Origin of the sequence: Novosphingobium umbonatum (assembly GCF_004005905.1) — a bacterium.
GTDB lineage: Bacteria > Pseudomonadota > Alphaproteobacteria > Sphingomonadales > Sphingomonadaceae > Novosphingobium > Novosphingobium umbonatum.
In genome coordinates this window covers 57,672-512,128 of sequence record NZ_SACO01000001.1, presented here as the reverse complement: position 1 = coordinate 512,128, position 454,457 = coordinate 57,672, and the positions used below count along the sequence as shown (strand labels likewise).

Sequence of the window (454,457 nt, the reverse complement as noted above, 5' to 3'; positions counted from 1 at the left end):
TGCCACGCCCTATCTGGCGCTGGCCTGTTCGATCACGTCCTTTTGCGTGGGCACCTCTTTCGGCAAACAATTGTTTCCGCTGGTGGGTGCGCCGGGGGCGGTGGCCTATCGCGTAGGCTTTTCCGCTTTGCTGCTTGTGCTGGCCTTCCGCCCGTGGCGGCAACCGATTACCCGCGATGGCCTGTTGGCGGTGATGCGCTATGGCGCGGTGCTGGGGCTGATGAACCTGTGCTTCTATATGGCCTTGCGGACCATTCCGCTGGGTCTGGCGATTGCTATCGAGTTTCTGGGGCCTTTGACGGTCTCGCTCATCCATTCGCGCCGTCCCGCCCATTATGCCATGGTGGCTCTGGCCGCGGCGGGGCTGGCGCTCTTGCTGCCATGGCAGGGGGCGAGTCATGCGCTGGACCCTGTGGGTGTGCTTTTCGGGCTGGGCGCGGGCCTGTTCTGGGGGCTTTACATCATCTTTGGCAAACGCGCCGCCCATGTGCCCAGTGGTCAGGCCGTGTCTTTGGGCATGAGCACCGCCGCGCTGATCGTGGTGCCGATTGGCGTGGTGGATGCCGGTTCGGCGCTGCTCTCGCCCGCGCTGGTGGGCATGGGGCTGGCCACGGCGCTGCTGTCCAGTTCCATCCCCTATACGCTGGAAATGGTGGCGCTGAAGTCAATCCCCGCCAACCGTTTCGGCGTGTTGATGAGCGTGGAGCCTGCCGTGGGTGCGCTGGCCGGTGCGCTGCTGCTGGGCGAGCATCTGGCGGGGCTGCAATGGCTGGCGGTGGCGCTGGTGATTGCCGCCTCGGTGGGTTCGGTGGTGATGGGGGACGGGAAGCATTGATGCCACCCGCCCCCGTATAACGTCACATATTGGGATAGTTCGGCCCGCCCCCACCTTCGGGCGTTGCCCAATCGATGTTGCCGGTGGGGTCCTTGATGTCGCAGGTCTTGCAATGCAGGCAGTTTTGCGCGTTGATTTGCAAGCGTTTCTCTGTGCCTTCGCCCAGAAATTCATAGACGCCCGCAGGGCAATAGCGCGCCTCTGGTCCGGCATAGAGCGGCAGGTTGACCGAGACCGGCACGGATGCATCCTTCAACCGCAGGTGGCAGGGCTGCTCTTCCTCATGGTTGGTGAAGGAATAGGACACATTGGTTAGCCGGTCGAAGCTGATCACGCCGTCAGCCTTGGGATAGGCGATGGGTTTGTACAGATCGGCGCGGCCGGTGGCCTCGGCATCCTTGTGATGCTGCATCGGGCCAAATGGGTTAACCTTCAGCACCCGCGCCCACATATCCGCGCCCGCCAGCACGGTGCCCAGCGCGCCGCCGAATTTGGCGACCAGAGGCTGGGCATTTTGCACCAGCTTCAATTCGCTGGCGATCCAGCTGTCGCGCACCGCCGCATCATAATCGGCCAGAGTATCGCCACCACGGCCAGCGGCCAGCGCGGCGCTGATCGCCTCGGCGGCCAAGATGCCTGATTTCATGGCGGTATGGCTGCCCTTGATGCGCGGCACATTGACGAAACCGGCACTGCATCCGGCCAGAACCCCGCCCGCAAAGGCCAGTTGCGGCACCGACTGCCAGCCACCTTCATTGATCACGCGCGCGCCATAGCTGACGCGCTTGCCACTTTCCAGAATGGCGCGGATCGAGGGGTGCTGCTTCCAGCGCTGAAATTCCTCGTAAGGGCTGACATGCGGGTTTTTGTAATCCAGAGCGGTTACAAAACCGAGCGCGACTTGTCCGCCCGCCTGATGATAGAGGAAACCGCCGCCCCAACTCTCACTTTCCGACAGGGGCCAGCCCTGGGTGTGGAGAACACGCCCTGGAACATGTTTTTCCGGATCAATATCCCACAATTCCTTGATGCCCAGCCCATAGACTTGAGGCTGGCAATCGCGCTCAAGGTCAAATTGTGCCTTCACCCGTTTGGTTAGGTGCCCACGCGCACCCTCGGCCAGCACCGTATAGCGCGCCAATAGCCGCATGCCGGGCTGGAAATCGCCCTTGGGCTGGCCCTCACGGTCCACGCCCATGTCGCCGGTCTGCACCCCGATCAGCGCGCCACTATCATCAAACAGCACCTCGGCGGCAGGAAAACCGGGGAAGATTTCCACGCCCAGTTCCTCCGCCTTACCCCCCAGCCAGCGGCACAGATTGCCCAAGGATGTGGTGTAGCAGCCATCATTGCTCATGAAGGGCGGCATCAGCGCATGGGGCATGACATAATGGCCCTTTCGCGTCAGCACCCAGTGCCAATTGTCGGTGACGGGCGTTTGCGCCAGCGGGCAATCTGTGTCGCGCCAATCAGGGATCAACTCATCCAGCGCGCGCGGATCGACCACCGCGCCCGACAGGATATGCGCGCCAATCTCGCTGCCCTTCTCCAGCACGCAGACTGACAGATCCGCGTTCAACTGTTTCAGCCGGATCGCGGTCGACAGGCCCGCTGGCCCGCCACCCACAATCACAACGTCATAGGCCATCTCGTCGCGCTCGATCACGCTCATTGCATCAACCCTCACCTAAGTCATTTTGGAATGTTATGTATTATAACTATCCCGAAATCAATCCCAGCCCAATCCCAAAGATTTCTGCAGGGTAACATATTGGGCACTCATATTGGCTACCGCCTGCACCGATGCTTGCTGGGCGGTCAAACGCTCTCGCTCGGCGTCCAGAAGGGCAAGGCGGCTGATGGTGCCAGCGGCAAAACGCTGACTGGCCAACTGCGCGCTTTGGGTGGCGCTGGCTGCGCTGCGGCCCTTGCTGGCGGCCTGCGCGCGGGCGGCGCCATAGCGGGCCAGCGAATCCTCGGCATCGCGCAGGGCCTGCAACACCGCGCCGCGATATTGTTCGGACGCCTCGTCACGCGCGGCCTTGGCCTGTGCCAGACGGGCCGAATTGCCGCCAAAGTCCAGAAAGTTCCAGCTCAGTTGCGGTGCGGCCAAGAGCGCCATGCTGGACGGATCAAAAATATCCTCTAATCTGCTGCCGCCCAGCCCAAGGAAGCCGGTCAGCTTCAGCTTGGGGAAGCGGGCGGCATCGGCCACGCCGACCTTGGCGGTGCTGGCGGCCAATTGCCTTTCGGCGGCGCGTAGATCGGGGCGGCGCTGGATCAGGCTGGCCGGATCACCCACCGCCAGTTCGGCAGGGGGCAGGGGGATAGCCTTGGGCGCGGACAGGCTGGCATCCAGCGCGCCGGGAGCCTCGCCCAGCAATACCGCCAGCGCATTGAGATAGGCATCCCGCTCGGCCTGAAGCGGCAACAAAGCTGCCGCCGCATCTTCCACCGCGCGCGCCGAGCGCTCGGCATCGCTTTGCGTGCCCACGCCTTGCGCCAGACGCGCCTTGGTCAGTGTCAGCGCCTGCTGGCTCACCTCCAGCAATTGCTGCCCCAGCGCCAGACGCTGCTGGCGGTCGCGCAGGTTGATATAGGTTTGCGCCACTTCGGCAGTCAGGCTCACTTGCGCGTCGGCCAGCTTGGCTTCTGCGGCCTGCGCATTGGCGACCGAGGCCTCCACCTTGCGCCTTTGCCCGCCAAACAGGTCGATCTCCCATTGGGCGTCCAGCGCGGCATTGTAATAGTTGAGCGAGCCGCCCAATTGGTTGCCCGGCAGATCGGCGATCAGCCCTGCGCCCATCGCGCCCACTTTGGGCAGGTCATTGGTCTTGTCGAGCCGCAGCCCCGCCCGCGCCTGTTGCACCCGCGCCAGAGCCGTGCCCAGATTGGGATTGGCGGCCAGTGCCTTGGCCTCCAGCCCGTCCAGCACCGGATCGCCCAGCGCCGTCCACCATTTGGCCAATTGCGGCGCCTGTGCCTTGGTTCCACTGGCACGGGCAAAGCTGGCCGGTGGCGATACGACCGCCGCGCCTTGCGGACCTTTATAATCGGGGCCGACAGTACAACCGGCCAGACCTGCCAAAACCAGCATCGAGACCGAAAGATTAAGCAATTTGCGCATGGAAAGCCTCAATGCATCGCCATCGCCTGCCGGTTGGGCAGGGGGCGCAGAAACAGGACCAGAGGGCTGATGAGGATGATACCCACACCCAGCATCCAGAAAATGTCATTATAGGTCATCACCAGCGCATCCCGCTGGATCGTGCCCACCAGATTTTGCAGCGCGATGGTCGGGCTGCCCATGCCATGCATGTAATTCTGCACGACTTCGGAATTGGCGCGCAGGCTCTCCTCCATCCGGCGACTATGCATCCACAGGCGCTGGTCCTGCACCACGGCAATGCCCGCCAGCGCCAAGGACCCGCCCAGATTACGCGCGGCGTTGAAAAGCCCCGCCGCATCGCCCGCCTCATGCATGGGCACAGAAGCAATGGCCGCCTGATTGAGAAACATGAAGGAAAACACCGTGCCCACCCCGCGCAGCAATTGCGAGGCGGCAAATTCTTCACCCGTGGCATTGGCGGAAAGGCCGGTGTCCAGCCAGCAACTGACCAGCATGATCACCAGCCCCAGCATCACCGCAAAACGGATCTCCATCTTGCGCATCATCAGGGGCGTGAAAGGCATCATCAACAGGCTGGGAATGCCGGACAGCACGACCACCTGCCCCGCTTGCAAAGCGTTATAATGGGCAATGGCCGCCAGAAATTGCGGGATCACATAGGCCGTGCCGTAAAGCATCATGCCCAGCATCACGCCCATGATCACCACCGCGCCAAATTGCCGGTCCAGCAACAGGCGCAGCTTGATCACCGGCCTTTTGGCATAGATCTGTCCGGCCAGCAGCAGCGCCAGTCCAACCAGCGCCATCAGGGTCAGGCGGATGATGGTGGCGCTTTCAAACCATTGCTCGCGCTGCCCTTCTTCCAGAACGATGGTCAGCCCGCCAAGGCTGAGCGCCAGTCCGATAATGCCCAGCCAATCGGCGTTGAGGAATTCTTCAAGATGCAATTCGCGGTGCGGCAGGCCGATGGTCAGCATGGTGATCAGCGACAGGCCGATCGGCAGGTTGATGAAAAAGGCATAGTGCCAGCTGAGATTCTCCGTCAGCCAGCCCCCGATCAACGGCCCCAGCACCGGCCCCAGAATGGCGGTCACGCCAAACATCGCATTGCCTATCGGCTGTTGCGCAGGGGGCAGGCGGGTGGCGATGATGGTCATGGCGGTGGGGATCAGCGCCCCGCCGGTAAAGCCTTGCCCCACGCGGCCAATGATCATGGTCGACAGGCTGGTGGCCGTGCCGCAGACCATCGAGAAAGCCACGAACAGGCTGGCGGCCAGCAGCAGGAACGTGCGCAGGCCCAGCATCCGTTCCAGCCATGCCGACAGCGGGATGATGACAATTTCGGCCACCAGATAGGAGGTTGCCACCCAAGTGCCCTCGGTGCCGCTGGCGCCGATCGAGCCTTGAATGACCGGCAGCGCCGAATTGGTGATCGAAATGTCCAGCAGGGCCATCATCGCGCCAAGGCTGCCCGCAGCCACCGCCATCCATGCGGCGGCATCGGCTTTCTTGGGTGGGCCGGGGATCTGCCCTTGGCTGTTCACTGGGCGCTATCCTTGCCATGCAGGGCGTCCAGCGCATCCTTGGCGCCTTTGGTGTCCACGCTCACTTCAACGCTCATGCCCGGCACCAGCAGCTTGCGCAGTTCCGCGCTGGCATTGATGCTGATCCGCACCGGCACGCGCTGCACCACCTTGGTGAAATTGCCCGTGGCATTTTGCGGGGGCAACAGCGAGAATTGCGCGCCGGTGCCGGGCGAGATGCTGTCCACCTTGCCGGTGATTTCGATGTCGGGCAGCGCGTCCAGCTTGATATGCACCGGTTGACCGGCACGCATCAGGCCCAGCTGCGTTTCCTTGAAATTGGCGGTGACATAGAGCTGGCTGACCGGCACCACGCTCATCAAACGGGTGGCGGCGGGCACGAATTGGCCCAGACGAACGGTCTTGTCGCCAATGCGGCCATCGACGGCGGCGCGCAGCAGGGTGGAGCCCAGATTGACCTGCGCCGAGGACAATTGCGCCTTGGCACCCGATCCTTGCGCCTTGGCTTGTTCCATCTGCGCCTTGATCGTGTCGATCTTGCGATGGGCCGCCTGTGCCGAGGCGCGGGCGCTGGCCAGTTTGGCGGCGGCCTGTGTCGCCTCATTGCGCAATTGGGCCAGCTTCTCGCCGCTCTCCGCGCCGCTGGAGGCCAGCGGGCTGTAACGCGCGACCTGTGCATCGGCAAAGCTGGCGGCGCGCTGGGCGGCGGCGACATCGGCGTCAGCCTTGGCAATCGCGGCTTCCTGTTCGCCCAATTGCGCCTGCGCCGCATCGGCCTGAGCCTGCGCCAGTCCGATCTGCGCCTCATATTGCGCCGATTGCGCGCGGTAATCGCGGGGATCGATCTGCACCAGCGGGTCGCCCGCCTTCACATCCTGATTGTCGGACACGAAGACCTTTTCGACATAGCCGCCAACCTTGGGCGCCACCGTGACCGCATCGGCCTGCAGGAAGGCGTCGTCGGTCGACTGCTGGAACTTGCCATGGGTTTCATAGCTATACAGCCCATAGGCCCCCCCGATCAGCGCCAGCGGGCCCACCACCAGCCCCACGCGGCGCGGCCATGGGTTGGGGGTGGTATCATCCGTGTCGGTGCTGGAGGGAGAGGCGGGAACGGGGGAGACGGATTCGGCCACAGGATAGACTCGCTGCAAAAAGGGTAGGCTGTGTCATGCCCGCGCTTGCCATTTTATGCAATACCATTTAATGAGTGCCCTCATGAATATTCGGAACGACGAGCTGATCAGCGCTTTGGCGCGCACCTATCTGCGCATGTATCGCTGTGTGAACAAGGCGATGACGGGGCAGGGGGCGTCCATGGCCCGCACCAAGGTGCTGATGCTGGTGCGCAATTTGAAGGGTAACGCCCGCGCCGCCGATATTGCCGAAATTTTCGACCAAAGCCCGCGCACCATCACCGAGATTCTCGACGGGCTGGAACGCGATGGTCTGGTGGAACGCCGCAGCGATCCCGAAGACCGCCGTGTCAAACGCTTGCACATTACCGAGGCTGGCCTGCTGGCGATCGAGGCCACAGAGCCTTTGCGTCAGAGCATCATCAACCAGATCTGCGCAGAGCTGGACGATGGGGAACGCGCTGCGCTGCAATCGGCCTTTGCGAAAATGACCGCTGCCTTGGAAGGCCCGCTCGACTGTTAAGCGGGTTTGAGCCAGTCGAGCAAAGGCTGCACATGGCGCCCGCCGGGCAAATGGCCGATCAGCCCGAACAGATCATCCAGCGCAGGATGGCGCAGGGCCAGCATCGTCCCCATCCACAGCACCCCGCCCAGTAGCACATTGGCGCACAGCAGGGGCAGGCTGATGGTCGAAGGCCCGCTCCACAACCCATAGGTCAGCGCCAAGGGCGCCAGACCCGCCAGCGTGGACAAGGCGCTCTTGGCATAGATCACCAGCAATTGCCGCGCGTCAAAGCCCACCAGCCGGTGTAGAAAACGGGCATAGAGCAGCACCCATGCCGCGCCATAGACCAGACGTGAAGCCGCCGCGCCTTGCGTGCCCCATTGGCAACCGGCGGCCAGCAAGGTGAGTGACAGGCAGGTCTCGGTCAATGCATAGAGCATCAGCTGGTTGATCTTGCCCAGCAGGATCGGCAGGTCCGATTGCAAAGGCAGCATCACCAGAAAGATTTCCGTGAGCGAAATGGTGGAAAGCAAGGGCGCCACCGCTTCCCAGCGCGGGCCGTAAAGCAGTTTGACCACCGGTTCCGCCGCCAGCGCCAGCCCCGCCATGCCGGGCCAGATGATCGCCGTATAGCCTGCCACCACCCGCAGATAGGCTGGCCCCAAAGGCTCGCCATTGTCGCGCTTGCGAGCAAAGGCGGGGTAGAACACGCTGCCGATCGCGCCGGAGATCAGCGTGCGGAATTGATCGGACAGGCTGGCGGCGCGGCTGTAAAGACCGACCGAATTGAGGCCCAGCAGTTTGCCCACGATCATATCGGGCGTGCGTGCGGAAATGCCGTAATTGGCATAGAGCCCCGACAGGCGCGATCCCACGGAAAGCACCGGCGCGATGCCCTGCAACCGCAAGGGATAGGGCAGGGCAGGGCGCAAATATTGTGCGATCAACCCGCGCGCTACGCCATTGGCCAAGGTGGCCCATGCCAGCGCAAAGGCCGAATAGCCCAGAGCGGCCAAAGTCAGTGCCACGCAGGCTTGCGTCAAAGCCGCGCCCAGATTGACGATGAAATGGCCGCGAAAATTCATGGCCCGCCCCATCAAAGCCATGGGCACCACCGCCAGCGGGATGAACAGATAGGCCGCAGCTATGATCAGCAGCATCGGCGCCAGAGCAAGTTGGCCATAGGCATGGGCCATGGGCAGCGCGCTGACCGCGATCAGCCCCGCGACGACAAAGGAGAACAGCAAAGCCACCGTGCTGCACCGCGCCTGCGTATCGGCATCCACGCTGGGCAGGCCCGACATATAGCGGGTGAGGCCAAAGTCCTGCAGCACCGACACCACCAGCGCGGCGGCCAGCGCGATGGAGAACAGGCCAACCTCGGCTGGCGAGAGAAACAGGCGCGAGATGATGACCGAGGTGATGAATTGAATGGCAAAGGACAGATATTGCCCGCCCATCGCCCAGACCGCCGCGCCGCGCACCGACATGGCGGCTTCCTCGCGCTGGGGTTTGGTATCGCTCATGTCACCGGCCTATGGCACAACAGGGCCAGCGCCAGACGCAAGGCGCGCAAGGGCAGGCCGAATTTCACCAGCCGCGCCACGGTGCGCCGCATGCCCGCATGGCTGCCCCCCTCGGCCAGATGGCGCAGCAATAGGTCATAGCCATGGTCGCGCATGGCGGCGGGGGAATAGCGCAGGCTTTGCGCGATCTGGGCGCGCAGGGCCTTGGTCACGCCATCACGGCCAAACAGGGCGTCCATGTCATCCAGCGGCGGCAGCTTGGCCAGCGCTTGTGTCGGGTCGCTCCTCCCCGCCGCCCTTTCCGCATAGGCCAGACGCGCCACGGCCGCGCCGGTCTGCTGGATGGTGGCATGGCGGGTGGAGACCTGCTGATCATAATGGCGATAGCGGATCAGCGGTTCGGGCAGGCTGCAAAGGCGGGTGACCGAGGCCAGCCGCAGCCAGAGGTCGAGATCCTCGCAATGGTGGAAAGCGGCGTGATAGCCGCCCACGCCCAGCACCACTTTGCGCCGCATCATCGCCACGGGGTGACAGATCAAGGGCTGGCCCTGCGCAATGGCGTCCAGCAAAGCCTCGTGGCTGGTGGGCAATGTGGCGGTGGCATGGGGCCAAGGCTGGCCGTTCTGGTCAATGTCGATGGTTTGCGCACCCACTACTCCATGATCGGGATGGGCGTCGAGAAAGGCGATCTGCCGCGCAAATCTTTCGGGCAGGGCGATGTCATCGGCATCCATCCGCGCGATGACCGGTGCGCGCGCCTCGGCCAGCATTTCATTCAGGCTGGCGATCAACCCGCGATTCTCGCGCAGGATGGGGCGGATGCGGGCATCCTGCGCGGCATAGCTGCGGATGATATCCGCGCTGCCATCGCTCGACCCATCATCCAGCAGCAGCAGTTCAAAATCGCCCAGAGTCTGGGCCAAAATGCTCTCTATCGCCGGCGCCAGAAAGCGTTCGCCATTATAGACGCTCATGGCCACACTGATCCTGGGGGATGCAGGCGAGGTCATGCGGGGCGAGAATCCTTTGCGGGAAAATGGACGGTTAGCGATTCCGGCTTAAGGTCTGGCGGGTAAAGAAAGCATGATGGCGCGCGAGAAAACTGTGCCGCAAGGCGCAAGTTGGCCCGCGTGCCGATGGCCTTCCCCAATTGGCATCTGGCAGGCGTAAAGCGGCACGCGCATCAGAAGGCCATGGATTCCACTCTCCCACCCCGCTCCGCCCATGGCTAAAATGCGCAAGAAGGGCGACCTGCCAGCCAAGATCTGCCTCGCCTGCGCCCGCCCATTCACATGGCGCAAGAAATGGGAGCGCGATTGGGACAATGTGCTCTATTGCTCCGACCGCTGCCGCAGCGATAAATCAGCCAAGGCTGGCCAAAAACCGCTCGGCTCCCGCGATCAGGCCTGATTGCTTTTCCGGCGCAAAGCGTTCCCATGTCCGCACCATCTGCGCCATGCGCGGGTTGCGGCGCAGGCGATCGGCATGGCGGGCGATGAAGGACCAATAGAGCAGGTTGAACGGGCAGGCCTTGGGCCCTTCCTTGGCCTTCACATCATAGGCGCAAGAGCCGCAATAATCGCTCATCCGGCTGATATAGGCGCCGCTGGCGGCATAGGGTTTGCTGGCCAGCAGGCCGCCATCGGCAAATTGGCTCATGCCCATGGTGTTGGGCAATTCCACCCATTCAAACGCATCGGCATAGACTGCCAGATACCATTCATGCAGTTCATGCGGATTAAGCCCCGCCAGCAGCGCGAAATTACCGGTGACCATCAAGCGCTGGATATGATGGGCATAGGCCTCTTCCTGCGTCTGGTTGATGCAGGCGCGCATACAGGCCATGTCGGTCTGGCCGGTCCAGTATAGCGCGGGCAGGGGGCGGGTGGCCTCCAGTGCGTTGGAGCGCGCATAGTCCGGCCCCTGCCACCAATAGATGCCGCGCACATATTCACGCCATCCGATGATCTGGCGGATAAATCCCTCCGCGCTGTTGAGCGGCACCCGCCCCGCGCGCCATTCCGCCTCCACCGCGCGGCACATGTCCAGCGGGTCCAGCAGGCCAAGGTTGAGATAGGGCGAGACCACCGCATGGCAAAGGAAGCGATGGCTGGTCAGCATGGCATCCTGAAACCGGCCAAAATCGGGCAGGGCGCGGGCCAGGAAATGGGCAAAAGCCTCTTGAGCTTGCGCGCGGGTGGTGGCGAACCAGAAAGGCGTCAGGCTGCCGAAATGGTCGGGAAAGCGGCGCTCGACCATCGCCAGCACCTCTTGCGTGATCGCATCGGGGGCAAAGCGCAAAGGCTGCGGCAAGCCCAAAGCGCCGGGGGCGGCTTCGCGATTGTCATGGTCGAAATTCCATTGCCCACCGGCGGGCTGGTCGCCTTCCATCAACAAGCCGGTCTTGCGCCGCATCAGCCGATAGAAATGCTCCATGCGTAGGCCCTTGCGCCCATCGGCCCATTGCGCGAAACCATGGCGGTCGGCCAGATAGCGATCATCGGGCAACAGCTCGCACCATGCCTGCATATCCTGCATCAGCCGCCATTCGCCCGGTTCGGTGGCGATCACTTGGGCGATGCCATGGCGCGCCTTGGCCCGCGCCACCTCGCCCGCCAGTGAACCGCAGTTCCCCGCATCCTCCAACGTCACATAATCCACCTGCCAGCTCGCCTCGCGCAGTTCTGCGGCAAAGTGGCGCATGGCCGACAGCACCAGCGCGATCTTCTTCTTGTGGTGGCGCACATAGGTGGCCTCATCCAGGACCTCGGCCATCAGCACCACATCGCGCGCCTTGTCGCCAGCGCGCAAAGAGGAAAGCGTGGGGGTCAATTGGTCGCCCAGAACGAGGATCAGCCGTGTCATAGGGCGGGATTAGGCGCGAAGCGGGCGCTTGCCTGCCTGTTCATTCGGGCGGGGCATAGATGCGGGGCCTACCAGTCAAAGCCCATCTGCGCCTGCGCTGCCTCTTGCGCGGCGGCGGCCCGCCCCTTGGCGTGGCGGGAGGCGGTGCGCTGGCGGCTGCCGTGGCGCTGCTGCACGCTTTGCGCCTGCGCCCTTGCGTCAGGCAGGCGGCGCAGCCCATGGATCGCCAGCTTGGCCTCGCGCGCGGCGATTGTATGGTCCACCAGCCTTGGCGTATAATCGGGGCAGAGCGCGGCCCATTGTTCCGGCTCCATCCGCCATGGTTCATGCATGAACACGGCAGGCACTTGGCCCAGTTCGGGCACCCATTGCCGGATGAAGCGCCCTTGCGGGTCCTGATCCAGCCCTTGCTTGACGGGGGAGTAGATCCGCACTGTGTTGATTCCGGTTTCCCCTGCCTGCATCTGCGCCTGTGGCCAATGGATGCCCGGTTCGTAATCGATAAAGGCGCGGGCCAGCACTTGCCCCGCCTCCTGCCATGGCAGCCACAGGTCATAACAGGCAAAGCTCATCAACATCGCCCGCATGCGAAAAGTGGTCCAGCCTGTCGCCTGCAATTGCCGCATGACCGCATCGACAAAGGGATAGCCGGTTTGCCCTGTCGCCCAAGCCATCAGCCTTGCCGGATCGGCGGGGCGCGGGCGCAGGCCGGTGTAGATGCGGGCGAAGGGGCGGAACTCGGCTTCGGGTTCGCTCTCCAGCTTTTGGATGAAATGGCAATGCCAATGCAGCCGCGCGACAAAGCTGCGCAAAGACTGGCGCCAGTGCTTTTCCTCGGGCGGCAGGGCTTGATAGCGGGCGCGGGCGGCCTGCCACACTTCGCGCATCGACAGGCTGCCATAGGCCAGATGCCAGCTCAGCCGCGAACAGGCATCGGGCGCGGTCAAGGGCGAGGACATGGCCCGCGTGTAACGCTCGCCGCGTTGGTGCAGGAAGCTGTGCAGACAATCCAGTGCCGCCGCCCGCCCCGCATCGGGCAGGGCCAGCAAACCATCATCGCCAAGACCCAAAGCCGCCGCCGAGGGCAGGGCATCGGCCCCCTCCGCCCGTAACCAGACCGGCTTTGGCGCGGGGAAACAGGGCAGCTCCATCAACGCATCCCAAGCCGCCGCCCAGCGATCGCGGTTGAGCGAGGGGCCACGGATCACCCCGAACTGGCGCGGTTCATGGAAGGGCACGCCCATCGCCCGCGCCCATCGCCGCAAGGCCTTGTCGCGGGTGAAGGTGAAAGCATTGCCGGTTTCCTCATGCGCCCATAGCGTGAAAGGGCCGATCTGCGCATGGAGTGCGGCCATTTGCTCCACGGCATCGCCTATCCGCACACAAAGCCGCCCGCCGCGCCGATCAATGCGCTGCGCCAGATCGGCAATGCAGCGCCGCCAGAAGCGCCATTGGCGTGCGCTGGTATCCGCGCCGCGCCAATAATCCGGTTCGATGATCACCAGGGGCAACACCGGCCCCGCCAGCGCGGCTTCATAAAAGGCTTGGTGATCCTCCAGTCGCAGGTCGCGTTTGAACCAGACGACTTGCGGCAGAGGCTGCATCAGTTGGCCTACAGCGTGGTGAAGGCCAGAAAGGCCAAAGCCAAAGTAAGCAGCGCCAGCCCCGAAGCCATCATCACCCGCAGCCGCAACCATCCGGCGGGCAAGGCAATCCGACCGGCCAGCGCCTGTTCCAGCCTTTGGTCCACCATCGGGCTGGCCAACAGGACCAGCGCCAGCACCAGAAGCGAAGGCGCGGGCCAGACCCAGCCAAAGCACCATGGCAACAAAGCCCCCCAACCGATCAGGCTGGGCAATACCGCCAACGCATAAAGCCCGCCATGGCGCCAGCCCGCCAGCATCGAGGCCATCCACCACAATCCGCCCAGAAAGCTGAGGATGATTGCGGCATAGAAACAGCCCGCCGCCAGCGCGAACCAGCGCGCCTCGGGCCAGATATGGCAGGCGAGCAAGCAGCCCAATTGCGGCAAGACGCCGGACAGGCCCAACAGGACCAGGGGACGCGGCAAGGCGTGGGGTTGGGGGATTTGGTGCAACATCATCCCCCGACATGCGCTCCACCCACCCGTGCGGGCAAGATGGACGTTGGAGCAGGCCTTTTTGTACCGCTTGCTTGTTTTTGCTTGCCGCCACGCCTTGGCCGGTGCTAACGGGCTCCTCCAAGTGCGGGTATGGTGAAATGGTATCATGCGAGCTTCCCAAGCTCTTGGCGCGGGTTCGATTCCCGCTACCCGCTCCATATTTTAGACCGGCACAGTCCGCCAACGTCTGGACAATCCCCAAAATCCGCCACATTCCCGCTGCATCGGGCTGCTGACGTTCGGTCCTGTTCGCAACTGGCCACCCTGTTTTTGGGGGCCATTATGGGGGCCGTTTTGACCGGCGCCCAGTGGACGCAGCATTCCTCAAAAATACCTAAATAAAAACCCGTTACCGGCCTGTCGCCGGATATTGGCGATTTGCCTTTAACCCTCGCTAACCAGTTTTGAACAACAGGCGAGGCCAAGATGATCCCCCGTTATCTCAGCGTTTTCCTTTTCAGCACGGCGCTGACACCGATGGCCCATGCGCAAATCACGCCGCAAAATGCCGCGCCAAAGGCCGAAGATGTGGTGACCACCGGCGTGGCCAAGGGCCGCGACCGTCTGGACAGCGCCACCTCCACCAGCAGCCTGCGCGAGGCCGATATTATCAAGCTGGGCGCCCGCTCGGTGGGTGAATTGCTGCGCGCCATGCCCGGCGTCTTTTCCGAAGCGCCCAATGGCGAAAGCATTGCCAATATCTCGATCCGCGGCCTGCCCGTGGTGTCCTCCGGCGCCAAATTCGTGCAATTGCAGGAAGATGGCCTGCCGGTGGTGGAGTTCGGCGATATTATCGGCGGCAGCGCCGATACTTTCATCCGTGCCGACCTCAATCTGATGCAGGTCGAATCGATCCGTGGCGGTTCGGCCTCGACCTTCGCCTCCAATTCGCCCGGCGGCATTATCAATTTCATCTCCAAAACCGGCGACTTGACCGGCGGCGCCATCGCATTGACCAGCGGGGTCAATTTCCAGCAATATCGCGCCGATTTCGACTATGGCGCGCGATTGTCGGATGACTGGCGTTTCCATGTCGGCGGCTTTTGGCGGCAGGGCAATGGCCCGCGCAATGTCGGCTTTGAAAGCCAGCGCGGCGGGCAAATGAAGTTCAACATCACCCGTGAATTCACCGGCGGCCATGTGCGCGTCTATGCCAAGGTTCTCGACGACCGTTCGCCCTTTTACGATTCGGTCCCGCTGAAAGTCACCGGCAGCAATGACAGCCCCGCTCTGGTGCCGGTGGCCGGTTTCAACCCCGGGCGCGGCACGCTCTCCAGCGTCTATCTGCAATCGGCGCCCATGCTGGATGAAAACAACAATATCGTGTCCGAAGACCTGCGGCAGGGCCAAAGGGTGAAGGAAAAGTCGATTGGCGTCGAAGGCCAGATCGATGTCGATGGCTGGACGATCACCGACCGCTTCCGCATCGCGAACCGTTCGGGCGGCATGTACGGGCCTTTCTCCAGCGTGCTTTATTCGGGCGCGGCGGGGCTGACCCGACTGGGCGGCGCAGGGGCCACCTTATCCTATGCCAGCGGCCCGCGCGCGGGGCAGGTGATTGCCGATCCTTCCTCGCTCAATGGCAATGGCCTCATCGCGGTGATCAACATCCGTATCCGCCCGCAGGAAGATCTGGGCAGCATGGTCAATGACCTGCGCGCCAGCAAGATTTACGAAGTGGCCAAGGGCAAGCTGACCACCACCGGCGGCTTTTATGCCTCGCGTCAGGCGATCCATACCGCCCTGCGCTGGGCCGAGGCGGTGACCGAAGTGCGCGGTGACGGGCAGGCGGCGCTGCTCAATATCACCAATGCGGCGGGTCAGGCGGTGACGCAGAACGGCTTCTATGCTTTCAACTATGCGCTCAACAATGGCACGCAGCGCCGCACGATGAGCGTCGATTATGCGGTGCAGGCCGCCTATGGCTCGGTCAATTTCCATCGCGGCAAAGTGGCGGTGGGCGGCAGCCTGCGCTATGATTTCGGCAGCGCCAGCGGGCAGGTGTTCGGATCGGACCTTGGCGGCGGGCGGGTGGGCACGGTGTCGCGCGACATGAATGGCGATGGCGTGATCTCGCTGGCCGAACAGAAAGTGGGCATCACCCCCTTGGGCAGCCCCGCGCCGGTCAATTACAGCTACCACTATCTGTCCTATTCGGCGGGGATCAATTACCGCGTGGCCGAACCTTTCTCGGTCTTTGCCCGCTATAGCCGAGGCGCGCGCGCCAATGCCGACCGCATCCTTTACACCGCTGCCATCAACAATGCCGATGGCAGTCTGGCAATTCCGCAGGCCGCCTATGATCCGGTCAAGCAGGCCGAACTGGGGATGAAATTCCGCAAGTCGAACCTGACCGTCAATCTGACCGGCTTTAGCGTCAACAGTCAGGATACCAATGTCAACACCGGCACTGGCGTGGTGATCGCGCGCAAATACAAGGCCAAGGGGCTGGAGTTTGAGGCAGGCTATCGCCGCGGCCTGTTCAGCGTGAATGGCGGGGCGACCTATACCGATGCGAAAATCGTGGATGATTATATTGACGCCTCGGTCATCGGCAAACATCCGCGCCATCTGGCCAATCTGATCTTTCAGGTCACGCCGCAGATCAATTGGAACAGGGTAAATTTCGGCGCAACCTTCATCGGCACCACCGACAGCTATGCGCAGGATAGCAATATCCTGAAAATGCCCGGTTACGTTACCACCAATGCCTTCATTCAGGCGCGTGTGACGCCGCGCATGCAGGTGACGCTCAATGCGGCCAATCTGTTCGATGTGCTGGCGTTGACCGCGATCGACGAGGCCGGCACGCCCGCCAATGGCATTGTGCGTGGCCGCTTGCCGACGGGGCGCACGGTGTCGGCCTCGCTGCGGCTGGACCTGTAACTCTGGATCGGGGCGGGGGCGGCTTAACAAAGCCCTAAACCCCGCCCCGCAGAATCCTGCGCAAAGCGAAAAAGCCGTTTCAAGGCAAAGCTAAGCGAAGCTTCCTAGAAATGATGTGTCAAAATAAGAGCAAAGGGTGGCCTGATGATTCGCATGGACAACATGGGTAAAGCCGCCCCGCTCGCTGATTTTCGGGTGCAACCATGCTGAGCCAACTCAACATTCCGCGCAAATTGGGCATGTCCTTCGTGGCCATCTGCGCCACGGCGGCATTGGTGATGGCGGTTTTTGCCGTCAACCTGTTCATGATCAACCGCCTGTCGGCGCGCAGCGATGCCAGTCGCAACATTCTGGCCCAGACCATGGCGCTGGAAACCTCGATCCTGCGTGAAAACAGTCAGTTGCGTGGTTTCCTCGTGACGGCGGACCCGTCCTATCTCAAATCCTACACCGAGGCCCGCGCCGAATTTGACAAGACTTCGGCCGAATTGCGCAGCGCGCTGACCGATCCGGCAGAGGTCAAATTGCTGGATGAGGCGCGCGAAGGCACGCTGGCATGGCGCGCGCAATGGAGCGATACTTTGGTCGCCCAGATCAAGGGCGGTGATCAGGCCGGTGCGCAGGAACGCGTGCGTGCGGCGGGCAAAGCGGTGTTGGTGACCAAGCCTGTGCTGGCGCTGCGCGAGATCCGCGATCATCAGAAAGAGATCATCGCCGATAATGACAGCAGCCAGTCCCATGCCATTCTGATTGGCTCGGTTGCCTTGGTCATTGGCGGCGCGGCGATGATCGGTCTGGCCATCACTCTGGCGCTGGCTCTCAGCCGCGCGATTGCCCAGCCCATTACCCAGCTGACCGCCAGTATGAGCGATTTGGCCTCGGGCCATCTGGACATTCATGTGGCCACGGACCGCCATGACGAGCTTGGCGATATGGCCCGCGCGGTGGTGGTGTTCCGCGATGCGGCCCGCTCGCGCCAACAGGCCGAGCATGACCAGAAGGAAGCCTTGGCCGAAATCGGTCGCATCCTGCGCCGTCTGGCCGATGCCGATTTGACGGTGCGTTTGAAGGGCCTGCCCTCGGCCTATCAAACCATTGCCAGCGACTTTAACGAAGCGCTTGCCCGCCTGTCCACCGCGATGCAAACCGTGGGCGCCTGCGTGGACACGATCCGCAACAATTCCGCCGAGATTCGCGCTTCTGCCAATGAATTGTCGGAACGCTCGGAAAATCAGGCCACCAATCTGGCGCGTCAGGCTTCGGCCATGGAGGAGATCACCGCTTCGGCCCGCAATGGCACGGCGCTGATCAACGAAGCCAATGGCGCGATGACCGAAACCCGCCATGAAGCCGAACAGGGCGGGCAGGTGGTGCAGGATGCGATCAGCGCCATGCAGGGCATTGACCGCGCCACGCAGGAAATTTCCGAAATTATCGGCGTGATCGATGGCATCGCCTTCCAGACCAACCTGCTGGCTTTGAACGCCGGTGTGGAAGCCGCGCGCGCAGGCGATGCGGGCAAGGGCTTTGCCGTGGTGGCCAGCGAAGTGCGCGCCTTGGCGCAACGCTCCGCCGATGCCGCGCGCGACGTTAAAACCCGCATCCTGTCGGCGGGCGAGCATGTGCATTCGGGCGTCAAACTGGTGAATGAAACCGGCGAGGCCCTGCACCGCATCATCAACCGCGTCAGCAATGTCAGCGAGACGATCAGCGCCATTGCGCAAAGCGCGCAGGAACAGTCGATCGGTCTGGAACAGATCAATGGCGCGATCAGCCTGATGGATGGCATGACGCAAAAGAACGCGGCCATGGTGGAGGAAACCACCGCTGCGGCGCATATGATGGGCAATGAGGCGGGGCGCCTGTTCGAAGCCTTCTCGGCCTTTAAAGTGGGCGAGGGGCAGGGCGGTTTCGCGCCTCCCGCTGCCAATTACAGCTCCGGTCCGGCCCCCGTGGCCCTGCCACCCTTGCGCGCCAAACCCGCGCCGGTGGCACCCCCGCCGCCCCGCGCGGTGGCCAATGGCGGCTTTGCCGCGGATGACTGGTCGGAATTCTGATCGGCAAAAGGGCCTGAGGGATCATCCTTCAGGCCCTTTTCCATGCCCGCGTAAATCGCAGTGCGCCAAAGGGAAAATACGCCGGTCCACGGGCTTATCCCTAGGGAAGACTCAGGGCAGGCTTTAACCGCGCGAGTCCCATGGTGAAGCAACGGCGGGCAGGCGAGTCTGTTCCTGTCCCGCGCCATGGAGATGATTTTGCAGCACGCCCCGCTATTGCTGGACCCGCAATCCTCGCCGGAATTGGCGGTCAGCGGGGAATTGGGGCGGCAAGCGCTGGTGGTGGCGATGCTGGGCTCGCCCTTCGTCTCGCAGGTTTTGCTGGCCGCCGAACGCGCCATGGCGCAGGCGCCGCAATGCGCGCGGATCTTCGCCCATTGGCCGGGCGACCGCGCCGCCGATGCGCTGGCCATGCGTTTCAACGCCGCGCTGCATGCTTTGGCCCGTTCGGGCAAGGATGCGGCGCTGAGCGCGCTCTATGCCCATGGAGAGGGCGATTTTGACGGCGTGATCGCCCAAGCCATGCGTGCCCATGATGGCGAATTGGCGCGCTGGCTGGCCCACCCTACGCAAACCAACGAGGTGGCCCGATCGGCGGCAACCATGGCTGCTTTAAAGCTGCTGACGGCGCGCTTTGGCCTGCCTTGCGAATTGCTGGAACTGGGTGCGAGTGCGGGGCTTAATCTCAACCTGCCGCATTACCATTATGATCTGGGCGGGTTGAGCTGCGGCCCTGCCGCCTCGCCGGTGCAGATTGCGCCCTTGTGGCATGGCGCCCCGCCGCCTGCCGCCGATCCGGTGATCCTGCGGGCGCGCGGGGTGGACCTGTCACCGCTGGACCTGCGCTGCGCGCCGACGGTGGAGCGGCTGCATGCTTTCGTCTGGGCGGACAAGGCCGACCGGCGCGAGCATCTGGAACAGGCTTTGGCCGTGGCCAAGGCGCATCCGCCGCAGGTGGAGCAGGGCGATGCCGTGCCATGGCTGGCGCAGCAACTGGGCGGGCCGCCTGCCTTGGGGCGGTGCCGCGTGGTGGTGCATTCGATGTTCCGGCAATATCTCTCGACGGCCAAGCGGGCGGCGCTGGACAGCGTGTTGAACGAGGCCTTCGCCCGCGCCATTCCTCAGGCGCCCTTGGCCCATCTGGCGCTGGAATGGACCGCGCCGCGTGACGAGGTGCGCCTGACGCTGACCCTGTCCGCGGGCGAAGGTGTGGAGCAGCACCATCTGGCCACCTGTCACCCCTATGGCGACTGGATCGACTGGCGCGGGTAAAACCGGAGTTCGCGCCATAAAAAAGCCGCCCGGACGCCAAGGCACGGGCGGCTTTTTTATAGCCTGCCCCGCCGCGCAGGCGGGGCGAGGGCGCAAGGGTTAAAAGTCGTAACGCAGGCTGGCCGACAGGGTGCGGCCATTGATTGTGCGCGCCAGCGTGACGCCGGTGGCGGGCATGCTGGCATCCGACGCCTCGGTCAGCGCCAGCTTGTCGAACAGATTGTTGACATTCACCCGCAGCGTGACGCGCTGATAGGGCTGCCATGCCACATAGGGGCTGACCAAAGTATAGCCATTGAGTTTCAGCTTATTGGCATCTTGCGCATAGCTGTCGGTGGTGCCCACGATATTCACCCCTGCCGACCATGCGCCCTGCTGCAACTGGGGGATGATCTGATAGATGAAATCGGCCTGACGGCGCGGCTTGTTGCCGACCACGGTCGCGTCCGTGCTATCGGCCACAATGCGCGCATGGCTATAGGTCACGCTGCCCGAAAGGCTGAAAATGCCGCGCTTGTAGCTGGCCTCCAATTCGCTGCCATAGGCGCGATATTTGCGGGCGATGGTTTTCAGGGCAATGCCGTTGGTCGAGGCGACATATTGCAGGTTGGTTTCCTTGGCCTCCGCCCAGAAACCGGTGAGATTGACGGTCAGCGCCTGATCCCGCCATTTCCAGCCCAGTTCAATCTGGTCCACCGGCGAATAGCCCGCCGCCGGATTGGCCAAAGTGCCATTGGCGAAATTGATGGCAGGGGTGAACATGATATTGTCCGCCGAGGCGCGCCCGCCACGGCTGTAGCGGCCAAACACCGAGGTGAGCGGCGAGATGCGATAATTCACGCCCGCCGAATAGCTGGCATAATTGACCGTATAATTGAGCGGCACCGGCGAGGAGAGCGGGATGACCGAGGTGAGCGATTCAGGCCGCGAGATGCTGCCATTGCCGTTCCAGTCATAGGCGGCAAAGCCCGCCCCGCGCCCCGTCAGAGCGCTGGCGGCAAGGCCGGTGGTTTTGGTGCTGTCGTAACGCACACTGGCGCCCAGCGCCCATTTGCCCTGTTTCCAGTTGATCGAGCCATAGGGGGCTAGCACGCGCACCTTGGCATCCAGATCGACCGTGCTGGCTTGTCCGGCAAAGGTGGAGCCATAGCCATAGATGCCGCCCTGCGTCATGGGAATGCCGGTGGCGGTGGTCAGATCCACCAGCGCGGCATTGCCGCCGCCCGCCACGCTATAGAGCACCGATGCGGCAAGGATCGAGTTGGCGATGCTCTGTTGCGAGTAATAGAGGCCCGCGGTGGTGGTGATATCGGCATGGCCTGCTTTCCACACGCGGCTGGCCCGCAGATCATTGGCCAACACATCCATGCTGCGGATCGGCATTTTCAGCGCCAGCACCGCGGCCAGCATGCCATTGCCATTGATGGTGGAGGGCGAGGTGATCGTGGTGCCCGCATAAGGGCCGGTGGCCCATTTGAGCGAGGCCGAAGGACCGGCAAAGAAGGCCGAAACCGCGCTGGCCGGGGCGGCCATCACCGGATAGAGATGCGCCCATTCGCCCGAATTGGCCGTATAGCGCAGCTTTTCATTGAGCGTCCATCCGCCCAGCTCGATCTGGCTTTCCAGCCCGATGGCCCGCGATTTGGCGTGGAAGCCATCCTTGAAATTGGCCGTGTAGGGTTTGTTGTCGCTGCCATTGACCTGATAGGTCGGCTGATAGCGAGAGAACAATGTGTCCTTATTGGCCGAAAATCCGGGCAGATTGGCATGGGTCGGGCTGTCATTGCTGCCGCTGACGCCCACCGGCACCAGCGTATAGGCAGGCGTCACATCATCCAGCCATTTGCCATAAAGGCGTACATAGCCGCCGGTAAAATCCTTGGTGATGTTGAATTTTACCTGCCCGCCACGGAACGCGTCGCTGATGCCGGTGTTGCGCGGGCCTGAACCCTGCCGGTAGAAACCGCCGATGTGAAAGCGCAGATCCTGCGCCAGATGCGCGCCATAATCGGCATCCACCCGATTTTCGCCATAATTGATGCCGGTGGACAGTTCCAAAGCCCCACCTGTATCGCGCCCGTTTTTGGAGATGATATTGATCACCCCGCCCGGTGAATTGGAGGCAAAGGTGGAGGCCGACCCCCCACGGATCGCCTCGACCGAGCCGATGTTGATATCGGAGCGGACAAAGGCCAGCGCCGTGGCCGCAAAAAGATCGCCAAATTCGACGACCGGCAGGCCGTCTTCCTGAATCTGGATATATTTCGACCCTGAACCGGCCATGGGCAACCCACGCACGGTCAGATTGGTTTGCGCATCATCGGTGTGATATTCCACGCGGATGCCAGCCATATTGCGCAGCACCTCGCCCATGGAACGGGCCGAGTAATGCTCGATCTCGTCGCCAGCGATAATGCTGGTGGAAATGGCCGAATCCAGCAGGTCACGCCCGCGTGCCACGCCGGTGGAGAAGGTTTGCGCTCCGCTGGCCGGTTTGGCGGCAGGTTTGGCTGTCTGGTCGCTACCCTTGTCCTGTGCCGCCCATGCCGGCTGGGCGAAGCCGATGATGGCGGTCGATAGCAAAAGGCCGAATTTGTTCACGCGTTCGTTCCCCGAGACTTCTATTTCACCTTGCCGTCTTTAACGGCGAAGTCTCGCAAGGCGCTGAGCGGGCCTATCGGGGAATATGCTGAGGCCTTTGGGGCAGGGCTGGGGGGCATTATGCCTTGCCGATATTCGGATCACCCTGCCCCCATACGCATGCTTGCCAAGCCGATAGGTTCAGCATAGTCTGCCCATAGTTTCCCCGGGGAGCCATGTGGCTGAGAGGTGGGCGTAACGCCCCACGACCCGTCGAACCTGATCCCGTTAACACGGGCGGAGGGAGGGAGCGTGGTTTCTGGCGCGTTGGTGCCCCCCGCTCCACCTCTCCCCCGCCAGAACAAGAAGGCGTGCCTATAAAGAAAAAAACATAAGGAGAGAGAGATGCAGGATTTTGGTGATCCCACCGGATGGAGCAGCCTGTTGCTTGGGTTAGCAGCTCTGGCCGCCGGTGCAGGGGCCTTGCGCCAACCGGGCGCATGGCAAACCATGATCGGCGAGGTGGAAGGCTCCCCCACGCTGCAATTTGTATGCGGCATGATGGAATTGGTGGTGGGCAGTCTGGTCTATCTGGCCAACCCATGGGTTCCCGCCGACCTGCCAACCTGTCTCCTTAAAACGCTGGGCGGACTGATGCTGGTCGAGGCTTTGGCCATCCTGTTCGCCTGCGATCTTTATACCCAGATGTGGCTGCGCTCCCTTGGCAATTTTCACAGGGGCTGGGCCGGCATCACCACCGCGCTGGGCCTTGCTCTCACCATTCTGGGCATGGTCCGGCTGGAATAATCCAGACCATCACAGAAGAGAGTACCCATGGCCGATATCAACTCCCCGCTGGACATAGGCGTCACCACAGGCCCCATTCGCGGCAGCCGGAAAATCCATGTTCCGGTGCCTGGAAAGCCTGACATTCTGGTGGCGATGCGCGAAATCACGCTGGAGCCATCGGCCAAGGAACCCCCTGTTCGGGTCTATGACACCTCCGGCCCCTATACCGACCCCAAGGCCACGATCGACATTGCCGCCGGCCTGCCCGCCCTGCGCCGCGACTGGATTTTGGCGCGTGGCGATGTGGAGGCCTATGACGGGCGCGAAATCCGCCCCGAGGACAATGGCCAGCTTGGCCCCGACCGCAGCGGCGGCGTGCCGCCCTTTCCGCTGGTGAACCGCCGCCCCCTGCGCGCGAAAGCAGGGCAGAACGTCAGCCAGATGCATTACGCCCGCCGTGGCATCATCACGCCCGAAATGGAATATGTCGCCACCCGCGAAAATCTGGGCCGCGCGATCCTGAAGGAAAAGCTGGAGCGCGATGGCGAAAGCTGGGGCGCGGAAATCCCCGATTTCGTCACGCCAGAATTTGTGCGTGACGAGGTTGCCCGTGGCCGCGCCATCATCCCGTCCAACATCAACCACCCCGAATCCGAGCCCATGGCGATTGGCCGCAATTTTCTGGTCAAGATCAACGCCAATATCGGCAATTCTGCGGTGGCCTCCAATGTGGCGCAGGAAGTGGACAAGCTGGTCTGGTCGATCCGCCACGGCGCCGACACCGTGATGGACCTGTCGACGGGGCGCAACATTCATGACACCCGCGAATGGATCCTGCGCAACAGCCCCGTGCCCATCGGCACCGTGCCCATCTACCAAGCGCTGGAAAAGGTGGGCGGCATTGCCGAAGACCTCACTTGGGAAATCTTCCGCGATACGTTGATCGAACAGGCCGAACAGGGCGTGGACTATTTCACCATCCATGCCGGTGTGCGCCTGCCCTATATCCCCATGACCGCCAAGCGCGTCACCGGCATCGTCAGTCGCGGCGGCTCGATCATGGCCAAATGGTGCCTTGCGCATCACAAGGAATCCTTCCTTTACGAACGTTTCGATGAAATCACCGAGATCATGAAGGCCTATGACATCGCCTATTCGCTGGGCGATGGCCTGCGCCCCGGCTCGATCGCCGACGCCAATGACGAGGCCCAGTTCTCCGAACTCTACACCCTTGGCGAGCTGACCAAGCGCGCTTGGGAACAGGACGTGCAGGTCATGATCGAAGGCCCCGGCCATGTGCCCATGCACAAGGTCAAGGAAAACATGGACAAGCAGTTGAAGGCCTGCGGCGAAGCCCCCTTCTACACGCTTGGGCCGCTGGTTACCGATATCGCGCCCGGCTATGACCATATCACCAGCGGCATCGGCGCCGCCATGATCGGCTGGTTCGGCACCGCCATGCTCTGCTATGTCACGCCCAAGGAGCACCTCGGCCTGCCCGACCGCGATGACGTCAAAGTCGGCGTTGTCACCTACAAGCTGGCCGCCCATGCCGCCGACCTTGCCAAGGGCCACCCCGCCGCCAAGCTGCGCGACGACGCCCTGTCCCGCGCCCGCTTCGAGTTCCGCTGGCGCGACCAGTTCAACCTCTCGCTAGACCCCGATACCGCCGAGGCCTACCACGACCAGACCCTGCCCGCCGAAGGCGCCAAAACCGCCCATTTCTGCTCCATGTGTGGGCCGAAGTTCTGCTCCATGAAAATCACGCAGGAGGTGAGGGACTTCGCCGCCAAGCAAAATGCGGAAATCGAAACGTTCGTCGCCGCCGAGGATGCCGAAGCGGGCATGGCGGAAATGAGCGAGAAGTATCGGGAAGCAGGGGACCTGTATATTCCGGCTGCGGAGTGATTGGGGTTAGGTTTTAGGGGTGTTTGATGGCCGAAGGTTTCCTTTTTCGGGGGAGGCCTCCGGCCTTTTCTTTTGGGGTTTTGCCTCCGGCGGGCAAAGGGCGGGGGCCCTTTGCAAACCCGATTATCGAGCATTGCCAAATTTCGATCGAAGGTGACTTGATTCAATTATTCAGCATTGGTTTCATAGATTTGGGTCGATTTCTCGAATGCGAGCCTCAATGAAATCACTTAGCTTGTAAATATCTTCCAATTTTGAAATTTGGTGCTTGGTTTCATCTCTTCCTGAAAAGGTGCCGACGTATTTTACGGTTTGTGCATTAAAATGCATCCGCGCTAGAGTTTTTCGATTGTTATCGTCAATCAATATTGCACAGTATGATTTGGAGTCCCGCAAGTGTATACGTTGGGGGTCAATTATCTTCGCAGCGATAGCCTGAACGATTCTGTAACCCGAGATCTCTTCTTCGGTTGTTACGATTTCGTCCTCAGCCACAACAGGGGCAGGGGTGACGGTGTTGTCGTCTGACGGCTCTGTCACCCTCAGCGCGGATGATAGGCGCTCGGCTACTTGCTCCCTTACGATGGCATTCATTGCTGCTGCCACATGCTTGGAGAAGTTTTCGCGGATTGCGGATGTTAAGCGACCGTCATGAACTCGTCTGGCAAGCAGCGCGACAAATTCATCAGACGGCGCGGAGAATTCCTTCTCGATTTCTTGGCGTAATAACGATTGAAGTTTTAAGCCTGACGCTTCTTGCACAATTATATCAATATTGAAAGATGACTTTGTGAATCTTTCAATTATTTTGAGATCAATCGGCTTCGCGCTTTCAAGATCGAAACTGAAAAATGGCTTTTCATCCATTTTGTTTGGTTGTTCGATATCTGAATAAAAGTGATAGACGGCGCCGTTTGTTAAAATTGCAAGACGAGCTTCGGTGACTGAAAAATAGCGATAGAGCTGGCCAGCCTGTTTGATCCCAAGTGCGGCGTTTACCGGTTTGCATTCGACTAAAATCGACGGCTTTCCCTCACAGAAAACGGCGTAATCTACTTTTTCACCTTTTTTTGTTCCAACATCTGCCGTAAATTCGGGAACAACTTCGCTCGGATTGAAAACATCATACCCCAGCGCCTGCAGAAAGGGCATTACCAGTGCGGTCTTTGCCGCCTCTTCTGTCTGCAAAATTTCTCGATGCTCAGCAACGCGCTTTTGAAGTTCCGAAATGCGCATGGCTAGGTCCATCGTGATTCTCCATTTTGTGCAGTATACGAGTATAGAGTTTTAGGCAAAAACGCGAATATGCCCAAAACTTCATCCAATCAAACTTTCGAGTACTTCTATCGCCAACGGCGTAAAAGGAAAGGCTTCACGTTACAGTCAAATTTCAAAGGAAATCGGAAGCTTCCATGTCGGCTCATCGAAGGGATTGCAAAGGGCCCCCGCCCTTTGCCCGCCGGAGGCATAAAACCTTAAAACCCAAAAAGCCGCAGGCCCCCCACCCAAATCCCGCAAACAACCCCCCCCCTGTCCTACACAGACAAAATCCCTCATCCTCCCGCGCATGACCGCGCCATACGACAGCACAGCCCCTGATCTGCAAACCTCTAAAGCGAAGAAATCGCGCCGGAGGGTGCCGGCTTTTGCGCCGGTGCCGGTGCGGGGGCGCAGGGATGGGTGGAGCGTGGGGCGGCAGGCGGGGTTTATGGCGGCGCTGGCGCGGACGGGCAGCGTGCGGGCGGCGGCGGAGGCGGTGGGCATGTCGCGGGTGAGTGCCTATCGCTTGCGCGAAAGGGCGGGTGCGGAGAGCTTTGCGGCGGCATGGGATGCGGCTTTGTACAATATGGGGCGGATAGAGGCTCGAAAGGTGACAGAAGCCGAGCTATGGCTGCGGGCGATGGAGGGTTTGGTGCGGCCGCGGCTATCCACAAGGCTAGGCGATGCAATTGTCTGGAATCAGGACAATAAATCGCTCTTGCGCCTGATGCGGATTTTCGCGCGGGCCGGGGGCCATGGGCTGGGTTGAGCCTCGCGCTAAATGCTCGTTTTCTATGAACCAGAGGGAAAGTGCCGTGATGACGCCAGAGGGGAATGTTGCAGGGATGGATCTGGCGATCCGCATGGCGCGGGCGGCGTTTAACCGTGCGCTGGAACAGGGCGATCTGGCGGCGATCACGCCTTTGCTGGCCCATAATGTCACGCTGGTGACGGGTACGGACAGCGCCTTGCTCAACGGGCGCAAGGCGCAATTGCTGGCGTGGAAGCGCGAATTTTCCGCCCCCGCCGCCCAGCGCAACACCTATATCCGCAAGACGCAGAGCGTGATGGCCAGCACCACGGAGCCCTTGGCAATGGAATATGGCGCATGGGAAGGCGTGGCGCAGGCTGGCATCACCGCGCAGGGCGCCTACAGCGCCAAATGGCGCCGCATGGGTGAAAGCTGGGTGATCGAGGCCGAGATTTTTGTAACGCTGTAGGGCTTTAAGCCTCGGGAGCCTCTTTGATCAGATGTTCGAGCTGCAATTGCTTCATCATCGCCCGATCATAGGAGGCAATCCCCGCGCTGAGCAGGCGGCCATAGGGGCCAACGGCAATGTCGCTGCGGATGATGGTGGCGGGGTTGCCGGCTACGATGGAATAGGGGGGCACATCCTTGGTCACCACCGCGCCCGCCGCCACGATGCAACCGTCGCCCACGGTGACGCCGGGCATGATCACGCTGCGCGCGCCAAGGAAGCAGAAGCGCCCGATATGCGTGTTGAAATAACGCCCCCGGCACATGTCATGGGTCAGGATGGTGGTGCCGAAAGTCACATAGGTCATGGCGCCGATATGCACCCCCTTGGGGTGGGTGCGGTCCAGCCAGGCGGCATTGGAGATGCGGCAGGAGGGATGGATATCCATGCCCCAGACCCGATTGTAAAAGGTGATACGCAGCTGTGACATTTTGCGTTGCAGACCGCGCAAGCTGTTGAGGCTGATCATCTGGGGCTGTCCTTGGTGTCGGGCCGGATTTTACGCCCGAAGGCATGGGTGGCAAGTCTTTAGAAATAATAGTGATCTTTTGCAATCTTTTGCCACCGTGTCGGTGGCCGATGGTGGCGTAGAGGTCTGCTGCCGGATTGCCCCGATGTGCGGTTGCGGTATCGACGGCTAGTCTCTACACCTTGGCCCTATGGTGGGTCGCGCAACAGATATGGCTCCAGATGTCGCTATCGTCGGCGGCGGTTTGGCGGGCGGATTGCTGGCGCTGGCGCTGGCGGCGCGCAGACCCGACCGGCGGGTGTTGCTGATCGAGGCGGGGGAGAATTTGGGGGGCAACCATGTGTGGTCCTTCTTTCTCTCCGACATTCCGGTGGCTTTGCGTTGGTTGGTCAAGCCTTTGGTGGCGGCGCGCTGGGATGGTTATGATGTGCGCTTTCCCGCGCATAGCCGAAGGTTGAACAGCGCCTATCGCTCGATCACGTCGGAGCGGTTTGACGCGCATCTGCGGGCCAGCCTGCCGGAAGGCTCGATCCTGACCGGCGTGGCGGTGGCGGCGCTGGACCGGCAGGGCGTGACTTTGGCGGATGGCGCGCGGATCAAGGCGGGCGCGGTGGTGGATGCGCGGGGCGCGCAGAGCTTCCCCGGGCTGTTGGGCGGTTGGCAGAAATTCGTGGGGCAGATGTTGCAACTGGAGGCTCCGCACGGGTTGGAGCGGCCGATTGTGATGGACGCCAGCGTGGCGCAGGAAGAAGGCTATCGCTTTGTCTATGCGCTGCCCTTCGCGGCGGATAAAGTCTTTGTCGAGGATACCTATTACACCACCTCGCCGCACGTGGAGCGGGATGTGTTGGCCCAGCGGATTGCCTACTATGCGCAGGCGCAGGGCTGGAGGGTGAAACAGGTTTTGGGGGAGGAGCAGGGCTGCCTTCCCGTGGTGGCGGCGGGAAGGCCGGTGTTGCATGATGGCGCAGATGGTGTGGCAAGGATCGGCTCGGCGGTGGCTCTGTTCCATCCTTTGACCGGCTATTCGCTGCCCACGGCGGTGCGTTTGGCGGGGATGCTGGCCGATCTGCCGGATCTGTCGGGGCGGGCCATGGCCAAGGCCGCGGCGGATTATGCGCGGGACCATTGGCAGGCGGGGGCCTATTACCGCCTGCTCACCCGCATGCTTTTCGGCGCGGCGCAACCAGAGTGCAGCTACAGGATTTTCGAGCGTTTCTATCGGTTGAAAGAAGGGCTGATCGAGCGTTTTTATGCGGGCCATTCCACAGGGTTGGACCGCATGCGGATTTTGGCAGGCAAGCCGCCGGTGCCCTTGGGCGCGGCGATTGCTTGCTTGTTGGGCGGCGGGCATCCGTTGGCTCGACTGGATGACGTGATGCAGCCACAAACGGCGCAAACCGGGGAAGTTGAACAAAGATGAGCAGAGCTTGTGTGATCGGCGCCGGTTTCGGCGGTTTGGCGCTGGCAATCCGCCTGCAATCTGCCGGCATTGCCACAACGGTTGTGGAGGCCCGCGACAAGGCGGGCGGCCGCGCCTATGTGTGGGAGCGTGACGGCCATACATTTGACGGCGGCCCCACGGTGGTGACCGATCCGGCCTGTTTGCAGGAATTGTGGAGCCTGTCGGGGCAGGACATGCGCCGCGATGTGGAATTGATGCCGGTGATGCCTTTCTATCGCCTGCAATGGCCCGATGGCACGCATTTCGACTATTCCAACGACGAGGCGTCCTTGCGCGCCGAGATCAACCGTGTCGCCCCCGGCGACTTGCCCGGCTATCAACAGTTTCTGGAATTCGCCAGTGCGGTTTACGAGGAAGGCTATGTCAAGCTGGGCCATGTGCCCTTCCTGAACTTCAAGGCGATGATCAAGGCAGCCCCCGCTCTGATGAAGCATCAGGCTTGGCGCAGTGTCTATTCGCGCGTGGCAGGCTTTGTGAAATCGGAAAAGCTGCGTCAGGCTTTGTCCTTCCACACTTTGCTGGTGGGCGGCAATCCCATGGCCACCAGCAGCATTTACGCGCTGATCCATAAGCTGGAAAAGGATGGCGGCGTGTGGTGGGCCAAGGGCGGCACCAACAAGCTGGTCGCGGGCATGGTGGCTTTGTTTGAACGGTTGGGTGGCACGATCCGTCTGGCCGATCCGGTGATCAAGATCCACACGATTGGCAACAAGGCCAGCGAAGTGGAATGCGCCAGCGGATGGCGCGAGCGGTTTGACGCGGTGGCCAGCAATGGCGATCTGATGCACACTTATCGCGATTTGCTGGCTGGCACACCGCGTGGCGACAGCCAAGGCAAGGCGCTGGCGCGCAAGAGTTGGTCGCCCAGTCTGTTTGTGGTGCATTTCGGGCTGGAGGGGCAATTCCCCCAGATCCCGCATCACATGATCCTGTTTGGCCCGCGCTACAAAGGCTTGCTGGAAGACATCTACGACCACGGCGTGCTGCCGCGCGACTTTTCGATCTATCTCCACCATCCCAGCGTATCCGATCCGGCCATGGCGCCAGAGGGACGCAGCACGTTTTATGCTTTGGTGCCGGTGGCCCATCGCGGCAAGCTGGCGGTCGATTGGGACGAGGTGGGAGCCGTGCTGGAAAAGCGCATTCTGGACGAGATCGCCCTGCGGCTGATCCCCGATATCCATGAACGAATCGTCACCAAATTCCATTATGCGCCCACCCATTTCGAGACGGACCTTTCCGCCTATATGGGCAGCGCTTTCAGTCTGGAGCCCTTGTTGACGCAGAGCGCCTATTTCCGTGGGCACAACCGCGATGATGCGATTCCCAACCTCTATCTGGTGGGCGCGGGCACGCATCCGGGGGCGGGTATTCCCGGCGTGGTGGGCAGCGCCAAGGCTACAGCGGGGCTGATGCTGGAGGATCTGGGGCTGCCGGTTTAGGTGGGCATAAAGATTTATCCGCGCCGGTCGCTTGTGTCCTGTTCCAACGCCTGTTGATGGGTTATTATCCCACCTATGAAACGAATTGCTATCTATTGTGGCTCGGCCACGCCGGAAGACCCCCGTTACATCGAACTGGCGCGCGAGGTGGGCGATACGCTGGCCCGTCGCGGTATCGGGGTGGTCTATGGAGGTGGCCGTCTGGGCCTGATGGGCGCGGTGGCCGATGCGGCGCTGGCGGCCGGTGGGGAGGTGATCGGGGTGATCCCCGATGCCCTGATCAAGGCCGAAGTGGCGCATCGCGGCTGTACGCAGCTGATCGAAGTGAACACGATGCATGAGCGCAAGGCCGAATTCGTGCGTCTGTCCGACGGTTTCATCACCCTGCCCGGCGGCACGGGCACGATGGACGAGCTGTGGGAGGCGCTGAGCTGGGCGCAGCTGGGCTATCATGCCAAGCCGGTGGGCGTGCTCAATGTCATGGGTTTTTACGACCACTTGCTGGCGCTGTGGCGGCATATGGCCGAAGTGGGCTTTGTGCGCAGCGCCCATCGCGGGCTGGTGATTGCGGAGAATGATCTGGATCTGCTGCTGGCGCGGATGATGACGCATATTCCCAGCGAGCCGATTACCAAGATGGCGCCGGAATCTTTGTGAGTTTTGCCTTGTGAGTACGGCGCGGGCGGCCTTGGTCAGAAGCGCTTTGGTATCAGCGGCAGGCGATGTGATCGCCCGCGGCTCCAAAAGCTTTGCCGCCGCCTCGCGCCTGTTTGACCGCGAGACGCGGGAGCGGGTCTGGCTGTTTTATGCATGGTGCCGCGCCTGTGATGATCTGGCCGATGCGCAGGAACTGGGCGGGGCCTTGGGCGACCAATCGGGGGCAGAGGAGCGCTTCGCCTCGATCCGCCATTTGACCACGCGGGCCTTGGGCGGTGGGCCGACCGGCGAGGCGGCTTTTGATGCCTTGGGCGTGGTGGCGGGCGAATGCGGCATCAATGCGGTGCATGCAGGCGACATCATTGCCGGTTTTGCGCTGGATGTGGCCGGTTGGCGGCCCAAGACTGAACTGGACATGCTGGGCTATTGCTATCACGTGGCCGGTGCGGTGGGCGTGGTGATGGCGCTGGTGATGGGGGTAGACCCAGAGGATAGCGATACGCTGGACCGCGCCTGCGATCTGGGGATTGCCTTTCAACTGGGTAATATCCTGCGCGATGTGGCCGAGGATGCGGCGGCGGGCCGGTGCTATCTGCCGCTCGACTGGTTGACCGAGGCGGGGATCGCGCCGGAAGCGATCATGGAGCCGCAGCATCGGCCAGCGCTGGTGGCGATGGCGGCGCGGATGGCGGCCATGGCACAGGTTTACGAGGCCAGCGCAAGGGTGGGCGCGGGGCGTCTGCCGTGGCGTTGCGCCTGGGCGGTGCTGGCGGCGGCGGGCATTTATGGCGGTATCGCGCGCAAGGTTGCCGCCCTTCGCGAGAAGGCTTGGGATGCGCGGGTAAGCACAACCAAGGGGCAAAAGCTGCTCTATGTGTTGCGCGCCTTGGGACAGGTGCTGATCGGTGCGCCGCGTGAAGCTGCAACTGTGCCCTATACGCGGGCGGTCTTGGCGCGGGCGATACCCCGAATTTAAGCAAACGGGCGTTTAAGCAATGGGTCTGGGCGTTCCGGGCGGCAACAGGCGGCGGAACAACCGGCCCTTTTCGCTGAACAGCACCAGCACAAGGCAGCCAAGGCCCGCCACCATCAGCGCAAAGGCCAAGGGGCGTGCAGTCCCGTCAAAGGCCTGCCCGACCATCGAGCCGAGGCAGGAGGCCAGCACCATGCGGATGAACGACTGGGCCGAGGCCGCAGCCCCCGCCGAACGCGCAAAGGGTTGCAGCGCGATCGAGGTGAAATTGGAGCCAAGGAAGCCCAGCAGGCACATGTTCACCGTCATCATCGGCACGAATTCCCACAGGGTCTCGTTCGGTTGGCTGGCGATGTAGAATTGCAGCGCGCTGGTGCCGATATAGATCAACAGGGCGGTATGGCTGACGCGGCGGGCGCCGAATTTTTCCACGATGCGCGAATTGGTGAAATTGGAGCAAGCCATGCAGGCTGCCATGCCAGCAAAGATCAACGGGAAACGGGCGCCCGCGCCAAAATGCTCGGCCACCAGTTGCTGGCTGGAATTGATATAGCCGAACATCGCCCCCTGTATCAGCGCCATGCCCAGAACATAGCCCGCCGCGCTGCGCGTGGTGATGATCGCGCCCATGGTCATGGCCAGCTTGCGCGGGGCGATGGGCTGTTTGAATTCGGGGCGCAAGGTTTCGGGCAGGCGGGTGGCCATCCAGAACAGGATCAATGAACCCAGCAGCGCCATCACGCCAAAGATCCAGCGCCAACTGGCGACCAGAAGCACGGCTTGCCCTACGCTGGGGGCGATCATGGGGACGACCATGAACACGATGCCTACGGTCGATTGCAGGCGGGCCATGGCATCGCCTTCATGCCGGTCGCGGATGATGGCGGCGGGCAGCACCATCAAGCCTGCACAAGCAACGCCCAGAATGGCGCGCAGCACCAGCAATTGATCGAAATTGGTCACCAGCGCGCAGGCGGTGGAGCAGAGGATGTAGCTGGTGAGGCAAGTGATCAGCACCGGCCTGCGACCATAACGATCGGCCAGCGTGCCCGGCAGCAGGCAGCCAAGGCCGCTGCAAATCAGGAAAATGCCCACAACCAACTGCCGCTGGTTGGGATCACGTGCGCCCAGATCCACCGCCATCGTGCCCAAAGCGGGCAGCATGGAGTCCACCGCCAAGGCCTGAAGCGCCTGTAGCAGGCCCATCAACAGGATGAATTCCAGCCCGCCGATCTGGCGCTGGCGCGAGGGCTTTGGGGCGGAGGGGGAGGGTGTCGCAGGGGGAATCATTATGGTTACCCATGCAGGTACAGGGCGGGCTTGGCTAGTCTTGAATCCTGTTTGATGTTCATCGGCGGGGGCAAGTTTTGAAGATGGGCCGATGATGTCGCGAAATTTACGCTAAATTATGGCAAATCTCATCTGAAAATCGATGCTGGTGACGCGATGGGAAAGCCAGTCGTAAACGGAAATGGCGGAAATCTGCCATTCCCTGCAATTTGGCACGCCCCCTGCAATACTCTTGGCATTCGAGTTTACCGCCTCAAAGGTCACGTTCGACCCGAAAGGCACTTTGCGACACTTACCATTTCGGGGAGACATTATCATGACCGCCATTCGTAACCTTTCGACCGCTTTCGCTCTGGCCGCCGCTGTTCTGGGTCTGGCAGGCACGGCCCATGCCCAGGCAGAGTCGCCGCAGATTGAAGTGCGGTATGGCGATCTGGATCTGGCCACCGCCGCCGGTCGCGCCAAGTTCCAGCAGCGCGTGGCGTGGTATTCGGACCGCGCCTGCCGTGACGCGCTGGGCGGCACGGTGAATGTGCAGAACAAGACCACCTTTGACCTGTGCCGCAAGGATCTGATGCAGCGTAGCGACAGCCAGCTGGCCGCTTTGATGACCGGCCAGAAGCTGGCCGCGCGTTAAAATATTCCCGCCATTCTCTGCTGACCGCCAGTTCCCCGATGCGCTTTGCGTGTCGGGGCGCTAGGCATTGGTGCATGGAATCGGGCGAAGAAGACAGGCAGGAGGCAGAGGGCGGACTGCGCAAGATCATCCATGTCGATATGGATGCCTTCTTCGCCAGCGTGGAACAGCGCGACGACCCCTCGCTTAAAGGTCTGCCGGTGGCGGTGGGCGGATCGGAAGCGCGTGGCGTGGTGGCGGCGGCCAGCTATGAGGCACGGCGCTTTGGCGTGCGTTCAGCCATGCCGGGGGCGCAGGCGGCGCGGCTGTGCCCGCAACTGGTGTTCCGTCGGCCAAGGTTTGAAGTCTATCGCGGCATTTCCCGCCAGATCCGCGCCATTTTCCATGACTACACGCCTTTGGTCGAGCCTATGGCGCTGGATGAGGCCTATCTGGACGTTACCCGCGACCGGCTTGGTTTGGGCAATGCCACCCATATTGCCACGCTGATCCGCGAGCGTATTTTCAAGGAAACCGGCCTCACCGCCAGCGCGGGGGTCAGTTACAACAAATTTCTGGCCAAGCTGGCCAGTGACCAGAACAAGCCCAATGGCCTATGCGTGATCCGTCCGGGGGAGGGTGTGCCCTTTGTAGAGAGCCTGCCCCTGCGCCGGTTCCATGGTGTGGGGCCGCGCGGGGCCGAAAGGATGGCGGCTTTGGGCTTGCAAACCGGCGCGGATTTGCGGGCTTGCAGCATTGATTTCCTGCGCGAAAATTTCGGTTCGCAGGCCGATTATCTTTATCGCGCGGCGCGGGCGATCGATCTGCGCCCTGTGCGCGCCCATCGCCAGCGAAAGTCGATCGGCGGCGAGCGGACTTTTGCCCGCGACATTTCCACCGGCCCCGGCCTGCGCGAGGTGTTGGGTGATATTATCGCCATGGTGTGGGCCGATATCGAGAAATCCGGCGTTCGCGGGCGGACAGTGACGCTAAAATTGCGGCTTTCCGATTTTACCCTGCGCAGCCATGCGCGGACCTTGGACCGTGCGGTGGAGGAGCGGGATTTTGCGGCCATAGCCCGCGAATTGCTCGATGATATGCTGCCCCTGCCGCAGCCGGCGCGCTTGATGGGGTTGATCCTGTCGGGGCTGGAACTGGCCAGCGCCCCATCCGCCGATGCCAAATCGGAGGCAGCGCCCAGCGGGCAGATGAGCCTGTTTTAACCCAGCGCCGCAATCCAATGCGGCATCTGCTGCTTTACCAAGGCCACCGTATCCTCGGGCAGGGCATCGGGCGCGAAGAAGCTGGCCTCGGCGATCTCTCTCAGGTCGGCCTTGGGCTGGCCTTGGCATTGGCCTGCCACGACAAACACCTTGTTGCCCGCGCCGTGGAACCGGTCAGCCATCACGTTCACCAGTTGCAACGCGCCCAATTCGCAACCCAATTCTTCGCGAAACTCGCGGGCAGCGGCGATCAGCGGATCTTCATCACCCTTGATCCCGCCACCGGGCGGCATCCAGTGCGGCGTGCCATAGCTGTGACGCACCAACAACACGCGACCTGCCTCGTCAAAGGCCAGCACGCGGCAGGCGGTCAGCGTAGGTTTGCGCCAGCGCCACCAGATCACCCGCGCTCGATGCGCCCAGCGCAGGGCGAAGCGGTGCAAGGGCGCCGGACAGCGCCCCAGCGCGGCCTCGGCGATCAGGTGAAGCATGTCACCGGCGCTTGGGCGGCCTTGAGCAAGCGCGCCACCGGCAGGTCATGCTCGCCCTTGGCGCCTGCTTCCAGAATGGCCTGCTTTTCCTCCCCCCGCGCCACAAACAGCAGCGCATCGGCATTGACCAGCGAGGGAATGGTCATCGACAGGCGATCAAACGGCGCTTCTGGCGGCAGCGGATCGGGCGTCAGGCGCAGCACTTTGGCCGGCGCATCGGGCTGGGGATCGGTGTTGGGGAAAAGCGAGGCAATATGCCCGTCATTGCCCATGCCCAGCCATGCCAGCGCGAAATGCGGCGGGGTGATGCCTTCTTCCAGCGCGACGATTTTGGCACCCAGCGGTTCCAGTTCGGCGCGGATACGGCCGGTGTTCGAGGCGGCGTGATCCTCGGGCACGATACGGTCATCGCCTGGCCACACCACGATCCGTTCAAACGGCAGACCCAGCTTGGCCAGTTCGGCCAGAATGGGGAAAGGGGTGGAGCCACCGGGCAGGGTGATGGCAATCTCGCCTTCGCTTTGAGCCAGAGCGGCGTTCAGGCTGGTGGCGATCCATTGGGCGATATCGGCGGTGGAGGCGCCTTGGGTGATGGTAATATTGGCCATGCCCTATCCATAGCAAAGGCGGCCAGCGGGGGGAATGGCCGCGCATTGCTATGGATCGAAAGGAGTTATCCCAAGAGGCTGGCAAGGAACCACACGCGGGTTTCGGCCTGATCGGTCCAATCATCGGCAAAGCCTTCGGTGGCATTGTCGCCTGCGGCACCGGCGGCGGCCTTTACCTCGCGGATGGCGGTGATCAGCTTGCCATTGTCGTCGCGCAACTGGGCGATCATCTCCGTTGCCAGCAAGTCGGCGCGGGGTTCGTCGGCAATGCGCGACAGGCTGGCAATCGCGCCAATGCCGGTCAGCGCCGCGCCGCCATTCTTGCGGATGCGTTCGGCGACAATGTCGGTCAGGCCGAAAAGCGCGGTGGCCTGTTCGTCAAACAGCAGATGCAGGTCGCGGAACTGTGGCCCTTTGACGTGCCAGTGGAAATTCTTGGTCTTTAGATAAAGCGTGAAGAGATCGGCCAGCAGGCCATTGAGGCTGTGGACGAGAGCGGCTTGGGCGTTGTGGTTGGGCATGATGCGCTCCTTGTGCGGCCGTGCTGGCCGGTTGAGAGCTTTATAGGCCTGTTTTGCTTTTCGGCTAAACGCGCTGATCTGGGATCAATAATCGACTTTAGCGATTAGTTTGCGGCGTTGTTGCCGGAAATCCAGATCGCCAGCCCCAACGCCGCAACCAGCAACAACACTCCGGCCAAACGCCGCGCCCGCCCCAGCGCGCGTTGGTTGTCCAGCATCGCCGCGCCCGCGCTCCAGCCCAGCCCCATGGCCAGCGCGGTGCCCATCGCGCCGCCCAGTGCCGCGCCGACAGGTGCCTGTGTCGCCAGCGCCAGAGCCAGCACCAGAAAGCGCGTGGCATCGAGCATTTGATGCATGATCAGCACCAGCCCTGCGGCAAAGAAGGAGCGCGTGGGTTCCTTGGCAGAAAAACGCGCAGGCACCAGCAAGGATTCCAGCCCCGCCACCCCCAGCGCCATGGCCGCCAGCACTATGGCCGCGCGGCGTGATACCACCCCGCCCAAAGCGCCACTGGCCCATGCCGCCGCCGCACTGGCCAGCAAGCCGGTGGTGATGGCCAGCAGCAGCAGTCCGGCATGCCGCCCCAATCGCGCCGTCAGCCCAGCGACAACCAACTGATCGCGCCCGCCAAGGCTGGCCAGAAAGGCCACTAGCAAGGCCCATAGGGTGACATTCATGGCGCCAGCACCGCCGCCTGCAGCACCGAGGCAATCCGGCAGGCCTTGGTCTGTAGGGCCATGGCATCGTCAGGTCCCATCACCTGCACGGTGGCCGCATCCCATAATTCCAGCCAGCGGGCGAAATGCGCAGGCGACAGCCGGCTCGCCATGGCGCGATGGGCGGCCAAAGGTGTGCCGCGATAGCTGCCCCGCCCACGCAATTGCGCGGCCCAGAAAGCGGTGAGCGCGCGCAAATGATGCGGCCAATCCTCCACCCTGTCGGCAAAGATCGGGCCGAGCAGCAGATCCTGCCGCGCCTGTCCATAGAAATGCTCGACCAGACGCGCCAGATCGGGGTGGCGCTCTTGCACCGGACTGGGGGCAGGGGGCGTGATGGGGGCAGAATCGGGCATGGTGTCCTAGCGCCTAGCCGCAAGCTTGCCGCCACGCAAAGGGTGCATTTTACCTTTGCGAAGCCGAGGCGCGGCGGTGAGGGGCGGGCGATGCTCGACTCATCGGGTGGGGTCGTCGCCTCGTCGCTAGGCGATTGTCTACTGCGAAAATTGAGTTAGGTAGGAACATGGTTGGACTGGTGCAGGCGGTCTGGCCAAACAAAGCCGGAAGGGCGAAACCCCGGATCTGCGCATGGGTGCGGGGTTTCGCCTCTGGGCGTTTTGGCGGGCTTGTCAGGGCGCTCTCCGTCCCGATTTGGGGCTTTCCTGTAAAAAACCTCTAAAAATTTCCCGATTTCGGCGCTCAAAGGCCAAAGTGCGGGCGTGACAGCGGGGGGCAAGCCCGTTAGCATCCCCCGATATGGTGTCGCCAAAATCGGTCCTGTTTGTGTGCCTCGGCAATATCTGCCGTTCCCCCTTGGCCGAGGGCGCTTTCCGCGCCGCCGCCCTGCGCGCGGGGCTGGTGGTGGAAATCGACTCAGCGGGGACAGGGGGCTGGCATATTGGCGATGCACCCGATCCGCGCGCCCAGACCGAGGCGGCGCGGCATGGGGTGGACATCACCGGCCTGCGCGCCCGTCAGGTGGAACGCGCCGATTTCACCCGCTTTTCGCATATTTTCGCGCTGGATGAGGCTAATCTGGCCGATCTGCGCCGTTTGGCGCCGAGCAATGCTACGGCGCAATTGATGCTGTTGATGGACCTGTTACCCGATGCGGCGGGGCAATCCGTGGCTGACCCCTATTATGGCGGGCCAGAGGATTTTGCCCAGACATGGGGCGAGGTGTCCGCCGCAGCCGAGGCCTTGGTTGCCCGTTTGATACAGGGTTGATGGCCATGAAGGACGGCGATCTGGTCTCCTTTACCCGCAAGGCTCTGGTCGTGCTTTTGCTGGCTGGCCTTGTTACGCTGGCTTGGGATCTGTCCTATCTGTTGATCCTGATGTTCGCATCGGTGGTGGTTGCGGTCGTGTTGCAGGCGATAGCGGCTCATTTCCAACGTTTGCGTATCGGGTCGGGCCTGTCAGTGGGCTTGGCGGTGCTCTCGCTCTTGGCCATTTTTGCTGGGTTAGGCATGACCTTTGGCGGCTTGGTCGCGCATCAATTTGCCGAACTGGGCGGCCAATTGCCCCAAGCGGTTGAGGCCGCGCAAAAGCAGCTCAACGCATGGCACATTGACTATGATCTGGGGCAGATGGCCAAGCTCGCCCGCGCCCAATTTGCCGAAATTTTCCAGCGCGCCAGCGGCTTTGTCGTGGCCTTGGGCGGGGTGGTTGGCGATGTGGCGGTGGTGTTTGTGGGCGGGATATTCTTCGCCGCCGACCCTGCCTTTTACCGCGATGGCCTGTTGCGGCTCTTGCCCCGATCGGTGGAGGAACAGGCGCGCGAGGCGTTTGACGATGTCGGGCGCGGTTTGCATCTTTGGCTCAAGGGGCAATTGCTCTCCAGCCTGTTTATCGCCGTGGTGATGCTGGTGGGGCTTTTGGCGCTGGGTGTGCCTTCGGCGGTGGCTTTGGCGATCCTGTCGGGCGCTTTGGACTTCATTCCCTATCTGGGGCCGGTGTTGGCGGCGGTGCCGGGCGTGTTGGTGGCCTTTTCCGAAAGGCCGGAATTGGCGCTATGGACCGGCGGGCTATTTGTGGCGGTCCAGCAATTGCAGGGCAATATTGTGCAGCCGATGATCCAGAAAAGCTCGGTCGACCTGCCGCCTGCGGTTTTGCTTTTTGCCGTTATCGCCACCGGCACCTTGTTTGGCCCGCCCGGTGTGGTTCTGGCCGCGCCGATGACGATTGTCGGCTATATTCTGACCCAGCATTTCTACATTGGCGGCTTGCTGGGGCGTGAGGCGAAGCGTCCGGCGAAAAAACCCGATTAGGCGCGCTGGACGGTTTCAAACCTTTTGGCCTCCAGCAAGGCAGGGAAAAGCCGGCCCCAAGCCGCGGCAATAACCATAGAGGCCACACCACCCACCACCACAGCGGCCACCGGCCCCAAGGCGGCAGCGGCAAGGCCGGATTCCAGCTCGCCCAATTCGTTGGAGGCCGAAATGAACAGCGAGGAAATCGCCCCCACCCGCCCGCGCATGGCGTCTGGCGTGGCAATTTGCATCAGTGATTGGCGGATATAGACCGATACCATATCCGCCGCACCCAGCAAGGCGAGGCAGGCGGCCGAGAGATAAAACGAGGTGGACAGGCCAAACACCACCGTTCCCAGACCATAGATGCCCACCGACACCAGCATCACCAGCCCGACATCCTTCTTCACCGGCCGCCATGACATGGCCAGCGCCGTGGCCAGCGCCCCCACCGAGGAGGCCGCGCGCAAATGGCCCAGACCATCGGGCCCGACATGCAGAATATCCCGCGCAAACACTGGCAGCAGAGCGGTGACTCCGCCCAGCAGCACGGCAAACATATCCAGACTGATCGCGCCCAGCAGGATCGGATTGTGCCGCACATAGGCCAGCCCTTCGCGCATCATCACCCATGGGCTGGCGGGCAGGCTATGCTTTGGGGCGATGCGGGTGCGGATCAGCAGGTGAAAACCAAGGGACGCGCCCAGCAGAGCGCAAGTGGCACCATAGGCAAAGGCGGGAGAACGCGCATAGGCATAGCCGCCCAGCACCGGCCCCAGAATACCGCCCAATCTTCCCGCAATCGCGCTGGTGGCAATGGCGCGCGGCAGGACTTCGGTCGGCACCAGCGATGGCGCCAGAGCGTTCATGGCGGGCATGTAGAAAGCCCGCGCCGCCGCAAAGCCTGCCGCCACCGTATAGAGCAGCCATAGCGGCACCGGCCCGCCCAGCCCTACCGCCGTTAACACACCCACACAGGCCAACTGCGCCACCAGCGTCATGCGGACCACAATTCGGCGATCAAACCGGTCGGCGGCCAGACCTGTAAACGGGTTGAGCAGCAGAAAGGGCAGGAATTGCACCAGCCCCACCAAGCCAAGCCGCAGCGAGGCCTCGCGCACGCTCATCGTGCTGCGCGCCACATCATAGACCGCCCAGCCCAGAGCCAACACCAGCGCGCTGTGGCCCAGCATGGCGCAGACCCGCGCGATCCAGAAAGCGCGGAAATCGGCATAGGCCAGAGGATGGCGGGCCAAGGGCGTGCTGGTCATCGGGGGCATCCTTCGCAGGTGGGCGGGATTATGGCCGGTATCAGCCATGCCCCCAGCCGTCGAGACCATGGGGGCAAGGCTGCGGCCCTGTCTCGCAATTTCTGGCAGGCTGGGCAAAGAATCAATGGCGCGTCCGTGGGATGGCTTGCTGGCTTTGGCGCTTTTGGGCATGGCAGTGGGGCGCAATATGAAAGAGACCGCTATGCCCACCGCAACCAGAGACATCTTTGGCACCATGCCCGATGGCACAGAGGTCGAGCGCATCACCTTGCGCAATGGGCAGGGGATGAGCGCCAGCATCATCAGCTATGGCGCGATCCTGCAGGCTCTATGCGTGCCCGATGCTGCGGGGCGGGTAGAGGATGTGGTGCTGGGCTATGCCGGTCTGGATGACTATCTGGCGCGCGGCAATTTCTTTGGCGGCAGCATTGGCCGCTATGCCAACCGGATTGCGGGCGGGCGTTTCACGCTGGATGGGGTGGCGTATCAGGCGACCTGCAATGATGGCAGCAACTGCCTGCATGGTGGGGCCAAGGGCTTTGACCAGCGCCTCTGGAGCGTGGAAGAGGTGGGCGAGGGCGAAGTGACCCTGCGCTATACCAGCGCCGATGGCGAGGAGGGCTTCCCCGGTGAGTTGACTGTCTGGGCCTGTTATCAGCTGGATGAGGCGGGCGTGTTGAGCCTGACCTATCGCGCGTGTAGCGACAGGGCGACGATCGTAAACTTGACCGGCCATGCCTATTTCAATCTGGCGGGTGAGGCGGCGGCTTGTTCGATCGAGGGGCATCACTTGATGATCCCTGCCGACCATTATGTGCCGGTGGATGAAAGGCTGATCCCCTTGGGCGCTGTGGCCCCCGTGGCGGGCACCCCCTTTGATTTCCGCCAGAGCCATGCCGTGGGGGCAAGGCTGCGGGCCGATGACCGGCAATTGTCGCTGGGGCGCGGCTATGACCATAGCTGGGTGCTGGGCGATGCGCCGAGGCCCGAGCCCTTCCTGCATGCGCGGGTCAGCGATCCGGCCAGCGGGCGGGTGATGGAGGTCTGGAGCAACCAGCCCGGCTTGCAGCTTTATACCGGCAATTTTCTGGACGGCACGATCCGCGGCAAAAGTGGCCATGCCTATCGTCAGGGTGACGCGCTCTGTTTGGAACCGCAATTGCTGCCCGATACGCCCAATCGGCCCGAATTCGGTTCGGCAAGGTTGGAGGCGGGAGCGCTTTACCAGCACCAGATCCTCTATCGTTTCGGGGTTGATGCGGGCTGACCTTGACTTTCGGGGCTACTTGCCCCATCGTCAGGATTGCTAACGTCGCCTGTGGCGGAATTTGTGCCGACTCGGCTCTCCTTCCTTTCTCTCGCTACCAGCTCCGCCCGCGCTCCTTGCGGGTGGGTTTTTCTGTGTTTTCGTGAAAGGAAACATCCATGCCTATCGGCACCGTAAAATTCTTCAACACCGACAAGGGTTATGGTTTTATCGCTCCTGAAAATGGCGGCGATGACAGCTTTGTGCATATCAGCGCCGTTGAACGCGCCGGTATGGCCACGCTGACCAAGGACCAGCGTCTGAGCTACGAGATCGAAACCGATCGCCGTGGCAAGCAGTCGGCTGTGAATCTGGTTTCGGCCTAAAGAAATTTCTTGAGGCTCCGCAGGGGCCTCGAGGAATAACGGCGGGCTTCAGGACCTGGTCTTGGCCTGCCGTCTCCCGCATCCGGTATGATTGATCCACCCGCCGTGTGATCTTGTGCCGGATGCGGGTTTTCCTGCAAATCCCTTCCTCTAACATCCAACGCCCCTGGCCCCAGGGTCAGGGATCGGCACGCGGCCATCCGTGATGGTTTCGTTGATGCCACCAATTTGGCGCCTTTGGCCATTTTGCAGGCAAACAAGACCTGCAAGGCCCCGCCGCCGCTTTTACACACCAAGGTTTATATGTTTACCAAGATGAATTCCCGCCCCATGCCCCAGTCACAGCATCATCTGCGCCCGCGTCACCCCGTTCAGCCGCCTTTGGGCACGCTGTCCAAGGCGGATCTGCGTCAGATTGTGATGGCCATGGTGGGCTGATGGCCTGTTCGCTGGTGCAAGGCGGGGCGTCTATCCCCTGCCGCCCAGCAAAAAGCCCGCCGACGCTTCGATAACGAGGTGTCGGCGGGCTTTTTGGCATTTAGGCGATGTGATCAGCGGCGATAGCCATGCGGGCCGTCATGCATGGGTCCGCGATAGCCGCCATAGGGGCCTCCGCCATAGCGCGGGCCACCGTAAACCGGCCCGCGCATGGGTGCGCGATAGTTGCGATAATACCAGTCGTGATAGGGATAGGGCCGATAGTCCCAATAGCCATCGACATAGACCCATGGCTGATACCAACTGGGCGCCGCGTAATAATAGTCTGTGGAATAGGTGTAGGTAACGGCCTGTGGGCGGACCGAATAGCCCGGAGGGCAGCCCGGACTGGTATCGCCGCCACTCGCGCTGGCCACAGCCGCGCCGCCTGCCGCGCCGACCAGCGCGCCGACCGCCATGCCGGTGCCATGGTCATGCCGTCCGCCCAGCCCGCTGCCAACAATCGCGCCCAGAATGCCGCCGATCAAAGCGCCGCCGCCCACTTTGGGCTTGGACTTGATGCAGTTTTGCGCGGCCCAGTTCTGCGCGCTTTGCGCATATTGCGCGTCGGAAATGCGCTGGGCTTCGGCATTGGCGGGGGGGATGTAATCGACCGGGGGCGGCGGGGTTTGGGTCCCGTCATAATTGGCGGGTGCCGCCGGTTCGGGCGGAGGGTTGCGATAATCGCCCATGCCGCTGGCCGAGGCATAGGAGGCGCTATCCTGATCCACCGTGGTGGTGGTTACGGTGCGGGTGGTGGTGGTTTGCGTGGTGGTCTGGCGGACCGGCGGCCCGTCTTGCGCCATGGCTGCCATCGGGGTGATCAAGGTCGACAGGGCGCTGGCGGCCAACACGGCCTTGGACAGTTTGCGGCTGGTGGTGGGGTCAATCATCGCCCGAGTTCCTCGCATGGTGATCATGGGACGTGGCTTATCCCTTGTCGGGTGAACACAGGCTGACCTGTCTTGCCCGCCTGTCTTCCGTGGTGGCCAAGCGTTGCGCCACGTGGCATGGCGGGCGCGAAAAGGAGCAAGCCATGAGCCAAGCAGACGAAGACTATGTGTATGACGAGGAAAGCGGCGAATGGATGGCCGCTTCCGAACTGGCCGCCAAACAGGCGGCTGTGGCCAATGCCGATACGGTGGAAGTGCGCGATGCGGTGGGCAATCTGTTGGCCGACGGTGATCAAGTGACCTTGATCAAGGATCTGGACGTGAAGGGCGCGGGCCAGACGCTGAAGCGCGGTACGTTGATCAAGTCGATTCGCCTGACCGGTGATGCGCAGGAAATTGACTGCAAATTCGACGGGATCAAGGGGCTGGTGCTGCGCGCGGAATTTGTGCGCAAGCGTTAAAGGCTGACGTGTAGGTGCGGGCCGTGCCTTGGGCATGGCCCAGCCTTGGTGATGGGGGAAGGCAGATGGAACGCGATCCACAGGCAATGGCCCTGATTGAACGTCTGGGCATGATCCCGCATCCCGAGGGCGGTTGGTACGTCGAAATGGCCCGCGAGGGTGTCGACGGGACCAATCCGCGCGGCACGCTCAGCACGATCTATTTCCTGCTGGAGCAGGGGCAGCGGTCACATTGGCATCGGATCGACGCGGTGGAAGTATGGCTGTGGCATGCCGGATCCGCGCTGGCGCTAGGCGTGGCGGCTGAGGATGCAGGGCCGGTTGAATGGGTGCGGTTGGGTGCCGATATTTGCAATGGTGAAATTTCCCAGAAGATAATCCCTAATCGGTTCTGGCAGGCCGCGGAGGCGCGTGAGGGATGGGTTCTGGTTAGCTGTGTCGTGGCGCCAGGCTTTGATTTTTCGGGGTTTGAGCTGGCTTCGCCGGGCTGGGCGCCGGGGCAATAGGGGTGAATTACGTATAAAACGAATGCATTCCTATTCAAATGCTGCGCCGCACAATGTTGCGGATGGCGCAAAATCCGCCCTGTTTTTCAGGTAATCCCGCGCAAATCATGGGTTTTGGCGTGGTGGCTCCAAAGCATCATCTGCATCTGTTGCGTATTTTGCAATAACAGACGAGGTGATTGCAATTGCCCGAATCCCGCCTTTCGAGTTTAGACGGGTTCAACAACATAAGGGTGCCACGAGGCAATGTTCCTTAACCAAATAGGAGATTGCCATGTTCAAGACTGTTATCGCCGCCGCTGCCCTGCTGCTGCCCGTCGCTGCCTTCGCTGAAGAAGCTCCCAAGCAGAGCTTTGTCTATCAGGGCGTGACCTACACCTACACGTCGGAAATGCAGAACGGCACGAAGATCCTGCGTGGATCGGCCTACAATGGCAAGGTGCCTTTCGAACTGAAGGTGACCAAGGCTGGCGTGACCGGCACGTTCAACCGCGCCCCCGTGAGCTTTGACCTGCATGAGGTCGAGCACATCGAAGGCAAGAGCGTGGTTGAAGGCCAGTAATCAGAGTAAAGGGCGGTTTCGCGCCGCTCTGCTGATACTATCTTCTCACAGAATAGGCGGTCGGGGGACACTCCGGCCGCTTTTTCTTTGTCGCACACTTTCATCGCCAACTAAGGTCTATCCCTAGGCCCATTTCCGCAGAATCGCGTAAACCGCGCTAGAGCAGAGTTTAGCCCCTGTGACCTAAGTCAGGACGCGGGACGTCCGGCTTTCCGGTCCGGATGGGGTTTTGAGATGGATGGAAAGGTGCAATCAGCGCATGGCGCAATAGCCAGCCTGCCAGCGGGGCAGGATGAATGGTGGCTGGTGGCCATGGGGGCAGCGCTGCTGACGGCGGCGGTGCTGTTTCTGGCCGCAGGTTGGCGGCTGCATCGTGACCGTCAGCGCCTGTGCGATGCGCTGGACCAGTTTGGCGAAAGCGATTTCCAATCCGTACCCGAAGGGCTTGATAGCCTGACCTTGAAGCCGGTGGCCGAAGCCTGGGACCGGTTGATGCCGCGCGTGCAAACCGCGATGGCCATGCTGGAATGGTCGGCCCGCCATGATCCGATCACCGATTTGCTCAATTCTGTTTCCTTCAAACTGGCGGTGCAGGCGCATCTGGCCGGAGCGCAGGGGCAGGGTGTGCTGTTGGTGATGGGGGTCAGCGAGCTTAAAAAGGTCAATGACAGTCTTGGCCATGCCGGTGGAGATCAGATGCTTTGCGCTCTGGCCGATCGGCTGCGTTTGGCGATCCATGCTCTGGCCGATGGGTTTGGCGCCGATGAGGAACCCTTGGCGGGCCGGTTGGGCGGCGATGAATTTGCGCTCTTTTTGCCCGGCGAGCATCAGCGGGCGGATATTGAGCGCTATATCCAGCGTTTGCAGCGCGCCTTGGGCGAGCCTTTGCACATTGGTTCGCAATCCTTGCGGGTGAAATTGTCGATCGGCGTGGCGGTGGGGGGCGCAGGCGCGGTCGAACCCCAATATGATCAATTGCTGGCCGCCGCCGATTCGGCCATGTCGCGGGTGCGCAGCGAGGGGCAGGGTGGCTACCTGTTCTTCTCCCCCGCCATGCGCCGCGCGGCGGACGAGATTCTGGAAAAGGAGCTGGCCATTCGCCATGCGTTGGAGCGCGGCGAATTCTGTCTCCATTACCAGCCACAATTCAATTTGCGCAGCGGGATTGTCGATTCGGTGGAGGCGCTGATCCGCTGGAACCACCCCACACGCGGTCTGGTGTTTCCGGGGGATTTCATCCCCTTTGCCGAAACCTATGGCTTGATCGATGATATTGGCGATTGGGTGATGATGGAGGCCATCCGCACCGCCGCGCGCTGGAATGCGGAGGGGCGCCCCTTGCGTGTGTCGATCAATGTCAGCCCCAAACAACTGTACCGGATCGAGCTGATTCCGATGATCCGCGCCTGTTTGGCGCGATTCTCGTTGCCGCCAGAATTGCTGGAGATCGAGATCACCGAAGCGGCGATCATGCGGCATGAGGAGTTCTCTCTGCAGCGAATCGAAGGCTTGCGCCGGGATGGTGTGGCGGTGGCGCTGGATGATTTCGGCACCGGCTATTCCAATATTGCCCAATTGATGAGCCTGCCGATGGACCGGCTGAAACTGGACCGTTCGCTGCTGGATGCGATTGTGACCGATCGTCGGCAGCAGGTGGTGGCGGTGGCACTGATCGGGCTGGGGCGGGAATTGGGCTATGAAGTGGTGGCCGAAGGGGTGGAGGACGAGCGCCAGTTCGCCCTGCTGAAAACTGCCGGATGTGATTATATTCAGGGCTATTATCTGGCTAAACCCTTGCCAGAGGCCGATCTGTTCGCCCGCATCGCCGCCATACGGGCGGATATGCAGACCAATATGCGGGAAGTTCCCGATAGAGGGCAAGCCTAAGCGCTTAACCGGAGGGTGCGTATAGCGCTATTACGGGACGGTAAGGATCCCGCAAGGGCGATGGATCAAGGATGATGGGCACAAGCCACAGACATGCCACAGGCAGGAGCCCGCAGCGATGATCGCGCGCAGGGCTTGGCGGGTGTTGCTGGCCGCCTTGTTGACGGTCATCTGGGCTTCCCCTGCCGATGCGGCGGATGGTCAGGCCGCGCGGGTGGACCGGATCTACAACCTGTTGCGTTTTGTCAGCTGGCCTCATGTCAAGCCGGTGCGGCGGGTTTGCCTCTATCGTAACGATCCGATGGCCGGCAGCATGGTGGTGCTGGCGGGGCAAAATCTGGGCGATGATGTGCTCGAGGTGGTCCTGATGGGGCAAGCGGCCACGGCGCGATCCGATTGCGACATTGTCTATGTGGGCGGGGCCCATTCGGGCGGTGCCAATGGCGCGCTTGTGGCCGGTGCCGGACAGGTGCTGGTGGGCGAAGGCGTGGGCTTTGCCGAGAGCGGCGGCACGGTTGGCCTGTTTGCCGACAATGGCAAGATCCGCTTTGCCATCAATGCCAAAGCCGCAAGGCAAAGCGGTATTCGTTTCAGTTCGCAGGTTTTGAAACTGGCAGCGCGGGTGGTCAATTGATGGGTACGCTCTCCCTCTCTCCGGCAAATTGGCTGTCAGCCTTGCCTTTTCGCGCCAAACTGACCGGCCTTACGCTGGGCATTGCGGGTCTGGTTCTGCTGGTATCGACCGTGGGCGTGATGCTGGTGCAATATTCGCATGAGCGGGCCAGCGCTGGCCAGCATTACCGCCAGTTGAGCGAGGTGCTGGCCAGCAATCTGGGGGCAGCGGTGGTGTTTGCCGATGCGGCGGCGGCAGAGGAAATTTTGCATTCGGCCAATGTCGTGCCCGACATCTTGTGGATCGATGCCGAGGATGCCCGCGGCAAGGCCTTGGCGGGTTATCTCAGCCCCTCGCTCTCGCTTCAGGCAAAGCTGGCGCTGGACAAACAGATCGAACTGCCCGTGGGGCGCGCGGCCTTTTCCGATGCGGGCGACATTGGCGTCTATCGTATGCCGATTGTGGCCGATGGCCATGCGGTCGGTACGTTATGCCTCGCCTTCCGGTTTCGCCCCTTGCAGACAATCGTGCTGGAAATGCTGCCGGTTTCTGCGGTGCTGCTGGCGGTTTGCATGGCTTTGGCGATTGCGCTGGCCACAGTGATGCGGCGTATGGTGTTCCGTCCGCTCGACAGCCTGCGCCTGGCCATGCAGGATGTGCGCGCATCGGGCGATCTGGAAGCGCGGGTGGAGCCATCGGAGGATCCCGACTTCAACACGATCATCGAGAGTTACAACACGATGCTGGACCAGATCGAGGGGCAGCACGCCCGCCTTGAACTGGCGATGGGTGAATTGTCGGAGGCGTCGGAAGCATCGGAATCGGCCAATATCGCCAAGTCGGAATTTCTGGCCAATATGAGCCACGAATTGCGCACGCCGCTCAATGCCATCATCGGCTATGCCGATATGCTGCGCGAGGATCTGGCGCGGGCGGGGATGGAACGATCACTGGAGGATGTGGGCTGGATCTGCTCCTCCTCCTATCAATTGCTCGATCTGATCAACTCCCTGCTCGACCTGTCCAAGATCGAGGCGGGCAAGATGGAACTGGACCTGCACAGCTTTGAAACGCGCAAGGTGCTGGACGAGGTGGAGGCCCTGCTGACCCCGCTGGCGGCTAAGCAGAGCAATATGCTGACCGTGGAAATGGAGCCGGAAGCGGCGCAGATGTTCGGCGATTCGACCAAGCTGCGACAGATCCTGCTCAATCTGGGCAGCAATGCCTGCAAATTTACCAATGAAGGCTTCATTGCCATCCATGCCCGCCGCGATGGCGATTATGTGGTGTTCTCTGTGTCCGACACCGGCATCGGCATAGGCGAGGATGACATAGCGCGCCTGTTCCAGCCTTTCACGCAAAGCGATGCCTCCACCACGCGGCGCTTTGGCGGTACGGGGCTGGGGCTGGCGCTGATCGACAATTTCACCAAGATGATGAACGGGCGCGTTGAAGTGTCCAGCGAGCCCGGCTTTGGCTCGGTGTTTACGGTCTATCTGCCCGCCGATATGCGTGCGCCCGAAGAGATTGCGGCCGATGCCATGGTCAGTTCTCCCGTCGAAAGGCCGGAGCGGATGCAGCCTCTGGCGCTGATCATCGAGGATGAGCAGAGCAGCGTTGAATTGCTGCGCCGTATCCTTTCCCGCGTCGGCTATGCCGATGCGGTGGCGGGGGATGGCGTTTCCGGCTTGGCGCAGGCCCGCGCTTTGCAGCCCGATGTGATCCTGATGGACATTACCCTGCCCAAGCTTGATGGCTGGGGTCTGCTGGATCAATTGGCGCAGGATCCTGCCACGCGCGATATTCCCGCGATTGTCATCAGCGTCGATGACCGGCGAAAGGTAAGTCTGGAGAAAGGCGCCAGCGACCATCTGGTTAAGCCTGTACGTGGCGAGGAACTGGAGGCGATCCTGCGTCTTTACACGCGGCGCCATGGCGAACAGATCCTGCTGGTCGAGGATGATGCCGCCACCGCACGCCTGTATGAAAGCGGCTTGCGTCAGGCGGGCTATAGCGTGGCCTGCGCGGCCACCGGCGAACAGGCCGAGGCCTGCTTGCGCCAGAATCGCTTTGCCTTGGTCATCACCGATCTGAAAATGCCTGATGGCGATGGCTATTCGTTGATGCGCCACCTTTCGGCGCTGCCAGAGGGTGATCAGCCGCCTGTTCTGGTTATTACGGGGCAGCCCATCAATGCGGTGGAACGAAATATATTGGATAAGCGTAGTTGTGGCATTCTGGTGAAGAATGGCCTGTCGCCGCGCCAATTGGTGTCCAGCGTGCATGAGGTGCTGCATGCGGCCTGATCTGTATAAGGGAGGGTGTCTGTGAACGCATATTCCAATCACCCCGAAGGCCATGGCGGCCCGCAGGCCTCGCCCCAACCCGCTATCCGTAGTCGTCGCTCGCTGATTCTGGTGGTCGATGACGTAGAGGGTAATCGCCAGTTGGTCTGCCGCCGCCTGTCTCCCTTTGGTTATGACCTGCATCAGGCCGAGGGCGGCGAACAGGCGCTGGAATTCATCCGCGATCGCAAGCCCGATCTGGTGCTGCTGGATTATATGATGCCGGTGATGAACGGCATCGATGTGCTCAAAGTGATGCGGCAGGATTGGCAATTAGGCGCCATCCCCGTGATCATGTTGACCGCGCGGGCGGAAAGTGATGCGGTAGTAGCCGCTCTGGCCGCGGGCGCCGATGATTATGTAACCAAGCCGATCGACTTTGAAGTGTTGCGCGCCCGTATTGAAACGCAACTGGCCAAACAACGTTCAAGCGAACAGTTGAAGCAGGCTAATGCTGCCCTGGACGAAAGGGCAACTATGCGGGTTATGGCTTTTGACGAATTGCGCGACGAATTGGAGCGTGAGATTGTCCAGCGTCGCCATGCCGAAAGGGCTTTGGCCGAGACGCAGGAGATGGTCGCCCGATGCAAGGCCTGTGGCGTTCTCAACCATTGCGATGTGCCGCAGGGGGGCAATGGTCCCGCTATTTCAGGGGCTTGTGCCCAAGGGGGGGCGGCGCCTTCGGACAATGCGGGCAACAGGGCCGAGAAGGCGGCGAAAGCCGCGCGGGCTTTGGAAATTCTCGATGCTTTGATGCGCGCTGTGGCAGCGGGCAAGCCGGTCAATCCGGCCATGTTGGCCGCTTTGCGCGCGCAGGTGGCCGATTTGGCCTAGGATTACGCTTTTCCGTTCAAATTGCCCAAATTGGCTCGCGCTGTCTTCGTGTTTTACCCAGTGTGGCCCAAGAACAACAGATTTCAAGAATTTTGCCCTGCGATTGCCCCTTTGTGCAATCCATTGCAAAAAAGAGAGGTGAGGGTCTTGCAATCGATTGTCTAAAGTTGCATCACACTCTCATCGCAACGACTCCGGCATGAGCTGGAGCGAGCACAAACCTCAAGGGGGAGGCACTGATGAACCAGTCCAGTCTCAAGTCGTATGTTTCCGTCGTGGCCATGGGTGTGGCCAGCCTGTCGCTGCCGGCCTTTGCCGCTGACAATGCCGCCGACAAGACGGAAGAACCCGCCATTGTGGTGACCGCTGCCAGCTCCGGCAAGACCGCCCAGAACAGCTCGATCTCGGTGTCGCAGATCAGCCAGGAAGCCATCGTCAACTTCACTCCGCGTTCGCAGGCCGAAGTGCTGCGCGCCATCCCCGGTCTGAACGTGCAGGATACGGCCGGTCCGGGCGGCAACGCCAATATCGGTGTGCGCGGTATCCCTGTTTCCACCGGCGGTTCGGAATATGTTGGCCTGCAGGAAGACGGCCTGCCCGTCGTGCTGTTTGGCGATATGCAGTTTGGCAACAACGACTATTGGGTGCGTTTTGACAACAATGTGGACCGCGTCGAAGCGGTTCGCGGCGGCAGCGCCTCGACCTTCTCCAGCCAGGCCCCCGGCGCGGTCATCAACTATGTCAGCAAGACCGGCACCAAGGAAGGCGGCGAGGTTGGCCTGTCGACCGCGCTGAACTACCGCGAATTCCGCCTTGATTTCGATTATGGTGGCAAGGCTTCGGACACGGTGCGCTATCACATCGGCGGCTTTGTCGTGAACGGCAATGGTCCCACCCATCTGCCCTACACCGCCTCCAAGGGCTATCAGATCAAGGCCAACATCACCAAGGACATCGCTGACGGCAAGGGCTATATTCGCCTGAACTTCAAGCGCCTTGACGATCAGGAGCCGACCTTTACCTCGATGCCCGCACTGGCGACCATTTCGGGCAACAAGATCACCGGCTTTACCCAGCTGCCCGGCGTCGATGCCCGCCAATATGCCTCCACCGGCATTTACAACCAGACCTTCAAGGTGCTGGACGCCGATGGCGCGATCCGCAATGTGCAGATGCAGGGCATCCACCCCGTTGCCACCAGCATCGGCGGCGAATTCCACTATGAATTCTCGCCCCAGATCAGCATTGATGAAAAGGCCCGCTGGACCGACATGAGCGGTTCGTTCAGCAACCAGTGGACCGGCGAATTGGCCACCAGCAGCCTGCTGGGCCAGACCATCGGCAGCGTGAACGGCACGTCGGACGCCCGCACGATTGGCGCGATCAAATATGCCGCTGGCCCGATGGCGGGTCAGACCTATACCGGCGCCTTCCTCAGCAACAGCGCGCAGGCCTATACCACGATGAAGGATGTGGGCAGCCTCGCCAGCGATCTGACGCTGAAGGGCAAGTTTGAACTGGGTGGCGGGAATAAGCTGAACGCCCGCGCTGGCTGGTTCCATATGCGCCAGAATGTGGTGATGGATTGGCGCATCAATAATGTGACCCAGACGCTGAACAGCAATGGCAATCCTGTGCCGCTGGACCTGTTCACTGCCGCTGGGGCCCAGCTGACCGCCAATGGTGTGACGGGCTATAACAACCAGTGGGGCGGTTGCTGCGGTGGCCGTAGCTACAATGTGGCCTATACCGATGATGCCGCCTATCTGGAATTGGAAGCCGATCTGGGTCGCCTCAATCTGGCCGCTTCCTATCGCTATGATACGCTGCATGGCGAAGGCGTGTCCTATGGCACCACCTATACCGGCATGACCACCATCACCGGCCAATTGGGCAGCGCTTCGGTGCCGACCTGGAACACCTCTTCGGTGGTCGCCGATCGCCTGAACTACACCAAGAGCTATTCCAGCTGGTCGCTGGGCGCGCTCTACAAGCTGACCGATACCACCAATGTGTTTGCCCGCGTGTCCAGCGGCGGTCGCTTCAATGCCGACCGTATGCTTTATGGCGGCAACAGCTTCACCGCCGATGGCAAGCTGACGGCGGGTGGCGATCACCTTGCGGTCAACACCGTGACGCAGCAGGAAGTGGGCGTGAAGCACAATGGCCGCGTGGGCGGTGGTCGCTATCGCGTGGAAGCCACCTATTATCGCGCTCAGGTGAAGGAGTCGAACTATGACTTCACCGCTGTCAGCCGTGGCCAGAACCCCTTCACCGACACGGTCTATCACTCGACCGGCGTGGAAATGTCGGGCGATGTGCGCTTCGGCAATTTTGCGGTGAATGGCTATGTGGTCTATACCGACAGCAAGGATACCAAGACCAATCTGACCCCTGCCGCCATGCCCAAGTGGACCTTCCTGTTCTCGCCCAGCTATGACATGGGCAAGGCTGCGGTGGGCTTGAGCGTGTCGGGCCAGTCGGAATTCTCGATTGGGCAATATACCGCGCCCGGTTCGGTCTTCGCCAATGGCTATGTCAAGGTGCGTCCTGCCGAGAACGTGGAAGTGGGCGTCAACGTCAACAACCTGTTCAACAAGCTGGGCTATCGCGCCAACAATGGCAGCCTGCAGGCACGAGGAACCGGTGGCCTGACCGCCAATCAGGCGATCTTTGACAATTCCGCCATGCTGGGTCGCACCATCACGGCTTCGGTCAAATATCGCTTTTAAGTCTTGAGCCCTTAGGGTCGCAGGAATGAACAGGGCGGGTCAGGAAGAATGCTTCCGACCCGCCCTTTTTTGTAATAGCCTATCGGGATGAGGGTGATGGAACAGCGCAAAATCCGCAAAGTGGTGATCGTGGGCGGCGGCTCGGCGGGCTGGATGAGCGCGGCGATGCTGGCGCAGGCCCTGCAACGCGATTGCGCGATCACTTTGGTGGAAAGCGAGGAAATCGGCACGGTGGGGGTGGGTGAGGCGACCATCCCGCCGATCCGCCTGTTCAACCAGACTTTGGGCATTGACGAGCGCGAATTCATGAAGCGCACGCAGGGCAGCTTCAAACTGGGCATCGAATTTGTCGGCTGGGGGCGTGAGGATAGCCGTTATTTCCACCCCTTCGGCCCCTATGGCCGCGATTTCGATATGGTGCCGCTGCATCAGCATTGGCTCAAAGCCCGCAGTATGGGCGAGAGCGCGCCGCTCGATGATCATTCCATGGCATGGGCCTTGGCCAAGGCTGGCAAATTTGCCCATCCCGCGCCCGATCCGCGCAGCGTCTTGTCCACTTTTGATTATGCCTATCATTTCGATGCCGGTCTCTATGCCCGCTATTTGCGCGAATTGTCCGAGGCGCGCGGGGTGCAAAGGGTGGAGGGCAAAATTGCTTCGGTAGCGCAGCATGGCGAGAGCGGCCATGTGGAAGCGGTGGTGATGGAAGATGGGCGCCGGATCGAGGGCGAATTGTTTATCGACTGCTCCGGCTTTCGCGGGCTGTTGATCGAGGGCGCGCTGCAGACCGGCTATGAGGATTGGTCGCATTGGCTGCCTTGCGACCGCGCTGTGGCCATGCCCTGCGCCAAAGTGGGCGATCCCACGCCCTATACAAGATCCACCGCGCGCGAGGCGGGCTGGCAATGGCGCATTCCGCTGCAACATCGCACCGGCAATGGCTATGTCTATTGCAGCCAGTTTATGGAGGATGGCCGCGCGGCTGATCTGCTCTCGCAAAGGCTGGATGGGAAAGCTTTGGGCGATCCGCGCCCCTTGCGCTTTACCGCGGGCAGGCGAAAGCTGCATTGGAACAAGAATGTGATTGCGGTGGGCCTGTCCTCGGGTTTTCTGGAGCCTTTGGAATCGACCTCGATCCATCTTATTCAGGCCAATATTTCCAAGATTATCGCGCTCTTCCCCGATCTGGACTTTGATCCGGCGACGCGGGATGAATTCAACCGCGTGGCCCATGGCGAGATGGAGCGCATCCGCGATTTCATCATCCTGCATTACAAGCTGACCCAGCGGCAGGATAGCGAGCTGTGGCGCTATGTGGCGGCGATGGATGTGCCCGATACGTTGAAGCTAAAGATCGAGCATTTCCGCCGCTATGGCCGGTTGATTGCCCGCGATCTGGACCTGTTTGCCGCGCCCAGTTGGCTGGCGGTGCATATCGGGCAGGGGAATATCCCTGAAGCGCTGGACCCGCTGCTGGAGCATCGCGGGATGGATGCGCGCGAATGGCTGTGCAAATTGCGCGGGGCCATGGCGGCTGAAGCGGCACGTATGCCCGGCCATGGCGCGTTTCTGGCCCAGCATTGCCCAGCGGGCGCATGAAGGCGGAAGATTACGCCGCGCGCGCGCGGGCCTTGCGCGCAGAGCAGCGCATGGTGGAGGCGGGCGAGGCGATGGCGAAGGCTTTTGCGCTGGCACCGCAGGACCGGCTGATTGCCTTTCTCCATGCGCAATTGCGTTATGAATTGGGCCATCCCGCCGCCGATTTGTTTGTCCATGCGCAAGGGTTGTGGCCCGAAAACGCCGATCTGTTGCGCAACCGCGCCTTGGCGGAGGCGAGCGAGGGGCGGGTGGATCGGGCGGTGGGCCTGCTGCAAAGCGCCTTGGCGCAGCAGCCGCAATGGCTCGATGGCCATAGAGTGCTGGCCGCCTTGCGCTGGGTATCAGGCGATGTGGCCCAATTTGACGCCAGCCTTGCCGCCGCAGCCCGCGCCCAGCCACAGGCGCAGGGGCTGTGGCTAGGCTGGTTCTCGGTGGTGGCGCAGCATCGTGATTGGCCCCGCGCCCGCGCCATTGTGGCCGAGGCGGAAAGCCATCTAGGCCAGACCAAGGGGCTGATGCAGGCGCGTCTGTTCATTGCAAGCGAGAGCGGCGATGTGGCGGAGAGTGAGCGATTGCTGCAGGCCATGCAGGATTGGCCCGATGATTTCCTGAAAGTGGCCCGCATCCGCCATGCTTTGCGCCAGCGCGATCCGGCGGCGGCTTTGGACATTGCCTTGCCCATGACGCAGGGGCCGCTGGCGGGGCAGGCTTGGCCCTATGTCTCGACCTGTTGGCGGATGCTGGATGACCCGCGTTCGGCATGGCTGGATGGCGATTTTGTGAAAGCCATGGATGTCGGCCTGTCGGGTGGTGAATTGTCCGAATTGGCCGAGCTTTTGCAGGCTTTGCACACCGCCCAATTGCCCTATGCCGAACAATCGGTACGCGGCGGAACGCAAACCGACCGCAGCATCCTGTTGCGCCACGAGCCGATCCTGCGCCGCACGCGCGAGGCATTGATGGCGGCGGTGGGGGATTATGTTGTCGCCTTACCAGCGCCCGATCCCGCCCATCCCTTGCTTGGCCGCGCGCGGGACAATTTGCGGATCAGCGGCAGTTGGTCGGTATGCCTGAAGGGAGGCGGCTTCAACGTCACCCATTCGCATCCGATGGGCTGGATCAGCAGCGCCTTCTATGTCGCTGTGCCGAAGGATGAGACTATGGGGCCAGCCCCCGCAGGCCATTTCCATTATGGCGCGCCGCCCGCAGAACTGGGGCTGGATTTGCCGCCCTATGCCACGATAAACCCGCGCGCAGGGCATCTGGTGCTGTTCCCTTCGACCCTGTGGCACGGAACTTACCCTACGCGCGCGGGGCAACGTCTTAACATCGCCTTTGATATTGTGCCTGCAACAGGATAAAAGGTCTAAAGTCTTACAGCTTTTCCATATAGAAGCGCATGAATGCATAGCATCGGGCCGCAATAATAAGGGTGCCGGAACAGGCATGGGTAGAGTTCGAAATATCAAGGAATTGGCCGAACTGGCCGGTGTTTCCACCGGCACGGTGTCGCGCGCGCTGGCCGATTCGGAATTGATCAGCCTGAAAACCCGCGAGCGTATTCAGGCTCTGGCCAAAGAGCATGATTATCGCCCCAACGCCCTTGCCCGCAATCTGCGCATCCAGCGCACCGGCGCGATTGGTGTGCTTATTCCGCTGGGCCATGAAACCGGCCAGCATATTTCGGACCCTTTCTTCATCACCATGCTGGGCCTGCTGGCCGATGCTTTGACCGAGCGCGGCTATGACCTGCTGCTCTCGCGCGTGATCCCCACCGATGGCGCATGGCTGGAGCGGATGGCCCATTCGGGGCGGGTGGATGGCTTGCTGGTGATCGGGCAATCCGATCAGGCCGCCACCATCGATGCCGTTGCCGAGCGTTACAAGCCGATGGTGGTCTGGGGCGGTTATGACCAAGGGCAGGTGCATTGCTCGGTCGGGTCTGATAACCGCAAGGGCGGTGAATTGGCGGCGCGCCATCTGATCGCGCAGGGCTGCGAACGCATCGCCTTTTTCGGCGACCCTAAGGCCAAGGAAATTGCCCAGCGTCTGGATGGCTGTAAGCAGGCTTTGGCCGCCGCCGGACTGGAGGCGCCCACGGTGGTGCCCGCGCATCTGGTGGCCGAGGCGGCCCATCCCGACATCGCCCGCTATCTGGGTTCGACCAGCCAGCGCCCGCAGGGGATTGTAGCGGCCTCCGATGTGATCGCCATGAGCACTTTGCGCGCCTTGGCCGAATTTGGCCTGTCGGTGCCCGGCGATGTGCGGGTGGTGGGCTATGACGGTCTGGCCATTGGCGAACAGACTGTGCCGCGCCTGACCACGGTCAGTCAGGATCTCACCCGCGGGGCGGAGCATATGGTGGATATGCTGCTGCGCCGGATCGCGGGGGAGGACACCGATAGTGTGATTATGGAGCCGGAACTGATCGTCCGGCTCTCGGCATAGGTTACAGCGCCAGAGCGACGGCCAGAGCGCCCAGCAGGCCGGAATTCTGGCCAAGACCGGGGCTGACCACCACTTCGCGCGGGTCGCCCACGAAATAGCCGCCGCCCGACTGTGTCGCCACCGCGCGCACGCGGTCGATCATGCCCGGCGTGTTCATCACCCCGCCGCCCAGCACAATCCGCGCCGGTTCCATAATCGCCTGAAATGTCACCACGGCCTGGCCCAGATACCATGCGATGATCTCGGCACCCTTGTGATCGGCGGGCAGGTCGGACAGGGATGCGCCCCAGCGCGCGATGATGGAAGGGCCGGCCGCCAGTCCTTCCAGACAAGCGCCATGGAAGGGGCAATGGCCCGGAAAGCCTTCATCATCAGGGTGGCGCGGCAGGCGGATATGGCCCATTTCCGGATGCGACAGGCCCTGCAACAGCCGCCCGTCCGAGACAAAACCGCCGCCAACGCCCGTGCCTACGGTCAGATAGAGCAGGCTGCCCAAACCGCGCCCCACGCCCCAGCGCGCCTCGGCCAGAGCCGCGCCATTCACATCGGTTTCAAGGCCAATAGGACAGCCAAAGGCCTTGGCTAGAGGCCCTGCCAGATCGGCCCCGCTCCAATGCGGTTTCGGCGTTTTGGTCACATGGCCCCATGTGGGCGAGGCGCGGTTGAGGTCCAGCGGGCCAAAGCTGGCAATGCCGATCGCTTCGGGCTGCAACGCCTGCGCCTTGAACCATGCCACCGTTGCGCCCAGCGTTTCCGCAGGCGTGGTGGTGGGGATCTGGTGGCGGGCGCTGATCGTGCCCGCTTCATCGGCCACGCCCAGCACGAATTTGGTGCCACCCGCTTCGATCAGGCCGTATTGCGCCATGACTTTTCTCTCTCCCTTGCCTGTTTTATGCGCTGACTTTGGCGTTATCGCCATCCAGCACAAGGCGGAATGTCGGCGCAGGTGTGCCACCGAAAGTGGCTCGGCGCCATGCGGGATCATCCTGCTTGGTCTGTGCCGTGCAGCCCGGATAATCGATAAAGCCCCACACGGTGAGGTCTTGCTCCACCCACCAGCTATAGGCCTGAAACGGATCGCTTTCCGGATTTGCGGCGACAAGGCCAGTACCATTGATCGGGCGATAGGGGCCGGTTACCTTGTCGGCCACCATGCCATAAACGCCATTGGGGCCATTGGGGCCATCGGGGGCAAACACTTTGCGCTGGGTGGACCAGAACAAGTAATAGAGGCCGCCGTGATGGATCAGCAGCGGGCGCTCCTGTTCATTGTTTAGCCCGTCCGCGCTGACCAGAGGCGGCATGATGTCCCATGCGGTCAGGCTTTCATCCCGCGCGCGGGCGATGCCGATACAGCCGTTGAACGCGCTGGTCGAGGCTTTGATCGAGCCGGTGAAGACAATATAGGTCTGGCCATCGGCGGGATCGCGGAAATGGGCCGGGTCGCGGAAGCCCTTGATAAAGCCGGGGGCGCCATCGCGCTGGTTGACCAGCACATAATGGTGGTCATCGCTGGCAAAGCTTTCCTGCGGCTCGCTCCAACCGGTGATGGCAAAGGTGCCTGCGTCTATGGTCAGCTTGCCCCGCGTCTGGAACAGGCGTTGCGCATAGGAGGATTTCTCCTCGCCCTTGTAACCGGCCACTGTGTAGAACAGGGTGACTTCGCCGCTTTCCGGATGAAACAAGGCGCTACCCGCCCATTCGCGGCTGCCCGGATTGAGGCCATCGGGTAGGGCATGGCCATGATCGGCCCAGACGCCATCGGCCGATAGACTCATCAGGCGGATGCGCACGATAGCATGACGATCCTCCGGATCGGGCAGGGCGGGGGCGCAGAGCACGAACCACAGGCTGGTCCCGTCAAAGCGGGTGGTGCTGCCATCGGCATCCTGCAAAGGCCACAGATCCCACAAGTCCACACTGGGCAGGATCGGCTTTATCTGCGCCCGATCAATCGGGGGAATGGTGTTGGCCGACCAATCGTCAATCGCGGCCACATGGTCTGCGGTCCAATGCGAGGTGACGGGGTTCTCGCTCGCCGGAAAGGCTGGCGCGGGCTGGGACATGGCGAAAACTCTCCCCTTGGAATGCGACCCTTTATAAGAAGGATTCGGGTGAATGTAGCAATCGATTGCAAATTTGGTCAATCGCCAGAAGCGGCGTTTGATGGCGAAAACCTATGCGATGATGGGGGCGATGCGGTAAACCAGCACTTCCTCACCCTTCATTGGCGGCAGGGGCAGACCCATGCGGGCCAACCACGCGCCATGCAGGCACTGGTCCTCCGCTCCCTCGCGCGAAAGGCGATAGGTCGTGCCTTGCTCCAGCATCGGCAGGCGCAGATGCGGTTGATGCCGCCAAGAGGTGGGCGCCACGCGGGTGATGATCAGCAGGATCTCGCCCTCATGTTCGTGAGCCTGCCACACAATATGATCATCGCCCGTTCCCTGCCATACGCGGCCCTGATGCAGGCCATCGCGCAGAGCCTTGTAACGGGCGATAGTGGCGGCCAGATCATCCCGCTCGGCCTGCGTCAACAGGCGCAGGTCCAACTCCACCCCGAAATGGCCCGACAGGGCCACACCGGCGCGGAAGGGCATGGATTGCATCCGCCCCGTGCTATGGGCGGGGCAGGCGCCCACATGGCTGCCCATCACTTCGGGCGGCATGAAAAGCAGGAAGCCGCGCTGGATTTCCACGCGGCTGATCGCGTCGATGCAATCGCTGGTCCAGAAACGATGGGTATGGGCGATAATGCCCGCATCGATCCGCCCGCCGCCACCCGCGCAAGCCTCGATCTCCACTTGCGGGAAAGCCGCGCGCAGCCGCGCCAGCAAGGCATAGGTGCCCAGCACTTGCGCGCGGAAAGAGGCCTGCGCACCGGCATGTGTCAGATCGCGGTTATGGTCCCATTTGAGATAGGCGATGGGCAGGCTGGAAAGGTGGCCTGCGATAGCGGTGAACAGATAGTCCTGCACATCGGCCCGCGCCATATCCAGCACCAATTGGTGACGCGCGGTCAGCAACGGGCGACCGGCAATCTGCAAGGCCCATTCGGGATGGGCGCGGAACAGGTCGCTGTCGGGGCTGATCATCTCCGGTTCGACCCAGAGGCCAAATTCCATGCCCAGCCCCACCACATGATCGGCCAAGGGGGCCAGACCATCGGGATATTTGGCGCGGTCCACGCTCCAGTCGCCCAACGAGCTGGTATCATCATCGCGGCCCTTGGTCTGGCCGCCAAACCAGCCATCATCCAGCACAAAGCGTTCGATACCGATGGCGGCGGCCGCATCGGCCAATTCCTTCAGCGCGTCCAGATCATGGTCGAAGTAGAAGCCTTCCCATGTGTTGAGATGCACGGGGCGAGGCTTCATCTTGCCATCAGGCCAGCTCATCCGCGCGCGGATGGCACGGTGGAAGGCCTGCGCCACACCATTGACGCCTTGCGCGCTGCAAGAGGCCAGCATCTCCGGCGTGGTTACGCTTTCGCCCGCGCCCAGCCTCAATTCGCCCGGCGCCAGCCATTCGCCCATTTGCCAATGGCGGCGGCCATCTTCCACCCATTCGATGCTTTGCACATGGTTGCCGCTCCATGCCAGTTGCGCGCCATAGGCGCTGCCATCGGCGCAGGTAACCATCGCACCGGGGAAGCAATCATGGCTGGTCAGCCCGCGCCGGTTTTCCCGCCGCCACAGGCTGCGCGAGAGAATATCGGTTTGCGGCACGAATTCGCGGTTATGCCGTCCGGTGAAGGACAGCACCTGCGCTGCATCCTGCGGCAAAGGCAGATTGCCCGAAGCCAGCCATGACACGTCCAGCACCGCGCTGCCCTTGTTGGTCAGCGTGGTGGATAGGCTCAGCGTGTCGGTAGCCGGATCGAGCCTTGCGCGGATGTCCAAGGCCAGTTGCGCCACATCATCGGCCAGATGGAAGATCACGCCATGCTCGATAGGCTCGACATGGCAGGCGGTGATGGCCTGCGCCCAGTCCTGCCCGCCGCGATGGGCCAGCAGCGCGCTTTGCCCGAACCAGCCCATGCCCACACCGGGGAAGATCGACAAGGGCTGGTCCTGATGCAGTGAGAAGCTGGGTTCGGGCCGGATGTCGCGCAGGGCGCTGGCCGGCAGCACGCCATCGGGCAGGCGCGGGCCCCAATAGCGCCACAGGGGAGCCTCATCCCCGTGAATCTCCCAGATGGCGGTGCAGGCGGGGGAATGCAGGGCGATGAATTCAGGCGACATGGTTTCAGGCGACATGGGGCGTCTCGGCAGCGTTGGGGTTTTTCACCCAGAACATGGTTGCCGCCGCGCAAAGCAGCAGGCCACCGGCAAAGGTAATGGCATGGCGCGGGTCATGGCCCAGCACATGGTTGTAGATCCAGCCGAAGGTCAGCCCGTTGATCAGCATGGGGATAACGATCATCATGTTGAAAATGCCCATATAGACGCCGGTGCGTTCGGGCGGGATGGAGCCGGCCAGAATGACATAGGGATTGCCCATGATGCTGGCCCAGCCCAGCCCCAGCCCCAAAGCGGGGATCAGCAGCGCCAGATGGCTGCCCAGTTCGGGCATGGCCATAGCGGTAAAGATGGCAGGCGCGCCGCCGGTGGAGGGGCCAATGCCCGGCAGCGCCACCATGCCCAGCCCGCATAGCGCCAGACAGGCCATATGGGTGAGCGATGCGCCCAGCCTGCGCGCCACGGGCACCATGGCAAAGGCGGCGATAAAGCCCAGCAGGTTGTAGAAAGCGCCCAATTGCTGCGTGGTCAGCACGGCATCACGGAAAGCGGCGCTGGTCTTGTCCGCCGTGCCAAAGGCGCTGCGGGCAAGCGAGAGGCTGGCATAGGACCAATAGATCGAGAAGCCATACCATTGGAACAGGCTCATCCATGCCATTTGCCGCATGGCTTTGGGCATTTCGACGATGGCCTGCCCGATCTCGGCCAAAGTGGCGCCCAGCGACTTGGGGGCGGCGGCGATGCGGGCCTTGTCTTCCTCGGTCGTGGGCAATTCGCGCACGCGCAGCACCGACCAGCCAATCGTGGTGATCGACAGCACCGCCCCGATCAGAAAGCTGACATGGGTGATGGTGGGGATATTGTGCTCATCCACCGCATTGCGGTCAAAGCCGAACCAATAGACCAGGATCGACGGGCTGAGGAAGGCAAGGAATTGCGCAAGGCCGGTAAAGGCGCTCTGGCTGAGGAAGCCGATACCGTGCTGGTCGGGGTTGAGTCGGTCCGACACATAGGCACGATAGGGCTCCATCGTGGTGTTATTGCCCGCATCCAGCAGCCAGAGCAGGCTGGCGGCCATCAACAGGCTGGAGGAATGGGGCATCAGGAACAGGCCAAGGCTGCACAGCACGGCGCCGATCAGGAAATAGGGCGTGCGGCGGCCAAATCGCGTGTCGGTGCGGTCGGACAAAGCCCCCACCAAAGGCTGGATCAACAGGCCGGTCATTGGCCCTGCCAATTGCAGCAGGGGCAGGCTGGCCTCGTCCGCACCCAGCCATGAATAGATGGGCACCATATTGCCCTGTTGCAGCCCGAAGCTGAATTGCAGGCCCAGAAAGCCCAGATTCATTTCGATGATACGCAGCAGGGACAGATGCGGTTTACGCTGTCCATGCGGGCGCATGGCTTCGGGGGCGGAGAGGGCCATGGGCATCCTTTCGTGGCGCCTCGATCGGTGGGCGCCTTGGTTCAAGATGCTATCCTAACGAGTCGCGCGTGGGAATGCAACAATCGATTGCATTGCGCTGACGATGCAGCCTCAGTCCTGCTTTCTGGTCAGTGCAAACAAAGGCGCAGCCATCAGCGTGGTGACAATCGCCATCAGCACCAGCATGGCAAACAGGCCCTTGCCGATAATCCCCGCTTGCAGGCCAATGTTGATGATGATCAGCTCCATCAAGCCCCGCGCATTCATCAAGGCGCCAATGCCCAATGCGTCGCGGTGGCTCTCCCCCGCCCAGCGCGCCGCGACATAGCAAGCCCCGCCCTTGGCCAGCACCGCCGTCGCCAGAATGGCCAAAGTCACCCAGACCAGCCCCAATTCGCCCAACACTTGTAACCGCGTGTTGAGGCCCGAAAAGGTGAAGAACATCGGCAGCAGGAAGGTGGTGGCAAAGGGCTCCAAACGCGCGCGCAAACCATCGGCCAACGCCCCGCGCGGCATGGCTGTGCCCAGCAGGAAACCGCCGAACACCGCATGCATACCCGCCCCGTCCATGGCAAAGGCGCAAAGCAGGAAGAGGCCCAGCACCAGCGCCAGCAAGCTGTCGTCCATCCCCTTGGTCTCGGCCCGACGCCCCAGCGATGCTAATAAACGCGGCGCCACCAGCACCATCAGCGCAGCAAAGCCAATGCCGCCGCCCAAAGCTTTCACCGCCACGGTGGAACTGCCCCCCACGCTGGCCAGAACGAGAGCCACCACCAGCCAAGCCCCCGCATCGCCCATCGCCCCTGCCGACAGGCTGAGCGTGCCAAGCCGCGTGCCCGCCAGCCCGCGTTCATGGATGATGCGCGCCAGCATGGGGAAAGCGGTGATGGCGATGGCCGCGCCTAGAAACAGGCTGGCCTGACCCGCGCCGACGCCTGCGCTGAACAGGCCCTCATGCTGCATCAGCCAAGGCACCAGCGCCGCCGCCGCCGCGAAAGGCGCCAGCATGCCGCCCAAGGACACGGCCGCTGCCTTGCCCGCGCTGGCGCGGAATTCCTCGCGGTCGAAGGTCAGGCCGACGAGGAACATGTAAAGCCCCACCCCCAGTTGCGCGCCGACATAGAGCAGCTTCTTGCTCTCCGCCGGAAACAGCATGGCGGACAGATCAGGCGCCAGCGCGCCCAACAGGCTGGGGCCCAGCACCACCCCCGCGATCATTTCGCCCACCACTTGTGGCTGCCCCAGCCAGCGCTGCACAGCCCAGCCCACCACGCGGCAAGTGGCGATAATCACCGCCATTTGCAGGAAAAACAGGGTGGATAATTCGCTTTGGCTCACGGGCGGCCTTTCCTCTCTTTTGCAGCGACCAGCATAGGCAGGCTTTCGGGCAGCGTCCATGGGGACGCAAGGGACAGGTGGGGTTGCAAAAAGTGGCGGCATCCACAAAGATAACAAAAGATATAAAATGGCAGGAGAGGTTCCATGGATTTTACAGGACGCCATGTGGTGATCACCGGCGCTTCCACCGGCATCGGCAAGGCCACGGCGCAGCGCATTGTGGCGGGCGGCGGCAAGGTGACTTTGGTGGCGCGGCGTGCTGGCTTGCTGGCGGAACTGGCATCGGATTTGGGTGAGCGAGCGGGCTGGGCGGCGGCGGATATGGGGGATAAGGCGCAAGTGATCGCAGCGCTGGATCAAGCCGTGGCGCAGATGGGGCCGATCGATGGGCTGTTCCTCAACGCGGGCACGGGCGGCAGTTTCGCGCCTCTGGCCGATTATGGCGATGCGCAATTCGAGGAAGTCTTGCGGGTCAACACGCTCTCCCCCTTTTGGGCCATGGCGCATGTGATGCCCGCGATGGTGGCGCAGGGGCGGGGGGCGATACTGGTGACGGGCAGCTTGGCCTCGGTGCGCGGCATGGCGGGCAATGTGGCCTATGTGGCCAGCAAACATGCGGTGCTGGGCCTGTCGCGCGCGGCCGCCATGGAGGGGGCGCCCCATGGCGTGCGCTGCAATTGCCTGTTGCCCGGCTTTATCGAAACGCCGATGCTGGCCGATGTGCCGGAAAGCCAGCGCCCCGTGATGGCCGCCCGCGTGCCCCAAGGCCGTTTGGGCAGCGCGGAGGAAGCCGCCGCCGTGGCCGCCTTCCTGCTGTCCGATGCCGCCTCGCATGTAACGGGGCAGGATTGGGCAGTGGATGGCGGCATCTTGGGCACTTTGGCGGTTTAACGCCGGATCAGCGTCAGCCTGCTTTCCACATGGGCTTTGACGTCCTGCGGATAGAACCAGACCTCGCGCAATTGGCCCGATAGAAAGCGGGTCGCCTGATCGGTGAAATGCGGGGAGGCGGGATCGCCGCTGGCCCCGCCGGTGCTGATGGCGCGGGCTTTGACCCTGGGGCCGAATTCGACGGCGGCGACAAAGCTGTTGCCGCGGTGGCTGTAGTAACGCTTCATTCCCGCCACACGCGGCCCGCTGGCCACCGCCAAGGCGCCCCATTGCGACGAAGTGAAAGCCAGCGGCAGGCTGGGCTTGGCGTCATCAAAAGGCTGGGTGATCGCGCCGCTGATGCGTTGATAGCGGTTGAGATCCCCCCATGCCACGCGCCACGTACCGAACTCCTTGGTCAGCCGCGCCATGGCCTCGTCCAGCGCGGCAAGGCGCTGTTCGTCGGTCGCCTGTTCGTCCATCCAGTCCCATACGGTCATGTGCTGTTTCTTGGCGCTTTCGGCCCCCTTGCTCCACAGGTTTTCGCCCCAGACAATCGCCAGCGTTTCGGCGGTGGAGGTCAGCGCGGTGCGATGGTCCCAGCCTTTGAGCAGGGCGATGGCCTCTGCGCGGGCAGGGGACGGCGCGGCCGCATCGGCGGCAAACAGGCGGGGCAGTAGCCGGTCAAACGCGGGCAGCCAAGTATCATGGCCCGCCGCGATCAGACTATCGAGGGTGAAGCGCGGCGTGGCCTTCAACACGCGCTCGGCATGGGGGCCGCGCGGATTGGGGCCGACCTCGTCCATATAGGAGGGGAAGGCGAATTTTACCGGCGAATCCTTGCCCGCCGCGCTCCATGGCGCATTATTGGTATTATAGGCCCAGCCATTTTTGGGATCGATCACTTGCGGTAGGCTGGAAAGCGGATGCAGCCCCTGCCAATCGGCGCGTGGATCACAGCCATCCACCGGCGCGCGCCAGTCAAAGCGCTGGTCGCGGATCGGCACGAATTGCGGGTGAAGATAGGCGATATGGCCCTTGTCATCGGCAAACAATGTGTTGTTCGAACTGTTGGCCTTGCGCTGCGCCACTTTCAGGAAACTGGCCAGATCATGGGTCTTGGTGCGCAGGAAGCTTTGTTCGAGCGCGGCGACCGGCTTGTTCATCAATGCAATGGTGATCCATTTGCCATCCTCCTCGCGGATGACAGGGCCATGGTGGGTGGCATAGGTTTCAAACTTGCGTTGCCCCAGCGAGCCATCGGGCAGGCGGTAGGACAGGGTGATCGGCTTGACGGTGACGGGCCGCGTTTCCTTGCCGTAAACATAGGCCTTGCCTTGCGGCCCATCGACGATGCTCTCGGCATATTCGTCCACATTGTCGATCCCGCTGGACGTATGCATCCATCCGGCATGCTGGTTGAACCCCTGATAGATGAAGGGTTGGCCCCATGTCACCGCGCCATAGGCATTGAGGCCCTGATCGCTGGTCATCTGTAATTCGGACCGGAAATAGAAGCTGGTATGCGGGTTGATATAGAGCAGCGCATGGCCGCTCTGGCTATGGCTGGGGGCAATGGCAAAGCCGTTGGAGCCTTGCGGTTCGCGGAACACCGAGCCGCGCTCTTCCAGCGTCATGGCCAGTTTGCGCTTGCTGTAAAAAGCCTCCAGTTGGGACAGGGCAATCCCTTCAATATCGCCGCCAATGCTGCCCTCGGTGAAGGAGAGCGCCATCCATGGCTCGAAATGGGTGAGCACGCGGGGTTTGACCTGCGGGTGGTCGGCCAGATAGGCGTTCAAGCCCGCCGCCCATGCGTCCATAATATCCCGCAACCAGCGCGGCGATGCGGCATAGTCCTTTTTCAACTGCGCCGGATCGATGAACAGTCTTTGCCGCAGATCCTGCCAGATCGCCTTCTCGCCCTCCGCCTCGGCCAGTCGGCCCAGATTGGTGAGGTAGTTTACTTCGATCCGGTTGAAGTCGTCCTGCGCCTGCGCATAGACCATGCCATAGACCGCATCGGCATCGGTGGCGCCATGAATATGGGCAATGCCCCAGGTGTCGCGGGTGATGGTCACCTTATGCGGCCTTGCCTTTGCCGGTGAGGCCTGCGCGCCGGTGGCGATCATGCCCAGAGCCAGCAGGCCCATCCCCTTTGCAACAATTCCGGCCATGGTCACGATCCTGCAATTCACTGAACAACTGGGCCCAGCATAAGGGCGCGAATCCCCCGCCGCCACTCGCGGTTTTGCGCAGAGCTATGGTTTAGGGCAGGTTTGCCTAAGGCCTCTCGAAAATTACGCTGGCTTTTTGTGCCTTTTTGCGCTGATGGAGCGGCGGGGACAAAAAGGGGCACGGGCAATCGCCTTTTTCGCACCATCCGGAACGGGTGGGGCGGATCGGGCAGGAGTGAGAGCTATGGTGATGACATCCTCTTTGCTATGGTCGCAGGTGGCGACGGTAGCTTTGGCCAGCGGCGCCCCTGTTGCGGCCGACGTGACAGTTGACGGGCCGGGCCAGACCCCTACCGCGATCGCGGCCCAGCCTGTCGAGGCGGCATCCGATCCCGCCGAGGCTCAGCCTGCGACGCAGTCGGTTGTCCCCGCGCCGGCGGATGCAGCGCCCGTTGATAATCCTGCACCCGACGCCAGCGCGGTCGTGCTGCGCGACCCTTGGGAAAAGCTCAACCGCGATATCTGGAAATTCGATCTCTTCTTTGAAAAGACCATGCTCGGCCCTGTGGCCCATGGTTACAGCGCGGTGGTGCCCAGCAAGGGGCGTGAAGGCCTGTCCAATCTGATCCGCAATCTGGACGAGCCCAGCACCTTTGCCAATCAACTGTTGCAGCACAAGATTGGCCGCGCGGTTCAGACCGGCCTGCGTTTTGCGTTGAATTCCACGCTGGGGATTGCCGGTCTGTTCGATGTGGCCGCTGCCGCCGGAATGCGCCGCGCGACTGCTGACTTTGGCCAGACCTTGGCCTTTTATGGCGCCAAGCCAGGGCCTTATGCCATGCTGCCCTTCCTTGGCCCTTCCAATGTGCGCGATGGTTTCGGGCGTTTGGTCGATACGCTGACCGATCCGGTTGGCTTTGTGATTGGCGGTGTGTTCACCTCCTATCCGGGTGCGGGCCGTCTGGCCGCCGAGGGGGTCAATTGGCGCCAACAGAGCGAGGGGACGATACAGGCCATCTATGGCGCGTCCGACCCCTATGCTTTCACGCGGGCGGCCTATAGCCAGCAACGTGCAGCTATTGTTCAGGACGCGACCGGTAAGGCGGCGGCACTACCGGATTTCTAGCTCCGGATTTTTGACGCTCCGGTGAAGAGGGGCGCAGTCTGTCATGCGATGAAAGCCGCTACGGCACGGGGCGATGGCCCTTCCGGCGGCACCAGATGTGGAGTTTGATTCTATGTTGCGCGCTCATTTGAAGCTTTCGGTCTCCTTGGCCTTGGCAGGCGTTGCGGGCGCTGTGCTGCCCGTGGCCGCCCCTGCCGCCTTGGCCCAGCAGGCCCGCGATGCCGCCGCCGAAGCCTTTGTCCAGCAGGGTGCCCGCGAAGTGCTGGCCGTGCTGAACGACCGCAGCAAGAGCGATGCGGCCAAGAAGGAAGCCTTTCGCCAGTTGATCAACCGTTTGATCGACGTGCCCAAGGTCACCCGCTTTGTGCTGGGCAAATATGCCCGCACTGCCACGCCCGATCAATTCAACCGCTTCTCCACCGCTTTCCGCACCTATGCCGAAGGCGTCTATATGAAGCGGATCAATGATTATCATGGCGAGAAGGTGATCGTGCTGTCCTCGCTGGTGCGTAAGCCCGGCGACGTGCTGGTCACCACGCAACTGGCCGGTGGTCGCAGCCAGCAGCCGACCAATATCATCTGGCGCGTGCTTAACGATGGTACCGGTTGGAAGGTGGTCGATGTGCAGGTGACCGGCGTGTGGCTGGCCATCACCCAGCAGCAGGATTTTGTCGCCACGATCGACAATAATGGCGGCAAGATCGACGTGCTGATCAACCAGTTGCAGCAGGACAAGGGCGGCGAGATCCTGCACGCCAAGAAGTGACAACAAGCCAGACCATAAAGCCAGATCAGGGCAGGAATTGTGAATATGCGCGGTAATTGGGGTGAAACGATTCTGGGGCTGGCGGTGCTGGCCTTTGCGGGGATTTTCCTCGCCTATGCTTTGGGCGTGACCGGCATGGGCAAACAGGGCGCCACCTATGAATTGACCGCGCGTTTCGGTGAGGCTGGCGGTATCCAGCCCGGTGCCAAGGTGACCGTATCGGGCGTGAAAGTGGGCGATGTGCGCGAAGTGACCATCGACCCCAAGACCTTCCTCGCCGTGATGCGCCTGACGCTGGACGACAAGGTCAAGCTGCCTTCGGATTCCACCGCCAAGATCACCAGTGATGGTCTGCTGGGGGGCGCGCATATTGCCATTGCGCCCGGCGGTGCGGCCGATGACTTGAAGCCCGGTGGCGAGATTGCCAATACACAGGGCGCGGTGGACCTGTTCGGCCTGATCGGGCAAGTGATGCGCCCCAAGAGCGATGCGCCTGCCGAAAAGCCTGCTCCGGCTGCATCCCCCTCCGCTGCGCCTAAGGGCACGGCTGACCTGCCCGAGATGTAAGCCATGGCCTCGCTCTCCCAAGTCCTGTTGGGGCCGGTGGCCGCGCTGGGCCGTGCCACGCGCGATGCGCTGGCCTCGGTAGGCCGCGTGGCGCGCTTTGCCGGACAGGGCATCGCCGCCGCGCTGACCCCGCCATGGTATCCGCGCCAGATTCTTTCCCAATTCCTGTCGGTGGGTTTTTACTCGCTGCCGGTGGTGGGGCTGACCGCTTGGTTCACCGGCGCGGCCTTGGCGCTTAATATCTATTCGGGCGGGGACCGGTTCAACGCCTCCACCGTCATGCCGCAGATCGTGGCTTTGGGCATTACGCGTGAGCTTGGGCCTGTGTTGGCCGCGCTGATGCTGGCGGGACGCGTGGCCTCGGCCATGGCTTCGGAAATCGGGGCGATGCGGGCCACCGAGCAGGTGGACGCGATGGTGACGCTTTCAACCGACCCGCGCCGCTATCTGATCGCGCCGCGCCTGATTGCCGCTACGATCAGCCTGCCTTTGCTGACGCTGATCACTGATATTATCGGCATCGCGGGCGGTATGCAGGTGTCGCATTATCTGATCGATCTGGCACCGGGTATTTACGTCACCAATACGGTGGATTTCATCACCGCATGGGACGTGGAATCGGGCCTGATCAAGGCGGCGGTGTTTGGTTTCATCATCGGCCTGATGGGCTGTTTCCATGGCGACAATGCCAAGGGCGGCGCGCGGGGCGTGGGGCGGGCGACTACCTCGGCCATGGTGTCGGCGGCGGTGCTGATCCTCGCCTCGGACTATCTTCTGACTTCGGTGTTTGCACGGCCATGAGTGTGATGAACAAGCTGGAATGGCGCGGGGTTAGCAAGCAGTTTGGCGCGCAAAAGGTGCTGGACGGGCTGGATCTGGCCGTTGCGCCGGGGCGTTCTCTGGCTTTACTGGGCCGGTCGGGGCAGGGCAAATCGGTGACGATCAAGCTGGCGCTGGGCCTGATGCAGGCCGATGCGGGCGAGGTCTTGCTCGATGGCGTGGATGTCACCCATCTGCCTGCACGCGAAAGGCGCGCCAGTTTCGCCAGCATTGGCATGTTGTTTCAGGGCGGGGCTTTGTTTGACAGTCTGCCGGTGTGGGAAAATGTGGCCTTCCGTCTGATCAATGCCGATGGCGTGGGCAGGCGTGAGGCGCGCGAGCGGGCGGTGGAAGCTTTGGCTTTGGTCAAGCTGGCCCCCGATGTGGCCGATCGCTATCCGTCGGAATTGTCGGGGGGCATGCAAAAGCGCGCCGGTCTGGCCCGCGCCATTGTCGGTTCGCCCAGCCTGCTGTTCTTTGATGAACCCACCACCGGTCTTGATCCGATCACGGCGGGCGCGATCAACGAGTTGATCCGCGACCGCGTGACCTCGCTGGGATGCACGGCGGTTTCGATCACGCATGACATGGTCTCGGCCCGCGTGATTGCCGATGAAGTGGCGATGCTGGATGGCGGGCGGATTGTCTGGCGCGGCAGCGCGGGCGATCTGGACCATGCCGACCATCCTCTGGTGCGCGCCTTCATCCGTGGCGAGCCGTTGGAAGAGTAGTTCCTACCCAATACGCAATACAGGGCATGGTCTTGCGCCTATAGTCCGAACAGAGTTGATTCTCTGTCGGGAAGAGGAGCCATGCCAGTGTCGGATGCCGGTTTGCTTTTGGGGCGCCGTAAGTTGCTGCGCGGCGGCATGGCCTTGGGCGCCAGCGCCGCCCTGTCAGGCTGTGTCAGCACGAGGGTGAATGTGGCGGGGGCCTTTCCCGCCATGGCGCCCAATCCGATGCGGATTACGCCGGATCAACTGATCGATGTGAAATGCTGCATCCGCCCCTTGCGCGCCGCTGGCCCCAATCTGGGGGCGCAGATGGTGGGCGATGCTTTGGTGATCCATAATTATGGCCATGGCGGTTCGGGCTGGTCGCTCAGCTGGGGCTGCGCCGAAGTGGCGGTGGGCAAGGCCTTGTCGGTGCTGCCAACTGATATTGCGGTGGTGGGTTGCGGCATCATCGGCCTCACCAGCGCGGTGGTGGCGCAAAGGGCGGGGCTGAACGTCACGATCTATGCGCGCGAGATGATCCAGCGGACGCGTTCGTTCCGCGCATCGGGCACTTTCACGCCCGACAGCCGCGTGGCGCTGACCGAACCGGCCGGCCCCGCCTTTGCCGAACAATGGGAGCAGATGGCGCGCCTGTCGTGGAAGGCCTTTCGTACCATGATCGGCCTGCCGGGCAATCCGGTGGAATTTACCGATGGCTATAATCTGTCGGACACACCGATCACCCGCCACCATCCTATGCCCGATCCGGCGATCAAGGGCGCGTGGGAGGCAGGTGGCCTGCCTTTGCAGAATAGCGAATTTGCCTCCTATAGCGACCGGATCAAGGACATCGTCCCGCAAGGCGTCGATGTGCCGCCCGAGGAAAGCCCTTTCCGCCTGCCCTATGTGCGGCGCTATTCGCAGATGCATTTCAACTTTCCCGCCTATGCCCATGCTTTGTTGACCGAGTTTTTCCAGCGCGGCGGACGTTTCGTGATGCGCGATTTCCATGATCGGGCTGACTATGGGCGGCTGAAGGAAAAGGTGGTGATCAATGCCACCGGCTTTGCCGCGCGTGACCTGTGGCGTGATAACACGATCATCCCTGTGCGCGGGCAAACGGGCTGGCTGGTGCCGCAATTGAGCAGCTATTACACCGTGCGCTATCGCAATGTGTTCCTTACCTCCAAGGCCGATGGGGTGGTGATCATGAACAACAACCCCGATCTGGGCGAGATGCTGGGCGTGGGCGATACCAATGAATTGCCCGATCGCGATGCTATTCTGGAGGGGCTCAAAATCATCGCCCCTGTCTTTGCCGGTATGCGGAGGCGCGCATGATGCGCCGGTTTTTACCCTTCGCGCTGGCTCTGCTGGCGGCTCCCGCGCAGGCGGCGGAGCCTGATCCCGCGCTTTATGCCCAGCGTTGCGCCATGTGCCACGGTGCGGGCGGGCAGGGCACGCATGAGGTGCCCGCGCTGACCGGCGCTTTCGTGGCGCGTTGGGCAGGGGCACCGGTGGCGGATTTGCAGGCCTATATCACCCGCGTGATGCCGCAACATGCGCCCGGCACATTGAGCGCCGAGGAAGCCGCGCGGATCACCGCCTTTCTAATGGCGCTCAATGGCCAGAATCCGGCCCAGCAGCGTGTCGAGCCCTTGCGACTTTCGGTCATACACTGAGCCTGATACTTGACGGCGGAGTGTGGCACTGTCCATTCTGCGGATATGACAGCTAAAGCCTCTTTCCGTTTCCATCCTGCCTTTCTGGTGGCGGGAATCACCTTTCTGGCGCTGCTGGTGTCGGCAGGGGTGCGTTCCGCGCCGGGTGTGATGATGGTGCCGCTGGGGCTGCATTTCGGGTGGGATCGCGGGACGGTGTCGGCCACGTCTGCGGTGGGGATTTTTCTCTATGGTCTGGTGGGTCCTTTTGCTGCGGCCTTGATGATGTCTTTGGGCATCAAACGCACGATGATGCTGGGGCTGGGCCTGATGGCGGGGGCCACCTTTGCCAGCCAGTGGATGACCCAGAGCTGGCATTATATGCTGAGCTGGGGAGTGTTTTCCGGCCTTGGCACCGGCATGGTGGCCAGCGTGCTGGGGGCGGCCGTCGTCAACCGCTGGTTCGCGCAGAGACAAGGTCTGGTAATGGGCCTGTTCGCGGCCAGCACGGCGACGGGATCGCTGATTTTCCTGCCCTATCTGGCATGGTTGACGCGCGGCGGGGCGTGGCAGGGCGTGGTGCAAACGGTGGGGCTGGCCTGTCTGGTGCTGGTGCCCTTGGTGTGGCTGTTCATGGCCGAAAGCCCCGAAGCGGCCGGAGTGCGCCGCTATGGCGAGGCGCAGGATGCGCCCGCCCCGCGCCGTCAGGGGGCGAGCGCGATGCTGGCGCTGCAAGTCCTGTGGCAGGTGCGCAAGGATGCAACCTTTTGGCTGTTGACGGGGACGTTTTTCGTTTGTGGCCTGACCACCAATGGGCTGGTCGGCACGCATCTGATCGCTTTTTGCGGGGATCATGGCATTGCACCCGTGGCGGCGGCGGGCCTGTTGTCGACGATGGGCCTGTTCGATCTGGTGGGCACAACCGCTTCGGGTTGGTTGACCGACCGCTATGACCCGCGCCGTCTGTTGATGGTCTATTACGGCCTACGCGGGATCTCGCTGGTGGTGTTGCCTTTCATGGATTTCGGGCCGGTGGCCTTGGGTGCTTTTGCCGTGTTTTACGGGCTGGACTGGATTGCTACCGTGCCGCCCACCGTGGCCTTGGCCAACCGCCATTTCGGGCCGGATCGCGCGCCGATCATCTTTGGCTGGGTGGCGGTGGGGCATCAGATCGGTGCGGCCTTTGCTGCCTTTGCGGGCGGCCTGCTGCGGCAAATGGCGGGCAATTATGATTATGCCTTTGTCGGCGCAGGCGCGATGGGCGTGGTCGCCGCGCTGGCTATCCTGTTGTTTGCGCGTGGGGAAAGCATGCGCGTTACGGCCTGACTGTGACGGAAATGTGCCATTTCAGGGCTTTGGGGTAAACGATATCATCACCGCCTTGCGCATATGTCTTTATAGTGTATCATTCGCGCCTGCACAAAAGCTTTGGACAAAGAGCGGGCATAACGGGTCGGTGAGGAAAGTTTTGGGACCATTCCGGTTCTCGCTTTTCTTTGCCCCTTGTTGATGTCTGAACTTTGGCGGGGTTTTTGGCGAATCTTGCAACCGGACAACGCCCTTTGACGTCAAAGCCCGCTCCCACCTCTGACAAGCCGAAACGCCGCCTGCTGGCCCATGTCTGGTCGGAACAGGTGCTGCCTTCGGCGCTGGCTCTGGGGGGCGTGGGCGGTCTGGGCTGGATGGCGGCGCAGGGGGCTGGCACTTTGGCAGAGGCGCTGCCGGTGTTTCTGGCCGGTGGTTGCGTGGCAGGGCTGTTGACCTTTTGCCGCCATCAGATCCGCCTGCGCGCCGCCTTGCAACAGGACTTGGCGCAGGCCCAGCGCGCCTGTCAGGCGGCGGAAACCGCCAATCTGGCCAAGAGCCGCTATCTGGGCAATGTCAGCCACGAGATCCGCTCGCCGCTCAACGCCATCTATGGCTATGCCCAGTTGATGGAGCGCGACAATGGCGCAGGCGCGGCCGATGCGGCGGTGGTGATCCGCCGTTGTTCGGAACATATTACCAGCCTTGTTGAATCCCTGCTCGATATTTCGCAGGTCGAGGCGGGCGTGATCCGCCTGCGTTCCGAACCGGTGCGGTTGGAACCTTTCATCGAACAGATCCTGTGCATGGTGCGCCCTGCGGCCAGCGCCAAGGGTTTGGATTTCGATTATCAGACCAGCGGGCGCATGCCCGATGTGGTGCGGATGGACCCCAACCGCCTGCGCCAGATCCTGCTCAACCTGTTGCTCAATGCGGTGAAATATACCGACAAGGGTATGGTGACGCTGCATTTGCGTTATAGCGGTCAGATCGCAACTTTCGAGGTCCGCGACACGGGGCCGGGCATCCGCGAGGAAGATCAGGCGGCGATTTTTGAACCCTTTGAACGGGGCGGCGATGACAAGGCTTTGGCAAGGCCGGGCGCTGGGTTGGGCCTGTCGATCTCGCGCGCGATTGCCGATATGTTGGGCGGGCAGTTGAAACTGGCCTCCTCCTCGCTGGCGGGCACCTGTTTCCGCCTGACCATGATGTTGGGCGAGGTGAGTGCCCCCCATGGTGGCACCCAAAATGCGGTGCAGGGTGCGGCAAGGGCCAAGCGCAAGGTGGTGGGCTATCTAGGCCAGCGCCGCTCGATCCTGCTTTGCGATGATGATGCCGAACAGCGCCGTTTTCTGTCGGGCCTGCTGGAATCACTTGGCTTCTCGGTGGAGGCTGCGCCCCATGGCGAGGCAGCGGTGGCGCTGGCGCAAAGCGGGCGGCGGTTCGATCTGGCCATTCTGGACATCAGCCTGCCGGGCATGTCGGGCTGGGACGTGGCCCAGCATTTGCGCGCCGAGATGGGCGAAGAGCTGAAAATCATGATGCTCTCGGCCAATGCCCATGAATTCCATCGCCCCGAAACGCGCCATGCTGTGCATGATCATTTTCTGGTCAAGCCGGTGGCGTTCAATGATTTGATCGACGGCATTGGCGGCTTGCTGGATGTGGCATGGCGGATGGATGGCGATGTTACGCGCCATGTGCCGCGGCCCGAAGCCACTGCGCCACAGCCGGAAAGCGCGCCTGTTGTCGCCAAGGCAGCCGTGGCACAGCCCGAAGCGCAGGCGGATTTGATGGTGGCGGCCAAATTGTCCGAGAATTCGGTGGGTAACTCGGCCCCTGTGACCACCGAGCGGCTTCGCGAAGTGCTGCGCATCGGCTATGTGCGCGGCATAGAGCAGGAAATACGCCTGCTTGCCGAACAGCCGGAGACTTCCGAGCTGGCTCTACGACTTTTTGCCTGTCTTGATCGTTACGATTTACCGGCTATGTCGCGCATTTTGGAGGAGTGCTGAGGGATGTCGCTCCCTGTCCACACGCAGACCGTGCTGGTTGTTGATGATGAGCCTGATTCGCTGCGCATGTTGACCGCCGCGTTGGAAGGCGCGGAATTGAGCGTGCTTGTCGCCACGTCGGGGCAGGCGGCGCTGGATACTTTGGGCCATATCCTGCCCGATCTGATCCTGATGGATGCGATGATGCCCGGGCTCGACGGGTTTGAAACCACCGCCCGCATCAAGGCGCGCAGCGAATGGGCCAATATTCCCGTCATTTTCATGACCGGCCTGACCGAGAGCGAGCATGTCGTCGAAGCCTTTGAGGTGGGCGGCGTGGATTATGTGCGCAAGCCGGTCAATCTGATGGAACTGATCGCGCGCGTGCGGGTGCATATGACGCAGAGCCGCGCCATGCATGCCAGCGTGGCCAGCCTTGACGCCACCGGCCGCCTGATGATGGCCACCGACGCGCAGGGCCGGATGCTGTGGTGCACCCCGCGCGCCGAACAGGCGATTGGCCGCATTGCGCCCGATTGGGACCGTGAGGCAGGCCTGCCGCCGCAAGTGGCCTTGCAGGTGGAGCGCCTGCTGCAACGTGGCGCGCGGCCCGGTTCGGCGATCAAGGCCGATTATGGCGACGATTCGCTCGAACTGGTGGTGATCGCGCAATATCGCGAAAATGAAGTGCTGATCCGCCTCAATGAGGTGAGCCATGACCAGAATGTGGCCCGCCTGCGCGATCAACTGGACCTGACCCAGCGCGAGGCCGAAGTGTTGCTATGGGTGGGCTATGGCAAGGCCAGCAATGACATCAGCGATGTGCTGGATATCAGCCCGCGCACCGTGCAAAAGCATCTGGAGCGCATTTATGTGAAGCTGGGCGTGGAAAAGCGTTCGGCGGCGGCAGCCATTGCCATTCGCGTGATCGAGGCCTGATTTTCCCGAGGCCTGACGGAATGAAAGCCTGCGGGAGCGAGGATGCTTCCGCAGGCTTTTTTCATGCTTACTTCTTCTTCGCGGCAATCGCCTCGATTTCGATCAGGAATTGCGGGGCCACCAGATTGGCGACCTGAAAGGTCGAGCGGGCCACGGTGTCGGGGTTGCTGGCCGAACCGAAGAATTCCTTGAAACCGGCATTGGCGCCGGCAAAGTCCATCTTGCCGGTCTTGGGGTCAGCAGCCAGGAACAGGGTCAGCTTGATCACATCCTTGATCGAATAGCCCTGCGATTCCAGCTGGGCCTTGATCTTGTTCAGCGCACTGATGGTCTGGGTCTTGGTGTCGCCGAAATCATCGGGGTTGGTGCTCATACCCTTGGCCGGATCGAGCGGCGAGGCCAGCTGGCCCGACAGGAAATAGAGATCGGTGCCCGCAGCCACCTTCACCCCGTCCAGAATCAAGGCGTTGGGGTTGCTCTTGATACGGGTGACCTGCGCCTGTGCGGGGGCGGCCAGCGTGGTGGCGGCCAATGCGGCCAAGGCGGCGGGGGCGATCAGCTTGCGAAGCATGGGATAGTCCTTCTTGCGGTAAAATCAGATTCTTGCGGTAAATCCGGTCCGGCAATTGCGACAAATTTGCCGCACTCGCCTTGGCTAAAGCTTCTAGGCCCCCTGCTTGCGAACCCACTACGCTAATCGGCGTATGGGCAGAAGCGGGGGTTTCCGGTGCAAGTAGAGCTGCAAACGGGGCGTTTTTCAAGAACGCTTTGGGGCTGCACAAAGGGGTCTGCATCACAGGAAGTCGGTACGGGGAGGGGCGTTGAGCCGTCCGCCCGATAGCGGCCCGTTTTCCCCTTTGACCGAGGATGCTGGGATCATTTTTGGAAAACACGGGGATTTCCGCATGAAAAATAACTATCGGGCTACCACCATTGCCCTGCTTGCTTCCACCATCCTTGCCGCCAATGTTGCTCATGCCGCCGATGCTCCTGCCGCTGCTGCCGGTGATGAAGGCACCGCCATCATCGTGACCGGCACGCGCACCGTGGGCATGAAGGCGGTGGACAGCCCTGCACCGATCCAGGTGCTGGGCAGCGATCTGTTGAAGCGCACCGGCCAGCCCGATCTGATCCAGAGCCTTGCGCAGAACCTGCCGCAGATCCAGGCTCAGGCCTTTGGTTCCGACCTTGCCGCCCACAACCTGTCGATGAAGCTGCGCGGCCTGTCGCCCAACCACACGCTGATCCTCGTCAATGGCAAGCGCCGCCATGGTTCGGCCAACGTCAACGTCTCGGGCGGTCCTTACGGCGGTGGCGCCGCGCCAGATATCAGCTTTGTGCTGGCCGATTCGGTGGACCATGTTGAAGTGTTGCAGGACGGCGCTGCTGCCCAGTATGGTACGGACGCTATCGCAGGCGTGATCAACTTCATCCAGAAGAAGGCCGATCACGGCGGTTCGATCACCGCCACCGGTGGCCAGTATATGGATGGCGGCGGCCGCAGCCTCGACGTTTCGGGCAATATCGGCATTGCGCCGGTCGAGAATATGTATCTGAACATCTCGGCCCAGACCAAGTTCAAGGATTACAGCTTCCGCGGCGACGTTGATCCGCGCGTCTATGGTTCGAACACGGTGGCCGCTGCCAATCTGGCCAAATATCCGGCCCTGACCACGGCGGCCAACTATCCCTATGCCAACCGCGTGCTGGGCGATCCCAAGATCCGCCAGACCACGGTAGCCTATAATGCTGGTTACACTTTCGGCGATTTCGAAGTTTACAGCTTTGGCAGCTTCGGCAAGAAAATTGCCTATGCCTATGAAAACTATCGCACCCCCGCCACGGTGGTAAGCTCGTCGGGCGTTCCCTATTTCCCCGCCGGTTTCAACCCGAAGGAAAAGATCGAGGAAACCGATTATCAGGTTTCGGCAGGTTTCAAGGGCGTCTACGCCGATACGAATTTCGATCTGGCGACCCAATATAGCAAGGACATGATCGGCGTTTACGTGGTGGATTCGGCTAATGCCGAACTCTACAAGGCGACCGGCTTTACGCCTTCGAATTTCCACGATGGCGATTTCATCACCACCATGTGGGACACCACGCTGGACCTGACGCGCGAATTCAAGACCGGTCTGGCTGAACCGCTGCATGTTGCTGCCGGTCTGGAATTCCGCAAGGAAAGCTATCAGATCGTCGCTGGTGATCCGGCTTCCTATTATGGCGGCGGCGCCCAGTCCTTCTTTGGCTATAGCCCGAACGATGCTGGCTATCACACCCGCAGCAACTTCTCGCAATATCTGGACCTGAGCCAGAAAGTGACCGACAAGTGGCTGGTGGATGGCGCGGTGCGTCATGAAAAATACAGCGACTTTGGCAACACCACCGTGTTCAAGCTGACGCAGCGCTATGACTTCAACCCCGCCATCGCCATCCGTGGCACGGTGTCGACCGGCTTCCGCGCCCCGACGCTGGCGGAAAGCTTCTATTCGGGCATCAACGTCGGCCCGTCCTCGGTGGGTGGCGTGCTGCCTGCCAACTCGGCCGGTGCTGCCGCTCTGGGCTTTGGCGGTCTGAAGCCTGAAAAGTCGACCAATTTCAGCCTTGGTTTCGTGCTGAACCCGCTGCCCAAGCTGACGATCACGATCGACGCCTATCAGACCACGATCCGCGACCGCATCATCATCTCGTCCAGCTTCTATGGTTTCCGTGGCCAATATTGCCCTTCCAGCAATTACAATGCCTCGGGCGCCTCGACGCTTTCGGGTTGCGTCAGCAGCTACAATGCCGACAATTATGCATTGTATAACCAGTCGGCGGTGTATAACGCTGTGGCCGCCGCTCTGGGGGGCACCATCCCTGCCTATGTTCTGACGCAGGACACCACGGCGGGCACCGTGCGCAACACCTCGGGCACCGTGTCGATCCAGACCTTTGCCAATGGCGTGAAGATGCGCACCCGTGGCGTCGACTTCCTGGCCACCTATCCCATCGATCTGGGCAGCTATGGCAAGATCGACTGGTCGCTGGCCATGAATTACAACGACAACAAGGTGCTCAAGATCGCGGCCCTGCCTTCGGCGCTCTATTCCAGCACCATCAACCCGACCGCCTCGGCGCTGATCTCGCGCTTTGACGTGTCGCAGTTGCAGGACACCACGCCCAAGTTCCGCGCTACGCTGGGCGCCTATTGGAAGAAGGACAAGCTGAGCGTCAATCTGCGTGAAAGCTTCTATGGCGCTTCGGGCCTGCTGGTCCAGCTGCCCTCCACCGGTGCCGACTTCCGCGAGCATATTGCCGCAGCGGTCATCACCGATCTGGACGTCAGCTATCAGCTGACCAAGGCGGTGAAGTTCACCATCGGCGCCAACAACCTGACCAACCACTATCCCACCAAGGTGGCGGATGTCATTCGCAACTACTATCTGGCGACCGGCAACCGTTCCTATTCCAGCGTGACCTATCCGACGTTCTCGCCCTATGGCATCAACGGCGGCTATTACTACGCTCGCGTGGGCGTGAAGTTCTAAGCTAAGGCTTTGCATGAAGGGGTGGGTGGCATTGTGCTTCCCACCCCTTTTTGCGTGAAAAGAGGGAAGAATGATGATGCGCTTGCCTGTTACTCTGGCCGCTGCCGGTCTGGCCCTGCTAGCCGCGCCCGCTATGGCCGCCACCAAGGCCCCCGCGCCCAAGCCGGTCATCGAACGCACCGCCAGCAGCCCGACGGCGGTGATCGGCAGCACGGCTTTGGTGCCGGTCGGTTCCAAGACGCTTTATCTGTCCGGTTCGACCGCCTCGCCTATCGACCCTGCCAAGCCCGAGGAATTGGGTGATACGGCCACCCAGACCAAATCGATCCTGAGCAAGATGAAGGCCCAGTTGGAAGGCATGGGCTGGGGCATGGGTGACATCGTCAAGATGACCGTGTTCATGGTTGGCGTGCCGGAAAAAGGCGGCCGCATGGACAATGGCGCGATGAACGAAGTGTTCAAGACCTACTTCGGCACGGCAGAACAGCCGAACAAGCCTACCCGATCGACCGTGCAGGTCGCCGCGTTGGGCCGTCCGGGGATTTATATCGAGATTGAGGCGATTGCCGCCAAGGCGCCCTGAGGCGTCTGTCTGGCGCGTCATGGTTGCGTGTTGCACGGCCATGGATGTCGGATAAAGGAGGCAAGCCGATGACGATGGGGTCGTTTACTCGTCATCGGCTTGCCCGACCCGGAATGGCCCGGGCTAGGTGATGCGCAAAAATCACGGCCTTGTTTGGGTGCCTGCGAAACCAAGGTCGCTATTCACGCTTAAGTGCGGGAGCTGTTATCCGGATGGGGCGACAAATGCTGTTCATTTGTGGTTCCGCCTTGCTCCGGGCATCCCGCCTTCTGCTTTGTCTGCACCCTCGCTTATTTTTTAGGCGTCAGACAAGGCAAGCTTCATCTATTCTCTAAGTATCGCTGTTCGGGAAATTATACGCCAACAATTTAACCTCTGCCGAATGACTCGGCAGGAACAAATTTTAGCATCCTCTCCTTTTGGCTTTGTGTTGAATACTATCGCCGCTGTTTTGACGGTGATGTGTTTTTATCAACTTTGCCTTGCTATGTCCTGATTGTTACGCCTAGCGCGTTCATCCTGCAAGAAAAAAGACGTTTTGCAGCGCATCAAATCGTAACAAATCTACGCCGCAAATGCGAAGAATATGCCTCGTACAGCGTCTGTTTTGGCTCGGTTAAACTATTGGCCAAGAAACGTCCAAATATGGGGCGGGATTGTACCGCAATATAGCGGTAATTCCATAGGCCGTGCCAGCGGGGGACAGGGCTTGCTTAATCTTATGGTTACCTTGCTTGCTCTCTTCCCGATTCGCGGGTGACAAGGGGGCATGAGCAAAGACATCGCCCCCATCACCCGCAAACTGGCCATGACCATGGCTGAATGGCGCCTGCGCCTGGCCGAGCTGTGCCGCGACTGTGCGAGCGCGCAAAGCGAGGATGAGGGCGATCTTCTGCTGAAAACCTATGGCCTGATCGCCAAGGCGCCTCAGGTGCAAACCGGCCTGCATGATCATCTGCCGCCTATGTCCACCATGCAGGCGCTGGTGAAGATGGGCGCCCATGACAGCGCGGCGCTGGCGCTGATGCCGGAGAATGCCTCCTATATCCTGTCGCGCTCGATTGATGGCGATTGTCTGGCCTCGGTCATCCTGCCCGATATGGACGAGGAAATGACCTCGGAAGCGCAAACGCCCGCGCTTTCGCTCCTGTCCGCGCTGGCGGCCTGTCTGGCCTCGGCGGCGCAGGGGGCCGATCCGACCGCCACGGTGGGCATTGGCAAAACCGGCCGCGCGTGGCGCAGCGATCTGGCGCTGGATGTGGAAGAATGGCGCGTGCCTGAACACGCGGTTTTGCATTAACTGTCGGGCATAAAACTGCCCCGGCCGGAGGAGGGACGGACGGCCGGGGCAAAGTTGGGTCCATCAGTCGAGAGCCTTGGTTTTGTACCAATCGCGATTCTCGCCTGCGGTGAACATGGAATAACAACAAGGCATTAGAGACCTCTCGCATGGTCTTTAGGCATTTGCCGAGAGCTATGGCCCTGTCTTGTTTGCCTTTTCCCAACCGCCACGGCTTGCGGGTCAAACAGGCAAAAGCCCCCTTCTGCCGCGCCGCCGCTGTTAAACGGCGGGCAACCGAAGAGGGCCTCTAGCCTGGCAAGAACGCTCAGCGCGGGGCTGAACTCAAGCGTTGGTCAATGGGCGTTGGGGGAGGCAAAGCGAGCCTTCAAAGCCTCCACGCCAATGGTATTGACCGCCGAAAGAGGACAATCCGCCTTGAGCAGCGTGGCGAGCCAGCGCTGTTTCTGGGCAATCAGGTCGATCGATTGCAACGTGCCGACATGATGGGCGATGATGGCCGGATCCATGCACAAGGTGGTGCCTAGCTCCTCGATCTCGCTGGCGAGTTCGTGAAGCACATCGGCCACTGTTGTGAGATGGGCCGCTATGTGCGCATCGTCCGTCATGCCGCTTCGCCAAACTCGTTGCCATCGCCCAGCGCGCCCAGAGCCAGCACCATCACCATCTTGTCCTCGATGGCGGCAAGCCCTTCGAGGAAGGTGATGATGCTGTCATTGGCGGTGCTGGGCGGGGGTTGCAGCGCGTCATTGGAGAGCGTCACGATGTCGCTCACCGAATCCACGATCAAACCACAGGCCTGGCTGCCCAGCTGCGTCACGATAATGGCATGGCGCGGGCTTGGCTCGGTCGATTCCCAGCCCAGACGCGCCGCCAGATCGATCACCGGCAACACCGTACCGCGCAGATTGACCACGCCCGCCACATAATGGGGCACGCGTGGCAGGCGCGTGGTGGGGCTCCACGCGCGGATCTCGCGGATGGCCATGATGTCTATGCCAAAGACCTGCCCACCCACTTCAAAGGTGATTAACTCACGGTGCATGGTTCATACTCCTTCAGCCAGAAGATCAATGGGCAACGCGACGCACCGCCGCGACCAGCTTTTCCGGATCAAAGGGCTTCACAATCCAGCCAGTGGCGCCGGCCGAACGTGCACGCGCCTTCTTTTCCTCGCTGCTCTCCGTGGTCAGCACCAGAATGGGCCGGTCGCGGTGACGATTGCCCTGACGCAGCTTTTCGATCAGGCCAAAGCCGTCGAGACGAGGCATGTTGATGTCGGTGATCACCACATCCACCTCGTTCAGCGCCAGCCATTCGAGGGCGACTTCGCCGTCCTCGGCCTGCGCCACGTCAAAGCCCTGGCTGGTCAGCGCATGGTTCAGCAGGGCGCGCATGCTCGCGCTATCGTCAACAGTCAGAATACGGGTGTTCTTGCTCATGGCGTGGCTCGCTTTCTTAGAACAATTCAACATCACCACGGTTCGGCAAGGGCCGCGCCGTTGGTTTGATTTCAGGGGCAAGGGTGTTTTCAACGGTCCGGCAGCGGACTTGGCCGCGGGCGGGGCGGAAATCGACGCGGCGGGCATTGTTGCCGCCCAGATCCTCGCGCACGACCGTGATGCGTTCGCTGGCAAGGAAGCTGCGGGCAAATTCGGCATTTTTGGTGCCGATCCGCGCAAAGCCGGAATTGAGATTGGCGCCACCATAAAGATGGGCCCGCATACGCGACTTGGCCGCGCCATGGGCCAGCATCTCGTTGATGAGCAATTCCATCAAGTAGACGCCGTAATGCTCGTCGAAATCGCCGCTATGCGATCCTTGCGGAGGCTCGGCCAACAGGAAGTGGTTCATCCCCCCCACTTCGACATCGGGATCAAACAGGCAGGTGGCCACGCAGGAACCGAGCACGGTGGAAAATTCCACCCGTGGTCCGGCAGATACCCGCGCCTGTCCCTGCAGGATGTTGATCCTGGTGATGGCGTTCATGGGAGAGGGGGCTTCATAGGACATAGGCCGTTACCTCTCAGGAAAATGCGTGCTGGGCGATGCGGCCGATCGGGGCCACCGTGCGGGCGGCGCCCAGCGAGATGGCCACGCGGGGCATGCCGAAAACGGTGCAGGTGGCTTCATCCTGCGCGATGGTGTTGGCGCCGGTCTGGTGCATGGCCAACAGGCCCTTCGCCCCGTCCGCGCCCATGCCGGTCAACAGAATGCCGATGGCATCGGCGCCGACGCGCTGGGCCACGGACATGAACAAGGCATCCACGCTGGGCCGATGGCCGGAAATCGGCTCGCCCGGGCGCAGCTTGGCATGCAGGCTGGTGGTGCCGGCCACCATCAGATGGCGGTCATCACCGGGCGCCAGATAGACATGGCCGCGCTTGAGCGGCATGTCCGGTTCGGCCAGAACCACGGTGGCGGGCGAGACAGAATTCAGCGTGCGGGCAATGGCGGGCGCGAAACGGGCGTCCACGTGCTGCACGATCATCGCTGGCGGGCAATCCTCAGGGAAATTGCGCAGCAACACCTGCAAGGCTTCCACCCCGCCGGTGGAGGAGCCGATAGCGATCAGGCGCGTAGCGCTGCGCCCGCCGCTGGCACTTACAGCGCGCATCGGGGCGGCCATATGCGGGGCTTCGGGCGCAGCGCGGCGGCGCACCTTCACCTGTGCCGCCTGACGCACCATACCGGCCAGCTTGCCGCCATCCTGCATCGCGCTGCCCGCATAGTCAGTCTTGCAATAGCAATCCACCGCGCCAAGGCCCAAGGCGCGCGCGGTCACATCGCTGCCCGCCTGAGTCAGGCCGGAGACGATGATGACGGGCGTCGGGCGCAAGGTCATGATCTTGTCGAGGAAATCGAGCCCGTTCATCCCCGGCATTTCGATATCCAGCGTCACCACATCAGGTTCCAGCTCCTTGATCAGCTGGCGCCCTTCGGCGGCGTTGCAGGCCAGACCCACCACCTGAATATCGGGGTTCCCCGAGAGACGGGCGGCCAGCACGGCGCGCATGGTGGCGGAATCGTCAATAATCAGAACACGGATCGTCACCGGGCTCTCCTGTGATAAATCGTGGGGCCAACGGATTCGAGCAGGTCTTCGGCAGGGCCGGAAACGCGCTCGCTATGGCCGATGTAGAGATAGCCGCCGGGGGCCAGCGCCTGCGCGAAACGCGCCACGAGCCGGTCCTTGGTGGGCTGGTCGAAATAGATCATCACGTTGCGGCAAAAGATGACCTGAAACGGGCGGCGCATCGGCCAGTCGCCTTGCAGATTGAGCCGCTTGAATTGCACAAGGCTGCGCGCCTCTTGGGCAATCACCATCTGGTTGCCCGAATTTTGCGTCCAGTTGCGGCGCAGTTCATCGGGCAGACCCGAAGCATCTTTCGCGTCATAGCGCCCCTCGCTGGCCTTTTGCAGCGCATGGTCGGCAATGTCGCTAGCCAGAATGCGGATGTCGCGGCGGGCAATCTGCACGCCTTGCGAACGATCCGGCCCCAGCAGCGTCATGGTCAGCGAAAACACTTCCTCACCGCTGGAACAGCCCGCCGACCACATGCGCGCGGATTCGCCATGGGCCAGATCCTGCAACATGCGCGGGCGCACCACTTCGGCAAAATGTTCGAAATGATGGGCTTCGCGGTAAAAGAAAGTGTGGTTGGTGGTCAGCGCATTGACCGTCTTGCGGCGTTCACCGGCATCCTGCTCGATAAGCTGGATATAGCCGGAGAAAGTGCCGCGACCACTGGCCCGCACCAGCGGGGCGAGGCGGGAATAGACCAGCATCGCCTTGCCGGGCGGCAGCATGATGCCTGCCTCCTTGTGGATGATCGCTGCCACGGCTTTGAAGTCCCGCTCGTCATAGACGCCGGGGCTGATACCGGGCATGGTATCCGCAAAGGTGCCCGCCAGATCGGGCACAGCCAGATCCGCCGAATAGCTCATGCAGCTTCCAGACCAAAGCCGGAGCTGACCGCGCTTTGCACCAGCGTGTCCACATTCAGGATCAGCGCCACGCGGCCGTCACCCAGAATGGTGGCACCGGCCACACCGTCCACGCTGCGATAATGCGTGTCGAGGCTCTTGATCACGAATTGGCGCTGATCCCAGATATTGTCGACCATCAGCGCAGCTTGCCCTGCGCTTTCGGTGTCGACCACGATCAGCACGCCTTGCGAGGGGTTGGATACCGCGCCGCGCGCGCCCACCGCCGCCCCCACCGAGACGACCGGAATGAACCGCCCGCGCACGTTGAGCATCTGGCGCGAGGCGCCAAGTCCCTGCACATCCTTGGGATCGGGACGCAGGCTTTCCACCACATGGGTCAGCGGAACCACCAGCGTCTGGTCGCCCACCTTCACGATCATACCGTCCGAAATGGCCAAAGTGAGCGGCAGGGTGAGGATGAAGGTCGTGCCCTTGTCTTCCTCGCTCTCGATGGTGATGCGGCCGCCCAGATCCTTCACGTTGGAGCGCACCACATCCATGCCCACGCCGCGGCCCGAGACATTGGTGATGGTGGCCGCCGTAGAGAAGCCGGGGGCGAAGATCAGCTGATCGATTTCTTCCTTCGACAGCTGGGCATCGGGGCTGATAATGCCCTTTTCCACGGCCTTGGCAAAGACGCGCTGGCGGTTGATGCCTGCGCCATCATCGGCAATCTTGATCAGGATGCGGCCCGAGCGATGTTCGGCCGACAGGGTCAGCGTCCCCTCGGCGCTCTTGCCCTTGGCCAGACGGTCTTCGGGCTTTTCGATACCATGGTCCACCGCATTGCGGATGAGGTGAGTCAAAGGCTCGCCAAGCCGTTCGATCACGGTCTTGTCGAGTTCGGTCGTCTCACCAAACACCTGCAGGTTGACATGCTTGCCCGTGCTGCTGGCCAATTCGCGCAGGATACGCGGCACGCGGCTGAACACGCTGCCGATCGGCTGGGCGCGGATCGACATGGCGCTTTCCTGAATGTCGCGCGTCAGGCTTTCCAGCAGGGTCAGCTCTTCGGTGGACTGCACATTTTCATTCTGCAGGCGCTGGGCCAGCATGGCTTGGGCAATCACCAATTCGCCCACCGTGTCGATCAACTTGTCCAGCTTGATCAGATCGATGCGGATCGATTGACCGGGGGCAGGGGCCGCCGGAGGGCTGGAGCCGTTCGAGGCCGTTTCCGGCGTGGGCGCCACGGGGGCGGGCACGGGAGCAGCGGCAGCAGGCGCGGCAGGAGCGGCGGGTTTGGGCGCAGCGGCGGCGACCGGCGCAGAAGGCGCAGGCGCAGGCGCGCTGGCAGCGGGGGCGGGGCGATGCAGCGGCTTGTCGATCTGCAAAGGCGGCATCGAAGAATTGGGGCCGATGGCAATCGGGCAATCATCGCCGACAAAGTCGAAAATGTCGCGCACGGCATTTTCGCTCACATCGCAAGGAACGCTGAAGCTCCAGCCCAGATAGCCCTGATGCGGGTCGAAATCGTCAAGGCTGGGCACGGCGGACGTGTCGCATTCAATGCAACGCGCGCCCAATTGCGCCAATTCGCGCAGCAAGAGCAAAGGCTCGCCGCCATTGCGCATGGCGCCTGCATGGGCGCGCAGATGCACGTGCCAGCCAGCAGGTTCGGGCGCGGTGGGGCCACCGGGATCATCAAGCGGCGCCGAATTGGCCAGCCCGTTGAGCATGGCATCCAGATCGGCGTCGCTGGTGAGGTCTTCCTCGTCAATCGTATAGACCTGCGGCGCGGCGGCGGGGGCTTCGGCAGCATGCGCGCCTTGCGCATTGGCCATGCCCGCTTCCAATTCGCGGATCAGGGCGGCGTCTTCGGGCGGGCTGCCGCCTTCGCGTGCTGCGGTCACATGGTCCGACAGGACGTCCAACGCGCGCAGCAGCAGATCGACCAGCGGCGGCAGTGGCACGAGATTTTCGCGCACATCCGACAAAAGCGTTTCAAACGTGTGGGTGAAGGCCTGCAGAGCCTCAAAGCCAAAAGCGCCTGCGCCGCCCTTGATCGAATGGACCGCGCGGAAAATCGCGTTGATCGTTTCGGCATCATGGGTGCCAGCCTTGCACTGGGCCAGACCCTGTTCAGCAGCCGCCAAGGATTCTTCACATTCGATGAAGAATATGCCCTGGATTTCCTCAGGACTCATACGATGGTTCCTTCAAACAGAGCGTGTTCCAGTCCGGTGAGGCGCGCAGCATCCATCAGGGCGGAGGAGGGGATGATTTTTGCCCCGTCGCCGGTGCGGCGGGCGCTGATCAGCAGTTGCAGCATGGCCTGACCGATCTGTTCGGTGCCGCTGGCATCAATCGACAGCGGGCCAGCGCCCAGAGCGGCCTGAAATTCGGGCAGCAGCGCTTCGGTGGCGGCCCGGTCGCAGCGGGCGGGAAGGACTATGTTGCGCATGGCGATTTCCTTAGATGGCGGTCAGCGCGATCAGAATTCGGACCAGTCTTCGGCCGGAGCCGAAGAGGCGGAGGGCTTGAGCGCCAGATTGCCCATGGTGGCGGGCGCTTGCGGCGCAAAGGCGGTGCGGCCTGCGGGTGCACGGGGTGCGGAACGCTGGCTGGAACGGATGAAGGGCACGGCGTCCCCACTGCTCTGGGCGGGGCTGTAACTGGCGGCGGCGGCATAGTTGCCGCCACCATGGGCCAGACCGGTGCGGAAGCGCGAAACGACCGAGTTCAATTCGCGGGCCTCGTCGGCAAGGCTGCGGGCGGCGGCGGTGGATTGTTCCACCATGGCCGCATTCTGTTGCGTCACGCGGTCCATTTCGCCCACGGCATTGTTGACCATATCCAGCCCTGCGGCCTGCACATTGGCATTATTGGCAATATCGCTGACCAGCGTGGTGATTTCGCCCACGCGTTCCACGATACGGCCCAACAAAGTGCCGGTTTCGCGCACGAGGCCCACGCCGCCCGAAACCTGTTCGGTCGAGGTGGTGATCAGCGCCTTGATGTCCTTGGCCGCGTCGGCGCTGCGCTGGGCCAGCGCGCGCACTTCGTTGGCGACCACCGCAAAGCCCTTGCCTGCATCGCCTGCGCGGGCGGCTTCCACGCCTGCGTTCAGGGCCAAGAGGTTGGTCTGGAAAGCGATGCCGTCGATCACGCCGATGATCTGGTTGATTTCCTGCGCGCTGCGCTCGATGGCGGCCATGGCTTCGATCGCGCGGGTCACCACCATGCCGCCTTCGGTGGCTTCCTGATGGGCCTCGGTGATCGACTTTTGCACTTCATTGGCGCTCTTGGCGCTTTCTTTCACGCCTTCGGTCACCTGATTCATCGCGGCGGCGGTTTCTTCCAGCGTGGCGGCCTGTTGTTCGTTGCGGCTGGAAAGATCGTGCGATGCCGTGTGGATTTCGTTGGCACCGGTCAGAACGCCCGCCGCGCTGGCGCGGACCGATTCCAAAGCCTGCGCCAGCGAGGTGGCCGCAGCGTTGAAATCCTGACGCAATTCGTCATGACCGGCGGGGAAGGGTTCACGGATGATGCAGTCGAGCTGGTTGGCCGACATTTGCTTGAGAGCGGCGCTCAGCTTTTCGACGATCACGGCTTGGGCAGCACGCGATTCTGCGCCTGCATTGGCGCGGTCGCGCCAGCTGACAACGGTGCGGGCCATGCGGCCAACGCAATCGCGATATTCGGTGTAATGCACGGGGCTGGAGAAATCGCCCTGCGCCATCGCCTCCATGCGTTCGACCATCGACATATAAGGCGTGGAAATGCGTTCGGAGGCTGCGGAAATGGTGACGATAATGCCCAGCAGGCCCAGCACCGACAGCCCGATGGCGATGGTGCTGTTCACCAAGCCAAAGGCCAAAAGCACCACGCCGAGCACGCCCAGAGCGCCGCATGCGCTCAAAACAAACAGCAATGCCCGGAATTTTTCCCGAATCGGGGCTTCCTTTTCAAACCAGTCGAGCATCGTCTTCTCCAGAAACCGCCTAAATTCTGCGGTTTAGTAGGCGGATTGGCCTAATGTGGTTAATCATAGAGCGCGGGAGGCAACGTCCTGTTTTCGCACTGCCCCGTATTTACCCCGAGTGGGCAAAAGCCTTGGATTTCGGCGCTTAGGCCGCCTGCCGCAGCGGGGGCGCGCTTTTGAAATGTTCCACCATGCCCGTCATGGCTGTCGCTTCTTGAGACAGGCAGCGCGCGGCGGCGATGGCTTCTTCGGACATGGCGACATTGCGTTCGGTAATGGCGCCCATTTGCCCAATCGCCTGATTGGCTTTGGCGATATGGCTGGCCTCCATGGCCGAGGCATCGGCAATTTCGCTGATCTGGTTGCGAATCTCGCCCACGCGCGCCACGATTCGACCCAAAAGGTCGCCCGTTTCGCGCACCAGTTCCACCCCGCCTGCAACCTGCTCGGTGGAGCCGGAGATCAGCGCCTTGATGTCATGGGCGGCGTCTGCGCTGCGTTGGGCCAGGGCGCGGACTTCGCTGGCGACAACGGCAAAGCCTTTTCCGGCATCGCCTGCGCGGGCGGCCTCGACTCCGGCGTTGAGCGCCAGCAGATTCGTCTGGAAGGCGATGCCGTCGATCAGATTGACGATCTGGCCGATCTGTTCAGAGGAGCGTTCAATGTCGCTCATCGCCGCGCTGGCGCGTTCGACCACATCGCCGCCGTCGGAGGCTTCGAGATGGGCCTGCGCGATGCTGGCCTGAATCGCGCGGGCATTGCTGGCGCTGGCCTCGATGGTGGCCGAGACTTGCTCCATCAGCATCCTTGCCTCGTCCAGCGCGCCCGATTGCGCTTCATTGCGGCGGGCCAGATCGCTGGAGGCTTCATGAATCTCCTTGGCGCCCTTGTTCACCCTTTCGGCCGCCTGCGTCACGCCGCCGACGACCTGGCTCAATTCGGCCAGACTTTGGTTAAAGGTGAGGCGGAGCGATTCGTAATCGCTAGCCAGGGGCTCCTGAATGCGGTGCTGCAAATTGCCCTCGGCCAGTTGTTGCAAGCCTTGCGACAGGGCCTTGACCAATTGCGCCTGATGCGTGGCGGCCACTTGCAGCGCGCGGGCATTGGTGCGGAACACTTCGATCGATCGGGTCATCATCCCGATCTCGTCATTGCGGTGATCGGTGGTGATGCCGGTGTCGAGCTGACCCGCGGCCATTTGCACCATCGTATCGGCGGTGTGGTGCAGCGGGCGCAGGACAAATTTCTCCTGCGCATTTTTGGCGATCAACAGCATGGCGATCAACAGCAAGCCAATTGCGCCCAGAAGGGCCAGCAGCAGGTTGAGAGTTGTATTGCTGCTATCCTGCAGAGCCTGTTGGCGCTGCTGGGCCTTGGCGGTCAGCGCGTCAATATCGCCGCGATGCTGGATATAGAGCGCGGACAGGCGTTGGTAGGAGGTTTGCGCGGTCACCATATCTTTCGCGGCGATCGCAGGCAGAAAAGTTTCGTCCATTTCCTTCCAGAACGCCAGACCGGATGCATGCGCGCCCGTGGCCAGCTGTGCCTTTAACGCCTCATCCAGATCCGAGTCGCGCCAGAAGTTGGTGCGCTGCTGGAAATCCGACTCCAGTTGCGCCAGCCTCGCTTTTTGTCGGGGCAACGTATCGGGCGCTTGCAGCAGCAGGCTGGCCTCCAGATAGGGCTCGACGACAAACAGCGGCGGTGGCAGCGTATCGGCAAAAAAGTCGCTGATTTGCTGGTTTTGGTGGTGGATTGGTCCGCCGATGCGAATGCGGCTGATGCCGAAACCGGCGATGGTGATGGCCAATGCCACCACAGCGATAATTATTGTTGCGCCTCTTTGGCTCTTGATCATGATGGACATGTGCGACCCCCGTCACGATGCCACGCCGAAAACCCCTGTTCTCTGTGGCGAATGAGCGTCTGTTAACCATCCAAACCAAAGCTCCACTTAGTGTCCCCTAGGGATTTGTGCATAGAAGCGGGCTGGCATTTGTTTTGTCTATTTGGGCTACACCCAATGCATCGCCTCACTGGCGTTAACTATGTATTCCAGACAGGAAGTAAGCCGAGATGAACGATGCACGGGTGCTGGTCGTAGACGATTCTGCCGCCATGCGAGCGCTGTTTTCCGATGTGCTGGAGCAGCAGCGGAACGTGACCGTGATAGGCACGGCCGCCAATGCCGATGAAGCCCGCGAGCAGATCGCCCTTTTGAAGCCCAATGTGGTGACACTGGACGTGGAAATGCCGGGCATGAGCGGCATCGATTTTCTGGCCGAGTTGATGCAGACCAACCCGATGCCGGTGGTCATGCTCTCCTCGCTGACGCAGGCGGGAACCGAAACCTCGCTCAAGGCCTATGAGCTGGGCGCGGTGGAATGTTTCCCCAAGCCGCTGAAGGCCACGCCGGAACAATTTGCGAAGACAGTGGGCAAGCTGGGCAAGATTGTGCTGGCCGCTGCCAATTCGAACGTGAAGAACAACAAGCCTTCCGCCGCCGCCAAGGCGGAGCTGAAGGCGGCACAGGAAGTGCAATTCACCTGGAACGGGCATTTTCTGGCGATCAGCGCCTCGATGGGGGGCATTGATGCCTTGACCCATATGCTGGCAGCTTTCCCCGAAAATTGCCCGCCCACCGTGATTGTGTTGCAGAGCGAACCGGCTCTGGTGGCCACCTTCATCCATCACATCACCAGCGCGTTGAAGTGCAAGGTGGTGGTGGCGCAGGATGGTGCAGCCTTGACCGCTGGAACGATCCATATTGCCGCCGATCCGGAAAAGCATGTGGTGTTCGAACCCGGCTCGCCGCCCAAGCTGCGCATGGTCTTGCGCGATCCGGTGGATGGCGCGCGCCCCTCGGCCACGCTGTTGTTTGGCACCATGGCGCGTGCGGGGGTTCCGGCCGTTGGCGCTTTGTTGACCGGCATGGGCGCTGATGGCGCCAAGGGCTTGAAGATGCTGCGTGATGCAGGCGGCAAGACCTATGTCGAAGATCCCAGCACGGCTACGGTGGGTGAAACGCCGGCCGCGGCAGTGGCGGCCGGTGGCGCAGAGAAAGTGCTGCCTTTGGACCAGTTGGGCGCGGCGATCCTGTCGAGCTGCAACCAGTCCTGACAATAGGATAGGCAATCAGGGAAGGCTCCCGGCTCTGGTCGGGGGCCTCTTTCTGCATTGTGTGTTGTCGGTACAAAATAGAACGCCCCCTGACCCTTTTCGAGTCAGAGGGCGTCCATCTTCCTGCTGGCCGCCATGCTGCGGGCTAGGAGGGAGGGCCGTAAGACAGCATGGCAGCAGCAGAACCTATCTTTCAGGCTGCGACCAAGTGATCAGGCCGAAGCCCTTTTGATCGTGCAGGACAGATGTGAACCGTTGATGCGCGCGGTGTCAGGTCACCAAGGCAGCCTCGATCGCGATACGAATCGCTTCGGAAGTGTGGTTGGCTCCCATCTTGGTCAGCATATTGGCGCGATGGATTTCCACCGTGCGCGGGCTGATCGACAGTTTCTCGCCGATCATGCGGTTGGACAGGCCACCGGCCACACCGGCCAGCACTTCCTTTTCACGCTTGGTGAGTCGGTCGACGCGGCTGCGGGCCAGCGCCTCGCGCAGTTTCGCGCTGCCAAACACTTCTGCCTTGGCCTCAGCCTCATTGACCACGCGCGAGATTTCTTCGCCGCTGAAAGGCCATGCGATATAGTCAATCGCCCCTTCCAGCACGGCGGTAACCACTTGGCGCGTGGTCGGTTCCTGGGCAAAGCCGATGACCGGCAGCCATTGGCCCAACCGTCCCATCTGGTTAAGCAGGGCGCCGATGGCGCGGCCATCATCATGCACCAACAGCAGGCCATTCTTGGGCCAGCGGGTGATGAGTTCCGAGGCATCCTCGAAAGGTTCGACATGGATCATGCTGCCGGCCAGACAGTGCGAGATAGCAGCTCTACGCCGTACATCGCCATCCACGAGAAAAAGGCTGGTTCCGTTTGTCAAAGTAACCCTACCCCCTATTACACACACGATTATTACTTAGCAAAGTCGGCCAATTGTTGCAGATTAACTGGCTCCGTTACGGGGTAGCCTTCGATCCGAAATCGACTCATTGCCAAGGGTTTAGGGGGATGCACTTAGGGCTCTGTCCTGCCCAATAGTTTCGGGTTTTTATAGGCCAAAGTAACCATTTAACGGTTAGATTTGTTTCTTGAATAGGTTTTAGTTTACAGCCGGTTTACTCCAACGGCTCGGAAAATTTTTTTGCAATCGTTTGGCAGTGTGGCACGAATGCCATGCCCTTTAGGGCTAGGTTCCCCCGTTCATGCTCTCGGCGATCTCGATAAAGTCCTGTCGGACCCTCTGCAGCATGGCCGAGTCGAAGTTGAGGACACTATCCAAAACGGCACGTCGCGCGGTGGTGTAAATGTGCAGCAGCGCCTGCGCCATACTGTCATCGCCCGCCACGCCCAGTTGCAATGCGGTAAGGGCGGACACGGCGCGGGTCAAAGACTGGCTCTTGCGTTCATTATCGCCCCGTTCCTGCGCCAATAGCGCGCTGCCAATGGCGGCGATCAATTGCTCGTAACACATCCGCACCAGTTCAGCGGGATCCCCCCCGAGCGCACGCGCGTTAAAATCTACCCGACGATAGACTTCGGCGGGATCTCGTCTGCCTAGCATGTTCATAACGCCTTAACCGCTTGTATTGTTCCACGCCGCGATCTGATTTTTCATATAGGTCAGCGTGGAATTATACGTGGCAACCGTGCTGTTGGCGGCCGAATATTGGGTGATCAGGCGCTGACGCAGCGTTTCCTGCTGGGTGGCGATCTCGGTCTTCTTGGCCGTCAAGGTCGTCGTCAGGTCGTTATAGGCGGTGATCGAACCGGCCAGCGATCCTGGATCGGCGGCGGTGGTCAGCGCCGAGATCGTGTTGAACATCGTGGCGTAAATGCCATAGATGCCATCGGTGAACATCGCCGCAACCCCGTTCACATTGCTGGTCAAGGCTGAGCTCAGCATGCTGGAGTCCAGAGTGAAGCTGCCATCCTTAGCCATGGTCACGCCCAGATCGGCCAAAGTCGATGGCTCGCCCGATGCCGCGTTCGGCATGATCACCGTGTTGACCAGAGTGGAAAAGGCCCGCTTGGCCGCCTTGGCGCCGGAGTCATTATAGAGGTTTCCGGTGCTGGCCGATGTGTCGGTGTTGATTTCCGTGACCAGCGTGTTGAGCGCGCTGACCAGATTGGTCATCGTGGTCTTGATGGTGCTCGACGGGTCGGAAAAGGTGATGGTGGTGGCATTGCCGCTATTGGTGCCGGTCAGTTTCAGCGAAAGGCCAGGGGCAGCATTATCGATCGTGTTGCTGGTGCTCGTGCGGCTGATGCCGTCAAGCTTGTAGACGGCATCGGTGGCCGCAAGTACACCAGACATTGTGGTGGAAGTGCTTGCCGGATTATAGCTGAAGATGGAAAGACTGTTGTCACCGGTTGCACTGGCATCATCGCTCGTGGTGATGGTAAAAGCGTTGGCAGCGCCTTCTGCGCCTTTCATCACCAATTGGGATCCGTTGGCATTGGTCGCGATATAGGCGGTGATGCCGATGTCGGCAGAGTTAATCGCGCTGGCCAGATCCGCCAAGGTTTGCCCATCGGTGATGGTGATGGTGGTTGAGCTATGGCTGGCGTCTGCTGCAAAGCTGCTGCCGGTGATCGTGCCGAAATCGAAGGTGAGTGTTCCGCCTTTAAGGGTGGAGCTGGATGTCAGGGCTACACCGGTGGCGGGCGTGACGCCGGATGCCGATGGCAGGGTGGTGGCCAGCACTTGCGATGCGGCCAATTGGGTGACTTCCAGCGTGTAGCCCGAGGTTGAGCCAGCGCTGCCCGAGGGCAGGCTGGCAGAGGCGACCGAACTGTTGGTCACCGTCGGTTCAGGCAGCAGGCCGCCGCTCTGGATCAACGTATTGAGCGAACTGGACAGCGTCAGCAGATCGCTCTTGAGCTGGGAAGCTTCCGAGATCTGCGTCGACAGCTTGTCAATGCGCGTGGTCAAAGCGTTGGTTTGCGACATATATTGGGCTTCGGAAATCGTGCCCGCCAAAGCGGTCATATCAATCCCGGTACCTCCGCCCAGTGCCGTAAGCAGGGCAGAGCCAATGGTAGCCGCATCGCTTGTGGTGGTCGTCGTGGTCGACGTGGAGGAGGTTGTTGTAGCCATGATAGGGAGAACGTCCTCTTTGAGCCGGAATTAAGCGTTTCAGGCCGGAATTTCGGGGCGATATTGGTCTTCCGGATCGGGGCGGCCATCGCCGTCGAACCGCATTTCCACCGGCAGATCCATGATGGGCACAGGACGCGCCTCGCCACGCTTCAGCGCCATGACAAAGGCCAGCACACCGGCCACCGCGCCATAGAGTTCCTCGCGGATCATCTGGCGTTCGCGGGTGGTGTAATAAAGCGCACGGGCAAGGCCGGGGAAGGACAGGCAGGGCAGATCATATTCAGCCGCCAGTTCGCGGATGGCCAAGGCCTTTTCGCCGCGCCCTTTGGCCAGCACCACCGGCGCCATGGCGATTTGCGGGTCCCATGCCAGCGCCACGGCGAAATGGGTGGGGTTGGTGACCACGAATTGCGCTTTCTTCATCGCGCCCGCAATGGCGCCCATGGCGATCTGGCGCTGGCGTTGACGGCGATGGCCGCGCGCTTCGGGGCTGCCTTCCTGCTCCTTGTTCTCGTCCTTCACTTCCTGCAGGCTCATGCGCAGGCGGCGCATACGGCGGACCCATTGCACGGGAAAGTCGATCAGCGCGATCACCACCAGACCGCCCGCCAATTGATAGAACAGGTTGGTCAGCGCGCCCCATGCAAATTGCAACTGCCCGCTCAGGCCCACGGCGTTCAATTGCAGCATCTGGTCCACGCGCGACGAACCCCAGCTATAGGCGATCGTGCCCAGCAGCAGCACTTTGAGCGTGCCCTTGGCCACTTCGATCCAGCCATTGGGGCCGAACATGCGGGCAAGGCCCGACATGGGATTGATGCGGCTGCCCTTGGGGGCCAGATTGCCGAATTGAAAGCGGCCGTTGCCCGCAGGCCCCAGCTGGGTGATGATGGTGAAAGCAATCACCAGCATGCCCAGCAGCAGCACGGGCGGGGCCAGACGCATGGTGATCCGCAAACCGATCCGGCCCGGCTCGAAACTGTCCAGCGCGGCGCGGTCCCAATGCATCCCGCTGCGCATCGTTTCGGCCATGCCTTCAAACATCCACGGGCCCGCCAATTGCAGAAAGGCCGCGCCGATCAGCATGGTGGCGGCAACACCCAGATCCTTGGAACGCAGCAGGTCGCCATTTTTGGAAGCGTCCTTTAAGCGCTTTTCGGTTGGTGCAAATGTCTTTTCACCACTGGTTTCCTCGGCCACGGCCTCAGACTCCTATCAGACGGCCCGAAGCGGCAATGGCTTGGGCGGAGAGTTCGACCATACGGTCGGTCAGGATGGGCGCGGTGGCGATCAGCGCGGCAAAACCGCCCGCAATCGTGACCGGCAGGCCCAGCGAGAACAGGTTGAGCGCAGGGGCCGAGCGCGAGAGCACGCCTGCCACCACCATCACCAGCAACAGCATCAAAGTCACCGGCAGGGCCATGGCCAGAGCGGTGGCAAACAGCGTAGAGCCAAAGGACACAATCTCCATGAAACGGTCCGGCCCCAGCCAGGTCTGGCCCGGCGCAAACACCGTGTAGCTTTTGACCACCAGCGCGATCCAGTGCAGATGCGCGCCCACGCCAAAGAACACCAGCGTCAGCACCACGGTAAAATATTGGCCCAGCGCGGGGCTGGAACGCCCGCTTTGCGGATCGACCGAGGCGGCGATGCTCATGCCCATGCCGCCACCGATCATTTCAGCGGCAATCAAAGGGGCGGCAAAGGCAAATTGCAGCACAAAACCCATCGCCGTGCCCACCAGCACCTCGCCTGCCACGGCCAGCAGGCCGGAGGCGGAAAACAGATGGGCCGGTGCCTGCACATTGGTCCAGCCTGCCACCAGCAGGGCAATGGCGCCTGCGGTGATCACCCGCACCTGCGGGGGCACATTGACCATGCCGAACAAGGGCGCCGCCACCAAAGCCGCGCCAATGCGCGTCATCAGGAACATCCAGCGCCAGAATTCAGCCTCGATCGGGCCAAAACCAAAGTCGATCGCGATCACGTGTCTCGCCCTTACTGGCCGGGAGCCGCGCCCAGATGGGCAATGGCGGCAAAAATATCGCGGGTGAAATCCTGAATGAGGCCTAGCATGCTGGCGCCAAACAGCATCAGCACGACGGCGGTGACGATCACCTTGGGGATGAAGGTCAGCGTCTGTTCGTTGATCGAGGTGGCCGCCTGAAAGATCGAGATCACCAGACCTACCGCCAGACCGCTGAGCAGAACCGGCGCGCCGCACAGGGCCACCACGTAAAGCATCCGGTCGGCAAGGGCCAGCATGGCATTGGTTTCATCCATGGCGCGTCTCCTCTCAGGCGAAGCTGGCAGCAAGGCTGCCCATCAGCAAAGCCCAGCCATCCACCAGCACGAACAAGAGCAGCTTGAACGGCAGCGAGATCATCGCGGGGCTCATCATCATCATGCCAAGGCTCATCAGCACGGCAGACACCACCAGATCGATCACCAGAAAGGGCAGATAGAGCATGAAGCCGATCTGGAAGGCGGTCTTGAGTTCGCTGGTGACATAGGCGGGCAGCAGGATCGAGAAAGGCACATCCTCGGGCCGTTCAAAGCGCGGACCCTTGGCCATATCGGCAAACATGGCCAGATCGGTGCGGCGGGTCTGGCGGATCATGAAGCTGTGAAACTCCTTGCCAGCGGCCGAGATCGCTACGTCAGCGCTCATCTGGCCAGCGGAATAGGGGGCGATGGCATTGGCGTTCACGCGTTCCAGCGTGGGGCTCATCACAAACAGCGAGAGGAACAGAGCAAGGCCGATCAGCACCTGATTGGGCGGCGACTGTTGCAGGCCCATCGCCTGACGCAGGATCGAGAAGACCACCAGAATGCGGGTAAAGCTGGTCATCATCAGGATCAGCGTCGGCAGAACCGTCAGCAGACCCATAATGATCAACATTTGCAGCGAGAGGGTTAAACCTCCGCCCGGTCCGCCGTTCATAGAGGCGAAAGCGCGATCCATCGCACCCGGCAGGGCCGAGGGCATGGAAGGCACAGCAGGAGACGCAGTCTGGGCGAAAGCGGCGCCCGGGGTGAGGAGGCTTGCGGCCAGCGAAAAAGCGACAAAAATAAAACGTGCGGGCACGAGCGCGCGCGACAGCACAAATGGCGACGAGATCACTTGTCGATCCTCCGCAGGGTCTGGGCAAAATCGGGGCCTTCGCGGAAGGTTTCCTCGAAATCATCCTCGGGCAGGTTAACGCGGGCAGGGGCCTCGGCCAGACGGGTCATGCCCTGACGGCCGGTGGAAACCAGAATTTCGCGGCCGTGAAACTCGATCACCAACAGCTTTTGCGTGGGGCTGAGCATCAGCGTTTCCACCAGCTTCACGCTGCGGCCATTGCCATTGGCCATGAACTTCTTTTGCAGCTTTTGCGCCATGCGCAGGCTGCCCCAGATCATGGCCGCGATCAGCGGCAGCAGGATCAGCAGTTTGACGATATACCAGACCATCAGTCGATATCCGCCACCGGATTGGCGCCCTGATCGGCCATTTCGACAATGCGCAGGCCAAAGCGGTTGCCCTGAGCCACAATCTCGCCCTTGGCGATCACCTTGCCATTGACCATCACGTCCAGCAGTTCGTCGGTCAGGCGGTCGAGCAGCACGATGCTTTCCTCGCCCAGCGAGAGCACATCTTTCAGCTTCATATCGGTGCGGCCCAGTTCGACCGAGAGGCGCACATCAACGTCCTTGAGGAAATCAAAGCCGCGGGTGGAAAAACCGGTTTGGAAGTTCATTGGGCGCTCCTGTTATCTGCAAAGGCTTGATTGATTTGAACGGCCACACGATCATCCATCGTGCCGACCGTGCCATAGGCTATGGTGGAATCTCCCACGCGCAGCGGCACCTGCCGCGCCACCGCCACCGGCAACACAACGCCGGGGGCCAAAGTGGCAATGGTGGGGAAAGAGATACGCATATCGACCAGGATGGCGCTGACGCTGACCGGCACATCGCCGAAGGGGGCGCTGGACGGATCGGCGGGGGCACGCGGGGCCGACTGGGCCATGGTGACTACGCCCGCATCGCTATAGCCGAACAGGCGGGCGAGCGAGGCAAAGGGCATGGCAAAGGTGATCAGCCAGGGCAGAACCCCGCCATCGTCCACTTCCATCGTCCACATGGCCAAGGGCGTGTTGTCGGCAAAGGGAGCCAGCATGGCCAGATTGCCATCGCGGCGGATCGCGGACAATTCCGGTGTCTGCCCGCTGCGTGCGCCGCCAGCGGTCGCGGTGACGGCGGCGGAGAGATTGTCGGCCAGCATGGTTTCCATGCGGGACAGCATCAATTCGGCGGCCATGGGGAAGGCCTTGGGCAGCGGAGCCGGAGCCTCGCCCTTGCCACCAAACGCGCGGTCAACAATGCGCAGCATCGGTTCGGCTTCAATCGACACCAGCATCGGCGTCTTGGCATCGCCCACCGCCATCAGGCTGTTGGCGGCCAGCGAGGCGATCGACTGGTGCAGGCTGTCGAGCGTGGTTTCGCGCGGGGTGGTGCAAGACACCATCGGTGCCTCGCCACCCAGCAGCGGGGCCAGCGCGCCGGACAGGCGGCGGGCGTAGCGTTCGCCCATCCGCTTGATCAGCGGCAACAGCTCGTCCGGCCCGGGGCCTTGGCGCAGAAGTTCTGCGCAATGCTCCGCCAGGGGGCGTTCTGCAAGGAATTCGCGCTGCGGTTTCATGCTAATTGGGTTTCCGTATCAAGCTTGGGGCAGGGTTACTGGACGAGGAAGCTCTTGAAATAGACGGCATCCACGCCGCCAAATCCTTCCTCATCGGTCAGCACCTTGTTGATGGCGGCAGTCAGACGCTTCTGAAGCTTTTCCTTGCCTTCCACCGTGGACACTTCTTCCTCCGGCGTGTCGGCCAGAGCTTTCAGCATTTCCGAGCGCACGGCCAGTTCATGCTTTTTCAGCCACATCAGCACGCGGCCATCGCGGTGGGTCGAGCAGGCAATGCTGACCTGAACCAGCGAGGTGGAGTCCTTGAGGTTGGAAGTGAATTCCTCGGTGAAGGTATAATAGGAAGTCTTGTAGGGGCTGCCGCCCTCGCCTTCGACTTCCTTGGCGCCGCCTTCCTCGCCGCCATGACCGCCTTCGCCGCCTGCCTTGGGGGCATAGGGGTCTTCCTCGCCTTTCTTGATCAGCTTGGGCGAATTGTCGACATGGACGGGTTCGGCATGCGCGCCGCCACCGATCAGGCCCATTTTGAAGGCGGCAAAAGCCCCGCCGCCGCCAACGGCCAGCATCACCACGGCGACGATGATCACCAGCATCATCGGGCTTTTGCCCTTTGCCGGCTTATCGTCCTTTTCGGCTTTCTCTTTGCTCATGGTTCAATACTCGATCTGGAAGGCCGCAAGGATCAGGCGAGGATGCCGGCGCGGCGGGAGAGGATGGAGGTGGTGTCTTCGGCCGTGGGCGCGTTGCCCGCAGCGGCGGCGCGGACGGGCTGGGCGGCGATGCCCTGCGCGTTCTGGCCGGCAAAAGTCTGGCTGCCATTCTGCCCGTTGCCGCCCGATTGGCCGCCGGTTTGACCCCCCGTTTGACCATTGCTGGCCATTTGCTTGGCAAGGCCGGAGTCATAGGTGTTGGCGCTGCCCGACTGGCCCTGTTGCGAGGAACTTCCGGTGTCGGCGCTGGCGGCGCTGGCCTGCACTTGGGCTTGGGCCTGCGCCATCGCGGCTTGCGCTGCGGGGGCAAAGGCGGGGTCGGCGCTGGACATGGAAACGGACAAGCCGTCCTTGTCCTGCTTGAAGCTGAGCGAGACGCGGCCAAATTCGGCGTGCTGGATGCTGGTTTCGACGACAGAGGCCGAACCGGAGCGGGCGGCCTGACGCGCTTCCACCAGACGATCGACCAAGGCGGCCATATCGGTGGCGGGTGCGGTCTGGCTGCTGGCGGCGGCGCTGGTGGTCAACGTGTCGCGCAGGGCGTCTGCGGTGGTGGCCGAAGCGATAGTGGCCTGCTGGGCAGCGCTCTGGTCCAATACGGGCAGGGGTGCGGCTTCAACCTTGGCGGCCAGTTGGCCGGTCTTGTCGCTGCTCGCATCGCTGTTCTGCTGGCCGTTGGTGTCGGTGCCTTGTTCCGTCGTAGCCCGGGTCGTAACCGGCTGAGCCACTTGGGTGGCTGCCTGTTCGACACTGCTCTGACGCGGCGTGGCGATGGTGTCGGTGGCCGTTTCTGCCGCGGCTTCGGTTTCGATCACAACTTCGCCGAGCATAGTAGCGTTGGGGGCAGCGTTGGGGGCAGCCTTTGGCGCAGCGGCGGCAATATGCGGCGCCAAAGCAGCGGCCATCAACGTGCTCTGCTGGCTGGCCTGTTCGTCCGACATGGGATCCATGCTGGCGAGCTGGGCAGCGGTTTGGACGGTCGCGACCTGCGCCACATCTTGCGCGGTTAGCGTGACGGTTTCGCTGGGCGCGGTTGTGGCGGTCGCGGTCACCGTGGGGGCGGCATCGACCGGATTGTCCATTGGCGCGGCCATTTGGGCCACGGCCTGGGCCACAGGCGCCTCAACACTGGCCTGCTTGGGCGAAGGCTGGCTGGCATCCCGCATGTGCGGTGCCAGTTGGCTGGTCGTGTCGGCTTGTTTGGTTTCCGGCGCATGGGTGGTAGCGGGCGTGGTGACCGGCTGCACAAAGGTGGCGGCCAAGGCCAGCGCATCGTCGGGCAGGACTGTATCCGTCGTTTCATCTGCCCCTGCCGCTTCTTCCGTCACCTCATCTTGTGCGATGGGCTGTTCGGCGTCGGCGGCCTTGGTGCGCGTGGCATTCATCGCCTTGGTCAGGGCGGCAAGGATCGGTTGGGTCGCGGCCTGCGGCAGGGCTGGCGTGCTATCGGTCGCCGCCGCTTCTTCGGTCACATCCTCTTGCGGCAACATACTGGCCGAGGCGGCAAGCGGAAGCGGCAAGATTTTGCCGGTTGCCGCCGTTGTTGCCGTTGCCGCTTCTGCCGCTTTGTCGTCCAGCGGCGGGATGGCCACAGCCGCCAGATCGCTGGTGGCCGCGTCGATCAGTTGCGCCGTGGTGGTGGGAGCGGCGGCCTGTGGAGCGGCTTGCTGCGCCAGAAGTGCCGAAAATCCGCCATTGCTGGCCGGATCGGCGCTGATCTGCGCTCCGTTGCCCGCCACGCTATCGCCCGACAGCATGCTGGCCAGCGTGCTGGTAGCGGCAGTCAGGTTGAACAGGTCGGGCATAGGTTTCGTCTCCGAATGAAGTTTGCCCTGACTATTATGCAGGGTCCGTGCCAATTCGCTTTGCGCCCATCATCTGGGCTGACATTTGGGCATATTGACGCTTGGCGGCCAATTGGCGCGCCTGTTCGCTGGCGCGCTCTTCCACGGCGGAGCGGCGCTTTTCGGCGGCGGCCAGCTCTTGCTGGCGGCGGTCGGCAATGGCTTGGGCGCGTTTGGCATCGGCCTGTGTGGTGGCGCAAATGCCCTGCAAACCGGCGGTGAAGCGGCCCAATTGGCGCAGTTCGCCACCATCGGTAGCATCGGTACGGGCGGCATATTCCGCCGCCAAGGCGCCCGTGCGGGTCGCCAATTGGGAAAGTTGCGCGAAAGTGGTTTCGGCTCTTGCCGCCTCGCCTGCCGCCGTCTGTTTGGCAATGGCGCGGATCTTTTCCAGCCTTTGCAGGCGTTTCAGCTTGTCGCGCTCGGCCTTCATGGCTCAATCAATGCGGCAAGTTCGGCAACGGCTTGCCCCAGCGGCACGATTTTGCCGCCTTCCTGCGTCAGAAAGTCCACCAGCGCCGGATGCATGGCAATCGCGCGGTCCAGTTGCGGGTCAGCCCCCGCTCGATAGGCGCCCATCAGCACCAGATCGCGGTTGGATTCATAGCTGGCCACCAGAGCGCGGAAGATGCGCGCCACCCGTTGATGGTCCTTGGACACAATATCGGTCATCACGCGCGAGAGCGATGCGGCAATATCGATCGCCGGATATTGCCCGCGCTGCGCCAGATCGCGCGACAGCACGATATGGCCATCAAGGATCGAACGGGCAGTGTCCACCACCGGATCATCCTGTGAATCGCCATCGGCCAGCACGGTATAAAGGCCGGTGATCGAGCCGCCGCTTTGGGCCGAATTGCCCGCACGTTCCACCAGTTTGGTGATCGTGGCAAGGGCGGAAGGCGGATAACCACGCGCTGCGCCCGGTTCGCCCAGCAAGAGGCCGATTTCGCGTCCGGCATGGGCCACGCGGGTCAGCGAGTCCATGATGAGCAAAACCTTGCGCCCCTGCGCGCGGAAATATTCGGCCATGGATGTGGCGAGCAGCGCGCCGCGAATGCGCAGATTGGGCGCATGATCGGCAGGCACGGCAATCACGGCGGTGGAGGCGCGCTTGGCCCCCGCCATATGCCGCTCGACAAAATCGGAGACTTCGCGGGCGCGTTCGCCGATCAGGCCGACGATGACGATTTCCGCGCTGGCACCATGGGCGATCATATCCAGCAGCACCGATTTACCCACGCCGGACCCTGCCATAATGCCGATACGCTGCCCCACGCCAAAGGTGGTGATCGCGTTCAAGGCACGCACGCCGGTATCAAAACTCTGGCGCACGGGGCTGCGGTCCAAGGCGCCGGCGCGCACGCCGCCTGCGGGCCATAGCGCGCCGGGGTGAAGGGGCCCAAGCCCGTCAATCGGTTTACCCTCGCCATCGACAGCGCGGCCAAGGAAGGCTTCGCCCACCGGCAACATGCCGGGCTTGCCAATCGGGCGCACTTTGGCGCCAGGGCGCAGCATCACCGTATCGCCCAGCAACATCATCAAAGTGCGGCCATTGCGGAAACCGATCACCTCGGCGGGCAGCGAATGGCCATTGCCATGGCTGATCCGGCAGAGCGCTCCCACGGGCACGCCAAGGCCGGATACCTCCAGCAAGCCGCCATCGCAGGCCGCCACCACGCCATAGCGGCGGGGGGCCAAATCGACCCGCGTTTGCGCCATGGGGTCCAGCAATTCGTCAAGCAACAGCTTCACTCAAGGCCTCCAATATCCAGCGCCTCGATAATCGCGCGGCGCCATTGTTCGGGGCCGTCCTCGGCGCCGCCAACCTCCATGCCATTGCTGCGGCATTCGACGCGGATGGTGCCGCGCGGCAGGTTGGGGTCGGGGGTCATCACGTAATCCTCGGGCACCTGAGCCTGGATCAGCGTCAGATCCTGTGGATGCAGGCGCAATACGCGTTCATCATCGGTGCGGGTGAACATGGCGGCGGCGCGTTCTACACGGCGTAGCAGGGCTGCCTCGTCCAGCGCCAGCGGGGCTAGCGTTGCCTCGCATAGCGCCACCACTGTTTCCAGCAGACGCTGGCGGAATTGCTCGGCCAGTTCGCCGTCCAGCTTGCGCAGCGTCAGTTCCAGCCTTTCGCGGCGCAGGGCATTGTCTTGCGCCTCACGCTCGGCTGCCTCGCGGGCATCGAGCAAGCCTTGCTCATAACCTTGCGCGCGGGCCTCGGCGATGGGGTCGGCGGCGGGGACGGCCTCGTTATGGCGGCCACCGAAATTCACCCGACGCAGGCCGCCTTTCACAAATTGCCCCTGCATCGCGGCCAAGGCCATGGGCATCACCGGCGCTTCGGTCTCCTCGGCGCTGGCAAAGCGGGCGTCGGGGCGAAAGCCGGATGCGTCTCCCATCAGGGCGGAAAGGTCTGCCATATTTATAACCCCTGATTAGACGTAATCATCATCGCCAGAGCCAAAGCTGATCACACCTTCGGCAGCCAGACGGCGGGCGGCGGCCACGATCTGCTTTTGCGCCTCGATGCAATCGGCCATTTTCAGGCGGCCACGGCTGGCGATTTCGTCGCGCACACCATCGGCGGCGCGGCTGGACATGGCGGCAAAGAACACCTCGCGCTGCTCCTCGGGAATGCCCTTGAGCGCGTTGATGAGAATGTCGCTTTCCACCTCGCGCAGCAGCGAGCCCATGGATTTGGCGTCGAGCACGAAGAGATGTTCGAATTTGAACATTTCGTTTTCGATGGCCTTGGCCAGCACCTTGTCCATCTTGGTGATTTCCGGGATGACCTTCTTTTCCACCGACTTGGCGGAATTGTTGATGATCTCGGCAGCGTTCTTGGCTCCGCCCATGCGCAGGGCGGCCTTGCCGTGGAACTGGGTGATGCGCTGGCTGAGCAATTCTTCCAGCATGGTCAGCGCTTCGGGTTGAACCGGCCCCATGGTGGCGACGCGATGCACCACTTGCGTCTGTTGATCACCGGGCAGGGCGTGCAGGATTTGCGCCGCCACATCGGGTTCCAGTTGCACCAGCAACACGGCAATGGCCTGCGGATGTTCACCCTTGATCATCGGGATGATGGCCGAGGCATTGAGCCATTTGGCCAGTTCCAGCGAAGAGGCTGGCGGCGCATCGGGGATGATGCGCTCCATCAGATTGTCCGCCTTGACCGAGCCGACAGCCTTACGCATCATGGCGTGGACTTTTTCCACCCGCCCATGCGCGTCAATGCCCAGCCTTTGCGTGCGGGCGCAAAAGGCGTCGACCGAATGCATGATCGCCTCGGGGGCAATCTCGCCGATCTCCACCATCTTTTCGCCCAGCACGCGCAATTCTTCCGGCGTCAGTTGCGACAGCAATTTGCTGGCTTGATGATCGTCCAGCAACATGATGAACACAGCGGCCGCTTCGGCATCGCTCAATTCGGGCATGTCGGTTGCGGCATTCTGGCCTTCAACAGCATTCATCGCGGTCATGCTGCATTCTCCTCGGGTGCTGGTTGCAACATCTGGCGCAGGGCAATCACGGCATCATCGGGCTTGGTATCCACGATCTGCTGGGCAAGGCCGACCTGACGGCCCAAAGCTGCGGCATCAATCGGCGCGGGGGGCGGGGCCTGCAACTGGGGTGCCATACCGCCGGTTTCGGCGGAGGCTTCCTCATCGTCCTCATCCTCGGCGGCTGCGCCCTTATTGCCTTTCTTGCCCTTGGCGCCCTTGACCGGCTTGGCCTTGTCGCCGCGCACGGCATTGATCAACGGGCGGACACCCAGCAAGAGCACCATCAAAGTGCCCAGCAGCATCGCGCCATAATGCAGCGCGCGGGCAAACCATGCGGTTTCATAGAAAGGCGTGGCGGCTGCGGTTAAAGGTTCAAAGCTGCGGACAACCACGGCCACCTGATCCCCGCGTGCAGGGTCGGCGCCAACGGCGGCGGAAACCAGCTGCTTGATCTGGTCAATGTCTGATTGTTTCGCCTTGGCCATCGCCTTGGCGGACAGGGCCACGGCTACCGACAGGCGGCGCACCTTGCCCGGCCCTTGGTTGATCACCGAAACCTCGCGGCCCAGCTCGTAATTCTTGCTGGCCGAGCTTTCGGTGGCGGCCGGCGCAGCGGCGGCGGGCGAGGCGGGTGTGCCCTGCGGCGCGCCGGGCGAAGGCTGGGTTACGGGCGGCGGCGTGTTGGACAGCACGCCCGGCACGCCAGCGGCCTGTTGGCCGGTGGGTTGCTGGCTCTGCTGGCTGGTTTCGCTGCGCACCGCGCCGGTCTTGTCATAGGTCTCGCGGGCCGAGGTCGTCTGCTGCATATCCAGATCGACCTGAATCTCGCTGGAGAAATTCTCCTCGCCCAGCATCGGGGTCAGCAGCGCGGACACTTGCCCATGCAGCTTTTCCTCCATGCGCGCCTGCATTTCCAGACGGTCGGAATCCGCGCCGCTCTTGTCGGTCAACAGGCGGCCACGCTGGTCCACCACTTTGACCGCATCGGGCGAAAGACCCGGCATGGAGCCAGCCACCAGATTGACGATGGCCGAGACCTGCCGGTCCGACAATTGCCGCCCATCGGCCAGACGCACCATCACCGAGGCCGAAGGCGCGATCTGGTCGCGCACGAACACCGATTTCTGTCCCTCGCCCAGATGGACGCGGACCGATTGTACCCCCTCGATCTCCTTGATCGAGAGCATCAACTCATGCTCCTTGGCGGCGCGCAGGCGTTCGTCTTCCAAGGCGCGCGAAGCGCCCATGGGCAATTTGTCGAGCGAGGAGCCCGCCGTATCGGGCACAGCCAGCGCGCCATTTTGCGCCACCACCATGCGGGCGCGATAGACATTGGCCTCGTCCACGGTGACGGCGCCGGTCGAACTGTCGATCGAATAACCGATCTTGGCCTTGTCCAGCGCGTCGACCACGCTGGCGCGTTCGGCATCGTCCAGCTGGCTATACAGCACGCGCTGCGGAGCCTGTGCAAGCATACCCCATGCCAGCGCGCCCGCCCCGATCAAAGACATGCCCGCAAACCAGGGCATGGCTTTCTTCACGGCTTCCTGACCCAGAAAGGCGCGGGCGCGATCCATCGGGGCGCCATTGCCATCGGTCAGGGGGGCAAGCAGGGACTGTCCCGCAGCAGCATTGTTGGCGGGCACGAGGTCAGCCATTTATCAAACCCCCATTTTCATGATTTCCTGATAGGCACTCAGGAGCTTGTTGCGGACTTGCAGGGTGGCTTCAAAACCGACCGAGGCTTCCTGTCGGGCCAGCATGACCTTGGCCACATCCTGCGTCTGGCCGGTTTCATAGGCCGTGGTCAGGTCGCTGGCGCGGGTCTGGCTGGTGTTGACGGTTTGCAGGGCGTTTTGCAGCGTCTGGGTAAAGCCGGGGGCGGCGCCTACGGAAGTGGCGCTGGTTCCGTTTTGTCCCTGTTGGCTGTGCACTTGTTGCAAGACCTGTGATTTTTCGATGATTTGGGCGCGCAATTCCATGATTTCGCGCAGACTGTTGGCACCGGCAAAGCCGCCGCCTATTCCAGAGATGCTGCTCATCTACGGCCTCCACCAATAGCGGCTACCGGCAATCCTGCTTCGCGGAACGAGGCAAGGCGATAGCGCAGGGTTCTTTCGGAAATGCCCAGCTGGCGGGCGGCGGCAAGGCGATTGCCACCGCAGGCTGCCAGCGTTTCGAGGATCGCTTTGGCTTCACTGATCTGCACGATATTGGCCAGCTTGCGCGCGGGGGTGAGGTCAACCTCGCTGACCAGCGCGGGCTTGGGCGCTTCTTCCATCACCAACCGGGCCGATCCATCAAACTGGATATGCTCGGGGCGGATTTCACCGCAGCTGTGACCGCCGATCCCTTCGGCCAACAGCAAAGCGCGACGAATGACATTTTCCAATTCGCGCACATTGCCCGGCCAGCTGTGCTGGCGCAGCATGTTGAGCGCTTCCTTGGTGATCCAGGGCAGATCGCGGCCTTCGGCAGTGTGGCGCAGGACCAGCGCGAAGGCGAGCGGGGCAATGTCTTCCATGCGGTCGCGCAGGGGCTTCAACGCAAGGGGGAAAACATTGAGGCGATAGTAAAGGTCTGCGCGGAAGCGGCCCTCGGCCACTTCGGTGGGCAGATCGCGGTTGGCGGCGGCGATGATGCGCACGTCGATCTTGACCGGCTGGGTCGAACCGATGGGCACCACTTCGCCTTCCTGCAGCGCGCGCAACAGCTTGGCCTGCAGCGAGATCGGCATTTCGGCAATTTCGTCCAGCAGCAGCGTGCCACCGTCAGCGGCGCGGAAGAAGCCTTCATGCGCGCTGGTGGCGCCGGTGAAGGCACCCTTGGTGTGGCCGAACAGCAGCGCTTCGAGCATGGCTTCGGGCATGGCAGCACAGTTAACGGCGACGAAGGGGCCCTTGGCGCGCGGGCTGCGGTCATGGATAAAGCGGCTGAGCACTTCCTTGCCGGTGCCGGTGGGGCCGTTAATCAACACGGGAATGTCGCTGGCGGCGAGACGGTCGGCCAGGGCGAGCACGGACAGGCTTTCAGGATCGGCGGCGATCGGAGCAGAACCCTTGGCGCGGGCCGAGGCGCAGGCGACCAGCGCGGCCATCGTGCCTTCGTCCGCCGCATCGGTATAGGTCAGGCCAAAGCGCAGGCCCTTGACCTCTTTGGTCGCGGGCAGGCGTTCCAGCTTGCAGCGTTCACCGCGCGCCAGCGTCAGGCTGGTGGTGGTATCGCCTTGCAGGGGGGACGCCGCCGATTGGGCGTCGAAAAGGCGCAGGCGATAGGCATCGCCCAGCGTTGCAATGATCGCGCTGCTGCGCTGGACCAACGGGGCGTGGCGCAGTGCCAGATCCACGTCTTGATCGATAAGGTCCATTGTTTCGGCGTCCTTCGTGTTAACCATGTCTCGAAGGAGTTTTTGCCGCCTAGACGTCAAAGATGATGGTAATTTAAGGCCTAGGATCTCCACTTAAGTAGTTCCCCAAAATCCCAGCAAAACAGGCGTTTTTCACGGGGTGCAAATTAGGGGGCGAAAAAAAGTTGAAAGGGGGCGTTAAATTTTTTGCCGCTTTGCCGTTCGCGCGTGCGAAAAACGGTCAGATTTTGCCGCTGCCGGTGATTGCCCCACGAATCGCTTGCGAATCAGTGACCTGCAAGGATTGGCCGCGGCAACCGGCAAAAAGCGGCAAGCGCTTGCCGAAATTTTGCCTTTCAGCCTTAAAAATTGCGCCAGCCATCCGCCTTTCGTCATGGCAGCCAGTCCGACTGATCGGGGTGGCTGGCAACTCGACCAATGATCGGGAGTAAACCATGGCTGTAATCAACACCAATGTGAGCGCATTGAAGGCGGCTGCCGCTTCCAATACCGCCGCAAGCATGACCTCGCAGGCGATGACCCGCCTGTCGACGGGCAAGCGCATCAATTCGGCATCGGACGATGCCGCAGGTCTGGCGATCGCCACTTCGATGACCTCGCAGATCAATGCGAACAATCAGGGTATCAAGAATGCCAATGACGGCATTTCGCTGGCCCAGACCGCGCAGGGTTCGCTGGATGAAGTGACCAATATGCTGCAGCGCGTCCGCACGCTGGGCGTTCAGGCACAGAATAGCACCTACACTTCGACTGACAAGACCAACATGCAGTCGGAAGTGGATGCGCTCAAGACCCAGATCAACAACATCGTGACCAACACGAAGTTCAACGGTCAGGCTGTGTTTGGCGCCGGTGCATCGGACGTTACCTTTGGCATCCAGGCCGGCAATGATTCGATCACGCTGACCAGCAAGGCACTGACCTGGACCGCGAACTCGAGCGGCCTTGATGTGACCGCCAGTGCCGCAACAACGGTATCGAAGGTTGACACTCTGCTGTCTGCTGTGGCTGCTACCAATGCCCAGTTGGGCGCCGGTCAGAACCAGCTGACCTCGGCGGTTAACAACATGACCAATCAGTCGACCAACCTGTCGGCTGCTCGCAGCCGTATCCAGGACGCCGACTATTCGGAAGAATCGACGGCCATGGCCAAGGCCCAGATCCTGTCGCAGGCTTCGACTGCGATGATTGCTCAGGCGAACCAGTCGTCGCAGAACGTGCTGTCGTTGCTGCGTTAAGACTTCATCCGCGCCTGACCCGGGCTCAAGGTCAGGCGCGGAACCTGGTGGCCTAACAAGCACCAAGCATCAAATTCAATTTTCAAGACCGGTTAACAGGCAGCCGCGGCTTGTCTGCAAGGTCTTGCTTGTCCATTTTAATCATCTGAAAATAATGAGAAAAATGGATAATTCGACTTAAATCCGGCAAAATTTTGCCGCTCTTGTCTGGGAGTGGAGACAAGCCGAAACGCCGGATTTTGACCAACTCGGGATTTTGATCGGGAGTAGACCATGGCTGTAATTAACACGAACGTTAGCGCACTTCAGGCTGCCAATGCCTCGAACTCGGCTGCTGCGATGACCTCGCAGGCGATGACCCGCCTGTCGACCGGCAAGCGTATCAATTCTGCATCGGATGATGCCGCCGGTCTGGCGATTTCGACCTCGATGACTTCGCAGATCAATGCGATGAATCAGGGCGTCAAGAATGCCAATGACGGCATTTCGCTGGCCCAGACGGCACAGAGCTCGCTGGATGAAGTGACCAATATGCTGCAGCGCGTCCGCACGCTGGGCGTTCAGGCACAGAACAGCACCTACACTTCGACTGACAAGACCAACATGCAGTCGGAAGTGGATGCGCTCAAGACCCAGATCAACAACATCGTGACCAACACGAAGTTCAACGGTCAGGCTGTGTTTGGCGCCGGTGCATCGGACGTTACCTTTGGCATCCAGGCCGGCAACGATTCGATCACGCTGACCAGCAAGGCGCTGACCTGGACCGCGAACTCGAGCGGCCTTGATGTGACCGCTAGTGCCGCAACAACGGTATCGAAGGTTGATACTTTGCTGGCGGCTGTTGCTGTCACCAACTCCACCCTGGGTGCGGGCCAGAATCAGCTGACCTCGGCAGTCAACAATCTGACCAACACCGCGACCAACCTTTCGGCTGCCCGCAGCCGTATTCAGGACGCCGACTATTCCGAAGAGTCGACGGCCATGGCCAAGGCCCAGATCCTGTCGCAGGCATCGACTGCGATGATCTCTCAGGCAAACCAAAGCTCGCAGAATGTGCTCTCCCTGCTGCGCTAAGGTTAATGCCTTGAGTTAAAGCCTCGGCTTTAGTGCAGGCCCGGCATCCCCCCGAAGGATGCCGGGCCTGATTGGCTGAAAAAAATGCTGTTTGCCGGTCATTTTGTGGCCGGCTTTTTGCTGTTTGTGGAGAATTCCAGAAGCAAATTATTGATTTAAAAAGAAATTTTAACTTTTCCAAAAGTTGCTCCGCGAAAGCTTAAAAAACTCTGCCAGCAACCGCTCTTATCTGTGAGAGCCACGGAACTTCATGACCGGCGAGCTCGGTTTTTCGGGAATTGATCGGGAGCACACCATGTCTGTCATTAACACCAATGTGAACGCACTTCAGGCCAGCAATGCTTCGAACTCGGCTGCTGCCATGTCCTCGCAGGCGATGACCCGCCTGTCGACCGGCAAGCGCATTAACTCGGCCGCCGATGACGCTGCCGGTATGGCCATCGCCACGTCGATGACCTCGCAAATCAATTCGATGAATCAGGGCGTCAAGAATGCCAATGACGGCATTTCGCTGGCCCAGACCGCGCAGGGCTCGCTGGACGAAGTGACCAACATGCTGCAGCGCGTTCGCACCCTGGCCGTGCAGGCACAGAACAGCACCTATTCGTCGACCGACCGCACCAATATGCAGTCGGAAGTCAGCGCGCTGAAGACCCAGATCAACAACATCGTGACCAACACGAAGTTCAACGGCACTGCCGTGTTCGGTGCCGGTGCTTCGGATGTGACCTTCAGCATTCAGGCCGGCAATGACGCGATCACCTTGACCAGCAAGGCTTTGAACTGGACTTCCAACTCGAGCAGCCTTGATGTGTCGACCAGCGCCTCCACCACGGTGACCACGGTTGATTCGCTGCTCGGCTATGTGGCGTCGACCAACGCCACGCTGGGTGCCGGTCAGAACCAGTTGACCTCGGCGGTCAACAACATGACCAACACCTCGACCAACCTGTCGGCTGCCCGCAGCCGCATCCAGGACGCCGACTATTCGGAAGAGTCGACGGCCATGGCCAAGGCCCAGATCCTGTCGCAGGCCTCGACCGCGATGATTGCCCAGGCCAACCAGGCCCAGCAGAACGTCCTCTCGCTGCTGAAGTAAGACACGCCTAACTCCAGGCGTAGACCCGAAAGATCAGGCCCGGCCATCGTCAAGGATGGTCGGGCCGATCTGCGTTTACAGAGGTGTGTCGCAGGCACGCGGGCAAAGAAAAAGCGCGTTAGCGGCAGGTCGATGGAACCATCGCCTGCCGCTAACGCGTCAATAATGTAAGGGATGTAGGTCTTGCGCGCGACTTATTAGCCGACGTTGAAGTCCACAGGTGTCAGGCCATCCAACCGGCGCTGGTGCATCAGGCCCAAGGCCTGTTCGAAATGGCGGGTGAAAACCGCAGTATCGAACAAAGCGCAGGTCAGGCGCTGCTGCGCCAATCTAGCGCGAAGATCGCCCAGCAAGGTCGGGTTGCGCGCCAGTTCGAGCGCGAGCGCCTCATATTCCTCATGCGTTTGTGTCACCAGTTCCGGCAGGCCGGCGGCGGTCAACAGGCTGGCGCCCACTCTGGCGGCAAATTGCTCGCCCGCCATGGTCAGCACGGGCAGCCCTGCCCATAGCGCGTCGCTGGTGGTGGTATGCGCATTGACGGCAAAGCTGTCGAGGAACAGATCGGCATGGGCAATGCGGCCCAAATGATCATTATGCTGGCGCGGTTCGGCAAAGATCAGGCGTGCCGGATCGATGCCTCGGGCCGCTGCCTCCTGGCACAAATTGCTTTGCACCACGGCGTTGGATTTGAGCAGCCACAGAACCGAGCCTTCGACCTGCGCCAACAGGCGCATCCAGATGTCGAACTCGACGGGGCTGATTTTATAGGTGTGGTTGAAAGTGCAAAAAACAAAGCCAACGTCCGGCAGGCCGTGATCGGCGCGGGAGGCTTTGTCAGGATGGATGGCGCGCTGGTTGTCGTTGGGCTGATAGGAATGGGGCATCCACACCAGCTTTTCATCAAACGTGCTTTTCAGCGCGGGCGGCACAACGCGTTGGTCGACGATGGCATAATCGACCGCAAAATGGCCCATGGAACCGGGAAAGCCCAGCCATGCCACCTGCACCGGCGCCAGTCTGGCGCCCAGCAGATGCGATCGGCTATCCTTGGTAAAGCCCTTCAAATCGATCAGCACATCAAGCGATTGCGCCCTGATGTAGTCCACCGCTTCGGCATCGGACATGGCGGTGATGTCATGAAAACCGTCATGATGATCGATGGCGAACTGGCGCCACTCGTCCGGCTTTTCCCTGTCATAGGAAAAGGCGTGGAAGGCAAACCGGCTGCGATCATATTCGCGCAATACGCCCGAAAACAGACGCATCGTGGCATGTTCGTGATAATCGGCCGAAAGGAAACCGACCCTGATCCTCGCCTCGGGCAAGGGCGGCTGCAAAGCCGATGTTGGCTGCAGGAAACGCGCCAAGGCCCACCGGCGCGACCGCTGCAATTGCTTGGCGGCATTATCCTCGAAATGCAGGAACAGGCCTGGCAAATCGACCGAATGCGGGGCCCAATCGGCGGGCAGGCGGGTAAAGGCGTGATAGGCTTCAAAATCGCAAATCACGCTGAGATTGACCATCGCCTGCACATTGTCGGGCGCCAGATTTAGCACCATGCGCAAAACTTGCTGGGCTTCTGCCGCATGGCCCAGATCGACCAGCGTGACGCCCAGACTGAGCATGGCATTGGCATGGGTGGGGCACAGTTCGATCGCCCGTGCAAATTGTTGAAGCGCCATGTCATTCTGGCCCATGTCGCGCAGCAGATTGCCCAGATTATAGGGAATGTCCGCGATTTGGGGCGCCAATTCCATGGCCTGTAACAGCGCATTGGCCGCATTCTGCATTTGCCCCATGCGGCGATAGCATACGCCCAGATTGGAGAAATGCTCGGCCTTGTCCGGCTCTTGCTGGGATGCACAGGAAAACATGCGTGCCGCAGCCTGCGCATCACCGGCTTTGAGGTAAAGAGAGCCCAGAAGTTCCAGCAAAGGCACCCAGTCGGGCCATTGCACCAACAAGGCCTCGGCCTTGGGCAGGGCTTTTTGATGTTCACCGGCCTGATCCATCGCCATTAACCCGGCCAGCACTTGCACCGGCAGGCGTGATGTCGGCGGGATTGGCGCGCCAGGCCGAGCCTTACGGTTGGTGTTGGTCCGGAGCCGCAGACGGTTCGACATGGTGCAATCCTTTGGAAAAGGCCGGTGAGATCTGGATTTTACGCGAGGTCCAGATCGGCAGGCGGCAGGCCTTGCTGTTGGCGCGATTGCATGGCGGCAAAGGCAGCTTCCAGTTTCGCGGTAAAGCGCTTGGTGTTGAACAGGTCGCAATCCAGACGGTTCGCGGCCAATCTTTCGCGCAAAGCGGTCAATCGCCCGCGATCATGGGCCAGCTCCAGCGCCAGCGCTTCATAGTCTGCCTCGCTGGTGGTTGCCAATTCGGGCAGACCAGCGGCATGCAACAGGCTGGCCCCGACGCGGGCGCAAAATTGCTGTCCCGCCATGGTCAGCACCGGCAGACCAGCCCATAGCGCATCCGAACAAGTCGTGTGGGCATTTACCGCAAAACTGTCGAGGAAGAGATCGGCATGGCGCAGGCGGCCCAGATATTCATGGTGATGTGCCTTTCCGGCAAACACCAGCCTTTGCGCCGCGATACCACGCTTTTCCGCCTCGCGCCGTAGATTGCGTTCCGCCACAGGGTTGGAGCGCAAGAGCCAGAGCACGCTGTCGGGCGTCTGTGCCAGCAGGCGCATCCAGATGTCGAATTCGCGAGGGGTGATCTTGTAACTGCTGTTGAACGAGCAAAAGACAAAGCCGTTTTCGGGCAGGCCATGATGGCGGCGGCTGCCTTTGTCGGTGACGATGGGGCGCTGGTCATCATTGGATTGATAGGATCCGGCCAGCCAGACGATATTCTCGTCGAATGTATGCCTTTGTTCGACGGGCAGCACGATATGGTCGGCGATGGCATAATGCACCGACGCATGGCCCATCGAACCGGGATAGCCCAGCCAGGCAACCTGTACCGGCGCAAGGCCCGCGCCCAGCAGATGGGCGCGCGAGCCTTGGGTAAAGCCCTTCATTTCGACCAGAATGTCGATGTTCTGCTGCCTGATCGCGGCGATGGCCGCATCATCGGTCAATTCCTGAATATCGTGGAAATGCTCCACCATCTTCTTCGCGGAACGGCGGATGGGGCAGTCCATGTCCGGCCCATAGCTGAACAGGTGGATTTCGACTTTTGACCGGTCATGCTCGCGCAGAACGCCGGCAAACAAATGCATCGTGGCATGGTCATAAATGTCGGAGGACAGATAACCGATGCGGATACGGCCATCACCGGCGGGCGCGGGCTGCGGCGGGGTTGGTGCCGGTTTCAGCATGGCATGGGCGGAAAAGGCCCTGCTGCGCTCCAGTTGGTTGGCAGGATTGTCCTCAAAGGTCAGCGCGTTGAAAGGCGGTGCGGGCGGGCCGTCAGGCGCGTTGACCGGCAGGCTGCGGAAATGGTCAAAGGCGCTCCAGTCGCAGATCTGCGCCTTTTGATAGCACAGGAAGCGATCCATGACGAAATCATAGCGCGAGGCCAGTGCCTGTTCACCGGCGGCAATCGCGTCCTCGTGGCAATGGGCCGCGGCCAGCGCGTTGGCGCGATTGACCATCGCCATATGGAAATCGGGCCGCGCCTTGATGGCCAGACGGAAGCTTTCTGCCGCTTGCAAATTGTGGTTGCCATGCAGCAGCGCGGTGCCAACATTGTTGAGCGCATCGGCGTGGTTCTCGTCCAGATCCAGCACCAGCAGAAATTGCTGGAGCGCCTGTTTGAACTGGCGCTTTTCCAGATAGACATTGCCCAGATTGTAGAGTGGGTCAATTTCCTTGGGATTGATGGCAATGGCGCGTTGCAGGGCGGCTTCGGCCTCTGCCAATCGCTTTTGCTGTTTATAGGCAACGCCCAGATTGCTCCAGTTCAGCGCCTCGTTCGGGCCGTAAAGCGTGGCCTGTTCCAGCATGAAGATGGCCGCAGCGGCGTCCTGCATTTGCAACAGAATGGCCCCTGCCACGCCCAGCAGGCTGGGAGACTTGGGCCAGCGCGTCAGCATGGGCGTGATCAGATCCAGCGTTTCGCGCGGGTGGCGTGCCTTGGTGTAGGTGTCGAGCACGAGGCGCAAGGTTTGCGCAGGGGGATCACCAGCCACCGGTCCAGCGGCCTGATGGCCATGGCTGCGGGCCTTCACCGCGCTCTTTTCCGCCATGCGGCGTGCTTTGCGGGCCAGATTCATGCTGCTTTCTCCCGATGCTGGGCAGGGGATGGGGCAGTCTTTGCGTGATGTGGCAAGCAAGTCATCGTCTCGGCCATCCTGTTGGGGCAGGCCGATGATGCGGATATGCGCGGGCCTGCTGGAACTATGAATCATTCCTAAACAGGCTGGCTTAACGAAGCGCGGGCGATGGGTTAGGGGTTTATGCGAGTGCTAGCTGACCGAGGCCAGTCCGTCTTGCAAAGTTTGCAGATTATGCTGTGCCAGATGGCTGCCGCGGCCGGTTACGCTGCCTTCCAGATCGGGCCTTTCGCCAATGGCAAGGCAGGTTTGCCATGCCTTGATCGCGCGGGGGATCCAGTGGCTGATGGCGTGGGTGGGATCGATCATCGCGCTATCGAGGCATAGATTGCCCAGCACAAAGAACAGGTCGGGCGAGGCCGCATAGTCGGGTATCTCGGCTTCGGCCAATTGCAAGGCCTCATCCAGCCTGCCGGTTTGCCCCAGACAATGCAGGTGGCGCACCACCAGATCATGGCGCCATGGCGCACGGGGCGTGCTGGCCAAAGCCTTGGCATACCATTCGCAGGCCTGCACATGCTGACCATAGCTTTCGGCATCCTTGCCCAGTTGGAACTGGATATAGGCATCATCGGGATGCGCCGCCAATTCGGCCAACAGCAGCGGGAGGTTACGGCTTTGCTTGCCAATCCGCTGTGCGGTCAGATAGCCATCATGCCCGATCAGCACCGGCAGATCATGGCGTGGCAGGGTGCTGTCCACCTGCTCGTGGATGCGACCAGTAAAGCGGGCGCCACGCGGGATCAGGCGGGTGATCCAGCTGCGCACCTCCTGCGGCGAGGAGGGATCGGTGTCGTCATGGCTGATCACGCAAAGTCGGCCCAGACGTTCTCCGCCCTCGCAAAAGGCGCGCAAGGCTGCGCCGCCCTGTTCGATCCATTCATCGGCATCGATAATCAGGTTCCACGCAGCATCAGCGCATTCCAAGGCATAGTTGCGCGCGGCGGCGAAGTCATCGGGCCATGCCAGATGGTGCACCTGCGCCCCAGCTGCCAGCGCGATGGAAACGGTGCCATCGGTGGAACCCGTGTCGACTACCACAACCTTGTCCACCCAATGTTTCACACTGGCAAGACAGCGGGCCAGACAACGCGCCTCATTGCGGACGATCAGCACTGCTGCGAGATCGGTCATCTGGCCCATCTTTCAACTATCCCTTTAATTGAGCAGGATCGACATGCGGCGGTTGCGCGCATCGGCTGGATTGTCCTGAATCAGCGGCTCGCGGTCGGCCACGCCCTCGATCCGGCGGAAGCGGGTCTCGCCCAGACCATCGCGCTTCAGCGCCTGACGGGTGGCTTCGGCGCGTCCTGCGGACAGCGACCAGTTGTTGGTGGCATCGCCACGCTTCCATTGCAGCGAGTCGGTATGGCCACGAATGGTCAGATTGCCATCCTCGTCCTTCAACACGCTGCCAATAGCATGCAGCAATTGCACGGCATCGGGGGTCAGGATAGTGGTGCCCAGCTGGAACATCGAGAAATCGGCATCATCCACCATGTCGATCCGCACGCCTTCGGGCGTGGCGGTGACTTTGAGCGTGCGTGCCAGCTTCTTGAGCTTTTCCGAGGCTTCCAGCTTCTGCGCCAGCTTCTGGGTTACGCTGGCCACTTTCTTGGCGCTGGTGGCGCCTTCCTTCACGCCGCCGCTGGCATCGCGCGGAATGGTCAGCGTGCGGGTGCCGGTCTGGCCACGACGGTTGGGATAATTGTCCACCTCGGTCAGCGAGGAGCCGCCCAGCAACCCGTTGGAGCCTGCGCTGCCCTTTTTGGTGGTGACCAAAGTGGGGGTGAAATAGTCGGCAATACCCTTGCGCTGCTTTTCGGTGGTCGCGCCCAGCAGCCACATCAGCAGGAAGAAGGCCATCATGGCCGTCACGAAGTCGGCATAGGCCACTTTCCATGCGCCGCCATGGTGACCGGCAGCCACCACATTGATCTTCTTGACAATGATCGGTGCCGGTATCTCGTTTTTGCCGGGCTTTTTGGGCGGGGCCATAGGTTTAGTCCCCCTTTAACGACCGCGCAGCGCGTCGAGCAGTTCCGAAAGGCCGGGGCGGTAATCATGCGAAAGGCCAGAGCGGGCGCTTTCCACCACCAGCGGCTGGGGCCAGCCATGCAGGCTGGCGATGATCACCTGCTTGACGCAATGGAAGATCTGGGCGTCGGCCTCGTTTACCTGTTGCAGGCGGCCTGCCATCGGGCCCACGATGCCATAGGCCATCATAACGCCCATGAAGGTACCCACCAGAGCCGAACCGATCATCGCACCCAGCACCGTTGGCGGCTTGTCGATAGAGCCCATGGTTTTCACCACGCCCAACACGGCGGCCACAATGCCCAGTGCGGGAAGCGCGTCACCCAGGCCCTGAATGGCATGCTGGGGGTGTTCAAGGCCGGTCATATGGGTCTTGATGGCATTGTCCATCACGTCTTCGACCGCATGCACTTCCAGCGTGCCCGACGACACCACGATCAGCGTCAGCGTATCGCAGATCAGCGCGGTCAATTCATGGTTGGCCAGCAGACGCGGATATTCGGCAAAGATGGCCGAGCTTTTGGGGTCCTGCACATGGCTTTCCATCGCCACAGGGCCTTCGGTGCGCAGCAGCTTCATCAGCTTGGTGGTCAGGGCAATAACGTCAATATGGTCCTGCTTGTTATGGCGTGGACCTTTGAACACTTTGCCAAAACCGGCACCCAGCGCTTTGAGGCCATGCATGTCATTACCGATGATCAGTGCCGCGATACCCGCGCCGCCAATCGTCGCCATTTCGTGCGGAATGGCCTCGAACACGGGGCCAAGTGCGCCGCCGGTCATGGCGAAAACACCAAAAACGGCACCGAAGAGGACGACTAGACCAATAACGGGAAACATGGCGAACTACCCCGAGTAAGCAAGATGAGGGTGAACCGGAAAGCCAGAAGCTCTAGTTCAGCATCGAGAAGAGCGAGAGATTGGCCAGTTTGACAAAGCTGGCCTGACTGGCTTCCAGAACGGTCATTTGCTGGGTTAGTTTAGCGGCGGCCTCGGTAATATCCGTCCCGCCAATGGCGCTTTGCAGATTGGCGCGCTGGGTTTTCATCTGGGTCTGCATGTCGGTGGTGGTGTTCACCCAGGCCAGACGGGCACCCACCACGGTCTGGGTGGTGGTCACCGCTTCCAACCCCGCGCTCAGATCGGTCAGGGCGCCTTGGGCCGCGGCGATAGCATCGGCGGTGGAGGTGGGATTCTGCAGGGCACTGGCCAGATTCTTGACCACCGAGAGCAGATCCTTCGACGTGCCGCCCGAGGTGAAGGTCAGGAATTCAGGGCCGGTGACACCCGTGGTCACCGACAGGCCGGGGCCGAGATCAATCGTCGCCGCGCTGGCCGAACCATTATAGGTGGCATTGCCCGAAGCGTCCAAAGTATAGGCAGCACCGGTACCCTGCCCCGCGAACAGGGCATCGCCATTGGTGTCCTTCACATTGGCCAGATTGGTCAGGTTGTTGTAATAGGCTGCGATCTGGGCGCCCACAGCGGCACGGTCGGTCGTGCTGAGCGTCGAGGAAGCGGCCTGCGTGGCCAGCCTCTGGATGTCGATCACAATATTGGAAAATTCGGACAGGGTGCTGTCGGTCTGCGTCAGGCGCGTCTTGGCCATCGTGGTGTTCGACGTATCGGCCTTGGCCAAAGTGTCCGAGGCCTGCAGTGCGCGCATTTGCGCGGCGGCCAAGGGGTCATCATAGGAACGTACGATCTTGTCGCCGGTGCTGATCTGGACCTGCAGATCCTCGGTCTGCTTGCGCAGCTTGGTCAGATTATAGACGGCGCCATCGTAGAAGGCACTGGTGCTCACACTGGTCATCGCAAGAGTCCTCCTTACAGATTCAGCAATTGGTCGAAGAGAGTATTAGCTACCTGAATGACCTTACCCGAAGCCTGAAAGGCCTGTTGGTATCTGACCAGATTGGCCGCTTCGGTATCAAGGTCGACACCGGCCTGGCTGGCCAGCGCGGTCGAGGCGTTCGAGGCGATGGTTTCCAACGTATCGCGGGTGGTGGTGTTGCTGGAAACCGCGCTGTTCAGCTGGAAAATCAGATCGTTGAGGTTGCCGCTGGTCTTGTCGGTGCTCATCGTGCTCAACATGCTGGTCAGGTTTGACGCATTCATGCTGTTGGCGGCCGAGCCCGAAGGGGCGGCGGCGATCTGGCTGCCGCTGGTTAAGGAAACCGCCATGTCGGCTGCGCCCGTGCCGCTGAACATCGCGGTGCCGGTGGTGCCGTTCAGGTCAACGCCGGCAGCCTGCGCGGTGTTGATCAGATCCATCAGGTCTTGAGCCTGAGTGTCCAGATCGTCCATCGCGCTGATACCTGCGGCAATCCCTTGCTGATAACCGGCCAGCGTTCCGCCCGACAAAGTGGCGGGCAGGGATCCGACCGAGAAGCTGATCGCGCCGCTGGTTGCGGTGGCCATGGTCACGGTGCCAGCGGTGATATTGCTGACCAGTGCAGGCCCGCTCGAACCGCCCAGTTGCACCGAGACGGTGTTATTGGCGTTGAACGTGGTGGTGATATCGGCGATCTTCGACATCTTTTCCAGAATGGCATCGCGCTGGTCGAGCAGCGTGGCGCTATTGCTGGCCGGATCGGTGTCGGTGGCGATGGTCATGTTCAGCTTGGCCAGACTGGTGGCCAGATCGTTCAGATTGCTGACGCCATCGGAAGCGCCTTCCTGCATGCCGGTGATGGCCGATTGCAGGGATTTGGCGGCTACGTTGAAGCTCTGCGCCAAGGTCTTACCGCTTTCCAGCGCATTGGCGCGCAGGGCGGAATCGGTGGGCGTGGAGGTCAGCTTGGTCAGCGCGGCCTGAAAATTGATCAGCGAGTCATAGACGCCCGAAGTTTCCACCGCATTGCTGACATTGGTCAGCCCGCTGACCAGCGTATCGGCGCGGCTGGAATCCGAAGCGGTGCGTCGCACCTCCGATTGCAGGAAAGCGTCGGCATTGCGCACAATGCCCGCCACCCGCACACCAAATTGCGAGATGTCGCCATAGCTGCCCACCGAATCCTGCACCGACAGTTCCGACAGCGTCACGCTGCGGCGGACATAGCCTGCGGTGGAGGCATTGGCGATATTTTGCGCGGTAATATCCAGCGCGGCGCGGGCGGCCTTGGTGCCACTGGCGGCGATATGGATCATATTGGAGGTCATTTTGCGCCTCCCTGGGCGGTGGTGGAACTGGTGGTTTGCGTCTGGCGCGTCAATTGCGCCTCGATCATCTTGGCAAAGCCCAAAGTGCCGCGTTGGGCGACGGTGTCGGCGAAATTGGAATCCTGCATCTCGCGGAAGGTTTTGGTGCCTTCGTTGGTGAACAGCGTGTTTCCGAAATCGACCTTGCGCGCTTCGGACAGCATCTGGCGCAGCAGCATGGATTCAAACTTCTGTGCCGCTTGCTTGATCTGGGCGCTGTTGGCCGAGGTGGATGTGGTCTCGGTTGCCGTGCTGGAGACGGGCGAGGTCGAAATCTTGCTCATATCACCACCATCTCCGCCTTGAGCGCGCCGGACTGTTTGAGCGCTTCGAGGATCGCCACCAGGTCGGACGGCGTGACGCCCAGCAGGTTCAGCGCATCGACGATCTTGGACAGCGAGGTGCCACCTTTCAGCATCGCAACATGGGCCTTTTCTTCCTCGGCGCTGATGTTGCTGTTGGGCGTGACGGTGGTCTGGCCGTTGCTGAAAGGCGCAGGTTGCGAGACGCGGGGCTTTTCATCGATCCGCACGGTCAATTTGCCATGGCTGACAGCGGCGGGCGACAGGCGCACCGCATTGTTGATCACCACTGTGCCGGTGCGGCTGTTGACGATCACGCGGGCAGCAGCCTCGGCAGGCGTCACATCGATCATTTCCACCGCGGCCAGAATGGACGAGCGCGTATCGGCCCCATCGGGCAGGCGCAGCGCCACGGTCACGGCATCTTCGGCGGCGGCCATGCCGGGGAAGCGGGTGTTGATCGCATCGCGCACGCGCTGGGCGGTCAGGAAATCGGCGGTGTTGAGGTTGTAACGCAGCAAGGGCGCCTTTTCGAAACCGGTGCTCACCGCGCGTTCGACGCTGGCCCCTTCGGCAATGCGGCCCGTGGTGGGGATATTGACCGAAAGCTGCGAGCCATCCTTGGCGGCAATGCCCAGACCACCCACGGCAAGGTTGCCCTGTGCCATGGCGTAAATCTGGCCATCGGCACCATACATGGGCGTCAGGATCAGCGCCCCGCCGCGCAAGGACTTTGCCTTGCCGATGGCAGAGACAGTAATGTCGATCCGCTGACCCGGCTTGGCAAAGGCGGGCAGGTCGGCGGTGACCAGCACGGCAGCGGCATTTTTCAGGCCGGGCGCAACGCCGGGCGGCAATTGCAGGCCCATCCGGCCCGACACGCCCTTCATCGCCTGCGTCAGATATTCCAGCGTATCATCGCCGGTGCCATCAAGGCCGACCACAATGCCATAGCCGGTGAGCTGGTTGCTACGCACGCCTTGAAAGCTGCCCAGATCGCGCACACGTTCGGCATGCAGCGGGGCGGCCATCATCATGGCGGCGATAAAAAGGATAAGGCGGGAGATCATACGCATGGCGGGCCTCTCCATCAGAACGGGCTGATGTAGCTGAAGAACTTGTGCAGCCAGCCTTCGCGCGCGCTTTGCGCCACGGTGCCATCGCCAGCATATTCGATCCGTGCATCGGCCACCTGACTGGACAGCACCTGATTGGCCCCGTCCACGTCGGCAAGGCGCACGATGCCAGAAAACTGGATCCACTCCTTGCCCTGGCTCAGCAGCATGCGTTTCTCTCCTCGCACCAGCGCGGTGCCGTTGGGGCGGACTTCGGCAATGGTGACGGCAATCACGCCATTGAACGTGTTCGTCTGCGAGGCATTCCCCGCACCATTGAACGACGCGGAACCTGAAGCATTAAGGGTGCCCGGTGTAATTGCCAGCGGTCCGACCGAGGGCGGGGTAAGGGCGGTGCTGCCCGCGCGTGAGCTTTTGTTCGCGGCCGACTTGGTGGTGCTGGTGCTTTCGCTCAGCAGGATGGTCAGAACATCGCCCACCCGCTGTGCCCGCGCGCCCGACACCAGCGACACGTAACCCATGGCCGCCGAGAAAATGGCGCCATCGGCCGCCGGAGCATTGCCCGGCATGGCGGGCAGGGTGGCATCGAAGCCTTTGGAAGGGCGGCGTCCGGCCTGCGCCGGTGCGGCGACCAGCGCCAGCATGGTGCACAGGGCAAGGAGCGAGGGGCGGTTCATCATCTGTCTCACAGCGTCTGGTTGGCGTTTTTGAGCATTTCATCGACCGAGGAGATCATCTTGGAATTGATCTCGTAGGCGCGCTGGCATTCGATCATGTCCACCAGTTCGGTCACGATGTTGACGTTGGACTGTTCCAGATAGCCCTGTTTCAACGAGCCGCGCCCCGCCGTGCCGGGCTGGCCGATCTGGGCCACGCCGCTGGCGCCGGTTTCCTGATAGAGATTGTCGCCCAAAGCCTGCAAAGCGGTGGGGTTGGGAAAGCTGGCGATGGTCAGCTGGCCCACCTGTGTGGCCACGCCCGAACCGGGCAGGATGGCCGAAACCGTGCCGTCATCCGAAACGGTGATCGAGGTGGCGCCGGTGGGAATGGTGATTGCCGGTTGCACCACATAGCCCGAGGAATTGACCAGCTGTCCTTCGGCCGAGAGCGAGAAATTGCCCGCCCGCGAATAGGCCAGATTGCCGGTGGGCAACAGCACCTGAAAATAGCCCGCGCCCGAAACCGCCAGATCCAGCGCATTGCCGGTCGAGCTCATCGTGCCCTGCTCGTCGATGCGGGTGGTCGATTGCACACCCACACCGGTGCCAAGGTTGAGGCCGGTGGCGAAAGTGGACTGGTTGGACGATTGCTGACCCGCCACGCGCAGGTCCTGATAGGCCAGCGTCGAGAAATTGGCGCGGTCGCGTTTATAGGCGGTGGTCGCCACGTTGGCCAGATTGTTGGCAATGACGCGCATACGCGTGTCTTGCGCTTCCAGACCGGTACGGGCGACTTGCAGGGCGGAGGAGGACATGGGCTTTTTCCCTTTTATCTAAAATCAGCCAGAGGTGCCGGAAATGCGCAGCAGCGCCGTGCTGGATTGATCGACATCGCGGGCGGTGGCGATCAGCTTGGTACGGATATCGAACAGGCGCTGCGAGCGGATCATCTCGGTCAGCACATCGGTGGGGTTGACGTTGGATTGTTCCAGACTGCCGACCACCACTTGCCCGTTTTCGTCATTGGGCAGCACGCCGCCACCCACCACGCGGAACAGGCCGTCCAGGCCTTTGGAGATCGAGCTGCCAGCGGGGCTGGCCAGCTTGATCTTGTCCACCGGCTGCGGGGGCAGATTGGGGGTTTCCGGATTGGCCACCAAGACCGAGCCATCAGGGCCCAGCGAGATTTGCGCGTCGAGCGGCACGGTGATCGGCCCCCCATTGCCGATCACCGGACGCCCGTCTCCATTTTCCAGAACGCCCGTGGGCGATACGGTCAGATCTCCACGGCGGGTATAGGCTTCGGTGCCATCCTGCGCTTGAACCGCCATCAGGTCATCGCCTCGCATGGCAATGTCCAGCTTGCGGCCCGTGGCGGTCATGGCGCCAGCGTCCATATTCGCGCCCTTGACCTCGCCTTCGGCCATGGCCCGCGCTTCGAGCGAGGGGCCTTTGAGCGTGATAGGCGTGGTATAGAGCATTTCGGCTTTGAAGCCGACGGTCTGGGCGTTGGCCATGTTGGACGCGATAACCCTTTCGCGGGTCATCGAGTCTGTCATGCCGGACACCGCCGTGTAGATCAGCCGGTCCATATCTTACCCTTACGAGCGCAGGTTGATCACCGCGTCGGAGATGGCGGTGGAGGTGTCGATCGCCTTGGCATTCGACTGGAAATAACGCTGGGCGGTGATGAGGTTCACCATTTCGGTGGCCATATCGACGTTGGAACCTTCCAACTCGCCCGACAGGATCTGGCCCATGCCGCCCGTGGTGGGCTGGTTATAGTTGGCCATGCCCGACAGGCCGGTGGCCTTCCAGTTCTGGTTGCCGGTTTGCAACAACCCGCTGGTCGAGGCGAAGGATGCCAGCGCGACCTTGCCGATCGTGGCGGTGGTGCTGTCGTCATAGGAGACGACAATCGAACCATCGGTCTTGATCTGCACGCCTGCATATTTGCCGCCCGAGGCATTGTCGGCGGTCAGCTGGATGCTGCTGGGGGTGGTGGCATAGGTGCCAGAAGCCGAGTCATAGGCCAGCAATTGCAGGCGGTTGTTGTTCGGATCGACGATATAGCCATCGCTGTCGGTGCTGAACGAACCATTGCGGGTATACATCAATTCGCCGGTCAACGGGTTTTCCAGCGTGTAGAAACCTTCGCCATTGATCGCCATATCCAGCGCAGCGCCGGTGGCCATCATCGGGCCGCTGGTGAAGTTCTGTTCAATCGACTTCACCATCGAGCCGATGCCCTGCACCAGCTTGGGGTTGGTATAGGCCGAACCGGCGACCAGATCCGAGAAATTCACGCGGCTTTTCTTGAAACCGGTGGTTTCGGCATTGGCCAGATTGTTCGAGATGACGTCCAGTTCAGTCTGGGCGTTTTTCAAACCGTTGAGAGAAATCGTGAAGGCCATGGGGGTGTCCTTTTGGTCGTGGGTGGGAAATTGTGGCGATCAGGCTCAGGCCGTGGTGGTCGAGGTTCCGGCGGCGCTTTGCGAGGCGATGATCGTGTCCAGCTTGTCGGCGATGACCGTCATATTGTTGTTCAGATCGGTCAGCGTCTGGAGCTGGTCATTCATCTCGGTCGAGGTGGTGTTGAGGCTGGAAATGCCCGACAGGGTCGAGAACTGGGCCATCTGGGCCACCATCTGGCTGTTGTCGGTCGGTTCGGTCGGGTCCTGATATTTCAGCTGCGTGGTCAGCAGGCTGATGAAATCGGAAAAGCCGAGCGAACTGGCGCTGGAGGTCGAGCTGGTCGAACTGGTGCCGGTGGTCGATGTGGTCGAAGAGGTGGAGGAAACAGTGGTCATCACTTCATCCTTATGGTGTCGAGCATGAGCTGCTTGGCGGTGGAGAGGGTTTCGACGAGGTTTTGGTACTGCCGCGAGGAATCGAGCATCTCGACCATCTCGGCATTTTCATCGACGGGCGCGGCCCACACATCGCCATTGGCGTCGGCTAGAGGATGGCCGGGGCTATGCTCGCGGATCGGGGTGGCGCTGGAACGGTAAACGCCGGAAACCTTGACGGTAGACAGGCCGTTGGCCTTGTCGACCTGTTCGGCGAACACCGCCTTGAGCGGGCGATAGGCATCCTGCTCGGTGGCGGATACCACGCCGGCATTGGCCAGATTGGAAGCGGCGGTGTTCATACGCACCAGCTGCGAGGACATGGCCCGACCGGCCACGTCGAACAGGTTCATGGGGGCGGTGCCAGCCATGGTCAGTCTCCCTTGATAGCGCGTTTGATCTGGTCAACGCGCGCGGTCAGAAAGGTGAGGGTGGAGGAATAGCCGACCGAGTTCTGCGAGAAGGCGACCTGTTCGACGCCCATTTCCACCGTGTTGCCATCCAGGCTGGGCATGACCGGCACGCGATATTGCACCGCGGCCTGGCTGGCCTTTTCGGTGGAGGCGCCATTGATGCGGGCCTTCAGCGCCGAATTGAAGTCAATGTCCTTGGCCTTGTAACCGGGCGTGGCGGCATTGGCGATGTTGGAGGTCAACACGCCCATGCGCTGCGCACGCAGTTCCAGCGCCATGCCATGGACGCCAAACAGGCCGGTATTGCTCGCAGGATCACTCATAATTTCTTCCATTCCTCGCGGAAAAGGGATTGGCCCTGATGGAAAAGCAAAGGGCGTGCCAATTTCGTGATGTGGGCCGGATTGGTGGTTTTTATGCTGGCTTGCCCCCTGTTTTCGGGGCTTTTGCAGGATGGGCGGCAGGCGCTTGCCGGTCGGCGGCAAATCCTGTCCCGCGGGCTTAATGTTTTTGCCTGCCTTGCCGTTCTTGGCGGGAGGAAGTGAAAGGCACGCAATCTCCATGGTCACGCGATGAATCTTGCCAGCATGTTCGATGGAACCACCGCCACGATTGTTCTGGGCGGCACGCTGCTGGGCACTTTGCTGCGCTGTGGTCTGGGGGATGTGGGCGATACGTTCACCTCGCTGGGGCGGGCTTTGGGCAAACGCAGCGCCTATAATGGCGGCAATGTGCGGGCCCGCATGGCCAGAGTGGTGCGCGACATCCAGCAGGATGGTTTGCTGCGCTCTGATCCCTTGCCCACAGGCGATGCCGATTTTGATGCCGCGCTCCATGCTTTGGTGGGCAAACGCTCGGTGGCGGCGTTCAAGGCGGTGCTGGCCGAACAGCGCCGCCTGCGTCTGGCCCCGGCCGAGGCGGCGATCCGCACGCTGTTACAGGCGGCTGAACTGGCGCCGGTGTTTGGTCTGGCGGGCACTTTGCTGTCTTTGTCCAAAATGCCGTCCGACGGGATCGACCGCAGCGCCTATATGGTGGCGATCGGCATGGCGGTGCATGCCACGCTTTATGGTCTGATGGCGGCCAATCTGCTGCTGGCCCCCTTAGCGCGGTTGATCGAGCGCCGCGCAAGGACCGAGGAAGTTGAACGGCAGGCCTTGATCGACTGGGTCGAATATGAACTGGCCGATGCTTTTATGGTCCGGCACGACCGGCGCCATGCCGAACAGCCCGTGCCTGTGCCCGCAGAATTCCACCATGATGCCCAAGGCCCCAAAGCGGGCGAGGTCTATGACATCATGATGCAACGGACAGGCAACGCGGCGTGACTGTTTCGCGGCTGGAAGAAGGCGGCGCTCTATTCGTGCCGCGCAGCGGGGTGAGCTGGCAGACGATGCTGGCCGATCTGGCGCTGATCCTGTTCATGGTCACCGCTGCGGCCATGGCCGATGCGCCAACCAAGCCTAAAGAGCCTTCCGCTCCGCCTCCCGCCGCAGCGCCGGAGCCGCCGGTGCAGTCCGAGCCCTTGGCGGTTTGGCGCTTTGCCCCCGATGGGCCGGCGCTGGGGCCGTGGATTGCCAGCCAGCAGCCCGACCCGCGCCAGCAATTGACGATTACCTTGCGCTATAATCCGGGGCAGCAGGCCGCCGCCTTGGCGCAGGGCAGCGCTTTGGCAGCATCTGCGCGGGAGTTTGGCGGGCCAACAGGGGCGCGGGCGCGGATCATTCTGGAGCCATCGGCGCAGGAGGAACGTCTGGAAGCCGTAGCGGCTCTGGCCTTTGACCAGAATGCGGGCGCCACTCCTCCATAACCGTCACTCCTCCATAAATGGCACAAGATTTGCTTTACCTCTGGCAATGGTGAGTGGACCCTCCGGCCCACCCGCGCTGCAAGAGTGAGCAACCGCATGATGTCGCCTAAAGCTATCCTGACCCGCTCGGTAATTCTGGCCGCTGGCCTTGCATGGCTTTGCCCAATGCCCGCCAGTGCCGCCTATGCCAACACGCCCGCTTCGCCCTTCACCGATCTGACCGAGATCGACCGTGAGGTTTCGGCCTTTACCGGCAAATCGATCGGGCAAAGCGGCGGCGCAATGATGCCGGTTGATCGCCGGTTGCGGCTCAATTCTTGCCGGTCCCCCTTGGCCCTGTCATGGCGCACCACGCGGCGCGACAGCGTATCGGTGCAATGTCCCGATCCGGGCAGCTGGCGCATCTTTGTGCCGGTGCGTGTCGAGGAAGGCGGGCAGGTGATTGTCATGCGCGGCGAGGCGGTGTCGATCTCGGTGGTGGGCGATGGCTTTGCCGTGTCGCAACCGGGCGAGGCGATGGATGCGGGCGCTGTGGGCGACTGGATCCGCGTGCGCGGGTTGAAGGATGGCTCGCCGCGTGGCGATGCCATGCGCGGGCGGGTTGTTCGTCCCGGTGAAGTGGAAGTTCCCCTGCGGAACTGAGCGACCGGCCAGAACTGATTCAAGGCGCGGACCTGATCCATCGGGCATCTGAGTCTTATCCCCTACACCTTTGACTCGCTGAATAAGCGTTATTTTCACCAATGGCTTGGCATATAGCGCCAGGCCATTGATGCTGTGTTCCGGCAAAAAGCGGCAAAGTTCCGCAAAAATTTTCCGGCCAGCCCTTAACACCTCCCCGCCCAGACCGTTCTTGTTCGTGTAAGAAGCAAGGAGCGGTGCGATGTCCAGTATTGGATCCGGCCCTGGCATTGGTTCTGGGCCAAATGTCGAAGTCAATGCGGTGCGGGGCCTGAGCGCGACCGATAAGGGTGCGGGCTCGTCCAGCGCCATTGCCAATAATGTGTCGAGCGTTCCGGTCGCCAGCGGTGACCAGGCCTCGGTGGTGTCGAGCACTACGTTGAGCGCGGGCACTGTGCCTGTGGACGCTGAACGTGTGGCCACCATCAAAAAGGCGATCGAGAACGGTAACTATCCTGTCATCCCCACCAAGATCAGCGATGCGATGATCGCGGCGGGCATGTTGTTGCGAGTGGCGAAATGAGCAAGACGACCAAGCGTTCCAAACCCTCGGCCTCGCTGCGCGACAATCTGCGGCAGATGGTTGCCGTTTTGCAGGAAGAACGGCAGGCTCTGTCCGAGCTGGACCTCGATGGCATTATGGGCTCGGCCTATAACAAAACCTCGCTGTGCGACACGCTGGAAAGTTCCAATCCGGCCGAGATGGACGAGGAATGCCGCGGCCTGCTCGAAGCGGCCAAGCGCCTCAACGAGGTGAACCGTCAGGTGCGCAATCTGATTTCGGCCAATGTGGCCGCGCGTCTGGAGGCTCTGACCGGCCGTGGTGCGCTTTATCGCGCCCCCGGAGCGCCCGCGGCCTATGCCTACGCCGGAGCACGCGGCTAAGGCCAATCCTGCTCTCGGGCCGGATTCCCGCTTCTGTCCGGCCTTGCGCCAGCCATGTACGGGCTGGCGGGGTTTGTCTGTGGCAATTGGACATCTGTTTCCGGCAAATGGCTACAATCCGGCAGGGCGGCAGCATCCGGCAAAGCGCCGCCGCTATCCGGCAAAAGCCCTAAATCACAAGTTTTTGTTAACCCCGCCCGATCGGCCCTTCAGGACGATTTTGCGGGGTTTTTCTATGCCTTGCGCAAATCTGGCTCCTGGCGCGGCGCAATTGGCACGCGCTTTGCTTCAATGGCTCCGAACCCTTTTGCCTCAGGAGCTAGGCTTGAGTCAGCCAGATACATGGGCCGCCGGATGGCTGCCTTCCACCGCTTCCGGCCAGACCGGCGATACCACCGATAGCGTGCGTGCTGCCATTGCGCGAGCCTCGCAGGCCAAAGGCGTGGACTTCTCCTATATGCTGGCGCAGGCAAGGCTGGAATCCAGTCTGAACCCCAATGCGCGGGCCTCCACCTCCAGCGCGGCTGGCCTGTATCAATTCACCAATGCCACTTGGCTGGATACGGTGCAAAAGCATGGCGGCATGCTGGGCATTGGCGCAGGAGGCGTTGGTTTGGCCGATCCAACCTCGCGGGCGCAATTGCTGGCCTTGCGCCACGATCCCGATGCTTCCGCCATGATGGCGGCCAGTCTGGCCAGCGATAACCAGAATGCCCTGACCGGCATTCTTGGGCGGCAGCCTGACTCGACCGAATTGTATCTGGCGCATTTCCTTGGCGTCGAAGGCGCGGGTAAGTTCCTCTCCGCGCTCAACACCGATCCCTCGCAATCGGCAGCGGCCGTTCTGCCGCGCGCGGCGGGGGCCAACCGCTCGATCTTCTTTGACGATAGCGGCAGCCCGCGCTCGGTGGGTCAGGTGATGGCCATGCTGCGCAACCGCATGAACAATGCCATGCAGGCCGAGGGCGGCGCTGGCGGCTTTGACTCGCTGGCCATGGCCGGAGTTGGTTATGGCAATCTGGATTACGCCTCGGTGGCCCAGCCTGGTTTTGGTCCCTTGGGTGCCAATCAGGCCCCGGCCGAACCGTTTGGCGGCCCCATCGCGCAAGAATTCGCCAGTGCCCGTCAGGAAATGGGCGGCACCTCCTTCGCGCCGGTGCGTTCCATGGCCGATACGTTGGAAGCCGCCTTTGGCGCGGTGGGCAATGCTCTGGCTCCCGCCCCGCAATTCGTCCGCAACGCCTACAGCAGCCTTAAGGCGCTGGGTCTTTAAGCAGGGAATGGCATGAACAAGTTGCTATCTGTCGCCAGCCCGCAATCGCTGCTGCTACCGGCGGGCATTTTGACCATCATCGTATTGATGGTGGTGCCGATCCCTGCGGTGATGCTGGATCTGTTCTTCGTGTTCAACATCGCCCTTTCGGTGGCGGTGTTGATGGCTTCGATGAACGCGGCCAAGCCGCTGGATTTCTCGTCCTTCCCCACCGTCTTGCTGTTCGCCACCTTGCTGCGCCTAGCGCTGAACGTCGCCTCCACCCGCGTGGTGCTGGTGCATGGGCATGAAGGATCGGCAGCGGCAGGCCATGTGATCGAGGCCTTTGGCGCCTTCCTGATCGGTGGCAATTTCGCGGTCGGTATCTTCGTGTTCCTCATCCTGATGATCATCAATATGGTGGTGATTACCAAGGGTGCGGGCCGCGTGTCGGAAGTGTCGGCCCGTTTCACTTTGGACGCTATGCCCGGCAAACAGATGGCGATTGACGCCGATCTGGCCGGTGGCCTGATCACGGCGGATGAAGCGCGCACCCGTCGCCGCGAAGTCACCACCGAGGCTGACTTTTACGGTTCGATGGATGGTGCCAGCAAATTCGTGAAAGGCGACGCGATTGCCGCGCTGCTGATCCTTGGCGTCAACGTTATCGCCGGTTTCTGCCTTGGCATGATCTCGCATGGCATGTCGGCGGGCGATGCGGCCTCTAGTTATATCAGCCTTGCCATTGGCGACGCGCTGGTGGCGCAGGTGCCTGCGCTGCTGCTCTCGATTGCTGCCGCTGTCATCGTCACCCGCGTTACCGACAGCCGCGACCTTGCCGGACAGATCGGCGGCCAGTTTGCCGATCCGCACACATGGTTGCCGGTGGCGGGCATTCTGGGCGCGATTGGCATGATCCCCGCCATGCCGCAGACGGTGTTCCTGCCTGCTTCGGCCGCCGCCTTCTTTCTGTGGCGCAAGCTGAAAGCCCGCGAAGACCGCGCCAAGGCGATTGCCGCCGCTCCCCCGCCGCCGGTCAAGGTCGATCCGTCCAAGATCACGCTGGAGGAAGTGTCCGATCACACGCTGGTCACTATCGAGCTGGGCTATGGTCTGGTGCAGCTGGTGGACGAACGCCGCGGGGCTCCGCTGGTCAGCCGGGTTACCGGTGTGCGCAAACAGCTCTCGCAAGGCTTCGGCTTTATCGTCCCGCCCTTCCGCGTCCGTGACTCGCTGGATGTGCCGCCCAATGATTATCGCATCCTGCTGGGCGGGGTGGCGATTGGCGGGGCAACGATCCGCGTGGACAAGGTGCTGGCGATTGACGCTGGCGAGGCCAACCCCCGCGCCAATCTGCAAGGCGTACCCACGTCCGATCCCACCTTTGGCTGCCCTGCCTTGTGGATCGAACCGGCGCAGCGCGATCTGGCGATTGCCGAGGGCTATCTGACCGTCGATGCCAGCACGATCATTGCCACCCAGCTCAACCAGTTGCTGGCCGAACGCCCGCATGCCCTGCTCAGCCCCGACGAGGTCAAGGCTCTGCTCGAAGCGCTCAAGACCCGCAATGCAGGTCTGGTGGAAACCGTCTACCCAAGCCCGCTGACGCTGGCCGGTATGACCCGCCTGCTGCGCAACCTGCTGGAAGACGGCATCTCGATCGCCCATCCTCTGCCCATCCTGTCCAGCATTGCCGTGGCCGTGCAGCAGACGCAGGAACACGACCGCATCGTCGATCTGGTCCGCGCCGATCTGGGCTCGCAAATTGTCGCCCGCGTCTGCTCGCCCAGCGACCGTCTGCCGGTCGTAACGCTGGAAGCAGGGCTGGAGGCCACGATTGCCAATGGCATGATCGATCCGGTGACCGGTCAGCCTGTGGTCGAGCCCGATCTGGCCCGCACCATTGGCGAGCGGATGAGTGCCATCCTGTCCCAGCGCGGCCCCGGTTCCAGCGTCGCCCTGATCGTCCAACCGCGCCTGCGCCGCGCCATGGCGGGCCTGCTCCGCCTGCGCAGCCCCGGCTGTGTGGTGATGTCCATTGCCGAATTGCCCGAAACACAACCTGTCGAAGTGATCGCCGTGGTGGGTGGAGAGCCTCCAGCGCCGAGGGGGCTGCCCGCTCCTGACGCCGCCCACAACACCACGCAGCCCGAAAGAATGGCCGCATGAAGCACGATCCCAAAGCCTTTGTTCCGCAAGTTGATGGTGGCCCGCAGCCGGTGAAAGCGCCGGAGGATATGCCAAACTTGCCCGCTACCCCGTCCGGTCCTCCGGTCAGCGCCCGCAGGGCAGGGGCCGTGCGCGCCTATGCTGGCCCCGGTCCGCGCCGTGACCGCACCGCCCGCGATGCCTATGCTGGAGACACCGCCGACCGCGTCCGCCGCTTTCTGCCCATGGTGCGCCGACTGGCGTGGCATCTGCAAGGGTCTGGCCGCGATGGCATCGAGGTGGAGGACCTGATGCAGGCGGGCCTTGTCGCGCTGACCGAATGTTCACAGCGGCATAACGGGCCGGGCGAGGATGGCTTTGCCGCCTATGCCAAGATGCGGGTGCGCGGGGCGATGGTCGATCTGATCCGCCGCCATGTGCCTTTGTCCCGCGGGGCGGTCGAGCGCCGAAGGATGATGCGCGAAAAGGCGCAAGTCCTGACCGGCCAATTGGGCCGTGAACCGCATGATACCGAACTGGCCGCCGCCATGGGGATTACTCTAGGGGAGTTGGAAGCCTTGCGCTCTTCGTCGGAACCTTTGCGTTTTGAAAATATTGATGACGCCTATTCGGACAGCAATCCTGCCTTTGCCGATGAAAGGCCCGATAGTCTGGACTTGCTGGCCGATGAGCAGATGCGTTCCAGCGTGGCGGGCGCCATCGGCGATTTGCCCGAGCGTTTGCAGATGGTGATCCAGCTCTATTTTGTCGAAGAGCTCAATCTGGCCGAAATCGCCGAGGTGCTGTCCGTCTCCATCCCGCGCGTTCACCAGTTGAAAGCGCAGGCGCTCGATCGTTTGCGCAATGCGTTAAAAGACGTGGCGGAGATCCTTTGAGGCCAGCGGGCCACGCTATACGTTAGTCTGTCAAGCCGGTTCTGTCGCAATCTAGCCATTGCCGCAACGCGGCAAGGCTGCTAGTCCTTCCCATTATGTCAGCTTGCGATCAATGTCTTGTGCGCAACCGCGCCATCTGCTCGGCCCTGGATAAGGACGAGATCGAAGCGTTGAACGCCATCGGGCGTCGGCGCACACTGGTGGCGGGTGAAAGCCTGATCTGGGAAGGCGAGGATTCGGTCCTTGTCGCCAATGTGATCGAGGGCGTGCTGAAACTGTCGACCGGCACCGAGGACGGGCGCGAACAGATTGTGGGCGTGGTTTACCCCAGCGACTTTATCGGTCGCCCCTTTGGCGGGACCACTAACCATGGTGTGACGGCTTTGACCGATGCGCGGGTCTGCGTGTTCTCGCGCGGGGATTTTGACAATTTCGCCCGTGAACATCCCGCGCTGGAGCACAAGCTGTTGCAGCGCACTTTGGGCGAATTGGACCGCACGCGGCGGTGGATGCTGTTGCTGGGGCGTAAATCGGCCAGTGAAAAGGTCGCCAGCTTCCTGCTGGAACTGTCCGAGCGTATGGCGCCGGTCACGTGTGAAGGCGTGCAGGATGGCAAGGCTTCGCGCTTTGTGCTGCCGTTCAGCCGTCAACAGATTGCCGATGTGTTGGGCCTGACCATTGAAACTGTCAGCCGCCAGTTTACGCGTTTGCGCGGCGAAGGGATCATCGATCTGCCTTCGCGCCGCGAGGTCGTCATTGCCGACCGTTTCGCCCTGACCGCAGAGGCGGGCTAAACTCTCATTAGAAACATGCCGCCCGCCTGCCAGAGCCAGTAGGCAGGTCAGGCGGCATGCGCCCGACTTGACCCAAGAGAGGAGCGGGGCTTTTCAGCTCCGGGAAAGGGTCTAGGGACCCGCTCCGCCCTTGGGATCAGCCGATGCCTTAGAAGCGGTAGGCTACACCCGCGCTCAACACCCAGGGGTTGAGCTTGTGGCGGGTAACCAGCGCCTGCGTGCTGCCAGCATAGAAGGTGGCATTGGTGTCCACCCAGTACTTCTTGGCATCCAGAGCAAGGCTGTAGCCATGGCCGATGGCGATATCGACGCCAGCCTGTGCGGCAATGCCCAATTCGCTGGTCATCTTGGTGCGGGTCACGCCCAGAGCCGACTTCACCGCAGCGCTGGGTTCATCAGCCACCACCAGGAACAGCGTGGGGCCAACACCGACATAGGGCTTGATACCGGCGGTCAGCGGCAGGTGATACTTCACCGTCAGCGTGGCGGGCACGATATAGATCTTCGAGGCTGCTTCGGTACCCTTCAGCGCGCCCGAGGATACGGTCACGTGATGGGCGGTGACGCCGGCGATGGTTTCCACCGAGATGTTCTTGGTTGCGAAATATTCGATGGCCACGGTGGGGGTGACATTGTCGCTGGCCGTGGTGTTGGTGATGGCGGCCGTGGTCAGGCCCAGAGGGTCCTTTTTGACTTCCTTTACCGCGCCATCGGGCAGAACGGCGGTGGCCAGCACCTTGAACTGGAACTTGCCTTCGGCATTGCCTGCCTGCGCGGCGGTGGCCGAAGCTGCCATCGCCAGAGCGGCGGTTGCGGCGGCCAGTTTGGTGATCTTGTGCATGATGCCTCATCCTTCGCCGCTATGCTCGCCCCTTGCGAGCCGTTCCCCTGCGGCGTTGAAGCCCGTTTGGGGCAAGGCAGAGACGCTGGCATTGATTAGGCGCAACGGTAAATTTGACCCTGCGCAAATGCAGCAGATTCCTGGGTGCATTGCGGCGCAAAAGCGCAATTTTTGCGGGTTCTGGGGTTAATACGGATCTGTTGTCGGCAAAATCGGAAACCATGCCTGTTTAAACCTTGCTTAGTGGAATGGCGCTGTGACGGATGGTTGCCATTCGGGAGGCAAGAGTATGATCCCCAAGATATTCCATTTCATTTGGGTTGGCGATGAAAGCCGACGGCCTGATAATTGCATTCGTACATGGCGTGATGCCCATCCCGACTGGGAATTTCACATTTGGGGAAACGCCGAGTTGGAAGCAATATCATGGCGCAATGCCCATCATATTCGCCAAATGATGCAGCGTGAACTCAATGGCGTAGCAGATATGATGCGCTGGGAGATTCTTTTTGCGCATGGAGGGGTCGTCTTTGATGCAGATAGTATCTGCATTAATCCACTTTCAGAGGACATGCTGGACTGCGAGGCTTTTGCTAGTTGGGAGAGCGAGATTGCTCGTCCCGGCCTAATCGCTGCAGGCTATTTCGGAGCGGAAAAGGGCAACCCTTTCGTTGGGGCTATCATCGAAGATATTGCCGCGTCACCTACTGTGGTTGATAAGATGGCGTGGGAGACTGTGGGCCCTTGGCGCTTGACAGATTGCTATCGTCGCTTTGCGTATACGCCCTTAAGAATATATCCTAGCCACACGTTTATTCCGCGGCATTTCACAGGTTTGCGCTATACAGGCCGTGATAAAATCTATGCCCATCAACTATGGGGCTCAACGCAAAGTGGGTACGAAGCCCTGCATTTGATCGATGATGAAACATTAGTTAAGTTGGCGCAGGAGGATTACTTACTGCCAGATCTCAATGCTATGATCGAGCGAGGAGGTGCGACGGAACCCTGTGATTCTTCTGTGGCGGAACCGCTTATGGGGCGTGAGGATGATTCCGTGACGACCTCGGCGCTGGAACTTGTACACGCCCCTTATTTCTTGCAACGGGTTGATGTTAGCACGGAATTGATGGGGTTGAATCGATTGGCAGTGCTGGGCGCTATGTGCCAAGGTAAGAAAGTATTGCACGTCGGCTGTGCCGATTGGCCTATAACCGATCCCGCAACGTCTTTGCATGTTGCATTGGAGGCCTATTGTTCCGAACTGGACGGCTGCGATCCTCATGTAGAGGCGCTGGACCAGTTGCGCCCATTTGTGAAAGGTCAGCTTTATAGCGATCTCTCTCAAGTAAGAGGTCATTATGACATTGTGCTGGTTCCTGAAGTAATGGAGCATGTCGCAGATGTTCAATCGTTCCTAGCGCAGATCGAGGCTATCGATGCAAATTGCTGCTTGATGTCGGTGCCTGACGCATTTCAATGCGGGAAACGTCATTTTGATTATGTGGAAACTGCCGGTACCTTCTTTGAAGCCGTTCACCCTGATCACAACGTATGGTATACTCCGTATACATTTGCCAACACGATACAAAAATATTCTCAATTCGATATTCAGAAGCTTTGGTTCTTCAATAACATATCACTTCTGGCTTTGATGGTGAAGCTGCCAGTTCAGGCGATGGCTGCATAAATTTAAAAATGAGTAATTTTGAGTATAGGGCGCCAGAATAATTCTGGCGCCCTATAGCCATATTGTATGGTTTGCCGGCCATTCCAGCGTTACTTCGGCCATCAATGATCCCTATGGCGCGCTGTATAACAATTGCCTCAATCTGGTCCGTTTGCGGGAAAAGGCACCGGAACACGCGCGGCTGATCTATGCCAGCTCGGCCAGCCTTTATTCGACCGCCCAACATGACGTGGCCAGCGAACTGCCCTTGGCGCGCGAGAGCGATCCGCTTTATGCCAATCTCAATGCCTATGACATGTCGAAATTCGTGTTCGACTATATTGCCAAGGGCTTCCTGAAGAATTTTTCAGGCCTGCGTTTGGGGACGGTCTCGGGCTGGTCGCCCAATCTGCGCCGGGAATTGCTGTTCAACGCCATGAATCTGTCTGCCCAGGAAAAGGGCAAGGTGATGGTCGCCAATCCGCAGGCCTCGCGCAGCATTCTGTTTCTGGATGATCTGTTCGAGGCGGTCTGGGCCTGCATTCGCCTGCGAAAGCTGAAGGATGGCTTTTACAATCTGGCCAGCGCCACCGCCACCGTTGGCGAATTCGGGCAGGCAATTGCCTCGCATTATGGCGCGCAGCTGGAATGGATGCCGCCCTCGCTGACCTATTCCTTCCGGTTGGATACGGCCAAGGCGCAGGAAGAATTGGGCATCACCTTCCGCGGTGATCTCGATCAGCGCTGCCAGCAATTCCTTTCCCAGTTGCAGGCCGCCCAGCCTGCTTCTTCCCAGTCCCTTGTAGCGTGAAGAAGGTATCCATGTCCTGTCTGGCTTGCAACGCAACCGATCTGTCTCTCTCGCTCGATCTGGGCAGCCAGCCTTTGGCCAATTGCCTGCTTGAAACGGCGGACAGTCCCTATGCGCGTTTCCCGCTGGGGCTGATGTCCTGCACGCAATGTGGTCATGGGCAATTGGTGCATTTCGCCCCGCCCGAGGATCTGTTTGTCGACTATCTCTATGCCAGCGGGACGAGCCGTTCCCTGGGCTATTATTTCGACTGGTTTTGCGATGAGGTGAAGAAGCATTTCGCTCCTGGCAGCGACGTGCTGGAAATCGCCTGCAATGATGGTTCGTTGCTGGGACGACTGGACAAGGCTGGTTTCAACGTTCTGGGTGTGGACCCTGCGGCCAATCTGGTTGATGTCGGGCGCCGCGAAGGGCTGGAGATCCTGTGCGAATTCTGGCCTTGCGAACAGGCCATCGCCCAGCGGAAATTCGATCTGGTGGTCTGCATGAATGTGGTGGCGCATACGCCTGATCCAGCGGGCTTCCTGCAGGGCGTGGCCGATGTGCTCAAGCCGGACGGTGTGTGTCTGGTGCAGACATCGCAGGCGCATATGCTGCGCAATGGTGAATTCGACACCATTTATCACGAGCATTACTCCTTCTTCACCCCGCGTTCGATGGAAGCGCTGGCCGCCCGCGTCGGATTGGAACTGCGCCACATCCGTTTGACCGATGTGCATGGCACCAGCTTCGGCTTTCTGCTGACCAAGCCGGGTTGCAGCCGTGATATCACCCGTTTCCTGACCGAGGGTGCCTTTGCGGTGGAACCGGAATTGCAGCGGGAGGATCTGGCGCAACGCATTTCCGGTGATGCGGCCCAATATACCGCCTTTGGCGATGCAGCGCGCGCGCGTATGGAAAAGGTGGCCGCTATTGTAGCCAAAGCCCGCGCACAGGGCCGTCAGGTCTATTTCGTCGGCGCGGCTGCCAAGGCGATCACCTTTATGCATGCAGCCGGCATTTGCCCCGATCGCGTGTTTGACGAGGCACCCTTGAAGGTGGGGCGTTTCATCCCCGGTCTGGGCGTGCCGATCGAGCCTTTGACGGCGCTCGATGCGGCGGGGGATCCTTTGATCGTTATTTCTGCGTGGAACTTCCGCCAGGAACTGGCCTCCAAAGCCCGCGCCATCGCCGGGCGGGATGACCTTTCCTTCCTCGTCTATTTTCCTGAAGTGGAAGAGTTCTGATGCGTACCGTTATCACCCATTTCTATAATGAGGCCTATCTGCTGCCTTGGTGGCTGGACCATCACGCCGCGATTTTCGACCATGGCATCCTGATCGATTATGGCTCGGATGATGGCTCGGATGATGGCTCGGATGATGGCTCGGTGGATATCTGCCGGCAAATGGTGCCGCATTGGCAGGTGGTTCGTTCGCGCAATCTCCAATTCGAATCCATCGCGGTTGATTTCGAAGTGATGCAATATGAAGCCAACCTGCCCGGTTGGAAGATCGCGCTGACCACCACCGAATTTCTGTGCGGGGCGAACTTGCCCATGCTGGAACAGGCGATCGAGCAAAACGGGTTGCAGGGTGCCTATCTGGAATGGGCGCAGATGGTCGATCCTTTCCCCGATGTCGAGCCGGTAGCCAGTGTGCCCTTGGTGCGCCAAAAGCATCACGGTTTCATCCCCGAGCCAACCCATATCGGGCATGGCCGTCTGTATCACCGCGCCTCGATCGGCGCCTATTTGCCCGGTCGCCACCAGTCGCATCTGCCGCATATCGCGCAGGCCAATGGTTCGGGCACGATCTTTTGGTATGCCTATTCGCCATGGAACGACCAGACCCTGCGCCGCAAATTGCAGATCAAGTCGCAGATTCCCGAGAATGATCAAAAGGCCGGTTTCGGTTTCCAGCATTTGCGTGATTCGCAAAAAATGAACGAAGACCGCATGGCGCTGCTGGGCAGGACCACCGATCTATCCCATTTGATCTGAAATCGTCTATTTTTGACCGACAGAAGGGGGCGACAGGCTTGATCTGGCGCCCCTTTTCCCGTTGTGGGGCATTAAACCCTCCGTTTTGACGGGTATCAATGTTACCTCGCCTTCTCTGTTCCAATGCGGAACCCTCATATCAACCTGAGAGGGAAGGCTCATGGTTACCGTTATTTCGCGAGCCGGCATATGGCTCGTGCTCCTGCTCCTATCCTTTGCGGCCATGCTTGCCGCCAAGGATAGCGGCTTCGCCATCCATATGGGCGTTTTCGCCCTTGCGGCCCTGATCGGCCTGTGGGTTTCTATTTCCAAGCCGGACTATAGCCGTCTGGCCAAAGGTCTTGGGCCAAAGGCGCTCGCGGATAACACCCGTTATTATGACGATGTGATTCGCTGGGGCGTGATTGCAACGGTGTTCTGGGGCATGGCGGGTTTTCTCGTCGGTCTGGTCATCGCGCTGCAATTGTCCTGGCCCGATCTCAACCTTGAACCTTGGCTCAACTTTGGCCGCATGCGCCCACTGCATACTTCTGCGGTGATTTTTGCGTTTGGCGGCAATGCGCTGTTGGCCACCTCGTTCTATGTCGTCCAGCGCACCTGCCGCGCGCGTCTGGCTTTCGAGCCGCTCGCCCGCTTTGTGTTCTGGGGCTATCAGCTGTTCATCGTTCTGGCGGCCACCGGCTATCTGCTGGGTATCAGCCAGGGCAAGGAATATGCCGAGCCTGAATGGTATGTCGACATCTGGCTCACCATTGTGTGGGTGTCCTATCTGGCAGTGTTTGTCGGCACGATCGTCAAGCGCAGCGAGCCGCATATCTATGTGGCCAACTGGTTCTACCTCTCCTTCATCATCACGGTGGCCCTGCTGCATCTGGTCAATAACATGGCCATCCCCGTCAGCTTTCTGGGCAGCCAGTCGATCAGCTTCTTTGCCGGTGTGCAGGGCGCGCTGGTGCAGTGGTGGTATGGGCATAATGCTGTGGGCTTCTTCCTGACCGCAGGCTTCCTTGGCATGATGTATTATTTCGTGCCCAAGCAGGCCCAGCGTCCGGTCTATTCCTATCGCCTGTCCATCATCCACTTCTGGGCGCTGATCTTCCTCTATATCTGGGCTGGCCCGCACCACCTGCACTATACGGCGCTGCCGGACTGGGCGCAGACTCTGGGCATGGTCTTCTCGATCATGCTGTGGATGCCCAGCTGGGGCGGCATGATCAACGGGTTGATGACGCTGAACGGCGCATGGGACAAGCTGCGCACGGACCCCGTGCTGCGCATGTTCGTGATGAGCCTTGCCTTCTATGGCATGAGCACCTTCGAAGGCCCGATGATGTCGGTGAAGGCCGTCAACAGCCTGTCGCACTATACCAACTGGACCATCGGCCACGTGCATTCGGGCGCCCTTGGCTGGAACGGCATGGTGACCTTTGGCGCCATCTATTACCTGACGCCGCGCCTGTGGGGTCGTGAGCAGATGTATTCGCTGCGCATGGTCAACTGGCACTTCTGGAGCGCTACGCTGGGTATCGTGTTCTATGCCGCTTCGATGTGGGTGGCCGGTATCACGCAGGGTCTGATGTGGCGTGAATATGGCGCCGACGGCTATCTGGTGAACAGCTTTGCCGATGCAGTGGCTGCTATCCACCCGATGTATGTGCTGCGTGCCTTTGGTGGCCTGCTCTATCTGGGTGGCGCTGCGGTGATGGCCTATAACGTGTGGCGCACCATCGCCAAGGGCGACATCCGCAACGAAGCACCGCTCTACAACATCGACCAGAACCGTGATGCGGACCGTCCGCTGACCGCTGTGCCTGCTGAGTGAGGTGAACCATGTCTGGACAAACCAAACAACCTTTCGCCTGGCACGGCGCGCTGGAACGCAACATCACCCTGTTGGGCGTGTTTGCCTTCATCGCGGTGCTGTTCGGCGGGATTATCGAAATCGCCCCCCTGTTCTGGATCGATAATACGATCGAAAAGGTGAAGGGTGTGCGCCCCTATACCCCGCTGGAACAGGCCGGTCGCGACATCTATATCCGCGAAGGCTGCTATCTGTGCCACAGCCAGATGATCCGTCCTTTCCGGGACGAGACCGAACGCTATGGCCATTACAGCCTTGCCGCGGAATCGATGTATGACCATCCTTTCCAATGGGGCAGCGAACGCACCGGTCCCGATCTGGCCCGCGTGGGCGGCAAATATTCCGATGCGTGGCACGTCCAGCATCTGACCGCGCCGCGCAGCGTGGTGCCGGAATCGATCATGCCCAACTATGCCTTCTTGGCTAAGAACGAGCTGAAGGTTCCCGACATCCAAGCCGAGATCAAGACGCTCAGCCTGACCGGCGTGCCTTATACCAAGGAAGACCTGGCCAAGGCCGCTGCGGACCTCAAGGCACAGGCCGACCCCAATGCCGATAGCGCCGATCTGATCAAGCGCTATCCCAAGGCACAGGCCCGCGACTTTGACGGCGACCCCAAGAAGCTGTCGGAAATGGACGCGCTGATCGCCTATCTGCAGGTGCTGGGCACCATGGTGGATACCGAGAGCGCTGCCGCTCAGGAACATCTGGCCAAGGAGAAGGGGCGGTGAGCAATCCTGACACCTACCAGAACCTGCGCCAGTTTGCCGATAGCTGGGGGCTGTTGGCCATGGTGATCTTCTTTGTCGCGGCTTGCGCATGGCCCTATCGGCCCGGCGGACGCAAGGCGGGGCAGGAAGCGTCCACCATGATCTTCGAGGAGGACGATCATGTCCGTTAAGAAAATCGACGAGCCCACCGGCACGGAAACGATGGGCCATGAGTGGGATGGCATCGAGGAACTCAACACGCCGCTGCCGACATGGTGGCTGTGGACCTTCTATGCCTGTATCGCCTTTGCCATTGGCTATTGCGTGGTCTATCCGGCCATTCCGGGCCTGAAAGAAGGCAGCCATGGCACCGCTGGCTGGACCAGTCGCGGTGATCTGGCCAAGGAAATGGATGCGGCCAAGGCAGCCCGCGCGCCCGTTCTGGCCGCGCTGGATGCCACGCCGATTGAAGACCTGCCCAAGAATGCCGACCTGATGGCCAAGGCCGTCGCGGGCGGCAAGGCAGCCTTCAAGGTGAATTGCGTACCTTGCCATGGCTCGGCCGCGCAGGGCAGCGTGGGCTTCCCCAACCTCAATGACGACGACTGGCTGTGGGGCGGCACGCTGACCGACATCCAGCAGACTCTGACCCATGGTATCCGCCAGCCCGGCGACATGGAAACCCGCAACAGCGCCATGCCCGCCTTTGGTCGGGATGGTATCCTGAAAGCCGCCGAAGTACAGGATGTCGTCAGCTATGTGCGCAGCCTGTCCGGTCTGGAACCGGCCGGTGCGGCGGCCCAGCGGGGCAGCGCCCTGTTTGCCGCCAATTGCGTGGCTTGCCATGGTCCCGAAGGCAAGGGTAACCGCATGTTCGGTGCCCCCAATCTGGCCGACAAGATCTGGCTTTACGGCGGCGACCGCGTGGCGATCACCAACACGGTGACCAATGCGCATGCCGGTGTGATGCCTGCATGGAACACGCGCCTTGACGGCGCAACCATCAAGATGCTGGCCGCTTATGTGCACAGCCTTGGTGGCGGTGAAAACTTCAGCCAGCCCGCAGCCCCCGCTGCGGCAGAGGCGGCCAGCGGAGGCCAGTGATATGACGAACATGGACCCGAAGGGGCAACCCAAAGCTGCTCCCAACCGGCTCCATGCGGAGCGTCAGGCCGTTTACCCTCGTGCGGTAAACGGCCGGTTCCGGAAACTGAAATGGGCGGTGATGGTGTTCTGCCTCGCCGTCTATTACATTACCCCATGGCTGCGCTGGCACCGTGGGCCTTATTCTCCCGACCAGTTTGTGCTGATCGACCTTGCCCATCGCCGCTTTTACATGGGTGCGATCGAGATCTGGCCGCAGGAGTTCTATTTCGTTGCCGGCCTGTTGATCATGGCCGGCATCGGCCTGTTTCTGGTCACTTCTGCTGTCGGGCGCGCATGGTGTGGCTATGCCTGTCCGCAAACGGTGTGGACCGATGTGTTTCAACATGTTGACCGCTGGATCGATGGCGACCGCAATGCGCAGATCAAGCTGGCCAAGGCGCCTTGGGGGGCGGCCAAGACGGGCAAGCGCCTGTTCAAATGGTCGATCTATCTGGCGATCAGCTTTTCGACCGGCGGCGCGTGGATTCTCTATTTCGCCGATGCGCCCACCTTGTTCATGGAGTTTTTCCGTGGGGAAGCGGCGCCGGTAGCCTATTCGACCGTCGCGGTCCTGACCGGCACCACGCTGTGGCTGGGCGGTTTCATGCGCGAACAGGTTTGCGTCTATATGTGCCCATGGCCGCGTATCCAGTCGGCCATGCTGGATGAAAAGAGCCTGATCGTCACTTATAAGGACTGGCGCGGCGAGCCTCGTGGCAAGAATGCGAAGGCCAGCCCGACACCTTTGGGTGATTGCATTGATTGCGGCCTGTGCACCGCTGTCTGCCCCACCGGCATCGACATTCGCGAAGGGCCGCAGATCGGCTGCATCACTTGCGCGCTGTGCATTGACGCCTGCGACGATGTGATGGCCAAGACCGGCCGCCCGCGTGGGCTGATCGATTATGCCACGCTGGAAGATGGCGAACGCGAAGCTGCTGGCCAGCCCGCCACCCCGCATTGGAAGCTGATCTGGCATCCGCGCACTTTGGTCTATCTGGGCCTGTGGTCGGCGATTGGGCTGGGGCTGCTTTTCGCTCTTGGCACCCGCCAGCATATTTCCATCGCGGTCAGCAAGGATCGCAACCCGCCCTATATGATCCTGTCCAGCGGCGACATCCGTAATGCCTATGCGGTGCGTTGGAAGAATATGGAAGGCCGCCCGCGTCCGATGGAACTGACGCTGGATGGCGTGCCCGGCGCGACCATGTGGAGCGAGGATATGGCCAAGGCGAATGCCGCGCGCAAATTGACGCGGATCATTCCGGCCGACACCACTTTGCCGCTACGCATCTATGTGTCGGCTCCGGCCAATACGCCTGAACAGAAAATGGGCTTCACCTTGCGTGCGCTCGACAGTGATGGCGGTGTGACCAGTTACGACACCCGTTTTGACGCGCCCGAAGCGGTGCATTGACCGTTTCCGCCGAGGAGTTCCCCCGATGTCGCATCCTCAAGCCCGCAAGCCTTTCCGTTTCACCGGATGGCATTTCACCTTCATTCTGGTCGCCTTCTTTGGCGTGGTGATCGCGGTGAATGTCTATATGGCCACTTTGGCCAGCGGGACTTTCAGCGGCGTGGTGGTGGAAAATTCCTATGTCGCCAGCCAGGATTACAACCGCTGGCTGGATGAAGCGGCGCGGGAAAAGGCGCTGGGCTGGCATGCCAGTGTGACGCGTATGGTGGACGGGCGTGTACAGGTGCGGATGAGCGGCAGCGAAAAAGCGCCTCTGCCCGCCAAGGCGCGCCTGTCGGGCGAGGCATGGCATCCGCTGGGGCAGGAGGCCGACCGTGCGGTCAGCTTCCGCCAGCAGGCCGATGGTTCCTATGTCTCCTTTGATCCGCTGCCCGCCGGTCGCTGGCGTCTGCGGCTGCGTCTGGATGGTGATGGTCACGTCTGGCGCGGGCAGGAGGTGTTGTAATGGCCTCCCGCGCTCCACAGGTCCGCACGGATGAGGCGACCACCGTGCTGGTGGTGCCCGGCATGCATTGCGCAGGCTGTATGGGCAAGGTGGAGCGGGCTTTGCAGGCGACGGCGGGTGTCCATCATGCCCGCGTCAACCTGACCGCCCGGCAGGTGAGCGTGGGCCATGACCCCGCGCTGGCGCTGCCCGATCTGGTGGGGGCTTTACAGGCGGTCGGCTTTACCAGCCAGCCCCGCGCCGAGGAACTGGCCCCACCGCCCAGCTCGGTCAAACCCTTGCTGGCACCTTTGGCGGTGGCGGGCTTTGCCTGTATGAATGTGATGCTGCTCTCGGTTTCGATCTGGTCGGGGGCGGAAGGGTCGACGCGTGATCTGTTCCATCTGTTGTCGGCGGCGATTGGCGTTCCGGCGATTGTCTATGCGGGGCGGGTGTTCTTTGTTTCGGCATGGAATGTGTTGCGGCGCGGGCAGACCAATATGGATGTGCCCATTTCCATCGGCGTGCTGCTGGCCACGGGGCTCAGCCTGTATGAAACCTTGCGCCATGGCGATGAGGCTTGGTTTGATGGCACGCTGATGCTGCTACTGTTCCTGCTGGCGGGGCGGGTGCTGGATGCGATGATGCGCGACCGCGCGCGTTCGGGCGTGGATGCCTTGCTGCGTCAGGCGGCGACCGGCGCGATGGTGGTGGCCAAGGGTGCGGTTGAATGGGTGGCGGCGCGCGATCTGGTGCCCGGCATGGTGATGCGCGTGGCGGTGGGCGAGCGTCTGGCCGCCGATGGTGTGGTGGCATCTGGAGCAAGCCGTTTTGACCAAAGCCTGCTGACCGGCGAAAGCGCGGCGGTGTCGGTTGGTGTGGGCGATGCGGTGCACGCCGGTATGCTGAACGTCGGCGGGCCGGTGGATGTGCGCGTGGTGGCCACGGGCGCGGATACGACTCTGGCCGAGATTGCCCGCGCCATGGAGGCGGCAGGCCAGCATCGCAGCGCCTATGTGCGCATTGCCGACCGCGCTAGCCGCCTTTACGCGCCCGCCGTGCATACGCTGGCGGCGCTGACCTTTGCCGGTTGGATGCTGGCGGGGGGCGGGCTTTATCTCAGCCTGAAGATCGCCATAGCCGTTTTGATCATCACCTGCCCCTGCGCACTGGGCCTTGCCGTGCCGGTGGCGCAGGTGGTCGCGGCCAGCGCGCTGATGCGCGGCGGGGTGATGGTAAAGGATGGCAGTGCGTTGGAACGTATGGCGCGGGTCGATCGCGCTTTGCTGGACAAGACCGGCACGCTGACCATGGGCCGCCCTTTGCCCGATGCCCAGGTGCTGGAGGCTTTGCCGCAGGCGGCGGCGGGCGTGGCTTTGGCTTTGGCCAGCCATTCACGCCATCCTTTAAGCCGCGCTTTGGTGGAGGCTTTGGCGGCGCGCGGCGTGTTGGCGGCTGATCTGGCCGAAGTAGGCGAGGTAGCGGGCGAGGGCGTGCGTGGCCTGTGGCAGGGGCGCCCTGTGGCTTTGCGCCGCCCCGATGTCGCGGGCGGGGGCATGGCCTGCGCGCTGGATATGGGTGATGCGGCGGTCTGGCTCATTCCCTTTGCCGACCGGTTGCGCCCCGATGCCAAGGCGGCTTTGGGCTGGCTGCGCGAACTGGATGTGGAATGTTCGATCCTGTCGGGCGACCACGCCCCTGCCGTGGCCGAAGTGGCGAGGCTGACGGGTCTCACCGCGCAATCGAGCGCCTTGCCCTCCGACAAACAGGCCGCGATCGAGCGTTTGCAACATGCGGGGCGCCATGTGTTGATGGCGGGCGACGGCTTGAACGATGGCCCTGCCTTGGCGGCGGCGGATGCTTCCATCGCGCCGGGCACGGCCAGCGATGTGGGGCGGCAGGCGGCGGATTTTGTGTTCCTGTCCGATTCGCTACTGGCCATTCCGCGTGCGGTGGCAGGGGCGCGGGCCACACAGAAAGTGGTGCGGCAGAATTTCATTCTGGCCATTGGCTATAATGCTTTGGCGGTGCCTCTGGCCATGGCGGGCCATGTTACGCCCTTGATCGCGGCGGTGGCCATGTCCACCTCCTCCTTGCTGGTGATCGGCAATTCCTTGCGCCTCAATCTGATGCTGCGCATGCGCAAGTTTGAGCAAGAGCAATGACGGGTCTGGCCTTCCTGATACCAGTGGCGCTGTTGATGGGCTTGGCGGGCCTGTTTGCCTTCTTCTGGTCGCTTAAAAACGGCCAGTATGAAGATATGGACGGGGCGGCGGCGCGCATCCTGATCGAGGATGACGAGCCTTTGCCGCCCGTTCTGGCCAAGCCTGCCGGAGATGGGGCGCAGGGATGAGTTGGGTCAGGTTTTTCGGCATTCTGGCGCTGCTACCCGCGGTGTTCAACATTTCGCCCGCATCGGCCCATGCGGTGACGATGGTGCCGATCTGCACCGGCGATGGCGTGTCGCGCAGCATCGCTATTCCCGCCTCCGACCGCGACATTCCCGGCAAGCAAGTGCCCGGCTGCTGCACCAAGGCCTGCCATACCGGCGAGCGCAAAAGGGCCAAGCGCTGCTGTTGAAAATCTGGGCGTGCTTGACCTCGCGCAAGGATGGGCGGGACAATTTGTCCTAATCCCCCGCTCATGTGGCCTTATCATCCTGATCTGCTGGCGCGGCCCGTACCGCGCTATACCAGCTACCCCACCGCGGCCGAATTCTCGGCCGAGGTCGGCTCTGACGCGCTGGACGAAGCTTTGCGCCAGACGGTGGGCGAGGTCTCGCTCTATATCCACATCCCCTTTTGCGAGCAGATTTGCTGGTATTGCGGCTGCAACACGGCGGCCAATAACAAGCGGCAGCGGCTTGCCTCCTATCTCGACGCGCTGACCCGCGAGATTGCCATTGTCGGGCCAAGGCTGGACGGGCGGATCAAGGTCAAGCGCATTGCCTTTGGTGGGGGCAGCCCCAATGCGATCACGCCCACCGATTTTGTGCGTCTGGTCGATGCGATCACCGTGCATTTCAGCCTCGACAATCCGGTATGGTCGATCGAGCTGGACCCGCGCACTTTGACGCAGGATTGGGGCGCGGTGCTGGGCGCGGTGGGCGTTACCCGTGCCAGCCTTGGCGTGCAGACCTTCGAACCCATGCTGCAAGAGGCGATTGGCCGCGTCCAACCCAGCGAAATGATCGAGCGCGCCACCACCATGTTGCGCAAGGCGGGGGTCACCTCGCTCAATTTCGACCTGATGTATGGCTTGCCCAATCAGGATTGGGATATGGTCAAAAGCTCGCTGGAACGTACGATCCAGTTGGGCGCGGACCGGATCGCTTTGTTTGGCTATGCCCATGTGCCGCATATGTTGCCGCGCCAGCGCCGGATTGATGGCAGCGTTCTGCCCGGACAGGACGAGCGTTTTGCCATGGCGGCGCAGGGCTATGGCTTCCTGTATGGTGCGGGCTATGTGCCGGTGGGTTTTGACCATTTCGCCCGCCCCGGTGATGCCTTGGCACAGGCGGCGATTGCGGGGCGGCTGCATCGCAATTTTCAGGGCTTTACCGAGGACCCCGCGCCGGTGCTGATCGGGCTGGGCGCTTCGGCCATTTCCTGCTTCCCCGACCGGATCGTGCAGAACGAGAAGAACGCTGGCCGTTATCGCATGCTGCTCTCGCAGGATCGTTTGACCGGTGTGGTGGGTGTGATGCGCGATGATGAGGACCGCAAAAGGGGCAAGATCATCGAAGGCCTGCTGTGCCGTGGCTATGCCCAGATCGGGGGCGAAATAGCGGGGCAGTTGCGAGAAGGTTTGATGCCTTTCATCGAGCGCGGCTTGGCCACGCTGGAAGGCGGGCGTTTGACGATTGCGCAGGGCGGCCTGCCCTATGCCCGCACGATTGCGGCTTTGTTTGATCCCTATCGACAGGATTCGGCGCGGCGCTTTTCCTCCGCTGTTTAGATTTCACCCATCGGGAGTGGGCGGGAAAGGGGGGGCGAAAGCTCCCCTTTTTTGTGGGTGATGGCGATTTTGGAAAGCCCCAAAAAAGATGGGCGGCTCCGTGAGGGGAGGCCGCCCAAGGTGGGGAGAAAACTGGTGAGGCCCGCTGCGGTGAGGCCGGATTTGCCTGCGAACCACCGCTTGCCTGTTGACCCTGTGATAAGCGCCAACAGAAACCCCCGCCTTGACGGGGGTCAAAGCGGGGGTTGATTTGGATCAAGTGTGGTATTTTTATCAGCCTTATCCGGCCTTTTTCGCCAGATCGGGCAGGGTTTGGTTGGTCAGCACCTGCGGCAACTGGCTGGGCTTGCCTGTCTTGGGCACATACCACAGGTAAAGAGGCACACCGGCGGCGCCCTGTGCGGTCAGGAAGCGGGTGATCGCCGGATCGCGACGGGTCCAGTCGCCCTTCAGCACGGTGACGTTGGCCTTGGCAAAGGCCTCGCGGGTTTCCTCGCGCTCGATGGCGACGCGCTCATTCACCTTGCAGGTCAGGCACCAGTCGGCGGTGAAATAGACAAACACCGGATGGCCACTGGCCAAAGCCGTGCCCAGCGCCGCTTCGCTAAAGCTTTGCGCGCCTAGCATATCGGCGCCTTCATCCTCGGCCTGACGGATGGTGTGGGGCAGAGCCACCACCGACACAATCGCCAGCGCGGCCAGACCCAGCGCGGCCTTCTTACCCTGTGCCAGCCCCTTGCGTTGGCCCGCGCCGACCATCGCCAGCACGGCCAGCAGGCCAAGGCCCAGCACCGCGCAGAAGGTGGCAAAGGTCCAGCTGCCCAGACGCGAGGCCAGCCACAGTAGCGCCAGCGTGGTCAGCGCCATGGGCACCGCCATCGCGCGGCGGAACCAGTTCATCCATGCGCCCGGACGCGGCATGGCGCGGCGCAAGGGCGGCACAAAGGCAATGGCAAGGAAGGGCAGCGCAATGCCCAGACCCAGCGACACAAACAGCAGCATGGCCGCAGGCACCGGCAACAGCAGCGCCGCCCCCATCGCGCTGGCCATGAAGGGGCCGGTGCAGGGCGTGGCGACAAAGGCCGCCAACAGGCCGGTGGCAAAGGCCGAGCGGGCCGAATTGCCATGCCCCATGCCTGCGCCCTTGGTGGCGAAACCGGGCACGGCAAATTCAAACAGGCCCAACAGATTGGCGGTAATGCCCAAGGCCAGCAGCAGCAGGACGGCCACCACACGCGGCTCCTGCAACTGGAAGGCCCAGCCAACCTGTTCTCCGCCCGCCCGCAGCGTCAGCAGCAGCGCGCCCAAGATGGCGCAGGCGACAATCACACCGGCGGAATAAAACAGGCCTTCCGCGCGCGCTTCGGCCTCCGATTCGCCCGCGCGGGCCAGAGCCAGCGCTTTCAAGGAAAGGATGGGGAACACGCAGGGCATGATGTTGAGCAGCAAGCCACCGGCCAGCGCGGCCAGCACCAGCCAAGGCAGGGCGGGCAGATCATCTGCCTTTTTGCTCTCGCCGCTGTCGATCGGCGTGCCGCCAGCGGGCACCGCGCCCGGCGCGGCGGTGAACTCCACCCCGTCGCCCATGCCATTCAGGCGCAGCACGCCCGACAATTGCGCCGCATCGCCCGCCTTTTTCAGCGTAACGATCAAAACATCGCCAGCGCGGGCAAAGCTTTGCGGTGCGGCATAGGCCACCGCGCCTTCGGTGGTGATGAAAACATGCGGATGGTCCACCGCGCCGCTGGCGGGGAAGGGGATGGCGAGGCGGATCGAGTCGCCCGCCATGGCAAAGCTGGCCTTGGCGCCCAAGGGGGCGGGCAGCTTGGCGCGCCATGCGTCAAAGCGCGGGTCGGGTGCGACATTGGCGCCAGCGGCCAGCACGGGGATGGTGGCAGACAATTTGGCGTTTTCGGGCACGCACATCGTGTCGGTGCAGGCCAGCCAATTGGCTTCCACGCTCACCGGCAGGCTGCTCCCTGCCTTGGCATCGGAAGGCAAGGTATAGGGGATCAGCAGCGCATAATCGGCCTGAAACACATGGTTCATCAGGCCGGAAATCAGCAAGGTTTCGGGCACGGGGTAAAGCGGGGTTCCCGCCTTGCCCGCACCTGCCCATGTCAATTGCGTGCCAAAGCCCGCATCGCCCGGATTTTGCCAATAGCCGTGATATTTGGGCTCCGGCTTGAAATGGATGGCCAGCGTGACCGTCTGCCCCGCCGCCGCGCCATGTTCGGCCAGCAGCTGCGCCGCAATATGGTTGGCGCTGGTGGCGGGCGGTGCATCGGCGGCGCGGGCCACAGGGGCCAACAGAGCCAAGGCGCAACAGAACAAGGCCTGCCATAAAGTCGCAACCTTGCGGTGCAATGCGGGGGACAACATCAATCAACACTCCATCCGGCCATCAATTTGGCGGGTTTTTCGGGGCTCCTGTCCTTCTGGCGCTTGCCCAAAGGGTAAGGAGACGCCATCAAGCTCTGCCGATGATCCGGTCATTTTGCAAGGAACGCCTCGTGGCTCGTTTTGGTTCTGCCCTTTTGTCCCGTCTTGGAGCGCTGTCTTTGGTGGCGCTGGCCTGTGCGCAGGCGGTTCCTGCCTTTGCGGAGGAGGCGCCGGTTGCCGCTCCCGCGCCAAAGGCACCCAGCCTGATCGTGGCAATTTCGATTGACCAGTTCAGCGCTGATCTGTTTGCCGAATATCGCAACCATTACACCGGCGGCCTTGCCCGCCTGCTCAAAGGCGCGGTGTTCCCCGCCGGTTTCCAGAGCCATGCCGCGACCGAAACCTGCCCTGGCCACTCCACTTTGCTGACTGGCGTGCATCCGGCCCGCACCGGCATCATTGCCAACACATGGATCGACCTTTCGCTCAAGCGCGCGGACAAGAAAGTCTATTGCGTGGAGGATGAGAGTAATCCCGACTCCACCCCCAACAAGCCGGTGGTTTCCACCGCGCATTTGAAAGTACCCACGCTGGGCGAATGGGCCAAGAAGCAATGGCCCGCTAGCCGCAATGTGGCCGTATCGGCCAAGGATCGCGCGGTGGCGATGATGGGCGGGCATCAGATCGACGCCGGTTTCTGGTATGTGGGCGATGCCTTCACCAGCTTTGCTGGCCGTAGCCTGCCCGCCGATGTGACTGATGAAAACAAGCGCATCCGTGCGCTGCTGGACAAGGGCGCGCCGGCCATGGCGATTCCATCCTGGTGCGTGGCGCGCAATCAGGCGGTGCAGGCGGGCGCGGTAACGGTAGGCACCGGCCGCTTCGTGCTGGGCGACAAGGAAGACAAGCGCAAGCTGGGCGATCAATTGCGCTATTCCCCGCGCATGGACGCGGCCACGCTGGAACTGGCCGCCTCGCTGCTCACCTCGATGAAGCTGGGCAAGGGGCAGGCGCCCGACATCCTTTCGGTCAGCCTGTCGGCCAATGATTATGTGGGCCATGCCTATGGCACCGAAGGGCTGGAAATGTGCATCCAGCAGCAGCAGTTGGACCAGAAACTGGGCGAGTTCTTCGCCAAGCTGGATGCCAGCGGCGTCGATTATGCGGTGGTGTTGAGCGCAGACCATGGCGGGGTGGATACGCCCGAACGCCTGCGTCTACAGGGCGTGCCCGAAGCCGCGCGTGGTGAGGCGGCTTTGAATGGCGAAGGTCTGGGCCGCGCCATCGCCGCCGAACTGGGCATCAGCGGCAGCTTTGCCGCTTGCAATCCCGGCCCCGATGTGGCGGGCAATATCATCTGTTCGGACGGGCTTTCGGGCGATTACTGGATCAGCCCCGATCTGTCGGCCGAAGCCCGCGCCAAGGTCGCCGCGCGTCTGGTGGAAAAACTGAAGGCTCACGTCCAAGTCGAGGCCGTGTTCACCAAGGCCGAGATTGCCGCCGTGCCTTACCCTGTCGGCCATCCGCAGGACTGGACGCTGTTGCAACGCGCCCGCGCCTCGTTTGACCCGCAGCGCAGCGGCGATGTCTATTCCGTGCTGAAGCGCGCCATCGTGCCGGTAACCACCCCGCGCGCCAATGCCACCACCATCACCACCCATGGCAGCGTGTGGGATTATGACCGCCGCGTGCCCATGCTGTTCTGGCGCAAGGGCATGACCGGCTTTGAACAGCCGCAGCCGGTGGAAACGGTGGATATTGCCCCCACTTTGGCCGCGCTGATCGGGTTGAAAGTGCCGCAGGGCGCGTTTGACGGGCGCTGCCTTGATTTGGACGCTGGCCCAGCGGACACTTGCCGCTAAGCGTTTGAAGGCGTAACCGGATCAGCGATGAACGACTCTGCTGATCCGGTTCGTGGCGCTCAAAAGCGCGATCTTGTCATTCTTGGTGGCGGCCTTGTGGGCATGACGCTGGCGCTGGCGGCGGCGCGTCAGGGCATCACCAGTCATGTGGTCGAACGTGCCGATCCGGCGGAATTGACCGCCGATGGTGTGGACGGGCGCGCTTCGGCCATTTCCTCGGCCAGCTGGAACCTGTTTGCCAATATCGGTCTGGCGGAAGCGCTGGCGCCTCTGGGGTGCCCGATCGATGCCATTGCCGTGACCGACCAGATGAAGCCGGGCCGCATCGATTTCCAGCCCAAGGAGGGTGATAGCGCGCTGGGCCGGATGTATGCCAACCGCGACATCCGCTTGGCGCTTTTCGCCGCTGCCGAGCAGGAACCCAATATCACATGGCACACACGCGCCGACGTAGTTAGCCGTCAGCGCGGACCCCATGGCGTGGAAGTGACTTTGGCAGGCGGGCAAGAGCTGGCGGGCAGCCTGCTGGTGGGGGCGGAAGGCCGCCGCAGCCCAACGCGGGACGAGGAAGGCATCGGCCTTGTTGCATGGGATTATCACCATACGGCGATTGTGACCGCGCTGGCGCATGAAAAGCCGCATGACAATGTGGCTTGGGAAATCTTCTATGCCGCCGGCCCCTTTGCGCTGCTGCCTTTGCTGGACCTGCCCGATGGCCGGCACCGCAGCGCCTTGGTGTGGACCGTGCCTGCTAAAGACGCCAAGGGCGTGATGGCCATGACCGATGCCGCCTTCACCGCCGAAGTGGCGCGGCGCATGGAGGGCATGTTCGGCGGGATCGAACTGATCGCCCAGCGTCTGGCCTATCCTTTGTCTTACCAGAATGCCACGCGCATTGTGGGCGACCGTCTGGCGTTGGTGGGTGATGCGGCGCATGGCATGCATCCTATCGCGGGTCAGGGCTTGAACCTTGGCCTGCGCGATGTGGGGGCCTTGGTCGAAGTGCTGGCCGATGGCATGCGGCTGGGGCTGGAGCCGGGCGATGCGCAAGTGTTGAAGCGCTACGAAAACTGGCGCGCGCTGGACACTTTCACGACGATGAGCGTGATGGATGGCATTGTGCGCCTGTTTGGCGTGCCGGGCCAGACGGCCAGCGCGGTGCGGCGCATCGGCATGGCGGCGGTGCAGCGTATGCCGCGCCTCAAAACCTTCTTTATGAACGAGGCGCGCGGGCTTTCGGGCAAGCTGCCCAGCCTGCTTCAGGGATAGGCCGTTATTTGGGGCTGGCAGTGCTGGCTCCTACGGCGGGCAGCGGGGATACGACGGGGCTGGCCTGATCGATCATGCGCCCGCTGGCATCGCGCAGCAATTTGGGTTCCAGCAGGGCGGCGGTATCGATCGCGTCCAGCGCATGCATCACCTCGGCATAGCGTTTGGCATCGGCTAGCCAGCCTGTTGCCTGTGTTGCGCCGGGCAACAGGCGCACGTCCGCCATCGCATCCTCGATCCGCCCTTCGCGCAGGCAGAGCCGCGCATGGTCAAGCCGCATCTGGGCCGAGGGCGGGGTGGGGCGGTTGTCGCTATGCAACACGAACAGGTCCGACAGGTCGTGGGTGACCTTGCTCCAGCTGGTCTGTTGATCCTGCGGGCCGGTCAGGCGTGGGGCCATGGCGTCCAATTGCGCGGCTAACCGGTCCTGCGTGATGGGTTGATGGGCAAAATTGACGATCGTGTTGACCACCTCGGGCAAAGCCGCGCCAAAACGCAGGCGCAATTGCCCCTCCAGATAGGCCAAAGGCATGCCGCGTTCGATTGCGCGGCGGGTGGCAATCGCCACCAGCAAGGCTTCGGCGCGGCCCGATTGTGCGCCGGCAATGGCGGCATCGGCCTCGATAGCGCGCAAATGCTGCTCCAGCGTGGCCAGTCGGCTCTCCAGCGTTTGCGCGGCCTGCGTGGCGGAGGCTTGCGGCTTGGGCGTCTGATGCGGCAGGACTTGCGCCAGACCCTGTGGCCGCCAGCCATTTTGCCATGCGCCAATACCCATCGCGCCAGCGCCCATGCCAAAGGCCATAAGGGCCACGGCCAGTCGTCCGCCACCCCGTTGACGCGGGGGCAATTTGGGTTGGTTGGGAAATTCCTCGATCATTCAGTCCATCCGCCCCCCGGCACCACGGGTGCCATTGTGGCAAAGATTTGCAGCCAGCGCCAGCATGTCGGCATCGCGCGCCTTTGGCGAGGTGATAATTGCGCCCCATTGGCCCGTTTCGGAACAGGTTTGCGACACGCGCGGGCCGATGGTGATGGCGGTGGCTTGGGCTAAAGTCTGGCCCAGCCTGTGGGCCTCTGCTGCGCAATGGCGCGCGGCTTCGGCCGAATGGAGCAGGATGATGCAGGGGGCGGCGAGGGCAGCAGCCAGCTTTTCGGGCATGGGCAGCGCCTGGCTGGCATAGCAAATCTGCTCCTCCATGCTGATTTCAGGCGGTAAATCCAGCGTTACCCGATCCCTGGCGGCTAGGCGCAACAGGCGGGCGTGGCGCGAATCGATATGGGGCAGCAGCAATTGCAGCCCACCTTCGCCGCTATAGGCCACGATCAGCCCAGCAGCCTCCGCCGCCCGCGCCGTGGTGTCGCCCACGCAATAGGCAGGTTTGCCGCGATAGGCCGCCAGCGCTGGTCCGCCAAGGCGTAGGGCATTGGCGCTGCCCAGCAAGAGGGCGTCAAAAGCATCCGCCGCGGGCGCATCCCATGGCAGCGCCACGGTTTGGAACAGCGGGGCCAGCACCACCGGCAGGCCCATCTGTTCCGCCAGAGCCATAGTCGCGCTGGCCCCCGGTTCGGGACGCATGACCAGAATGGGCAGCATCAGGCCACAGGCTGAAACTGGCTGGTGATGGAGGGTGGCGCCTTGGCCAGCAAGGTGCCCGCCAAATTTGCCGGAGCGGCAGGATCGCCAGCGGCAAAGCTGGTCTGACCGTCGACGCGGTCTTGCCCGTCGGGGCTGAACAGGCTGGCCTTTAGCCACCATTCCCCGTTCTGCCTTGTGGTCAGCGCAGCGATGGAACTGTGGCAGTTGCCGCCCAAAGCCGCCAGCAAGGCGCGCTCGGCCAACAGGGCGGTCTGGCTATCGGCGCAATTGATGGCGGACAGCAGAGCGCGCGTGGAGGCATCATCGGTGCGGCATTCGATCGCAATCGCGCCTTGGCCGGGGGCAGGCAGCCAGCTGTCGGCGGGCAACGGCGTGCCCACATCGCTCTGGCCCAACCGGTTCAGGCCCGCCATGGCCAACAGGGTCGCCTCGGCCTCGCCCGCCGCCAGCTTGCCCAGACGTGTGGCCACATTGCCACGGAAGGGCACAATCTTGATATCGGGCCGCAGATGCAACATTTGCGCGGCGCGGCGCGGGGCGCTGGTGCCCAGTCTTGCCCCTTGCGGCAAAGCCTCGATGGAGGGCGCGCCCACCAGACAATCGCGCACATCCTCACGCGGCAACACGGCGGCAATGGTCAGCCAATCGGGGCGGATCGTTTCCACATCCTTGGCCGAATGCACGGCAAAGTCGATCTCGCCTTCATAGAGCCAGCCATCCAGTTCCTTGGTCCACAAGGCTTTTCCGCCGATTTCAGCCAAGGGGCGGTCCAGCACCTTGTCGCCGCTGGCGGTGACCGGGACGATCTCCACCGCCTCCAGATCCCAGCCATGCGCGGCGCAGAGCAGGGCGCGCGCCTCATGGGCCTGCGCCATGGCCAAAGGCGAGGCGCGGGTGCCAAGGCGTAAAGGTTGGGCGGGTTGGGCGATCGGAGCTAGGGTGCTATCGGGCATGGTCCCTTGTGCTAGACGGCAATCTCGTTAAGGGGAAGCTCCAGAGTTCCAAAGGCCCCACACTTCCGTTGAAAAAGCACTTCCGTTGAAAACCATTCTAGGCATCGAATCCTCATGTGACGAAACGGCGGTGGCAATTGTCACGTCCGATCGGCAAATTGTGGCCCAGCGTATCGCCAGCCAGGACGATGAGCATCGCCCCTTTGGCGGCGTGGTGCCTGAAATTGCCGCCCGTGCGCATGCCGAACGTCTGGCCCCGATGGTGCAGGCGGTGCTGGATGATGCGGGCATGACCTTGGGCCAGATGGATGCGATTGCCGCCACGGCGGGGCCGGGGCTGATCGGCGGGGTGATGGTGGGGCTGGTAACCGCCAAGGCGCTGGCCATGGCCAGTGGCAAGCCGTTGATCGGGGTGAATCATCTGGAAGGCCATGCGCTTTCCCCGCGTCTGGCCGATGCCAGCCTTACTTTTCCCTATTTGTTGCTGCTGGCCAGTGGGGGGCACTGCCAATTGTTGCTGGTGCGCGGCGTGGGTGACTATCGCCGCCTTGCCACCACGATTGACGACGCTTTGGGCGAGGCGTTTGACAAGACGGCCAAGATTCTGGGGCTGGGCTATCCGGGCGGGCCTGCGGTGGAAAGACTGGCGCTGGAGGGCGATGCCAAGGCCGTGCCCTTGCCGCGCCCCTTGCTGGGCAGCGCCGAGCCGCATTTTTCCTTCGCTGGCCTGAAAAGCGCGGTTTTGCGCGCCAAACAGGCGGGCATTCATGCCGATGCCGATCTGGCCGCCGCATTCCAGCAAGCCGCGATTGATTGCGTGATTGACCGCGCGAAGCGGGCGGTTGCCGTGGCGCTGGCCGAGGGCGCCACCGCTCTGGTGGTGGCAGGCGGTGTGGCGGCCAACAAGGCGATCCGCGCCGCGTTGGAGGGTTTGGCGGCGCAAAACGGGCTGGCTTTCGTGGCCCCGCCCTTGGCTCTTTGCACTGATAATGCGGCGATGATCGCATGGGCAGGCTGCGAAAAGGCGCTGCTAGGCCATAGCGACCCGCTGGACATGGCCGCGCGCCCGCGCTGGCCGCTGGACCCTGATGCTGAACCCGTGCGCGGGGCGGGGGTGAAGGCGTGAGCCAGCACCAACCCGTAGGCGTGATCGGCGCGGGGGCTTGGGGCACCGCGCTGGCGCAAATGTTGGCCAGTGATGGCACGCCGGTCTTGCTCTGGGCACGTAAAGCCGAGCAAGTGGCCGAGCTGAACGCGCAGCGCAGCAACGCCACCTATCTGCCGCAAGTGACCTTGGCGCCTTCCATCACGGCGACGGCGGATTTGTCTGATCTGGCTGGCTTGACCACCATTCTGGTGGTGTGCCCCGCGCAGGTGATGGCGCAAGTCCTGTCAGGCCTGCCCGATGGCCCTCGTGATCTGGTGCTCTGTGCCAAGGGAATCGAGGCGGGCAGCGGGCGCTTGATGGCGCAAGTGGCAAAGGATTGCCTGCCCTCGGCGCAGATCGCGGTGCTGTCCGGCCCCACCTTTGCCCGCGAGGTGGCGCAAGGCCTGCCCACAGCGGTCACTTTGGCCTGTTCGGGCGGCGAGGAACAGTGGCAAAGATTGTCGCCAGTCATCGCCCGTGCAGCTTTCCGCCCCTATTACTCGCCCGATGTGATCGGGGCAGAGATTGGGGGCGCGGTGAAAAACGTATTGGCGATTGCCTGCGGGGTGGTGGAAGGCTTGGGGCTGGGCGAGAATGCCCGCGCCGCGCTGATCGCCCGTGGCTATGCCGAAATGCTCCGCTTTGGCGTGGCGCGAGGGGCGCGGGCGGAAACGCTCTCCGGCCTGTGCGGACTGGGCGATCTGGTGCTGACCTGCGCCAGCACGGCCAGTCGCAATTATTCCTTGGGTCGCGCTTTGGGCATGGGGCAAAGCGTGGCGCAAGCCTTGGATGGCAAGGCCAGCGTGGCCGAGGGCGCGCATACCGCTCCCGTGCTGGCCGAATTGGCCGCGCGTGACGGGCTGGCCATGCCGATTGTTGATGCCGTTTGCCGGTTGCTCTCGGGGGAGGCACCAGCGGCAAAGGTAGTATCCGCCCTGCTGGCGCGGCCGTTAAAGGCCGAGTTGGGCGCGGGCGGCGGGAGTATCGCTTGACCTCTGTTTCTTCCCCTGTGAACGGCGTTGATCCAATAGCCGTGGATGCTGCTGGCGTGGAAACGCCGGTGGCGCCTGTCCCTGCCGACCGCGATCTGGCGCGTCTGGCCAAGGGTGGGCGGACCAATTTCTTTGGTTTCCTGCTGCGTCTGGCTGCGCGCCTGCCTTTCCTGTTTATCGCCGGACGGCTTTATGGTGCCGATGCGCTGGGGCGTTTTGCCTCGGCTTTGGTGGTGATCGAACTGGCATCACAAATCTGCACCCTTGGCCAAAAGCGCGGTATCGCCCAGCGCCTGTCCGAGGATGATCGCGACGCGGCGCATGTGATTGCCGATGGCGTGGTCTTGACGCTGATGATTTCGGCGGTGGTCAGCCTTGGCCTGTTCCTGTTCCCCGCGCCTATGTTTCCGTCCGGAGAATATCTGCCCGCCGATCGCTGGCTGGTGCTGGCCATCGGACCGGTGGCTTTGACCGATATCGCGCTGGCATCCTTGGCCTATCGCTTTGACGTGGGCGCCACGGTGCGGGCGCGTTCGGTGGTGGAGCCATGGACCCTGTCGATTGCGGCAGGCCTGTTCTGGGCGATTGGCCGTTGGGGATTGTTGGGTGATTTCGGCAGCTTGCTGGGCGAAAGCGGGCTGGCGCTCAGTTTTGTGGTCAGTGTTTTTGCCGCTTTGCTGGCTTCCTTGCTGCCTCTGATGCGCTCCTATGGCATGCCGCGCCAGTGGACCCCGCATCCCTTGCGTATTGGCCGTCTGGCGCTCGATACCGCGCCTTTGGCGGTGGCTGATGTGGTGGAATGGGGCACGCGGCGGTTGGATATTGCCATTCTGGGCCTGTTTGCGGTGCCCGCCTCGGTCGGCGTCTATTATGTGGCGCAGCAAGTGGCCAGCCTGCCGCAAAAGCTGAAAACCAGTTTTGAGCCTATTCTGGGGCCAGTGATCACCCGCAATCTGAAGGAAGGCAATCTGGCCGCGATTGCGCGACAGGTGTGCCAAGTGGGCTTCTGGATTACCGCCGCGCAAGCGGGCATTGCGCTGGCTTTGGGCATTCCGGGCGACGGGGTGCTGGGGCTGGTCGGGCCGCAATTCACCGGCGGGATGCTGGCTCTGGCCTTTCTGTTGGGGGCCGAGGTTTGTGCAGCCCCTGCGGTAGTATCCGAAGCGGCCTTGATCTATATTGCCCCGATGCAGAACCTCTGGGTCTCTTTGGCGACGATTGCCCTGCAGGCGGTGTTCACGCTGGCCGGCATGATGGTTGCGCGCGGTTTCTATTTTGACGAGATGGATCAGGCCGCTTGCGCCGCGGGGGCCTTGCTGGTCACTTTGTCGATTGCCTCGCTGGTCAAATCGCGCCTCTTGGCTTGGCATTTGGGCCATCGGGTGGAAACTTTCCGCTGGTCGCTGGCGGCAGCGGCGGTGGTGGCTTCTGTGTTGGGCTGGGCCGTGGTCGATTTCTTGCCGGAATGGGCGCAATTGTCGCTGGGCGTGCCCGCCATTCTGGGCACCTATGGGTTGGTGATCTGGCGCTTTGGCTTTGGCCCTGCCGATCGCTTGCTGTTCCGTAAGCAGGCCAAAGACTGATGGGGCGCCGTCGGCCAGCCTTGTCGCGCGGCGCGATGGCGCTGGTGGTGGCGGGCGGTCTGGCGGTCAGTGTGGGCGCAGGGCTGGCGGGGCAGATGGCTGGTCCTTGGCTGGTGGCGCCCTTGGTGTCCGAAACGCAGCGCGTGCTGGCAGCGCAGGGCTTGCGTGGTCTGCGTGCAGAATTCGTCGAAACCCATGGCTGGTACACCCGCCACCCTGAATTGCTGGGCGGCGAGGGGTTGAGCGAGGCAACGCGCAAGCGTGTGGCCTTGGCGGTGAGCCATGTCGCCGGTGTCGGCCATGTGGGTTGGCAGGCGAGCGGTGTGCAGCGCCAGAGTGAAGCGGCGCCCGAAGCCGATCCCTTGCTGGCCTGTCAGAGCGAAGTGAACGCCATGCTCGCCGCGCGCAGCATCCGCTTTGCCGAGAACAGCGCGCATATCGATCCGGCCAGTCGCGGCCTTTTGGATGAAGTGGCGCGGGCCTTGGCTCCTTGCGCGGGCAGTGTGATTGCTATCACCGGCCATACCGATGGCAAGGGCGACGAGGCGGCCAATCTGGCCCTTTCTAAATCGCGGGCGGAGGCGGTGCGTAATGCTCTGGGTGCGCGGGGCATTGATATGGCGGGCCTTCGTGCGCGGGGCGTGGGATCCTCGCATCCTCTGGCGGGGTTGGACGAGGATGATCCGGCCAACCGGCGCATCGAATTTTCGCTGCTTCAGCCGGTCAGCCCCGCCCCCACGGTGGTGGACACGCCCAGCGCCAAGCTGGAGCGGCCGCCGGTGGCGCAGGTCTTGCCGCTGTGGCTGGAACTTTCGCTGCTCTCGGCCTTGACCTATGCGGCTTTGAGCAGCATCGGGCTGCGGTGGGCGCAGAGGCGGCAAGTGCTGGCGCGGCGCCGGAAAAAGTTGAACGAGGACGAGTGACGTGATCGATCTGCAAAGCTGGGCGGTGAGCCATCCGATGGCCGCTATTGGGGCAGCGCTGGTGGTGCTGGCGCTGCTGTGGCTGGTGCTGGGGGGTAAGCGCAAGACGCGTGAACGCCACCGCGCGCCCGATGCGCTGGACGAAGGCGCGGCGCCCGCGCAGCGCAATCAGGCCCTGATCGATGCGCCCAGCGCGGCGGCCAGCGTGGTGATCGCACCGGTTGCGGAGGTTGTTGTCGAGGCGGCGGCTGACGTGGCTCCGGTGGCGGCAGGGGATGACCTGACCCAGATCAAGGGTCTGGGCCCTAAGCTGCGCGCGCGGTTGGGCGAATTGGGCGTCACCAGCTTTGCGCAAATCGCGTCATGGACCGAGGCCGATATTGTGGCCATTGACGCCCAACTGGGCAGCTTTGCCGGTCGTGCCACGCGCGATCAATGGGTGGCGCAGGCGGGTTTTCTGGCCGCTGGCGATGTGGCTGGTTATGAGGCGCAGTTCGGGAAGCTTTGAGGGTTTTTCGAGGGTTTTGCCTCCGGCGGGTTAAGGGCGGGGGCCCTGAACAATCCCGTTAATGGGTTGCGTTTGATGTGAATCGTCGCGCGTTTGGTGTCGATTTTATAGCCTGCGGCGCTTTGTATTGCGCAGGTGGAGAGGTTTCTTTCCAACGGTGACGGAAGCGATGTGCTTTCGTCGGGAGACGTTCTGGGAGCGCGAGGGACGAGTCCCTCGCATCCTGTTATCTACTTCCTCCACTTCTTCTGGCTCTTGCCATACCGCGTCTTGCGCGTCCCCGGCTTGCCCTCGTTGCTGCGGCCCACCACGGGAGCCTTGCGCTCCCCTTCGGGCAGGCCAAGTTCGGTGGCCTCCAGACGGCGGATTTCGTCGCGCAACCGGCCTGCTTCTTCGAATTCCAGATCGGCGGCGGCGGCGCGCATGCGCTTTTCCAGATCCTCGATATAGGCGCGCAGATTGTGGCCGACGAGATTGTTGGTGCTGTCATCCTCGATATCCACCAGCACCCCGTCACGACTGGCCGTATCGGCCACGATGTCATGGATGTTGCGCTTGATGGTTTGCGGCGTGATGCCGTGCTCCTCGTTATAGGCTTCCTGACGCGCGCGGCGGCGGTCGGTTTCGGCGATGGCGCGTTCCATGCTGCCGGTGATGCAGTCGGCATAGAGGATCACGCGGCCATCGACATTGCGCGCGGCGCGGCCAATGGTCTGGATGAGCGAGGTTTCGCTGCGCAGGAAGCCTTCCTTGTCCGCGTCCAGAATGCACACCAGCCCGCATTCGGGAATGTCCAAGCCTTCGCGCAGCAGGTTGATGCCGATCAGCACGTCATAGACGCCCAGACGCAGGTCGCGGATCAACTCGATACGTTCCAGCGTTTCCACGTCGCTATGCATATAGCGCACGCGCACGCCCGCCTCATGCATGAATTCGGTGAGGTCTTCGGCCATGCGCTTGGTGAGCGTGGTGACCAGAGTGCGATAGCCCTTGGCGGCGGTTTCGCGGCATTGGGTGATGCAATCCTGCACCTGATCTTCGACAGGGCGGATCTCGATTGGCGGGTCGATCAGGCCGGTGGGGCGGATCACCTGCTCGGTAAAGGCGCCGCCGGTCTGTTCCATTTCCCATGTGCCGGGCGTTGCGGATACAGCCACGGTCTGTGGGCGCATCGCATCCCATTCGTTGAAGCGTAGCGGGCGGTTGTCGATACAGGATGGCAAGCGGAAGCCATATTCGGCCAGCGTGATTTTCCGGCGATGGTCGCCCCGCGCCATGGCGCCGATTTGCGGAATGGTCTGGTGGCTTTCGTCCACAAACAACAGGGCATTGTCGGGCAGATATTCGAACAGGGTTGGCGGCGGTTCACCGGGCAGGCGGCCGGACAGGAAACGCGAGTAGTTTTCGATCCCTGCGCAAGAACCGGTGGCCGCGATCATTTCCAGATCGAAATTGGTGCGCTGTTCAAGCCGCTGCGCTTCCAGCAATTTGCCTTCCGCGTTCAGCTCTTTCAGCCTTTCCTCCAGCTCGAACCGGATAGCCTTTTCGGCCTGTTTCAGCGTGGGGCCGGGGGTGACGTGGTGGCTGTTGGCATAGACGCGGATTTTGGAGAGTTTGGCCCCCGCCTTGCCGGTCAGGGGATCGAACTCGGCAATCTCTTCCACCTCGTCGCCAAAGAAGCTGATGCGCCAGGCCATATCTTCATAATGGCTGGGGAAGATTTCCAGATTGTCCCCCCGTACGCGGAAAGCGCCACGGGCAAAGGCCACCTCGTTCCGCTTATATTGCAGCGCCACCAGCTTGCGGATGATTTCTCCCTGATCCTGCGATTTGCCCACCTCCAGATCAAAGGTCATCGCCGAATAGGTTTCGACCGAGCCGATACCGTAAAGGCAGGATACCGAGGCAACGATGATGACATCGTCCCGTTCCAGCAGCGATCGCGTGGCGGCATGGCGCATTCGGTCGATGGCCTCGTTCACGCTCGACTCTTTTTCGATATAGGTGTCGGAACGCGCCACATAGGCTTCGGGCTGGTAATAGTCGTAATAGGAGACGAAATATTCCACCGCATTGTTGGGGAAGAAGCTTTTCATCTCGCCATATAATTGCGCGGCAAGGATCTTGTTGGGGGCAAGGATCAGCGCGGGGCGCTGCGTTGCCTGAATGACCTGCGCCATGGTGAAGGTCTTGCCCGAGCCGGTTACCCCCAGCAAAACCTGCGTCTTTTCGCCCAACTGGATGCCTTCGACCAATTCGGCAATCGCGGTGGGCTGATCGCCGCTGGGCGTGTAATCCGACACGATGCGTAAAGGGGGGCTGTCATCCGCCTTGGGCGGGCGGGCAGGGCGGTGGGGCGTGAAATTGCCGTCAGTGTCGGGCTCGTCCAGCCCGCGGCGGATGATCAGTTCGGCCATAGCACCGATCTATGCGGGTTCCTGTTGCGTTCTGCAAGTGGCCCATCGGGCGCAGGGGCGACGCAACGGCGCGAGGCCAGCATTCGCGCCGAGTCGCGCGCGATACTGCCCCATAAATTTTTCCCTCGCAACCGCAGCAATACGCTTGGCAAGCAAGAATCTTTGTTGCAGCTTGGCCGACAAGCAATAGCGCATAAGCGCCCAAGAAAATTGAAGGAAAAGCCTATGACATCAACCACTCATCCGTCGTTCGACGAGATGATCGATGCCGAGGGGAATGTTCGCCCCGCCTATGCCGGCTATCGCGAGTGGTATGATGCGCAAAGCCCCAAATGGCTGGAAAAGCAGGGCAAGGCCGCCGAAAGCGTGTTCCGTCGGACCGGCATTACCTTCAACGTCTATGGTCAGGATGCAGGACAGGAACGCCTGATCCCCTTTGACATGATCCCCCGCATCATCACGGCGGAGGAATGGAAAAAACTGTCGCGCGGGATCGAGCAGCGGGTGCGTGCGCTCAATGCCTTCCTGCACGACCTTTACCACAAGCGCGAGATCATCAAGGCGGGCAAGGTGCCCGAGCGGCTGTTTGCCCAGAATGACGCTTTCCTGAAGGAAATGGTCGGCTTTACCCCTCCGGGCGGGGTCTATACCCATATTGTTGGCATCGATCTGGTGCGCACCGGCCCCGATGATTTCATGGTGCTGGAAGACAATGCCCGCACCCCCAGCGGCGTCTCCTATATGCTGGAGAACCGCGAGACGATGATGGCCATGTTCCCCGACCTGTTTACCAAGGTGCAGGTGCAGCCGGTGTCGGACTATCCGCGTGCGCTGGCCCGCAGCCTTGCGGCCTGTGCGCCGCCGGCGGCCAAGGGTAACGGGCGGGCGGTGCTGGCGGTGCTGACGCCGGGGATTTACAATTCGGCCTATTATGAACACGCCTTCCTTGCCGATCAGATGGGCGCCGAACTGGTGGAGGCGGGCGATCTGCGCGTGGTGGATGGCCGCGTTTGCATGCGGACAACCCGCGGGTGGAAGGCGATCGATGTGCTGTATCGCCGCGTCGATGATGACTTCCTTGATCCGCTGACTTTCAACCCCGACAGTATGCTGGGCATTGCGGGCATTATGGATGTCTATCGTGCGGGCGGTATTACCATTGCCAATGCGCCGGGCACGGGGATCGCCGATGACAAGGCGATCTATTCCTTCATGCCCGAAATCGTGGAATTTTACACAGGCGAGCGGCCTATTCTGAAGAATGTGCCGACATGGCGTTGCAGCGAGAAGGACTCGCTGGCCTATGTGCTGGACCATCTGGCCGAGCTGGTGGTGAAGGAAGTGCATGGGTCGGGCGGCTATGGCATGTTGATCGGGCCTACCTCGTCCAAGGCCGAGATTGCCGCATTTGAAAAGAAGCTGCGCGCCAATCCCGATAATTACATTGCCCAGCCCACGCTTTCACTCTCCACCGTGCCGATCTTTACCAAGGCGGGACTGGCCCCGCGCCATGTCGATTTGCGGCCCTTTGTGCTGGTCTCGCCCGAAGGGATCAACATTACGCCCGGTGGTCTGACCCGCGTGGCGCTGAAGAAAGGTTCCTTGGTGGTCAATTCCAGTCAGGGCGGCGGCACGAAAGACAGCTGGGTTTTGGCGGAATAAGAAGCGGAAGAGCAGGGTAAGGAAAAAATATGCTGGGACGTTCCGCTTGGGGCATTTACTGGATGGCGCGTTATCTGGAACGCGCCGAAAACACCGCGCGCCTGCTGGATGCCGGTTTCCGCATGGCTTTGACGCGTGGCAACACCGTGGCCAGCGAGGAATGGCGCAGCGTGCTGGTGACTTTGGGGCTGGATGCCGCCTTTGCCGATCAGGGGGGCGAATATACCGGCCCTGCCATCACCAATTGGATCCTGCGTGGCACGGGCAATTATGGCAGCGTGCTGTCCATGATGGAGGCCGCGCGCACCAATGCGCGCATGGTGCGCACCGCCATCACCCGCGAGGTATGGGAGGCGACCAATGAAAGCTGGATGCTGCTCAAGGATATGCTGGCCCGTCCGGTGAAGGAATCGGATCTGGGGCAGGTGCTGGATGTGATCCGCCGTCAGGCCACTGCCGTGCGCGGGGCGATGGAAGGCACGATGCTGCGCAATGATATCTATAACTTTGCCCGTATCGGCACCCATCTGGAGCGGGCGGATAATACGGCGCGTATTCTGGACGTGAAATACCATGTGCTGTTGCCCAGCGTGGCTTGGGTGGGTTCGCGGCTCGACAATGCGCAATGGGAAATGGTGCTGCGTTCGGTGGCCGGGGAGCGGGCTTTCCGCTGGCTCAATGCCGGCGCGCTGGACCCCAAGGGCATTGCCGAATTTGTCATCCTTGATGGCCGCTTCCCACGCTCTCTGGCCTATTGTTATGCCAAGCTGACCAGCAGCATGAAATGGCTGTGCCATGATTACGCTCAGGAAACGGCTGCTTTCCTGATGCAGCGCGCCGCGACCGAGAAATTGGCGCAGACCACCATCGCGGACGTGTTCGAGTTCGGCCTGCATGAATTCCTGGGCGAGTTTTTGGCCAACAACCGGCTGCTGGGCGATGCCATCGCTGCCGATTATCGTTTCACCGAATAGGACGGGATGCCAAACCCATGCGGATTAATATTGAGCATCGCACCCATTACCGTTTCGACCAGCCCGTCTGGCACGGGGTGCAGCGCCTGCGCCTGACGCCGCCCACTTGCGCGGTGCAAACGGTGCAGGACTGGCAGATCGATGTTGAGGGCGGTTCGGTTGAATGCGCCTATGACGACCATAATGGCAACAAGGTCACGTTGATCGCGCTGGGCAGTGGAAATGGCGAGGTGGTGATCACCGCGCGCGGCACGGTGGACACCCGCGATACGGCGGGCGTGGTGGGCGGGCATCAGGGCTTTATGCCGCTGTGGTTGCTGACCAAGCAGACCGCGCTGACCAAGCCGGGGGCCAAGCTTAAAAGCCTGATCGCCCAATTCGCGCCGCAGGCCGGTGAACCTATCCCGATGCTGCACAGTTTGATGACGGCGGTGAAGGAGGCGATGAGTTTCGCCACCGGCCATACCGATGCCACCACCAGCGCCGAGGCGGCATGGGCCGCGGGCAAGGGCGTGTGTCAGGATTACGCACATATTTTCATCAGCGTGGCGCGGGCCTTGGGTCTGCCTGCGCGTTATGTGTCGGGCTATCTGTGGATGGAGGATCGCCCCATGCAGGACGCCGGTCACGCCTGGGCCGAGGTGCATGTGCCCGGCCTTGGCTGGGTGGGCTTTGACGCGGCGAATGATACTTGCCCTGATGAACGTTACATCCGTGTCGCGCTGGGCGTGGATTATGCCGATGCCGCGCCGGTGACCAGCCTGTCGCAGGGCGGGGGCAAGGCGGCGCTGGATGTCGCCTTGGAGGTGACGCAGCAACAGGAAATGGCCCAATAGGCGCTAGACAGGACTTTTGCCCTAGCCTCCGCTTAACGAAAAGGGATTGACGCGGGCGCTATGGTTTGTGCAACCGCGAAGCAGGATTCGCCAAGGGAAAAGACTAGTGACCTATTGCGTGGGAATGATGCTGGATGCTGGCCTCGTGTTGATGAGCGACACGCGGACCAATTCGGGCGTCGACAATATTTCCACCTTCCGCAAGCTGTTCCACTGGCAAGTGCCGGGCGAGCGCGTGGTGGCCTTGATGACCAGCGGCAATCTGGCGACGACGCAGGCGGTGGTTTCGAAAATCGAGGAACGCTTCAAGCTGCCCGATGAACGGCATAATTGCGTGATGGAAGCGCCCACCATGTTCCAGATGGCGGGGCTTGTCGGCAAGACCCTGCGCGAAACCATTGCCGAGCGTGACGAGGACAATGGCCCGCAGGCCGCTGGCCAGTTTGGTGCGACGCTGATTCTGGCCGGTCAGATCAAGGGGCAGGCGCCGCGCCTGTTCCTGATCTATCCCGAGGGCAATTTCATCGAGGCCACGCTGGACACGCCTTTTTTCCAGATTGGCGAGACGAAATATGGCCGCCCGATCATCCTGCGCGGTTATGAAAAGACCATGGCGTTTGAAGATGCGGTCAAGCTGTTGATGGTCAGCTTTGATTCCACGCTGAAGGCCAATCTGTCGGTGGGCATGCCGCTGGATCTGGTGGTGATTGGCCGCGATGAATATTGCATCAAGCACGAGCGCCGCATCACCGCCACCGACCCGTGGTATCGCGTGATTTCCGCCAGCTGGAGCGACAGCTTGAAGGCGGCGCTGGACGGCCTGCCGGATTTCCCCTTCCACGCAGGCCAGTAAGTTCGGCGGCGGGTTTTACACCGCCGCCCGCTTGGCTTTACTCGTCGGTTTTGGCTTCATTGCCCTTGCCCGGATTGCCGCCGGTGCGCAGCGCCACGATAGAGCGCAACGTGTCGAACCAGAAGCGGCTGCCCAAGGACATGGCGAGGCCACTCAGCAATATGCCGGGGATGGCGGAGAGCAGGCTCCAGTCGAGTGCGGGCCAGTCCTGCCAGCCCATGGGCAGGGGCAGAGCTGCCCGCACCTGATCGGTACAATCCGCGATATTGCTTTGCTGACAGGCGGCAGGGCTGCCCTGTTGCGAGACATGTTCGGCCATGGCCACGGCAGCGCTACGCGCGGCATCGCTGCCATAAAGCCCCTTGGCCAGCTCGATCGTGTCGACCTTCAACGCCCCCGCCACCAGCAGCGCGATCACCAGCGAAGCGATCTGGGCACGGCGGGTGTACCAGTGTTGCACCTGATCCATGAATTGCGTGTACCATGCCTCGATTGTCACGCGCAGTTGTTGCAGAAAGTCGCCGGCGGAGGTGTCCAGTGCCAGCAACCGGTTTTTCAGCGATTCAGGTAGAACAGCAGCTTGGACCAACTTGCCAAAATCTATATTGGCATTGGCCGTATCAAACAGGCCGATGATTTTGATGATACTGTCCGAGAAAGTGGCGTGGCCAATATCATGGGGATATTTATCGTAGCCGATGTCGTGGGATTCGTCCTCGTATTCGATAATGCCTTTCAATGCATTTTTGGAGCCGAGCAGGTGACGGCGCCATTTGGCAACCGGTACGGTGGCCATATCGGCCCTAGCATACACCAGCACCTGCTCCAGCCTAACCGAGGCCAGCATTTGCGCCAGCATTTTGCCGCGCGAGTTGAACAGTTGCGCGATGGTTTCCTGTATCACCGTGCAGATCAGGCCCAGCATGGCGTAGGTGAGTGCTAGCCCAATAAAAACGTCTAATGCCAACCACATAGCGAATCATTCCCCCCAATTGCATGGCGGGGAGTTTAATGGAGGATGCTATGTGTTAATACTTAATTTAGCGACACACGCCGCTATCGGCCAGTTCGACATGGAAATGGTCGTGATGGGCCACATTATAATCCGGCCCCAGCACCACGCCAAAGCGCTTGCAGGCCGATAGATGTACCACGCGCAGGAATTCCCGCTCTTGGCCGCCGCCCGCCGACCATTGGCCCAGCACCGAAATGCGGCGCCCATCGGCCAGCACAAAGGCGGCGACATCAATCGCATTACCCGTGGCATGGCCGCTGCGCCGGTCGGTGCCCGCGACATTGCGGCAATTATAGCTGCCCATGGTCTCGATCTTGACCAAGGCGCTGCCCAGATATTGCCGTGCGGCGCGGTCCACGCCAAAGCGGGCCCATGCCGCGAAAGTGTCGGCCAGCGGGCAGGTGACCGGCCCCAGATTGGTCACGGCAAAGGGTTGCGAATCGCCTGACAGGGCGGTGAGGCGCACGGTGTTCACTGTCGCACAGCCTGCGCCATAGAATTGGTCCGGCAAGGGGGTGAAGGCGGCGGCGCGCGCTTCCAGATGGGCGCGGCACTGGCCAGCTTGTTGTGGCGAGATTTCGTCGAGTGGAGCGGCGGCTATCCGCGGCGTGGCGCGCGGCGTGTAGCGGCTATGGGCGGAGCCATGCGTTTTGGGCGGCGGGGGAATGGTAACGCAGCCTTGCAAGAGCAGCGGAATGGCAGCGGTCAGCGCGATCAGCCGACGCAAGCGCGTCGATCGGTCGTGGAAAAGCGATAGGCCAACATCATCTTGCATGAGGAACATCCTGCCTGCGTGATGGTTAAAAATTCTTCATTATTTTATATTTACAATGAGTTAACGGGTATTCGTAGAAACCCTTGGTCGGAAAATTAAGTTGGCGAACCTGTTGCTGGGGGGGCTTGACTCGTGGTCGGGCATCTATAGAGCGGCCAGCGGGCCACGCGGTCCCAACGCCGCGCGTGCTCTCTGTGAGGAGAGACTACATGACTGTGACTACCCCGGCACTCAAGCCGGCTCGCCCCTTCTTCTCGTCGGGGCCCTGCGCCAAGCCGCCCGTATTCTCTGCCGACAAGCTGGCTACCGAAAGTCTGGGGCGCTCGCATCGCGCCAAGATCGGCAAGTCGCGTCTGGCTTATTGCATCGACCTGATGCGTGAAATCCTCAAGCTGCCCGAAACCCACCGCATCGGCATCGTGCCCGGTTCGGACACGGGCGCTTTCGAAATGGCCATGTGGACCATGCTGGGCGCCAAGCCTGTCACCACGCTGGCTTGGGAATCCTTTGGCGAAGGTTGGGTAACGGACGCTGCCAAGCAGCTGAAGCTGGACCCCACCGTTTTGCGCGCCGACTATGGCCAGATCGCTGATCTGAACGCCATCGACTGGTCGAATGACGTGCTGTTCACCTGGAACGGCACCACCTCTGGCGTGCGCGTTCCCAACGCTGATTTCATCCCCGCCGACCGCGAAGGGCTGGCCTTTGCCGACGCCACTTCGGCGGTGTTTGCCTATGACATCGACTGGTCGAAGATCGACGTTGCCACCTTCTCCTGGCAGAAGGTGCTGGGCGGCGAAGGCGGCCATGGCGTGCTGATCCTCGGCCCCCGTGCTGTGGAGCGTCTGGAAACCTACACACCCGCATGGCCGCTGCCCAAGGTGTTCCGCCTTGTTTCCAAGGGTAAGCTGGCCGAAGGCGTGTTCAAGGGCGAAACCATCAACACTCCCAGCATGCTGGCCGTGGAAGACGCGATCTTCGCGCTGGAATGGGCCAAGGGTCTGGGCGGTCTGGAAGGTTTGCAGGCACGTTCGAACGCCAATGCGGCTGCTCTGGACAAGATCGTGCAAGAGCGCGACTGGCTCTCGCATCTTTGCGAGGATGAAGCCATCCGTTCCAAGACCTCGGTCTGCCTGAGCGTGGCAGGGGCCGATGCCGACTTCATCAAAAAGTTTGCCGCCCTGCTGGAAAAGGAAGATGCCGCCTATGACATCGCGGGCTATCGCGATGCTCCTGCGGGCCTGCGCATCTGGTGCGGCGCCACCGTCAATGTTGAAGACATTGAAGCGCTCGGCCCCTGGCTCGACTGGGCCTATGCCAGTCTGAAGGCTGCCTAATCTTTCGCGGGCGGTGTAATCCGCCGCCCGCAATCTTCCCTTTCCCGACATCATACCCCTTTCACATGAGGATACGATTCCCATGACCGAGACCCGTAAGCCCCGCGTCCTTATTTCGGACAAGATGGACCCCAACGCCGCACGCATCTTTATCGAGAAGGGTTGCGACGTGGATGTCATCACCGGCGAAACCCCCGAACAGCTGATCGCTCGCATTGGCGACTATGATGGTCTGGCCATCCGTTCATCGACCAAGGTTACCAAGGAAATCCTCGACGCCGCCACCAATCTGAAGGTGATCGGCCGCGCCGGTATCGGCGTTGACAACGTGGACATCCCCTATGCCAGCGCCAAGGGCGTTGTGGTGATGAACACGCCTTTCGGCAATTCGATCACCACCGCTGAACATGCCATCGCGCTGATGTTCGCTCTGGCCCGCCAGATCCCCGAAGCCAATGAACAGACGCAGGCTGGCCTGTGGCCCAAGAATGGCTTCATGGGCGTGGAAGTCACCGGCAAGACGCTGGGCCTGATCGGCGCCGGCAATATCGGTTCGATCGTTGCCTCGCGCGCCATCGGTCTGCGCATGAAGGTTGTGGCTTTCGATCCCTTCCTGACGCCCGAACGCGCCATTGAAATCGGCGTCGAAAAGGTCGACCTCGACACGCTGCTGGCCCGCGCTGATTTCATCACCCTGCACACGCCGCTGACGGCTGAAACCAAGAACATCCTGTCGAAGGAAAATCTGGCCAAGACCAAGAAGGGCGTGCGCATCATCAACTGCGCCCGTGGCGGTCTGGTGGACGAAGCCGCGCTGAAGGAAGGTCTTGATTCGGGCCATATCGCTGGCGCCGCTCTCGACGTGTTCCAGACCGAACCGGCCAAGGAATCGCCGCTGTTCGGCACCAAGAACTTCATCTGCACCCCGCATCTGGGCGCTTCGACCACCGAAGCCCAAGTCAATGTGGCGTTGCAGGTGGCCGAACAGCTGGGTGAATATCTCACCACCGGCGGCGTGACCAACGCTCTGAACGTGCCTTCGCTGAGCGCCGAAGAAGCTCCCAAGCTGCGCCCCTATATGGCGCTGGCCGAAAAGCTGGGCTCGCTGGTCGGTCAGTTGACCCCCTCGGCTGTGGCCCGCATCTCGATCCACACCGAAGGCGCTGCTACCGAGCTGAACGCCAAGCCCATCGTGGCCGCCGTTCTGGCCGGTTTCATGAAGGTGCAGTCGGCCACGGTGAACATGGTCAACGCCCCCTTCCTCGCCAAGGAGCGTGGGTTGGAAGTGCGTGAAGTGAAAACCGAAAAGACCGGCGATTACCACACGCTGATCCGCGTTTCGGTCAAGACCGAAGCGGGCGAGCGTTCGGTGGCTGGCACTCTGTTCTCCAACGCCGAACCGCGCCTGGTCGAACTGTTCGGCATCAAGGTGGAAGCCGAACTGACCGGCGACAACCTCTATATCGTCAACGAAGACGCCCCCGGCTTCATCGGTCGTATCGGTACGCTGCTGGGTGAAAACGGCATCAACATCGGCACGTTCAACCTGGGCCGCCGCGAAGCCGGTGGCGAAGCGGTTCTGCTGCTCTCGGTTGACAGCGCCGTTCCCGCCGAAGTGCTGGACGCCGCTGGCAAGCTGCCGGGCGTTAAGCGCGTGAAGGCGCTGGCGTTCTAAGCCTACTACCTTCGGGTTCAAGAAAAGGGCGGGGGTCGCGCGATGCGGCTCCCGCCTTTTTCTTTATGCGCGGCGCAGGCAATATCGGCGTCACTTCTGCCTTCCCCAAAGGCCCAAGCCCCGCTAAAGCGCCCCCACTATGGATACCGAAACCCGCGATTTGCTGCCCGAGGGGCTGGAAGACCGTCTGCCGCAGGATACTGCCGCGGCCACGCGCATCACGCGTGCCTTGATGGATGTGCTTGACAGCCACGGCTATGACCGCGTTCAGCCGCCCAGCATCGAATTTGAACGCTCGCTGGCCAGTCGTATGGCGGGGATCCAGACGCGGCGCATGGTGCGCTTTGTCGATCCGGCTTCCCTGCGCATGATGGCTTTGCGCAGCGATATGACGCCGCAGGTGGGCCGCATTGCCGTAACGCGGATGAAGAATGCCGCGCGCCCCTTGCGTCTGGCCTATGCGGGGCAGGTGGTCAGCCTGAAGGGCGATGGGCTGGACCCCACGCGTGAACGTTTGCAGATTGGCGCGGAATTGATCGGCCATGCCGGTGTCGCGGCGGCGGCTGAAGTGGTGGCGGTGGCGATCGAGGCTTTGCAGGCGGCAGGCGCGACCGGCATTTCGGTGGATTTCACCCTGCCCGATCTGGTCGATGCGTTGAGCGCTGGTCCATGGCCGCTGACGCCCGCCCAACTGGCGGCGGTGCGGCGCGAGCTGGACGCCAAGGATGCAGGCGCTTTGGTGCAGGCGGGCGGGGCGGCCTATCTGCCTTTGCTCCACGCTACGGGCGGTTTTGTGGCGGCGATGGACAAGCTATCCGCGCTGGCGGTGGAGGGCGTGCTCGATGGTCGCCTGTCCGCGCTGCAGGCCATTGCCGAGCGGGTTCAGGCCGCTGGCGGCGATGTCCGCCTGACGCTGGACCCCACAGAGCGCCATGGCTTTGAATATCAAAGCTGGTTCGGTTTCCAGATCTTTGCCCAAGGCGTGCAGGGCGCAGTGGCGCGTGGCGGTGCCTATGCGATTATCGGTGCCGATGATGGTGCCGAGGGCGAGGCGGCGGTAGGCTTCTCGCTCTATCCCGATCCGCTGATCACCGCTTTGGCCGCGCAGGAAGCCAAGCGCGAGACCCTGTTCCTGCCTTTGGGCCATGATGCCAGCGCGGCGGCGCGTCTGCGCGCGGTGGGCTGGCGCACGGTGGCGGCGATCAGCGCGGGCGATGATGCGCGCGCTTTGGGCTGCTCGCATCGGTTGGACGGGCTGGAGCCGGTTCGGGTCTAACGCCCGAACACATCCTTCAGCCATGTGTCCAGAACGGGCGTGGCGGGATAGTCGGGGTCGCCCAATTGGCGGTTGATTTGGGCATGGCCTTGCAGGCCCGTGCCCTCAAAGCCATTGATCTGCACCGGCGTTCCCGCTTTGCGCAAGGCATCGGCCAAGGCCTTGCTCTGCGCCACCCCTTCCTCGCGCTGCACATGCAGCAGCAGGAAGCGCGGCGCATTGGGTGCGGCGGCATGCAGCGTGGGCGACAGGGCTTCTTGCCGCGCGCGATCCGTGCCAAAGGCTTGCCTATAGCGATCCGCCATAAAGCGCCCCGCATCCGCCATCTGGCGCGGCACATCATAGGCGGCGCCATCAATCGGCACCACACCGGCCAGATCGGCAAAGCTTAAGCCCGCTGCTCGCAGATAGCGCTCATCCGTGCCCACCAAAGCCACCAGATGCGCGCCCGCGCTATGGCCCATCAGCACGATGCGACGCCGGTCGATCCCCAGTCGGTCAGCCTGCCGGATCAGTTCCGCCAGCGCGGCGGCCACATCAGCGGCCTGATCCTCGACCGTCACGCGAGGCACTAGGCGATAGTTGATATTGGCAAAGCCATAGCCAAGGCCGGTCAGATGCGGGGCTTTCCATGGGCCTGTCGCATTATCCTTATTGCCCTGTGTCCAGCCCCCGCCATGGACAAACACCACCAGCGGCGAGGGCAAGGGCGTTCCGGCCTTGGGTGGGGTGAAATCCATCACCTGCATCGAATCGCCCCCATAGGCCAAAGGCTGCGCGGCAGGGGCGGGCGGGGCTTTGCTCGCCTTGTCCTGTTCCGCGGCGCGTTTGGCCATGCGTTTCATGATCATCGCCGCCATCAGGCCTTGGGCCTGTGCGATGGGCGGCATGGCCATTGCCAGCGCCACGCCCAGCGCGATGATCTTGCCTTTGTGTCGCATCCGTCTCTCCCTTGTCGCATGATGGAGTAACGGGGCTAAGGTCTGCCTCCTCCTTGCTGGCTATCACCTGAACAAGCTGGCTTGACGGGGGCAGCGCCTCTGGCTAACCGGCGCGCATCATCGGGGCAGGCTCTGCCCCTTCTGGCCCATCCCTTGCGCCGAGTCCTGTCGAAGGGCGCTTGCGGATTATCTGGCAGGGTGAGGGACTCTATCCATGGCAAATGTTACCGTGATCGGCGCCCAATGGGGTGACGAGGGCAAAGGCAAGATCGTTGACTGGCTGGCCAGTCGCGCGGACGTGGTGGTGCGTTTTCAGGGCGGCCATAATGCCGGCCACACTTTGGTGGTGGGCGACAAGGTTTACAAGCTGAGCCTGTTGCCTAGCGGCATTGTGACCGGCACTCTGTCGATCATCGGCAATGGCGTGGTGCTGGACCCGTGGCACCTGAAGGCGGAAATCGAAAAGCTGGAAGGTCAGGGTGTCGAGATCAACCGCGAGAATTTCGCGATTGCCGAAAATTGCCCGTTGATCCTGCCGGTGCACCGCGATCTGGACGGTTTGCGCGAAGCGGCTGCTGGCGCTGGCAAGATTGGCACCACGGGTCGCGGCATTGGTCCGGCCTATGAAGACAAGGTAGGCCGCCGCGCCATCCGCGTGTGCGATCTGGCGCATCTGGACGATCTGGGCCCGCAGCTTGATCGTCTTTGCGCGCATCACGATGCCCTGCGCGCCGGTTTCGGCCAGCCTCCCGTCGATCGCGAGGCGCTGATCGCCGAATTGCGCGAAATCGCCCCCTTCGTGCTGCAATTTGCCGAGCCGGTGTGGAAGCGCCTGAACACGGTGAAGAAGGCGGGCGCTCGCGTGCTGTTCGAAGGCGCGCAGGGCGTACTGCTCGACGTCGACCATGGCACCTATCCTTTCGTCACCTCGTCGAACACGGTGAGCGGCACGGCGGCTTCGGGTTCGGGCCTTGGTCCGTCCTCCACCGGTTTCGTGCTGGGCATTGTAAAGGCCTATACCACCCGCGTGGGTTCGGGTCCGTTCCCCACCGAGCTGGAAGATGAAACCGGCCAGCGTCTGGGCGAGCGGGGCCATGAATTCGGCACGGTTACGGGCCGCAAGCGTCGCTGTGGCTGGTTCGATGCCGTGTTGGTGCGCCAGTCCTGCGCCATTTCGGGCGTGACCGGCATCGCGCTGACCAAGGTTGACGTGCTGGACGGGCTGGACAAGGTGAAGATTTGCACCGGCTATCGTCTGAATGGCAAGGTGCTGGATTATTACCCCAGCCATGCCGCCGATCAGGCCAATGTCGAGCCGATCTATGAGGAAATGGATGGCTGGCAGGGCACCACTGCCGGTGCGCGTAGCTGGGCCGATCTGCCCGCGCAGGCGATCAAATATATCCAGCGCGTGCAGGAATTGATCGAAACGCCTGTGGCGCTGGTTTCCACCAGCCCCGAGCGTGAGGACACGATTCTGGTCCGCGATCCGTTCCAGGATTGATGCCATAGACTGGGCCGGTTGAAGCTGGCCTGCGTCAGAAAAGCCGCCGCATCCGGTCAGGGTGTTGGCGGCTTTTCTTTGTCTCCATTGCAATAATCTGTACGAAATTTATAATAAATATCTGATGTTTAAGCTCTATATATTGCCCTTAATGCCGCTTGACTGAATGACCATTAGGTCTAGCATTTACGTGTTGTTACCTAATAGAGCGAACGGAGGCAGTCGCCATGAACAACACGGATCCGTGGGGGATGAATTCCAATTTTTCCTATGATAATCATGAGGATGATTTGAGCGTTTCGCGGATAGGCGTCTCGGTTTTCGCCGAAAGACCATCCCTGCGCGAAACCATGCAGGAGGATGTAACCGGGGCCGGATTTCGTGTGACCGAGACGGGCAACCTTATGCGTCTGGTCGATACGGCCGAGGCGGGACCGGCCTTGGGCGATATTGTGATGGTCGATTGCCCCTTGGTGGATGCGGCTTTACTGGCGGGGCTGGCGCGGCTCGATCTGGTCGCGGCGCGCAAAGGGCTGGGGCTGGTGATCTCGACCAGTGTGGATGCGCTGGACGATGTGTTTGCCGCGCTGGACCAATCGCAACCGCAAATTCTGGTCGCGCCGAGCAGAACGGAAAGGCTGGTGGCTTTGGGGCAGGTGATGACCCAATTACCCCAGCGCAGAGTGCGCGAATTGTCCGACGAGGACCGCTTGGTGATCCTGCGCCTGACCCAGCAGATCACCGAGATTGGCGAGAAATTGAGCGGCCTGTCCGGTGGCGCTGTGCCCAAGCCGGTGGGGCAGCCCTCGGCCTTTCGCTTTGATCCACCTGCCAGCGCCGCTTCTTCAGAAAGTGTGGCCGGTTTGCCCGATGCGCGGATCATTCGCCGGATCATCCGCAACCGGCAATTGCGCGGGCGTTTTCTCAATCCCGAATTGTTTGCCGATCCGGCGTGGGACATGTTGCTGGATCTGACCGCGGCCCATTTGGAAAAGGTGCGGGTGTCGGTCACCAGCCTGTGCATTGCCTCTGGCGTGCCGCCCACCACCGCTTTGCGCTGGATCGGACAGATGACCGATGCGGGGCTGCTCAAACGGGTGGAGGATGATCAGGACCGGCGCCGTGCCTTCATCGTGCTGACCGACAAGGCGCGTGATGCCATGGCGGCCTATTTTGCCGAAATGGGCAATACGGCGCATCGTCTGGTTTAATCCTGCATTCAGCGCCGGCCCGCGATGTTGCACGTAGGCGACAGGGCCTGGATGCGGTAAACCGCCTCTGGGCCAAGGAAAGAGGGTGCGGGCATGAAGAATTGGGCGGCCATTGGGTTGGCAGGGGCGGCTATGGGCGGCTTGGGACAGGGTGTGGCTTTTGCCGATCAGGGCAGGGCCGTGGCCAGCGCTCAGGGCGAGGTGGCGATCACTATTTACAACCACGATCTGGCGCTGGTGCAGGATGTGCGTTCTTTGCCCCTTCCTGCTGGACGCAGCTTGCAGGAAATGGCCGAGGTTTCCGCCCAGATTCGCCCCGAAACGGTGACGATTGCTGCGCCCGGAGCCAGCGTGCTGGAGCAGAATTTCGATTATGACCTGCTCAGCCCCGAAAGGCTGGTCGACAAGGGCGTGGGGCAGGATGTGACCATCATCCGCACCAACCCCGCTACGGGTGCCGAAACCGTGGAGAAGGGGCGCATTCTGGCCAATAATGGCGGGACTTTGGTGCAGATCGGCAATCGGATCGAAGTGCTGGGCGACATGAAGGCGCGTCTGGTTTTTGACCAATTGCCCGAGGGGTTGAAGGCCCGCCCGACTCTCAGCGTGGCGCTGGACGCGGCCAAGAGTGGCACAAGGCCGGTCAGCCTGTCCTATCTCTCACGCGGCTTTGGCTGGAAGGCGGATTATGTCGCCCTGTTTGACGAGGTGGCGGGCAAGATGGATGTGCAGGGCTGGGTGACGCTGAACAACACCAGCGGCACCAGTTTTAACGCGGCCAAAGTGTTGCTGGTGGCGGGCGATGTTGGCGTTTCGGGCGGTGGCGATGATGATGACACCCCACAGCCGGTGTTCCGCCGCGGTGGCGTGGTGTCCGGCGAACAGGCCATGGGCATTGAAGGCAGTACCCGCGAGCAATTGGGCGATTTCTACGTCTACCCCATCAGCGGCCGGGTGCAGGTGGCCAACCAGCAGCAGAAGCAGATCAGTTTCCTCAACGTCACCGGAGCGGCAGCGCACAAGGTCTATTCTTTCCGCAATGACTGGCTGGGCGCGCAGGAAGAGGCGCAGAGCTTTGCCACCTCGCTGGCTTTCTCCACCGGCGCCAAGGAAGGGTTGGGCGATGCTTTGCCCGCTGGCACCATGCGTATCTATATGCGCGATGCGCGCGGGCAGGCGCAATTCATCGGCGAGGACAGCATTGCCCATACGCCGCAGGGTAGCCTGTTGACGGTAAAGACCGGCGAGGCCTTTGACGTTAAAATCCAGCCTGTGCTGGAAAAGCGCGAGAAGATCGATGCGGGCGAGTGGGAGCGCGTGGCGCGTTTCCGCGTTGGCGACAAGGTGACCACGGTAGAGGCGGCCAAGACTTATTGGCGCACCCATATGCGCTATAATCTGACCAATGCGCGGGCGCAGCCGGTGGAGGTCGAGGTGGTGCAGGCGGGGCTTGACGGCGGGGCGCATGATACGCGCGTGTCGGCCGAAAGCGTAAAGGGCGAACAGCGCAATGCCAATGAGCGCGTGTGGCATGTTACCATTCCCGCGCATGGCTCGCTGGCGCTGACCGCGCAAATCGACACGCGTTACTGATATGGCGCTGGCTCTGGCGGCGGCAGTATTGGCCGCAGCACCAGTGGGCGCTCCGGTGGTGGAGGCTGCGCCGCCGCGCGCCACCTCGGTCACCATCTATCGCGCGCCCAATCGGCCTGCGGGGCAAGCGTTGCAGCTGGACTGGCTGCAAGGCTATGCTTTGGTGACCGAGGAGCGCGACATCAGCCTGCCTGCGGGTGAGGCGGTGTTGCGTTTTGATGGTGTGGCGGCGGGGATGCTGGCGGAAAGCGCTTTGGTGACGGGGCTTCCCGCCAGTGTGGCGGAAAAGAACCTTGATGCCGATCTGCTATCCCCGCGCAACCTCTATGCTCGCGCCTTTAGACGGCCTGTGACGATTAAGCGCCATGATCCGCAGGGGCGGGTCGTTGAGGAGGAGGCGATCATCCGTTCCGCCCCCGATGGCGCGGCGGTGCTGCAAACCAGGCGCGGGTTTGAGATCGCCAATTGCGCGGGGTTTCAGGATGGGCTCGCCTATGATGGCCTGCCAGCGGGATTGCAGGCGCGGCCCAGCCTGTCCCTGATGGTACGCTCCCCCAAGGCGGTGACGGCGCGGGTGAAATTGTCCTATCTGGCTTGGGGCTTTGACTGGCAGGCGCATTATGTAGCGCGCCTGTCGCCCGATGGCCGTAGCGCAGGGCTGACCGGATGGGTGACGCTGGCCAGCAGCGATGCCACCAGCTTTTCCGCCGCGCAGGCTGCTGTAGTGGCGGGCAAATTGCGACGGGTGGATAGCGCGCCCGCGCCGCAAGAGGTCGAGGCGCTGGAGATGAGCTGTCGGGTTAGCGTCCCGCTGCCGATTGGCGGCCCAGATCTGCAATCGCCCAGTGCGATGTCGGCACCGCCTCCGCCTCCGCCCGTCGCGATGGCCGCTCCGATGGAGGTGCTGGTCACCGCCCGCCGTGTGGCGCCCAAGCTGGTGCGGCCCGAAGCCTTGGGCGATGTGAAGCTCTACCGCCTGCCTTTGCCCACCACGGTGGCTGCCCATGCGCAAAAGCAGGTGGCGCTGGTGGATCGCAAAGGGGTGAAGCTGGCCATCGTCCACGCGCTGGATCTGGAGCCACAGGATGGCGAGGGCCATGCCCGCATCCGCTTGGTGATGCGCAATGTGAAGGCGGACGGGCTGGGGCTGGCCCTACCCGCTGGCCAACTGGTGGTGACGCAGGGGCTGGGCGCGGCGCAAATCCCTGCGGGGGAGGCCACGCTGGAGGACAAGGCGGTGGGCGAGACGCTGCGGCTGGATGTGGCCGACAGCCCCCGCCTGCGCATGGAAACGCAGCGGCGTGAAATGGGCAAAGGCATGGCGCAAATGACCAGCGTGATCCGCAACACCAACCGCTGGCCGGTGCAGGTGGAGGCGCGGCTGATGCTGGGCGAGGGCGAGTCGCTGCGCGGGGCTTCGGCCAAATTGGGCGCCCGCGATGGCAAGCCGCTATGGTTGCTGCGCGTTCCGGCCGGTGGTCAGGCGCGTTTGGTTTGGCGTGTGAAAGAGGCTGGCTGAAAATTAGCCAGTCCTTTGCGTGATGTGCAACGGATCGGCCCTATTTTGCACCTGCGAAGCGAGTCTGGGGGCTTGACTTGCACCTGCACAATTTGCGACTTGCGCGCTGACTGTATAGAACACATACTTTTACAGAAACTACCACCTTGGGCTGTCGCACCCAAGGCTTCAGGAAGGTCGCCCCGCCGTGCTTGATCCCCGTTCGCCGCTTGCCCGTATGCCTGACAGCGTTGCCGTTGACGGTGGCGAGGGTGACAATGGCCAGATCAACCTGAACGGACTGGACCGGCTGCTGGGCTTCAATCTGGGCATTGGCTATGCGGCTTTGTCCTTTGATCTGGACCCTGCGCTGCGTCTGATGGACCTGACGCCCAAGCAGACCTCGATCCTGTGGCTGGTGGAAGTGAACCCCGGCGTCACGCAATCGCAACTGGCCCGTCTGTTCCGTATGCGCCGCGCCACGATCCACCAGATGATCGCCAGCCTGACGCGCAAGGACCTGTTGATGCTGGAAAGCATCGAGAGCGACCGCCGCGCCCAAGGCCTGTTCATCACCGAAGCGGGCAAGGCCAAGCTGGAGGAAGCGCGCGGCGTGGTCCATTCGATCGAGAACAGCTTTGCCGGTGTGCTGACCGATGCCGAATTCCGCATGGCGCTGGAATTGCTGCAAAAGATTCAGGCTGGCTGTAAGGCTTAGTGCGATTTCCGTTCAAGCTGACGCGAACGGAAAAGCGACGCTCAATCGCCGCGCGGGCTTATCGCGTTTTTCGATCCTGAATGATCGGAAAACGCTCTAATCCATCCCCGCCGCATGGCGCGCGGCCAGATGGCCAAACACCATGGCGGGGCCAAGATTGATGCCCCCCGCCGGATAATGGCCGCCCATGATGCTGGCCATATCCGCCCCCGCGGCATAGAGTCCGTCGATCACCGCGCCATCCTCGCGCAGCACGCGGGCATGGGCATCGGTTTTCAGGCCCGCAAAGCTGCCGAAACTGCCCGGCACGACCTCGACCGCATGAAATGGGCCATGTTCGATGGGCGCGACATTGGGGTTGGGAGAGAGTTCGGGATCGCCTTGATAGCGGTTATAGGGCGACCAGCCACGGCCAAATTCGTCATCACGCCCCTGCCGCGCGCCTTGGTTATAGCGCGCCACCGTATCCACCAGCGCTTCATCTATCCCGCACATCCGCGCCAGTTCGGCCAATGTACCAGCGCTGCGCAAATAGCCGCTGCGCTGCCAATAGGTGACGGGTAGCGGCGCAGGTTTCACCACGCCCAGCCCCCAGCGGCGCAGGAAGCGATGGTCGCAAATCATCCACGAACGGGCCTCTTCCCCTGACGGGGTGGCCGCCAGCAAAGCCGAGACATAATCGTGATAGCCATTGGCCTCGTTCACGAAGCGCCGCCCATTGGCGCGCACGGCGATTACGCCCGGTTTGCCGCGTTCGATAATATGCGGGAAAATGCCTTGCTGGCCATCGGGCCATGTCACGCGACTGACCGGACACCATGCGCCATTGGCGGCCAGATCATCGCCCAGCGCGGCGCCCAGCGGGCGGGCTAGGCGCAGGCCCGCGCCATCACATTCAGGAACCGCCAGCGTTTCATGTGATTCTGGATGCGGGAACATCTGCGTCCGCAGCGCCGGATTGGCGGAAAAGCCACCCGTGGCCAGCACCACACCGCGCCTTGCATATATCGCCTCGCGCCCTTGCGGGCCTTCCAGCACGGCGCCCGTCACGCGGGTCTGGTCCGCGATCAATTCCACCGCACCCGCGCCAAGTCGAAACTGGACCCCATCACGCTTGGCCAGCGCATAGAGCCGCGCTACCAGCGCCACGCCATTGAGCAGATGCGTTGCCCGCCCATAGCGCGCCAGATCCCAGCCATGGCGCAGCATCCGCCGCGCCACATGGACAAAGGCTGCGGGGCGACGGGTGGCGTTGAGGAAAGCGCCCAGATCCGGCCCTGCCTGAATGGGCATGCCGATAAAGCTGGTCTCGCGCTTGGTGCGGCGCAGCAGGGCCAGATCCTTGCCCAAGGCCCGCGCATCATAGGCCGCCGCGATCAGCGAGCGTCCGCCTGTGCCAGCGCCCGGCTTGTCGCCATAAATGTCGCAGATGCGGTTGCCCGCCTCGAACACAAAGCCGCGCTCGGTCAGGAAATCGACCATGGCAGGCGCAGTGTCGATGAATGCATCGATGCGGGCAGGATCAAAGCGATTGCCCAATACGCTGGCCAGATAGTCACGTGGGGCTTCGCGCGGCTCGATAATGCCTGCCTCCACCGCATGGCGGTTGCGCGGCAGCCACATCCATCCGCCCGACCAAGCGGTAGTGCCGCCCAGCACATCGGATTTTTCCGCCAGTACAACGTCCAGCCCCAGCGCCGCGCCGGTCGCCGCCGCACACAGACCCGCCGCGCCCGAGCCGATGACCAGCAGGTCGCATTCAGCCATCGGCCTGTTCCAGCACGCGGCGTGTGGCGGCGATGGCCAGCGCGGCGCGCTTTTGCGCGCTAACCCCTGCCAGACGCAGGCGGTCGGCGGGCACTTCCAGACTGATCGGCAGATCGGGCAGGCGGCGCAGCAAAGTGACCAGATCCACCTCGCCCTCGCCGGGGAACAGGCGGTCGGCACGGGCCTCTTGCAGGATGGCGTCCATGCTGGGGATGGGGCCCGCAATATCGCATAGCTGGAGATAGGAAATCAGCGGGTCGCCCTGCGCAATGTCCTCCACCTTGCCGCCCGAACGGACAAGGTGAAAGGCATCCACCAGCATGGTCACGCCCTCCAGCCCCTGCACCCTGTCGCGCGCGGCGATCAGATTGGGCGCGTGGGTCCATGGCATGAATTCCAGCGCCATGGTCACGCCAGCAGGCGCGGCAATGGCCCCCATGCGCGCCAGCGATTCGCGCGAACGGATGGCATCGGGATCATTATCGGCCACCAACACGCGGGCCGCGCCAAGGCTTTGCGCGAAATCGACCGTAGCCTGCACCTCGTCCCAATCGATCTGGGGGGTGAGGCGCAGGATTTCCACGTCCAGCACGCCGATATTCTCAACCGCCAAAGCGGCGCTGATGTCGGCGGCCAATGCCTTGTCGCGCAACATTGGCCAGTGTTTTTCGGTGGGCGTGGCGGCTACGGGGCGCAGGCCGACATGGCTATAGCCGGTGGCGGCGGCGATGCGGATGGTTTCCACCGGCCCCGCCTCCAGCACGGTTAGCGCGGCGAGGGAAAGGGCGCGACTCACGCAGCGCCTCCCTTCAGGCAACGGGCCATCAAGGTGCTGACCACTTCGGCGCGGCGGGCCTGCACCATAACGGGATCGGTCTGATCCACGGCGAAAATTGTGCCAAATGTGTAACGGTTGGCGATAAAGTGAAAGCACAGTGCGCTGATCGTCATATGCAGATGCAGCGCGTCAATATCGGCGCGGAACTCGCCGCTGGCCTGTCCGCGCTGGATAATCCGTTCCAGCGTGGCCAAAACCTGCCCGCGTTGCTGGGCCTGGTCGCTGCCTTGCAAATGGCGGCCATGGTCCAGATTTTCCGACATAATAATCCGCACGACATGCGGATTGGCCTGATGCGAATCGAAAGTGATCCCGACAATCGCACGTAGAGCTTCCGAAGGTGTCAGTGCTTCGTAATCCAAAGCACTTTCTGCCGTACGGAAGTCTTTATACGCTTTGTCCAGTACGGCGGCGTACAAGCCCTCTTTACTGCCAAAGTAATAGTAGATCATGTGCTTGCTGGTGGCGGTTAGGGAGGCCAATTCTTCTACACGCGCGCCATGCAAGCCATTTTTGGCAAAGACTTCAGTAGCAACCCTGAGGATTTCCTCGCGGGTCGCATCGGCATCGCGCATTTTTCGGGGCGCTTTAGGGGTTTTTGTCGTCACTTTTGTCTTGCCTCTCGCATTGCGGGGCAAGGTAGCAGCAGGAGCGATATCTGCAACAACATTCCAACCAGAATGTTTGTTGTTGACATACCAAACGGTCCGTATCATACCAATATGGCAAACAGGCGCTCTTGAAAGGGTGTCGAGCAATTCCTCAGGGGGAGTTTTCTGATGGCGATTATTTCGCGCGTTTCCTTCGCGTCGCTGGCCCTTGCGCTGGCTTTTTCCACCTCGGCCCAGGCACAGGAAGCGGCTCAGCCCGCTGCCCCTGGCGAAATCATCGTGACCGCGCAAAAGCGTTCCGAGCGCCTCCAATCGGTGCCGGTGTCGATCCAGGCTGTGGAAGCCACCACGCTGAAAAAGATGGCGATTGCCAGCCCGAAGGAATTCGGCCTGATCTCGCCCACGCTGAATTTTCAGGCGGCTGACGAAGCCCGCCTGTTCAACTTTTCGATCCGTGGCATCGGCACCGAAACTTTCTCGGTCGGTGTCGAGCCTTCGGTTTCCACCATTGTCGATGGCGTAGTCTACACCCGCGTTGGCTCGGTGTTTGACGGGCTGAACGATCTGGAGCGCGTCGAAGTGCTCAACGGGCCGCAAGGCACGCTGCAGGGCAAGAATGCCTCGGCCGGTGCGGTGGTGATCGTCACCAAGGGGCCGGACCGCAAGAAGCTGAACGGCAAGATCGAAATGACCGCCGCGCAGAACAATGAATTCGGGATCAACGGCCTGTTGACCGGCCCGCTGTCCGACACGACGGCTTTCCGCGTTTCCAGCTATTACCATCGCGAAGACGGTCTGGTGATCAACAAAGCCACCGGCAAGACGGTGAACAATTCGGTCTCCTATGGCCTGCGCGGCAAGTTCCTGTACGAGCCCCATGATGGCCTGACCTTCACGCTGGCGGGCGACTGGGCCTATCGCAAGGCGGATTGCTGCGGCGAACCGCTGCGTGTGGCCGCCGCCAGCGGCAACGTGACCGCGGCCTTTACTGGAGCTCCGGTTGGTCCCAACAGCCGCTATGTCAATTTCGACACCGAGCAGGTCGGTTGGCAGAAGAACCGTGGCGCTTCGTTGACGGTGGATGCCAAGCTGGGCGATTTCACGCTGACCAGTATTACGGCCTATCGCCAGTATCGCGACTTTGCGATCCGTGACCGCGACGGCACCAATGCGCCCTTTACCGGCGTAACGCCTCAGCAATTGTTCAGCGCCACCAACCCCGGCATTTCGGCGGCCGATGCGCTGGCCAAGATGAAGTCGCTGCTGCTCAACAACATTGATTTCTCCTGCCGCACCACCAATGGCAGCCTGATCTGCGGCGAAAGCAACAGTCTGGAAAAGAGCGATACGTTCAGTCAGGAACTGCGTCTGGCATCGCCCACGGGCGGCTTTGCCGATTACATCGTCGGCGCGTTCTACTATAACTCGCTGACCGAGCGCGACCTGACCATCGGCGGTGTGCGGTCCAACATCGCGGGCAATGTGGTGTTCCCCACCGCAACCACGGTCACCGTGGCCAATCCCAACGCCTATGTGTTTGCGGATATGATCACCAAGGTGCGCAACATCAATTCCGCCGCCTTTGCCAATATCAACCTGCACCCCACGTCAAAGCTGACCCTGTCGGCGGGCGCGCGTTTTGTGCATGATGAAATCAAATGGGATCACAAGAAGGTCACCGGTCCCAATGGTGATCATATCGGTGCGGCGACCAGCGGAGGCGCCAATGCCGGTACGCCCAACTGGAATTTCTATCGCACTTTCAGCAAGGATGCTGTGCTGGGCCGCGCCACGGCGCGTTATGAATTTAGCCGCGATTTCATGACCTATGCCTCCTTTGCCAAGGGTTACAAGGGGCCGGGCATTGACGCTGATATGTTCGTGACCACCGCAGGCATGGCCGCTTTGCCTGCCGCGCCGGAAACTTCGACCTCGTTCGAACTGGGTGTGAAAAGCCAATTCTTCAACCGCCGCCTGACGGTCAACGTCACCGGCTACAAGACCACGTTTGATGGCTATCAGACTAGCTCTTCGGGCACCGATGGTTCGGGCGCTCCGGTGCTGCGTTCGGCAGGTAAGCTCTATACCAAGGGTATCGAAGGCGAAGTGGTGGCGCGTCCCACCGATCAACTGCGTCTCTCGGGCAACTTCCTGTTCGCCAAGAACGAGTTCGGCGATCTGTTCGTCAGCCCCACGCTCAACATCAAGGGTGGGCAGCCGCTCAATGCCCCTGCGACCAAATGGGGCGCCACGGCCAGCTATGACGTGGTGGTGAAGGATTGGGGGGTCAATTTCTCGACCAACTACACATGGACCGCCAAGACGCTGTTCACCAATCTGGCCGATGCCAACAACCCCAATTCGGTGTGGCTGCGTCCCTCCTTCGGTGTGGCCAATGCGACCATCAACCTGACCTCGCCCAACGAGAAGTATAAGGTCAACCTCTTCGTCAAGAACCTGTTCGACAAGCAATATGTGGCCGGTTTGCGCCGCATTTCGGGCTCGGTCGGTGGGGCTGGCGCGGTGGCTCAGGCCTTGCCGCGTGACTTCTACCGCTATGTCGGTGCATCGCTGACGGTGGCCTTCTGATGCAGGCTTGCTGATGCCTTTCTCCGGACGGCCCCGTTTGGTCTTCCCCCTCTTGACCGGAGGGGCGTCCGGAGAGAATGCAATGTTGTATATCATTCATTATCCAGTCACCCTGACTGCGGGAGAGGGCAGCAATTCCAGTCCTCTCCCGCTTTTTCTTCCCTCTTCCAACCGTGGCGTGACGTTATGAACCTGCAAAGCTCCCTCCATTCCACCAGCCTTCTGTCCAGCCATGCGGTGGGCCTGATCGGGCGCGGCATTCTGGCCAGTCGCTCGCCCGCCATTCACGAGGCAGAGGCGCGGGCGCAGGGCATGGCGCTGGCCTATCGACTTGTGGATTTCACCCATATGGGCTGGGGCGACGAGGAATTGTCCCGTGCGGTCAAAATGCTGGCCGACATGGGCTATTCGGGCAGCAATGTGACCTTTCCCTTCAAGCAGACCGTGGCCGCGCTTTGCGATGAGTTAAGCGCGGAGGCGCAGGTGCTCGAAGCGGTCAACACTCTGGTGTTCCGCGATGGCAAGATCATCGGCGAGAACACCGACTGGATCGGTTTTTCATGGCTGATCGAACGTCATTTCGGATCGATCGCAGGCGCCAGCGTGGCGCAGATCGGCACTGGCGGCGCGGGCAGCGCAACCGCTTTGGCTTTGGCGCAATTGGGCGCGGGCGAGGTGGTGCTGTATGATCCTGCCGCAGGCCGCGCGCAGGCGCTGGCTGACAGATTGCAAGCGATATGCCCCGACTGTGCCTTTCGGGTCGCAGCGGAACCGGTCGGGGCCATCAAGGGGCGCGCCGGTATCGTGAATGCCACGCCGGTGGGCATGGCATCGGTGCCCGGCGTGCCCTTTGATCCTGACCTGCTCGATGAAGGCCAATGGCTGGCCGATATTATCTATTTCCCGCTGGAGACGCAGTTGTTGTCCGCCGCCCGTGCGCGCGGCATCGCCCATGCCAATGGCGTGTCCATGGTGGTGGGGCAGGCGGCCAAGGCGTTTGAACATTTCACCGGCGTCATCCCCGACAGGGAAAGGATGCTTGCCACGTTGCAAGCTGCTATCGCTGCGGAATCAGACCAGAAAGCATAAAGGCGGGAATTGCGGGATGACCAAGCTGAAAACCTCCATCGCCACCATTTCGATCAGCGGCACGCTGGTGGAAAAGCTCTCTGCCATTGCCTCGCGTGGCTATGATGCGGTGGAGATTTTCGAAAATGACCTGCTGTCCGCCGCGCAATCGGCCAAGGAGATCGGGGCGATTTGCCGTGATCTGGGGCTGGAAGTGGCGATGTTGCAGCCTTTCCGCGATTATGAAGGCTTGTCCCCCGACCTACGCGCCCGCGCCGAAGAACGGATGCGCCGCAAGTTCGCGGTGATGGAGGATCTGGGCACGGACTTGATCCTGCTTTGCTCCAATTGCTCGCCCCATGCGGTGGGGGAGCGCGATGTGCTGCTGGAGGATCTGGCGCGGATTGCGGGCATTGCGGGTGAACATGATAAGCGGCTTGCCTATGAGGCTTTGGCTTGGGGCACGCATATTAATGACCATCGCGATGCTTGGGCGCTGGTGCGTGATGTGGACCATCCTGCGCTGGGCCTGACGCTGGATTCGTTCCACTCGCTGTCGCGCAACATCCCTTCGGCCAGCATTGGCGACATTCGCGCCGACAAATTGTTCATCGTGCAATGGGCCGATGCGCCGATCCTGCAGATGGACCTGCTCAATTGGAGCCGCCATTTCCGTTGTATGCCCGGCCAGGGCGATTTTCCCTTGGTGGAATTTGGCGCGCAGCTGCGTCGCATCGGCTATGATGGCTATTGGAGCCTTGAAATTTTCAACGACCGCTTCCGCGCCGGTTCGGCCAGCTCGGTGGCGCGCGATGGTATTCGCGGGCTAAAAGTGTTGCATGACCAGTCGGGCATCGCGCTGCGCCGTGCCGCCGAATTGCCTGCACCGGTCGCGCCGCAGGGGGTGGAGTTCATCGAATTTGCCGCCAGTCATGCCGAGGCGGAGGAATTTGGCCGCATCTTCCACGCTTTGGGCTTTGCGCCGGTGGGCCGCCATCGCAGCAAGGATGTGGTGCGTTGGCAGCAGGGCGGCATCAATCTGGTGATCAATTCCGAACCGGAAGGTTTGGCGCATAGTTTTGACATGGTGCATGGCGGATCGGTTTGCGCATTGGGCCTGACCGTTGATGACCAGCAAGGCGCGATTGACCGTGCCGCAGCTTTGGACATTGACCGCTTTGCCCAATCGGTGGCGCCGGACGAATGGCAAATTCCGGCGCTGCGCGGGGTGGGCGGCTCGCTGTTCTATCTGGTGGATGGCGCCACGCGCGATGCCATGTGGGCGGAGGAATTTCCCCATGCGCTGGAACAGGCCAAGCAGGATGGCCTGCTGACCAGCGTCGACCATATTGCGCAGACCATGCAATATGAGGAATTCCTCGGCTGGCTGCTGTATTACACCAGCTTGTTCGACTTCACCAAAACACCGCAGCTGGAAATCGCCGACCCGATGGGCATTGTCTATAGCCAGGCGGTGGAAAGCCGCGCGGGCAGCGTGGCGGGCGCGGGCAAGCCTTTGCGCTTCACGCTCAATGGTTCGATGGCGGCCAATGCCCTGTCGACCCGCTTCCTGCACAATTACTTTGGCGCGGGCGTGCAGCATATTGCCTTTGCCTGCGACGATATCTTTGCCGCGGCGGCCAAGGCGAAGGATGCGGGCCTGCCCTTCCTTGCCGTTGGCCCCAATTATTATGCCGATCTGGAGGCGCGTTTCGGGCTGGACGCTGATCTGGTCGCCCGCATGGCCGAGCATAACATCATGTATGACCGCGACGATAATGGCGAATATTTCCAGTTCTATAGCCGCGCGGTGGCCAAGCGTATTTTCTTCGAAGTGGTGCAGCGGCGCGGTTATGACGCCTATGGCGCGGCCAATGCTTCGGTCCGTTTAAGCGCGCAGGCGGCGCACCGCGATCCGGTGGATTTCTAAGACCAGCTTTCCAGACTAAGGATAAAGACATGGGACAGGTTGCAGCCGAAGTGCCATCGGGCGCCTCGGACGGGGGAGAGTGGACCAAAGCCTCGGCTTTGATTGTGGCTCTGTGCTTTGCGCTGAACATGGCCGATGGCATGGATGTGCTGGTGGTGTCCTTCATCGCGCCCTCGCTGCAAAGCCAATGGGGCGTGTCCCCCGCCGAATTGTCCATGGTGTTCAGCATGGGGCTGGCGGGGATGGCAGTGGGCGGGCTGGGGTTGGCGCCTTTGGCTGACCGCTTTGGCCGCCGCCGGATGGTGGCGGTGGCGATGGGCCTGATGGCGGTAGCCATGGCCGTGTCCAGCTTTACCCGATCGGTGCCTGAATTGGCGGCGGTGCGCTTTGTGGTGGGTATCGGCATTGGTACGGTGCTGGCCTGTATCGCGGCGATTGCGGCGCGGGTGTCGCCGCCCAAGCATCGCAATTTCTCCGTGGGCGTGTTGCAGGCAGGCTATCCGATTGGCGCGATGTTGACCGGCTTTGTCACCGCATGGGCCTTGCCGCATTATGGCTGGCAGAATGTGCTGCTGGCCACCTCGCTGGTTTCGGCTTTGTTTGTGCCTGCTATTCTGCTGGTGCTGCCCGCCGGTCTGGATGGCGCGGCGGGGGCAACGCAAAAGGCCCCCTTGCGCGAAGTGATGGCGGGTGAGCGCTTGCCCAATTCGATCCGCCTGTGGATCGCGGCGATCTGCGGCTTCATGGCGCTGTATTTCATCACCAGCTGGATCACCAAGCTTTCCATCGAGGCTGGCCTGCCGCAAACGCAGGCGATCATTGCCAGTGCGATCTATAATTTCGGCGCCTTCACCGGCACGGTGGCGATGAGCCTGCTGGGCACGCGGGCGGATGTGAAGATCCTGTGCTCCACGCTCTTGGGGCTGACCACGGCGGTGTTTCTGGTGTTTGGCGGCGTGCCTATGCCTTTGGCGGGCGTGCTGGGCACGGCCTTCATCATGGGCGTGACGCTTCAAGGCGGGTTTAACATGCTCTATCCGCTGGCGGCGCAGGTCTATCCTGATCGCGTGCGCGCCACGGGCATTGGCTGGACCTTTGGCATTGGGCGTATTGGTGCTTTCACCGGCCCCTTGCTGGGCGGCTGGGCGCTGGGGCAGCACTGGTCTTTGCTGGCGATTTTTGCGCTGTTTTGCGGGCCTTTGGCGCTGGCCGCTGTGGCGGTGCGCGGGGTGAAGCCCGCAAACTAAGCCTGTCCTTTCCGTCTATTTCGCGCCGGATGCAGCGATGCGTCCGGCGTTTTTGCGCGTCTGTTGCCAAGGCGCAACAGGGGTGTGCTTGACAAGTTGCGGTTTCGAATCTTATTTATGTGATAAATACGAATGAGCTTTTTCGGAGGGATATCTGTGAAGCATACGAAATATCTTCAGGCCTCGCTGGCCGGCGTTCTGGCGCTTGCCTCGGGCGCGGCCTATGCGCAAGCCGCGCCCGCCGCCGACAATACCACGCAGGACATTGTCGTCACCGGCCTGCGCGCCTCCTTGCGCGACGCCATCAATGCCAAGCGCGCCGCCATGGTGGTGACCGAAACGATCTCTTCCAAGGACATTGGCGTGTTGCCCGATGTCACTATTGCGGACTCGCTGGCCCGCCTGCCGGGCGTGACCGCAACGCGTGACCGCGGCAATGCCAGCCAGGCTTCGGTGCGTGGCCTTGGCCCGCGTCTGGTGCTGGGTCTGGTCAATGGGCGCGAAGTGGCCTCGTCGGAACCGGACCGTAATGTGCGCTGGGAAATCTATCCTTCCGAAGCGGTTTCGGGCGTTACCGTCTACAAGTCGCAGGGCGCTGACCTGATCGCGGGCGGTGTGGCCGCTACCATCGACATTCGTACCATTCGTCCGCTGGACTATTCCGGTCCTAAGCTGACCGCGCGGGCTGGGGCGCAGATGAACGATCCGGGCTTCAAGATTCCCGGCTATGACACCGTTGGCACTCGCGGTAGCCTGCAATATGTCACGCGCCTGAGCGACAATCTGGGCCTCGCGCTGGGCGGCAGCTATCAGCAGCAGAAGAACGGCTATGCCTCGTTCCAGGGCTGGGGCTATAACAATGCCGATGCTGGTAATAGCCCGCCAACCTATAATGGTCAGGCTGTCTATGCCCCCTGGGGTGCGCAGACCGAGGTCAAGGCGCTGAAGGAAACCCGCTGGAGCACCACGGGCGCCCTGCAATGGAAGGATGGCGACCATTGGGATGCCAGCCTCGACGTTCTCTATTCGAACGTGAAGATCAATGAAAAGCAGTTCCAGCAGTGGTTTGGCGGCTGGGGCGATTGGGGCGGCACCATCCCTGATTCCACCTATCAGGCGGGCAAGTTCACGCTGGCGGGCCGCGATATTGTGGGCGCCACGGTGGACAATTGGAAAACCACCACCACCAATGTCATCGCCAAATATGTCGAGGACAAGACCCTGTTCGCCACCGGTTTCAACACCCGCTATCGCGGCGAGGATGTGACGGTGAAGTTCGACGGCTCCTATTCGCAGGCGCTGCGCAAGAACACATGGTCGGCGCTGGAATGGGTACTCTATCCGCAAAGCGTGACGTTTAACACCGCCGCCAATGTGGTGCCCTCGATCACCACGCCGGTGGACCTGACCGCCGCCAGCGCGCAAAGCTTTGCAGGTCAGGGGCTGACCGGCCCGCAGCGTCTGCAGGACACGCTGGGCGCGGCGCAGGTGGATCTGCAATATAAGCTGCATGGCGGGATCATCTCCTCGCTCAACGCTGGCCTGCGCTTCTCCAACCGCGTGAAAAGCTTTGACTCGCAAACCGGCGGCACGGTCAGCGTGAAGGGCACACCTGCCTTCTCCTCCTTCAGCACGGCAGGTGGCGGCTTTACCGCGCCCAACATGCTCTATGCCGATTATGACGCGATTGCCGCGCTCAATGTCGCCAATACCACCCGCGACAAGAGCCAGTTCTGGCGCGTGCGCGAGGATAATTTTGAAGGCTATGTGCAGGCCGAATTGCTGGGCAATGCCGGTTCGGTGCCCTTCTATGGCAATGTTGGCGTGCGCTTCATTGATGTCACCACCCATTCGGGCGCCTATCAGGGCGTGACCCAATGGGACAATGCCGCCAATGCCAATGTGACGAGCTATAACCCCGTCAACAGCACCAACCATTATTTCCGCGCGCTGCCCAGCCTGAACCTCAATTTCGACCTGCAGCCTACGCTGAAACTGCGCGCCGGTGTGGCGCGGGTGATGGCGCGTCCGCCGCTGGACGAATTGCGCGCCAGCCAGAACCTGTCCTATTACCCCTCCTCGGGCTATCTGGCGGGCAGCGCGGGCAATCCCTCGCTCAAGCCTTTCATGGCCACGCAGGGTGACCTCAGCCTGGAATGGTATTTCCACAAGGATGCCGTTGTCGCGCTGGCAGGCTATTACAAGGATGTGAGCACCAGCATCGGCTACACCACCTATCCGGTGAATATTGGCGGCACGACCTATCAGATCACCGGCCCCGCCAATGGCAAGGGTGGCTATGTGGCGGGCACGGAAGTGTCGCTCTCCACGCCCTTCTGGTTCGTGCCTGCGCTGGAAAAGTTTGGCGTTTACGCCAATGTGGCCCTGCTCGATTCCAACCTGCGTGAGCTGAGCCCCGTCAGCAATCCTTTCCCCGCTGTGGGCCTGACCGCTTTCACCGGCCAGCTGGACCTGTGGTATTCCGACCATGGCATTGACGCGCGTGTGGGCCTGAAGCGCCATAGTCCGCAGACGGTGATCTTTGGCTGGGATGCGTCCAAGCTGACCCGCCTGCAATCGGAAACCAATCTGGGCGTCAGCGTCAGCTATGCCATCACCAAGGCGATCTCGCTGCGGGTGCAGGCCAACAATCTGACCAATCAGGCGGCGCGTTTCTATTACGCCAATGATCCCAACCAGCTGGCCCGCTATGAAAAATACGGGCCGAGCTATCTGGCCGATGTGACGGTCAAGTTCTAAACCCAAAGGGGGCGGCAGGATGATCTTGCCGCCCCTTTTTTGCGCCCTTTTACCATTCGCGCCCAAAAGGAAAGCCGCGCAAGCGTTGAAGCTTGGCGGCTTTCAAGGTGATCCCCAGGAGGGGGGAAGGTGTTAGCGCGGGCGGCCATAATCCTTGGCCATGAAATCCCATGCGGGCAGCGCCTCGTGGCGGCGGACATCGAACAATCCGGCATTTTCCCAGCTTGATCCGGTGCCCCAACGCGTTTTGCACGCGGTGGAAACCCAATCCGGCGCCCAATAGACCACCCCGCTGCCGCCACTGGCCACCACGGTCTTGGTCAGATCTTCCAGATAGCGTTGCTGGCCCTTTTTGCTGACCGGATAGGCGGGCAGGGCGGAATCAGAGCCGAGCAGATTGGTGGTGTTGTCCATCGCCTCATTGGTGAAGGCATAGGCGGTTTCCACCACCCAGACCTGCGCGCCATAGCGTTGACGCGCGGCGGTGATCACTTTGGCCAGCCCGTCCAGATCGAGCTTGGACCATTTGCTGTAATAGCTGATGCCGATAATGTCGTAATCGAGCACGCCAGCGGCGGTGGCATCATCAAACCATGGCAGGATGTTTTCCGGCTGGGCGATATGCAGCATCACCTGCACCGGCGCCTGATGCGCCTTGGACGCCTCCCGCACCGCCGATACGCCGGCATTGATCAGGGCTGCATTGCGCACCCAATCGATCTTGCCCGTCTTAGGCCCCAGCATTTCCAGATTGGTTTCATTGCCCACCTGCACAAATTCCGGCCATTGGCCTGCGGCATGCAGCCGGTCCAGTGTCTGGCGGGTAAAGTCATGCAGTGCGGCCACTTGTTCGGGCGTGGAGAGCTTGGCCCATGCGGCGGGGGCCAATTGCTTTTCGCCATCGGCCCAATCGTCGGAATAATGGAAATCCAGCAGGACTTTCAGCCCGGCGGCATGCGCGCGAGTGATGGTTTTGAGCACATCATCATAGGCGCTGTAATGCGTCCAATCGGGATTGTTCCAGAGCCGCACCCGCATGATATTGCCGCCATGGGCCTTCATTACCTTGAACGGGTCGCTTGGTTTCCCATGGTCGGTAAAGCGGGCGCCGCAATCTTCCATCTCGTTGGTGAAGGACAGATCCGCGCCCAGATAGAGCGGTTCGGAATTAGCTGGTGTAGCGGCCACCAGCGCGGCGGCCAGCAAGGGCAGGGGCATCTTGAATAACTCCGCTTAAAGCTGGTGGGCGAACAGGGTGATTTGCGCGCTGCGCAGCCCTTCGCCACTCACCGTCAAGGTGATCGGGCCTGCCTCGCCCGTGCTTTGCACCAAGGCCTGCGCCAGCCCGTTGAAGGCGCGCCTTTCGGCACTGTGGTCAGGCGTATGGTCGGTTGGGTCGCCATTGCCGGTGCCCAGCAGGCGCGCGGGGCCGGACAGGGTGAAACGCAAAGTGGATGCGGCGATCGGCATGTCATGCCCGGCCCTATCCAGCACTTGCGCCGCGATCACCGCCACAGAAGCCCCATCGGCCGCAAGGCGGGTGGCGCTGGTGGATAAGCGCAAACCGGCGGGCGCGCCAGCGGTGATGCGGCGGTCCTCCACCACCACGCGCCCCTTGGCATCCAGCCCGCGCGCCAGCAAAGTGCCAGCGGCATAGGGCACTTGCCATGCCAGATGGCCATTGCGCGGCATGGGCTTGACCCCAAGGCTGCGGCCATTGAGCAGCAGTTCCACCTGCGCCGTATTGCCATGGGCCCAAACCTCGATCGACTGGCCTTCCTTGCCCGCCCAGTTCCAATGCGGCAGTAGATGCACCTGTGGCAGGTCGGGGCGCCACCATGCGCGGTAATAATGGAAATTATCCTTGGCAAAACCGCAAATATCCACCGCGCCGAAATAGGACGAAACGCTCGGCCATGCCGGATAGGGGGTTGGCTCGCCGCGATAGTCAAAACCGGTCCAGATGAAGCCGCCGCCGATCGAGGGGCTGTTGGCCACGATGGTCCACCATTCCTCCGCCGTTGAGGCCCACCACGGATGTTCGGTGTCATAGGCGCGCACCGTGTGGCGGGCGGCATCGGTGGCATATTCGCCGCGCGTTGCCACAGTGCTGGCGGTTTCGGTGCCTATCACCGGCACATCGGGGAATTTGGCCTGAAAAGCGGCGATCTTGTCGGTGCGATAGTTGAAGCCCACCACATCCACCGCGCGGGCGGCGCCATCCTCATACCAGCCCTGATCCATCGCCTGATGCGTGGGGCGGGTGGGGTCCAAGGCCTTGGCGCGGGCGGCAAGGCGGGCGGAGAGGCGGCGGCCTCGCGGCGTGCCCTGATGGCCTTCCTCATTGCCGACAGACCATGCGATGATGCACGGGTGGTTGCGGCTAGACCGGATCATGCGGTCCAATTGGTCCAGCGCTTCGGGGCTGGTGGTGTTGGCGCGGGTTTCGGCCAGCATCATCATGCCGCGCGCATCGCAAATATCCAGCAAGGCCTGCGAGGGCGGATTATGCGCGCTGCGCCAAGCGTTAGCGCCCATATCCTGCATGGTGGCCACGCGCCAGCGGTGCAGATCATCGGGAATGGCACTGCCCACACCGGCATGGTCCTGATGGTTGCATACACCCAACAGCTTCACCACCTCGCCATTGAGCAGGAAGCCGCGCTTGGCGTCAAAGCGGATCGAGCGGATGCCGAAAGGCGTTTCCACCTGATCGACCAGCACTCCATCGGCCCAGACCTGCGTTTCAAGCCGATAGAGATGCGGCGCTTTGGGGGACCAAAGTTGGGCCTTGGGCAGGGCAAAGTCGTGGCTTTGCGTGGCCGTGGCGTTGGGGGACATGGTAGCGGCGGGGCCATCTCCCGCCGCTACCACTCCGCCATCGGGAGAGAGGATCCGATAGCGAAGCTGTAATTGGGTTGCTTTCTCGCCCAGATGGGCAAGCTCGGTGTCGATCTGGATGCTGGCGCCTTGCCCTACCAGCTGGGCGCGGACGAAAGTGCCCCATTGCGCAATATGGCTGGGCGCGGCGCAAACCAGATGGACATGGCGATAGATGCCAGCGCCTTCGTAAAACCAGCCCTCGCCAAGGCTGGCGTCGACGCGGATGGTCAATTGGTTGGGCGTGCCGTCATATTTGAGGAAATCGGCAATATCGACGCGGAAAGGGGCATAGCCGCTCTCGCTGCCGCCTGCGTGATAGCCATTGATGATGACCATGCTGGCACGGAACACGCCATCAAATTCCAGCCAGATGGCGCGACCTTTGTCGGCGGCGGAAAAGGCGGGCAGCTTGCGGCGATACCAGCCCACGCTGTTTTGCGGAAAATCGCGGCCAATCGCGCGGAAGCCATGGGCGGCGGAGAAATCCTCCTTGTCCTTGGGCACGCTGGCGGGCGGGGCATAGGGCAGGCCCGCGGCCCAGTCATGCGGCACGCGCACATCTTCCCATGCGGCATCGTCAAAATCGGGCTTGGCCGCCTCGGTCAATTCAAAGCCGGGCTTGGCAAAGGAGCGCTGCCATGCGCCGAAACCGAAATCGCGGGCAGGGTCGGCTGCATGGCCCAGATGGAAGCGCCAGCCATCGGCCAGTTTCCACACGCGGCGGGGGGAGGCGGCTTTAGCGGGCGTTTCGGCGGCCAGAGTAGGCTGGGCTGCCATGGCCGCCGCACCGGCAAGGCTGGCGGCAAGCAGGCCACGGCGGTCGATCTCCAGCGCATTTTGCAGAGCAGTTCCTGCGGTGTCATTATCCAAAACTGCTCGAATCACGCGCTTCATGGGCTTCCTCATCCTTCGCCTTTGCTTTTGTATGATATATATGCTTTAAGGCGTCAACCATGCATGGGATGCAGGATGCCAAGGGAGTTTGCGGCAATGAGCCAATGGGTTGTGGTCGAGCGGAACAGGCGGGATCTGTTGGGCGAGGGCGTCTGGTGGTCTGCGCGCGAAGGCGCGGTCTATTGGGTGGACATCATCGGCCAGAAGGTCAACCGCCTGACCTTGGCGAGCGGCGCGGTGCAGGATTGGGATATGCCCGAAATGACCGGTTGGGTGATTGGTCGCGCAGACCATGACGGCTTTATCGCGGGCACCAAGAGTGGTTTCCATGCGCTGACGCTGGAGCCTTTTGCTGTCACGCCCATCGCCTCGCCCGAGCCGGATCTGGCGGGCAACCGCATGAATGATGCCTGCACCGATGCTCAAGGGCGCATCTGGGCCGGCACAATGAGCATGGATGGCAGCCGCGCCGATGGAGCGCTCTATCGTCTGGATGCGGATCTGAGCTGGCACCGCATGGACGCGCCCTACAACATCGCCAATGGCCCGACGATCTCGCCCGACGGGCGCTGGCTCTATCATACCGATAGCGCGCTGGGGCAGGTCTATCGCTTTGCGCTGCAGGATGACGGTAGCCTTGGTCCGCGCGAGAATTTCATCAGTTTCCCCGATGCATGGGGCTCGCCCGATGGGATGACGGTGGACCGCGAGGGCGGCATCTGGATCGCGCATTGGGGCGGTGGCTGCGTCAGCCGCTTTACGCCCGAAGGCGAGCGCGAGCGCTGGATCGACCTGCCTGCCAGCCAGATCACCAAGCCCTGTTTTGCGGGGGACAATCTGGACCGCCTGTTTGTCACCAGCGCAGCCGATGGCGTGGATGAACCCTTGGCGGGCAGCCTGTTTGAAGTGGAATGCGGGGCAGTCGGCCTTGCCCCCACTCTGTTCGCGGGGTGAGGATCAGCTGCTGGTATGCTCGATCAACAGCATCACATCGCCGATAATGGCGCTCATCGCCGCGCTGGCCGCTGTGGGGTTGCGGGCAAGGATGGCATCCTTGACCGCGCCATGCGCCGCCAGATCGGCGGTGCGGCCCAAGATGCGGTTGGTAAAGCGGATCGAGGTGCGCAGGGCGGTGGCCACCAGATCGCGGAATTGCATGAAGAAGGGGTTGCCGCTGGCGCGCAGAATGGCCAGATGAAAGGCAATATCGGCGTCCAGCCCGTCATCCTCGCCGCGCTCGGCGGCCTCCATACGGGCAAAACCGGCAGCGATCAGGGCGAAGCCCTGCGCATCGGCGGTCGAGGCGGCCAGCGCCGCTGCCGCCGGTTCGATGGCCGCGCGCAACTGGTTGAACTGCGCCAGAAGCTGGACCGAGAATTTGCGCTCCAGCAGCCAGCGCAGCACGTCCGTATCAAACAGGTTCCACTGGCCCACCGGCTGCACGCTGGTGCCCTGACGCGGGCGGGCGGTCAGCAGGCCCTTGGCGGTGAGCATCTTCACCGCCTCGCGCGTGACCGAACGGCTGACGCCATGTTGGGCCGAGAGTTCGGCCTCGGTGGGGAAGGGCTTGCCGTCAAAGGCGCCGGTGACAATCTGGCGCCCGATATGGTCCAGCAGGCCATAGGTCAGGTTGCGACCAAGGCTTTCGCGCGCGATATCGCCGGTTTGCGGCATGCTGGGCGTGTCCACGTATCTTGGCCTTTCCTCACCATCTTATTTCATCATATAAATAGCCCACGCGCCACTTTGGCAAGGGGGCATGTCGCCGGATCAGCAAGGAAGTGCATTGTATGACAGGGCAATTGATCGCCATTGACTGGGGAACGACCAATCGGCGGGCCTATCTGCTCGATGAAGATGGTAACGTTGTCACCACCGAACGTGACGGGCGCGGCTTGCTGGCCATCGAGGCGGGGGGATTCGCGGGCGAAGTGGCGGAGATTCGCGCCAAGCTGGGCGATTGGCCGGTGTTGCTGGCAGGCATGGTGGGTTCGGCCAAGGGCTGGGTCAATGTGCCCTATCTGGCTTGCCCCGCCGGACTGGACGATCTGGCGGGGGCTTTGCACTGGGTCGAAGCGGGGCGCACCGCCATTGTGCCGGGCCTGAGCTATAGCCAAGGCGTGCAGGGCGATGTGATGCGCGGCGAGGAAGTGCAATTGCTGGGCGCGACGGCAGCGGGTCTGGTGCCTGCCGACAGCCTGCTGTGTCAGCCCGGCACCCATTGCAAATGGGCGCGGATGGAGGGCGGGCGCGTGGCCAGCTTTGCCACCGCCATGACCGGCGAGATCTTTGCCTTGCTGAAAAGCCATAGTTTGCTTTCCGACTTCCTGACCGGCGCGGTGGAGGATGGCGCGGCCTTTCGCGCGGGCGTCGCCGATGGCCTGTCGGGTCGCCTCACCAGCCTGTTGTTCGGCGTGCGTGCCTCGGCGCTGCTGGGGCTAAGGTCGGCGCAGGATAGCGCGGCCTATACCTCCGGCCTGTTGATCGGCCATGATGTGGCGGGGGAACAGCTTGCCGCCGGTCAGCCCGCCTATATCCTTTCCGACCGGCATCTGGGCGCGCTGTATAGCGCCGCCGTGGAGATGGCGGGCGGCACAGCCCATCTTGTCGACAGCCATGCCGCCTTTGTGGCGGGCATCAGCCATATCTGGAAGGCCTATCAATCATGAGCGCGATCACCCAACTTTCCGCAGCCATCGCCCAATGCCCGCTGGTGGCCATTTTGCGCGGGGTGCGCCCCGATGAAGTGGAAGCAATTGGCGATGCGATTATCGAGGCGGGTTTCTCGATGATCGAAGTGCCCTTGAATTCGCCGCAGCCGCTCGATTCCATTGCCTTGCTGGCCAAGCGTTATGGGCCGGAAGTGTTGGTGGGCGCGGGCACGGTGCTGAGCGTTGAGAATGTGGAGCAGGTGACAGCAGTAGGTGGCAAGCTCATCATCTCGCCAAATGTCAACACAGCGGTGATCCGCGCCAGCGCCGAGCGGGGCCTGATCAGCCTGCCCGGCTATTTCACGCCGTCCGAAGCCTTTGCCGCGTTGGAAGCTGGCGCCACGGGCCTGAAACTGTTTCCCGCCGAAGGGGCCAGCCCGTCCTATCTGAAGGCCCAGCGCGCTGTCCTGCCCAAGGATTTGCCGATGCTGGCCGTGGGCGGGGTGGATGTGGACAATCTGGCCGAGTGGATGGCGGCGGGGGCGCAAGGGGCCGGGCTGGGTTCGGCGCTGTATAAGCCGGGCCTGAGCGCGGAGGATGTGTCGCATCGCGCACGCGCCTTTGTGGCGGCGGCGGCACAGGCGCGGGGTTAAACCCGCTGGTGCTTTTGCGCCTGTTCCAGAAAGGCGGCCAGCATGGGGCGTAGCGGCAGCCGCGCCTTCATGCGGACCGCCAACATGGCTGTTCCGCTGATTTTGCGCTGAATGAACAGGGTTTGCGCGGGCGGCACATGCCAATTGGCTCGGTCGGCCACAATGGGGGCTGCCTTTTCGCGCAATCGCTCGACAAAGCCGCGCTCGGCAAAGTTGAACAGGCCGGGGCGGTTCACATGGGCGAGGATGACATCGATCATCCCGTCCAGCGCGGCCCGATGGCGGTGTTCCACCATAGGTGTGATGAAGCCGACATCCAGCAGCGCCGCGCGCAAGGGGCCATGTTCGCCCAGCAGCCCCGCCATCAGCAGCGAGCGATAGGCCTCCACCGTGTCCTGCGGCACGCTGCGGGCGGCGCCGAAATCGAGCAGGACGATGCGGCCCGTTTCCGGCTGCCAGCGATAATTGGCGAAATTGGGGTCGGTCTGCATGAAACCGAAGATGAACAGCTCGCGCAGCACCAGATCGAGCAGGGCCGCGACCGCCTTGTCCCGCTGTTCCTGCGGTGCGGCGGAAAGCGTCTCGATCGGCTTGGCGGTGATGTAATCCATCACCAGCACGCGCTCTCCGGTCATTTCCAGCACGGGTTGCGGCACGACAAAGGCTTCATCCTGCGCCAATAACCATGATAGCGCTGCATTTGCGCCGCCTCGCGGTTGTAATCGGCCTCCTCATGCAATTGCAACTTGGCCTCGGCCAGTAAAGGCTTGATGTCCAGCCCCGCGGGCAACAGGCCCGACATGCGCAGCAAGCTGGCCACATTGTCCACATCGGCATCAATGCTGGCGGCGATGCCGGGATACTGCACCTTTACCGCCACCAGACGCCCGTCTTTCAACCGCGCCTTGTGCACTTGCCCGATGGAGGCTGCCGCGACAGGTGTGGCGTCAAAGCTAGCAAACAGGCTGCGCCATTGCGGGCCCCAATGTTCGCCCAGAACGCGGTTCAATTGTGCGGGCGGCATGAAATGGGCGGCATCGCGCAGGCGCGCCAGAATGTCGGTCAATTCCGCTGGCAATACATCGCCCGCATCCAGCGACAACATCTGCCCCAGCTTCATCGCCGCCCCGCGCAGCCGCGAGAGTTGCTCGGTCACCCGCATGGCGTTGGAGGGGGTGAGCAGCATTTCGGACAATTGCGGCCTTTCGCCCCGCGCCAGCCTGCGCGCGCCTTCGGCTATGGCGCCGCTGGCCAAACCGCCCGCCAATTGGCCAAAGGCCACCAGACGCGATAGTCGCGCCGAGGGCACTTTGCGGTGGCGGTTGGATTTGGGGTGATCGGTCATCGGAACAAGCCTTGCAAACGAGGGCGCAGCACAAGGAAGCGGGCATAGGCCGCATCCAGCAGGCGTAGGGCAACAGGCCAGCGCGCCAACAGGCCAAACGGGCGCAGCACAGGTATCGCTCGCCACATGGCGGCAAAAGCCGCCGCGCCGACCAGCATCTGCCCATCCTCCAACGCATGGAAGCGGGCGAGCAAAGTGGCACGATCGAGGGGGCAGCTGGCCTCGTCCGATCGCGCATCGATGAAAATGATACGGCCTTTACTGTCGAGGCGCCGCATCAGGGCAATCTCGCGCAGGCAGAGCGGGCAGGCACTATCAAACCAGACGGTGAGAGCCGGAGTCGTCATTTGAAAACGATTGTGGACCTCTGCCGGGAAACAGATACCTGCACCAAAGGGAAATTGACGTGCCCTTTAGGGCGCTTTGGCCACCGAGTCGCGCATCACCAATGAATAAGGCAAATGGCGCTCGATCTGTTTGTCCGCAGCGCCAGAGCGATCCAGCAGCAATTCGGCGGCGGCATAGCCCATGTCTTCAATCGGTTGGTGGATGGTGGTCAGATAGGGCCACACGATTTTGGCCACCCAGCTATCGTCAAAGCCGCAGACCGAAATATCTTCGGGTACGCGCAGGCCCATCTGGTTGCACACGCCCATGGCTCCGGCGGCGGAATCGTCATTGGTGGCAAAGATGGCGGTGGGACGTTGCGTTGCGCTCAACAATTGGCGGGCGCCCTCGCGGCCCTGTTCGAATTCAAACCCGCCCAAGGCTTCGGCCACCACCAGATCGGGGGCCAGTTCTTTCAGCCTACCCAAAAATCCCTCGCGCCGGTCATGCGCGGCGCCATGGCTGTCCGGCCCGTTCAGGATGGCGATATGGCGATGGCCCAATTCGTAAAACAATTCGGCCACCCGCGCCGCGCCGCCGCGGTCATCGGTGTAGACGCCCTTGCTGCGGTCGCGTTCCAGCATGGGGGCCATGCGGACATAGGGCACGCGGCGCGCCTCCAGCATATCCAGCACTTGCCGGTTATCGGTCAGCGGCGGGGTCAGGATAAAGCCATCGCAGCGGCTGTTGCGCAGGATCGCCTCGATCTGGCTTTCCACCGTTTCCTCGTCCCCGGAGGCACTGAGATTGTCGACCCGCAGGTGATATTGCCGCTCGATACAGGCGCGATAGGCGCCGGACAGCACCTTCATCGTATAGTTCGGGCTGGGATTGTCGAACAACAGGCCGATGGTGAAACTGCGCGCACCCGCCAAGGAACGTGCGGCCGTATCGGGCACGTAATGCAGGTTGCGGATCGCCGCTTCCACCTTTTCGCGCAGATGCGGGCTGACATGCGGTTCCTTGTTGATCACCCGCGAAACGCTTTTGAGCGACACCCCCGCCACACGTGCCACATCGGCCATCGTGGCGTGGCTTGTGGTCTGCTCCCCCTTGTTCATCACTTTCTTCTCACCCTTAATGCCCTGCCGGCCCGTCTCCGGTGGGCGCATTTTGACGGAATTTCTGTGTCTTTGGCTTTGGGAACGTATGCATAACGCGCCGGACTTTCCCCCTGGCGTGATATGCGTAAGATACCCTCTGCAAAGCATAGTCTTGACAGCGATGTCTAATTTGTCAAACCTCGCTGGGCAAGTTTTGATACCAAACGCCGACAAAGCATAAAGCGGGCGGTGCGGGGGAGGGGGCGAAGCGGACGGTCTTATGGCCGTTGTCATGCTTTGAATGTGCTGATTTGTCGGCATTTCCTTTTTTCTGCACGACCTGTTTGCTAAATCGGCGGCTGACATCGGGCGCGCGAAAATTTTGTGCGTCGGGTTTGGCAATCGGGCGCGCCGCGTGCAATGCGCGGTTGGAGGGAGTAATTATGGCACTGGCACCCAATGTATCGTCCACGAGCCAAGGCGAGGAAGGCGGCAATATCGATGCCCCCGAACTGCGCCTTTTCGTGATGGCGCTGTTCTTCATCTTCGGCGGGATCACCTCGCTTAATGACGTGATCATCCCCAAGCTGAAGGAACTCTTCACGCTCAACTATATGCAGGCGATGCTGGTGCAGACCGCCTTTTTTGCCGCCTATGCCATCATCGGCCTGCCCGGTGCGGCAGTGGTGAAAAAGATCGGCTATATGCGCGGCGCGGTGGTCGGCCTTGGCCTGATGACCTTGGGCTGCCTGATGTTCATTCCTGCCTCGCAAAGCGCAGCTTTCCCGGTGTTTCTGCTGGCGCTTTTCGTGCTGGCATCGGGCGTGGTGATTGTGCAGGTGGTGACCAACCCGCTGATCTCGCTGCTTGGCCCTGCCAAAACCGCGCATAGCCGCCTGACCTTTGCGCAGGCTTTCAACAGCCTTGGCACGGTGATTTTCCCCATCGTGGGTTCGGCGCTGATTCTGGGCAGTCTGGCCCATGTCTCGGCCAAGGAACTGGCCGGTCCCGCGCTGGACGCCTATCGCGTGGCCGAAACGCAGACTGTGGTGCGCACCTATATCGGCCTCGCCATTGCGCTGGCCGTGGTGGCGGGCGTGGTCTGGATGAACCGCAACCGACTGAAGGGTGAAAAGCACACCGAGGGCAGCCTGTTCGCCGGTTTCGCCCTGCTCTCGCGTCCCCGCTTCGCTTTTGGCGCGGCCTGCATCTTCCTTTATGTGGGCGCCGAAGTGTCGGTGGGTTCGTTCATCGTCAACTATCTGCAATCGCCCACAGTGCTGGGCATCACGGCCGAGGCTGCGGGCGCTTTCATCCCTTATTACTGGGGCGGTGCGCTGGCTGGCCGTTTTGCCGGTTCGGCTATCCTGCGTCTGGCCAACCCCGGTGTGGTGCTGGGTCTGGCGGCAGCGGGTGCGATTGCGCTGCTGGGCATTTCGGCCAATAGCGGTGGCACGCTGGCGGCTTACAGCTTCCTTGCCATCGGCCTCATGAACTCCATCATGTTCCCCACTATCTTCAGCCTCGCCTGCGAAGGTCTGGGCGATAAGATGGCCGACGGTTCGGGCGTGATCAATGTCGCCATCGTGGGCGGCGCGATCATTCCCCCGCTGACGGGCGGTCTGGCCGATGCCACCAGCCTGACGCTGGCGCTGGCGTTGCCGGCGGCCTGCTATGCTGCGATTGCCGCTTTCGGTTTCTATTCGCGGCGCAGCGCGGCCTGAGGCGCATCAATTCAAGGGGCCGGAAATGGGGAGCTGCCATTTCCGGCCCTTTTTGCATCAAACAAGATTGTTGAGGAGAGGATGATGAAAACCACCCCCAAGCTGGCGCTTTCTGCCTTGGCGCTGATGTTGGCGCAGCAGGCCCATGCCGCCCCCGAACAGGTGCCGGTGCAGGCCCGTGCCAAATCGGTGATCACCGTGGACGGGCTGCAATTCCGCGACGCCGATGGCGATGGCAAGCTGACGCCCTATGAAGACTGGCGCCTGTCCCCCGAGGCCCGCGCCGATGATCTGGTGCGCCGCATGACGCTGGAGGAAAAGGCGGGCCAGACGCTGCATGGCACTTTGCCCGGTCTGGGCGGGGCTTTGGGGCGGTCGGCCGATGGCTATGACCGTCTGGCGCTGGCGCCCATGCTGTGGGTGAAGCATATCTCCTCCTATATCACCCGCCTTGCCCTGCCCGGTGCGAAAATGGCCGAACAGTCCAATGCGGTGCAGGAAATGGCCGAGCAGGGCCGTCTGGGCATTCCCGTCACCATCAGCGCTGACCCGCGCAACCATTTCCAATATGTGCTGGGTGCGGGCGAAAGCGCCAATGGCGTGACGCAATGGCCCGAATTGCTGGGTTTTGGCGCGCTGGGCGATAAGGCCCGCGTCTCGGCCTTTGCCAAAGTGGCGCGGGCCGAATATCGCGCCGTGGGCATTCAGGAAGCGCTGAGCCCTCAGGTCGATCTGGCCAGCGAGCCGCGCTGGGGCCGCATCACCGGCACTTTCGGTTCCGATCCCCTGCTCTCCAGCGATCTGGGCGGGGCCTATGTCGCGGGCTTTCAGGGCAGCGACAGCGGGTTGACTCGCGATGGCGTGATGACCGTGGTCAAGCACTGGGTTGGCTATGGCGCGCTGCCCGAAGGGTTTGACAGCCACAATTATTATGGCCGTATTGCCAAGCTGACCACCAAGCAGCTCGACATGCATATTGCCGCTTTCAAGGGCGCGCTGGCGGCCAAGAGCGGCGGCATCATGCCCACCTATCCGATCATCACCGGCCCCAGCGTGGATGGCAAGCCGGTGGAAGCGGTGGGCGCGGGCTATTCCAAGGTCTTGCTCAACGATCTGCTGCGTAAAAAGCTGGGCTATCAGGGTATCATCCTGTCCGATTGGGCGATCACGGTGGATTGCAACACCCGTTGCAGCGCGCCGACCGCTGATGCTCCCCAGCGCCCGCAGGATATTTCCACCGCATGGGGCGTGATGGACCTGACCGTGCCGCAGCGTTATGCGCTTGGCATGGCCGCGGGTATCGACCAGTTTGGCGGCACGCAGGATGTCGCGCCCTTGCTCACCGCGGTGCGCAATGGTTCGATCAGCATGGCGCGTCTGGATGAATCGGTTCGCCGCATCATGATCGCCAAGTTCCAGCAGGGCTTGTTCGACAACCCCTATGTCGATCCGGCCAAGGCTGATGCCGTGACCACCAACCCCGCCAACCATGCGCTGGCTGCGCAGACCCAGCGGGAAGCGCAAGTGTTGCTGACCAACAAGGGCCTGCTGCCGCTGGCGGCCAAGGCCAAGAAAGTCTGGCTGTTTGGCGCCGATCCCAAGGCGGCGCAGGCAGCGGGCCTGACCGTGGTGGACAAGGTGGAGCAGGCCGATTTCGCGCTGATCCGCGCGGAAAGCCCGTCCGAAAAGCTGCATCCCAACCATTTCTTCGGCAGCCGTCAAAAGGAAGGCCGTCTGGACTTCCGCGATGGCGATGCGGCCTATGATGCGCTGAAAGCGGCCAAGGCGGCAGGCAAGCCTGCGGTGTTCGCCATCTTCCTCGACCGCCCCGCCATCCTGACCAATGTGGTGGACAAGGCAGGCGCCATTCTGGGCAATTTCGGCGCCAGCGATGCTGCGGTGTTCGATGTGGTGCTGGGCCGCGCCAAGGCCAAGGGGCATCTGCCCTTTGAACTGCCCTCCAGCATGAAGGCGGTGGCGGCTCAGGACCCCGCCCAGCCTGATGATAGCGCCGCGCCTCTGTTCAAGCGCGGGGCTGGCATCGTACTGAAGTAAATATCGGGCGGGAGGTGCGCAAAGTCCCTCCCGCTTTTTACTTATCCGCTCCTTCACCGCATCGGAGCGAGCGCTGCGCTAGTCTTTTCCCCGATTGATCAAGTCAGGGAAGAGCGATCCGATGAAAGGTGTGGTTTTCAACCTGCTGGAGCAGGCGGTAACCGATGCGCATGGCGCGGATGCGTGGATGGATCTGATCGACGCGGCGGGGGTGGATGGCACCTATACCTCGCTGGGCAGCTATCCCGACGAGGAAATGTTCGCACTGGTGGGGGCGGCTTCGGCAGCCCTCAATCTGCCGCCCGAAGCGGTCCTGCGCTGGTTCGGGCAGGCGGCCATGCCGATGCTGGCGGCCAAATATGGCGGTTTTTTCGAAGGGCATGCCAATGCCGAAAGCTTTGTTCTTTCGGTCAATGACATCATCCATCCCGAAGTGCGCAAGCTTTATTCGGGCGCTGGTTGCCCGCATTTCCATTTCACCCATGAGCCCGACGGGCAATTGATCGTCGGTTATCACTCGCCGCGCAAGCTCTGCCATCTGGCGCAAGGCTTTATCGAGGGCGCCTCGGCCCATTACGGGCAGAGCGTGGAGGTCACCCATCTGGCCTGTATGGCCGATGGCAATCCGATCTGCCGTCTGGGAGTGCGCTGGGCGGCATGAAGCCCTTTTCGCCCGATGTGCCCGATGAAGCACAGGCGCGAATCGCGCGTCTGGAGCGGCAACTGCTGCGCGAGCGCAAGGCGCGTGAGGCCGCCGAAGCCATCGCGGAAAAAGGCCTGCGCGAGCTTTACGATAGCCAGCAAAGGCTGAGCCTGATCCAGCGCATCACCGAGGCGGCCAATAGCGCCAAGGATGTGCGGATCGCTTTATCGGTGGCGGTGCGCGAAGTGTGTTGCCAGATGGGCTGGGATTTTGGCAATGCCCTGTTGGTCGATCCGGCCACGGGCGAGGCGCGGGCCTGCGATTGCTGGTATGCGGCCAGCCCACAGCGTCTGGCCGATTTTGTCGAAGCCTCGCGCCGGATTACCTTTGCCCCCCATGTCGGCCTGCCCGGGCGGGTGGTGGCCAGCGCGCAGCCGCTCTGGATCGATGATACCCGCATCGACGACAATTTCCTGCGCCGTGCCGTGGCGCGCGAATGTCACATCGTGGCCGGTTGCGCTTTACCGGTGATGGTCGGGCGTGATGTGGTGGCGGTGATCGAGTTCTTCTCGCGCACAGCCTTGCCCGCCAATGAGGAATTGGTGTCCACCCTGCGCCAGATCGCGGTGCAATTGGGCCGTGTGGTGGAGCGCGACCGTGCCCGTGCCGCGCTTTTGCACGATGCCCTGCATGACGCCCTGACCGGCCTTCCCAACCGCGTCTTGCTCAAGGAACGCAGTCAGGCCGCCTTTGAACGCCTGCCTGATGACCGGCAGGGACTGGCCTTGTTGGTGATTGATCTGGACGGGTTCAAGCTGATCAATGACCGCTATGGCCATCATGCCGGTGATGGCGTGCTGGTGGAGGTAACAAGCCGCTTTGCCAAGGCTTTGGAGGATGCCCGTCTGGCCCAGCCAAGCCAGCATCAGGGCTGGCGGGTGATGTTGGCGCGCACGGGGGGCGATGAATTTGTCGCGCTGCTGGACGGCATGAGCGATCCAGAAACGCCGCAAAGGCTGGCGCAGGCCTTGCATGGCGTGTTGGCCACGCCTTTGGTGGTGGAGGGGGATCATTTCTCGGTCGGCGCATCGGTGGGCATCGCCTGTAGCGGCGAGGATTATGCGGAAGTTGACCAGATCCTGCGCGATGCCGATCTGGCCATGTATCAGGCCAAGGCTAATGGGCGCGGCGGCACCGTCGTGTTCAGCCCCGCATTGGGCGCGCGTTTCCGCAACCGCGTGGCGCTGGAACGCGAGATCCATGACGCGATCCGCCATGAACAATTCGTGCTGCATTACCAACCCATCCGCCTGTTGGGCAGCGGCGAGACATTGGGTTTCGAGGCCTTGGTCCGCTGGAACCACCCGACGCGAGGGCTGCTCGATCCCGGGCAATTCATTCCGGCGGCGGAGGAAACGGGGCTGATCGTCTTTATCGGCGATTGGGTTTTGCGTGAGGCCTGTTCGGCCATGGCGCGGTTTTACGCCAGCCATCCGCATAATATGCGGCCCTTTGTGACGGTGAATGTGGCTCCACAACAATTCCTCCAGCCCCATTTTGCCGAAATGGTGCGCGATGTCTTGATGGAAACTGCCGTCCCGCCCGAAACGATCCGTTTGGAAGTGACCGAAGGCGTGGCGGTGATCGATGCCGAGCGGACGGGGCGCGTGCTGGGCCAATTGCGCGAATGGGGGGTGAAAACCATCCTTGACGATTTCGGCACCGGCTATTCCTCGCTCAGCTATCTCAACAACCTGCCGTTTGACAGTTTGAAGATCGACCGCAGTTTCATCGCCTCGCTGGATAAAGAGCGCAGCCGCAACATCGTGCGGACCATTCTGGAACTGGCGCGCAATCTGGATCTGACGGTGGTGGCCGAAGGGATCGAGGACGAGGTGCAGCAGCGCGTGTTGCAGGAGATGGGCTGTGTCAAAGGGCAAGGCTATCTGTTGGGCCGACCCGTGGCCGAAGAGGCGGCCTTTGCCCAATTCACGCCCAAGCAGATTTAGAGCGCATAGCAAAAAGGGGCCAGCTTACGCCAACCCCTTGATGTTTCAGCCTAAAGCTTTGGCTTAGCCACGCGGGCCGCGCGGGCCTTTGCCAAAGGGCTTCTTGCCGAAGGGCTTTCCACCTTCGCGGCCGCCTTCACGCGGGCCTTTGCCAAAGGGCTTGCCACCGTCACGGGGCGCGCCCTGACCGCCTTCGCGGCGATGCAGCGTGCCGCCCGGCCCCTTGCGATGCGGGCGGGCATTGTCACCGCGCGCATTGTCGCGGGCCGCCTCGCGGGGGCCATCGGCGCTGGGGGTGATGGCAATACCGCTTTCATCATCGGCATCGGGATTGGCGGTGCGGATCACAGAAGCGGCGAACTTGTCGGCAACGCCCGAGGGGATCTGAACGAAGGTTTCGTTCATGCCGATACGGATCGCGCCGATTTCGCCACGGGTGACATGGCCACGGCGACACAGCAAAGGCAGCACCCAGCGCGGATCGGCGTTCTGGCGGCGGCCAATGTCCATGCGGAACCACTGGCAATCGTCGAAACCGGGGCGGTGATGGGCGCGCTCGATCGTGTCGGGGGCGGAGGAGACCAGTTCCTCGGGCTGGGGCAGGGCGGCGCGATAGGAACGCACCAGCGCCAGAGCCAGTTCTTCGGGGCTGCGCTGGGCCAGCAATTCGCGGGCAATCGCCAGATCGCTGCTGGCGCTTTCGTCGACGGCTTCTTCTTCCACTTCGACCGGCGCCAACAGGCGAGCCAGCAGACGTTCGCGGTCCTGTTCGCGGATGGCTTCGGGGGTGGGCGCGCCCATCCATTCGGCCTCGATCCGCGCACCGCGCAGCATCATTTCCACGCGGCGACGGCGCGGGAAGGGCACGATCAGCACGGCGGTGCCCTTCTTGCCCGCACGGCCGGTGCGGCCCGAACGGTGCTGAAGCGTTTCGGCGTCACGCGGAATTTCCACATGCACCACCAGCGTCAGGCTGGGCAGGTCGATACCGCGGGCGGCCACGTCGGTGGCCACGCAAACGCGGGCGCGGCGGTCGCGCAGGGCCTGAAGGGCGTTGTTGCGCTCGTTCTGGCTATGCTCGCCCGACAGGGCCACAGCGGCAAAGCCGCGTTCCACCAGCGTGGCATGCAGATGGCGCACATTGTCACGCGTGGCGCAGAACAGGATCGCGGTTTCCGCTTCGTGGAAGCGCAAAAGGTTAATCACCGCATGTTCGATATCGGCGGGGGCCACGGTCATCGCCTGATAGGCAATATCGCCATGGCCACGGTTTTCGCCCACGGTCGAAATGCGCAAGGCATCGCGCTGATACTGGCGGGCCAGCGCCACAATCGGCTTGGGCATGGTGGCCGAGAACAGCAAAGTGCGACGGGTTTCGGGCGTGGCTTCCAGAATTTCTTCCAGATCCTCGCGGAAGCCCATGTCGAGCATTTCGTCGGCTTCGTCCAGCACGATGGCGCGCAAGGACGACAGGTCGATCGCGCCGCGTTCCAGATGGTCGCGCAGACGGCCGGGCGTACCCACCACGATATGCGCGCCATAATTGAGCTGGCGACGCTCCTTCACAGGGTCCATGCCGCCCACGCAGGTGGTGATGCGTGCGCCGGTCTTGGCATAGAGCCAGACCAGTTCGCGGCTGACCTGCAGGGCCAGTTCGCGCGTGGGGGCGATAACCAGAGCCAGCGGGGCGCCGGCAGGGGCAAGGCGTTCTTCGCCAGCCAGCAGATCGGGCGCCATGGCCAGACCAAAGCCAACGGTCTTGCCCGAGCCGGTTTGTGCCGACACTACAAGGTCACGGCCTTGTGCTTCTTCGGCAATCACGGCGGATTGCACAGCGGTCAGCGAGGTGTAGCCCTGTTCGGCAATCGCGGCGGCGATGGGGGCAGGCAAATGGGTGGGGAGCGATTCAACAGTAGGATTCGTCATCAATACTCACAATTCCTGCCCCCGGTAGGGCAGTTTCAAAAGGGATGAGCGGTAATGCACGCTATGGTAGCGCTGCCCCCCGTTCACGGGAGGCGCTCGGTGGAGGGGCGCCCGGTGGTATAGGCTGCACAGCGTGCAGCGCGCCCCTCTTGGCCCTTCGTGAGGCGGCCCTTACAGGCAAAAGGAGGTTTTGGCTCCCCCCTTTTGCAAAAAAATCTGTCCCGAAAGGGGGAAAGCTTTATCCTGCGGCTTTTACATAGCTGTCAAGCGCGGAAATATGGGCTGCTTTTTCCGCCTCCGACAGGAAGGAACCGGTAAAACTGTTGCGCGCCAATTGGGCGATCTGGCCGCGCGAAAGCCCGCGCGCCTTGGCCACGGCGCGATAGTTTTCCGCCACATAGCCGCCAAAATAGGCCGGGTCATCCGAATTGATCGTGGCGGCAAGGCCAGCCTCCAGCATGGCGTCGATGGGGTGCTGCGCCAGATCCTTCACCACGCATAGCTTGAGGTTGGACAGCGGGCAGACCGTCAGTGTCATCTGCTCTTCCGCCAGCCTTTGCACCAAAGCGGCATCCTCCATGGCGCGATTGCCATGGTCGAGTCGGTCAACCTTGAGCAGGTCGAGCGCTTCCCACACATAAGCAGGCGGGCCTTCCTCGCCCGCATGGGCCACGCGTTTCAACCCCGCCTCGCCAGCAGCCGCGAACACGCGGGCGAATTTGGCGGGCGGGTGGCCCATTTCGGAGGAATCCAGACCAACCCCCGCGATCCGGTCCAGCCATTTTTCGGCCTGTTTGAACGTGGCCAGCGCGGCCTCCTCATCCAGATGGCGCAGGAAGCACAGGATCAGCTTGGAGGTAACGCCCGCCTGCTCCGCCTCGGCCATGCCGGAGAGCAAGCCTTCCATCACCACATCAAACGGGATGCCGCGATCGGTATGGGTTTGAGGATCGAAAAAGATTTCGGCGTGGCGCACATTGTCGGCTGCCGCACGGGCGAAATAGGCCGAGGCCAGATCGCGGAAATCTTCCGCCTCGCGCAGCACTTGCGCGCCCGCGTAATAGATATCCAGAAAGTCCTGTAGATTGGAGAATTGATAGGCCGCGCGCACATCCTCGACGCTGGCAAAGGGGATGTCCACCTTGTTGCGGCGGGCCAGCGCGAACATCAGTTCCGGCTCCAGACTGCCTTCAATATGCAGATGGAGTTCCGCCTTGGGCAGGCCGGTGATGAAGCTGTCGAGGTCTTTGCTCATGGCTCTATCCTAACGCGAATGGCGGCGGATGCCAGCGATATAGGTGGCGGCCACACAGCGGTCATCGCCCAGAATTTGCAAGGCAAATAGGCGTTCGCGCAAGGACGCCCCCGCGCAGCGCCGCGCCAGCAGCGGGGTAGCCGCGCAGTCCAGCACCAGAAAATCGGCCTCCTGCCCCACTTGCAGCGCGCCTACCTTATCCGCGAAGCCAAGGGCCTTGGCCCCCGCCACCGTGGCCAGATAGAGCGCGCGGAAGGGATCGAGCACGCTCCCTCGCATCTGGCAGACCTTATAGGCCTCGCCTTGGGTGGCCAGCATGGAGAAGCTGGTGCCCGCGCCGACATCCGTGCCTAGGCCTACATTCACGCCATGCCGGTCGGCCAGCGCCAGATCGAACAGGCCCGAGCCCAGAAACAGATTGCTGGTGGGGCAGCAGGAGATCGACGCGCCCGCCTGCGCCATGCGCCCCATGGCGCGATCGCTCATATGGATCGCATGGGCAAACAGGCTGCGCTTTCCCACCAGACCGAAGCGGTCATAGGCGTCCAGATAATCCAGCGCATCGGGGAATCGTTCCATGACTGCCGCGCATTCGCCGGTGTTTTCGGCCAGATGGGTGTGCAGCATGGCATCGGGGTGGGCGGCCAGCAATTCCCCCGCCACCGCCATTTGCGCGTCCGATGATGTCAGTGCGAAACGCGGCGTCACCGCATAGCCCAGCCTGCCCCGCCCGCGCCAACGCGCGATCAGCGCCTCGCTCTGCGCCCGCCCGCTTTCGGGCGTATCGCGCAAGCTCTCCGGACCCAGATCCATCAGCACCTTGCCCGATGTGATCCGCATGCCGCGTTCCAGCGCGGCCTCGAACAAGGCGTCCACGCTGCCTTCATGCACGGTGGCGAAAACCAGCGCGGATGTGGTGCCATTACGCAGTAATTCGTCGAGGAAGAAGGCGGCCACGTCATCAGCATGGGCGCGGCTCGCAAAGGCGGCCTCGGCGGGGAAAATATGCTGTTCCAGCCATTGCAGCAATTGCTGGCCATGGGCGGCAATGCGCTCGGTTTGCGGATAATGGATATGGGTGTCGATAAAGCCGGGCACGATCAAGCCGTCGATCAGCTCCACCGGCACATCGGCAAAGCGCGGCGCCAGATCTTCATAGGCGCCCAGAGCCAAGACCAGACCATCCTCTACCACCAGCAAGCCATCGGGATAATGCTGGACGGCGTCAGGCGTGGTGGCCGGATCTTGCGGTACGCTCAGGATTTCGCCGCGAAAGGCTGAGATGGTCATGCGGCTTGCTCCACCGTGGCGATGTTGACCAGAGGCGGCAGGGCCAGCATTTGCGCCAGCACTGCCACGGCAATCACATCGGGCAATTTACGCGCGCCTTCCGGCCCCGTAAGACCGGGCAGGCCGATGGGGCAGGTGAGGCGGGCAGGATCGATCCCTTCGCCGCGCAAGCGGTTGAGGAAACGCGCGCGTTTGGTGTCCGACCCGATCAGCCCGACAAAGCGCGCAGGGCTGCGCAGCGCAGCGGCGGTCAGCCGATAGTCCAGCGCATGGTCATGGGTAAGGATCAGCACCGCATGGGCCTCGCTGGCGCTGGCCGCGCAGGCGACCAGTTCCTCCTCGCTCGCGATCACCAGCCCGTCTGTGTCATGGTCGGGACGCGGATCATACCAGCCCAAGGTGAAAGGCAGGCCCGCCATGCGTGAGGCAATCGCCCGTCCGATATGGCCCCCGCCAAACAGCAGCAGCGGCAGATGCGGCACATCCTGCGGCTCGGCAAAGGCGGTGCCAATGGCGGGTAGGGGGCCACGTGCGGGCATCGATGGGGCTTGGCTAAAACCCAAAGGCTGACGGGCGATATGGCTTTCTTGCAAAACGCTTAGCGTGGGTTGGTCAAACCATGTGGCATCGGCCAGATGTTCCACCATAAGCCGCACCCGTCCGCCGCAACATTGGCCCAGCAAAGGCCCCAAGGGATAATCCTGCACCCGCCATGTGCCTGCCGGATGGGCCAGAATGGCGCGGGCTTGTGCCACCGCCTGATATTCCAGCTTGCCCCCGCCAATCGTGCCCGCCATCGCGCTGGCGGTGATGGCCATGCGCGCACCGGCCCCGCGCGGGGCGGAACCCTCGCTGGCCAGCACGCTGACTAGCGCGACCGGTTCGCGGCCCAGCGCCGCTCGGGCCAAATCCCGCCAATTGCTCATCGCGTCACCAATTCGGCAATGGCGTTCAAAATCCGCTCCGGCGTGGCGGGCGCGTCCAGTTTCGGCAGGCCCTTATCCGGCGCAAAGGCGCGCAAAGCCTCGGTTAGCGCGCTGAACACGCTGATGCCCAGCATGAAGGGCGGCTCGCCCACGGCTTTGGAACGATGGATGGTCGGCTCCACATTCTCGCCTGCTTGCCAAAGCTCGATATTCATCTGCGCAGGCCGGTCGCTGGCGGTGGGGATTTTATAGGTGCTGGGCGCGTGGGTCAGCAGGCGCCCGTCGGGGTGGAACACCAGTTCTTCCGTGGTCAGCCAGCCCACGCCTTGCACAAAGCCGCCCTCCACCTGCCCCAGATCAATCGCTGGATTGAGCGAGCGGCCAGCATCATGCAGAATATCGGTGCGTAACACTTTATGCTCGCCGGTCAGCCTATCCACCACCACCTCGCTACAGGCCGCGCCATAGGCGAAATAGTAGAAGGGGCGCCCCTGATGGGCGGCGCGGTCATAGTGAATATCGGGCGTGGCATAAAAGCCGCTGGCCCATAGCTGCACCCGCGCCATATAGGCCATGCGCGCCAGAGCGGCAAAGGGCAGGGTGCTATCCCCCGCCACCACGCCTTCGGGAGTGAAGCGCACATCCGCCGCTGTCACGCCATTCTGCGCGGCCATAAAATTGGCCAGCCTTTCGCGGATTTCCATCGCCGCATGATAGGCGGCCATGCCGTTCAAGTCGCTGCCCGATGAGGCCGCGGTCGCGCTGGTGTTGGGCACCTTGTCGGTGCGGGTGGGGGTGATGCGGATGCGGCTCAAAGGCACGGCAAACACATCGGCCACCACTTGGGCGACCTTGGTATAGAGGCCCTGACCCATCTCGATCCCGCCATGGTTCAACTGGATCGAACCATCGGCATAGACCAGCACCAAAGCGCCCGCCTGATTGAGATGGGTGGCGGTAAAGCTGATGCCGAATTTGACCGGCGTGATGGCAATGCCTTTTTTCAGCACTTTATGCTGCGCGTTAAACGCGGCCACATCTGCGCGGCGGCCCTCGTAATCGCAGGATGCCGCCAGCTCGGCCAGCAATTGCGGGGCCACATTGTCGGCCACCTGCATGCCATAGGGGGTAATGTCGCGCTCCGGCCCATAGAGATTGGCGCGGCGCACCGCCAAGGGATCGCGCCCCACGGCGGCGGCCACATCATCCATGATCCGCTCGATAGCGATCATCCCCTGCGGCCCGCCAAAGCCGCGAAAGGCGGTGTTGGACACGGTGTTGGTGCGGCAGCGATGGCTGATGATTTCCACCGCAGGCAGGAAATAGGCATTGTCCGCATGGAACATGGCGCGATCATTGATCGAGGCGGAAAGATCCGCGCTGATCCCGCAGCGCGAGGCCAGATCGAGCTTCAGCCCTTGCAGGCGTCCTTCCCCGTCAAAGCCGACATCATAGGTGATGGCGAAATCATGACGCTTGCCGGTCAGTACCATGTCATCATCGCGGTCATAGCGCAGGCGGGCAGGTTGGCCGGTCAATTGCGCCACCATGGCGCAGGCGGCGGCGGGCGCCGTGGCCTGCGTTTCCTTGCCGCCAAAGCCGCCGCCCAGACGCCGCGCTTCCACGGTTACGTCGGCAGATGGCTTGCCCAGCAGATGGGCGACCAGATGCTGCACTTCGGATGGATGCTGGGTGGAGGACCAGACATGCACCTGACCATCCTCCAGCGGCATGGCCTGCGCGATTTGCCCTTCCAGATAGAAATGCTCCTGCCCGCCAATCTCCAGAGTGCCGGTCAGGCGGTGCGGGGCAGCGGCAAGGGCTGCATCGGCATCGCCGCGCGCCATGCGCTGGCTGGGCTCGATAAAGCTTTGCGCTGTCATTGCATCGGCTACGGAGAGCAGGGCAGGGAGTTCCTCGTAGTCCACCTTGGCCAGACGCGCCGCGCGGCGGGCGGCCATATGGCTGCGCGCGGCGACCAGAAACAGCGGCTGGCCGTGGAACAGCACTTCATCATGCGCCAGCAAAGGCTCGTCATGGCGCAAGGGGCCGACATTGTTTTCCCCCGGCACATCTTGCGCGGTGAACACAGCCACCACATCAGGCGCGGCACGCACGGCGGACAGGTCCATCGCCAGGATCCGCGCATGGGTCTTACCCGACAGCCCAAAGGCCAGATGCAGCAGGCCCGCAGGTTGGGGCAGGTCGTCAATATAGGCTGCCTGTCCGGTGACATGCAGGCGGGCGCTGTCATGGGTATGGGGTACTTGCACCTCAGCCATGGGTTGCCTCTTTGTTGAGATGGGGCAAAACGCTCACCGCCTCGCCCTGCTGTGCCAGCCATAGGCGGCGCAGCAGATTGCCCGCGACGGTTAACCGATAGGCCGAAGATCCGCGCACATCGCTCAAAGGTTGGTAATCCAGCGCCAGGGCAGGGATGGCCGCCTCGATGCTGGACTCGGCCCAGACCTGTCCGGTCAGCGCGGCTTCGGTGGCAAGGGCGCGTTTGGGCGTGCCCGCCATGCCGCCAAAGGCGATGCGGGCGGATTGAATGATGCCATCGGCAAGGCGCAAATGGATCGCGCCGCAGACGGCGGAAATGTCGCTGTCAAACCGTTTGGACAGTTTGGTGATCTGGATCACGGCATCGGACGCAGGACGGGGGATGAAGATGCTTTCGACAAATTCGCCTTCGCGCCGGTCCTGCTTGCCATAGGTGATGAAGAAATCCTCCAGCGGGATGGTCCGCCTTTCATCGCCGCGTCGCAGGGTCAGCTGCGCGCCCAAGGCGATGAGCGCGGGGGGCATATCGCCAATCGGTGATCCATTGGCGATATTGCCGCCAATCGTGCCCGCATTGCGCACCGGCGTTCCGGCAATGCGCCGCACCAATTCGCCCAGATCGGGATGCAGCCGCGCCAAAGCATCCCAGCCCGCCGAATAGCTGACGCCGGCGCCCAAGGTTACGCCCTCGGCCTTCTCCTCTATCCCGCGTAAATCCGCCACATCGCCAAGGAAGATCACATGGCCCAGATCGCGCATCTGTTTGGTGACCCACAGGCCAACATCGGTAGCCCCTGCCACGATCCTTGCCTCGGGCTGTTCCAGCAGAAGCGCGGCCAGTTCATCGCTGCTGCGCGGGGCGTGCCAGTTGGCGCCCTTGCCGATGGGGGCGAGGCTAAGCAAAGCCGCCAAACTCTCGCTATCATCGCGCGGGGTGGGGGCGCAGGCCTGAGCGCTCTCCAGAATCGGGCCATAGCCGGTGCAACGGCACAGATTGCCCGACAGCACATCGGCTACGTCGCGCCCCACCGTGCCCAGACCACAACGCGCGCGGCCTTCCAGACTCATGACAAAACCGGGCGTGCAAAATCCGCATTGGCTGCCGTGGCGCGCCACCATCTCGGCCTGCACGGGGGAGAGATGCTCGGGCGTGCCCAGACTTTCCACCGTAGCCAGCGCCTTGCCATCCAGCATGGGCGCCAGCATGATACAGGCATTGACCGCGCGCCATGCAACATGGTCGCCCTCGGCCTCGCCCAGCAGCACGGTGCAGGCGCCGCAATCGCCCTCGCCACAGCCTTCCTTGGTGCCGCGCCGCCCCAACCTTTCACGGATGACATGCAGCGCGGTTTCCTGCGCGCCGACTTCCATCTCGTGCCTTTGCCCATCGAGCAGAAAACGGATCATCTCAGCTCCCGCGATAGGTGGAATAGGAAAAGGGCGAGACCAGCAGCGGCACATGGTAATGTCCACTGGACCCAAGGCCAAATTCGATGCTCACCAAATCCAGAAACGGCGGATCGGGCAGGGTGACCCCGCGGGCGCGAAAATAATCCGCCACACCAAAGCTCAACCGATAGGCGCCCGCGGGCAGGGCGGGGATACCCGCCAGCAGATCGGGCGCGCGGCCATCGCCATTGGTGGTGACGCTGGCGCTGATCCCGTCGGGGCCGGTCAGCGTCACGCTGATACCAGCGGCGGGCACGCCATGCATCGTGTCCAGCACATGGGTCGATAGGGTCGCGCTCACGCCAGATCCTCCAGCCTCAGCTTGGTTAACTTGCCGATCTCGGCCAGCGCGGTGGCGATTTCGACCTCGGTATCGTTGCCCGCCCGCGCTTCCATTGCGGCCAGAATGCCCGCCTTGTCGGTCAGGCGTACACAGATGATGAAAGGCATGTCATGCGCGGCGCGATAGGCGGCATTGAGCGCGTGGAAACGGTCAAACTCCTCTTGCGTCAGCCGGTCCAGCCCGGCGCTGGCCTGTTCGGCGGCGCTGGCCTGCGTCAAAGTGCCATCCACCGCGGCCTTGCCCGCCAGTTCGGGATGGGCGCGGATCAGGGCGAGCTGTTCATCCCGCGTGGCGGCATAGACCACCGCCATCAGATCGGCATGACGGTCGCCGCTGGATGGCGCGGCATCGGCGCGTGCCTCCACCCATGGGCTATGTTCAAACAGGGCGGTCAATGGCTGGCTCCTTCCAGACTGACATGGGCGGAAACGACCTTCCAGCCATCGGCAAATTTGACCCAAGCCTGCGTCTGCCGCCCGCGCTGGCTGCTGCCCTCGCGGAAGAATTCGGCATCGGCGGTGGCAAAGGCATTGCCATAGGTGACGATGGACACCCGCCCCAAGCGACGTTGCGGCGATCCGCCGCGTCCTTTGCGAAACTCGCGGATTGCCTCGATGCCATACAGCACTTCGCCCACGCCATAGCGGTTGGTGGTGGGCGCATCATGGAACAGGGCGTCCATCGCGGGAATGTCATCCGCCATCAGCGCGGCTTCATAGGCCTCAAAAGCGGCGGTCACTTCGGCCAGCGGGGCGGGGTCGTTGATCTTCATGCCGGAGTTTGCTCCATCCAGTGACGGGCAATGTCGATGCGGCGGGTGATCCAGCCTTGGCCGCTGGCCAGCACATGGTCGATAAAACGCGCCACTGCCCGCGTGCGGCCCGGACGCCCTGCGATGCGGCCATGCAGGCCAATGCTCATCATCCGCCCGCCTTCTTCGGCCAATTGGTCGAATGTGTCGCGCAGATAGCGGAAGAATTGCTCGCCTTCTGTAAAACCGTTCAAGGCCACCATTTTCATGTCATTGGCATCAAGGCTGTAGGGCACGATGAGCTGTGCTTTCCCATGCTGCCGGTCCCAATAGGGCAAGTCATCGGCATAGGAATCGGCATCATAGATAAAGCCACCTTCCTGCGCCACAAGGCGGGCGGTGTTCGGGCTGGTGCGGCCCTGATACCAGCCAAGTGGGCGGGTGCCGGTCAGCGTGGTGTGGATTTCGATCGCCTTGGCAATATGCTCGGCCTCCACCTCTTCGGGGATGTATTGGTAATCGATCCAGCGGTAGCCGTGGGTCGCCACTTCCCAATCGGCCTTCAACATGGCCTCCACCGCATCGGGATTTTGTTCCATCGCGGCGGCCACGCCGAACACGGTGACGGGCAAGCCTCTTTCGGTGAACAATCGGTGCAGGCGCCAGAAACCGGCGCGGCTGCCATATTCATACAGGCTTTCCATCGCCATGGCGCGGGCGGGATGGCGGGCCGCGCCGACCATATCCGACAGGAAACCTTCGGATAGCTCATCGCCATAGAGCGGGCTGTTTTCTGCCCCCTCTTCATAATTGATGACGAAATTGACCGCGACCTTCGCGCCATCGGGCCAATGGGCCGCAGGCGGGTTTGCGCCATAGCCGATGAGGTCGCGGCTCACAGCGTTGCCTCCCAAGCTGCCAGCGCCGCCGGCACCGCCGCGCCCAAGGGCAGGCTAACGCCCTCTGCCACAAGACAGGCCTCCAGCGCGCCCAAAGTCAGCAGCACCTTATGCTTCATCGCATTATAGCCCATCGCGCCAAGCCGCCAGATCTTGCCCACCAAGGGGCCGAAAGCGGTGCCGATCTCGATCTCGAAATGCTCGCGCATGGCGCGGCGCACAGCCTCGCCATCGACGCCAGAGGGGATATAGACGCCGGTCACATTGGTCATGCGATGGGCGTCATCGCCAAACAGCGTTAGGCCCATGGCGCGCAAGCCAGCGCTCATCGCCGCGCCCGCCTTGCGGTGGCGCAGGAAACGTGCCTCCAGCCCTTCGCCCAAGGCCACACGCGCGCATTCCCGCGCGCCATAGAGCATGGAGGTGGCTTCTGTATGGTGGTTGAGGCGCTTTTCGCTCCAGTAATCCATAATCATGGCCAGATCGAAATAGTTGGAGGGTATGCGCGGCCCCTGGCCATCCACCGCGTCCGCCGCGCGTATGCCCTTTTCATCATGGCGGCGGGTGAAAATATGCGCCGCCGCTGCGTCCGAAATGGTGATAGGCGCAATGCCCGAAGGCCCGCCCAAGCATTTCTGCAAACCGGCGGTGATGACATCCACGCCCCAGCGGTCAGCCGCAATCTCCATCCCGCCCAACGTGGCGGTCGCATCGACATAGGTCAGTGCGCCCACTTCAGCAGCAATCGCGCCAATCCTGTCCAGCGGTTGGGCCATGGTGGTCGACGTATCGCCATGCACGCTGCAAATCAGGCGGGGTTGAACGCGCAAGGCGGCCTCGCGGATCGCCTCCATCGGCACCACCTCGCCCCAAGGCGCGTCCACGGTTTCGAATTTTGCACCAATGCGCGTCAGGATCTCCTGCAACAGCAGCCCAAACCGCCCGAAATTGACCACCAGCGCGGTTTCGCCCGGCTGGATCAGGCTGACCAGCGCGGCCTCGATTCCCGCCCGCGCGGTGCCATCCACCAGCATAGTCCACCGGTTTTGCGTACCGAACACGGGGCGATAGAGCGCCATGACCTGATTCATATAGGCGGTCATTTCGGGGTCAAACTGGCCCAGCAGATCCGCGCTCATCGCCCGCAAGACACGGGGATGGGCATTGACCGGCCCCGGCCCCATCAGCAGGCGCTGGGGCGGGTCGATCTCGCCAAACAGCAATGGATCAAGCATAGTCTGCTCCCAATTTCTCGATAAAGCCCAGCATGACGGCCAAGGCCGCCTCGGCATCGGCGGGCTCGACATGTTCGGCGGGATTGTGGCTGATGCCATGGCGGCAACGGATGAACAGCATGGCGGTAGGGGCAAGCGCCGAAATCACCATCGCATCATGGCCCGCGCCGGAGACGAGGCGGAAGGGGGGATGGCCATTGTCCACCAGCGCTTGTTCCAGCCTGTCCATCAGGGCCGGAGCGCATGGGGAAGCGGGCAGATCGTGGATGGGCGTGATGGTGCAGGTCAGTCCGCGATTTTCGGCGATTTGGTTGAAGGCTTGCAGCATCGCCTCTGCGGCTCGATCGCGCCGCGCTGCATCACCCGAACGCACGTCCAGCGTGAAGCGCACCTCGCCGCAGATGACATTGGCAGCGCCCGGCAAGGCCTCGATCTTGCCCACCGTAGCCACCAGATCGCTGGCATCGGCGCGGGCGATGCTTTCGGCCGCCAGCACCATGTCCGCCGCCCCTGCCAAGGCATCGCGGCGCAAGGGCATCGAACTGGTGCCAGCATGGCCCGCCAGACCCTTCACCACCACGCCATAGCGCAATTGCGCGGCAATGCCGGTGACCACGCCCAGCGCAAGCCCCTCGGCCTCCAGCACTGGCCCCTGCTCGATATGGGCCTCCAGATAGGCCAGCGCCCCGCCGTGCCGCGCCTGTGCCAAGCCTTCGGGGGATAGGCCGAATTCCGCCAAAGCCTGTGCCAAAGTCACCCCTTGCGGATCGGCCATCTCCGGCACGTCGTGCAGCACGCCCGCCACCGCCTTGCTGGTCAGCATGGCGGCGGGAAAGCGGCTGCCTTCTTCATCACCAAAGGCATAGATTTCGATCGGGAAGGGCATGCGCCGCCCCTGCGCCGCCAGCGCGGCCACGCATTCCACGCCCAGCATGATCCCCAAAGGCCCGTCATAGAGCCCCGCATCGCGCACACTGTCGAGATGGCTGCCGATAATCAGCGGTGGCAGATCGCTTGTGCCTTCATAGCGGCCCACCAGATTGGCGGCGGCATCCTTGCGCGGGGTAAGGCCAGCTTCCACCATCCATGCTGCCAATTGCTCCTGCGCCGCGCGATAGGCAGGGGTCAGCCATGCGCGATAGAGCCCGCCTTCCATATCGGAGAAGGGGGCTACGCCCAAAGCCTTGCAGCGTTCGACCGCTCTGGTGCCGCTTACCATCCGGCGGCCTCCCCGTCGCTGCGCGGGTCAGAGGCGCCTTGGAAGCTGCCGTCAGACTGGCGCAGCACGGCGCCGGCATGGCCCATCATCGCGGTGATCGGGCCGACCCTTTCCACGTCATGCCCCGCCTCGGCCAATTGTGCATAGAGTTCGGGCGCGAAACCATCCTCGATTTTCAGCGTGGTGGATTGATCGCCCCAAGTGCGGCCCAGCAGCCAGCGCGGCGCATTGATCGCTTCCTGCAAATCCGCTCCATGGACAGCATAGCGGCTGAACAGAGCCGCCTGTGTCTGTGGCTGGCCCTCGCCGCCCATCGTGCCATAGGCCAGCACCCGCCCGTCGTTGAAACAGGCCAGCGCGGGGTTGAGCGTGTGGAAAGGCTTGCGATAGGGGCGCAAGGCGTTCCAGCCCTTTTCAGCCAGACGGAAAGACGCGCCCCGGTTCTGCCATGTCAGGCCCGATTGGGGCAGGACAAGGCCGGAGCCAAATTCGAAATAGGTGCTCTGGATACAGGAGACGACCTGCCCCTTGCTATCGGCCGCGCCAAACCAGCAGGTGTCGCCCCATTGGGGGGCTTGCGGCCATGGCAGGGCCTTGGCCGGATCGATGGCCGCCGCCATGGCGTCCAGCGCCGCGCAATCATCCAGCAGGCTTTGCGCGGAAACCTGCATCAGCGCCGGATCGCCGCAATGGCGGTCGCGCCAGAGGAAGGCCTGTTTGGTGGCCTCCACCAATCCGTGCACATGATCAAAGCCATCCATCGCGCCGCGGGGCAGACGATCAGCAAGCGCAAGGATCAACAGCGAGGCAATGCCCTGCGTGGGCGGCGCGCTGTTGTAAAGCTTGCCCAGACTGGTGCCCACATGCAGCGGCGCGGGGCGGGTGGCGCGGTGCAGGGCCAGATCCTCCGCGCTGACCGGACTGCCCAGCGTGGCAAGATCCTGCGCGATGCTTTGCGCCAGCGGGCCTTGGTAGAAACTGCCCAAGCCATCGCGCACAAGGGCGCGCAAGGTTTGCGCAAGCGCGGGTTGGCGCAGGGTATCACCCTGCGCCAAGGCTCGGCCATCGGGTTCGAAAATATCGGCATAGGCGCCGGGCTGGATGCGCAATTCCGCGCCCTTGGCGGCGGCGATCTCTGCCCCGCCCTTGGTCACCGCCACGCCGCTTTCGGCATAGGCGATGGCATCGCGCAGCAGGCGTTCGAGCGGCAATGTGCCAGCATCGCTCTCCAGCGCCGCTTCCCATGCCGACACCGTGCCCGCCACCGTATTGGCCGCCAAGGGCCCACGCCATGGCACCGCCTCCAGCCCATTATAAAGCGCCAGATCGGCCTTGCCCGCCGCCCCGCCGCAACCATGCACGGAATGGATGCGGCCATCACCCTCGCGGATCAGCCAGAAGCCATCGCCGCCCAGCCCCGTCATATGCGGATAGACCACCGCCAGCGTGGCCGCCACCGCCACACAGGCCTCCACCGCGCTGCCGCCATCTGCCAGCACATCGCGGCCAGCGCGGGCGGCCAGCGCATGGGGCGCGCTGACCATGCCGTTGAGGGAGCGGGCGGTTTCCATCATGCCGCCCCCGACAGCCAGACAAAGCGCGCCACAAACAGGCCCGCCAGCACCAGCAGCAGCCAGTCCTTACGCGAAAGCTCACGCCGCACAGCTTTGAGCAGCGCATGGGCGGTGATGCCAAAAGCCAGACCATTGGCGATGGAGAAGGTGAGCGGAATGGCTGCCACGGTCAGGAAGGCAGGCAGCGCCACTTCGGGCAGTTCCCAGTCAATATCGCGCAAAGGTGCCATCATCAGTGCACCCACCAGAATGAGCGCAGGGGCGGTGGCCGCCGCTGGCACCAATTGCGCATAGGGCGCGACAAACATGGCCAGCAGGAACAGAATGCCGGTGATAATCGCGGTCAAGCCGGTGCGCCCGCCCGCCTCCACGCCCGCGGCGCTTTCCACATAGGAGGTGACCGTGCTGGTCCCCGCCATAGCGCCCGCCATCGTGGCGACAGAGTCAGCCACCAGCATGCGGTTGAGGCCGGGTATATTGCCATCTTCCTCCATCAGGCCTGCGCGGCGGGTCACGGCCATCAAGGTACCCAGATTATCAAACAGGTCGACAAACAGGAACACGAACAGGATTTCAAACACGCCCAGCCCGTGACGGCCATCGGTGCCGAACACACCGGCCAGATCCATCTTGAACGCCGTCTCGGTCAGCGCCGAGAGCGTGTAGGGTTCCGCCTTGAAACTGGCCGCGCCGGACATCCATGCGATCAAAGTGGTGAGCGTAATGCCGATCAGAATGGCGGCATGCACGCGCCAGACATGCAGCACCGCGACAATCACCAGACCGATGATGGCAAGGATCGGCCCGCTGTCATGCAGATTGCCCAAAGCCACGCCGGTGGCTGGGCTGGGCACCACGATGCCGGCATTTTTCAGCCCGATGAAGCCGATGAACAGGCCGATGCCCGCTGCCACCGCCGCGAACAGATGGGGTGGAATGGCCGCCACAATCATCTGGCGAATGCCCGCCAGCGTCAGCAGCAGGAAGATCACGCCTGACACAAACACACAGCCCAAGGCCACCGGCCAGGGCACATGCATCGCCTGCACCACGGTAAAGCTGAAATAGGCATTGAGCCCCATGCCCGGCGCCAGCGCCAAGGGCACATTGGCAATCGTGCCCATCAGGATACTGGCAAAGCCCGCCGCAAAGCAGGTGGAGGCCGCCACCGCCGCCAAGGGCATGCCCGCCGCGCCCAGAATGCTGGGGTTGACGAGGATGATATAGGCCATGGTGAGGAAAGTGGTGGCGCCAGCCAGCGCTTCGGTGCGCAGGTTGGTGCCCCTTTCGGCAAAGGCGAAATGGCGGGCTAGGAAGCTCATGGGGCGGGGTCCTGTTGGGGCGGGGATGGAATGGGGCGGGTGCCGGTGATGCCATGGGCGTGGAGATGGACGGCCACGTGCAACAGGCGCGCCTCGGCCCAGGCGGGCGCGATCATCTGCACGCCAATCGGCAAAGGCGTATCGCAAAGCGCGGGCACCGACAGGGCGGGCAGGCCGATAAAGCTGATCGGTTGGCAATACATGCCCAGATTGGCGCGCACGGGCACTTGCTGGCCGTCAATCTCCACGGTGGGCACGCCGATTTGCGGCGCGCTGCAGGGCGTGGCGGGGGAGAGCAAGAGGTCGAATTGAGCGAAGGCCGCGCGGGCCTGGTCGGCAAAGATCCGGCGCACACGGCGCGCGGCCAGATGTAGATCGGCGGGCATGAGCAATCCTGCCAGCATCCGGTCGCGCACGGCGGGGTCAAAATCCAGCGGGCGGGCGCGCAGATTGGCGGCATGCAGGCTGCCCCCTTCCATCGCGGTCATGCAGAAGGCAGCCGAGCGGGCTTGGGATGCGCCATCGAGCAGGGCGGGCGCGATGGTGCAGCCCAGTTCGGCCAGGCCTTGGGCCACATGGGCAACGGCTTCATGCGCCTCTGCCGCCGCGCCTTGCGCAAAAAATCCGCCCAGCACGCCCACGCGCAACGGGGGAAGAGGTGCGTGCAGCGCAGGGCTGACCGGCTCGGCGCGGGCTTTGCTGCAAACCGGATCGCGGCTGTCCGGCCCCAGCATCGCGTCATAGGCCTTGGCCATCAGCGCCGGATCGCGGGTGAACAGGCCCGCATGGTCCAGACTATGCACAAAGGGAAAGACGCCCGCGCGCGACAGGCGGCCGAATGTGGGCTTTAATCCATAGATACCGCAAAGCGAGGCAGGCACGCGGATCGAGCCATTGGTGTCCGACCCCAGCGCCACATCCACCAGCCCTGCAGCCACCGCCGCTGCCGATCCGCCCGATGATCCGCCCGCCAGGCGCGAGGGGTCATGCGGGTTGCGCGTGGGACCGTAATGGGCGTTTTCTGTGGCAAAACCATAGGCATATTCGTCCATATTGGTCATGCCGACCAGCACGCTACCCGCCGCTTTCAGCCGCGCGACCAGCGTGGCATCCTGCGTGGCGGGGGGCAGAGTGTCGCGGTTGATGGTGGAGCCGGCCAGCGTGATATGGCCCGCCACATCGAACAGATCCTTGGCCGCAAAAGTGGTGCCCGACAGCGGACCTTCGCCCTCCGCCACAGGCGTTTCCAGCACAGTGGTAAAGCAGTTCAGATCGGCCCTTGCCTCGATCCTCTGGCGATGGCTCATGGCGTGATCATCTCCGCCGGATCACTGGCCGGATTATCCAGCAGGTGCAGATTGGCCCCATGTTGGCGCAGCAGGGCCAGATTAGCGATGATGCCCGCGCGGCATTCTTCCGGCGGGTTCAAACCGGCAAAGGCCAGCACAATGTCCAGCGTGGCATCATCCACCGGTTGATCGGTCATGGCTTTCCCCCTGTTTGCGCCCCCGCCCAAGGGGTGGCCCGTATTGCCTTGGGGCGGGTTTGCAAGAAAGCGCAGAATTTCGCTGAGAGTGTTGCGAAAAATAGAGCAGGCGCAGCGGGGCGTCGCTGCGCCTATTGTCTCATTCCTCGCGCAGGATGATCGCCGCTTCCGGCTTGTGCTTGCGGATTTCCTCCAACGTCAAGCCGTCGACTTCATGCGGGAAGACCAGCCATTCGTCGGTTTCATAGACATAGAAGTCGGGCTTCATGTCCACCTTGGTCCGCTTGGGCTTGTAATAGACGGTGGCGGTGCGGATGGTGGTGGGGGTGTTGTGGCGGCAGCGCGCTTTCAATTCTTCCATGAAAGCGGCGATGGAACGGCCCGAATCAAACACATCGTCGATCACCAACAGGCGGTCGGTCGGCTCCAGCGTGTCGATCAGATAGCCCAGCGAATAGACGCGGACCTCGTCCTTCTGTTGGTTGATGCCGGTATAGCTGGCGGTGCGGATGGCGATATGGTCGGTCATCACGCCGTGATATTCCAGCAATTCCTGCACCGCGATGCCCACCGGAGCCCCGCCGCGCCAGATGCCCACAATATGGGTGGGGCGGAAATCGGAATCGAGGATGATATTGGCCAGACGGAAGGAATCGGCCAGCAAATCATTGGCGGAGAGATAGCGCTTTTCGATCATGGAGCGGCTCGTGGATCTGTTGTAACAATGGGGGCAGTGTAACGCTTGGCGGCGGGACTGGGTAGGGCGGGGGCGGCGATAACCCCCGCTTATTAATCAGGCCCCGTCAATCAGGAAGCGCGGCCAGATAGCGTGTTACCACCGTGGCGGCATTGCGCGCGGCAAGGCGGCCAAAGATCCATGAACGGTTTGGTCCCGTGTCGCCCCCCGCCAGATCGGACAGCGAGCGGAAGGCGATGAAGGGCACTTGGTTGGCATAGGCGACATGGGCGGTGGCCGCCGTTTCCATGTCCAGCACCTGCGCCTTGAAAGTGGCATAGAGATATTCGCGATATTCGGCATTATCGGCAAAGGCGGGGCCGGAAATGCCATTGCCGCCCACCACAATGCGCGGGCTGGTGTCGAGGCAGCGGCCTGCATCGGGCGAGATGCCCTTGGTCTGGGGAATGGGCTCATCCTTGGCAAGGCAGCTTTGCAGGCTCAACTTGGGCGCCATTTTGCGCGCCACGGCCAGCAGGGCAGGATCGGCCATGAACCAGCGATGGCGGCGGGGCTTTTCCGCCGCATTGCCCACCCGCACGTCGCGCGGGATCAACATGCCATAGGCGGGCAATTGATCGGGCGTTTCCAGATCGGGCGAGACATAGCTGTCGCCTTTCTTCCGGCCCAGCGAGACTTCCATATATTGGTTCCATCGCTCGGCCACCACCACATCGCCCACCGACAGATGGGGGTCGATGCCGCCTGCAATGCCGGAAAAGATGATGCGTTTGGCGTTGAAATGATCCAGCGCCAATTGGGTGTTCATCGCGGCATTGACCATGGAGACGCCCGATTCCATCAGGATCACCGGCCTGCCCGCGATACTGCCGGTCAGGAAGGTCAAGCCATTGATGTGGTAGGATTTGGCACCCTTCACCGCGCTTTCCAACGCCACCCATTCGGGTTCAAAGGCGGTAATGACCAGAGTGCGTGGGGTCTTGTCGAACTGGGCCGGGGCAGCCGGTTTGGCTTGGGCCAGTGGTGCGGCCAATGGCGCGGCCAGCAAGGAGGCGGCGATCAGCAGTGATCGGGCGGCAATGGGCAGTCTGGACAAGTTGCAGGCTCCGGCTTTGAAACAGAAATCCAGCCTTCCTGCCGGAGGGCTTGCCTGTCAATGCCGGTGAATTGCGCAGGGCCTTGGGCGTGGGCACGCGCGGCCAAGCGCTAAAAGCTTTTCAGTGCAGCATGCTCGATTGGCTCATCATATCGCCCTTGTCGGAACGCATGGCAGGCGATGCATTGGCCAAAGCTTGCGTCAGGGCGCATAGACAAGCCAGAGCCAGAGTAGCGCCAGCGGCCGTAGTTTCCTCTTGCCGGTGCGGCAGAATGACCGAGGCCAGATGGTCCCCCTCGCTGCCGCGTGACAGACAAAAGCCCATGTCGGGGCCGATGAAGGATAAAACCGCGCTATCGGTCGCCTCCAGATCCAGCAAGGATTCCAGGCGTGCCGTGCTGGGCGTTGCCAGTCCCAGCACCAGCATCGGCGTGGGCGAATGGCAGACCAGATCATGGAACAGCCGGATCAGGTCGGCTTCGTGGCGTTCATCACTGCCGGCAATGGCCATGCCCAGCCCGTCGAGCGCGTGCATCCATTCCCGCAAGGTCTTGTTTCCCTGGCTCATTGCGACCCTTGTCCAAAATTTATGGCCATCCTTATACGGCAAGGGCCTCTGCCATTGCTTTCAAGGGGGTTGGGTAGTTTTTGCGAGGTGTTTCTTCACACCCTCTGCAGGCTTGTTTTAACCAAATGGCGCGCCAATTAGGTGCCAATACAGGGCGCGACGCGGCCAAGTCCTTGAATCGCCGTTCGGTCATGCGCGAGGGCCGGTAACGACTCCGTGCCTGTAGAACGGCAGGTTTACCCTCAATTTTTAGCACATCGCTGGCTCTGGCGTATCTTTTTTTTGGCATGCTACCTTTGGACAGGATGGAATCATGCGCAAAAAAGGACCCGCCGCATCTCTGCGACGGGTCCCCAGTCACTCCTCCCCAGGAGTCCGGTCAAAATTTGTCCGGTTTATTATGGTGTCTCGGTTCAGCGACGAGGGGCAACGCTGCCCAGTCGGTGATAGAGATGGTTGAACTTGTTGCTTTCGGGCGCGTCTTCATGCGCCTTCAGGTAGAACAGCACCGCTTCGCGCAGCAGGCGGAAATCCTCGGTCGAGAGGACCGCACGGGCGCGGGTGGGTTCGCGAGTTTCAGTGGTCATCGCTGGCATCCTCTTTCCAGTGAACTGGGTTGAAAACAATCGGGTTCAAACTTGGCTGATTTCCGCCCGCTGCGTTTACGCAGCAAACTGGTTCATAGTGTTGTGTGCGCCGCCGGCCTTCAGCGCGGCCTCACCGGCGAAATAATCCTTGTGATCATCGCCCATGTCGCTGCCAGCCATGTTCTGGTGCTTCACGCAGGCGATGCCCTGACGGATTTCCTGACGCTGCACGCCCTTCACGTAACCCAGCATGCCTTGTTCGCCGAAATATTCCTTGGCCAGATTGTCGGTGGACAGGGCGGCGGTGTGATAGGTGGGCAGGGTGATCAGATGGTGGAAAATGCCAGCCTGCGCCGCTGCATCGCGCTGGAAGGTGCGGATGCGTTCGTCGGCTTCGGCGGCCAGTTCGGTGCTGTCATAATCCACGCTCATCAGCTTGGCTCGGTCATAGGCGGTCAGGTCGCGCCCTTCCGCGGTCCAGGCATCGAACACCTGCTGGCGGAAATTCAGCGTCCAGTTGAACGAAGGGCTGTTGTTATAGACCAGCTTGGCATTGGGGATGACCTCGCGGATGCGGCTCACCATGCCACCAATCTGGCCGATATGCGGCTTTTCGGTTTCGATCCACAACAGGTCGGCACCATTCTGCAGGCTAGTGATGCAATCCAGCACGCAACGGTCTTCGCCGGTTCCGGCGCGGAACTGGTAAAGGTTGCTGGGCAGGCGCTTGGGGCGCATCAACTTGCCGTCGCGGCTGACCAACACATCGCCATGGCCCAGCGTGGCAGCATCCACATCTTCGCAGTCGAGGAAGCTGTTATACTGGTCGCCAATGTCACCCTTGGTGCGGGTAAAGGCGATCTGCTTGGTCAGGCCAGCGCCAAGGCTGTCGGTACGGGCCACGATGATGCCTTCGTCCACGCCCAGTTCCATGAAGGCGTAACGCACCGCACGGATTTTGGCGAGGAAGTCCTCATGCGGCACGGTCACCTTGCCATCCTGATGCCCGCACTGCTTTTCATCCGACACCTGGTTTTCGATCTGGATGGCGCAGGCGCCTGCCTCGATCATCTTCTTGGCCAGCAGATAGGTGGCTTCGGCATTGCCGAATCCGGCGTCAATATCGGCGATGATCGGCACCACATGGGTCTGGTAATCATCGATCTTGTGCAGCAGGCGGTGGGTGTTGACCGCATCGCCAGCCTTGCGTGCCTCGTCCAGTTGACGGAACAGGCCGCCCAATTCGCGGGCATCGGCCTGGCGCAGGAAGGTGTAAAGCTCCTCGATCAGCGCGGGCACGCTGGTCTTTTCATGCATCGACTGGTCGGGCAGGGGACCAAACTCGCTGCGCAGGGCGGCGATCATCCAGCCCGACAGATAGAGGTAGCGGCCTTTGGTGGTGCCGAAATGCTTCTTGATGGAGATCATCTTCTGCTGCGCGATGAACCCGTGCCAGCAGCCCAGCGACTGGGTATATTGGGCGGGATCGGCGTCATAGGCGGCCATGTCGCGGCGCATGATGGCAGCGGTATAGCGGGCGATGTCCAGACCGCTGCGGAAGCGGTTTTGCAGGCGCATGCGGGCGATGTTCTCGGCCTCGATGCCGTCCCAATGGGGCTCGATGCTCTGGCGGGCGGCGGCGGTGGTGGCGGTGTAGGTCATGGCTTGTCCTCTCGTCTGATGGACAAGAGTTAATCCTCGCAGCCTGCGAAGAAAATGGCTTGCAGGGTGCGCCTGTAAGACTTTACAAGCTTTCTCTGTAAAGTTGTGCAGGTCTTACAAGGAGAGGTGTGAGCCATGTCGGCCAAGCCATTATATATGGGCCCGCGCCTCAAACGCCTGCGCCGTGAATTGGGCCTGACGCAACAGGCGATGGCCGATGATCTGGCGATTTCGCCCTCCTATGTCGCGCTGCTGGAGCGTAACCAGCGCCCCTTCACCGCCGACCTGCTCTTGCGTTTGGCGCGTAGTTACAAGCTCGATCTGGACGATCTGGATGCCGATGATGGCGCCGATTATGGTCGCCGTCTGGGCGAGGCTTTGCGCGATCCGATCTTTGCCGATATTGACCTGCCCGCTTTGGAGGTGGCCGATCTGGCCACCTCCTTCCCCGGCATTTCCGAGGCTTTGCTGCGGCTCTATGGCGCCTATGCCAAGGGGCAGGCGGCCTTGGCCGATCGCGCGGGCGAGGGTGCGACCGGCGGGGATGATCCGGTGGCCGAAGTGCGGCGGTTTATCTCGGCGCGGCGCAACTGGTTCCCGACGCTGGATGCCAAGGGTGAGGCTCTGGCCGCGCTGGTGGCCGAGGCGGGGGGCTTGCGCGCCTATCTGGCGCAGCGCCATGGTATCCGCACGCGATTGATGCCCGCGCAAGTGATGATGGGCGCGGTCCGGCGCTTTGACCGGCATAATCAGCAATTGCTGCTGGACGACACTTTGGCCCATGCCACCAGCGCTTTCCATCAGGCCCTGCAAATCGCCTATCAGGAATGCCGGTCAGAGGTGAACACGCTGGTGCGCGAGGCGGGTTTGAGCGGCGGGGCCACCAATCTGCTGCGCCGCGCTTTGGCTGGCTATGTCGCGGCGGCGATATTGATGCCCTATGATGCCTTTGCCAAAGCCTTGGAGGACCGCGCCTATGACATAGAGGCCGTGGGCCGCCAGTTCGGCACCAGCTTTGAACAGACCGCGCATCGCATGACCACCATGCACAAGTCCGGCGCGGAGAAAGTGCCCTTTTTCTTTCTGCGGGTGGATGCTGCGGGCAATGTGTCCAAGCGGTTGGACGGGGCAGGATTTCCCTTTGCGGGCCATGGCGGGGGGTGCCCCCTGTGGAATGTGCATCAGGTGATGGCGCAGCCGGGGCGGATCGACACGCAATGGCTGGAGCTGCCCGACGGCCAGCGCTTTTTCTCCATCGCCCGCACGGTGGAGGCGGGGGGTGGTGCATGGGGACGGCCGAGCGTGCGGCGCGCGGTGGCGCTGGCCTGTGCGGCCGAACATGCGCCGCGTCTGGTCTATGCCTTGGGCCAAGACCCGCGCAAGGTGGAGGCAGCGCCTATCGGCATATCCTGTCGCCTGTGCCACCGGCCCGATTGCGCGGCGCGGGCGCTGCCGCCTTTGGGCCGCGCGGTGATGGCCGATGATGTGCGGCGCGGAGCGGCACCCTTCGGGTTGGACGAGGTGTAATCCGCCGCGCTTGCTACAATTGGCTACATTTTGTGCGCTTGACTTTATACCGCATCGCAGCGACCCCTAAGGCCAGACTGGCGGGAATGGGTGCGATGCTGTGCCCGCTGCAAAAACGGGAGAATTTATGCGCAAGATTGCAATGATGGTGGGCGCTCTGGTGCTGGGTACGGCTGTGGTGGCGCAGGCGGCTACCCCGCTGGAAACGGTGGAGGCCCGCAAGGCCAATTTCAAGAAGATCGGCGGCGCGATGAAGGCTTCGGGCGATACGTTCAAGTCGGGCGCTCCCGATGCTGCCGTGCTGAAGGCCAATGCCGCGATCATCGCCGGTTTCGCCGATCAGGTTCCCAGCTGGTTCCCCGCTGGCACCGCCGTGGGCGTGGGCAAGTCGGAAGCCAAGCCCAACATCTGGACCGACAAGGCCGGTTTCGCCAAGGCTGCTGCTGATTTCTCGGCCGCTGCCAAGGGTTACAAGGCTGCTGCCGACACGGGCAATGTCGCGGCTGCCGGCGCTGCGCTGGGCAAGCTGGGCGGCACCTGCAAGGGTTGCCACGAAACCTTCCGCCAGAAGGACTGATCTGGCCTAGGCGTCAATATCAGGGGGCGTCCGCCAGAGGCTGGGCGCCCCTTTGCTGTAAAGGGGGAACAGGATGAGTGAAGCCAAGGCTGTAACGATCCGCTTGTGGGATCTGCCGGTTCGGCTGTTCCACTGGGCGGTGGTGGTGTTGATTTTCGGCCTGTGGGCCACCCATGCCTTTGGCAAGATGGATGTGCATATCAAGCTGGGGCTGGCGCTGCTGTTTCTGGTGGTGTTTCGCGTGGTCTGGGGCTTTCTGGGCAGCGATACGGCGCGTTTCACCAGCTTTGTCAAAGGGCCTGCGGGCATTGCCGCCTATTTGCGCAGCGGTCGTTCGGCCGATGGTGGTCCGGTGGTGGGCCATAATCCGCTGGGCGCGCTCAGCGTGCTGGGGCTGATCGGGCTGATGGCGGTGCAGGTCGGGCTTGGCCTGTTTGCGACCGATACCGATGCCATTTATTCCGGTCCGCTCAATTATTGGGTGGATGCCGAATTGGCCGAAAAGCTGACCGATCTACACGAATTAGGCTTCAAGCTGATCGAGTTGATGGTGGTGGTCCATCTGGGCGCGATCATCTTCTATGCGGTGAAGAAGAAAGAGCGTCTGGTGCCGCCGATGGTGACCGGCAAAAAGACCTATGACGAGCCTGTGGCCCAGCCCAAATCCGCGCCTTGGTGGCGTTTGTTGCTGGCGCTGGTGCTGGCGGGAACGGCCACTTGGTGGGTGGCGCAGGGCGGGCATTTCGTGCCGCCGCCTCCCATGCCCGCCGGATTGGAAGATTACGGCTAAAGATCGAAGGCCCGCCCCCTGCACAAGGTGGCGGGCCTTTTGTTACGCCTGCTTATGGGCAAGGATCGGGATAGAGCGCGTAAACCTCGGCAATGGCCTTGAGCGCTTCTTCGGGCAGCGGGGTCAGGCTGCCTTCAATGTCGGATTTAAGCTGTTCCAGACTGGTCGCCCCGATGATGGAAGAGGTGACAAAAGCGCGGCTATAGACAAAGCCCAAGGCCAAGGCTTCGGGGCTGAGGCCAAAGGCATGGGCAATGCCGACATAGCGCGCCACGGCAGCGGTCTGGTTGGGCGCGAGATAACGGGTGAATTGCTTGGCCACATCCCCGCGCGAACCCTTGGGCGCGACTCCGCCCAGATATTTGCCGGTCAAATAGCCCGCAGCCAGCGGCGAATAGGCCAGCAGGCCAATCCCTTCGCGCAGGGCAAATTCGGAAAGCCCCGTTTCAAAGGTGCGGTTGAGCAGATTATAGGCGTTCTGGATCGAAGCCACGCGCGGCAGGCCCTTTTCACGATGCAGGCGCAGGGCTTCGGCCACGCCCCAAGGCGTTTCGTTCGACACGCCAAAGCTGCGGATCTTGCCCGCCTTCACCAGATCATCCAGCGCGCTGATCGATTCTTCCAATGGCACGGCCTCGGGCGCATCGGTAATGGCCTGCATCCCACGCCCGCCAAACATCGGCACGGCGCGGTCGGGCCAGTGCAGTTGGTAGAGGTCGAGATAATCGGTCTGCAAACGGGCAAGGCTGGCATCGATAGCGGCCTCGATATTCTTGCGGTCCAGACGATTGGCGCCGCCGCGCATCGGCACAAAGCGCGAAGGGCCCGAAACCTTGCTGGCCAGTACGATCTTGTCGCGCTTGCCGCTCTTGGCGATCCAGGTGCCGATATATTCCTCGGTGCGGCCCAAAGTTTCCACCCGCGTGGGGGTCACCGGATACATCTCGGCCGTGTCGAGGAAGTTGATGCCATGGTCGAGCGCCAGATCGATCTGGTCATGGGCCTCGGCCTCGCTGTTTTGCGAGCCCCATGTCATGGTGCCAAGGCAAACGGCGCTGACCGACAGGCCGGTGGTGCCAAGCGGGCGATAATCCATAGCGGGCTATTTCCTTGAGATTGCAATGTCTGCTGCCAATTTAGGAAGCGGGGGGCGATTGCGCCAGAGTGCGGAGGGAAAAGACCTTGTTGTGCACGGGCAAGAAAACTCAACTGGATTACTTATCATTGAGATCTATGGTGAGCGGGCTATTCAAATGGCTCAAGAGCGGCGTCGGGGCGTTGAGCCCGCGTCACCAGCCCCAAGGGAGTGCATCCGATGAAGGCCGATTCGATTCTCGCAACCATTGGCGGAACCCCGCATGTGCGCCTGTCGCGCTTGTTCCCCGATCATGAAGTGTGGGTGAAAAGCGAGCGCACCAATCCGGGCGGTTCGATCAAGGACCGTATCGCTCTGGCCTTGATCGAGGCGGCCGAGGCCGATGGCAGCCTGAAGCCCGGCGGCACGATCATCGAGCCGACCAGCGGCAACACCGGCATTGGCCTTGCGCTGGTGGCGGCGGTGAAGGGGTACAAGCTGATCCTCGTCATGCCCGAAAGCATGAGCATCGAGCGCCGCCGTCTGATGCTGGCCTATGGCGCCAGCTTTGACCTGACCCCGCGTGAAAAGGGCATGAAGGGGGCGATCGAGCGCGCCAAGGAGCTGGCCGAGCAGACGCCGGGCGCATGGATCCCGCAGCAGTTTGAAAACCCCGCCAACCCTGCCATCCATGCCCGCACCACGGCGCAGGAAATTCTGGCCGATTTTGCCGATACGCCGATTGATGTGGTGATTACCGGCGTTGGCACTGGCGGGCATCTGACCGGCGTGGCCGAGACCCTGAAGCCGGTTTGGCCCGCGTTGAAGGCCTATGCGGTGGAGCCCACCCTCTCGCCCGTGATCAGTGGCGGCCAGCCTGCACCCCATCCCATTCAGGGCATTGGTGCGGGCTTTATCCCCGCCAACCTGCATACGGCCAGCATTGACGGCGTGATTCAGGTCGATCCTGCCGCTGCCAAGGAATGGGCGCGCCAGTCGGCTTTGAAGGAAGGCCTGCTGGTGGGCATTTCTTCGGGCGCCACTCTGGCCGCCATCGCGCAGAAATTGCCCGAATTGCCCGCCGGCAGCCGCGTGTTGGGCTTTAATTACGACACGGGCGAACGTTATCTGTCGGTGCCGGATTTCCTGCCCGAACCATAAGGTTTGGTGTCAGAACTGATGTTGTGAGTTGCCATGAAGACTGCCCTGATCATCCGCCACGTTCCCTATGAGGGCGTGGCGGGCTTTCGCGCCCCTATCGAAGCCGCTGGCTATGACGTGGACCGCATCGATGTGGCGGACCCTGCCTTTTCGACGCTGGACCTGCGCGAGCCGGATCTGTTGATCATGATGGGCGGCCCGATGGGCGTGTATGAAACCGAGCAGCATCCCTGGATCCGCTGCCAGATGCGCCGCCTTGCGCTGCGTCTGGCGGCGGACCGGCCTACTTTGGGTGTCTGTTTCGGCGCACAGATGATGGCGGCGGCGCTGGGTGCGGAAGTCTATCGCGGTCCGCGCAAGGAGGTGGGTTTCCACCCCGTTCGGCTGCATGACCATGCGCAGGACACGCCCTTGCGGCATATTGTCGATGTGCCGGTGCTGCATTGGCATGGCGACACGTTTACGCGCCCCGAAGGGGTGGAACTGCTGGCCTCCAGCGACCTGTATGAGCATCAGGCCTTCCGGCGCGGGCCTAACCTGCTGGCGCTGCAATTCCATGCCGAAATGGGGCTGGACCCGCGCTTTGACGCATGGCTGGAGCAGTCGCCCGCCTGCGTGGTGGAGGCGGGCAGCAATGAACAGGCCCTGCGCGCCGCGCATGAGGCCCATGGCGCCAAAGCCGTTGCCGCGGGGCAGGCGATGATTGCCGAATGGCTGGCAGGTTTAGACTAAGGCATATCCATTCCACGCCTTGACGGTGCGGATGACAAAGCTGGTATGCATGGTCGAAACACCGGGCAGGCGGGCCAAAGTCTCGCGGTGCAGGCGGTCATAATCGGCCATATCGCGCGCGGCGGTGCGCAGGCGATAATCCGCCGTGCCTGACAGCAAATGGCATTCCAGAATATCGGGAAAGTCCGAAACGGCGCGTTCGAAACGCTCCATCGCCTCGCTCGACTGGCTGACCAGCGTGATGTCGATCAACACATGCAGGCCAATGCCCAGCTTGGCCGGATCAAGCCGCGCGCCATAGCTGCGGATGATGCCCGCCTCCTCCAGCGCGCGCATCCGGCGGTGGCAGGCTGAAGCCGACAGGCCGACCAACTCCGCCAATTGCGCGATCGAGGCGCTGGAATCCTGTTGCAGCGCGTTGAGCAGGCGGCGGTCGAGGCGATCCATGAATAAATTTCCTGTCATTTGGCCTTTTGTCGGGATAATTTCCCGATAATTCGACATTCAACGCCAAATGAGGGAAAACATCAAGGGCCAAGCGCTTTATCCTCGCGCATCAGATAGCAAGCCTCTTTTCAAGGACACCATCATGATCGTCGGCACCGTCAAAGAGATCAAGAACCACGAATATCGCGTTGGCCTGACGCCTGAAGCGGTGCAGGAACTGGTGGCCCATGGCCATCAGGTGCTGGTGGAAGCAGGCGCGGGCCTTGGCATTGGCGCGGGTGATGCGGCCTATGTGGCGGCGGGTGCGGAACTGGTGGCGACCCCTGCCGAAGTTTTCGCCCGCGCAGAAATGGTGGTGAAGGTGAAGGAGCCGCAGGCCGTCGAACGCGCCATGCTGCGCGAAGGCCAGATCCTTTACACCTATTTGCATCTGGCACCCGATCCCGAACAGACCGCCGATCTGGTCAAGTCGGGCGCGGTATGCATCGCCTATGAAACCGTGACCGATGCGCATGGCGGCCTGCCGCTGCTCAAGCCCATGAGTCAGGTGGCTGGTCGTATGGCTATTCAGGCTGGCGCCACCGCGCTGGAAAAGGCCCATGGCGGTCGCGGCGTGCTGTTGGGCGGCGTACCGGGCGTGCTGCCCGCCAAGGTGGTGGTGATCGGCGGCGGTGTGGTCGGTTTCAACGCTGCGCAAATGGCGGTGGGCCTTGGCGCCGATGTGACCATTCTGGACCGCAGCAATGAAACGCTCGAACGCCTGTCGGCCCAGTTCGGTGCCAGCGCCAAGACGCTCTATTCGAGCCGCGCCAATCTGGCCGCTGCCGTGGCAGAGGCCGATCTGGTGATCGGCGCGGTGCTGATCCCTGGCGCCGCCGCGCCCAAGCTGGTGACCCGCGCTATGCTCTCCACCATGCAGCCCGGCGCTGTGCTGGTGGACGTGGCCATCGACCAAGGCGGCTGTTTCGAAACCAGCCATGCCACCACCCATGCCGAGCCTACCTATGTGGTCGATGGCATCGTGCATTATGCCGTGGCCAATATGCCTGGCGCCGTGGCCCGCACCAGCACCTATGCTCTGGGCAATGCCACGCTGCCCCATGCGGTGGCGATCGCCAATCTGGGCTGGAAGGAAGCGCTTAGCCGCGACAAGCATCTCAAGAACGGTCTCAACATCTGGAACGGCAACGTGACCTATGCCGCCGTGGCCGAGGCTTTGGGCTATGACGCGGTATCGCCCGAATTTGCTCTGGCCTGATCCCCACCCTATCAGGTTGTGAGTGAGCACGACCCGCAGGCAGCCCCGCCTGCGGGTCGTTTGCTTTAGGCAATCCTTGAGTATTGGCAGGTTATGGCACGGGCAATCTATGATGGACGCTTGGCCTATGACTTACTTTCCGCCCGCCGCTCTGGCCCGCTTTGCCAGCCATTACCCCGAAGAGCCCCATGTGCTGGAGCATAATCTGCTCGGCCATCCCTTGATGGAGCTGGAGGCGTTGGCGCAAATGGTGGAGCGCCTGCCTGCACGTCTGGTTGAATATGCCTATGCCAAACAGCCGATCGGCATCACCGGCAAGCCCCCTGTGCCCAGTATCAGCGCCGCCGATGCCGTGCGCCAGATTGACAGCGCAGGCTGCTGGGTGGCGATCACCCATATCGAGGAAGACCCGCTCTATCGCGCGCTTTTGCTGGATGTGATCGAGGAGCTAAAGCCCTTCATCACCCCCAAGACCGGCGCGGTCCATACGCCGCAGGCTTTTGTCTTCGTGTCCTCGCCCGATGCCGTTACGCCTTATCATTTTGACCCTGAACACAATATCCTGCTGCAATTGCGCGGCGCCAAGGTGATGACGCAATTCCCCGCCGATTCCGAAATGCACGCCCCCAGCGCGGTGCATGAAGCCTATCACACCGGCGGCCCGCGCGAATTGTGCTGGCGTGAGGAAATGTTGGCGGCAGGTCGGCCCTTTGCTCTTGCGGCGGGGCAGGGGTTGATGGTGCCGGTAATGGCGCCGCATTTTGTCACCAACGGGCCGGAAGTCTCCGTCTCGCTGTCGATCACTTGGCGCTCGGAATGGTCCTATAATGAAGGTGCGGCCCATGCCTTTAACAGCGTGCTGCGGGGCATGGGGTTCACCCCCGCCCGTCCGGGCCGCTGGCCGCAACAGAACCGCGCCAAGGCTTTTGCTTGGCGGGTTCTGAAGAGGTTGGGGATCAGGTAAGCGCCAGAATTATGTGAGAGCAGGCGTAGGGCGCGGGGCGATCTGCGCCAATGCCGCCTGTGCCAAGGGGCGCAGCACATAGATCGTGCCCGCCAGCATCAGCAGGGCATCGAGCAGACCGTTGGAATAGGAACCAGCCAACGGGCTCATCACCAGCACGGTCAGCAGCAGCAAGGGCAGGCGGCGGTCGGTGGGGTGGGGCGGATTGCGCTCCAGATCGGCCACCAGCAGCGCGATCACCACCAGAAATTCCACGATATGGTAATAGGAATAGACCGGCACAAACATGGCGGGCAGGGCGGTGACTACAAACACCAGTTCACAACGGGTGATGCGACGGGTGGCCGCGCCCCATGCCACCAGCGCCACACTGGCCAGCGCCAAGAGTTCCAGCACCTGCGCCACTGTATCGCTGTAGCGCGGGCGCACATCCATCTGCATCAGCACGCCTTTGGCATACATGAAGATAGACGCGTTCCATTCATCGCCCATGTCCGACACGATATAGCGGAAGTGATAGATGGTCAGGCCCTTTTGCACATTGGTCAGCGTGTAAAGCGGATAAAGCGCATGGGCGAGCGGGAAAGCGATGGCGGCAATCACCACGCTGATGGCGCCGGGAATGGCCATGCGGGTGAAACGCGCCCAGAGGCTGCCGCTGCCCAGCAGTTCCAGCAACACCAGCAGCGCCGGTTCGGGGCGCAGGTTGACCGCAAAGGCCAAAGCCACCCAGCCCAGCCAGCGCTGCCGCCCCGAAACCGCCGTGGCCAGCCATGCCAGCGCCAGCAGCGCCGAATAGCCGCCTGCCAGATTGCCGCGATTGAGCATCCATAGCGCGGGATAAGAGGCCAGCGCGGCAAAAGCGATAAAGCGGCCCGTGGCGCGTGAGGCGCCCATATGGCTGCGCGCCATGCTGGCCACGGCCACACCGCCCGCCGCATAAAGGCCCCAGAACACCAGCATCGCCACCAGCGGATTGGTGGCCGCGATCAAATGGGCGCAGGACAGATAGAGCAGGCTGGCAAAGGGCGGCAGATGCAGATTGGTGACATTGGCCAGCATCTCTGGCGCGGCAAGGTTTTCCGGCGAGAGATCATAGGGATTGTCCAGCAAGTAGAGCCGGAAAATATGCGGCCAATGGTTCAGATAGGCCTTGTCCGCCAAAGTCTGGGTGAAAATATCCTGATAGGACAGGGCCACTTTGATGAAATCGGCATAGCGGTCATTGGCGGGGAAGAACATCGAGGATGTGTCGCCGCTGAAAGCCGCCCAAATGTCATCGCCCAAAGCGCGCAGGGCCATCAGGCCCAGCAGCAGAAGGATCAGCCGTGTGGGCTGGTAAAGGCCATGGGTGAGCACCAGCCCTTCGATCTTCCGGTATAGACGCTTGATCCCTTCAGCCACTTCCCGCTCCTTTCGCGCCGGACGCGCAAACGCATCGCGGGCCAAAGCCGAATGAAACTGCCGGTTTTCTCCAGAATTTCGCTTATGTTGCGCTGGTGGCTGATTGTGTTGCGCCGGTCTGGTCGCGCACTTCGGTCACTCGCCCGTCCAGCATGGTGACGCGTATATCGGCCTTTTCGGCAATGGCGGGATCATGGGTGACGCAAACCACGGCGCGGCCCTGGTTATGCGCCAGATCGCGGAACATATCGACCACGCGGGCGCTGTTCACACTGTCCAGATTGCCGGTCGGTTCGTCACCCAGCACTAGCCTTGGATTATTGGCCAGCGCGCGGGCGATGGCCACGCGCTGCCTTTCCCCGCCCGACAGACGCTCGGGCAATTTTCCAGCTTTCTCCGCCAGCCCTACCTCGCCCAGCAGGGCCATGGCGCGATCCTTCATGGCGCGGGGCGACAGGCGGCCCAGACGGCGTAGCGGCAGCATGACATTTTCCAGGGCGCTAAATTCGGGCAGCAGGAAATGGAACTGGAACACAAAGCCGAAATGTTCCAGCCTGATCTGCGCCCTTTCATCGCCCGACAGGGTGAGCAGATCGTGCCCGTCGAGCAGCAATTGCCCGCCCGTTGGCCGGTCGATCAAGCCCAGCAGATAGAGCAGCGAGGATTTGCCGCAGCCTGAGGGGCCGACAATGGCGGTGAATTTGCCCGGCATGATGGCCAGATCCGCGTCCGCCACCAGCACCGGCGGCGGATCGCCCGCCAATTCGCGGCGCAGGTGATGCGCGATCAGGACCGGCTCTTCGCTCATACCGCGCCCCGTAGAATGTCGACAGGGTCTACCCTTGATGCCTTGCGCGCGGGCAGCCATGCCGCCACCACGCCCGCCGCCAAGGACGCGGCTGCTGCCACCAGATATTGGCGCGGCGATTGGTCGAGCGGGATATGCTGCGGATCGCCCCCCACGCTGAATTCCAGACTGCCCAGCACCTGCATCAACCCCCAGCCAAGGCACCAGCCCAGCAGGATGCCGATGCAGGCCAAAGCCAGCCCCTCCATCACAAAGATCAGCTGCAAATCGCCCTGCGAAAAGCCCATCGAGCGCAAGATGGCGATATCGCGGCGCTTGTCGGCCACGGAATTGGAAACGGCGGTGTAAATGCCGAAACTGGCCACCAGCAGGATGGCCGATACCACCGTATACATGATCACATTGCGGGTCAGCAGCAGGGCCAGAAAATCGGCCGAGCGCTCCTGCCAGCTTTCCGCCTTATAGCCATAGGTGGCCTCCAGCCCCTTGGCCACATCCTGCGCGGCATAGGCATCACTCAGCTTGATGCCGATGCGGTTGATGATGAAAGGCCGCCCCAACAGGCTTTGCGCCTCGCGCAGCAGCATATAGCCGGTGGAGCCGCCCAATTGGCTGTTGCCCTTTTTGACCAAGGCGACAATGCGCAAGGATCGCGTGCTGCCATTGGCGCTGGTGGCGGCCACAATGTCGCCTTTGCTGCGGCCCAGACGGCGCGCCATATCCTCGCCGATGATCAGCCCGCCCTGCACGCGTTCCAGATCCTCCAACCGGCCATAGCGCAATTTGTCGGCCACATTGCTCACCTTGGCCTCGATGCCCGGCTCTATGCCCACAATGCCCAAAGGTTCATCGCGCCCGCCCATGCGCAGCGTCACCGCCCCCGACAGGCTGGGCGAACCCACCGCGCCCGGGATGGCGGAAACGCTGGCTAGAATGCGTTGCCAGTCTTTCAAACCCCGCACTTCATTGCGGATTTTATAGCCATGCAATTCGACCGCCCCATCAGGCATGGCCTGTACCCCCGGTTGCGGCGGGGGGCTGCGCAATTCGTCGGAGATGGTGATATGGGGCGCGACATCGATCAATTGCCGCACAAAGTCATTCTGGCTGCCCACCATCAGCGCCGATACGGCCAGAAAGAAGCCGACACCCACGGCCACCCCGCTGGTCGCCACCAGCGTTTGCCGCCGCCGCACTAGTAAATGGCGCGCGGCAATATGCACCAGCAGGGACAGGCGATCGATCATGGTTGCGCCGGTTCAGGCTTGACCCGCTGCCCCGCCTCCAGCGTGGCGGGCGGGGCGGCGATGATGCTCTGGCCTGCGCTTAGGCCCTTGGTGATCTCCACCAGCCTGTCGCCGGTGATGCCGGTCTGCACCGGCACGGGCTTGGCACGGCCCTGCACCAACTGCCACACCTGCCCCTTTACCACGGCGGCAGGGGGCACCAGCACCGCGGCTTGGCGAATGGCGGTGATGATATTGACCTCCAGCGTCAGCCCCATCGGCACATGGGCCTCGCCATCGGGCACAAGGCGCACACGGAAGGCACGGATGGTGGGATCGCCGCCGGGGGTGATTTGCGCCACATGGGCGTGCAGCACTTGGCCCGGCAAGGCATCGGACGACATCAGCGCCTTTTGCCCCACTTGCACGCGGGGAATGTCGCGCTCGTCCACCGTGGCGGTGATGCGGATACGCGCCGGATCGCCCAGTTGGAACAAGGCCTTGGTCGGCGTCGCCAGATCGCCGGGGTAGACATCGCGCTTGGTGACAATGCCGTCGGAATTAGCGCGCACCACCAATTGGTCCAGACGCGCACGCGCGGTGGCGCTGGCGGCGCGGGCGGCTTGGGCGGTGGTGGTGGCATTGTCGCGCGCGGCGGCGGTGACCCATCCTTCGCGGAACAGGGCGGTGGTGCGTTGTTCGGCCAGATCGGCGTTGCGCTGCTGGGCGCGGGCCTGATCGAGCAGCCCGCGCTGTTCGTCAGCCGCCAGCAGCACCAGAGGTTGCCCGCGCCGCACATGCTGGCCTTCCTCCACCAACACTTGCGCCACAGGAGCGGTGATGCGTGAGGCGACGATGACCGGCTCCTGCGCCTCGACATAGCCGGTGGCATAGACCATTTGTGCGGCAGGGCCTGCCTGCGACTTAACCATGGCCAGCGGAATGGGGCGCGTGTGCCAATACCATGCCCCGCCCCCAGCGCAGAGGGCCAGACCTAAGCCCAAGCCTGCCAGTATTGCGCCTCTTGCCACGCCATTGCCTCCCCATTGGGTTTGCCCATAGTCTTACCATAGGTTTGGTGCAGCGGCGTGGAGGAAAAGTCTTTGCTGGGTATCAAAGCGGCGGGTTAATGCCCTTTTCAGCCGCCCTTTGCGCAAACCACGGGATCATGCGGGCAATCGCTTCCTCCACCAGCGGGGTGGAAACGGCAAAGCTGAAGCGCATGAAACGGTGGCCGGTTTCGGAATCGAAATCGACACCCGGCGCGCAGGCCACGCCGGTATCCTGCAACAATCTTGTGCAGAACGCCATGCTGTCATCGGTCAGATGGCCAATATCGGCCCAGATGTAAAAGGCCCCATCGGGCGGCGCGATCTTGGCCAGACCCAGCGCGGGCAGCGCGTCCAGCATCGCCTGCCGATTGGCGGCATAGGTGGTAATATGGCCTTCCAGTTCTTGCGTGCAGTCAAAGGCGGCCAGCCCTGCATGTTGGGCCAGCACGGGCGGGGTGAGGAACAGGTTGCTCATCCGCGCATAGGCAGCCTCTACCAGATCGTGCGGTGCCACCAGCCAGCCCAAGCGCCAACCGGGCATGGAGAAATATTTGGAAAAGCTGTTCACCACCAAGGCGTCAGGCGCATAGGCCAATAGGGATACGCAGGGGCCGGTATAGCTCAGCCCGTGGTAGATCTCGTCGGAGATGATGCGGATGCCGCGCTGTTGGCAGACCTGCGCTATCGCTTTCAGTTCGGCAGGCGGGATGATGGTGCCGGTGGGGTTGGCGGGGCTGGCGATGATCACGCCATCAGGGGCAGGCTCCAGCGCGGCCAGGGCGGCGGCGCTGATCTGGTAACCTTGCTCTGCGCCGCAGGGCACTTCCACCAGTTGCATATGCAGCGCTTTGACCGTGTTGCGATAAGCCACATAGCCGGGGCGGGCGGTGGCGATGCGGGCGCCGGGGGCAAAAGCGCTGTTCAAGGCCAGCACCAGCGCTGGACTGGCCCCGCAGGTGAGGATCACCTGTTCGGGCGCGATGGTCACGCCCTGTGTCTGGGCATAATGGAGGGCAATGCGCTCTTTGAGCGGGGCGCTTTCCCAATAGCCTTGCGCCTCGCTATCCAGCACATGATGCGCCTTGGCCAGCGCGGCGGCGGGGGCGCTGGTGGAGGGCTGGCCATATTCCATATGGATGATGGAGCGGCCCTGAGCGGCAAGGGCGTGGGCCAGTTGGCCGATGGCCATGGCGCGGAAGGGATCGATCGTCGCGGTCATCCCCCGCCTCTATCACGGGGTGGGGGATGCGCCAATCATCGGCTTTGGTCGGGGGATTAGTGACCCTGCGCGCTGCTTTTGGGCAGCACCAGCAAGGCAGCGGCGGCGGCCAGCGAACCCAGCGCCATAAAGGCCGCCACCAAAGGCAGGCCCAGCTTGGCCTCGAACAGGTATCCCGCTACAATCGGGCCAGCAGCCGCGCCAAGGCGGCCTACGCCAATCACCACGCCGGTTCCCGATCCGCGCAGCGCGGTGGGGAAGCTTTGCGCGATCAGGGCATAGAAACCCACGATCACGCTATTGGTGCAAAAAGCCGCCATGGCAGCGGCCAGAGACAGGCGGCTCAAATCGGCAGGCGTCTGGCCAAACCATGCCACCAGCGCCACCGAGGCCAGCATCATCACGATCAGCGCCGGACGCAGCGGGAAACGCAGAGCCGAGAAGGAGAAGATCAGCGCCCCAATGAGTCCGCCCACATTGGCCCAAACCAGCACGCCACCGGCCGAGGAGGCAGGGAAGCCCATGTCCGACACGATTTTGGGCACCCATTTCACCACGAAATAGAAGGTGAGAATATGGGCGAAATAGGCCAGCACCAGCAGCAAGGTGGTGAGGCCCAAAGTGCCCTTGAACAGGGCCGACATGCCGATTTTGGTGCTGGCCTGCACCTCGGGCAGCGCTTCGACCGCACTATGGCCAAAGGCGCGCAGGCTTTTGTTCACGCGCTCCAGCACATTGGCAGGGCGGCGCTGCAACAATGCGCCCACCGGTTCGGGCATCAGCCAAGGCACCAGCGGCAGCAGCACCAGCGCCAGCCCCGCGCCCAGATAGAACACATCGCGCCAGCCACCGGTTTTCAGCATGGCGCTGGCAATCGTGCCGCCTACCACTGCGCCCAACGGATAGCCCGCCGCCATCAGCGCCACAGCAGCGCTGCGCCAGCGGTCATTGGCATATTCGGCGGCCACGGCATTGGTCGCCGCCAACATGCCGCCAATGCCAAGCCCGGTCAGCAAACGGATCAGCGCCAGCGTGGTAACGCCATCGGCATGGGGCGCCAGCAACATGCCCGCCGCCATGATGACCAGACAGATGACCATGGTGGGAATGCGGCCAATGCGGTCGGTCAACCGGCCCAGCAACATTGAACCCGCCGCCATGCCGAAAATTTCCATCGATAGCACATAGCCCAAAACCTTGCGGTCGACATGCCATTCGGCGGCAATGCCGGGCGAGGCAAAGCTGATCGAGAGCACGTCGAACCCGTCCAGCGCATTGAGCAGGGTGCACAGGATAATGCCCAGGATCTGTCGCCAGCCCATAGGGGCCTGCGCCAGAACAAGGCGCGGATCGGCAGTTTGCGTAAAAGGCGCGGTGGCCAAGGTCTCTCTCCATCCTCTCCTGCCCCTTGGCGTTGCGGCAAACGGGGCCGGATTCGCAGGAGCTTTGGCTATTATTTATAACAATATGGTGCCGCCCGCCGCGATGCAAGCGGCGATTGTTGCGCCAGAGTAATCCAGCCCGCGCTTTGCGCAAGGGGCCTCATGTTGCCCGCATACGTCAAGCCGCGCCTTGCGCTGGGCGGCATAGCTGCTTTAGGCTTGGCCCCATGCTGAACCGTTTCAAATCCGCTTTCGACCCCTATATTCTGGCCTTGCTCACCACGGTGGCGCTGGCTTCCATCCTGCCTGCGCGCGGGGGCTTTGCCGTTTTCTGCGAAAATGCCGCCACTTGGGCGATTGTGCTGCTGTTTTTCCTGCATGGCGCCAAACTTTCGCGTGAGGCGATTGTGGCGGGCGTGGCGCATTGGCGGCTGCATCTCTCCACGCTGGGGGTGACTTTTGCCCTGTTCCCGCTGCTGGGGCTGGGGGTATCGCTGTTGCCGGGCCTGCCTGTGCTGGTGGCGCAGGGGATGTTGTTCCTGACCCTGTTGCCCTCGACCGTGCAAAGCTCGATTGCCTTTACCTCCATCGCGCGGGGCAATGTGGCGGCGGCGGTCTGTTCGGCGTCCTTTTCCAATCTGGCGGGCATTTTCATCACGCCCTTGCTGGTCAGCCTGATGATGGGGGGCAGCGGGGCCTCGCTCTCGCTGGAGGCGATTGAAAAGATTGTGCTGCAATTGCTGCTGCCCTTTGTGGCGGGGCATCTGTTGCGCCCGTGGATCGGGGGCTTTGTGGCGCGGCATAAGCCGGTGATCGGCTATGTGGATCGCGGCTCGATCCTGTTGGTGGTCTATACCGCTTTCTCCGCTGCGGTTGTGGGCGGGCTGTGGCAGCATTTGCCTCTGTGGGAATTGGGGCTGATCGCGGGGCTAAGCGTTGTTTTGCTGGCGCTGGTGATGGGGGCGACATGGGGGCTGGGTGGCCTGATGGGCTTTGCCCAGGCGGACCGGATCGTGCTGCTGTTTTGCGGCTCCAAAAAATCGCTGGCCAGTGGCGTGCCGATGGCGGGTGTGTTGTTTGCACCATCGCAGGTGGGTGAGGTGATCCTGCCACTGATGCTGTTTCACCAGATCCAGTTGATGGCCTGCGCGGTCTTGGCCCGCCGTTTTGCGGGGGAGGAGGAGGCGTAACAGCCGCGCTCCCATGGCCATGAAAAAAGGCGCCGAAGGGGATGCCCTCGGCGCCTTTTTTCATGGCCTGTGGCCGGATGCTTTTCCCGCATCCGGCCCGAGGGTGCTTACCAGCTCAGGTTGAGCTTGGCGTAGAGATAGCGGCCATTGAAGCCATAGGGCGAGAAGTAGGGGAAGGCCACGCCGCCATTGGTGGCGAGCAGGGTGGTGGTCCCGTCCGTGCCATACAGCGATACGCGCTTGGGATAGATGTCGAACACATTGTTCGCGCCCAGCGAGATCGTCGCCTTGTCGATCAACTTGTACCGGACTTCCAGATCCGTGATCGCCTTGCGGTCGGTGTGGATGTCGGTCACAGCGGTGCTGCCCGGCTGGATTACATCGCCGTAATAGTTGACGCGCGCCGTTGCACCCAACTTGCCCAGCGACCAGTCGATGCCGCCCACGATCTTTTCACCCGGCGTGCCATTGGTGATGGTTACGATACGCTGACGGGCGAACAGAGTGGCCGAGCTGGAGGTCGGATAGCTGTCCACGGTGATCTTGTTGACATTGGCCGAGGCGGTAAAGTCAAACGTACCCACCGCAGCGGTGCGCAGCTTGTAATGCGCCACGATGTCGATGCCCTTGGTGGTGGTGTGCAGACCGTTGATGAAGAAACGGGCGGCGGTCACGCCATATTGGGCAGCAGCAGCGCTGGACAGGGTGATGTTTTCCGACAGGCCAAGCTGGTCGCGGATCTTGATGATGTAGCCGTCAACCGTCAGGTCAAACCCGCCAGCGCGCAGCACCGCGCCTGCCGAGAAGTTGACCGACTTTTCCGGACGCAGCGCTACGCCACCCAGCGAGGCGGCCACATTGCTGATCGAGGGGAACGTGCCGGTTTCCACGATCTGGCCATTGGACAGCACCGAAGCGGTCGAGGTGAAATATTGCTGTTGCAGCGAAGGCGCGCGGAAGCCGGTGGACACCGTGCCACGCAGCGCGAACCAGCGGGCCAGATCGGCGCGGGCCGACAGCTTGCCGGTGGCAATATCGCCAAAGTCGGAATAATGTTCACCGCGCACCGCCGCACCCAGCGTCAGGATGCTGGGCAGCTTGGCTTCCAGATCCAGATAGAGGGCGTTGCTGATGCGGTTGGCCTTCAGCGCATTGCTGGGCTGGAAGCCGATGAAGCCCTGCGCACCGGCGGTCAGCGTCGAGGCGGAACCGGTGGCGCGGTTGTAAGAGGTCGGTTCACCCGCGACGATGCGATAGCCTTCGCGGCGCACTTCCACGCCCCATGCCACGTTCAGATCGGTGGCGCCCAGCTTGTAGAGCTTGGCCGCATCCATGCCGCCCAGCCACTGGTCATAGATCAGCGCGCCGTCATAGAAGCTGGTCTGCGAGGCAGCGCCATAGGTGGAATTGAGCGAGTTGAGCGTGCGATAGTCCAGACGGTTGCGGCCATAGGAGGCCTTGATCGTGGCCTTCCAGTCGCCCCAATTGCCGCGTGCGCCCAGCGTGACATTCAGATCGCCCGAACGCGCATTGATCAAAGGCAGGAAGCCATCGGGATAGATCGCGGTCACATTGTTGACGTTGCTGGGGTTGCGGGCGAAAGCCGCGCTGGTGCTGTTGCGGTGCTGATAACCACCGAAACCGAAGGCTTCCCAACCGCTGTCGCCAATCGGCAGGGCCGAGTTCACATAGAAGGTCTTTTGCAGCACTTCGGGGTCGCCGATGCGCGAACGCACCTTGGCCACGCTTTCACGCACGTCCAGATCCGAACGGTTGGTGGGGTGGCGGTCCAGATATTCGCCGGTCAGGGTGATGAAGCCGCCCTTGCCCAGCTTGAAACCCTGCCACAGGCCAAGGTTCAGCGTGGCGCCATCCGAGATATGGCGCGAGGAACGGGCGCCGTTGAACTGGGTGTCATACTTGCCATAGCTGACCGTGGCGCCGCCGCCATGATCGGCCTCGCGCAGGCGCATGTTGACCACGCCCGCAATCGCGTCCGAACCATATTGCGCCGATGCGCCATCGCGCAGCACTTCAACCTGCGACAGGGCAAGGGTGGGGATGGTGTTGAGGTCAACCGCAGCCGAACCGCGACCCACCGAGCCATTGACGTTGAGCAGCGCCGAAGCATGGCCACGCACGCCATTGATCAGCACCAGCGCCTGATCGGGCGACAGGCCGCGCAGCGTGGCGGGGCGGATCGAGTCGGTGCCGTCCGTACCGGCGGGGCGGGGGAAATCGATCGAAGGGGCGACCGAGGCCAGCGCCGAACCCAGTTCCGAGGAGCCTTGCTTGGTCAGCGAATCCAGCGACAGCACATCGACCGGCGCCACCGAGTCCAGTTTGGTACGGTTTTGGGCGCGTGTCCCGGTTACAACAATCTCGCCAGGTTCGGCGGCGAAAGCGGCAACGGGCGCTGCCAACAGGGGGAGGGCGATGCTGGCGGAAAGCAGCAGGGAATTGCGAAGGTTTGCCATAATTATATCCTGTAGCAATGATCCGTGAAGGATTGCTTTTATCCCGCAGGGGGCGGGCAGGATTGCTCTACGCCTCAAGCGAAAGCGTAGACAAATGGTATTGGTTAATATGTGCAAAAATGCCGCATAGTGTTGCGAATGTGACACGCGACTTTGGTCTGCAAAAACCCCCGCTGCCGGTTGGGCAACGGGGGCGGGGAGATGCTGGAATGCGGTAAAATCAGGCGGTTTCGGCCTGTTTGGCATGGCGGGCCGATTGCTCGGCAAAGACCGGGTTGTCCAGCAGGAAGAAGATTTCCTTGGCCCGCGCGTCATTATGCGGTTCGTCGGGCACGCTGGCCATGATCGAGTCGAAACGGCGCTGCATCCCCGGCGCAAATTCGGGATGGGTCAGGATATAGAGATCATTGGCGCGGATACCGGCCAAAACCCGCTCGCCCACTTCGTCCGCGCTCATCCAGAGCGGCGAATTGGGGCGCTTTTCCAGCTCCTGTTCGCGCTGCAAATAGCCGGTGTCCTGCTTTTTATCCTCCGGCCGCAATTCGCCCGAGGCGGAGATGTTGGATTGCACAGGGCCGGGGCAAAAAGCCGAAATGCCGATGTTGATCGCGCCCAATTCGCCCCGCGCGGCCTCGGTGATGCCGATGATCGCGGCCTTGGCGGCGGAATAGATGGCCGAATAGGAGATTGGCAGCAAGCCGCTTTGCGAACTGGTGGTGACCACTTGCCCGCCTTCGCCATGGGCCTTGATGCGCGGCAGGATGGTGACCAGACCATTGATCACCCCGCCAAGGTTGACCCCCATGCCCCAATCCCAATCGTCATAGCGCGCGTCCATGATCGGCCCCATCACGCCGATACCGGCATTGCCGATCAACATATGGATCTTGCCAAAGCGCGCCTCGGCCTTGTCGGCTGCGGCGGCAAAAGCGGCGCGGTCGGTTACGTCCAACTGCACGGTTTCCACCTGCGCGTCGGCGGCCAGCGAAGCCTTGGCCTCGGCCAGCGAGCTTTCACGAATGTCGGCGATCACCACATTGGCGCCAGCTTTCACCAAAGCGCGGGCAATGCCAAGGCCGATACCATTGGCGCCGCCGGTGATAAAGGCGGTCTTGCCGGTTACATCGGCCATCGGGGCCGATCCGGCAGGGGCAACGGGGGGATTAAAAGCCATCGATCCTCTCCTCTATCTTTATTCTAGTTCTTCAGGCCCAGCATCGCGCGGGTTTCGCCCGCACTGGCGACATCGGCGCCCAACCGGTCGATAATGTCGCGCGCCCAGACCACCATTTCGGCATTATTGGCCGCCTGCCGCCCGCGCCGCAGATAGGTTGTGTCCTCAAATCCCACGCGAACATGGCCGCCCAGCAGCACCGATTGCGCCGCCATGGGGAAGGAATGTTTTTGAATGCCAAAGCCGGTGAAGATCGCCCCGCGCGGCAATTGGTTCTTGGCATATTGCATGGCTTCGGTGGTGGCGGGCAGGCCATATTTGGTGCCCAGCACAAAAGTATAGGGCACTTTGGCGGGCAGTGCGCCTTCGGCGATCAGATCATCGGCATAGACAAAATCGCCCGCTTCGAAACACTCGATTTCGGGCAAAACGCCGGCGTCCTGAATCATATGGCCAAGGCGGGTGACCATCGGTTTCAGATTGATCGCCGCCCCGCCCCACAGGTTCATCGTGCAAATGTCCAGCGTGCACATGTCGGGCTTGAGGTCGAGAATATGCTCCAGCCTGCGTTCGGCGGTGAACATCAGCGTGCCGGGGCCGGGCAGGGCGGGGTCTTCCTCGCTCTGGATCCAGGTGCAGCCAGGGCCGGTGGTGACGTTCAGGATCAACTCGCTGTTCTTCGCACGGATCAGGCCCACCACCTCGCGGTAATCCTCCAGGGATTGGCTGGGCGCGCCGGTTTGCGGATCGCGCACATGCAGGTGGATGATCGAGGCACCCGCAGCCGCCGCATCCAGCGCTTCCTGCGCCACATGATCGGGGCGGAAGGGGAAGTTGGGGTGCTTGGGCAAAGGTGCGCTGCCGGTAACGGCGCAGGTGATAAAGACCTTGTCGGCCATGGCTTCCTCTTTTCCATTTGTGTTTTCGTTGCATACAAACTGCCACCCTTCGCCAAGGCTGACCAGACCGCTGCCAATGCCATTATTCCCGCTACCCGTCTTACCCCTCTTGCCCCCTTCGCCTTGGTGTGAAAGACTGCGCGCAAAGCATAACAAAGGATAGGATCTGCCATGGCGCAGAGAGAGGAATTGACCCGTTTTCTCAAAGCGGCGCGTGGGCGTATTGCCCCTGCCGATGTGGGCCTGCCCGCAGGCGAGCGCCGTCGCACGCGCGGGCTGCGGCGCGAGGAAGTGGCCGCTTTGGCGGGGATGAGCGTGACGTGGTACACATGGTTCGAACAGGGACGCGAGGTGCAACTCTCCGCCGCGATGATCGAACGATTGGGCAAGGCGCTGAAGCTGGAGCCTTCCGAGCGGGAATTCCTGTTTGCGCTGGCCCAGCATCGCCCGCCGCCGCTGGCGCATGTGGGTGATGACGTGGTGCGCCCTTCGACTCAGGCCTTGATGGATTCGCTCTCTATCCCCGCGCTGGTGATTGTGGAGGACTGGACGGTGGTGGGCTGGAACGGCCTTGTTACCCGCCTGTTCCGCGATTATGCGCCTTTGCCGCGCGAGCAGCGCAACCTGTTCCGTATCCTGATGCTCAGTGAGCGCTATCGTGCTGATCCGGAACGCTATCGTGAAATGGCGCGGCGTTTGGTGGCGCGGTTCAAATGGGATTACAGCCGCACGTCCCGTCCGCAAGTGTTCGAGGCGCTGATCACCGAAATGCGCGCGGCATCGCCTTTGTTCTGCCAATTATGGGAGGCAGCCGAAATCCGCAGCCATTTCGAGGATGTCAATTCCGCCACCCTGCCCGATGGCGAGGCGATTGCCTTTCACCACACATCCTATGCCATCGAGGAAGTGCCGGGCCAGCGCCTGATCCTGTTCGCCCCCGCCGATGCGGCCAGCGCGGCGCGGCTTGCGCAAGTGGCGCGGGAAATGACCATTCCCCATCTGGCGGCCTGAAGCAGGTAGAAAGAATAATAGCATCGATTGCCCACTTGGCAGGGCGGGCATCATGCGTCACTTTGGCAGTAACACATACAAAGCCGCGCGGGATTTTCCGTAGAACGGCATGTGCGCAACCCGCCAAGGAGAGGCATGATGGCCAAGGACAACAAGATCACCTTCTATGACCTGCAACACGCCAGCGGCTGCACCACCAGCCCCTTTGTGTGGGCCACCAAATATGCCATCGCGCACAAGGGCTTTGAACTGGACATTGTGGATGGTGGCTTCACCGGCATTATGGACCGCACCGGCGGGCGCAGCGAGCGCCTGCCCGCCATTCAGGACGATGGCGAATGGGTGCTCGATAGCTGGTTGATCGCCGAATATCTGGACGAGAAATATCCAGATCGCCCGACGCTGATCGGTGATCCCTCGATCAAGCCTCTGGCGCAATTCCTGGAAACCTGGCTGTGGAAGACGGTGGTTGGCCCATGGGCCCGCGCTTTTGCCGTGGAATATCGCGACCGCTGCAAGCCGGAGGATATTCAATATATCACCGAAAGCCGCTTGCGCATGTGGGGCAAGCCGATGGAAGAGCTGGTGGTGGGGCGCGAGGATGTGTTCCCCAAGGTGCTGCCCGAACTGGAACTGCTGCGTGGCATTTTGCGCGAGCATAAGTGGCTGGGCGGCGAAAGCCCCAATTATGCCGATTATCGCGCTTTGGCCGTGTTCCTTTGGGCCGCCAGTGTCGCCGACACTCCGCCGATGACCGAGGATGAGCCCCTGCGCGACTGGATCGAGCGCGGGTTTGACCTGTTTGGCGGTCTGGGCCGTCACCCCGGCATGAGCCCGCTGTTCGGCCTGAAAATGCGCGAGGGTGATCCTGAACCCTTTGCCAAGGGGCCGTCGCTGGTGGCCGGTCTGGTCAAGCGCAACACGGGCCCTGCCTCCACGCGCGCCGAGACCGACCATATCACCGGCAAGGGTGAAAAGACGCCTGCCTGAGCTTGCATTGCTGAAGGACGCATTTCCATGAAAAGCTATTTGCAACATTATATTGATGGCCAATGGGTCGATTCCATCGGCGGCACTGCCCACAGCGTGACCAATCCGGCGACCGAGGGACAGGCCAGCCAGATCACTCTGGGCACGGCAGCGGACGTTGATGCTGCTGTCGCCGCCGCCCGCCATGCTTTCCCCGCTTTTTCGGCTACCAGCAAGGAAGAGCGCATCGCCCTGCTGGGCCGGATCATCGAGGCCTATAAGGCGCGCATCGGCGATATTGCCGAGGCGATCAGCACGGAAATGGGCTGCCCGATCTCGATTTCCAGCACGGCGCAGGCGGGCAGTGGTCTGGGCCATCTGGCCAATGCTCTGGCCGCGTTGACCGCCTATGAGTTTGAGGAGAAGATTGGGGATAACAAGGTGGTGCGCGAGGCGATCGGCGTGGTTGGCCTGATTACCCCGTGGAACTGGCCGATGAACCAGATCGTGGCCAAGGTGGCGCCTGCGCTGGCCGCTGGCTGCACCATCGTGCTCAAGCCTTCGGAAGAAGCGCCCACTTGCGCCGCAATTTTTGCCGAGGTGCTGGAAGCGGCGGGCTTGCCTGCGGGCGTGTTCAATCTGGTGCAGGGCGATGGTCCGGTGGTGGGCAATGCCATTTCGGCCCATCCCGATGTGGATATGGTCAGCTTTACCGGCTCCACCCGCGCAGGGATCATGGTGGCCAAATCGGCGGCCGATACGGTCAAGCGCGTGACGCAGGAACTGGGCGGCAAATCGCCCAATATCATCCTGCCCGGCACGCCGCTGGACAAGGCTTTGCCCGGTGGCTGCGGCGGGGTGCTGCTCAATTCGGGCCAGAGCTGCGTGGCGCCCACGCGGATGCTGGTGCATGAAAGCCAGCATGACGAGGCGGCGGCGATGGTCGGCGCAATCTTCGGTGGCAAGTCGGTGGGCGATCCGCTGGCGCAGGGCGACCACATCGGCCCTGTGGTGAACAAGGCGCAGTGGGACAAGATTCAGGGCCTGATCGCCAAGGGCATTGCCGATGGCGCCACTCTGGTCACCGGCGGTCTGGGGCTGCCCGATGGCGTGGAGAAGGGCTATTTTGTTAAGCCCACCGTGTTTGCCAATGTGACCAATACGATGGCCATTGCGCAGGAAGAAATCTTCGGCCCCGTGCTGACCATCCTGCCTTACAAGGATCTGGACGAGGCGGTGAGCATCGCCAATGACACGCCCTATGGTCTGGGTGCCTATATTGCGGGCGATCCTTCGGTCGCCAAAACCATTGTGGGCAAGATCCGCGCCGGTTCGGTCTATGTCAATGCGGGCGGTCTGGCGATGGATATGCCCTTTGGCGGCTATAAGCAGTCGGGCAATGGCCGCGAATTTGGCCGTTTCGGGCTGGAGGAATATCTGGAGGTCAAATCGGTGATCGGGGCGCTTCCGGCCTGATGATCGAGGAGCGGGGGCTTGCGTGTATCGCAGGCCCCCGTTTCGCCTTCAGCCTTCCAGCAGGTCCAGAAAGGCCACCACATCATTATCGGTGGCGATGAAAAGCCCTTCCTGCACCTCCTCGCTCTGCTGCGCGCCAATGCGCAGGGCCTCGCTCAAAGGGCCATAGAACAAAGTTTCCGCCGCGCCTCCTTCCGGCCCGCTGTCCAGATGATAGAGCCTGACGCTCGCCTCATTATGGGTGGTACGCATCAGGCATCCCGCGCCATGGCAAAGGGCGAAAAGGCCTGCGCTACCGGCATGATTTCCATCGTGTTGACATTAAGATGTTCGGGCAGGCGTAAAACCGCCTCCACCGTGTCGGCCACATCTTCTGCCGACAAGGGCTGCATACCGGTGTAGACAGCGGCCGCCTTGTCCTTGTCTCCGGCAAAGCGCACTTGGCTGAACTCCGTTTCACAGGCCCCCGGTTCCAGCGAGGTGACCTTGACCGGCGTGCCCAGCAGATCGGCGCGCAGGCCCAGCGAAAACTGGCGTACAAAGGCCTTGGTGCCCCCATAGACATTGCCGCCCGGATAGGGATAGGTCGCCGCCACGCTGGATACATTGATAATATGTCCGCGCCCACGCTCCACCATACCGGGTAGAACCGCATGGGACACGCGCACCAGCCCCGCCACATTGGTCTCGATCATGGTTTCCCAATTGTCGAGACTGGCACGCTGGGCCGGTTCCACGCCTAGCGCCAGCCCTGCATTGTTGAACAGAATGTCGATGGCCGCGAAATCTTCCGGCAGGGCGGCCAGCAAGGCCTCGCCGCTGCCCTTGGCGCTGACATCATGCACCAGCGTGAACAGGCGCTGCGTCTTGGCCTCCGCGGCCAGCTCATCCAGACGGTCCTGTCGGCGCCCCGTGGCGATCACGCGGGCGCCAGCGCGTAACAGGCGCAGCGCCACCGCGCGGCCAAAGCCGGAAGTGGCGCCCGTGACCAGCGCGGTGCGCCCCGTGGCCCAAGGAAAATTGTCTTTCATCATCCGGCCTTTCCGCAAAGCAACTTTGCCGGAAGGGATAGGCGTTGGCGCCGGTCAGGGCAAGTCGGGCTTATTTTTGCGCGGCGATCTGCTCGACCACTTCGCGCTCGATCTGCTTTAACTCCACCATCGTCTGTTCCAGCGCGGCCTGTTGCGCCGTCAACATTTTCAGCCTTTCACGCACTTTTTTCAGCAGCAGGCGGTTCTGCTCGATATGTTGTGGGTCCGCGTCATAGAGGTCGAGGAATTCCTTGATCTCGCGGATGGAGAAACCCAGCCTTTTGCCGCGCAGGATCAGCTGCATCCGCGCCACATCCTTGCGCGAATAGACACGGGTGCTGCCCACGCGCGTGGGTTCGATCAGCCCCTTGTCCTCGTAAAAGCGCAAGGTGCGATGGGTAACTTGCAGATATTCCGCCACTTCCTGAATGCCGCGCAGCCCCTTATCGGCTGGCGCTTCGCTTGCAGCCGCAATTGGCGTTTCAGGTTTGGACAGGTTATCTACCTCCTCCAGCAAAGACATGAACACTCCCCCCTTATCTATCCCGCCAATCGAACAAAAAGCGGCGCGGCTTGCAAGTCCTGATTTCTTTAGCGGGCCCTAACTTTTGCTTGCCCCCTCGCGCTTGAGCCTTTCTTCCTCAACCAGTTCTTTTTTGGACAATTTCCCCACCAGCGTCTTGGGAAGGCTGGCGCGGATTTCGATCTCCTTGGGCACTTCAATCTTGCTGACATGGTCGAGCAGAAAGCTTTTCAACTCTTCGGGCGTGACCTGCGTGCTGGCATGCAATTTGACAAACAGCTTGGGCGCCTGTCCGCGATATTGGTCGGGAATGCCGATGGCGATGGCTTCCTCCACCGCCGGATGCAGATAGGCGGCATCCTCGATGATACGCGGATAGACGTTGAAGCCCCCGCACAGGATCACATCCTTGATCCGGTCCACCAGAAACAGATAGCCGTCCCCGTCCAGATAGCCGATGTCGCCGGTGCGCAGGGCGCCTTGGGTAAAGGTCTTGGCGGTGTCCTCGGGCCTCTGCCAATAGCCCATCATCACCTGCGGGCCGCGTGCACATACCTCGCCTTTTTCGCCCAGAGGCATGATTTCCTCGGGCTTTTCGGGGTTGCGGATCTCGATTTGCGTGGCGGGGAAGGGCTGGCCACAGGAATTGGTTTTGATCAAACCGTCAATCGGATTGCAGGTGATGATCGGCGATGCCTCGGTCAAGCCATAGCCCTCGGTCAGTACCGCTCCGGTCAGCGCCTCGAATTCCTCGCGCACTTCCAAGGGCAAGGGCGCGCCGCCCGATACGCAGGCGGTCAAATGCGACAGGTCGGGGGCCTGCCCCTTGGGGATGCCGTTGATCATCGCGACCCAGATGGTGGGCACGCCAAAGATGATCGTGGGCGGCTTGCGGCGCATCGTGTCGAGCATCTGGCTCAATTCAAAACGGGGCAGCAGCACGATTTCGGCGGCGATCTCGATGGCGAAATTAAGCACCGTGGTCAGCGCGAAAACATGGAACATCGGCAAAACGCCCAGAATGCGTTCGGGCGTGCCAATATCATGGCCCAGATGGTCCAGCATTTGTGCGGCATTGGCGGTCAGATTGGCGTGGGACAGCATCGCCCCCTTGGGCACGCCGGTTGTCCCGCCGGTATATTGCAACACGGCCAGATCATCGGGCGAAACGGCGATCTCGGGCAGCGCGGGCGCCTTGGCCACCAGCTTGCAAAAGTCGATATGCAGCCCGTCTTTGGCAAAGCGGGCGTGGTCGCGCCGTTTGAACATCGCCCAGCCCAGCGCCTTGAACGCGGGCAGGATCTTGCCCATCGGGCACATCACCAAAGTGTCTACGCCATGGGCCAGCGCCACCGGCTTCACCTTGTTGTGAATGGCGGCAATATCGGGCAGCGCCACCATGCGCGCGCCCGAATCCTTGATCAGATGCTCCAACTCGCGCTCGGTATAGAGCGGGTTGAGATTGACCACCACCGCGCCCAGTTTCAGCGCGGCGAAATAGAGGATGACGTAATAGGGCGTGTTGGGCAGGCAGAGCGCGAAACGATCACCCTTGCGCAGGCCACGGGCATAAAGGCCGCGCGCGGCGCGTTCGACCATGGTGGCAATCTCGCCATAGCGCCAGGTGCGGCCCAGAAAATCCACCGCCACCCGTTCGGGGAACAGGCTTGCGGCATGGTCGAGCAGATCAGGAATGCGTTTGGGGGCGGGGTTGATGGCTCGCCCTTGGGCGATGGATGCGGCTTCGGTCAGCATGACGTAATGCCTTTAGCAATGTTGCGGGTCTGGCCAGCGCGAGGGCGGGCCAGACCCGAATTGGGTTACAGCGAGAAACGCCCGCCCAGCGCAAGGATCAGCACATGGGCATCGGTCACCGTGCCATTGACCAGCACCGGCGTTTGCGCGGCAGTACCGGCATAGGCGGCGGTGATGCGGTTGATCGGCGCATTGTCCAGCGTCAGGTAATTGACGCCGACATCGATGGTGGCGCGCGGCGAGAATTGATGCGAGGCGCCCAGCGCGAACATCCAGCGGTTGCTGTCGGGCACGCGTGCGTCACGCTCTGTGCCGCGCACAGGGGTGAGGTCGCGCATCACGCCCGCGCGCAGGGTCCATTTGGGCGAGACCTTGGCATCCACGCCCACCGCATAGGCCCAACTGTCGCGGTAATTTTCGGGGATGGCGGTGTTGAGCGGCGAACCAAGCCGGATCGCGTCAAACTTCGACCAACCGCTGGCTGTGGCTTGCGCGTTCAACGTAATGGCGGGGCTCAAGGCATAGCGGATGCCGAAAATCGCCTGCCATGGCGTGTTGAAAGTGGCGGTGGTGGCGGTCTGTCCATTGCGCGCGGCCAGCGGGCCAAGCAGACCGTCCAGCGTGATCGTGCCTTTCAGAACATGTTTGACCGAGGATTTATAGCTGGCGCCAATCGTGACCGGCCCGCGCCCGAACTGGAAACCGGCCGAATAGCCCATGTCCCAGCCATTGCCCTGCAATTTCTGGCTGCCATCGGCCAGCAAGGGCGACAGGTTGGGCAGGGCATTGCCCAATTCAGCTTTGGCATATTCCACATTCAGCGCCGCGCCCACGCGCAGGCCGGGCATCACTTCCACCGCAATGCCGGGCTGGATATCAAAGGTGCGCAAGGATGTTTTCAGCGCCGAATAGCGCGCCCAGCTGGTGGTGGGATAATCGGTGGTGAAATTATAGGGCGCGGCAATGGTCAGGCTCAGCGCTACCTTGTCATTCAAACCATAGGCAATCGATCCGGTGGGCACCACGCCTTTGTTGATCGGATTGCTGGTCACCTGATCACCCCCCACGGCGGCAGGTGCTTGGCCGGGGCGCACGATCAAGGTGCCCGCATTGCTCACCTTGCCGCTGGGCAGGATGGCGCTGGCGCCGATCTGGCCCGAAAGGCCCTTTTGCCCCGCCACGGCGGCGGGGTTCCACCACAGGCTTTCGGGGCCGGTATCGGCCACTTCGCCCGAATAGGCGCGGCCCGCGGCCTTGGGGCTTTGTTCGATGATATAGAACCCGCTGGCCATCGCGGTGCAGGGCGCCAGCGCCAGCAAAGCGGCAATCGTCAGGCGGGAAGTGTTGGTTGCTTGCATGAAATCCTCCCAGATTGTTCTATTTTATTTCAAGCGGGTCCAGACCTGCGTCTTGCACAAAGGCCAGACGATGCACCCTTTGAGCTTGAGCGTATCGGGGCCTGCAGGGGTCAGCGTGGCCTGATAGGTGCCGCCATCCTCGGCGTTGTAGATCGTGCCGCCGGTCCATTCGCTGCCTTTGGGGCTGAAACCTTGCAGGATCAACAGGCCTTTGAGCTGGCGTTCGCGCTGGGCCACATCCTTGTTATGCACGTCGCGCAAGGCAGGATTGGCCCGCAACCCATCGGAATCGACCAATCGGCCACAGACCGAATTGCCGCAAGCGGTGATCTCTACCACGCCGTGGCGGGTGGGTGTTTGCCAGCGTCCCACGACATTGGCGCCCGTTTGTGCAGATGCTGATAAAGGCAGCGCCGCCAGCGTGGCAGCGGCCAAAGCCCACAGGCTCTTCATGCTTTTCACTCCATCCTCTGTCCCGGGCAGCTTGTCTGTTTATGCAACAAGTCTGCCATGCGCCTGGGCTCTGTGTCCTCTTGGCGAATCACCTTATGCACGAAATTTTAGTTGACGTATAGGGAAACTTGGGCACGATTAGGGACGAGAGGATCGGAGTGCTGATTCTGACAGGTTCAGCCCTCCATTGCCAAAAATCCTGCTACAGAACAGAACCGGCAAAAAGGATGTGCAATGCGTAAGGTAGTGATCGCGGGCTATGCCCGTTCCCCGTTCCATCTGGCAGGCAAGGGCGCTTTGGCGCGGTTGCGGCCCGATGACATGGCGGCCGCTGTGGTGCGGGCGCTGGTGGCGCGCAGCGGGATCAACGATGGCGATATCGAGGATCTGGTGCTGGGTTGCGCTTTCCCCGAAGGCGAGCAGGGTTTCAACGTGGCCCGCGTCGTGGGCTTGCTGGCGGGCCTGCCTTTGTCGGTGGGCGGGGCGACTCTTAACCGTTTCTGCGGTTCCTCGATGAGCGCGATCCATTATGCGGCGGGGCAAATCCAGCTGGGCGCGGGCGAGGTCTTCGTTTGCGGCGGCGTGGAATCGATGAGCCGCGTGCCCATGGCGGGCTTTAACCCCAGCCCCAACCCCGAACTGGCGCGCAGCAGCGCGGCCTATCTGGGCATGGGCGAAACGGCGGAAATCGTGGCGGAACGCTATGGCATCCCCCGTCAGGCGCAAGAAGCCTTTGCCGCCGAAAGCCAGCGCCGTGCCGCCGCCGCGCAGGCCGCTGGCCATTTTGCCGACGAGATCGTGCCGGTCAGCGTCAAGGGTGTGGAAGTCGCCCAAGACGGCTGCCTGCGTCCTGCTACTACGGTGGAAACACTCGCCGGTTTGAAGCCTGCCTTCCGCACGGAAGGTTCGGTGACGGCGGGAACATCCTCGCCGCTGACCGATGGGGCCAGCGCGGTGCTGGTGGCCTCGGAAGACTATGCCCGCGCCAAGGGCCTGCCCATTCTGGCCCGCATCGCCTCGGTGGCGATCAGCGGTTGCGCGCCCGAAGTGATGGGGATTGGTCCCGTCCATTCCAGCCACAAAGCGATGCAGCGGGCGGGCATTACGGTGGATGATCTGGACGTGGTGGAATTAAACGAGGCCTTTGCCGCGCAGGCTCTGGCCTGCATGGGCGAGCTGGGGCTGGATCCGGCCAAGGTTAACATCGACGGCGGCGCGCTGGCCTTGGGCCATCCTCTTGGCGCGACCGGCGCGCGGATCGTGGGCAAGGCGGCCTCGCTGCTGGCACGCGGGGGCGGGCGCTATGCTTTGGCCACGCAATGTATCGGCGGCGGCCAGGGTATCGCCACTGTGCTGGAGGCGGTGTGATGGGCCATTCTATCGCCAAGGTCTGCGTGCTGGGCGCAGGCACGATGGGCGCGGGCATTGCCGCGCAGGTGGCCAATGCCGGTGTGCCGGTGCTGCTGCTGGATAGGACCACCGACGGGCCGGACCGCTCGATCATCGCCCGCAGCGCGTTGGAGCGTTTGGGCAAGGCCGAACCGGCAGCCTTCATGAGCAAGGCGGCGGCGCGGCTGGTCGAGGTTGGCAATTTTGACGATGATCTGGGGCGCGTAGCCGAATGCGACTGGGTGATAGAGGCGATTGTCGAGAAGATCGAGGCCAAGCATGCGCTTTATGCGCGGCTTGAGGACGTGCGGCGCGCGGGGACCGCGGTGTCGTCGAACACGTCCACCATTCCGCTGGAAAGGCTGATCGAGGGGCGCAGCGAGGCGTTTGCGCAGGATTTCCTCATCACCCATTTCTTCAATCCGCCGCGCTATATGCGCCTGATCGAAGTGGTGAGCGGGGCGCGCAGCAACCCTGATCTGGTGGCCGCTGTCAGCGCCTTCGCCGATCAGCGTTTGGGCAAGAGCGTGGTGGCCTGCAAGGATCGCCCCGGCTTTATCGCCAATCGCGTGGGCACATTCTGGCTGCAAAGCGCGGTCAATGCCGCCTTTGATTTGGGGCTGAGCGTGGAAGATGCCGATGCCATCGCGGGCAAGCCGATGGGCGTGCCCAAGACCGGCATTTTCGGGCTCGTGGATCTGGTGGGGCTGGATCTGATGCCCTATCTGAAGGCCAGCCTGACCGCCAGCCTGCCCAAGGATGATCCCTATCAGGCCATTGCGCGGGACGAGCCGCTGATCCTGAAAATGATTGCCGATGGCTATACTGGCCGCAAGGGCAAGGGCGGTTTTTACCGGATCAACCGCGAGGCGGGCAAGGTGAAAGAGGCCATCGATCTGGCCACAGGCACCTATGCCAAGGCGCGCAAGCCGATGAGCATTCCTGCGGTCGCCCAGAAAGATCTGCGCGCGCTGCTGGCCTTGCGCGGCAAGGCGGGGGCCTATGCATGGGCCGTGCTGGGGCCGACTTTGGCCTATGCTGCCGCGCTGGTGGGCGAAGTGGCCGATGATGTGCTGGCGATCGATACGGCGATGAAGCTGGGCTATAACTGGAAATATGGCCCGTTTGAGCTGATCGACCGGATTGGCGCCGATGAAGTGGCGCAAAGGCTGGAGGCCGAGGGCCATGCTGTGCCGCCCATGCTGAAGCTGGCCGCAGGGCGCAGCTTCTATCGCGTGGAGGGCGGGCAGCGTCAGTTCCTTGGCCTTGATGGCGAATATCACCCCGTGACGCGGCCTGAAGGGGTGCTGCTGCTGGAGGATGTTAAGGCTGCATCCAAGCCCTTGCTCAAGAACGGCTCCGCCGCCTTGTGGGACATTGGCGATGGCGTGGTCTGTCTGGAATTCACCGCCAAGATGAATGCGCTGGATGGCGAGGTGATGACGCTGATCGCGCAGAGCATCGCCTTGGTGCAGCGCCATTACAAAGCCTTGGTGGTCTATAATGAGGGCAGCCATTTCTCCGCAGGGGCCAATCTGGGGCAGGCGCTGTTTGCGCTCAACATCGCCGCCTGGGGCGAGGTGGAGAAATTGGTGCGCGGTGGGCAGCAGGCCTATAAGGCGCTCAAATATGCGCCTTTCCCTGTGGTGGCTGCGCCCTTTGGCATGGCTTTGGGTGGCGGTTGCGAGATCGTGCTCAATTCCGATGCGGTGCAGGCCCATGCCGAAACCTATATCGGGCTGGTGGAATGCGGCGTTGGCCTGATCCCCGGCTGGGGCGGTTGTGGCGAATTGATCCAGCGCCTGTCGGAAAATCCGCGCCTGCCCAAGGGGCCGATGCCCGCTGTGGCCAAGGCGTTTGAAACCATCTCTACCGCCACTGTCGCCAAATCGGCGGCGCAGGCGCAGGAGATCGGCTTCCTGCGCCCCAGCGATGGCATCACCATGAACCGCGACCGATTGCTGGCCGATGCCAAGGCGCGCGCGTTGGCCATGGTGGAAGGTTACACCCCGCCCGAGCGGCCCTTGTTCCGCCTGCCCGGTGCCGGTGGCCGCGCGGCGCTGGATCTGGCGGTGCAGGACTTTGCTGCCAAGGGGCTGGCCACGCCCTATGATACGGTGGTGGCGGGCAAATTGGCCCATGTGTTGACCGGCGGCGATGCCGATATGGCCGATGGGGTCAGCGAGGCCGAATTGCTGGCGCTGGAGGTCGAGCAATTCATGGCGCTGGTGCGCGATGTCCGCACAGTGGCTCGCATTGAAACAATGCTGGCCACCGGTAAACCGCTGCGTAATTGATCAAGATTTCCCGCCCAGAATAAAGACAGGAGAGCGAGGATGCAAATTTACAAGGCACCATTGCGCGACATGCGCTTTGTGCTCAACGAGCTGCATGGTGATGACGGTTTCGGCCCTTTGCCTGCCCATGAGGAATTCACGCCGGACCTGATCGATGCCGTGCTGGAAGAGGCGGCCAAGCTTTGCGAGGATGTGCTGCTGCCTTTGAACCGCAGCGGCGACGAGGAAGGCTGCCATTGGGAACGCCATGCCGATGGCACGACGAGCGTCCGCACGCCTGAAGGTTTCAAGGCGGCCTATGACCAGTTCACCCAATCGGGCTGGAATGCGCTGGTCACGCCGCCCGAATGGGGCGGTCAGGGCCTGCCCGAAAGTTTGGGCAAGATGGTGGAGGAGATGATCTGCGCCACCAATGTCTCTTTCAGCCTTTATCCCGGCCTGACCAATGGCGCGATCTGCGCCTTGACCGCCTATGCCAGCGACGAGCTGAAAGCGGCCTATCTGCCCAAAATGGTCAGCGGGGAATGGTCGGGCACGATGTGTTTGACCGAGGCGCATTGCGGCACGGACCTTGGTCTGTTGCGTACCAAGGCCGATCCGGTGGGCGATGGCAGTTATAAGGTCAGCGGCGCGAAGATCTTCATCTCGGCCGGCGAACAGGATCTGACCAGCAATATCATCCATCTGGTGCTGGCCCGCCTGCCCGACGCGCCCAAGGGGGTGAAGGGGATCAGCCTGTTCCTTGTGCCCAAATTCCTGCCCGATGCCGCCGGAGAGCCGGGCGCGCGTAACGGCGTGACCTGCACCGCCATCGAACACAAGATGGGTATCAAGGCCAGCGCCACCTGCCAGATGCAATTCGAGGATTCGATTGGCTGGCTGGTGGGACAACCCCATCGGGGGCTGGAAGCCATGTTCACCATGATGAATGCCGAGCGTGTCGGCGTGGGCATTCAGGGGCTGGGCATTGGCGAGGCGGCCTATCAATCCGCCGTCTGGTATGCCCGCGAACGCACGCAGGGGCGCAGCCTGTCGGGCGCGAAGGCACCGGAAAAGAGCGCCGATCCGATCATCGTCCATCCCGATGTGCGCCGCATGTTGATGACGATGCGCGCCTATAATGAAGGCTGCCGCGCGCTGTCGGGCTGGGTGGCGCGCGCGCTGGATGCCGAAAAGCACGGGCCAGACGCCGAGACGCGCCAGCGGGCGGAGGATTTCGTCGCGCTGATGACGCCGGTGGTGAAGGCTCTGTTCACCGATCTGGGGCTGGAAAGCGCCAGTCTGGCCGTGCAGACCTATGGCGGCCATGGCTTCATCCGCGAAAGCGGGGTGGAGCAATATATGCGCGATGCGCGTATCGCCATGATCTATGAAGGCACCAATGGCATTCAGGCGCTGGATCTGGTGGGGCGCAAGATGGGCGCGCATATGGGGCGGTTGCTGCGCAGCTTCTTCCATCCGGTGTCTGCCTTTATCGAGGGCCATGCCGAAGGGCCGATCGCGCCGATGGTCAAAGGGCTGGGCCGCGCCTTTGAAGCCTTGCAGGGCGCCAGCGCTCTGGTGGCGCAGCGGGGCTTGAAGGATCCAGAGGAAGCGGGTGCGGCAGCCACCGACTATCTGCGCCTGATGGGGCTGGTGGCTATGGGCTATTGTCTGGCCAAGAGCGCAGGGATCGCCGCCAAAGCCTTGGCCGAGGGCAGCGACGAGAAGGAGTTCTATACCGCCAAGATCCAGACCGCGACTTTCTTCTTTGATCGCATCCTGCCGCAAACCGCCTCGCTCTATCTGGCGATCAAGGCGGGCAAGGGCTCGATGATGGCGCTGGACGAAGCGGCCTTCTGACCATGGCGCTGTCCACACCGGTCACAAGGCTTTTGGGCATCACCCACCCCATCGTGCAAGGCGGCATGATGTGGGTGGGCACGGCGGAGCTGGCGGCAGCGGTGTCGGAGGCGGGAGGGCTGGGCACGATCACCGCGCTCACCTATCCCACCCCGCAAGCGCTGGCCGAGGCGATCACCCGCTGCCGTCAGCTTACCTCGCGCCCCTTTGCGGTCAATCTTACGCTGCTGCCCTCGCTCAATCCTCCGCCCTATGCGGACTATCGGCGGGTGATTGTCGATCAGGGCGTGCGGATTGTGGAAACGGCGGGGCATAATCCGGCCGAACATGTGGCCGATTTCAAGGCGCATGGCCTGATCGTCATCCATAAATGCACCGCCGTCCGCCATGCCTTGTCAGCCCAGCGCATGGGAGTGGATGCGGTGAGCATTGACGGGTTTGAATGCGCAGGCCATCCGGGCGAGGAGGATGTGCCCGGGCTGGTGCTGATCCCGGCGGCGGTGGATGCGCTGGATATTCCGGTGATTGCCAGCGGCGGCATTGGCGACGGGCGCGGGCTGGCTGCGGCCTTGGCCTTGGGCGCGGGGGCGGTGAATATGGGCACCCGATTCTGCGCCACGGTGGAAGCGCCGATCCATGACGGCATCAAACGCTTTCTGGTGGAGCAGGACGAGCGGCAGACCGACCTGATCCTGCGCTCCTATCGCAACACCGCGCGGGTGGCGCGCAATGCGGTGTCGCAGGCAGTGCGGCAGGCCGAAGCGCGTGGCGAGCCTTTCGAGGCGGTAGCCGCCTTGGTCAAAGGCGCGCGTGGCCGCGAAGGGCTGGCCAGCGGCGACCCGCAGCATGGCGTGGTCAGCGCGGGGCAGGTCATGGGGCTGATCCATGACATACCCACTTGCGCGGCTTTGTTGGCCCGTATGGTGGGCGAGGCGGAGGCAATTATCCGCGAGCGTTTGGCGGGGATGCTGGTTTAGGGATGTAGCACCCCCAGCACCCCGTCGATCACATATTGCACCGCCAGCGCCCCCAGCAAAACGCCCAGCACGCGGGTGATAACCGCCTCTACCTTTTGCCCCAACAGGCGCATCAAGGGGCCCGCGGCCACCAGCGCGCCCGCCGTCAACACCAGCACCGCCGCCAGCGCGGCCAGCACCATGGCCATGCCGCTGGTGTCGCTGGTGTGGCTCATCATCAGCATGACCGTGGCAATCGAGCCGGGCCCCGCGATCATCGGCATGGCCATGGGGAACACGCTGATGTCTTCATGCGGTTCGGGCGTGTGCTTCACCTTTTCGGCGCGTTCCTCCCGCTTTTCGGTGCGCTTTTCAAACACCATTTCCAGAGCGATGACGAAAAGCATGATGCCGCCTGCAATGCGGAAAGCGTTGAGTTCGATGCCCAAAGCCTTGAGCAGCGCTGAGCCGAACAGGGCAAAGATCAGCAGAATGATGCTGGCGATAAAACAGGCGCGCAGGGCGGAGGTTTGCGCGGCCTTGGGCGTGTAATTGCTGGTCAGGCCCGCATAGATGGGGGCGCAACCCAAGGGGTCGATCACCACGAAAAGCGTGGCGAAGGTGGAGATGAACAGATCTAGCATGCAGCGAGCCTAGCCGCTTGCAGGCGGGCTGGAAAGGGGATCAAGGCTTGAGCGGGCGCCGCAAAACTTCGGTCAGCTTGCCCTCGATCCGCAGACCGATCACCAGTTCCCTGGCCTCATTCACGCTCCAGCTGAGCGAATGGTCGGCGGTTTCGCCAAACAGGGGATGGGTTACCGGCTCCACCTGTTCCTTGTTGGGCAGGGCCTCGCGGCGGGCGGGGCATTCGGCGACCTTGGCCTCCAGCCATTCAGGCTTGGGCAGCGCCGTCGGCGTGGTGGTGGCGCTTTGCAGCACGAGGCGATAAGCGCCCTTTTTCTGCCGCTGCCAGATGGCGCTATACCAGCCTTGCTTGGCCCCTTTAGTCCAGCGGCCAAAGGTGGCGGCGCTGCTGCCATCGCAGCTCATCCACACATTCTGCGTTTCGCCTTGCAACGGCAGGCCATTGTCACGCTTGGGCAGGGGCATGGCTTCCCCGTCGCGCAGCAGCGCGGCCTGTTCCAGCGCATATTCCTTGAAAGCCTTGGCCTCGCCCTTGTCGCGGGCAAGGCGGGCAAAGGCTAGCTCCTGTGCGATAATATCGCTGGGCAGGGCAAACATCGTGGCCATGCCCTTGGGCAGGCGCTGGGCCTGTGCGCCAAGGGGCATAGCCAGCAGGGCAAGAGCGATCAGCCCCCCGATGGGGCGCAGGGGGGCTGATGTAAGGCTCATGCGATCGTGTTCTCCGGCAGGCGTTCGGCGGCCAGCGGGGCGCCAATATGATCATAGGCCGCCACCAGCGCATTGCGCAGCAGCACGGCAATGGTCATCGGCCCGACACCGCCCGGCACCGGCGTAATGGCACCGGCCACCTGAACGGCGCCTTGATAATCCACATCGCCCACGATGCGGCCCTTGGTCTTGCCCTCGGCGGGGGGCAGGCGGTTGATGCCCACGTCGATCACGGTCGCACCGGGCTTGATCCAGTCGGCCTTCACCATTTCGGGGCGACCCACCGCGGCCACCACAATGTCGGCGCGACGCACAACTTCGGGCAGGTCCTTGGTGCGGCTGTGTGCCACGGTCACGGTGCAGCTTTCGGCCAGCAGCAATTGCGCCATCGGCTTGCCCACGATGTTGCTACGGCCAATCACCACGGCATTCATGCCCGACAGATCGCCCAGACGGTCCTTCAGCAGCATCAGGCAACCAAGCGGTGTGCAGGGCACATAACCGGCCTGACCCACGGCCAGACGGCCAGCATTGGTGACATGGAAGCCGTCGACATCCTTGTCAGGGCTGATGGTGGCGATCACCTTCTGCTCGTCCAGATGGCGGGGCAAAGGCAATTGTACCAGAATGCCATCGACCGCCGGATCGGCGTTCAACTGCTCGATCATGCCCAGCAGCGTGGCTTCATCGGCATCGGCAGGCAGCTTGTATTCAAAGCTTGCCATGCCGCAGGCCACGGTCTGCTTGCCCTTGCTGGACACATAGACCTGGCTGGCGGGATCCTCGCCCACCAGCACCACGGCCAGGCCAGCCTTGCGTCCGGCCTTGGCCTCGAATTCAGCTGCCAGCGTGGCGATGGATCCGCGCAGGCGTTCTGCGAAATCCTTGCCATCTATTACTTTGTTCTCGCTCATCCGTAATGGTTCCCGATGTAATTCAACAGGATGATGGCGATCTGGATGCCCACCAGCAGAGCCATCGGCGACAGGTCGATCATGCCGGTGTTGGGCAAGATGCGGCGGATCGGCCTCAAGATAGGCTCCAGGATCGCGTTGAGCGCCTGCCAGATACCCGCGACAAACGCGTTATGCAGGTTCACAACATTGAAGCTGATCAACAGGCCAAGAATGACCTGCACAATCACCGTGGTGGACACGATATCTGCAAACAGCAGCAGAATCGGGATAAACACTTCCTGAATCACGGGCGCTTCCTCTCCCAATGGCAACGCGCGTGGCCTAGCCGAGCTTGGCCTTGCGCGCAACCGGAGCGCTGGAGAGGTTTTGTAAGTGTTACTTACAAACTTGGCAAGAAGGAAAAACCGCGCCTTGCAGGATTCCTGCAAAATGGCGCGGTTTTGCGCTTATGCCTTGCGGATCAATGTGCCAGCCCCGCGCGAGGTGAAGAATTCCAGCAACATCGCATGGGGGACGCGGCCATCCAGCACCACGGCGGCCTCACAACCGGCCTCTACTGCATGGGTGCAGGTGGCCAGCTTGGGGATCATGCCGCCGCTGATAGTACCGTCTTCTGCCAAAGCCTCGATATCGGCAGGGGTCAGATCGGTCAGCAGGTTCTTGTCCTTGTCCAGCACGCCCGGCACATCGGTCAGCAGGAACAGGCGGGCCGCGCCAATCGCGGCGGCAATGGCGCCGGCCATTGTGTCGGCGTTGATATTATAGGTCTCGCCATCATGGCCCACCGCGATGGGGGCGATGACGGGGATCAGGCCCGCGCCCGACAGCGTTTCCAGAATGGAGGTGTCAATATGGTCCGGCTCGCCCACATAGCCCAGATCGACCACCAGCGATTCGCCGCTTTCGGGGTCCTCAATCGCCTTGCCCAGCTTTTGCGCTTCCACCTTGCGCGCGGTGACCATGGCGCCATCCTTGCCGGAAATGCCCACGGCCTTGCCGCCTGCCTTGGCGATCCAGCTGACCAGTTCCTTGTTGATCGCGCCCGACAGCACCATTTCGGCCACTTCGGCAGTGGCCTTGTCGGTTACGCGCAGGCCATTCACGAATTGCGATTCAATCCCCAGTGCTTTGAGCATACGGCCAATCTGGGGCCCGCCGCCATGCACCACCACGGGGTTGATGCCCACGGCCTTCAATAGCACGATATCCTCGGCAAAATCCTGCGCCAGAGCGGGATCGCCCATGGCATGGCCGCCATATTTCACCACAAAGGTGCGGCCTTCATAGCGCTTCAGATAAGGCAACGCCTCGATGAGCGTTTCGGCCTTGGCGAGCAGGGTGGTTTGCGAATCAGACATCCCGCGCGTTTACTGCGCTTTCAAGGGATTTGAAGGCTTTTTTGTGGGATGGCCGATTAACGCCAGTTAGGCGCGTTGATCCAGCCATTTGCCAAGGCCCACGAAGAGATAGATCAGCGGCGGCACCATGATGGTGGAGAGCAGCAGCTTGGCAATGATCTGGCCGGTCATAAGTTCGCCAATCGGCATGGGTTGGCCGGTGGAGGCGTTGATGACGCCGTAAAAGCTGATGGTGATGAAGATCACCGTATCGACCACCTGACTGAGCAGGCTGGCCAGCCATGCGCGTAGCCAGAGCTTTTTGCCATCGCCGCCAGCGGCCAGCTTAGAAAAGACATAGACATTGAGCGTCTGCGAGGTGCCATAGGAGCATAGGCCAGCAAATTGCATCCGCGCGCCCTGCCCCAGAAGATGGGCGAAACTATCCTGATCGGGCCAGAAAGGAGCCGGCGGTACCAGATGGATCACCACCATCAGCAGGATCATCGACACGATCAACGGCACAAAGCCAAAGCGCACCAGCTTGTTCGCCGTGGCCGTGCCATGCAGTTCCGCCGTGGCGCTGGCCAGCACCACCAGCAGCAGGAAGGCAAAAATCCCGCTCTCCACCGCCAAGCCGCCCACCATCGGCCAAGTGCCAATATCGGCAATTTTCGTGCCCAGCACCCCGGCCAACACGCAAAGCCCGCCATAGAGCAAGGCGCCGGCAAAGAGCGAAAGCGGAATCTGGGGAATGTGCGGGCTGGGGTGCGGGGCAGAATTATCAAGCATGGTTTGGTGTAGCGGGGGGCAGGGCGAGAGGCAAGGGCGGCGGGTTACACCCGCGTCCGTAACAACCCGCGTACAAAGGGGATCAGCCCCGTCTGGCGCTTGCGGCGCAGGCGTTCAGAGGCGAGGATCAGTTTGATCTGGTCAAAGCATTCGTCCAGATCCTCGTTCACCACCACATAATCATAGCCGTCCCAGTGGCTGATTTCGGCGCGGGCGCGGTCCATGCGGGCGGCTACCACTTCGGGCGCATCGGTGCCGCGGCCCGACAGGCGGCGGTGCAATTCCTCGATGCTGGGGGGCAGCAGGAAGACGCGGACAACGTCTTGCGCGTCCTTTTGGTACAGCTGCTGCGTGCCCTGCCAATCAATGTCGAACAGGAAATCGCGGCCGGTTTTCAGGCCCGCGCGGATATGGGCCTTGGGCGTGCCATAGCAATTGCCGAAAACCTCGGCCCATTCATAGAATTCGTCATTTTCGGCCATGCGGTCAAATTCGCTCTGGCTGACGAAGAAATAGTCCACACCATCCACTTCGCCGGGGCGCGGCGGGCGGGTTGTGGCCGAGATCGAGGGGCTGATGGCATCATCCTCGGCCAGCAGGCGCTTGGCGATGGTGGTCTTGCCTGTGCCGGACGGGCTGGACAGGATGAACATCAACCCGCGGCGGTGCAGGTCGGGGTGATGGTGGTCGGTGTGGTGTAGATCAGGAGCCATGGCCTGCGATGCCGCAAGCCGAGCGCTGGATCAAGAGGGATCAGGCGCCTGCTTCGCTGTCGTCGGGCGGCGTGGCGGCGGTTTTGGCCTGTTTCCGGTCGTGCAGATGCTTGGCCAGCAAGACCCCGCCCACTACAATTGCGCCGGGCACCGATTTGGTCGCCACTTTCATCAGCGCCGCGCCTGCCAGCTTGCGCGGCAGGCTCAGGCGTTGCTGTCCGCCCGCTTTTTCCTGAGTGGTCAGATTGTCCACCGCCTTTTCGATCAGGCTGTGGCCATTCTGCCGGATGATGCGGGCGAGCAGGCTTTCGCTCATGCTTACTTCTTCCGTCCGAAATCCACGGTCACCACATTCGATCCATCCTCGGTGATGATGGAGGCGCCTGCCGAATCATTCTCGGCATCCTCATGCGGTTCGGGGTCCATATCTTCGACCGAGGCCTGGAATTGCAGGCCGAAATCGACCGCCGGATCCACAAAGGCGGTGATGGCGGCAAAAGGCACCACCAGAATCGCGGGGATCTGGTTAAAGGTCAGCCCGACCGAGAAATGGTCCTCGGCCACTTTCAGATCCCAGAACTTGTTTTGCAGGACGATGGTCATCTCGTCGGGAAAACGGGCGCGCAAATGCTGGGGGATGTCCACGCCAGGCGCCTGCGTCTTGAAGGTGATGTAGAAGTGATGGTTGCCCGGCAGGCTGCCACCCATGGTGGATACCTGTCCCAGCACGCGGCCTACCACGGCGCGCAGGGCTTCCTGTACGATTTCATCATAGGGGATGAGGCTGTCGGGCGTATCGTCGGTCATGGGTTTCCAAGTGGCGTGTGGCGTGCGCGCGGTCAAGGGGGAATGGGGGTAAATGGCTGGAGTTTGGTTGCTTGATGCCATGGTGGACGGCAAAGCTGCCTGCAAACCCACGTCGCGTCTTGCCAGCCAAGCCTTGGGGCGTATAGGGGGCAGCCATGCGTACCGCCAAAATCGCCCGCAAGACTCACGAGACCGATATTCTCGTCGAAATCAACCTCGATGGCACGGGGAAGTATGATGTCTCCACCGGCATCGGCTTTCTGGACCATATGGTGGAGCAATTGTCGCGCCATTCGTTGATCGACATGACGGTCCGGATCAAGGGCGACCTGCACGTAGACCAGCACCATACGGTGGAAGACTGCGGCATTGCCATAGGTCAGGCCGTGTCGGCCGCGCTGGGCGACAAGGCGGGGATTGGCCGTTACGGGCAGGTCTATTCGCCGATGGACGAGGCTTTGGCCCGCGTGGCGCTGGATATTTCGGGCCGTCCGTGGCTGGTGTGGAAAGCGGGTTTTACTGTCCACAAGCTGGGCGAGATGGACACCGAGCTGTTTGAACACTGGTTCCATTCCTTTGCCCAGGCGGCGGGTATCACGCTGCATATCGAAGTGCTGTATGGCCAGAATAACCACCACATCATCGAAGGCATCTACAAGGGCCTCGCCCGTGCCCTTCGCACGGCGGTAGAACTGGACCCGCGCAAGGGCGGGGCGGTGCCTTCGACCAAGGGGCTTCTTGGGGACGGGTCATTAAATGGCTGATCTGGCTCTGATCGATTATGGTGCGGGTAATCTGCATTCGGTGGCCAATGCGCTGAAGGCGGCGGGCGCTGGTAATGTGGCGATTACCGCCGATCCCGATGTGGTGGCCAAGGCGGAGCGCATTGTTTTGCCCGGTGTGGGCTCGTTCAAATCCTGCGCTGAAGGCTTGCGCGCTATCGATGGTCTGGTCGAGGCCATCGAGCAGCGGGTTTTGCAAGGCGGCGTCCCTTTTCTTGGCATTTGCGTGGGGATGCAATTGCTGGCCACGCGCGGGGTGGAGCATGGCATTACCGCTGGGCTGGACTGGATCGGCGGCGAGGTGCGGCTGATCGAGCCAACTGACCCTGCAATCAAGATCCCCCATATGGGCTGGAACGATGTGGTGGTTAGCCCGCATGCGCCGCTGATCGAGGCCGGTGAGGCCTATTTCCTGCACTCCTATCAATTTGTGGCCGATGATGCCGCCCATGTGGTGGCCACGACCGAGCATGGCGGGGGTATCACCGCTGCTGTTGGGCGTGACAATATCCTTGGCGTGCAATTCCACCCTGAAAAGAGCCAGTCCTATGGGCTGGAGTTGCTATCCCGTTTTCTGAAATGGAAGCCGTAAGATGATCGTATTCCCCGCAATCGACCTCAAGGGTGGACAAGTGGTGCGTCTGGCCGAGGGCGATATGGCCCGCGCCACCGTTTATGGCGACAATCCGGCGGCGCAGGCCCAGATCTTTGCCGCAGCGGGCAGCCAATATCTGCATGTGGTCGATCTGGACGGTTCCTTTGCGGGGCGTGCGGAAAACCGTGAAGCGGTGGAAGGTATCCTCAAAAGCTTTGATGGCCATGTGCAATTGGGCGGCGGCATCCGCACCCGCGAGGCGGTGGAAGGTTGGTTCAACCTTGGCGTGTCGCGCGTGGTGATGGGCACGGCGGCGTTGAAGGACCCCGAATTTGTGAAGGACATGGCGCGCGAATTCCCCGGCGGGATCGTGGTGGCCGTGGACGCGCGCGATGGCATGGTGGCCACCGAGGGCTGGGCCGAAGTGTCGGATGTGGCGGTGGTCGATCTGGCCCGCCGGTTTGAAGATGCGGGCGTTGCCTCGCTGCTGTTCACCGACATTGGCCGCGATGGCTTGTTGAAGGGCGCCAATATCGAGGCGACCGTCGATCTGGCCCGCCGCGTGGATATTCCGGTGATCGCCAGCGGCGGGGTCAAGGGGCTGGACGATATACGCCTGCTGGCCGTTCATGCTGCTGATGGTATTGAAGGCGTGATCACGGGCCGCGCCCTGTTTGAAGGCAAGCTGGATCTGGCCGCGGCGATTGCCATGGCGGAAAAGGAATAATCGAGATGAGCGTCCGCGTCCGCGTGATCCCCTGCCTTGATGTGCGCGATGGTCGCGTGGTCAAGGGCGTGAACTTTGTGGACCTGATCGACGCGGGCGATCCGGTGGAGCAGGCCCGCGCCTATGACGCGGCGGGCGCGGATGAATTGTGCTTTCTGGACATCAGTGCCAGCCATGAAGGGCGCGGGACGCTGCTGGATGTGGTGCGCCGCACGGCAGAGGTCTGCTTCATGCCGCTGACCGTGGGTGGCGGTGTACGCAGCGCGGAAGATGCCCGCGCGCTGTTGCTGGCTGGTGCGGACAAGGTGGCGGTCAATTCCGCCGCCGTCAGCCGCCCTGAAGTGGTCAGCGATATTGCCGAAAGGTTTGGCAGCCAGTGCATCGTGGCCTCGGTCGATGCGCGGCGCGTGTCAGAAGGTCGCTGGGAGATTTTCACCCATGGCGGGCGCAAGCCCACCGGCATTGATGCGGTGGAGCACGCTGTTCGCCTGACCAAGCTGGGCGCGGGCGAATTGCTGGTTACCAGCATGGATGGTGATGGCACGCGGGCGGGCTATGATCTGGCGCTGACGCGGGCGATAGCGGACGCGGTGTCCATTCCGGTGATCGCCAGCGGCGGGGTGGGCAATCTGGACCATCTGGTCGATGGCGTTACGCAGGGCCATGCCAGCGCGGTGCTGGCGGCCAGTATTTTCCATTTCGGCCACCATACAATTGCAGAGGCCCATGCGGCCTTGCGGGCCGCTGGCCTGCCGGCGCGGGGCATGGCGAAGGGGACGGTAGCATGAGCGAGGCAGGAATCGAACCGCTGGCCATGTTGGCGCGTCTGGAACAGGTGATTGGCGAGCGGCGTCTGGCCGATCCTTCCACCTCTTATGTGGCCAAGCTCAGCGCGCGGGGCGTGCCCAAGATCGCGCAAAAGCTGGGCGAGGAAGCGGTGGAAGCGGTGATTGCCGCCATGGCCGATGACCGCGAAGGCCTGATTGGCGAAAGCGCCGATCTGATCTTCCATCTGCTGGTGCTGCTGGCGGCTAAGGGCGTTACGCTGGCCGATGTGGCCGCCGAACTGGCGCGCCGCGAAGGCGTGAGCGGCATTGTGGAAAAGGCCAGCCGGAAAGGCTGATAGAGGCCAAGGCTGACAGAGGAGCGCGTTCTATGCCCATCGATCCCACCCTGCCTTATGATCCGAACAATATTTTCGCCAAGATCCTGCGCGGGGAAATCCCTTGCAAGAAGGTCTATGAGGATGATTTCTCGCTGGCCTTTCATGACATCGCCCCGCAGGCAAAACTGCATGTGCTGGTGATCCCCAAGGGCGCCTATGTCAGCTGGGATGATTTTTCAGCCAAGGCATCGGAAACGGAAATCGCCGGGTTTATCCGCGCGGTGGGCCATGTGGCGCGTGATCTGGGGCTGGTGGCGCCGGGCTATCGCCTGCTGGCCAATGTGGGGCAGGATGGCGGGCAGGAAGTGCCGCATCTGCACGTCCACCTGTTCGGTGGTGAGCCCTTGGGTCGCATGATCGGCCGCTAATTTCGCACATCACGATAATGGGGCAAGTTTGCGGGTGAACTTGCCCTTTTTTCACCCCTTGCGCCTTGCCCTTTGTGAGCAGAGCGGGCTAAACCCCGCCGCAATATGAACAATCGCCCCACGCCTCCCTCCGGTATTCTTGATGGACCGCTGCATCTCTATGCGGTGCGCGCCTTTTATGAGGATACCGACCTGTCGGGGGTGGTCTATCACGCCAATTACCTCAAATGGTTTGAACGCGCCCGTTCCGACATGCTGCGCCTGCTGGGTATTGACCAGCGCGCGGCGGTGGAGGCGGGTGAGGGCGCCTATGCCGTGGCCGAAATGACCATCCGCTATGCCAGCCCTGCGCGTTTGGATGACGAGGTGGTGGTCGAGACCGCGATGGAGGAGCTGGGCGCAGCCACCATCCGTCTGGTTCAACGCGCGTTCAGAGGCGATGCTCTTAAAGGGCAAGTGCTGTTGGCGCAGGCGCAGGTTCGGGTGGGTTTTGTCGCCCCCGATGGCCGCCCGCGTCGTCAGCCTGCGCCTTGGCGATCTGCTTTTGCCGCTTTCCTCAACTCTTCCTCCCAACCTGCCGCCATTGATCAGGGACAGTCATGACCGCCATTACAATGCTTGCCGCCGGTGCCGCTGCGGCGCCTTCCCATCTCGATCCTGTCGCGCTGTTTTTGCATGCCGATATTGTGGTAAAGGTGGTGATGGGCGGGTTGCTGCTGTCTAGCGTCTGGGTATGGACCATCCTCCTGTCCTTTGGCTTCCGCATGATGGGTCTGCGCCGCGCCAGCGCCAGCTATGAACTGGATTTCTGGAAATCGCGCGATCTCGAAGCGTTTCAGGCCGAGCGTGGCAATGGCAAGAATGCCGATCTGCCGGTGGTCAAGGTGGTCACGGCTGCTCTGGGCGAATGGCGCCGTTCGGCCACGGGCAAGATTGACCGCGATGGCGCGCGCCAGCGTCTGTCCAATGTGATGGATAGCGTGGTGGCCGCCGAGGCCGAGCAACTGGCCGATCGGTTGAACTTTCTGGCGACGGTGGGCTCGGTGGCGCCTTTCGTGGGCCTGTTCGGCACGGTGTGGGGCATCATGAACAGCTTCTTCCAAATCGGGCAGCAGCAAAGCTCCTCGCTATCCGTGGTGGCGCCTGGCATTTCAGAAGCCTTGTTCGCTACAGCTGTGGGCCTGTTTGCGGCCATTCCGGCGGTGATCGGCTATAATCGCTACAGCCATATGGTGAACAGTTTTGAAGCGCATCTCCAGCGCTTTGCCGACCGTTTCCACGCCAGCCTCAGCCGCGAACTCGACGGGCTCTGATCCGATGGCAATGGGCATCCATAAATTTTCGTCCAAGGGGCGGCGCGGGCGCGGGGCAAGGGCGCCCATGGCGGAAATCAATGTCACGCCTTTGGTCGACGTGATGCTGGTGCTGCTGGTGATCTTCATGGTCACCGCGCCGCTGATGAAGGCGGGCATTCCGATCCAATTGCCCGACAGCCGCGCCAAGGCGTTGGAACAGACCCCGCGACAGGTGACGATCACCATGGACCACGAGGGGCGTGTGTTTCTGGATGATGCCGAACTGGCACCGGGCGAAATGAGCGAGCGTCTGGCTGCTTTGCCCAAGGGCAGCGATGGCAGCGCCCCCTTGGTGACGTTGCGTGCGGATAAGGCGCTCGATTATGGCCGCGTGGTGGGCCTGATGGGCGAATTGAACCGCGCGGGCATCACCTCCATCGCGCTGGTGACCGTGGCAAGTGGTGGCGAGGCACCTGCCGCCGCCGCTGTGGCTGCGTCACAGTAAGGGCTGGAGGCAAGCATCGCCATGGCAAGTTTGACGCGGGGCGAGGGGATCGGGCTGGGGCTGGCCGTGGTGGGCCACGTGGCTTTGGCCTATGTGTTGGCCATGGAGCCTGCCGAGCTGCCGCATCCCACGCAAAAGCCGATACAGATTAATCTGGTCGATGAAGTGGCGCTGAAGGCTGAGTCCACCTCGCGCGAGGAAGCCGCGCTGGACCGCGCGCCGACCTTGGGCGAGGCGCAGCCTGCACCCCAACCCGCCCCACCTCAGCCGGTGACCCCGCCGGTGCCGCAGCCCAAACCGCAACCGGCCCCGCCACAGCCTGTACCGCCACAGCCCGTACCGCCCAAGCCGCAGCCCGCGCCGCCTAAACCCGCGCCTGCGCCACCCAAGCCGGCACCCGTCAAACCGCAACCGGCTCCGCCCAAGCCGCAGCCAGCCCCCGCCAAGCCTGTCACGGCGAAATCGGACCCCATCGGCGCGATCATTGCCAAGAGCGCGGCGGCCAACCCGCATGCCAATGCCCCCGCCAAGACCAAGGCGGAAGGTGGCAGCCGCATCGGCAGCGATTTTCTGAAAGGCGTTACCTCTAACACTGGCGGCAAGGCCCAGACTCCACCCGCGCCCACCATCGGTCCGCAGGTCAAGGGCGCTTTGGTCGGCGCGATGAGCCGTCAGCTAAAGCCCTATTGGCGCGTGCCGCAGGGGGTGGATACCGAGCAATTGGTGACCGTGCTGGCCTTTGATCTCAATATTGACGGCACACTGGCTGGCCCGATCACCGTGGTGCGGCAGGAAGGGGTTACCCCGTCCAACCGCCCGCAGGCCGGTCTCCACCGTGAAAATGCCATTCGCGCGGTAAAACTGGCGGCCCCTTTCCCTCTGCCGCCCGATTACTATGATGCATGGAAACATGTGCAATTTGAATTCAACCGGAAGCTGTCCCAATGACCTTGCGTAAACTCGCCCTGACCTTGGCTGCCTCCACGCTGGCCCTTTGCGGGCAGGCTGTGGCCCAAACCCAGCCCGCTGCTGCCCAGCCTGAAGTGCTGACCGGATCGGTGTCCGATGACAGCGCGTGGCAGTCCCTTGGCGTGGCCATCCCCGCCTTTGCCACCAATGCCGATCTGCCCACGCAGTCCAGTGCGGGCAGCACCGCGCAATTGGGCCGCGCCGTGGCGGAGATCATCACGGGGGATCTGAAAAACAACGGCCTGTTCAAGCCGACCGGCCCCGACAAATTGCCCACCGTGCCCTATATCCAGATCACCGCGCCCGATTTCGGCACTTGGGCGGGGCGGGGCGCGGATATGTTGGTGCATGGCAGCGTCTCTGTGGGCGAGAATGGTACGCTGACCATCGGCTGCTTCCTGTATGATGTCAGCCTGCATCAGCAATTGGCCAAAGCGGTATGGCAATTGCCGCCCGCCGAATGGCGCCGCGCCGCGCATAAATGCGCCGATACGATCTATGCGCGCCTGTCGGGGGAAAGCCCCTTCTTTGACAGCCGCATCGCCTATATTGCCGAAACCGGTCCCAAACAGTTCCGCATGAAGCGTCTGGCCATCATGGATTCCGATGGCGCGAACCACCGCTTCATCACGACGGGTCAGGCCATGGCGCTTACCCCGCGCTTCTCGCCCGATTATCGCAAAATAGTCTATTTGTCCTATCTCAACGGCCGCCCGCGCATCTTTGTCTATGACGTGGAAAGCGCAACCCAGAAGCTGATCGCGGAGACGGGCAATCCCACCTTTGCCCCACGCTGGTCGCCCGATGGCAAGTGGATTCTCTATTCGATGGCCTCGGCGGGCAACACCAATATCTATCGCATCCCCTCCACCGGCGGCCATGCACAGCAATTGACCAATACGCCGGGCATTAATGTGGGCGGCAGCTATTCGCCCGATGGCAGCCGGATCGTGTTTGAGAGCGACCGGGGCGGCAGCCAGCAGATCTATGTGATGAAGGCTGATGGCACCGAGCAACGGCGCATCAGTTTCTTTGGGGGGCGCGCCGCCACGCCCGAATGGAGCCCGCGTGGCGACCAGATCGCTTTCACCCATATTGCGGGCAATTTGCGTATTGGCGTGATGAATGTCGATGGTAGCGGGATGCGCCATTTGACCGATAGCTGGCAGGATGAAGCGCCGACATGGGCGCCCAATGGCCGCATCATCCAGTTCTTCCGCACCGAAAAGGGTTCCGGCAAGACCAGTATCTGGCAAGTGGACCTGACGGGGCGTAATGAAAGGCGCTTGCCCACGCCTGTGGACGGGTCTGATCCTTCATGGGGACCCATCCGGCAATAATGTGTTGATGCTTTGATTTTAAGGGGGGGATAATTTAGCTTATCCTCAAGCAACCAGGAGAAGACGAAATGCCTTCCATGCCTTCTACCCGTACTCTGGGCACGCTGCTGCTCACCACCACTGCGGCCCTTTCGCTGGCTGCTTGCGCGAAGAAGCCTCCGGTGGTGCTGCCTCCGCCGCCGCCCGCTCCGGTGGAAACGCCCGCTCCGCCGCCGCCGCCGCCTGCTCCCACTGGTCCGGTTCCCGGCTCGTCGGCGGATTTCAACGCCAATGTGCCCACCACCGTTCTGTTCGATCTGGACAAGTTCAACATCGACGCCGCTGATCAGGACATCCTGAAGGCTCAGGCTGCATGGCTGTTGAAGTATCCCGCCAAGGCTGCGACGATCGAAGGCCATGCGGACGAACGCGGCACGCGCGAATATAACCTTGCGCTGGGCGAACGCCGCGCCACCGCTGCCAAGAATTACCTCGTCTCGCTGGGCGTGGCCGCCTCGCGCTTGTCGACGGTGTCCTATGGCAAGGAACGCCCCGTTGATCCGGCCAGCACCGAAGAAGCATGGGCCAAGAACCGCCGCGCTGTGACCGTCACCATCGACTGATCACCGGCCAGATAGGCGAAACAAGCGCCCCGCCATGGTTAGCTCCGTGGCGGGGCATTTGGTTTGTGGGGGTGTTTAGTGCCGTGCCAGCAGCGGCAGTTTGGGCGCCAGCACATAGCTGTTACCCGTAATCGCCTGATCATCCGAGGCCATCATGCGCGGCGCCAGCAGGGCGCAGGCGGCAGTGGCGAATAGGGCAATAGCGCTGGCAAGGGCAAGTTGGCGGCTCATGGTGCGCGCCCATAGGGGCATTCCCGCTTTATTGCAATGCAGCAAGCACGCCACAGTCCAAGGTACAATAAGCGCGAGGCCCCCTTGGTGCCTCTTGTGATTCGGGGCGGCATTTGCCAAATTAGGTCACTATGAGCCGCGCACGCCGATCTTCTGACTGGGGTTTTCCACGCTGGCGCGGCTATGAAGGTGGCCGCGAGGCTGCCAATATCCGTATGTGCGACCGCGCAGGATGTGGCGAGCCGGGCAATTGTCCCGCGCCAAAATCGCCCAACAGCCCCGACCGCTGGTATTTCTGTCAGGCCCATGCCGCCGAATATAATTCGGGCTGGGACTATTTTGCAGGGCTGGACAAAGAAGAGGCCGCCTCGCGCGAGAAGGCGGAGCGGCAGACCCATTCGGGCTATCACGAATCGGCCTATTATGGCTGGACCGGATCGGGCGATGGCACGCGCAGCCGCGACGAGATGCGCGCTCTGGAAGTGCTGGAACTGGAAAGTGACGCCGATTTTGACATGATCAAAAAGGCGTGGCGTACCAAGGCCAAGGAAGTGCATCCGGACGTGCGCCCCAATGACGAGGCGGCGGCCAAGGCTTTCCAGAAATTGCAGGCGGCCTATGATGTGCTGCGCGTGGCTGAGGAACGCCGCCAGTGGAAGGGGCCTGCGGGGCTCTAATCCTTCCTTGCCAGCAGCGCGAGAAATCCGCCGCCCACCGCCATCACGCCTGCTCCATAAAGTGCGCCTGCGCCCAGATGGGCAAAGGATGCATAGAGCATATAGAGGGCCAGCGCGATAAAACTGAGCGGGAACAGCGGGAAGAGAGGCGTGCGGATCGGTCGCGGTTGATCGGGATGGGTGAGGCGCAGTCGAATGGCAGCTGCCATGCCCAGCGCGACGAACAGCCAATAGACCGGCGTCATATAATCCACCATCGCGGCAAAGCCGCTGCCCGTCATGGCCGAGAGCAGGGTGAGCAGCAGGGAAACCGCGCCAACTGCCAAAGTTGCCCGCGTCGGCGTGCCGCGCGTGGGGTGCCATTGGGCGATGCGTGACAGCGCGGGCAGATCGCGCGTGGCGGCATAGGTGGTGCGTGAACAGACGATGATGGTGGAATTGATGCTGGCCACGGTGGACAAGCCCACCACGCCGACCACCAAAGCCTCGCCCGCCCAGCCAAAGGCGCGGCCCGCCAGATCAGCGGCAGGCGCGCTGGATGTGGCCAAGGCGACCTCGCCCAGCCCGCGCATCATCGCCCAGTTGAGCCCGACATAGATGGCGCTGAGCAGGCTGATCGAGCCTATTGTCGCAATCGCCATGCCGTGGCGGCTGGATCGCACCTCGGCCGACAGGGTGGCGGCATCGCTCCACCCGCCATAGGCGAGGAAGATATAGATCATCGCCACGGCCACTTGGCCCATGGCGGGCGGCGGGGCATCGGGCAGCATGGGGGCGGCAGACACCACCAGTCCCGCGCCGACCACGCTGGCAAAGCCCAGAGCCACAGCCGCCACCAGCAGGGCCTGCGTCAGAAACCCCAGCCTTACATGGGCGACATTGAGCGCCGTCATCCCCGCCACCAGCGCCAGCGCGAAACAGACCTTGGCGCCTGTGCCCCATGCCAGAGCCGCGCCCACATGGTCCGCCGCCAGATTGGCCATCAGCGCCACCCATCCGGTATGCATGATGGCAAAGCGGGACCATGCATAAAGCCCGCCCAGCCTGTCTCCCCATGCACGGCGGATGAAGGAATATTCCCCGCCCGCATCGGGGAAGGCAGCCGCCATTTCTACATAGGACAAAGCCCCCACCAGCGAGACAACTCCGCCCAGCACCCATAGGCCCAGAAAATGCCAATGGCCCACGCTTGCCGCCACGGTGGGCGCAGTTTTCAGCGTATCGGTGGACATGATCATTCCCAAGGCCAGCAGCATGGCATGGCCGCTGTGCAAATGGCGTTTGGGGGCGGCGGTATCGGGTGATGACATGGCGCCCGACATGCGGGCAGCGCGCCTATGCCGTCAAGGTGGCATCTGCCCTTGGCAAGGGGGCAAGTGCTTGGCACAAGCGCGTATTGCAGCCCAAGGAGGACGCGCATGGCCGGATCGGCATTGGCACAAATGGCCCCGCAGGTGGCGCCCAAGGTGATGGAAGCCTCGGCCATGGCGATGCCTTGGCTGGATATGGCGGCCACCGCGCTTTTTGCCGTGTCGGGCGCGCTGGCGGCGGCGCAAATGCGCAAGACTTTGGTGACTTTCGCCTTCTTTGCCGTTGCTACCGGCCTTGGCGGGGGCACTTTGCGCGATTTGTTGATCGGGGCGCCGGTGTTCTGGATGCACCGCTCGGTGCCGATTGCCATTTGTCTGGTCTCGGCTGTGGTGGTGTGGTGCATGCCGCGCCGCATCTGGCCGGTGCAGGCGATGGAGTGGTTCGACGGGGCGGGGCTAGCCGCCTATAGCGTGTTTGGCGCGGCCAAGGCTTTGCAATGGGGCATACCCCCGCTGCCTGCCGCGATGATGGGGGTGGTGACGGCGTGTATGGGCGGCATTTTCCGCGATATGCTGGCCGGTGTACCCTCGATCGTGTTGCGGCCAGAGCTTTATGTCACAGCGGCGGCTGCCGCTGCGGTCAGCCATGTGGGCCTGTTGGCTCTTGGCGTAGAGCGCAGTTTGGCGATGGTGGTGGCCTTTGCCATCGGACTGGGTTTGCGAGGCGCGGCGATTGCGTGGCAATTGGGTCTGCCTGCCTATCGGCGCTAGGCGCTCTTATTTTTGCAAAGGGCCAAGCGAATTTTTGCGCTTTATGCGAACGGGGTAAGTCGGCAGGGACATAGAGCTGGTATCAGGGGATCAGGGCAGGCGCGATGGATATTACCGAATGGCTCAATCTGGCTTTGCGGTGGCTGCATCTGATTACCGGCATCGCATGGATCGGTTCGTCCTTCTATTTCGTCTGGCTGGATAACCACCTCACTCCCCCTAAACAGGGAGATGCCAGTGGCGAGCTATGGTCGGTCCATGGTGGTGGTTTCTACCATGCGCAGAAATATATGGTTGCCCCCGCGCAAATGCCCGATGACCTGCACTGGTTCAAATGGGAGGCCTATTTCACCTGGGTCAGCGGGTTCAGCCTGTTGACTTTGGTCTATTATGTCGGTGCGCGCAGCTTTTTGATCGACACGCAAAAGCTGGCGCTGGAGCCATGGCAGGCGATTGGCATCGGGCTGGGCGCGATTGCTCTGGGCTGGGTGGTCTATGACAGAATGTGCCGCAGCGCGCTGGGCCGGAACAATCTGGCGATGGGCGTGGTGTGGTATGGCTTTCTGGTGGGCGCGGCCTATGGCTTGAATCAAGTGTTCAGCGCGCGCGGGGCCTATCTGCATATTGGCGCGATGGTGGGCACGGTGATGGCCGCCAATGTGTTCATGATCATCATCCCCGGCCAGCGCAAAGTGGTGGACGCACTGATCGCGGGGCAGGCGCCCGATCCGGCCTTGGGCGCGCGGGGCAAGCAGCGCTCTTTGCACAACAATTACATGACGCTGCCCGTGTTGTTCATCATGATCAGCCACCATTACCCGATGACGTTCGGCGCGGATCGGCCTTGGCTGGTGCTGGCGCTGGTTTCGGCCCTTGGTGTAGCGGTCCGCCATGTGTTCAACCTGCGGCATAAGGGCAAAAGCTCGCCATCCTTGTTCGCTGCGATTGTGGCGCTGATCGTGGCGACCACGGGCTATGTCGCGTGGGAAAAGAGCGGTAGGGCGCAGGCCAAGGGGCCGGACCTGACCTATGCCGATGTGCAGCCCATTTTCGCCAAACACTGCCTGTCCTGCCATGCCGAGCATCCGGTGGCCATGCCTGCGCCGCCTTTGGGCGTGATGCTGGATAGCGCCGCCCATGCCGGTGCCATGGCCCCGCGCATCCAGAAAGTGGCGGTGGACGCTCAGGTGATGCCCTTGGGCAATATGACTAATATGACGCCGCAGGAGCGCGCCAAGCTGGGCGCATGGATCGCGGGCGGGGCCAAACCCTAAAGGCTTGACCCGTTCGGGGGCAGCGGCCAGAGGAACCGCCATGTCTGCCCCCCCAAATCACCGCCCCGATATTGACGGATTGCGCGCCATCAGCGTGGGCGTGGTGGTGGCTTTCCATGCCTTTTTTACCAAGGGCTTTGGCGGCTTCATCGGGGTGGACGTATTTTTCGTCATTTCCGGCTATCTGATTTCGGGCATCATCCTGCGCGATCTGGCGGCGGGGCACTTCAGCTTTGCCGGATTTTATGCAAGGCGGGTGCGGCGGATTTACCCCGCGCTGGTGCTGGTGCTGGCGGCCACGCTGGCGGCGGGCTGGGTGCAATTGTTTGATGATGGGTTTGCGCAACTGGGCCGCCATGTGGCCGCCGCCGCGCTGTTTGTCAGCAATCTGGCGCTCTATGGCGAGGCGGGCTATTTCGACACGGCTTCCGAAGCCAAGCCCCTGCTCCACCTATGGAGCCTTGGGGTGGAGGAGCAATTCTACATCTTGTGGCCGCTGGCTTTGGCGCTGGTGTGGCGGTTGTGGCGCGGGCGCGGCGTCTGGGCGCTGGTGCTGCTGGGGCTGGCTGCCAGTTTTGCGCAAGAATTGTGGCTGATGGGGCGGGACCAGTCGGCGGCGTTCTACATCCCAACCGCGCGCTTCTGGGAAATGCTGGCGGGCGCAGCGCTGGCGCAGGCGGAGCGGAGCGGGCTTCCCAAGCCGCGCTGGCTGGCGGAAGCCTTGGGCGCGGGTGGCTTGCTGGCGCTGCTGGGCGGGCTGGTGTTCATTACCGAGGGCGTGGCCTTCCCCGGCACGGCGGCCTTGTTGCCGGTGGGCGCGGCGGTGGCGATGATCGCGGCGGGGCCACAGGCTTTCGTCAATGCGCGGCTGCTGGGTCTGGCGCCGATGCGCTGGCTGGGGGGCATCTCATATCCGCTATACCTCTGGCATTGGCCGGTTTTGGTGCTGGTGCGAATGGCGGGCTATTCCAGCGCTCAGGCAATGGTCTGGGCGGTGCTGGCGGCAGTGGGGTTAGCTTGGGGCACCACGCGCTTTGTCGAGCCGCCCTTGCGCTATGGCGGACAGGGCAAGGCCAAGCTGGCGGGCCTGTTGGCGGCGATGGGGCTGATCGGCCTGCTGGGCTGGGCTACGGCGCAAGGTATGTTGCGCAGTTCTACCAGCGCGCAAACCGCCAGCATCACGCGGCAATTGGGCTGGGATCTGGCGGTCTCCTCGCCGGAACAAGGCGCGGCTTGCAACCGGCTGATGCCGCAGCGTTCGGCGCTGGTGCCCAATATGCAAGGCAATGATTTCTGTGCGCTGTCACGCAAGGCGCAACCCGATGTGGCGCTGATTGGGGATTCGATGAATCTCAGCCTGTTTCCCGCCCTGTCGCGCTATCGGGACATCAATGTGTTGCTGGCCTCGGCCAGCGAGGCCGCGCCTTTCTATGACACGATCACCACCGAGCGTTTCGACCAGACCCGCCGCAACAATTGGATGCTGACCAATCAGGCGCTGGATTATGCGATCGCCAACCCGTCGATCCGCGTGGTGGTGCTGTCCTATGCCAATGGGGACCGGCTGTTGATCGATGGTTCGGTGCATGAATTGCTGGACCGGGCCGATGCCCGCAAAGCGGAACCGACGGCGGTGCTGGAACGGGTGATGCGCCGCACGCTGGAGCACCTGTTAAAGGCGGGCAAGCGGGTGATTGTGGTGGCACCAAACCAGCGGATGGGTTTTGATCCATCCGATTGCCTCACCAGCCTGCGCCCGATTCACGCCGCTGGCGTGCGCCAATTCTGCGGCGAGCGGGCGGGTAGCGGGTGGCAGCAGATCCGTTTGCGCTATGATGACTGGCTGCGCGGGGTGCTGAAAGATTATCCGCATGTGCAACTGGTCGATCTTGCGCAGCCTTTGTGCGATGCGCGGGGCTGTTATGCGATGCGAGAGGGCGTGATGCTTTATCGCGACAATCTCCATCTATCGCTGGAAGGTTCGGCGGTGGTCGCGCCTGCGGTGCATGCGGCGATCCTGAAAGCGCGGGCGCGCTAGCAGGGGCTTGTTTAGGCCGTCATCCTATATACAATGTAATATAGGTTGTGCGGGAGAAGGCCATTGCGGCTGGGTTTCAGGTCAGTTTTCCAGATTATATTGTCGGGCTTGGCATGGCTGGCGGGCGGGCAGGCCATGGCGCAAACCCGCGGGCCGGTGGTGCTGGCTGCGGCCTCTTTGCAGGAATCGCTCAACGCCGCAGCCGATGTCTGGGCCGCCAAGGGGCATCCGCGCCCTGTGCTGTCTTTCGCGGCCTCTTCCGCCTTGGCGCGGCAGGTGGTGCAAGGCGCGCCCGCTGATCTGTTCTTTTCCGCCGACGAGGAATGGATGGATTTCGTGGCCAAGGCCCCCGGCCATGCGGGGGGCTGGTTGGCTCCGGCCACGCGGGCGCCCTTGCTCACCAACCGTCTGGCCCTGATTGCGCCTGCGGGCACCCTTTTGCGTCTGACCATTGCCCCTCGCTTCCCGCTGGCCGCAGCTTTGGGGGCGAATGGCAGGCTGGCCATGGGGCAGGTGAACAGCGTTCCGGCGGGCAAATATGGCCGCGCGGCTTTGGAAAGCCTGCAAGTCTGGCCCTCGGTTCAGGCAAGAGTGGCGGGGGCCGATAGCGTGCGCGCCGCCATGGCGCTGGTGGCGCGTGGGGAGGCGCCTTTGGGCATTGTTTATGTCACCGATGCGGCGGCGGACAGGAAGGTGCGGGTGGTGGGCCTGTTTCCTGCGGCCAGCCATCCGGCCATTGTCTATCCCGTGGCGCGCTTGGCCCTGTCGCATCACGCTGATGCGGAAGGCTTCCGCCGCTTCCTGATCTCGCCGGAAGGCAAGGCGCTGTTCCGTCACTATGGTTTCGGTACAAGCTGACCCATGCTGAGCGCGGAGGAATGGGATATTTTGCGCCTATCTCTGCAGGTGAGCATGGTGGCGGTTCTGGCGGTGGCGCCACTGGCCTTCGCCTGTGCATGGGGCTTGGCGCGGGGGAGGCATCCCTTGTGGGTGCTGCTGGATGGGCTGGTCCATCTGCCCTTGGTGCTGCCGCCGGTGGTGATGGGTTGGCTGTTGCTGCTGGCCTTTGGCGCGCAGGGGCCGGTGGGCGGTTGGCTGGCCGAACATGGCATCAGCCTCATGTTCCGTTGGACCGGCGCGGCCTTGGCTAGCGCGGTGATGGCGCTGCCTTTGATGGTGCGGGCGATGCGCCTGTCGATCGAGGCGGTAGACCCCAAGCTGGAGGCTGCCGCGCGCACCTTGGGCGCTGGACCATGGCAGACCTTCGCCTCGATCAGCCTGCCTTTGGCCATGCCGGGGGTGCTGGCGGGCATGGTGCTGGGCTTTGCGCGGTCCTTGGGGGAGTTTGGCGCGACGATCACCTTTGTCTCGAACATTCCGGGTGAAACCCAGACCTTGCCCTTGGCCATCTATGCCGCGTTGCAAGTGCCGGGGCAGGAGCAGGTGGTGACGAGGCTGGCTTTGCTGTCGGTGGCTTTGTCCTTGCTGGCTTTGGTGGCGTCCGAAGTGCTCAACCGGCGGATGGGGCGCAGCCATGTTCGAGATTGACGTGACCTTGCGGCGGGGCGAGCGGACCATCGCCCTGCAATGCGCCAGCGCGGGCGGTGTGGTGGCGCTATGCGGGCGTTCGGGCGCGGGCAAGACCAGCGTTTTGGACATGGTGGCCGGTTTGGTCACGCCGGACGAGGGCCGGATCGTGGCGGCGGGCCATGTGCTGTTTGACAGCGCGGGCGGCATCAACCTGGCGCCCGAACAGCGCCGCTGCGGCTATGTGTTTCAGGACAAGCGCCTGTTTCCGCATAAAAGCGTGGAGGCCAATCTGCTCTATGGCTGGCGGCTTATCGCGCCGGAGCAGCGCTGGATCACCCCGCAGGAAGTTTATGATCTGCTGGGGTTGGCGCCCTTGCTCCACCGCCGCCCCGTCAACCTGTCGGGTGGCGAGGCGCAGAGGGTGGCCATCGGGCGGGCCTTGCTGGCCGGCGCGCGCTTCCTGTTGCTGGATGAGCCTTTATCGGCGCTGGATGCTCCGCGTCGGGCTGAGATTATGGGCCTGATCGAAAGAATCCGCGATTCGCTGGGCCTGCCCATGCTCTATGTCAGCCACCAGCGCGACGAGGTGGAACGTCTGGCCGCGCTGGTGGTGGAGATGGATTGAGGCCTTACGCCGCGCCCCAGAGCTTGAGGTAATGCGCTTCGGCTTCCTGCCAATGCAGGCCGTGTTCTGCCAACCATGCATCATCATAATAGGTCTGGGCATAGCGGTCGCCACCATCGCAAAGCAGGGTGACGATGCTGCCTGACAGGCCGCATTCGGCCATTTCCTGCATCAAACGCGCCACGGCCACCATATTGGTGCCGGTCGATCCGCCCACGCGGCGGCCCAGCAGGCGGGAGAGGGCGCGCATGGCGCCAATGCTCTCGCCATCCTCGACCGGCTCCATGCGGTCGATGACCGAAGGGATGAAGCTGGGCTCGACGCGGGGGCGGCCAATGCCTTCGATGCGTGCGGTGCAGCCGCCTTCCAGCGTGGTGATCGATGGATCGGCAAAATGCCGGTGAAAGATCGAGGCGGCCGGATCAGCCACGCAGAGGCGGGTTTTCATGCGTTGATAGCGGATGAAGCGCCCGATCGTGGCCGAGGTGCCGCCGGTGCCGGCTCCCACCACCACCCATGAGGGCTCTGGGTTGGGTTCGCGCGCCATTTGGGCAAAGATGCTTTCGGCAATATTGTTGTTGCCGCGCCAGTCGGTGGCGCGTTCGGCATAGGTGAACTGGTCGAGATAATGGCCGCCGGTCTCGCGGGCGAGGCGGGCGGAAACGTCATAGACGCTGCGTGGGTCATCGACGGCGTGGATTTCACCACCGTAAAAGCGGATCGCGTCCAGTTTGGGGCGGGCGGTGGTGGCGGGCACCACGGCGATAAAGCGCAGGCCCAGCAGGCGCGCGAAATAGGCTTCGGATACGGCGGTGGAGCCGGACGAGCTTTCGATCACGCAAGTGTCCGGCCCGATCCAGCCATTGCACAGCGCATAAAGGAACAGCGAGCGGGCCAGGCGGTGCTTCAGGCTGCCGGTGGGGTGGCTGCTCTCATCTTTCAGATAGAGCGGGATGTTGGGGTAACGCGGCAGATCGATCCGCAACAGATGGGTGTCGGCCGAGCGGGTGTAATCCGCCTCGATACGGGCGATGGCCGAAACCAGCCAGTCACGCGATACGCTAGTCTTGTGAGTCATCGCGGCGTTAAACGCCCGCTGGTGGAGATTGGCAAGTGACTTATGCGTCAAGATATTGACGCGGGCCACGCATTTGGACGCATTGCCGCCACGGCTGGGCGGTTGCAAATTGGCACAGGGCCGGATGGGGGCTTGCCAGATCGCGGCGAGCGCTTATGCGAACACGTCCAATCCTAAAAGGGAGACTTATGTGATGATGCGTATTCTGGGTGCTTTGCTGGCGATGGTGATGGTGGCAACGCCTGCAGCCGCCAAGCATCATAAGGCGAGTCATCATGCCGCGGCCGCGCCCGCCAAGGGAAAGGAAAAGGCGGCCAAGCACAAGGCGACCAAGCATAAGGCGGAAAAGTCTGCCAAGGCGCATAAGAAGGGCAAGAAGCATCAGGACGCTGCCGTAGAGCCCAAGCATGGCAAGCACGCCAAGGGCAAGAAGGCCGGTCATGACAAGGCCGAGACCAAGGGCAAGCGCCATGGCAAGCATGACAAGGCCGCCGCCAAGGCTGAAAAATCGGGCAAGAAGCACAAGCTGACCAAGGCCGAACGCCGCGCCGCCGCCCGTGCCGAGCGCAAGGCGGCCCGTCATGGCCAAGGCCGTCACAGCCGTCATGCCGCCTCGCGCCGTTCCTATCAGGTGCCGCATTATACCGCGCCCGCGCCGGTTGCCCCTGCCGAGCCGACCGGCCCCAGCAGCGGTTTCAACGCCGCCTTCCGCGACATTCGCCCCAATCAGTAATCAGGTTTAGCCGATCAACCCCAAATGCTCCGCCCAGTCTGCGGGCGGAGCGGGGAAGGCCTCCACCACCGGCCCCAGCGCGTCGCGCAGGGGGGAGAGCCATTCGTTGAAATGGGTCCATTGCTCTAGCCCGTCACGATAGATGGGCTGGCGCACCTGTTCGGAACTGGCCGTGCGCACGGCGCGTTTGTTGCGCCAGAAGGCCAGACATTCCTCTTCAAATTCCACCCCGACATAGGCCAGCAGCGAGGCAACCTGCGCCTGCGTATCGGCGACCATTTCCTCATAGATCACGCGGTGGACCACGCCGGGCATCTGCGCGTCAAAAGCGGCCATTTGCGCCACATAATCGCGGTAATAGCGGCCAATCTCGCCCAGATCATAGGTGAATGCCTGCCCTCGCGCAAAATGCTGTTTCCATCCCGAAAAGCAGCAACCCATCGGGTGGCGGCGGGCGTCAATAATCTTGGCCCTTGGCAGGATCAGGTGGATCAGGCCGGTGTTCTGCCAGTTATTGGGCATTTTATCGATGAAATAGGGGCGGTCGCTGCTGCGGTGGATGCGGGTGCGCTCGATATATTCCTCGCCCAGTCGCGTGCGGTCGGCGGGGGACAGGCTGCGCAGCAGATCACTGTAGCTGGCAAATTCGCCCTGATCGACGCGGGCCTTTAACCGGCCGGTCAGCATCATCATCTCGGGCAATTCATGCGTGCCCTCGATCTGGCTGTGGCTGGACAGGATCTGTTCGACCAGCGTGGAACCCGAACGCGGCAGGCCCAGCACGAAAATCGGGTCGGGGGCGGTGCATCCGCCCTCGCTCAACCTGGGCGCATAAAAGGGGGCGGTGAACAGAGCGGCATGTTCGGCAGCGTCCAGATGGGTTTCATCGGCATCATACAGGACTTCGGGACGGCGCAAGCGGTTGCCCTGATCATAATGGGCGAAGCTGTCGGCATAGATGCCAGCGTCTTCCAGCGCCTTGCCCAGCGCGAAATGCAGGTGGAGCAGGTCCTCCAGCGCCGGTCCCTGTTCAATGGCGGCCAGCATGGCGGCGCGATCTTCGGGCGGGAATTTGACCGTTTTCAGATTGGCCAGACTCCACCATGCCTCACCCAAAGTCGGCGATTGCGCGATGGCATGGCGATAGGCGGCAATGGCGGCGGGCTGGTCACCCAAAGTCTTTTGCACATGGCCCAGATTCATCCAGATGCGCGGCTGATCGGGATATTGGCGCAGCAGGTCTTCATAGATCGCCTTGGCCTCTTGCTGGTTGCCTTTAAGCACCATCATCGAGGCCAGCAGCAGCGCATTATCGGCATTTTGCGGAGTCTGCGCGCTCAGGATAGCGGCATGGTCCAAGGCTTCGGGCAGGCGGTTGGCTTGCGATAACAGGCGCACCAGAAATTCGCGCGCAGCGGCAAAGCCGGGGGCCAGTTCCAGCGTGCGCAGCAGATAGGTAATCGCCTCGTCCAATTGCCCCATGCGCCACGCCAATTCGCCCATCATGCGGGTGGCGGCAATATCATCGGGCTTGGCGGCCAGACGCGCTTTCAGGATCGGTTCGGCGGTTTCAAAGCGGGCTTCCCCCATGGCAATCGCCGCCTCGATCAATTGCGGATCGCGGGTGGAGGCGCGCACCGCGCCCATTTCAGCCTTGGTGGCTTCCTGATCTTCTCCGGCGGCGCGCAACAATCCGGCCAGCACGCTCCACGCCCGACCCAGATCATCGCGCAGGGCGACCGCGCGGCGCAGATGGTGAATGGCGCCCTCGGCATCGCCCAGACCCGCCAGCGTCAGCCCCAATTCGCAAGCTGGACCTGCGGCGCGCGGTTGATCCTGCGTGAGCGGTTGCAGCACGGCCTGGGCTTCGGGCAATCGCCCCAACAGGCGCAACGCCTGTCCCTTGATCAATTGTGCCTGCGGGTGGGCGATGGCAGCCAGAATCTCGTCCGCCTGCGCCAAAGCCAGCGCCGGATCCTGCGCCAGCAACCGTCCGGCATGGGCTAGCGCCATGTCCAGAGAACCGCTGACCTCTGCGGTTTTATCCAGAACATCCGAAGAAGACGCCATGCGAAAGCCCTTTGTTTTCTTGTGCATGCATCAGGCGCCGCTCGACATGCCCCCAAAGGCAGGCTGTCAATCTGCGGAGTCTGACTTAGGCGTGATTGTCTGCCCCCCTGTTGCCCAGTGATATACGTCAGACGACGTAAGGCTTGGCTTGCGGATTCGCCTTGCTGCAACTTGACTATGGCTGGCGCTCTGGCACACTTTATTTCCGGACGGTCGTACTAATTGCTGCACTTGCGCCATGGCTTTTAACCCATCGGAACGCAGGATGAGGCGGGCGACAGTCTGAAGATTTCGCAAGGGTTTTTATGGCGCCCGCAAGGGCTGTGTCCGGTTGGAAAGGTGACTTTCCGATGCTGGAGCCTGCTGCCCTTTGCACACGGGGCAGCGCCGGAAAACCGCTGTGGGATCGGGGGCAAACTGATCTCTTTTAAGGGGGTAATATGAAGATTGAGGGCAAGACGCGTAAGTCGCTGATGCTGCGCGCGCTGGGCGCGGCGAGCATTCTGACGCCGGTGGCGCTGTTGGCATCGGGCCCTGCCCATGCTGCCGAGGCCGAACCTGCCGCTGCTGCCGAAGCAGGGCCGGTGGGCGATATTGTGGTGACCGCCACCCGTCGTTCGGAAAGCCTGCAGAAGGTTCCGATCAGCCTTCAGGCGCTCTCGCCCGAAACCCTGCAGCAGCATCAGGTGGCCGCCTTTGCCGATTATGTGCAGATGTTGCCCTCCGTTTCCTTCGCAACCTTGGGGCCGGGGCGTTCGAACCTCTATTTCCGTGGCATCTCCGTGGGCGGGGGCCAATTGCCCACCGTGGGCGTTTACCTCAACGACATCCCCGTCACACAGGCCGGTCGCATGCTCGACCCGCATATGTATGACATCGAGCGCGTAGAAGCCCTTTCGGGTCCGCAGGGCACGCTGTTTGGTGCTTCCTCGCTGGCCGGTACTTTGCGCATCATCACCAACAAGGCCAAGATCGGCAAGTTTGAAGCGGGCTATGATGTCCAGCTCAACAAGTTCGGCAAGGGCGACTTTGGCCAGATGTTCGAAGGCTTTGTCAACCTGCCGGTGAATGACAAGATCGCCGTGCGCCTGATGGGTTATTACAAGAAGGAAGGCGGCTATATCGACAATGTCGCCGGCAGCCTGACCTATAAGTCGATCGGCATGACGATCAACAATTCGGCGATTGCCCAGAAGGACTACAACCCGAATTATGAGTTTGGCGGTCGCGCCACGGCCACGATCCAGTTGAATGATGACTGGTCGATCGTGCCGGAATTGACCTATCAGAACCTCAATTCCAAGGGCGGTTATAACTACGATCCCGATGTGGGCGATCTGAAGGTCCATGACTATTCGGAAACCTATAACAAGGATAAGTGGGCGCAGGCCGCGCTGACCATCCATGGCAAGATCGCCGACTTTGATGTGGTGTCCGCCACCGGCTATCTCAAGCGCAAGATCCGCAACGCCAATGACTATACCTATTACACGGTGACCTATGACGGGTTCGCGGCCAACGACCCCGGTTACATGGAATATATGAAGTTCACCGACAAGACGACGGGCAAGACCATTGACCCGACGCAGAAATATCTGGGCCATCTGCGCCAGCAGAAATTCACGCAGGAATTGCGCATTTCCACTCCGAAGGATTGGAAGCTGCAGATGACGGTGGGCGGATTCTACCAGTTCCAGAAGAACCAGAATGATGGCAGCTATTACATCAGCGGTCTGTCCAATGCCACCAGCCTCGGCATTGCCGGTGGTGGCCTCTATTCGCCCGCCCTGCCCGGTGTGGTGAACAAGGACGCCTTCTATATCGTCGAAAATGACCAGCATTACAAAGATGGCGCGATCTTCGCCGAAGCCAATTACGAGATCCTCAACAATGTGAAGTTGAATGGCGGCATCCGCTATTTCATCACGGACAATGGCCAATATGGCTTTAACGGCATCTGGCGCAGCGCCCGCAGCACCACCACCGCGCGCTCGCTGGTAACGGGGCAAATGGGATGCGGCTTCAATGCGGCCAGCGGCTATGCCTGGAACCATCCCTATCGCCTGAGCTGCATCAACACCTCGATCGGCTATCATCAGGTGGGCGAAACCCACAAGCTGGGCGTGTCGTGGCAGGTGCAGCCGTCCAAGATGGTCTATTTCACCTATTCCACCGGCTTCCGTCCGGGTGGCGCGAGCCGTCTGGCAGGGTCCAAGCCCTATGTGGCCGATACGCTTTCCAACTTTGAAGTGGGCTTCAAGACCAGTTGGGGCAGCAACTTCCGCCTCAATGGCGCGGTCTACATGGAAAACTGGAATGGCATCCAATATGGCGTGGTGCCCTTCGGCTTCCAGGGCGCGGGTGTGACGGTCAATGCCGGTAATGCCAAGGTCTATGGTGTCGAACTGGACGGCACGCTCAAGCTGGGCAAGCTGACCCTGTCGGGTTCGGGCGCCTATAATGATGCCAAGCTGTCGACCAATTTCTGTAACCTCGATCCGGTGCTGCGCGTGGTCTCGCTATCGAGCTGCGACGTTAGCCAGGCTGGCACTGTGGCCGCTGCCAAGGGCACGCGTCTGCCGCGTCAGCCCAAGCTGAAGATGCAGGGTTCGGCCCGTTATGAAACCACTCTGGGCGATTATGATGCCTTCCTGCAGGGCACCATGTTCTACCAGACCAATTCGACCTCGGATCTGGATACGTACAAGAACTCGCTGCTGGGCAACACCAAGGGCTTTGCCAGCTTCGACTTCTCGGCCGGTATCAAGAAGGATCAGTGGAACGCCGAAATCTTTGTCCAGAACCTGTTCGACAAGCGCGGCATCCTTTCGAAGAACACTTTCTGCTCGATCGAATATTGCGCGGACTCCGCGCGCAGCTTCCCGATCAAGCCCCAGTTCTATGGCGTGAAATTCGGCCATAAGTTCTGATTTTCCAGTTACCCTGCGAAGGTAAAACTCAAGCCCCCATGGGAAACCATGGGGGTCTTTTTTGATAGGGCGGAGACGGTGTTTAGCCCGCCAGTGCGGCGAGCAGGTTTTCGGGCGTGGGCGTGATGCCTTGTTCGCGTAAGGCCTGCACGGCACAGGCAGCCAGCCCGCTGGCCTGCGCCACGGCAAAGCTGATGCCATAGAGATTGCGACGCAGCGGCACACCTTCAATCGGGCGGGGATAGCCGCTGGCGATGATCCGCCCGCTTTCCACGCGGCAGGCTTCGCGCGGGATGTCCCAATCCAGCCCCACGCCGATCACATCGGGCAGGCTGCCGGGCAGGCATGGGGTTCCATCGGCTTCTGACGCGGCAAGGATGATCGAACCGCGCGCCCGCGCGCCCGCCACGCTGGCCTCGAACAATGCCCTATGCGCGGCATTGGTGGTGCCAAGGCTGAGATTGATAACATCCGCCCCCTGCGCCGCCGCCCAGTCAATCGCGGTGGACAAGGCCAGCGCGCTGCCCCGCAAACTATCGTGAAACACGCGGATGGGCAGGATTTGCGCGGCGGGGGCCTTTTCCTGCACGGCGGCGGTAACGGCGGTGCCATGGCCCAGCCTGTCAAGCGGAAGGCCGCTTTCGATCATCCAGCCATCGGGCCCCAGCGCAAGGCCGGACAGCAGGCGGTCCGCGTTAATATGGGGGTGGTCCGGGTGAACGCCGCTGTCGATAATGGCCACGGTCACCCCGCTGCCGTCAGCCATGGCTGGCCCTTAACCGCCCCGCTTCCAGATGCAGCACCATGTCGGCCTTTTCGGCCAGAGGAGGCTTGTGGGTGATGACCAGCAGCGTGGCATCGGGCAAGGCCTGCCGCAGGCGCTGCGCGATCAGGCTTTCCGTCTCGCCATCCAGCGCAGCGGTGGGCTCGTCCAGCACCAGCACGCCCGGCTTGCGTAACAGGGCGCGGGCCAGCGCCACCCTTTGTCTTTCGCCCGCCGATAAAGCCTGTCCCCGCTCACCGGTCTGTGTGTCCAGCCCCTGCGGCAGGCGGGCCAGCAAGGCTTCCAGACCGGCGGCATGGGCAGCCTGATGCAGCGCTTGATCGGAAACATCGCTCAGGCCAAAGGCGATATTGTCGCGCAGGGTGGCGTTGAACAGGAATGGGTTCTGCTCCACCAGCAAGATCTCGCGGCGCAGATCGGCAAGGCGAAGGCTGCGGGCATCCACGCCATCGATCAACACTTGCCCCGCGTCGGGATCGAGCAGGCGCACCAGCAGGTCGGCCATGCTGGATTTGCCCGCGCCGCTGGGGCCAAGCAGGGCGCAGAAATTGCCCGCAGGAATGGTGCAATCCGCGCCCGCCAGCACAGGGTTGCGCCCGTGGGAAAGATGCACGCCTTTCAGCGCCAACTCATGCGGCCCTGTGCCAAGGGGTAGGGGGCGCTCTGCCTCCACCACATCGGCGGGCGTATCCATCAGTTCGAAAATCCGCGCCAGCGCCACCCGCGCCAGCGCCAGCGAAGCCGACAGGCCCAGCAAGCCTTGCACGGGCGCGAAAAGCCTTTGCTGATAGGCCATGAAGGCCACCAGAGTGCCTATGCTCATCCGGCCTGCGGTAATTTCATAGCCGCCCCATAACATCACCGCCGCATTGGACGCCGACAGCAATGTACCTGGCACCGCGCCTGACAGGAATGAGGTCATCTGCATCCGCAGCATGGCGCGCACGAAACGGGCATTGGCCGCGCCGAAACGGCTGCGCTCGTTCTCTTGCGCGCCCAGCGCCACGATGCTGCGCATGCCCATGATCGTATCGACCAGCAGGCTGCCAATATCGGCCCCTGCCTCGCGCATCTGCTGGTTGAGCGCGGTGAGCTTCTTTTGCGCGCGCAGGAATGTGCCCACGGCCAGCGGTATCACCAACACGCCCACGACAAACAGCCGCCAATCGAGCCAGAGCATCAAGCCAATACTGCCGCCCAGAAACAGCAGATTAGCCAGCGCCGCCAGCAAAGTGTCGCCCGCCACGCGCTGCATGTCGGACACATCGCTGTTGAGGCGGCTCATCAGATCGCCCAACCGGAACCGGCTGAAAAAACGTGGTGAGAGTTGCTGCAACTGGGCCAGCACCGCGCTGCGCATATCGAACAGCATGGCCGACGACAGCGAGACATGCAGCCATGTCGCCAGAATATTCAGCGCATAAGAACCCAGCGTAGCCGCCATCATCAGCCCCGCCACCAGCCAAAGCGCGCGCATATCATGGCGCAGCAACGCGCCGTCGATCATCAGTTTCGATAGGTAAGGCTGGGCCAGACTGAGCGCTGTGGCCAACAGGCTGACCAGCACCACGGCGGGCATGCGCGGCAGATAGGGGCGCAGATAGGGCCACAGCCGCGCATAAGCCTTCCAACTGGGCGGTTGGGCAAAAGCCGCCGAAGGATGGGGAGCGTTCAGAGCGCCATTTCCTTTTCCACCAGTTCAAACCCGCGCAACACATAGCGCGGCTCGCATTGCTGCGCCAGTTGGGCGGTGGTCCAGCGATAGCCCTCGGCCAGATCGGCGATCTGGCGCTGCCACCATGGGCCCTTGCCGCCGCTAGCGTAAAATTGGCCCGAAATCTGGATATGGCGGCGCAGGGACGCGGTCAGCATGGCGTGGTAATGGTTGGTCAGCGCCGCACCATCCCCGCCCTTGGCCATGGCGGAGACCACCGCTACCGCCAAGATCGCCTCGCGCACGGCCTGCGCGCTGCCATCGCCGCAAATGGGGTCAAAACCCAGTGCCGCCGTGCCCAGCGCTAGCCAGTCCGGCCCCGAAAGCTGCGGCAATTGGCGCGGGGCCGTGTCGAAGGCGGCGCTGGCCTGCCCCACGCGGGACAGGAGGGGCGCAATCAAATGGCTTCCCGCCAGCAAGGGTTCCACCTCTGCCCCCACGGCCAGCAGCCATGCGGTATCGCCCTTGGGAATGAGAAAGAGCCAGCCCTCTTCCACCGCTTCCACATAGCAGGCATCACGCTCGGCATCCGGCACCATGTCCACCGGCACCGCCACGGTGCGACGCTGGCCAAAATGCAGCATCGGGGCGGAGGGGAAGGGGCCGGTGCCATGCAGCGTGGCCAGAAGAGGTTCATCACCGCAGGCCAGCGCCGGATGCCCCAAGTCCAGCGCGCCCAGCAGTTCTGCCTCCGACACCACCACCCCGCCATGAGGCATGATCGCCGTATCCGTCCCCCAACGGACATGGCGTTGTTGGATGCGATGGGCGTCTTGCAGCAGGTCTGGCCGCCCAAACACATCGCGCAGCAACCCCAAAGCTGCATCCGACAGCATCACTACCGGCACCGGCATGCGCTGATGTGGTTCAACCAGCGCATCTATTCCTTGCGCGCGGAGCAGGTGCAGGGCGCAGGCGCAAGCCAGCCCAGACCCTCGTACCAGCACCGGCGCTTGTTCCATCAAGGCGTGTAGACCATGCCGGCCATGGTGGCGTCCGCTTCCAGATTCCACGTCTTTTCCCATGCTAAGGTCTTGGCGCTATAGACTTCGATGTCATAGCTGGCGCCATAGATGTAAAGCTTGGCCCCATCGGTGGACATGCCGAACTGGAAACGCGAACGGCAGGGGAATTCGGCCTTGTTGAGCACCTTGTTGTCCGACAGGTCGAAATGCCAGAATTCGCAGCGCTTGTTGCCGATCGTGCCTTGCGTCACCACCGTATAGGCTTGCTTGCCATCGGGCGTTACCTGCAGGCCCGCCATTTGATAGGGGGCAGGGCCGATCGGGGTGAAGTCAAAAGTCTTGGACGCCAGTTTGAAGCGGCCAATGCCGAAAATCTTGTTGTGCAAATAGGGGTCGGCGGCGGTGAACAAGGACACATATTCGTCATTGTTGCGCAGCAATTCGACCCCGCCACCAAAGCTGTTATTCTCCAGCCCTGCGCCTTCGGGCTTGGCCATGTCGATCTTGTCCACCGTCTTGAAATCGCTGGTGTTCAGGATCAGCACCTTGTCGCGGAAAATATAGAGCAGCTTGCCATCGGGCGAGAGCATCATATTGGCGCGGGCGGCATTCAGCGGGTTGTCATCCTCGGGGATGTCCACCGCTTTCACCACTTTCTTCTGCACCAGATCGATGGTGGCATATTGCCACTTGCCCACCTTGTAACGGTCGACCTGTTTGTCGAACTGCATCAGGATGGTGTAATAATAACGCCCCGTGTGATCGGGCACGCCGCCGGTGAAGCGATAGCGCGTGGTGGGCGTGTTCAGGCTGAAGGAATTGAGCACTTTGCGCGTGGCCGCGTCCAGCACTTCAATCCCGCTGTTGGTGATGGTGGTGGTGTAGATGCGCTTCTTGTCATTGGACAGGCGCAGGGCGGTGGGCAGGCCACTGGCCAACTGGATCTTGTCCACCACCTTGCCGCTGGTTTCATCCACCACCAGCAATTTGTCGGGATAGGACCCCATTACAATGGTAGAGGCATGGGCCGAAACACCAGCGACCGGAACGGTGGCAGCCACCAGACTGGCCGACATCAAGGCTGAACGCATAAATCTCATGGGCGGGTCTTTCCTGCCTGTTTCCATCAAGCCGCGCGAAATGCCGCGCAATGCTTAGGGGAAGATGATGTCGAGGCTGCGCCAGTCACGCGCGGCGGCGGCGCAATTGCTGGCCCAATCGGGCGAGTAATTGACATGGTCGGGCACCTGAACCGGCCAGAAGCAGGTGACATAGCAGTCGTAAATGTCACGCTCGACTGGTTGGCACAGACCCGCCGTGCCGCCGCCCGCATCCACTTCCCAACCCGGAGAGAAGGAGAGGGTGCAGCCCATGGGCACATGCGGGCGGACCTGCTGCTGCAAGGCCACCACATCCTGTTCCATGGCCGCGGTTTGCGCGTTGACGCTTTCGTCGATCGCCTTGGCCTTGTTATTGACGGGGCGCAGATGCTTCATGACAAGCCCTTTCGCTGAGCGAATTTTTCAAGAAATTCGGGGTTTTTGACCGAGATGGCGCCGTGGATTTCAAGGCAGCGCCCCGTCCATTCGCGGATCCAGTCGCAATAATGCAGATTGGCGTGGCCGGTGTCGCCATAGCGGACAAAGGCCTCGTGGTGGCACCCGCCCGCGCATAGCGGCCGCGCCCAGCAGGACTGGCAGGCATACTTCGCGCCCACATGGCCTTTGCTGAGGAATTCGCCCTGTGCCGCGCGGTCGATCCCGCTGGAAACATGGCCCATCACATGGCTGTCGGCATCGGTGAAACGGTGGCAAGGGGAGAGATCACCCGAGGGCGACACGCCCAGCAGCCCAAGGCCCGCGCCGCAGGGATGGCTCTTGTTGGTGCCTTGCACCAGCTCGCCAATCGTTTCGGACACATTGGTAAAGCCGTGCATCCAGCCTTTGAGCGCATAATCGAGCCATTCATCGGCCAGTTGGTGGAACTGGGCCAGCACGCTGTTCATGCCATCATCGCTGAGCGAATAGTCCCGCGTGCCCGATGTGGTGACCGGCGCAAAGCCGACTTCGTGAAAGCCGATATCATCCTTCAAATGCCGGAAGATGCGGATGACATCCGTTACCCCGTCGGTCAGGGTGACGCGCGCGGTGATCGCCCGGCTGCGATGGCGCGCGATGAGTTTCCGCAGTTTGGGTTCGATCACGGCATAGCTGCCCTTGCCGCTTTTATAGACGCGGCGTTTGTCTTGCAGCTCTTGCGGGCCGTCCATGCTGACGGTCACGCCAATCTGCTTTTCCGCAAGAAATTCGATGATCTCGTCGGTCAGCAATGTGGCGTTGGTGGTCAGGCTAAAGGTAATGGTGCGACCCGAGGACCCCGCCTGTTCGGTGGCATAGGCGACAACTTCGCGCAGCAGCGGGAAGTTCATCAGCGTTTCGCCACCGAAGAATGTAATATGCACCGCAGGCCGCCCGCCCGACTGCGCCAGCAGCAGGTCGACCGAGGCTTTGGCGGTGTCCAAAGTCATATATTTGGGCTTGCCGTTCGGCGTGGCGATCTTGTCCGCGCCAAATTCATAGCAATAGGTGCAGGCCAGATTGCATTGGTTGGTGATGTTGAGCACCAAGGCCTGCAAGGGATAGTCGACCGGCGGCGTGGCAGGCGCCGGGGCGGCAACGGTCTGGTCCGAAACAATCACGCGGGCCAGACGAAGCTCACGCACCAGATCTTCGGCATCGGCATGGCTCTGGCCTGCATCGACCAAAGCCTGCACCAGCGCGCCATGCTCCATCTCCTGCGCGTCCAGCATGGACAAAACCTGCGCCACCGCGCCATCCAGCGCAAAAATAGCGCCAGCGGAGACGAGATAGATGAAATCCTGCCCTTCGGCGGCAAAGCGATGCACTTCGCCGCTGCGGTAGACATGGGTTAGCAAAGCGGTCATTGGCTCACCTCCGGCTGATCCCAGCGCTTATAGGCGGGCACGGTGACGATCAGCATGGATTTGGCGGTCAAGGGCTTGCCATCGGCGCCCTTTTCGGCCTTGGCCGTGGCCGTCACCCAGACTTCGCCGTAATTGTTGCGGTTCCATTTGCGGGCCGGATTGGGGCCGTCGATATTAGGCGTGAAGAAGGCGGTCTGGCTCAGCTTGCCGACATAGTTCACGTCATCATCATAATAGACGTAAGGGAACTCGCCCATGGACCAAGTGGCATCGATCGGGCCCACCGCCACATCATCGCCAGTGCCGATTTTGCCATCGGCGCCCTTGTCATAGCCGATGGCTTCAAACTGCTGATAACCCTTGGGGTGCTTCTCGCTGCCGCCCAGACGGGCCAGAGCGGTTTCGGGCGTGACCTTCAGGTAATCGACCTTTTTATACACTGGCAACGCCTTTTCCAGCACCGCCCCGCCCAGCACCACATCATGCGCGCCCACCACCGCATCGGCGGCCACATCCACGCTGACCACAATCTCGTCCGCGCTGGCCGAGATGATCTTCTTGACGCTTAACCCCTTGCCCAGACCCAGATCGGCGGGGACGAATTTGGTGGGCAGCTTGTCGCCCAGAATGCGCAAGGTGGCGCCGGTAGTGCCTGCCTTCAGCGCATAGGGGCTGACGCTGCTGATCGTGGTTTCTCCGCCAGCGCGGGTCAGCGTTACGTCAAAGCCGAATTCCTGATAGGCGCCCCAATACCAGCGGCCCACGGCCGATTTCTGGTCGGGTGCAAACCACAAGGTTTCGCGCGCCGCGCCATTGGGGGCGTCGGGCGTGGCCATATCGCCGGTGCCGCTGCTGCTGCCGCGCCATGAGTATCCGGCATAGACAATGCCCTTGCCGCTGCGGGTGATGGTGCTGCCATCGGATAGCGAATGCAGGGTGAGGGTGGAGGTGAAATCATCCCCCGCAGGCGCGATAGTCAGCGAACCTGCGTAGCGGCCCTTGCCCGGCATACTGGCCGAAACCAGCCATTTGCCTGCCAGCTCGGGCTTGCGCATACGCGCGCTCCACGCGGCCCATTCGGGCGTGTGCAGCGGGGCCACCTTGCGGATATAATCCAGAGCCAGCATGCCGGGCGTAGGCCCCTTGCCAGCGGGAGCGCCGAAACCGGCGGGGATACCATTGTCATCCACCGGACGGCGGAATTGCACTTCGGCCTGCGAATAGAGCGCTACGTGCAGATCTTGCAGCAGGCGCCATTCATTGGCCGAACGCCGCCAGCTCAAGGGCTGGGCAAAGGCGTGGCAAGAGGCGCAGGCGGCGCGCACTTGCTCATTGGGGATGTTAACCTCGTCCAGCGCGCGCTTTTCGGGCAGATACATCACCGCCTTCGCCTCTTCGGGCGCCAGCCCATGCGTGGTGGACAGCGAGCGCACGACTTTCTTGGCCTCGTCCGCCGTGATGGACAGGCCATTGAGCTTGACCATACGGTGGATCACCTGCGCCCATTGTTCGGGCGTGGTGCGTACCCAACTGATGCGCGACAGGTGGCCCTTGCCATCGCTGGTGTGGCAGGTGCCGCATTTCTCGATCACCACCTTGTCGGTAACCGGAATGCCTTCCTCGGTCTCGGCGCCCTTTTCATCGGATTGGGCGATGGCGGGGGCGGACATGCCCTGTAAAGCGGCAGCACCAGCCAGCGTGGCGGCAAGGCCCAGCACAGCATAGCGGCGCAATAGAACGCGTTTCTTGGCAATGGCATCGGACGGGAAGTTCATGGTCAAAGGTTCCCCCCAAGGAAAGACAGGCGCGGCTTTCAAACATTGAATCAGCGGCCTTGCGGGAGAAGTCTGGACAGGTGTCAAAAATCCTTCAAGCAGCTTTTGCCCCGATACGCAGTTTGGCGCAGACCTTTGGGGCAAAGCGCGGGGCCGCCAAGAAAAACGGCCCCACGCCAAAGCGCAGGGCCGTTGCAAAGCTGTAAGCCAAGTGGCGCTTACGCCAATTTAAGCGGCAGGCTGCGCAACCTCTTGCCGGTGGCCGCATGGATCGCATTGGCAATCGCTGGGATTACCGGCGGCAGCGATGGCTCGCCCAGGCCGGTGGGCGGGAAGTCGGGGGTGAGGAATTGCACGGCGATTTCGCGCGGGGCATTCTCGATCCGCGCCAACGGGAAATCGATGAAGCTTTCCGCCGTGATCGCGCCCGCCACCTGTTCGATCTTCTGCTCGATCAAGGCTTGGCCCACGCCCTCGATCAGCGCGCCCTGCAATTGGTGGCGGGCATTGAGCGGGTTGATGATCTGGCTGCCCACATCGCCCACGGCCCAGACTTTGTCCACCCGCACGCTTTGATCGGCCAGAATGGTGACATCGGCCACTTCGGCAAAATAGCCGCGATGGCAGAAATAGAAGCCAAAGCCGCGCCCGCGCTTTTCGCCTTTGGCGCTGGGGGGCAGGTGCCCACCGCGCCAATCGGCAGAGGCACACACCGCATCGATCACCGCACGCGCGCGGCCGGTGTGCAGGGCAGGGCGGCCCTTCTCGGCGGGCAATTCGCGCGGGGCCCCCAACAGGCGGCGCAGGAAATCGGGCAGGTCGGTGCCCGCCGCTTCGGCCAGTTCGGTCAGAAAGCTTTGATAGACAAAGGCCATGGCGTTGGAAGTAGGCGCACGCAGCCAGCCCGTGCCCAGATTGGTGGGCAGATAGGTCGCGCCCAGTTGCATATGCTCCAGCGCATTGGTCGGAAATTCAAAGGCGCTCATCTCGGCGGCGCGGACGGGTTTGCCATCCTTGCCGAAACTGATGAAATGGTCCTTGAAGCCCACCAATTGCCCTTGCGCATCCAGACCTGCGGTCAGGCGGTGCCAACCGGCTGGGCGGTAGAAATCATGGCGCAGATCATCGGTCCGGTCGAACAACAGCTTGACCGGACGGCCTGGCACGGCCTTGGCCACTTGCCCCACCATCACCATGTAATCATTGAGCAAGCGCCGCCCGAAGCCGCCGCCAATGCGCGTCATATGGATGGTCAGCGCTTCGGGCGCGATGCCCAGCATGGCGGCAGTCTCGCGCCGTCCATTGGCGGGGTTCTGGCTGGGGGCCCATAGTTCCAGCTTGCCATCCTGCCACAGGCCGGTGCAATTTTGCGGCTCCAGTGTGCCATGGGCGAGGAAGGGGTAGGAATAATCCGCGGTGACCACCTTGGCGGCAGAGGCAAGGGCTGCTTCCACATTGCCCGCTTTGGCCAGTTCCACCTGCGGCGCAGCGCCCAGAGCCTTGGCGGCCTGTTCTTCATAAAGGGCGGTGGACAGGCCCTTTTGCGCGGCATCATTCCACACGGGCTTTACCAAGCCTCGCGCCTTTTGCGCCTTCCACCAGCTGTCGGCCACCACCACCAGCGTGTCATGGCTGCCCATGGGCACCATGCCGCTGTTGATCGGCACCACCGCCACCACGCCTTTGATCTTCATAGCGGCGCTGGCGTCATGGCTGGCCAGCGTGGCGCCATGGGCAGGGGCCTTGATGATCGCGCTATGCAGCATGTTGGGCAGGCTGACATCAATGCCGAACAGGGGCTGGCCGGTGACGATCTTGGCCGTGTCCACGCCTACCATCGGCTTGCCAATGATGGTGTATTCCTTGGGCGATTTGAGCGGCAGCTTGGCCACATCGGGCGCAGGCAGGCTGGCGGCGGCGCGGGCAAAGGCGGCATAGGGGGCTTGGCGCTGGCTGGGCACATGGAACACCACGCCTGCCTTGGTGGTCAGACTGGCGGCATCCACGCCCCATTCCTTGGCCGCCGCATTCAGGATCATGGCGCGAGCCGCCGCACCCATTTGCCGCATGGGCAGCCAGTTGTTGGGGGTGGCGTTTGATCCACCCGCCGTCTGCACGCCATAGATCTTGTCATCGGCCAATGTCTGTTCAACCGTCAGCTGAGCCCAACCAATGTCGAGTTCCTCGGCAATCAGCATGGGCAGCATGGTGCGGATGCCCTGACCGATTTCGGGGTTTTTGGCGCCGATGGTGAAATGGTTGGCGGTATCCACGCGGACAAATACATTGACCGGTACAGCCGCGGCCTGCGGTGCATTGGCCGCCAGCGCCAGTCGGGCTTCAAAGGTTACCACGCCAGCCCCAGCCACAGAGGCGGCCAGAAAGGCGCGGCGGTCGAGTTCCGGCATCAGGCTCATGCGGCGTCTCCCGTCACATCGGGCAGGCCAGCGGCCATGCGAATGGCGCGGCGGATGCGGATATAGGTGGCGCAGCGGCAGATATTGCCATTCATGCCCTCGTCAATTTCGGCATCGCTGGGCTTGGGATTGGCTTGCAACAAAGCGGTGGCCGACAGGATTTGACCCGCCTGACAATAGCCGCATTGTGGCACGTCAATCGCCTGCCATGCCTCTACCAAAGCCGCGCCTTGCGGCAGGGCTTTGGCGCCTTCGATGGTGGTGATGGCCTTGCCCGCGGCTGCGGAAATCGGGGTTTGGCACGAACGCACCGCCTGCCCGTCCATCAACACAGTGCAGGCCCCGCACAGCCCTTGGCCGCAGCCGAATTTGGTGCCCGCCATATGCAGGTCCTCGCGTAAAACCCAGAGCAAGGGTTTGTCGCTATCGGTGGTGACGCTCACCTTTTTGCGGTTGACGGTCAAGGCAATGGGCATGGGGCAAGCTCTCCTGAAGGGGCGGGCCGTGGGACAGGGGATGAAAGGTATGGGAATAATTCTGGACGACCATCCAGATTTCGTCAAGCATTGGCGCTTTCCATGGTTGCACCCGCCCGCAGCCAATGGCAAGGCGGCCCGCATTGGAGTGGGTGGAATGACAGAAAACAGCGCATCACAGCAGCCCGAAGGCGCCAGTCCGGCCAGGCCGGGCACCTATTCGCGCGGGGCCGAAACGGTCGATGCCATCCTGAAAGCGGCGCTGGATGTGTTGATCGAGGAAGGCGCGGGGGCCTTTACCATCCGCCGCATCGCCAATGCCTGCGGGATGAAGGTGGGCAATGTTTCCTATCATTTCCCGCGCAAGGAAATGCTGGTGCAGATCCTGCTGGATGAAATATTGGTCAATTATGACGGGTTGCTGGACGCGCGGGTGCGCAAGGCGGAATTGAGCGCGGAAGGTCGCCTGCGCATGGTGATCCGCCTCTGTCTGGAGGACATTGCAGGCAAGCGAACCACGCGCCTGTTCACCGAACTATGGGCGCTGGCCAACCAGAATGACTTTATTGCGGAACGGGTGCGCGTCTTTTACCAGCGCGTGCATGAATTGATCGGCGAGGTGGTGGCCGAACTCAACCCTGCCTTGAGTGCACCAGAGGTCGAACATTTGGCCCGCTATATCAGCACCAGCATGGAAGGGGCCACGCCCTTTCTGGGCTTTGAAAAGCCTTGGGCTCAGCACATGCCGGCCCATATCGCGCTGACCTGTGAGGCGATGGTCGCGCTTGTAAAATCGGCCAAAGCGGGCGAGATTGCGGCACTGACCAGCTAGGCGGGGGCAACCGTCAGCGATTCTTCGCAGGGCAACACGGGTGGCGGACCGATCATGGCGCGCCGCCTGCAGGGAGTTGCGCGCGATGGTTTCCAGTATCGGTTCCAAGGATAGGCAATGGGCGGCGCCTTTGGCGGCTGTGCTGGGCTGCTTGCAACCTGCCATCGATCCGGTGTTTCTGGCCCTTGCCTCCTCCGCCACGGGGTTGAGGGCGCAAGATCACGGCTGGGTGGTCGGCGCCACACAGGCGGCGGCGGCCTTGGGGGCCGTGCTGGTGTGGTGGCTGGGGCTGGATCGTCGGGCAGGGGCGGGGCGGTTTGCGGCCAGTCTGGCATTGATGGCGGCGCTGTTGACGCCTTTGGCTGACGGCTTGGTATGGTTGTTATGCCTGCGCGCGGCCTATGGGCTGGGCATGGGGGCGATCTATGCCAGCGCGATGGGGGCCTATGCCGCCCGTTTGGAGCAGCATGCTGCCAAAGCCTATGGCGTGGTGATGCTGGCGCAATTGCTGCTGGCCTCGGCCATCTCGCCGGTCCTGCCGATAGTGGCAGATGATCTGGGGGCAGACGGGGCCTTGTGGTGTCTGGTGTTGGTTCCTGCATTGGCGCTTTTGGCAGCGGAGGGAGTCGCGCCTTGTTCTGCGGCGCTCCGGCATGAAGCTGTGCGCCAGCCCACGCCAATTGCCGGTTGGGCGCTGGCCCTGGGCACATTCTGGTTCATTTGCGCCACGATGATGGTGTGGAGCCTGTCGGGCGGTCTGGCCATGGCGGCGGGCTTGGGGCATGATCTGATCGGGCGGGCGGTGTCGCTGGGGTCCTTGGCTGGCGCGGCGACGGCATGGGTCGTGATGCGGCGCAGCGGGCGGCGGGAAGTGGTGCCGCTGGCCTTGCAAGGCCTGTTGGCGGGTATGGCGGTGCTGTCACCTATGTGGTTGATCCGGCCCGATGGTGGGGCGGGTTTTGTCGGGTCGATGGTGCTGCTCAACATCGGATCGACCGCGATGATCATTCTCTGCTCGGGGCTGGCCAGCGCGGCGGGCAGGGACTCGCGCTTTCGCGTGCTGGTGGCGGCCACGCATAATCTGGGCATGACGGCGGGGCCTGCTTTGGGTTCGGCGCTGGTCTGGGCCGATCCGCAGAGCGGCGTCTTGACCGGTGCGGCGCTGGCGATAGGTTTGGCCGTGTTGGCGGTGGGCATGGCAGGTTGGCAGCAGCGCCCGCCTGCGATCCGTCCCTACGTTATTTGGCGCATTGGGGCGCGATAGGGCCTATGACCATGGAATTGGGGCAAGTTTGCCTCTTGACCGAATTAGGACATCTGTCCAACCTGACCCGTGACAGGGGATCGTCGCCCCTGGCCAAGCGCCTGTCCGACGAGCTAAATCCTTATCCAAGGAGGTTTCCGGAAGAGATGTCTCGCCCCACCCTGCTCCGTCCGATGGCGCAAATCCTGCGTTTGGCACCTTTGGCGCTTGCTGTGGCATCCGGCACGGCACGGGCTGCTCCCGAAAACCTGACCGAGCCGGAAACCGCCACCAGCGCGACCCTGCCCGCGCCTAGCAAGGACTGGTTCTTTGTGCGTGGTTATTTCGAAACCGGTGGCACTTCGATTGTGGATAGTGCCACGTCGAAAATGCTGGGCATGGTCAACACCAGCGGTTGGTCCGATCTGGCCTTCGATCCCATGGGCAAGGTCTATTATGTGGCCGAAACCCTATGGAGCAAGGGCAATCGCGGCACGCGGCAGGATATGGTCTCGGTCTATGATGCCAAAACCTTGCTGTTGCAGACAGAAATTCCGATCCCCGGCCGGTTGATCATTGGTGCGCAGCTCAACAATTTCGCGGTCTCGGCCGATGGCAAGACGGGCTATGTCTATAATCTGACGCCTGCGGCCTCGGTCAATGTGGTCGATCTGGTAAAGCGCAAATTCGTCAAGAATGTGGAGCTTCCCGGTTGCGCGGGCATGATGCCGATTGCCGAGGGGCTGGTGTCGGTCTGTTCTGACGGGTCGCTGGCGACGGTGAACCTGACGGGGGCCAAGGCAGAGATTACCCGCAGCGCGCCTTTCTTTGTGCCTACGGTCGATCCGGTGTTCGACAGTTTCAGCTATTCGGCGGTCAAGAAACAGGCGGTGTTCATCAGCTATACCGGCCTTATCTACACCGCCAAGATCGGCGCCAAGCCCGAGGTTGCCGCGCCTTTCTCCATTCAGGCCGCCGCCGGTTTGCGCGCTGGCGATACCAAGCCTTTGGATGTCAACTGGCTGCCCGGCGGGTGGCAGGTCAGTGCCTGGCACCGTGCCAGCAATCACCTCTATGTCTTGATGCATATGGGCGAATATTGGAGCCAGAAGGAATTGGGTTCCGAGATCTGGGACGTGGACCTGACCGCCAAGAAGGTCGTGCGCCGCTTCCCGCTGGAGGACAAGGCGGGCAATCTGGAAGTGACCCAAGGCGACAAGCCCAAACTGTTTGTGAACAGCGGGCGTGACGGCGTGGTGATCGATCTGGCCACGTGGAAAGCGGGGCCGAAGATCAAGCGGATCAGCGGCGGGATCATCTCCACCATCGAGGCGCCATGATGGCGCTGGCGGCTCTGGCTATCGGGCTGGTTTCTGGTGCTGGGGCGCTGGGGAATGGTTTGGTGCTGGCGGGAGCCGGTCTGGGAAAGCTGCGCCATCGCGCCTTGTTGAGCGGGGTGGTGGGTAATTATCGGCTGTTGCCCGATGCTTTGGTGGGGCCGGTGGCGTTGACTTTGCCTTGGGTGGAGCTGGGGCTGGGGGCGGCGCTGGTCGCGGTGCCTTTTACCGGTGGCGTCTGGACCCAAGTGGCGGGCGCGGCGGGGGCGGGGCTGTTGCTGGTCTTTGCTCTGGCCATGGGCATCAATCTGGCGCGCGGGCGCGGGGCGATTGATTGCGGCTGTGGCCGTTCGGAATTGCGCCAGCCTTTGAGCCGCGCTCTGGTCGCCCGCAATCTGGTGTTGGCCGCGCCTTTGCTTTTGGTGGCTGCGGGCGGCGCGCGCGTGCCGCTGCAAGGTTTTGATCTGGTTTCGCTGGTGGTGGGCGGGGTGGCAATCGCGCTGTCCTACCACCTGTTCAATGCTCTGGTGGCGCTGCGGGCCAGTCCCTTGGCCGCCACTTTGCTGCCTGCACGGAGACAAGGCTGATGATCCTTTCGCTGATTATTTCGCAAGTGGTGTCGTGGATCGTGATCGGCGCTCTGGTGGTGGCCCTGCTGGCGCTGGCGCGGCAGGTGGGGGTGTTGCATATGCGCGTCGCCCCTGCGGGCGCGCTGACCACGGCGGGCGGGCCTGCGGTGGGCAGCGGCACCACGATGGTGGAAACGCAGGATCTGGATGGCAAGCATGTGCATATTGGCGGCCCGTCCAAGGTTGCCTCGCTGCGCCTGCTGATGTTCGTTTCGGCCTCGTGCCCTTTGTGCAAGGGGTTGATCCCCGTGGCCAAGAGCTTTGCCAAGGATGAGCGGCTGAGCCTGACCTTTGTGGGCGATGATGATGTGGCGACCCAGCGCAAGCTGATCGCGCAGCAGGGTTTGGAAGCCTATAGTTTCGTCAATGGCCCCGATGTCGGGCAGGCCTTTGCCGTGGGCAAGCTGCCCTATGCGGTGCTGCTCGATAGCGATGGCGTGGTGCTGTCCAAAGGCTTGGTGAACAGCCGCGAGCATCTGGAAAGCCTGATTATCGCCCATGAGATGGGGGTGAAAAGCGTGCAGGACTATATTTCCTCGCTGAAGGTGGTGGCCTGACCCCTTTGCCCCGATTGTGATCTTTCCTGCGGGAGTTTGATGATGAAATTGTTCAATCCCGATGCCGCTGCCGAAAAGCTGCTGCGCCGTTTTGCCGGTGGCACATCGCGCCGCGGGATGCTGGCCCGTCTGGGCGGGGCGCTGGTGGCAGCGCCTGTGTTCCCCCTGCTGCCCGTCAGCCGCGCCGAGGCGGCCAAGCCTGACCGCAGCCCCGAGGCCAAAACCGCCTTTGCCCGCAATGCGCAGACCAAGGATGACACGCAATGTGATTACTGGCGATATTGCGCGATTGATGGCGCCTTGTGCTCCTGCTGCGGCGGCGGGGTGCATACTTGTCCGGCAGGGGCGGAATCCTCGCCTGTTTCCTGGGTGGGCACTTGCATCAATCCCGACGATGGCAAGGCCTATATGATCGCTTACCGCGATTGTTGTGGCAAGCCGATGTGCAGTCAGTGCGAATGCGACAACACCGATCGCGAGACGCCGCTTTACGTGCCCAATCTCAACAACAATGTGATCTGGTGCTTTGGCACGCAGAGCATGGAATACCATTGCTCCACCGCCGTGCTGGTGGGGCCAGCCTGAGGTGAGGGCTGGTTGGCTGGCCGGTGTGGCGGCGGGTCTATGCGTGGGTGCGGCTTATGCAGCCCCCGTTGGCGCATCCGATCCGCGCTTGGCCGCGATTGGTGACATAGAGCAGGCCCATGCCGATTTTGTCGAGCATTGCGCGGGGTGTCATGGGGTGCGCGGCAATTCCGCACCCGCGGCTCTGCCCGAATTGCAGGGCAGGGTGGGTTGGTTCCTCTGCATGCCCCAATCGCGCGCCTATCTGATCCGCCTGCCCAATGTGGCGCATAGCCGGATCAGCGATAATGCCCAACTGGCCGATATGCTCAACTATATGGCCTTTGTGGTGGGCGGATCGAGCGCGCCAGCCCATGCCCAACCCTTTACCGCGCAGGAAGTGGCGCAGGAGCGGGCGCATCCCTTGGTGTCCGGCTCGCTGACGGCAGAGCGGCGCCATCATGCACTGGAGGCCATCAAACGTTGCGGGGCGCCTGCCTCGCTTCTGCTCAATTATGAGGGCGAAAACAAAAAGCGGGGATGATCGCTCACCCCCGCCTCTCGCGTTTTCCATTGGTCTGGCGCTATTAACGCAGCAGATTGTCCAGCACCACCGCCACTTCATAGAACAGCGCACCCACCACTGCAGCGGCAGGAATGGTGATGATCCATGCCATGAGCAGGCGCTGGGCAACGCCCCAACGCACCGCGCTGGTACGCTTGGCCGCGCCCACGCCCATGATCGAGCCGGTGATCACATGGGTGGTCGACACCGGAATGCCAAGCCCGCTGGCCGAGAACAGCATGATCGAGCCACCCAGCGAAGCCGCAAAGCCCTGATGGTGCGACAGCTTGGTGATGCGGCTGCCCATGGTTTCGATGATCTTCCACCCGCCCGACAAAGTGCCAAGGCCCATGGCGACATAGCAGGACAGCACAACCCAGGTGGGGATGTGGAACTCACCGCTGCCCAGCATGCCCTGCGAATAGAGCAGCACGGCGATGATGCCCATGGTCTTTTGCGCGTCATTGGCGCCATGGCCCATGGAATAGGCCGCGGCAGAGACCAGATGTAGCTTCTTGAAAATGCCATCGGCGCTTTTCGCGGTCAGCTTCATCAGCGCCCACGACGAAATCAGCACGATCAACATTGACACGGTCATGCCGATCAAGGGGGCAAGCGCGATGAAAGAGGTGGTCTTGGTAACGCCCGACCAGACGATCCCGCTGGGGCCGGCATGCATCAGGCCTGCGCCCACCAGACCGCCCACCAGCGCGTGGCTGGACGAGGAGGGGATGCCGCGCACCCAGGTGAACACGTTCCACGCCATGGCGCCCACCAGAGCGCCAAAGATGACATGCGGGGTCACCGCATTCTTGTCCACAATGCCCTTGCCCACGGTTTCGGCCACTTTCAGGCCAAAGAACCAATAGGCGGCAAAGTTGAAAAAGGCGGCAAACAGCACGGCTTGCACAGGCGAGAGCAGCTTCGTCGTCACCACCGTGGCGATCGAATTGGCCGCGTCATGCAGACCGTTGATAAAGTCGAACGCCAACGCCAGTGCGACAAGCGCAAAGACGAGCACGGGCGCCACGAGTACATGTTCCATGGGAACGACTCCGGTTAGGCGTGATCGATGACGAGGCCGTCGATCTCGTTGGCGACGTCTTCGAAACGGTCCACCACCTTTTCCAGATGGCCATAGATTTCGCGTTCGACAAAGAAGCGCAACGTGTTGGCGGGGCCATGGGTCTTGTAAGACTTGTTCATGCCCTTGTCGTGGATCTCGTCCGAATGCTCTTCCATCCGCACCAGACGTTCGGTCAATTCGTGCAGGCGTGCAGCATTGCCGTGAATGTCGCGCAGCAGCGGCAGTGCTTCGGACAGCAGGCGCGAGCAATCGACGATGATCGCGGCCATGTCGCGCATTTCCTGCTCGAATTCGGCCACTTCATACTGGCTGATTGCGCTGGCGGTCTTCTTCATCTGGTCGATGGCATCATCCATCGAGGTGATGAGGCTGGTGATCGCGCCGCGGTCAAACGGGGTGAGGAAAGTCTTGCGCACCGATTGCAGCACTTCGCGGGTGATGTCGTCGGCTTCCTGTTCACGCTCGACGATTTCCTTGATGTGCTGACCCATGTTCGGGCCGCCCTGCAACAGGCGGGTCAGCGCGTCGCTGCCAGCGGTCAGCGTAACGGCATGGGCTTCGAATTGCTCGAAGAAATTGCCTTGCTTGGGCAAGAGTGACTGGAACCAGTGAAACATCCTGAAGCCTTCCTTGAGCTGCGCAAACCCGCGTCGGAAGGGCAGGCGCGCGGACGCATCTTCAAAATCGCCGGGGCGGAAAGACCGCATCAAATCCCGCAATTCTGTTTCATCCACGAGGTCAGCTGCTTCCGACAGGGCAAACCACTGCCGCGTGCGCTGCCCTGCCTCGGGCCAATCGTCAAGCTCTGAGGTGACGGCTAGTGGAAAAACCCGAACTTTAACCAAAAGTGAAGCGCCCGACTTCAACTGTTTGCGATAGCGGTAATCGCCCAGCGGAGACGGGCAAACCGCCCCTTCAAGCCCCGCTTCTTCAAAGGCTTCCTGCGCTGCGGCGGCATGGGGGGCAAGCCCCTTCATCGGGTTGCCTTTGGGCAAAACCCAGCGCCCTGTCCCACGGGATGTAACCAGCAGGATCTCCGTCTGCGAATCAGGGGATGCACTGATTCGGCGGTAGGGTAATGTTGCGATTTGGCGTATTGTCGGAGCCCTCTGTCATCTATTTGTAACATTACCTCTAGTCAATGCCGAAAATAGGGCAAGGGGTGCTAGAGCGTATACGGTAACGTCTCCTGCCAGCGTGGCGCGGGCAAGTGGTCGTCAGGCGGTCATTGATGGTCTTTTGGCGCTGGCAACAGTGCCGCTTCCAAAGCCTGCCACTCCTCCCCTTTATCGATGGTTTTCGCATCCATCTGTAGGCGGCGATAATAACCCAAGACTTGCTCGCCCGCCAGCGTCAATCGGGCGCCTGAACGCGCTGCACCACTGGGCATGGTTTCGACCAGAGGTTGGGCCCAGCAGCGGTTCATCGCATCCACCAGCAACCACGCGCGGCGATAGCTCATGCCCATCGCGCGCCCCGCCGCCGATATCGAACCGCTGGCCGCAATGGCATCCAGCAGGTCGGCCTTGCCCGGCCCCATGGCAATTTCATCCCCACACATGATGCGGATCGAGATTTTGAGTGGGTGGTTCATCAGGCGTTCCATAGGGTAAACCGGAAGAGAGGGCCATAGTTGCGGTGTGGCGGGAAACAGCCCTTGTTCATCTTGCAAAAGCTAACAGACTTCCCAGATGCAATTGGCCCGATGGTGCAGGCCCGTGGTGGGCGCCATGTCGCGGCATTGGAGTGTGTTTTGCCATGAAGAGTTCTCGCCTGTGGCTGATGGCCCCGTTGGCCGTCATGATGATGGCCGCATCCGGCCCGGTGATGGCGGCTGAAACCAGCACGCACGAGATTTACCAACTGGCCCGCAGTGGTCAGGTGGACAAGGCGATCGAATTGATGGGCCCGATCCTGAAGGCCCATCCCAACAGCGCCAAGGCCCATTACGTTCAGGCCGAATTGCTGGCCAAGCAGAACCGTCTGGGCGAAGCGCGCGCCGAACTGGCGGCGGCCGAGCGTCTGGCGCCCGGCCTGCCCGGCATTCAGCCGCAATCGGTGGCCGCGCTGAAAGCGCAGGTGAATGGCACTTTGTCCGGTCCTGCGGCCACGCAGGCCAAGACGCTTGTCGTTCCTCAACCCGAACGTCGCAGCAGCTTTCCGTGGATGACGGCGATCATCATCGGCGCCTTGGGCTTTGGCCTGCTCGCTTTCTTCCGTCGCCGCAATCAGGCCAATGATGTCTATCAGCCGCCGATGGGTGGCGGCTATAATGCCGGCTATGGCAATAATGGCTATGGCCCGCAGGGTGGCCCCGGTTTCGGTGGTGGCTTTGGTGGCGGTTATGGTCAGGGCGGCGGCATGGGTTCCAGCATCCTTGGCGGTCTGGCCACGGGCGCGGCGGCGGGCGTGGGCTTTGCTGCCGGTGAGCGCATCGTTGACGGCCTGTTTGGCGATCATGAAAAGGGCGGTTCGGAATCGGTGGTCACCAACACCGCATGGGCCGCACCGGCGCCGGATGTGAGCAATAGCAATATGGGTGGCAATGATTTCGGCATCACCGATGACAGTTCGTGGGACAGTGGCGGGGATGATGGCGGCGATTGGTAAGCTCAACCCTTAGGGAAAAGGCGCTGGCGAGATGTCAGCGCCTTTTTTGTTTCAGGCGAAGATTTTGCGGCGCAGGACGCTGGGCAAGGCAAAGCTGGCCAAGGTGCATAGGATCAGGCTGAGCGTGCGCATCGGAGCGTCCATGAACGCGCTTTTGTCGAGGCGAAGGCCGCGGCGGATGAAATTGAGGGCGACCACTGGGCTTTCCCCCATGCGCAGGGCATGACGGGCGGCGGTGCGACAGCATAAGGCCTCCAGTTCCGCGCTTTGCGGGCCTTGCGGCAGATAGCGGCGCGCGATTTCCAGCCAGTTGGCATAGATATTCTGGGCCTCGGGCGTGTCCTCGCGCATGGAGGCGGGGCGGGCCACCAGTGTGGCATCCACGCCTTGCACCAGTCCGCCCGCTTCCACCACGCGGGCAACCAGATCCTGATCGCCAGCATAGAACAGGGTTTGATCCAGCCCGCCCACACGGCGGAACCAGTCTTGCCGGATCACCAGATTGCCAATCCGCCGCACCGGATAGGCGCCCAGCACATCCACCATGCGCAGCGATGATGCGCGCCAATTGGCCGCAGCGCCCGAGGTTTCCTGCAACGTAGCTGTGCCCTTATGCACGCCGATCCGCGCATAGGAGGCGGCCATCTGAGGCTGGACGCGATGCAATGCGAAATGGCGCGCCAGCTTGTCCTTGGTCCAGATCACATCACCTTCCATAAAGGCGATCAGCGGCGCCTTGGCGATAGCAGCGGCGGCGTTACGGGCGGCGGAAAGGCTGTCGACCTTGGCGGCAATGATGGTTATGCGCGGGTCCAGTGCGGCGGCGGCTTCGACAATGGCCATGCTGCCGTCATCGGCCCCTGCGTCCACCACGATCAGTTCGAATTCAGCCAGGCTTTGCGCCTGCGCGCTGGCAATGGCATCGGCCACTGTGGCGGCATGGTTGCGCAGCGGAAGGATGACGCTGAACCTTGGGTTTGCCCCCAATGCGGTCAGCTTGACCTCTTCATAAGCTAAGGCATTTAAATCGAAAGATAAGTCCATCATGCCCATGGCCTTGTGATCCCCTGTGTCCCGAAATTTTATGGTTTATTTGTTGTTAATGGAAACAATGTTGCGTCCATTATGGGGGAGACTAAGTGATTCTACTGATTCACGCAAAGAAGAAGCGGGCGCAAACGCACCCGCTTTTCATTTTTGGCCCAGTGATGGAAATTGTTCGAACAGTGCCGCCGATCAAGCGGCGGCGATCAGCATCCGGTCTGTTGCGATCTTTTGCATGGCCTTTTGCAGCTTTTCAAAGGCGCGCACTTCAATCTGGCGCACGCGTTCTCGACTAACATTATAGGTCTGGCTCAACTCTTCCAATGTTTTGGGATCATCGGTCAGGCGGCGTTCGAAAAGAATGGCTGCCTCGCGCTCGTTGAGCGAACCCATCGCTTCGGCCAGCAAGGCATGGCGCCATTGCGCTTCCTCGGCATCGGCCACGGTTTCGTCCTGTAGCGGGCCATTGTCGGCCAGCAGGTCCTGCCACTGGCCTTCGCCCTCATCATTGATCGAAACGTTGAGCGAGGCATCGCCACCCATCATCATGCGGCGGTTCATCGCCACAACTTCGTTTTCGGGCACACCCAAATCGGTTGCAATCTTCTTCACATCATCGGGGTGAAGGTCGCCATCCTCATAGGCGTCGATGTTCTTCTTCATCCGGCGCAGGTTGAAGAACAATTTCTTCTGCACCGCCGTGGTGCCCATTTTGACCAGGCTCCATGAACGCAGCACATATTCCTGAATGCTGGCCTTGATCCACCACATGGCATAGGTGGCCAGACGGAAGCCGCGATCGGGCTCGAATTTCTTCACGCCCTGCATCAGGCCGATATTTCCTTCGGAAATCAGCTCGCTGATCGGCAGGCCATAGCCGCGATAGCCCATGGCGATTTTGGCCACCAGACGCAGGTGGCTGGTCACCAATTGGCGCGCGGCATCGGGGTCCTGATGTTCGGAATAGCGTTTGGCCAGCATATATTCCTGTTCCGCCGTCAACACGGGGAACTTGCGGATTTCGGCCAGATAGCGGTTCAGGCCCGCTTCTGTGGCCGGTGCCGAGGGGGCAGCTGGCAGATTGCTTTCAAGACTCATGGCAGTCATCGTCCTTCATTCTTGTCAGCGCGCTTTTGACAGACCCTTAAGAGGCATCTCTCGGTTGCGGCCACGGGAGGGTAACGCCGCCGGTGATCGAGTGGCGTGTCATGCGGTAAAACCCTGCGGCCCGAAACCGGCACCGCCTGGTGTGGAAATTCCGGGCAGGGACACATGACAACTCCCCAACCGGCTGAGCAGTTCCCGCAAGTCTGCGGGCAATTGGCTGGTGAGCCTTACGGACTCGCCAGTAATCGGATGAACAAAACCCAGAACCGCAGCATGCAACGCTTGTCGTGCGAATCCAAGCTCTGCCAATAATGGTTTTAACGATCTCTGTGTTCGGCTGTACACAGGATCGCCCAATAGGGCATGGTTGATAGATGCCATGTGAACGCGCACCTGATGGGTGCGGCCGGTTTCCAAGCGGCATTCCACCAGCGCCGCGTCTTTCAGGTCTTCGACCACGCGATAATGGGTAACGGCATTCTTGCCACGACGGGGGCGGCCCTCGGCCTCGTCTTCCTCCACATGGTCCCATGCGGGGATCAGTGCCATGCGCTTGCGGTCGGTAGCGTGGCGGGCGATAATGCCGCGCAAAGTGCCGCTTTGGCGGGCGGGGACGCCATTGGTGATGGCGAAATAGGCGCGTTCGATCGAATGGTCGGCAAATTGGCGGGCAAGGCCTTCATGGGCGGCATCGCTTTTGGCCACCACCAACAGGCCGGAAGTGTCTTTGTCAATGCGATGGACAATGCCCGGGCGGGCCACGCCGCCAATGCCCGACAATTGCCCGCGGCAATGGTGCAGCAGCGCGTTGACCAAAGTGCCATCGTGATTGCCGGCGGCGGGATGCACCACCAGCCCTGCAGGCTTGTCCACCACGATCAGATGGTCATCCTCATAGGCCACCACCAGCGGAATATCCTGCGCCACGGCGTCCAATGCGGTCACTTGCGGCACGCGAATCGTGAAACGCGCGCCTGCCGCCACTTTGGCCGAACCCTGTTTGGCGGGGCGGCCATCGATTTCGACCCGCCCTTCACCCATCAAAGCCTTGATTCGCTCGCGGGAAAGATTGGCGTCGCCGGTGCAGGCCTCGGCCAGAGCGCGGTCCAGACGGCCCGCAGTGGCAATTACGCCTTGAAGAATGGTGTCACTTTCGGTCATTCATTTGCAGATGGGGTTAGAAATCCGCTTGGCAAGAGAAATAATCACCGCGTTGCACAATGAGGCGGCGCGGGCGCATCCTTTGGAGGCTTGCGGATTGCTGTTGGGCGGGGCTGATGGGGCGATCCGGCGCATCCAGCCATGCGCCAATGTGGCCCCCGATCCGGCGCGCCATTTCGAGATCGATCCCGCCGCGCTGATTGCCGCATGGCGCCACCACAGGGCAGGGGAGGAGGCTTTGTTGGGCTTTTATCACTCCCACCCCAGCGGCGACTCACGCCCTTCACCCACCGATCGGGCGATGGCGGCGCATGACGACATGGTCTGGGCCATTGTCGCAGGCGGGGAAGTGGGCTGGTTTCGGGATAATACCGAGGGTTTTCTTGTGCTTTCCACAAGTCTTGTCAGCGACTAGGAAAAACTGCCTAGCGAAGCCTCTTCGCTTTCCGGCCAGATGGGGTATGAGACGGGCATGTCCAATGACGCAATAGATCGCACCATCGCTCTCGAACTGGCCAGCCTGATGTGCTCGCGCCTGTGCCATGATATGCTCAGTCCGGTGGGGGCGCTCTCCAACGGTCTGGAATTGCTGGCCGAGGAAAAAGACCCCGTGATGCGCCAGCGTTGCTTTGAACTGCTGGAGCAGTCGGCGCGGACATCGGCGGACAAGCTGAAATTCTTCCGTCTGGCCTTTGGCGCGGCGGGCGGCTTTGGCGAGCGTATCCCCGTGGCCGAACCGCGCGCGCTGATCGAGGCTTTGCTGGCTGGCAAGGACCGGATCTCGCTTAGCTGGTCCTTGGCAACGGATTCGCTGCCCAAGCCTGCGGTGAAGACTTTGCTCAACTTTGCGCTGATCGCGATGGATGCGTTGGTGCGTGGCGGTACGCTGGATATTGCGGCGGAAATTCGCGGCGGCGCTTCGGAAATTGTCGTGCGTGCCGCTGGTCCCCGCATCGCTTTTGATCCTATCGTCGGGCAGGCTTTGGAAGGCCGCCAACCCGCCAGCGAAATTTCCAGCAAGACGGCTCCGGCCACCATGCTGGCCTTGATGGCGGCGGGGCTGGGCGGTTCGATCCAATATGCCCTGACCGACGAGGCCTTGGTGCTCGGCGCGGTGCTACCGGGCGCTTGATCGGCCAAAGGGGGGACGGTTGATGGATGAGTTGATCCACCGCGATTGTCCCTCGCCCAATTGGAATGAGCGCAAGCTGCCCATTTCTATGGTGGTTTTGCATTATACCGGCATGGAAAGCGGGCAGGCGGCTTTGGAGCGCCTGTGCGATCCGGCAGCGGAGGTTTCCGCCCATTATTTGATCGAGGAGGATGGCAAAGTCATCCGCCTTGTGCCCGAGGAAAAGCGGGCATGGCATGCGGGGCGCTCCTATTGGCGGGGCATCACTGATGTGAACTCGGCCAGCATCGGGATCGAGATCGTCAACCCCGGCCATGAATTCGGCTATCGCCCCTTTACCGAGGCGCAGATGGAGGCCTTGGTGCCTTTGCTGGCGGGCATTATGGCGCGGCATAATATCGCCCCTGCCAATGTGGTGGGCCATTCCGATGTCGCCCCCGCGCGCAAGCAGGATCCGGGCGAATTGTTCGAATGGGAGGTTTTGGCCCGCTATGGCCTTGCTCTACCCACGCCGCGCCCGCGCATTCGCCTGCTGCATGAAAATCCGGGGGCGTTTTTCCTCAGCCTTGAACGTTTTGGTTATGACATCAGCGACAAGGCGGCGGCCATCACCGCTTTCCAGCGCCGTTTCCGCCCGCGCATCATCGATGGTGAATTGGACGGGGAAGTGGGCGCGCTGTTGTTCGAGTTGTTGATCGCGCGCGATGTGGCCGAAAGCTATGATGCCGATGATGAAGGCTTCGAGGATTACTCGATCTAACCCTTGCGCGCCTTGGCCACTTCATTGGCCGCATCGCTGGCCAGCTTGTCGACCCGCTCGTTTTCCACATGGCCATTATGGCCGCGCACCCATTGCCATTCGATCTTGTGCGGCTTGGCCACCAACAGCATCTCTTTCCACAGGTCTTCATTGGCCACCGGCTCGCGCTTGGCATTGACCCAGCCCTTTTTCTGCCAGCCAAAGACCCATTTGGTGATACCGTCGATCACATATTTGCTGTCGGTGCAAAGCGTTACCTGACAGGGCTGGTTCAGCGCGGCCAGTGCGCGGATCACGCCGGTCATTTCCATGCGGTTGTTGGTGGTTTCGGCCTCCGCGCCCGACAATTCCTTTTCATGCACCTTGCCATTGGTATGGACGCGCAGCAGCGCGCCCCAACCGCCAGGTCCCGGATTGCCCTTGCACGCGCCGTCGGTAAAAATCTCGACCGATTTCATGCCGCAAAAAGGGCGGGATGGGCGGCGTAGAAACGCAGGCGGTTGGCAAAGGCCATCGGGTCTTTCTTCACCACCAGTGCGTCAGCCGGCGTGTTGATCCAGTCATAGGCGCGGGTGGACAGGAAGCGCATCGCCGCGCCCCGTGCCAGCAAGGGCAGGGCAGCACGTTCGGCCTCGCTTAACGGTCGAACCGCTTCATAACCGGCCAGCAAGGCCTGCGAGATGTCCGCATCAAAGCGCGTGCCATCATTCGAGAAGCACCATGCCGCATGGGTAACCGCCACATCATAGGCCAGAATATCGGTGCAGGCGAAATAGAAGTCGATCAGGCCAGTGACCTTGTCGTCCAGCATCAGCACATTGTCGGGGAAAAGGTCGGCATGGACGATGCCGCGCGGCAGGTCTGTGGGCCAGTTTTGCGCCAGCAGCGGCAATTCCTCGGCCACCAAAGCGGCCAGATCGGGGTTGATCTGCGCCAGACCTTGCGCCCCGCAATCCTCCAGCAGGCCCTTCCACGCGGTCAGATCCATGCCATTGGCGCGGGTGCTGCCAAAATCCTGCGCGGCCAGATGCACCTGGGCCAAGGCGCCGCCCACGGCGTAGGCCTGAGCCGCTGTGGGTTCCGACACCGAAACGCCGGGCAGAAATTCGATCAGCGCTAGCGCCTTGTCATCAATCCAGCGGAAGCTGGCGCCGGCGCGGTCGTGAATGGTGCGCGGCACGGGGCAGCCCTTGTCGGCCAGATGGTCCAGCAGGCCAAGGAAGAAGGGCAGATCGCCCACATCGGTGCGGCCTTCAAACATGGTCAGGATGAAGCGCGCCCCGTTGCCATCCTTGCCGCTCGTGTCGATCAGCCAATTGCTATTGGACACGCCCTCGGCAATGCCCTTGGCCGAAACCAGCGCGCCAACGTCAAATTCTGCGATCAGGGCGGCAAGGGTTTCCGCGCCCAGTTGGGTGTAAACGGCCATGAACTCTGCTTTATGCTTTAGCCCGCCAATTGGCGCGGCAGTTTGAACACCATATTTTCCTGCGCGGTGACCACTTGCTCCTCGGTCACCTGCCGCCATTGGGACAGCCGCGCAATCACCTCGCGCACCAGTTCCTCCGGCGCGCTGGCCCCAGCGGTCAGGCCCAAGGTGGTGACGCCCTCCAGCCAGCTTTCCTCGATATCCGTGGCGCGCTGCACCAGATGGGCCTGCGCGCCGCAACGTTCGGCCACTTCGACCAGACGCATGGAATTGGAGGAATTGGGCGCACCGATCACCAGCACCAATTGCGTCTGCGGAGCGATGACTTTCACCGCCGCCTGCCGGTTGGAGGTGGCATAGCAAATGTCCTCCGCACGTGGGGCGTGGATTTGCGGGAAACGCTCTTTCAGCGCCTCGATGATCGCATGGGTATCATCCACCGACAAAGTGGTCTGCGTGAGGAAGCCCAGCGCATCCTCCTGCGTAAAGGGCAGGCTCGCCACATCCTCCACCGTTTCGACCAAAGTCATCGTGCCTTCGGGCACTTGGCCAAAGGTGCCGATCACTTCGGGATGGCCCTTGTGGCCGATGAAGATGATGTGACGCCCCGCCTCGATCTGGCGCTCGGCCTGACGATGCACCTTGCTGACCAGAGGGCAGGTGGCGTCCAGCCAGTCCAGCCCACGCGCCGTGGCCGCATCGGGCACCGATTTGGGCACGCCATGGGCCGAGAAAATCACCGGCGCGCCATCGGGCACCTCGTCCAGTTCCTCGACAAACACCGCGCCCTTGGCCCGCAAGCCATCGACCACAAAGCGGTTATGCACGATTTCGTGCCGCACATAGACCGGCGGGCCGTAAAGGCGAATCGCCCGCTCCACAATTTCGATCGCGCGATCAACGCCTGCGCAAAATCCGCGCGGCGCGGCGATCAGGACGCGGAGCGGCGCCAAGGCGTCACTCTGAATAAAGGCGGAATCAGCGCCGCAGGGGGCGGACGGAAAGGTCGCGTTCATCTTGCCGCCTCTAGCGCTTTGCGGCGCGGCCCGCTAGGGCGGGTGCGACGAATGTTTGAGGAAGTGATGCAATGCCCCTTCGTACACGCCGGTTGATCGCTCCTGTTACCGCCATGGCCGCGCTGGTGGCGCTGTCGGGCTGCAAGTCCACAGGGGAACTGGTGGTGGATGATGGCGTGGGCATCACCGCCGTGCGTTCCACTTGCCCTGCGGTGGGCATGGCCGATTATACCGGCGACATGACCCTGTTTGGCCCCGCAGGCGCGTCCGATGCCCGCGCTATTGACGTTACCGCCGCCATCACCGACTTGCGCGGCACTTGCGATCCCAAGGCGACGCCGGTGGAATCCAAGGTTTCCTTCCGCGTGGTGGCCCGCCGGACCGATGGTCGTGGCGAACGCACTTTGGTGCTGCCCTATTTCGTGACCGTGGTGCGCGGCGGCAATGTGGTGATTGCCAAGCGTCTGGGGCAGGCCACTTTGCATTTTGCCGAAGGCCAGACCCGCACCGAGGCGGTTGGCTCGGGCAGCGCGGTGATCGACAAGGGCGAGGCCACGCTGGACCGCGAAGTGCGTGACCGCCTGCTGAAAAAGCGCAAGGCGGGTGAGGCCGATGCTGCAATTGATCCGCTGACTGACCCCACCGTGCGCGCCGCGATCAACAAGGCGACGTTTGAAGTGTTGGTCGGGTTCCAGCTGACGCCGGAGCAGTTGAATTATAACGCCACGCGGTAAGCGCCTGTTTTGAAATTCGTCGGATTGACGAATTTCAAGCGGCACCAGCCCTCTCCCCCTGCCCTGCCACCCAACAGGGTACACTATATGGGTGGTAGGGCAGGGGGAGAGGGCTGGTGCAGTGATTTCCAAACAGTCCGCGCCTAGCCCCTTTGCCTTTTGCGGGCAAATTCGCTAGGCGCGGGGGCATGTCTGAACAAGCTCCCGTTGCCGCCCCTATCTTCACCGCTTTTGCTGGCCATGTGGCTGCCGCGCTGGATGCGCTGGTGGCTTCCGGCGCTTTGCCTGATGGGCTGAAGCGATCGGTTGTCACGGTGGAGCCGCCGCGCGATGCCTCGCATGGCGATCTGGCCACCAATGCCGCCATGGTGCTGGCCAAGCCCGCAGGCACCAATCCGCGCGCTCTGGCCACCGCGCTGGTGGCAGAGCTGGAAAAGCTGCCGCAGGTGGAAAGTGCGGAGATCGCAGGCCCTGGCTTTATCAATATGCGCCTGTCGGCGGCGGCATGGGTGGAGGAAATCCGCACGATTGCTGCCAAGGCTGTTGATTATGGCCGTTCGGCCATGGGCGGTGGCAGCACGGTGAATGTGGAATATGTCTCGGCCAACCCCACTGGTCCGATGCATATGGGCCATTGCCGTGGCGCGGTGGTGGGCGATGCTCTGGCGCAATTGCTGGAATTTGCAGGGCACAAGGTGATCCGCGAATATTACGTCAATGATGCCGGTGCCCAGGTGCAGGTTTTGGCCCGCAGCGCCCATGTGCGTTACCGTGAAGCGCTGGGTGAGGATGTGGGCGAAATCCCCTCTGGCCTCTATCCGGGCGATTATCTGATTCCCGTGGGCAAGGCTTTGGCGCAGGAATTTGGCGACCGTTTCGCCACCGCGCCCGAAAGCGAATGGCTGGCCATTTTCCGCGTGAAGGCGGTGGCTGCGATGATGGACATGATTCGCGCAGACCTTGCCCTGCTCGGCATCAAGCATGACGTGTTTTCCAGCGAGGCCGAATTGCAGGCCAGCGGCAAGCCGGATGAGGCCGAGGCATGGCTGCGTTCGCAGGATCTAGTCTATGATGGCCAGTTGGAAGCGCCCAAGGGCAAGCTGCCCGATGATTGGGAGCCGGTGGAGCTGCCCCTGTTCCGCAGCACCAAATTTGGCGATGATCAGGACCGCCCGATCAAGAAGTCCGACGGCACCTGGACCTATTTCGGCGCCGATCTGGCCTATCATTACCAAAAGGCGCAGAGCGCGGATGCTCTGGTGGACATTTGGGGCGCGGACCATGCAGGGACCGTCAAGCGCATCAAGGCCGCTGTGGCCGCGATGACCGGCCGCGATGGCGCGGAACGTCCCTTTGAAGTCAAGCTGGTGCAGATGGTGGCCCTGCTGCGCAATGGTGAGCCGGTGAAAATGTCCAAGCGTTCGGGCAATTTCGTCACTCTGGCCGAGGTGGTGGAAGAAGTGGGCAAGGAAGTGGTGCGCTTCACCATGCTGACCCGCAAGCCTGAAGCCCAGATGGATTTCGACTTTGCCAAGGTGGTGGAAGCCAGCAAGGACAATCCGGTCTTCTATGTGCAATATGCCCATGCGCGTATCTGCTCCACCCTGCGCAAGGCGGCAGGTGAGGGCTTTGCTCCCGATGCCGCCGGCCTCGACCTGCTGGGCGCCGAGGAACTGGAGCTGGTGAAGCTGGCCGCGCATTTGCCGCGTCTGGTCGAAGCCGCCGCCGTGGCGCGTGAGCCGCATCGCATCGCCTTCTTCCTTGGCGATCTGGCGGCTGCTTTCCATTCCTATTGGAATGTGGGGAACGATCGCCCCGATAAGCGCTTCATTGTGTCCGATAATGGGACGCTGACCGGTGCGAGGCTTTTCCTTGCCCAACAAATCGGGCAGGTTCTGCGCAACGGTCTGGCCATTCTGGGGGTGACCGCCGTAGAGGAGATGTGAGCGGTGAACGGGACAGAGGGCAATCCTGATCCACAGCATGGTTTGAACCCCGCAACGCAGGCGGCCAATGCCGCCTCACGCGCCAGGGATCTGATCGAGCGGGCGCGGGAGGCATCGTCCTGGACTGATCTGGCGGCATCCAGCGCCTCGGATGGCTACGCGCCGCTCAAGGGGGCCGCCTCGGCGGCTTCCTCTGCCGCTTCGGCCTTGGGCGATGCCGATTGGCTGGTGGGCGCGCGGGAGGCTTTGGCCGCCGAAGCGCAGGAAGTGGTGATGGACACCAGTCGCCACCCTCAGCCTGAGCCTCAGGCCGCGACGGCTGAATTCGTGCCCGACCATGTGGATGCGCCTGCGCCTGTCTATACCGCGCAGCCGATGGGGACCGATCGTTTGCCCTGGCTGGAATCAGCGGATGAGGACGATGCCTATGGCATCGATTCGCGGCGGGTGATGTTGGCGGCGGGCACGGGGCTTGCGCTCTTGCTGGCCTTGGTCGGCGGCATCTGGTTTGCGACTCACCGTCAGGCGGGGGAGGCGCCGGTGGCCGATGGAGGCTATGTCGCGGCGCCTTCCGGCTCGTTCAAGGAAGCCCCTTCCGATCCGGGGGGCAAGCAATATGCGGGCACGGGCGACACATCCTATGCCGCTTCGCAGGGGGAACAGCATCTGGCGCAATTGGGCGGCGATAATGCTGTGCCCAGCGCTGGCGCTTCCTTTGCCGGTGGCGCGCCGGTGGCTGCGCCTTCGCAAGCTGCGCCCAAGGCGGCTCCAGTCGCTGCGCCTGTCGATGATGGCGGTCCGGCGGGCGGCGTGGTGCAGATTGCCGCCTATACCAGCGATGCGGCGGCGCAGGCGGGGTGGAACCGTCTGGTCACCGCGCATGAATCGCTCAAGGGCATGAATCACCGCATCGTGGCGGCCAAGATTGATCTGGGCACGGTCTATCGCCTGCAATTGGTGACCGGCGCGGGCGGCGGTGCGGCTTTGTGCGAAAGGTTGAAGGCCGAAGCGCTGCCCTGTCAGGTCAAGCACTGAGTCACGGCCCGCGCTGTCGATAGCAGCGCGGCCTGCCTTGCGCAGGGGATCACAATGCGGCTAGGCATGGCGGCATGATCCCAGCCATTTTCGGCCTGTCCGGCCCTACGCTCACCCTTGAAGAACGCGCCTTTTTCCGCGATGCACAGCCGGCGGGCTACATCCTGTTTGGCCGCAATGTGCAGGGCCGTGAGCAGTTGCGCGCGCTGACCGATGATTTGCGCAGCCTGCACGGGCAGGACCGGTTGTTGATCTCCATCGATCAGGAAGGCGGCCGCGTGGCGCGGATGAAGCCGCCGGTGTGGCCTGCCTATCCGGCGGGCGAGCCTTTTTCGCGCCTCTATGATCTGGCCCCCGCCAGCGCGATCGAGGCGGCGCGGGCCAATGCGCAGGCTTTGGGCATGGAACTGGCCGAGGCGGGGATCAGCGTCGATTGCTGGCCCTGCATGGATGTGCGCGAGGCGGGCGCGCATGATGTGATTGGCGACCGCGCCTTGGGGCAGGAGCCTTTGCGGGTGGCCGCTTTAGGGCGGGCCATTCTGGACGGGCTGGCCTTGGCAGGCGTGGCGGGTGTGATCAAACATATGCCCGGCCATGGGCGCGCCGGTGCCGATAGCCACAAGGAACTGCCCACCGTCCACGCCAGCGCGCAGGAGCTGGAGCGCGACATCGCCCCCTTTGCCGCCATCGCCCCGCGCGCTCTGATCGGCATGACCGGCCACATCCTGTTCCCCGCATGGGACGAGGCCGCCCCTGCCACGCAAAGCGCATGGATCGTGCGGGAAATCATCCGTGGCCTGATCGGCTTTGATGGCCTGCTGCTGACCGATGATATCGACATGCAGGCCCTGTCCGGCACGATCCCCGAACGCAGCGCCAAGGCTTTGGCCGCCGGTTGCGATCTGGTGCTCAATTGCTGGGGCAAGATGGAGGATATGCTGGGCATCGCGCAGGCATGCACGACCATGCCGGATGGCGCGGCGGAAAGGCTGGAGAAGGCTTTGGCCGTCACGCAGGTGCCGCAGGCCTTGGACCGCGCGCTGCACGCCGAGTTAATCGCCAAGCGTGACGCCTTGCTGGGCCTTGCGGGGTGAGCGAAGCGGCCCCTGCCGGACCGGAGTTCTCCAGCATCAGCGCGCCACCATCGGATGCGCTGATGCTGGAACTGGACGGTTGGGAAGGGCCGCTGGACTTGCTGCTCGATCTGGCGCGGCGGCAGAAGGTGGATTTGCGGCGCATTTCCATTCTGGAACTGGTCGATCAATATCTGGCCTATATTGAAGGGGCCGAGGCGCTCAGGCTGGAACTGGCGGCGGATTATCTGGTGATGGCGGCGTGGTTGGCCTATCTCAAATCCTCGCTGCTGCTGCCCAAGGAGGAGCAGGAACAGCCCAGCCCCGAAGAAATGGCCCTGCGCCTGCAATTGCGCCTGCAAAGGCTGGCCGCGATGCGTGAGGCGGCGGCAAGGCTGATGGGGCGTGACCGGTTGGGGCGCGATGTGTTCGCGCGTGGCGCGCCCGAAGGCTTGGCGGTGGACCGCAAGGCGCAATGGCAATGTGGGGTCTATGACCTGATCGCCGCCTATGGGCAGGTGAAGGCGCGCAGCATTCCGGTGGTGCATCGCGTGGCCGAGCGCAAAGTGATGACGCTGGACTCGGCGCTGACGCGTTTGAGCGCGATGCTGGGCTTGCGGCTCGATTGGGTGGAATTGCGTGATTTCCTGCCCGAAGGCGTGGGCGAATGGGCGGATGAACGCCTGCGCCGGTCCGCCTTGGCCAGCAGTTTTGTCGCCGCGCTGGAATTGGCGAAGCAGGGCAAGGTGGAACTGGTGCAAACGCACGTGTTCGGCCCGCTGACAATGCGCAGGATCGGGTGATGGATGATGTGTCGCGCGCGGTAGAGGCCGCCCTGTTCGCCGCCAGCCAACCGATGACGCCGCAGGCTTTGGCCACCCATCTGGCCCATCATGGCGGGATGGAGGGCGCGGATGTGCGCAGGGCCTTGCGCGAATTATCCGCGCATTACGAAGGGCGCGGCGTGCAATTGGTGGAGCGCGGCGGGCGCTGGCATTTCCAGACCGCGCCCGATCTGGCCCATCTGCTGCGCCCTGTGCATGAAGAACCGCGCAAGTTGAGCCGCGCCGCCACCGAGGCCTTGGCCATCATCGCCTATCACGAACCGGTCAGCCGCGCCGAGATCGAGGCGATTCGCGGGGTGCAGACCGCCAAGGGCACGTTGGATGTGCTGCTGGAATCGGGCTGGATACGTATGGCTGGCCGGCGCGAAGTGCCGGGCCGTCCGGTGATTTACGCCACCACGCCCGCTTTCCTTGCCCATTTTGGCCTCAACAGTCGCCGTGATTTGCCGGGGATTGAGGAATTGCGCGCCACCGGCCTGCTGGACCCTGTGGATACGGCGATGGAGGCCTTGATGGGCGCGTCTGATGATCCGCAGGTTGATCAAGTGATACGTCAATCAGCGGATGGGCTGGCGCCGGAGGAATAATGCGCCTAGATAGGGTGTGAAAAGCCTGTTCGGCTTGATGGATGGAGTAGGAAGAATGGGTTTCGGGTCTGTCTGGCACTGGGTAATCGTGCTGCTGGTGGTGCTGGTGCTGTTTGGCCGTGGTCGCGTGTCCGATATTATGGGCGAGTTTGGCAAGGGTATCAAAAGCTTCAAGGAAGGCATCGCTGACGAGACGACCAATCGTCCCGTGACGCCGCCTGCCCAGCTGGACAAGCCCGAAGTGGCCCCTGCCGCAGAGCCTGCCAAGACCGAGCAGAACGCGCAGCACTGATAGAAGCAGGACCAGCGCGTGTTTCTAGACATCGCCCCATCCGAATTTCTGCTGACGGCTATTGTGGCCGTGGTGGTCATCGGCCCCAAGGATATGCCCCGCGCTATGCGCACCATGGGGCGCTGGATGGGCACGGTGCGCCGCGTTTCCGGCCATTTCCGCAGCGGCATCGAAACCATGATCCGCGAGGCGGAAATGGAGGAGATGGAAAAGAAATGGCGTGAGCAGAACGAGGCGATCATGAAGGCGCATCCGGCGCCTGATCCCGCGTTGCCCGCTCCCTTGGCCGAACATGCGCCCAGCGAGCCTTTGAGCGCGGCGGAGGAGGCTGGCGATCTGCCGGTTGATCCCCATTCGGCGGCGGCCAAAGAGGTGGCGCATGATGCCGAGCAGCCAGCCCATGCCCCCACCCCGCAGCAGGGGCAGTAAAGCGACCTTTATGGCATTTGAAATCAAGGATCTGGACGAAACGCAGGCTCCGTTGATGGAGCATCTGATCGAGCTGCGCTCGCGTCTGTTGCGTTGCATTGCCGCGCTGGCGGTGGCTTTTGGCATTTGCCTTTATTACGTGAACCCCATTCTAGGCTTTCTGGTCCAGCCTTTGCGCGATGCGGCGGGCCCTGCGGGCAAGCTGATCTATACCAAGCTGTATGAGGCTTTCTTTGTCGATCTGAAAGTGGCGGTGTTTGCCGCTTTCATGCTGTCCTTTCCGGTGATCGCCAACCAGCTATGGGCCTTCATCGCGCCGGGCCTCTATGCCAAGGAGAAGAAGGCCTTCCTGCCCTTTCTGCTGGCTACTCCCGTGCTGTTTGGCATGGGGGCCGCACTGGCCTATTATGTGGTGATGCCCACCGCCTTTGCATGGATGCTGGGATTTCAGGGCAGCCATGGCGGGGTGGAAATGCAGGCTTTGCCTAGCGTGGATGATTACCTTGGGCTGGTGATGCAATTCATCTTTGCCTTCGGGATCAGCTTCCTGTTGCCGGTGCTGCTGCTTTTGCTCAATCAGGCGGGCATTGTGTCGCGGGCGCAATTGATCGGTGCGCGGCGCTATGTGATCGTGGGGATCACGGTTTTGGCCGCCGTTCTGACCCCGCCCGATGTCGGCTCGCAATTGATGCTGGCGGTGCCTTTGATGATTCTGTTCGAAGGATCGCTGGTGGTGATGTGGTTTGGCGAGCGCAAGGCTGCCAAGCAGGCTGCCAGCGAGGCTGAGGAGCCGCAGGCTGCCGCTTAAGGGCGCGGCGTTTCGGCCTGCCACACCATCCGCCCCGCGATCCATGTGGAGAGCGGGCGCGGAGCGAGGGCGTTAACGTCCAGCGGGTCGGCATCCAGCAACACGAAATCGGCCCAGAACCCCTTGGCCACGCGTCCGAAGCGGGTTTCCGCAAACAGGCCTTGCGCGGCGGCGGGGCCGTAGCTGTCCAATGTTTGCGTTCTGACGGTGGCGGGCAATCCCGCCAGCGGCGTTGGCAAAGGCAGGCTGGCGGGCGCGGTGGCCACCGTCCAGCGGCGATCGCCCTGATAGGTTTCGGCCAATTCCGCCATGGCTTTGGTCACTTCATCCGTGCGGGAAGGCGTGACCGGCTCCAGCCTCACCACCACTTGAAAATGATCCATTCCTGCACGGCTGATCCGGTTCTTGATCTGGATGATCGAGGGCTTGGGACTGCCACCGGTATCCACCAGCAAGCCGTTTAACCGCAGTCGGTCCTCATACAGCCAGGGCGTCGGGCCTGATCCGGCGATCAACACCATATTGGCGATGCTATCGGCAAAGCTGACAATGCGGATGTTAAGCTGCCCCAGATCGCCCGCGCGGCGATAGGTCTGCCAATCCTCTATCGTGGTGCCCATATCGGCCACGGCGGTAATGCCCTGCGCCAACAGACGGGGCTGGATGCTGGCCAGCGCCAGATCGCGGTCCTCGGGGCGGGGCGGAGGCAGGGGGCGCTTTGCCTGCGGCGGCGCGATACTGTCCAGCGCCAGCGGCATCAGGCGCAAATGGCTGACCACCAGGCCGGGGATCAGCGCGGCATCATGGCCATCCAGCACATAATCGGGGCGGGTGGGGCGTTCCTCGCCTTCATGCAGCAGCCGCGCGACTCGCCCGTCGGGCGCGATCACCATGCCGGTGAAGCGCTCCACATGGCCCTGCGCGTCCAGCGTGCGGCCGTGCACATGGTCGACCAGCGTATCTGCCGCCGCCGGATGGGCCCCTAGCAGCGCGCCAGCCAGCAACCCTAAAGCCGCAAACTCTCGCTTCAACGCAAGCCCCGCTTGGGCAGGCGGCGCAGGATCGCGCTCGTGTCCTGCCGTCCGCCGCCCATGGCCTGCACATCGGCAAACAATTGGTCGAGCAGCGCCGTGGTGGGGAAGCTGAGGCCCAGCCCGCGCCCTTCATCCAGCGCCAGCCCCAGATCCTTGCGCATCCAGTCAATCGCAAAGCCGAAATCATAGCGGTCTTCGGCCATGGTGTGCCAGCGATTGTCCATCTGCCAACTTTGCGCCGCGCCGCCGGAAATGGCCTCATAGACCTTTTCCAGATCGAGATGCTCGGCCTGCGCCAGACGGAATGCCTCGGCCAGACTGGCGGTAATGCCCGCCAGCGCGATCTGGTTGACCATCTTGGTCGCCTGACCGGTGCCTGCTTTGCCAATATGCACGATGCGGCGCGCATAGGCGCTCATCACCGGCTTGGCCGCCTCCACCGCATTGGCCCGCCCGCCGCACATCAGCGTCAGCGTGCCTTTTTCTGCGCCTGCCTGGGCGCCGGTCATGGGCGCGTCGACGCAAAGCACATGCTTGTCCCGCGCCTCCACCGCGATCTGGCGGGCGATGCGCGCCGAAACGGTGGTATGGTCGATAAACAAGCCGCCTTCATGCAGCGTGGAGAACACCCCCTGCGGCCCCAGCACCACCTCGGCCAGATCATCGTCATTGCCAACGCAGGTGATGACGACATCGGCCTGTTCGGCAGCCTCGGCGGCATTGCCCGCCACGGCCACGGCAATATCGGGATTGGCCGCCTGCCATCGCTCGATACGGGCGGGCGTGCGGTTATACAGAACCAGCGAATGCCCCGCATGGGCCAGATGGCGCGCAATCGGCCCGCCCATCACGCCAAGGCCGATCATGGCGATGGTTTTAGGCTCTAAGGCTTTGGCATCCGTTGCGGCGCTGTTTTCTGTTTCGCTCATGCCGCTCCTTTTAACGCCTGTCCGCGCAAAGCCAATTGGCTTCATGCCTGTAACAGCCCAAGAATGGAGGTTCCTTGGCCGCGCTTTTTCCGCTAGGGGCTGCCAGATTATGACCGAGGCCCTTCAAACATCCGCCAGCGACGCTGCCGCGCTGCTTTCCATCGACGATATCCGCGCCGCTGCAGAGCGTATTGCGGGCCATGTGGTGCGCACCGATCTGGACCATTCGCGCACCCTGTCGAAGATTTGCGGCTGTGAGGTCTATCTCAAGTTTGAAAACCTGCAATTCACCGCCGCCTATAAGGAGCGCGGCGCGCTCAATGCCCTGCTGCATCTGACTCAGGAACAGCGCGAGCGGGGCGTGATCGCCGCCAGCGCGGGCAACCATGCGCAGGGCTTGTCCTATCACGGAAGCCGTCTTGGCGTGCCGGTCACCATCGTCATGCCCAAGACCACGCCCACCGTGAAGGTGATGCAGACCGAGAGCGTGGGCGGCAAGGTGGTGCTGGAAGGCGAGACTTTTGACGAGGCCTATGCCTATGCGCGCAGCATGGAAAAGCAGCTGGGCCTGACCTTTGTCCACCCGTTTGACGAGCCTTTGGTGGCCGCAGGGCAGGGCACGGTGGCGCTGGAAATGCTGGAGGACAATCCGGATCTGGATATGCTGGTCATCCCCGTGGGTGGTGGCGGCCTGTCCACCGGCATGGGCACGGCGGCCCGCGCGATCAAGCCCGATATCGGCCTGATCGGGGTGGAGGCCCAGCTTTACCCTTCGATGTATAACCTCCTCAAGGGCACCGACTATCCTATCGGCGGTGATACTTTGGCCGAAGGCATCGCGGTGAAGGAGCCGGGCCAGTTCACCTCCAAGGTGCTGGCAAAATTGCTCGATGATTTCGTGCTGGTTTCGGAATCCGAACTGGAGCACGCGCTATCGCTGCTGTTGCAGATCGAAAAGACCGTGGTGGAAGGCGCGGGCGCAGCCGGTCTGGCGGCGGTGATGGCCCATCCGCATCTGTTCGCGGGCAAGAAGGTGGGCATCGTCCTGTCGGGCGGCAATATTGACCAGCGCCTGCTGGCCAATGTGCTGCTGCGCGATCTGGCGCGTTCGGGCCGTCTGGCGCGGTTGAAGCTGACCCTGCAGGACCGCCCCGGCGCCCTGTTCAAGGTGGTCGAAGAATTTAACAAGCATCAGGTGAATATCATCGAGGTCTATCACCAACGCATCTTCACCCATCTGCCCGCCAAGGGCCTGACGGCGGATATTGAATGCGAGGCCCGCGATGGCGAGCAGATCGATGCTTTGGTCAAGTCTTTGCGCGACAAGGGTTATGAGGTGATTCAGGCCGAGGTGAGCTGAAACTTCGGGCAGGAAAGCGTTAACAGAACGGCGAATGCGGAGGGATTTTGGTCCTGTTTGCGCCAATTGTGTGGTTAAAATCCTTTGACCTGCGCAGCCATGGCAGCATAGATTGAAACTCTGGAACAAAGAGTTTTCGCCAAGAGAATGTTAACGCCCAAAGGCCAATAAGGGCCCAGCTGCAACCCCTAGGATCGCCTGACCTGTGACCGCTCCCGTCCGCTTTCCCCGGTTCTTCGTCACTGCTCCGGCAGCCTGCCCCTATCTGGACGGGCGGACCGAACGCAAGGTGTTTACCGAGCTGAAAGGCCCGCATGCCGATGCGTTGAATGACGCGCTGGGCCGTATCGGTTTTCGGCGCAGCCAGACGGTGGCCTATCGCCCATCCTGCACCGATTGTTCGGCCTGTGTGTCGGTGCGCGTGGTGGCGGGGGAGTTTCAGGCAAACTCGACCCAAAAGCGCAATTTGAAGCGGAACAGCGATCTGGTCGCCTCGGTGTGCCATCCATGGTCCACCGCTGAACAGTTCGCCTTGCTCCAGCGCTATTTGACCGCACGCCACCCCGGCGGAGGCATGGCCACCATGGACGAGGTGGATTATGCCGATATGGTGGAACACACACCGGTCACCTCCTATGTGATCGAATATAGGGAGCCTTCCCAGGATGCCTTGCCGGGTCGCCTGGTGGGTGCCTGTCTCACCGATCGGCAGGGCGATGGCCTGTCGATGATCTATTCTTTCTACGACCCGGAACATGCGACCAGAACGGGGCTTGGCAATTACATTATCCTCGACCACATCCGCCGTGCCGCCAGCGAAGGCCTGCCCTATGTCTATCTTGGCTATTGGGTCGAAGGGTCGGAACGCATGCAGTATAAGGTGCGCTATCGCCCGCTGGAACGGTTGGGGCGCGATGGATGGCACCGTTTTACCGATGACGAACAGGACCAGCTTATCCGCGATGCCGCCGAGAATGCCGGAAAGGGCGGAGCTGGCAAGCGTGGGCGCGGCGGTCAGGGCGGCGGCGAAAAGCTGCCCATGCCCGACAGCTCCAGCTTTAGCCCGTGGACCGGCGGCAGCAGCTTCTAAGGCCTTTGTCTCCACATCGCTGATCGGTTTGGGGCTGGCCTTGCTGGCCCCGCCTGCATGGGCGCAGCGGCGACAGACCGATGCCGAATTGCAGGCCCTGATCCCCGATGCCGCCGTGGCCAAGCCGGAGGAATGGGCCAAGGCACCCCCGCCGGTGCCGGCACAAGAGGCGTCAGAAGCCAAAGCGGAGGAGGCCGCCAAGCCGGTCGAGGAAGCACCTCTGCGTCCTGATTCTCCGCTGCCCGATATTGCCGGACTGGACGTGCCATGGCCCGAGGACAAGGCCGAGCCGCCGATCCTGTTGTCCGATACGCCTGATGACAGCGATCCTTTGGTACAGGTTCTGGCACAGGCCAGCGCATCGAGCGCGGCTATTCCCGATGGCAAGGGCATGCTGGAAAGCGTGCTGGCCAGCGGGCGGGCGCATCTGGTCTGGCCTGCGGCAGGGTTTGAATTGCGCGGCCCGATCGAGGAGAAGTTCAAGCTCTATTCCGCCTTGCAAGGCACCGGCCCGCGCGATGTCGAAGCCATGTCGCAAATCGTGGTGCGCGGCACCAGCGACCGCAAGCTGCTGGTGCAATTGCTACGCCTTTATGGCTTTTACGATGGGGAAGTGACGCAAAGCCCGATCTTCAATGCGGGCAGCGATGGCGAGGCGGGCATTGGCGCGGTGCGTTTCGACATTGCGCCGGGCGCGCGATACAAGATTGCCAGCGTCACCACCGGCCATTTGGCGGCCACAGCCTATCCCATGGCCGACCTGCCAATCAAAACAGGTGCGCCCATGGATGGCGAGGCTTTGGACAAGGCGGCGGGGGATATTGGCAAATGGCTGGGCAACAATGGTTATCCCTTTGCCAAAGTGCCCGCGCCTGCGCTGACCATCGACCATGCCAATGACAGCGGCGATGTTGACATCGCGGTGGAACCGGCGGGTACCTATGTGTTTGGCGGGATCAGCTCGGTCAATCCGCGATTTCTGTCGGCGCGGCATCTGGCCGATATTGCGCGTTTCCGTGCAGGGCAGCCCTATAAATATGACGATGTAGAGGATCTGCGCCGCGCCATGCTGGCCACCAGTCTGGTGTCCGGCGTGACGGTGACCCCGCGCGAGACCCGCGCGCCGCAAGGCGACACGCCCGGCGAGGTCACGCTGGATGTGGCGTTCAACAAGGCGCCCTTGCACACGATCGCGGGCGAGCTGGGCTATGATACGGGCGAAGGCGCGCGTATCGGGACGAGTTGGGAGCATCGCAACCTGTTGCCGCCCGAAGGTTCGTTGAAACTGCGCGGCATTCTGGGCACCAACGAACAATTGCTGGGCGCGACCGTGCGCAATGCCAATTTCCATGGCCGCGACCGGCAATTGACCTTTGATCTCTATGCCAACAATGCCACGCTGACCTCCTATGCCGCGCGCAAGGTGGCCTTTGCGACCAGTTATGAACGTTTGACCAATCTTCTGTTCCAAAAACCGTGGACTTGGTCGGTGGGGCTGGAGGCGCAGGCTTCGGAAGAGCGCGAAGGCGTGCCCAGCGGGGTGACCAAGGGGCGCATTCTCTATCTGACCGCTGCCCTGCCGATGCGGGCCGCGTTTGATCGTACCAATAGCCTGCTCGATCCGGTCAGCGGCTATCGCTGGGCCATCCGCATCTCGCCCGAGACCAGTCGGGCGCGGGTCCAGTTTTCGCCCTATGTCAAGGTCCAGCTGGACGCGTCCACCTATCGGCAAACCGGTCCGGTGGTCTGGGCGGGGCGGCTGCGTCTGGCCACTTTGGCGGGCACGGATATCAATGACGTGGCGCCCTCGCGTCGGCTTTATGCCGGTGGCGGGGCCTCCATCCGTGGTTATGGCTATAATCTGGTCGGCCCGCGCAACGAATTGGGCGAGCCCAAGGGCGGGCGCTCGCTGTATGAAGCCTCGCTGGAGGCGCGGATTAACACCGGCTTGATGGGCAAGAAATTGCAACTGGTGCCTTTCCTCGATGGCGGCAATGTCGAGGCGGGGATTGTACCAATCATGCGCGACTGGCGCTTTGGTGCGGGGCTGGGGCTGCGTTATCAAACCGACTTTGGCCCGATCCGCCTCGATCTGGGCACGCCGCTTAACCCGCGAGCGGGGGATAGCCGGATTGGCGTCTATGTCGCGCTGGGACAGGCGTTTTGATGGAGGAGCCACAGACCCCTGCTGAGCCGCCTGTGCCGGATGTGCCAAAGCGGCGTTTTGGCTGGCGGCGCTATGTGCTGGGCCTGCCGGTGGGCCTGGTGGCGGCGACGGGCGCGCTGGTGCTGGGGCTGGATACGCCGATTGGCCATCGCCTGATCATCGATGTGCTGGCCATGCAGGAGTTTTCGGGCGGATTGCGGGTCTCGATCGGGCGGATCGAAGGCTCGATCTATGGCCGGGCCCGTCTGGAAGGCTTGGTGCTGCGCGATCCCCAAGGCGTGTTCCTGCGCGCAGGCGAGGGCGTGCTGGATTGGCAACCTTTGCTGTTCACGCAAAAGGGACTGTTCATCCGGCAGGTGGTGCTGCGGCGCGGGACTTTGCAACGCCTGCCCCAATTGCGCGACACGGACGAGGCGGGCAGCCTGTGGCCCGATTATGACCTGCGGATCGACCATTTCGCGGTGGAGCGACTGACGCTGGGCAAGGCGCTGACCGCCAGGCTGGGCGGGGTGGAGCGGCGGATTGATCTCAATGGACGGCTCTATCTGGCCAAGGGCGTGGCGCAGGTCATGCTGCATGGCAAGTTAGGCGCCGAGGACCGGCTCAATTTTCAACTCGACGCCCATCGGGCCGAGAACCTCTTTGCCATGCAGGGCGAATATCGCGCGCCCAAGGGGGGCTTGCTGGCGGGGCTGACCGGCGCGCAATCCTCGAGCCAGATCAGGCTGGGCGGCAGGGGCACGTGGGATAAGTGGCAAAGCTGGCTGCTGGCGCAGCAGGATGCGCGGCCAGCGGCGGCGCTGGTTCTGGCGCAGGCGGGTGGGGCCTATCGCTGGGGCGGGCGGCTTTGGCTCGATCCGCTGATGCCGCAGGCTTTGCGCCACACTTTAGGCGGGGAAACGCTGGCGCTGGGCGGGCGCGGCCATGTTGATGGCAAGGTGATCAGCGGCGAATTTCGTCTCGGCGCGGCGCAGGCGGTGCTGCGTGGCCATGGGCGGGTCGATCTGGGCAAGAGCCGGTTCGAGGATCTGACGCTGGCCCTGACCGGCGGGGCGCATCTGCCTTTGGGCGAGGATGATGCACTGGCGGGGCTTTCCGCCCAAGTCCATGCGCAAGGGCCGCTGACTGCGCCCAGCCTGCATTTCAAGGCACAGGCCGCGCGCTGGACCAGTGGCGATACGGCGTTCAACGCTATGAGCGCGCAAGGTAGCCTGACGCGGCAAGGTGGTGTCTGGCGGGTGCCATTGGAATTGGTGGCGGGGCAGATTGTCACCGCCGATGGCTTGTTCGATGCGCAATTGAAGCCGGTGCGTGCCACCGGCACTCTGGCGATTGCGGGCAGCAGCATCACCGCGCCCGACCTGACTTTCTCCATCCCCAAAGGCAGCGCCAAGGCGGTGCTGCGCGGCGACATGGCCAAGGGGCTTTATGTCGTGGCGGGGGATGCGGCTTTGCGCCAATGGCCGTTGCCGGTGGGAGCGGCCGATGCGCAGGGGCGCGTGCTGGTAACGGTGGCGCGTGGCCAGCCATGGCGCGTGGGCGTCGATCTGCGCGGGGTGTTGCCGCAATTTGCCAATCCCACGCTGGCCGATCTGGCGGGTGGGGCGGCGCGTTTTTCCGCGCGGGTAGAGGTGGCCAAGGGGCATGTGCTCAACATCGCCAATGGGCTGATCGAGGCGCCCCAACTCAGCCTGTCGCTGACCGGCCAGCGGGGGGCCTCGCGCGCGTTGGCTGTGAATGCTCAGGGGCAACAGGCGCGCTATGGCAGTTTCTCCGGCGCGATCACTTATGACGACAGGGGACCGGCGGGCGAGGTCCGTCTGCAGGATCCCTTCCCCGCGCTGGGGGTGAAAAATGTGGTGCTGGCCCTGTCGCCAGAGGCCGAGGCGATCCGCATCAGCGGCAGGGGCGAGAGCGCCTTCGGTCCCTTTACCGGCCAATTGGGCGTCAGCCTGCCTGATAGCGAGACGGCGCGACTGGACCTGCGTGATTTCACCTTTTCCTCCACCCATGTCATTGGCACGGTGGATTGGCGACAGGGCGCCGCCGATGGCCGTTTGACCGTCTATGGCGGCGGCGTCACCGGCAATGTGGCGCTGACCCCTCGTTCGGGCGGGCAGGGGATCGCCGCCAAGCTGACCGCCAAAAATGCCCATTTCGACGGCGATCGCCCTTTGACCATCGCGCAGGGCAGCCTGACCGCCAGCGGCCTGTTGCAAAAGCAGCATAGCACACTGGCCACCGATTTGACCGCGCAGGGCGTGGGCAAGGGCAAGCTGTTCATCGGCAAGCTGGCGCTGGGCACCAAGCTGAATGATGGTAGCGGGAGCTTTACGGCCTCGCTGGGTGGGCGCCGCGGCAGCCGGTTTGATCTTTCGGCTGCGGGCGAGATCGCGCCTAACCGCATCAGCCTGTTGGCGGGCGGCAGCTTTGCGGGCCAGCCTATCGCCATGCCGCGCCGCGCGGTGTTGAGTGCCGATCAACGGCCTGAAGGCCTGCAATGGCGTCTGGCCCCCAGCCAGATCAGCGTGGGCAGCGGTCGATTGCTGGCGCAAGGTGTGGTGGGCAATGGTGTGCTGGAACTGGGGCTGGGCGTGGCGGATATGCCGCTGGCGCTGGCCGATGTGGTGGCGGCCGATCTGGGCCTTGGCGGGCGCGCCACGGGGCAGATCACCTATATCCAGCGCCGCGAAAAAGCGCCCGACGCGGATGCCAAATTGTTGATCAAGGGGCTGACCCGTTCGGGCCTGATGCAGAATTCGCGGGCGGTCGATCTGGCGGTGGTATCGCATCTGCGCGCTGACGGGTTGGATCTGCGCGCGGTGGCCAGCGATGGCTCATCGGTGCTGGGACGGGTGCAGGGGCGGATTGACCGTCTGGTGGGCGATGGCATGTTGGCCGACCGGCTGCTGCATGGGCGATTGGTGGCGCAAATGCGCTATGGCGGTCCGGCCGATGCCTTGTGGCGGTTGATGGCTTTGCAGAGTTTTGATCTGTCCGGCCCGATCGAGATTGCCGCCGATATGACCGGATCGCTCGATGCGCCGGAAATACGCGGGTCGCTGGCGGGCAATGCGTTAAGGCTGCAAAGCGGGCAGGCGGGCACGGATATAACGGGCATCAGCGCAAGGGGCAATTTCTCCGGTTCGGTGCTGGCGCTGACCAGCCTGTCGGGGCAGACCCATGGCGGCGGCACGGTCAGCGGTAGCGGGCGACTGGATTTCGCACGGATGGAAGGCGGGCGCGGACCGGGTATCGACATCACCTTGGCGGCGCGGCGAGCGCAATTGCTGGCGCGGCCCGATATGGCGCTGGTAGCGACGGGGCCGATCCGTATTCTGTCTGACGGGCTGACCGGCACGATTGCGGGCAGGTTGTCGATTGACAGCGCGCGGTGGCGTTTGGGACAGGCGAGTGCGGCTTCGGCGCTGCCTGCCTTGCCGACCAAGGAGATCAACCGCCGCGCCGACATCGCGCCTGCCGCAGAGCGTGAAATGCCGTGGCGATTGGTGGTCGATGCCGCCGGATCGGGTATCCGGATGCAGGGGCTGGGGCTGGACAGCCAGTGGACCGCCGATGTGCAATTGCGCGGCGCCCTGCTGGAGCCGGCCATTTCCGGTTCGGCCAGCCTTGTTAGCGGCACCTATGACTTTGCCAGCAAGCATTTTGACCTGTCGCGCGGGAAGATTACCTTTAACGGCGCCAGCCCGCCCGATCCGCAGCTGGATATGGCGGCCAGCGCCACGATCAACAATCTGACCGCGACCGTGAATGTGCGCGGCACGGCTATGCGGCCGCAGATCACTTTCTCCTCAGTGCCTTCCCTGCCCGAGGAGGAATTGCTGGCGCGCATCCTGTTTGGCGATTCCATCTCGCAGATATCGGCGCCGGAGGCGGTGCAACTGGGGGCGGCACTGGCGGCTTTGCATGGCGGTGGCGGGCTGGACCCGATCAACAAGCTGCGAAGTGCCATCGGGCTGGACCGGTTGCGCTTTGTGTCCGCCGATGCGGCGCTGGGGCGGCAGATGGGCGTGGCTGTCGGCAAATATCTGGGCCGCCGCGTCTATGCTGAGATCGTCACCGATGGGCGGGGTTATTCGGCCACCAATCTGGAGTTCCGTCTGACCAATTGGCTGGCCCTGCTGGGCAGCGTGGCCAGCACGGGGCGGCAGAGTGTCAATGCCAAGGTTTCAAAGGATTATTGATTTTAGGGAGAAGATACCTCCGGCGGGCAAAGGGCGGGGCCCTTTGCAATCCCGATAATGGGGTGGGGCTTGAGGCCTGCGATGGCGGCGCAAATGGGGTTTAAGCCGCTTCGCGGGAAGGAAGGGTAGCGTCTTGGATAAGGTGCTGAAGTTCCCGTCGCTTGAATGGCAGAAAGCGCCCCACTTGCGGACGTTCCACTGTCGTACCATATTGCTTTTATGCCGATACTAATTCTTGCGCTTCTTGCCGCTTCATCGGCATACTCGGAACAGCTGAAAGCGGCTGACGTGGCCCATATTGCCTGTGACGTGCCGTCCATCAAATACATCGGCGAACTCCAAAGCCTATTAAGCCAACGCGCTGTCCAAGCGATGAACTTGGCGGCTGCATCGGATGGTAAGCCCAATGCGGAACTGCAACGACTGATTGATCCTACCGCTTCTTTCTCGTCTGGCGGCGGAGATGTTGGGTTGCCTCTTGCGAGCGGAGTGGCTGGGGCGATGGCGCTAGCACGTGAGATGAAAGCTGACACATATCGGTTTTTTGGCTGGGATGGCATTCCGGCGTTAGCACAGGACCGATGTGGGGAGCAGAAAATTGTGGTTGAATTTATCGACACGCATAGCGGTGGCCTCTTTCGGGTCGCCTTCACGTTCGACGGTGGCAGGATCATTTCTGCCAAAGGGTGGCGACGCACGTCTCAGTCTGGACCTATGACGCCCGTCCGACAGTAATCCCAACTCTGGGCGAGTGGCAGCTCCCCACCATTTCCGGCCAAACCCCCGCCGCGCAGCGGCCTTCAAACACAATTATGGCCCCTTATCGGATGATGCGCGACCCATTATCGGGATTGCAAAGGGCCCCCGCCCTTTGCCCGCCGGAGGCACATCTTGAACCTCTAAACCCAAAAAAAGGGCGCCCGGTTTCCCGGACGCCCCCTTTGTGATTGCAACGTCTGATCGAGGGATCAGAGGCTGTAATACATGTCGAATTCAACGGCCGAAGGCGTGGTTTCCCAACGCAGCACTTCGGGCCACTTGAGTTCGATGTAGCTTTCGATCTGGTCCTTGGTGAACACGCCGCCTTCGAGCAGGAAGTCGTGGTCGGCAGCCAGAGCGTCCAGAGCTTCGCGCAGCGAACCGCAGACGGTGGGAACCTGGGCCAGCTCGTCGGCGGGCAGGTCGTACAGGTTCTTGTCCATGGCTTCGCCGGGGTGGATCTTGTTCTTGATGCCGTCAAGACCAGCCAACAGCAGCGAGGCGTAGCACAGGTAGGGGTTGGCCATCGCGTCGGGGAAGCGGAATTCCACGCGCTTTGCCTTGGTGCCTGCACCGTAAGGGATACGGCACGAGGCCGAACGGTTGCGAGCCGAATAGGCCAGCAGCACGGGGGCTTCATAACCGGGCACCAGGCGCTTGTAGCTGTTGGTGGTGGGGTTGGTGAAGGCGTTCAGGGCCTTGGCGTGCTTGATCACACCGCCGATGAAGTACAGGCACTCTTCCGACAGACCGGCATAGCCGTTGCCAGCGAAGTTGTTCTTGCCATCGCTCCAGATCGAGATGTGCGTGTGCATGCCCGAACCGTTGTCGCCCTTGATGGGCTTGGGCATGAAGGTTGCGGTCTTGCCATAGGCATGGGCAACCTGCTGCACCACATACTTGTAAACCTGCATGCGGTCGGCGGTCTGCGTCAGCGTGCCGAAGGTCAGGCCCAGTTCGTGCTGTGCCGAGGCCACTTCGTGGTGGTGCTTGTCGCAGGGCAGGCCCATGTCGATCATGGTCGAAACCATTTCGCCGCGCACGTCGACCAGGCTGTCAACGGGAGCTACGGGGAAGTAGCCGCCCTTGGCGCGGGGACGGTGGGCCAGGTTGCCACCTTCATAGGTCTTGTTCGAGTTGGTGGGCAGTTCGATGTCGTCGATCGAGAAGCCGTTGCCATTGTAGCCGTCGTAGAACTTCACGTCGTCGAACACGAAGAATTCGGCTTCGGGGCCGACATAGACGGTGTCACCGAAACCGGCAGCCTTCACAAAGGCTTCGGCGCGCTTGGCGGTCGAGCGGGGGTCGCGGGCATAGAGTTCGCCGGTCGAGGGTTCGACGATGTCGCAAACCACGATCATCATCGGGGTGGCCGAGAAGGGATCCATGTAAACCGCGTCGAGGTCGGGCTTCAGGATCATGTCGGATTCGTTGATGGCCTTCCAGCCTTCGATCGACGAACCGTCGAACATCAGGCCGCCTTCCAGCTCATCTTCGCCCAGCAGGCCAGCAACCATGGTCAGGTGCTGCCACTTGCCCTTGGGGTCGGTGAAGCGCAGATCAACCCACTCGATTTCCTCGTCCTTGATCCGGGCAATGATGTCCGCTGCAGTAGCCATTACTCATATTCTCCACAAAAAACTCTAAGCCGCGAGGCTTTAAGTATGGGCACAATTTACGCAAAACAGGGCGCCGATGCACAGCGCCCCGCCAGAATGAAAATCAGACCGCGTCGTTGTCGCGTTCGCCGGTGCGGATGCGCAGGGCATTGTCCACCGGAATGACAAAGATCTTGCCATCGCCGATACGGCCGGTTTGCGCGGCGCCGGCAATGGCTTCTACCACGCGTTCGGCCAGATCGTCGGCAACCACTACCTCAAGCTTTACCTTGGGCAGAAAGTCGACGACATATTCAGCGCCGCGATAGAGTTCGGTATGGCCCTTCTGGCGGCCAAAGCCCTTGGCTTCGGTGACGGTGATGCCCGAAACGCCGACTTCGTGCAGCGCCTCCTTCACTTCGTCCAGCTTGAAGGGCTTGATGATCGCTTCGATCTTTTTCACGCCTGCACTATCCCTCATTGGCGGGTTATGGCCCCGCAACGCGTTAAAACCGGCGCCGATGCTGTCCAGTGCCTGAAATCAGGCCTTGGCCGGGCAGGGGCCGATCCGGTTGACGCCGGTAATAATCTATCAAGATTCGTGCCAGAGTCGACATGGGGTGAATAGGCCAATTGCACCCTCAGGAAAACACCCGATTTTGACGTTTTCCGTAAGTTTTGCCTCTCTGCGCGCATTTTTCTTTGGTTAATGCGCTGCCGGACGCCTGTTTTGTGATCAAATTTTACGCAGGCGCTGCCTGAAAAATAGGCATGCCGGTTTTGGCCGCATAAATGACAAAGCCCTCCTCCCCGCCGCTGCGGGAAGAAGGGCTTTAATCCAAAACCGGATGAAGCGTTACAGCGCCAGACCTGCCGTCTCGTCCAGACCTGCCATCAGGTTGAGGTTCTGCACCGCAGCCCCGCTGGCGCCCTTGCCCAGATTGTCCAGCACGCTGACCAGGCGCGCCTGCGTGCCATCGGCCGAACCGAATACATGCAGGGTCAGGGCGTCGCTGGGCTGCATCGACCCGCGCAGCAGCACTTCGGCGGGCACTTGCGCGGGGGCGACGCTCACCACCTTGCTGCCTGCATAAAACGCGGCCAAAGCCTCGCGCAGGGCATCGGGCGAGGCAGCGCCGGGGATAGCCGCCAAGGGCAGGGGCACTTCCACCCACATGCCGCGATGGGCGGGCACCACGCTGGGGGCGAACACCGGTCCATGCACCAGACCGGCGTAGCGGGTCATTTCGGGCACATGCTTATGCCCCATGCCCAGCCCATAGGCGCGGAACGCAATGTCGCGGTCTTCTTCAAACCGCTCGATCAAGGCCTTGCCGCCGCCCGAATAACCCGACACCGCATTGACCGTATAGGGCCAGTCGGCAGGCAGCAGCCCCGCGCGCACCAAAGGCGCGATCAGCGCGATGAAGCCGGTGGGATAGCAGCCGGGGTTCGACACGCGGGTCGCATTGGCCACCACATCGCGGCCGGTGATTTCGGGGAAGCCATAGGTCCAGCCATCGGCCACGCGATGCGCGGTACTGGCGTCGATGATCCGCACCTTGCTGCCTGCGGCAAAGCCGACCGCCTCGCGCGCGGCATCATCATGCAGGCACAGGATGGCGAAATCGGCGGCGCGGATCGCTTCCTTGCGGGCAGCGGGGTCCTTGCGGCTTGCATCGTCAAGGATGATCAGCTCGAACTCGCTGCGCCCTGCCAGACGATCGGCGATTTCCAGCCCCGTGGTGCCTGCGGCGCCATCGATGAACACGCTATGGGTCATGGCTCAGATAGGCTCCACCAGATTGCGGGCAATATAGCCGACAGGACCCTGCGGCACTTCACCCCAGACATAATCGCTGGTCACGTCCAGCACATGAAATTCCGCGCCCGCTTCCAGCACCGCCAGTTCATCACCGGCAGGCGCGGCGAGCAAGGCGGCCTGCGCCAAGGTACGATAGCGCACCGGCACAACATAATGCGGCACAAACACTTGCCCCGCCAGACGGATATGCGCCAAGTCGCCACGCACCGGCACCGCATGGGGATCATGCTTGGGCGCAGGGGCGCAGAGGGCATAAAACGTGCCGGGCTGGGGCAGGAAATCGCCGGTATCGTGCTGGGGCAAAGTCGCGTCGTCCTTAAAGGCAAAGAGCGGCGCGCTTAGCGGCAAGACGGGCATTTCGCAAGGATTCACGCCCGGCCTTACCCAAACCGCGCCTTCACCATCGCCCATGACGCGCGCAGGCCCAAGGCTTCGCCACCCTTGGGGCGGCCTGCCTTGGCGCTGGGGCGCCATGCGAAAGTGTCGAAATGGGCCCAGTCTATGCCTTCGCCCACAAATCGGTCGAGGAAGAGCGCGGCCACGCTGGCCCCTGCAAAGCCGCCTGAGGGCGCGTTGTTGAGATCGGCAATGTCGGACTTGAGCCATTCGCGGTAGCCATCATGCAGAGGCAGACGCCACACCGGGTCATCCTGCGCGATGCCGCCGTCAATCAAGGCCTGTGCCGTGGCGTCTTGGCGCGTGAACAGGGCGGGCAGGTCCGGCCCCAAGGCCACACGCGCCGCGCCGGTCAGCGTGGCAAAGTCGATCAGCAGGTCGGGCTTGAACTCGCTGGCGCGGGTCAGCGCGTCGCCAAGGATCAGGCGGCCTTCGGCATCGGTGTTGCCGATCTCCACCGACAGGCCCTTGCGGCTGCGCAGCACATCTCCGGGGCGGAAGGCATTGCCCGATACCGCATTTTCCACCGCAGGGATCAGCAGATGGAGCCGGACCTTCAGTCCGCTTTCCATCACCAGCCTTGCCAGCGCCAGCGCATGGGCCGCCCCGCCCATGTCCTTCTTCATCAGCAACATGGCCGACGAGGGCTTCAGGTCTAGCCCGCCGGTGTCAAAGCACACGCCCTTGCCGACAATCGCCAGACGAGGGGCTTTCTCATCGCCCCATTCCAGCTCGATCAGGCGCGGCGCAGCCTCGCGCGCGGCGGCGCGGCCCACCATATGCACAATGGGATAATCGTCGGCCAAAGCCTCGCCGCGCGTGACTTTAATATGCGCGCGATGGGCCTTGGCCAGACGCTCGGCCTCATGCTCCAGATCGGCAGGACCCATATCCTCGGCCGGCGTATTGACCAGATCGCGCACCAAAGTCACCGCGCCTGCCTCGGCCAGCGCGGGGGCGATGGCGGCCACTTCCTGCGTGAGCAGGATGCGCGGGCCTTCCTCGCCATTCTCGCTGCGGTAACGGTCAAAGCGATATTGGCCCAGCGCCCATCCGATAAAGGCCTTGGCTGCCTTCACATCCTTGTTGGCCAGACGGTAAAGCCCCGCAGGCAAAGCCTCGCCCAGCTTGCCAAGGCACCAGCTTGACAGGCTCTCCAGCTTTTCCACGCCCGCCACCACGGCAAAGCCATCGCCATCGGGATAGACGGCGAAACTGCCCGCCGATCCTTTGAATTTCTGCCCTGCCAAGGCGGCCCTTTGCGCGGGCTGGCGCGCTGCGGCCCAAGTCTCATAGGACGATTTTTCGACCAGATGGATCGGCGTTGCGCTCTGGTCGCGGTCGGGCTGGACCAATGCAGGGGTGGCGGTTTCGGGCTGGCTGGAAAGGGCGTTTTTGCTCATGCTTTCCTCTATTCACCCAAAGCAAGTCTCGCGCAATCCTGCAAAATACCGGATAGAGTGGGTGGAATGTTTTGAGGAGTCGCGTGATGTTGGCAGCTTGGCGGATCGGATTGTTGGCAGGCGCGGCGCTGGTTTTGACTGCCTGTGGCAAAGGGGAGGCGACTGCCCCCACCGCCGCCGCATCCAGTGCTGGCACGGCGCCGCAGCCTCCTGCGCCGCCCGTTCCCGTGGCAGGCGTGGCGCGCAAGGTTCATGAAGAGACCAAACTCTACGCCTTCGACTATAGCTACCCCGCGGCTGCCGAGGCGATCCCTGCGCTCAAAAGCTGGCTGGAGGCAGATATGGCCAAGCAGAAGGCGGATCTGGCACAATCGGCCAAAGAAGGTGCGGCGGATGCCAAGCAGAGCGGCTTTGACTATCGCCCTTATGCTAGCGGCATGGACTGGAAAGTGGTGGCTGACCTGCCGCAATGGCTGAGCCTTTCCGCGTCGGTCTATTCCGACACGGGCGGCGCACATCCCAACCATGGCACCACGGCGCTGCTATGGGACAAGGCGGCGGGGCAGCAGCGCAAGGTGGTGGACCTGTTCACCTCGCCTGCCGCTTTTACCAAGGTCCTCCAACCGGCCTTTTGTGACGCTTTGGACGCGCAAAGGGCCAAAAGGCGCGGGGCCAAGGTGAACCGCAACAGCGGCGATGAATTTGACGCCTGCCTCGATCCGGCCAGCGTGACAGTGATCCTCGGTTCGGCCAAGAAACAGGGGTTTGACCGGATCGGCTTCCTGATCGATCCTTATGCCGCAGGCCCCTATGCCGAGGGCGATTACGAGGTGACTTTGCCGGTGACCGACAAGGTTCCGGCGGCGGTCAAGCCCCAGTTCCGCGCGGCCTTTGCAACGGGGAAATAGGCTTTGCCGCAAGCTGCCCTCGCATTTCGGGCAAAGTAGAGTATAGGGAAGCCATGACTCAATATCAGATCGTTGAAGACGGCGACACCGTGCTGCGTGACGGCACGATCAAGCTGCATGGGCCCGCAGGTTTTGCCGGTATGCGCAAGGCGGGGCTGCTCGCCGCGCAAATTCTCGATGCGCTGACCGATTTTATCAGGCCGGGCATCACCACCGGCCAGATCGACGATCTGGTGCGCGAGATGACCTTGGCCGGTGGCGGCGTGCCTGCCACTTTGGGCTATCGCGGCTTTGCGCATAGCTGCTGCACCTCGATCAACCATGTGATCTGCCACGGCATCCCCGGCGATCGCGTGTTGAAGGATGGCGAGATCGTGAATGTGGACGTGACGCCGCTGGTCGATGGCTGGCATGGCGATACGAGCCGGATGTATCTGGTGGGCGATGTGCCTTTGAAGGCGCGGCGTCTGGTGGATGTGACCTATGAATGCCTGATGATCGGCGTGGAGATGGCCAAGCCCGGCGTGCGTCTTGGCGATATCGGCCATGCGATCCAGCGTCATGCGGAAAGCTTCCGCTATGGCGTGGTGCGCGATTTCTGCGGCCATGGTCTGGGCCGCCTGTTCCATGATGCGCCCGAGGTGGTGCATGTGGGCACGCCGGGCACGGGGCCGGAATTGAAGGCGGGTATGTTCCTGACCATCGAGCCGATGATCAATCTGGGCAAGCCGGGCGTGAAAATGCTGGACGATGGCTGGACGGCGGTAACGCGCGACCGCTCGCTCTCGGCGCAGTTTGAACATTCCATCGGCATCACCGAGGACGGCTGCGAGATATTCACCGCCAGCCCCAAGGGCCTGCATAAACCGCCTTATTGAGAGGTTTTGCCATGACTGCTTCCTTCCGTCCGGTGCTGTTCCTGAAGGACAAATGCCCGTGGTGCCTGAAACTGCGGCTGTTTCTGCTGGAGGCCGGATTGAAGGATGCGGTGGAGGAGCGGATGTTCGCCCCAGGCGACGATGCCGAGGCGGGTATCCGCGCCCATCTGGCGCCGCATTTTGACAAGGTGACTTTCCCCACCATCGAATTGGCAGATGGGGAGTTCCTGCAGGATTCGCAGGCGATTATCGACCTGTTTGCCGAGCGCGAAGGCATTGATGTGTCCAGCCTGCCGGTGCTGGATCAATATATCCGCGGGCCGCTGGCCACCATCGGTGCGCTGCGCAAGGAATTGGCGGCGCTGAAGGGTTAGGCTTCAGCGCCCCGCGCGCAAGGCCGCCGCGCCTGCAAAGGGAGTGAGCGCCAGCAGCACCAGACTGGCCGCCGCCGTCAGCGCCAGCCCGCTTTCCCCGCCGATGGCCAAGGCGCCCGCGCCAAAGATCAGGATGGGCACACAGAGCGGGATCACCAGCAGGCCCGCCAAAGCCGCGCCGCCTTTCAGCCCCGCTGTCATCGCCGCCACCATCACGCCCACCGCCGCAAGGCCCGGCGTGCCCGCCAGCAGGCCCAGCTCGATCAGGCCGGTAACCCGCCCGTTCAGCCCCAGCAGACCCGCTGCGGGCAAGGCCGCCAGCATCAGCGCGGGAGCAAAGCTGAGCCAATGGGCGGCCATGCGGATGGCGATCACCCATTCTTCGGCAATGCCGCGCAAGGCCCATTGGTCAAACAGGCCCGCCTCGCGGTCAGGCTCTACCAAACGGTCTAGCGGCAGGATCGCGGCCAGCAGCGCCGCCACCCAGATGACCCCGCCGCCCACGCGGGCCAGCAATTTGGGGTCTGGCCCCACGGCAAAGGGGAAGATCACCGCCACCGACAGGAAGAACAGGATGGGCAGCAAAGTGCCCCCGCCGCTGACCCCGCCGCGCAGCAGCACCAGCACATCGCGGCGCAAAATGGCCCATAACGCGCCGCTCATAACGCATACTCCGCCAGATCCATCCGCCGCAAATCGGGCAGGCTGAGCGGTTGGTGCGAGGCGATGATGCAGGTGCCCCCCGCCGCGCAATGTTCGTAGATGATATCCTCCACCAGCGCGCAGGCATCGACATCCAGCCCGTTGAGCGGTTCGTCCAGCAGCCAGTTGGGCGCATTCTGCCCAATCAGCCGCGCCAAGGCGGCGCGCTTTTTCTGCCCCGTGGAAAGATAGCGCACCGGCACATCGAGCAAGGGCGTAAGGCCCAAAGCCGCCAGCGCATCTTGCGGCACAGGCCCATCCAGCCTTGCCCAGAAAGCCAGTGCTTCGCCCAAAGGTTGCCCCATATCCAGCCCGTGGCGTTCATCCAGCAGACCGACCGCGCCGTTCCATTCTACGTGTGCGGGCGGCCCATCCAGCGTCGAGGCGGGCAGTAGGCCAGCCAGAATACGCATCAGGCTGGATTTGCCCACGCCATTGGGAGCCACCAGATGCAGCGCCTCGCCGCTGCTCAGCGCGATATCCACGCCGTGGAACAGCCAGCGGTCGCCACGACGGCAACCAAGATGGCGGGCGAGGAGAGAAGCAGCTTGCATGGCATTGGCCGATAGGCAAAGTTACGCCTTATGCCAAGTCACGCTTTCGTCCCTTGCTGGCGTGATAGACTATGGCTGTTGTTTAAAGGGTGTTGCATGGCTGATGAATTGTTGAACGCTTCGGATTTGAAGGAAGCGTTGGAAAACCTGCCCGAATGGCAGTTGGACGAGGACAAGACCGGCATCCAGCGCGAATTTACCTTTGCCGATTTTTCCCAAGCCTTTGCTTTCATGACCCGCGTGGCCATGCTGGCCGAAAAGCATGACCATCACCCCGAATGGCAGAATTCGTGGGATTGGGTGTTTATTCGCCTGACCACCGATGATCTGGGCGGGGTGACCGAACAGGATGTGGATCTGGCGCTGGCGATTGATGAATTGCTCGATTAAAGCGCTGCGTTATTATAGCAATGCCAGGTAAAGATGGCCGCAGCCCCTCGATGCGGCCGCCAGATTTCGGCCAGAGCGCGGGTGGTTTTCTCGTCGGGGCGGTCTGGCAGGCCTAGCAATTTGCCCAGGCCCACCTGCACCGCCAGATCGCCTGCGGGCCAGATGTCGGGCCTTCCTTCGGCAAACAGCAGATAGATTTCCGCCGACCAACGGCCAATCCCTTTGATGCGGGTCAGCAGGGCAATCGCTTCCTCGTCATCATCGGGCAGGTTGGAAAAATCCACGGCCCCTGCCAGCACCAATTCGCATAGCGATCGGGCATAGGACTGTTTCTGGCGCGAGAGGCCGCAGGCGCGCAAGGCATCGAAATCGGCCTCCAGCAAGGCGAAAGGCTGCACGTCCTCGCCCAACAGTCCGGTCAGCTTGGTCCACATCGAGCTGGCAGCTGCCACCGAAACCTGCTGCCCCACAATCGTGCGCAACATGGTGGCATAGCCGCGCGGGCGGATGCGGGTTTCGGGATAGCCAACGCGTTCCAGCGCAGCGCCAATGGCGGGGGTGGTGCGGGCGATGTCATCAAGGCCTGCTCTTAGCAATTCTGCGGATAGACCCATAAGAAGCAGCCCCTTGTCGGCATATGTCCGCGCAGGCCAGCTTGCCAAGCGCTTCATGCCGCATTAGCAGCAATCACAAAGCGAATACACTGGGCCAATATAGGCGCATGGATAAGGAACGGGATTATGCCGAAGCTGGTAATCGTCAATCAGGCAGGTGAAGAAACCGAAGTCGAGGCCATCGTCGGCCGCACCGTGATGGAAACCATCCGTGATGCCGGTTTTGACGAAATGCTGGCGCTGTGCGGCGGCTGTTGCTCCTGCGCCACCTGCCATGTGCAGGTTGATGCCAGCTTTGCCGACAAGCTGCCCGCGATCAGCGCCGATGAAGACGATCTGCTCGACAGCGCCGACAGCCGTGGCGAAACCTCGCGCCTGTCGTGCCAGCTGCCGATCACCGATGCGCTGGACGGCCTGCGCGTGACGATCGTGCCCGAATAAGCCTAACGACAAAGCAGGGCTTTAGCGGCGCATATGGCAAATGCCGTTGCGCCGCGGGCTTGCCCGCCCTAACTTATGGCGCATGACACTTGCACGCGCTTCCTCGCTCGACCTGATTGGCAACACTCCGCTCGTCCTGCTTAAAGGACCAAGCGAGGCCGCTGGCTGCGAGATTTACGGAAAATGTGAATTTGCCAATCCGGGCGCTTCGGTGAAAGACCGCGCGGCCCTGTGGATTGTACGCGATGCCGAAAAGTCGGGCGCGTTGCAGCCTGGCGGCACGATTGTTGAAGGCACGGCGGGCAACACCGGCATCGGCCTTGCGCTGGTGGCCAATGCCTTGGGCTATAAAACCATCATCGTGATGCCCGAAACGCAGAGCCGCGAGAAGATGGACACTTTGCGCGCGCTGGGGGCCGAACTGGTGCTGGTGCCGGCGGCGCCTTTCAGCAATCCGGGCCATTTCGTGCATACCTCGCGCCGTCTGGCCGAGGAGACGGAAGGCGCGGTCTGGGCCAACCAGTTTGACAATATCGCCAACCGCCGCGCCCATATCGAATCGACCGCGCCCGAAATCTGGGAGCAGTTGGAAGGCCGCATCGATGGCTTTACCTGCGCCGCTGGCACGGGCGGCACGATTGCGGGCACTGGCCTTGGCCTCAAGGCCTTTGATGAAAATATCACCATCGCGTTGACCGATCCGCATGGCGCGGCGCTGTATAATTTCTATGCCCATGGCGAGTTGAAGGCCGAGGGTAATTCGGTGGCCGAAGGCATCGGGCAGGGGCGAATCACCGCCAATCTGGATGGCGCGCCCATCGACACCCAATTCCGCATTTCCGACGAGGAAGGTCTGGAATGGGTGCGTCGCCTGTTGTCGGAAGAAGGTTTGGCTTTGGGTCTGTCCAGCGGCATCAATGTGGCTGGCGCTGTGGCTTTGGGCCGCAAGCTGGTGGCCGAAGGCCGCGCCAACCCCCGCGTGGCTACGATCCTGTGCGATACCGGCTTCCGCTATCTCTCCACCCTCTACAACCGCGCGTGGCTGGAGAGCAAAGGCTTACCGGTCTTCCCCTGGCTGTCATAATAGGGTAAACAAGGGTCATGCCTCCTATGCATCGCCCTTTGCTGGACCCGGCTTTGGACCGCAATCCGCGGGAAGTGCGCGCGCATATGGTTCAGCGTTTGCAGGTGGGCCTGTTTGGCCTGTCGCTGATGCTGTTGCTGGTGGGTTTGGCCAATGTGATTATGGAGCAGGCGCGGCGCAATGACGCGGCGCAGGCGGTTTCCGCCAAGGCGACCAGCAGCGGCACCAGCGATCCCTTGGCCGATATTGGGGTGGTGCCTTCGCCTGAGGCTCTGTCGGCCAAGCGGGCGGGGGCGGCGCGTAGCGCGCCTTAAAAAAGCGCATCAGCGAATCCATCCGAATCGGGAAAGCCTGCCACTTGCGCAGGCTTTTTGCGTTTTGGCGCAGATCTGGTGGTTCTGCCCGAGAATCACGTTGGGGAATTTGCGGGACAGATGGGCGCGAATGGCGCCAACCTTGCGGGAAATTGTGGGAATGGGGCGGCTTCTGGCGAATCTTGCCATGCAATCGTTCCAAATTACAGGACATTACTTATGGTTTTGCCCTTGGTTTTCTCGTTGACCCCTTAGAGCTTGGACAAAAAAGCCTAGAAAAAACAAGGTAGACCCATTTCCGGCGCATAAAGTGGCAGATTTTCCCGCATTGTGGCTTCCCTGCCCGTATGTGTCGCGGTATGGATAGGCTTCGGAAAGAGTTTTCGTGGCGCATCTGCGGATGCCCGGTGCCGACGCCTTCGCGTCCCGCCGTCAGCGAAGCTTTGTCCGTGGTGTGGGGGCTTTCGCATAGCGGGGTATGGTGGGGTGACTGGATTTCCGGTCATTTATATGGGGCAGGGCTTCTCGCCGAAGGGCGATAAGGAGCGCTTTGTCCTGCCCGCCGATATCCGCAAGATTGTGAGCGAAGCCAGCGGCAATCTGACCGAAATGCTGGTTGCAAAACACGAGGAATGGGACTGCCTGATCGCTTGCGGCACGTCCTATAGCCAACAACTGGCCGATGAAATCCGCGCCGAACACGCTGCTGCCATGGCCAATGGCCTGCCCTCCCAACGCAGCAAGCGCGCCCTTCTGTTCGGTTCGCTGGTCAAGGTCAATTTCGATGGATCGGGGCGATTCATCCTGCCGCAGCATCTCAAACAACAGGCCCGGATCAGTGATTCGATTTATATCCATGGCACGCTCGATTATTTCACCATCTGGTCGCCCGACGTGTTGAACGAACAGACCGGCCCAGAATGGATCGGCCCGCAGGCCTCCTGCGCCAGCTTTGCCGCGACCGGCGGCGGAAGGGGGCGTAAATGAGCCTTCTCGACGCCATCCCGCATGACGCCCCGCATATTCCCGTGCTGCTGGACGAGGTGATTGCCGCGCTGGCGCCTGCCGAGGGCAAGGTGATCGTCGACTGCACCTTGGGCGCGGGCGGCTATACGCGCGCTCTGCTGGATGCGGGCGCCACGGTGCACGCGTTCGACCGCGACCCCGATGCGATTGCCGCCGCGCAAGTCTGGGGTCAGCCCTATGGCGATCGCCTGATCCTGCACCCCCGCCGCTTTTCCGAAATCGCCGCCGCTCTGGCCGAGGCGGGCGTGGGGCCGGTGGATGGCATTGTGGCCGACATCGGCGTGTCCTCGATGCAGCTTGACCAGCGCGAGCGCGGCTTTGCCTTTGGCAGCGATGGCCCGCTGGATATGCGCATGAGTCAGGAAGGCCCCAGCGCCGCCGATTTCTGCAACACGGCCGAGGATGAGGTGATTGCCAATGTGCTGTTCACCTATGGCGAAGAGCGTCAATCGCGCCGCGTGGCCCGCGCGATTGTGGCGGCGCGTCCGCTGGAAACTACGGCGCAACTGGCAGGCGTGATCCGCCGCGCCTTGGGCCATAAGCCGGGCATGCCGAAAGACCCCGCCACCCGCAGCTTTCAGGCGATCCGCATCCATGTGAATGACGAATTGGGCGAGTTGGAAGGCCTGCTGGCGGCCAGCGAGGGCCTGCTGGCCGCTGGCGGTCGTTTGGCCGTGGTCAGCTTCCACAGTCTGGAAGACCGCATCGTCAAGCAATTCCTGAAGGATGCCAGCGGTGCCAAGGCCGCCGTGTCCCGCTATGTGCCGGTGACGCCGGCCGCCGCGCCTGCAGCATTTGAACAGATTTCCAAGGCCATTCGCGCTGGCGAGGCCGAACTTTCCCGCAACCCCCGCGCCCGTTCCGCGACTTTGCGTTACGCCACGCGCACCCATGCTGCCGCCAATATCCGGAGTGCGTCATGAATCTGACCCGTGATCGTATGCATATCATCGGTTGGGGTGTGGCTTTGGCCATTTGTTTCGCGCTGGTGATGCTGCTGACTTTCCGCGTCAATGCGGTGAAGTCGCAGGTGCATCTGGCCGACCGCGAAATCGCGCGGTTGAAGCAGGAAAAGCTGTTTCTGGAAACCGAGTTTGAAACCCGCGCCAGCCAGCAGCAATTGCAGGCCTTCAATCAGGTGGACTTTGGCTATCAGGCGCCCAAGGCTGAACAATATCTGGAAAATGAACGCCAGTTGGCCGCTTTGGGTAAACCGCGCAGCGTGGACGCGCCTTCGCCCATCCGTGTGGCCTCGGCCGAGGCGGTGAGCAGCGAAACCCGCCTGATGCCCGCTTTGGCGCAGCAGGGTAGCGCGGTGCTGGATATTGCCGCCCATGCCGGTGAGGCGGATGACAAACCGGTCAAATCTGTTAAGCGTTTGAAACCATCGGAACTTTCTGATCACTTGGCGCAATTGGGCGCCCGTGCAGGACATCGCGAATGAACTCTGCCAGCACAGCCCATCGCCCCCATCTGGCCGCTCGGGCCTCCATCGCCACGGTCGTCTCTGCGGGACGGCCGGGTTTGGTGCATGTGCGCTCGCAAGCTTTGACCGATGCGCGCAAGCGGGGGCTGTGGGTGCTGCTGGCCTTCCTGCTGATCTTTATTATCGCTCTGGTGCGGATCACCTATCTGGGCATGGCCGATCCGGCGCGGCCCGATGGCGATGCGGCGGCAGCGCCTACCGAACGTGGCGATATTCTGGATCGCAATGGCGTGCCTTTGGCGCGGGCTTTCCCTGCCTATTCGCTCTGGTTCAATCCGCATGCGATGGGCGATGGCCCCGCCTTGGTGCATAGCCCTGCCGAAGTGGCCATGGCGCTGCATCGCATCTTCCCCGATGAGGATGTGGCCGAACTGACCCAGCGCCTCGCCTCGGGCAAGGCAGGTTATCTGCGCCGCCGCATCCTGCCCGAGGATGCCAACCGCATCCACGCCATTGGCGAACCCGCGCTGGAATTCCCGCGTGAGGCCGAGCGTTTCTATCCGCAAGGCACGCTGGCTGCGCATATCCTTGGCTATGTCGATTCCAAGGGCGTGGGACAGGTGGGTATGGAGGCGGTGTTCAACCGCCAGTTGACCGATCCGGCCACGCGCAACACGCCTGCGGTGCTGTCCATCGACGCCCGCGTTCAGGGCGCGCTGGAGGATGAATTGCTGTGGGGCATGACCCGCGCGCAGGCCAAAGGCGCGGCGGGCGTGGTGCTGGACGTGGATACGGGCGAAGTGCTGGCTTTGGCTTCGCTGCCCAGCTTCAACCCCAATGCCCTGCGTCCAGAAGATATTTCCGACAGTGCCGATCCCACCAAGCAGGCCAATATTTTCAACCGCGCCACCAACCAGACCTATGAGCTGGGCAGCGTGATGAAGCCGATCACCGTGGCCGCGGCGATTGATGCGGGTCTGATCACCAATCTGGGCAAGCGTTATCCGGCGGACAAGCCTTTGGAAATTGCCGGTATTACCGTGCATGACCACGAGACCTACGGCGCCAGCCTCAATATTATCGAGGCGCTGATCCACTCGTCCAACATCGTGCTGGCGCAGGTGGGGGATCAGCTCGGCTCGCAGAAGATGCAGAGCACTTTGCAGGCTCTGGGCTTTAACGAAAGGCCCTATATTGAACTGCCCGCCAAGGGCCGCCCCAGCTGGCCGCGCGGGGATCGTAATGGCGTGTGGTCGCGGGTGACGACTGTTACCGCCTCCTATGGCCATGGTTTCACCATCACCCCGATCCATCTGGCCAGCGCCTATGCCGCTTTGGTCAATGGCGGGATCTGGCGTCCGGCCACCTTGCACAAGGTGGAGCCGGGTCAGGCCCCTGCCGGTCGCCGCGTGTGGCAGGCATCGACCAGCGCGCGTATGCGCCAATTGCTGCGCTCGATTGTGGATGTGGGTACGGGTAAAAGCGCCAATGCGGTGGGTTTCCGCGTGGGGGGCAAGACGGGCACCGCCGAAGTGGCCGACAAGAACGGCTATCACCGTGATCAGGTGGTGGCGACCTTTGCCTCGGCCTTCCCGATGGACCGCCCGCGCTATGTGGTGATTGCCACGCTGGATCAACCCAAGGCCAATGCCGCCACCAGTTTCCAGCGCACCGCCGCATGGAATGCAGCGCCGGTGGTGGGCCGCGTGATCCCGCGCATCGGGCCGCTGCTGGGGGTAATGCCGGATGCTAGCCGCGATATTGATATCAGCGACATTGCGCCCTTGATTGCCAATGGAGAAGGCGAATGAGGCTGAGCGAAATTTTGCAAGCCGCAGGCAGGCCGGAGGTTGGGGGGGATGCCCCAGTTACCGGTTTTGCCATTGATAACCGCCGTGCGGCGCCGGGCAATGTGTTCGGCGCCTTTGTTGGCGCCAGCGTGAATGGCGAGGATTTCATTCCTGCCGCCGTGGCCGCAGGCGCCATTGCCGTGGTGGCGCGGCCCGAGGCGAAGGTGGAAGGCGCGCTGCATATTGCCGATGCCAATCCCCGTCGCACCTTTGCGCAATTGGCGGCCGGTTTCTACACGCCTCTGCCCGCCACGCTGGTCGCCGTTACCGGCACCAATGGCAAAACCAGCACGGTCGAAATGGTGCGCCAGATCTGGCACCGCGCGGGTGAGCGCTCGGCCTCCATCGGCACTCTGGGCATCACCACCGCGCAGGAAGTGACCTATACCGGCCTCACCACGCCCGATATTGTCACCTTCCTTGGCAATCTGACCGGTTTGGCGCGCGAGGGCGTGACCCATGTGGCCTATGAAGCCTCCAGCCATGGCCTGAGCCAATATCGCAGCGAGGGGCCGCGCGTGGTGGCGGGCGCTTTCACCAATCTCAGCCGCGACCATCTGGATTATCACGCCACGATGGAGGACTATTTCGCCGCCAAAATGCGCCTGTTCGACGAAGTGGTCGAAGATGGCGGGGCCTGCGTGGTTTGGGCCGATGATGCATGGTCGGATCGCGCCATCGCCCATGGCAAGGCGCGGGGCCTGCACATCATCAGCGTGGGCGAACAGGGCGAGGCGATCCGCCTCTTGCGGCGTGAACCCACCGCTTTGGGCCAGACCCTGCATATCGCGCATGAAGGCATCGAACGCAGCATCAACCTGCCGCTGATCGGTGCTTATCAGGCGGCCAATGCGCTGGTCTCGGCAGGTCTGGCGCTGGCCAGCGGGATCAAACCGGATGTGGTGTGGGATGCTCTATCGCGCCTCTCGCCGGTGCGGGGGCGGTTGGAGCGCGCAGGGCTGAACCGCGCCGGTGCGCCCGCCTATGTCGATTATGCCCATACGCCCGATGCCTTGGAGGCGGCGATTGCGGCTCTCCGCCCGCATCTGGGGCAGGGTGGGCGGTTGATCGTGGTGTTTGGTGCTGGCGGCGACCGCGATGCTGGCAAGCGTCCGCAGATGGGGGCAATTGCCGCTGCCCATGCCGATGTGGCCATTGTCACCGACGACAACCCGCGCGGGGAAGACCCTGACGCGATCCGTGCCGCCATTCTGGCTGGCGCGCCGCAGGGGGCCTTGCAGAATATTGGGGATCGTCGTGCCGCGATTGCCCATGCCATGCAATTGGCACAAGGCGGCGATATTGTGTTGATCGCCGGTAAGGGCCATGAGCAAGGCCAGATTGTCGGCCGTGGGGCCGATATGCGGGTTCTGCCCTTTGATGATAGTGCCGTGGCGCGTGAATGCGCCGGAGAGGTGGCGTAATGGTGGCGAAGGCGAAATCGGGCGGCGGCAAGGCTGGCGGCAAGGGCAAGAGCGTTGCCACAGGCAAAACGGCGGCCGCTGGCAAGGCGCGCAAGGCCAAGAGCCCCGCGCTGGCATCTGTTCTGGCATGGCCGGTCTGGGCCGAGGATCAGGCGCCGCGCTATCTGTGGAGCGCGCAGGAACTGGCTTTGGCCACCGGTGGCAAGGCCAGCGGTGATTTCCTTGTCTCCAACGCGGCCACGGACTCGCGCGAGATTGTGGAAGGCGGCCTGTTCTTCGCCATGCGCGGCGAGGCGATGGATGGCCACCGATTCATTCCCAAGGCTTTCGAACTGGGCGCCACCGCCGCTGTGGTGGAACATCCCATCGATCAGCCCCATATTCTGGTGAAGGACAGTTTTGCCGCATTGCAAGCCGTGGCCAAAGCCGCGCGCGAGCGTATCCTGCCCGAGACCAAGATCATTGGCGTCACCGGATCGGTGGGCAAGACCAGCGTGAAAGAGGCGATCTTTGCCGCGCTCAACCGTTCCAGCATGGGCCGCGCGCATCGTTCGGTGAAAAGCTATAACAACCATGTCGGCGTGCCGCTCAGTCTGGCGCGGATGCCGGTGCGCAGCCTGTATGGCATTTTCGAAATGGGCATGAACCACGCGGGCGAAATCAGCGGCCTGACCGCGCAGGTGCGCCCGCATGTGGCAGTGATCACCACCATTGCCCCCGCCCATATCGAGAATCTGGGCAGCGAAGAGGCGATTGCCGACGCCAAGGCCGAGATTTTCGAAGGTCTGGTCGAAGGCGGCACGGCGGTTATCCCCGCCGACAGCCCCTATTGCGAGCGTTTGCGCGCCGCTGCTCTGGCGCGGGGCGCCAAGGTGGTGACCTTTGGTCGGGCCATGGGTTCCGATGTGCGCTTGCTCGACGCTTTGCCCGGTATGCTGGGCGGGACGCTGGTGACGGCTGATCTGGGCGATATTCGCCTGTGCTATACGGTGGCGGCTGCGGGTGAGCATTGGGTGACCAATTCGCTGGCGGTGATGGCCACGGTGCGCGCGGTGGGCGGCGATCTGGGCGCGGCGGGGCTGGCTCTGGCCGAGATGCAGGGTATGGCCGGTCGCGGTGCGCGGATTGATGTGGCCACTTCCGATGGCGGCACGGCTTTGCTGATCGATGAAAGCTATAATGCCAATCCGGCCTCGATGCGCTCCACTTTGGCGGTGCTGGGGCAGGAAAAGGCGACGCGGCGCATTGCCGTGCTGGGCGCAATGAAGGAACTGGGCGATTTTGGTCCGCGCTTGCACGCGGCTCTGGCCGAGCCTTTGGCGGCGGCCAAGGTCGATTATGTGCTGTTGGTGGGGGCTGAAATGGCATCTCTGGCCGATGAGTTGCGGAAAGGCGATGATTCCGCTCTTGGCAAGGCCATCCCCTTCGCCCATTGCTCAACCGCTGACGAGGCCATCGTGGCGCTGACCGATTTCGGTTTGGCCAAGGGCGATGCCGTGCTTGTCAAAGGATCGAATTCTGTGGGGCTGGGCCGTCTGGTCGCCAGCCTTGCCAAACAATAACGGGTCTGATCGGCGTCCATGCTTTATTTGCTTGCCCAATTCTTCCACTTCCCCGGAGTGGCCAACCTTATCCGGTATCAGACGTTCCGTGCCGGAGCGGCTCTGGCCACGGCTTTGCTGATCGGTCTGGTGATCGGCCCGCGCTTTATCGACATGCTGCGTATGAAGCAGGGCAAGGGGCAACCCATTCGCGAGGACGGGCCCAAGACCCATCTGGCCAAGCGCGGCACGCCGACCATGGGCGGCTTGATGATGCTGATCTCGCTGATCGGTTCGGTGATCCTGTGGATGGACCTGTCCAATCCGCTGGTCTGGGCCTGTATTGCGGTGACGGCGGGCTTTGGCATGATCGGCTTCCTCGACGATTATGACAAGGTGACCAAGCGTTCGACCGCTGGCGTTTCGGGCCGTGCGCGTCTGATTGCCGAATTTGTGGTGGCGGGCGTGGCCAGCTGGATCATGGTCAGCCATATTGGCCGCACCGACCTTTATCTGCCCTTCTTCAGCAAGCTTTATGTGCCGCTGGGGCCGCTCTATTTCGTGTTTTCCGCCTTTGTGATTGTGGGGGCGGGCAATGCGGTGAACCTGACCGATGGTCTGGACGGGTTGGCCACCATGCCGGTGATCATCGCGGCGGGCACCTTTGCCATCATCGCCTATCTGGTGGGCCGCGTGGACTATGCCGCCTATCTGGGCATTCCCCATGTGGCGCGCGCGGGCGATCTGGCGATTTTCTGCGCGGCGATCATGGGGGCGGGTCTGGCCTTCCTGTGGTTCAACGCGCCGCCTGCAGCTGTGTTTATGGGTGACACCGGCAGTCTGGCTCTGGGCGGCGCTCTGGGCGCGATTGCGGTGGCCAGCCATCATGAAATCGTGCTGGGCATTGTGGGCGGTCTGTTCGTGCTGGAGGCGGTGTCGGTGATCATTCAGGTGTTCTGGTACAAGCGCACCGGCAAGCGCGTGTTCCGCATGGCGCCGATCCACCACCATTTTGAACAGAAGGGCTGGGCCGAACCCACCGTGGTCATCCGCTTCTGGATCGTGTCGATCATTCTGGCCCTGATTGGCCTTGCCACGTTGAAAGTGCGATGATCACCAGCGGCGCCTTTGCAGGTAAAAGCTATGCCGTGCTGGGGCTGGCGCGCAGCGGGCTGTCGGCGGTGGCTTCTCTGGTGGCGGGCGGGGCCAAGGTCACCGCTTGGGACGCCAAGGAAGAGCCGCGCGCGGCCGTGGCGACCGAATATGGCGATGCGGTGGAATTTGGCGATCCCTGCGTGATCGACCTGAACGGCTTTGCAGGCGTGGTTGTCTCGCCCGGCGTGCCGATCAACCGCCACCCGATTGCCGATGCGGCGCGCGCGGCCAATGTGCCGCTGATTTGCGATATAGAGCTTTTCGCGCAGGCCCGCGCCGCTTTGCCCGACCATCGCGTGGTGGGCATTACCGGCACCAATGGCAAATCCACGACGACGGCATTGACGCTGCATCTGCTGCAACAGGCCGGTGTGCCCGCGCTGATGGGCGGCAATATCGGCCTGCCCGTGCTGGGCCAGCAGCCTTTACCCGACGGCGGGGTCTATGTGCTGGAACTGTCGTCTTATCAGATCGACCTGACCCATTCGCTCGATTGCGAAGTGGCGGTGGTGCTCAATCTCTCGCCCGACCATCTGGACCGCTATGATGGCTATGAGGGCTATGCGGCCAGCAAGGCGCGTTTGTTCGGAATGCAGGCCATCGGCCATCTGGCGATTGTCGATTACCGCGCCGAGATCGAGGATGATGTCCTGCGCTTTGCCCCCGATGGGCAGCCGTTCCAGTTTTTGAACGGCATTGATCTGCCTGGTGATCAGGCCGAATGGCCCAGCCTGCAGGGGCCGCATAACCGTTTGAATGCCGCCGCCGCTGTGGCCGCTGTGCGCGCCTTGGGGCTGGATGACGCGACGATCGAGGCGGGGCTGAAAAGCTTTGTCGGCCTGCCGCATCGCATGGAGCGCGTGGCGGAAGTGGATGGCGTGTTGTTCGTCAACGATTCCAAGGCCACCAATCCTGCCTCTACTGCCCCTGCGCTGGCCGCATGGCCGCCGGTGGACGGGCATCGCCGCATCCACTGGATTGTGGGCGGATTGCCCAAGGGCGACACTCTGGACGAATGCGAGGCCTATTACGGCCATGTCGCCGCCGCCTATACGATTGGCGATGCCGGCGCTCTGTTTGCCGATTTGCTATCCCCCGTTATGCCCACCACACGGGCGGAGATGATGAGCGAGGCGATCCGTCTGGCCATTGCGGCGGCCAAGCCGGGGGATGTCGTGCTGCTCTCGCCTGCCTGCGCCAGTTTTGACCAGTTCCGTGATTATGAGGCGCGCGGCGATGCATTCCGTCAATTGGTGGCGGTGATGACTGGTGCCGGTGAAGGGACCAGCAACTGATGGCCAGCCTGCCCGCCGAAACAGGGCCAGCCCCTTATGTGCCCGGTTCGCGCAGCGCCTCGCGCCCGCGCCGCACCCGCCATTCGGACTGGGTGGTGTGGTGGCGCGAGATTGACCGTGTGCTTTTGTTCTTCGTGCTGATCCTGATGGGCATTGGCGCGGTGGCGGTGGCGGCCTCCAGTCCGGCCAGCGCGCGCCGCCTGTCGACCGCGAAAGAGCATCTGGATGATGCGCATTTCTTCTGGCTGCAAATCCGATGGCAGGCCGCCGGTCTGGTGACCATGATCGCCGCCTCCCGCCTCAGCCGCGAGAATGCGCGGCGTTTGGGCATTCTGTTGGGCTTTGCCATGTTGGGCGGATTGATGCTGGTGCCGATTGTTGGCAGCACGGTGAATGGTGCAAAGCGCTGGCTGCATTTTGGCGTCTCGCTGCAACCTTCGGAATTTTTGAAGCCAGCCTTTGCCATCACGCTGGCATGGATCCTGTCCTGGCGACTGCGCGATCCCAAAATGCCGGTGCTATGGATCTGCACGGGGATTATGGCGCTGGTGGGGGTCTTGCTGATGCTCCAGCCCGACTTTGGTTCGACCGTGCTGTTTGCGGGCGTATGGTTTGTGATGATGGTGATGGCGGGCCTGCCGCCGCGCATCATTCTGGCCATTGTGGGCGCGGTGCCGGTGGTGATCGGGCTGGTTTACGCCTTATATGAAAATGGCCGTCACCGTATCGACGCTTTCCTTGGCGGCGGAAGTTCGTTTGACCAGGTGGATCTGGCCCATCGCACTTTGGTGGCCGGAGGCTGGACGGGCACCGGCCTGTGGCTGGGCACGCGCAAGCTGGGCCTTCCCGAAGCGCATACCGACTATATTTTCTCGGTGGTGGGTGAGGAATTCGGCCTGTGGATGTGCGGTCTGATCATTGTGATCTATTTCGCCATGGTCGCCCGCGTGCTGGTGCGTCTGGGGGACGAGGATGACCTGTTCGCCGTGCTGGCCGCAGGCGGTCTGATCGCGCAATTGGGAGGGCAGGCCTTCATCAATATTCTGGTGAACCTGCAACTCTTCCCTTCCAAGGGCATGACGCTGCCGCTCATTTCCTATGGCGGTTCTTCCACGTTGGCTTTGTGCATGACCGTCGGATTCCTGCTCGCCATTACGCGGCGTAATCCCTATTTGAAGGCTGACCCTTTCACGCCGAAAGGGGCTTTGCCCACTATTATGAGCCTGTTCAAATGAGCATGCAGTCCACGCCTGACGTTTCCCGCCATTATGTTCTGGCCGCAGGGGGCACGGGTGGCCATTTGATCCCCGCCTTTGCGCTGGCCGCCGAACTGGTGGCGCGCGGCCATCAGGTGGCGTTAATCACCGACGAGCGGGGCGCTGCCATTCCGGGTAAGCCGGAATATCTGCCCGCCCATGTGCTGCCTGCGGGGCGTTTGCAGGGCAAGAATCCGATTGGCTGGATCAAGGGGCTGCGCGCGATCTGGGCGGGGCGCAATCTGGCGCTGGATTTCTTCCGCGAATTTGAACCCAGCGCGGTGATCGGCTTTGGCGGCTATCCGGCCTTGCCCGCGCTGTTGGCGGCGACCGCTGCGGGTATTCCGGCGGTGATCCATGAACAGAACGCCGTGCTGGGCCGCGTGAACCGCTTCCTTGCCGGTCGGGTGCAGGCGATTGCCACCGCCTATCCCGAGGTGCAGCGTCTGGAGCAAAGCCATCTGGGCAAGACCTATCTGGTGGGCAATCCGGTGCGCGCCGAAGTGCTGGAATTGCGTGAACAGCCTTTCCCTGCTTTCACCGGCGATGGCTTGCTGCGGGTGCTGGTCACCGGCGGCTCGCAGGGCGCGCGGGTGCTGTCAGAAGTGGTGCCTGATGGCTTGGCCATGTTGCCGCCCGCCTTGCGCACCCGTTTGCAGGTGACCCAGCAATGCCGCCCCGAAGACATTGCCGCCGTGCGTGAACGCTATGCCGCGCATGACATTCCCGCCGAATTGGGCACCTATTTTGAAGATATGGCGACCCGCCTTGCCGATGCGCATATTTTCATCGGGCGCGCAGGGGCCAGCACGATTGCCGAACTGACCGCTGTGGGCCGCCCTGCCATCCTGATTCCGCTGCCGATTGCCACCGACGACCATCAGGCCGCTAACACGGCGGAGATGGTCGAAACCGGCGGCGCGCGCGCGATCCGTCAGGAAAAGTTTACCGCCGTCGAACTGGCCAAACAGATTCAGGCCATTGCCAAGAGCCCCGAAGCCTTGGCCAATGCCGCCCATGCCGCATGGAATTGCGGCCGCCCCCATGCGGCGCAGGATCTGGCCGATCTGGTGGAAAGTTTTGGTCAGGCGCCTTTGATGGATGTGATTCGCATGGGCGGACAAAAACAGACAAGAATGCAGGAGCAAACCGCGTGAAGGGCGTAGCAACGGACATTGGCACTATCCACTTTGTGGGTATTGGCGGCATTGGCATGTCCGGCATTGCCGAGGTGATGGCCAATCTGGGCTATCGGGTGCAGGGCTCGGACATGGCGGAAAGCTACGTGGTCGAAGGCTTGCGCAGCCGTGGCATCACCGTGTTCATCGGCCATGCGGCGCAGAATGTGGGCGATGCGGCGGTGGTGGTCACCTCTACCGCAGTCAAGCGTGACAATCCCGAAGTGGTGGCTGCCCTTGAGGCGCGTATCCCCGTGGTGCGCCGCGCCGAAATGCTGGCCGAATTGATGCGGTTGAAAAACACCGTGGCTGTGGCTGGCACGCATGGCAAGACCACGACTACCAGCATGATCGCTGCCTTGCTGGATGCGGGCGGGGTGGACCCGACCGTGATCAATGGCGGGATCATCAATTCCTATGGCTCCAACGCGCGCCTTGGCGCCAGCGACTGGATGGTGGTGGAGGCCGACGAGAGCGATGGCTCCTTCCTGCGTCTGGATGGCACGATTGCGGTGGTTACCAATATCGACCCCGAGCATCTCGATCACTACGGCAGTTTTGACCGTGTGAAGGAATGTTTCGTCGAATTCATCGAAAATGTGCCTTTCTATGGCGCGGCGGTGCTGTGCATCGACCATCCCGTGGTGCAGGCGATCATCCCCAAAGTGCGCGACCGCCGCGTGATCACCTATGGTTTTTCGGCCCAAGCCGACGTGCGCGGCGAAGCGGTGACGCCGGTTGCCGGTGGCAATCGCTTCACCGCAGTGCTGCGCCAGCGCGATGGCAGCTTCCGCCGGATCGAGGATATTCATCTGCCCATGCCGGGCCGCCATAATGTGCAGAACGCCTTGTCTGCCGTGGCCGTGGCGGTGGAAATGGGCGTGGAGGACGAGATCATCCGCACCGGCTTTGCCAAATTTGGCGGGGTCAAGCGCCGCTTTACCAAGGTGGGCGAGGTGAATGGCGTGTCGATCATCGACGATTACGGCCATCATCCGGTGGAAATCCGCGCTGTGCTGGCCGCTGCGCGTGAAGGCGTGAAGGGGCGCGTGATCGCCGTGGTGCAGCCGCATCGCTTCACCCGCCTGCGCGACCATATGGAGGATTTCGCCGCCGCCTTTAACGATGCCGATATTGTCTATGCAGCGCCCGTCTATGCCGCGGGCGAGCAGCCGATCGAGGGCGTGGACAGCGCCGCCATGGTCGAAGGCATCAAGGATCGCGGCCATCGCAGCGCGCATCTGACCAGCGGGGCCGAGCAATTGGCCAGCCAGTTGGCTTCTGTGGTGCAGGATGGTGACATGGTGGTCTGCCTTGGCGCGGGCGACATTACCAAATGGGCAGCCGGTCTGGCCGATGCCATTGCCAAGGTAAAGGCGGGCGCATGAGCTTTCCCGAAGTCGGCCAGATCAAGGTGGCGGGCAAGCTGACGGCCAATGCGCCGCTGGCCCCCTTGGTGTGGTTCAAGAGCGGCGGCTGCGCGGAATGGCTGTTCGAGCCGAAGGATACCGCTGATCTGTGCCAGTTCCTAGAGCAATTGCCCCCGCCGGTGCCGGTGATGGCCTTGGGCTTGGGCTCCAACCTGATCGTGCGCGATGGCGGGGTTGCGGGCGTGGTGGTGCGTCTGGGCAAGGCCTTTGCGCAGGTGCGCAAGGTGGAAGACCTGACTCTGGAATGCGGCGGCGGGGCCAGCGGTATTCTGGTATCTTCCACCGCGCGGGACCATGGCATTGCGGGGCTTGAATTCCTGCGTTCCATCCCCGGCACCGTGGGCGGTTTTGTCCGCATGAACGGCGGGGCCTATGGGCGCGAGGTGAAGGACATCCTGATCGACTGCGACGTGGTGATCCGTTCGGGCGAGATCGCTACTCTGCCTCTGTCGGAACTGGGCTATACCTATCGCCATTCGGATCTGGTGGATGGCTGTTTTGTTGTGGCCGCCCGTTTTCGCGGGGTAGCGGGCGAACCGGCCGCCATTCAGGCCGAGATGGACCGCATCAGCGCAAGCCGCGAGGCGAGCCAGCCCCTGCGCAGCAAGACCGGCGGCAGCACGTTCAAGAACCCCGATGGCGGCAAGGCATGGGAACTGGTTGACAAGGCCGGTTGCCGTGGCCTCACCATCGGCGGGGCGCAGGTTTCGGAAAAGCACACCAATTTCCTGATCAACACTGGCGAGGCCACCAGCGCGGAGATCGAAGCGCTGGGCGAGGAAGTCCGCCGGCGGGTGAAGGAACAATCCGGCGTCGAGCTGGAATGGGAAATCAAGCGAGTCGGGAAGCCTTAATTTTGCGTCTATTGTGCAGCCTCTTGGGTTTGTGCCTTTTGGCACTTATGCTGTGGGGTAGCCTGTGGGCGGGATTTAAGAATTTTGATGTGGCAAACGCATGGGGCCGTGAAGACCGGTTGTTTGCGCTTGTGTATGTTCTGGTCAACTATGCGCTCGTCGCTGCGGCATTCTGGATGCTGCGAGGCGGGCCAAAAATTTTTCGGGAAAAGAAGTGAGCCTACCCAAGCTTCATGTCGCGGTATTGATGGGCGGTTGGTCGTCCGAACGTCCGGTCTCGTTGATGAGCGGGGAAGGCGTGGCCAAGGCGCTGGAAAGCCGTGGGCACAAGGTGACGCGGGTGGATATGGGCCGCGATGTGGCGCAGGTGCTTGCCGCCGCCGCGCCCGATGTGGTGTTCAACGCGCTGCACGGCGCGCCGGGTGAAGATGGCACGGTGCAGGGCATGATGGACCTGATGGGCCTGACCTATACCCATTCCGGCCTTGCCACCAGCGTGATCGCCATGGACAAGGAACTGACCAAGCGCGCTCTGGTGCCGCATGGCATTCCCATGCCCGGTGGTCGCGTGGTGAAATCCTCCGAGCTTTATGCAGGCGATCCGCTGCCGCGCCCCTATGTCTTGAAGCCCGCCAGCGAGGGCAGCAGCGTGGGCGTGGCCATCGTGACCGAGGAAGGCAATTACGGCAATCCGATCAGCCCTGATGTCGCTGGCCCTTGGCAGCATTTCCCCGAATTGATGGCCGAGCCTTTTGTGCGCGGGTTGGAACTGACGACTGCTGTGCTGGGCGATCAGGCGCTGGCGGTGACGGAGTTGAAGCCAAAGACGGCTTTTTATGATTTCGACGCCAAATATACCGATGGCCTGACCGAGCATGTCTGCCCCGCGCAGATCCCCGATGAGATCACGCAGGCTTGCAAGGACATCGCCCTGCGCGCCCATCAATTGCTGGGCTGCAAGGGCACGAGCCGCAGCGATTTCCGCTGGGACGATGAAAAGGGTCTGGATGGCCTGTTCCTGTTGGAGGTGAACACCCAGCCCGGCATGACGCCTTTGTCGCTGGTGCCCGAACAGGCCCGCTATCTGGGCATGGATTACGCCACTTTGGTGGAGGCGATTATCGCCGAAGCCCTGCGCGACGCTGGCAAGGCGTAAGGGGCCGGATTGGGGGAAACCATGGGGCAAACGATCCGCCGCAGCGGGGCCAACGCCCGCAAACAGGCCGCCAAGGCCAGTTCCGCCCGCAAGGTGGAGGCGGCGCGTGCGCAGACGGGGTCGCTGCTCGACTGGGTTTTGGACAATCTGCCCTTTTCCGAGGCTCAGTTGCACCGCTTCTTCCTGCTGCTGATTCTGGCGGCGGCGGCGGGTCTGTTGGTGCTGGTCGCCAGTCTGGCGGGCGTTCCGGCCATGGCGGAAAACCATGTTGCCAGCCTCGCCACGCAGGCCGGTTTTGCGGTGCGGCGGGTGGAGGTGCATGGGGTCAAGCATCTCAATGAACTGACCGTCTATGACCGCGTGCTGGGCACGCAGGGGCGGCAGGCGATGACCCGCATCGATCTGGCCGCGATCCGCGCCGATCTGATGACGCTCAATTGGGTGGAAGAGGCGCGGGTTTCGCGCGAATTGCCCGATACGCTGGTGGTGGATATTGTCGAGCGTCAGCCCCATGCCGTGCTGAAAATACGCGGGGCCGATGGCAGCGACAGTTTTGTCTTGATCGACGCGACCGGTCACGAATTGGAGCCGATTGCCGCGCTGCGGACCAAAAACCGGCTGGTGATGGCGGGCGAGGGGGCCGAGTTGAAGGTCGCGGCTTTGACCGCGCTGCTCGATGCGGCACCGGCTTTGCGCCCGCAAGTGGCGGAGGCGGAATGGATCGGCCACCGCCGTTGGAACCTGACGTTCAAGACCGGCCAGACTTTGGCCTTGCCCGAGGGTGAGGAAGCGGCAGCGCATGCTCTGGTGAAATTCGCGCAATATGACGGCACGAACCAATTGCTGGGCGGTCAGGCGGCGGCGTTTGACATGCGTCTGGGCGACCGGATCTATGCCCGCGTGCCCAACCGCGAGGCCGATGCGGCGGCCGCCGCCGCGGCTCAGGCCAATGGTGCTGCGGCTGCGGGAGCCGTTGCTGCATCGCCGACGCCCAGTGCCTCAGCGTCGAGTTCGACCGCCAAAGTGGTTGGTGCGGCAGCTGTTGGTGCCGGTGTGGCGGTGGCCGCCGCAGTGGCCCATAGCGCGGAAAAGCCGGTGAAGGCCGCGCCCAAGCCGCCTAGCGCGGTGGTGGGCAAGCCCTTGGCGGCGGTGGCCAAAGTGGTGGCCAAGCCCGAAGTGCACAAGGCTGAGGCGCGTAAGCCAGAGGCGCATAAGCCCGCCACGGCGCCCCATAAAGCAGAGGCGCATAAGCCCGAAGCCAAGAAGCCGGCGGCCAAGCCTGCCCCTAAACCAGCCTCCAAGCCCGCGCCCAAACCAGCCACCAAATCGACCGCCAAGGCCAAGCCTGCTCCCAAGAAGACCGAGAAACATTGATGGCCACCTCCCGCATCGCCCGCGTGTTTGGCGCGGTCAATATCGGTTCTTTTCGCATTTCGGCCTTGATCGCTGGCACCGATGAAAATGGCGAGATGGTGGTGCTGGGCAGCGCCCATCGCGCCGCGCAGGGGATCAAGCAGGGCTATGTGGTAGACATGCCAGCTGCCACTTTTGCCGTGCGCGATGCGATCGAAAAGGCCGAGAAAATGGCCAATACCAGCGTGTCCAGCGTGTGGATTGGCTGTTCGGGGGCAGGGCTGGCCAGCGAATTGTTTCATGTCGAGAACGAGATTGGCGGACGTCGGATCGAGCCGGATGATATTGACCATCTGTTGATGTGCGCCCGCGAAACCATTCAGCCTGCTGGCCGCATGGTGCTGCATGCCCAGCCTGCGCATTACATGCTGGATGGCGCACATGGCGTGGTGAACCCGCGCGGGCTCCATGCCGAAAGGCTGGGGGTGGACGTGCATGTCATGCTGGCCGACAGCGCACCGATCCGCAATCTGACCGAGACGGTGCAGAATGCCCATCTGGAAGTGGAAGCGGTGGTGGCCAGCCCCATGGCCACCGCCTTTGCCTGTCTGACCATGGAAGAGCGCGAATTGGGCGTGGCTCTGGTGGAATTTGGCGCGGAAGTGACCACAGTTTCCGTGCATGCGGCGGGCATGTTGCTGGGGCTGGCCACGATCCCGATGGGGTCGGGCGCGATTACCGATGCGATTGCCAGCTCGTTCGGCATCCGTCGTTTTCAGGCCGAGCGTCTGAAATGTGTCAATGGTTCGGCGATTGCCACACCGGCGGATCATCGCGAGATGATTCCCGTGCATGGGCCGGGCGAGGAATTCACGGGCCAACTGGCCCGCCATGCGGATGATAAAAACCGTATTCCGCGCGCCGAATTGATCAGCGTGATCACCGGCCAATTGTCAGCCTTGATGGATGATATTTCACGCGTGTTGAAAGCGCAGGGCTTTTCCGGTGCGCGCGGGGCGCAGGTGGTGTTTACCGGCGGCGGCGCCGAATTGGCGGGGCTGGCCGATTTTGCCCAAGGCGCCTTGGGGCGGCCTGTGCGGATCGGGCGGCCATCCACCCTGCGTGGCCTGCCCGAAGCGCATATTACGCCCGGTTTTTCGACGCTGGCCGGGCTGGTGCAATATGCCTCGGCCGATCCGGTGGATATTCGCACCGTGGGTCTGGCTAAAAGGCGCAAGGCCATGAAGGGCGGGTGGCTGACGCGGATAATCCATGCGGCCAAAGATTATTTCTAACCGTTGACGGTATTTGCTCCACGGTGGACCGCAACCCTGTGGACAAATGTGCGGAAAGCTTTGCTTCGCTGAGTCGAAGTGTGCATTTTAAGGTTGGCAGGAGCGCCCCTCTTCCACAACGGGGGCGGGTTTTCGAGGCAAGCCTCGCAGGAGAAGGCAATGAGCATCAATATTGGTCCGGCGGCAGTGGATGAGCTTCGTCCGCGCATTACCGTTATCGGGGTGGGCGGCGCTGGGGGCAATGCCATCGCCAACATGATCCGCGCCCAGATTGAAGGCGTGGACTTTGTCGTGGCCAACACCGATGCGCAGGCGCTGAACAATTCGATCGCCGAGCATCGCATCCAGTTGGGTCCGGATATCACGCAAGGTCTTGGTGCCGGTTCGCGCCCCGAAGTGGGTCGTGCGGCTGCCGAAGAAACCTTGATGGAAATCGACCGTCTGCTCGACGGTGTGCATATGGTGTTTATCGCGGCCGGTATGGGCGGCGGCACCGGCACGGGCGCGGCGCCGGTCATCGCCAAGGCGGCGCGTGACAAGGGCGTGCTGACCGTGGGCGTGGTGACCAAGCCGTTCCTGTTTGAAGGCACGCGCCGTATGCGCAGCGCCGAGGCTGGCATCGAAGAGCTGCAAAAGCATGTTGATACGCTGATCGTCATTCCCAACCAGAACCTGTTCCTGGTGGCCAAGGCAGAAACCACCTTCAAGGAAGCGTTCCAGCTGGCCGATGAAGTGTTGCAGCAGGGCGTGCGTTCGATCACCGACCTGATGGTGATGCCGGGCCTGATTAACCTTGACTTTGCCGACGTGCGTTCGGTGATGGCCGAAATGGGCAAGGCGATGATGGGCACGGGCGAGGGCGAAGGTCCGACCCGCGCGCTGGACGCCGCCGAAAAGGCAATTGCCAACCCGCTGCTCGACGGTGTGTCGATGCAGGGCGCGAAGGGCGTGATCATCTCGATCATCGGCGGCGACGATATGAAGCTGCTGGAAGTGGACGAGGCCGCCAACCATATCCGCGAACTGGTTGACCCCAATGCCAACATCATCTGGGGTAGCGCGTTCAACCCTGATCTGGATGGCAAGATCCGCGTGTCCGTGGTGGCCACCGGCATCGAACAAACCGTTGGTCAGGCCGAGGAAGCCTCGCGTCCCTTCTCGATGCAGGCTGCACGCGGTCCGGCCCGTCCGGGCATTGTGGCGCCTTCGGTTGCTCCGCAGCCGGTAGCAGCCCCCGCCCCGCAGGTGGCTCCGCAGCCCGCACCGCAGGCTGCCCCGCTGCATGTGGCGCCGCCTGAAACCTATGCCCCGCCCGTGGCCGAGCCTGTGGCAGAAGCCAAGCCGGTCTTCCGCCCCGCCCCCTATGCTTCGGCGCCGGAAGATACGCTGGATCTGGGCGCGCTGGAGGAATTGGAGGAAGCGCCCGCTCCCGCCAAGCCCGTCGCCTATCAGCCGCCGCGTGAGGAAATGATGCTGGACGCTAGCCGCCTGGGTGAGGATGAAGCGCCGATGATTGCGCGTCGTCGTGCTCCTGCGGCGGAAAAGCCTGAAGCGGCCCCCGCGCCGCGTTCGGCAGGCACTTTGTTCGAACGGATGGCCAATCTGTCCTCGCGCCGCAAGGATGAGGATAGCGAGGGTGAGGAAGATAGCGGTGCGATCAATATTCCGCGCTTCCTCGGTCGCCAGAATAACCAGTAAATCAAAGCGGGCGGCGCAGCATATGTGCCGCCCTGCTGCTGTATGAGGCCTGAAATGAACCCCAAGGGGCACATGGCAAAGCGCCGTCAGTCTGCTGGCTGGCGGCGAAACATTTTGTTGGCGGCTTGTCTGTCGGCAGCTTGGATGGGCGCGCCATCGGTTTCTGCGCAAACCGTCAACGCAGAGGCGCAGGACCCTAACAAGGTGCTGGCGGCGGCTTTGGCGCGTCTGGGCCGCAATTCGCGCGATATTGAGGCGTTGCAAATGGCGGGCGATGCCGGGTTGGCTCTGGGCGATGTGCAGGCGGCGATTGGCTTCCTCAGCCGCGCCGACCGTTTGTCGCCCTATAATCCCAATGTGATGGCCAGTCTGGCCTCGGCCCGTTTGCGCGCGCAGGATCCGGTGACGGCGATTGGCCTGTTCGAGGACGCGGCCAAGGCGGGTTCGCTCAATGGCGAGCAGATTGCCGATCGCGGGCTGGCCTATGATCTGGTGAGCGACAATGTCACCGCCCAGCATTATTACCGCGAGGCTTTGGCGGCGGGCGCGGGCGATGAAGCGGTGCGCCGCTTGGCGCTGAGTCTGGCGATTATGGGTGATCGCAAGGCAGTGGAAACCGTGCTGGCGCCCTTGCTGCAGAAGCAGGACCGTTCGGCTTGGCGTATCCGCGCCTTTTCCTATGCTATTCTGGGGCGTGAGGAGGAGGCGGTGTCTATCGTCAATTCCACCATGCCTGCGGAAATGGCCTCGGCCATGGCGCCCTATTTGCGTTACATGCGCAAGCTGACCCCTGCCCAACAGGCGGCAGCGGCCAATCTGGGTTTCTTCCCCCAGCCATCGCAAGTGGGGCAGGAAAATGCCCGCATCGCCGATTGGGTGGCCAGCCATGGCTTGCGCCGTCCGGCTTCGGCGGATCTGGCTCTGGTGCCGCAGGGCGAGGCTTTGGGCAGCCGAGCCAATGCCGCCCCGCCCGAGCCCAAGCCTTCGCGCAGCACCAGTGCCGCTGTGCCGGTGGAACTGGCCGCCGCTACGCCGGTGCGCAGTCCTGCGGCCTCGCGTCAGTCTGAGCCAAAGTCTGACGCCGGACGGCCTGAACCGACCCGTCAGGTGGGCACGGCGGCGGTGGTGTCCAGCTTTGATCTGGCGCGCGTGGCCCCTGCGGTCAGCGCTCCCGCGCCGCAGCGCGAGGTGCAGGCGCCGCAGCCTGAACCTGCGCCGCGGATCGAAGCCAAGCTGGAGCCTGCGCTGGTGCTGCGTTCGCAACCGGTGGTGCAGCCCTTGCCCAAGGCAGAACCCAAACCGGAGCCTAAGCCTGCGCCAAAGGTCGAGCATAAGGTCGAACCCAAGGCACCGGCCAAGAAGCCCAGCTTCACGCAATTGTTTGAAGAATTTGGGAAAGTGGCTGCTGCCCCTGCGCCCGCATCGGGGGCGGTGGATATTCGCAAGATTGCCGCGCCGCGTCCCACGCCCAAGGCGCCACCCCCTCCGCCGCCGCCCAAGCATCCCAGCCGGATTTGGGTGCAGGTGGGCATTGGCAAGGAAAATTCGCGCATCCTGTTCGATTGGCGCAAGAACGAAAAGGCCGAGCCCGCCCTGTTCAAGGGGCATACGCCGCATATTTCCGATTGGGGGCGCACCAACCGCGTGTTGGTCGGGCCGTTTGATACAGAGGCAGCGGCCAAGGCCTATAATGACAAATTGCACAAAGCCGGTTTCGCGGACTCGCATGTCTGGTTGAGTTCCGAAGGGCAAGTTGTTGATTCTATAGGAGAGCCTTGAGTTTTGTCCCTTTTGGCGCCTCGGCGCAATGTTGCGCGTTTTTCCACAAGCTTTAAACAAGCAAGTCGGTTTATACGCAATTGTTGCAGGCGCCATACTTGTGCGGACAGGGGTCTATGGCGCATCGCATAAAGGCTTGGGCGGGCGTGCTCGTTTCGCTCAGGCAGGCATAGCGTTGGTTGCACTTTGGAGCATTTGTTCCGGACGACAGATCGGGTCTGCATGATGAGGCTGAGTGAAGGCGAAATGGGGCGTCACGAGGACTGCCCTCCGGTGGAGATGCTCGGGCAATTGTTCGAGGCTCGTGGCTGGACGCATGAATTTGTCAGCGAGGACGAGATTACCGTCGAAGTGCAGGCCAGTTGGGCCAGCTATCAATTGCGCGCCATCTGGCGGGCGGAGGATAATGTCCTGCAATTGCTCTGCCTGCCCGAAATCCGCGTGCCTGATGACAAGCGGGTGGCGATGTTCGAAATGCTGGGCCTGATCAACGAGCAATTGTGGCTGGGCCATTTCGATGTGTGGTCGAACAATTCCATGCTGCTGTATCGCCATGGCCTGATGTTGGGCGATGATGGTCTGCTAAGCCTTGGCCAAGCGCAGATGTTGGTCGAAGTGGCGGTCGAGGAATGCGATCGTTTCTATCCCGCCTTCCAGTTCCTGCTGTGGGGTGACAAGACGCCGCAGGAAGCCTTGGCCAGTGCGCTGGTCGATGCGGCAGGGGAGGCGTGAGACATGTGGCCTGAAAAGATTCTGTTCATCGGTTGCGGCAATATGGGCGGCGCGATGCTGGCGGGTTGGCTGCGTTCGGGCATGGCGGCGGATCGTTTCACGATTGTCGACCCCAAGCTGGAAGCGGCGCCCGATGGCGTGGAGCTGCTGCGCAGCTTGCCGCAGGGGCGGGTTTTCGACGTGATGGTGCTGGGGGTGAAACCCCAGATGCTGGATGATGTGGCCGGTTTGCTCACCGCTTTGGCGGGGGCAGAAACGGTGGTGCTGTCTATGCTGGCGGGTGTCGAACTGGCCAGTCTTGCTTCGCGTTTCCCGCAGGCCAAGGGGATTGTGCGCGTGATGCCCAATCTGGCGGCGGCTGTGGGCAAATCTCCGATGGGCGTTGTCGCGCAGGGCTTGGATGAGACCCAGCGTAACGCCATGTTTGACTTCCTTGCGCCTTTGGGTGCCCCCGAATGGGTGGGTGAGGAGCTGTTTGACGCGGTGACGGCTTTGGCTGGCTGCGGTCCGGCCTTTGTCTATCGCTTCATCGATGCGCTGGCTACGGGCGGCGCGGCGATTGGGCTGGACCCTGCACAATCCCTGCGTCTGGCACAGGCGACGGTGGATGGCGCGGCGGCTTTGGCGGCAGCTTCGCCCTATTCGCCCGGTGAATTGGCGCGGCGTGTGGCCAGCCCGGGTGGTTCGACTCAGGCTGGGCTGAACGTGCTGGATGCGGATAATGCTATGGCTGATCTGATTTTGGCCACCTTGGCCGCATCGCGCGATCGCAATGTGGAAATGGGCCAAGAAGCGCGCGCCGCCAGAGCGTAAAGTTGCGGCGCGATATTCAGCCACAATTTGTTACGCTTTTTTATGCTTGCTCCGACTTGAAGTCCGGCCCATCCTGCCGATATTCTGATGTAGCGCGGCGCGGGAGTTTCCGCCGCCGCCGGAATGGAGTAAATGCAATGGCCATCTGGAATGACCCCCAGCCGTCGCAGACGAGCTTTGGCGCGTCTTCGAGGATGAATGCTGGTTATGCGAGCGGCGCGGCGCTGGACGCCGGCCTTCGCAAATATATGCTCTCGATCTATAATTACATGGCTTCGGGCGTGCTGCTTTCGGGCATTGTGGCGCTGGGCTTTGTGGAATCGGGTCTGGCGGAGCAAGTGTTCCGCACCCCGCTACGCTGGCTGATCGTGCTGGCCCCGTTGGCTTTCGTGTTCGGGATGAGCGCTGGCCTCAACCGCATGAAGACCTCGACGCTGCAGGCCTGTTTCTGGGGCTTTGCCGTGGCGATGGGCTTGTCGCTCTCCTCGCTGCTGCTGGTTTACACCGGCCCGTCGATCGCCATGACCTTCTTTGCCACCGCCGGTTCCTTCGCGGGCCTTAGCCTTGTTGGCTATACGACGAAAAAGAGCCTGTCGGGCATGGGCAGTTTCCTGACCATGGGTCTGTTTGGCCTGATCATCGCGATGCTGATCAACGCTTTCTTCCCCATGCCGGGTATGGGCTTTGCCATCTCGCTGCTGGGCGTGGCCATCTTTGCGGGCCTGACCGCTTATGACACGCAGCAATTGAAGAACACCTACATGCATGTGGCTGGCACCTCGATGCAGGAACGTGTGGCCATCATGGGCGCGCTGAACCTCTATCTGGACTTCATCAACCTGTTCCAGTTCCTGCTTAGCTTCTTGGGTGACCGCCGCAATTAAGCGGTAGCGCGGGGCGGCAAGGAGTTTTCCACCGATCCGCGCCGGTCTGACGGACGAGACAAGACAGAAGCCGGAGTGTCGCTTGGCACTCCGGCTTTTTTTGTGGCACAGGGCCGACCATAAAAGGAAATGAGGTTGACCATGCGCAAGTTGAGCAAATTCTGGGTTCTGGCCAGCGTGGCAGCTTTGGCCGCTTGCGGCGAGAAGGCGCCGCCGCCGGTGATCGCTCCGCCGCCGCCCCCGCCCCCGCCGCCGCCTGCCCCCGAACCGGTGCAGCCGCGTCCGCTGCCGCCCGTTGGCGCAACCGACAATGTGAAGATCCCTGCGGTTGGCGCCGATGGTATGCGTCACACGATTCTGGTCGATTCCACCGGTGAGCAGCTGATCTGGAACTTCCGCTCGGCCTTCAATGTTGCGGCGCTTAACTGCACCGCGCCCACCCATCTGGAAATCGCCGACCACTATCGCGCTTTCCTCAAGACCCACGCCAAGGGCTTGAAGCAGGCCAATGCCGGTGTGGATACCGCCTTTCGCAAGCTGCATGGCGCCAAATTCTTGCGTGAGCGCGAGACCTATATGACGCAGGTCTATAATTTCTTCGCTTTCCCGCCCACCCAGCCCAAATTTTGCGATGCCGCCCTTGTGCTGGCGCGGGAAAGTAAGCTGATTGCGCCCAAGGATCTGCCCGCCTTTGCCCAGCGCAGCTTTGGTACTTTTGGCAGCGTTTATGAACAATTCTATCGCGATTATGAGGCTTATCAGGCCAAGCTGGCCGCATGGGATGCCAAATATGGCGCGCGGGTAACGTCTACCCAATAAGTTGCGGGGCGGGCTAAATTTGCGCGCCCTGTAAATTTGGGGCTTCCCTGCCTCAGCCTGCTAGGCTAAGGGAACGCCTCTCGCGATCGAGGTCATGGGATTCCCATGATCCGATTGCAACTCGCACTGGAACGGGGCCGTAGCTCAGATGGGAGAGCGCGTCGTTCGCAATGACGAGGTCAGGGGTTCGATCCCCCTCGGCTCCACCAGATGCGAAAGACCCGTCGGCCCAGCCTGACGGGTTTTTTCGCATTGGCATGGGCTTCCCTTTCGGGGAGGCATGGTTCTGGAGCATCATAGCGGGCGTTCACAGCGGATATTGGCCCCCGCCGCACAGGACACGGATAAACATGCATTTTCTCGATCAAGCCAAAATCTATATCCGTTCCGGCAGCGGCGGCCCCGGCGCCGTGGCGTTCCGCCGCGAAAAATATGTCGAATATGGCGGCCCCGATGGCGGCGATGGCGGCAAGGGCGGCGATATTATTTTCGAAGCGGTGGCGGGGCTGAACACGCTGATCGACTTCCGCTATACGCAGCATTTCAAGGCAGCGCGCGGCGGCGGCGGCATGGGCAAGAATCGCACCGGCGCCAGCGCGGAAGATCTGGTGATCAAGGTGCCGGTGGGCACGCAGATTCTGGACGATGACCGCGAAACCGTGCTGCTCGACCTGACCGAGGCGGGCCAGCGCGAGGTGTTTCTGCGCGGCGGCGATGGCGGTCGCGGTAATGCCAGCTACAAATCCTCCACCAACCGCGCCCCGCGCCAGCATGGCCCCGGTTGGCCCGGTGAGGAAATGTATGTCTGGCTCCGTCTGAAGCTGCTGGCGGACGTTGGTCTTGTCGGCCTGCCCAATGCGGGCAAGAGCACCTTCATCAATCAGGTGAGCAACACCAAGGCCAAGGTGGGCGCCTATGCTTTCACCACTTTGCGCCCGCAATTGGGCGTGGTGCGCCACCATGCGCGCGAATTTGTGCTGGCCGACATCCCCGGCCTGATCGCGGGTGCCGCCGATGGCGCGGGCATTGGCGACCGCTTCCTTGGCCATATCGAGCGTTGCCGTGTGTTGATCCATCTGATCGACATTGCGGGCACCGATAAAGACGGCAATGTGGTCGAGCCGGTTGAGGCGTTGGAAATCGTCGAGGAAGAGCTGGAAGCCTATGGCAACGGCCTTGAGGACAAGCCGCGTCTGGTGGTGCTCAACAAGGTCGATCAGGCCGATGCCGAATTGATCGAGGCCTATCGCGAGGAATTGCTGGACGCAGGCGCGGACGAGGTTTTCGCCATTTCCGGCGTCAGCGGCTATGGTATCGACAAGTTGATGGATGCAGTGGTGGCCCATCTGCCCGCCGCCACGGTCACCGAACGCCCTGCCGGTGAGCAGGAAGAAGAAGACGATACGCCCTGGTCGCCTTTGGGCTGAACCCTTGCACGGGGCGGCGAACTATGGGCCGCCCCGTCAATCTCCCAAGAGGCACGTTTCGGCGCAAAGGGTGATCCTGCCCTTTCCCCTTCCGCTCCTTTAGCTTAAGCGGCCACCCATGCCTAATATCACTTCCCTTTCCGATCTGGCGAATGCCGCGCAAACGCCCCGTCTGGTCATCAAGGTCGGATCGGCGCTGTTGGTGGACAAGGCGGGCGCACGCCGCGCTTGGCTGGAGGCGCTGGTGGCCGAAATTGCCGCCGCCAAGCAGCGCGGGCAGGATGTGATTGTGGTTTCCTCCGGCGCGATTGCTTTGGGCGCGCGGCGTTTGGGGCTGGAAAAGGGCGGGCGCGGTAGTCTGGCCGATGCGCAGGCCGCCGCCGCCGTGGGGCAGATCGCGCTGTCGGGCCTTTGGGCGGAATTGCTGGGGCAGCACGGGCTGACGGCGGCGCAATTGCTGTTGACGCTGGAAGATCTGGAAGACCGCCGTCGCTATTTGAACGCTACGGCTACTTTGGGCCGCTTGCTGGATGCGGGCGCGGTGCCGGTGATCAACGAGAATGATTCGGTTGCCACGCAGGAAATCCGCTTTGGCGACAATGACCGCCTTGCCGCGCGTGTGGCGCAGGCGGCGCGGGCTGATGTGGTGTTGTTGCTGTCGGACGTGGATGGGCTCTATGATCGCCATCCTTCTGAGGAAGGGGCCAAGCTGCTGCCGGTGGTGCATGGCATCACGCCGGAAATCCGCGCCATGGCCTCGCCGGTATCGGGTTCTGGCATGGGCAGCGGGGGCATGATTTCCAAGCTGCAGGCGGTGGAAATTGCCGAAATGGCGGGCATCGCGCTGGTGATCGGCAATGGCACGCAGGATCAACCGCTGGCGCGTGTGTTTGGCGGGGTGGGAACGCTGTTCCTGCCGCGCGGGCGTAAACAGGCGCGCAAGGCTTGGCTGGGCGGGCGTATGCGCCTCAAGGGGGGCTTGGTGGTGGACGCTGGTGCGGCGCGTGCCCTTGCGCAGGGCGCCAGCCTGCTGGCCGCCGGCATCACTGCGGTCGAAGGCAGTTTCAGCCGTGGCGATGCGGTGGCGATCCGCGATGCTTCGGGGCAGGTGTTGGCCCATGGCCTGTCGGAATATGATGCGGCCGAATGTGCCGCGCTGATGGGGCGGCAATCGGCCGACCACGCAGAGATCCTGAGCTATGCCCCGCGTTCGGCGGTGGTGCATCGCGATCAATTGGTGATGGTGTGAATTTGGTGAAATTGGATGCGCCGCTGGTGGCTCTTACCGGCGGCACGGGGTTTGTCGGGCAAACATTGCTGGATCTGGCACTGGGCGAGGGGATGCAGGTGCGTGGGCTGGCCCGCAACCCTTCCGGTGAACGCGCAGGACTGGACTGGGTGCGCGGCGATCTGGGCGACCGGCAGGCCTTGCGCGCCATGGTCGAAGGCGCCGAAGTGGTCATCCATGTCGCCGGTGTGGTCAATGCCCATGACCCCGATGATTTCGACCGCGCCAATGTCGAAGGCACGCTCAATGTGATCGAGGCGGCCCGCTCAGCTGGCGTGCCGCGTTTTATCTTCGTCTCCTCGCTCTCGGCGCGGGAGCCGGAGCTGTCACGCTATGGCGCATCCAAGGCGCGGGCCGAGGGCTTGGTCAAGGCCAGCGGGCTGGACTGGACCATCGTGCGCCCTCCGGCCATCTATGGCCCGCGCGATCGGGAAATGTTTGAACTGTTCCGCGCGGCCAAATGGGGCGTGGTGCCGGTGCCTGCGGGCGGGCGGGCCAGCATGATCCATGTCGAGGATTTGGCGCGGCTGTTGCTGGCCTTGATTCCGGCCAGCGAGGATGTAACCGGCCATTGTTTTGAGCCCGACGATGGCATGGCCTATGGCTGGGCGCATGAGGATATGGCGCGGGCGATCGGCGCAGGGCTGGGCAAAAGGCCGCTGGTGCTGGGGCTACCCGCCTGGGCCTTGCGCTTTGGCGCGAAGGTGGATGGTTTGCTGCGCGGGGCCAAGGCTAAGCTGACGGCAGACCGTGTGGGCTATATGACACATCCCGACTGGGTGGTCAGCGAGAGCGCCGCGCCGCCCAAGGCGCTGTGGCAGCCGCAGGTGGAAACCCGCAGCGGGCTGGCGGCGACCGCGGAATGGTATCGCCGCGAGGGCTGGCTGTAGTTTAAAACACCGGCTCGTAATCGGGCGGTAGATCACCCTTGGGCGGGATCACGCTGCTGACGCTGCTGGCGTCGGACACGTGGATGCCGCATTCGGTCTTGTCCCAACCGCGCCAGCGGCCCGAACGGGGGTCTTCGCCTTCGGCCACCTTGCTGGTGCAGGGTGAGCAGCCGATGGAAGGATAGCCCTGCGCTACCAAGGGGTGCGCGGGCAGGTCATGCTCGGCGAAATAGGCGGCCAGAGCGGCAGCGTCCCAATCGATCAGCGGGTTGACCTTGATCCGGCCCAGCGCATCGCTGGTGTCCAGCTCAAAGCGGGGCAGGCCAGCGCGGGTGGCCGCCTGAAAGCCTTTGCGGCCGGTGATCGCACTGTCAAAACCCTGCATGGCGGCGGCCAAAGGCGCCACCTTGCGGATCTCGCAGCAACCATCGGGGTCATAGGACCAGCGCAGTCCCGCCTCGTCGCGCTTGGCCAGAACTTGCGCATCGGGGGTAAGGTTCACCAGCCCCGTCAGGCCCAGCTGCGCCACCAATGTATCACGATAGGCCAGAGTTTCGGCGAAATGCTTGCCCGTATCCAGAAACAGCACCGGCGTTTCCGGCGCGATCTGCGCCACCAGATGCAGCAGCACCGCGCTTTCCGCGCCAAAGCTGGATACGACCGCAAAACGGCCAGCCACGCCTTCCTTGGCCACGGCCAGCAGCAAGTCCTGCGTGCTGGCCTCGGCAAAGCGTTGGTTCAGTGCGGCGACATCCTCGGCCGTGAAACGGGCAGAAGTGTCGATCACGTCTTTATAGCGTGGCTGGCTCATTTTACTTACTGTCCGTGCCGCAGGGCCCAGATCGGCTTGCGCCCATCCACGACCGTCGCCTGATAGACCTGGGGCCAGGTGGCCAGCGCGGTCTTGATTTGATCGGCGTCCAGCACATCCTTGGGCGCGATGGCGTCAAAGCCGCAGCGCTGCAGATGGGTCAGCATGTCCACGCCAATATCGCCGCTGGCGCGCAATTCGCCCTTATAACCAGCCTCGCGCAGGATGCGCGCGGTGGAGAAACCACGGCCATCGGTAAAGGCGGGGAAGGTCACTTCCACCAGCGCCAGACGGTCCAGATGGGCCAACAGGACGCGGGCGTCCTCGCCGGGCTGGATCACCACGGCGGTGGCGTTGGTGTCGGCGGCAAAGGCGTCGAGCGATACGGTGGGGGCAGTGGCCGCAGGGCCATCACGCAGCAGGATCTGGGGATCAGCCATAGATCGCCTCCTTGAAAGGTGCCATGCCAAGACGGCGATAGGTGTCGAGGAAGCGTTCGCCTTCCTGACGCTGGGCAAGGTAGAAATTGGTGGCCTTTTCCACCGCATCCACAATGCCATCCTCGTTGAAGCCGGGGCCGACGATCGAGGCGAGCGAGGTGTCGGCGCCTTCGCAACCACCCAGCAGCAACTGGTAATTCTCCACGCCCTTGCGGTCGACACCCAGAATGCCGATGTGGCCGGCATGGTGGTGGCCGCAAGCATTGATGCAGCCGGAAATCTTCAGTTTCAGCTCGCCGATTTCCTCTGCCTTGGGGGCCATGCGTTCGGCCACCTTCTGCGCGACGGGGATCGAGCGGGCATTGGCCAAAGTGCAATAGTCCAGACCGGGGCAGGCGATGATGTCGGTCACATCGTCCAGATTGGGCGTGGCCAGTTCGGCTGCGACCAGAGCCTGCCACAGGGCAAACAGGTCGGCCTTGCGCACATGGGGCAGCACGATGTTCTGCGTGTGGGTCACGCGCAGTTCGTCAAAGCTGTAGCGCTTGGCCAGATCGGCCATTACGCGGATCTGTTCGCCGGTGGCATCGCCGGGGATGCCAGCCTTCACGCTGCCATCTTCCTGACGGGTCAGCGCCTTCAGGCTGATGGTGGCGATGGCATAGCCAGCGGCCTTATGCGGCGCGGTATTGGCCTTCACCCACTTGGCGAAATTGGCGTTGGACAGGTCGATCTCGTCCGGCAGACCGGTTTCGAAAGCCGGATCGGCGAAATAGGTCTTGATCCGCTCCAGCTCGGCCAAGGGCGGTTCGATCGCCAAGGTTTGCAGATGGGCGAATTCTTCCTCCACCTGACGGCGATATTCTTCCAGACCCAGTTCATGAACGAGGATCTTGATACGCGCCTTGTACTTGTTGTCGCGGCGGCCATAGCGGTTGTAGACGCGAAGGCAGGCCTCGGAATAGGTGATCAGCTGATCGAGCGGCACAAATTCCTTCACCAGCGGCGCGATGATCGGGGTGCGGCCCATGCCGCCGCCCACATAGAAAGCGCAGCCGATTTCGCCCGCATCATTCTTCACAATGCGGATGCCGATATCATGCAGGCGCATCGCGGCGCGGTCGGTTTCCGAGGCAATCACGCAAATCTTGAACTTGCGCGGCAGGGCGAGGAATTCGGGGTGGAAGCTCGACCACTGGCGCAGCAATTCGGCATAGGGGCGCGGGTCGATCAATTCGTCGGTGGCGGCACCGGCATATTGGTCGGAGGAGATATTGCGGATGCAATTGCCCGAGGTCTGGATCGCATGCATTTCCACACTGGCCAGATCGGCCAGCAGGTCGGGCGTGTCTTCCAGCTTGATCCAGTTATACTGGATGTTCTGGCGGGTGGTGAAATGGCCGTAACCGCGGTCATACTTGTCCGCAATATCGCCCAGCATCTTCATCTGCGCGCCTGACAAAGTGCCATAGGGCACGGCCACGCGCAGCATATAGGCGTGGAGCTGGAGATAGAGGCCGTTCTGCAGGCGCAGGGGGCGGAATTTCTCTTCGCTCAGCGTGCCTTCGATGCGGCGGCGGGTCTGGTCGCGGAATTCGGCGACGCGGGCATCCACCATCGCCTGATCATATTGGTCGTAAAGATACATCAGAGCACCTTGGCTGGCGTGGCAGAGGGATCAAGCGAGAGGTCAAGCCGCACGGTGGGGCCCAGCGCGCGGATGCGCTCCTTGATATGGTTGGGGCGAATGCCATCGGCATCCTGTGTGGCGTCCACCAGATAAGCGCCATTGACGCGGCGGGCGGCTTCCTCGGCAGCGATAGTGGCAGCGCCATCCTCGCCCGCTTCCACGGCCTCGTTCACATGGAGCGACCAGCCTTGCCCCGTCCACCAGATGACCGCACCGGTCTTCAGGTCATTGCCTGTGATGATCTTCACTGTTGAGCCTCCAGCGCCATCTGGCGCAATGCGATGTCGGCGCGGGCGGTAACCGCGCCAATGATGATTAGGGCCGGGCTTTGCACCTTTTCGCGCTCCACCAGCGAGGTCAGCCCCGCCAATGGCCCGCGCAAGACGCGCATATCAGGCCTTGTGGCATTTTCCACCACCGCCAGCGGCGTTTCGGGGGAAAGACCATCGGCGATCAGCTTGTCGGCGATCATCTCGGCTGTGGCCAGCCCCATGTAGATCACCAAAGTGCGGCCAACACCGGCAAGGCCTGCCCAGTTCTGGTCGGTCAAACCCTTGCATTGGCCCGAAACAAAGCTGACGACGCTGGCATTTTCGCGATGGGTCAAAGGTAGCAGGGCAGCAGCGCCCGCGCCAATCGCGGCGGAAATGCCGGGAACGACTTCCACCTCGACGCCCGCGGCAAGGCAGCTTTCCGCTTCCTCGCCACCACGGCCAAAGATGAAAGGATCGCCACCCTTCAGGCGCAGCACATCATGGCCCGCCTGCGCCTCGCGCACCAGCAGGGCGTTGATCTCGTCCTGCGGCATGGAATGGCGGCTGCGGCGCTTGGCCACGCAGATGAAGCGTGCGGCGGCTGGCGCCATGGCTAGAATGCGCGGATCGACCAGACCATCATGCACCACCACCTTGGCCACCATCAGCAGGCGTGCCGCGCGCAGGGTCAACAGATCGGGGTCGCCCGGACCTGCGCCAACCAGCCATACTTTACCGTAGGCCTTTGTGGGGGATTTGTCGCTCATGCTGCCTCCCTTGGCCAAAGCGGCGGCCAAGGGGAAGGCAGAATGGCTTGGGGTGGGGCAAGGGAAAGTTTTGGCGCGGAAACTTCGCGTTTAAACGGCAGCTTGCGCCCAGATGGTGAAAGCCTGTTCCAGATCCGCGATCAGGTCGCCCGCATCCTCCAGGCCAATGGCTAGACGCACGCCAAACACATCTGCGCTGTCCATTCCCGCGAACGGCCATGCGCTGGCCGTGCGGACGCGGGCAGGGTCGAGCGGCGTGGCCAGACTTTCAAACCCGCCCCAGCTATAGCCTATGCCAAACAGTTGCAGCGCATCGATGAAAGCATCGCGCGCCGCGCCAGTGCCGCCCTTGAACACAAAGCTGAACAGGCCGCAGCCGCCGGTGAAATCGCGTTGCCATAGCTCATGCCCCGGCGATCCGGCCAGCATCGGGCACAGGACCTTGGCCACATCGGCGCGCTGTTCCAGCCATTGGGCGATGCGCAAGCCGGTGGCCGCGCTGCGTTCCAGACGCAGACCCATCGTGCGCAGGCCGCGCAGCACCAGCGCCGCATCATCGGGGCTGACCACCGTGCCCAGCATTTGCGAATGGCGGCGCAGGCGGTCGAACCATTCCGGTCCCGCCGCCGCGCTGCCCATCATCACATCGCTATGCCCGCCCGCATGTTTGGTCAGCGCCAGCAGGGTGATATCCACCCCATGGCGCAAAGCCGCAAAGCCGGTGGGGCCAGCCCAAGTGTTGTCGAGGATCGAGACCATACCATGCTCACGCGCCATCGCGGCAAGGGCTGGCACATCGCAGACTTCCATCGTCAGGCTGCCCGGCGATTCGAGCAGGACTGCACGCGCCTTGGGGCAGAGCGCCGCCTTGAAGCTGGCCAGATCGCAAGGGTCGAACCAGCGCGTCTCCACACCGATATCCGCCAATATGCCGCGAGCCAAATTGCGGCTCGGTTCATAGGCATTGTCGGTCATCAACAACACATCGCCGGGTTTCAGCACCGCCAGCAACACGCCCGCAATCGCTGCCACGCCGCTGGGGTATAGCACCGTGCCAGCTGCTTCCGGCTCCAACTGGGTCAGCGCCTCGCTCAATGCCCATTGGGTGGGGGCGCCGCGGCGGCCATAGTAGAACCGCCCGTCCTCGTTAAAGGCATGGCCTGCCCGCAGCGCCGCCATATCGGGATAGAGATGGGTGCTGGCCCGCCAGACGGCGGGGCTGACCACGCCTGAAGGATGGCCTTCGATGCCGGTCCATTCCGGACGGCGGCCCGCCAGCACCAGTTTCGTATCCGTGTTCAGCGACTCAAGATCTTGGGCGGACAAATCACTTCCTTTAAGCGTTGATGCTCAGGCTGTTGCGCGGTTGGGTTGCGCGGGGCCGGTTTCCTTGGGCAGGGCAGGGTCTGCACCCCATTCGGCCCAGCTGCCATCATAGAGCGCCACATCATCCTTGCCGATCAAATGCAAGGCAAAGATCAGCACGCAGGCGGTGATCCCGCTTCCGCAAGAGGTGATGATCGGGCGGGACAGATCGACGCCAGCGTCTTCAAACACGGCGCTGATCGCGGCTTTGTCCTTGAATGTGCCATCGGGCTGGTACAGCGCGGTATAGGGCACATTGAGAGCGCCGGGAATGTGGCCCGCCGCCATGCCAGCGCGCGGTTCAGGGGCTGTGCCGGCAAAGCGGGCCGCGCCGCGCGCATCCACCACCTGTTCGGCGCGGCTAGTTATATTGGCCAGCACCTGGGCCTTGTCGCGCAGGCGCTCGCTGGCCTGCCACGCGGTGTAATGGCGGGTGCGCAAGGTTTTGACGCCCGATTCCACCCCGCGCTGCTCCAGCGCCCATTTGCCAAGCCCGCCGTCCAGAATGGCCACATTCTGCGCGCCAAACAGCTTGAGCATGAACCATGCCCGCGCGCTGCTATGGATCGCGGAATCGTCATAGACCACGATGCGGCTGCCATCGCCAAGGCCCAGCGTCTGCATGCGGCTGGCGAATTTCTCCGGCGCGGGCAGAGTGTTCTCTACCGGCGCGGCAGGGTCGGCAAGACCTGCCAGATCCATGAACACCGCACCCGGGATATGGGCGGTTTCATATTCGTCCCTTGCGTTGCGACCCGCATCGGGCAGATGGCTGCTGGCGTCTACGATGCGTATATCACAGGCTACACTATCGTCCGCCAGCCATTGTGTGGTGACAAGGCTGTCCATTCGCGCGCGCTCCTCCTTCGCTGCGAAAGCGAAAGACCTAAGCGTCAAACGATGCCACGGCAATGGGCTATCTTTGGAAAACAGCGCCTACGCGTCTGCCCGCAGGAGAAAGGACGTGTTGCGTTGCAAAGATGTAACGGTTTTCAGACTTTGGTCTGATGTTTCTGGGGTTTTTCCAAAGTCATGGCGCGCTGGGCCAGATCGTCAAGGTTAACAAGCCCCGCATCGAGCCGGATTGGAGCTAATGTTTTTCCTTCCCCGTCATCCTGCGCCTTGCCGACCAGAAAGCCTGCCTCGGTGCGATAGGGGGCAAATTGCGCCAGCGCGCCGCTGCGTGAAGCCTCGATCGCCACTTGCACCATGGGCACGAACAATTCGGCCCCGCCCAGCACAATCGGACTGACCTCGGCCAAGGGCAGCTTTAATTCGCCGGAAAATTCCACTTTTCCGCCCGCGCGCAACATGGCGTGGCTATGCACATCCTCCGGCCCCACGGCATCGCCATCCGGATCGGCCAGCGCGGCCAACAGCATAATCGGGCCCAAAGGTTCCTTGGCGCGGTTATGCAGCGTCAATTTGTAACGCAGCGCCGCCTGCGTCAGCGAGGTGGTGAAACGAGTCGGCACCAAGGCGACCATCAGCGCCCGCTTGGGCAGGTCGGGGATCGCGGCCGTCGATTCGCTTTCGGTCCATGGCTCCACATCGGCAACGGGTGGCGGTGGGGCGGGGATGGGGGCTTCGGTCAGGCTGGCAAACAGGGGGGATGGGCGGAAGGCGGCGGGGGCTTCCTCCGTGATTTCCGATTCGACGGACTCATCCTCGATGTTCTCTTCGGCCCAATCCTCGTTTGCCTCAGCTGTGGGCGAGAGGTCTGTCGCGCTATCGTCGATGGTGATGTCCACCAGGCCCGATGGGCTGGCGGGCGCAGTTTCCGGAGACTGCCCCAGATCGCGGGCGGCAAGGAATTGCTCGCGCAGGGCGGCCAGTCTTGCGTCCGGCGCATCTTCCTCGGCCAGCACGGGCAGGGGGGCAGGCTGGATTTCGGCGGGGGCGACCGGTTTGCGCAAAGAGCGGTAACGCGCGGCGGCTTCCTGCTTTTCGGCGGCGGCTTGGCTCTTGGCCTCGGCTGCTTTGCTTTTGGCTTCGCGGCGGGCCTGTTGCTTGGCTTCACGCCGATCTTGCCATTCCTCATGCCATTGGGACAGGCGGGTGTGCAATTGCAGGCGGATCGCCGCCGCGCCCAACAACAGCGCCGCGGTCAAGCCTGCCGCCAGTTCCAGCGGCCACCAGCTTTCCTGCCCCAGTTCTGCCGCGCTATCCTGACTGGTGGCTTCCGGCGGAACCACCAGGGGGTCATCCGCTGGAGGGGATGTCAGCGGGGCAGGCGGTGTCCCTGTTGGCGCTGCCGTTGGCGTTGGTGCCATGGTGGCCACTGCGCTGGGTGCAGGTGAATCGCTGGGCGCAGGGGTGGCGCTGGCCTTGGCTACAGTTTTGGTGCTGGCCGGTTTGTCGGCCTTCTTCTCGGTAGGTTTGGCGCTGGAAGAGGTGGCGGCAGGCGTAGTCCCGCCCAACAGGTCAAACGATTGCGCCGCCAGAGGCGCAGGTGCGGCGACCAGCACCAGAACAGGCAGCGCCAAAACAGGCAGCGCAAAAAGGCCCCAAGGCCCCGAACACGCCTTGCGTGCCCAGCCCTGTGGCTGCCCTGCGGCAGGTCGCCGGGCCGGAATGGGGTCCAGATCTCTTGTTCTTGTCATCCTGCCTTTGTCATGGCTTGCCATGGCATGGGGCCTACGCAATTTCATAAGCATAAACCACGCAGGGCCATGATCCAAGCTGTGAGTTGCACTTATTCGACAGCTTGTTCTCTGGCTTCTTTATCGGCAAGTGTGGCTTCATGAGCGATTCTTCCCAAAACTCCCCCTCCGCCGCCCCTTTGATGCCCAAATTTCTGGGTCAAAACACCGGCCTGCCCGCCTCGCCCGAAGAGGCAGTGCTCGATTACGTGCCCAATCCGCGCAAGGGTAGCCTGTTTCTGGTACGTTTTGCCGCGCCGGAATTCACCTCGCTGTGCCCAGTCACCGGCCAGCCCGATTTCGCGCATCTGGTGATCGACTATGCACCGGGCGAAACCATCGTGGAATCCAAGTCGCTGAAGCTGTTTCTGGGCTCCTTCCGCAACCATGCCGGTTTCCACGAGGATGTGACCGTGGGTATCGGCCAGCGCCTGTTTGAGGAAATGCGTCCGCAATGGTTGCGCATTGGCGGTTACTGGTATCCGCGCGGCGGCATTCCCATCGATGTGTTCTGGCAATCGGATGCGCCGCCCGCCGGTCTGTGGGTGCCCGATCAAGGGGTGGCCTCCTATCGCGGACGGGGTTAACATCAGGGGGTGGGTAAAGCTTTCCTTGTCATGATTGTGTAACAGGATGACGAGAGGGAAGCTGGCCCACCCCGATTATGCGGCCACACAGGCCAACAGGGACAGCTAAGGACGATCATGCAAGCTGCCGATATTGCCGCCCAAGCTTCCAATTTTCCGGCGCCCGAAACACAGGCTGGGGTTGAACCGGTTCTGACCCCGTTGGACCAGATGCCCAACCGTTTCTTCAACCGCGAGAAATCCTGGCTGGCCTTTAACCAGCGCGTGTTGAACGAGGCGCGCAACGAGCATTATCCCCTGCTCGAACGCCTGCGTTTCCTGTCCATTTCCGGTAACAATCTGGACGAGTTCCTGATGGTGCGCGTGGCCGGTCTGGCCGGACAAGTGCGCCGCCAGATCGCCGAAGTGTCCATCGACGGCCTTTCCCCGCCGCAGCAATTGGCCGCCATCCGTGATCGGGTGGTCAAGCTGGAGGCGATGCAGCAAGAGGTGTGGCAGGAGTTGCGCACCGAACTGGCGGGTGCAGGCATCACCGTGGTGGACGAAGCGGGCCTGCGCGGCCTGTCCTCGGACCAGACGGCGTGGCTCAAGGATTATTTCCTTGAACGCATCCTGCCGGTGATCACCCCGCAGGCGATTGATCCGGCGCATCCTTTCCCCTTTGTGGCCAATGGCGGCATGGGCCTGTTGATGAGCCTGACCCGCATGGCGGACAATTCGCCCATCATGGAGATGGTGCTGATCCCCGCCGCGCTGCCGCGCTATATCCGTATCCCCGGCGAAGAAGCCTGCTATATTGCCATCGCAGACCTCATCTGGCTCAACGCCAATGCGCTGTTCCCCGGCTTTCAGGTCGAAGGCCATGGCGTGTTCCGCGTCTTGCGCGACAGCGATATCGAAATCGAGGAAGATGCCGAGGATCTGGTGCGCTATTTCCGCACCGCGATCCAGCGCCGCCGCCGTGGGCAGGTGATCATGTTGCAATTGCAGGGCGATTTCGACCCTGCGGCCGAACAATTGCTGCGTGAACAATTGCGGCTCGACCATGCCATCGTGATCAAGGCGGCAGGCCCGATCGACATGGCGGGCCTGTCGGCCATTGTGGATGAAAAGCGGCCCGAGCTGAAATTTGAACCCTACAGCCCGCGTTACCCCGAACGCATCCTTGAACACGATGGCGATATTTTCTCCGCCATCCGCGAAAAGGATCTGGTGGTCCATCACCCATACGAAAGCTTCGAGGTGGTGATCGACTTCCTGCGTCAGGCCGCCGCCGATCCCGATGTGGTGGCGATCAAGCAGACGCTGTATCGCGCGGGCAAGCAATCCTCGATCATCAACGCTTTGTGTCAGGCCGCCGAGGCGGGCAAGTCGGTCACGGCGGTGGTGGAATTGAAGGCCCGTTTCGACGAGGAACAGAACCTCCATTGGGCCAGCCAGCTGGAAAATGCCGGCGTGCAGGTGATCTATGGCTTTGTGGATTGGAAAACCCACGCCAAGATCAGCATGGTCGTGCGCGCCGAGGGTGAGGGCTATCGCACCTATTGCCACTTCGGCACCGGCAATTACCATCCGATTACGGCGCGTATCTACACCGACCTGTCCTATTTCACGGCTGAAGCGGGCATCGGGCGCGACGCCAACCAGATTTTCAATTTCATCACCGGCTATGTTGAACCGCGCCGCACGGCTTTGCTGGCGGTGGCGCCGGTCTCGCTGCGGGATCGGCTTTATGGCTGTATCGAGCGCGAGATTGCCAATGCGCGCGAGGGCAAGCCTGCCCAAATCTGGGGCAAGCTCAATTCGTTGACCGATAGCGCGTTGATCGACCGGTTGTATGAAGCGAGCCGTGCCGGTGTCGAAGTGCGCTTGGTGGTGCGCGGCATTTGTTGCCTCAAACCGGGGGTGCCGGGCCTGTCGGAAACGATCAAGGTCAAATCGATCATCGGGCGTTTTCTGGAACATAGCCGCATCTGGGCCTTTGCCGGCGGGCAGGCCTTGCCCCATCCGCGCGCCCGCGTGTTCATTTCCAGCGCCGATGGCATGAGCCGCAATCTGGACCGCCGCGTGGAGGTTCTGGTGCCGATCCGCAACAAGACGGTGCATGATCAGGTGCTGGATCAGGTGATGATGGCCAATCTCATTGATACCGAACAAAGCTGGCTGCTCAATGCCGATGGCACCTATGACCGCGCCGAACCGGGCGAGCGGCCTTTCAATGCCCATCGCTATTTCATGACCAACAGTTCGCTATCGGGCCGTGGCGGCGCTTTGGCTTCTGGGCGCAAAGTGCCCAATCTGGCCTTGCGCCGTGGTCGCGGTTAAGGGCAGCCGATGATTCGCAGTCGTCACACCGCTCCCGCTCCTGCCTTGCCCGATGACGGGCAGCAAAGGGCCATTATCGACATCGGTTCGAACACGGTGCGTATGGTCATTTACGGTGGGCCGCAGCGGGCGCCTGCCGTGCTGTTCAACGAGAAGGTGACGGCAAGGCTGGGCCGCGGCGTGGCCGAGAGTGGCAAGCTGTCGGGCAAGGGGATGGCGACCGCTCTGGCCGCTTTGGCGCGGTTTGCGCGGCTGCTGGAACTGCGCGGCGTGACCGATGTGGATACGGTGGCCACGGCGGCGGCCCGCGATGCGCGCAACGGTCCTGAATTCATCGCCCAAGTGGCCGCTTTGGGCCTGTCCCCGCGCCTCCTGTCGGGCGAACAGGAGGCTGAAGCCAGCGCACAAGGCGTGCTGTCGGCCTTTCCGGGGGCTGCCGGTGTGGTGGCCGATCTGGGCGGGGGCAGTCTGGAACTGATCGACATCGCCCATGGTCAATCGACTCATGGGGTCAGCCTGCCTTTGGGCACTTTGCGTCTGGCCGCGCTGCGGGCCGACGGGCCGGAGAAATTCACGCGCCGTATCCATAAAATGCTGACCGAAACCGATTGGGCGGCCCATAGCGGGCAGGTGCTTTATCTGGTGGGCGGTTCTTTGCGCGCCTTGGCACGTTTTGCCATGGTGCAGCAGAATTGGCCGATTGACGATCCCCATGGCTTTGATGTCACGCCCGAAGAAGCGGCCAAGGTAGCGCGCAGTCTGGCAGCGCGGGCGCGGGACGGGGAAATGCCGGTGATTTCGGGCGTTTCTGCCTCGCGTCTGGCCAGCCTGCCCGATGCGGCGGCGCTGTTGGGCGTGCTGGTGCGGGAATTGAAACCGGCGCGGATTGTCTTTTCGGGCTGGGGTCTGCGCGAAGGCTTGTTGGCCCAGCGGATGCCTGCCGATGTGGCGGCGCAAAATCCGCTGATCGCGGGTGTCTCGGCCTTTGTCGATGCGCAACAGACGGGGCTTGCCGCCGCTTCGGCCAAAGTGGCGGCATGGACCGGTGCTGTCGCCGGCGCGACAGGCGCGCGGGATGATGCCTTGCGCCTTGCTGCCACCATGCTGGGGCTGGCCTCCTTGCGCAGCGAACCTAATTTGCGCGCCGAACAGGCGGTGCAATGGGCCTTGCGCAAGCGCTGGATCGGGCTGGACAAGCGCGGGCGGGGCATGTTGGCGATGGCGGTGCTGGCCAATAGTGGCAAGATGGAGCCGCCGGCGGAACTGTTGCGTCTGACCCCTGCGGCAGATTTGCGCGTGGCGGCGGGTTGGGGCTTGGCTACTCGACTGGCGCGGCGTTTTTCGGGCGGCGTGACTGACGTGCTGGAACCTTCGCGCCTGAGTGTCGAGGGGCGGGAACTGGTGCTGAGCCTGCCGGAAAACCTGCGCGATCTATGCACCGATGTGACCACCAAAGACATGCGCCTGTTGGGCGAATGGCTGGATTTGGCGCCGCAGAAACCGGTGTTTGTGGGCTAGCACTTCGACCCTGTCACGGAATTGACTTGGCGCGGTCATGGCCGTGCAATGCGACTCGCCTATGCGCGGAACCCGAAGATTGACGGGGGTTTCGCCGATGATGAACAGCGCCGGTCCGGCGGAAACGCTTTCCGCCTTTGCCCAGTTTTCGGCCGCCTCACCCAAGGGCGAGCGGGGCGGCATTGCCGCCTGGCTGGATCAACCAGAGCCGTTTGACGCCAAGGGCCTGCGCCCCAAGCGCCAATTCCGTACGGTGTGGATTTCGGACATCCACCTTGGCACACGCGGCTGCAATGCGGCGATGCTGGTGTCTTTCCTGCGTTCCATCGAGACCGAAACGCTCTATCTAGTGGGCGACATCATCGATGGCTGGCGGCTGAAAAAGGGCTGGTATTGGCCCGATGAACATAATGAGGTGATCCGCCGCATCCTGAAAATGGCGCATCGGGGTACGCGGGTGGTGTTCATTTGCGGCAACCATGACGAGATGCTGCGCCCCTATGCGGGGCTGACCTTTGGCGGGGTGGAATTGTTGCTGGAGGCGATCCACCATACCGCCGACGGACGGCGCTTGCTGGTGGTGCATGGCGATGCCTTCGATGCCATTGTGTTGTATCATCGCTGGCTCGCCTTTCTGGGCGACAAGGCTTACGAGTTGATGATGCAGCTCAACATCGCGTTCAACGCGGTGCGGCGCCAGTTCCACCTGCCTTATTGGTCGCTGTCGGCCTATTTGAAAAAGCGGGTGAAGAATGCGGTGCAATTTATCGGCCGTTACGAGGATGCGGTGGCCCATGCCGCCTTGGAGCGCAAGGTGGATGGCGTGGTTTGCGGCCATATTCATTCGGCCGAAATCCGCCAGTTTGGTGCGGTAACCTATTATAATGACGGTGATTGGGTGGAAAGCTGCACCGCCTTGACCGAGGATTTCAAGGGCCAGATGGCCATTCTCGACTGGGCGCAGGAAATGCGCCTTTATGGCGAGACGCAGGGCAAGTCGCGCAACCGCCAGCAGGATGAAAGCGCCAGCGAGGCGTTACCGGCATGAGCGCCCCCTTGCGTATCGCTTTGGCATCGGATGCGTGGTTTCCGCAGGTCAATGGTGTGGTCCGCACTTTGGCCGCCACGGTCGAACATCTGCAGGCGCGCGGGCATGAGGTGGAATTGATCACGCCCGATCGGTTCCTGACCATGCCCATGCCGCTCTATCCCCAGATCAGGCTGGCCATGGCACCGCGCTTTACCGCTCGCCGTATTCTGGGCGAGTTCCGTCCCGACATCGTGCATATTGCCACCGAAGGGCCGATTGGTTGGTCGGCGCGGGGCTGGTGTATGGCGCAGAAAATCCCCTTTACCACCGCGTTTCATACCCGCTTTCCCGAATATCTGTCGGTCCGCACCGGACTGTCGGTGGAATTGTTCTGGCCGGTGATGCAGCGTTTCCATGGGGCGTCGCGCGCGGTGATGGTGGCCACGCCCAGCCTTGACGCGGAATTGACCGAACGTGGCCTGCCGCAGACCCGCCGCTGGAGCCGCGGGATCGACCATGCGCAATTCACGCCCGATGGGCCGATGCTGCCCGAGATGGCCGATCTGCCGCGCCCGATCCTGCTCAATGTGGGCCGTGTGGCACCGGAAAAGAATATGGAAGCCTTTTGCGAGCTTTCTACCGTCGGCAGCAAGGTGGTGGTGGGCGATGGGCCTGCGCTGGCCGAGATGCGGCGGCGCTATCCCGATGTCCATTTTCTGGGCGCGAAATCGGGGGGGGCGTTGGCCAGCGCCTATCGCGCGGCGGATTGCTTTGTCTTCCCCAGCACGACCGACACTTTCGGACTGGTAATTATCGAGGCTCTGGCCTGCGGCGTGCCGGTGGCGGCCTATCCGGTGGCGGGGCCGCTGGATATTCTGGGCGCGGACGGGCGTGGGGAGGGGCGGCTTAGCGAAACGCCCGTAGCATGCCTTTCCGATGATCTGGCCCAAGCGGTCAGCGGGGCGCTGGGGCTGGACCGGCGGGCAGCCGCAGCCTTTGGCGGCACATTTTCGTGGGAACGCGCCACCGACCAGTTCCTTGCCGCAATCGCCCACGCGCTCGATCCGGAGATCGCCTCGGCGGCCTGACCCTGCTAACCCGCTTGCCAGCCCTGCTGCGCCCGTTACTCTGCGCTGCAGGGGGATAGGATAGGCCAGATGGGTTTGGGATTGGCGGCGCTTTTCGCGCTGGCGTGGATCGGCGTTTTGTTCACTGTGGCGGCCTGGGCCGAGGCGAAGGCTTCGCGCCGCCTGCCCCGCCTGCGCTTTGTCGCCTATACGCTGGCGCTGGGCGTCTATTGCTCCAGCTGGACCATCTATGGCGCGGTGGGCTCCATGGTGCGCGAGGGGTGGAATTATCTGCCCATCTATCTGGCACCCATGGCCTTGCTGCTGCTGGCCCCTGCTTTCTTGCGCCGCCTGTCCGCCGCCGTGGCCGAGGAGGAGGCGACCACGACATCCGACTTTATCGCCGCGCGTTTTGGCCATGATGTGGTGGTGGCGCGACTGGTCACGGTGATCGCGCTGGCGGGCAGCGTGCCCTATATGGCGCTGCAATTGCGCTCTATCGGCAATGCTCTGGCGATTATCACCGATCGCGCCTTGGTTGTGCCCACCATGGGTGTGGCGGCACTGCTGTTGGCCTTGTTCGCCATCCTGTTTGGCGCAAGGCGTTTTGAACGGGCGGGGCGCTCGGAGGGCATGGTCTATGCCATCGGGCTGGAATCGGCGATCAAATTGCTGGCTCTGGCTTTGGTCGCCGGTTTGGCGATCAGCCTGCTGGCCGATAGCAGCGCGGCGCAAGTGGCCAAGGGGCTGGCCATGCTGGCCCCGCGTTTTGATCCGGCGCATCTCTCGCTTGAAACGCTGGTGATTGCCTTGCTCTCGGCCTGTGCGGTGCTGGTGCTGCCGCGCCAGTTCTATATGGCTTTGGTAGAGGCGCGCAGCCGCGATGATCTGCCCCGCGCGCGTTGGGGTGTAGCGGCCTATCTGGCGGTGATGGTTCTGCTGGTGGTGCCGATTGCCTTGGCGGGCGTGATCGTGCTGGGCGGGCAAGTGGTGCCCGATTTCTATGTGCTGGATTTGCCGCTAATGACCGGCCATCGCCTGATCGCAGCGGGGGCGTTGATCGGGGGAATTTCGGCAGCGGCGGCGATGGTGATCACCGATGCCACGGCGCTGGCCACGATGGTGTCCAACGACCTGATCTTCCCCAGCCTGTTGCGCGGGGCCAGCGCGGCAGAGGCTCCGGTGGCGGGCCAATTGGGGCGGCGGATGCTGGTGGTGCGCCGCGCCTCGATTCTGGGCGTGGTGGCGCTGGCTTTAGCATGGGCCTTGTTGATCGATCCGGGGCAGAGTCTGGCCTCAATCGGGTTGGTGGCCTTTGCCGCCATGGCCCAATTCACGCCCCATCTGTTGCTGGCCATGGGCGGGCGGCAACGCGATGCGGCGGCGGCGAGGGCCAGCCTATTCGCTGGTTTCCTACTGTGGCTTTACACGCTGGCTTTGCCGCCGATCCTGCCGATGGCATGGCGCGAGGCGCTGGCGTCCGGCCCGTTCGATCCCTTGCGCCTGTTTGGCATCGGCCATGCGCCGCCCTTGGTGCATGGCGCGTTCTGGAGCCTAGGCGTCAATCTGGCGGTCTATGCCATGGTGGCCGCGCGCAAGGTGCAGGGAAATCCGCTGCCGGTGCTGATGGGCTGGCAGCGTGAAGTGTCGGACCTGTCGGACCTGCGCGATCTGGCGGCCAGTTTCATCGGGCGGGAGCGCGCCGAGCTGGAATTTCCCCAAGCCAAGCGCGGCATGCCGATTGACCGGCGCAGCGCGCAAAAGGCCCGCAAGCTGATTGCCGCCGTGGTGGGCACCAGCTCGGCCCGCGCCTTGGTGGCCAGCGCGTTGGCGGGTGGGCGGATGAGCCTTGCCGCGGTTACCCGCCTGCTGGATGAACGCGGGCAATCGCTGAGTTTTTCCCGCCAATTGCTGGCCGCCACGTTTGAAAATATCGAGGCGGGCATCAGCGTGGTGGATGGCGAACTCAATCTGGTGGCGTGGAATTCGCGTTACGAGCAATTGTTCGATTACCCTGCAGGCATGCTCTATGTCGGCGCGCCCGTGGCCGATCTGATCCGCCATAATGCGCGGAGGGGCGATTTCGGGCCTTGCGCGGACGCGGAGGATATCGAGCATCACGTGGCCAAAAGGCTGGCCCATTTGCGCCGGGCGCAGGAATATGTGTTTGAACGCCACCGGCCCGATGGTCAAGTGATCAAGATGGTGGGCGGGCCGATGCCCGGCGGCGGCTATGTCACCAGCTTTATCGACATGACCGAGGAAGCCAGCATCCGCGCCGAGTTGAAACGCACCTTGGCCGGATTGGAGCAACGCGTGGCCGAGCGTACGCGGGCCTTGTCGGAAGCCAATCGCCAGTTGGCGGCGGCGGATCGGGACAAGACGCGCTTTCTGGCGGCGGCCAGCCATGATCTGTTGCAGCCCTTGCATGCCGCGCGCCTGTTCACCGCGGCCCTCTCGCGCGAGGCTAGCGAGCGTTCAGTGCCTTTGGTGCGGCAGGTGGATAATGCGATTGTGGCGGCGGAAGACTTGCTGCGCGCCTTGCTCGACATTTCCAAGCTGGACGCGGGCGGGGTGCAGGCGCGGCCGGAACCTTTGGCTCTGGCGCCCTTTCTGGCTGATCTGGTGGAAGGGTTCCGACCGCAGGCAGAGGGCAAGGGGCTGACGCTGAGGCTGGCTCCGGTCCCTGATTTGGTCGTCCGCACGGATGCCGGCCTGTTGCGGTCGCTGTTGCAGAATTTCATCGCCAACGCCTTGCGCTATACGGTGGAGGGCGGGGTGCTGGTGGGGCTGCGTCGGCGGGTCTTGGCGGGCGAGCCATGGCTGCGGCTGGATGTGTTGGACACAGGCGTGGGCATTCCGGCGGACAAGCAGGAGGCGATCTTTGCCGAATTCACCCGTCTGGGCGAGGTGGAGGCCGAAGGTCTGGGGCTGGGGCTGGCCCTGTCGCGGCGGATTGCGCGCTTGCTGGGGGCGCGGATCGAACTGGCATCGACGCCCGGACGGGGCAGCCGGTTCAGCCTCTATCTGCCGATGGGAGAGGCTTTGCCTAAGCCCGAGGCCAGCAAGGCCGTCACACCGATCGCGCAGGTGGCACAGATGGCGCTGGATGTGCTGGTGCTGGACAATGACCCGCGCACGGTGGAGGCCAGCGTGGCTTTGTTAAAGGCCTTGGGCCATCGCCCGCATGGCGCTTTGGATGGAGATACAGCGCGGGCGTTGCAGGCAAGGCTATCGATGGATGCGGTTTTGGCAGATTTTCGATTGGACACGCCGGAGGAAGATGGGTTGGATGTGGTGGCCAGCCTTCGCATCGCCCAGCCCGACCTGCCTGCTTTGTTGATCACCGCCGAAACCAGCCCCGACATTCGCGCCCGCGCCGAACATATGGGCGTAACCATGCAGGCCAAACCTGCCTCGGTGGAGGGGATAGAGGGTTTTCTGGCGCAGATTTCAGTGTTGCAGGTCTAGGCCCAGCGAGCGCGCGACCAGCGCCGCCTGCGTGCGGTTGCGCACGTCCAGCTTGCGCATGATGGCGGTCATATGCGCTTTGACTGTGGCCTCGGCGATGCCCAGATTATGCGCGATCTGTTTGTTGAGCTGCCCGTCCAATACCGCCAGCAGGACTTTGAGCTGGGTGGGGGTAAGGCCCGCTACCTCGCGGCGGATCTTGTCCATCTCGGCCTGATCTTGCTGGATCGGCGAGGGGGTGGCGGGGGCGAGGGGCGCGCCGACGACTTGGGCAATGGCGGCCTCGATGGCGCCCAGATCGGCGTCTTTCGACAGGAATCCGATGGCGCCAAAGGCCCGCGCCTCTTGCTCCACGCCCGCGCCTTCCGCGCTGGAGATCACCAGAATGGGTACATCGGGCTTTTCGGCGTGCAGCAGGGCAATGCCCGAATAGCCCAAGGCGCCGGGCATTTTGAGATCAAGGATGATCAGCGCCAGATCGCCCGCATCCGCTGCCGCCCGCGCTGCGGCGGTCAAGGTGCCTGCCTCCACAATCCGCGCCAAAGGCATCACCCGCCCCACAGCCAGAATGAGCGCTTGCCGGAACAGCGGGTGGTCGTCGGCAATCAGAACAGTCTGAGTCATCGAAGGGGAGCCTTTTGTCCTCTTGTGTTTATCAGCATCGGGCTTGGGGGAGAGGCCCATTAGCGCCTACTACTTTAGGCTAGACTGCATAGAGGGCAAGAGGCTTGGGGCAAGAGTTTGGTTGCATATTGCGCAAAAAGGTTCCCGATCGGCAAGGTGGATGGCCCAAACGACAATGGGCCTTGCGCTGTCACGCAAAGCCCATTGCTTTAACCTATCGCCGTGTCAGATCAGGCGTGGGCCAGAGCCGGACGGTTTTCCACCAGATGGTCGACCACGGAAGGGTCGGCCAGCGTGGAAGTGTCACCCAGCGAGCTGACATCATTCTCGGCAATCTTGCGCAGAATGCGGCGCATGATCTTGCCCGAACGGGTCTTTGGCAGGCCGGGGGCGAACTGGATCACGTCCGGTGTGGCAATCGGCCCGATCTCGTGCCGCACCCATTGCACCAATTCCTTGCGCAGGGCCTCGGTCGGCTCCACATCGGCGTTGCAGGTGACATAGGCGTAAATGCCCTGTCCCTTGATCTCGTGCGGCATGCCCACCACGGCGGCCTCGGCCACCTTGGCATGGGCGACCAGCGCGCTTTCGATTTCGGCCGTGCCCATGCGGTGGCCGGACACGTTGATCACATCGTCAATACGGCCGGTGATCCAGTAATAGCCATCCTCGTCGCGGCGGCAGCCGTCGCCGGTGAAGTAATAGCCGGCAAAGGTGGTGAAATAGGTGTTGAAAAAGCGTTCTTCATCGCCCCAGACGCCGCGCATCTGGCCGGGCCAACTGTCGGCGATCACCAGACAGCCTTCGCCCGCGCCTTCCATCACCTTGCCATCATTGTCGAGCAACAGCGGCTGCACGCCAAAGAAAGGCTTGGAGGCCGAACCGGGCTTCAGCGCCGTGGCGCCGGGTAAAGGCGTGATCATCGCGCCGCCCGTCTCGGTCTGCCACCAGGTGTCCACGATCGGGCAGCGGTTTTCGCCTACCACCTTGTGATACCATTCCCAAGCTTCGGGGTTGATCGGTTCGCCCACGCTGCCCAGTAGGCGCAAGGACGAGCGCGAGGTCTTTTTCACCCAGTCATCGCCTTCGCGCATCAGGGCGCGCAGGGCGGTGGGGGCGCCATAGAAGATTTCGACCTTGAACTTGTCCACCACCTGCCAGAAACGGCTGGGATCGGGATAGTTGGGCACGCCTTCGAACATCACCGTGGTGCCGCCATTGATCAGCGGGCCATAGACGACATAGGAATGGCCCGTGACCCAGCCCACATCGGCCGCGCACCAGTAGATTTGTCCGGGTCGGTAATCGAACACATATTGATGCGTCATGCTGGCCCACACGGCATAGCCGCCGGTGGTATGCAGCACGCCCTTGGGCTTGCCGGTGGAGCCGGAGGTGTAGAGGATGAACAGCGGGTCTTCCGCATTCATTTCTTCCGGCGGGCAGTCCGTGCTGGCTGCTGCCGTGGCCGTATGCCAGTCAATATCGCGGCCTTCCACCATCGGCACATCGGCGCCGGTGCGCTTCAGAACGATCACGCATTCCACGCCGGGGGCATGGTCCATCGCGGCGTCGACATTGGCTTTCAGAGGAACCTTCTTGCCCCCGCGCAGGCCTTCATCGCAGGTCAGGACGATGCGGCTGCCGCAGTCGTCAATGCGGCCTGCCAGCGCTTCGGGGCTGAAACCGGCGAACACGATCGAATGGATCGCGCCGATGCGGGCGCAGGCCAGCATGGCCACCGCCGCTTCGGGCACCATGGGCAGATAGAGCGTCACGCGGTCGCCCTTCTGCACGCCTTGGGCCTTTAGCACATTGGCCAGACGGCACACATCCTCGTGCAGCTCACGATAGGTGATGCGGCGTTCGGCATCGGTGGGGCTGTCGGGTTCCCACAGGATGGCGACCTGATCGCCGCGCGTGGCCAGATGGCGGTCCAGCGCATTGGCGCAAAGGTTGAGCGTACCATCGGCAAACCAGCGGATGCCGAAGTCTTCTTTGTGATAGCTGGTCTGCTTCACCGTGGAATAGGGCTTGATCCAGTCGAGCCGCAGGCCATGTTCGCCCCAGAATCCTTCGGGGTCTTCCACCGATCGCGCATGCATGGCGTTATAGCCAGCCTCGTCCACCAAAGCATTGGCTGCCCATTGTGCAGGCACGGGATAAAGGCTCTCGCCCATCGCTCTTGGCTCCTCTTTATTGGTCTAGCGGGTTTGCCCCTTTGGCCATGATGCTACGCCCGAAGCGTGTCGAGGGAAAGACTATACAAAGGTCTTACGCTTCTGGGAGGAGGGGCGACTTTTGTCAGGATGGCGGACAAAGGCGATCGGCGTGATGCTCCAACCATGCCCAAGAAGCGATGAAGCGCTCGAACGGGCATAAGGAGAGAGATGTATGCCCGATCGGAAAAGGGCAGCGCTGGCATGGCTGATGGCGGCCACGGCGCTGGCCAGCACGTCTGTAGCCCATGCCTCGACCAAACCGGTGGCCAAATCCACTGCTGCCCAGCGCGAGGCTGCGTTGGTGGCCCGTCTGGAAAAGCTGGAAGCCGAAATCGCCCAATTGCGTGGGCAAGCGGCCAACGCCAAGGCTGAAACCGTGGCCGTGGCCCAAGCAGCCAGTGCTGCGGACGCCCATGCCGCTAGCGCCACGCAACTGGCGCAAAGCGTGGCCAAGGAAAGCCGCGAGACATCCACCCGTCTGGCCGTTGCGGAAAAGAAGCCGCAGCCCGAAGGCATGCGCGTGGGCAGCACCACGGTGAAAATCGGCGGCTTCCTGAAACTAAACGCCGACAGCAGCCATTATGACGGCGGCGCGGTGGCCAGCAACACTTTGGGCCGCGATTTCTATTTGCCACAAACCCTGCCCGTGGCCAGCGCCACCAGCAAGCCCACCACCGATACCGACTTCTCGGCCAAACAGACCCGCCTGTGGCTGAATATCGAGAGCCAGGTGGCGGGCCATGTGGTGAAGGGCTATCTGGAAACCGACTTTCAAACCACGGCCAGCGCCGCGCAGAATGTGGCGGGCGGCGGTAGCCAGCGCACCACCAATGGCTATACGCTGGCGCTGCGCCGCGCCTTTGTCCAGTTTGACAAATGGACCTTTGGTCAGGATTGGACCACGTTCCAATATACCGCCGCCCTGCCGGAATCGACCGACTTTGTGGGCGCGACCGAAGGCACCGTCTTCATCCGCCAGCCCTTGATCCGCTACAGCACGCCCTTGGGCAAGGGGATGACGCTGCATCTGGCCGCGGAAAATCCCGAAAGCGCCACGGCCACCGCAGGTTCGGCCACTTTGGTGGAAAATGGCACCGACCATGTGCCCGATGCGGTGGTCCGTCTGGCCTATGCCAGCGCTAAGGGCGAATTGTCGGTGGCCGGTATCGGCCGCCAAATCCGCGCCGAAGTGTCGGGGGCGGGGGTTACCACCAAGGGTTATGGTATTTCCACCGGCGCCAAATATTTCCTCAACGCCAACAAGACCAGCGACCTGCGCCTGATGGCCACCTATGGCCAAGGGATCGGGCGCTATGTCGGTCTCAATTTCTCGCCCGATGCGGTCTATATGCCCACCAGCAATAGTCTGGCCAATGTCAAGACCTTCGCGGCCTTGGCGGCGGCCCATGTGGCGATCAGCCCGACCGTCCGCGTCAATCTGATCGGCTCGATGCAGGCGGTATCCTATGACTCCAGCCTGAGCGCAGCGTCAATCGCGGCCTATAACAAAAAGGCTTGGAGCGGGGCGATTAACCTGTTCTACTCTCCGGTGAAAATGATCGATCTGGGTATCGAATATCGCCACGGGGAAAGAGAATTGGTCAGCGGCGCCAAGGGCAGCCTCGACCGGTTTGAATTTGCGGCTAAATATAATTTCTAAGATATAAGAGGGAGAGCTTTCATGTCTACAATACATGGAGTGGTCGACGACATAACGGGATTGCCCAAGCACCATACGGCAACCCATAGCGAGAAGCTGGTGATCACCGCCAGTTCGCTGGGTACGGTGTTCGAATGGTATGACTTTTACCTCTATGGCCTGCTGACCGCGATTATCGCGGCGCAGTTCCTGACCGGTCTCAATTCCACCACGGCCTTCATCATGGCGCTGCTGGTGTTCGCGGCAGGCTTTATCGTGCGCCCCTTTGGCGCGCTGGTGTTTGGCCATATTGGCGATATCTTTGGCCGTCGCTATACTTTCATCATCACGCTAGTGGTGATGGGGCTTTCCACCTTCCTTGTGGGCTGTCTGCCCACTTACAAGAGCGTGGGCGTGGCCGCGCCGATCATGCTGGTGCTGCTGCGCATGTTCCAGGGGCTGGCGCTGGGCGGCGAATATGGTGGCGCGGCCACCTATGTTGCCGAACATGCGCCCGACAACAAGCGCGGCTTTTACACCAGCTGGATCCAGATCACCGCGACGGCCGGTCTGCTGATGGCGCTGGCGGTGGTCTATGGCGTGCGCACCTATATTGGCGAGGATGCTTTCAAGGAATGGGGCTGGCGCGTGCCTTACCTGCTCTCGGGCCTGTTCCTGTGCCTTGGCCTGTGGCTGCGTCTGAAGCTGCATGAAAGCCCGGTGTTCCAGAAGATCAAGGCCGAAGGTTCGGGTTCCAAGACCCCGCTGGCCGATGCTTTCGGCAAATGGGTGAACCTGAAGATCGTGCTGGTCGCATTCTTTGGCGCCATCGCGGGTCAGGCTGTGGTGTGGTACACGGGTCAACTTTATGCGCTCTACTTCCTTGAAAAGATGCTGAAAGTGGATGGTCCCACCACCAATATGCTGGTGATGACCGCGCTGCTGCTGGCTACGCCTTTCTTCCTTGTCTTTGGCATGCTGTCCGACCGTATCGGTCGCAAGCCGATTATCCTCACCGGTTGCGCGCTGGCTGCGCTGACCATGTTCCCCGTGTTCCACGCGCTGACCAATGCCGCCAACCCTGCGCTGGCCAAGGCTTTGGCGACGGCTCCGGTGACCGTGACGGCCAACCCTGCCGAATGTTCCTCGCAATTTGACCCCGTGGGCAAGAACCCGTTTGACACCACCAGTTGCGATATCGTGAAGAACGCGCTGGCCAAGGCGGCGGTCAATTATAATGTGGTCAATGCTCCTGCGGGCACCATCGCTTCGGTCAGCATTGGTGACAAAGTGATCGTGGCGCCCAATCCCGCCCAAGTGAGCGGCGAGGACAAGAAGAAGGCGATTGCTGCCTTTACCACCGCGATTGTGGGTAAGGCCGCAACCCCTGCCAAGCCTGCCGAAGGTGGCAAGCCTGCGGTGGAAGCCAAGCCCGCTGTGGTGGGTGAGCTGACGAAGGTGGGCTATCCCACTAAGGCCGATCCTGCCCAGATGAACAAGCCGGTGGTTGTGGCCCTGTTGTTCTATCTCGTGCTGCTGGTGACCATGGTCTATGGTCCGATCGCCGCCATGCTGGTGGAACTCTTCCCCAGCCGCATCCGCTACTCTTCCATGTCCTTGCCCTATCACATCGGCAATGGCTGGCTGGGTGGCCTGTTGCCCGCCATCGGCTTTGCGATGGTGGCGGCCAATGGCGATATCTACTACGGCTTCTGGTATCCGGTGGTGGTGGCAGCGCTGACCTTCGTGTTCGGCCTGTTCTTCCTGCCCGAAACGTTCCGGAACAATATCGACGGGTAACTGCGACTAAAGTCGCCCCCCATAAACAGCCGCGTCTTGGTCTAGATCAAGGCGCGGCTTTTTCGGGTGGGGCAGGGGGACGCCACAATATGTCGCGTCTCAGGAATTTGGATGTCCTGTCCCGCAATCCCTTTCCCATAGCCAAGGGGGCTAATGCGATGACCGCCGATGTTACCACTCAAGTCAACACCGCTCACCATGCGTTTGAACTGACCACCCGCGATGGTCTGGTCATTACGGTGCGCCCTGTCGTTGAAGAGGACGAGGCCGCGCTCTCGGCCTTTTTCGATCAGGTCAGCGATGAAGACCGCCGCTTCCGCTTCTTTGCCGCTGGCGAGCATGTCAGCCATGACCAGCTCGACCCGCTGCTGCATGCCGACCATTTCCGTTCGGAAAGCTTTGTCGGTTTTGAAGCGGGCGAATTGGTCGCCTCGGGCCTGCTGGCCTGTGATGGCAAGCTGGACACGGCCGAAGTGGCCGTATCGGTGCGTGCCGATTATCGCGGGCGCGGCGTGGGCTGGGCGATGCTGGACCTGTTGGCGCAGGAAGCCGAACGCAGGGGCGTGCGCCGCGTCATCTCGATCGAGAGCCGCGATAACCATGCCGCCATCGAACTGGAGCGCGAAAAGGGCTTCACGCCCGAGGCCTTTGAGGGCGATCCCACGCTGGTGGTGCTGTCCAAAACCTATCGTTAAATCCATCACGCGGTGATGGAAAGGCAAGGCCCGGTCGGCGGAATGCTGGTCGGGCCTTTGCTTTTTGGCGGCGCGCGTTCTTGCCTTTGTCACACTGGGGCGTCTGATTCGCCTGTTTGCCCGTGCTGGCGGGCTGGATAAGGGCTGCTTTGTGACAGGGGGCTGTCATTTTTACTGTGGCAAAAATGCCATCATCTGCCCCAAATCAGGAAATCTATCGTCTGATCTTGCAGAGGGCTTTGTCGGGAATCCCCGAAAAACAGCGCTTTTGGCGGCGTGAACGCCACGGCCTTTCAAACCTTAACGCCATTTCACAGAACTGTCACACATGCGTCAATAAAGCGTCATCAAACCCGCCTAGTGCCCGCCTCAACGCCAAGCCGCTCGGGGCAAACGTCCCTTTCGCTTCTTCCTTTCCGGGCGGTGGCTTTCATGGGGGTTTTATGAAGTATTCCTCGCAACTGTTTACCGCCGCCAGCGTGATGGCGCTGATCGCCTCGCCCGCTTTTGCCGATGAAGCAGCTGCTCCTTCGGGCGGTCTGACCGAAATCGTGGTGACCGCCACCAAGCGCGAAACCAGCCTGCAGAAGACGCCGATCTCCATCTCTGTGATGGACAATGAAGAAATCAAGAAGCGTCACGTGCAGAGCCTGATGGATCTGGGCGATGGCGCTGTGCCTTCGCTGCGCGTTGCGCCTTTCGAAGCCCGCGTGTCGGCGCTGACGATCGGTATCCGTGGTATCGTTCCTCTGGACGCCAACCAGCCCGCTCGTGAGCAGGGCGTGGGTATCTACATCGACGGCGTGTATCTGGGTCGCCAGCATGGCATCAACGCCGCGCTGTTCGACGTGGCGCGTATCGAAGTGCTGAAGGGTCCTCAGGGCACGCTGTTCGGCCGCAACACCGAAGGTGGCGCGCTCTCGATCGTGGCCAAGAACCCCTCGGGCCAGTTTGGCGGCCGCATTCAGGGCGGCATGGGTAACCTCGGCTCGCACAACACCGAACTCCACGTTGACCTGCCCGAATACAAGGGCTTTGCCGTCAAGATCGACGCCATCACCCAGTATCAGGACGCGATCACCAAGAACCCGATGGCCGGTCAGGTCGGTTGGGGCTATTATGACCGCAAGGGTCTGCGCGCTGCTGTGCGCTGGAAGTCGGACAATGGCATCACCAACGATTTCTCGTTCGACGTGAGCCAGGACAAGAACACCCCCTATTACAGCCAGCTGCTGAACTATAACCCCAACGGTTGCGTTGCCGGTGCGGCCACCGCCGCCTGCACTCTGCCGGGCACCAACTATGCCACGCTGACCGGCACCGTGAAGGCTCTGCCCAGCATCGTGCAGATCAACGGCAGCAGCCTGATGCGCACCGCCGACATCGGCGTGCCGCAGCAGCCTTCGGTTGACACCACCCGCGGCTTTACCAACAGCCTGAAGTGGAAGGTTTCGTCCGATCTGGAACTGCGCTCGATCACCGCATGGCGCCGCGTGACCGCCACGCAGTGGGATAACTCGGGCGGCGCACACCGCGTTCCCGTGTACAGCGCCAGCGGTTCGTTCAGCCGCTATTCGCTCGCCAACCTGTGGCAGTCGCAGTTCAGCCAGGAATTCCAGGCTGTGGGCACCGCCGGCAAGCTGGATTACGTGGCTGGCCTGTTCTACTTCAACGAACATGTGAGCGACAATGCCGCCACGCCTTCGTCGATGGTGTGGAACGCCGATGGCACGGCTGCTACCGTGAACACCAACGTGTTCACCAACCCCTTCGCCTCGATCGACCGCGCTTCGGAAGTATGGTCGAAGAGCTATGCCGCTTTTGGTCAGGGCACCTATCACTTTGCGGATAACCTGCACCTGACGGTCGGTGGCCGCTACACCCGCGACCAGAAGAAGGGCGTGCTGCACATGTTCCGCAACGTCAATTATGACGTGAACACCGCAGTTGCCGCCGCCAACGGCTATTCGCCGCTGAACAAGACCTGGAACCGCTTCAACCCGATGGTCACGCTGGCCTATGATCTGGACAGCAACGTTCATGGTTATGCCAAGTTCGCGACCGGTTACCGCGCCGGTGGTGCCTCCTCGCGTACCGCCAACTATCTGGCCTTCAACCCCGAAGACGTGAAGTCCTACGAACTCGGCCTGAAGTCGGACCTGTTTGATCGCAAGCTGCGCATCAATCTGGCCGCCTATATGATGGACCGCAAGAACAGCCAGGTCGACGTCAGCTCGATCCAGACGGACTCGGCAACCGGCACCAGCATCAACATCCTCAAGACGCTGAATGCTTCGGCCAACACCAAGATCCGCGGTATCGAACTGGACGTGACGGGCAAGGTTGCCGAAGGCCTGACCCTGACCGGTTCCTATGCCTATACCTACACCCACATCCCCAAGATCTACATCCCCGAAACGGGCGTGTGGCAGCAGTTCTACATCGTTTACACCCCCCGCAATGCGGCGTCGGCCTCGGCTGACTACGAAGTTCCGGCCGGTGGCGCTGGCGCTGTGATGAAGTTCCACATCGACGCGAACTACTCGCAGTCGACGCAGGCCTTCGACCAGTTTGCCACGCATAACGATGCCTCGCTGGTGTTCAACGGCCGCTTCGCGGTTGCCGACATTCCGGTGCGTGACAATGGCCAGAAGCTGACGGTGACCGTGTGGTCGCGCAACATGCTGAACACGCAATATGTGTTCCGCCGCGACCCCTCGAACAGCCTGCCCGGTTCGCCCACCACCAGCACTGTCAATGGCAGCATCAACAACGTGCTGGGTGATTATGGCAACTTCAACGCGCCGCGCACCTTCGGCATCGACGCGTCGATTAGCTTCTAATCCAGAATAGGCGCCCATTAACAAGGCGCCTGTTTTGAACAATTCCGGCAGGGCAAGTAGGCAATTTAGCCCGCTTGCCCTGTCTTTTTTGTGGTTCTAGGCTGGCGGTATTGTCTCGCTTTACAAGGTCTGGCCCCATGCGCTTTGCTCGGTTTTCTTCGCTCGCTCTGGCATTGGTGGCATCCCATCCGGTGATGGCGCATACCAAGCCTGATACCCTTGCCTCTGATGTCATGGCCGCTCAGGGTGAACAAATATGGTCCTTTGTGCGCGAAATCGCCAGCGATGCCTATGAAGGGCGCGCCTTGGGTACACCTGGCTATGACCGCGCAGCGGCGCTGGTGGCCGCGCGGTTCAAGGAGTTGGGGCTGAAGCCTGCGGGGACACAGGGCTATTTCCAACCCATCGATTTCGTTTCGCAAAAAGTGGTCAATGCGCAAAGCGCGATCACATTGGTCGGGCCTGACGGGCAGCGCTCGCTGAAACTGCCGGAAGAGGCCTTCATGAACGGGCGGCATGATTATTTGCCCGCTCTGGACAATGTGCCGCTGGTGTTTGTTGGCTATGGCCTGTCCATGCCCGATCTGGGCGCAGGTCATGATGATTTTGGCGGCGTGGATGTGCGCGGCAAGGTGGTGGTGGTGATCACTGGCGGGCCGGATGATGTGTCGGGCGCGCGCAAATCCACTGCCCGTTCGGAACGTATCCGCGTCCTGATCGAAAAGGGCGCGCTGGGGATGATCAGCCTGACCACGGCCAAGCAGATCGAGATCCCGTGGTCGCGCCAGATCGGCCTGTCGTCCCGCGCGGCGATCATGCTGCGTGATGGGGCCGCGCGCGATGCGAAAACACCCTTTTTCTCCGCCAGCATCAGCCCCGAGATCAGCGAGGCATTGTTCGCCGGATCGGGGCACAGCTATGCCGAAATGGCCGCGCTGGCCGATGCCTCGCGCCCGCTGCCCTTGTTCGATCTGGCGCAAAAGATTTCCGCCCGCGTGACAAGCCAGACTGTGCCGCTGACCAGCGCCAATGTGGCCGCCATCCTGCCGGGCAGCGACAAGGCACTGGCGGGGGAATATGTGGTGGTATCGGCGCATCTCGACGGGCTGGGCATCGGCGAACCGGTCAATGGTGACCGTATCTACAATGGCGCCTTGGACAATGGCATTGGCGTAGCCAGTGTTTTGACCATTGCCGGTGATCTGGCCAAAGCGAAAAAGCCCCCGCGCCGTTCTGTGCTCTTCCTGATCCCCACGGGGGAAGAGGCGGGCCTGTTGGGCGCACGCTATTTCGTAGCCCATCCCACCGTGCCCAAGGCCGCCATGGTGGCCGACATCAATTTCGATATGCCGCTGCCGATCTTCCCGCTCACCAGCGTGACGCCTATCGGCTATGAGGAAAGCACTTTGGGCGCGGCGGCGCAGGCGGTTTCGGCGCGGCACAAGCTGCCGGTGGTGCCCGATCCCCTGCCGGACCGGAATGTGTTCATCCGTTCGGACCAGTATAATTTCGTGCGTGCGGGCATTCCCTCGCTGTTCATGAAGCTGGGCTTTGCCCGAGGCACACCGGAGGAGGCAGTGGAAAAGGCGTGGCGCGCCAATATCTATCACTCGCCCAAGGATGATGCGCAGCAGCCGGTCAACACGCGCGATGCGGCCCGCTTTGCCGATTATGTCGCTGATCTGGTCAAGGATGTAGCCAATGCGCCGGAACGTCCGCAATGGCACAAGGACAGCTATTTCGCGCAATTTGCAGGCGGGAAATAGCGCCTAGGCTTTGAGCGCGGCGATGTCGGCAATGCGCCTGCCGGTGCTGTCGCGCTCCAGATAGACTACCGCATCCACCACTTGCGCGGCATAGGCCAAAGTGTCGGCGCGGCTGAGGCCAAGGCCCGCCTGCATCACCATTAGCGCCAATTGCTCCAGCGCGCCGGAGCAGGAATTGGCGTGGATGGTGGAAAAAGAGCCGGGGTGGCCGGTGTTGACTGCGCGCAGGAAAGTGACCGCTTCGGCCCCGCGCAATTCGCCCAGCACGATGCGATCGGGCCGCAGGCGCAGCGCCGCTTGCAACAGATCATTGGCATCCACTTGCGCCTCCCCCATGCCCCCGCGCACGGCGATAAGGCCCAGCGCATTGGGCTGCGTCAGACGGATTTCGGGCGCGTCTTCCACCAGCACCACGCGCTCCCCGCGCGGGACTTGGGCCAGCAGGGCGTTGAGGAAAGTGGTCTTGCCGCTCGACGTGCCGCCCGCGATCAGAATGGTCGCCCGCGCCGCCACCGCCTTGCGCAGCCAGCCTACCGGATCGGCGCGGTCTGGCGGGGGCAGGCGCGCCGTGGGCAGGGGCAGGCCGCCCTGTGGCTGCCATGCTTCAAGTGGCGTTTCCACCAGACGATGGCGGCGGATGGCCATGGCCCAACCCGACCGCGTGGCCGGTGGCCCCACAATCTGCACCCGCGCGCCATCGGGCAGGGTCGCGCCCAACAGCGGGCTTTGCCGGTTGATCCCCTGCGCGCTGATCCGCGCCACCTGTTCGGCCAGTCGCTGGATCAGCCGGTCATCCACGGGTGCTTCGTGACGCTCCATGCCTAGCGCGCCTTCCACCCAGACCTCGCCCGCGCGATTGACCAGAATCTCGCTGACATCCGCGCGGTCCAGCCATGGGCGGAACGGGGCCAGATAGGCTTCAAGGAAAACGCCGCTCATGGTTTTGGGCTCATGGTTCCACGTTGGCAAAATCTAGATCGCGGGCGGTGAACACGCGGATCGGCTGGCCCAAGGCGACCCGGACGGTGGGCGGCACCTTGCCATCATTTTGCGCCGCCACCGATGCCGCGCCCTGACTGCCCGAAGAGATCACCACGCTGGTGCCATTGCCCGTCATGGCCCCCGCGCCCGACAGGATCGAGAGCAGGATGGCCGCGCTGTAGCGTTTCATGAAATGGCTATCGACCTGCCCCGACAGGCCCGAACGGCCGGAAAACTCAATCGCGGGCGAGGCGAGCATGACGCTGACCCCATCGGGCCGGATCAGCCTTTGCCACACCACATAGACGCGGGTCTGACCCGCCTGCAGCCCGCTTTTATATTGCCCAATCAGCCGCGATCCGCGCGGGATCAGCACGCGGCTGCCGTCAAAGCCGCGAATGTCCTGACTGACCACCGCGCGGGCATAGCCGGGCAGATCGCTGTCAATCGCGGTTTCCAGAATGGCGGGGATCAGTGTGCCCTGCGCCACGGTTAGCGCGGGCTGCTCCATACGCGTGGCGCTGACCGTTTCGACCGCACCATGACCGAGGCGGGCGCTGAAAGCCTCGTTTTCGTTCAACATCGGCTGGGCCGAGCCAGCGGTTGCGGGCGCGGCATGGGGGACGGCTTCGCGTGGGTTGGTCTGGCTGGCGGGGGCATCATAGACCAGTGTGACCGGATTACCCACGGCAGGTGCGGTGGTGGCCGTCAACGTTACAGGCGCGGGATTGGCCGAAGCGGGCGGCAAGGTCATGGCCGCCTGTTGCGCCGGTGTCACCGGCGGCGGGGGAGGCGCTGGGGCTGGCGTTTCACTCGCCACAGGGGCGGCGGCAGGGCTGGGCGCGCTTTCCGGTAGCGGGGCAGCAGGTTGGCGCAACATGGCAAAGGTCAACGCGCCCAGCGCCAATGCGATGGCACCACCGGCCACCAGTCCGGCCTTGTCGCTGCGCCTTGCGCTTTGGGCCACCACGGGGAAACTGTTGCGACTGGCCTGTGCCAGATCCTCGGCCTCCATCGCTTTGCGCGGATCGGGGGGCAGGGGCGTCATGGCTGGCCTCCACTGGCAGGGACAGCGGTGATGGCGTCGGGCGATAGTGGCTCGGGCATGGTTTCAGGCGCCAGATTGGTCAGCCGTGCCTGTTTCTTGCCTGCTTGCAGCAGCAGGACGTCGTGCCTGCCGGCCACCACAATATAGGGGCCGGACTGGCTGGTGTTGACGGGGCCCGCGCCTTTGCCATCGGGCGAAGGCTCCAGAATGACTGGCAGCGCGGCCTTGTCCGGCCATGCCAGATAGGTGGACTGCCCATCGTCCAAGACCATCGCGGGCAACAGGCTTTTGTCGCCGCTGGCTTTCCATGCGAAGTTGAGCCTTTCGGTGGCGGGGCGCGGGGCAGTGGGGTTGGGTTGCGGCGCGGGGCTTTCGGCAGGTTGGTTAACAACCGGCGCGGGATAGGCAAAGCGCAGCAAATATTGCGCCCTTGCCGCCACATGCAGTGCGAAGAGATAGCTGCGCTTGTCGGTCACCACGGTCATGTTGGTGATGGGGGCTTTTGCACTGGCCGGTTTGACAAAGACCAGATTGGCGCGGCGGTTGGGCGTGACTTGCCATGCGGCGCTGTCGCCGATGGCGATGTTTTCCACATGCTCGTCATCGGCAAATTGCACGGTGGTTTCAAAGCCGGGGCGGGTGTCGACCAAGGTGATAGTATCGGGTTCATAGGCGCGCAGGGCGACACGCGGATCGGGTTTGGGATGGGCCAGCAGACCGGCGGCCAGCAAAAGAGGGGCGATCATACAGAAGGCTTTCGGGTAATTTGGCGTGCCAATTGCCTTTGGCGCGAGGCTGCGCCTTGCCCCGACGCGGGCAGGGCAGGCGCGGCCGCATGCGCCCCGCGCGCGGGCGCCATGGGCAGGCTGAGCGGGGCAGGCATCGGCACGGCGGTGGCGGCCAGAATGGCGCGGATGCGGCGGTCGGTGGCGGCTGCGGCGGGTTGCGGAGCAGTCGTGCTTTGCGCGATGGTTTGCATGTTTGGCGGGGCGGGTGGTGCGAACCGGTTGCCCCACAATGGCGACGACAATTGCTGATCTTGCGCCCCTTGCCCCCATGGCAAGCGCCAGCCTGCGGTCAGCATGGCGGTGACTTTCAGCGCCAGCACCATCAGTGCGCTATGGATGGTGGCGGCCAGCAGCACAGCGGCGGCCTCCTCCATGCTGATGCCATTTTGCGCCATGCTGCGCAGCATGGGCGTCAGAACCTCGGTGACCCCCGCGCCCAGCAGCACCGCGAACAGCGGCACCAGCGCAAAGCCGACCGCTGCCTTCAGCCAGCCTTCAAACAGGCCGCGCGTGCCGCCAAAGATGGACAGCACCACAAACACCGGCCCCAGCGTCAGCAAGACCGCCAGCACGATCCTGCTGGTCACCAACACACCGACCGAGCCGAGCATCAGCACCAGGGCGGAAAGGTTGAGTAGATCGGCGGGTTGGATACCCTTGGCATCGCCTTGCGCCTCCTGCGCGGCGCGGGCGGCGTCCATCAGGACGCCGAACAAGCCATCCAGCCTGACCGCCAAAGCCTGCGCTGCTGATCCGCGCAGCCCTAGCATTTGCGACGCCAGCCAGTCCGGCCCGTTGGCCAGCAGGGTCCAGACCGTCTGGCTATAGGCCATCCATGATGTGGCAAATGTCAGCGCAAGGCCAAGCGTCATCATGCGCGGGGTGAGGGTGGAGAGCGAAAGGCTGGCCCGCCCGCTCATCAAGCCCAAGGCCAGCAGCGCGACATAAAGCGTGAGCGCGAGCGTAAGCGCGCCGGTGAGCGCGCCATGGCTGCCCAGCAGGCGGGCAAAGCCGGTGGCACTGGCCTGCGCGGTCATACAATCCAGCCCGCGCAGCATGGCGCCCAAAGCAGGCTGGCCATCGGCGGGGATCAGGGCGGGGCAATTCATGGGGCTTCCTCCGGCCATGGGGTTCCGGTGAGCGCTTCAAACCATTGCGAGGGATGGTCCCCTCTTTCGGCGCGCAAGGCATCGAGCCGCCTTGTGCTGCCCTCCCGCCCGGATAGCACCTCCAACAGATCGGGATGGCCCGACAGGTCAAGGCGCACCACCATGGATTCGCGCGCACGCCGTACCAGGAAACAGCGGCTAGATGCGGGCAGGGCCCGGATCAGTTCCACCTCCTGCTCGGTTAGCGCGAAGCCATCGGCATAATCCTGGGTTCGGGCGCGGGCATTGGGGGTGAAGATCATGGTGGCGGTCTGTTCCACCAAGGCTGTGCTGATCGCGCTATCGAGCGCATCTCGCGCACTTTGCGTGGCAAAGCCGACCAAAGCATTGCGTTTGCGCAGCGTTTTGAGCCAGTCGCGGATGCGCGCCGCGAAGACCGGATCGTCTAGCGCTTTCCAGCCTTCATCGATGCAGATCATGGTTGGCTGGCCATCCAGCCTTTCCTCGATGCGGTGGAACAGATACATCATCGCCGGTGTGCGCAGCACAGGGCTGTCGAGCAGGGCGGTCATGTCAAAGCCGAGCAGGCGCTGCGACAGGTCGAGCCGGTCCTGTTCATGGTCGAACAGCCATGCATGCGGGCCATCCTGCACCCAAGGGGCAAGGCGACTGGCCAGATCGCCCGCCTGTGGCCTGTGCCGCCCCGCCAGCAATTCGGCCAGATGGCGCAGCCGGCGCAGATGGGGCGGGTGATCAAACAGGGCATCGACGGCCTCTGCGATCACTTCGGCCTCCTCCGGCCCTTCGGCGGTCAACAAACAGGCCAGAAAATCGCGCAGGAAGGCGCGGGTTGGCGCGCTATCCGCCATGGCCAGCGGGTTGAATCCTGTGGGCTGGCCCGGCGTCAGTCGCGCATAATGGGCTCCGCAGGCTCGCAGGAAAATTTCCGCCCCGCGATCCTTGTCGAACACGATGGTGCGGGGGGCATGTTTCTGCGCCTGTGCGATCAGGAAATTGAGCACCACCGTCTTGCCGCTGCCCGACGGGCCGATCACGGTGAAATTGCCCAGATCCGCCCCGCCGGTATCACTGCCATGGAAATTGAAGAAATAGGGCGTGGCGCTGGTGGTGGGCAGCAGGGCGATGGCTTGGCCCCAATGGTTACCCTCGGCCTGCCCCAGAGGGAACCCATGCAGCGAGAGAAAACCTGCCGCATTGGTGCTGGAAATCAGCGCGCGGCGGGCGGCATAGGCTTCATTGCCGGGGAATTGCGCCCAGAAGGCGGGCTCCATATTCACATCCTCTCGCACCGCAATCGCGCCTGCCTCGGCCAGCGCATTTTGCGCGGCGGCGGCGGCTTGCTCCAATGCGCCAAGGCTGTCGGCACGTATACAAACCGACAGGTGATGGTCGCCAAAGCCGGCGCTGCCCATGCCCAGAGCGTCGCGGGCGGCCATCATCTGTCCGCGCTCGGCAAAGGCTTCGGCATCGGCGGAACGGATGCGGCGGATGGCCAGATCCATGCGTTCGCGCGCCAGCGTGCGGTCGGCAGGGGCATAGGTCTGGGTGATGGTCAGGGCATGGGGCAGGCGCAGCAAAGTGTCGAGCATGCCCGCCTCGGTGGCTTCAGGATAGTCCTTCAGGCTGAGCATGGCGGAAAAGTCGCGGGTTCCCGCGCGGCGGGTTTCGATAGCGTCCAGCCCGAAGGACACGCGGGCATAGGGCAGATAGTGCCCCAGATCGGGGGCACTACCGCAGGCCACTTGCCGCCATTCGCCATTATACAGCGCGGAGAGCAGGGCCAGAGGCTCCGAAATCCGGCCATGCCTTGTCAGTCGCCGCGCGCCATAGGCGGATAGTCCCGCCAGCAGCGCATCGCAGGCTGCCGACAATTCGCGCAAGACACCGCCATCGGGTTGGTTGTCGCCTGAACGGCGGGTGATCCGTTCCAGCAGGCCCAGCTTGCCACGCGGCGGGCGGCGCAGGATGGTCAGATATTGCTCGTTCACAAAAAGGCGCTGGGCGGACAGCGATTGCCGCCAGCGCGCATCGAGCAGCGCGGTGAAAGGATTGGGGAAAGTGGCGTCCAATCCCGCCTCCACCGGACGGCGCACGACATGGTGATAGACCACAAAGCGCGAATCCAGCGCCGAGCGCAGCAACAGGTCGCGCAGGGCCAGCATATGGTCCAACTGGCCGGTATCCTCGGTTTCAAAGGGCAGGCCGGACAGATGGATCACCTGCATCGCGCTACCGTCGCGCAGGGCGATGGTCGCATCATTCACATGGCGCGCATAGGGCAGGCGGTCGCCCGCACGGGCTTCACGCGGGGCCCATGCAGCAGGGCCTTTCCATTTAGGGCGCATAGGAGTTGCACCCCCAGCGCCGCCAATTGCGGACCCGCGCGCAGCGGCTCACCTTGGTCAGCCAGATGTCGAAAATGCGCGGTTCGCGCAAACAGGCGACATAGCCCGCGCCATGCACCAGCAAAGCCACCGGCAGCGCCAGAAAGCTGCGGGTGATCAGAAAAGCCTCGGTGGTGATGGCCATGTTGAGGATGAAGAAAGAGAAGGTGACCCCTCCAAACATCTGGGGGCGGGTCAGCGCGCGGAAGACGGGGGCTCTGGCAGTCATGGGCGCTTATCCGCCTGCGGCAGACTGGATGCCCGACACGATCGCGGCCGAGCCAAACAGGATGAAGCAGCCAACAATTACCGTCGCGCCAAACCGCCAGTCTAGGCGGCCGGTCAGCATCATGAAGCCTACCATGGCCACTGCGATGACGGCGACGGTGGTGGCCACTTGGCCCATCAATGTCCCCTGCAACCACATCATGGCCGAGACGATGGGGCCTGAACCGGCGGGGCCAGAACCGGCGGGGCCAGCATGGTTCTGGGCGATGGCGGCCTGCGGGATGGTAGCGGTCAGCGCGGCGGCGGCGCGCCAGCTATGGCGGAAACTTGCCTTCATGGCGTCTTGGCTCCTGTTGCGGTGGAGAGTTGGAAACGTTGGGTGATGGCTCGGACATAGGCCTGCGTCTCGGCGATGGGCGGAATGCCGCCTGCCTGCTCCACGCGTTTGGGGCCCGCATTATAGGCGGCCAGCGCCAATGGCAGGTTGCCCCCGAAATGGTCGATCTGTTGCCGCAAATAGCGCGCCGCGCCATGCAGATTGGCGGCGGGGTCATGGGGATCAACGCCAAGCGCCCTTGCCGTGGCGGGCATCAATTGCCCTAGCCCTATGGCGCCTTTGGGTGAAACAGCTTGTGGGTGCCAGCGGCTTTCCTGCCAGACCAGCGCCTCCAGCAGGGCAGGCGGCAGGCCATGGGCGGCGGCGGCCTGCGCGGCAAGCGGGGCCAGATGGGTAGGGGCGATCGTCTGGCGCGGGGGAGGTGGCGTTGGGACCGCCTGCGCTGCTTGCCATTCCACCTTGCCCGCATTGCGCCGCCACAGGGTCGCGCCATCCTCGCCCACTTGCAGCACATCGGCGCAGGCAGAAGGCGCCGCCCACACAGAGGCAGCCCAGATCACAGGGGTAAGGAGAAGGTAAAGTCGCACCTCATGACGATGCTTTCGCACTGTCTCGGGCGAATTGCGGGAGATTTGCGGGCGCCGCGCGGGCCTGCAACAAAGCTGAAATGCGCCGCCATCGCCGCGCCAAATGGCATGGGCAGGCTGGGGGCATGGCTGTTTCCAGACCTTTCCTCATTCGCCTCTTGCCTGTGTTGGCGGTGATGGGCGTGGCTGCTTTCCTGCTGCTGTGGGACTTGGGCGCGGTGAGGCAACCGATCTGGGACGAGAGCTATTATCTGGCCTCCACCGCGCGTTACCATGAAGGCCGCCTGCAGTTTGCTTCGCATCCGCCGCTCGGCTTGCTGCTGATCGCTCGGGGGGATCGGTTGGCGGGCTGGAATGCCGGTGTGGATTGGCGCGGGATCGCGGGGCAGTTCAGCGTGGCGGCGCGTGATGTGCCGCAGGGTTTCGATTTTGCGGGCCTGCGCATCGCCAGTGCCTTGGCGGGCGTGGCGGGGGCGGGGCTGTTCTATGGCTTGATGCGGCAAGTGGTCGGCAGGACCGAGCCTGCCATGCTGCTGTCCTTCCTCTATCTGGCCGATCCGGCTTTGCTGGTGCAGATGCGGGCGGGGCATCTGGACGGGTTCCAGATCGCTTTTGCGCTGCTGGCTATGCTGGCTGTGCTGCTCTGGATGGAGGCGCGGGGCTGGCGCAAGGCTTGGGGCTGGGCGGCGCTATGCGGCGGGGCGGTGATGGCGGCGGCTTTGGTGCGGGCCAATGGGGCTTTATTGGGCGTGTTATTGCCCTGCGTTGCCTTGTTGCGCAGGCGGGGGGCGCGCGAAGGTCTGGGGGCGCTGGCTATGGCGGCTTTGGCTGGGTTGGCAGTGCTGGTGGCGGTCTATGCCGCGCATCTGGCCGCATCGCCATTGTTGCCTGATGGCCGAACTGTGGCGGGCAGGCGCGATCAGGCCTATGTGTCCGCTACCTACGCCCAAGCGCCCGATGGTATGGTCCGTCTATGGGCCGCAATTCAGGATCAGCGCGCTTTTCTGGCGCAGGATCTGGCGGGGATGACGCGGATGGATGGCAATGGCTCGCATCCCTTTGGCTGGCCGCTGGGTTTGGGCAGCATCACCTATCGTTGGGATGCAGGGGATAGCGAGGTCCGCGTGCTGGCGCTGGTGCCCAATCGGGGCGCGTGGTGGCTGGGGTTGATCGGCCTCTGCGGCGGCGTGGCTCTGGCCTTGCGTGGGGACAGGGTGGCTATTGTCTGTCTGGCGCTGTGGATGGCGCAAATGACGGCGCTGTTCTGGCTCGACGGACAGAGGGTGCTGTATCTCTATCACTATTTCCTGCCTTTGATGGCCAGCTATGGCCTGTTGGCGCGGCTGTGGCGACAGATTGCGCTGGCGCCAGTGGCGGGCTGGGTTGGCTGGGGTATCGTGTTGGCGGGCTTTGCCTTGATCGCGCCGGTAGCGCTGCATCGCGCGTCCTCGCCTGCGTGGTGCCGGATGGTGGCGCCCGATTGCGGGCCTTTCACCAGAGTGGCTGCAACAAAGCCGTAAAACCGGCGCAAACTTGCGCGGCAAGGAGATAAGAAAGGCGCTGGCGGTGATAAAAAATATGCCGATCTTGCGCTAAAGCCGAAAGGGAGTGCGAATTTATCTATGGATGACAAGGACACCGCAGGCCACGGTTTGGCCCATGACCTACCCGCTTTTGAGCGACTCTTGGGTCGGCGGCGTGCGCTGGCCTGGTTGGCCTCGGCGGGCAGCATGGGAGCGCTGGTTGCTTGCGGCGATGGCGGTTCGGGTTCGGGGGCTACTTCCTCCAGTTCGTCTTCCTCCTCCTCCAGTTCCTCTTCCTCCAGCAGCAGTTTATCGAGCAGCTCCAGCTCCAGTGCAAGCTCCAGCAGTGCCACCACCAGTTGCGTGGCCGATCCCACCGAAACCAATGGCCCCTATCCCGCCGATGGCACCAATGCCTCCAGCGGGGCCACGTCGAATGTCCTGTCGGTGTCGGGTGTGGTGCGCTCCGACATACGTTCCAGCTTTATCAACTCCACCACCACCGCGTCCGGTGTGGCGGTGACTTTGACGCTGCGTCTGGTGGATGTGTCCACTGGATGCTTGCCGATCGCGGGGGCGGCGATCTATATCTGGCAGTGTGACGCACAGGGGCGTTATTCGCTCTATTCCTCTGGCGTTACAGGGGAAAGCTATCTGCGCGGGGTGCAGATCACTGATAGCAATGGCGAGGTGACCTTCACCACCATCTATCCCGGTTGCTATTCGGGCCGCTGGCCGCATATCCATTTCGAAGTGTTCCGCAGCGGGCTGGGCAGCAGCGCCACGGGGCGCACCGCTTCGCTCATTTCGCAATTGGCGATGCCTGCGGCGAATAATGTGGCCGTGTTCAACGGCGATTCGCGCTACAGCGCCAGCATCGCCAATTACAATGCCATCTCCATCGCCACGGACAATGTGTTCAAAGACAACACGTCGGCCCAGATCGCCCAGATGACGCCTACGCTATCGGGCAATATCACCGACGGATACACCGGCAGCGCGGTGATCGGCATTTAGCCTTGGGGTCATACGCTGCGGCAAAAAGCGTGAAATACCTCTGCCAAGCAGCCTGCCTAGATTTTTGGACATAAGAGCGGTGGTCGGGGCCAATGGGGTCTGGAGCCGACCGCCCGGTTCAAAACAAGGTGGCGGGAAATGACGATGGAAATTCTGAACAAGCTGCGCGCCTCGCATGTGGCGATGGCGGGGGCGATGGGCGGCATGCTGTTGCTGGCCGCTTGCGGCGGGGACAGCGGGTCGGGCAGCTCGTCCAGCTCTTCGAGCAGCAGTTCGTCGAGCAGCAGTTCCAGCTCCAGCTCTTCCAGTTCGTCGAGTTCCTCCTCCTCCAGCGCGTCCTCTTCCTCATGTTCCACCAGCAGCGGGCAGGGCGCCTATATGACCTGCCTTGCCAACAATTTCCTTTCCACGCTCAGCACCAGCCAGCAGAGCAGCGTGCAATTGTCGCTGACCTCGACCAATGCCACGCAATATTGGTCGAACCTGCCCGCCAGCATGGCCACGCGTAAAGGCCTCAGTCTGGGCAGCCTGACCACCGCGCAAAAGGCCGCCGCCATGGCTTTGGTCAATGCCGCCCTGACCAGCACGGGGCAGGCGCAGGTGACCAACAATTTGCTGGCCGATGACTATCTCTATTCCGCTGGCGGCGGTTCCACCTATGGATCGGGCAATTATTACATCTCGTTTCTGGGCACGCCATCGACCAGCGGGGCGTGGATTCTGGAATTTACCGGACACCACTACACCTATCTCTATTCGATCAACGCCAGCGCCACGCCGGTCAGCCTGACGCCCAATTTCGTCGGGCTGGAGCCGGTCAGCTTTACCTCCAATGGCAGCACCATTCAGGGCATGGCCACCCGCCAGCAGGCGTTTCTGGCCATGATCAGCAGCCTGTCCAGCACGCAATTGGCCAGCGCCAAGATCACCGGCATATCCGATCTGGTGGTGGGCCCGCAGGCCGATGGCAAATTCCCCACCCAGAGCGGTCTGGCCGTCTCCTCGCTGAGTGATAGCCAGAAGGCTTTGGTGAAAGCCGCGATTGCCACCTATGCGCAGGATGCCAATGGGACGGGGCAATATGATGCCTATACTTCGGACACGGCCCTTGCCTCCACCACTATCGCATGGGCCAATTATTCCGATCTGGCCACCAAGGGGTCCTATGTCCGCATTGATGGCCCACGCGTGTGGATCGAATTTTCGGTGCAGGGCGGGGTGATCTTGAGCGCCAACCATTATCACACGGTCTGGCGCGACAAGACCTATGACTATGGCGGCAATTTCTCGTTCTGATGATGATGTCGCGTGGTCTGTGGTTGCTGGTGCTGGCCTGTCTGTTGGGGTGGGCCAAGCCTGTGACCGCGCATCCTATCCTGCAAACCATGGTGGAGGTGCGGCTGCAGCCCAAAGCGGTGCGCTTGCATCTGGTGCTGCCATCCTCGGAATTGGCCTTCGCCTTGGTGGAGGCAGGGCAGATCCCGCGCCCGCCGCCGCTGTTCAAGGCCTATCCAGCGCTGCCCGCGTCAATGGTGCGGGCCTATGTGTTCAGCCATTTGGCGGCTAAGGGGCGCGATGGTCAGGCGTGGCGCGTGGCTGTGCAGGGGCTTGCTCCTCCCAATGAACGCCTGCCCGATGGCGATCCGGCCAAGGATTGGCTGGTCGATGTGGACCTGATCCCGCCTGATGGGCAGAATGTCGGGTCGGTGGTGCTTCGACTGGGCACGATCACGCGGGAGGTGGTGAACCATACCGCGATTGTCTCGTTGATGCAGGATTGGCAGGGCGGAGTGTTGCCGCAAAATGCGGTGTTGCTGGGCCGGGTGGAGCGCGGCGAGGGGAGCATTGCCATCACGCCGGGCGCAGGTCTGGCGTGGAAGGCGATGGTGCAAATGGTGCAGATGGGCCTCTGGCATATTGCCGAGGGAGCCGATCATCAGGCTTTCCTGCTGACCCTGCTTTTGACCGCTGGCCTGATCCCTTTGGGCAAGGGCTGGGTGGCGGCCGGTGGCTGGCGGGCCTTGACGCGCGATGTTGTGTGGCGGGCCAGTGCCTTTACCTTGGGCCATTCGCTATCGCTGCTGGCCACCTCGCTGGGCTGGCTGCCGGAGGGTGGGCAAAGGATCGAATTGCTGATCGCCCTGTCGGTTGCCCTGTCGGCGCTGCATACGCTGCACCCGATTTATGCGGGGCGCGAGACTTGGATTGCGGGCTTTTTCGGCCTGATCCACGGCATGGCCTTTGCCACCGCCATCCGCGACATGGCATTGCCGGTAGGGCAGGTTTTGCTGGCCACTTTGGGTTTCAACATCGGGATTGAATTGGCGCAACTGGCTTTGGTGGCTGTCGCGCTGCCGGTCGTGTTGATGTCCCGCCAATGGGACGCAGAGGCGATCCTGCGCTGGAGCGGGGCCTTGCTGGCTCTGGGTTGCGCGCTGGTATGGGTGGTGGAGCGGATCTAGCCTTTGCGCTCAAACAGAGGGCGAGTGCCGCCGCAGCGCATCGACCAGCAGTTGGAAGGCGGGCGAGGACTGGCGGCGGCTGGGGTAATAGAGGTGGTATCCGGCAAAGGGCGGGGTCCAGTCATCAAGCACGCGGATCAGGCGTCCTGCCTTGATGCTGTCTTTCACCACATCCTCGATGGTCATGGCCAGCCCGAGGCCTTCCTCGGCGGCTTGCAACACCATGCCCGAACCGCTGAAGGTTAATTGCCCTTCTACCCGTACATTCATCGCGCGCCCGTCTTTTTCAAACTCCCAAGCATAAAGCCCGCCCGAGGAAGCCATGCGCATATTGATGCAATTGTGCTGGGCTAGATCCTGCGGGGTTTGCGGGATCGGGTGGCGCTCAAAATAGGCGGGTGAGCCAACGCAGGCCATGCGCATTTCCGGCCCGATTTTCACCGCGATCATGTCGCGGGCAATCGCCTCGCCCAATCGGATGCCCGCATCGAAACGCTCCTCCACAATGTCGACAAAGCGGTTGTTGATCGACACTTCGATGTGGATGTCGGGATATTCGGGCAGCAACTTTCTGACCGCAGGCCACAGCAAAGTGCGGGCGGCATGTTCAGAGGCGGTGATGCGGATATGGCCGGAAGGCTTGTCGCGCAATTGCGCCACCTGCGCGATGCCCTGCTCGATCTGGTCCATGGCCGGAGATAGCAGCGCAATCAGCTTTTCCCCCGCCTCGGTCGGGGCCACCGAACGCGTGGTGCGGGTCAACAGGCGGATGCCCATCCGCTCTTCCAACCGCCGCATCGTGTGGCTCAATGCCGATTGCGAAATGCCCAGCTTGGCCGCCGCCCGCGTAAAGCCGCGCTCCTCGGCCACCACCAGAAAGGTCGAGAGATCGGCAAGGTCGGTGCGGTTGCTCAAGGGGGCTTACTCCGGCGCAATAGGCTCTGTTTTGCAAAAAGCCCTTTCCGTTGCGGCAGGCAAGTCCGATTGCGCCATTTGTCCGCAGGGGAAGGGGACGAAGCGCGCTTCGTCCCCCTTGGTGATGGGCTTATTTGACCGGATAATCCTTGGCTTCCTCCAGCACGGGCAAAGTCACCTTGCCGCTGGCCGCCCATTCGGTGCCGCGCAGGATCAGCGTTTGCAAGGGCTGGAAATGCAGCGATACCTCGTCATGGCCGAGTGTGATCGAAAAGACGCGGCCCTTGCCATAATCGGCGGTCCACACTTGCGGGTGGTCGGCGTCCATGCCCTTCATGGCCTTCAACTTGTCTGGTGTATAGGCGGCGGCCGGATATTTCGGGCCGGTCAGGCGCGGGTCATAGGCGGCCGAGGCATCATGCGCGGTGGCCAGCACATGGATGCGGGCCTGCGGGTCCACGGCCATATTGGTTTACATGTCATCATTATAGGTCCAGACGAATTCGCGCATGCCTGCGGTGATCGGATGGTCGCGGTCGACCAAATGGACGGGAAAGGCTCCGGGAGGTGCGCGGCGGCTGCTGCCCGGTTCCATTGCGCCGCCGATCAGGCGCTTATATTCGGGAATGTCGCGTCCCCAGGTAAAGGAGGAGTGATAGGCCACTAGCCCGCCGCCTTCGCTGACATATTGATAAAGCGCCTTGAAAGCGGCGTCCGACCAGACATGTTGCACCGGATCGGCATAGTTCCAGCGGCTGGAATAATTGAGCAGCACCACATCATAGGCCTTGAGCGTGGCCAGCGTGCCCTGGTCGAAATCCTCGGTGATGCGGACGTCGAAACGCTTGCTGTCCTGCATCATGTTGCGCAGCATATTGTTCACGCCGGTCCAGTCATGCTCATAGGAATTGCGGCCAGAGATGATCAGGACTTTAAGCCGGTCCTCCTTGGGGTTTACCGGAATCGCCACGCGTTGCACGGTTTCGGGCGGGCGGTAATCGATGGTGACGATCACTTGCGCGGCGGCGGGCAGGCTGGTGCCCATGATACAGGCGGCAAAGGCCGCGCCCAACAGTTTCTTCATCCTCACTCTCCTTGGATCAGGCCGTCTTGGTTGCGGCCATGTTGCGTGTTCGGGATGGGGAGAAGGGCGCGCTTGGCGCAAAGGGCATGAATGGCACGTCGATCTCCCAATCGGCGGCCCCGGTGCAGCCCGTGGATCGGGCCCGTTTGCCTGGCGACTTATCCTGTCGCTACTTTATGGAATGAAGGTTCGCATTTGTGCGGTGTGGCGTCAAGCGGGGAATGGCTGGCTTGACCAGGTATTGGAACGCAAATACTATTTATGAAAATCATTGGGAGAGATTTTCATGACCAAAGGTCACCGCTGGCTGGCACTGGCTTCTGCTTTCATGTCCTTTTCGATCGCCGCGCCAGCTTTGGCAGGGCCGGTGGTACACACCGGTTTGGGGCGCGTGGAAGGTGTGGCGAAGGGTAAGGTAGAGGCTTTTCTGGGCCTTCCCTATGCGCAGGCGCCGGAGGGAGAATTGCGGTGGCGCGCGCCGGTTCCAGTCAAAGCGTGGCAGGGCATCCGTGATGCGGGCAAATCGGGGCCAGCCTGTTATCAGGCCGATGGTGGCGCGGGTTGGGGGCCCTATTCGGCCGAATTTATCGCGCCCACACCCTTTGCCGAGGATTGCCTGACGCTCAATGTGTGGCGGCCTGCGGGCGCGGGTAAAGGTCTGCCGGTGCTGGTGTTTATCCATGGCGGCGGCTTTGGCGGGGGCGGGGCCAATGTGCCGATCTATGACGGTGCAGCCTTGGCACAGCGCGGCGTGGTGGTGGTTACGATCCAGTATCGCGTGGGCGTTTTCGGTTTTGCCGCCCATCCTGTGCTATCGGCGGAATCACCGCGCCATGTCTCGGGCAATTATGGCCTGCTGGACCAGATCGAGGCCCTGAAATGGGTGCGCGCCCATGTGGGAAGCTTTGGCGGCGATGCGGCCAATATTACGCTGGCCGGTGAATCGGCGGGGGCGGCTTCGGTGGGCGACCTGCTGGTTTCACCTCTGGCCAAGGGGCTGTTTGCCAAGGCCTTTGCCTTGAGCGGTGCCAGCATGGCGGTGGACACGCCGCCCTTGGTTAAGGCTGAACAGGTTGGCGTGGAACTTTGGGCGCGACTGGGCAAGCAGAGCGCCGCCGAGATGCGCGCCATGCCCGCCGATGCTTTGGTGGAGGCTACCAAGGCTATTCCCGATGCTTCGGGCAAGGGGCCGGGTCTGGTCTATGTGCCCAACGTCGATGGCGCAGTGCTGCCCCATGATCCCACGCTGGTAGGCAAGCCGGTGGTCAATAGAGTGCCCTTGATGAGCGGTTTTAACGGCGCGGAAATGATCGATCCTTCGGTGGACACGCCGGAACGTTTCGAACAGGCGCTGAAGGGCCGCTATGGCAGCTTTGCCGACAGATTGCTGGCGCTTTACCCCCATGCCACGCCGGAGGAGGTGCGCGCCTCTAACCTGTTGGTGGCGCGGGATCGCTATATGAGCGGCCTGCTGCTATGGGCAGAGGCGCGCAAGGCAGCGAGTGGGCAGCCGGTCTACGCCTATCTCTATGACCACGCCTATCCCGCCAAGCCGGGGGGTGTTGGTTTCGGCGCTTTCCACTCGTCCCAACTGCCCTATATTTTCGGCAATCTGGGGTTGGGCGGGCGTAGTTTCTCCGCGCAGGATCAACGGATCAGCCGCCAATGGCAGGATCTGTTGCTTGCCTATATGCGCAAGGGCAATCCGTCGGGCGTGAATGGCGTCTGGCAACCGGTTGGCCGCGCCGATGACCTGCGCGCGATGCAGATCGGTGATCGCAAAGGCATGGGCGTGGTGGTCTCCTCGCCCGAAAGATTCGCGGCGTTCAAGGCCTATGCCAAGGCCGGTGGCAATCTGGGCCTGATGTAAAGTTTCCCTCCAAAGGCGCCTGCGCGGGGTGGTTTTGGCTGTGGTGTGGCCACCTTGTCGCAGGCGTTTTGCCATCGTTCAAATTGGAATTTAAATTCTTGACAGCCCATCGGGTGAACAATAACCTTGGTTCCAATTAGTGCGCAGGGCAAAAAGCCCTGGCACGGTTTCCATGGGAGGATGCTTGATGACCAAAAGGACTTATCTCTCGCTGTTGCTGTGCGGCGCTGCTTTGGCGCCGGTTTCGCCCGCCATGGCCCAGCAGAAGCCGGCCAATGGCGATGTCGAAATCATTGTGACCGCCCAGAACCGCAAGGAAAACGTGCAGAATGTGCCGATCGCCATCTCGGTGATTTCCGGTTCGGCCCTGCAGGCCAAGGGCGTAACCGATTTTACCTCGGTCCAGCGCGTTTCGCCCGCGCTTAATATCACCAGCGATACGAACAACACCCGCGTTACCGTGCGCGGTGTGGGCACGCTGTCGAACAATGAGGCGCAGGACCAGTCGATCGCCATCAATATTGACGGCGAATATATCAATCGTCCCACCCTGCTTAACACCGCCATTTTCGACATTGACCGCGTCGAAGTGCTGCGCGGTCCGCAGGGTACGCTTTACGGCCGCAACTCGACCGGCGGCGCGGTGAATTTCGTGACCCGCAAGCCGGGGGTGACCAATTCGGTGTCGGGCGGCATCACCTATGGCAATTTCAACGCCGTGCATGCCGAGGCGGGCGTTGATCTGGTGCTGGGCGATGTGGCGGCGGTGCGCGTGGCGGGCTTCTATCGCTCGCATGATGGCTACAACTACCATCCCAACACGCCCTTCAGCCCGACCTCGGCGCTGGCGGTTTCGCAGTCGAACCGTTCGGACAATGACAACACCGGCGGCGGCCGTGTCAGCCTGCGGTTGAAGCCTGCCTCGGGTCTGGTGATCGACGCCTCGGCCGAACATGTCGAGCAGACCGTCATCCCTGCTGCACAAATGTGGGCGGATATGACCGGCACGGCCTATAATCCGGGCACCAGCACCAGCGCCTGTCTCAATGGCTGGACTGCCTTTGCCGCGCGCACTGGCGGGATCAGCTGTCTGCCTTACAACATCGACGTTCTGGTAGGCAAAGACCGCAGCACCTATAATTCGCCGGTCATTGGCGTGGGGCGCACGCATTTGATCGCGACGGCCCTGCGTGGCCGGGCTGCCTATGACATGGGCTTTGCCACGCTGACCTATACTGGCGGCTATCGTGACTCCAAGGTGACCGGCGGGAACACGCTCTCGCCAGCCTTCTATTTCACCAATTTTGGCGGCCTTGTGAAAACGCAGAGCCACGAATTGCGTCTGAACGGCACCACCGGCGGTGTGCAATGGCAGGGCGGCCTGTTCTATTTCAACGAGAAGCAGAACACCAATGGCGGTCTCTATACGCCCTTCGTGGGGGCCACAGGTTCCTATGTGAACTATTTCCGCCATCCCACGCTGACCAAGAGCTATTCGGCCTTTGGTCAGGTGGAAGTACCCTTGAGCGACAAGCTGACCGCTGTTGGCGGCGCGCGCTATACGCAGGACGAGCGTGACGGAGCGTTCCAGAACTATGCCTTCGCTTTTGGAAGCGGGCCGATCGAGCTGACCACGCAGCCTTCCTCGACCACGATGCTCAAATATTCGGGCGGCAAGTTCACCTGGGCGGCGGGCCTCAATTACAAGCCCAATGGCGCCACGCTGATCTATGGCAAGGTGTCGACCGGCTATAAGGCGGGCGGCTTTGACGGCGCGGGCACGCAGTTCCGTCCTGAAACCAATACGGCCTATGAAGGCGGCGCCAAGCTGAAGCTGGGCGACCATATCCTGAACTTTGCCGGTTTCTATTATGACTACAAGGATCTGCAGAATGACGTTCTGCTCAACCCTACGGTGGGTGGGCAGACCTTCAACGCGGGCAAGGCCAAGATCTATGGTCTGGAAGTGGATACCACTTTGCGCCTGTCGCCCGATGATACGATCAACGGCTCGCTCAACCTGCTGCATGCCACCTATACGGATTTCATCGCCAGCGTTTCGCCCTATAATATCGGCACTGGCCCTTCGGCGCCTTTGACGATGAATCTGGCGGGTCGCCGTCTGCCCCAGACGCCCAATTTCGTGCTGACCTTGGGCTATGACCACGTGTTCCATCTGGGTTCGGCAGGCACGCTGACGGCTTCGGCCTTCACCCGCGTCAAGGGCGACTATTACCTCGACTTCTACAATTATGCCTCCAGCCATCAGGACATGCGCACCCAGTCGGATTTGAGCGTGACCTACAAGCCGGAAAGCAAGCATTTCAACATTCAGGCCTTTGTCCGCAATGTCGAGAATTACCGCTCGCTGGCCTATGCCGGCAATACGGTGGTGCCCGGCATCGCCAATATCTATAACTTCCAGTTTGCTCCGCCGCGTACCTATGGCGTGCGTCTGGGTGTGGAGTTCTGATGCGGGCCTGAGCCCTTTATTGTGAGGTGGGGCGGTCCTGTGAGGAGCAGGTCCGCCCTGCCGTTTTTCTGGAGCAAGTCCCCGATGCCGATTTCGGATTACCGACTGGCCCGCCGCGATTTTGTTGCAGGCTTGGCGCTGTTTGCCGCCGCAGCCCCATCACTGGCGCAGGCAGCGCAAACCAGCCACAAGCAGGCGACCAGCCCGCGCCACCTCCTGCTGCGTGAAGTATCGCAATTGGTGATCCCGCGCAGCACCACGCCGGGGGCAGGCGAAGTTGGCGTGGGCGCCTTTGTGCTGCTGGGTTTGGCGCATGGTCTGGCGGGCAGCCATGGGGCTTTGCCCAAGACCCTGCCTGAAGGCGTGGCCGCGCATGTGGGCGCCGATGGCAGGCTGGATTATGTCGGTTGGCTCAAGGCAGCGCTCGATCAGGCCGCCGGCGCGCCCTTCATGGCCCAGCCACCGGCTCGCCGCCATGCCGTGCTGGCCGCGCTGGACGCGCAGGCCTTTGATCCCAAGGCGGGCTGGCATCCGTGGAAGGCGATCAAAAAGCTGATCCTGACCGGCTATTACACCAGCGAAGTGGGCGGCTCGAAAGAGCTGAACTATGTGCATGTTCCGGGGCGTTTTGACCCCGACCTTCCCCTGAAACCCTCTGACCGCGCCTATTCCAGCGACTGGACCGGCGTGGATTTCGGTTAAGCGGATTGGGGAGAGAGACGATGGATTTTGATGCAATTGTCGTGGGTTCGGGCATCAGCGGTGGATGGGCTGCCAAGGAACTGGCCGAAGCGGGGTTGAAAGTGTTGATGATCGAGCGTGGCCGCGAGATCAACCACCAGCAGGATTATGCCACCGAATGGAAAATGCCATGGGATATGCCCTTCCGTGGCGAGGGCGACAGCGACCTGTATGACGCCGAATATGCGGTGCAAAAGCGCAATCGCCATTTCACCGAATTTACCCAGCCCCATTTCGTCAATGACGCGCAAAACCCCTATCAGACCGGCGAGGGCACCGATTTTACCTGGTTCCGCTCCTATCAGCTGGGCGGGCGCTCGCTGACTTGGGGGCGGCAATGCTATCGCTGGTCCGATTATGATTTCATGGCCAATGCGCGCGACGGGCATGGCACCGACTGGCCGATCCGCTATGCCGATCTGGCGCCCTGGTATGACAAGGTGGAGAGCTTCATCGGTGTCTCCGGCGCGAAGGAAGGCTTGAAGCAATTGCCCGACGGGCAGTTCCAGCCTCCCATGGCGCTCAACGTGGTGGAACAGCATGTGCGCGAGGCAATCGCCAAGCGCTGGCCCGAACGTTGCGTGACGATTGGCCGCACCGCCAATCTGACCGAGGCCAAGCCCGACGAGGCGCGCAATGCCTGTCAGAACCGCTCGATCTGTGCGCGGGGTTGTTCGTTTGGTGCCTATTTCTCCACGCAATCCAGTACGCTGCCCGCCGCGATGAAGACCGGTAATTTGACCGTGATCACCGATGCCGTGGTGGAAAAGCTGGCCTATGATCCGGCCACCCGCCGCGTGACGGCGGTGCATTATCTGGACACCAAAACCCGCACCCGCAAGCAGGCCAGTGCGCGTCTGGTGTTCCTCAATGCGGGCGCGTTTAACTCGGTGCATATCCTGCTCAATTCGGCGCAGGCGGGTATGGAAAACGGCCTTGCCAATGGCAGCGGCGTGTTGGGCACCCATATCATGGACCATGCCAATACTTTGGCGGCGGCCGCGATCATGCCCGGATTTGAAATGCATACCACCTTTGGCAACCGCCCGACCGGCGTGGTTCTGGCGCGTTATCGCAATATGGATGTGATGGATGGCGTGGGCCATACGCGCGGCTTCTCTTTCCAGGGTGGCGCCTTGCAAAGCACATGGACGCAGGGCAACCGCATGGCGGGCATTGGCGCGGATTATAAGGAAACTTTGCGTCGCCCCGGCCCGTGGCGGATGGTGCTGGCCAGCTTTGCCGATTGCGTGCCGCGTGCCAGCAACCGTCTGACGCTGGACCGGACCAAGACCGATCCCAATGGCCTGCCGCAGCTGAAAATCGACTTTGCCTTTGGCAAGGAAGAACTGGCCGCCTTGGCGCAGGCCAAGGCCGAAGCTTCCGAAATGCTGACCGCAGCGGGTGGCAAGGTGCTGTTCGGTTCGGATCGGCCCGGTGCGGGCGGTGCGGCGATCCATGAAATGGGCGGGGCGCGTATGGGCCATGATCCGGCCAGCAGCGTGCTCAACAAATGGAGTCAGGCGCATGAGGTGGCCAATTTGTTCGTCACCGATGGCGCGCAAATGTCCTCCAGCGCCTGCCAGAACCCCTCGCTGACCTATATGGCGCTGACCGCGCGGGCGGCCCATGCCGCGGTATCCATGCTGCGCGAAGGCAAGATCTGAGCCATGCCCGATATTGCCCGCCTTTCGCCACGTCAGAAGACGCTGGCGCTGATCACGCTGGTCATCGCGCTGGTGCTGGAGATTGTCGATATGACGATCGTCAACACCGCGCTGCCCGCGATCAAGGCCAGTCTGGGGGCCAATAGTCAGGCCTCGCAATGGATCGTGGCGGGCTATTCGCTGGCTTTCGCGCTGCTGTTGATGGCGGGCGGCAGGCTGGGGGATTCCTTTGGCTATCGCCGGATGTTCCTCTGGGGGGTGATCGGCTTCACGCTGGCCTCGGCGGCTTGCGGATTGGCGACCACCGGCACCCAATTGGTGGGCGCCCGCCTGTTGCAGGGCGCGGCGGGCGCGGTGATGGCGCCCCAAGCCATGGCGCTGGTGCAGGTTCTGTTCGACCCGCTGGAGCGCGTGTCGCGCATGGCGATGTTTGGCATTATTGGCGGGCTGGCCTCGATTGCGGGGCCAATTCTGGGCGGTATTCTGATTGAGGCCAATCTGTTCGATCTGGGCTGGCGCGTGGTGTTTCTGATCAACCTGCCGGTGGGGCTGGGCGCGGTCATCGCGGGGCTGGTGTTCCTGCCCGAGGCGCGTTCGGGACGGCCTGCGGGTTATGACCTGACAGGTATGGCTCTGTTCGGTCTGGCCATGGCGGCGCTGTTCTGGCCTTTGATCGGTGCGGGCGAGGCTGGGCGTGGCGCAGGGCATTTTATCACCATGCTGGCCGTGCCGCCTCTGGTCTGGGCCGGTTGGCGCCATGTGGCGCGGCGGGTGGATCGGGGGCAGTCTGCCCTGTTCGATCCGGCGCTGTTTGCCATTCCCACCTTTCGCAAGGGGCTGGCCCTGTCGATCACTTTCAGCGCGCTGACAGCGGGTTTCCTGCTGGTCTTTGCCTTTGCGCTACAGGCCGAACGTGGCCAGTCGCCCTTGTTCACCGGCCTCTTGCACATGCCCTATGGGTTTGGCGCGATGTTCGGCATTGGCGTGATGAGCCGCAGCTATCTGCCCCGTTTCGGCCGCCTTGTGCCGGTGGTGGGGGCCAGCATGATGGTGCCTGCCTGTGCAGGGGTGCTTTATGGTTCCACGGTCGGCCAATGGCCATGGGCGCTGGTGGGGGCACTGCTGGTGATGACCGGCGCAGGCATGGGCATGACGGTGGGCTGCATCGGGCCGATTGCCGTTTCCAAGGTGGACCGCGACCATGCCGGTTCGGCCAGCGCGATGATGAAAACCACCCAGCAATTGGGCAGCGCTTTGGGCGTGGCCTTGATCGGCAGCCTCTATTTCGCGGTGTCTGTCCGTCCGGCTCTGGCGGGCTTGGCGGCCATCGAACTGCTGCTGCTGGCCTGCATTGTCATGGCGTTCAACCTGCCTTCGCGCATGTTCGACGCAGACTAAATCTCCCTATCACGAAAGGATGCCTCATGGCTTTCGAGCTGTCGGTCAATATCGAATATATGTTTCAGGAAGCGGGCGAGCGATTAGAAGACCGCATCGCCGCCGCCGCTGCCGCTGGCTATCGCAAGGTGGAGATGTTTTTCACCAGCGGGCGCGATGTGCCTTCGCTGGCCAAGGCGCTGGCCGATCATGGCGTGCAGATGATGAGCCTGCTGGCCGATCCGCGCACGCAGCTGTTCAACAAGGAAACCCATGGCACTTTCCGCGATCTGTTCCGGCAGGCCGCCGAGGATGCGGTCACTTTGGGCTGCCCCAATGTGGTTGTCGGGTCGGGGCCGGGTGTGCCCTTTATGAAGCGCGCGGTGCAATTGGCCCATGTGGCCGAGGCGGTGGCTGGCATCGTGCCCATTGCCGAGGAACTGGGCGTGACCGCCATTCTGGAAGCGGTGAACACGCGGGTGGACCATCCGGGCGTCCTGTTCAGCCAGACGATTGACGCGGTCACCGTGATCAACGCCGTGCAATCCCAGCGCGTGCGCCTGCTCTATGACCTCTACCACTCGATTGTGGAGGGCGAGGATCCCGCCGAGCAATTGGCCCAGCATGCCAGCCTGATCGAGCATATCCAGATTGCCGATGCGCCCGGTCGTGGGCAGCCCGGCGTTGGCGCGCAGGATTGGCCTGCGCTGCTGGGTCTGATCCGGCAATCGGGTTATACCGGCGTGATCGGCGTGGAATGCTATCCCACGCTGGCCTCTACGCCCGATGCCTTGGCCTATATCCGCGATCTGGCCGCAGCGGCCTGAGATTAACCCACAGCCCCGTCTTTTCCGGCGGGGCAAAGGGCACAAGAAAACCCGCACCGGAGCTGTCCGGCGCGGGTTTCTTTTGGTCTGTGCTGCGCGCCAATTAACGCGGGCGGTCGGCCAGAATAAGCTCGGCCGCGCGGGCCCCAATCGCCATGGCGGGGCCATTGGTGTTGCCCGATACCGCCTCCGGCATGATCGAGCAATCGACCACGCGCAGGCCCGCCACGCCATGCACACGGCAGCGGTCATCGGTCACCGAATTGGCGGCATCCTTGCCCATGGCGCAGGTGCCCATGCCATGCAGGCCCGGCTCCACCATCTGGCGCACGGCGGCCACAATGTCGTCCTCGGCCTGCACTTCCACGCCGGGGATGCGCTCATTGCCGACATAGGGCGATAGCGAAGCCGAACCGGCAAGGCGGCGCAGCAGTTTGAACAGCTCGACCGACTTTTCCTGATCATAGGGATCGGTCCAGATCGCCGGATCGATCAAAGGCGCCTCGCGGAAATCGGGCGAGGTGAGCGTGACCGTGCCACGGCTGCGCGGGCGCAGGTGATAGGCGGAGAACGTGATGCCGGGGCGGTCGCTGATCGGGCTGCCGGGCTTGGTGGTCATTTCCTGCACGGTGCGCATGGCAAAGGCCGCGCCCGCCAGCTGGAAATCAGGCCAGTTGCTTTCCACGCCCTTGCTGGACACCAGCGCGGTGATCGGCAGGCCGACGCGGGCCAGCGGGCCGGTGCGGGTGACGAAATAGCGCAAAGCGTTAAAATAGAGGCGCGGGGCGATGAATTCGCGGTTGGTGCCCGGATTGTTGTGCAGGTCGAAGGAAATGCCCATCTTGTTGTGATCCACCAGATTGCGGCCCACTTGTGGCAAATCCCGCAACACGGCGATGCCCAGCTTTTGTAAGGCTTCTGCCGGACCAACGCCCGACAGTTGCAGCAATTGCGGCGAACCGAAAACGCCTGCGGACAGGATCACTTCGCCATCAGTCAGGATCGTCTGTTCCGCGCCATTTTGTTCGACCAGAACGCCGGTGGCGCGACCATTTTCGATCAGCACTTTCTTCACCGCCGCATAGGTCATGATGGTGAGGTTGGGCCGGTTGCGGATGGGGGCGACAAAGGCCTCATAGCTTGACGCGCGCTGGCCTTTGCGGTCCACAGTATATTGCGTGCGGCCCGCGCAGGGCACATTGGGCGTGGTCACATCATCCACCCAGGGCGCGCCCAGCGTGCCTAAAGCCTCGGCAATCGCGTCGAACACGGGCGATTTGTAGGTGGAAGGCGTGATTTGCAATTCGCCATCGCGGCCACGACCGGCATGAGCACCGGGGGCACGATAGTTTTCAAACGACTTATAGCAGCGGCTGATTTCGTCCCAGCCCCAGCCCGACAGGCCGTGCTTGGCCAGATTGTCATAATCGGCCGGAACGCCCTGCAAATACCATGTGCCATTGATGGCCGAAGAACCCCCAAGGCCGCGCCCATAGGCCTGCCTTTCGGGGCGGCGGCCCGGTTGCTGCACCACGGGAAAGCTGCGGAAATAATCCGGCTTGCCCATGATTTTGACGAAGCCGCCAGCCATCTTGATAAAGGGATGCTGGTTATCGCCGCCATCCTCGATCAGCAGCACGCGGTTGCGCGGATCGGCGCTGAGCCGGTTGGCCAGCACGCAGCCCGACGAGCCTGCCCCTACGATGATATAGTCGAAATGTGCCATCCTGTCCCCGCTTGAACCCGTTTTGATAGTAGAACACTCATTCGTTTTTATTCAGCACATGGCTTGACCGCCTGTCAAGCTTCAATTAGAAGTCGCATTCCAATTAATCGACATCCATCACATCAATAAGGGGATAGCAGGATGCTGCCGGTAGAGCGGATTATCGGAGAGGAAGGGCTGGAAGCCACGGAGCGCGGAGCAAGGTTGGCGATGCGCCTGCCATGGTATCGCTCGCTGCCTTTCTCGGTGGTTCAGGTGGCCAGCGTGAAGCTGGACGGGGCCGATATCGACCTGTCCGACGCGGTGGTCGAATTTGACGACCAGAGCTTTCCGCTGGCCGAGATTGGCGAGCAGACCAATGCGTTCTGGTTCGTGCGCGACAGCGCCTTTCTGGTGTTGCCCAATGTCGCGGTGAAGGCCGATGACAGCCATGAGGTCAGCCTCGTGATCAACATCAGCCCGCCCTATATTCCGGGCATGACCCGCGTGAACCCGATGACCGCCACTTTGACCGTCGCCTGAGAGGAGCCAGACCATGACCACTGTTACCGGCCCGCAGGTGGGCGTTACGCTTTATGCTTTCACCAATGAATGGCTGACGCGCCAGTTTGATCTCGATGGCCTGCTGGGCGAAGTGGCCAAGCGCGGTCTTGGCCCCAATATCGAGATCATCGGGTTCCAGTCCTTCAAGGAATTTCCCGATGTCTCGGATGATTTCGCATCCTATTTCAAGGATCTGATCGCCAAGCACGGGCTGAACGCGGTGTCTTGCGCGATCAATTCGGACCGTTTCATGAAGCCGGGCCAACAGCCGATCGATGACGCTGATCTGGTCGAATATCACAAGCGCCAGATCCGCAGCGCCAAGAAGATGGGCTTCAAACTGACCCGTTCGCAATTCGCGCTGCCCGCGCATTTGCTGTCCGAACTGGCGCCTTTCTGTGAAGATATCGAAATGCCGATGGGCGTCGAGGTCCATGCCCCGATGTGGGCAGGCCACCCCGCCGTGCTGGAATATCGCGAGGTCTATGAAAAGCTGAACTCGCCCGCTCTGGGCTGGATTCCCGATTTCGGCGGCACCGCCCGCGCCATTCCGCCCAGCCTGCTGGATGCGGCCCGCGCCATCGGTACGCCCGAAGCGCTGATCGATGCCACCAAGGATATCTGGCAAGGGCCCGAAGCCTCCTATGTCAAGGCGGGCAAACTGCGCGCCATTGCGCAGGACAAGGGCTATGAACTGGCCCATGTGCAGGCCTGCACGCTGGCCTTCTTCATCCTGTCGAACAATGATCCGCAAAGCTGGGCCGAGATGGTCGACCGCACCATTCACATCCACGGCAAGTTCTATGGCGTCAGCAACGAGGGCGTCGAAGAGGCCATTCCCTATGAGGACATCCTGCCGATCTTCCGCGATGGCGGTTTCACCGGCACGATCGTTTCCGAATGGGAAGGCCATGCCTATTGCGCGGTGGACGCCTTTGAACAGGTACGCCGCCACCAGGCCATGTGCCGCCGTATTCTGGCGGGTGAGCCGGTTGTGGCGGCCTGATCAGGCTTGCGATCAAAAGGGAAAGGCGGCGGGCAACCTGCCGCCTTTTCTCGTTCAGGCCGAAATCAGATAGGCGATGCACATGCGCGTCAATTCGCGCTTCAACACCGCCCAGTCATAATTGGCGATGGATTCGCCGGTAGAACCAAGGCTCAACTGGCGGGCCAAGGTGGCAAAGATGATGTGATGGGCCGAGGCCGCGCTCAACGCCGGATCGGGCGTGCGGATTTCCTCGCCAAAGGCCAGAAAGGCCTCGACAGCCTGACGCACCGCGCGGGCGGCGGCCTGTTTGCCCATGGTGGAAATTTCGACATCATGTTCGGCGCGCAGCATGGTTAGACGCAGCAAAGGCGCATGCAAGCGCAGGATTTCGGCATAATCCTCGACATAGCTGGTGACGAAATCGGGCAAGTCCTGGCAGTCGGTTTTCAGCCGCTCGATCATCGCGGTTTCATCGGCGGCCAATTGCTGCATCGTCTGTTCCAGCACGGCCATGACCAGGCTGTCCTTGCTGGAAAAACGCAGATAGATCGAGCCGATCGACACTTTCCCGCGCTTGCTGACCTCTTGCAGCGTGAAATCTTCATTGCCGCGTTCCAGCATCAGATCGCGCGCGGTTGCCAGCATGCGTTCCAACGAGGCCTTGCTGCGCCCTTGCAGCGGCGCGCGGCTTTTGGCCGGTGAGGGGCTTGGGGTGGCACTCACAAAGACTTCTGGTTCCTCCGGTATGGTTTAGGTCGCGGCATGTACGCTACGCCTGTTATGACAAGCGGCGGCCATAAATGGAATCACCATTCGCGCCAACCATGCTTTTGCACGTGGGATGAGCGTGGCAAAGGGGTGGGCGGTTTTCCCGCCTGACGGATGGGGTTTGGGATAATGGTTATCGACGGTCAACGCCGGAATAGCTTTGTTTCTTTGCCGCCAAGGGAGACATCTGTGTCAGCTATTCGTCGATTGGGGTTTGCTACCTTTGCTCTGGTGGGGAGTTTGAGTGGTGGTTCACCGGTTGCAGCCAAGCCGGTAGTGGAGGTACGGCCTGCAGAGACGGTTTGGCAGGCAGGCAGCATGGCTTTGCCCGACTGGCCTGGCAGCGCTCCTGTCGGCACGCCCGAAGATCCGCAGATGGGGGGCGAGCATTTGTTTAATGTCACCATGCCGACCTATCAGGCATTTCTGCCGCCGCGTGGCAAGGCCACCGGCGCGGGCGTGGTGATCGCGCCGGGCGGTGGCTTTCGTTTCCTGTCCATGCGCAGCGAAGGCACTGCTGTGGCGCAATGGCTGGCCGAGCATGGCGTGGCGGGCTTTGTGCTGAAATACCGCACCGTCTGGTTGAAACCGGGCGAGAGTGTGGAGCAGATGCGTCAGCGGGTGCAGGCCACGATGCCCAATGGCATGGCGGGCGATGCCGGTGCCGCCGATGGCGAGGAAGCGCTCCGCCAGATCCGTGCGAAATCGGCCAGCTATGGTGTGGACCCCAAGCGGATTGGCGTGGTTGGTTTTTCGGCGGGCGGTCATGTGGCGGGCATGACGGCGCTGCATCGCGATCCGGCGCAACGTCCGGCTTTCGCGGGGTTGATATATGGTATGCCATTCCGCAATCCTGCACCGGCTATGCCTTCCGCCAACCTGCCTTTCCCGGCCGGAACGCCCAAGGAGCCTTGGCTACAACCGCGCCCAACGCCTGCGCCTGATGCCTTGCCGCCGCATTTTATGGTTCTTGCACAGGATGATGTGGTGGCCGGTTTCGGATTTAGGCTTTATTATGACGCATTGTATCAGGCAGGCTATCGGCCTGAAACCCATCTCTATCAGCGCGGCGGGCATGGTTTTGGCGCGGATCGCCATGGCAATACGACGGATAATTGGCTGCCCGCGTTTTTGAGCTGGATGGAGGCTGAAGGCTTTCTGACCGCCCCAAAGGATAAGGCGCGCTGACGGACCAGACAGGCTCGTCAGCGACAACAGCGCCAGACTTACCGGCGGCGCACTTCCTCGAAATGGCAACGCTTTTTCGCCGTAAGGCTGCGGTCGATGGCGCGGCCGCCGAAAGCTCCGCCGACGGCACCGGCAGCGATGCCCAGCGCACCGCCGCCCAGCGCGTGACCAAGGACCGCGCCGCCAGCGCCACCGGCGATCAGGCCGGCGGTGCCGCTGGATTTGCGGCAGACTTTGACGACGCGTTTGGCGGGGCGGGCTTCAGCCATGATGGGGGCGGCGACCACGGAAAGCGCGGTGGCGATGGCGGTCAGCTTGATGATGTTGCGCATGGGGGACTCTCCTGTTTGCACCCTGTTTGCAGGTAAATTGCACCTATGCGGTTCAACGTGGGATGAACGGAAATGATCCCTGCGGTTCAGCTTGACCAAGGCGCAGCAAAAAGGCCGGAGAGAGCATCCCTGCTCCTCCGGCCTTTTTTATCCCGCTAGATCAGCGCGAAAGGACTTAAGAGTCCTTCTTGCGGCTGAGCTTCTTGCGTTCGTTGGGGTCCAGAACAGCCTTGCGGATGCGGATGTTCTTGGGCGTGACTTCGACCATTTCGTCTTCGTCGATATAGGCGATGGCCTGTTCCAGCGTCATCACCTTGGGCGGGGTCAGACGGATGGAATCGTCCTTGCCGCTGGCGCGGAAGTTGGTCAGCTGCTTGGACTTCATCGGGTTGACTTCAAGGTCTTCCGGCTTGGCGTTTTCGCCAACGATCATGCCTTCATACAGTGCTTCGCCCACGCCCACGAACAGGATGCCGCGTTCTTCCAGCGGGCCAAGGGCATAGGCATTGGCTTCACCGGCGCCGTTCGAGATCAGCACGCCATTCTTGCGGCCTTCGATCTTGCCCTTGTAGGGGCCATATTTGTCGAACAGGCGGTTCATGATGCCGGTGCCGCGCGTGTCGGACAGGAATTCGCCGTGGTAACCGATCAGGCCGCGCGAAGGGGCGGTGAAGATGATGCGGGTCTTGCCGCCGCCCGAGGGGCGCATGTCGGTCATTTCGGCCTTACGCAGGGCCATCTTTTCCACCACGGTGCCCGAGAATTCATCATCCACGTCCACCACGACGGTTTCATAAGGCTCGGTGCGGGCGCCGTTTTCATCGGTGCCGAACAGCACGCGGGGGCGGCTGATGCCCAGTTCGAAGCCTTCGCGGCGCATGGTTTCGATCAGAACGCCCAGCTGGAGTTCGCCGCGACCGGCCACGTCGAAGCTGTCCTTTTCGGCGCTTTCGGTGATCTTGATGGCGACGTTGGATTCGGCTTCGCGCTCCAGACGGTCGCGGATCATGCGGCTGGTCACCTTGGTGCCTTCGCGGCCGGCCATGGGCGAATCGTTCACGGCAAAGCGCATCGACAGGGTCGGCGGATCGATCGGCTGGGCCTTGATCGGATCGGTCACTTCGGGTGCGGCAATCGTGTTGGCCACGGTGGCCACCGACAGACCGGCCAGCGAGATGATGTCGCCAGCGCGGGCCTCGTCCACGGGCACGCGGTCAAGGCCGCGGAAGGACATGATCTTGGAAGCGCGACCGGTTTCGATCACATTGCCGTCCATATCCAGTGCGCGGATGGGGTCGTTCACCTTGATGACGCCCGACTGCACGCGGCCGGTCAACACGCGGCCAAGGAAGTTGTCGCGGTCCAGCAGGGTGGCGAGGAAGGTGAAGGGGGCGTCGACTTCCAGGCTCGGCGGGGGAACGTGGTCGACGATCAGCTGGAACATGGGTTCCAGCGTGCCTTCGCGGCGGTTCATGTCGTCGCTGGCGTAACCATTGCGGCCCGAGGCGTAAAGGACGGGGAAATCAAGCTGTTCGTCGGTGGCTTCGAGGCTGACGAACAGGTCGAACACTTCGTCCAGCACTTCCTGGATGCGCTCGTCGGGACGGTCGACCTTGTTGACTACCACGATCGGCTTCAGACCCAGCGCCAGCGCCTTGCCGGTCACGAACTTGGTCTGGGGCATGGCGCCTTCGGAACTGTCCACCAGCAGGATCACGCCGTCGACCATCGAGAGGATGCGCTCCACCTCGCCACCGAAGTCGGCGTGGCCGGGGGTGTCGACGATGTTGATGCGCACGCCATTCCATTCCACCGAGGTGGGCTTGGCCAGAATGGTGATGCCGCGTTCTTTTTCAAGATCGTTGCTGTCCATGGCGCGTTCTTCGACGCGCTGGTTGTCGCGGAAGGTGCCGGATTGGCGGAAAAGCTGGTCGACCAGCGTGGTTTTGCCGTGGTCAACGTGGGCGATAATGGCAATATTGCGCAGAGGCAGCGGGGCGGACATGGGTCGGCTTTCTTTCGGGGGGCGCGCAGGCCCGTCAGGAGACTGGCGCATGACGCGCCGCAACATGGCGCGCCCCTATACGATGCGCGGGCAAACGGCAAGTGCGCAAGCGCAAGCCGGCAAGTGCGCAAGCGCGGGGGCTGCGGCAAGTGTCTGTCCCGTTGGGGGCCGGTTTAGCGGGTTTGGGCAAAAGCGCCGATCATGGGTGGCCCTGCCTTCAGCCGCGCATCATAGCTGGCCGTGGCCGGATCATGGCGGCGGAAGATGGCGGCATAGGGGCGCGGATCGATGACATTGCCCGCGCCATAGGCGCCCGGTTGCAACTGCGCCGTCATCACCTCATCCTTGCCCATGGGCCAATAGATCCAGCGCGCCTTGCCAAAGCCGGATAGCACCAGATTATGCGCGACGGTAATCGCGCGGCTGCCTGCCTCTATATGCAAGCCGCTGCTGATATTATTGGCCACCAGCACATTGCTGGAAGGCGTAGAGCCGGTTTCGGGCTTGGACGGATAGACGCCGATCCATGGCAGGGTGCGCTCGCTCGATCCATCACTGATCACGGTGTTGTTCACGATCTGGCTGTCATGCGCGCCCATCAAGGTGATGCCGTGAAAGGCATGGGTGATGATTACATTGTTGCGTATCACCACGCGCGTCCAGTCGCCATCAAAGATATTGATGCCTTGCACCACAAAGCTGGGGTCGGCCAGATGGGCAAAGGGCAGGTCGGGGGTGGTTTGAACGATGCCGAAGTTGCGTTCGATCCGTATGTCGGCAACCGGCGTGGGGGTCGGGCCGAAAGCCCCCGGTGGCTGGCCCTGCATGAAATCGGGATGCACCGCCTTGGCGTCGCCGGCATTGATGCGGTTGGTCAGCCGGTTATCGGTGATGACCATATGGGATGATCCGAAATCGATCCCGTCATGCAGGAAACGGTCGATCTGGTTGCCGGTGATGAACACTAGCCGTGAATTGATGCTGGCGATGCCAGTGGAGACATTGCTCAGCCGGTTGCCGGACAGATACACGCAGCCCGTCGAGGGCCAGCCATTCTCGTGAATACCCGAGGGGGTGCGCGCCAGATAGTCCTGCTGGCTCCATCCGGCCTTGGGATAGGATTCCAGCCTATTGTTCTCCAGCCTGATCTCGCTGTGCTGTTGGCCGATCCATACCAGATAGCTGTGCGGGGGCAGGGGCTGTCCATTATCAGGTAGGGCGATGGTCAGGCCGCGCAGGCGCCAGTGCGAGGCATTGCCGATGATCACGCGGTCGATATGGGGATGGGCGCCCTTGCCAGCCTCGATGTCCGCCTCGATGGTGATGGTGGCGGGGTTGAAGCGGTTTTGCAGCAGTAATGGCCCGTAATCCCCATCACGCAGGCGAAGCGCATCGCCCGCGCGCAGTCGGGGCAGGGCCGCATTCAGGCTGCGCCA

General features: G+C 62.3%; 411 protein-coding genes, 2 tRNA genes, 4 pseudogenes and 1 riboswitch (2 of these 418 cut by a window edge). Of the genes and pseudogenes, 223 read left to right on the top strand and 194 right to left on the bottom strand.

Annotated elements, in window-relative coordinates; genetic code table 11:
- Window positions 1-835, top strand: partial view of an EamA family transporter gene (locus tag EOE18_RS02270; protein ID WP_127705722.1) — the 3' portion only. Its footprint begins 47 nt before the window's first position; the window shows 835 of its 882 coding nt (coding positions 48-882); the start codon falls outside the window, past its left edge; the stop codon is at window positions 833-835.
- A gap of 22 nt (window positions 836-857) precedes the next feature.
- On the opposite strand, the gene EOE18_RS02265 is transcribed toward EOE18_RS02270, so the two are convergent.
- From EOE18_RS02265 to EOE18_RS02250, 4 genes are all read right to left on the bottom strand, one after another.
- Window positions 858-2,501 (bottom strand): electron transfer flavoprotein-ubiquinone oxidoreductase, encoded by a 1,644-nt coding sequence (locus EOE18_RS02265; protein WP_127705873.1) that lies wholly within the window; start codon window positions 2,499-2,501, stop codon window positions 858-860.
- A gap of 63 nt (window positions 2,502-2,564) precedes the next feature.
- Window positions 2,565-3,962, bottom strand: coding sequence for an efflux transporter outer membrane subunit (locus tag EOE18_RS02260; protein ID WP_127705720.1), 1,398 nt, complete (start codon window positions 3,960-3,962; stop codon window positions 2,565-2,567).
- Window positions 3,963-3,970: 8 nt separating this feature from the next.
- Complete coding sequence (locus tag EOE18_RS02255) at window positions 3,971-5,452, bottom strand: MDR family MFS transporter (RefSeq protein ID WP_127705871.1); 1,482 nt, start codon at window positions 5,450-5,452, stop codon at window positions 3,971-3,973.
- A gap of 53 nt (window positions 5,453-5,505) precedes the next feature.
- A complete protein-coding gene (locus EOE18_RS02250; protein ID WP_127705718.1) occupies window positions 5,506-6,645 on the bottom strand; it encodes an HlyD family secretion protein in 1,140 nt (379 codons plus the stop codon).
- 82 nt (window positions 6,646-6,727) lie between these two features.
- Here EOE18_RS02250 and EOE18_RS02245 point away from each other — a divergent pair, with 82 nt between their 5' ends.
- Window positions 6,728-7,168, top strand: coding sequence for a MarR family winged helix-turn-helix transcriptional regulator (locus EOE18_RS02245; RefSeq protein ID WP_127705716.1), 441 nt, complete (start codon window positions 6,728-6,730; stop codon window positions 7,166-7,168).
- On the opposite strand, the gene EOE18_RS02240 is transcribed toward EOE18_RS02245, so the two are convergent.
- Together EOE18_RS02240 and EOE18_RS02235 are read right to left on the bottom strand one after the other, a co-directional pair.
- Complete coding sequence (locus EOE18_RS02240) at window positions 7,165-8,676, bottom strand: oligosaccharide flippase family protein (protein ID WP_246027211.1); 1,512 nt, start codon at window positions 8,674-8,676, stop codon at window positions 7,165-7,167. The two genes, EOE18_RS02245 and EOE18_RS02240, sit on opposite strands and share 4 nt — an antisense overlap.
- On the bottom strand, window positions 8,673-9,686 hold the full coding sequence (locus EOE18_RS02235; RefSeq protein ID WP_127705714.1) for a glycosyltransferase family 2 protein: 1,014 nt from the start codon (window positions 9,684-9,686) through the stop codon (window positions 8,673-8,675). Before EOE18_RS02235 ends, EOE18_RS02240 begins: the two co-directional genes overlap by 4 nt.
- Before the next feature lie 214 nt (window positions 9,687-9,900).
- Here EOE18_RS02235 and EOE18_RS02230 point away from each other — a divergent pair, with 214 nt between their 5' ends.
- Window positions 9,901-10,086, top strand: coding sequence for a DUF2256 domain-containing protein (locus EOE18_RS02230; protein ID WP_127705712.1), 186 nt, complete (start codon window positions 9,901-9,903; stop codon window positions 10,084-10,086).
- Here EOE18_RS02230 and EOE18_RS02225 read toward each other — a convergent pair.
- The 3 genes from EOE18_RS02225 to EOE18_RS02215 form a co-directional block, all read right to left on the bottom strand.
- Complete coding sequence (locus EOE18_RS02225) at window positions 10,039-11,541, bottom strand: cryptochrome/photolyase family protein (protein WP_127705710.1); 1,503 nt, start codon at window positions 11,539-11,541, stop codon at window positions 10,039-10,041. The genes EOE18_RS02230 and EOE18_RS02225 overlap by 48 nt on opposite strands.
- Before the next feature lie 68 nt (window positions 11,542-11,609).
- Window positions 11,610-13,145, bottom strand: coding sequence for an FAD-binding domain-containing protein (locus EOE18_RS02220; RefSeq protein WP_127705708.1), 1,536 nt, complete (start codon window positions 13,143-13,145; stop codon window positions 11,610-11,612).
- An 8-nt stretch (window positions 13,146-13,153) separates the two neighbouring features.
- A complete protein-coding gene (locus EOE18_RS02215; protein WP_246027210.1) occupies window positions 13,154-13,645 on the bottom strand; it encodes a DUF3429 family protein in 492 nt (163 codons plus the stop codon).
- A gap of 123 nt (window positions 13,646-13,768) precedes the next feature.
- On the opposite strand from EOE18_RS02215, the gene EOE18_RS02210 reads away from it, so the two are divergent.
- The 4 genes from EOE18_RS02210 to EOE18_RS02195 all read left to right on the top strand — a co-directional run bounded on the left by EOE18_RS02210 (window position 13,769) and on the right by EOE18_RS02195 (window position 19,899).
- Window positions 13,769-13,842: transfer RNA gene (locus tag EOE18_RS02210), tRNA-Gly, on the top strand.
- A gap of 268 nt (window positions 13,843-14,110) precedes the next feature.
- Entirely contained in the window at window positions 14,111-16,570 is a 2,460-nt protein-coding gene (locus tag EOE18_RS02205; protein ID WP_127705706.1) for a TonB-dependent receptor domain-containing protein, read from the top strand.
- Between the two features lie 203 nt (window positions 16,571-16,773).
- The gene (locus EOE18_RS02200) at window positions 16,774-18,627 is read left to right on the top strand and encodes a methyl-accepting chemotaxis protein (RefSeq protein ID WP_127705704.1); all 1,854 of its coding nucleotides are present in this window, start codon (window positions 16,774-16,776) and stop codon (window positions 18,625-18,627) included.
- A gap of 192 nt (window positions 18,628-18,819) precedes the next feature.
- Window positions 18,820-19,899 carry a DUF2332 domain-containing protein gene (locus EOE18_RS02195; RefSeq protein WP_127705702.1) on the top strand — a complete coding sequence of 360 codons (1,080 nt, stop codon included), beginning with the start codon at window positions 18,820-18,822 and terminating at the stop codon, window positions 19,897-19,899.
- A 99-nt stretch (window positions 19,900-19,998) separates the two neighbouring features.
- On the opposite strand, the gene EOE18_RS02190 is transcribed toward EOE18_RS02195, so the two are convergent.
- On the bottom strand, window positions 19,999-22,500 hold the full coding sequence (locus EOE18_RS02190; RefSeq protein WP_127705700.1) for a TonB-dependent receptor domain-containing protein: 2,502 nt from the start codon (window positions 22,498-22,500) through the stop codon (window positions 19,999-20,001).
- 196 nt (window positions 22,501-22,696) lie between these two features.
- Window positions 22,697-22,802: riboswitch (TPP riboswitch) on the top strand.
- Between the two features lie 82 nt (window positions 22,803-22,884).
- On the opposite strand from EOE18_RS02190, the gene EOE18_RS02185 reads away from it, so the two are divergent.
- Complete coding sequence (locus EOE18_RS02185) at window positions 22,885-23,286, top strand: hypothetical protein (protein ID WP_127705698.1); 402 nt, start codon at window positions 22,885-22,887, stop codon at window positions 23,284-23,286.
- A gap of 27 nt (window positions 23,287-23,313) precedes the next feature.
- Window positions 23,314-25,176, top strand: coding sequence for a phosphomethylpyrimidine synthase ThiC (gene thiC / locus EOE18_RS02180; protein WP_127705696.1), 1,863 nt, complete (start codon window positions 23,314-23,316; stop codon window positions 25,174-25,176).
- Between the two features lie 183 nt (window positions 25,177-25,359).
- Here the strand turns inward: thiC and EOE18_RS02175 are convergent, their stop codons facing one another.
- On the bottom strand, window positions 25,360-26,424 hold the full coding sequence (locus EOE18_RS02175; RefSeq protein WP_127705694.1) for a type I restriction endonuclease: 1,065 nt from the start codon (window positions 26,422-26,424) through the stop codon (window positions 25,360-25,362).
- Window positions 26,425-26,884: 460 nt separating this feature from the next.
- Between EOE18_RS02175 and EOE18_RS02170 the strand changes: the two genes are divergently transcribed.
- The gene (locus EOE18_RS02170; RefSeq protein ID WP_127705692.1) at window positions 26,885-27,205 is read left to right on the top strand and encodes a hypothetical protein; all 321 of its coding nucleotides are present in this window, start codon (window positions 26,885-26,887) and stop codon (window positions 27,203-27,205) included.
- A 25-nt stretch (window positions 27,206-27,230) separates the two neighbouring features.
- Window positions 27,231-27,656 carry a DUF4440 domain-containing protein gene (locus tag EOE18_RS02165; RefSeq protein WP_246027209.1) on the top strand — a complete coding sequence of 142 codons (426 nt, stop codon included), beginning with the start codon at window positions 27,231-27,233 and terminating at the stop codon, window positions 27,654-27,656.
- A gap of 4 nt (window positions 27,657-27,660) precedes the next feature.
- Here EOE18_RS02165 and EOE18_RS02160 read toward each other — a convergent pair.
- Window positions 27,661-28,092 (bottom strand): annotated as a pseudogene (locus EOE18_RS02160) (acyltransferase); the annotation flags it as partial.
- A 283-nt stretch (window positions 28,093-28,375) separates the two neighbouring features.
- On the opposite strand from EOE18_RS02160, the gene crtY reads away from it, so the two are divergent.
- The 4 genes from crtY to EOE18_RS02140 all read left to right on the top strand — a co-directional run bounded on the left by crtY (window position 28,376) and on the right by EOE18_RS02140 (window position 32,704).
- Entirely contained in the window at window positions 28,376-29,587 is a 1,212-nt protein-coding gene (gene crtY, locus EOE18_RS02155; protein WP_246027208.1) for a lycopene beta-cyclase CrtY, read from the top strand.
- Complete coding sequence (locus tag EOE18_RS02150; protein ID WP_127705686.1) at window positions 29,584-31,071, top strand: phytoene desaturase; 1,488 nt, start codon at window positions 29,584-29,586, stop codon at window positions 31,069-31,071. Before crtY ends, EOE18_RS02150 begins: the two co-directional genes overlap by 4 nt.
- Before the next feature lie 75 nt (window positions 31,072-31,146).
- A complete protein-coding gene (locus tag EOE18_RS02145) occupies window positions 31,147-31,728 on the top strand; it encodes an LOG family protein (protein ID WP_127705684.1) in 582 nt (193 codons plus the stop codon).
- 31 nt (window positions 31,729-31,759) lie between these two features.
- Window positions 31,760-32,704, top strand: coding sequence for a phytoene/squalene synthase family protein (locus EOE18_RS02140; RefSeq protein WP_127705682.1), 945 nt, complete (start codon window positions 31,760-31,762; stop codon window positions 32,702-32,704).
- Between the two features lie 12 nt (window positions 32,705-32,716).
- On the opposite strand, the gene EOE18_RS02135 is transcribed toward EOE18_RS02140, so the two are convergent.
- Entirely contained in the window at window positions 32,717-33,991 is a 1,275-nt protein-coding gene (locus EOE18_RS02135) for a multidrug effflux MFS transporter (RefSeq protein ID WP_127705680.1), read from the bottom strand.
- Window positions 33,992-34,307: 316 nt separating this feature from the next.
- On the opposite strand from EOE18_RS02135, the gene EOE18_RS02130 reads away from it, so the two are divergent.
- Complete coding sequence (locus tag EOE18_RS02130; protein WP_164852634.1) at window positions 34,308-34,628, top strand: UrcA family protein; 321 nt, start codon at window positions 34,308-34,310, stop codon at window positions 34,626-34,628.
- 74 nt (window positions 34,629-34,702) lie between these two features.
- Complete coding sequence (gene dinB / locus EOE18_RS02125) at window positions 34,703-35,830, top strand: DNA polymerase IV (protein ID WP_127705676.1); 1,128 nt, start codon at window positions 34,703-34,705, stop codon at window positions 35,828-35,830.
- Here the strand turns inward: dinB and EOE18_RS02120 are convergent.
- The 5 genes from EOE18_RS02120 to EOE18_RS02100 form a co-directional block, all read right to left on the bottom strand.
- Window positions 35,827-36,321 carry an NUDIX domain-containing protein gene (locus EOE18_RS02120; protein WP_127705674.1) on the bottom strand — a complete coding sequence of 165 codons (495 nt, stop codon included), beginning with the start codon at window positions 36,319-36,321 and terminating at the stop codon, window positions 35,827-35,829. The two genes, dinB and EOE18_RS02120, sit on opposite strands and share 4 nt — an antisense overlap.
- The gene (locus EOE18_RS02115; protein ID WP_127705672.1) at window positions 36,309-36,929 is read right to left on the bottom strand and encodes a 6-phosphogluconolactonase; all 621 of its coding nucleotides are present in this window, start codon (window positions 36,927-36,929) and stop codon (window positions 36,309-36,311) included. Before EOE18_RS02115 ends, EOE18_RS02120 begins: the two co-directional genes overlap by 13 nt.
- Window positions 36,930-36,994: 65 nt before the next feature.
- On the bottom strand, window positions 36,995-37,450 hold the full coding sequence (locus EOE18_RS02110) for a Dps family protein (RefSeq protein WP_127705670.1): 456 nt from the start codon (window positions 37,448-37,450) through the stop codon (window positions 36,995-36,997).
- Window positions 37,451-37,554: 104 nt separating this feature from the next.
- Complete coding sequence (locus EOE18_RS02105) at window positions 37,555-38,127, bottom strand: hypothetical protein (protein WP_127705668.1); 573 nt, start codon at window positions 38,125-38,127, stop codon at window positions 37,555-37,557.
- On the bottom strand, window positions 38,124-38,522 hold the full coding sequence (locus EOE18_RS02100) for a group III truncated hemoglobin (RefSeq protein ID WP_246027207.1): 399 nt from the start codon (window positions 38,520-38,522) through the stop codon (window positions 38,124-38,126). The genes EOE18_RS02105 and EOE18_RS02100 overlap by 4 nt, the downstream gene beginning before the upstream one ends.
- 400 nt (window positions 38,523-38,922) lie before the next feature.
- On the opposite strand from EOE18_RS02100, the gene EOE18_RS02095 reads away from it, so the two are divergent.
- Window positions 38,923-39,393 (top strand): low molecular weight protein-tyrosine-phosphatase, encoded by a 471-nt coding sequence (locus EOE18_RS02095; protein WP_127705666.1) that lies wholly within the window; start codon window positions 38,923-38,925, stop codon window positions 39,391-39,393.
- Window positions 39,393-40,436: an AI-2E family transporter gene (locus EOE18_RS02090; protein WP_164852633.1), complete on the top strand. Its 1,044-nt coding sequence runs from the start codon at window positions 39,393-39,395 to the stop codon at window positions 40,434-40,436. The genes EOE18_RS02095 and EOE18_RS02090 overlap by 1 nt, the downstream gene beginning before the upstream one ends.
- Here the strand turns inward: EOE18_RS02090 and EOE18_RS02085 are convergent.
- Complete coding sequence (locus EOE18_RS02085; RefSeq protein WP_127705662.1) at window positions 40,433-41,689, bottom strand: MFS transporter; 1,257 nt, start codon at window positions 41,687-41,689, stop codon at window positions 40,433-40,435. The two genes, EOE18_RS02090 and EOE18_RS02085, sit on opposite strands and share 4 nt — an antisense overlap.
- Window positions 41,690-41,813: 124 nt before the next feature.
- On the opposite strand from EOE18_RS02085, the gene EOE18_RS02080 reads away from it, so the two are divergent.
- Both EOE18_RS02080 and EOE18_RS02075 read left to right on the top strand, forming a co-directional pair.
- Window positions 41,814-42,956, top strand: coding sequence for an aldose epimerase family protein (locus tag EOE18_RS02080; RefSeq protein WP_246027206.1), 1,143 nt, complete (start codon window positions 41,814-41,816; stop codon window positions 42,954-42,956).
- Between the two features lie 158 nt (window positions 42,957-43,114).
- Entirely contained in the window at window positions 43,115-43,321 is a 207-nt protein-coding gene (locus tag EOE18_RS02075) for a cold-shock protein (RefSeq protein ID WP_127705660.1), read from the top strand.
- 551 nt (window positions 43,322-43,872) lie between these two features.
- On the opposite strand, the gene EOE18_RS02070 is transcribed toward EOE18_RS02075, so the two are convergent.
- Window positions 43,873-44,691 carry a hypothetical protein gene (locus EOE18_RS02070; protein ID WP_127705658.1) on the bottom strand — a complete coding sequence of 273 codons (819 nt, stop codon included), beginning with the start codon at window positions 44,689-44,691 and terminating at the stop codon, window positions 43,873-43,875.
- A gap of 143 nt (window positions 44,692-44,834) precedes the next feature.
- Here EOE18_RS02070 and EOE18_RS02065 point away from each other — a divergent pair, with 143 nt between their 5' ends.
- The 11 genes from EOE18_RS02065 (at window position 44,835) to EOE18_RS02015 (ending at window position 58,678) form a co-directional block, all read left to right on the top strand.
- Window positions 44,835-45,152: an alkylphosphonate utilization protein gene (locus EOE18_RS02065; RefSeq protein ID WP_127705656.1), complete on the top strand. Its 318-nt coding sequence runs from the start codon at window positions 44,835-44,837 to the stop codon at window positions 45,150-45,152.
- A 65-nt stretch (window positions 45,153-45,217) separates the two neighbouring features.
- Window positions 45,218-45,658 carry a cupin domain-containing protein gene (locus tag EOE18_RS02060; protein ID WP_127705654.1) on the top strand — a complete coding sequence of 147 codons (441 nt, stop codon included), beginning with the start codon at window positions 45,218-45,220 and terminating at the stop codon, window positions 45,656-45,658.
- A 274-nt stretch (window positions 45,659-45,932) separates the two neighbouring features.
- A complete protein-coding gene (locus EOE18_RS02055) occupies window positions 45,933-46,220 on the top strand; it encodes a hypothetical protein (protein WP_127705652.1) in 288 nt (95 codons plus the stop codon).
- A 246-nt stretch (window positions 46,221-46,466) separates the two neighbouring features.
- Window positions 46,467-48,107 (top strand): putative bifunctional diguanylate cyclase/phosphodiesterase, encoded by a 1,641-nt coding sequence (locus EOE18_RS02050; protein ID WP_164852632.1) that lies wholly within the window; start codon window positions 46,467-46,469, stop codon window positions 48,105-48,107.
- 118 nt (window positions 48,108-48,225) lie between these two features.
- Window positions 48,226-48,741, top strand: a complete 516-nt coding sequence (locus tag EOE18_RS02045) for a YfiR family protein (RefSeq protein WP_127705649.1) — start codon at window positions 48,226-48,228, stop codon at window positions 48,739-48,741.
- On the top strand, window positions 48,741-51,026 hold the full coding sequence (locus tag EOE18_RS02040; RefSeq protein WP_127705647.1) for a hybrid sensor histidine kinase/response regulator: 2,286 nt from the start codon (window positions 48,741-48,743) through the stop codon (window positions 51,024-51,026). The genes EOE18_RS02045 and EOE18_RS02040 overlap by 1 nt, the downstream gene beginning before the upstream one ends.
- 21 nt (window positions 51,027-51,047) lie before the next feature.
- Window positions 51,048-51,899, top strand: coding sequence for a response regulator (locus EOE18_RS02035; RefSeq protein WP_164852631.1), 852 nt, complete (start codon window positions 51,048-51,050; stop codon window positions 51,897-51,899).
- 239 nt (window positions 51,900-52,138) lie between these two features.
- The gene (locus tag EOE18_RS02030) at window positions 52,139-54,631 is read left to right on the top strand and encodes a TonB-dependent receptor domain-containing protein (RefSeq protein ID WP_127705643.1); all 2,493 of its coding nucleotides are present in this window, start codon (window positions 52,139-52,141) and stop codon (window positions 54,629-54,631) included.
- A 96-nt stretch (window positions 54,632-54,727) separates the two neighbouring features.
- The gene (locus EOE18_RS02025) at window positions 54,728-56,230 is read left to right on the top strand and encodes a tryptophan halogenase family protein (RefSeq protein WP_127705641.1); all 1,503 of its coding nucleotides are present in this window, start codon (window positions 54,728-54,730) and stop codon (window positions 56,228-56,230) included.
- A complete protein-coding gene (locus tag EOE18_RS02020; RefSeq protein ID WP_127705639.1) occupies window positions 56,227-57,591 on the top strand; it encodes a putative 2OG-Fe(II) oxygenase in 1,365 nt (454 codons plus the stop codon). The genes EOE18_RS02025 and EOE18_RS02020 overlap by 4 nt, the downstream gene beginning before the upstream one ends.
- A gap of 85 nt (window positions 57,592-57,676) precedes the next feature.
- On the top strand, window positions 57,677-58,678 hold the full coding sequence (locus tag EOE18_RS02015) for a LacI family DNA-binding transcriptional regulator (RefSeq protein WP_127705637.1): 1,002 nt from the start codon (window positions 57,677-57,679) through the stop codon (window positions 58,676-58,678).
- A gap of 1 nt (window position 58,679) precedes the next feature.
- Here the strand turns inward: EOE18_RS02015 and EOE18_RS02010 are convergent, their stop codons facing one another.
- The 5 genes from EOE18_RS02010 to EOE18_RS01990 form a co-directional block, all read right to left on the bottom strand.
- Window positions 58,680-59,543, bottom strand: coding sequence for an ROK family protein (locus EOE18_RS02010; protein ID WP_127705636.1), 864 nt, complete (start codon window positions 59,541-59,543; stop codon window positions 58,680-58,682).
- Window positions 59,544-59,568: 25 nt separating this feature from the next.
- Window positions 59,569-60,744, bottom strand: a complete 1,176-nt coding sequence (locus tag EOE18_RS02005) for a glycoside hydrolase family 68 protein (protein ID WP_127705634.1) — start codon at window positions 60,742-60,744, stop codon at window positions 59,569-59,571.
- Window positions 60,745-60,855: 111 nt separating this feature from the next.
- Window positions 60,856-62,937, bottom strand: coding sequence for an alpha-galactosidase (locus tag EOE18_RS02000; protein WP_127705632.1), 2,082 nt, complete (start codon window positions 62,935-62,937; stop codon window positions 60,856-60,858).
- Entirely contained in the window at window positions 62,927-64,345 is a 1,419-nt protein-coding gene (locus tag EOE18_RS01995; protein WP_246027205.1) for an MFS transporter, read from the bottom strand. Before EOE18_RS01995 ends, EOE18_RS02000 begins: the two co-directional genes overlap by 11 nt.
- Window positions 64,346-64,456: 111 nt before the next feature.
- Complete coding sequence (locus tag EOE18_RS01990) at window positions 64,457-65,683, bottom strand: cation:proton antiporter (RefSeq protein WP_246027204.1); 1,227 nt, start codon at window positions 65,681-65,683, stop codon at window positions 64,457-64,459.
- 144 nt (window positions 65,684-65,827) lie between these two features.
- On the opposite strand from EOE18_RS01990, the gene EOE18_RS01985 reads away from it, so the two are divergent.
- Window positions 65,828-66,574, top strand: a complete 747-nt coding sequence (locus tag EOE18_RS01985; RefSeq protein ID WP_127705630.1) for an SDR family NAD(P)-dependent oxidoreductase — start codon at window positions 65,828-65,830, stop codon at window positions 66,572-66,574.
- Here the strand turns inward: EOE18_RS01985 and EOE18_RS01980 are convergent.
- Window positions 66,571-68,727 (bottom strand): penicillin acylase family protein, encoded by a 2,157-nt coding sequence (locus EOE18_RS01980; RefSeq protein ID WP_127705628.1) that lies wholly within the window; start codon window positions 68,725-68,727, stop codon window positions 66,571-66,573. The two genes, EOE18_RS01985 and EOE18_RS01980, sit on opposite strands and share 4 nt — an antisense overlap.
- Window positions 68,728-68,971: 244 nt before the next feature.
- On the opposite strand from EOE18_RS01980, the gene EOE18_RS01975 reads away from it, so the two are divergent.
- From EOE18_RS01975 to EOE18_RS01930, 10 genes are all read left to right on the top strand, one after another.
- Window positions 68,972-69,853 carry an MlaA family lipoprotein gene (locus EOE18_RS01975; RefSeq protein ID WP_164852630.1) on the top strand — a complete coding sequence of 294 codons (882 nt, stop codon included), beginning with the start codon at window positions 68,972-68,974 and terminating at the stop codon, window positions 69,851-69,853.
- Between the two features lie 112 nt (window positions 69,854-69,965).
- Window positions 69,966-70,619, top strand: coding sequence for an MlaC/ttg2D family ABC transporter substrate-binding protein (locus tag EOE18_RS01970; protein ID WP_127705624.1), 654 nt, complete (start codon window positions 69,966-69,968; stop codon window positions 70,617-70,619).
- Between the two features lie 45 nt (window positions 70,620-70,664).
- Window positions 70,665-71,186 carry an outer membrane lipid asymmetry maintenance protein MlaD gene (gene mlaD, locus EOE18_RS01965; RefSeq protein ID WP_164852629.1) on the top strand — a complete coding sequence of 174 codons (522 nt, stop codon included), beginning with the start codon at window positions 70,665-70,667 and terminating at the stop codon, window positions 71,184-71,186.
- Window positions 71,187-71,189: 3 nt separating this feature from the next.
- A complete protein-coding gene (locus EOE18_RS01960) occupies window positions 71,190-71,987 on the top strand; it encodes an MlaE family ABC transporter permease (RefSeq protein ID WP_127705620.1) in 798 nt (265 codons plus the stop codon).
- The gene (locus EOE18_RS01955) at window positions 71,984-72,736 is read left to right on the top strand and encodes an ABC transporter ATP-binding protein (protein WP_127705618.1); all 753 of its coding nucleotides are present in this window, start codon (window positions 71,984-71,986) and stop codon (window positions 72,734-72,736) included. Before EOE18_RS01960 ends, EOE18_RS01955 begins: the two co-directional genes overlap by 4 nt.
- Window positions 72,737-72,817: 81 nt before the next feature.
- Entirely contained in the window at window positions 72,818-74,062 is a 1,245-nt protein-coding gene (locus tag EOE18_RS01950) for an FAD-dependent oxidoreductase (RefSeq protein ID WP_127705616.1), read from the top strand.
- Window positions 74,059-74,403, top strand: coding sequence for a c-type cytochrome (locus tag EOE18_RS01945; protein WP_127705614.1), 345 nt, complete (start codon window positions 74,059-74,061; stop codon window positions 74,401-74,403). The genes EOE18_RS01950 and EOE18_RS01945 overlap by 4 nt, the downstream gene beginning before the upstream one ends.
- A 45-nt stretch (window positions 74,404-74,448) precedes the next feature.
- Entirely contained in the window at window positions 74,449-75,708 is a 1,260-nt protein-coding gene (locus tag EOE18_RS01940; protein WP_127705612.1) for an MFS transporter, read from the top strand.
- Between the two features lie 236 nt (window positions 75,709-75,944).
- On the top strand, window positions 75,945-77,702 hold the full coding sequence (locus EOE18_RS01935) for an ATP-binding response regulator (protein ID WP_127705610.1): 1,758 nt from the start codon (window positions 75,945-75,947) through the stop codon (window positions 77,700-77,702).
- A gap of 3 nt (window positions 77,703-77,705) precedes the next feature.
- Window positions 77,706-78,620 (top strand): response regulator transcription factor, encoded by a 915-nt coding sequence (locus EOE18_RS01930; protein WP_127705609.1) that lies wholly within the window; start codon window positions 77,706-77,708, stop codon window positions 78,618-78,620.
- A 67-nt stretch (window positions 78,621-78,687) separates the two neighbouring features.
- Here EOE18_RS01930 and EOE18_RS01925 read toward each other — a convergent pair whose 3' ends face one another.
- Entirely contained in the window at window positions 78,688-79,191 is a 504-nt protein-coding gene (locus EOE18_RS01925; protein WP_127705607.1) for a Rid family hydrolase, read from the bottom strand.
- 334 nt (window positions 79,192-79,525) lie between these two features.
- On the opposite strand from EOE18_RS01925, the gene EOE18_RS01920 reads away from it, so the two are divergent.
- From EOE18_RS01920 to EOE18_RS01910, 3 genes are all read left to right on the top strand, one after another.
- Window positions 79,526-82,150, top strand: a complete 2,625-nt coding sequence (locus EOE18_RS01920) for a TonB-dependent receptor plug domain-containing protein (protein ID WP_127705605.1) — start codon at window positions 79,526-79,528, stop codon at window positions 82,148-82,150.
- Between the two features lie 70 nt (window positions 82,151-82,220).
- A complete protein-coding gene (locus tag EOE18_RS01915) occupies window positions 82,221-82,733 on the top strand; it encodes a Rid family hydrolase (protein ID WP_127705603.1) in 513 nt (170 codons plus the stop codon).
- Between the two features lie 769 nt (window positions 82,734-83,502).
- On the top strand, window positions 83,503-84,033 hold the full coding sequence (locus tag EOE18_RS01910; protein WP_127705601.1) for a hypothetical protein: 531 nt from the start codon (window positions 83,503-83,505) through the stop codon (window positions 84,031-84,033).
- 335 nt (window positions 84,034-84,368) lie between these two features.
- Here the strand turns inward: EOE18_RS01910 and EOE18_RS01905 are convergent, their stop codons facing one another.
- From EOE18_RS01905 to EOE18_RS18645, 10 genes are all read right to left on the bottom strand, one after another.
- On the bottom strand, window positions 84,369-84,641 hold the full coding sequence (locus tag EOE18_RS01905) for a hypothetical protein (RefSeq protein WP_127705599.1): 273 nt from the start codon (window positions 84,639-84,641) through the stop codon (window positions 84,369-84,371).
- The gene (locus tag EOE18_RS01900) at window positions 84,638-85,078 is read right to left on the bottom strand and encodes a chemotaxis protein CheW (protein WP_127705597.1); all 441 of its coding nucleotides are present in this window, start codon (window positions 85,076-85,078) and stop codon (window positions 84,638-84,640) included. Before EOE18_RS01900 ends, EOE18_RS01905 begins: the two co-directional genes overlap by 4 nt.
- A gap of 25 nt (window positions 85,079-85,103) precedes the next feature.
- Window positions 85,104-85,475: a response regulator gene (locus EOE18_RS01895; RefSeq protein WP_127705595.1), complete on the bottom strand. Its 372-nt coding sequence runs from the start codon at window positions 85,473-85,475 to the stop codon at window positions 85,104-85,106.
- Window positions 85,476-85,491: 16 nt separating this feature from the next.
- Window positions 85,492-86,022: a chemotaxis protein CheD gene (locus EOE18_RS01890; RefSeq protein ID WP_127705593.1), complete on the bottom strand. Its 531-nt coding sequence runs from the start codon at window positions 86,020-86,022 to the stop codon at window positions 85,492-85,494.
- A gap of 37 nt (window positions 86,023-86,059) precedes the next feature.
- Window positions 86,060-87,088, bottom strand: coding sequence for a protein-glutamate methylesterase/protein-glutamine glutaminase (locus tag EOE18_RS01885; RefSeq protein ID WP_127705591.1), 1,029 nt, complete (start codon window positions 87,086-87,088; stop codon window positions 86,060-86,062).
- Window positions 87,085-87,981: a CheR family methyltransferase gene (locus EOE18_RS01880; protein WP_127705589.1), complete on the bottom strand. Its 897-nt coding sequence runs from the start codon at window positions 87,979-87,981 to the stop codon at window positions 87,085-87,087. Before EOE18_RS01880 ends, EOE18_RS01885 begins: the two co-directional genes overlap by 4 nt.
- On the bottom strand, window positions 87,978-90,170 hold the full coding sequence (locus EOE18_RS01875) for a chemotaxis protein CheA (protein WP_127705587.1): 2,193 nt from the start codon (window positions 90,168-90,170) through the stop codon (window positions 87,978-87,980). The genes EOE18_RS01880 and EOE18_RS01875 overlap by 4 nt, the downstream gene beginning before the upstream one ends.
- Window positions 90,167-90,427 carry an STAS domain-containing protein gene (locus EOE18_RS01870; protein WP_127705585.1) on the bottom strand — a complete coding sequence of 87 codons (261 nt, stop codon included), beginning with the start codon at window positions 90,425-90,427 and terminating at the stop codon, window positions 90,167-90,169. Before EOE18_RS01870 ends, EOE18_RS01875 begins: the two co-directional genes overlap by 4 nt.
- Before the next feature lie 30 nt (window positions 90,428-90,457).
- Window positions 90,458-91,948 carry a methyl-accepting chemotaxis protein gene (locus EOE18_RS01865; protein ID WP_127705583.1) on the bottom strand — a complete coding sequence of 497 codons (1,491 nt, stop codon included), beginning with the start codon at window positions 91,946-91,948 and terminating at the stop codon, window positions 90,458-90,460.
- Window positions 91,949-92,093: 145 nt separating this feature from the next.
- Entirely contained in the window at window positions 92,094-93,815 is a 1,722-nt protein-coding gene (locus EOE18_RS18645) for a methyl-accepting chemotaxis protein (protein WP_127705581.1), read from the bottom strand.
- Between the two features lie 209 nt (window positions 93,816-94,024).
- On the opposite strand from EOE18_RS18645, the gene EOE18_RS01855 reads away from it, so the two are divergent.
- Complete coding sequence (locus tag EOE18_RS01855) at window positions 94,025-95,068, top strand: chemotaxis protein CheB (protein WP_127705579.1); 1,044 nt, start codon at window positions 94,025-94,027, stop codon at window positions 95,066-95,068.
- A gap of 270 nt (window positions 95,069-95,338) precedes the next feature.
- Here EOE18_RS01855 and EOE18_RS01850 read toward each other — a convergent pair whose 3' ends face one another.
- The 19 genes from EOE18_RS01850 to EOE18_RS01760 form a co-directional block, all read right to left on the bottom strand.
- On the bottom strand, window positions 95,339-95,860 hold the full coding sequence (locus EOE18_RS01850) for a response regulator transcription factor (protein WP_246027203.1): 522 nt from the start codon (window positions 95,858-95,860) through the stop codon (window positions 95,339-95,341).
- Window positions 95,861-96,247: 387 nt separating this feature from the next.
- Window positions 96,248-96,622 (bottom strand): flagellar export chaperone FliS, encoded by a 375-nt coding sequence (locus EOE18_RS01845; RefSeq protein ID WP_127705574.1) that lies wholly within the window; start codon window positions 96,620-96,622, stop codon window positions 96,248-96,250.
- Window positions 96,623-96,634: 12 nt separating this feature from the next.
- A complete protein-coding gene (gene fliD, locus EOE18_RS01840; protein ID WP_127705572.1) occupies window positions 96,635-98,158 on the bottom strand; it encodes a flagellar filament capping protein FliD in 1,524 nt (507 codons plus the stop codon).
- A 39-nt stretch (window positions 98,159-98,197) separates the two neighbouring features.
- A complete protein-coding gene (locus EOE18_RS01835) occupies window positions 98,198-99,361 on the bottom strand; it encodes an EscU/YscU/HrcU family type III secretion system export apparatus switch protein (RefSeq protein ID WP_127705570.1) in 1,164 nt (387 codons plus the stop codon).
- A 4-nt stretch (window positions 99,362-99,365) separates the two neighbouring features.
- On the bottom strand, window positions 99,366-100,148 hold the full coding sequence (gene fliR, locus EOE18_RS01830; protein ID WP_127705568.1) for a flagellar biosynthetic protein FliR: 783 nt from the start codon (window positions 100,146-100,148) through the stop codon (window positions 99,366-99,368).
- Between the two features lie 11 nt (window positions 100,149-100,159).
- Entirely contained in the window at window positions 100,160-100,444 is a 285-nt protein-coding gene (gene fliQ, locus EOE18_RS01825; protein WP_127705566.1) for a flagellar biosynthesis protein FliQ, read from the bottom strand.
- Between the two features lie 13 nt (window positions 100,445-100,457).
- The gene (gene fliP / locus EOE18_RS01820; protein ID WP_425464274.1) at window positions 100,458-101,285 is read right to left on the bottom strand and encodes a flagellar type III secretion system pore protein FliP; all 828 of its coding nucleotides are present in this window, start codon (window positions 101,283-101,285) and stop codon (window positions 100,458-100,460) included.
- Window positions 101,282-101,617 carry a flagellar biosynthetic protein FliO gene (locus tag EOE18_RS01815; protein ID WP_127705564.1) on the bottom strand — a complete coding sequence of 112 codons (336 nt, stop codon included), beginning with the start codon at window positions 101,615-101,617 and terminating at the stop codon, window positions 101,282-101,284. The genes fliP and EOE18_RS01815 overlap by 4 nt, the downstream gene beginning before the upstream one ends.
- Window positions 101,617-101,904 (bottom strand): flagellar motor switch protein FliN, encoded by a 288-nt coding sequence (gene fliN / locus EOE18_RS01810; RefSeq protein WP_127705562.1) that lies wholly within the window; start codon window positions 101,902-101,904, stop codon window positions 101,617-101,619. The genes EOE18_RS01815 and fliN overlap by 1 nt, the downstream gene beginning before the upstream one ends.
- The gene (locus tag EOE18_RS01805) at window positions 101,901-102,848 is read right to left on the bottom strand and encodes a FliM/FliN family flagellar motor switch protein (RefSeq protein ID WP_127705560.1); all 948 of its coding nucleotides are present in this window, start codon (window positions 102,846-102,848) and stop codon (window positions 101,901-101,903) included. The genes fliN and EOE18_RS01805 overlap by 4 nt, the downstream gene beginning before the upstream one ends.
- A gap of 35 nt (window positions 102,849-102,883) precedes the next feature.
- On the bottom strand, window positions 102,884-103,498 hold the full coding sequence (locus EOE18_RS01800; protein WP_127705558.1) for a flagellar basal body-associated FliL family protein: 615 nt from the start codon (window positions 103,496-103,498) through the stop codon (window positions 102,884-102,886).
- 32 nt (window positions 103,499-103,530) lie between these two features.
- Complete coding sequence (locus tag EOE18_RS01795; RefSeq protein WP_127705556.1) at window positions 103,531-105,363, bottom strand: RodZ family helix-turn-helix domain-containing protein; 1,833 nt, start codon at window positions 105,361-105,363, stop codon at window positions 103,531-103,533.
- Between the two features lie 34 nt (window positions 105,364-105,397).
- Window positions 105,398-105,835, bottom strand: a complete 438-nt coding sequence (locus tag EOE18_RS01790) for a hypothetical protein (RefSeq protein WP_127705554.1) — start codon at window positions 105,833-105,835, stop codon at window positions 105,398-105,400.
- Window positions 105,832-107,124, bottom strand: coding sequence for a FliI/YscN family ATPase (locus EOE18_RS01785; RefSeq protein WP_127705853.1), 1,293 nt, complete (start codon window positions 107,122-107,124; stop codon window positions 105,832-105,834). Before EOE18_RS01785 ends, EOE18_RS01790 begins: the two co-directional genes overlap by 4 nt.
- 29 nt (window positions 107,125-107,153) lie before the next feature.
- A complete protein-coding gene (locus EOE18_RS01780) occupies window positions 107,154-107,834 on the bottom strand; it encodes a FliH/SctL family protein (protein ID WP_127705552.1) in 681 nt (226 codons plus the stop codon).
- Window positions 107,835-107,849: 15 nt separating this feature from the next.
- Window positions 107,850-108,893, bottom strand: a complete 1,044-nt coding sequence (locus EOE18_RS01775) for a flagellar motor switch protein FliG (RefSeq protein ID WP_246027202.1) — start codon at window positions 108,891-108,893, stop codon at window positions 107,850-107,852.
- Window positions 108,890-110,575, bottom strand: coding sequence for a flagellar basal-body MS-ring/collar protein FliF (fliF, locus tag EOE18_RS01770; protein ID WP_127705550.1), 1,686 nt, complete (start codon window positions 110,573-110,575; stop codon window positions 108,890-108,892). The genes EOE18_RS01775 and fliF overlap by 4 nt, the downstream gene beginning before the upstream one ends.
- 3 nt (window positions 110,576-110,578) lie before the next feature.
- Entirely contained in the window at window positions 110,579-110,959 is a 381-nt protein-coding gene (gene fliE, locus EOE18_RS01765) for a flagellar hook-basal body complex protein FliE (RefSeq protein WP_127705548.1), read from the bottom strand.
- Window positions 110,956-112,284: a sigma-54 interaction domain-containing protein gene (locus EOE18_RS01760; RefSeq protein WP_127705546.1), complete on the bottom strand. Its 1,329-nt coding sequence runs from the start codon at window positions 112,282-112,284 to the stop codon at window positions 110,956-110,958. The genes fliE and EOE18_RS01760 overlap by 4 nt, the downstream gene beginning before the upstream one ends.
- A 164-nt stretch (window positions 112,285-112,448) precedes the next feature.
- Here EOE18_RS01760 and EOE18_RS01755 point away from each other — a divergent pair, with 164 nt between their 5' ends.
- The 4 genes from EOE18_RS01755 (at window position 112,449) to EOE18_RS01740 (ending at window position 115,698) form a co-directional block, all read left to right on the top strand.
- The gene (locus EOE18_RS01755) at window positions 112,449-112,715 is read left to right on the top strand and encodes a hypothetical protein (RefSeq protein WP_127705544.1); all 267 of its coding nucleotides are present in this window, start codon (window positions 112,449-112,451) and stop codon (window positions 112,713-112,715) included.
- A 3-nt stretch (window positions 112,716-112,718) separates the two neighbouring features.
- Window positions 112,719-113,522, top strand: coding sequence for a flagellin N-terminal helical domain-containing protein (locus EOE18_RS01750; RefSeq protein WP_127705542.1), 804 nt, complete (start codon window positions 112,719-112,721; stop codon window positions 113,520-113,522).
- Window positions 113,523-113,795: 273 nt separating this feature from the next.
- On the top strand, window positions 113,796-114,599 hold the full coding sequence (locus tag EOE18_RS01745; protein WP_127705540.1) for a flagellin N-terminal helical domain-containing protein: 804 nt from the start codon (window positions 113,796-113,798) through the stop codon (window positions 114,597-114,599).
- Window positions 114,600-114,894: 295 nt separating this feature from the next.
- Window positions 114,895-115,698, top strand: coding sequence for a flagellin N-terminal helical domain-containing protein (locus EOE18_RS01740; RefSeq protein ID WP_127705538.1), 804 nt, complete (start codon window positions 114,895-114,897; stop codon window positions 115,696-115,698).
- A gap of 197 nt (window positions 115,699-115,895) precedes the next feature.
- Here the strand turns inward: EOE18_RS01740 and EOE18_RS01735 are convergent, their stop codons facing one another.
- The 16 genes from EOE18_RS01735 to flgB all read right to left on the bottom strand — a co-directional run bounded on the left by EOE18_RS01735 (window position 115,896) and on the right by flgB (window position 130,843).
- Entirely contained in the window at window positions 115,896-117,821 is a 1,926-nt protein-coding gene (locus EOE18_RS01735; protein WP_127705536.1) for an O-linked N-acetylglucosamine transferase, SPINDLY family protein, read from the bottom strand.
- Between the two features lie 38 nt (window positions 117,822-117,859).
- A complete protein-coding gene (locus EOE18_RS01730) occupies window positions 117,860-119,923 on the bottom strand; it encodes an O-linked N-acetylglucosamine transferase family protein (RefSeq protein WP_164852628.1) in 2,064 nt (687 codons plus the stop codon).
- Window positions 119,924-120,115: 192 nt separating this feature from the next.
- A complete protein-coding gene (locus EOE18_RS01725) occupies window positions 120,116-121,117 on the bottom strand; it encodes a glycosyltransferase family 2 protein (RefSeq protein ID WP_246027201.1) in 1,002 nt (333 codons plus the stop codon).
- 24 nt (window positions 121,118-121,141) lie between these two features.
- Window positions 121,142-121,981 (bottom strand): flagellar motor protein MotB, encoded by an 840-nt coding sequence (locus tag EOE18_RS01720; protein WP_127705530.1) that lies wholly within the window; start codon window positions 121,979-121,981, stop codon window positions 121,142-121,144.
- Between the two features lie 15 nt (window positions 121,982-121,996).
- A complete protein-coding gene (motA, locus tag EOE18_RS01715; RefSeq protein WP_127705528.1) occupies window positions 121,997-122,860 on the bottom strand; it encodes a flagellar motor stator protein MotA in 864 nt (287 codons plus the stop codon).
- 52 nt (window positions 122,861-122,912) lie between these two features.
- A complete protein-coding gene (locus EOE18_RS01710) occupies window positions 122,913-123,833 on the bottom strand; it encodes a flagellin N-terminal helical domain-containing protein (RefSeq protein WP_127705526.1) in 921 nt (306 codons plus the stop codon).
- A gap of 14 nt (window positions 123,834-123,847) precedes the next feature.
- Complete coding sequence (gene flgK, locus EOE18_RS01705) at window positions 123,848-125,182, bottom strand: flagellar hook-associated protein FlgK (protein WP_127705524.1); 1,335 nt, start codon at window positions 125,180-125,182, stop codon at window positions 123,848-123,850.
- The gene (locus EOE18_RS01700) at window positions 125,179-125,505 is read right to left on the bottom strand and encodes a rod-binding protein (protein ID WP_127705522.1); all 327 of its coding nucleotides are present in this window, start codon (window positions 125,503-125,505) and stop codon (window positions 125,179-125,181) included. The genes flgK and EOE18_RS01700 overlap by 4 nt, the downstream gene beginning before the upstream one ends.
- Complete coding sequence (locus EOE18_RS01695) at window positions 125,502-126,593, bottom strand: flagellar basal body P-ring protein FlgI (protein WP_181952994.1); 1,092 nt, start codon at window positions 126,591-126,593, stop codon at window positions 125,502-125,504. The genes EOE18_RS01700 and EOE18_RS01695 overlap by 4 nt, the downstream gene beginning before the upstream one ends.
- A 20-nt stretch (window positions 126,594-126,613) precedes the next feature.
- Window positions 126,614-127,279: a flagellar basal body L-ring protein FlgH gene (locus EOE18_RS01690; protein WP_246027221.1), complete on the bottom strand. Its 666-nt coding sequence runs from the start codon at window positions 127,277-127,279 to the stop codon at window positions 126,614-126,616.
- Window positions 127,280-127,284: 5 nt separating this feature from the next.
- Entirely contained in the window at window positions 127,285-128,073 is a 789-nt protein-coding gene (gene flgG / locus EOE18_RS01685; RefSeq protein WP_127705518.1) for a flagellar basal-body rod protein FlgG, read from the bottom strand.
- A gap of 24 nt (window positions 128,074-128,097) precedes the next feature.
- Window positions 128,098-128,850 carry a flagellar basal body rod protein FlgF gene (locus EOE18_RS01680; protein WP_127705516.1) on the bottom strand — a complete coding sequence of 251 codons (753 nt, stop codon included), beginning with the start codon at window positions 128,848-128,850 and terminating at the stop codon, window positions 128,098-128,100.
- 9 nt (window positions 128,851-128,859) lie between these two features.
- A complete protein-coding gene (locus tag EOE18_RS01675) occupies window positions 128,860-129,672 on the bottom strand; it encodes a flagellar hook-basal body protein (RefSeq protein ID WP_127705514.1) in 813 nt (270 codons plus the stop codon).
- 45 nt (window positions 129,673-129,717) lie between these two features.
- Complete coding sequence (locus tag EOE18_RS01670; RefSeq protein ID WP_127705513.1) at window positions 129,718-130,068, bottom strand: flagellar hook assembly protein FlgD; 351 nt, start codon at window positions 130,066-130,068, stop codon at window positions 129,718-129,720.
- Window positions 130,068-130,478, bottom strand: a complete 411-nt coding sequence (gene flgC / locus EOE18_RS01665) for a flagellar basal body rod protein FlgC (RefSeq protein ID WP_127705511.1) — start codon at window positions 130,476-130,478, stop codon at window positions 130,068-130,070. The genes EOE18_RS01670 and flgC overlap by 1 nt, the downstream gene beginning before the upstream one ends.
- A gap of 2 nt (window positions 130,479-130,480) precedes the next feature.
- Window positions 130,481-130,843: a flagellar basal body rod protein FlgB gene (flgB, locus tag EOE18_RS01660; RefSeq protein ID WP_127705509.1), complete on the bottom strand. Its 363-nt coding sequence runs from the start codon at window positions 130,841-130,843 to the stop codon at window positions 130,481-130,483.
- A 249-nt stretch (window positions 130,844-131,092) separates the two neighbouring features.
- Between flgB and EOE18_RS01655 the strand changes: the two are divergent.
- The 9 genes and pseudogenes from EOE18_RS01655 to EOE18_RS01615 form a co-directional block, all read left to right on the top strand.
- A pseudogene (locus EOE18_RS01655) lies at window positions 131,093-131,659 on the top strand (MotA/TolQ/ExbB proton channel family protein); the annotation flags it as partial.
- Between the two features lie 185 nt (window positions 131,660-131,844).
- Window positions 131,845-132,330, top strand: a complete 486-nt coding sequence (locus EOE18_RS01650) for a hypothetical protein (protein WP_246027200.1) — start codon at window positions 131,845-131,847, stop codon at window positions 132,328-132,330.
- A gap of 96 nt (window positions 132,331-132,426) precedes the next feature.
- Window positions 132,427-132,972, top strand: a complete 546-nt coding sequence (locus EOE18_RS01645) for a flagella basal body P-ring formation protein FlgA (RefSeq protein WP_246027199.1) — start codon at window positions 132,427-132,429, stop codon at window positions 132,970-132,972.
- A 241-nt stretch (window positions 132,973-133,213) separates the two neighbouring features.
- The gene (flgM, locus tag EOE18_RS01640; protein ID WP_127705505.1) at window positions 133,214-133,534 is read left to right on the top strand and encodes a flagellar biosynthesis anti-sigma factor FlgM; all 321 of its coding nucleotides are present in this window, start codon (window positions 133,214-133,216) and stop codon (window positions 133,532-133,534) included.
- Window positions 133,531-133,896 (top strand): flagellar protein FlgN, encoded by a 366-nt coding sequence (locus EOE18_RS01635; protein WP_246027198.1) that lies wholly within the window; start codon window positions 133,531-133,533, stop codon window positions 133,894-133,896. Before flgM ends, EOE18_RS01635 begins: the two co-directional genes overlap by 4 nt.
- Before the next feature lie 325 nt (window positions 133,897-134,221).
- Window positions 134,222-135,169: a transglycosylase SLT domain-containing protein gene (locus EOE18_RS01630; RefSeq protein WP_246027197.1), complete on the top strand. Its 948-nt coding sequence runs from the start codon at window positions 134,222-134,224 to the stop codon at window positions 135,167-135,169.
- 12 nt (window positions 135,170-135,181) lie between these two features.
- Window positions 135,182-137,317 carry a flagellar biosynthesis protein FlhA gene (locus EOE18_RS01625; protein WP_127705501.1) on the top strand — a complete coding sequence of 712 codons (2,136 nt, stop codon included), beginning with the start codon at window positions 135,182-135,184 and terminating at the stop codon, window positions 137,315-137,317.
- Entirely contained in the window at window positions 137,314-138,192 is an 879-nt protein-coding gene (locus EOE18_RS01620; protein ID WP_342772618.1) for a sigma-70 family RNA polymerase sigma factor, read from the top strand. The genes EOE18_RS01625 and EOE18_RS01620 overlap by 4 nt, the downstream gene beginning before the upstream one ends.
- 95 nt (window positions 138,193-138,287) lie before the next feature.
- Complete coding sequence (locus EOE18_RS01615) at window positions 138,288-138,986, top strand: Crp/Fnr family transcriptional regulator (RefSeq protein WP_127705499.1); 699 nt, start codon at window positions 138,288-138,290, stop codon at window positions 138,984-138,986.
- Window positions 138,987-139,134: 148 nt separating this feature from the next.
- Here EOE18_RS01615 and EOE18_RS01610 read toward each other — a convergent pair whose 3' ends face one another.
- Window positions 139,135-139,827 (bottom strand): OmpW/AlkL family protein, encoded by a 693-nt coding sequence (locus EOE18_RS01610; protein WP_127705497.1) that lies wholly within the window; start codon window positions 139,825-139,827, stop codon window positions 139,135-139,137.
- A gap of 289 nt (window positions 139,828-140,116) precedes the next feature.
- On the opposite strand from EOE18_RS01610, the gene EOE18_RS01605 reads away from it, so the two are divergent.
- The 14 genes from EOE18_RS01605 (at window position 140,117) to hemN (ending at window position 153,863) form a co-directional block, all read left to right on the top strand.
- Window positions 140,117-141,517, top strand: coding sequence for a glycosyltransferase (locus EOE18_RS01605; protein WP_127705495.1), 1,401 nt, complete (start codon window positions 140,117-140,119; stop codon window positions 141,515-141,517).
- 37 nt (window positions 141,518-141,554) lie between these two features.
- Entirely contained in the window at window positions 141,555-142,307 is a 753-nt protein-coding gene (locus EOE18_RS01600; RefSeq protein ID WP_127705493.1) for an NAD-dependent epimerase/dehydratase family protein, read from the top strand.
- A gap of 11 nt (window positions 142,308-142,318) precedes the next feature.
- Window positions 142,319-143,533 carry a class I SAM-dependent methyltransferase gene (locus tag EOE18_RS01595; protein WP_127705491.1) on the top strand — a complete coding sequence of 405 codons (1,215 nt, stop codon included), beginning with the start codon at window positions 142,319-142,321 and terminating at the stop codon, window positions 143,531-143,533.
- On the top strand, window positions 143,533-144,288 hold the full coding sequence (locus EOE18_RS01590; RefSeq protein WP_127705489.1) for a glycosyltransferase family protein: 756 nt from the start codon (window positions 143,533-143,535) through the stop codon (window positions 144,286-144,288). Before EOE18_RS01595 ends, EOE18_RS01590 begins: the two co-directional genes overlap by 1 nt.
- Before the next feature lie 160 nt (window positions 144,289-144,448).
- Window positions 144,449-146,110 (top strand): cytochrome-c oxidase, cbb3-type subunit I, encoded by a 1,662-nt coding sequence (gene ccoN / locus EOE18_RS01585; protein ID WP_127705487.1) that lies wholly within the window; start codon window positions 144,449-144,451, stop codon window positions 146,108-146,110.
- An 8-nt stretch (window positions 146,111-146,118) separates the two neighbouring features.
- Window positions 146,119-146,880: a cytochrome-c oxidase, cbb3-type subunit II gene (ccoO, locus tag EOE18_RS01580; protein ID WP_127705485.1), complete on the top strand. Its 762-nt coding sequence runs from the start codon at window positions 146,119-146,121 to the stop codon at window positions 146,878-146,880.
- Window positions 146,877-147,050: a cbb3-type cytochrome c oxidase subunit 3 gene (locus EOE18_RS01575; RefSeq protein ID WP_127705483.1), complete on the top strand. Its 174-nt coding sequence runs from the start codon at window positions 146,877-146,879 to the stop codon at window positions 147,048-147,050. Before ccoO ends, EOE18_RS01575 begins: the two co-directional genes overlap by 4 nt.
- A complete protein-coding gene (ccoP, locus tag EOE18_RS01570) occupies window positions 147,040-147,963 on the top strand; it encodes a cytochrome-c oxidase, cbb3-type subunit III (protein ID WP_127705481.1) in 924 nt (307 codons plus the stop codon). Before EOE18_RS01575 ends, ccoP begins: the two co-directional genes overlap by 11 nt.
- 1 nt (window position 147,964) lies before the next feature.
- On the top strand, window positions 147,965-149,422 hold the full coding sequence (gene ccoG, locus EOE18_RS01565; RefSeq protein ID WP_127705479.1) for a cytochrome c oxidase accessory protein CcoG: 1,458 nt from the start codon (window positions 147,965-147,967) through the stop codon (window positions 149,420-149,422).
- 25 nt (window positions 149,423-149,447) lie between these two features.
- Window positions 149,448-149,927, top strand: a complete 480-nt coding sequence (locus EOE18_RS01560; protein ID WP_127705477.1) for a FixH family protein — start codon at window positions 149,448-149,450, stop codon at window positions 149,925-149,927.
- The gene (locus EOE18_RS01555) at window positions 149,927-152,071 is read left to right on the top strand and encodes a heavy metal translocating P-type ATPase (protein ID WP_127705475.1); all 2,145 of its coding nucleotides are present in this window, start codon (window positions 149,927-149,929) and stop codon (window positions 152,069-152,071) included. Before EOE18_RS01560 ends, EOE18_RS01555 begins: the two co-directional genes overlap by 1 nt.
- Window positions 152,068-152,259 (top strand): cbb3-type cytochrome oxidase assembly protein CcoS, encoded by a 192-nt coding sequence (ccoS, locus tag EOE18_RS01550; protein ID WP_127705473.1) that lies wholly within the window; start codon window positions 152,068-152,070, stop codon window positions 152,257-152,259. The genes EOE18_RS01555 and ccoS overlap by 4 nt, the downstream gene beginning before the upstream one ends.
- Window positions 152,256-152,486: a hypothetical protein gene (locus tag EOE18_RS01545; RefSeq protein WP_127705471.1), complete on the top strand. Its 231-nt coding sequence runs from the start codon at window positions 152,256-152,258 to the stop codon at window positions 152,484-152,486. The genes ccoS and EOE18_RS01545 overlap by 4 nt, the downstream gene beginning before the upstream one ends.
- A gap of 63 nt (window positions 152,487-152,549) precedes the next feature.
- Window positions 152,550-153,863 carry an oxygen-independent coproporphyrinogen III oxidase gene (hemN, locus tag EOE18_RS01540; protein WP_127705469.1) on the top strand — a complete coding sequence of 438 codons (1,314 nt, stop codon included), beginning with the start codon at window positions 152,550-152,552 and terminating at the stop codon, window positions 153,861-153,863.
- Between the two features lie 279 nt (window positions 153,864-154,142).
- On the opposite strand, the gene EOE18_RS01535 is transcribed toward hemN, so the two are convergent.
- On the bottom strand, window positions 154,143-156,245 hold the full coding sequence (locus tag EOE18_RS01535; RefSeq protein WP_127705467.1) for a protein-disulfide reductase DsbD family protein: 2,103 nt from the start codon (window positions 156,243-156,245) through the stop codon (window positions 154,143-154,145).
- A gap of 131 nt (window positions 156,246-156,376) precedes the next feature.
- On the opposite strand from EOE18_RS01535, the gene EOE18_RS01530 reads away from it, so the two are divergent.
- The gene (locus tag EOE18_RS01530; RefSeq protein ID WP_342772617.1) at window positions 156,377-158,107 is read left to right on the top strand and encodes an alkaline phosphatase family protein; all 1,731 of its coding nucleotides are present in this window, start codon (window positions 156,377-156,379) and stop codon (window positions 158,105-158,107) included.
- A gap of 27 nt (window positions 158,108-158,134) precedes the next feature.
- Window positions 158,135-159,376 (top strand): FAD-dependent monooxygenase, encoded by a 1,242-nt coding sequence (locus tag EOE18_RS01525; protein ID WP_127705464.1) that lies wholly within the window; start codon window positions 158,135-158,137, stop codon window positions 159,374-159,376.
- A gap of 4 nt (window positions 159,377-159,380) precedes the next feature.
- Here EOE18_RS01525 and EOE18_RS01520 read toward each other — a convergent pair whose 3' ends face one another.
- The 3 genes from EOE18_RS01520 to hemC are packed head-to-tail and all read right to left on the bottom strand — an operon-like array spanning window position 159,381 to window position 161,926.
- Window positions 159,381-160,253, bottom strand: coding sequence for an MICOS complex subunit MIC60 (locus EOE18_RS01520; RefSeq protein ID WP_127705462.1), 873 nt, complete (start codon window positions 160,251-160,253; stop codon window positions 159,381-159,383).
- Window positions 160,254-160,970: a uroporphyrinogen-III synthase gene (locus EOE18_RS01515; RefSeq protein WP_127705460.1), complete on the bottom strand. Its 717-nt coding sequence runs from the start codon at window positions 160,968-160,970 to the stop codon at window positions 160,254-160,256.
- Window positions 160,970-161,926 carry a hydroxymethylbilane synthase gene (gene hemC, locus EOE18_RS01510; RefSeq protein ID WP_127705458.1) on the bottom strand — a complete coding sequence of 319 codons (957 nt, stop codon included), beginning with the start codon at window positions 161,924-161,926 and terminating at the stop codon, window positions 160,970-160,972. The genes EOE18_RS01515 and hemC overlap by 1 nt, the downstream gene beginning before the upstream one ends.
- Before the next feature lie 85 nt (window positions 161,927-162,011).
- On the opposite strand from hemC, the gene tsaD reads away from it, so the two are divergent.
- Genes tsaD through EOE18_RS01485 form a run of 5 tightly spaced genes read left to right on the top strand, consistent with a single transcriptional unit; the run spans window position 162,012 to window position 167,079 of the window.
- Window positions 162,012-163,052 carry a tRNA (adenosine(37)-N6)-threonylcarbamoyltransferase complex transferase subunit TsaD gene (gene tsaD, locus EOE18_RS01505; protein ID WP_127705456.1) on the top strand — a complete coding sequence of 347 codons (1,041 nt, stop codon included), beginning with the start codon at window positions 162,012-162,014 and terminating at the stop codon, window positions 163,050-163,052.
- Window positions 163,049-164,065 (top strand): NAD(P)H-dependent glycerol-3-phosphate dehydrogenase, encoded by a 1,017-nt coding sequence (locus EOE18_RS01500; RefSeq protein WP_127705455.1) that lies wholly within the window; start codon window positions 163,049-163,051, stop codon window positions 164,063-164,065. The genes tsaD and EOE18_RS01500 overlap by 4 nt, the downstream gene beginning before the upstream one ends.
- Before the next feature lie 41 nt (window positions 164,066-164,106).
- A complete protein-coding gene (locus EOE18_RS01495; protein ID WP_425464276.1) occupies window positions 164,107-165,648 on the top strand; it encodes a lipopolysaccharide biosynthesis protein in 1,542 nt (513 codons plus the stop codon).
- Window positions 165,648-166,571, top strand: a complete 924-nt coding sequence (locus tag EOE18_RS01490; protein WP_246027196.1) for an OmpA family protein — start codon at window positions 165,648-165,650, stop codon at window positions 166,569-166,571. The genes EOE18_RS01495 and EOE18_RS01490 overlap by 1 nt, the downstream gene beginning before the upstream one ends.
- A 1-nt stretch (window position 166,572) precedes the next feature.
- Window positions 166,573-167,079: a hypothetical protein gene (locus tag EOE18_RS01485; protein ID WP_342772616.1), complete on the top strand. Its 507-nt coding sequence runs from the start codon at window positions 166,573-166,575 to the stop codon at window positions 167,077-167,079.
- Between the two features lie 230 nt (window positions 167,080-167,309).
- Here the strand turns inward: EOE18_RS01485 and uvrB are convergent, their stop codons facing one another.
- Window positions 167,310-169,496 (bottom strand): excinuclease ABC subunit UvrB, encoded by a 2,187-nt coding sequence (gene uvrB, locus EOE18_RS01480; protein ID WP_127705453.1) that lies wholly within the window; start codon window positions 169,494-169,496, stop codon window positions 167,310-167,312.
- A gap of 225 nt (window positions 169,497-169,721) precedes the next feature.
- Between uvrB and EOE18_RS01475 the strand changes: the two genes are divergently transcribed.
- From EOE18_RS01475 to EOE18_RS01460, 4 genes are all read left to right on the top strand, one after another.
- Window positions 169,722-171,158 (top strand): circularly permuted type 2 ATP-grasp protein, encoded by a 1,437-nt coding sequence (locus EOE18_RS01475; protein ID WP_127705451.1) that lies wholly within the window; start codon window positions 169,722-169,724, stop codon window positions 171,156-171,158.
- A 29-nt stretch (window positions 171,159-171,187) separates the two neighbouring features.
- Window positions 171,188-172,132, top strand: coding sequence for an alpha-E domain-containing protein (locus EOE18_RS01470; RefSeq protein ID WP_127705449.1), 945 nt, complete (start codon window positions 171,188-171,190; stop codon window positions 172,130-172,132).
- Window positions 172,133-172,149: 17 nt separating this feature from the next.
- The gene (locus EOE18_RS01465) at window positions 172,150-172,968 is read left to right on the top strand and encodes a transglutaminase family protein (RefSeq protein ID WP_127705447.1); all 819 of its coding nucleotides are present in this window, start codon (window positions 172,150-172,152) and stop codon (window positions 172,966-172,968) included.
- A gap of 106 nt (window positions 172,969-173,074) precedes the next feature.
- Window positions 173,075-173,821 carry a proteasome-type protease gene (locus EOE18_RS01460; RefSeq protein ID WP_127705445.1) on the top strand — a complete coding sequence of 249 codons (747 nt, stop codon included), beginning with the start codon at window positions 173,075-173,077 and terminating at the stop codon, window positions 173,819-173,821.
- Between the two features lie 37 nt (window positions 173,822-173,858).
- On the opposite strand, the gene EOE18_RS01455 is transcribed toward EOE18_RS01460, so the two are convergent.
- Both EOE18_RS01455 and EOE18_RS01450 read right to left on the bottom strand, forming a co-directional pair.
- On the bottom strand, window positions 173,859-174,746 hold the full coding sequence (locus EOE18_RS01455) for a hypothetical protein (RefSeq protein ID WP_127705443.1): 888 nt from the start codon (window positions 174,744-174,746) through the stop codon (window positions 173,859-173,861).
- Between the two features lie 115 nt (window positions 174,747-174,861).
- The gene (locus EOE18_RS01450) at window positions 174,862-175,611 is read right to left on the bottom strand and encodes an extensin family protein (RefSeq protein WP_127705441.1); all 750 of its coding nucleotides are present in this window, start codon (window positions 175,609-175,611) and stop codon (window positions 174,862-174,864) included.
- A 209-nt stretch (window positions 175,612-175,820) separates the two neighbouring features.
- Here EOE18_RS01450 and EOE18_RS01445 point away from each other — a divergent pair, with 209 nt between their 5' ends.
- The 3 genes from EOE18_RS01445 to EOE18_RS01435 all read left to right on the top strand — a co-directional run bounded on the left by EOE18_RS01445 (window position 175,821) and on the right by EOE18_RS01435 (window position 179,899).
- Window positions 175,821-176,948: a phosphoserine transaminase gene (locus EOE18_RS01445; RefSeq protein ID WP_127705439.1), complete on the top strand. Its 1,128-nt coding sequence runs from the start codon at window positions 175,821-175,823 to the stop codon at window positions 176,946-176,948.
- A gap of 82 nt (window positions 176,949-177,030) precedes the next feature.
- Window positions 177,031-178,623: a phosphoglycerate dehydrogenase gene (serA, locus tag EOE18_RS01440; protein WP_127705437.1), complete on the top strand. Its 1,593-nt coding sequence runs from the start codon at window positions 177,031-177,033 to the stop codon at window positions 178,621-178,623.
- Between the two features lie 139 nt (window positions 178,624-178,762).
- Entirely contained in the window at window positions 178,763-179,899 is a 1,137-nt protein-coding gene (locus tag EOE18_RS01435) for an ATP phosphoribosyltransferase regulatory subunit (protein WP_127705435.1), read from the top strand.
- Here EOE18_RS01435 and EOE18_RS01430 read toward each other — a convergent pair.
- The gene (locus EOE18_RS01430; RefSeq protein ID WP_425464275.1) at window positions 179,896-180,744 is read right to left on the bottom strand and encodes an alpha/beta hydrolase; all 849 of its coding nucleotides are present in this window, start codon (window positions 180,742-180,744) and stop codon (window positions 179,896-179,898) included. The genes EOE18_RS01435 and EOE18_RS01430 overlap by 4 nt on opposite strands.
- Window positions 180,745-181,054: 310 nt before the next feature.
- Between EOE18_RS01430 and EOE18_RS01425 the strand changes: the two genes are divergently transcribed.
- From EOE18_RS01425 to EOE18_RS01405, 5 genes are all read left to right on the top strand, one after another.
- Window positions 181,055-182,344 carry an adenylosuccinate synthase gene (locus EOE18_RS01425; protein WP_127705433.1) on the top strand — a complete coding sequence of 430 codons (1,290 nt, stop codon included), beginning with the start codon at window positions 181,055-181,057 and terminating at the stop codon, window positions 182,342-182,344.
- Between the two features lie 227 nt (window positions 182,345-182,571).
- The gene (locus EOE18_RS01420; RefSeq protein ID WP_220445951.1) at window positions 182,572-183,555 is read left to right on the top strand and encodes a helix-turn-helix domain-containing protein; all 984 of its coding nucleotides are present in this window, start codon (window positions 182,572-182,574) and stop codon (window positions 183,553-183,555) included.
- Between the two features lie 93 nt (window positions 183,556-183,648).
- A complete protein-coding gene (locus EOE18_RS01415) occupies window positions 183,649-185,148 on the top strand; it encodes a DUF4139 domain-containing protein (protein ID WP_246027195.1) in 1,500 nt (499 codons plus the stop codon).
- A 1-nt stretch (window position 185,149) separates the two neighbouring features.
- On the top strand, window positions 185,150-186,667 hold the full coding sequence (locus EOE18_RS01410) for a DUF4139 domain-containing protein (protein ID WP_127705431.1): 1,518 nt from the start codon (window positions 185,150-185,152) through the stop codon (window positions 186,665-186,667).
- A gap of 187 nt (window positions 186,668-186,854) precedes the next feature.
- On the top strand, window positions 186,855-187,364 hold the full coding sequence (locus tag EOE18_RS01405) for a MarR family winged helix-turn-helix transcriptional regulator (protein ID WP_127705429.1): 510 nt from the start codon (window positions 186,855-186,857) through the stop codon (window positions 187,362-187,364).
- A 96-nt stretch (window positions 187,365-187,460) separates the two neighbouring features.
- Here the strand turns inward: EOE18_RS01405 and EOE18_RS01400 are convergent, their stop codons facing one another.
- Genes EOE18_RS01400 through EOE18_RS01390 form a run of 3 tightly spaced genes read right to left on the bottom strand, consistent with a single transcriptional unit; the run spans window position 187,461 to window position 190,727 of the window.
- Window positions 187,461-189,131 (bottom strand): FAD-dependent oxidoreductase, encoded by a 1,671-nt coding sequence (locus tag EOE18_RS01400; protein WP_127705427.1) that lies wholly within the window; start codon window positions 189,129-189,131, stop codon window positions 187,461-187,463.
- On the bottom strand, window positions 189,124-189,927 hold the full coding sequence (locus EOE18_RS01395; RefSeq protein ID WP_127705425.1) for a sugar phosphate isomerase/epimerase family protein: 804 nt from the start codon (window positions 189,925-189,927) through the stop codon (window positions 189,124-189,126). Before EOE18_RS01395 ends, EOE18_RS01400 begins: the two co-directional genes overlap by 8 nt.
- A complete protein-coding gene (locus tag EOE18_RS01390) occupies window positions 189,924-190,727 on the bottom strand; it encodes a TetR/AcrR family transcriptional regulator (RefSeq protein WP_127705423.1) in 804 nt (267 codons plus the stop codon). The genes EOE18_RS01395 and EOE18_RS01390 overlap by 4 nt, the downstream gene beginning before the upstream one ends.
- Before the next feature lie 21 nt (window positions 190,728-190,748).
- On the opposite strand from EOE18_RS01390, the gene EOE18_RS01385 reads away from it, so the two are divergent.
- The 5 genes from EOE18_RS01385 (at window position 190,749) to EOE18_RS01365 (ending at window position 200,174) form a co-directional block, all read left to right on the top strand.
- On the top strand, window positions 190,749-193,169 hold the full coding sequence (locus EOE18_RS01385) for a TonB-dependent receptor (RefSeq protein WP_127705421.1): 2,421 nt from the start codon (window positions 190,749-190,751) through the stop codon (window positions 193,167-193,169).
- Window positions 193,170-193,355: 186 nt separating this feature from the next.
- Window positions 193,356-194,258: a shikimate dehydrogenase gene (locus tag EOE18_RS01380; RefSeq protein ID WP_127705419.1), complete on the top strand. Its 903-nt coding sequence runs from the start codon at window positions 193,356-193,358 to the stop codon at window positions 194,256-194,258.
- A gap of 16 nt (window positions 194,259-194,274) precedes the next feature.
- A complete protein-coding gene (locus tag EOE18_RS01375) occupies window positions 194,275-196,167 on the top strand; it encodes a bifunctional sugar phosphate isomerase/epimerase/4-hydroxyphenylpyruvate dioxygenase family protein (RefSeq protein ID WP_246027194.1) in 1,893 nt (630 codons plus the stop codon).
- Window positions 196,168-196,196: 29 nt separating this feature from the next.
- Complete coding sequence (locus tag EOE18_RS01370) at window positions 196,197-197,414, top strand: MFS transporter (RefSeq protein ID WP_127705417.1); 1,218 nt, start codon at window positions 196,197-196,199, stop codon at window positions 197,412-197,414.
- Window positions 197,415-197,570: 156 nt separating this feature from the next.
- Complete coding sequence (locus EOE18_RS01365) at window positions 197,571-200,174, top strand: TonB-dependent receptor (protein ID WP_164852626.1); 2,604 nt, start codon at window positions 197,571-197,573, stop codon at window positions 200,172-200,174.
- Between the two features lie 132 nt (window positions 200,175-200,306).
- Here the strand turns inward: EOE18_RS01365 and EOE18_RS01360 are convergent, their stop codons facing one another.
- Window positions 200,307-201,392: a glycoside hydrolase family 53 protein gene (locus EOE18_RS01360; protein ID WP_127705413.1), complete on the bottom strand. Its 1,086-nt coding sequence runs from the start codon at window positions 201,390-201,392 to the stop codon at window positions 200,307-200,309.
- Window positions 201,393-201,407: 15 nt separating this feature from the next.
- The gene (galA, locus tag EOE18_RS01355; protein ID WP_246027193.1) at window positions 201,408-203,951 is read right to left on the bottom strand and encodes a beta-galactosidase GalA; all 2,544 of its coding nucleotides are present in this window, start codon (window positions 203,949-203,951) and stop codon (window positions 201,408-201,410) included.
- Between the two features lie 96 nt (window positions 203,952-204,047).
- Here galA and EOE18_RS01350 point away from each other — a divergent pair, with 96 nt between their 5' ends.
- A complete protein-coding gene (locus EOE18_RS01350) occupies window positions 204,048-204,905 on the top strand; it encodes an SMP-30/gluconolactonase/LRE family protein (protein WP_127705411.1) in 858 nt (285 codons plus the stop codon).
- A gap of 3 nt (window positions 204,906-204,908) precedes the next feature.
- On the opposite strand, the gene EOE18_RS01345 is transcribed toward EOE18_RS01350, so the two are convergent.
- The gene (locus EOE18_RS01345) at window positions 204,909-205,625 is read right to left on the bottom strand and encodes a FadR/GntR family transcriptional regulator (RefSeq protein WP_127705823.1); all 717 of its coding nucleotides are present in this window, start codon (window positions 205,623-205,625) and stop codon (window positions 204,909-204,911) included.
- Between the two features lie 116 nt (window positions 205,626-205,741).
- Here EOE18_RS01345 and EOE18_RS01340 point away from each other — a divergent pair, with 116 nt between their 5' ends.
- A complete protein-coding gene (locus EOE18_RS01340) occupies window positions 205,742-206,620 on the top strand; it encodes a 2-dehydro-3-deoxygalactonokinase (RefSeq protein WP_127705409.1) in 879 nt (292 codons plus the stop codon).
- Window positions 206,617-207,255, top strand: coding sequence for a 2-dehydro-3-deoxy-6-phosphogalactonate aldolase (locus tag EOE18_RS01335; protein ID WP_127705407.1), 639 nt, complete (start codon window positions 206,617-206,619; stop codon window positions 207,253-207,255). Before EOE18_RS01340 ends, EOE18_RS01335 begins: the two co-directional genes overlap by 4 nt.
- Here the strand turns inward: EOE18_RS01335 and EOE18_RS01330 are convergent.
- The 3 genes and pseudogenes from EOE18_RS01330 to EOE18_RS01320 all read right to left on the bottom strand — a co-directional run bounded on the left by EOE18_RS01330 (window position 207,252) and on the right by EOE18_RS01320 (window position 210,048).
- Window positions 207,252-208,279, bottom strand: a pseudogene (locus tag EOE18_RS01330) (ABC1 kinase family protein). The gene EOE18_RS01335 and the pseudogene EOE18_RS01330 sit on opposite strands and share 4 nt — an antisense overlap.
- A 317-nt stretch (window positions 208,280-208,596) precedes the next feature.
- Window positions 208,597-208,947, bottom strand: coding sequence for a thiol-disulfide oxidoreductase DCC family protein (locus EOE18_RS01325; protein WP_127705405.1), 351 nt, complete (start codon window positions 208,945-208,947; stop codon window positions 208,597-208,599).
- A gap of 66 nt (window positions 208,948-209,013) precedes the next feature.
- Window positions 209,014-210,048 (bottom strand): LacI family DNA-binding transcriptional regulator, encoded by a 1,035-nt coding sequence (locus EOE18_RS01320; RefSeq protein WP_164852625.1) that lies wholly within the window; start codon window positions 210,046-210,048, stop codon window positions 209,014-209,016.
- Between the two features lie 425 nt (window positions 210,049-210,473).
- Here EOE18_RS01320 and EOE18_RS01315 point away from each other — a divergent pair, with 425 nt between their 5' ends.
- The 4 genes from EOE18_RS01315 (at window position 210,474) to EOE18_RS01300 (ending at window position 216,461) form a co-directional block, all read left to right on the top strand.
- On the top strand, window positions 210,474-211,754 hold the full coding sequence (locus EOE18_RS01315; RefSeq protein ID WP_127705401.1) for a sugar MFS transporter: 1,281 nt from the start codon (window positions 210,474-210,476) through the stop codon (window positions 211,752-211,754).
- Between the two features lie 81 nt (window positions 211,755-211,835).
- Window positions 211,836-213,809 carry a glycoside hydrolase family 3 protein gene (locus tag EOE18_RS01310; protein WP_246027192.1) on the top strand — a complete coding sequence of 658 codons (1,974 nt, stop codon included), beginning with the start codon at window positions 211,836-211,838 and terminating at the stop codon, window positions 213,807-213,809.
- A gap of 121 nt (window positions 213,810-213,930) precedes the next feature.
- Window positions 213,931-214,470: a heme NO-binding domain-containing protein gene (locus tag EOE18_RS01305; protein ID WP_127705399.1), complete on the top strand. Its 540-nt coding sequence runs from the start codon at window positions 213,931-213,933 to the stop codon at window positions 214,468-214,470.
- The gene (locus tag EOE18_RS01300; protein ID WP_127705397.1) at window positions 214,467-216,461 is read left to right on the top strand and encodes a putative bifunctional diguanylate cyclase/phosphodiesterase; all 1,995 of its coding nucleotides are present in this window, start codon (window positions 214,467-214,469) and stop codon (window positions 216,459-216,461) included. Before EOE18_RS01305 ends, EOE18_RS01300 begins: the two co-directional genes overlap by 4 nt.
- Before the next feature lie 63 nt (window positions 216,462-216,524).
- On the opposite strand, the gene EOE18_RS01295 is transcribed toward EOE18_RS01300, so the two are convergent.
- From EOE18_RS01295 to EOE18_RS01200, 21 genes are all read right to left on the bottom strand, one after another.
- Window positions 216,525-218,387 (bottom strand): DEAD/DEAH box helicase, encoded by a 1,863-nt coding sequence (locus tag EOE18_RS01295; RefSeq protein WP_127705395.1) that lies wholly within the window; start codon window positions 218,385-218,387, stop codon window positions 216,525-216,527.
- Window positions 218,388-218,625: 238 nt separating this feature from the next.
- Window positions 218,626-219,642 (bottom strand): adenosine deaminase, encoded by a 1,017-nt coding sequence (locus tag EOE18_RS01290; RefSeq protein WP_127705393.1) that lies wholly within the window; start codon window positions 219,640-219,642, stop codon window positions 218,626-218,628.
- Between the two features lie 9 nt (window positions 219,643-219,651).
- Entirely contained in the window at window positions 219,652-220,932 is a 1,281-nt protein-coding gene (gene guaD / locus EOE18_RS01285; RefSeq protein ID WP_127705391.1) for a guanine deaminase, read from the bottom strand.
- Complete coding sequence (gene xdhC, locus EOE18_RS01280) at window positions 220,929-221,858, bottom strand: xanthine dehydrogenase accessory protein XdhC (RefSeq protein WP_127705389.1); 930 nt, start codon at window positions 221,856-221,858, stop codon at window positions 220,929-220,931. The genes guaD and xdhC overlap by 4 nt, the downstream gene beginning before the upstream one ends.
- Window positions 221,855-224,140 carry a xanthine dehydrogenase molybdopterin binding subunit gene (xdhB, locus tag EOE18_RS01275; protein WP_127705387.1) on the bottom strand — a complete coding sequence of 762 codons (2,286 nt, stop codon included), beginning with the start codon at window positions 224,138-224,140 and terminating at the stop codon, window positions 221,855-221,857. The genes xdhC and xdhB overlap by 4 nt, the downstream gene beginning before the upstream one ends.
- Entirely contained in the window at window positions 224,133-225,548 is a 1,416-nt protein-coding gene (gene xdhA / locus EOE18_RS01270; RefSeq protein ID WP_127705385.1) for a xanthine dehydrogenase small subunit, read from the bottom strand. Before xdhA ends, xdhB begins: the two co-directional genes overlap by 8 nt.
- A gap of 1 nt (window position 225,549) precedes the next feature.
- Window positions 225,550-225,891, bottom strand: coding sequence for a hydroxyisourate hydrolase (uraH, locus tag EOE18_RS01265; protein WP_127705383.1), 342 nt, complete (start codon window positions 225,889-225,891; stop codon window positions 225,550-225,552).
- A complete protein-coding gene (uraD, locus tag EOE18_RS01260) occupies window positions 225,888-226,328 on the bottom strand; it encodes a 2-oxo-4-hydroxy-4-carboxy-5-ureidoimidazoline decarboxylase (RefSeq protein WP_127705381.1) in 441 nt (146 codons plus the stop codon). The genes uraH and uraD overlap by 4 nt, the downstream gene beginning before the upstream one ends.
- Window positions 226,325-226,705, bottom strand: a complete 381-nt coding sequence (gene hpxZ / locus EOE18_RS01255) for an oxalurate catabolism protein HpxZ (protein ID WP_127705379.1) — start codon at window positions 226,703-226,705, stop codon at window positions 226,325-226,327. Before hpxZ ends, uraD begins: the two co-directional genes overlap by 4 nt.
- Complete coding sequence (gene puuE / locus EOE18_RS01250; protein ID WP_127705377.1) at window positions 226,702-227,583, bottom strand: allantoinase PuuE; 882 nt, start codon at window positions 227,581-227,583, stop codon at window positions 226,702-226,704. Before puuE ends, hpxZ begins: the two co-directional genes overlap by 4 nt.
- The gene (locus tag EOE18_RS01245; protein WP_127705375.1) at window positions 227,580-228,818 is read right to left on the bottom strand and encodes a pyridoxal-phosphate-dependent aminotransferase family protein; all 1,239 of its coding nucleotides are present in this window, start codon (window positions 228,816-228,818) and stop codon (window positions 227,580-227,582) included. Before EOE18_RS01245 ends, puuE begins: the two co-directional genes overlap by 4 nt.
- Window positions 228,811-230,037 (bottom strand): allantoate amidohydrolase, encoded by a 1,227-nt coding sequence (locus EOE18_RS01240; protein WP_127705373.1) that lies wholly within the window; start codon window positions 230,035-230,037, stop codon window positions 228,811-228,813. The genes EOE18_RS01245 and EOE18_RS01240 overlap by 8 nt, the downstream gene beginning before the upstream one ends.
- Entirely contained in the window at window positions 230,031-231,611 is a 1,581-nt protein-coding gene (locus tag EOE18_RS01235; protein WP_164852624.1) for a gamma-glutamyltransferase family protein, read from the bottom strand. The genes EOE18_RS01240 and EOE18_RS01235 overlap by 7 nt, the downstream gene beginning before the upstream one ends.
- Window positions 231,608-232,933 carry an NCS2 family permease gene (locus EOE18_RS01230; RefSeq protein WP_127705371.1) on the bottom strand — a complete coding sequence of 442 codons (1,326 nt, stop codon included), beginning with the start codon at window positions 232,931-232,933 and terminating at the stop codon, window positions 231,608-231,610. Before EOE18_RS01230 ends, EOE18_RS01235 begins: the two co-directional genes overlap by 4 nt.
- Window positions 232,930-234,240, bottom strand: coding sequence for an AtzE family amidohydrolase (locus EOE18_RS01225; protein ID WP_127705369.1), 1,311 nt, complete (start codon window positions 234,238-234,240; stop codon window positions 232,930-232,932). The genes EOE18_RS01230 and EOE18_RS01225 overlap by 4 nt, the downstream gene beginning before the upstream one ends.
- Window positions 234,237-234,419 carry a hypothetical protein gene (locus EOE18_RS01220; protein ID WP_127705367.1) on the bottom strand — a complete coding sequence of 61 codons (183 nt, stop codon included), beginning with the start codon at window positions 234,417-234,419 and terminating at the stop codon, window positions 234,237-234,239. Before EOE18_RS01220 ends, EOE18_RS01225 begins: the two co-directional genes overlap by 4 nt.
- 139 nt (window positions 234,420-234,558) lie before the next feature.
- Entirely contained in the window at window positions 234,559-235,116 is a 558-nt protein-coding gene (locus EOE18_RS01215) for a phosphoribosyltransferase (protein WP_127705365.1), read from the bottom strand.
- A gap of 106 nt (window positions 235,117-235,222) precedes the next feature.
- Window positions 235,223-236,212: a 5'-methylthioadenosine/S-adenosylhomocysteine nucleosidase gene (locus tag EOE18_RS01210; protein ID WP_127705363.1), complete on the bottom strand. Its 990-nt coding sequence runs from the start codon at window positions 236,210-236,212 to the stop codon at window positions 235,223-235,225.
- A 121-nt stretch (window positions 236,213-236,333) separates the two neighbouring features.
- The gene (locus tag EOE18_RS01205) at window positions 236,334-236,780 is read right to left on the bottom strand and encodes a hypothetical protein (protein WP_127705361.1); all 447 of its coding nucleotides are present in this window, start codon (window positions 236,778-236,780) and stop codon (window positions 236,334-236,336) included.
- 413 nt (window positions 236,781-237,193) lie between these two features.
- On the bottom strand, window positions 237,194-237,367 hold the full coding sequence (locus EOE18_RS18405) for a hypothetical protein (RefSeq protein WP_164852623.1): 174 nt from the start codon (window positions 237,365-237,367) through the stop codon (window positions 237,194-237,196).
- 75 nt (window positions 237,368-237,442) lie between these two features.
- On the bottom strand, window positions 237,443-239,029 hold the full coding sequence (locus EOE18_RS01200; RefSeq protein WP_127705359.1) for an isocitrate lyase: 1,587 nt from the start codon (window positions 239,027-239,029) through the stop codon (window positions 237,443-237,445).
- A 135-nt stretch (window positions 239,030-239,164) separates the two neighbouring features.
- Between EOE18_RS01200 and EOE18_RS01195 the strand changes: the two genes are divergently transcribed.
- From EOE18_RS01195 to EOE18_RS01185, 3 genes are all read left to right on the top strand, one after another.
- On the top strand, window positions 239,165-240,556 hold the full coding sequence (locus EOE18_RS01195) for a helix-turn-helix domain-containing protein (protein WP_127705357.1): 1,392 nt from the start codon (window positions 239,165-239,167) through the stop codon (window positions 240,554-240,556).
- A 127-nt stretch (window positions 240,557-240,683) separates the two neighbouring features.
- Window positions 240,684-241,133, top strand: a complete 450-nt coding sequence (locus EOE18_RS01190; protein ID WP_127705355.1) for a c-type cytochrome — start codon at window positions 240,684-240,686, stop codon at window positions 241,131-241,133.
- A 73-nt stretch (window positions 241,134-241,206) separates the two neighbouring features.
- On the top strand, window positions 241,207-241,923 hold the full coding sequence (locus EOE18_RS01185; RefSeq protein ID WP_127705353.1) for a cytochrome b/b6 domain-containing protein: 717 nt from the start codon (window positions 241,207-241,209) through the stop codon (window positions 241,921-241,923).
- A 52-nt stretch (window positions 241,924-241,975) separates the two neighbouring features.
- Here EOE18_RS01185 and EOE18_RS01180 read toward each other — a convergent pair whose 3' ends face one another.
- Entirely contained in the window at window positions 241,976-243,019 is a 1,044-nt protein-coding gene (locus tag EOE18_RS01180) for an aldo/keto reductase (RefSeq protein ID WP_127705351.1), read from the bottom strand.
- A 219-nt stretch (window positions 243,020-243,238) separates the two neighbouring features.
- On the opposite strand from EOE18_RS01180, the gene cysK reads away from it, so the two are divergent.
- Window positions 243,239-244,159, top strand: coding sequence for a cysteine synthase A (cysK, locus tag EOE18_RS01175; RefSeq protein WP_127705349.1), 921 nt, complete (start codon window positions 243,239-243,241; stop codon window positions 244,157-244,159).
- Window positions 244,160-244,192: 33 nt separating this feature from the next.
- Window positions 244,193-244,891, top strand: coding sequence for a glutamine amidotransferase (locus EOE18_RS01170; protein ID WP_127705347.1), 699 nt, complete (start codon window positions 244,193-244,195; stop codon window positions 244,889-244,891).
- On the opposite strand, the gene EOE18_RS01165 is transcribed toward EOE18_RS01170, so the two are convergent.
- Entirely contained in the window at window positions 244,883-245,338 is a 456-nt protein-coding gene (locus tag EOE18_RS01165; RefSeq protein ID WP_127705345.1) for an Lrp/AsnC family transcriptional regulator, read from the bottom strand. The two genes, EOE18_RS01170 and EOE18_RS01165, sit on opposite strands and share 9 nt — an antisense overlap.
- A gap of 142 nt (window positions 245,339-245,480) precedes the next feature.
- Here EOE18_RS01165 and ald point away from each other — a divergent pair, with 142 nt between their 5' ends.
- Window positions 245,481-246,596 carry an alanine dehydrogenase gene (gene ald, locus EOE18_RS01160; RefSeq protein ID WP_127705343.1) on the top strand — a complete coding sequence of 372 codons (1,116 nt, stop codon included), beginning with the start codon at window positions 245,481-245,483 and terminating at the stop codon, window positions 246,594-246,596.
- A gap of 127 nt (window positions 246,597-246,723) precedes the next feature.
- Window positions 246,724-247,560 (top strand): transcriptional regulator, encoded by an 837-nt coding sequence (locus tag EOE18_RS01155; RefSeq protein WP_127705341.1) that lies wholly within the window; start codon window positions 246,724-246,726, stop codon window positions 247,558-247,560.
- 9 nt (window positions 247,561-247,569) lie between these two features.
- On the opposite strand, the gene EOE18_RS01150 is transcribed toward EOE18_RS01155, so the two are convergent.
- The 6 genes from EOE18_RS01150 to EOE18_RS01125 all read right to left on the bottom strand — a co-directional run bounded on the left by EOE18_RS01150 (window position 247,570) and on the right by EOE18_RS01125 (window position 254,591).
- Entirely contained in the window at window positions 247,570-248,964 is a 1,395-nt protein-coding gene (locus tag EOE18_RS01150) for a hypothetical protein (protein ID WP_127705339.1), read from the bottom strand.
- Window positions 248,965-249,046: 82 nt separating this feature from the next.
- Complete coding sequence (locus EOE18_RS01145; RefSeq protein ID WP_127705337.1) at window positions 249,047-249,772, bottom strand: ABC transporter ATP-binding protein; 726 nt, start codon at window positions 249,770-249,772, stop codon at window positions 249,047-249,049.
- Window positions 249,769-251,019, bottom strand: a complete 1,251-nt coding sequence (locus EOE18_RS01140) for an ABC transporter permease (RefSeq protein ID WP_127705335.1) — start codon at window positions 251,017-251,019, stop codon at window positions 249,769-249,771. Before EOE18_RS01140 ends, EOE18_RS01145 begins: the two co-directional genes overlap by 4 nt.
- Complete coding sequence (locus tag EOE18_RS01135; RefSeq protein ID WP_127705333.1) at window positions 251,016-251,930, bottom strand: efflux RND transporter periplasmic adaptor subunit; 915 nt, start codon at window positions 251,928-251,930, stop codon at window positions 251,016-251,018. Before EOE18_RS01135 ends, EOE18_RS01140 begins: the two co-directional genes overlap by 4 nt.
- A 181-nt stretch (window positions 251,931-252,111) precedes the next feature.
- Window positions 252,112-253,269: a pyridoxal phosphate-dependent aminotransferase gene (locus EOE18_RS01130; protein WP_127705332.1), complete on the bottom strand. Its 1,158-nt coding sequence runs from the start codon at window positions 253,267-253,269 to the stop codon at window positions 252,112-252,114.
- A 56-nt stretch (window positions 253,270-253,325) separates the two neighbouring features.
- Window positions 253,326-254,591, bottom strand: coding sequence for an MFS transporter (locus EOE18_RS01125; protein ID WP_127705817.1), 1,266 nt, complete (start codon window positions 254,589-254,591; stop codon window positions 253,326-253,328).
- Window positions 254,592-254,878: 287 nt separating this feature from the next.
- Here EOE18_RS01125 and EOE18_RS01120 point away from each other — a divergent pair, with 287 nt between their 5' ends.
- Window positions 254,879-255,841 carry a bile acid:sodium symporter family protein gene (locus EOE18_RS01120; protein ID WP_127705330.1) on the top strand — a complete coding sequence of 321 codons (963 nt, stop codon included), beginning with the start codon at window positions 254,879-254,881 and terminating at the stop codon, window positions 255,839-255,841.
- A 107-nt stretch (window positions 255,842-255,948) separates the two neighbouring features.
- Here the strand turns inward: EOE18_RS01120 and EOE18_RS01115 are convergent, their stop codons facing one another.
- The 3 genes from EOE18_RS01115 to EOE18_RS01105 all read right to left on the bottom strand — a co-directional run bounded on the left by EOE18_RS01115 (window position 255,949) and on the right by EOE18_RS01105 (window position 260,391).
- Complete coding sequence (locus EOE18_RS01115) at window positions 255,949-258,318, bottom strand: TonB-dependent receptor plug domain-containing protein (protein WP_127705328.1); 2,370 nt, start codon at window positions 258,316-258,318, stop codon at window positions 255,949-255,951.
- A gap of 220 nt (window positions 258,319-258,538) precedes the next feature.
- The gene (locus EOE18_RS01110) at window positions 258,539-259,492 is read right to left on the bottom strand and encodes an SDR family NAD(P)-dependent oxidoreductase (protein WP_127705326.1); all 954 of its coding nucleotides are present in this window, start codon (window positions 259,490-259,492) and stop codon (window positions 258,539-258,541) included.
- Window positions 259,493-259,515: 23 nt separating this feature from the next.
- Window positions 259,516-260,391, bottom strand: coding sequence for a beta-keto acid cleavage family enzyme (locus EOE18_RS01105; protein ID WP_127705324.1), 876 nt, complete (start codon window positions 260,389-260,391; stop codon window positions 259,516-259,518).
- Between the two features lie 171 nt (window positions 260,392-260,562).
- Between EOE18_RS01105 and EOE18_RS01100 the strand changes: the two genes are divergently transcribed.
- The 3 genes from EOE18_RS01100 (at window position 260,563) to EOE18_RS01090 (ending at window position 263,847) form a co-directional block, all read left to right on the top strand.
- On the top strand, window positions 260,563-261,402 hold the full coding sequence (locus EOE18_RS01100) for a helix-turn-helix transcriptional regulator (RefSeq protein WP_127705322.1): 840 nt from the start codon (window positions 260,563-260,565) through the stop codon (window positions 261,400-261,402).
- Window positions 261,403-261,537: 135 nt separating this feature from the next.
- On the top strand, window positions 261,538-262,392 hold the full coding sequence (locus tag EOE18_RS01095) for a beta-etherase (protein WP_246027191.1): 855 nt from the start codon (window positions 261,538-261,540) through the stop codon (window positions 262,390-262,392).
- Window positions 262,393-262,419: 27 nt separating this feature from the next.
- Window positions 262,420-263,847, top strand: coding sequence for an aldehyde dehydrogenase family protein (locus tag EOE18_RS01090; RefSeq protein WP_127705320.1), 1,428 nt, complete (start codon window positions 262,420-262,422; stop codon window positions 263,845-263,847).
- A gap of 48 nt (window positions 263,848-263,895) precedes the next feature.
- On the opposite strand, the gene EOE18_RS01085 is transcribed toward EOE18_RS01090, so the two are convergent.
- From EOE18_RS01085 to EOE18_RS01060, 6 genes are all read right to left on the bottom strand, one after another.
- Window positions 263,896-264,099 carry a hypothetical protein gene (locus tag EOE18_RS01085; RefSeq protein WP_127705318.1) on the bottom strand — a complete coding sequence of 68 codons (204 nt, stop codon included), beginning with the start codon at window positions 264,097-264,099 and terminating at the stop codon, window positions 263,896-263,898.
- Complete coding sequence (locus EOE18_RS01080; protein ID WP_246027190.1) at window positions 264,099-264,881, bottom strand: SDR family NAD(P)-dependent oxidoreductase; 783 nt, start codon at window positions 264,879-264,881, stop codon at window positions 264,099-264,101. Before EOE18_RS01080 ends, EOE18_RS01085 begins: the two co-directional genes overlap by 1 nt.
- A 67-nt stretch (window positions 264,882-264,948) precedes the next feature.
- Window positions 264,949-265,401 (bottom strand): MerR family transcriptional regulator, encoded by a 453-nt coding sequence (locus tag EOE18_RS01075; protein ID WP_127705316.1) that lies wholly within the window; start codon window positions 265,399-265,401, stop codon window positions 264,949-264,951.
- 78 nt (window positions 265,402-265,479) lie between these two features.
- A complete protein-coding gene (locus EOE18_RS01070; RefSeq protein WP_127705314.1) occupies window positions 265,480-267,156 on the bottom strand; it encodes a long-chain-fatty-acid--CoA ligase in 1,677 nt (558 codons plus the stop codon).
- A 65-nt stretch (window positions 267,157-267,221) separates the two neighbouring features.
- Window positions 267,222-268,514 (bottom strand): OmpP1/FadL family transporter, encoded by a 1,293-nt coding sequence (locus EOE18_RS01065; RefSeq protein WP_127705312.1) that lies wholly within the window; start codon window positions 268,512-268,514, stop codon window positions 267,222-267,224.
- Window positions 268,515-268,538: 24 nt separating this feature from the next.
- On the bottom strand, window positions 268,539-268,967 hold the full coding sequence (locus tag EOE18_RS01060; protein WP_127705310.1) for a DUF2147 domain-containing protein: 429 nt from the start codon (window positions 268,965-268,967) through the stop codon (window positions 268,539-268,541).
- A gap of 234 nt (window positions 268,968-269,201) precedes the next feature.
- Here EOE18_RS01060 and EOE18_RS01055 point away from each other — a divergent pair, with 234 nt between their 5' ends.
- From EOE18_RS01055 to EOE18_RS01040, 4 genes are read left to right on the top strand one after another with little or no spacing between them, the layout of a single operon-like run.
- Window positions 269,202-270,335, top strand: a complete 1,134-nt coding sequence (locus EOE18_RS01055) for a thiolase family protein (RefSeq protein ID WP_127705308.1) — start codon at window positions 269,202-269,204, stop codon at window positions 270,333-270,335.
- Window positions 270,335-272,653, top strand: a complete 2,319-nt coding sequence (locus EOE18_RS01050) for a 3-hydroxyacyl-CoA dehydrogenase/enoyl-CoA hydratase family protein (protein ID WP_127705306.1) — start codon at window positions 270,335-270,337, stop codon at window positions 272,651-272,653. The genes EOE18_RS01055 and EOE18_RS01050 overlap by 1 nt, the downstream gene beginning before the upstream one ends.
- Before the next feature lie 39 nt (window positions 272,654-272,692).
- Window positions 272,693-274,495, top strand: a complete 1,803-nt coding sequence (locus tag EOE18_RS01045; RefSeq protein ID WP_127705305.1) for an acyl-CoA dehydrogenase C-terminal domain-containing protein — start codon at window positions 272,693-272,695, stop codon at window positions 274,493-274,495.
- A gap of 2 nt (window positions 274,496-274,497) precedes the next feature.
- Window positions 274,498-275,472, top strand: a complete 975-nt coding sequence (locus EOE18_RS01040; RefSeq protein ID WP_127705303.1) for an NAD(P)H-dependent flavin oxidoreductase — start codon at window positions 274,498-274,500, stop codon at window positions 275,470-275,472.
- Here the strand turns inward: EOE18_RS01040 and EOE18_RS01035 are convergent.
- From EOE18_RS01035 to EOE18_RS00995, 9 genes are all read right to left on the bottom strand, one after another.
- Window positions 275,469-276,095 (bottom strand): MarC family protein, encoded by a 627-nt coding sequence (locus tag EOE18_RS01035; RefSeq protein WP_127705301.1) that lies wholly within the window; start codon window positions 276,093-276,095, stop codon window positions 275,469-275,471. The two genes, EOE18_RS01040 and EOE18_RS01035, sit on opposite strands and share 4 nt — an antisense overlap.
- Before the next feature lie 40 nt (window positions 276,096-276,135).
- Window positions 276,136-276,804 carry a hypothetical protein gene (locus tag EOE18_RS01030; RefSeq protein WP_127705299.1) on the bottom strand — a complete coding sequence of 223 codons (669 nt, stop codon included), beginning with the start codon at window positions 276,802-276,804 and terminating at the stop codon, window positions 276,136-276,138.
- Window positions 276,801-277,718 (bottom strand): bifunctional methylenetetrahydrofolate dehydrogenase/methenyltetrahydrofolate cyclohydrolase FolD, encoded by a 918-nt coding sequence (gene folD / locus EOE18_RS01025; RefSeq protein ID WP_127705297.1) that lies wholly within the window; start codon window positions 277,716-277,718, stop codon window positions 276,801-276,803. The genes EOE18_RS01030 and folD overlap by 4 nt, the downstream gene beginning before the upstream one ends.
- Entirely contained in the window at window positions 277,715-278,008 is a 294-nt protein-coding gene (locus EOE18_RS01020) for a YggT family protein (RefSeq protein ID WP_127705295.1), read from the bottom strand. Before EOE18_RS01020 ends, folD begins: the two co-directional genes overlap by 4 nt.
- A gap of 159 nt (window positions 278,009-278,167) precedes the next feature.
- The gene (gene argB / locus EOE18_RS01015) at window positions 278,168-279,079 is read right to left on the bottom strand and encodes an acetylglutamate kinase (protein ID WP_127705294.1); all 912 of its coding nucleotides are present in this window, start codon (window positions 279,077-279,079) and stop codon (window positions 278,168-278,170) included.
- A gap of 66 nt (window positions 279,080-279,145) precedes the next feature.
- Entirely contained in the window at window positions 279,146-279,850 is a 705-nt protein-coding gene (locus tag EOE18_RS01010; RefSeq protein ID WP_127705292.1) for a queuosine precursor transporter, read from the bottom strand.
- A gap of 44 nt (window positions 279,851-279,894) precedes the next feature.
- Window positions 279,895-280,563, bottom strand: a complete 669-nt coding sequence (gene gmk, locus EOE18_RS01005; RefSeq protein WP_127705291.1) for a guanylate kinase — start codon at window positions 280,561-280,563, stop codon at window positions 279,895-279,897.
- 40 nt (window positions 280,564-280,603) lie between these two features.
- Window positions 280,604-280,879: a hypothetical protein gene (locus EOE18_RS01000; protein ID WP_127705289.1), complete on the bottom strand. Its 276-nt coding sequence runs from the start codon at window positions 280,877-280,879 to the stop codon at window positions 280,604-280,606.
- Between the two features lie 2 nt (window positions 280,880-280,881).
- Entirely contained in the window at window positions 280,882-281,370 is a 489-nt protein-coding gene (locus tag EOE18_RS00995) for an SspB family protein (protein ID WP_127705288.1), read from the bottom strand.
- A gap of 155 nt (window positions 281,371-281,525) precedes the next feature.
- Between EOE18_RS00995 and hisB the strand changes: the two genes are divergently transcribed.
- From hisB to pal, 12 genes are all read left to right on the top strand, one after another.
- Complete coding sequence (gene hisB, locus EOE18_RS00990; RefSeq protein ID WP_127705286.1) at window positions 281,526-282,134, top strand: imidazoleglycerol-phosphate dehydratase HisB; 609 nt, start codon at window positions 281,526-281,528, stop codon at window positions 282,132-282,134.
- The gene (gene hisH, locus EOE18_RS00985) at window positions 282,127-282,744 is read left to right on the top strand and encodes an imidazole glycerol phosphate synthase subunit HisH (protein ID WP_127705284.1); all 618 of its coding nucleotides are present in this window, start codon (window positions 282,127-282,129) and stop codon (window positions 282,742-282,744) included. Before hisB ends, hisH begins: the two co-directional genes overlap by 8 nt.
- Before the next feature lies 1 nt (window position 282,745).
- Window positions 282,746-283,474, top strand: coding sequence for a 1-(5-phosphoribosyl)-5-[(5-phosphoribosylamino)methylideneamino]imidazole-4-carboxamide isomerase (gene hisA, locus EOE18_RS00980; protein WP_127705282.1), 729 nt, complete (start codon window positions 282,746-282,748; stop codon window positions 283,472-283,474).
- A gap of 5 nt (window positions 283,475-283,479) precedes the next feature.
- The gene (hisF, locus tag EOE18_RS00975; protein WP_127705281.1) at window positions 283,480-284,262 is read left to right on the top strand and encodes an imidazole glycerol phosphate synthase subunit HisF; all 783 of its coding nucleotides are present in this window, start codon (window positions 283,480-283,482) and stop codon (window positions 284,260-284,262) included.
- Entirely contained in the window at window positions 284,259-284,597 is a 339-nt protein-coding gene (locus EOE18_RS00970; RefSeq protein WP_164852622.1) for a phosphoribosyl-ATP diphosphatase, read from the top strand. The genes hisF and EOE18_RS00970 overlap by 4 nt, the downstream gene beginning before the upstream one ends.
- Before the next feature lie 32 nt (window positions 284,598-284,629).
- Window positions 284,630-285,007 carry a histidine triad nucleotide-binding protein gene (locus EOE18_RS00965; protein ID WP_127705279.1) on the top strand — a complete coding sequence of 126 codons (378 nt, stop codon included), beginning with the start codon at window positions 284,630-284,632 and terminating at the stop codon, window positions 285,005-285,007.
- A gap of 105 nt (window positions 285,008-285,112) precedes the next feature.
- The gene (locus EOE18_RS00960) at window positions 285,113-285,610 is read left to right on the top strand and encodes a YbgC/FadM family acyl-CoA thioesterase (protein ID WP_127705278.1); all 498 of its coding nucleotides are present in this window, start codon (window positions 285,113-285,115) and stop codon (window positions 285,608-285,610) included.
- Complete coding sequence (gene tolQ / locus EOE18_RS00955; RefSeq protein ID WP_127705276.1) at window positions 285,607-286,320, top strand: protein TolQ; 714 nt, start codon at window positions 285,607-285,609, stop codon at window positions 286,318-286,320. The genes EOE18_RS00960 and tolQ overlap by 4 nt, the downstream gene beginning before the upstream one ends.
- A 4-nt stretch (window positions 286,321-286,324) precedes the next feature.
- Window positions 286,325-286,807 carry a biopolymer transporter ExbD gene (locus EOE18_RS00950; protein WP_127705274.1) on the top strand — a complete coding sequence of 161 codons (483 nt, stop codon included), beginning with the start codon at window positions 286,325-286,327 and terminating at the stop codon, window positions 286,805-286,807.
- 21 nt (window positions 286,808-286,828) lie between these two features.
- Window positions 286,829-287,755 carry an energy transducer TonB gene (locus EOE18_RS00945; RefSeq protein ID WP_127705272.1) on the top strand — a complete coding sequence of 309 codons (927 nt, stop codon included), beginning with the start codon at window positions 286,829-286,831 and terminating at the stop codon, window positions 287,753-287,755.
- Complete coding sequence (tolB, locus tag EOE18_RS00940; RefSeq protein ID WP_127705271.1) at window positions 287,752-289,116, top strand: Tol-Pal system beta propeller repeat protein TolB; 1,365 nt, start codon at window positions 287,752-287,754, stop codon at window positions 289,114-289,116. The genes EOE18_RS00945 and tolB overlap by 4 nt, the downstream gene beginning before the upstream one ends.
- A gap of 68 nt (window positions 289,117-289,184) precedes the next feature.
- Window positions 289,185-289,718, top strand: coding sequence for a peptidoglycan-associated lipoprotein Pal (gene pal / locus EOE18_RS00935; RefSeq protein ID WP_425464273.1), 534 nt, complete (start codon window positions 289,185-289,187; stop codon window positions 289,716-289,718).
- Window positions 289,719-289,793: 75 nt separating this feature from the next.
- Here pal and EOE18_RS18400 read toward each other — a convergent pair whose 3' ends face one another.
- Complete coding sequence (locus EOE18_RS18400; RefSeq protein WP_164852621.1) at window positions 289,794-289,949, bottom strand: hypothetical protein; 156 nt, start codon at window positions 289,947-289,949, stop codon at window positions 289,794-289,796.
- Between the two features lie 131 nt (window positions 289,950-290,080).
- Between EOE18_RS18400 and EOE18_RS00930 the strand changes: the two genes are divergently transcribed.
- A complete protein-coding gene (locus EOE18_RS00930) occupies window positions 290,081-290,626 on the top strand; it encodes a J domain-containing protein (protein WP_127705269.1) in 546 nt (181 codons plus the stop codon).
- Here the strand turns inward: EOE18_RS00930 and EOE18_RS00925 are convergent.
- Entirely contained in the window at window positions 290,623-291,948 is a 1,326-nt protein-coding gene (locus EOE18_RS00925) for an APC family permease (protein WP_246027189.1), read from the bottom strand. The genes EOE18_RS00930 and EOE18_RS00925 overlap by 4 nt on opposite strands.
- A gap of 147 nt (window positions 291,949-292,095) precedes the next feature.
- On the opposite strand from EOE18_RS00925, the gene EOE18_RS00920 reads away from it, so the two are divergent.
- From EOE18_RS00920 to EOE18_RS00895, 6 genes are all read left to right on the top strand, one after another.
- Complete coding sequence (locus EOE18_RS00920) at window positions 292,096-292,707, top strand: trimeric intracellular cation channel family protein (protein ID WP_127705805.1); 612 nt, start codon at window positions 292,096-292,098, stop codon at window positions 292,705-292,707.
- 104 nt (window positions 292,708-292,811) lie between these two features.
- Window positions 292,812-293,981: a urate hydroxylase PuuD gene (locus EOE18_RS00915; RefSeq protein WP_127705267.1), complete on the top strand. Its 1,170-nt coding sequence runs from the start codon at window positions 292,812-292,814 to the stop codon at window positions 293,979-293,981.
- A 40-nt stretch (window positions 293,982-294,021) separates the two neighbouring features.
- The gene (locus tag EOE18_RS00910) at window positions 294,022-296,019 is read left to right on the top strand and encodes an acyltransferase family protein (RefSeq protein WP_127705265.1); all 1,998 of its coding nucleotides are present in this window, start codon (window positions 294,022-294,024) and stop codon (window positions 296,017-296,019) included.
- 135 nt (window positions 296,020-296,154) lie between these two features.
- Window positions 296,155-296,877, top strand: coding sequence for a molybdate ABC transporter substrate-binding protein (gene modA / locus EOE18_RS00905; RefSeq protein ID WP_127705264.1), 723 nt, complete (start codon window positions 296,155-296,157; stop codon window positions 296,875-296,877).
- 3 nt (window positions 296,878-296,880) lie between these two features.
- Window positions 296,881-297,567, top strand: coding sequence for a molybdate ABC transporter permease subunit (gene modB, locus EOE18_RS00900; protein ID WP_127705263.1), 687 nt, complete (start codon window positions 296,881-296,883; stop codon window positions 297,565-297,567).
- Window positions 297,554-298,174 carry an ATP-binding cassette domain-containing protein gene (locus tag EOE18_RS00895; RefSeq protein WP_127705261.1) on the top strand — a complete coding sequence of 207 codons (621 nt, stop codon included), beginning with the start codon at window positions 297,554-297,556 and terminating at the stop codon, window positions 298,172-298,174. Before modB ends, EOE18_RS00895 begins: the two co-directional genes overlap by 14 nt.
- Before the next feature lie 4 nt (window positions 298,175-298,178).
- On the opposite strand, the gene EOE18_RS00890 is transcribed toward EOE18_RS00895, so the two are convergent.
- On the bottom strand, window positions 298,179-299,252 hold the full coding sequence (locus tag EOE18_RS00890; RefSeq protein WP_127705259.1) for a PLP-dependent cysteine synthase family protein: 1,074 nt from the start codon (window positions 299,250-299,252) through the stop codon (window positions 298,179-298,181).
- A 193-nt stretch (window positions 299,253-299,445) separates the two neighbouring features.
- On the opposite strand from EOE18_RS00890, the gene EOE18_RS00885 reads away from it, so the two are divergent.
- A complete protein-coding gene (locus tag EOE18_RS00885) occupies window positions 299,446-299,985 on the top strand; it encodes a hypothetical protein (protein WP_127705257.1) in 540 nt (179 codons plus the stop codon).
- A gap of 6 nt (window positions 299,986-299,991) precedes the next feature.
- Here the strand turns inward: EOE18_RS00885 and EOE18_RS00880 are convergent, their stop codons facing one another.
- Window positions 299,992-302,055, bottom strand: coding sequence for a tetratricopeptide repeat-containing sulfotransferase family protein (locus EOE18_RS00880; RefSeq protein WP_127705255.1), 2,064 nt, complete (start codon window positions 302,053-302,055; stop codon window positions 299,992-299,994).
- Window positions 302,056-302,495: 440 nt separating this feature from the next.
- On the opposite strand from EOE18_RS00880, the gene EOE18_RS00875 reads away from it, so the two are divergent.
- Window positions 302,496-304,985 carry a TonB-dependent receptor gene (locus EOE18_RS00875; RefSeq protein ID WP_127705253.1) on the top strand — a complete coding sequence of 830 codons (2,490 nt, stop codon included), beginning with the start codon at window positions 302,496-302,498 and terminating at the stop codon, window positions 304,983-304,985.
- Between the two features lie 82 nt (window positions 304,986-305,067).
- Here the strand turns inward: EOE18_RS00875 and qhpE are convergent, their stop codons facing one another.
- From qhpE to EOE18_RS00830, 9 genes are all read right to left on the bottom strand, one after another.
- On the bottom strand, window positions 305,068-305,751 hold the full coding sequence (qhpE, locus tag EOE18_RS00870) for a subtilisin-like serine protease QhpE (protein ID WP_127705251.1): 684 nt from the start codon (window positions 305,749-305,751) through the stop codon (window positions 305,068-305,070).
- Entirely contained in the window at window positions 305,744-307,348 is a 1,605-nt protein-coding gene (locus EOE18_RS00865) for an ABC transporter ATP-binding protein (RefSeq protein WP_127705249.1), read from the bottom strand. Before EOE18_RS00865 ends, qhpE begins: the two co-directional genes overlap by 8 nt.
- Window positions 307,349-307,440: 92 nt before the next feature.
- Window positions 307,441-308,337, bottom strand: a complete 897-nt coding sequence (locus tag EOE18_RS00860) for an NAD(P)/FAD-dependent oxidoreductase (protein ID WP_127705247.1) — start codon at window positions 308,335-308,337, stop codon at window positions 307,441-307,443.
- A 107-nt stretch (window positions 308,338-308,444) separates the two neighbouring features.
- Window positions 308,445-309,548, bottom strand: a complete 1,104-nt coding sequence (locus EOE18_RS00855; protein WP_246027188.1) for a YncE family protein — start codon at window positions 309,546-309,548, stop codon at window positions 308,445-308,447.
- Between the two features lie 54 nt (window positions 309,549-309,602).
- Complete coding sequence (qhpC, locus tag EOE18_RS00850) at window positions 309,603-309,944, bottom strand: quinohemoprotein amine dehydrogenase subunit gamma (protein WP_127705245.1); 342 nt, start codon at window positions 309,942-309,944, stop codon at window positions 309,603-309,605.
- Window positions 309,941-311,392 (bottom strand): quinohemoprotein amine dehydrogenase maturation protein, encoded by a 1,452-nt coding sequence (gene peaB, locus EOE18_RS00845; protein WP_127705243.1) that lies wholly within the window; start codon window positions 311,390-311,392, stop codon window positions 309,941-309,943. Before peaB ends, qhpC begins: the two co-directional genes overlap by 4 nt.
- The gene (gene peaA, locus EOE18_RS00840; RefSeq protein WP_246027187.1) at window positions 311,389-313,167 is read right to left on the bottom strand and encodes a quinohemoprotein amine dehydrogenase subunit alpha; all 1,779 of its coding nucleotides are present in this window, start codon (window positions 313,165-313,167) and stop codon (window positions 311,389-311,391) included. Before peaA ends, peaB begins: the two co-directional genes overlap by 4 nt.
- A gap of 218 nt (window positions 313,168-313,385) precedes the next feature.
- Window positions 313,386-315,584 carry a xanthine dehydrogenase family protein molybdopterin-binding subunit gene (locus tag EOE18_RS00835; RefSeq protein ID WP_127705241.1) on the bottom strand — a complete coding sequence of 733 codons (2,199 nt, stop codon included), beginning with the start codon at window positions 315,582-315,584 and terminating at the stop codon, window positions 313,386-313,388.
- Complete coding sequence (locus tag EOE18_RS00830; protein ID WP_127705239.1) at window positions 315,581-316,060, bottom strand: (2Fe-2S)-binding protein; 480 nt, start codon at window positions 316,058-316,060, stop codon at window positions 315,581-315,583. The genes EOE18_RS00835 and EOE18_RS00830 overlap by 4 nt, the downstream gene beginning before the upstream one ends.
- Here EOE18_RS00830 and EOE18_RS00825 point away from each other — a divergent pair.
- The 7 genes from EOE18_RS00825 to EOE18_RS00795 all read left to right on the top strand — a co-directional run bounded on the left by EOE18_RS00825 (window position 316,059) and on the right by EOE18_RS00795 (window position 321,766).
- The gene (locus tag EOE18_RS00825; protein WP_246027186.1) at window positions 316,059-316,892 is read left to right on the top strand and encodes a TetR/AcrR family transcriptional regulator; all 834 of its coding nucleotides are present in this window, start codon (window positions 316,059-316,061) and stop codon (window positions 316,890-316,892) included. The genes EOE18_RS00830 and EOE18_RS00825 overlap by 2 nt on opposite strands.
- Window positions 316,893-316,977: 85 nt before the next feature.
- A complete protein-coding gene (locus tag EOE18_RS00820) occupies window positions 316,978-318,156 on the top strand; it encodes an MFS transporter (RefSeq protein ID WP_127705238.1) in 1,179 nt (392 codons plus the stop codon).
- A 146-nt stretch (window positions 318,157-318,302) separates the two neighbouring features.
- Window positions 318,303-319,475 (top strand): amine dehydrogenase large subunit, encoded by a 1,173-nt coding sequence (locus tag EOE18_RS00815; protein ID WP_246027185.1) that lies wholly within the window; start codon window positions 318,303-318,305, stop codon window positions 319,473-319,475.
- A complete protein-coding gene (locus EOE18_RS00810) occupies window positions 319,472-320,059 on the top strand; it encodes a MauE/DoxX family redox-associated membrane protein (RefSeq protein WP_246027184.1) in 588 nt (195 codons plus the stop codon). The genes EOE18_RS00815 and EOE18_RS00810 overlap by 4 nt, the downstream gene beginning before the upstream one ends.
- A complete protein-coding gene (locus EOE18_RS00805) occupies window positions 320,059-320,658 on the top strand; it encodes a thioredoxin domain-containing protein (RefSeq protein ID WP_127705236.1) in 600 nt (199 codons plus the stop codon). The genes EOE18_RS00810 and EOE18_RS00805 overlap by 1 nt, the downstream gene beginning before the upstream one ends.
- Window positions 320,659-320,700: 42 nt before the next feature.
- Complete coding sequence (locus EOE18_RS00800) at window positions 320,701-321,243, top strand: methylamine dehydrogenase light chain (protein ID WP_127705793.1); 543 nt, start codon at window positions 320,701-320,703, stop codon at window positions 321,241-321,243.
- A 1-nt stretch (window position 321,244) separates the two neighbouring features.
- Window positions 321,245-321,766, top strand: coding sequence for a cytochrome C (locus EOE18_RS00795; protein WP_127705234.1), 522 nt, complete (start codon window positions 321,245-321,247; stop codon window positions 321,764-321,766).
- 43 nt (window positions 321,767-321,809) lie between these two features.
- On the opposite strand, the gene EOE18_RS00790 is transcribed toward EOE18_RS00795, so the two are convergent.
- The 3 genes from EOE18_RS00790 to EOE18_RS00780 all read right to left on the bottom strand — a co-directional run bounded on the left by EOE18_RS00790 (window position 321,810) and on the right by EOE18_RS00780 (window position 324,468).
- Complete coding sequence (locus EOE18_RS00790; RefSeq protein WP_127705232.1) at window positions 321,810-322,832, bottom strand: inorganic phosphate transporter; 1,023 nt, start codon at window positions 322,830-322,832, stop codon at window positions 321,810-321,812.
- Window positions 322,833-322,846: 14 nt separating this feature from the next.
- Window positions 322,847-323,962, bottom strand: a complete 1,116-nt coding sequence (locus tag EOE18_RS00785) for a DUF47 family protein (RefSeq protein WP_246027215.1) — start codon at window positions 323,960-323,962, stop codon at window positions 322,847-322,849.
- A 137-nt stretch (window positions 323,963-324,099) separates the two neighbouring features.
- On the bottom strand, window positions 324,100-324,468 hold the full coding sequence (locus tag EOE18_RS00780; protein ID WP_127705228.1) for a winged helix-turn-helix domain-containing protein: 369 nt from the start codon (window positions 324,466-324,468) through the stop codon (window positions 324,100-324,102).
- A gap of 164 nt (window positions 324,469-324,632) precedes the next feature.
- On the opposite strand from EOE18_RS00780, the gene EOE18_RS00775 reads away from it, so the two are divergent.
- A complete protein-coding gene (locus EOE18_RS00775; protein ID WP_127705226.1) occupies window positions 324,633-325,484 on the top strand; it encodes a tetratricopeptide repeat protein in 852 nt (283 codons plus the stop codon).
- 51 nt (window positions 325,485-325,535) lie between these two features.
- Here the strand turns inward: EOE18_RS00775 and EOE18_RS00770 are convergent, their stop codons facing one another.
- The 3 genes from EOE18_RS00770 to EOE18_RS00760 form a co-directional block, all read right to left on the bottom strand.
- Entirely contained in the window at window positions 325,536-326,531 is a 996-nt protein-coding gene (locus EOE18_RS00770) for a glycosyltransferase family 2 protein (protein WP_164852620.1), read from the bottom strand.
- A gap of 189 nt (window positions 326,532-326,720) precedes the next feature.
- Window positions 326,721-327,626: an RNA polymerase sigma factor RpoH gene (rpoH, locus tag EOE18_RS00765; protein ID WP_127705222.1), complete on the bottom strand. Its 906-nt coding sequence runs from the start codon at window positions 327,624-327,626 to the stop codon at window positions 326,721-326,723.
- Window positions 327,627-327,734: 108 nt separating this feature from the next.
- Window positions 327,735-328,796 (bottom strand): RluA family pseudouridine synthase, encoded by a 1,062-nt coding sequence (locus EOE18_RS00760; RefSeq protein WP_127705220.1) that lies wholly within the window; start codon window positions 328,794-328,796, stop codon window positions 327,735-327,737.
- A 28-nt stretch (window positions 328,797-328,824) separates the two neighbouring features.
- On the opposite strand from EOE18_RS00760, the gene EOE18_RS00755 reads away from it, so the two are divergent.
- From EOE18_RS00755 to EOE18_RS00745, 3 genes are read left to right on the top strand one after another with little or no spacing between them, the layout of a single operon-like run.
- Window positions 328,825-329,211, top strand: coding sequence for a M67 family metallopeptidase (locus tag EOE18_RS00755; protein WP_246027183.1), 387 nt, complete (start codon window positions 328,825-328,827; stop codon window positions 329,209-329,211).
- 57 nt (window positions 329,212-329,268) lie between these two features.
- The gene (locus EOE18_RS00750; RefSeq protein ID WP_127705216.1) at window positions 329,269-329,928 is read left to right on the top strand and encodes a histidine phosphotransferase family protein; all 660 of its coding nucleotides are present in this window, start codon (window positions 329,269-329,271) and stop codon (window positions 329,926-329,928) included.
- Between the two features lie 22 nt (window positions 329,929-329,950).
- Window positions 329,951-330,688, top strand: coding sequence for an N-acetylmuramoyl-L-alanine amidase (locus tag EOE18_RS00745; protein ID WP_425464272.1), 738 nt, complete (start codon window positions 329,951-329,953; stop codon window positions 330,686-330,688).
- Here EOE18_RS00745 and rnhA read toward each other — a convergent pair.
- From rnhA to ispH, 3 genes are read right to left on the bottom strand one after another with little or no spacing between them, the layout of a single operon-like run.
- Window positions 330,685-331,146 (bottom strand): ribonuclease HI, encoded by a 462-nt coding sequence (gene rnhA, locus EOE18_RS00740; RefSeq protein ID WP_127705213.1) that lies wholly within the window; start codon window positions 331,144-331,146, stop codon window positions 330,685-330,687. The genes EOE18_RS00745 and rnhA overlap by 4 nt on opposite strands.
- On the bottom strand, window positions 331,143-332,117 hold the full coding sequence (gene thrB / locus EOE18_RS00735; protein ID WP_127705212.1) for a homoserine kinase: 975 nt from the start codon (window positions 332,115-332,117) through the stop codon (window positions 331,143-331,145). The genes rnhA and thrB overlap by 4 nt, the downstream gene beginning before the upstream one ends.
- A gap of 17 nt (window positions 332,118-332,134) precedes the next feature.
- The gene (gene ispH / locus EOE18_RS00730; protein WP_127705210.1) at window positions 332,135-333,133 is read right to left on the bottom strand and encodes a 4-hydroxy-3-methylbut-2-enyl diphosphate reductase; all 999 of its coding nucleotides are present in this window, start codon (window positions 333,131-333,133) and stop codon (window positions 332,135-332,137) included.
- A 71-nt stretch (window positions 333,134-333,204) separates the two neighbouring features.
- On the opposite strand from ispH, the gene EOE18_RS00725 reads away from it, so the two are divergent.
- The 9 genes from EOE18_RS00725 to tatC all read left to right on the top strand — a co-directional run bounded on the left by EOE18_RS00725 (window position 333,205) and on the right by tatC (window position 340,882).
- On the top strand, window positions 333,205-333,867 hold the full coding sequence (locus tag EOE18_RS00725; protein WP_127705209.1) for a hypothetical protein: 663 nt from the start codon (window positions 333,205-333,207) through the stop codon (window positions 333,865-333,867).
- A 188-nt stretch (window positions 333,868-334,055) separates the two neighbouring features.
- The gene (argS, locus tag EOE18_RS00720; RefSeq protein ID WP_127705207.1) at window positions 334,056-335,813 is read left to right on the top strand and encodes an arginine--tRNA ligase; all 1,758 of its coding nucleotides are present in this window, start codon (window positions 334,056-334,058) and stop codon (window positions 335,811-335,813) included.
- 3 nt (window positions 335,814-335,816) lie between these two features.
- Window positions 335,817-336,848 carry a hypothetical protein gene (locus EOE18_RS00715; RefSeq protein ID WP_127705205.1) on the top strand — a complete coding sequence of 344 codons (1,032 nt, stop codon included), beginning with the start codon at window positions 335,817-335,819 and terminating at the stop codon, window positions 336,846-336,848.
- Between the two features lie 74 nt (window positions 336,849-336,922).
- Window positions 336,923-337,942: a beta-N-acetylhexosaminidase gene (gene nagZ, locus EOE18_RS00710; RefSeq protein ID WP_127705203.1), complete on the top strand. Its 1,020-nt coding sequence runs from the start codon at window positions 336,923-336,925 to the stop codon at window positions 337,940-337,942.
- On the top strand, window positions 337,939-338,724 hold the full coding sequence (locus tag EOE18_RS00705) for a segregation and condensation protein A (RefSeq protein ID WP_425464271.1): 786 nt from the start codon (window positions 337,939-337,941) through the stop codon (window positions 338,722-338,724). Before nagZ ends, EOE18_RS00705 begins: the two co-directional genes overlap by 4 nt.
- Entirely contained in the window at window positions 338,724-339,353 is a 630-nt protein-coding gene (gene scpB / locus EOE18_RS00700; protein WP_127705201.1) for an SMC-Scp complex subunit ScpB, read from the top strand. The genes EOE18_RS00705 and scpB overlap by 1 nt, the downstream gene beginning before the upstream one ends.
- 55 nt (window positions 339,354-339,408) lie before the next feature.
- The gene (locus EOE18_RS00695; protein ID WP_127705199.1) at window positions 339,409-339,645 is read left to right on the top strand and encodes a twin-arginine translocase TatA/TatE family subunit; all 237 of its coding nucleotides are present in this window, start codon (window positions 339,409-339,411) and stop codon (window positions 339,643-339,645) included.
- Window positions 339,646-339,663: 18 nt separating this feature from the next.
- Window positions 339,664-340,074, top strand: coding sequence for a Sec-independent protein translocase protein TatB (tatB, locus tag EOE18_RS00690; RefSeq protein WP_127705197.1), 411 nt, complete (start codon window positions 339,664-339,666; stop codon window positions 340,072-340,074).
- Window positions 340,075-340,084: 10 nt separating this feature from the next.
- On the top strand, window positions 340,085-340,882 hold the full coding sequence (gene tatC / locus EOE18_RS00685) for a twin-arginine translocase subunit TatC (RefSeq protein WP_127705195.1): 798 nt from the start codon (window positions 340,085-340,087) through the stop codon (window positions 340,880-340,882).
- Here tatC and EOE18_RS00680 read toward each other — a convergent pair.
- Both EOE18_RS00680 and EOE18_RS00675 read right to left on the bottom strand, forming a co-directional pair.
- Window positions 340,879-341,913: an amidohydrolase family protein gene (locus EOE18_RS00680; RefSeq protein ID WP_127705193.1), complete on the bottom strand. Its 1,035-nt coding sequence runs from the start codon at window positions 341,911-341,913 to the stop codon at window positions 340,879-340,881. The two genes, tatC and EOE18_RS00680, sit on opposite strands and share 4 nt — an antisense overlap.
- Entirely contained in the window at window positions 341,910-342,845 is a 936-nt protein-coding gene (locus EOE18_RS00675) for an NAD(P)-dependent oxidoreductase (protein WP_127705191.1), read from the bottom strand. Before EOE18_RS00675 ends, EOE18_RS00680 begins: the two co-directional genes overlap by 4 nt.
- Before the next feature lie 109 nt (window positions 342,846-342,954).
- Between EOE18_RS00675 and EOE18_RS00670 the strand changes: the two genes are divergently transcribed.
- From EOE18_RS00670 to EOE18_RS00650, 5 genes are all read left to right on the top strand, one after another.
- Window positions 342,955-344,205: a threonine ammonia-lyase gene (locus EOE18_RS00670; RefSeq protein WP_127705190.1), complete on the top strand. Its 1,251-nt coding sequence runs from the start codon at window positions 342,955-342,957 to the stop codon at window positions 344,203-344,205.
- A 205-nt stretch (window positions 344,206-344,410) separates the two neighbouring features.
- Window positions 344,411-345,295, top strand: a complete 885-nt coding sequence (locus tag EOE18_RS00665; protein ID WP_127705188.1) for an arginyltransferase — start codon at window positions 344,411-344,413, stop codon at window positions 345,293-345,295.
- A 40-nt stretch (window positions 345,296-345,335) separates the two neighbouring features.
- Entirely contained in the window at window positions 345,336-347,462 is a 2,127-nt protein-coding gene (locus EOE18_RS00660) for an autotransporter assembly complex protein TamA (protein WP_164852619.1), read from the top strand.
- Complete coding sequence (locus tag EOE18_RS00655) at window positions 347,462-351,667, top strand: translocation/assembly module TamB domain-containing protein (protein WP_127705184.1); 4,206 nt, start codon at window positions 347,462-347,464, stop codon at window positions 351,665-351,667. Before EOE18_RS00660 ends, EOE18_RS00655 begins: the two co-directional genes overlap by 1 nt.
- 165 nt (window positions 351,668-351,832) lie before the next feature.
- Window positions 351,833-352,402 (top strand): hypothetical protein, encoded by a 570-nt coding sequence (locus tag EOE18_RS00650; RefSeq protein ID WP_127705182.1) that lies wholly within the window; start codon window positions 351,833-351,835, stop codon window positions 352,400-352,402.
- Between the two features lie 233 nt (window positions 352,403-352,635).
- On the opposite strand, the gene glnA is transcribed toward EOE18_RS00650, so the two are convergent.
- The 5 genes from glnA to EOE18_RS00625 form a co-directional block, all read right to left on the bottom strand.
- On the bottom strand, window positions 352,636-354,045 hold the full coding sequence (gene glnA, locus EOE18_RS00645; protein ID WP_127705180.1) for a type I glutamate--ammonia ligase: 1,410 nt from the start codon (window positions 354,043-354,045) through the stop codon (window positions 352,636-352,638).
- Between the two features lie 103 nt (window positions 354,046-354,148).
- Window positions 354,149-354,487: a P-II family nitrogen regulator gene (locus EOE18_RS00640; RefSeq protein ID WP_127705178.1), complete on the bottom strand. Its 339-nt coding sequence runs from the start codon at window positions 354,485-354,487 to the stop codon at window positions 354,149-354,151.
- 393 nt (window positions 354,488-354,880) lie between these two features.
- Window positions 354,881-355,807 (bottom strand): N-acetyl-gamma-glutamyl-phosphate reductase, encoded by a 927-nt coding sequence (gene argC / locus EOE18_RS00635; protein WP_127705177.1) that lies wholly within the window; start codon window positions 355,805-355,807, stop codon window positions 354,881-354,883.
- A 3-nt stretch (window positions 355,808-355,810) separates the two neighbouring features.
- Complete coding sequence (locus EOE18_RS00630) at window positions 355,811-356,152, bottom strand: SH3 domain-containing protein (RefSeq protein WP_127705175.1); 342 nt, start codon at window positions 356,150-356,152, stop codon at window positions 355,811-355,813.
- A gap of 77 nt (window positions 356,153-356,229) precedes the next feature.
- A complete protein-coding gene (locus EOE18_RS00625; protein WP_127705173.1) occupies window positions 356,230-357,648 on the bottom strand; it encodes a leucyl aminopeptidase family protein in 1,419 nt (472 codons plus the stop codon).
- A gap of 86 nt (window positions 357,649-357,734) precedes the next feature.
- On the opposite strand from EOE18_RS00625, the gene EOE18_RS00620 reads away from it, so the two are divergent.
- The 3 genes from EOE18_RS00620 to EOE18_RS00610 are packed head-to-tail and all read left to right on the top strand — an operon-like array spanning window position 357,735 to window position 359,808.
- Window positions 357,735-358,556, top strand: a complete 822-nt coding sequence (locus EOE18_RS00620; protein ID WP_127705171.1) for a PdaC/SigV domain-containing protein — start codon at window positions 357,735-357,737, stop codon at window positions 358,554-358,556.
- Between the two features lie 53 nt (window positions 358,557-358,609).
- Window positions 358,610-359,434 carry a type I methionyl aminopeptidase gene (gene map / locus EOE18_RS00615; RefSeq protein ID WP_127705169.1) on the top strand — a complete coding sequence of 275 codons (825 nt, stop codon included), beginning with the start codon at window positions 358,610-358,612 and terminating at the stop codon, window positions 359,432-359,434.
- Between the two features lie 11 nt (window positions 359,435-359,445).
- Window positions 359,446-359,808, top strand: coding sequence for a glutathione S-transferase N-terminal domain-containing protein (locus EOE18_RS00610; protein ID WP_127705167.1), 363 nt, complete (start codon window positions 359,446-359,448; stop codon window positions 359,806-359,808).
- Window positions 359,809-359,811: 3 nt separating this feature from the next.
- Here EOE18_RS00610 and EOE18_RS00605 read toward each other — a convergent pair whose 3' ends face one another.
- The gene (locus EOE18_RS00605) at window positions 359,812-360,471 is read right to left on the bottom strand and encodes a heme exporter protein CcmB (protein WP_127705165.1); all 660 of its coding nucleotides are present in this window, start codon (window positions 360,469-360,471) and stop codon (window positions 359,812-359,814) included.
- A complete protein-coding gene (gene ccmA / locus EOE18_RS00600) occupies window positions 360,468-361,064 on the bottom strand; it encodes a heme ABC exporter ATP-binding protein CcmA (protein WP_127705164.1) in 597 nt (198 codons plus the stop codon). Before ccmA ends, EOE18_RS00605 begins: the two co-directional genes overlap by 4 nt.
- A 96-nt stretch (window positions 361,065-361,160) precedes the next feature.
- Between ccmA and EOE18_RS00595 the strand changes: the two genes are divergently transcribed.
- Window positions 361,161-361,454, top strand: coding sequence for a 4a-hydroxytetrahydrobiopterin dehydratase (locus tag EOE18_RS00595; protein ID WP_127705162.1), 294 nt, complete (start codon window positions 361,161-361,163; stop codon window positions 361,452-361,454).
- On the opposite strand, the gene EOE18_RS00590 is transcribed toward EOE18_RS00595, so the two are convergent.
- Entirely contained in the window at window positions 361,451-362,068 is a 618-nt protein-coding gene (locus EOE18_RS00590) for a DNA-3-methyladenine glycosylase family protein (RefSeq protein ID WP_127705160.1), read from the bottom strand. The genes EOE18_RS00595 and EOE18_RS00590 overlap by 4 nt on opposite strands.
- A gap of 126 nt (window positions 362,069-362,194) precedes the next feature.
- On the opposite strand from EOE18_RS00590, the gene EOE18_RS00585 reads away from it, so the two are divergent.
- The 29 genes from EOE18_RS00585 to EOE18_RS00445 all read left to right on the top strand — a co-directional run bounded on the left by EOE18_RS00585 (window position 362,195) and on the right by EOE18_RS00445 (window position 392,476).
- Entirely contained in the window at window positions 362,195-362,509 is a 315-nt protein-coding gene (locus EOE18_RS00585) for a 2Fe-2S iron-sulfur cluster-binding protein (RefSeq protein WP_127705158.1), read from the top strand.
- Between the two features lie 82 nt (window positions 362,510-362,591).
- Entirely contained in the window at window positions 362,592-363,593 is a 1,002-nt protein-coding gene (locus EOE18_RS00580; RefSeq protein WP_127705156.1) for a cysteine synthase A, read from the top strand.
- A gap of 26 nt (window positions 363,594-363,619) precedes the next feature.
- Window positions 363,620-363,907 carry a hypothetical protein gene (locus EOE18_RS00575; RefSeq protein ID WP_127705154.1) on the top strand — a complete coding sequence of 96 codons (288 nt, stop codon included), beginning with the start codon at window positions 363,620-363,622 and terminating at the stop codon, window positions 363,905-363,907.
- A gap of 486 nt (window positions 363,908-364,393) precedes the next feature.
- Window positions 364,394-364,894 carry a division/cell wall cluster transcriptional repressor MraZ gene (locus EOE18_RS00570; protein WP_127705152.1) on the top strand — a complete coding sequence of 167 codons (501 nt, stop codon included), beginning with the start codon at window positions 364,394-364,396 and terminating at the stop codon, window positions 364,892-364,894.
- Window positions 364,891-365,856, top strand: coding sequence for a 16S rRNA (cytosine(1402)-N(4))-methyltransferase RsmH (gene rsmH / locus EOE18_RS00565; protein WP_127705150.1), 966 nt, complete (start codon window positions 364,891-364,893; stop codon window positions 365,854-365,856). Before EOE18_RS00570 ends, rsmH begins: the two co-directional genes overlap by 4 nt.
- Window positions 365,853-366,377, top strand: coding sequence for a hypothetical protein (locus EOE18_RS00560; RefSeq protein WP_127705148.1), 525 nt, complete (start codon window positions 365,853-365,855; stop codon window positions 366,375-366,377). Before rsmH ends, EOE18_RS00560 begins: the two co-directional genes overlap by 4 nt.
- On the top strand, window positions 366,374-368,170 hold the full coding sequence (locus EOE18_RS00555; protein WP_127705146.1) for a peptidoglycan D,D-transpeptidase FtsI family protein: 1,797 nt from the start codon (window positions 366,374-366,376) through the stop codon (window positions 368,168-368,170). Before EOE18_RS00560 ends, EOE18_RS00555 begins: the two co-directional genes overlap by 4 nt.
- Window positions 368,167-369,633, top strand: a complete 1,467-nt coding sequence (locus EOE18_RS00550; RefSeq protein ID WP_127705144.1) for a UDP-N-acetylmuramoyl-L-alanyl-D-glutamate--2,6-diaminopimelate ligase — start codon at window positions 368,167-368,169, stop codon at window positions 369,631-369,633. The genes EOE18_RS00555 and EOE18_RS00550 overlap by 4 nt, the downstream gene beginning before the upstream one ends.
- Entirely contained in the window at window positions 369,633-371,195 is a 1,563-nt protein-coding gene (locus EOE18_RS00545; RefSeq protein WP_127705143.1) for a UDP-N-acetylmuramoyl-tripeptide--D-alanyl-D-alanine ligase, read from the top strand. Before EOE18_RS00550 ends, EOE18_RS00545 begins: the two co-directional genes overlap by 1 nt.
- 18 nt (window positions 371,196-371,213) lie before the next feature.
- Window positions 371,214-372,287, top strand: a complete 1,074-nt coding sequence (gene mraY, locus EOE18_RS00540) for a phospho-N-acetylmuramoyl-pentapeptide-transferase (RefSeq protein ID WP_127705141.1) — start codon at window positions 371,214-371,216, stop codon at window positions 372,285-372,287.
- Complete coding sequence (gene murD / locus EOE18_RS00535) at window positions 372,284-373,624, top strand: UDP-N-acetylmuramoyl-L-alanine--D-glutamate ligase (RefSeq protein ID WP_127705139.1); 1,341 nt, start codon at window positions 372,284-372,286, stop codon at window positions 373,622-373,624. Before mraY ends, murD begins: the two co-directional genes overlap by 4 nt.
- Complete coding sequence (locus EOE18_RS00530) at window positions 373,624-374,859, top strand: FtsW/RodA/SpoVE family cell cycle protein (protein ID WP_127705137.1); 1,236 nt, start codon at window positions 373,624-373,626, stop codon at window positions 374,857-374,859. Before murD ends, EOE18_RS00530 begins: the two co-directional genes overlap by 1 nt.
- The gene (murG, locus tag EOE18_RS00525) at window positions 374,856-376,037 is read left to right on the top strand and encodes an undecaprenyldiphospho-muramoylpentapeptide beta-N-acetylglucosaminyltransferase (RefSeq protein ID WP_127705135.1); all 1,182 of its coding nucleotides are present in this window, start codon (window positions 374,856-374,858) and stop codon (window positions 376,035-376,037) included. Before EOE18_RS00530 ends, murG begins: the two co-directional genes overlap by 4 nt.
- Window positions 376,034-377,446: a UDP-N-acetylmuramate--L-alanine ligase gene (murC, locus tag EOE18_RS00520; protein WP_127705133.1), complete on the top strand. Its 1,413-nt coding sequence runs from the start codon at window positions 376,034-376,036 to the stop codon at window positions 377,444-377,446. Before murG ends, murC begins: the two co-directional genes overlap by 4 nt.
- A complete protein-coding gene (murB, locus tag EOE18_RS00515) occupies window positions 377,443-378,342 on the top strand; it encodes a UDP-N-acetylmuramate dehydrogenase (protein ID WP_127705131.1) in 900 nt (299 codons plus the stop codon). The genes murC and murB overlap by 4 nt, the downstream gene beginning before the upstream one ends.
- 38 nt (window positions 378,343-378,380) lie before the next feature.
- Complete coding sequence (locus EOE18_RS18640) at window positions 378,381-378,560, top strand: hypothetical protein (protein ID WP_220445950.1); 180 nt, start codon at window positions 378,381-378,383, stop codon at window positions 378,558-378,560.
- The gene (locus tag EOE18_RS00510; RefSeq protein ID WP_127705129.1) at window positions 378,557-379,498 is read left to right on the top strand and encodes a D-alanine--D-alanine ligase; all 942 of its coding nucleotides are present in this window, start codon (window positions 378,557-378,559) and stop codon (window positions 379,496-379,498) included. The genes EOE18_RS18640 and EOE18_RS00510 overlap by 4 nt, the downstream gene beginning before the upstream one ends.
- A gap of 21 nt (window positions 379,499-379,519) precedes the next feature.
- Window positions 379,520-380,872, top strand: a complete 1,353-nt coding sequence (locus tag EOE18_RS00505) for a cell division protein FtsQ/DivIB (protein ID WP_220445949.1) — start codon at window positions 379,520-379,522, stop codon at window positions 380,870-380,872.
- A complete protein-coding gene (ftsA, locus tag EOE18_RS00500) occupies window positions 380,872-382,146 on the top strand; it encodes a cell division protein FtsA (RefSeq protein WP_127705127.1) in 1,275 nt (424 codons plus the stop codon). Before EOE18_RS00505 ends, ftsA begins: the two co-directional genes overlap by 1 nt.
- 159 nt (window positions 382,147-382,305) lie before the next feature.
- Window positions 382,306-383,844, top strand: a complete 1,539-nt coding sequence (ftsZ, locus tag EOE18_RS00495) for a cell division protein FtsZ (RefSeq protein ID WP_127705125.1) — start codon at window positions 382,306-382,308, stop codon at window positions 383,842-383,844.
- A 72-nt stretch (window positions 383,845-383,916) separates the two neighbouring features.
- Complete coding sequence (locus EOE18_RS00490) at window positions 383,917-385,623, top strand: tetratricopeptide repeat protein (RefSeq protein WP_164852618.1); 1,707 nt, start codon at window positions 383,917-383,919, stop codon at window positions 385,621-385,623.
- 225 nt (window positions 385,624-385,848) lie between these two features.
- The gene (locus EOE18_RS00485; RefSeq protein ID WP_127705789.1) at window positions 385,849-386,355 is read left to right on the top strand and encodes a type III secretion system chaperone family protein; all 507 of its coding nucleotides are present in this window, start codon (window positions 385,849-385,851) and stop codon (window positions 386,353-386,355) included.
- Between the two features lie 3 nt (window positions 386,356-386,358).
- The gene (gene proC / locus EOE18_RS00480; protein ID WP_127705122.1) at window positions 386,359-387,168 is read left to right on the top strand and encodes a pyrroline-5-carboxylate reductase; all 810 of its coding nucleotides are present in this window, start codon (window positions 386,359-386,361) and stop codon (window positions 387,166-387,168) included.
- A gap of 137 nt (window positions 387,169-387,305) precedes the next feature.
- Window positions 387,306-388,052 (top strand): Bax inhibitor-1/YccA family protein, encoded by a 747-nt coding sequence (locus tag EOE18_RS00475; protein ID WP_127705120.1) that lies wholly within the window; start codon window positions 387,306-387,308, stop codon window positions 388,050-388,052.
- Between the two features lie 141 nt (window positions 388,053-388,193).
- Complete coding sequence (locus EOE18_RS00465; RefSeq protein WP_164852617.1) at window positions 388,194-388,871, top strand: hypothetical protein; 678 nt, start codon at window positions 388,194-388,196, stop codon at window positions 388,869-388,871.
- A gap of 133 nt (window positions 388,872-389,004) precedes the next feature.
- Window positions 389,005-389,080: transfer RNA gene (locus EOE18_RS00460), tRNA-Ala, on the top strand.
- A 141-nt stretch (window positions 389,081-389,221) separates the two neighbouring features.
- Entirely contained in the window at window positions 389,222-390,298 is a 1,077-nt protein-coding gene (gene obgE / locus EOE18_RS00455) for a GTPase ObgE (RefSeq protein ID WP_127705114.1), read from the top strand.
- Between the two features lie 118 nt (window positions 390,299-390,416).
- The gene (gene proB, locus EOE18_RS00450) at window positions 390,417-391,547 is read left to right on the top strand and encodes a glutamate 5-kinase (RefSeq protein ID WP_127705112.1); all 1,131 of its coding nucleotides are present in this window, start codon (window positions 390,417-390,419) and stop codon (window positions 391,545-391,547) included.
- A 2-nt stretch (window positions 391,548-391,549) separates the two neighbouring features.
- Window positions 391,550-392,476, top strand: coding sequence for an NAD-dependent epimerase/dehydratase family protein (locus tag EOE18_RS00445; protein WP_246027180.1), 927 nt, complete (start codon window positions 391,550-391,552; stop codon window positions 392,474-392,476).
- 1 nt (window position 392,477) lies between these two features.
- Here EOE18_RS00445 and EOE18_RS00440 read toward each other — a convergent pair whose 3' ends face one another.
- The 8 genes from EOE18_RS00440 to EOE18_RS00405 form a co-directional block, all read right to left on the bottom strand.
- Window positions 392,478-393,287, bottom strand: a complete 810-nt coding sequence (locus EOE18_RS00440; protein WP_127705108.1) for a phosphoadenylyl-sulfate reductase — start codon at window positions 393,285-393,287, stop codon at window positions 392,478-392,480.
- A gap of 5 nt (window positions 393,288-393,292) precedes the next feature.
- On the bottom strand, window positions 393,293-393,727 hold the full coding sequence (locus EOE18_RS00435; protein ID WP_127705106.1) for a DUF934 domain-containing protein: 435 nt from the start codon (window positions 393,725-393,727) through the stop codon (window positions 393,293-393,295).
- Window positions 393,720-395,375, bottom strand: a complete 1,656-nt coding sequence (locus tag EOE18_RS00430; RefSeq protein ID WP_127705104.1) for a nitrite/sulfite reductase — start codon at window positions 395,373-395,375, stop codon at window positions 393,720-393,722. Before EOE18_RS00430 ends, EOE18_RS00435 begins: the two co-directional genes overlap by 8 nt.
- Window positions 395,375-395,665: a DUF2849 domain-containing protein gene (locus EOE18_RS00425; protein ID WP_127705102.1), complete on the bottom strand. Its 291-nt coding sequence runs from the start codon at window positions 395,663-395,665 to the stop codon at window positions 395,375-395,377. The genes EOE18_RS00430 and EOE18_RS00425 overlap by 1 nt, the downstream gene beginning before the upstream one ends.
- Complete coding sequence (gene cobA, locus EOE18_RS00420; protein ID WP_127705100.1) at window positions 395,662-396,438, bottom strand: uroporphyrinogen-III C-methyltransferase; 777 nt, start codon at window positions 396,436-396,438, stop codon at window positions 395,662-395,664. The genes EOE18_RS00425 and cobA overlap by 4 nt, the downstream gene beginning before the upstream one ends.
- 90 nt (window positions 396,439-396,528) lie before the next feature.
- Window positions 396,529-397,764, bottom strand: a complete 1,236-nt coding sequence (gene metC / locus EOE18_RS00415; protein WP_246027179.1) for a cystathionine beta-lyase — start codon at window positions 397,762-397,764, stop codon at window positions 396,529-396,531.
- A gap of 24 nt (window positions 397,765-397,788) precedes the next feature.
- Entirely contained in the window at window positions 397,789-398,652 is an 864-nt protein-coding gene (sseA, locus tag EOE18_RS00410) for a 3-mercaptopyruvate sulfurtransferase (protein ID WP_127705098.1), read from the bottom strand.
- Window positions 398,653-398,795: 143 nt separating this feature from the next.
- A complete protein-coding gene (locus EOE18_RS00405; RefSeq protein ID WP_127705097.1) occupies window positions 398,796-400,406 on the bottom strand; it encodes a hypothetical protein in 1,611 nt (536 codons plus the stop codon).
- Between the two features lie 140 nt (window positions 400,407-400,546).
- On the opposite strand from EOE18_RS00405, the gene queF reads away from it, so the two are divergent.
- From queF to EOE18_RS00375, 6 genes are all read left to right on the top strand, one after another.
- Complete coding sequence (queF, locus tag EOE18_RS00400; protein ID WP_127705095.1) at window positions 400,547-401,032, top strand: preQ(1) synthase; 486 nt, start codon at window positions 400,547-400,549, stop codon at window positions 401,030-401,032.
- Window positions 401,033-401,149: 117 nt separating this feature from the next.
- A complete protein-coding gene (locus tag EOE18_RS00395) occupies window positions 401,150-403,357 on the top strand; it encodes an RNA degradosome polyphosphate kinase (protein WP_127705093.1) in 2,208 nt (735 codons plus the stop codon).
- 9 nt (window positions 403,358-403,366) lie between these two features.
- A complete protein-coding gene (locus tag EOE18_RS00390) occupies window positions 403,367-404,875 on the top strand; it encodes a Ppx/GppA family phosphatase (protein ID WP_127705091.1) in 1,509 nt (502 codons plus the stop codon).
- A 97-nt stretch (window positions 404,876-404,972) separates the two neighbouring features.
- Window positions 404,973-405,923, top strand: a complete 951-nt coding sequence (locus tag EOE18_RS00385; RefSeq protein WP_246027178.1) for a UDP-2,3-diacylglucosamine diphosphatase — start codon at window positions 404,973-404,975, stop codon at window positions 405,921-405,923.
- Window positions 405,924-405,931: 8 nt separating this feature from the next.
- On the top strand, window positions 405,932-406,993 hold the full coding sequence (locus EOE18_RS00380; protein WP_127705785.1) for a glycosyltransferase family 4 protein: 1,062 nt from the start codon (window positions 405,932-405,934) through the stop codon (window positions 406,991-406,993).
- Between the two features lie 69 nt (window positions 406,994-407,062).
- Entirely contained in the window at window positions 407,063-410,443 is a 3,381-nt protein-coding gene (locus EOE18_RS00375) for a hybrid sensor histidine kinase/response regulator (RefSeq protein WP_127705089.1), read from the top strand.
- On the opposite strand, the gene EOE18_RS00370 is transcribed toward EOE18_RS00375, so the two are convergent.
- Together EOE18_RS00370 and acs are read right to left on the bottom strand one after the other, a co-directional pair.
- A complete protein-coding gene (locus tag EOE18_RS00370; protein WP_127705087.1) occupies window positions 410,426-411,067 on the bottom strand; it encodes a response regulator transcription factor in 642 nt (213 codons plus the stop codon). The two genes, EOE18_RS00375 and EOE18_RS00370, sit on opposite strands and share 18 nt — an antisense overlap.
- Before the next feature lie 230 nt (window positions 411,068-411,297).
- Entirely contained in the window at window positions 411,298-413,247 is a 1,950-nt protein-coding gene (gene acs, locus EOE18_RS00365) for an acetate--CoA ligase (RefSeq protein ID WP_127705085.1), read from the bottom strand.
- A 214-nt stretch (window positions 413,248-413,461) separates the two neighbouring features.
- Here acs and EOE18_RS00360 point away from each other — a divergent pair, with 214 nt between their 5' ends.
- From EOE18_RS00360 to EOE18_RS00340, 5 genes are all read left to right on the top strand, one after another.
- The gene (locus tag EOE18_RS00360) at window positions 413,462-414,949 is read left to right on the top strand and encodes a DcaP family trimeric outer membrane transporter (protein WP_127705083.1); all 1,488 of its coding nucleotides are present in this window, start codon (window positions 413,462-413,464) and stop codon (window positions 414,947-414,949) included.
- A gap of 21 nt (window positions 414,950-414,970) precedes the next feature.
- Window positions 414,971-416,728, top strand: coding sequence for an MFS transporter (locus tag EOE18_RS00355; protein ID WP_127705081.1), 1,758 nt, complete (start codon window positions 414,971-414,973; stop codon window positions 416,726-416,728).
- Window positions 416,729-416,886: 158 nt separating this feature from the next.
- Window positions 416,887-417,423: a GNAT family N-acetyltransferase gene (locus tag EOE18_RS00350; RefSeq protein WP_127705079.1), complete on the top strand. Its 537-nt coding sequence runs from the start codon at window positions 416,887-416,889 to the stop codon at window positions 417,421-417,423.
- A 443-nt stretch (window positions 417,424-417,866) separates the two neighbouring features.
- Window positions 417,867-420,266 carry a TonB-dependent receptor gene (locus EOE18_RS00345; protein WP_127705078.1) on the top strand — a complete coding sequence of 800 codons (2,400 nt, stop codon included), beginning with the start codon at window positions 417,867-417,869 and terminating at the stop codon, window positions 420,264-420,266.
- Between the two features lie 137 nt (window positions 420,267-420,403).
- A complete protein-coding gene (locus EOE18_RS00340) occupies window positions 420,404-422,032 on the top strand; it encodes a M28 family peptidase (RefSeq protein WP_127705076.1) in 1,629 nt (542 codons plus the stop codon).
- A 3-nt stretch (window positions 422,033-422,035) separates the two neighbouring features.
- On the opposite strand, the gene virB11 is transcribed toward EOE18_RS00340, so the two are convergent.
- The 8 genes from virB11 to EOE18_RS00300 are packed head-to-tail and all read right to left on the bottom strand — an operon-like array spanning window position 422,036 to window position 429,515.
- Window positions 422,036-422,971, bottom strand: coding sequence for a P-type DNA transfer ATPase VirB11 (virB11, locus tag EOE18_RS00335; RefSeq protein WP_127705075.1), 936 nt, complete (start codon window positions 422,969-422,971; stop codon window positions 422,036-422,038).
- Between the two features lie 10 nt (window positions 422,972-422,981).
- Window positions 422,982-424,061 (bottom strand): TrbI/VirB10 family protein, encoded by a 1,080-nt coding sequence (locus tag EOE18_RS00330; protein ID WP_127705073.1) that lies wholly within the window; start codon window positions 424,059-424,061, stop codon window positions 422,982-422,984.
- Window positions 424,058-424,807, bottom strand: a complete 750-nt coding sequence (locus EOE18_RS00325) for a TrbG/VirB9 family P-type conjugative transfer protein (RefSeq protein ID WP_164852616.1) — start codon at window positions 424,805-424,807, stop codon at window positions 424,058-424,060. The genes EOE18_RS00330 and EOE18_RS00325 overlap by 4 nt, the downstream gene beginning before the upstream one ends.
- A complete protein-coding gene (locus EOE18_RS00320) occupies window positions 424,804-425,958 on the bottom strand; it encodes a TrbL/VirB6 family protein (protein ID WP_164852615.1) in 1,155 nt (384 codons plus the stop codon). Before EOE18_RS00320 ends, EOE18_RS00325 begins: the two co-directional genes overlap by 4 nt.
- Entirely contained in the window at window positions 425,955-428,324 is a 2,370-nt protein-coding gene (locus EOE18_RS00315; RefSeq protein ID WP_127705068.1) for a VirB4 family type IV secretion/conjugal transfer ATPase, read from the bottom strand. The genes EOE18_RS00320 and EOE18_RS00315 overlap by 4 nt, the downstream gene beginning before the upstream one ends.
- Window positions 428,314-428,592, bottom strand: a complete 279-nt coding sequence (locus tag EOE18_RS00310; RefSeq protein ID WP_127705066.1) for a VirB3 family type IV secretion system protein — start codon at window positions 428,590-428,592, stop codon at window positions 428,314-428,316. The genes EOE18_RS00315 and EOE18_RS00310 overlap by 11 nt, the downstream gene beginning before the upstream one ends.
- A 6-nt stretch (window positions 428,593-428,598) precedes the next feature.
- Window positions 428,599-428,928, bottom strand: a complete 330-nt coding sequence (locus EOE18_RS00305) for a TrbC/VirB2 family type IV secretion system protein (RefSeq protein WP_127705064.1) — start codon at window positions 428,926-428,928, stop codon at window positions 428,599-428,601.
- Window positions 428,925-429,515, bottom strand: coding sequence for a lytic transglycosylase domain-containing protein (locus EOE18_RS00300; RefSeq protein WP_246027177.1), 591 nt, complete (start codon window positions 429,513-429,515; stop codon window positions 428,925-428,927). Before EOE18_RS00300 ends, EOE18_RS00305 begins: the two co-directional genes overlap by 4 nt.
- Window positions 429,516-429,640: 125 nt before the next feature.
- On the opposite strand from EOE18_RS00300, the gene EOE18_RS00295 reads away from it, so the two are divergent.
- From EOE18_RS00295 to EOE18_RS00280, 4 genes are all read left to right on the top strand, one after another.
- Window positions 429,641-431,035 (top strand): phospholipid carrier-dependent glycosyltransferase, encoded by a 1,395-nt coding sequence (locus EOE18_RS00295; protein WP_164852614.1) that lies wholly within the window; start codon window positions 429,641-429,643, stop codon window positions 431,033-431,035.
- A gap of 102 nt (window positions 431,036-431,137) precedes the next feature.
- Entirely contained in the window at window positions 431,138-432,055 is a 918-nt protein-coding gene (locus EOE18_RS00290) for an intradiol ring-cleavage dioxygenase (protein ID WP_127705059.1), read from the top strand.
- A gap of 138 nt (window positions 432,056-432,193) precedes the next feature.
- Window positions 432,194-433,351, top strand: coding sequence for a DUF3500 domain-containing protein (locus EOE18_RS00285; RefSeq protein WP_127705057.1), 1,158 nt, complete (start codon window positions 432,194-432,196; stop codon window positions 433,349-433,351).
- On the top strand, window positions 433,351-434,517 hold the full coding sequence (locus EOE18_RS00280) for a HupE/UreJ family protein (RefSeq protein ID WP_127705055.1): 1,167 nt from the start codon (window positions 433,351-433,353) through the stop codon (window positions 434,515-434,517). Before EOE18_RS00285 ends, EOE18_RS00280 begins: the two co-directional genes overlap by 1 nt.
- Before the next feature lie 9 nt (window positions 434,518-434,526).
- Here the strand turns inward: EOE18_RS00280 and EOE18_RS00275 are convergent, their stop codons facing one another.
- The gene (locus tag EOE18_RS00275) at window positions 434,527-435,432 is read right to left on the bottom strand and encodes a LysR family transcriptional regulator (RefSeq protein WP_127705053.1); all 906 of its coding nucleotides are present in this window, start codon (window positions 435,430-435,432) and stop codon (window positions 434,527-434,529) included.
- A gap of 130 nt (window positions 435,433-435,562) precedes the next feature.
- Window positions 435,563-436,477, bottom strand: a pseudogene (locus EOE18_RS00270) (ThuA domain-containing protein).
- Window positions 436,478-436,802: 325 nt separating this feature from the next.
- Between EOE18_RS00270 and EOE18_RS00265 the strand changes: the two are divergent.
- From EOE18_RS00265 to EOE18_RS00240, 6 genes are all read left to right on the top strand, one after another.
- Window positions 436,803-438,386, top strand: a complete 1,584-nt coding sequence (locus tag EOE18_RS00265; RefSeq protein WP_246027176.1) for a carboxylesterase/lipase family protein — start codon at window positions 436,803-436,805, stop codon at window positions 438,384-438,386.
- Window positions 438,387-438,573: 187 nt separating this feature from the next.
- A complete protein-coding gene (locus tag EOE18_RS00260) occupies window positions 438,574-440,859 on the top strand; it encodes a TonB-dependent receptor (RefSeq protein WP_127705051.1) in 2,286 nt (761 codons plus the stop codon).
- A gap of 84 nt (window positions 440,860-440,943) precedes the next feature.
- The gene (locus EOE18_RS00255) at window positions 440,944-441,561 is read left to right on the top strand and encodes a gluconate 2-dehydrogenase subunit 3 family protein (RefSeq protein WP_246027175.1); all 618 of its coding nucleotides are present in this window, start codon (window positions 440,944-440,946) and stop codon (window positions 441,559-441,561) included.
- A 20-nt stretch (window positions 441,562-441,581) separates the two neighbouring features.
- Window positions 441,582-443,267 carry an FAD-dependent oxidoreductase gene (locus EOE18_RS00250; RefSeq protein WP_127705049.1) on the top strand — a complete coding sequence of 562 codons (1,686 nt, stop codon included), beginning with the start codon at window positions 441,582-441,584 and terminating at the stop codon, window positions 443,265-443,267.
- A gap of 3 nt (window positions 443,268-443,270) precedes the next feature.
- Entirely contained in the window at window positions 443,271-444,665 is a 1,395-nt protein-coding gene (locus EOE18_RS00245; RefSeq protein WP_127705047.1) for an MFS transporter, read from the top strand.
- Between the two features lie 26 nt (window positions 444,666-444,691).
- A complete protein-coding gene (locus EOE18_RS00240) occupies window positions 444,692-445,471 on the top strand; it encodes a TIM barrel protein (RefSeq protein WP_127705045.1) in 780 nt (259 codons plus the stop codon).
- Between the two features lie 103 nt (window positions 445,472-445,574).
- Here the strand turns inward: EOE18_RS00240 and EOE18_RS00235 are convergent, their stop codons facing one another.
- The gene (locus tag EOE18_RS00235) at window positions 445,575-447,197 is read right to left on the bottom strand and encodes a GMC family oxidoreductase (protein WP_127705043.1); all 1,623 of its coding nucleotides are present in this window, start codon (window positions 447,195-447,197) and stop codon (window positions 445,575-445,577) included.
- A 141-nt stretch (window positions 447,198-447,338) separates the two neighbouring features.
- Here EOE18_RS00235 and EOE18_RS00230 point away from each other — a divergent pair, with 141 nt between their 5' ends.
- Window positions 447,339-447,719, top strand: a complete 381-nt coding sequence (locus EOE18_RS00230) for a C-glycoside deglycosidase beta subunit domain-containing protein (protein ID WP_127705041.1) — start codon at window positions 447,339-447,341, stop codon at window positions 447,717-447,719.
- Window positions 447,720-447,732: 13 nt separating this feature from the next.
- Window positions 447,733-448,746, top strand: a complete 1,014-nt coding sequence (locus EOE18_RS00225; RefSeq protein WP_127705039.1) for a sugar phosphate isomerase/epimerase family protein — start codon at window positions 447,733-447,735, stop codon at window positions 448,744-448,746.
- 54 nt (window positions 448,747-448,800) lie between these two features.
- Here EOE18_RS00225 and EOE18_RS00220 read toward each other — a convergent pair whose 3' ends face one another.
- The gene (locus EOE18_RS00220; RefSeq protein WP_246027174.1) at window positions 448,801-449,451 is read right to left on the bottom strand and encodes a TetR/AcrR family transcriptional regulator; all 651 of its coding nucleotides are present in this window, start codon (window positions 449,449-449,451) and stop codon (window positions 448,801-448,803) included.
- A gap of 363 nt (window positions 449,452-449,814) precedes the next feature.
- On the opposite strand from EOE18_RS00220, the gene EOE18_RS00215 reads away from it, so the two are divergent.
- Window positions 449,815-450,684, top strand: coding sequence for an alpha/beta hydrolase (locus EOE18_RS00215; protein ID WP_127705037.1), 870 nt, complete (start codon window positions 449,815-449,817; stop codon window positions 450,682-450,684).
- Window positions 450,685-450,722: 38 nt separating this feature from the next.
- Here EOE18_RS00215 and EOE18_RS00210 read toward each other — a convergent pair whose 3' ends face one another.
- The 3 genes from EOE18_RS00210 to EOE18_RS00200 form a co-directional block, all read right to left on the bottom strand.
- A complete protein-coding gene (locus EOE18_RS00210; protein WP_127705035.1) occupies window positions 450,723-451,016 on the bottom strand; it encodes a hypothetical protein in 294 nt (97 codons plus the stop codon).
- A gap of 175 nt (window positions 451,017-451,191) precedes the next feature.
- On the bottom strand, window positions 451,192-453,009 hold the full coding sequence (gene typA / locus EOE18_RS00205) for a translational GTPase TypA (protein WP_127705775.1): 1,818 nt from the start codon (window positions 453,007-453,009) through the stop codon (window positions 451,192-451,194).
- A 185-nt stretch (window positions 453,010-453,194) separates the two neighbouring features.
- Window positions 453,195-454,457 carry the 3' portion of a right-handed parallel beta-helix repeat-containing protein gene (locus tag EOE18_RS00200; protein WP_127705033.1) on the bottom strand. It continues 195 nt past the right edge of the window, so only the last 1,263 of its 1,458 coding nucleotides appear in the window; its start codon lies off the right edge, out of view — the gene reads right to left on this strand; its stop codon occupies window positions 453,195-453,197.

What these genes read in the sequence shown, in the direction of transcription:
- EOE18_RS01955 (WP_127705618.1), top strand. Translation starts at nt 71,984, where the DNA reads ATGAGTGTGATGAACAAGCTGGAATGGCGCGGGGTTAGCAAGCAGTTT.
- ccmA (WP_127705164.1), bottom strand. Translation starts at nt 361,064, where the DNA reads ATGCAAGCTGCTTCTCTCCTCGCCCGCCATCTTGGTTGCCGTCGTGGC.
- EOE18_RS01700 (WP_127705522.1), bottom strand. Translation starts at nt 125,505, where the DNA reads ATGAGCAAGATTTCGACCTCGCCCGTCTCCAGCACGGCAACCGAGACC.
- hisB (WP_127705286.1), top strand. Translation starts at nt 281,526, where the DNA reads ATGCGTACCGCCAAAATCGCCCGCAAGACTCACGAGACCGATATTCTC.
- EOE18_RS00345 (WP_127705078.1), top strand. Translation starts at nt 417,867, where the DNA reads ATGAAGTATTCCTCGCAACTGTTTACCGCCGCCAGCGTGATGGCGCTG.
- xdhC (WP_127705389.1), bottom strand. Translation starts at nt 221,858, where the DNA reads ATGAGCAATTGGCGGGATTTGGCCCGAGCGGCGCTGGGCCGCGAACCG.
- EOE18_RS01925 (WP_127705607.1), bottom strand. Translation starts at nt 79,191, where the DNA reads ATGCTTCGCAAGCTGATCGCCCCCGCCGCCTTGGCCGCATTGGCCGCC.
- argC (WP_127705177.1), bottom strand. Translation starts at nt 355,807, where the DNA reads ATGACCCATAGCGTGTTCATCGATGGCGCCGCAGGCACCACGGGGCTG.
- EOE18_RS02215 (WP_246027210.1), bottom strand. Translation starts at nt 13,645, where the DNA reads ATGATGTTGCACCAAATCCCCCAACCCCACGCCTTGCCGCGTCCCCTG.
- crtY (WP_246027208.1), top strand. Translation starts at nt 28,376, where the DNA reads ATGGCTCCAGATGTCGCTATCGTCGGCGGCGGTTTGGCGGGCGGATTG.
- EOE18_RS00290 (WP_127705059.1), top strand. Translation starts at nt 431,138, where the DNA reads ATGGATGACAAGGACACCGCAGGCCACGGTTTGGCCCATGACCTACCC.
- EOE18_RS02110 (WP_127705670.1), bottom strand. Translation starts at nt 37,450, where the DNA reads ATGCCCAACCACAACGCCCAAGCCGCTCTCGTCCACAGCCTCAATGGC.
- EOE18_RS01845 (WP_127705574.1), bottom strand. Translation starts at nt 96,622, where the DNA reads ATGCTAGGCAGACGAGATCCCGCCGAAGTCTATCGTCGGGTAGATTTT.
- EOE18_RS01515 (WP_127705460.1), bottom strand. Translation starts at nt 160,970, where the DNA reads ATGCTGCCCATTCTGGTCATGCGTCCCGAACCGGGGGCCAGCGCGACT.
- EOE18_RS01785 (WP_127705853.1), bottom strand. Translation starts at nt 107,124, where the DNA reads ATGGCGCAAACGCGGGTCGATTTGGCCCCCCGCCGCTATGGCGTGGTG.
- EOE18_RS01960 (WP_127705620.1), top strand. Translation starts at nt 71,190, where the DNA reads ATGGCCTCGCTCTCCCAAGTCCTGTTGGGGCCGGTGGCCGCGCTGGGC.
- murD (WP_127705139.1), top strand. Translation starts at nt 372,284, where the DNA reads ATGATCACCAGCGGCGCCTTTGCAGGTAAAAGCTATGCCGTGCTGGGG.
- EOE18_RS02100 (WP_246027207.1), bottom strand. Translation starts at nt 38,522, where the DNA reads ATGCCCGATTCTGCCCCCATCACGCCCCCTGCCCCCAGTCCGGTGCAA.
- EOE18_RS01985 (WP_127705630.1), top strand. Translation starts at nt 65,828, where the DNA reads ATGGATTTTACAGGACGCCATGTGGTGATCACCGGCGCTTCCACCGGC.
- flgC (WP_127705511.1), bottom strand. Translation starts at nt 130,478, where the DNA reads ATGGCTGGCACCGCCCCCATGAACCTGTTCGACGTGGCCGGTCGGGCC.
- EOE18_RS01430 (WP_425464275.1), bottom strand. Translation starts at nt 180,744, where the DNA reads ATGAAACGCATGGCCAAACGCGCCGCGGAACAGGACAAGGCGAGCAAA.
- ald (WP_127705343.1), top strand. Translation starts at nt 245,481, where the DNA reads ATGATCGTCGGCACCGTCAAAGAGATCAAGAACCACGAATATCGCGTT.
- EOE18_RS00305 (WP_127705064.1), bottom strand. Translation starts at nt 428,928, where the DNA reads ATGAAGGCAAGTTTCCGCCATAGCTGGCGCGCCGCCGCCGCGCTGACC.
- cobA (WP_127705100.1), bottom strand. Translation starts at nt 396,438, where the DNA reads ATGAGCGACAAATCCCCCACAAAGGCCTACGGTAAAGTATGGCTGGTT.
- EOE18_RS01875 (WP_127705587.1), bottom strand. Translation starts at nt 90,170, where the DNA reads ATGAGTCCTGAGGAAATCCAGGGCATATTCTTCATCGAATGTGAAGAA.
- flgG (WP_127705518.1), bottom strand. Translation starts at nt 128,073, where the DNA reads ATGTCCTCCTCCGCCCTGCAAGTCGCCCGTACCGGTCTGGAAGCGCAA.
- ccoG (WP_127705479.1), top strand. Translation starts at nt 147,965, where the DNA reads ATGACGAACATGGACCCGAAGGGGCAACCCAAAGCTGCTCCCAACCGG.
- EOE18_RS01240 (WP_127705373.1), bottom strand. Translation starts at nt 230,037, where the DNA reads ATGGTAAGCGGCACCAGAGCGGTCGAACGCTGCAAGGCTTTGGGCGTA.
- EOE18_RS02020 (WP_127705639.1), top strand. Translation starts at nt 56,227, where the DNA reads ATGAAGGCGGAAGATTACGCCGCGCGCGCGCGGGCCTTGCGCGCAGAG.
- EOE18_RS01125 (WP_127705817.1), bottom strand. Translation starts at nt 254,591, where the DNA reads ATGGGCTGGCGACAGATCCTGGGCATTATCCTGTGCACCCTGCTCAAT.
- fliD (WP_127705572.1), bottom strand. Translation starts at nt 98,158, where the DNA reads ATGGCTACAACAACCTCCTCCACGTCGACCACGACGACCACCACAAGC.
- EOE18_RS02240 (WP_246027211.1), bottom strand. Translation starts at nt 8,676, where the DNA reads ATGAGCGATACCAAACCCCAGCGCGAGGAAGCCGCCATGTCGGTGCGC.
- EOE18_RS01670 (WP_127705513.1), bottom strand. Translation starts at nt 130,068, where the DNA reads ATGACCACTGTTTCCTCCACCTCTTCGACCACATCGACCACCGGCACC.
- EOE18_RS18405 (WP_164852623.1), bottom strand. Translation starts at nt 237,367, where the DNA reads ATGACCACTGAAACTCGCGAACCCACCCGCGCCCGTGCGGTCCTCTCG.
- EOE18_RS01110 (WP_127705326.1), bottom strand. Translation starts at nt 259,492, where the DNA reads ATGGCTTTTAATCCCCCCGTTGCCCCTGCCGGATCGGCCCCGATGGCC.
- EOE18_RS01730 (WP_164852628.1), bottom strand. Translation starts at nt 119,923, where the DNA reads ATGAATCTGGCCCGCAAAGCACGCCGCATGGCGGAAAAGAGCGCGGTG.
- EOE18_RS01220 (WP_127705367.1), bottom strand. Translation starts at nt 234,419, where the DNA reads ATGACCGATCAACCGGTGGATGATGCCACGCTGGACATTGTGCTGGCC.
- EOE18_RS01215 (WP_127705365.1), bottom strand. Translation starts at nt 235,116, where the DNA reads ATGATCGAAAAGCGCTATCTCTCCGCCAATGATTTGCTGGCCGATTCC.
- EOE18_RS00930 (WP_127705269.1), top strand. Translation starts at nt 290,081, where the DNA reads ATGAGCCGCGCACGCCGATCTTCTGACTGGGGTTTTCCACGCTGGCGC.
- EOE18_RS01560 (WP_127705477.1), top strand. Translation starts at nt 149,448, where the DNA reads ATGTCGCATCCTCAAGCCCGCAAGCCTTTCCGTTTCACCGGATGGCAT.
- EOE18_RS01535 (WP_127705467.1), bottom strand. Translation starts at nt 156,245, where the DNA reads ATGTTGTCCCCCGCATTGCACCGCAAGGTTGCGACTTTATGGCAGGCC.
- EOE18_RS02145 (WP_127705684.1), top strand. Translation starts at nt 31,147, where the DNA reads ATGAAACGAATTGCTATCTATTGTGGCTCGGCCACGCCGGAAGACCCC.
- EOE18_RS01855 (WP_127705579.1), top strand. Translation starts at nt 94,025, where the DNA reads ATGAACGATGCACGGGTGCTGGTCGTAGACGATTCTGCCGCCATGCGA.
- EOE18_RS00430 (WP_127705104.1), bottom strand. Translation starts at nt 395,375, where the DNA reads ATGTATCTTTACGACCAATATGATCAGGCGATGGTGGATGCCCGCGTC.
- EOE18_RS01420 (WP_220445951.1), top strand. Translation starts at nt 182,572, where the DNA reads ATGAACAACACGGATCCGTGGGGGATGAATTCCAATTTTTCCTATGAT.
- EOE18_RS01310 (WP_246027192.1), top strand. Translation starts at nt 211,836, where the DNA reads ATGATGAAAACCACCCCCAAGCTGGCGCTTTCTGCCTTGGCGCTGATG.
- proB (WP_127705112.1), top strand. Translation starts at nt 390,417, where the DNA reads ATGCCTAATATCACTTCCCTTTCCGATCTGGCGAATGCCGCGCAAACG.
- EOE18_RS18645 (WP_127705581.1), bottom strand. Translation starts at nt 93,815, where the DNA reads ATGTCCATCATGATCAAGAGCCAAAGAGGCGCAACAATAATTATCGCT.
- EOE18_RS00620 (WP_127705171.1), top strand. Translation starts at nt 357,735, where the DNA reads ATGTTGGCAGCTTGGCGGATCGGATTGTTGGCAGGCGCGGCGCTGGTT.
- EOE18_RS00230 (WP_127705041.1), top strand. Translation starts at nt 447,339, where the DNA reads ATGCTGCCGGTAGAGCGGATTATCGGAGAGGAAGGGCTGGAAGCCACG.
- EOE18_RS01085 (WP_127705318.1), bottom strand. Translation starts at nt 264,099, where the DNA reads ATGCGTACCACCCATAATGAGGCGAGCGTCAGGCTCTATCATCTGGAC.
- EOE18_RS02200 (WP_127705704.1), top strand. Translation starts at nt 16,774, where the DNA reads ATGCTGAGCCAACTCAACATTCCGCGCAAATTGGGCATGTCCTTCGTG.
- EOE18_RS01900 (WP_127705597.1), bottom strand. Translation starts at nt 85,078, where the DNA reads ATGCACCGTGAGTTAATCACCTTTGAAGTGGGTGGGCAGGTCTTTGGC.
- EOE18_RS01920 (WP_127705605.1), top strand. Translation starts at nt 79,526, where the DNA reads ATGAAAAATAACTATCGGGCTACCACCATTGCCCTGCTTGCTTCCACC.
- EOE18_RS01800 (WP_127705558.1), bottom strand. Translation starts at nt 103,498, where the DNA reads ATGAGCAAAGAGAAAGCCGAAAAGGACGATAAGCCGGCAAAGGGCAAA.
- EOE18_RS01690 (WP_246027221.1), bottom strand. Translation starts at nt 127,279, where the DNA reads ATGATGAACCGCCCCTCGCTCCTTGCCCTGTGCACCATGCTGGCGCTG.
- EOE18_RS01325 (WP_127705405.1), bottom strand. Translation starts at nt 208,947, where the DNA reads ATGACGACTCCGGCTCTCACCGTCTGGTTTGATAGTGCCTGCCCGCTC.
- EOE18_RS00835 (WP_127705241.1), bottom strand. Translation starts at nt 315,584, where the DNA reads ATGAGCCTGATGCCGGAACTCGACCGCCGCGCCTTTCTGGCCGCCTCT.
- tolB (WP_127705271.1), top strand. Translation starts at nt 287,752, where the DNA reads ATGACCTTGCGTAAACTCGCCCTGACCTTGGCTGCCTCCACGCTGGCC.
- EOE18_RS01315 (WP_127705401.1), top strand. Translation starts at nt 210,474, where the DNA reads ATGGCACTGGCACCCAATGTATCGTCCACGAGCCAAGGCGAGGAAGGC.
- EOE18_RS00960 (WP_127705278.1), top strand. Translation starts at nt 285,113, where the DNA reads ATGAACAATCGCCCCACGCCTCCCTCCGGTATTCTTGATGGACCGCTG.
- EOE18_RS01625 (WP_127705501.1), top strand. Translation starts at nt 135,182, where the DNA reads ATGAACAAGTTGCTATCTGTCGCCAGCCCGCAATCGCTGCTGCTACCG.
- tatC (WP_127705195.1), top strand. Translation starts at nt 340,085, where the DNA reads ATGGCATTTGAAATCAAGGATCTGGACGAAACGCAGGCTCCGTTGATG.
- EOE18_RS01450 (WP_127705441.1), bottom strand. Translation starts at nt 175,611, where the DNA reads ATGCAAGATGATGTTGGCCTATCGCTTTTCCACGACCGATCGACGCGC.
- EOE18_RS01750 (WP_127705542.1), top strand. Translation starts at nt 112,719, where the DNA reads ATGGCTGTAATCAACACCAATGTGAGCGCATTGAAGGCGGCTGCCGCT.
- EOE18_RS01720 (WP_127705530.1), bottom strand. Translation starts at nt 121,981, where the DNA reads ATGGCCCCGCCCAAAAAGCCCGGCAAAAACGAGATACCGGCACCGATC.
- ccoO (WP_127705485.1), top strand. Translation starts at nt 146,119, where the DNA reads ATGTCTGGACAAACCAAACAACCTTTCGCCTGGCACGGCGCGCTGGAA.
- dinB (WP_127705676.1), top strand. Translation starts at nt 34,703, where the DNA reads ATGGAATCGGGCGAAGAAGACAGGCAGGAGGCAGAGGGCGGACTGCGC.
- EOE18_RS02170 (WP_127705692.1), top strand. Translation starts at nt 26,885, where the DNA reads ATGGCGGCGCTGGCGCGGACGGGCAGCGTGCGGGCGGCGGCGGAGGCG.
- EOE18_RS00760 (WP_127705220.1), bottom strand. Translation starts at nt 328,796, where the DNA reads ATGACCGAAAGTGACACCATTCTTCAAGGCGTAATTGCCACTGCGGGC.
- flgM (WP_127705505.1), top strand. Translation starts at nt 133,214, where the DNA reads ATGTCCAGTATTGGATCCGGCCCTGGCATTGGTTCTGGGCCAAATGTC.
- hisH (WP_127705284.1), top strand. Translation starts at nt 282,127, where the DNA reads ATGGCTGATCTGGCTCTGATCGATTATGGTGCGGGTAATCTGCATTCG.
- EOE18_RS00790 (WP_127705232.1), bottom strand. Translation starts at nt 322,832, where the DNA reads ATGGAACATGTACTCGTGGCGCCCGTGCTCGTCTTTGCGCTTGTCGCA.
- EOE18_RS02095 (WP_127705666.1), top strand. Translation starts at nt 38,923, where the DNA reads ATGGTGTCGCCAAAATCGGTCCTGTTTGTGTGCCTCGGCAATATCTGC.
- EOE18_RS01055 (WP_127705308.1), top strand. Translation starts at nt 269,202, where the DNA reads ATGCGTAAGGTAGTGATCGCGGGCTATGCCCGTTCCCCGTTCCATCTG.
- EOE18_RS00350 (WP_127705079.1), top strand. Translation starts at nt 416,887, where the DNA reads ATGACCGCCGATGTTACCACTCAAGTCAACACCGCTCACCATGCGTTT.
- EOE18_RS01090 (WP_127705320.1), top strand. Translation starts at nt 262,420, where the DNA reads ATGAAAAGCTATTTGCAACATTATATTGATGGCCAATGGGTCGATTCC.
- EOE18_RS00775 (WP_127705226.1), top strand. Translation starts at nt 324,633, where the DNA reads ATGAAGAGTTCTCGCCTGTGGCTGATGGCCCCGTTGGCCGTCATGATG.
- EOE18_RS00375 (WP_127705089.1), top strand. Translation starts at nt 407,063, where the DNA reads ATGGGTTTGGGATTGGCGGCGCTTTTCGCGCTGGCGTGGATCGGCGTT.
- fliQ (WP_127705566.1), bottom strand. Translation starts at nt 100,444, where the DNA reads ATGGATGAAACCAATGCCATGCTGGCCCTTGCCGACCGGATGCTTTAC.
- EOE18_RS01945 (WP_127705614.1), top strand. Translation starts at nt 74,059, where the DNA reads ATGATGCGCCGGTTTTTACCCTTCGCGCTGGCTCTGCTGGCGGCTCCC.
- EOE18_RS01040 (WP_127705303.1), top strand. Translation starts at nt 274,498, where the DNA reads ATGGCGCTGTCCACACCGGTCACAAGGCTTTTGGGCATCACCCACCCC.
- EOE18_RS01890 (WP_127705593.1), bottom strand. Translation starts at nt 86,022, where the DNA reads ATGAACGCCATCACCAGGATCAACATCCTGCAGGGACAGGCGCGGGTA.
- uvrB (WP_127705453.1), bottom strand. Translation starts at nt 169,496, where the DNA reads ATGGCCGAACTGATCATCCGCCGCGGGCTGGACGAGCCCGACACTGAC.
- EOE18_RS01490 (WP_246027196.1), top strand. Translation starts at nt 165,648, where the DNA reads ATGGGGCGCCGTCGGCCAGCCTTGTCGCGCGGCGCGATGGCGCTGGTG.
- EOE18_RS02010 (WP_127705636.1), bottom strand. Translation starts at nt 59,543, where the DNA reads ATGGCGCAATACGGCCTGATCGAAGCGGGTGGCACCAAATTCGTGCTG.
- EOE18_RS01605 (WP_127705495.1), top strand. Translation starts at nt 140,117, where the DNA reads ATGATCCCCAAGATATTCCATTTCATTTGGGTTGGCGATGAAAGCCGA.
- EOE18_RS00235 (WP_127705043.1), bottom strand. Translation starts at nt 447,197, where the DNA reads ATGGCACATTTCGACTATATCATCGTAGGGGCAGGCTCGTCGGGCTGC.
- EOE18_RS00945 (WP_127705272.1), top strand. Translation starts at nt 286,829, where the DNA reads ATGGCAAGTTTGACGCGGGGCGAGGGGATCGGGCTGGGGCTGGCCGTG.
- mlaD (WP_164852629.1), top strand. Translation starts at nt 70,665, where the DNA reads ATGCGCGGTAATTGGGGTGAAACGATTCTGGGGCTGGCGGTGCTGGCC.
- EOE18_RS00340 (WP_127705076.1), top strand. Translation starts at nt 420,404, where the DNA reads ATGCGCTTTGCTCGGTTTTCTTCGCTCGCTCTGGCATTGGTGGCATCC.
- tolQ (WP_127705276.1), top strand. Translation starts at nt 285,607, where the DNA reads ATGACCGCCATTACAATGCTTGCCGCCGGTGCCGCTGCGGCGCCTTCC.
- EOE18_RS01470 (WP_127705449.1), top strand. Translation starts at nt 171,188, where the DNA reads ATGCTGGGACGTTCCGCTTGGGGCATTTACTGGATGGCGCGTTATCTG.
- EOE18_RS01295 (WP_127705395.1), bottom strand. Translation starts at nt 218,387, where the DNA reads ATGACGAATCCTACTGTTGAATCGCTCCCCACCCATTTGCCTGCCCCC.
- EOE18_RS01130 (WP_127705332.1), bottom strand. Translation starts at nt 253,269, where the DNA reads ATGACCGCGACGATCGATCCCTTCCGCGCCATGGCCATCGGCCAACTG.
- EOE18_RS01335 (WP_127705407.1), top strand. Translation starts at nt 206,617, where the DNA reads ATGAGCGCGATCACCCAACTTTCCGCAGCCATCGCCCAATGCCCGCTG.
- EOE18_RS02205 (WP_127705706.1), top strand. Translation starts at nt 14,111, where the DNA reads ATGATCCCCCGTTATCTCAGCGTTTTCCTTTTCAGCACGGCGCTGACA.
- EOE18_RS01120 (WP_127705330.1), top strand. Translation starts at nt 254,879, where the DNA reads ATGCTGAACCGTTTCAAATCCGCTTTCGACCCCTATATTCTGGCCTTG.
- EOE18_RS00265 (WP_246027176.1), top strand. Translation starts at nt 436,803, where the DNA reads ATGACCAAAGGTCACCGCTGGCTGGCACTGGCTTCTGCTTTCATGTCC.
- EOE18_RS01745 (WP_127705540.1), top strand. Translation starts at nt 113,796, where the DNA reads ATGGCTGTAATTAACACGAACGTTAGCGCACTTCAGGCTGCCAATGCC.
- EOE18_RS01115 (WP_127705328.1), bottom strand. Translation starts at nt 258,318, where the DNA reads ATGGCAAACCTTCGCAATTCCCTGCTGCTTTCCGCCAGCATCGCCCTC.
- EOE18_RS00595 (WP_127705162.1), top strand. Translation starts at nt 361,161, where the DNA reads ATGGCTGATGAATTGTTGAACGCTTCGGATTTGAAGGAAGCGTTGGAA.
- EOE18_RS00925 (WP_246027189.1), bottom strand. Translation starts at nt 291,948, where the DNA reads ATGTCGGGCGCCATGTCATCACCCGATACCGCCGCCCCCAAACGCCAT.
- EOE18_RS02085 (WP_127705662.1), bottom strand. Translation starts at nt 41,689, where the DNA reads ATGACCAGCACGCCCTTGGCCCGCCATCCTCTGGCCTATGCCGATTTC.
- EOE18_RS01850 (WP_246027203.1), bottom strand. Translation starts at nt 95,860, where the DNA reads ATGATCCATGTCGAACCTTTCGAGGATGCCTCGGAACTCATCACCCGC.
- EOE18_RS00250 (WP_127705049.1), top strand. Translation starts at nt 441,582, where the DNA reads ATGGATTTTGATGCAATTGTCGTGGGTTCGGGCATCAGCGGTGGATGG.
- EOE18_RS00965 (WP_127705279.1), top strand. Translation starts at nt 284,630, where the DNA reads ATGCCCATCGATCCCACCCTGCCTTATGATCCGAACAATATTTTCGCC.
- EOE18_RS00325 (WP_164852616.1), bottom strand. Translation starts at nt 424,807, where the DNA reads ATGATCGCCCCTCTTTTGCTGGCCGCCGGTCTGCTGGCCCATCCCAAA.
- hisA (WP_127705282.1), top strand. Translation starts at nt 282,746, where the DNA reads ATGATCGTATTCCCCGCAATCGACCTCAAGGGTGGACAAGTGGTGCGT.
- EOE18_RS01760 (WP_127705546.1), bottom strand. Translation starts at nt 112,284, where the DNA reads ATGGACCTTATCGATCAAGACGTGGATCTGGCACTGCGCCACGCCCCG.
- EOE18_RS02105 (WP_127705668.1), bottom strand. Translation starts at nt 38,127, where the DNA reads ATGAATGTCACCCTATGGGCCTTGCTAGTGGCCTTTCTGGCCAGCCTT.
- EOE18_RS02135 (WP_127705680.1), bottom strand. Translation starts at nt 33,991, where the DNA reads ATGATTCCCCCTGCGACACCCTCCCCCTCCGCCCCAAAGCCCTCGCGC.
- EOE18_RS00360 (WP_127705083.1), top strand. Translation starts at nt 413,462, where the DNA reads ATGCCCGATCGGAAAAGGGCAGCGCTGGCATGGCTGATGGCGGCCACG.
- EOE18_RS00240 (WP_127705045.1), top strand. Translation starts at nt 444,692, where the DNA reads ATGGCTTTCGAGCTGTCGGTCAATATCGAATATATGTTTCAGGAAGCG.
- obgE (WP_127705114.1), top strand. Translation starts at nt 389,222, where the DNA reads ATGCATTTTCTCGATCAAGCCAAAATCTATATCCGTTCCGGCAGCGGC.
- EOE18_RS00385 (WP_246027178.1), top strand. Translation starts at nt 404,973, where the DNA reads ATGATGAACAGCGCCGGTCCGGCGGAAACGCTTTCCGCCTTTGCCCAG.
- EOE18_RS01190 (WP_127705355.1), top strand. Translation starts at nt 240,684, where the DNA reads ATGCGCAAGATTGCAATGATGGTGGGCGCTCTGGTGCTGGGTACGGCT.
- EOE18_RS00625 (WP_127705173.1), bottom strand. Translation starts at nt 357,648, where the DNA reads ATGAGCAAAAACGCCCTTTCCAGCCAGCCCGAAACCGCCACCCCTGCA.
- EOE18_RS01360 (WP_127705413.1), bottom strand. Translation starts at nt 201,392, where the DNA reads ATGCCCCTGCCCTTGCTGGCCGCCGCGCTGGTGGCCGCTACACCAGCT.
- EOE18_RS01635 (WP_246027198.1), top strand. Translation starts at nt 133,531, where the DNA reads ATGAGCAAGACGACCAAGCGTTCCAAACCCTCGGCCTCGCTGCGCGAC.
- EOE18_RS01475 (WP_127705451.1), top strand. Translation starts at nt 169,722, where the DNA reads ATGACATCAACCACTCATCCGTCGTTCGACGAGATGATCGATGCCGAG.
- EOE18_RS00750 (WP_127705216.1), top strand. Translation starts at nt 329,269, where the DNA reads ATGTCCAATGACGCAATAGATCGCACCATCGCTCTCGAACTGGCCAGC.
- EOE18_RS01695 (WP_181952994.1), bottom strand. Translation starts at nt 126,593, where the DNA reads ATGATCTCCCGCCTTATCCTTTTTATCGCCGCCATGATGATGGCCGCC.
- EOE18_RS00745 (WP_425464272.1), top strand. Translation starts at nt 329,951, where the DNA reads ATGGATGAGTTGATCCACCGCGATTGTCCCTCGCCCAATTGGAATGAG.
- EOE18_RS02165 (WP_246027209.1), top strand. Translation starts at nt 27,231, where the DNA reads ATGAACCAGAGGGAAAGTGCCGTGATGACGCCAGAGGGGAATGTTGCA.
- qhpE (WP_127705251.1), bottom strand. Translation starts at nt 305,751, where the DNA reads ATGGCTGACGGCAGCGGGGTGACCGTGGCCATTATCGACAGCGGCGTT.
- EOE18_RS02055 (WP_127705652.1), top strand. Translation starts at nt 45,933, where the DNA reads ATGTTCAAGACTGTTATCGCCGCCGCTGCCCTGCTGCTGCCCGTCGCT.
- sseA (WP_127705098.1), bottom strand. Translation starts at nt 398,652, where the DNA reads ATGGACAGCCTTGTCACCACACAATGGCTGGCGGACGATAGTGTAGCC.
- EOE18_RS00245 (WP_127705047.1), top strand. Translation starts at nt 443,271, where the DNA reads ATGCCCGATATTGCCCGCCTTTCGCCACGTCAGAAGACGCTGGCGCTG.
- EOE18_RS01200 (WP_127705359.1), bottom strand. Translation starts at nt 239,029, where the DNA reads ATGACCTACACCGCCACCACCGCCGCCGCCCGCCAGAGCATCGAGCCC.
- EOE18_RS01525 (WP_127705464.1), top strand. Translation starts at nt 158,135, where the DNA reads ATGAACGACTCTGCTGATCCGGTTCGTGGCGCTCAAAAGCGCGATCTT.
- EOE18_RS00920 (WP_127705805.1), top strand. Translation starts at nt 292,096, where the DNA reads ATGGAAGCCTCGGCCATGGCGATGCCTTGGCTGGATATGGCGGCCACC.
- EOE18_RS01035 (WP_127705301.1), bottom strand. Translation starts at nt 276,095, where the DNA reads ATGCTAGATCTGTTCATCTCCACCTTCGCCACGCTTTTCGTGGTGATC.
- EOE18_RS01520 (WP_127705462.1), bottom strand. Translation starts at nt 160,253, where the DNA reads ATGATCGAGGAATTTCCCAACCAACCCAAATTGCCCCCGCGTCAACGG.
- EOE18_RS00915 (WP_127705267.1), top strand. Translation starts at nt 292,812, where the DNA reads ATGGATATTACCGAATGGCTCAATCTGGCTTTGCGGTGGCTGCATCTG.
- ccoP (WP_127705481.1), top strand. Translation starts at nt 147,040, where the DNA reads ATGTCCGTTAAGAAAATCGACGAGCCCACCGGCACGGAAACGATGGGC.
- EOE18_RS01140 (WP_127705335.1), bottom strand. Translation starts at nt 251,019, where the DNA reads ATGATCGATCGCCTGTCCCTGCTGGTGCATATTGCCGCGCGCCATTTA.
- murB (WP_127705131.1), top strand. Translation starts at nt 377,443, where the DNA reads ATGAGCTTTCCCGAAGTCGGCCAGATCAAGGTGGCGGGCAAGCTGACG.
- EOE18_RS01235 (WP_164852624.1), bottom strand. Translation starts at nt 231,611, where the DNA reads ATGATGGAAACCGCCCGCTCCCTCAACGGCATGGTCAGCGCGCCCCAT.
- EOE18_RS01950 (WP_127705616.1), top strand. Translation starts at nt 72,818, where the DNA reads ATGCCAGTGTCGGATGCCGGTTTGCTTTTGGGGCGCCGTAAGTTGCTG.
- EOE18_RS00475 (WP_127705120.1), top strand. Translation starts at nt 387,306, where the DNA reads ATGGCCATCTGGAATGACCCCCAGCCGTCGCAGACGAGCTTTGGCGCG.
- EOE18_RS01905 (WP_127705599.1), bottom strand. Translation starts at nt 84,641, where the DNA reads ATGACGGACGATGCGCACATAGCGGCCCATCTCACAACAGTGGCCGAT.
- EOE18_RS01645 (WP_246027199.1), top strand. Translation starts at nt 132,427, where the DNA reads ATGATGTCGCCTAAAGCTATCCTGACCCGCTCGGTAATTCTGGCCGCT.
- flgB (WP_127705509.1), bottom strand. Translation starts at nt 130,843, where the DNA reads ATGAGTGATCCTGCGAGCAATACCGGCCTGTTTGGCGTCCATGGCATG.
- peaA (WP_246027187.1), bottom strand. Translation starts at nt 313,167, where the DNA reads ATGAACTTCCCGTCCGATGCCATTGCCAAGAAACGCGTTCTATTGCGC.
- EOE18_RS00890 (WP_127705259.1), bottom strand. Translation starts at nt 299,252, where the DNA reads ATGACTCACAAGACTAGCGTATCGCGTGACTGGCTGGTTTCGGCCATC.
- EOE18_RS01290 (WP_127705393.1), bottom strand. Translation starts at nt 219,642, where the DNA reads ATGAGCAAAGACCTCGACAGCTTCATCACCGGCCTGCCCAAGGCGGAA.
- EOE18_RS01155 (WP_127705341.1), top strand. Translation starts at nt 246,724, where the DNA reads ATGACTTACTTTCCGCCCGCCGCTCTGGCCCGCTTTGCCAGCCATTAC.
- argB (WP_127705294.1), bottom strand. Translation starts at nt 279,079, where the DNA reads ATGTCTGATTCGCAAACCACCCTGCTCGCCAAGGCCGAAACGCTCATC.
- pal (WP_425464273.1), top strand. Translation starts at nt 289,185, where the DNA reads ATGCCTTCCATGCCTTCTACCCGTACTCTGGGCACGCTGCTGCTCACC.
- EOE18_RS01940 (WP_127705612.1), top strand. Translation starts at nt 74,449, where the DNA reads ATGACAGCTAAAGCCTCTTTCCGTTTCCATCCTGCCTTTCTGGTGGCG.
- EOE18_RS01870 (WP_127705585.1), bottom strand. Translation starts at nt 90,427, where the DNA reads ATGCGCAACATAGTCCTTCCCGCCCGCTGCGACCGGGCCGCCACCGAA.
- EOE18_RS02070 (WP_127705658.1), bottom strand. Translation starts at nt 44,691, where the DNA reads ATGATTGACCCCACCACCAGCCGCAAACTGTCCAAGGCCGTGTTGGCC.
- EOE18_RS01895 (WP_127705595.1), bottom strand. Translation starts at nt 85,475, where the DNA reads ATGAGCAAGAACACCCGTATTCTGACTGTTGACGATAGCGCGAGCATG.
- EOE18_RS00505 (WP_220445949.1), top strand. Translation starts at nt 379,520, where the DNA reads ATGGGGCAAACGATCCGCCGCAGCGGGGCCAACGCCCGCAAACAGGCC.
- EOE18_RS01590 (WP_127705489.1), top strand. Translation starts at nt 143,533, where the DNA reads ATGCGTACCGTTATCACCCATTTCTATAATGAGGCCTATCTGCTGCCT.
- EOE18_RS02120 (WP_127705674.1), bottom strand. Translation starts at nt 36,321, where the DNA reads ATGCTTCACCTGATCGCCGAGGCCGCGCTGGGGCGCTGTCCGGCGCCC.
- EOE18_RS01060 (WP_127705310.1), bottom strand. Translation starts at nt 268,967, where the DNA reads ATGAAGAGCCTGTGGGCTTTGGCCGCTGCCACGCTGGCGGCGCTGCCT.
- EOE18_RS02030 (WP_127705643.1), top strand. Translation starts at nt 52,139, where the DNA reads ATGAACCAGTCCAGTCTCAAGTCGTATGTTTCCGTCGTGGCCATGGGT.
- EOE18_RS00285 (WP_127705057.1), top strand. Translation starts at nt 432,194, where the DNA reads ATGACGATGGAAATTCTGAACAAGCTGCGCGCCTCGCATGTGGCGATG.
- EOE18_RS01320 (WP_164852625.1), bottom strand. Translation starts at nt 210,048, where the DNA reads ATGAACAAGGGGGAGCAGACCACAAGCCACGCCACGATGGCCGATGTG.
- EOE18_RS01105 (WP_127705324.1), bottom strand. Translation starts at nt 260,391, where the DNA reads ATGGCCGACAAGGTCTTTATCACCTGCGCCGTTACCGGCAGCGCACCT.
- rpoH (WP_127705222.1), bottom strand. Translation starts at nt 327,626, where the DNA reads ATGAGTCTTGAAAGCAATCTGCCAGCTGCCCCCTCGGCACCGGCCACA.
- EOE18_RS02225 (WP_127705710.1), bottom strand. Translation starts at nt 11,541, where the DNA reads ATGACACGGCTGATCCTCGTTCTGGGCGACCAATTGACCCCCACGCTT.
- EOE18_RS02185 (WP_127705698.1), top strand. Translation starts at nt 22,885, where the DNA reads ATGCAGGATTTTGGTGATCCCACCGGATGGAGCAGCCTGTTGCTTGGG.
- EOE18_RS01245 (WP_127705375.1), bottom strand. Translation starts at nt 228,818, where the DNA reads ATGCTTGATCCATTGCTGTTTGGCGAGATCGACCCGCCCCAGCGCCTG.
- EOE18_RS00485 (WP_127705789.1), top strand. Translation starts at nt 385,849, where the DNA reads ATGAGGCTGAGTGAAGGCGAAATGGGGCGTCACGAGGACTGCCCTCCG.
- EOE18_RS00825 (WP_246027186.1), top strand. Translation starts at nt 316,059, where the DNA reads ATGGGGCAAGCTCTCCTGAAGGGGCGGGCCGTGGGACAGGGGATGAAA.
- EOE18_RS01970 (WP_127705624.1), top strand. Translation starts at nt 69,966, where the DNA reads ATGTTGCGCGCTCATTTGAAGCTTTCGGTCTCCTTGGCCTTGGCAGGC.
- EOE18_RS00575 (WP_127705154.1), top strand. Translation starts at nt 363,620, where the DNA reads ATGCATCGCCCTTTGCTGGACCCGGCTTTGGACCGCAATCCGCGGGAA.
- EOE18_RS01080 (WP_246027190.1), bottom strand. Translation starts at nt 264,881, where the DNA reads ATGATGAAAGACAATTTTCCTTGGGCCACGGGGCGCACCGCGCTGGTC.
- EOE18_RS02080 (WP_246027206.1), top strand. Translation starts at nt 41,814, where the DNA reads ATGGCGCGTCCGTGGGATGGCTTGCTGGCTTTGGCGCTTTTGGGCATG.
- EOE18_RS00830 (WP_127705239.1), bottom strand. Translation starts at nt 316,060, where the DNA reads ATGCCCATTGCCTTGACCGTCAACCGCAAAAAGGTGAGCGTCACCACC.
- EOE18_RS02000 (WP_127705632.1), bottom strand. Translation starts at nt 62,937, where the DNA reads ATGTCGCCTGAAACCATGTCGCCTGAATTCATCGCCCTGCATTCCCCC.
- EOE18_RS00530 (WP_127705137.1), top strand. Translation starts at nt 373,624, where the DNA reads ATGGCCAGCCTGCCCGCCGAAACAGGGCCAGCCCCTTATGTGCCCGGT.
- EOE18_RS18400 (WP_164852621.1), bottom strand. Translation starts at nt 289,949, where the DNA reads ATGAGCCGCCAACTTGCCCTTGCCAGCGCTATTGCCCTATTCGCCACT.
- EOE18_RS00650 (WP_127705182.1), top strand. Translation starts at nt 351,833, where the DNA reads ATGGCAGAAAGCGCCCCACTTGCGGACGTTCCACTGTCGTACCATATT.
- ftsZ (WP_127705125.1), top strand. Translation starts at nt 382,306, where the DNA reads ATGAGCATCAATATTGGTCCGGCGGCAGTGGATGAGCTTCGTCCGCGC.
- EOE18_RS01725 (WP_246027201.1), bottom strand. Translation starts at nt 121,117, where the DNA reads ATGACCGATCTCGCAGCAGTGCTGATCGTCCGCAATGAGGCGCGTTGT.
- EOE18_RS01065 (WP_127705312.1), bottom strand. Translation starts at nt 268,514, where the DNA reads ATGCAAGCAACCAACACTTCCCGCCTGACGATTGCCGCTTTGCTGGCG.
- EOE18_RS01740 (WP_127705538.1), top strand. Translation starts at nt 114,895, where the DNA reads ATGTCTGTCATTAACACCAATGTGAACGCACTTCAGGCCAGCAATGCT.
- EOE18_RS00805 (WP_127705236.1), top strand. Translation starts at nt 320,059, where the DNA reads ATGATCCTTTCGCTGATTATTTCGCAAGTGGTGTCGTGGATCGTGATC.
- EOE18_RS00580 (WP_127705156.1), top strand. Translation starts at nt 362,592, where the DNA reads ATGACACTTGCACGCGCTTCCTCGCTCGACCTGATTGGCAACACTCCG.
- EOE18_RS01050 (WP_127705306.1), top strand. Translation starts at nt 270,335, where the DNA reads ATGGGCCATTCTATCGCCAAGGTCTGCGTGCTGGGCGCAGGCACGATG.
- EOE18_RS00695 (WP_127705199.1), top strand. Translation starts at nt 339,409, where the DNA reads ATGGGTTTCGGGTCTGTCTGGCACTGGGTAATCGTGCTGCTGGTGGTG.
- EOE18_RS00810 (WP_246027184.1), top strand. Translation starts at nt 319,472, where the DNA reads ATGATGGCGCTGGCGGCTCTGGCTATCGGGCTGGTTTCTGGTGCTGGG.
- EOE18_RS02255 (WP_127705871.1), bottom strand. Translation starts at nt 5,452, where the DNA reads ATGGCGGTGGCTGCGGGCAGCCTTGGCGCGATGATGGCCCTGCTGGAC.
- EOE18_RS01045 (WP_127705305.1), top strand. Translation starts at nt 272,693, where the DNA reads ATGCAAATTTACAAGGCACCATTGCGCGACATGCGCTTTGTGCTCAAC.
- EOE18_RS00545 (WP_127705143.1), top strand. Translation starts at nt 369,633, where the DNA reads ATGGTGGCGAAGGCGAAATCGGGCGGCGGCAAGGCTGGCGGCAAGGGC.
- EOE18_RS00215 (WP_127705037.1), top strand. Translation starts at nt 449,815, where the DNA reads ATGGCTTTGCCCGACTGGCCTGGCAGCGCTCCTGTCGGCACGCCCGAA.
- EOE18_RS01815 (WP_127705564.1), bottom strand. Translation starts at nt 101,617, where the DNA reads ATGGTCTGGTATATCGTCAAACTGCTGATCCTGCTGCCGCTGATCGCG.
- EOE18_RS01400 (WP_127705427.1), bottom strand. Translation starts at nt 189,131, where the DNA reads ATGGCTGAATGCGACCTGCTGGTCATCGGCTCGGGCGCGGCGGGTCTG.
- EOE18_RS00865 (WP_127705249.1), bottom strand. Translation starts at nt 307,348, where the DNA reads ATGCCCGCCGTGGTGCTGGTCAGCCTGTTGGCCACAGCGCTCAGTCTG.
- EOE18_RS01070 (WP_127705314.1), bottom strand. Translation starts at nt 267,156, where the DNA reads ATGCTGACCGAAGCCGCATCCATCGCCCAAGGGCGAGCCATCAACCCC.
- EOE18_RS00550 (WP_127705144.1), top strand. Translation starts at nt 368,167, where the DNA reads ATGAGGCTGAGCGAAATTTTGCAAGCCGCAGGCAGGCCGGAGGTTGGG.
- EOE18_RS01680 (WP_127705516.1), bottom strand. Translation starts at nt 128,850, where the DNA reads ATGGACCGGCTGATCTACACGGCGGTGTCCGGCATGACAGACTCGATG.
- EOE18_RS01145 (WP_127705337.1), bottom strand. Translation starts at nt 249,772, where the DNA reads ATGAGCGAAGAGCCGGTCCTGATCGCGCATCACCTGCGCCGCGAATTG.
- EOE18_RS02065 (WP_127705656.1), top strand. Translation starts at nt 44,835, where the DNA reads ATGAGCCAAGCAGACGAAGACTATGTGTATGACGAGGAAAGCGGCGAA.
- thiC (WP_127705696.1), top strand. Translation starts at nt 23,314, where the DNA reads ATGGCCGATATCAACTCCCCGCTGGACATAGGCGTCACCACAGGCCCC.
- EOE18_RS01000 (WP_127705289.1), bottom strand. Translation starts at nt 280,879, where the DNA reads ATGAGCGAAAGCCTGCTCGCCCGCATCATCCGGCAGAATGGCCACAGC.
- peaB (WP_127705243.1), bottom strand. Translation starts at nt 311,392, where the DNA reads ATGACCGCTTTGCTAACCCATGTCTACCGCAGCGGCGAAGTGCATCGC.
- EOE18_RS00280 (WP_127705055.1), top strand. Translation starts at nt 433,351, where the DNA reads ATGATGATGTCGCGTGGTCTGTGGTTGCTGGTGCTGGCCTGTCTGTTG.
- EOE18_RS00880 (WP_127705255.1), bottom strand. Translation starts at nt 302,055, where the DNA reads ATGGCGTCTTCTTCGGATGTTCTGGATAAAACCGCAGAGGTCAGCGGT.
- EOE18_RS02235 (WP_127705714.1), bottom strand. Translation starts at nt 9,686, where the DNA reads ATGACCTCGCCTGCATCCCCCAGGATCAGTGTGGCCATGAGCGTCTAT.
- EOE18_RS01595 (WP_127705491.1), top strand. Translation starts at nt 142,319, where the DNA reads ATGTCCTGTCTGGCTTGCAACGCAACCGATCTGTCTCTCTCGCTCGAT.
- rsmH (WP_127705150.1), top strand. Translation starts at nt 364,891, where the DNA reads ATGAGCCTTCTCGACGCCATCCCGCATGACGCCCCGCATATTCCCGTG.
- EOE18_RS00855 (WP_246027188.1), bottom strand. Translation starts at nt 309,548, where the DNA reads ATGAGATTTATGCGTTCAGCCTTGATGTCGGCCAGTCTGGTGGCTGCC.
- EOE18_RS00225 (WP_127705039.1), top strand. Translation starts at nt 447,733, where the DNA reads ATGACCACTGTTACCGGCCCGCAGGTGGGCGTTACGCTTTATGCTTTC.
- virB11 (WP_127705075.1), bottom strand. Translation starts at nt 422,971, where the DNA reads ATGAGCGGCGTTTTCCTTGAAGCCTATCTGGCCCCGTTCCGCCCATGG.
- xdhA (WP_127705385.1), bottom strand. Translation starts at nt 225,548, where the DNA reads ATGATCCGTTTTCTGCTCGATGGGCAAAGGCACGAGATGGAAGTCGGC.
- EOE18_RS01995 (WP_246027205.1), bottom strand. Translation starts at nt 64,345, where the DNA reads ATGGCCCTCTCCGCCCCCGAAGCCATGCGCCCGCATGGACAGCGTAAA.
- EOE18_RS01010 (WP_127705292.1), bottom strand. Translation starts at nt 279,850, where the DNA reads ATGCTTGATAATTCTGCCCCGCACCCCAGCCCGCACATTCCCCAGATT.
- EOE18_RS00310 (WP_127705066.1), bottom strand. Translation starts at nt 428,592, where the DNA reads ATGACTGCCAGAGCCCCCGTCTTCCGCGCGCTGACCCGCCCCCAGATG.
- EOE18_RS02045 (WP_127705649.1), top strand. Translation starts at nt 48,226, where the DNA reads ATGATCGCGCGCAGGGCTTGGCGGGTGTTGCTGGCCGCCTTGTTGACG.
- ispH (WP_127705210.1), bottom strand. Translation starts at nt 333,133, where the DNA reads ATGAACGCGACCTTTCCGTCCGCCCCCTGCGGCGCTGATTCCGCCTTT.
- EOE18_RS01410 (WP_127705431.1), top strand. Translation starts at nt 185,150, where the DNA reads ATGGCGCTGGCTCTGGCGGCGGCAGTATTGGCCGCAGCACCAGTGGGC.
- EOE18_RS01930 (WP_127705609.1), top strand. Translation starts at nt 77,706, where the DNA reads ATGTCGCTCCCTGTCCACACGCAGACCGTGCTGGTTGTTGATGATGAG.
- EOE18_RS00260 (WP_127705051.1), top strand. Translation starts at nt 438,574, where the DNA reads ATGACCAAAAGGACTTATCTCTCGCTGTTGCTGTGCGGCGCTGCTTTG.
- fliE (WP_127705548.1), bottom strand. Translation starts at nt 110,959, where the DNA reads ATGAGCAGCATCTCTGGAATAGGCGGCGGCTTTGCCGGTGCCAACAGT.
- proC (WP_127705122.1), top strand. Translation starts at nt 386,359, where the DNA reads ATGTGGCCTGAAAAGATTCTGTTCATCGGTTGCGGCAATATGGGCGGC.
- mraY (WP_127705141.1), top strand. Translation starts at nt 371,214, where the DNA reads ATGCTTTATTTGCTTGCCCAATTCTTCCACTTCCCCGGAGTGGCCAAC.
- modA (WP_127705264.1), top strand. Translation starts at nt 296,155, where the DNA reads ATGGCGCAAACCCGCGGGCCGGTGGTGCTGGCTGCGGCCTCTTTGCAG.
- fliF (WP_127705550.1), bottom strand. Translation starts at nt 110,575, where the DNA reads ATGGCTGACCTCGTGCCCGCCAACAATGCTGCTGCGGGACAGTCCCTG.
- EOE18_RS00490 (WP_164852618.1), top strand. Translation starts at nt 383,917, where the DNA reads ATGGCAAAGCGCCGTCAGTCTGCTGGCTGGCGGCGAAACATTTTGTTG.
- EOE18_RS01790 (WP_127705554.1), bottom strand. Translation starts at nt 105,835, where the DNA reads ATGAAGGCCGAGCGCGACAAGCTGAAACGCCTGCAAAGGCTGGAAAAG.
- EOE18_RS00770 (WP_164852620.1), bottom strand. Translation starts at nt 326,531, where the DNA reads ATGATGGACTTATCTTTCGATTTAAATGCCTTAGCTTATGAAGAGGTC.
- folD (WP_127705297.1), bottom strand. Translation starts at nt 277,718, where the DNA reads ATGAGCGAGAACAAAGTAATAGATGGCAAGGATTTCGCAGAACGCCTG.
- EOE18_RS02150 (WP_127705686.1), top strand. Translation starts at nt 29,584, where the DNA reads ATGAGCAGAGCTTGTGTGATCGGCGCCGGTTTCGGCGGTTTGGCGCTG.
- EOE18_RS01780 (WP_127705552.1), bottom strand. Translation starts at nt 107,834, where the DNA reads ATGGCAGACCTTTCCGCCCTGATGGGAGACGCATCCGGCTTTCGCCCC.
- EOE18_RS01075 (WP_127705316.1), bottom strand. Translation starts at nt 265,401, where the DNA reads ATGTCTTTGCTGGAGGAGGTAGATAACCTGTCCAAACCTGAAACGCCA.
- serA (WP_127705437.1), top strand. Translation starts at nt 177,031, where the DNA reads ATGACCGAGACCCGTAAGCCCCGCGTCCTTATTTCGGACAAGATGGAC.
- EOE18_RS01305 (WP_127705399.1), top strand. Translation starts at nt 213,931, where the DNA reads ATGAAAGGTGTGGTTTTCAACCTGCTGGAGCAGGCGGTAACCGATGCG.
- EOE18_RS01710 (WP_127705526.1), bottom strand. Translation starts at nt 123,833, where the DNA reads ATGACCAGTGTGAGCACCAGTGCCTTCTACGATGGCGCCGTCTATAAT.
- argS (WP_127705207.1), top strand. Translation starts at nt 334,056, where the DNA reads ATGTCTGAACAAGCTCCCGTTGCCGCCCCTATCTTCACCGCTTTTGCT.
- EOE18_RS00675 (WP_127705191.1), bottom strand. Translation starts at nt 342,845, where the DNA reads ATGAGCGAAACAGAAAACAGCGCCGCAACGGATGCCAAAGCCTTAGAG.
- EOE18_RS01435 (WP_127705435.1), top strand. Translation starts at nt 178,763, where the DNA reads ATGGATACCGAAACCCGCGATTTGCTGCCCGAGGGGCTGGAAGACCGT.
- EOE18_RS01620 (WP_342772618.1), top strand. Translation starts at nt 137,314, where the DNA reads ATGAAGCACGATCCCAAAGCCTTTGTTCCGCAAGTTGATGGTGGCCCG.
- EOE18_RS00435 (WP_127705106.1), bottom strand. Translation starts at nt 393,727, where the DNA reads ATGGCTGATCCCCAGATCCTGCTGCGTGATGGCCCTGCGGCCACTGCC.
- EOE18_RS02090 (WP_164852633.1), top strand. Translation starts at nt 39,393, where the DNA reads ATGGCCATGAAGGACGGCGATCTGGTCTCCTTTACCCGCAAGGCTCTG.
- EOE18_RS00655 (WP_127705184.1), top strand. Translation starts at nt 347,462, where the DNA reads ATGGAGGAGCCACAGACCCCTGCTGAGCCGCCTGTGCCGGATGTGCCA.
- EOE18_RS01135 (WP_127705333.1), bottom strand. Translation starts at nt 251,930, where the DNA reads ATGGTTAAGTCGCAGGCAGGCCCTGCCGCACAAATGGTCTATGCCACC.
- EOE18_RS02040 (WP_127705647.1), top strand. Translation starts at nt 48,741, where the DNA reads ATGGGTACGCTCTCCCTCTCTCCGGCAAATTGGCTGTCAGCCTTGCCT.
- EOE18_RS01775 (WP_246027202.1), bottom strand. Translation starts at nt 108,893, where the DNA reads ATGACCGCGATGAATGCTGTTGAAGGCCAGAATGCCGCAACCGACATG.
- EOE18_RS00670 (WP_127705190.1), top strand. Translation starts at nt 342,955, where the DNA reads ATGACCGAGGCCCTTCAAACATCCGCCAGCGACGCTGCCGCGCTGCTT.
- motA (WP_127705528.1), bottom strand. Translation starts at nt 122,860, where the DNA reads ATGTTTCCCGTTATTGGTCTAGTCGTCCTCTTCGGTGCCGTTTTTGGT.
- EOE18_RS01225 (WP_127705369.1), bottom strand. Translation starts at nt 234,240, where the DNA reads ATGAGCCATCGCCAGAGGATCGAGGCAAGGGCCGATCTGAACTGCTTT.
- nagZ (WP_127705203.1), top strand. Translation starts at nt 336,923, where the DNA reads ATGATCCCAGCCATTTTCGGCCTGTCCGGCCCTACGCTCACCCTTGAA.
- hisF (WP_127705281.1), top strand. Translation starts at nt 283,480, where the DNA reads ATGAGCGTCCGCGTCCGCGTGATCCCCTGCCTTGATGTGCGCGATGGT.
- ccoS (WP_127705473.1), top strand. Translation starts at nt 152,068, where the DNA reads ATGACGGGTCTGGCCTTCCTGATACCAGTGGCGCTGTTGATGGGCTTG.
- EOE18_RS01340 (WP_127705409.1), top strand. Translation starts at nt 205,742, where the DNA reads ATGACAGGGCAATTGATCGCCATTGACTGGGGAACGACCAATCGGCGG.
- EOE18_RS01795 (WP_127705556.1), bottom strand. Translation starts at nt 105,363, where the DNA reads ATGCCCGACCTGTTCAACCTGACTGCCGCTACCAGCACGCTGGCCAGC.
- EOE18_RS01610 (WP_127705497.1), bottom strand. Translation starts at nt 139,827, where the DNA reads ATGCACAAGATCACCAAACTGGCCGCCGCAACCGCCGCTCTGGCGATG.
- EOE18_RS00895 (WP_127705261.1), top strand. Translation starts at nt 297,554, where the DNA reads ATGTTCGAGATTGACGTGACCTTGCGGCGGGGCGAGCGGACCATCGCC.
- EOE18_RS00950 (WP_127705274.1), top strand. Translation starts at nt 286,325, where the DNA reads ATGGCAATGGGCATCCATAAATTTTCGTCCAAGGGGCGGCGCGGGCGC.
- EOE18_RS01380 (WP_127705419.1), top strand. Translation starts at nt 193,356, where the DNA reads ATGAACCTGCAAAGCTCCCTCCATTCCACCAGCCTTCTGTCCAGCCAT.
- EOE18_RS02175 (WP_127705694.1), bottom strand. Translation starts at nt 26,424, where the DNA reads ATGGACCTAGCCATGCGCATTTCGGAACTTCAAAAGCGCGTTGCTGAG.
- EOE18_RS02195 (WP_127705702.1), top strand. Translation starts at nt 18,820, where the DNA reads ATGATTTTGCAGCACGCCCCGCTATTGCTGGACCCGCAATCCTCGCCG.
- guaD (WP_127705391.1), bottom strand. Translation starts at nt 220,932, where the DNA reads ATGACCATCTCAGCCTTTCGCGGCGAAATCCTGAGCGTACCGCAAGAT.
- EOE18_RS00910 (WP_127705265.1), top strand. Translation starts at nt 294,022, where the DNA reads ATGTCTGCCCCCCCAAATCACCGCCCCGATATTGACGGATTGCGCGCC.
- rnhA (WP_127705213.1), bottom strand. Translation starts at nt 331,146, where the DNA reads ATGAAATCGGTCGAGATTTTTACCGACGGCGCGTGCAAGGGCAATCCG.
- EOE18_RS01095 (WP_246027191.1), top strand. Translation starts at nt 261,538, where the DNA reads ATGATGGCCAAGGACAACAAGATCACCTTCTATGACCTGCAACACGCC.
- EOE18_RS01865 (WP_127705583.1), bottom strand. Translation starts at nt 91,948, where the DNA reads ATGCTCGACTGGTTTGAAAAGGAAGCCCCGATTCGGGAAAAATTCCGG.
- galA (WP_246027193.1), bottom strand. Translation starts at nt 203,951, where the DNA reads ATGAAGCGCGTGATTCGAGCAGTTTTGGATAATGACACCGCAGGAACT.
- EOE18_RS00465 (WP_164852617.1), top strand. Translation starts at nt 388,194, where the DNA reads ATGCGCAAGTTGAGCAAATTCTGGGTTCTGGCCAGCGTGGCAGCTTTG.
- EOE18_RS00725 (WP_127705209.1), top strand. Translation starts at nt 333,205, where the DNA reads ATGCCCCTTCGTACACGCCGGTTGATCGCTCCTGTTACCGCCATGGCC.
- EOE18_RS01370 (WP_127705417.1), top strand. Translation starts at nt 196,197, where the DNA reads ATGGGACAGGTTGCAGCCGAAGTGCCATCGGGCGCCTCGGACGGGGGA.
- EOE18_RS01880 (WP_127705589.1), bottom strand. Translation starts at nt 87,981, where the DNA reads ATGAGCTATTCGGCGGATCTGGCTGTGCCCGATCTGGCGGGCACCTTT.
- EOE18_RS00440 (WP_127705108.1), bottom strand. Translation starts at nt 393,287, where the DNA reads ATGAGCCAGCCACGCTATAAAGACGTGATCGACACTTCTGCCCGTTTC.
- hemC (WP_127705458.1), bottom strand. Translation starts at nt 161,926, where the DNA reads ATGCCCGATAGCACCCTAGCTCCGATCGCCCAACCCGCCCAACCTTTA.
- murG (WP_127705135.1), top strand. Translation starts at nt 374,856, where the DNA reads ATGAGCATGCAGTCCACGCCTGACGTTTCCCGCCATTATGTTCTGGCC.
- EOE18_RS00815 (WP_246027185.1), top strand. Translation starts at nt 318,303, where the DNA reads ATGTCTCGCCCCACCCTGCTCCGTCCGATGGCGCAAATCCTGCGTTTG.
- EOE18_RS02060 (WP_127705654.1), top strand. Translation starts at nt 45,218, where the DNA reads ATGGAACGCGATCCACAGGCAATGGCCCTGATTGAACGTCTGGGCATG.
- EOE18_RS01345 (WP_127705823.1), bottom strand. Translation starts at nt 205,625, where the DNA reads ATGCCGCAAACCGGCGATATCGCGCGCGAAAGCCTTGGTCGCAACCTG.
- EOE18_RS01675 (WP_127705514.1), bottom strand. Translation starts at nt 129,672, where the DNA reads ATGGCCTTCACGATTTCTCTCAACGGTTTGAAAAACGCCCAGACTGAA.
- queF (WP_127705095.1), top strand. Translation starts at nt 400,547, where the DNA reads ATGAGCGATTCTTCCCAAAACTCCCCCTCCGCCGCCCCTTTGATGCCC.
- EOE18_RS01910 (WP_127705601.1), top strand. Translation starts at nt 83,503, where the DNA reads ATGAGCAAAGACATCGCCCCCATCACCCGCAAACTGGCCATGACCATG.
- glnA (WP_127705180.1), bottom strand. Translation starts at nt 354,045, where the DNA reads ATGGCTACTGCAGCGGACATCATTGCCCGGATCAAGGACGAGGAAATC.
- EOE18_RS01455 (WP_127705443.1), bottom strand. Translation starts at nt 174,746, where the DNA reads ATGCTGGGCCTGATCTGCACGGTGATACAGGAAACCATCGCGCAACTG.
- EOE18_RS00255 (WP_246027175.1), top strand. Translation starts at nt 440,944, where the DNA reads ATGCCGATTTCGGATTACCGACTGGCCCGCCGCGATTTTGTTGCAGGC.
- EOE18_RS00605 (WP_127705165.1), bottom strand. Translation starts at nt 360,471, where the DNA reads ATGAGCGGCGCGTTATGGGCCATTTTGCGCCGCGATGTGCTGGTGCTG.
- EOE18_RS01465 (WP_127705447.1), top strand. Translation starts at nt 172,150, where the DNA reads ATGCGGATTAATATTGAGCATCGCACCCATTACCGTTTCGACCAGCCC.
- scpB (WP_127705201.1), top strand. Translation starts at nt 338,724, where the DNA reads ATGGATGATGTGTCGCGCGCGGTAGAGGCCGCCCTGTTCGCCGCCAGC.
- ftsA (WP_127705127.1), top strand. Translation starts at nt 380,872, where the DNA reads ATGGCCACCTCCCGCATCGCCCGCGTGTTTGGCGCGGTCAATATCGGT.
- EOE18_RS02015 (WP_127705637.1), top strand. Translation starts at nt 57,677, where the DNA reads ATGGGTAGAGTTCGAAATATCAAGGAATTGGCCGAACTGGCCGGTGTT.
- EOE18_RS00995 (WP_127705288.1), bottom strand. Translation starts at nt 281,370, where the DNA reads ATGACCGACGATACGCCCGACAGCCTCATCCCCTATGATGAAATCGTA.
- EOE18_RS00820 (WP_127705238.1), top strand. Translation starts at nt 316,978, where the DNA reads ATGGTTTCCAGTATCGGTTCCAAGGATAGGCAATGGGCGGCGCCTTTG.
- EOE18_RS02025 (WP_127705641.1), top strand. Translation starts at nt 54,728, where the DNA reads ATGGAACAGCGCAAAATCCGCAAAGTGGTGATCGTGGGCGGCGGCTCG.
- EOE18_RS00370 (WP_127705087.1), bottom strand. Translation starts at nt 411,067, where the DNA reads ATGACTCAGACTGTTCTGATTGCCGACGACCACCCGCTGTTCCGGCAA.
- hemN (WP_127705469.1), top strand. Translation starts at nt 152,550, where the DNA reads ATGTGGCCTTATCATCCTGATCTGCTGGCGCGGCCCGTACCGCGCTAT.
- EOE18_RS00315 (WP_127705068.1), bottom strand. Translation starts at nt 428,324, where the DNA reads ATGCGCCCTAAATGGAAAGGCCCTGCTGCATGGGCCCCGCGTGAAGCC.
- EOE18_RS01555 (WP_127705475.1), top strand. Translation starts at nt 149,927, where the DNA reads ATGGCCTCCCGCGCTCCACAGGTCCGCACGGATGAGGCGACCACCGTG.
- xdhB (WP_127705387.1), bottom strand. Translation starts at nt 224,140, where the DNA reads ATGGCTGAGGTGCAAGTACCCCATACCCATGACAGCGCCCGCCTGCAT.
- EOE18_RS01030 (WP_127705299.1), bottom strand. Translation starts at nt 276,804, where the DNA reads ATGAGCCTTACATCAGCCCCCCTGCGCCCCATCGGGGGGCTGATCGCT.
- EOE18_RS00320 (WP_164852615.1), bottom strand. Translation starts at nt 425,958, where the DNA reads ATGAATTGCCCCGCCCTGATCCCCGCCGATGGCCAGCCTGCTTTGGGC.
- cysK (WP_127705349.1), top strand. Translation starts at nt 243,239, where the DNA reads ATGAAGGCCGATTCGATTCTCGCAACCATTGGCGGAACCCCGCATGTG.
- EOE18_RS00555 (WP_127705146.1), top strand. Translation starts at nt 366,374, where the DNA reads ATGAACTCTGCCAGCACAGCCCATCGCCCCCATCTGGCCGCTCGGGCC.
- EOE18_RS00610 (WP_127705167.1), top strand. Translation starts at nt 359,446, where the DNA reads ATGACTGCTTCCTTCCGTCCGGTGCTGTTCCTGAAGGACAAATGCCCG.
- EOE18_RS00210 (WP_127705035.1), bottom strand. Translation starts at nt 451,016, where the DNA reads ATGCGCAACATCATCAAGCTGACCGCCATCGCCACCGCGCTTTCCGTG.
- EOE18_RS02245 (WP_127705716.1), top strand. Translation starts at nt 6,728, where the DNA reads ATGAATATTCGGAACGACGAGCTGATCAGCGCTTTGGCGCGCACCTAT.
- EOE18_RS01230 (WP_127705371.1), bottom strand. Translation starts at nt 232,933, where the DNA reads ATGAGCTTCCTAGCCCGCCATTTCGCCTTTGCCGAAAGGGGCACCAAC.
- EOE18_RS01100 (WP_127705322.1), top strand. Translation starts at nt 260,563, where the DNA reads ATGGCGCAGAGAGAGGAATTGACCCGTTTTCTCAAAGCGGCGCGTGGG.
- EOE18_RS00780 (WP_127705228.1), bottom strand. Translation starts at nt 324,468, where the DNA reads ATGAACCACCCACTCAAAATCTCGATCCGCATCATGTGTGGGGATGAA.
- EOE18_RS02075 (WP_127705660.1), top strand. Translation starts at nt 43,115, where the DNA reads ATGCCTATCGGCACCGTAAAATTCTTCAACACCGACAAGGGTTATGGT.
- EOE18_RS00330 (WP_127705073.1), bottom strand. Translation starts at nt 424,061, where the DNA reads ATGACGCCCCTGCCCCCCGATCCGCGCAAAGCGATGGAGGCCGAGGAT.
- EOE18_RS01170 (WP_127705347.1), top strand. Translation starts at nt 244,193, where the DNA reads ATGAAGACTGCCCTGATCATCCGCCACGTTCCCTATGAGGGCGTGGCG.
- qhpC (WP_127705245.1), bottom strand. Translation starts at nt 309,944, where the DNA reads ATGAAGCATCTGCGCCCCGTCAATAACAAGGCCAAGGCGATCGACGAA.
- EOE18_RS02220 (WP_127705708.1), bottom strand. Translation starts at nt 13,145, where the DNA reads ATGCAGCCTCTGCCGCAAGTCGTCTGGTTCAAACGCGACCTGCGACTG.
- EOE18_RS01180 (WP_127705351.1), bottom strand. Translation starts at nt 243,019, where the DNA reads ATGGATTATCGCCCGCTTGGCACCACCGGCCTGTCGGTCAGCGCCGTT.
- thrB (WP_127705212.1), bottom strand. Translation starts at nt 332,117, where the DNA reads ATGGCCGTTTACACCCAACTGGGCGCGGAAACCCTTGCCGCCCTGATC.
- EOE18_RS01805 (WP_127705560.1), bottom strand. Translation starts at nt 102,848, where the DNA reads ATGAAACCGCAGCGCGAATTCCTTGCAGAACGCCCCCTGGCGGAGCAT.
- gmk (WP_127705291.1), bottom strand. Translation starts at nt 280,563, where the DNA reads ATGGCTCCTGATCTACACCACACCGACCACCATCACCCCGACCTGCAC.
- EOE18_RS00970 (WP_164852622.1), top strand. Translation starts at nt 284,259, where the DNA reads ATGAGCGAGGCAGGAATCGAACCGCTGGCCATGTTGGCGCGTCTGGAA.
- EOE18_RS00875 (WP_127705253.1), top strand. Translation starts at nt 302,496, where the DNA reads ATGAAGATTGAGGGCAAGACGCGTAAGTCGCTGATGCTGCGCGCGCTG.
- EOE18_RS01185 (WP_127705353.1), top strand. Translation starts at nt 241,207, where the DNA reads ATGAGTGAAGCCAAGGCTGTAACGATCCGCTTGTGGGATCTGCCGGTT.
- EOE18_RS01350 (WP_127705411.1), top strand. Translation starts at nt 204,048, where the DNA reads ATGAGCCAATGGGTTGTGGTCGAGCGGAACAGGCGGGATCTGTTGGGC.
- EOE18_RS01980 (WP_127705628.1), bottom strand. Translation starts at nt 68,727, where the DNA reads ATGGCCGGAATTGTTGCAAAGGGGATGGGCCTGCTGGCTCTGGGCATG.
- ccoN (WP_127705487.1), top strand. Translation starts at nt 144,449, where the DNA reads ATGGTTACCGTTATTTCGCGAGCCGGCATATGGCTCGTGCTCCTGCTC.
- EOE18_RS00390 (WP_127705091.1), top strand. Translation starts at nt 403,367, where the DNA reads ATGATTCGCAGTCGTCACACCGCTCCCGCTCCTGCCTTGCCCGATGAC.
- EOE18_RS01300 (WP_127705397.1), top strand. Translation starts at nt 214,467, where the DNA reads ATGAAGCCCTTTTCGCCCGATGTGCCCGATGAAGCACAGGCGCGAATC.
- EOE18_RS00405 (WP_127705097.1), bottom strand. Translation starts at nt 400,406, where the DNA reads ATGACAAGAACAAGAGATCTGGACCCCATTCCGGCCCGGCGACCTGCC.
- EOE18_RS02260 (WP_127705720.1), bottom strand. Translation starts at nt 3,962, where the DNA reads ATGCGCAAATTGCTTAATCTTTCGGTCTCGATGCTGGTTTTGGCAGGT.
- EOE18_RS02115 (WP_127705672.1), bottom strand. Translation starts at nt 36,929, where the DNA reads ATGGCCAATATTACCATCACCCAAGGCGCCTCCACCGCCGATATCGCC.
- EOE18_RS01165 (WP_127705345.1), bottom strand. Translation starts at nt 245,338, where the DNA reads ATGGATCGCCTCGACCGCCGCCTGCTCAACGCGCTGCAACAGGATTCC.
- EOE18_RS02005 (WP_127705634.1), bottom strand. Translation starts at nt 60,744, where the DNA reads ATGTCCCAGCCCGCGCCAGCCTTTCCGGCGAGCGAGAACCCCGTCACC.
- EOE18_RS01385 (WP_127705421.1), top strand. Translation starts at nt 190,749, where the DNA reads ATGGCGATTATTTCGCGCGTTTCCTTCGCGTCGCTGGCCCTTGCGCTG.
- EOE18_RS01445 (WP_127705439.1), top strand. Translation starts at nt 175,821, where the DNA reads ATGACTGTGACTACCCCGGCACTCAAGCCGGCTCGCCCCTTCTTCTCG.
- modB (WP_127705263.1), top strand. Translation starts at nt 296,881, where the DNA reads ATGCTGAGCGCGGAGGAATGGGATATTTTGCGCCTATCTCTGCAGGTG.
- EOE18_RS02130 (WP_164852634.1), top strand. Translation starts at nt 34,308, where the DNA reads ATGACCGCCATTCGTAACCTTTCGACCGCTTTCGCTCTGGCCGCCGCT.
- EOE18_RS00585 (WP_127705158.1), top strand. Translation starts at nt 362,195, where the DNA reads ATGCCGAAGCTGGTAATCGTCAATCAGGCAGGTGAAGAAACCGAAGTC.
- EOE18_RS01375 (WP_246027194.1), top strand. Translation starts at nt 194,275, where the DNA reads ATGACCAAGCTGAAAACCTCCATCGCCACCATTTCGATCAGCGGCACG.
- EOE18_RS01425 (WP_127705433.1), top strand. Translation starts at nt 181,055, where the DNA reads ATGGCAAATGTTACCGTGATCGGCGCCCAATGGGGTGACGAGGGCAAA.
- EOE18_RS01545 (WP_127705471.1), top strand. Translation starts at nt 152,256, where the DNA reads ATGAGTTGGGTCAGGTTTTTCGGCATTCTGGCGCTGCTACCCGCGGTG.
- EOE18_RS01195 (WP_127705357.1), top strand. Translation starts at nt 239,165, where the DNA reads ATGTCGGCCAAGCCATTATATATGGGCCCGCGCCTCAAACGCCTGCGC.
- EOE18_RS00860 (WP_127705247.1), bottom strand. Translation starts at nt 308,337, where the DNA reads ATGCCGGTGCCGGTAGTGATGCTGTCGGATGCAGCTTTGGGGTTGCTG.
- EOE18_RS00295 (WP_164852614.1), top strand. Translation starts at nt 429,641, where the DNA reads ATGGCTGTTTCCAGACCTTTCCTCATTCGCCTCTTGCCTGTGTTGGCG.
- EOE18_RS02230 (WP_127705712.1), top strand. Translation starts at nt 9,901, where the DNA reads ATGGCTAAAATGCGCAAGAAGGGCGACCTGCCAGCCAAGATCTGCCTC.
- EOE18_RS01975 (WP_164852630.1), top strand. Translation starts at nt 68,972, where the DNA reads ATGGTGATGACATCCTCTTTGCTATGGTCGCAGGTGGCGACGGTAGCT.
- map (WP_127705169.1), top strand. Translation starts at nt 358,610, where the DNA reads ATGACTCAATATCAGATCGTTGAAGACGGCGACACCGTGCTGCGTGAC.
- hpxZ (WP_127705379.1), bottom strand. Translation starts at nt 226,705, where the DNA reads ATGAAGATCAACGACCCCGCCCCGCTGGCCGAAGTGACCGCCGCTTTT.
- acs (WP_127705085.1), bottom strand. Translation starts at nt 413,247, where the DNA reads ATGGGCGAGAGCCTTTATCCCGTGCCTGCACAATGGGCAGCCAATGCT.
- EOE18_RS00395 (WP_127705093.1), top strand. Translation starts at nt 401,150, where the DNA reads ATGCAAGCTGCCGATATTGCCGCCCAAGCTTCCAATTTTCCGGCGCCC.
- EOE18_RS00885 (WP_127705257.1), top strand. Translation starts at nt 299,446, where the DNA reads ATGATGCGTATTCTGGGTGCTTTGCTGGCGATGGTGATGGTGGCAACG.
- flgK (WP_127705524.1), bottom strand. Translation starts at nt 125,182, where the DNA reads ATGACCTCCAATATGATCCATATCGCCGCCAGTGGCACCAAGGCCGCC.
- EOE18_RS01915 (WP_127705603.1), top strand. Translation starts at nt 82,221, where the DNA reads ATGATGATGCGCTTGCCTGTTACTCTGGCCGCTGCCGGTCTGGCCCTG.
- EOE18_RS01415 (WP_246027195.1), top strand. Translation starts at nt 183,649, where the DNA reads ATGAAGAATTGGGCGGCCATTGGGTTGGCAGGGGCGGCTATGGGCGGC.
- EOE18_RS01735 (WP_127705536.1), bottom strand. Translation starts at nt 117,821, where the DNA reads ATGTCGAACCGTCTGCGGCTCCGGACCAACACCAACCGTAAGGCTCGG.
- EOE18_RS00590 (WP_127705160.1), bottom strand. Translation starts at nt 362,068, where the DNA reads ATGGGTCTATCCGCAGAATTGCTAAGAGCAGGCCTTGATGACATCGCC.
- EOE18_RS00355 (WP_127705081.1), top strand. Translation starts at nt 414,971, where the DNA reads ATGTCTACAATACATGGAGTGGTCGACGACATAACGGGATTGCCCAAG.
- EOE18_RS01615 (WP_127705499.1), top strand. Translation starts at nt 138,288, where the DNA reads ATGTCAGCTTGCGATCAATGTCTTGTGCGCAACCGCGCCATCTGCTCG.
- fliN (WP_127705562.1), bottom strand. Translation starts at nt 101,904, where the DNA reads ATGAACTTCCAAACCGGTTTTTCCACCCGCGGCTTTGATTTCCTCAAG.
- EOE18_RS01205 (WP_127705361.1), bottom strand. Translation starts at nt 236,780, where the DNA reads ATGAGCCAGGGAAACAAGACCTTGCGGGAATGGATGCACGCGCTCGAC.
- EOE18_RS00560 (WP_127705148.1), top strand. Translation starts at nt 365,853, where the DNA reads ATGAATCTGACCCGTGATCGTATGCATATCATCGGTTGGGGTGTGGCT.
- EOE18_RS00800 (WP_127705793.1), top strand. Translation starts at nt 320,701, where the DNA reads ATGAAATTGTTCAATCCCGATGCCGCTGCCGAAAAGCTGCTGCGCCGT.